The sequence below is a fragment of the Pseudomonas izuensis genome, from assembly GCF_002356535.2.
Classification (GTDB): domain Bacteria; phylum Pseudomonadota; class Gammaproteobacteria; order Pseudomonadales; family Pseudomonadaceae; genus Aquipseudomonas; species Aquipseudomonas izuensis.
The window spans coordinates 5,543,597-6,004,969 of the sequence record NZ_AP017423.2; the positions used below are offsets into that span (position 1 = coordinate 5,543,597).

Genomic DNA, 461,373 nt, shown 5'->3' on the forward strand with positions numbered 1-461,373 from the left:
TATTACCCAGCCGATGCAACAGAGCCTGGCCAGCGCCGAGGGCATCGACTACATGACCTCGGTCAGCCGCCAGAACTTTTCGGTGATCTCGATCTACGCACGCATCGGCGCCAATAGCGACCGATTGTTTACCGAACTCCTGGCCAAGGCCAACGAGGTCAAGAACCAGTTGCCCCAGGACGCCGAAGACCCGGTCCTGAAGAAGGAAGCCGCCGACGCCTCGGCGCTGATGTACATCAGCTTTTTCAGTGAGGAATTGAGCAACCCGCAGATCACCGACTACCTGTCGCGGGTGATCCAGCCGAAACTGGCAACCCTGCCGGGCATGGCCGAAGCCGAAATTCTCGGCAACCAGGTGTTTGCGATGCGCCTGTGGCTGGACCCGGTGAAACTCGCCGGTTTCGGCCTGAGTGCCAGCGACGTGACCAATGCGGTGCGCCAGTACAACTTCCTCTCCGCTGCCGGCGAAGTGAAGGGCGAGTACGTGGTCACGAGTATCAACGCCAGTACCGAACTCAAATCCGCCGAAGCTTTCGCGGCGATCCCGCTCAAGGTCGAGGGCGACAGTCGTGTGCTGTTGCGTGACGTCGCGCGGGTCGAGATGGGGGCGGAAAACTACGACACCATCAGTTCCTTCGGCGGTACGCCCTCGGTGTATATCGGCATCAAGGCCACACCCGGTGCCAACCCGCTGGACGTGATCAGGGAGGTGCGCAAGATCATGCCCGATCTTGAGGCCCAGCTGCCGCCGAACCTCAAGGGTGAAATTGCCTATGACGCCACGCTGTTCATCCAGGCTTCGATCGACGAAGTGGTGAAAACCCTCTTCGAGGCCGTGCTGATCGTGATCGTGGTCGTGTTCCTGTTCCTGGGTGCACTGCGGTCGGTGGTGATCCCGGTGGTCACCATCCCGCTGTCGATGATCGGCGTGATGTTCTTCATGCAGATGATGGGGTATTCGATCAACCTGCTGACTCTGCTGGCGATGGTGCTGGCCATCGGGCTGGTGGTGGACGACGCCATTGTGGTGGTGGAAAACATCCACCGTCATATCGAGGAAGGCAAGACACCGCTGGACGCGGCCATTGAAGGTGCCCGGGAAATCGCCATGCCGGTGGTATCAATGACCATCACCCTGGCGGCCGTTTATGCCCCGATCGGTTTCCTGACAGGGCTGACCGGGGCACTGTTCAAGGAGTTCGCCCTGACCCTGGCCGGGGCCGTGGTGATCTCGGGTATCGTTGCCCTGACGCTGTCGCCGATGATGTGCGCCTTCCTGCTGCGTCACGATGAAAACCCGACCGGCCTGGCCCACCGCCTCGACCTGATTTTCGAAGGCCTCAAGCACCGTTACCAACAGTTGCTGCACGGCACCCTGAACACCCGACCGGTGGTGTTGGTGTTTGCCGTCATCGTGCTGTGCCTGATTCCGGTACTGCTCAAGTTCACCAAATCGGAACTGGCGCCGGATGAGGACCAGGGCGTCATTTTCATGATGGCCAACGCCCCGCAACCGACCAACCTCGATTACCTGAACACCTACACCGACAAGTTCGTCTCGATCTTCAAGACGTTTCCCGAATACTACTCATCGTTCCAGATCAACGGTTTCAACGGTGTGCAATCAGGTATCGGCGGTTTCCTGCTCAAGCCCTGGAACGAACGCAGCCGGACCCAGATGCAGATCCTGCCCGATGTTCAAGCCAAGCTGGAAAGCATCGCGGGGTTGCAGATTTTCGGCTTCAACCTGCCTTCGTTGCCGGGTACCGGCGAGGGCCTGCCCTTTCAGTTCGTGGTCAATACCGCCAACGATTACGAGTTGCTGTTGCAAGTGGTGGACCGGGTGAAAAAACGCGCGCTGGAGTCCGGCAAATTCGCGTTCATCGATGTCGACCTGGCCTTCGACAAACCCGAAGTGGTGGTGGATATCGATCGAGCCAAGGCGGCACAGATGGGCGTATCGATGCAGGACCTGGGCGGAACGCTGGCAACCTTGCTGGGTGAGGCGGAGATCAACCGCTTCACCATCGAAGGCCGCAGTTACAAAGTCATTGCGCAGGTTGAACGGCCCTATCGTGATAATCCTGACTGGCTGAACAATTACTATGTCAGGAACACCAAGGGTGAACTGCTGGCCCTGTCGACCCTGATTACAGTGACCGACCGGGCCCGGCCGCGGCAATTGAACCAGTTCCAGCAACTCAACTCGGCGATTCTTTCCGGGGTGCCGCTGGTCAGCATGGGGGAAGCCATCGACACCGTGCGCCAGATCGCCCGGGAAGAAGCGCCGGTGGGATTTGCCTTCGACTACGCCGGCGCGTCGCGCCAATACGTGCAGGAAGGCAGCGCGTTGTGGGTCACCTTTGCCCTGGCATTGGCAATCATTTTCCTGGTGCTGGCTGCCCAGTTCGAAAGCTTCCGCGACCCGCTGGTGATTCTGGTAACCGTACCGCTGTCGATCTGCGGCGCATTGCTTCCGCTGTTTCTCGGCTGGTCGAGCATGAACATCTACACCCAGGTCGGATTGGTGACACTCATCGGGCTGATCAGCAAGCACGGGATCCTGATCGTCCAGTTTGCCAACCAGTTGCGCAAAGACAAAGGCCTGTCACCGCGCGAGGCTGTGGAGGAAGCCGCGTCCATCCGTCTGCGTCCGGTGTTGATGACAACCGCCGCGATGGTGTTTGGCATGGTGCCGTTGATCATCGCCACGGGCGCTGGTGCGGTCAGTCGGTTCGATATCGGCACGGTAATCGCGACGGGGATGTCGATTGGTACGCTGTTTACGTTGTTTGTGTTGCCGTGTGTGTACACCCTGCTGGCAAAACCCGATAAGCCCAAACAACACTGATCAACCTTGTGGGAGATTCTATGTTGCAGGCTCGCCCCTAAAGTGATTTGTGCAAGATTCCAGTTAGCGGCAACAAAAAAGGCCTCGCATCAGCGAGGCCTTTTATTTGGGCTTCAATTTTTTCAACTTTGCGGCCTCAATCCTTGCGACATTCCGAAAATGAACAGCAATAAATCATGATCGGGTTGAGTAGCCACCGAAGCCTTGGCGACCCGTGGTAATGGGCAATGATCGCCATGCTCTGAACTAAGAACTTGTGTGCGGGGTTTCTCCCACGCAGCCACCGCCAGTGAAGCAACAGCCAAGGCTCCTACAAGAAACAAACCTCGCGCAACTTCGAGTTTCATTGCTTTAAACCTTTGATAGCGCTGCCAAACGCCGTCCTATAAAAGTAGTCGAGTTTTCCCCGGTTCGTCGGGCGGAACGACGAGTGGCGAAACACTGGCGTTATGTCATGGACTGCCATTTGTCTGGCGCTCAAGCGCTGACGGTATGTCTCCAGATCGACCATCCTGTTACCTCTTGCGTAATACATAAACCCGCGACATGGCATAGAGCGGGAAAAAGTCCAAACGTTCCTGAATATGGAAACCCGCCTCCTCAAACTCCTGCTCTACCGTAGCAGCCGGTAACACAAATCGATTTTGGTAACCTTCCTGCTCACGGGTTTTCTCCAGGCGCTTGCGTTTCCAGGCCTTGAAATTGCCATCCACCCACAGTGAAAGGATCACGCTGTCACGGGTAACGCGCTCGAATTCGCGCAGAATGGTCATTCGATGCTCGGCTTCACCGATGTGCTGAAGCAAGCGCATGCAAAAAATGCTGTCGACCGCGTTATCAGGCAGGGCAATGTCGAATGCAGATGTCTGCAAGGGTTGTACCCGTTTTACCACGTCAGCGGGCTGCGCCTGCATGGCGATCTTCAACATCGACTCGCCGTTGTCGGCACCGATGATCACCCGGTTGAGTTTTTCCGCCAGCAACGGCCAGAAGCGTCCCGCACCGCATGGCAGATCAAGCACCAGGCCTGGCTCGCCAGCCAGCATCAGTGCTTTTCGCGCCAGTTGCTCGTAACGCCAATGGGATAGTTTTCGACTAACGCCATCCTGATGTTCAAGCAGGCATGGTTGCGTGTGCACATCGGCGTACTTTTCGGAAAAATCAAGCTTGATCGGGTCAGGCTTCATCGAGGCCTCCTGCACTTCTGATGACGACCACCTTAGGTAGCGCCATGTGAGTGTCAGGTTATGCCCTTGTGAAAAAAACGTGATGCAAAACCTGGAATGGTTTCGAGACATCAAGGATTGCAACGAGCGCCGAAATGCCCGATTTCAGGCCGCTCAGCGACCCCTGGATGTCTGCAATTCCACCTCAAAACGACAGCCATTGGGTTCCATGTTGGTCAGGCTGACGCACCACCCCTGGTTCTCACAGATTCGTTGCACCAGCGACAATCCCAGGCCCAGGCCCTCTCCGCGTTTCTCGTTGCCGCGCACGAAAGGCTCGAACATCGCTTCGCGCTTATCCTCAGGTATGCCGACCCCACTGTCCTCGACCACGAATCCGCTGGCTGACAAGGTCAGGCGGATAAAGCCTTGTTCGGTGTAATGCAGTGCGTTTCGCAGGAGATTACCCATCACCGCGTGCAGGAACGTTGCGTTGTACCGGGTACTTTCTGGTTTGCCTGGCTCAAAAATCAGCTTCAGCCCCTTTTCCTCGATCGGTGTGCGCCACAGCCCGAGCAGCCCGCTGGCCGCTTCACTCAGCGTCTGTTGCGGCGACATGCTGGCGTCTTCACGCTGAGCGCGGGCCAGCATCAGGAAGGTTTGCACCAGTTCGCGCATTTCCTCACTGGCGCGGGCGATTCGCTCTACCTGAGCACGGCCGCGCTGATCGATACCCGGGTTTTCCAACAGCAACTCGCAGGAACTGGCGAGCACCATCAAGGGCGTACGCAATTCGTGGCTGACGTCACTGGTGAACAAACGCTCCCGGGTCAATGCCTGACGCAGGCGCCCCAGGGTCGCGTCGAAGGCCACCGCCAGTTCGCCCACTTCATCGGCAGCGTAATCCGGCGCCAGAGGCGGTGCCAGACCCAGCAATTGATCGCGATGACGCACCTGGCGGGCCAGCCGTACAACCGGTGCCATCACCTTGCGCGCCAGGACCCAACCGAGGAAAACCGCCAACGCGAGGCTCAGTACGAAGCCCACCAGCACCACGGCGAACAGCACCCGTTCACGCTCTTCGAAATCGCTCTGATCCTGCAACAGCACATAGCGCCGCCCGTCGACGATTTCGACAATGGCGTGGTACGACAGATTTTCGCGAAATACCTCGTGAAAACCCGCATCAAGATTCCGCAAATCCTTGGGCAGCTCAAAATCCCCCCGCCCCCCGCTGAAATAGAATAACTGGTCCGGTTCAGGGCGATGGCTCCAGTCCGAGACGTTATCCATCAGCAACAGTCGCTGCAAATCACCGCCCAGACCTGCGGAAATGAGCTTTTCTTCCACCAGGTGCACGGTCGCCACAATGCCCATGGCAAAGGCGCCCGCCACCAGTGCGCTCATCAGCGCAAAGGCAATGATGATCCGTTGAGCAAGGCTCTGTTTAAACTCCATTGCGCCCCTCGGCCAGGCGATAACCCACACCGTGGACGGTGTGCAGCAGCGGTTTGGCGAACGGTTTGTCGATCACCTGGCGCAACTGATGGACGTGGCTGCGCAGGCTGTCACTGTCCGGGCAGTCATCACCCCACAGCGCCTCTTCGAGTATTTCGCGGCGCAATACATGGGGACTTTTCTGCATCAGTACCGCCAGCAGCTTCAGGCCCACCGGGTTGAGCTTGAGCAATTTGCCTTCGCGGGTGACTTCCAGCGTGTCGAGGTCATAGTTCAGGTCGCCGACTTGCAAGGTGCGGCGTCCGCCACCCTGGGTCCGGCGCATGACTGCCTCGACCCGAGCCGCCAGTTCAGACAGGGCGAAGGGTTTGATCAGGTAATCGTCGGCACCGGACTTGAAACCCTGTAGCCTGTCATCCAGCTGATCGCGAGCGGTAAGCATGATCACCGGCGTGTCACGCCGGGCATCTTCGCGCAGGCGCTTGCACAGGGTGTAGCCGTCGATGCCGGGCAGCATGATGTCGAGCACGATCAAATCGTAATGCTCGGTGGCCGCCAGGTGCAGGCCCGACAAACCGTCCTGCGCACAATCCACGGTGTAACCTTTGAGCCCCAGGTAATCGGCCAGGTTGGCCAGGATATCGCGGTTGTCTTCAACCAATAAAATTCGCATGGGCATCTGCTCCGTATACAGTAACGGCCGTCATGGCCCGCGCAGCTTAAGGCCAAGTGTGGCTCACGGCTAGGGGAAGGCCACGCGGAGATCAATCCGCTCTACCAACGGCCCGGTTTTACAAGCTTTTCACTATCGAATCACACCCTGATTACAGCGGTCAGTCGAGACTGACACGCGATTGCTATAAGGAATGTCGACAATGGACTATTTGAAGACGGCGCCAATGCGCTTTTTGCTGTTGGTAACCGGCTCATGGCTGGTTATCTTTCTTCTTACACGAACGGTTTTACTCCTGACTCATCTGGATGAGGCCGGCAGTGGTTTCCTGTCTGTCTTCGGCATTGGTGTGCTCTACGACCTGGGCTTCCTTGCCTACGCGGCGCTCCCCATGGGGCTCTATCTGTTGCTTTGCCCACCGGCCCTCTGGCGTCGTCGCGGGCATCGCTGGTTTCTTCAGGCGCTGCTGACGGTCAGCCTGTTTGCAATGCTATTTACCTCGGTGGCCGAATGGCTTTTCTGGGATGAGTTCGGCGTGCGCTTCAACTTTATCGCCGTCGACTACCTGGTGTATTCCGACGAAGTATTGAACAACCTGCTTGAGTCGTACCCGATCGGCACGCTGCTGACGATTCTCGCCGTGCTGGCCGTGGTGCTGAGTTTCGCGTTGCGTAAACCCTTCAATGCCGCGCTCGATGCACCGTTGCCACCCTTGCGCGGGCGTCTGTTGAATGCGCTGGTCCTGTTGATCGCCGCCGGCCTGAGCCTGCAGTTGCTCAGCCAGGATGCGCCACGCAGCCAGGGCGGCAATGCTTACCAGAATGAATTGGCGAGCAATGGCCCGTATCAATTTTTCGCCGCCTTTCGTAACAATGAACTGGACTACCCGCAGTTCTACAGCACCCTGCCATCGGCCGTTGTCGCAAAACAGATTCGTGCCGAGCTGAACGAACCCAATGCCCGCTTTATCGGCGAAGACCCGCAAGACATCCGTCGACAAATCGACAATCCGGGCCAGCCACGCAAGCCCAACATTGTTCTGGTCACCATTGAAAGCTTCAGCGCCAAGTACATGGGCAGCAACGGTGACGAGCGCAACCTGACACCGAATCTGGATGCCTTGCGCAAGCAGAGCCTGTACTTCAACAATTTCTACGCCACCGGTACCCGTACTGATCGGGGTCTGGAAGCCATAACCCTGGCCATACCGCCCACGCCGGGACGTTCGATCGTCAAGCGTGTGGGCCGCGAAAGTGGTTTTGCCAGCCTTGGCCAGCAACTCAACGCCGTGGGTTACGACAGCGTGTTTGTCTATGGCGGCCGCGGTTACTTCGACAATATGAACGCCTTCTTCAGCGGCAACGGTTACCGCGTGGTAGACCAGAGCAGTGTCGAAGAGTCAGAGATTCATTTCAAAAATGCCTGGGGCATGGCTGATGAGGATCTCTACAACCAGACACTCAAGCTGGCCGACGCCGACCATGCAAAGCAACAACCCTTTTTATTGCAATTGATGACCACGTCCAACCACCGTCCTTATACCTACCCGGACAATCGGATCGATATCAAGTCCGGCAACGGGCGTGACGGTGCGGTGAAATACACCGACTACGCCATTGGTCAGTTCCTCGCTCAGGCGCGTCAGAAACCGTGGTTCGATAATACTATTTTCGTCTTTGTCGCTGACCACACCGCCGGCAGTGCGGGCAAGGAAGACCTGCCAATCAGCAACTACCAGATTCCACTGTTCATCTATGCACCGAAGTTGATTGAAGCCCGCGAGACTGCACAGCTGGCCAGCCAGATCGACCTCGCGCCAACCCTGTTGGGCCTGCTGAACCTGGATTACCAGTCGACGTTCTTTGGGCGTAACCTGTTGCAGGACAACCCGCTGCCTCCACGAGTGGTCGTTGGTAATTATCAGCACCTGGGGTTGTTCGATGGCAAAGACCTTGCGATCCTGAGCCCCCGCCAGGGCTTGCGTCGTCACGATGATGCCTTGACCGAAAGTCGTGAGTACCGCTCCGACTCCAGTGACCCGTTGATCGCCCGCGCGATCACGTACTACCAAACAGCCAGTTATGGCTTCAAGCAACAGCTGCTTGGCTGGAAAGTGCCCATGGAGGGCACAGCCAAAGTCAGCGAATGAAAACCGAATCGCCCCGGGCTGATGCCCCGGGGCGTTTTCCTTTGTTCAGGATCCACCATGTCATCAACCGTTGTCCGCCCTGCCCCGCGCCCACTCAACTTCTGGGTGTTCCTGGGCGTACCCGCCGCTGTGGCGATTATTCTCGTACTGCTCGAACTGACCTCACTGGATATGGACCTGGCCAAACTGTTCTACGACCCGGCCGCTGGAGGCTTTATCGGGCGGCACAGTTACTTCCTCGAAACCGTCCTGCATACCCGCGCCAAGCAAGTGGTCATCGCCTTCTCGGTGTTTGCCATCCTCGGTTTTGTCAGCTCCTTCTTCATGGCCAGGCTCAAGCCATTCAAACGGGAACTGGGATGCCTGGTGCTGTCCCTGGGCCTGGCGACGTCTTTTGTCACCCCCATGAAAGCGGTAACGGCGGTGCAGTGTCCGTGGAGCCTGGAGCAATTCGGCGGCCATGAGACCTACAGTGAATTGCTGAGCCATCGACCGCACTCTGACAAACCGGGCCGCTGCTGGCCAGGCGGCCATGCCGCGACCGGCTTCACCCTGTTTGCGCTGTTTTTCGTGCTGCGCGATCGCCGCCCACGACTGGCCAGGGCGGCGCTCGTCTTCGCCTTTACCCTGGGTTCGGTGTTCTCCATCGGCCGGATGATGCAAGGCGCACATTTCTTCTCGCACAACGTGTGGACGGCGGTGTTTTGCTGGCTGATTTGCCTGGGGTCGTATTACTGGATTTTGTATCGCCCCGCTTCCAGAGCCGAAGCAATGGCCAAAGCACAGCCGGTCAACGCCTGAAACACAGGTCAAAAATGTGGGCGCGGGCTGGCTCCGGGCGGCGTTCCGACGAAGGCGGTTTAACATTCAACGTATAGGTTGATAGGCACTCCGCTTTCGCGAACAGGCTCGCTCCTACTCTGGATCGAGGCGCCCGCGGAATACGGGCAATAAAAAACCCCGCCTGCTTTCGCAGGCGGGGTTTTTACGTACGGGGTAAGGCTGGCTTACATCATGCCGCCCATGCCGCCCATACCGCCCATGTCTGGCATGCCGCCGCCAGCTGGTGCGTCTTCCTTGATCTCGGCGATCATGGCTTCGGTGGTGATCATCAGGCTGGCAATCGACGAAGCCGCTTGCAGAGCCGAACGGGTCACTTTGGCCGGGTCCAGGATACCCATTTCGATCATGTCGCCGTATTCGCCAGTCGCAGCGTTGTAACCGAAGTTACCCGCGCCTTGCTTGACCTTGTCGACAACAACGCTTGGCTCGTCGCCGGAGTTGGCAACGATCTGGCGCAGTGGAGCTTCAACAGCGCGACGCAGCAACTGGATGCCCACGTTCTGGTCATCGTTGTCGCCTTTCAGCTCGCTGATGGCTTGCAGGGCACGAACCAGTGCCACGCCGCCGCCAGGTACCACGCCTTCTTCAACGGCTGCACGGGTAGCGTGCAGGGCGTCTTCAACGCGGGCTTTCTTCTCTTTCATTTCAACTTCGGAACCAGCGCCAACCTTGATCACTGCAACGCCACCGGACAGCTTGGCCAGGCGTTCTTGCAGTTTTTCACGGTCGTAGTCCGAGGAAGTCTCGGCAACCTGGGCACGGATCTGACCGATGCGTGCTTCGATGTCGCCCTGTACGCCAGCACCGTCAACGATGATGGTGTTTTCCTTGGACAGGGTGACGCGCTTGGCGTTGCCCAGGTGCTCCAGGGTGGTGCTTTCCAGGCTCAGGCCGATCTCTTCGGAGATAACGGTACCGCCGGTCAGAACGGCGATGTCCTGCAGCATGGCCTTGCGACGATCGCCGAAGCCCGGAGCCTTGACGGCTGCGACTTTAACGATGCCACGCATGTTGTTCACAACCAGAGTCGCCAGGGCTTCGCCTTCAACGTCTTCGGCCACGATCAGAAGTGGACGGCCGGCTTTGGCAACGGCTTCCAGTACTGGCAGCATTTCGCGGATGTTCGAGATCTTCTTGTCGACCAGCAGGATCAGCGGACCGTCCAGCTCGGCAGTCATGGTCTCTGGCTTGTTGACGAAGTAAGGGGACAGGTAGCCACGGTCGAACTGCATGCCTTCAACAACCGACAGTTCGTTTTCCAGGCCCGAGCCTTCTTCAACGGTGATCACGCCTTCTTTACCGACTTTTTCCATGGCTTCGGCAATGATGTCGCCGATGGAGTTGTCGGAGTTGGCGGAGATGGTGCCGACCTGAGCGATGGCCTTGGTGTCAGCGCATGGCTTGGACAGGGCTTTCAACTCTTTGACGATGGCGATGGTCGCCTTGTCGATACCGCGTTTCAGGTCCATCGGGTTCATGCCGGCAGCGACGGCTTTCAGGCCTTCGTTGACGATCGACTGAGCCAGAACGGTAGCGGTGGTGGTACCGTCGCCTGCGTCATCGTTGGCACGGGAGGCAACGTCTTTGACCAGCTGCGCGCCCATGTTTTCGAAACGGTCTTTCAGCTCGATTTCCTTGGCTACGGAAACGCCGTCCTTGGTGATGGTCGGAGCGCCGAAGCTCTTCTCGATGATCACGTTACGGCCTTTCGGGCCCAGGGTCGCTTTTACCGCGTCAGCCAGGACGTTGACACCGGTGAGCATTTTCTTGCGGGCGGAATCGCCGAATTTAACTTCTTTAGCAGCCATGATCGATATTCCTTAAATACTTTGTAGTAACGGGAAAATGAGCGGGGAATCAGCCTTCGATAACAGCGAGGATTTCGTTCTCGCTCATTACCAGCAGATCTTCGCCGTCGACTTTCACAGTGTTGCTGCCGGAGTAAGGACCGAACACAACCTTGTCGCCCACTTTGACGGACAGTGCACGCACTTCACCGTTTTCCAGTACGCGGCCGGTGCCTACAGCGAGGATTTCGCCGCTGTTGGCTTTTTCAGCAGCCGAACCTGGCAGGACGATACCGCCAGCGGTTTTCTTTTCTTCTTCGCTGCGACGGATGACGACGCGGTCATGCAGAGGACGAAGCTTCATTGTCGATCTCTCCTAATTGTGGTTTTCATCGGCCGGTGTAGTCCCGGCGGGTTTAACAAAGTCCGGCGGTGCCGGGTGCGGCTCGACGAGCGAGACGCGGAAGTCTGTCTGGCGTGATCGCCAGAAACCTTGCGGTGACCGTTACATAAGGGCGCATAAGCTTATTACAAGAGCGGGGATCGAAAATTTTTCATCCCGGTGACCCGCAAACGAACACGGCACCCGAAGGTGCCGTGTGGTCATGGTGTTACTTGGTATCGCGATGTTCGAACTCGCCTTCGATCACATTGGGCTCACGACTCAGAGGTTCACGCGGCGCGGGGCCGCCACGGGACTGAAGGTCATCGGCGAACGCACGCTGGCGGATCGCTTGTTCCTCGGCGCGCTGGCGCATTTTATTGGCCAGCAGACGGCGGCTGATCGGCAGCAGCATGATCAGGCCGACCACGTCGCTGATGAAACCCGGAAGGATCAGCAGGCCACCGGCCAATGCCAGCATCAGGCCTTCGAGCATGGTCTGGGCGGGCAATTCGCCGCGGTTCAGGCTTTCACGGGCACGCAACGCGGTGGCCAGGCCGGCGATCCGCAGCACGAACACACCGAACATCGAGCCGAGAATGATCAGCAGCAGGGCCGGGAAAAACCCGATAGCCCCTGCCACCTTGACGAATACGAACAGCTCCAACACCGGAAACAGCAGAAAGAGCAACAAAAAAGGGCGCATCAAATGGTTCCTCAACGCAAGAAAGCCTTGCCAGTTCACCTTAGATGACGTCGCCGTTTCGTGAATTCAAGCGTCGGCCCCTGCATTTTTCGGCCAATGTTCGGCGTGGGCCAGGAAAACCAAGGCCTCGCGAACTTGTGTCGGCGTATTACATGGGGCTCGGAAAGGTAGCCAGTAGATCCCCTGACCAATGCGCAAATGCATGCCTTCTGAGTCGATCCCGACCATTTGCGCTGGTGTGGCGTTCGGCAGTCCCGCCAGCTCGACGTAGTGCGCAATGGCCTTGGTGTGATCGGCATTCATGTGTTCGACCATGCTCACTTCTGCCTTGCCGGCGAAGGGGTTGGCCAGGTTCAGGTCGTTGACCCAATGAATCGCGCCAAAACCGCCGATGTAGCGGTGGCGTACAGGCTTGAGCACCCAGAAGTCGAAATCGTGGGCCTGGTGATAGCCCTGCGACTCCGGGAAGTAGCGGTAGTACCGTTCGGAAGCGGCTTCGATGGCGGCTTCGTCTTCAAGCTGCTGCGCTTCGGCCAGATAGGTCAGTCGACCAACGGCCTGGACATCTTCCGCCCCACGCTCGCCCACGAACAGCGAGCATTTCGGGTCTTTCTGCAAATTGTGGGTGTGCTGAGCGATGCGGCTGATCAGGATCAGCGGCCGGCCCAGCTCGTCCAGACAGTACGGAACCACGGAGCCGAACGGGAATCCTGGCATCGATTTGGAGTGCGTCGAGAGCACTCCACGGTATTCCTTGAGAAGCAATTCTCGTGCATGCTTAGCTGCTTCAACGCTCAATTTATGACTCCTTAAATAGAATCCGTCAAAAAAACGGACGGGCTGCTGGTGATAGTTCCAGCATGCCATCGGGGCAGTTCTCATGTGCAGCCAAGCCACATCTGGTGCAGATCGAGAGGCTCTCTTCAAGGAAACCACTCAGACCTGCTACCGGGGCATGCGAATGCAACTCACTGACAAAGTAATCATTATCACGGGCGGTTGCCAGGGTTTGGGCCGTTCCATGGCCGAGTATTTCGCCGCCAGGGGCGCGAAGCTGGCGCTGGTGGACCTCAATCAGGAAAAGCTCGATGACACCGTGGCAGCCTGCCAGGCCAAGGGCGCAGAAGCCCGTGCTTACCTGTGCAACGTGGCCGATGAAGAGCAAGTGACCCACATGGTCGCCCGGGTCGCTGAAGACTTCGGCGCGATCCATGGCCTGATCAACAATGCCGGCATCCTGCGCGACGGGCTGTTGCTCAAGGTCAAGGACGGCGAAATGACCAAAATGAGCCTGGCTCAGTGGCAGGCGGTCATCGACGTCAACCTGACCGGCGTGTTCCTGTGCACCCGTGAAGTCGCTGCAAAAATGGTCGAGCTGAAGAACAGCGGCGCGATCATCAATATCTCGTCGATTTCCCGCGCCGGCAACGTCGGCCAGACCAACTACTCCGCCGCGAAGGCCGGTGTCGCCGCCGCGACCGTGACCTGGGCCAAGGAACTGGCGCGCTATGGCATCCGCGTGGCGGGCATTGCACCGGGCTTCATCGAAACCGAGATGACGCTGGGCATGAAGCCTGAGGCGCTGGAGAAGATGACGTCCGGGATTCCGCTCAAGCGCATGGGCAAGCCGGAAGAGATTGCCCATTCGGCGGCGTACATTTTCGAGAACGACTATTACACCGGCCGGATTCTGGAAATGGATGGCGGGTTGCGCATTTAAGGCCCGGCACAAAACCAATGTGGGAGCGAGCCTGCTCGCGAAGAGGCCCGGTCAGCCACCACCGATGGTGACTGATATACCGCTTTCGCGAGCAGGCTCGCTCCCACAATGGATCGCATTTCAGACCATCAATCGTCGCTGATGGTGATGTTCGGCATCGCCGGCGTTGCCGCTTCCTGCAACACGATCCGCGCGCCGACATGACGGGCGAGTTCCTGGTAAACCATCGCAATCGGGCTGTCTGGCTCGGCGATCACCGTTGGCTTGCCGCCATCGGCCTGCTCGCGGATGACCATCGACAGCGGCAACGAGGCCAGCAACTCGACACCGTACTGGCTGGCCAGTTTCACCCCGCCGCCCTCACCGAACAGATGCTCGGCATGTCCGCAATTGGAGCAGATGTGCACGGCCATGTTTTCCACCACGCCCAGCACCGGGATGTTGACCTTGCGGAACATCTCCACGCCCTTGCGCGCGTCGAGCAAGGCCAGGTCCTGTGGCGTAGTGACGATGACAGCACCGGCCACCGGGACTTTCTGCGCCAGGGTCAGCTGGATGTCACCGGTGCCTGGCGGCATGTCGATCACCAGGTAATCCAGGTCGCCCCACGCCGTTTGGGTGACCAGTTGCAACAGGGCACCGGAGACCATCGGCCCGCGCCAGACCATCGGTGTGTTGTCGTCGGTCAGAAACGCCATCGACATCACTTCAACGCCATGGGACTTGAGCGGAACGAACCATTTCTGGTCCTTGACTTCTGGCCGGGTGCGTTCGGGGATACCGAACATGATGCCCTGGCTCGGACCGTAGATATCGGCGTCGAGAATGCCGACCTTGGCGCCTTCGCGGGCCAGGGCCAACGCCAGGTTGGCGGCGGTGGTGGATTTGCCCACACCGCCCTTGCCCGATGCCACGGCCACCACGTTCTTGACGTTGGCCAGGCCCGGAATCTGCGCCTGGGCCTTGTGCGCGGCAATCACGCTGGTGATGTCGACGCGGGCAGATGTCACGCCGTCCAGGCCTTCGATGGCCATTTGCAGCATTTGTGCCCAGCCGCTCTTGAACAGACCGGCGGCATAGCCCAGTTCGAGCTGAACGCTGACGCGCTCGCCCTGAATATCGATGTTGCGCACGCACCCGGCGCTGACCGGGTCCTGGTTCAGATAAGGGTCGGTGTATTGGCGAAGGACGGCTTCCACCGCTGCGCGATTGACGGCGCTCATGGGCAACTCCGAAAACAGGTCTTGGAAAGATGGCGGATATCGTACCCGTTATGAGCGTTCGGCGGGATGCTCAAAAAATGGCGATCAGCCGTTACTCATCCAATGAAACAGGCTCACAGGGTGAAAAATATGTGCCGGCGCTTTATAGTGGCCGACCTCCGTTTCATCAAGTAGCCGAGCCCCATGTCCGAGCCACGCAAGATCCTCGTCACCAGCGCCCTGCCCTATGCCAATGGTTCGATTCACCTCGGCCATATGCTGGAATACATCCAGACCGATATGTGGGTGCGCTTCCAGAAGCACCGCGGCAACCAATGCATTTATGTCTGCGCCGACGACGCCCACGGCTCGGCGATCATGCTGCGCGCGGAAAAGGAAGGCATCACCCCGGAACAACTGATCGCCAACGTCCAGGCTGAACACAGCGCCGACTTTGCCGAGTTCCTGGTGGACTTCGATAATTTCCACTCCACTCACGCCGAAGAAAACCGTGAGCTGTCGAGCCAGATCTACCTGAAGCTGCGCGACGCCGGGCACATCGCCACGCGCTCGATCACGCAGTATTTCGACCCGGAAAAGAAAATGTTCCTGGCCGACCGCTTCATCAAGGGCACTTGCCCGAAATGCGGCACTGAGGATCAGTACGGCGACAACTGCGAAAAATGCGGCGCGACCTACGCACCGACCGACCTGAAGGATCCGAAATCGGCGATCTCCGGCGCCACCCCGGTGCTCAAGGACTCCCAGCATTTCTTCTTCAAGTTGCCGGACTTCCAGGAAATGCTGCAAGCCTGGACCCGCAGCGGCACCCTGCAGGACGCCGTCGCCAACAAGATCGCCGAATGGCTGGACGCCGGCCTGCAACAGTGGGACATCTCCCGCGATGCGCCGTACTTCGGTTTTGAAATCCCCGATGAGCCGGGCAAATACTTCTACGTGTGGCTGGATGCGCCGATCGGCTACATGGCGAGCTTCAAGAACCTGTGCAACCGTACGCCGGAGCTGGACTTCGACGCGTTCTGGGGCAAGGATTCCACCGCCGAGCTGTACCACTTCATCGGCAAGGACATCGTCAACTTCCACGCCCTGTTCTGGCCAGCGATGCTCGAAGGCGCGGGTTACCGCAAGCCGACCGGCATCAACGTGCACGGCTACCTGACCGTCAACGGCCAGAAAATGTCCAAGTCCCGCGGCACCTTCATCAAGGCCCGGACCTACCTGGATCACCTGTCGCCGGAATACCTGCGCTACTACTACGCGGCCAAGCTGAGCCGCGGCGTCGACGACCTCGACCTGAACCTCGAAGACTTCGTGCAGAAGGTCAATTCCGACCTGGTGGGCAAAGTCGTCAACATCGCCAGCCGTTGCGCCGGCTTCATCCATAAGGGCAACGCCGGTGTGATGGTCGACACCAACGCCGCGCCGGAGCTGACCGAAGCCTTCCTGGCCGCCGCGCCTGGCATCGCCGACGCCTATGAAGCCCGCGACTTCGCCCGCGCCATGCGCGAGATCATGGCCCTGGCCGACCGCGCCAACGCCTGGATCGCCGACAAGGCACCGTGGTCGTTGAACAAACAGGAAGGCAAGCAGGATGAAGTCCAGGCCATCTGCGCCACCGGCGTCAATCTGTTCCGCCAGTTGGTAATCTTCCTCAAGCCGGTGCTTCCACTGCTGGCTGCCGATGCCGAAGCGTTCCTGAACGTCGCGCCATTGACCTGGAACGACAACACCCTCTGGCTCGCCAACCATCAGCTGAACGAGTTCAAGCCGCTGATGACCCGGATCGACCCGGTCAAGGTGCAGGCCATGACCGACGCTTCGAAAGAAGACCTGACTGCGAGCCAGACCGACACCGGCGAAGCGGCACCTGCCGGCAATGGCGAACTGGCCAAGGATCCGTTGTCCCCGGAAATCGAGTTCGACACCTTCGCAGCAGTCGATTTGCGCGTCGCGCTGATCGTCAAGGCCGAACACGTGGAAGGCGCCGACAAGCTGCTGCGCCTGACCCTGGACATTGGTGACGAGCAACGCAACGTCTTCTCCGGGATCAAGAGCGCTTATCCGGACCCGTCCAAGCTCAATGGTCGGCTGACCATGATGATCGCCAACCTCAAGCCTCGCAAAATGAAATTCGGTATCTCCGAGGGCATGGTGATGGCGGCCGGTCCTGGCGGTGAAGAGATCTACCTGTTGAGCCCGGACAGCGGCGCCAAGCCTGGTCAGCGGATCAAGTAAGGCACGGCGGCAAACCGATCCCACAGTCGTGCCTGACGCGACTGTGGGATTTTCATGTCTGGCCCACCCTCCGCCCTTGCCGGATAATGCCTAAGCTTTTTTGAACGCAGCGCTCTTGGGTTCATCGCGAGCAAGCTCGCTCCTACAAAAGTCGGCTCGATCATGACCGAAACACTGCTTACGCTTATCAGCACCGCCCTGATCAACAACCTCGTGTTGCATTGGCCGCTGGGTGTCGATCCGCTGCTGGGCACCGAGCGTCGGCAAGTCCATGCCCTGGGCATAGCGACAACCTGCCTGATGCTGATCGTCGGCCTGCTGGGCTACACGCTCTATCATTGGCTGCTCATCCCGCTGGAACTGACGTCGCTGCGCCTGTTCGTGCTCCTTCCCCTGAGCGTGCTGCTGATCGCCCCGCTGCTGAACGGTTTGTCACGGGTGTTTTCGACGCTGTGCTTTGAAGGACTCTGGCCACTGTTGTTGGGCAATGCGGGCGTGCTCGGCGTGGCGCTTCTCAATATTCAGGGCGACAACGGATTCTTTGCTGCCGCGGCCCTGAGCCTGGGGGCCGGGGTGGGTTTCTGGCTGGTGCTGGGTCTGTTCAATGACCTGCGCCAGCGCACACGTGATAACGATGTTCCCCTGCCCTTTCGCGGCTTGCCGATCGACCTGATCGGCGCCGGTCTGATCGCAGTGGCCTTTCTCGGATTCAGTGGACTGATCAAAACATGAGTCTGATTCAACGCATCGACGCCCTCTTGCCGCAGACCCAATGCGGCAAGTGTGGTCACCCCGGATGCAAGCCCTACGCTGAAGGCATCGCCAACGGCGAGCCGATCAACAAGTGCCCGCCGGGCGGCAATGAAACCATTAACGCCCTGGCTGAGCTGCTGAAGGTGCCAGTGCTGGAGCTGGATGTCAGCCGAGGCTCGGCTCCGGCGCAGATCGCCTACATCCGCGAGGCCGAGTGCATCGGTTGCACCAAATGCATCCAGGCCTGCCCGGTAGACGCCATCGTCGGCGCGGCCAAGCTGATGCACACGGTGATCATCGACGAATGCACCGGTTGCGACCTCTGCGTGGCGCCTTGCCCTGTGGACTGCATCGAAATGCATCCCTTGCCGATAGCCACGGTGCTGCCAATTGTCGGCGGTATGGCGTTCAGCCTTGAAGAGCAACGGGCCCGTGCCGCCAAACGCAATCATGCACGGCGCCGTTTCGAGCAACGCAACGCCCGCTTGCAGCGCGAAGAGCAACAAAAAGCCGCCGAGCGCCAGGCCCGTGCGCAACGCGCTGCCAAGCCCGGTGAAGGGACGCTCGACCCGGTGCAGGCGGCCCTCGAACGCGTCCGCGCACAAAAAGCCGCCAACGCCGATGCGGCGTTGAAAAAAGCCAAAATCGATCTGGCGATGAGCCGGGCGCAACTGACCAAATCACTCAAGGCGTTTGGCCATCCGCCGACCTTCGAACAGCAGTCGCAATTGATTGTCCTGCAACAGCAGTACGAAGCCGCCGAGCAAGCCTTGGCACAGCTGGAAAATTCGGTGCCGTCCGTCCCGGTGCCGGCGCCCGTTGCTGCGCCGGCGAAAAATGCCGACCTGAATCGGGCGAAGATCCAGTTGGCCATGCGCCGCGCCGAACTCAAAAAAGCCCAGACCGCCGAAGCGCCCGCCGAGCAGATCGAAGCCCTGGAGCGCGCACTGAGCGAAGCCGAACGCCAGGTAAATGCCTATGCCGCTCCTTGAATCGGTCGATGAGCGCCTGCAGCAGGCCATGAAATGGGTTCTGTTGGCGACGTTGCCAGGAATGCTGGCGTTGTTCTGGTTCTACGGTTGGGGGGTGTTGATCAACCTGATGCTGGCAGGCGCCAGTGCGCTGGGCGTTGAAGCGGCGGTGCTGCAATTGCGCAAGCGCCCCCTCAAGCCAACCTTGAGCGACTGCAGCGCCCTGGTCAGTGCAACCCTGTTGGCCCTGGCCCTGCCGCCCTATTGCCCGTGGTGGCTGACGGTCAGTGCTGCTGCGTCCGCCATGTTGTTCGGCAAGCATCTTTATGGCGGTGTCGGCAGCAATCCGTTCAATCCGGCGATGCTCGGTTTCGCCCTGGTGATGGTGACGTTTCCACAACAGATGACCCACTGGCCGGCATCCCACGGCATGGATCTGTCGGGTGGCGTACAGCAAGTATTCGGTTTCGGTTCAAATCCGGATGCCTGGGTCCGCGCCACAGCACTGGACAGCCTGCGGATCAATAAAAGCCTGACCATGGACGAACTGTTCTCGACCAATCCGGCGTTTGGCCATTTCGGCGGTCGCGGCGTGGAATGGGTGAACCTGGCCTTTCTCGCGGGCGGCGTGTTTCTGCTGCAACGACGGGTATTCAGCTGGCATGCACCGGTGGGCATGCTTGCCAGCTTGTTCGTCATCAGCCTGTTGTGCTGGAACGGTACGGGCTCCGACTCCCATGGCTCACCGTTGTTTCATCTGCTCACCGGTGCCAGCATGCTGGGAGCGTTCTTCATCGTTACGGAGCCGGTATCCGGCGCCAAAAGCCCCGGCGCAAAGCTGCTGTTCGGCGTGGGTGTCGGGCTGCTGACCTATCTGATTCGTACTTGGGGCGGCTATCCGGACGGTCTGGCGTTTGCCGTGCTGTTGATGAACCTCTGTGTACCGGCGCTGGAGCGATTTGTCGCGGCCAGACAAAAGCGAGTTGCATCATGAAGCGCGCCTCCAGCGTCGCCATCCTGGCACTACTGGCCAGTCTCGGCACCGGCTTGACCTGGCTCGTGCAGCACAGCAGCGCGCCACGGATCGCGGCCGAGCAGCGCCTGATCGACAGTCGAAAGCTACTGGACCTGCTACCGCCCGACAGCTACGACAATCAGCCGCTGGAACAACCGCTCACGCTTGAAAACACGGCACTGGGCAACAGCACACTGCTGGCAGGTTACCGGGCGACCAAGGCCGGCAATGCTTATGCCGTGCTACTGCGCAGCCAGACCCTGGGCTACGAGGGCGCCATCGACTTGATGATCGCCATCGATCTCAACGGCAGGCTGATTGGCGTCAAAACCCTCAAGCAGGCGGAAACCCCGGGGCTTGGCGGGCGAATTGCCGATTGGCCCAATGCCTGGCTTCAAATGTTTTCCGGCAAGTCCCGAACCGATCCGGACGACAAAGGCTGGGCCTTGAAAAAGGATCAGGGACAATTCGACCAGATCGCCGGAGCGACCATCACCTCAAGAGCCGTGATAAACGCTACCCACGATGCGCTGCGTTACTTCGACGAACACCGGCAACAACTGCTCGGGAGTCCTTCCCATGAGTAAACCACCGCTGTTACAGAACTCATTGATGCTCGCACCGCTCATCGGCGCCACCGGCTCACTGGTGACAGCCCTCGGCCTGTGGTTGATGTTCATCGTGGTGATCAGTGTATTTGGCCTGGGCATGAATGCATTGCGCTCACGCCTGTTCCCGGGGGCGCACCTACTGGCCAGCGTGCTGCTGGCCGCGACGCTGACCAGTTGCGCGGAACTCGGCCTGCAAGTCTGGTCACTGCAATGGCATCAACAGGCGGGAATCTATACAGCGTTGATCGCCTTGCAATGTGTCGTGCTTGAGCAGGCTGGGTTTTTCCAAAGGGCTTGGCGAGATCGCCTGCGCCTGTGTGGGCTGTTCGGCGCATTGATGGTGGGCCTGGGCTTGCTGCGCGAGCTCATGGGTAACGGGACACTCGGTAGTCATCTACCGTGGCTGCTGGCTGCGACGCAAGCGGACTGGCAGGGCTGGGTGCTGACCACCGACGGAGGCCTGCGCCTGGCCACACTGGCCCCGGGTGGTTTCATTCTGCTGGGATTGCTGGTCGCCGCATGGCAGGCCCGACAGCGCGCCCCCTCTACACACTGACAGTTTTCTAGGAAATGCATCGCCCATGAATGCCGCAAAACGTCTGGAAATTTTCCGCAGGCTGCATGAAGACAATCCGGAGCCCAAGACCGAACTGGCCTATTCCTCACCGTTTGAATTACTGATTGCGGTGATTCTTTCGGCGCAATCGACCGATGTCGGCGTCAACAAGGCCACCGCAAAACTGTTCCCGGTAGCCAATACCCCCGCGGCGATCCATGCCCTGGGAGTCGAGGGACTGTCGGAATACATCAAGACCATCGGTCTATACAACAGCAAAGCGAAGAATGTGATTGAGACCTGTCGCTTGCTGGTGGAGCGCCATGCAGGCGAAGTACCGCAAACTCGAGAGGAACTGGAGGCACTGCCCGGCGTTGGGCGCAAAACTGCCAACGTGGTGCTCAATACCGCATTTCGTCAATTGACCATGGCCGTGGACACCCATATTTTCCGGGTCAGTAATCGCACCGGCATTGCGCCCGGCAAGAATGTGGTTGAGGTCGAGAAAAAGCTGATGAAGTTCGTGCCCAAGGAGTTCCTGCTCGACTCCCATCACTGGTTGATACTGCACGGGCGCTACGTTTGCCTGGCCCGCAAGCCTCGCTGCGGCAGTTGCCGGATTGAAGACTTGTGCGAATACAAGCACAAGACGTCGGACGATTGAGGCACTATAGGATTTATTGATTCATCGATTGAAAAAATCTTTTTTACCCATCGGGAGATTGTCGATATAAGGAGCCCCAAAGGCCTTCTTAGCCTGGAGTAACTAAATGAGCACTGGCAAAGAGCAATTGGACGTAGAAGACGACTTCACCCCCGTTGAAGCTGATGATGCCGAACCTGTGGTTGAGGTAGCAAAAACCAACCTGAGCAAGCGCCGTACCATCGACAATCTTCTGGAGGAGCGCCGACTGCAAAAGCAATTGGCCGATTACGATTTTGATTTATGACACCTGAAAGCCTCCCGAAACGGAGGCTTTTTATTTTGTGCGAGCCGCGATGAATGCCCGTTCATCGCGCATCGTCACCCCGGATACAATCACACCAACCCATTGCGTTGAGCCAGCTCGATCAAATCGACCAGCGAGCGCGCATTGAGTTTCAGCAACAGGCGCGTCTTGTAAGTACTCACGGTTTTGTTGCTGAGAAACATCCCATCGGCAATCTCCTTGTTGGTCTTGCCTCTGGCCAGCTGTTGCAGGACCATCATTTCCCGTCCTGACAGTCGATCCACCATATCGGCTTCACTGGCGTTCCCCAGACTGGCACGCACGGTATGCAAGGCTTGATTGGGAAAGTAGCTGTAACCGGACAACACTGCCTTTATTGCACTGAGCAATTCAGTGAGATCCTGTTGCTTGCAGACATACCCGGCGGCACCCGACTGCATGCAACGCATGGAAAAGTGCCCGGGAGCCTGAGAAGTCAATATCAGCACTTTCATGGGCAAGGCTGTCGAGGCAAGTCGAGCAATAACTTCCAGCCCATCAAGCTTCGGGATCCCGATATCCAGAATGACGATGTCCGGCATGTATTCGCGAGCAAGTTGCAATGCATCCACGCCATTATCTGTTTCAGCTACAACTTCGTAGCCATGACGTTCCATTAGCATACGTACCGCAAGACGAATGACGGGGTGATCATCCACGATCAGCACTTTATTCATGGGCAAGTCCAATTTTCGCTGTTCGAATTTTTAGAGCCCGCACAATAGCCTAGTCGTTTCACCCATGGCATGCCGCCCCCCCAACGACCCGCACCGAGAGACATTCCCTACAAAAATCGCGGATTAGTCCTACAAAACATCCCCGAATACAGCCCATTAAAAATGGCACCCATGTGAACGCATTACGATGTGAAACATTTTTTTCGCCAACTTAAACTGCCAAATAAAATTTAATACTTATAAGAAACACCTCACTTCAGAGAGTTCTCCGTTAAACGCAAGCGGCATCTTCCAATAAAAAATTCACACCAGAAATATCACACACCGAGCATCCACTTGCTCTTACAGCAAAAAATCCAACATGCACAATCATTAACAGCATCAAACTAAAAAACGGCTCCACGAACGCCGCAAACGAAAAAAAACCAACAACCACAGCCTACATACAAACATCGAATTGCAGGTATGGCGTAACATAACTTTCAACAAACGACACCAGCATCTCAACCCCAACGAGCAAAGATAAAATACGATGAGTAATACACATGATCAAACTAAAAAAAAGAATCACCAATCCCATGACAATAATCGCGATATTCGCAACACTGTCTGAGACATCAGCCGCCATTTCTCTGCCATTCCTGGACAACGATGAAAGAGAAATCTATGTCTGGTTCCTGATCAGCTTTCCTTTTTATTTGCTGTTCCTTTTCTTCGCCACACTCAACTTCAATTACCGATCGCTTTACTCGCCTTCGGACTTTGAAAAGGACGAGCACTTCCTGAAAGCCATGGACGATGATGATTCGCACCCAGCCGCCTCTCCCTCCGGGGCTCAGGCTCCTCCAGACGAGGTTGGCTTACGGCCTTCCCTTTCGGTTAAGCATCAGATTCGCTTACCCGAATGGATCTGTGCATCATTGATACACGCTGTATGAAAAACAAAATAGAACTCGGCACTCTGCTGGGGAAGATACAAAAACCACAGGAAAAACGGGCACACGTCTTTTTGTTTCTTACCGGGACAGAATCGGAAAAACTACTGAAAGACAGCGTACTCAAATATTTCAAACAGACAAAGAAACGCGGCAGCGCCCATTCCTGGGTTGCTTACAATTTGAGTTCACAAGGGGTGACGGTCATGGATCAGCGTTGCCAACTGACACATGGCAATCAGCAGTGAGGAAGGTTTTATCAGTGAGAAACAGAAGGAAGGAAACAAACAGCTTAAATGTAAATCGCTATATCACAATCCCGGACCTGAAATGCCCTTTTCAAATGTGTGGCCCCGTCGAAGACGAGGCCACACATCCGTTACAGGTTCAAAGCGATCAGAACAGCTTGCGACCTTTGTTCGCGGCAATGCGCATGCGCAAGGCATTGAGCTTGATGAAGCCCGCCGCATCGGCCTGGTTGTAGGCGCCGCCATCTTCCTCGAAAGTCGCGATGTTGGCGTCGAACAACGACTCGTCGGACTTGCGGCCCGTGACAATCACATTGCCCTTGTACAGCTTCAGACGCACGACACCGTTCACATGAGCCTGCGACGCATCGATCATCTGTTGCAGCATCAGACGCTCAGGACTCCACCAGTAGCCGGTGTAGATCAGGCTGGCGTACTTCGGCATCAGCTCGTCCTTGAGGTGAGCCACTTCGCGGTCCAGGGTGATCGATTCGATCGCACGGTGGGCGCGCAGCATGATGGTGCCGCCAGGTGTTTCGTAGCAGCCACGGGACTTCATGCCCACGTAACGGTTCTCGACGATGTCCAGACGACCGATACCGTGTTCGCCACCGATACGGTTCAGGGTCGCCAGCACGGTGGCCGGGGTCATTTCGACGCCGTCCAGTGCCACGATGTCGCCGTTGCGGTAGGTCAATTCCAGGTACTGCGGCTTGTCGGGAGCGTTCTCCGGGGAGACGGTCCAACGCCACATGTCTTCTTCGTGCTCGGTCCAGGTGTCTTCCAGCACGCCGCCTTCATAGGAAATATGCAGCAGGTTGGCATCCATCGAGTACGGGGATTTTTTCTTGCCGTGACGCTCGATCGGGATCGCGTGCTTTTCAGCGTAATCCATCAGCTTCTCACGGGACAGTAGGTCCCATTCGCGCCACGGAGCGATCACTTTCACACCGGGTTTCAAGGCGTAGGCGCCCAGTTCGAAACGAACCTGGTCGTTGCCCTTGCCGGTGGCGCCATGGGAAATGGCGTCAGCGCCGGTTTCGTTGGCGATTTCGATCAGGCGTTTGGCGATCAACGGACGAGCGATGGAAGTACCCAGCAGGTACTCGCCTTCATAAACGGTGTTGGCGCGAAACATCGGGAAAACGAAATCGCGCACGAATTCTTCGCGCAAGTCGTCGATGTAGATCTCTTTCACGCCCATGGCCTGAGCCTTGGCGCGTGCCGGTTCGACCTCTTCGCCCTGACCCAGGTCAGCGGTGAAGGTCACCACTTCACAGTTATAAGTATCCTGCAGCCACTTGAGGATCACCGAAGTGTCCAGGCCGCCGGAATACGCCAGAACAACCTTGTTTACGTCCGCCATGCCATCACTCCACGGGGTTCTACGGAAAGCCGTGAAGTCTACCGCTCATGCAGGATAATTTACAGTGGCGCGACAGCTTATGACGACGAAGCGACAGATTCTGTCGAGGGCGCGACGATGACCAACACGTCATGTCGTTGCCGAGGTACCCGGCTTCGTGGCTTGGGGAGCCACTTGCTCCGGTGGCGCACCTCGTTCCAGACGCACCGCAACCCGGCGGTTCTTCGAACGGTTGGCGTTGTTGGTATTGGGCGCCAGCGGGTAACGCTCGCCATGGAAGCGCATCGTGATCTGCGACTCCTGGATGCCGTTGGCCTTGAAGAACTCCATGACCGCCAGGGCCCTGCGGCGTGACAGATCGCGGTTGGTCAGGCGATTGCCGCTGTTGTCGGAATGTCCGTCGAGCTCGATGTGATTGACCGTCGGATCGGCCTTCATGTACTCAAGCATCACCTGCAGCCTGGCTTTCGCGGCAGCATCCAGTTCGATACCCCCGCCGGGGAAGCCGACTTCCGACTGTTTCACCTGATCGAAATTCTGCGGCAACAGCTTGGCTACGCACCCCTGATAGTCGGCAAACGCCTTGTTAAACCTGACCGGTAACAGGCGCACTTCCGATACCCGGCCATCGCCCGAGGAATGGCGGACCACCGGACTGCGCCCATCCATCAAGCCGCTGATCAAACGACCGGCCTGGGCCTGTGAGCTGTTGAACAACACGTTGCCGCTGCCGATTCTCACCGTGCCCAGATTGATATCGCCCCGTCCCGGCTGCCAAGGCGCGGCGGCGGCCAGCAAGGTGGCCGAACCTCCGCCCATCATGGCGTTGTAGGCATTCAGACGAAACGTCGCCTGTTCGCCTGCACGACGCACGAACTGCCCTGAGCCGAAGTCGGTGATCGGCTGGGTCAGGCGGCACTCGAACTTGTCGCCTTCGACCGTCCACTCAATGCTCTCCAGACGGGTCTGGAAAGTGAGCGCCATTGCAGGAAGGCTGGCAAACACACTGAGCAAGGCTAAATAACGCTGGCGCACGGGAGGCTCCACTGGCTTCTACAACAAAAAGACCGACACACAGATGTTTACGGCATACCTGTTGGATATCGGAAGCTTGCCGCAAAACTTGATAGCGAGTGCCTGCAAGAGTCTTTTCCGGTAGCATTCCCCTCAGTTTGACCCGCCTGGAATCCCCTCATGTCCGACCGCCTGACCCTGCTGCGTCCCGACGACTGGCATATACATCTTCGCGATGGTGCTGTGTTGACCAATACCGTCGCGGATGTTGCGCGCACCTTTGGTCGCGCCATCATCATGCCCAACCTGGTACCTCCGGTCCGCAATGCGGCTGAGGCCGACGGCTATCGCCAGCGGATCCTCGCTGCCCGCCCGGCCGGCAGCCAGTTCGAACCGCTGATGGTCCTGTACCTGACCGACCGCACCCAGCCTGAAGAAATTCGCGAGGCCAAGGCCAGCGGTTTCATTCACGCCGCCAAGCTGTACCCGGCCGGCGCGACCACCAACTCGGATTCTGGCGTCACCAGCATCGACAAGATCTTCCCTGCCCTGGAAGCCATGGCCGAAGTCGGAATGCCCTTGTTGATCCACGGTGAAGTCACCCGCGGCGATGTCGACGTGTTCGACCGCGAAAAAATCTTCATTGATGAGCACATGCGTCGCGTGGTCGAGCGCTTCCCGACCCTCAAAGTGGTGTTCGAACACATCACCACCGCTGACGCCGTGCAGTTCGTCAATTCGGCCTCGGCCAACGTTGGCGCAACCATCACCGCGCATCACCTGCTGTACAACCGCAACCACATGCTGGTGGGCGGGATTCGGCCGCACTTCTATTGCCTGCCGATTCTCAAGCGCAACACGCACCAGGAGGCCCTGCTCGATGCCGCTACAAGCGGCAGTGAAAAGTTCTTCCTCGGCACGGACTCGGCACCCCACGCCCAGCACGCCAAGGAAGCCGCTTGCGGCTGTGCCGGCTGCTACACCGCTTTTGCTGCGATCGAGATGTATGCCGAAGCCTTTGAACAGCGCAATGCGCTGGACAAGCTCGAAGCCTTCGCCAGCCTTAACGGGCCTCGGTTCTATGGCCTGCCGGCCAACACCGATCGCATCACCCTGGTCCGCGAAGAGTGGACCGCCCCAAGCAGCCTGCCGTTTGGCGAGCTGACCGTTATCCCGCTGCGCGCCGGTGAAAAACTGCGCTGGCGCCTGCTGGAGGAACACGCGTGAGTGAAGACCATTTCGACGACGAACAGGAAGGTCAAGGCGGCGGAGGCGGTTCCCGTCATCCAATGGCCGCCCGATTCCGTGGTTACCTGCCCGTTGTCGTCGACGTAGAAACCGGTGGCTTCAACTCGGCCACCGACGCCTTGCTGGAAATCGCCGCGACCACTATCGCCATGGATGAAAAGGGATTTGTTTACCCTGATCACACCTACTTCTTCCGGGTCGAGCCTTTCGAAGGCGCCAACGTCGAAGCGGCAGCCCTGGAGTTCACCGGGATCAAGCTCGATCACCCGCTGCGCATGGCCGTGAGTGAAGAGTCGGCCCTGAACGATATCTTCCGTGGCGTACGCAAGGCGCTCAAGGCCAATGGTTGCAAACGTGCGATTCTGGTCGGTCACAACAGCAGTTTCGACCTGGGCTTCCTGAACGCCGCCGTTGCGCGCCTGGACATGAAGCGCAATCCGTTCCACCCGTTCTCCAGCTTCGACACGGCCACCCTCGCCGGCCTGGCCTATGGCCAAACGGTGCTGGCCAAAGCCTGTCAGGCCGCCGATATCGATTTCGATGGTCGCGAGGCCCACTCGGCTCGTTACGACACCGAGAAGACCGCCGAGCTGTTCTGCGGCATCGTCAATCGCTGGAAACAGATGGGCGGCTGGGAAGACTTCGACGACTGATTGTTCTTTGTAGGAGCGAGCTCGCTCGCGATGGTCGTGAACGATAACGCGGGCAAGCTGGTTTCCCGTGGTGTTATTGAATCCATCGCGAGCGAGCTCGCTCCTACAGAGGTTCAGAGTTCCAGGTTTATACCGCGCATAAAAAAACCGGCCTCGAGGGCCGGTTTTTTTGTACCTGGAGTGTGCCTTACAGCGCGGCAGCGTGCTCGGTCAGGTAAGCCGCAACGCCTTCTGGCGAAGCGTTCATGCCCTTGTCGCCTTTTTTCCAGTTGGCAGGGCAGACTTCGCCGTGCTCTTCGTGGAATTGCAGAGCGTCGACCAGACGCAGCAACTCTTCCATGTTACGGCCCAGTGGCAGGTCGTTGATGATCTGCGAGCGAACAACGCCTTTGTCGTCGATCAGGAATGCGCCACGGAAAGCAACGCCGTCAGCGGACTGAACGTCGTAGGCCTTCATGATTTCCTGCTTGATGTCGGCAGCCATGGTGTAACGGACTTCGCCGATACCGCCATTGTTGACCGGGGTGTTACGCCAGGCGTTGTGGGTGAAGTGCGAGTCGATCGAAACAGCAACCACTTCAACGTTACGGGCCTTGAATTCCGACATGCGGTTGTCCAGAGCGATCAGCTCGGATGGGCAAACGAAGGTGAAGTCCAGTGGGTAGAAGAACACCAGGCCGTATTTGCCTTTGATAGCCGAGGACAGGGTGAAGCTGTCAACGATCTCGCCATTGCCGAGTACGGCCGGTACGGTGAAGTCAGGGGCTTGTTTGCCTACGAGTACGCTCATTGGATATCTCCTGGTGTAGAAACGTGAAAAACCGGGTTTGCTCCAGCCTGTCACCCTCAGGCGACAGCCCTGTGACACGAACCCGTTTCGCAAAGACCGGCCATCATACACTGCGTTTTTGGCCTGTCCTTAACGGTTTTTCCCGCAGAGGTAAAAATCCCGGAGCGGATTTCGTTTCTTGCCCTCACTGAAGAGTACCGTTCGTCAGCCCTCGGAAAAAGCCGCCTCAAAGCACTTTGACAATCATTCTCGTTAACATTAAGATCCATCGCATTCGAGACATAAACAAGCGACGGTCTTCACTTATGTATGTTTGCCTCTGCACTGGCGTCACCGACGGCCAAATCCGCGATGCGATCTATGAAGGATGCTGCAGCTACAAGGAAGTCCGCCAGGCCACCGGCGTTGCCAGTCAATGTGGTAAATGTGCCTGCCTCGCCAAGGAAGTGGTCCGCGAGACCCTGACCTCACTGCAGACAGCCCAGGCTGCGATTCCCTTTCCTGCAGAATTTACAGCGGCATAAAAAGATACTTATTCAAAGAACCGGACTGATGTCCGGTTTTTTTATGCCTGAAAATCAACTGCTTAGACTCTAGACGCGGAACACAAACATTCTTATTCAGATTAATTTTCATATATTATTCAATAACTTAAGTTTGACACCCTTAGTTGCGCGGCTCAAACTCTGCCTTATAGACGGCTAACAAAGGGCAGGACCCCATCATGAAAGGCGACGTTAAAGTCATCCAGCATCTCAACAAGATCCTTGCCAATGAGCTGGTCGCAATCAATCAATACTTCCTGCATGCACGCATGTATGAAGATTGGGGCCTGAACAAGCTCGGCAAGCACGAATACCACGAATCCATCGACGAGATGAAGCACGCGGACAAGCTGATCAAGCGAATCCTGTTCCTGGAAGGCCTACCGAACGTCCAGGACCTGGGCAAGCTGCACATCGGCGAGCACACCAAGGAAATGATTGAGTGCGACCTGCGTATCGAGAAAGCCGGCCACAAAGACCTTAAAGAGGCTATCGCCTTTTGCGAAACGGCTGGCGACTTCGGTAGCCGTGAACTGCTTGAAGATATCCTCGAGTCCGAGGAAGAACATATCGACTGGCTTGAAACCCAACTTGGCCTGATCGACAAGATCGGCATCGAGAACTACCTGCAATCGCAGATGGGCGAAGACGAATAACTTCTACGCCATTAATCTCGATGCAATAAAAAGCCCCGCTCTCTTTTGAAGAGGCGGGGCTTTTTTATTGCCCGGATTTCCGCATTGGCCGAAATCCCTGTGGGAGCGAGCCTGCTCGCGAAGACGTCGTGTCAGTCAACATCTATAGTGGCTGGCAGACTGCATTCGCGAGCAGGCTCGCTCCTACATAAGCAGATCAGGCTTCGGTTTTTGCAGCTGCGGCTTTTGCGGCAGCGTCTTTGATCAGCGCCTGCAACGAACCATCAGCCGACATCTCGGTCATGATGTCGCTACCGCCGACCAACTCACCAGCGACCCACAGTTGCGGGAAGGTTGGCCAGTTGGCGTATTTTGGCAGGTTGGCGCGGATTTCCGGGTTCTGCAGGATATCCACGTACGCAAACTTTTCACCACAAGCCATCACAGCCTGCGCAGCTTTCGCGGAGAAGCCGCACTGCGGGGCATTCGGCGAGCCTTTCATGTAAAGCAGAATGGTGTTGTTGGCAATCTGCTCTTTAATCGTTTCGATGATATCCATGGAGCACCTCGGCTGAACTTTCCGACTCATGGGTCGGCACGGTGGCGCATTGTAACGGAAAGCCGAGGGCCATGCTCGGTCTCTCCGTCAGATACGATCAAGCCGCCGCCACGGTTACCGGAACGCCATTCAACGCCGCATTCCCCGACAGTTCATCGAGCTGACATTCGTCTGTCAGGTCATTGGCACTGGATCCCGGCTGACCACTGGCAATGGTCATTTGCACACCCGGCCTCGCATGGCCCCAACCGTGCGGAAGACTGACCACGCCTTTCATCATATCCAGGCTGCCCAACACTTCAACTTCGATCACCCCGACCCGCGAGCTCACCCGTACTCGCTGCCCATCGCTCAGCCCGCGACTGGCCAGATCATCCGGGTGCATCAACAACTGATGACGCGGTTTACCTTTCACCAGACGGTGGTAGTTGTGCATCCACGAATTGTTGCTACGCACATGCCGGCGGCCGATCATCAATAGCTCATCGGCAGCCGGTGCCCGCAATGCCGCGAACCGCGCCAGGTCGGCAAGGATGGCGGCGGGGGCAGCCTGGACATGCTGATTGGCGGTTTTTAGACGCAGCGCCAGGTTGGGCTTGAGCGGCCCGAGATCGACACCATGGGGATGGTCGAACAGCGTCGCCACCGACAGCTTGTGCTCCGAGGCATCGCCATACAGCCCCATGCGCAGGCCTCGGTCGATCATTTGTGCCGGGGCAATAGTCGGCTTGAGCTCCTTACCGGTCTTCGCGGCAAATGCCTTGGCCAACCCGACGAAAATTTCCCAATCGTGCAGCGCGCCTTGGGGCTTGGCCAGAATTGCCCGGTTGAAACGACTGACGTTGCGCACCGCGAACATATTGAATGTCGTGTCGTAATGATCGTTTTCCAGCGCCGAGGTGGACGGCAGGATCAGGTCGGCGTATCGCGTGGTTTCGTTGATGTACAAATCGACACTGACCATGAATTCCAACCCGTCCAGTGCCTGCTCCAGCTGACGGCCGTTCGGCGTGGACAGCACCGGGTTGCCCGCCACGGTAATCAGTGCGCGTACCTGCCCTTCCCCTTCGGTCAGCATCTCTTCGGCCAGCGCCGACACCGGCAATTCGCCAGCGTATTCGGGGCGCCCGGACACCCGGCTCTGCCACAAATTGAAATGCCCACCCGACGTGGAGGCCACCAGATCCACCGCCGGCTCGGTGCACAATGCACCGCCCACGCGGTCAAGGTTACCGGTGACCAGGTTGATCAACTGCACCAGCCAATGGCACAGCGTACCGAATGCCTGGGTCGAGACGCCCATCCGGCCATAACACACCGCGCTCGGTGCAGCGGCGAAGTCCCGCGCCAATTGGCGGATCTGTTCGGCCGGCACCGCACACAACGGACTCATGGCCTCGGCAGTGAAATCCGCCACCGCCTCGCGCACCAGGTCCAGCCCCTCCACCGGCAAATGACCGTCGCGGGTCAATCCTTCAGCAAACAACGTGTTGAGCAGGCCAAACAACAATGCCGCATCGCCACCCGGGCGAACGAACAAATGCTGGTCGGCGATGGCCGCCGTTTCGCTGCGACGCGGGTCGACCACCACGACCTTGCCGCCCCGGCCCTGAATCGCTTTCAAGCGCTTTTCCACATCCGGCACGGTCATGATGCTGCCGTTGGACGCGAGCGGATTGCCGCCCAGGATCAACATGAAGTCGGTGTGATCGATGTCCGGGATCGGCAGCAACAAACCATGGCCGTACATCAAATGACTGGTCAGGTGATGGGGCAATTGATCGACCGACGTCGCGGAAAAACGGTTACGGGTTTTCAACAGACCGAGAAAATAATTGCTATGGGTCATCAGCCCATAGTTGTGCACGCTGGGATTGCCTTGATAGACCGCCACCGCGTTTTGCCCGTGACGCTGCTGAATCTCCGCCAGACGTTCGGCAACCAGGTTGAAGGCGTCCTCCCACTCGATGGGCTGCCATTCGTTGCCCACGCGCCGCATGGGTTGATGCAGGCGATCCGGATCATTCTGGATGTCTTGCAGGGCAACAGCCTTGGGGCAGATGTGCCCGCGACTGAAGGTATCCAGGGGATCACCCTTGATCGAAGTAATCTGCACATTGCCGGCTTCGACCTCGGTGGTTTCGATGGTCAGGCCGCAGATGGCTTCACACAGGTGGCAGGCACGGTGGTGGAGAGTCTTGGTCATGGCCAGTCTCTGTCTTGTTCTGGGCGGGCGATTTAGGCCGCGGGAACAAAACTATGGCGCCTGCCCGGATAGTGCGCCAGCGACGTTCGTCCTGTGAATTGGTGACCATCAGGCCAACCGATGGCTCCTCATGCTCCGCTCGACGGCAGCCTGGGTGGCGCCTGCAGCTGGATCTCCTGGATGGTTTCGATCTGCTCGTGGGCGACATGGACGCCGGTCAGTTCGCCGATCAGCCGCCAGTGCTCGTCGAGCCCGGTGCTGATGGTAGCCATGCGATCGATCATGCGGCGACCGGCGTCCCGGGTCACCGGGTCGTTGCTGCGCAGCAGTTCAAACGACATCGACGTCATGGAGGCGGTCAGGTGTGTCAGGGAGCGAGCCGTGAGGCCGAGCAATTCCATTAGCTGCTGTTCTTTCGATTCCATTGTCGAAGCTTCCTGCGTCGCGGGTGATTTATTTATAACCCAGCACTTTGCATTAGCAAATGTTTCAGATGGAGCAGACCGCCTGCGAAGACCGCGAACGCCAGGTCAGGAACCGACCGTCAACGCGCCGCCACCGCCCCGCTCGATTGCCAAGCTGCGCGGGCACGGTGTACAAATGCCTGGCTGCCGTCAGGAAACAGGCTTCAAAAGCGCTACTGCGGATCTCCCGTAGCTCCTCTGAACTCCCCTAAAAACCGTAGCCCTATTGGTAAGACGCGACATTTAATTATAAGATCGCGCCTTCCCCTATTTCGTCGCCCCGTGCGGCTTACGCCGCAGGTCTCGCCCGTTGTTCCGTTAGACAAGGCTTTGAGCATCTGCGGTTTGTAGCAAAAAGGTAGTCAATGATGAGCGCAAGGCACTTTCTCTCCCTGATGGATTGCACGCCCGAAGAGCTGGTCAGCGTGATCCGTCGAGGCGTTGAGCTCAAGGACCTGCGTAACCGCGGCGTACTGTTCGAGCCCCTGAAAAACCGCGTGCTGGGGATGATTTTCGAGAAGTCCTCGACCCGCACCCGCATTTCGTTCGAAGCCGGCATGATCCAGCTCGGCGGCCAGGCGATCTTCCTGTCGCCGCGCGACACCCAGCTGGGCCGGGGCGAGCCGATCAGCGACGCTGCCGTCGTTATGTCGAGCATGCTCGATGTGGTGATGATCCGTACTTTTGCCCACAGCACATTGACCGAATTCGCCGCCAATTCGCGCGTCCCGCTGATCAACGGCCTGTCCGACGATCTGCACCCGTGCCAACTGCTGGCCGACATGCAGACCTACCTCGAACACCGCGGCTCCATCCAGGGCAAGACGGTGGCCTGGATCGGTGACGGCAACAACATGTGCAACAGCTATATAGAAGCGGCGATCCAGTTCGACTTCCAGTTGCGTATCGCTTGCCCTGAAGGCTACGAGCCGAACCCCAAGTTCCTGGCCCTGGCCGGTGATCGGGTGACCATCGTTCGCGATCCGAAAGATGCCGTTCGCGGCGCCCATCTGGTGAGTACCGACGTCTGGACCTCCATGGGCCAGGAAGAAGAAACCGCCAAGCGTCTGAAGCTGTTCGCCCCCTACCAGGTCAACCGCGCCCTGCTCGATCTGGGCGCCAGCGACGTGCTGTTCATGCATTGCCTGCCGGCTCACCGTGGCGAAGAGATCAGCGTCGACCTGCTCGACGACCCGCGTTCGGTCGCCTGGGATCAGGCCGAGAACCGCCTGCACGCGCAAAAAGCCCTGCTCGAGTTTCTCGTTCCGCCGGCGTATCACCACGCATGAGCCAGCCATTACTGCTTAACCTGCGCAACCTCGCCTGTGGCTATCAGGACCAGCGCGTGGTGCAGAACCTCAACCTGCATTTGAATGCCGGCGACATCGGTTGCCTGCTGGGTTCTTCCGGCTGCGGCAAGACCACCACCCTGCGCGCCATTGCCGGTTTCGAGCCGGTGCACGAAGGTGATATCCAGCTGGCGGGCGAGACGATCTCCAGCGCCGGTTTCACCCTTGCACCGGAGAAACGCCGGATCGGCATGGTGTTCCAGGACTACGCGCTGTTTCCGCATTTATCCGTGGCCGACAACATCGCTTTCGGTATCCGCAAGCATCCGCAAAAGGAGCGCGTTGTCGAAGAATTGCTGGAACTGGTCAACCTGAAAAACCTCGGCAAGCGTTTCCCCCATGAGCTTTCCGGTGGCCAGCAGCAACGTGTCGCCCTGGCTCGCGCCCTGGCGCCGGAACCGCAACTGCTGCTGCTTGACGAACCCTTCTCCAACCTCGATGGTGAGTTGCGCCGCAAGCTCAGCCACGAGGTGCGCGATATTCTCAAGGCCCGTGGCACCAGCGCGATTCTGGTCACCCACGATCAGGAAGAAGCCTTCGCGGTGAGCGATCACGTCGGCGTATTCAAGGAAGGCCGGCTGGAACAATGGGATACGCCCTACAACCTGTATCACGAACCGCTGACGCCTTATGTGGCCAGCTTCATCGGCCAGGGGTATTTCATCCGTGGCCAGTTGAGCAGCCCGGAGTCGGTGCAGACCGAACTGGGTGAATTGCGCGGCAACCGTGCCTACACCTGGCCGGTCGGTGGCGCAGTGGACGTGCTGCTGCGTCCGGACGATATCGTTTATGCGCCGGACAGTGCCTTGAGGGCGCGGATTGTCGGCAAGTCGTTCCAGGGTGCGTCCACGCTGTATCGCCTGCAAATGCCGACCGGCGCGCAGCTAGAGTCGATCTTCCCGAGTCATGTCGATCATCAGGTCGGTGCGCAGGTGGGTATTCGTGTCGCGGCGGAACACCTGGTGCTGTTCCAGGCTTCCGGCAGCACGGCGGCGCAGATTCCGGTCGTCGAATCCGGCGTCCGGCGTTACAGCACCGCCAACTGAAATCACGCCCCCTGTAGGAGCGAGCCTGCTCGCGATGGATTCAAGAACACCGCGGGAAATCAGAATGCCCGCGTTATCGTTAACGACCATCGCGAGCAAGCTCGCTCCTACAGGTGTTTTGCGTTAACTCAACATCAAAGTGCCGCTGGCCACCAGCGTTGCACTCCCGCCAATCTTCACCCGATCCCCTTCCAGCCGACAGAACAACTCCCCGCCCCGCGCCGAACACTGGTAGGCCGTCAGGCTCGATTTGCCCAGACGTTTCGACCAGTACGGAATCAGGCTGCAATGGGTCGATCCGGTCACCGGGTCTTCATTGATGCCAATGGCCGGCGCGAAGTAGCGCGACACGAAATCCTGCTTGCTGCCACGGGCGGTCACGATGGCGCCCAGCCATGGCAGCTTCGCCAGGGCAGCCATGTCTGGCTGACAGTCGAGCACGGCCTGCTCGGACTCCAGCACCACAAACAACTCATTCGAACCCAGCACATCGACGGCCTGAACACCGAGCGCGCGCTCGACGTCCAGGGTCACGCCCACTTCCGAGGCGACGATCGCCGGAAAATCCAGCCACAGACGTCCCCCCTCACGACTCACGCTCAGCGGGCCGGACTTGCAGGTGAACGCCAGGTGCGAGACCGGCTCCTTGTAGATTTCAAACAAAACGTAAGCGCTGGCCAGGGTCGCGTGACCGCACAACGGCACCTCGGTGGTCGGGGTAAACCAGCGGATGTGCCAGCCCTGCCCTTCACGCACCAGGAAGGCGGTTTCGGCGAGATTGTGCTCGGCGGCGATCTTTTGCATCAACTCATCGGAGAGCCAGGCATCCAGCTTATAGACCATCGCCGGGTTACCACTGAAAGGACGATCACTGAACGCGTCGACCTGATGAAACTCAAGTTGCATAACACTCTCCCTTTGTTTTTGTAGGAGCTAGCTTGCTCGCGATGGTCGTCAACGATAACGCGGGCATTCTGGTTCCCCGCGGTGTTCTTGAATCCATCGCGAGCAGGCTCGCTCCTACAATGTGTCTCCCTCAGGCTCGGCCGATATCGGCGAACTTCGCCTGGGTGTGTTCGGCCAGCACCGCCGGAGCTAATTCCACTTCCAGGCCGCGTCGCCCGGCGCTCACAAAAATGCTGGAGAAGGGTTGGGCAGAATTATCGATGAAGGTGCGCAGGCGTTTTTTCTGCCCCAACGGACTGATCCCGCCCAACAGGTATCCCGTCGAACGTTGCGCCGCAGCCGGGTCGGCCATTTCCGTTTTTTTCACTCCGGCCGCATGGGCCAGGGCCTTCAAATCCAGGGTTCCGCCCACCGGCACCACCGCCACCAGCAACTCGCCTTTTTCACTGGCCGCCAGCAACGTCTTGAACACCTGCGCCGGGTCCAGCCCCAGCTTTTCCGCCGCTTCCAACCCATAGGACGCGGCCTTCGGGTCATGTTCGTAACTGTGCACTCGGTGTTCGGCGCGAACCTTTTTCAGCAAATCCAATGCGGGTGTCATGACAGCTCCAGACTTGGCGGCAGTAAAAAATACTGCGCCGGATTCTAGGACATTGATCCGCAAAAGGCTCTATCGCACACCCGTTACAAAATGTCAGCCGCGTTCATTTGAGCCGATTTCGATTGCTCGGCAACGCGATCATTCATGGAACTAATAGTTTATTTGTGACCAACGGTTCACTTTCGACCTTTGACAGCAGTGTTTCTTGTCTATATTTTTTCGTTTCTGAAACTGTACGAAAAGTCTTACTGCAGTGCCCTGCTGTAAAACGGGGACAGGATGGGGATTCTGTTCCGGTGAAAAACGCGCTTTGACCACACTGGAATGCAAGCGCCAGACAAGAAAAACAAAGAGGTTTCAATGACAACTGCTCTACAACAACCGTCGCTCTCGGGCCAATGCATGGCCGAGTTCCTGGGCACTGCACTACTGATCTTCTTTGGTACGGGTTGCGTTGCCGCGCTCAAGGTCGCGGGTGCCAGTTTTGGCCTGTGGGAAATCAGCATCATCTGGGGTGTTGGCGTCAGCATGGCGATCTACCTGACAGCCGGGATTTCGGGTGCTCATCTCAACCCTGCCGTCAGCATTGCACTGTGCATTTTCGCCGACTTCGAAAAGCGCAAACTGCCGTTCTATATTTGCGCCCAGGTGGCGGGGGCCTTTTGCGGTGCCTTGCTGGTGTACACGCTGTACAGCACTCTTTTCTTCGATTTCGAACAAACCCACCACATGGTTCGCGGCACCGAAGCCAGCCTTGAATTGGCGTCCGTGTTTTCCACCTTCCCCAACCCAAGCCTGTCCACGTCCCAGGCCTTTCTGGTCGAAGTCATCATCACCGCCATCCTGATGGGCGTGATCATGTCCCTGACGGACGACAACAATGGCTTGCCCAATGGCCCCCTGGCCCCGCTGTTGATCGGCCTGCTGATTGCGGTGATTGGCAGTTCGATGGGGCCGCTGACCGGTTTTGCGATGAATCCGGCCCGTGATTTCGGTCCTAAACTGATGACTTTTTTCGCCGGCTGGGGTGACATTTCCTTCACCGGCGGGCGCGATATTCCGTACTTCCTGATTCCGGTTTTTGCACCGATTGTCGGTGCCTGCCTCGGTGCCGCGGCGTACCGCGGGGTTATCGCCCGCCATCTGCCGAACGCCGCAGAGGCTACGCAGGACACAGCACCGGCCGTTGACGGCAAACCGCGAATTTCTTGATACCGTTGGCGCATGATCCTGCCAAATTGATCGCGCGCCAGACCTCACTCCCTTTTTTCGTCCAAGGCAATCGACATGACCGACACTCAGAATAAGAACTACATCATTGCCCTCGATCAGGGTACGACCAGTTCCCGCGCGATCATTTTCGACCGCGACGCGAACGTGGTCTGCACTGCACAGCGCGAGTTCGCGCAGCATTATCCGCAAGCCGGCTGGGTCGAACACGACCCGATGGAAATCTTCGCCACCCAGAGCGCCGTGATGGTCGAGGCCCTGGCGCAAGCCGGCCTGCACCACGACCAGGTCGCGGCCATCGGCATCACCAACCAGCGTGAAACCACCGTGGTCTGGGACAAGAACACCGGCCGGCCGATCTACAACGCAATCGTCTGGCAATGCCGACGCAGCACCGAGATCTGCCAGCAGCTCAAACGCGATGGCCACGAACAGTACATCAGCGAAACCACCGGCCTGGTCACCGACCCATACTTCTCCGGCACCAAGCTCAAGTGGATCCTCGACAACGTCGAAGGCAGTCGTGAACGCGCGCGCAACGGCGAGCTGTTGTTCGGCACCGTCGACAGCTGGCTGATCTGGAAATTCACCGGCGGCAAGGTGCACGTCACCGACTACACCAATGCCTCGCGCACCCTGCTCTTCAACATCCACACCCTGGAGTGGGACGCGAAGATGCTGGAGGTGCTGGATATCCCGCGGGAAATGCTGCCGCAGGTGAAATCCTCATCGGAAATCTACGGCCATACCAAAAGCGGCATCGCCATTGGCGGTATTGCCGGTGACCAGCAGGCGGCGCTCTTCGGCCAGATGTGCGTCGAAGCCGGTCAGGCAAAAAACACCTATGGCACTGGTTGCTTCCTGCTGATGAACACCGGCGACAAAGCCGTGAAATCCCAGCACGGCATGCTCACCACCATCGCGTGCGGCCCCCGTGGCGAAGTGGCCTATGCACTGGAAGGTGCGGTGTTCAACGGCGGCTCCACCGTGCAGTGGCTGCGCGACGAATTGAAGATCATCAATGACGCCCACGACACCGAGTACTTCGCCAACAAGGTCAAGGACAGCAACGGCGTGTACCTGGTCCCCGCCTTCACCGGCCTCGGCGCACCGTACTGGGACCCCTATGCCCGTGGCGCGCTGTTCGGCCTGACCCGTGGCGTGCGCGTGGACCACATCATCCGCGCCGCGCTGGAGTCGATTGCCTACCAGACCCGCGACGTGCTCGATGCCATGCAACAGGATGCGGGCGAACGCCTCAAGGCCCTGCGTGTGGATGGCGGCGCGGTCGCGAACAACTTCCTCATGCAGTTCCAGGCCGACATCCTCGGTACCCAGGTCGAGCGCCCGCAAATGCGCGAAACCACGGCGCTGGGCGCGGCTTACCTGGCAGGCCTGGCCTGCGGTTTCTGGGGCAGCCTGGAAGAGTTGCGCGGCAAGGCAGTGATCGAGCGCCGATTCGAACCGGCGCTGGACGAAACGGCGAAGGAAAAACTCTACGCCGGCTGGAAAAAAGCGGTCAGTCGCACACGCGATTGGGAGCCCCAGGAAGGCGCCGAGTAAGCCGACCTGCTTACTCGTATCTGTATGTAACTGGCAGGGAACAGGTTCCTGCGGCATCATGGGCAAATTTTGCACGGCAGCCCAAAGGACGCCCCATGAATCTGCCTCCCCGTCAGCAGCAAATCCTCGAACTGGTCCGCGAGCGCGGCTATGTCAGTATCGAGGAAATGGCCACGCTGTTCGTTGTTACTCCGCAGACCATCCGCCGCGATATCAATCAGTTGGCGGAAGCCAATCTGCTGCGTCGCTACCACGGCGGCGCGGCTTACGATTCCAGTGTCGAAAACACCGCCTATGCGATGCGCGCCGACCAGATGCGCGATGAGAAGCAACGCATTGGCGAAGCCATTGCGGCGCAGATCCCCGATCACGCCTCGCTGTTCATCAACATCGGCACCACCACCGAATCCATCGCCCGCGCGCTGCTCAATCACAATCACCTGAAGATCATCACCAACAACCTGCATGTGGCCTCGATGCTCAGCGCCAAGGACGATTTCGACGTGCTGCTGACCGGTGGCAACGTGCGACGTGACGGTGGGGTGGTCGGGCAGGCCAGTGTCGATTTCATCAATCAGTTCAAGGTCGACTTCGCCCTTGTCGGTATCAGCGGCATCGATGAAGACGGCAGCCTGTTGGATTTCGATTATCAGGAAGTGCGGGTATCCCAGGCGATCATCGCCAACGCCCGCAAAGTGATCCTCGCCGCCGACTCCAGCAAATTCGGGCGCAACGCCATGATCCGCCTGGGGCCGATCAGCCTGGTCGATTGCCTGGTCACCGATCAGCAACCTTCCCCGGCGCTGGCGCAGTTGCTCAATCAGCACAAGGTTCGGCTGGAGGTTGTTTAACCGTCGTAAATTTTCATCATTTGTACTGACGCCTTCGCGAGCAGGCTCGCTCCCACAAGGATCACACTGAACCTGTGGGAGCGAGCCTGCTCGCGAAGGCGATCTCAAAAACACTCCCCTTTGCGCCTCTACGCGCATCAGAATGTTCGAATATTTTCCTTTCACACCCCTTCGATGAGTTTTTTCAATCGTGGCCGGCTGGTCGTGCGCGTCTTTATGGGCTAAGATTTTCGCAAATGAACATTAATGTTCGAATTCAATATAAAAGAATTCCGAGGCCACAGCCAATGCCCACTTCTACCTTGCCTGCGCCCCCTCTTGCCGAGGTCTACGATATCGCCGTCATCGGTGGCGGGATCAATGGCGTGGGGATCGCAGCGGATGCAGCCGGCCGCGGCCTGTCGGTGTTCCTTTGCGAAAAGGATGATCTGGCCAGCCACACCTCGTCAGCCAGCAGCAAGCTGATCCACGGCGGCCTGCGCTACCTCGAACATTACGAATTCCGCCTGGTGCGCGAAGCCCTGGCCGAGCGCGAAGTGCTGCTGGCCAAGGCGCCGCACATCGTCAAGCAAATGCGCTTCGTGCTGCCTCATCGCCCGCACCTGCGGCCGGCCTGGATGATCCGCGCGGGCCTGTTCCTCTATGACAATCTCGGCAAACGCGAACAACTCAAAGGCTCCAAAAGCCTGAAGTTCGGTCCGGACAGCGCCCTGAAAAGCGAAATCACCAAAGGCTTCGAATACTCCGATTGCTGGGTCGACGATGCGCGACTGGTGGTGTTGAACGCCATGACGGCCCGGGAAAAAGGCGCTCACGTCCACACTCAGACCCGTTGCGTCAGTGCGCGTCGCAGCAAAGGCCTGTGGCACCTGAATCTGGAACGCGCCGATGGCAGCCTGTTTTCGATCCGCGCCAAGGCGCTGGTGAACGCGGCCGGCCCCTGGGTCGCCAAGTTCATTCGGGATGACCTGAAAATGGAATCGCCGTACGGCATCCGACTGATCCAGGGCAGTCACCTGATCGTGCCGAAACTGTACGAAGGTGAGCACGCGCACATTCTGCAAAACGAAGATCAGCGCATCGTGTTCACCATTCCCTACCTGAACCGCTTCACCCTGATCGGCACCACCGACCGCGAGTACACCGGCGATCCGGCAAAAGTGGCGATCACTGAAGGCGAAACCGATTACCTGTTGAACGTGGTCAACGCCCACTTCAAAAAGCAGATCAGCCGCGACGACATCCTGCACAGCTATTCCGGTGTGCGTCCGTTGTGCAACGACGAATCCGACAACCCGTCGGCCGTCACCCGCGATTACACCTTGGCACTGTCGGGCGGCAGTGAAGAAGCACCGTTGCTGTCGGTCTTCGGCGGCAAGCTGACCACCTACCGCAAGCTGGCTGAATCGGCACTGGCGCAACTGGCACCGTACTTCCCGCACATCAAGCCGAGCTGGACGGCCAATGAAACCCTGCCGGGCGGCGAAAACATGACCACGCCGCAAGCGCTGAGCTCGCAGATTCGCGACAAGTTTGACTGGATTCCCACCGAAATTTCCCGTCGCTGGGCCACCACCTACGGCAGTCGCACGTGGCGCATGCTCGAAGGCGTGCAAGCCCTGAGCGATCTGGGTGAACACATCGGCGGCGGCCTTTACACCCGCGAAGTCGATTACCTGTGCAGCGAAGAATGGGCCACCACCGCGCACGACATCCTGTGGCGCCGCAGCAAGCTCGGTTTGTTCACCACGGCCGCGGAGCAGGACAAGCTCAAGGCTTATCTGCACAAGGTCGAGCAGAACCGCAGCAAGATCGAAGCGGCCTGATCGGATATCCGGAAAAATGAAAGCCCCTGAATCTCACGATTCAGGGGCTTTTTTACGGCGTTCAGTCGCGCAGGTCCGATTCATGAATGGGCTGTTCGCGATGGGTCGCCCGTTGATATTGCGCCGGCCAGACGGCCTTGTGGCCACCGAGATCGTCGTCCGCATGCAGCGGCCAATACGGATCGCGCAACAACTCGCGGGCCAGGAAAATGATGTCTGCCTGACAGGTACGCAAAATATGCTCAGCCTGTGCGGGCTCGGTAATCATGCCTACGGTGCCGGTGGCGATCTCCGCCTCTTTGCGCACACGCTCGGCAAAGCGAGTCTGGTAACCGGGCCCGGTAGGAATTTCCGCATTCACCGCCGTACCGCCCGACGAGACATCAATCAGGTCCACGCCCAGAGCTTTCAAACGCCGAGCCAGTTCAACCGTTTCATCGGGATTCCAACCATCCTCCACCCAATCGGTGGCCGAGACCCGGACAAACAGTGGCAACTCTTCAGGCCACACGGCGCGTACCGCTTCGGTAACCTGCATCACCAGACGGATGCGATTTTCGAATGAACCGCCGTACTGGTCACGCCGCTGATTACTCAGTGGCGAAAGAAACTGGTGCAGCAGATAGCCGTGGGCCGCGTGGACTTCGACCACCTTGAAACCCGCAATCAGCGCACGTTTGGCTGAGTCGACGAAGGCCTGAATGACAGCGGCGATTGCATCGTCGTCGAGTTGCGTGGGTTTAGTGTGCTCCGGGTCGAAAGCGATCGGTGACGGGCCCACCGGTAGCCAGCCGCCATCTGCAGGTTTCACACTGCCATGTTTGCCCAGCCATGGCCGATAAGTGCTGGCCTTGCGCCCTGCATGGGCCAATTGAATGCCCGCCACAGCGCCCTGAGCGGCAATGAAGCGAGTAATGCGTTGCAGGGGTTCGATCTGTTCGTCGTTCCACAAACCAAGGTCTTGCGCGGTAATGCGCCCATCGGCAGTGACGGCCGTGGCTTCGGTAAATACCAGCCCCGCCCCGCCGATGGCACGACTGCCGAGGTGCACCAGATGCCAGTCATTGGCCAGGCCATCGACGCTGGAATACTGGCACATCGGCGATACCGCGATGCGGTTGAGCAGGGTCAGTTGGCGAAGGGTATAGGGTTCAAGCAGCAGACTCATGGGGCACCTCTCGAATCAGTGGGCAGGCTCCAGGGTTCTGTTTGAAAGTCGACGAGTGACAGGAAAAAGGTACAGCACCCGCCCCCGCGGGCAAAAAATTCGACAAGACGTCACAAGGATTATCAAGCAGTGTTTAGAGCCTAGCCGACATCAAGGAACAGTGCAGGGTTGCGAAGGATTCGGTGCCTGGGAAATTGCATTCGCGAGCAGGCTCGCTCCCACAGGGTTCGCGTAAATCCTGTGGGAGCGAGCCTGCTCGCGAAGGGATCAACGCGGTTCTATGTGGGCAATCATCAGTTGGACGGTCTCATTGCCACGAAACTCGTTGACGTCGAGCTTGTAGGCCAATTCCACCCATTTGATGGTCGGATTCGGCCAGATATCGCGGTCGATACCAAAAGCGATGCCATCGAGCTTGACCGAGCCGCACTCACTTCTGAGCACCACCTTCAGGTGCCGTTCGCCGACCACGCGCTGCTCGACCAGTTGAAACACCCCGTGAAACAGCGGTTCCGGGAAGTGCTGCCCCCAGGGGCCGGCATGGCGCAGTGCACGGGCCAGTTCCAGGTGAAACTCCTCGACCGCCAAAGTACCGTCCGAGAGCAGGCGCCCGGTCAGGTCTTCTTCGCGCATTTGGCGACGCACTTCGGCATCAAAGGCTTCGGCGAACAAGGGAAAGTTCGCTTCCGGCAGCGTCAGGCCGGCGGCCATGGCATGGCCACCGTACTTGGTGATCAGGTTCGGATGCTGCGCCGCCACCACGCTCAGGGCATCGCGAATATGAAAGCCCTGGACTGAACGCCCCGAGCCCTTGAGCAGGCCGTCTCCGGCATCGGCAAAGGCGATGGTCGGACGGAAATATCGCTCTTTCATACGCGACGCCAGGATACCGATGACACCTTGGTGCCACTCGGGATCGAACAGGCACAAACCGAACGGCATCGATTCCACCGGCAAGTCCTTGAGCTGAGCGAGGGCTTCACGCTGCATGCCCTGCTCGATGGATTTGCGGTCCTGGTTCATGCCGTCCAGCTGCGCGGCCATTTCCCGGGCCAGGCCGGCATCTTCGGTGAGCAGGCATTCGATGCCCAGGCTCATGTCATCCAGACGCCCCGCCGCGTTCAGGCGCGGGCCGACAATGAACCCCAGATCGGTCGAGGTGATGCGCGCATGGTCACGCTTGGCCACTTCGAGAATCGCCTTGATGCCAGGTCGGGCACGTCCGGCGCGAATCCGCTCCAGGCCCTGATGCACCAAAATACGGTTGTTGGCATCCAGCGGCACCACGTCGGCCACGCTCCCCAGGGCCACCAGATCAAGTAATTCACCGATATTCGGCTGCGGCTTGCTTTCGTACCAACCCAGGCTGCGCAAGCGCGCGCGCAAGGCCATCAGTACATAGAAAATCACCCCGACACCGGCCAGCGCCTTGCTCGGAAATGCGCAACCGGGCTGGTTCGGATTGACGATGGCATCGGCCAAAGGCAGTTCATCACCGGGCAAGTGGTGATCGGTGACCAACACGTTGAGCCCGGCCTTTTTCGCCGCCGCTACGCCTTCGACGCTGGAAATGCCGTTATCCACGGTAATCAACAAGTGTGGCTGGCGCTCCAGCGCCACCGCGACGATTTCCGGCGTCAGGCCGTAGCCGTAGTCGAATCGGTTGGGCACCAGGTAGTCGACATGCGCAGCGCCCAGCAGACGCAAGCCCAGCGTCCCCACGGTACTGGCCGTGGCGCCGTCGGCATCGAAATCGCCGACGATCAGGATTCGCTGCCGTTGCTCCAGCGCGATCACCAGCAAATCCACCGCGGCATCGATGCCCTTGAGCTGCTGGTACGGAATCAACCGCGCCAGGCTTTTGTCCAGTTCGGCTTCGGACTGCACGCCCCGCGCCGCGTACAGGCGGGTCAACAGAGGTGGAATATCACCGAGGAATGGCAGGGTATCGGGCAGCAGGCGAGGTTCGATGCGCATGGGGTGACAGGAGCTTCTCTTCAATACGTAGGATAAATCCGGATGACGCGGCCTGGCGGCGAATGATTAGCCGCGTTCGCCGGCCAGCCACTGCAACTGGACTTCGTGCTGACCACGGTCGTCGGTGACGAAAATCGTCCCTTCACTGATCATCACGTCCCACTTGATGACGCGGGGCATGTCTTTGGCCAGGGTTTCCAGGACTTCCTGGGGCACTGCGGCAATGTTGACGTTTTTCAGATTTTTCACCGCCGGGACCACTTTGCCTTCCCAGACACGCAGGCTGCCATAGGCCAGGAGGCTGGTGCGTTCGGTACGACGGGAACACCACGTCAGGCGCTCGGCATCCGGCTGGCCGACTTCGATCCAGTGCAGGACACGGTCATCCAGGCTTTTTTCCCACAAGGCTGGTTCATCCACTTCTGACAGGCCACGGCCAAAAGACAGCTGCTCGTTGTACCAGAGGGCGTAGGCCAGCAGGCGCACGGTCATACGCTCTTCGGTTTCCGAAGGGTGACGGGCGATGGTCTGCTTGACGCTCTCGTAGACGCTGCGGTCGAGGTCGGTGAGGTTCAGTTCAAACTTGTAGGTCGTGGACGGCTGGGCCATGAACGGGCTTCTTGATACGTGGAAAGGCAGCAAGTCTAACCGATGCGACAGGCAATCATCGAATTGATGGCGATCTACCGTGAGCGGCTGACAGTCGGCTATGTTAAAAGTCTGTAATCGCTCAACCTCTCTTCCTACAGGATCCCGTATGCCGTTCACTGCCAAACCGCTCTCAGGTCTGAAAGTCATTGAGTTGGGCACTTTGATTGCCGGCCCGTTCGCCTCGCGCATCTGCGCTGAATTCGGGGCCGAGGTGATCAAGATCGAATCCCCGGACGGTGGCGATCCGCTGCGCAAATGGCGCAAGTTGTATGAAGGCACTTCGCTTTGGTGGTTTGTGCAGGCGCGCAACAAAAAGTCCCTGACCCTGAACCTGAAGCATCCGGACGGCCTGGCGATTCTGAAACAACTGCTGAGTGAGGCGGATATCCTGATCGAGAATTTCCGCCCGGGCGTCCTGGAAAAACTCGGCCTGGGTTGGGATGTCTTGCATGCACTGAACCCGAAACTGGTGATGGTGCGGCTCTCGGGCTTCGGCCAGACCGGTCCGATGAAAGATCAGCCGGGGTTTGGCGCGGTCGGTGAATCCATGGGTGGCCTGCGCTACATCACCGGATTCGAAGACCGACCACCGGTGCGCACCGGCATTTCGATTGGCGATTCGATCGCCGCGCTCTGGGGTGTGATCGGTGCGTTGATGGCCCTGCGTCACCGCGAGGTCAATGGCGGCCAGGGGCAGATGGTGGACGTGGCGCTGTATGAAGCGATCTTCGCCATGATGGAAAGCATGGTCCCGGAGTTCGATGTATTCGGGTTCATCCGTGAACGCACCGGCAACATCATGCCCGGCATCACGCCTTCTTCGATCCACACCAGCGCCGACGGCAAACATGTGCAGATCGGCGCCAATGGCGATGCCATCTTCAAGCGCTTCATGCTGATCATTGGCCGCGAAGACCTGGCCAATGACCCGGTGCTGGCCAGCAATGATGGCCGTGACAGCCGTCGCGATGAGCTCTACGGGGTCATCGATCGCTGGGTCAACTCGCTGCCGCTGGACACGGTCCTTGAACACCTGAACAAGGCCGACGTGCCGGCCAGCCGGATCTTCAGTGCCGAAGACATGTTCAGCGATCCGCAATACCTCGCCCGGGAAATGTTCCTGCAGGCCAAACTCCCCGATGGCAAAGACTTCAAGATGCCGGGAATCGTGCCGAAACTCTCTGAGACACCCGGTGATTGTGAATGGGTCGGGCCGCAACTGGGTGAACACAATGCCCAGGTACTCCAGGGACTTGGCTATGACGCGTCGCAGATCACTCAGCTACGCAAAGACGGAGCCATCTGAGCTAAAGCGTCCGATGGCGCGATCCATCAAATGCTGCCTGTCAGGCAACGGACGGGCGCTGTGCACTTGGCTGGGTTTGTTTCTGATCTTCGCACTGGCGCCCCAGACGTGGGCGCACCCCAAGGACACGCTCATCTGGCTCAAGCGCGATCTGCCGCCGCTGTTCATTTTCGAAGGTCCGAAAAAGGGCCAGGGAGTCATCGATGAACTGTTGACGGAGCTGATCGCCGGCATGCCTCAGTACCAGCACAGTGTGATGAAGGTCAATCGTGCGCGCGGCTTGCAAATGCTCCATGAACCTTCCCTCACCTGCGATGCGGCGCTGAACTGGAGCAAGGAACGCGAAACCTGGATCGCGTTCTCCATTCCGGTGTTTCGCGCCATGAGCAACGGCCTGGCCGTGCGGCGGGTCGATCGCGAAGTATTGGCGCCTTTCATCAAGGACGGAGAAGTGGACCTGGCGACCCTGCTGGCCACCGGTAGCGTGACGCTGGGAATCGTCGCCGAGCGCAACTATGGCGAGTACCTCGACACGCTGCTCACGCAGGCTTCCCCCAAGACCCTGACACGCCACTATGGCAGCGATGCCTTGGGCAGCCTGTTGCAGATGCAACGGCTGGGGCGCTTGCAGTTGCTGCTGGGTTATCGCCCGGAAATCCGCTACCAGGCCCAGCAGCAAGGCATCGCGGAGGATGAATTGCGGTTCTACCCGATTCGCGGCACGGGCAAATACCTGTCCGGCTACATCGGCTGCACCGACACACCCCAAGGCCGGCAGGCAATCATCGAGATCAACCGGTTGCTGCGCACCCTGCCCCGCGATCACCTGAGCGAAGCCTATGCCGCCTGGCTCGATCCGGAAAGTCGTAGCGCGTACCTTGAGGCCTCCAGGGAGTTTTTCGAGCAGCAGGCCGGGAATTGACACATTCCAGGCAAAAAGAAACCCCGAGAAGTGGGGAGACGACTCGGGGTTAAACGTGGTCTACCTAAAGACCCGTAGCAGCAAGCTACAAGCACCGGAGCACAATGCTTGATCCTGCTGTTAAAGGGTCTGACTGATCTGGCTGCAGGAAGGTTCCCACAAATGACACTTCAATTTCGGCTGGCCAGTTGCTTGCCTTGCGCGGCATTGCGCAAGGCCGCGATGACACAGGGTTCCAGGCGTCCTTCCGCGATCAGCACGTCGCGATGCAAGCCATCGACCACATCGGTCAGCGAACGCTTGTCGGTCAACTGCGCCCGATTGAACTCCCGATCGACCACCACCACACCGGTCGCGTTCTTCAATGTCACCCGACATTCACCCTGAAGGCCTGACGGGGTCAATGTCACCTGGTACGGGCTCAGAGCCTCACCGAGCAAGAGACTGATACTTTCCATCTCGATCACCACTCAATAGTCCGAAAACGAAGTGCCTGGGGCGTGTCTACAGTAAATGACCGCCGGCCCGAGAAGAAAGTTCTGAAAGCTGCGTCTCTGGTTGATTGAGCATGCATGGCAAAGATGACAGGGAAAAAACAGTCGTGTCACGTTTGTCGGGTTCGCTGAGCAGCCGCCCTTGTGGGAGCGAGCCTGCTCGCGAAGGCGGTGAATCAGTCAGCATCATTTTTGAATGAAAGACTGCTTTCGCGAGCAGGCTCGCTCCCACAGGGTTTGCAAGGCTGCTCGCGATGTTTAGCTATCGCAGCTTAAAGCGCTTTGCCGCGATTGCCGTGCTGGCTGACGAAAGCCTGCACCGCTTTGAGGTCGTTCGGCAGCACAGTGCAACGCTCGTCGCGCTCGAACAGATCGGCAAGATGCACAGGGAGCTCCAGCGCTTTTCCTACGCCTGCTTTTTCCACGGCATCCGGGAACTTGACCGGATGGGCCGTACCGAGGATCACCATCGGGATATCCAGGCTGCGGCGGCATTCGCGTGCGGCCTTGACGCCAATGGCGGTGTGCGGATCCAGCACTTCACCGGTCTGCTCGTAGACTTCGGCGATGGTCTCGCAGGTTTGCGCATCATCCACGGCCAGCGAGTCGAACAGCTTGCGTGCTTCGGTCCAGCGCTCCTGCTCGACGCTGAAGCCACCGCCCTGCTTGAAGCTGTCCATCAGACCGGCAATCGCCGCGCCATTGCGACCGTGCAGGTCGAACAGCAGGCGCTCGAAGTTCGACGACACCATGATGTCCATGGATGGCGACAGGGTGGCGTGCAGGGTTTCCTTGACGTACTGGTTGCCGCTCATGAAGCGGTGCAGGATGTCATTGCGGTTGGTGGCGACGATCAACTGATTGATCGGCAGGCCCATGTTGCGCGCCAGGTAACCGGCGAAGATGTCGCCGAAGTTGCCGGTCGGCACCGAGAACGACACCGAACGCGCCGGGCCGCCCAGTTGCAGGGCCGCGTGGAAGTAATAAACGATCTGGGCCATGATCCGCGCCCAGTTGATCGAGTTCACCGCCACCAGGCGTGTGCCCTTGAGGAAACCCTGGTCGGCGAAGCTCGCCTTGACCATTTCCTGGCAGTCATCGAAGTTGCCTTCGATGGCGATGTTGTGGATGTTCTCACCGAAAATGGTAGTCATCTGCCGGCGCTGCACTTCGGACACACGGTTGTGCGGATGCAGGATGAAGATGTCGACGTTTTCGCAGTGCTTGCAGCCTTCGATGGCGGCCGAACCGGTATCACCGGAAGTGGCACCGACAATCACCACGCGCTCGCCGCGCTTTTCCAGCACGTAATCGAGCAGGCGACCGAGCAGTTGCAGGGCGAAGTCCTTGAACGCCAGGGTCGGGCCGTGGAACAGCTCCAGAACCCATTCGTTGCCGTTCAGCTGACGCAGCGGCGCGACGGCGCTGTGGGCGAACACACCGTAGGTTTCTTCAAGGATCTTTTTGAAATCGGCATCCGGAATGCTGCCGGTGACGAACGGGCGCATGACGCGGAAAGCCAGCTCGTGATACGGCAGGCCGGCCCAGGAAGCGATTTCTTCCTGGGTGAAACGTGGCAGGTTTTCCGGGACGTACAAACCGCCGTCGGTGGCAAGGCCAGCCAGCAGGACGTCTTCGAAATTCAGGGCCGGTGCCTGGCCGCGGGTACTGATGTAACGCATGACTGACTCCAATGGACAGTGTTCGTAAAGCCGGGCCCGCACGCGGGCCCGGTGAACGATAACGGCTTAGTTCAGATGCTCGACGCGGATCCGTACAACCGGACCGACCACGCCCGCCAACGCTTCCAGGGCGGCGATTGCATCATTGATGCGCTGCTCCAGCACGCGATGGGTCAGCAGGATCATTGGCACCAGGCCGTCGTGTTCCTCGACTTCCTTCTGCATGATCGACTCGATGTTGATGCCACGCTCCGACAGGATGCTCGCCACCTGGGCCAGTACGCCCGGGTGATCCTTGGCCTGAATGCGCAGGTAGTAAGCGCTTTCGCAGGCTTCGATCGGCAGGATCGGATGGGCGGACAGCGAATCCGGCTGGAAGGCCAGGTGCGGTACGCGGTTTTCCGGGTCGGAAGTCATGGCGCGAACCACGTCCACCAGGTCGGCGATCACCGACGAAGCGGTCGGTTCCATGCCGGCGCCAGCGCCGTAGAACAGGGTCGAACCGGCGGCGTCGCCGTTGACCATCACTGCGTTCATCACGCCGTTGACGTTGGCGATCAGGCGATCGGCCGGAATCAGCGTCGGGTGTACGCGCAACTCGATACCGGTCGCGGTGCTGCGCGCCACGCCCAGGTGCTTGATGCGGTAGCCCAATGCTTCGGCGTAGTTCACGTCAGCGGTGGTCAGTTTGGTGATGCCTTCGGTGTAGGCCTTGTCGAACTGCAACGGAATACCGAACGCGATGGACGCCAGAATCGTCAGCTTGTGCGCCGCATCAATACCTTCGACGTCGAAGGTCGGATCGGCTTCGGCGTAACCCAGAGCCTGGGCTTCAGCCAGCACGTCTTCGAAGGTCCGGCCTTTCTCGCGCATTTCCGTGAGAATGAAGTTGCCGGTGCCGTTGATGATGCCGGCGACCCAGTTGATGCGGTTGGCTGACAGACCTTCACGGATCGCCTTGATCACCGGTATGCCACCGGCCACGGCCGCTTCGAACGCAACGATCACGCCCTTCTCGCGTGCCTTGGCAAAAATTTCATTACCGTGAACAGCGATGAGCGCCTTGTTCGCGGTGACCACATGCTTGCCATTCTCGATGGCCTTGAGTACCAGCTCGCGGGCAACGGTGTAGCCGCCCATCAGCTCTATGACGATGTCGATCTCAGGGTTCGTGGCCACTTCGAAGACATCGTTGGTAATCGCAATACCGGTCGTTTGGAACTGAGGCTTTGGCGTGCGAATGGCAATTTGTGCCACTTCGATTCCACGCCCGGCACGACGAGCAATTTCCTCGGCGTTGCGCTGAAGTACGTTGAAGGTACCGCCACCGACGGTCCCTAACCCACAGATGCCTACTTTGACCGGTTTCACTGTGAACTCCCCATAAAACGGCCGACTCGAGGCCGGCCGTGAAAACAGCCGCAGGTTCGCGGCTCTCTATTAATGGCCCGGCGATGTCGCTGCCGGACCATGATCGTCAAGGCTGGCCGTGACGATGCGAATTTACTTCGCGCCCAGCGCCAGTTTGGCGACTTGTGGCGCAGGCTGGTAGCCCGGAATGACCTGACCGTCAGCCAAAACGATGGCCGGTGTGCCGTTCACGCCAATCGACTGGCCGAGGGCAAACTGTTTGGAAACCGGGTTATCGCACTTGGCGGCCTTGATTTCCTTGCCGTCGACCATCTGGTCCATGGCCGCTTTCTTGTCTTTGGAGCACCACACCGCTTGCAGTTGTTCGTCACCCGGCGAGCCCAGGCCCTGACGCGGGAACGCCACGTAACGTACTTCGATGCCGCGCTTGTTCAGCTCGGGCACTTCGGCGTGCAACTTGTGGCAGTACGGGCAGGTGGTGTCGGTGAACACCGTGATGTGCGATTTGGTTTCGCCAATGGCCGGATACACCACGGTTTCAGCGACCGGAATCTCGTTGATCAGTTTGGAGATGCCCAGGCGTTCGGTCTTCTCGGTCAGATTGACCGGTTTGCCGTCCTTGAGCTGGAACATATAGCCCTGAACCACGTACTGGCCGTCGGCACTGGCGTACAGCACCCGGCTGCCCTTGAGCTTGACTTCGTACAGGCCCGGCAGCGGGCTGGCGGTGATGGACTCTACCGGCACTTCGAGCTGGAGGTTTTCCAGGCTTTTACGAATGGCTTTGTCAGCCGCGTCATCGGCGACGGCAAAGGTGCTGACCAACGCAATGGCGGCGGCGGCGAAAATCTGGGTCAGACGCATGAGAACTCCTGAAGGCGGACAAATGGGACGATCAGAACGCCGACACCGGAACACCGGGTCATAACCGCCCATCGTGCAAACCGGCAAAGCCTACCACATAAGGCCCGTGGGGCCGAATGCCGGTGATACAAGGCACTTTGTGGTGCTTTTCTGTGGGAGCGAGCCTGCTCGCGAAGGCGATCTGACAGTCAACATCTGTTTTGGATGAAAGACCGCATTCGCGAGCAGGCTCGCTCCCATAAGGATCTCCATTCAACCGCGCGGGTGGTGTTTGGCGTGCAGATCCTGCAACCGCGCCCGGGCGACATGGGTGTAGATCTGGGTGGTCGACAGATCGCTGTGCCCCAGCAGCATCTGCACCACCCGCAAGTCGGCGCCGTGATTGAGCAGGTGCGTGGCGAAGGCATGGCGCAAGGTGTGCGGCGACAGCGACTTGCCGATCCCCGCGACCTTGGCCTGATGCTTGATCCGGTGCCAGAACGTCTGGCGGGTCATCTGCTCGCCGCGCTGGCTGGGAAACAGCACATCGCTGGGGCGTCCGCCGAGCAGCTCGCCACGGCCATCGCGCAGGTAACGCTCGACCCAGACAATCGCCTCCTCACCCATCGGCACCAGCCGCTCCTTGCTGCCCTTGCCCATCACTCGCAGCACGCCCTGGCGAAGGTTGACCTGCTCCAGTGTCAGGCTGATCAGCTCGGTCACCCGCAAACCGCAGGCGTACAACACCTCAAGCATGGCCCGATCACGCTGCCCGATCGCCTCGCTCAAATCCGGTGCCGCCAGCAAGGCCTCGACATCCGCTTCCGACAAGGACTTGGGCAACGGCCTGCCAAGCTGCGGCATATCAACGCGAAGGGTGGGATCGACAGCGATCAACTTTTCTCGCAACAAGTAGCGATAGAACCCCCGCACACCCGAGAGAAATCGCGCGGTTGAACGGGGTTTGTAGTTTTGCTCCACACGCCAGGCCAGGTGATCGAGGATCAACTCCCGACCCGCACTGGCCAGTTCCAGGCCTTTTTCCTGCAACCAACCGTGGAACAGCGCGAGGTCACTGCGATAGGCATCGCGGGTATTGTCGGAAAGACCTTTCTCCAGCCACAGGGCGTCAAGGAACTGGTCTATCAAAGGATGATCGATGGCAGGCATGGGCACTCAGGGCGCGCAGCTTTGATACTGCGCGCTAAAAATCAACGTGAACGGTAGAAACGGCCGCTAGTCTTTCATAGCCCGCTATTTCAAGGAACAGGGAACGGCAATGAGCGAACAGCAGATTTTGTTGGCGTTTGGCGGTATAGGTGCGGCAGCGCTGGGCTGCCAATGGCTGGCATGGCGCTTGAAGCTGCCGGCGATTCTGTTTCTGTTATTGACCGGCATTCTGGTGGGTCCCGTTTTGCACTGGCTCGATCCACAGGAAATGTTCGGTCCCTTGCTGATGCCACTGGTATCCCTGGCGGTGGCGCTGATTCTGTTCGAGGGCAGCCTGACCCTGCATTTGTCGGAATGGCGCGAGATTGGCAGCGTGGTTCGTCGCCTGGTCACCCTGGGCGCCCTCTCGACCTGGGTGGTCATCGCCCTGGCCACTCACTGGTTGCTGGGGTTCGACTGGATGCTGGCCACTTTGTTCGGCAGCCTGACCCTGGTCACCGGACCGACCGTCATCGTGCCAATGCTGCGAGTCGTGCGCCCGAAAGCATCGATTGCCAACATCCTGCGCTGGGAAGGCATTGTCATCGACCCGATCGGCGCCCTGCTGGCGGTGGTGGTCTACAGCTTCATCATTGCCAGCGCCGAGGGTAACGGCCTGACGCAAAGCCTGCTGACCTTTGGCGGGGTGATTCTGTGCGGCAGCCTGTTCGGCATTTTTGGCGGCTGGGTACTGGGCACTATCATTCGTCGGCATTGGCTGCCGGAGTATCTGCACAATCTGGCTTCGCTCGCGGCTGTACTGGGTATCTTTATTGCGGCCAGCGAAACGATGAATGAATCCGGCCTGCTGGCGGTGACATTGATGGGCATGTGGCTGGCCAACATGAAAGGCGTGGACGTGCAGCATATCCTGCATTTCAAGGAAAACCTCAGCGTCCTGCTGATTTCCGGGTTGTTCATCTTGCTGGCAGCGCGTCTGGACCTGAATGCCTTGATCGCTCTCGGACCGCTTGTACTGATTCTGCTTCTGATCATTCAGTTCATTGCCCGCCCCCTCAACGTGTTGCTGTGCACGGCCGGCTCCAGCCTGGGCTGGCGCGAGCGGGCACTGCTGGCATGGATTGCGCCCCGCGGCATTGTCGCGGCTGCGGTATCGGCCATCTTCGCCATTCGCCTGGATGAGGCGGGGCACCAAGGGGCGCTGCTGCTGGTACCCCTGACCTTTGCAGTGATCATCGGTACGGTGGTATTGCAAAGCGCCACGGCGCGACCACTGGCGCGCCTGCTGAGCGTTGCCGAACCGGCGCCAAGCGGCTTTCTGATCATCGGCGCCAATGGCCCTGCACGGACACTGGGCAAGGCGTTGCAGCATTTGGGCATCCGGGTGCTGCTGACCGACTCGAGCTGGGAAAATATCCGGGCGGCGCGCATGGAAGGGTTGCCCACCTACTTTGGTAATCCGGCTTCACAACATGCCGACGCGCATCTGGACCTGGTGGGGCTTGGCCATTTGCTGGCACTGTCTCCTTCAGGCGAAATGAACACCCTGGCATTGATGCGCTTTCGTCACGAATTTGGCCATCAACGAATGTTCGGTTTGGCCAGCGGCCAGGAAAGCCGTCGCTCGGACAAGCATCGAACCAGCCTGGAGCATCGCGGCAATCAACTGGGCAGCGAGGCGCTGAGCTACGGGAAATTCGCCAGCCAACTGAGTCAGGGTGCCGAGCTGTACAACACAACACTGAAGGAAGGCTTCGGTTGGGACGATTATCAGGCACTGCATGGTGTTCGCGCGACGTTGCTGTTCATGCGTGACAACAACGGCTGGGTGCATGTGGTGACGCCGGATAGCACGCACAAACCTGGGGCGGGATGGACGTTGCTGGCGTTGATTCAACCCCAGAACGGTGGTGCCTGACGGTACGCTCCTACAGGGGGCGGGACAAATCGCGGGCAACAAAAAAGCAGCCCGTAGGCTGCTTTTTTCTGCATCGGGAAGCTGGACTTAAGCCAGTTTTTCCTTGATGCGAGCTGCTTTACCAGACAGGTCACGCAGGTAGTACAGCTTGGCTTTACGTACGTCACCGCGACGTTTAACGGCCATGCTGTCGATTTGCGGGCTGTAGGTCTGGAAAGTACGTTCTACGCCAACACCGTTGGAGATTTTACGAACGGTGAATGCACTGTTTACGCCGCGGTTACGCTTGGCGATAACAACACCTTCGAACGCTTGCAGACGCGAACGGTCGCCTTCCTTCACTTTCACCTGAACGACAATGGTGTCGCCCGGGGCAAAGGTAGGGATCTCTTTGGTCATCTGCTCTGCTTCGAGTGCAAGGATGATTTTGTTAGTCATGCTGTGCTCCTAAGGTAAATCGTCGGATCTACCATCGATACGTTGTTAACTATCGTCCCGCTCGCGGATGTATTCCTCGAGCAGCTTCTTCTCTTCTCCAGAAAGCGAGCGGCTTTCCAGAAGATCGGCGCGTCGTTCATAGGTCCGACCAAGGGACTGCTGTAAACGCCAACGCCGGATGTGCGCGTGATTGCCACTTAGCAATACGTCGGGAACACGCTGATCCGCATACACCTCCGGTCGGGTGTAATGCGGGCAATCCAGCAAACCATCCGTAAAGGAATCTTCCTCGGCGGAGTCCGCATGCCCTAAAGCTCCAGGCAGCAGTCGTGTAACCGCATCGATCAGGACCATCGCCGGCAGCTCGCCGCCAGACAGTACATAGTCGCCAATCGACCACTCTTCATCGACATGAGCATCAATAAAACGCTCGTCAATGCCTTCATAGCGGCCGGCAATCAGGATCAATGCATCCAGATTCGCCAACTCGCGTACCGCCGACTGAGTCAGCTGGCGGCCTTGGGGCGACAGGTAAATCACCTTCGCGCCCTCCCCGGCGACTGCCTTGGCCTGAACCAGAGCATCTTCCAGGGGCTTGATCTTCATCACCATGCCCGGACCACCGCCAAATGGGCGATCATCCACAGTGTGATGTCGATCCGTCGTGTAGTCTCGCGGATTCCAACAGGTGAGCTGCAAGAGCCCCTGTTTCACCGCCCGACTGGTGATGCCGTACTCGCTGATGGCGGAGAACATCTCGGGAAACAAACTGATCACTTCTACGCGCAAGTTAGCCACGCTTAGAAGTCCGCATCCCAATCCACCTTCATCTCGCCTGCGACCAGGTCGACAGCCAACACGCATTGCTCCGTATAGGGCAACAGGCGTTCGCGATCATCCAGGCTGCCAGCGCAAGGCTTGACCACCATTACATCATTCGAGCCGGTCTCCAGCAGGTGATCGATCTTCCCGAACAGTTGCCCGAGGGTGTCGATGACCTTGAGACCTTCCAGCTGGTACCAGTAGTACTCGCCGTCGGTCAGTTCAGGGAACAGGTTGCGCGGCACGCAGATCTCATAACCGGCCAGAAGACGAGCTTCTTCGCGATCATCGAGACCCTTGAGCTTTGCGACCAGGAACTTGTCGTTCCCACGTCCGCTGACCAGCTCTACCTGCTTTACATTACCGTCACGCTTGAGCGTCCAGGTTTTGTAGTCCAGCAGGTTTTTAATCGGATCAGTAAAGGAATACACCTTCACTTCGCCGCGAACGCCGTGAACAGAGTAAATTTTGCCGATAACGATCAAATCATCAGCAACAGCTGGCGTCGCGTTCATATTGCTCAGGCCGCAGCCTTAGCAGATTCCTTCAACAACTGAGCAACGCGCTCAGAAGGTTGTGCACCAACGCTCAGCCAGTAGGCAACGCGCTCTTGGTTCACGGACAGACGGACTTCCTGACCACGAGCAACAGGGTTGAAGAAACCAACCTGTTCCTTGTGCGAACCGTCGCGCGGGTTGCGGCTGTCGGTTACGGTCAAGTGGTAAAACGGGCGCTTTTTGGAGCCGCCAAGGGCAAGACGGATTGTTAGCATGTGAACATCGTTCCTGTAGTCGGTGCTGCAAATCTAAAGGCACAGCGGGCATGGGTGCCCGAAAGGCCGCATATTCTAAGGAATATCCGGACTTTTGCAAATGACTTTTTCCGACTGCCTTTCGGCGGCCATCCAGATTTGCTATAGAGCCGTCGGTAAAAACGGCCGGTCAGCTCCCGCCAAGTGCGGGTTTGCTGGAGATCCCGCTTCCCTGCGGGTCTGCGCCGGTGCGATGACCGGCGCGGATTCTTTACATCTTGGGCATGCCACCGCCGGGCAACATACCGCCCATGCCGCGCATCATCTTGGCCATTCCGCCTTTGGCGGAGAATTTCTTCATCATCTTCTGCATCTGCTTGTGCTGCTTGATCAAGCGGCCGATGTCCTGCACCTGAGTGCCGGAACCCATGGCGATACGACGCTTGCGCGAACCGCTGATCAGCTCAGGGTCACGACGCTCGGCCGGGGTCATGGAGTTGATGATGGCTTCCATCTGCTTGAACTGCTTCTCTGCCGCACTCTGGGCATTGCCCATCTGCGCCAGGTTCACACCGCCCATGTTCGGCAGTTTGTCCATGAGGCCGCCGAGGCCGCCCATGTTCTTCATCTGTTGCAGCTGATCGCGGAAGTCCTCGAGGTCGAAGCCCTTGCCCTTCTTCAGCTTCTTGGCCAGCTTGTCGGCCTTGTCCTTGTCGAGGGTCGCTTCCGCCTGTTCGATCAGGCTGAGCACGTCGCCCATGCCGAGGATGCGCGAAGCAATACGCTCAGGGTGGAACGGGTCGAGCGCTTCGCTCTTCTCGCCCATACCGATGAACTTGATCGGCTTGCCGGTAATGGCGCGAACCGACAGGGCGGCACCGCCGCGGGCATCGCCGTCGACCTTGGTCAGGATCACACCGGTCAATGGCAGTGCGTCACCGAAGGCCTTGGCCGTGTTGGCGGCGTCCTGGCCGGTCATGGCGTCGACCACGAACAGGGTTTCGACCGGGTTGATCGCGGCGTGCAGGGCCTTGATCTCGCCCATCATCTCTTCATCGATGTGCAGGCGACCGGCGGTATCGACGATGACCACGTCGATGAATTTGAGTTTTGCTTCCTTAATAGCTGCCTGGGCGATGTCGACCGGCTTCTGGCTCAGGTCGGACGGGAAGAATGTCACGCCGATGTCGCTGGCCAAGGTTTCCAGCTGCTTGATCGCCGCCGGACGGTACACGTCCGCGGACACGACCATGACCGACTTTTTCTTGCGTTCTTTAAGGAAGCGCGCAAGTTTGCCGGCGGTGGTGGTTTTACCGGCGCCCTGCAAACCGGCCATCAGGATGACGGCGGGTGGAACGGCACTCAGGTTCAGGTCTTCGTTGGCCGCGCCCATCAGGCTTTCGAGTTCGGCCTGGACGATCTTCACGAAGGCCTGGCCAGGCGTCAGGCTACGCGACACCTCGGTGCCGACGGCGCGCTCCTTGACCGAATTGACGAAGTCCTTCACCACCGGCAAGGCGACGTCGGCTTCGAGCAACGCCATACGCACTTCACGCAGGGTGTCTTTGATGTTGTCCTCGGTCAGCTTGGCCTTGCCGGTGACATGGCGCAGCGTCTGCGAGAGACGGTCGGTTAAGTTTTCAAACATTGCGCGATCCTTTCAGGCCCTGTGTAGACCGGGATAATGGCGGCCCGAACCGGACTAAACATGTGCTCGGCGAGCCTGCGGCGTGGGCAGGTCGCGGATTATAGCGAAGACTGCGTCTGGCGGACACCTCGCCGTCAGCTTGTCTGGTCTTTCGTGCCGCGTGGGTTCTATGCCAAACTCAGCGCCTTTCGGGCTTGCCTAACAGGACTTATGCTCCCCTTGTCACCGAGTTTGCTAACCACCCTCGCCGCCGCCTGTTTATATGCCGCTGCGACTTTCTATCAAGGCACGCGTCTGGCCGCCTGCGCCAAGGCGAACAAACGCCTGCTGGTCACGCTGGGCGTACTGGCCGTGCTGGCCCATGGCGCCAGCCTGGTCACCCACCTGATGACGCCGATCGGCCTGGGACTGGATTTCTTCAGTGCCGCCAGCCTGATTGCCGCTGCGGTCATCGCCCTGACCCTGCTGGCCTGCTCACGCATCCCGGTGGAAAACCTGCTGGTCCTGCTGTTCCCGCTTGGGGCCGCGACGGTGCTGCTGGCCCAATTCGCCCCTGCCGGTACCGTGCAGATCATTGACGAGGAGCCCGGCATCCTCGCCCACATCCTGCTGTCGATTCTCGCCTACGGCATGTTCACCATTGCGGTGTTCCAGGCCTTGCTGCTGCTGATTCAGGACCATCAACTCAAGCACAAGCACCCTTCCGGGCTGATCAAGAACTTCCCGCCATTGCAAACCATGGAAAGCCTGCTGTTCGGTTTCCTCTGGGCCGGCTGGACCCTGCTGTCGATGTCGCTGATCTCGGGGTGGTTGTTCGTCGACAACCTGTTCGCCCAGCACCTGGTGCACAAAACCTTGCTGGCCTGCCTGGCCTGGGTCGTCTTCAGCGTGTTGCTCTGGGGGCGTAACCGTCTCGGCTGGCGCGGTCACAAAGCCATTCGCTGGACCCTTGCCGGTTTCTGCCTGCTGATGCTGGCGTATTTCGGCAGCAAGCTGGTCCGTGAATACATCCTGCACATCTGACGGGCGGCATTTATGGACGACTTGCCCTTAGGGCCGATGCTCGCTGTAGTGGTCTTGCTGATTTTGTGGTCGGGCCTGTTTTCCGCCATTGAATCCGCGCACCAGCATTTGCTGGCCAAACGCGTGGCTTCGCGATCCAGCGACAAGCCGCTGGCCCGATTGAGCTTCCCGCTCAATAGCCTGATCTTCTGCAATACCCTGTGCCGCACGCTGGTTGTCGTCCTGTGTACCTTGCTGGCGATTTTCACCTGGGCCGAAAATGGTCCGTGGGTTGCCTGTCTCGGTGCAGGTGCCATTGTGCTGGTGTTCGCCGACTACTTGCCCCGCGCCCTTGCCGTCCGCCACCCGGATGCGATCCTGGCCCTGGGCAACACCTTGCTTCCCGTGCCTTTGAAAATCATCTATCCGGCCGCCTGGCTGCTCAATGCCGTCAGCCAACTGCTGATGCGGCCATTGGCCCGCAAAGTCAAAGTGGTGCAACAGAGCGAAGACGAAGCGCCGAAGGAACGGCAGGACGATCAGGAACCCGCCGTCTGCCGCCCGCACTCGCTGCCTGGCATCCATGCGCTGGACAACATCACGGTCAACGACATTCTGGTCCCGCGCAGTGAAGTCGATGGGATCAACCTCGACGACCCTATCGAAGAAATCATCGAGCAACTGCGCCATAACAAGCGCACACGGCTGCCGGTGTTCCACAGTGATATCAACCAGGTCGAAGCGGTGCTCAACACCCGGCAAATCGGCCATTTGCTCCCCGATGCCAGCCTGACCCTGGAAGCACTGGTCGAGGCCAGCCGCGAACCTTACTTCGTCCCCGAAAGCACTCCGCTGCAGCTGCAGTTGCTGAACTTCCATAAACAGCAGCGACGCCTGGGCATGGTGGTCGACGAGTACGGCGAAGTGCTGGGCATCGTGACCCTGGAAGATATTCTCGAGGAAATCGTCGGCGAGTTCGAAAGCCAGCAAAGCCTGAACAACCCGCATATCCATCCACAGGCCGACGGGCGCCTGGTGATCGATGGCGCCGCGTCGATCCGCGACCTGAACAAGAGCCTCGGCTGGCATTTGCCAAGCGATGGGCCGAAAACCCTCAACGGCCTGGTGACCGAAGCGCTGGAAACCATTCCCGATAGCGCGGTCTGCCTGAAGATCGGCCGTTATCGACTGGAAATTCTTGAGACAGAAGAAAATCGTGTGACCCGGGTATTGATCTGGCATACCGCTACTGCAAAAACCGTCGCCTGAAATCGCCACCCTGCGGGAGCCAATGGTCGTGGCATAATCAAACCGCTTACCCAAGCCCCCCCTCCCGTGCTACCCGCACTCCGCTTCAAACCCACATCCCTGGGTGTTCGACCATAATAATTCGCTCCACTGGGGCACATGACTGTCAGGGATAACCGCATGACGACCAGCACGACTTACAGCGATTCCACACCCGCACAACCGACCAACTCCGCCACCCGCGTGGCCACGGCGAGTTTCATCGGCACTGCGATCGAGTTCTACGATTTCTACGTCTACGCCACTGCCGCAGCGCTGGTCATCGGTCCGGTGTTCTTTCCGCAGACCTCCGGCACGGCGCAGATGCTTTCAGCCTTCCTCACCTTCGGCATCGCATTTCTCGCCCGCCCCCTGGGCTCGGCGCTGTTCGGTCACTTTGGCGACCGCATCGGCCGAAAATCGACGCTGGTGGCTTCCCTCTTGCTGATGGGCGTGTGCACTACGCTGATCGGTGTGCTGCCGGGCTATGACAGTATTGGAGCCTGGGCGCCGATCCTGCTCTGCGTGCTGCGTTTCGGCCAGGGCCTTGGCCTGGGCGGCGAATGGGGCGGCGCGGCGTTGCTGGCCACGGAGAATGCGCCCAAGGGCAAACGCGCCTGGTTCGGCATGTTCCCGCAGCTTGGCCCCTCCATCGGCTTTCTCGCGGCCAACGGCCTGTTCCTGACGCTGGCCATGACCTTGAACGACGAACAGTTTCGCTCCTGGGGCTGGCGCATTCCATTCCTGCTCAGCGCCGCACTGGTGATGGTCGGCCTGTACGTACGCCTCAAGCTTCACGAAACGCCGGTGTTCGCCAATGCCGTGGCTCGCGAGGAGCGAGTGAAGATCCCGCTGGTCGAGTTGTTCAGCCAATACTGGCTGCCCGTGTTGCTGGGGGCCGGTGCGATGGTCGTGTGTTACGCGCTGTTCTACATTTCCACCGTGTTCTCGCTCAGCTATGGCGTGGCGACGCTCGGCTACAGCCGTGAAACTTTCCTCGGCCTCCTGTGTTTCGCCGTACTGTTCATGGCCGCCGCCACGCCACTGTCGGCCTGGGCCAGCGACCGCTTCGGGCGCAAACCGGTGTTGATCATTGGTGGCGTGCTGGCGGTTCTCTCCGGGTTCCTGATGGAACCGCTACTGACCCAGGGCTCGACCTGGGGCGTGGCGCTGTTCCTGTGCATCGAACTGTTTCTGATGGGCGTGACCTTCGCACCGATGGGCGCACTGCTGCCGGAGCTGTTTCCGACCCACGTGCGCTACACCGGCGCATCCGCGGCCTACAACCTGGGCGGGATTGTCGGCGCTTCGGCGGCACCGTTCTTCGCGCAGAAACTGGTGGCGATGGGGGGTTTGAGCTATGTGGGTGGGTATGTGTCCGGGGCGGCGGTGCTGAGCTTGATGGCGGTGCTGTGCCTGAAGGAAACACGGCATAACGATTTGAATCGGGTTGCCTGATCGATCGCTATCGCGGGCAAGCCTTGCTCCCACAGGATTAGTGTCGCACCGTAATTTTGTGGTCGACCCTAACCCCGTGGGAGCAAGGCTTGCCCGCGATGGCTATCTCACTGGTAAAACACATCCCCGACCAGTCGTGAATTTTCCCCCATCCATTGGCCCCTCGCTCTACGCGTAACAACTTATCCCCGCTATACTCATCGGCTTTTCCTGAATAAATGCCAATAGGGTCCCGCCGCGCATGGATAAGACCTACCAGCCGCACGCCATTGAAACTTCCTGGTACAACACCTGGGAGTCCGAGAATTACTTCGCCCCGCAAGGCGCGGGCGAGTCCTACACCATCATGATCCCGCCGCCGAACGTCACCGGCAGCCTGCACATGGGTCACGGCTTCAACAACGCGATCATGGACGCCCTGATCCGTTTCCGCCGCATGCAGGGTCGCAACACCCTGTGGCAACCGGGCACCGACCACGCGGGTATCGCCACGCAAATGCTGGTGGAGCGTCAACTCGAAGCCCAGGGCCAGAATCGCCATGACCTGGGCCGCGACAAATTCCTCGAGAAAGTCTGGGAGTGGAAGGATCAGTCCGGCGGCAATATCAGCCGTCAGATCCGCCGCCTCGGCTCGTCCGTGGACTGGAGCCGCGAGCGCTTCACCATGGACGACGGCCTTTCCGAAGCCGTTAAAGAAGCCTTCGTACGCTTGCACGAAGACGGCTTGATCTACCGCGGCAAGCGTCTGGTCAACTGGGACACCAAGCTGCATACGGCGATTTCCGACCTCGAAGTGGAAAACCACGACGAGAAGGGTTTCCTGTGGAACCTGAAATATCCGCTGGCCGACGGCGCCAAGACCGCTGAAGGCAACGATTACCTGATCGTCGCGACCACGCGTCCGGAAACCATGCTCGGCGACTCCGCCGTGGCCGTTAACCCGAACGACGAACGCTACAAAGCCCTGATCGGCAAGTTTGTCGAACTGCCGCTGGTCGGCCGCCGCATCCCGATCATCGCCGACGACTACTGCGACCCTGAATTCGGCACCGGCTGCGTGAAAATCACCCCGGCCCACGATTTCAACGACTACGAAGTCGGCAAGCGCCACAACCTGCCGCTGCTGAACATCTTCGACAAGAACGCCAATGTCCTGCCGGCCGCCCAGGCGTTCAACCTCGACGGTACGCTGAACGAAAGCATCGACGGCAAGATCCCGGCCGAATACGCCGGCCTCGAGCGTTTCGAAGCGCGCAAGCAGATCGTCGCCGCGTTCGAGGCTGCCGGCCTGCTGGTCAGCGTCAACGATCACGCCCTGAAAGTGCCGAAAGGCGACCGTTCCGGCACCATCATCGAGCCGTGGCTGACGGACCAGTGGTACGTGTCCACCAAGCCATTGGCCGAGCCTGCGATTGCCGCCGTTGAAGACGGTCGTATCCAGTTCGTGCCGAAACAGTACGAAAACATGTACTTCTCCTGGATGCGCGACATCCAGGACTGGTGCATCAGCCGTCAGCTGTGGTGGGGCCACCGCATTCCGGCCTGGTACGACGAGTCGGGCAAAGTCTACGTGGGTCGTGACGAAGCCGAAGTACGTGCCAAGCACAACATCGGTCCGGACGTTGCGCTGCAGCAGGACAACGACGTACTCGACACCTGGTTCAGCTCGGGCTTGTGGACCTTCTCCACCCTGGGCTGGCCGGAAAAAACCGAGTTCCTGAAGAAATTCCACTCCACCGACGTACTGGTCACCGGCTTCGACATCATTTTCTTCTGGGTTGCCCGGATGATCATGCTGACGATGCACCTGATCAAAAACGAGGACGGCACCCCGCAAGTACCGTTCAAGACCGTTTACGTGCATGGTCTGGTGCGTGATGGCCAGGGCCAGAAGATGTCCAAGTCCAAGGGCAACGTCCTGGACCCGCTGGACATCATCGACGGGATCGAGCTCGAAACCCTGGTGCAGAAGCGCACCTCGGGCCTGATGCAGCCGAAACTGGCGAAGAAGATCGAGAAAGCGACCCGCGACGAGTTCGCCGAAGGTATCGCCAGCTACGGCACCGACGCCCTGCGCTTCACCTTCTGCTCGCTGGCGTCCACCGGTCGCGACATCAAGTTCGACATGGGCCGCGTCGAAGGCTATCGCAACTTTTGCAACAAAATCTGGAACGCCGCGCGCTACGTGCTGGACAAGGGCGAAGACTGCGGACAGAACGGCGAAGCCTACGAGCTCTCGCTGGCCGACCGCTGGATCATTTCGCAACTGCAACGCACCGAAGCCGAAGTGACTCGTCAACTCGACCAGTTCCGCTTCGACCTGGCCGCGCAAGCCTTGTACGAGTTCATCTGGAACCAGTATTGCGACTGGTACCTGGAGCTCTCCAAGCCTGTGCTGTGGGACGAAAATGCGCCAATCGAACGTCAGCGCGGCACCCGTCGCACCCTGGTTCGCGTACTGGAAGTAGCCCTGCGCCTGGCGCACCCGTTCATGCCGTTCATCACCGAAGAAATCTGGCAGCGCATTGCGCCGCTGGCCGGTATCGAAGGCAAGACGATCATGCTGCAGCCTTGGCCAGTGGCCAATGAAGCGCGCATCGATCAGGCCGCCGAAGACGACATCGAATGGCTCAAGGGCCTGATGCTCGGCACGCGCAACATCCGTGGCGAAATGAACATCGGCCCGGGCAAACCACTGCCGCTGTTCCTGAAGAACGTCAGTGCCGAAGATCAGCGCCGCCTGACCGAAAACGAGGCATTGCTGAAGAAACTGGCACGCCTCGAATCGATCACAGTCCTGGCTGCCGGCGAAGAAGCACCGTTGTCCGCCACCGCACTGGTTGGTGAGATGGAAGTGCTGGTGCCGATGGCCGGCCTGATCGACAAAGGTGCGGAACTGGCGCGCCTGGACAAGGAAATCCAGCGCCTGCAAGGCGAAGTGCAGCGTGTGGGTGGCAAGCTGTCCAACGCCGGTTTCGTCGACAAGGCGCCGGCCGAAGTCATCGACAAGGAACGCGCCAAACTGGCCGAGGCCGAACAGGCTTTGGGCAAATTGGCCGAGCAACATGCGCGGATTGCCAGCCTGTAACGGCAAATCGCAATGAAAGAGGGAGGCCCAAGTGGCCTCCCTTTTTTGTGCCTGCCTCTATTGCCCTATCACCACAATTCCCTTGTGGGAGCGAGCCTGCTCGCGAAGAGGCCATGTCAGCCAACATCAATGTTGAATGACAAACCGCTTTCGCGAGCAGGCTCGCTCCCACAGTAGGTATGGGTCGTCCGCGGGATTGGGTTCACAACGGCAGGATGTGGGACAATGCCCGCCACTTTCAGCCATGCCCGAATCGACCACGCCCATGAACACCCCTCGTACACCCAAACCTGCGCGCAAGAAGCCTGACACCGCGACTCCGGCCAAAGCCGTGGAACCGCGTGAAAAGGCCAGCCTGCACCCGCGCAATCGCCATCAGGGTCGTTACGACTTCCCGGCGCTGATCAAAAGCACGCCGGAGTTGGCGAAGTTCGTGATCATCAATCCGTATGGCAAGGAAAGTATCGACTTTGCCAGCCCGGATGCGGTGCGAGTGTTCAACCGGGCACTGCTCAAGTCGTTCTACGGCATCGCCCATTGGGACATTCCCGCCGACTACCTGTGCCCGCCGGTTCCGGGTCGGGCGGACTACGTACATTTCCTCGCCGACCTGCTGGCCAGCGGCAATGACGGCGTGGTCCCCCGTGGGGCGGCAGTGAAGGTGCTGGACGTCGGCGTGGGCGCCAACTGCGTGTATCCGCTGATCGGTCACAGCGACTACCGCTGGCAGTTCCTTGGCTCGGAAATCGACGCCACCGCCATTGCCGCAGCCAGGGCCATCATTCAGTCAAATGGCTTGAACAAGGCCATCCAGATTCGCCAGCAAGGCAACCGCAAACAGATCCTGCTGGGCTTGCTGGAGAGCACCGAACGCTTTGACCTGACAATGTGCAACCCACCGTTCCACTCGTCCCTGGAAGAAGCCACACGCGGCAGCAGCCGCAAATGGCGCGCGCTGGGCAAGGCCGATCCAAAACGAAAATTGCCGGTGCTGAATTTCGGCGGTCAGGCGGCCGAGTTGTGGTGCGAGGGTGGCGAGGCGCGATTCGTTACGCAATTGATCGGCGAGAGCGCTCAGGTGGGTCAGCAGGTGCTGTGGTTCAGTACCCTGGTGTCCAAAGCGTCGAATCTGCCGGCGATCCAGACGGCGCTGAAAAAGGCCGGCGCACTGCAAAGCCAGGTGGTGGAAATGTCCCAAGGCCAGAAGCAGAGCCGTTTCGTGGCGTGGACTTTCCAGACTCCAGCCCAGCAGCAGGCCTGGCGCGAGCGCTGGGCGCGCAAAACCGAGTAACCGACACAGATCCCCTGTGGGAGCGAGCCTGCTCGCGAAAGCGGTGGATCAGCCAACTTCTTTAGCGACTGACACACCGCCTTCGCGAGCAGGCTCGCTCCCACAATGGGATCAGGTGGCTTGCAGAATATCGCCAAATAGCAGGCACAAAAAAACCGTGCCCGGATTGCTCCGGCGCACGGTTTTTTTTCACTGCGTCTTACTTGTTCACAGCGTCGGTCAGGCCTTTGGCCACAACCAGCTTGATCACTTTCTTGGCAGGGATTTCGATGGCAGCGCCAGTCGAAGGGTTACGGCCGGTACGGGCAGGACGCTCAGTCACTTTCAGCTTGCCGATGCCTGGCAAAGTGATTTCGCCGCCGTTTTCCAGCTGATCGGCAACGATTTGGCCCAGTTGGTCCAGAGCGTTACGCGCGGTGGTTTTTGGCGCGTCGATAGCTTCAGCGATGTCGGCGATCAGTTGGTCTTTAGTAAGAGCCATTTAGTGTTCCTTCCCTATCAAATTCATATGGATTGCAGAGTGCAGTGTCAGCCATCGAGCCCGATCTTCTGGATCCGGCACCCTCGGCGATAACCGCGACGAGTCGGGTTATAGATGCCGAAATCAGGGTTTGGTTCGACCTGACATTTGCTGACTGCACGCTTAACGCAGTGACTTCGCGCAAGACCGGGCAAAACTAGCACAGAGACGGGGAAATATCCGCCTCTAGCTACCCATTTGGTCAGCTTTATTGCTCTAAATCGGCAAAAAAACGCATAAGCGCCGCCGGTCACTCGGGAATTGCCCTTCGTCCCGCGCCAAAACCAATGGTTGCGGTACACTGGGCGCTTTTTCGGGGAGCTCGCCCTGCTCTCTCCAATCAGCCGAGAAGCCCATGCCGATCCGTCATTGCATCGTCCACCTGATCGACAAAAAACCCGACGGCACACCCGCAGTTCTCCACGCTCGCGACTCTGAACTGACCGAGTCCGCCGCCATCGAGAACATGCTTGCCGACCTCAACGAAAGCTACAACGCCAAACAAGGTAAAGCCTGGGGTCTGTTTCATCCGGAGTCCGGCGCCTTTCCCTTCAGCGGCTGGTTGAAGGAATACCTCGATGGCGGCCAGGACTTCACAGCGTTCAGCCGCGTGGCGGTGGAGCACCTGCAAAAGCTGATGGAAGAATCCAACCTTTCGGTCGGTGGTCACGTACTGTTCGCTCACTATCAGCAAGGCATGACCGACTACCTGGCCATCGCCCTGCTGCACCACAGCGAAGGCGTGGCGGTGACCGACGAGCTGGACGTGACCCCGTCCCGTCACCTGGACCTGGGCCAGCTGCACCTGGCGGCGCGGATCAACGTTTCCGAGTGGCAGAACAACAAGCAATCCAAGCAGTACATTTCGTTCATCAAGGGCAAGAACGGTAAAAAGGTTTCGGAGTATTTCCGCGACTTCATCGGCTGCCAGGAAGGCGTCGATGGCCCCGGCGAAACCCGCACTTTGCTCAAGGCCTTCAGTGACTTCGTCGAAAGCGAAGACCTGCCGGAAGAGTCTGCCCGGGAAAAAACCAAGACCCTGGTGGATTACGCCAGTAGCCAGGCCAAGCTCGGTGAGCCCATGGGCCTTGAGGAGCTGTCGGAACTGATCGACGAAGAACGCCCAAAAGCTTTCTACGATCATATCCGCAACAAGGACTACGGACTCTCGCCGGAAATCCCGGCCGATAAACGCACCCTGAACCAGTTCCGCCGCTTCACCGGCCGTGCCGAAGGCCTGTCGATCAGCTTCGAGGCGCACCTGCTGGGCTCGAAGATCGAGTACGACGAAGAAGCCGGTACCCTGATCATCAAAGGCCTGCCGACCTCGCTCACCGACCAGCTCAAGCGCCGCAATTGATGCTGGGTAACGTACTGAAGAAATGCCTGCTGATCCTGCTGGTGGTGGTGGTTTACCAGCACTGGGGCAAGATCGAGCGAGTATTCAATCCCTCGCAAATGCTGTCCGAGCAGACCCGGGCCACGGCCAATGTCGTGCTCTACAGCACCGAATGGTGTGGCTACTGCAAACTGAGCCGACGTTTTCTCGATCAGAAAGGTATTACGTACAAGGAATTCGATATCGAGAAAGACACCGAGGCGCGCAAGGCCTACGAAGCGTTGGGCGGCGGCGGGATCCCGTTCATCGATGTGAACGGGACGCTGATTCGCGGGTATGACCCGGATGCGATTCTGGCAGCGTTGAAGTAATTAATCCGGTCACACCCTACCTGTGGGAGCAAGTCGGGTCGCCGCATCGCTTGCTCCCACAGTGTCAGCGGGCCTCGATACGAAAACCCAACCGCGGAAAGTGCACATGCACCACACCGCCGCGCGGATCTTCGCGGCGCAGGATCAGCTCTTCGCCACCGGCAAACATCAACGCCCCCGCCACCGGATCGACGCCATAGTCGGTCGCAGCGATCACTACTTGCTGACCAGCTTCGAATCCGTTCGGGTCGATAAATTGCTCATCCGGCAATGCAGCCGGCGTTGCGTTGCGCGCAATCGCCAATGCCTCTTCCGAGGTCATCTCGCTCGGCGCCCCATGGCCAAAACCCAGAACCCGCGCCAACCAGGCCGACACCGCCGGATAGTTATCCACAAGCGGTGATGTCACCGGCGTCGCCTTGAGGAACCACAGCGGATGCGCCATGGCGAAGTCGGCAATCGATGGCTCGCCGAACAGGTAATCACCTTCCTCGCGCTGCAGCTGTTGCTCCAGGCGCGCCATGATCGTCGGCCATTGGTGCCGCGCTTGCTCAGCGGTCAACTTTGTAGTGCTGCCGCCGCTGAACAATCCCGCACGGTCGGCCAGGAAAGCCTTGATCGCTTCCGGCGGCAAATTGCCGAAACGCACAGCGACCGATTCCGGCTGAAACACCAGGCTGACTGCATGCTGGAACACCACTGAATCGGCCCACGCGGCGAAGGTCGCGGCGATCATTTCCTGGCCTTCGGGGAAGAACGCCGGCAAGGCTTTTTCCTGCTCCAGGCGACGGGCGATGAGCGCCGTATCGCAATAGATATCCGCGCCGATCTGCAACACCGGCGTCTTGCGATAGCCCCCCGTCAGCGCCGTCAGGTCAGGTTTTGGCATCACCGGCGAGATCTTCACCGAGCGCCAGGACAAGCCCTTGAAGCCCAACAGCAATCGGGCCTTTTCGGCGAAGGGGGACGTCGGGTAATGATGAAGAATCAACTCGGACATGCTCGGCTCCGTCGCACTCAAAAGGTATCAGCAGCTTAGCGCGCAATCGATTGGCAGAATACGGATCTGCCTGATGGAAACCGATCAATCAGCTTGATAATGCCGGGGCAGCACTGGCCACCAGACATTCCTTGGCGCTCTTCCTGAGTTTTTTGATCAGCCGCTCCTGACGCAGCGCTTCGCTTTTGTCGCGGCATGCTTCGGTATAAACCAGTGCCACAGCCGGGCTGGAAAGGAAGAAACGCGCGCCTTTGCCGCTTTGGTGCATGGCGAAGCGGCGCACGGGGTCGTCGCTGATTCCGCAGTAGAGCGAACCATTGGCCGCGCGCACGAGGTAAACGAACCAGGGTTTGCTCAGCGCAGGGTCGGCGTCGGCAGGATTTTCGTTGTGGGGGCTCATGCAACGATCAAGACTTGAAAGGAAACAAGCCGCGATCTTATCAGCGACCTGCCTGAAAAGCCTTCAGCCCCTTCAGGGCCTGTGCGCGAACGGCATTGCGTACCAGCGGCGTCCAACCCAGCAGCAGCCCCTTGAAACCCAGCGCCTGACGCGACCAGGCCCACAGATCGAAGCTATCGTGGTGTTCGCAGATCTTGCCGTCGCGGAAAACGAAGCGCGCCTGAATGTCGTTGACCACGATATTACCGGTCTGACTGAACAGATAAGTCGCCACCCAATGGGCGCCCCCCGTGCGCTCGTCGCTGCGCACATGATCGAAGGTCAGGGAGAAATCCTTGGCCCGGGTGGTGAGCATGCGCCACATGTCGCCGGCATCACGGCCACGCAGTTCGCCGAACGCCGGATCGCTGAACACTACGTCGTCGGTGTAGCAGGCGCTCATGGCTTCGGCATCCAGCCGCTGGAACGCCTCGTAGAATCGGGTGATCACTGCGTTGTGGGCATCACTCATACAAGCTCCCTGGGTTGCTCACTTTTTCTGAAGACTGCTTTCAAAAAATCATTTCGGCAGATTGCCAGCACGATAATCAACAAATGCCAGGAACACTACCGGCATTCGTGGCGGGAATACCCTCAGGCACACTGGAGCCTAATGCGCCATGCCGTTTTCACGGGCGTAAGCGAAGAGCCCCACATCCGTGGAAATTCCCAGCCGCTGCATGGCCATGTTTTTCTGTTTGCTGATCGTCGATACGCTGCGTTTGAAATAGCCGGCAATTTCACTGACCGTCATGCCATTGGCGAGCATTCTCACCACTTCATGTTCCTTGGCGGATAACACAGCAGGACCGGACGCTACCGCAGCGTTCGCCTGAAGCAGCGAAGCACGTAAAGACTCGCTGGTGAAGCGCCGTCCTTCGCTCACTGATTTGATCGCCATGGGCAACTCCTTCGCCGACGCACCTTTGGCAATGATCGCCATCACCCCCTCAGCAAACGCCGCCTTCAGTGTCGGTGCGTTGGAGAACATCGTGACCAGAATGATTGGCAACGCCGGGTAGCACCGCCGCACTTTGCCCAGCATCTTCAGCCCGTCGGAGTGCTGATTGCCCGGCATGGAAAAGTCGGTGATCAAGAGGTCGCAAGGCGTGGTGGAAAGCAGGTTCAACAGGCTGTCCGGGCCATCGGCCTCACCCACGACATTGCAGGTGCGGTTCAGGTCGATGAGCATTCGCAGGCCGATACGAACGACAGGATGGTCGTCAGCGATGATTACGCGCATTGTCGGATTTATCCTGTTTGATGAGTGGAATGTCCGAAAAATAGCGCTGTCCCGGTGCCACCACAACGACCAAAATTAAGCGCAAAACCGCACCGCCCCACGCCTGCGGGCGCTTCGTATTTCTCCTATAAAACAAACAGAACAGTCCTACTCTTTTGAGCTACGCAGGTCACGCAGAAGGACTACAGACAACGTTACGAAAGATGATGATTCGCAAACGGTGATGCGCTTTCTTACATCAACCCGTTAGTTTTCGTATTAGTTGCATTTCACTTGGTTACTTCGATGGATAGATTGCGCCCTCGTCGTTAAGGGCTGCCCCAACAATCATCCTTCAAGGAAAGAAGCCAAGACATGAATAGACGTTTATCCCTTCTGACTGCTGCGTTGCTGCTGACTGGAACATCATCCACGTTCGCCGCGTCCAGCACCGACCTGACTGTCACAGGCACAATCACCCCCAGCGCCTGCGCGCCGACACTGTCGGACGGCGGTATCGTCGATCACGGCAAATTGACAGCCAAGGATCTGGACCCGCTACTGCCCACCAGACTGCCTGCCGGTGAAATGCAGATGCAGGTTCACTGCGAAGGCGCCACCTTTTTCACCCTGACCACGGTGGACAACCGCGCAGGCACCTCGGCGATCAATCCGGCATTCCACGGTCTGGGCGTGGTCAACGACGACCAGAAGCTGGGCAGCGTGGCGTTCGGTGTGTTCGAGCCACAGGCCGACAGTGTTCCGGTGCTGACCATCATGTCCCGCGACGGTGGCGCCAGTTGGGCGCCCTCTTCGTACCTGGGCCACGCCGGGCTGACATCGTTTGCCGCCCCCGGCGATCCGCGCACCCCGATCGCCATCAAAGACCTGAATGCTCGCCTGCGGGCCTTCACCATCATTGCACCGGCCAGCGACCTGACCCTGCTCGATGAGTTGCCCATCGACGGCCACGCCACGATGCAACTCAAGTATTTGTAAATCAATCCACTTCCATACACAGGAGCTACACCATGAACAAGATGCTCACCCCCCTGCTGGGCGCCATGTTGCTGACCGGCAGTGCCAGCGTTTTCGCCGCTTCCAGCGTTGATCTGACCGTAACAGGGATCATTACGCCAAGCGCCTGCACCCCGACCCTGAGCAAGGGCGGGACGGTGGACTACGGCAAAATATCCGCGAAGGATCTGAAACCCGACCTGCCAACCTATCTGACAGCACAACAGGTTCAACTGAACGTCAATTGCGACGCAGCGACCTTGATGGCTCTGGAGTCCAAGGACAACCGCGCTGGCTCGGCCTTTGATGACGATACGTATAATTTTGGCTTGGGACTCATCAACGGTAGCGAAAAGCTCGGCGTTATGGAGTTGAAACTGCTATCCCCCCTGGCCGACGGCGTATCGGTCACAACCATCGCATCTGAAGACGGCGGTTCTACTTGGTACAACGAACGTTATCTGTTCCGCACCAACATTCTTTCAGTCGCCGACACCGGAACAGTGGTACCCAGACCCGTTCAGTCGTTTACCTCCGACCTGGTCGTTCAACCACGCATTGCACCTGCGAACCAGTTGACCCTGACCAACGAAGTCTCCATCGACGGCTCAGTCACCCTGACCGTGCGTTACCTCTGATTCACCGATAAACCGGAGAGCGGAAAGGCATGCAGCAACGACTGCGAGCCCTTTCCGCCCTCACCCGCACCGCGCTGAAAAGGACCTCAGGCCGAAATGAAGAAAACGACGCCACACCTCCTCGCCCTGCTTTGTCTGCTGAGCAGCAAGCCGGCGATGGCCGCTTCCGATGTCGAGCTCAATGTCGTGGGCAAGATCACTCCCAACGCCTGCGACGTACTGCTGTCGGACAACGGCATGGTCGACCACGGCAAGGTGCCGGCCCGCACGCTCAATCAATACGAGTTGAGCCCCTTGCCCGGCCGACAACTGGACCTGAGCGTGAGCTGTGACGAACCGCTGCTGTTTGTGCTGGTGGGCGTGGACAGCCGGGCAGAGTCGTCGCTGGGGCCGGGCTTTTATTACGGCCTGGGATGGAACGTCCATGCGCCGGACGAACGCCTGGGCACGATCAGCCTCGCCTTTCGCAACGCAGTGGCCGACGGTCAACCGGCGCTGGTGCTGGCTTCAAGCAATCAGGGCCTGACGTGGTTCCCGGAAGCCAATGCCTATCCGAATAACTACATGGGCTTTGCCAAGCCCGGCACCCTGCTGCCGGAACCCCATCGCCTGCTGGTTGCCACGCTGCAAATCAACACCTCAATCAACGCCGCGAGCTTCCTGACCCTGAATCAGGAAGTGCCGCTGGACGGCGCCATCGTGCTGGATCTGAGATACCTGTAGTCATGCTGATTTTTTCCTTTTCCATACAGGCCTTAACCATGACCCTTTCCAAAGGCGTTCGTCGCCTGATGTTTTGCCTGGGCACTTTGGCCCTTCTGCTGTGCGGTCGCGCGCAGGCCGACGGCATGGTACCCGACACATCGGTAGTAATCGTCAACGAAGCCGACGGCGAAGCCTCGGTGTCTGTGACCAATACCGACACGAGCCTCGCTTTGCTGCACGTCACCCTCGAAGACATTCCCGAAGACAAGGAACCGCTGTTGTTCGTCACGCCGCCGCTGGCCCGTGTCGAACCGTCCAAAAGCCAACTGGTGCGGTTCATCCTGCAATCGTCTACGCCCCTGACCACACAACGCCTGAAACGGGTGATTTTCGAAGGCATGCCCCAGGATCGCGTGGCGGCTCAGGCCGGGCATGCGCGGGTGGGTGTGACCGTGCGACAAAACCTTCCCGTGATCATTCATCCCAAAGGCCTGGCGCAAAACCGCACACCCTGGACAGGCCTGACCTGGCGCCTGGAACAAAATCAGTTGAGCGTGCATAACCCGACGCCATATGTGGTGCGTCTGGCCCAGGAACTGCTGTTGCTGCCAGGCAACGGTTCGGCGCTGTTGCCGCGCACTTACGTACTGCCCGGGGAAACCCTGAGCGTGACCACCAACGGCGCCGCCGCAACCACCGTGCGGCTGCAACCGGCCACGGTCTATGGTTTCGCGGTGCCGCATTACGAGGCGCCGATCAAATCCTGAACCCGACCCTGACAGCGCCGTGAAGGAACATTGAGCGCCAAAGTTTTCAGGCGACGGTCGTGCGACCGTTGCCACAGGCAAGTCTGACCCACAGCCCATCGGCCAGACGCCGGCATACCCCAAGTGAACCCCATGAACACAGTATCGATTTACCGTGATGGCGAAGCCGTGCCCGTCATTCGGACCGCTCGCCCCTGCTCGCTGCGTCGGCGCGCCACCCTGGTGTTGCTGCTGGCCAATACACTGCTGGTGCCTGACGCCCGTGGCGAGGCCCTGTTGCTGGCGGCGTTCGACAAAAACACGCTGCTGCAGCGCGGTATTGATCCGGCACTGGCGACCTCGCTGATGCAAGCACCGAGATTTACCGCGGGCAGGCACCCGGTGACGCTCTCCGTCAATGGCCAGCGCCGGGGCCGTGTGGATGTCGCGTTCAATCGCGAGGGCGCACTGTGTTTCGATCGCCCACTGCTCGACGCGGCCAACCTGAATGTGCCTGACCAGATGCTGGGCGATGGTCCGTGCCACGATTTTCTGGCCGCTTCGCCGCAAACCGTCATCGATCCGGATCCCTCCAATCTGGCTTTGTCGCTGATCGTTCCCACCGATGCGATACGTCCTGTCACCCGGGATTTTTCCGGCTATCAGACCGGGGGCATCGCCGGGATGCTCAACTACGACGTCACCGGTTTGCACAGCCAATATGGTGATCAGTCCAGCCGCTACGCCTCGGCCAACACCGAGCTGGGCTTCAATGCCGGCGACTGGATTGTGCGCAGCCGGCAGGTGCAAACCTGGCAGGACGACGTCTCACGCACGACGCACATCGCCGCCTACGCCCAACGCACCTTCGCCAGCGTTGAGGCGGTACTGCAGGCCGGCCAGATCAACCTCTACAACCCGGTGCTGGCCGGCACGCAAATCACTGGCGTGCAAGTACTCAATGAACAGGCACTGCAAATCGAAGGGCAAAGCGCGGTCATCGAAGGCATCGCCAACAGCCAGGCCCAGGTCGAGGTTCGGCAGAACGGCTCGCTGATCCATTCCACCGTGGTGCCCGCCGGCCCGTTTGCACTTACCAACGTGCGACGCCTCAACACCCGCTCCGACGTCGAAGTCACTATCAAGGAAGCCGATGGCAGCCAGCGCAGCTTCACCATTCCGGCGGCCATGCTCGGCATCGGTTTGCCAGCGCCCGGTTATTCGCTGGGGGCGGGTCGGGTGCGCAACATCGGTGATGAACAGGGCAGCGATCCATGGGTTATCAGCGCTGGCTGGAGCGGTGCGATCCATCCACAGGTGTTGTTCAGTGCGGGCATGACCGGTGCCGAAGACTATCGCGCGGCGGGTGCGGGACTGGGTTTTCTGCCATCGCCTGATACTCAGGTTCAATCCACGTTGACCGGCGCGGATGCCAGCGGCCGGCAATCGAGCCAGGGACTTCAGGCCGACCTGAGCCTGTCGCACCGTTTGAGCGAACGGTGGGCGTTCAATGCCGGCAGCTCCTACCGGACCTTGGGTTACCGCGAGCTGGAGGATGCGGTATTCGACAACACGACCGACGACAGTAAATCCCGTTACCGCGACCAGCAGAGCGCCGGGCTGTCCTGGTCCCACCCATGGCTGGGAGCCTTCAGCGGCGGCTTCAGCCAGTCCAATTCATTCGATGGCCAGAACAGCAGCCGCGCCCTCGCCTCCTGGGGCACCAACATTCGCGGCGTGTCGGTTTCCGCGACCGCCGAATGGCAGGTCAGCGGCGCGAACCGCAACGACGACAGCGTGTATGTAAACCTCAGCATTCCCCTGGGCGAGAACCGTCGGGCGCGTACCTGGGTGCGCAGTTCCGATGGCGATCACCGCAGCGGCGTGGGCTTGAGTGAGCAGATCAACGATCAATTGGCTTACCGGGTCGGCGTCGAGCACGACACCCGTGACAGGCAAGTGCAAACCACAGCCGGCGTTTCGATGCTGCCGCGCTACACCCAACTGGACCTGAACTACACCCGCTCCGATGCCGATCGGTCCAGCTATCAAGCCAGTGCCCGAGGCGGTGCGGTGCTGCATGGCGGCGGCCTGACGCTGTCGCCTTATCCGGTGAGCGACACCTTCGCTTTGCTTTCAGTCGGTGACATGGGCGCGATCAAAGTCTCGACCCCGAGCGGTCCGGTGTGGACTGACTGGCAAGGTCAGGCGGTGGTCCCGCAGGTATCGGCCTACGGTCGCAGCCCGGTGGAAGTCGACACCAAATCCCTGCCGCGCAATGCCGATATCAGCAACGGCCTGGCGGTGATTTCTGCCGGGCGCGGCGCCGTCGACAGGGTCGAGTTCGGCGTCACCATGACCCGTCGGGTGTTGCTCAAGGTCACCACCGCCAACGGTGCCCCGCTGCCGCGCGGAGCCTCCGTGAATACCGAGGATGGCGACTTCGTCACCCTGGTACAGGAAGGCGGCCTGGTGTTTCTGCCCAATGTGCTCGACACCCGCGCGTTGTGGATCAGCGCGCCGGGGCTGGAACGCTGCGAATTGCGTTTCGAACTGCCGGCGGACGCCGACACCAACGCCTATTACGAAACCGCCCCCGCCAAGTGCCGAGCCCTTTGAGGATGATTGCATGAACCTGTCGCGCTATTTGATGGTGACCCTCACTCCCTTGGTGCTGAGCGTATTCACGCCGTTCGCCTGGGCGTCGGCCGACGACTGTCAGTTCAACCTGAGCCAACCAGTGCTCGATTACGGGCTGATGAACCGCACCATTCGCCCTGACTCGGCCCCGGAGCGAAACCTCGGCGAACGTCATCTGAGTCTGAACCTGAGTTGTTCAGCCCCCATCGACATGAGCCTGTTTTATCGCGCCATGGCGTCGACGGCCAATCGCTTCCACTTCGCCGAGCGCGGCACCTACCAAGTGCGGATTCGCGACGCAGTGCTCGACGGTCAGTCGGTGGAAATCGGCTTGATTGCCGGGGTCGGCCAAGCCCCTGCGCACACCGCATCGACCCTGATCTGGCGTCCGGATCACGGAATTGTTCCGGTAAAAGCGGGTGTGCCCTCGCAGGGCCGCAGTTTCTCGGCGCAGCTGGAGGTGACGGCGTGGGTTCAGGAACAAGGGATGCAGGTGCGCGACGCGGTGACTTGGGAGGCGCTTGGTGTGTTCGACGCCGTCGCTGCCGGGCGCAGCCGCGAAGCAACATTGCGCGCCCGTTTCGCCCCCGCAGCGTGCGAGCCGGTGCTTTCCAACGGCGGCGTGGTCGATTTCGGCAGGCTGTCCAAAAGCGATTTGAATGCCGACAAGAGCACACGCCTGCCACCCCGTTCCTTGACCTTAAGGGTCGGCTGCGATGCGCCCACGTCTTTCGCCTTGATCATGCACGACAACCGCTCGGGCTCGGCGACGGTCAACAGCGAGATTTATTACGGCCTGGGCATGGACAGCCAAAACAACAAGATCGGCCTGTACTCGCTGAACTTCGATCCGGCGGATGCCAACGCCGACAACTTCGCGCGCCTCTATCGAACCGACTCCACCACCGGTGGCACGGCCTGGAGCACGTCCAGCGCCAGCCCGATTCCCATTGGTCAAAAGAGTTACCTGGGCTTTACCGCCAACGCCGGCAGCAGCGCCGGCCCGGTGATGATCCAGAACCTCAGTACCACCGTCACCGTCGACGCGGTTATCGCCCCCACCAACAGCCTCGACATCAGTTCCGCCATCAACCTCGATGGCGCGGGGACGATCGAGATTATTTACCTGTAACACCTGAACCCCTCTGCTGAACCCGGGGCGGATGCTGTGGGCCAGGCTGGAAAACAACCATAGAAGTGAGTAAGAAAATGAAAAAGTACCTTGCAACAGTTTCTGTCACCGCTCTGATCAGTGTCGCGCCTTTCGCCATGGCGGCTTCGAGCACTGATCTGACTGTCACCGGCACCATCACTCCAAGCGCCTGTTTACCGACCTTATCCGGTAACGGAGTGGTGGATTACGGCAAGATCTCGGCAAAAGACTTGAATCAAGACACAAATACCAAATTGGAAGATCGCACTGTGACCCTGTCGGTGAAATGCGACGCCACCACTAAGTTCGCACTCAAGGGTATCGACAATCGCATCGGTTCGAGCGATCTGAAATCGATGTTCGGCTTGGGCAAAATCAACGGCACTCAAAACATCGGCAGATTCCTGGTGAGCATGATGAGTGCTGTTGCCGACGGAGTCGCCGCACAGCCCATCAAGTCCAAGGACGGACAAACCGGCTGGCACGGTCATTTATTCTGGATGCCGGGAGACTACGCCTCGGTGGCAGCCCGGGATGATTTCAGCCAACCGATCAGCGTTCAGGACCTCACCCTGGAATTGGCACTCCAAACTTACATTTACAGGGCCGACGGGCTGGATTTGACCAACGAAGTCAAAATCGATGGGTCGGCAACACTTGAAATGAAGTACCTGTAAAGCCGAACCGATGGTGCCCGGAATCATGCCTCGGGCAACGTCGGCAATCGACAAAGTAATCCCATGAAAAGGATTTACGCGATGAAAAATCACCTCGCCGTACTCGCGCCAATGCTATTGATCAGCGCCACGCCCAACGTCCTCGCCGCGTCCGTGGTGGATTTGAGCGTCAAAGGTCTCATCACCCCTGTCGCCTGCACACCCAGCCTGTCGAATAACGGCCTGGTCGACTACGGCAAAATCTCGCGGCAGGATCTGAGCGTCGACAAACGCACGCAACTGCGCGACCAGATGCTCGATTTCAGCCTACAGTGCAATGGTCCCGCGCGGTTCGCTTTGATCATGCGCGACAACCGCGATGGCTCGGCCATCGTCAACAGCGAGATTTATTACGGCCTGAACCTCGACAACAGCGGCAACAAAATCGGCCTGTACTCGCTGAATTTCGACCCCGCCAGCACCGTGGTCGATGGGTGGTCGCAGGTGTATCGCACCGACTCCACCACCGGTGGCGTGGCCTGGAGTTCCTCGAGCAGCCGTTCCATTCCGATTGGTGCCAGAAGCTACCTGGGTTTCACCGACATGGCCGGCAGCAGCGCCGGCCCGGTGGCCATCCAGAACCTTTCAAGCCGGGTCACCCTCGAAACTGTCATCGCACCCACATCCGAACTGGACCTGAGCGCCGACGTGCAACTCGACGGCTCGGCGACACTGGATGTTGTTTACCTATAGTTCAGACTTTTTCGCTGAGCACCTGAACATACAGTGCCCGTCCGGCACCGAGCCCGGCGATGATCGCGCCCAGACCGATCACGCCGAAGATCCAGCCCACCGCGTTCCAGCCCCCAGTCCAGTCATGCACGATGCCGACCGCGAACGGCCCCATGGACGCCAGGGTATAGCCGAAGCCCTGGGCCATGCTCGACAGGTTGGCCGCGACGTGCGAGTCCCGCGAGCGCAAGACGATCAGGGTCAACGCCAGGCTGAAGGTGGCGCCCTGTCCCAGACCGAGCAGGATCGCCCAGCCCCACAGGCCTTCGATCGGTGCGTAGAGGCAACCGAAGAGACCGCCAAGGGTCATCACCATGACGATCACGATCGCCAGGCGCTGATCCTTGCCCCGGGTGGCCAGCCACGGTGCGGCCAGTGAACTGGCCAACTGCACAATGACCGAACCCGAGAGCACCAGACCGGCTTGGGTCGGCGTCAAGCCGCGACCGATCAGGATCGACGGCAACCAGCCAAACACGATGTACGCCAGGGACGATTGCAGCCCCATGTACAGCGTGACTTGCCACGCCAGTGGATCGCGCAACAAGCCCCGAACTTTGTAGGCAACGTTATGCGCGCCGTGTTTTTGGCCGACTTGTGGCAGCCAGAAAACCGCGGCGGCCAGTGCCGGAATCACCCAAAAGCCGAGACCCATTGCCCAGCTCTTATCGAAATGCTCACTCAATGGCACGGTCGCACCCGCCGCCATCGCCGCCCCCAGGCACAGGGCCATGGTGTAGACGCCGGTCATGGTGCCGGCCTGTTTGGCGAAGTCGCGCTTGACGATGCCCGGCAGCAGCACGCCAATTACACCGATGCTCGCGCCGGCCAGCACGCTGCCGGCAAACAGGCCGATTTCACCGAAGGAACTGCGCAGGATTATTCCGCCAGCGAGTGTCAGCAGGATACCCAGCACCACCCGTTCGGCACCGAACCGTCGGGCCAGAACCGGCGCCAGTGGCGCAAACAACCCCAGGCACAGCACGGGCAGTGTCGTCAGCAAACCGGCCTGCGACGCCGACAACCCCAGGCTTTTCGACACTTCACTGAGCATCGGCGCCATGCTCGACAGCGCCGGACGCAAGTTCAGCGCCACCAGAATCAACCCCAACAGCAACAGCCATGGTCGCCGCAGGACCGGATGACTTTGCTGGACCTGTTCGTCGTCGGCTTCGGCGTCGATCAGCAGCTCCTCGAGCTCCGCCTTGCGTTGGGCTTCGGTGATCTGGCGGTTACTGCTGGACATGGCGTTCTCGGTTTCAAGGTTCATTGATCAACTGCCTCGACAGGGCTTTGGCCCGTTCCGGGTCGCGTTGCTCGACGGCATCGAGCAGTTCGATATGCAGGTCGAACACTTCCTGGCGGCGCGGCGTGATGTTCAGGCAGTGACGCAACTGGGCACCAACGACACTGGAGAAATAGCGATACAACTCGCTGAGGGTCGGGTTGTGCGCGGCGTCCACCAAGCGGCGATGGAACACCAGATCGCAGGCGATGTAGGTGTCGAGATCGCCGTGATAGTGGCTGCCGCTGACACCCAGCGCCTCGCGCAAGGCCACCAGGTCTTCCTCGGTGCGGCGCGTTGCCGCCAGGCCGATCGCCTCGACTTCAAGGATGTGCCGGGTCTCGCGGGCCTGTTCAAGGGAGCACTGCGACAACACTTTCAAGGTGTCCAGCGGATCGACCACCGCTCGCAGGTAACTGCCGTCGCCCTGGCGGATCTCGATCAACCCGGAAAACGCCAGCACCCGCATGGCTTCGCGCACGGTATTGCGGCTGATGCCCAGTTCGGCGGACAGCTCGGGTTCGGTGGGCAAACGCTGGCCAACAACCCAGACGCCTTGATTGATGCGCTGACGCAACTGATCCAGGGCCTGATCGACCAGGGATCGTTTCACTAATGGAGAAATGTCTGACATTGAATTCGCCCTTTCATCCAATCATAGGATGAATTTTCTGACAGGTTAATCAGCTTCGTGTAGGACGGCAACCGCCTACGGTCAGGAGCGGGAAAAGGAGCGGTATTTTCGATTAGTCAAAATTACCCTTTAAGGGTAATTTCAGGGGCAGGGTTAAGGGCTCTTATGGAAAAGAATACGCCCCATTAAAACTTGGCGATGATCAAGACGGACGTCAGACGACTTGGAGACAAAGCATTCACCAGTACAGCAAAAGCATGCGGCAGGACTCTCGGCCTCAACCTCGAAGAAATGCGAGCGGTCATATACGAACTCCAGGCAAAGATGCTTTACAAGTCCATGACCACTTATGACGACCATCGCGTTTGGCAAGACGTGTATCACATCAAATCATGCGGTCTGGAGATTTACATCAAGGTGACCTATCGCCCATGCGGTGGCCCGCCCGTGATCTCCTTCAAGGAGAAATTCCAATGAACACCCAGCAATGTTTCAGCTGTGGAGCCAGAGAAGGAATGCGACATTTTGAAGGTCGCAGTGAAACCATGAGTGTCAACGGAATGCAACGACGCGTGGATGATTTATCCGGCTGGGAATGCCAGATGTGTGGGGAGGTCGAACTGGACGACTGTTGTTCAGACCGACATTCGCAGGCGGGTGACGAACTGGTCATGGCAGCAAGACGGATGATCGGCGAGGAAATGAAACGAATCCGCCGCAAACTGCATCTGACGCAAAAGGAAACAGTGCAACTGCTGTCCGGCGGTGGGCATAACGCATTTTCCCGTTACGAACGCGGAGAAGTACTTCCTCCGAAAACACTGGTGCTACTGATGCGCCTTCTGGATCGCTACCCGTATTTGTTGGCCGAGGCGAAGTCACTGGGTGAAGGGGCAGATTTGAGGGGATTCACGCATACGGTGCACAAAGAGCACGAAACAGTGACAAATATGTAGAAGCCTGCATGTCTCCGGGCGGCGTTCCGACGATGGTCGTCAACGATAACGCTGGTTGCCTGATACCCCGCGGCGCTTTCAGGTTCTTCGCGAGCAGGCTCGCTCCTACAGGGTTCGTGCGCAGGCATGAATCGCGGGCAAAAATAAACCCGGAACAGCGTCCGGGTTTATTTCATTGCCAAGTGCCGATCAATGCAGGATCTGGCTCAGGAACAGCTTGGTGCGATCATTCTGCGGATTGTCGAAGAAATCGTTCGGTGCGGCCTGTTCGACGATTTCGCCCTTGTCCATGAAGATCACGCGGTTGGCCACGGTGCGGGCGAAGCCCATTTCGTGGGTCACGCAGAGCATGGTCATGCCGTCTTCAGCGAGGCCGATCATGGTGTCGAGCACTTCCTTCACCATCTCCGGGTCGAGCGCCGAAGTCGGTTCGTCGAACAGCATGATTTTCGGCTTCATGCACAACGCGCGGGCGATCGCCACACGCTGTTGCTGACCACCGGACAGTTGCCCCGGGTACTTGTGCGCCTGCTCCGGAATGCGTACGCGCTCCAGATAGTGCATGGCGATTTCCTCGGCCTTGCGCTTGGGCATCTTGCGCACCCACATCGGCGCCAGGGTGCAGTTCTGCAAGATGGTCAGGTGCGGGAACAGGTTGAAGTGCTGGAACACCATACCGACTTCACGGCGGATCGCTTCGATCTGCTTGAGGTCGTTGGTCAGTTCCGTGCCATCGACCACGATGCGCCCCTGCTGGTGTTCTTCCAGACGGTTGAGGCAGCGGATGGTGGTGGACTTGCCGGAACCCGACGGGCCGCACAGAACGATACGCTCGCCCTGCTTGACGTTCAGGTTGATGTCTTTCAACACGTGGAACTGGCCGTACCACTTGTTCACGCCCTGCATCTGAATAATGCCTTCAGGGCTCACAGGCTGTTTGATTGCTTCGCTCATCGGGAAACTTCCTAAATAGGTAGCGACTTAGCGCTTGTGGCCTGTATCCAGCTTGCGTTCCAAATGCATGGAGTAGCGGGACATACCAAAACAGAAAATCCAGAACACCAGGGCAGCGAACACATAGCCTTCAGTGGCCATGCCCAGCCATTTCGGGTCGGCGGCGGCTTGCTTGACGCTGTTGAGCAGATCGAACAGGCCGATGATGATCACCAGGCTCGTGTCCTTGAACAGCGCAATGAAGGTGTTGACGATACCGGGGATCACCAGCTTCAGGGCTTGCGGCAGAATCACCAGGCCCATGCTGCGCCAGTAACCCAGGCCCATCGCCGCGGCCGCTTCGTATTGACCTTTAGGGATCGCTTGCAGACCGCCGCGCACCACTTCGGCCACGTAGGCCGACTGGAACAGGATCACGCCGATCAGCGCCCGCAGCAGTTTGTCGAAGTTCATGCCTTCAGGCAGGAACAGCGGCAGCATCACCGAAGACATGAACAGCACCGTGATCAACGGTACGCCGCGCCAGAATTCGATGAAGGTCACGCAGACCACACGAATCGCCGGCATGTTCGAACGACGGCCCAGCGCCAGGATAATCCCCAGCGGCAACGCACCGGCGATACCGACGGTGGCGATCACCAGGGTCAGCATCAGGCCGCCCCATTGGCTGGTCGCCACGTTGGTCAGGCCGAAGATGCCGCCATGCAACAGGAAGTAGGCAATGATCGGGTACAACACCAGGAAGCTCAGGCCATACACGGCTTTGTGGTGAAAGCGCGAGATGAACAGCGGGGCCACACCGATGACAGCCAGCCACACGGTCAGGTCCACGCGCCAGCGCAGTTCCGGCGGGTAATAGCCGTACATGAACTGGCCGAACCGCTGCTGGATGAACACCCAGCAGGCGCCGCTCTTGGTGCAGTCGGCGCGGGTGGTGCCGACCCAGTTGGCATCGATGATCGCCCAATGCAGGATTGGCGGCACCACCAGGTAGATGAGGTAGAACGCGAACAGGGTCAGCAGGGTATTGAGCCAGCCGGAGAACATGTTCGCGCGCATCCACGCCACCGGCCCGAAGACTTTGCTCGGTGGAGGCATGTCGGGTTTGAAGGTATGAGTACTCATGCGCTTTTCCTTACCGCTCGATCAGCGCAATGCGCTTGTTGTACCAGTTCATCAGCAGGGAAATGCTGATACTGATCGCCAGGTACACACTCATGGTGATGGCAATCACCTCGATCGCCTGCCCCGTCTGGTTCAGCACGGTCCCGGCGAACAACGACACCATTTCCGGATAACCGATACCGGCCGCCAGCGAGGAGTTTTTCGCGAGGTTCAGGTATTGGCTGGTCAGCGGCGGAATGATCACGCGCAGGGCTTGCGGGATGATCACCTTGCGCAGGGTCGGGCCGTTGCGCAGGCCGAGCGAGTGGGCCGCTTCGGTCTGGCCGTGGCTGACCGACTTGATGCCCGAACGCACGATCTCGGCGATGAACGCCGCGGTGTACACGGTCAGGGCCAGGGTCAACGCCAGCAGTTCCGGGATCAATACCCAGCCACCGACGAAGTTGAAACCTTGCAGTTTCGGCAACTCCCAGTGCAAAGGCGCGCCGAAGATCAGTGCGCATAACGCCGGGATCACCAGGAACAGCGCCAGGCCGGCCCAGAATTTATGGAACGGCACACCGGTCGCTTCGAAGCGTTTGGTCGCCCAGCGGCTCATCAGTACGATGGCGACGATGGCCACGACGATACTGACCACGAACGGCCAGAAGCCGTCGGCCATCTTCGCGGCGGGCATATTCAGGCCACGGGCGCTGACGAAAAAGGTGTCGCCGAAGTTGTGGCTGTTGCGTGGCCCCGGCATGGTCAGGAACACCGCGAAGTACCAGAACAGGATCTGCAGCAGCGGCGGGATGTTACGGAAAACCTCCACGTACACTGTCGCCAGCTTGGCGATGATCCAGTTCTTCGACAGCCGGGCCACACCAACGATGAAGCCGAGGATCGTCGCCAGGATCACGCCGATGAAGGTCACCAGCAAGGTGTTGAGCAAACCGATGACAAACACCCGGGCATAGCTGTCCGCTTCGGTGTAGTCGATCAGGTGTTGAGCGATGCCGAAACCGGCACTGCGCTCCAGAAAGCTGAAGCCCGAGGTAATGCCCCGGTGCTGAAGGTTGGTCTGCGTGTTATCGAACAGATACCAGCCCATCGAGACCACAGCGACAATGGTGATGATCTGGAAGAGCCACGCACGCACTTTTGGATCGCTGAGGCTGAGCCTCTGCTTTGGTGCGCCGATTGAATTTTGCATGAAGTGCCCCGGAAATAATGGAACAGAACATCACCCGGTGGTTGGCCCACCGGGTGACAGAACCATCAGCGCACTGGTGGTGCGTATTGAATGCCGCCAGCGTTCCACAAGGCGTTCAGCCCGCGGTCGATTTCCAGCGGAGTGCTCTTGCCGAGGTTTTTCTCGAACACTTCGCCATAGTTGCCGACCTGCTTGACGACCTGGACAACCCAGTCCTTCTTCACTTTCAGGTCTTTGCCGTATTCACCGTCGGTGCCCAGCAGACGAGCGACGTCCGGGTTCTTGGTGCCTTTGGCTTCGGCTTCGACGTTCTTCGAAGTGATACCGGCTTCTTCAGCGTTGAGCATGGCGTAGCCAACCCAGCGCACGATGGCCAGCCACTCGTCGTCGCCATTACGCACGACCGGGCCCAGTGGCTCCTTGGAAATGGTTTCCGGCAGAACCACGTAGTCCTTCGGCGAAGCCAGCTTGCTGCGCTGGGCGAACAGCTGGGACTTGTCGGAGGTCAGTACGTCGCAACGACCGGATTCCAGCGACTTGGCGCTTTCATCGGAGGTGTCGAAAGTGATCGGGGTGTATTTCAGACCGTTGCCGCGGAAGTAGTCGGAAACGTTCAGTTCAGTGGTGGTACCGGCCTGGATGCAGATGGTCGCGCCATCCAGCTCTTTGGCGCTCTTGACGCCCAGCTTGTTGTTTACCAGGAAGCCGATGCCATCGTAGTAGGTGATGAAGCCCGGGAACTTGAGGCCCATGCCGGCGTCACGGGAGCTGGTCATGGTGGTGTTGCGCGACAGGATGTCGATTTCGCCCGACTGCAGCGCGGTGAAGCGCTCCTTGGCGTTCAACTGACTGAACTTGACCTTGGTCGCGTCACCGAAGACGGCGGCGGCCACAGCGCGGCAGTAGTCCGCATCGATACCCACGATCTTGCCGGTGGAGTCCGGAACCGAGAAGCCTGGCAAGCCATCGCTGACGCCACACTGCACGAAACCTTTCTTCTGCACTGCATCCAGGGTTGCACCCGCCTGAGCGAACCCGCTGACACCGAGTACTGCGGCTGCAGTCACGATCGCCAGGGTGGATTTCAACATCTTCATTCAAACCTCCAGTTTTGCTCTTGTTGTGTCGGAGCGTGAGTCCTGCCGCACCCTTTTGAGGCGTTGTCGACCCGTGTTGGCTTGTTTTAGGGTCAACCGACGTAAAGACCGTAGCTATGAGTCTAGTAGGAGAAAATCCACATCATGGACAACTCACTTCTCACCAAATCGGCCGAACGGGCTGTAGCCCTTTCACGTTCGCGAAGCCCGTAGCGGCCACTGGCGAACATCCATCACCGGATTCTTTGCTATCCCACTGCCGACAATGGCCTGATAGTGTTACCGACAGACGTGGGATTTTCGTACGCGCTTCCGTATAGCAAAGCCCGTACCACACCGGCTGCTTAAGCGGTTAAGCGACAGGTCAATAGCAAAACTTGTAACCTTGCGACATCTTCGTAACTGATCAACCCGGCGCGCACTCGCACCTCGCACTCAATGAGCGCGCGCGCACACATTTGGAGCAGCCATGACCGAGCCCCTGATTCTAGAACCCGTCAAGCCCGCAGACGCCTGCGTCATCTGGCTGCACGGCCTCGGCGCCGATCGCTATGACTTCCTGCCGGTCGCCGAAGCCCTGCAGGAAACGTTGCTGACCACCCGCTTCGTTCTGCCACAGGCCCCGACCTGCGCCGTCACCATCAACGGTGGCTACGAGATGCCGAGCTGGTACGACATATTGGCCATGAGCCCGGCGCGCGCAATCAACCGCGACCAGCTGGAAGAGTCGGCGCAGCGGATCATTTCCTTGATCGACGTGCAGCGAGCCGTTGGAATAGACGCCTCGCGGATTTTCCTGGCCGGTTTTTCCCAAGGCGGTGCCGTGGTGCTACACACCGCGTTCCTGAAGTGGCAAGGACCGCTGGGTGGCGTACTTGCCCTCTCTACTTATGCGCCGACCTTCAGCGATGAGCTTGAACTGTCCGCCAGCCAGCAGCGCATTCCGGTGTTGTCGCTGCATGGTCAATACGATGACGTGGTACAAAACTCGATGGGCCGTACCGCCTACGAGCATTTGAAACAACATGGTGTCACCGTGACATGGCAGGAGTACCCAATGGGCCACGAAGTGTTACCCGAGGAGATTCGCGACATCGGCACCTGGCTCGCCGAGCGTTTGCGTTAAACCTTTCGGGCGCCTGTTTTTGTTTAAAAGCGCCCTTTGATCCATCCCACTACGCCGCGCCCGTTTCTTGCATTACACTGGCCGGCGTACATTCCTTAACCAATTGATGAGATGACCGTGCTCAAAGCACTCAAGAAAATGTTCGGTAAAAGCGAGACTGAGCAACTCGCGCCAGTCACCAGCGCGCCGTCGCACTCCCACGGCCATCGCAGCGATGCCAGCCAGGCCGACCGCCCCGCTCCCGCAGCGGCACCGAAACACGAACCGCAACCTGTTCCTGCCGCGACCACCGCTGCCGAACCTGCCCGCGACGAAGCCCCAAAACCCGCCAGGCCGCGTCGCGAACCCAAGCCCAAGGCGCCGGTCATTCCCTGGAAACTCGAAGACTTCGTCGTCGAACCCCAGGAAGGCAAAACCCGTTTTCACGATTTCAAGCTCGCTCCCGAACTGATGCACGCCATCCAGGACCTGGGCTTCCCCTATTGCACGCCGATCCAGGCGCAGGTGCTGGGCTTCACCCTCGCCGGCAAAGACGCCATCGGCCGCGCCCAGACAGGCACCGGTAAAACCGCGGCGTTCCTGATTTCGATCATCACCCAGCTGCTGCAAACCCCGCCGCCGAAAGAGCGCTACATGGGTGAGCCCCGGGCCCTGATCATCGCCCCGACCCGCGAGCTGGTGGTGCAGATTGCCAAGGATGCGGCGGACCTGACCAAATACACCGGCCTCAACGTCATGACGTTTGTGGGCGGCATGGACTTCGACAAGCAGCTCAAGCACCTCGAAGCCCGTCACTGCGACATCCTCGTGGCCACCCCCGGCCGCCTGCTGGACTTCAACCAGCGCGGCGACGTGCACCTGGACATGGTCGAAGTCATGGTGCTGGACGAAGCCGACCGCATGCTCGACATGGGTTTCATCCCGCAAGTACGCCAGATCATTCGCCAGACGCCACCGAAGAATGAACGTCAGACGCTGCTGTTCTCCGCAACTTTCACCGATGACGTGATGAACCTGGCCAAGCAATGGACCACCGATCCGGCAATCGTCGAGATCGAGTCGCAGAACGTGGCCAGCGAAAACGTCGAACAGCATATCTATGCCGTGGCCGGCGCCGACAAATACAAGCTGCTCTACAACCTGGTCAACGACAACGGCTGGGAGCGGGTCATCGTGTTTGCCAACCGCAAGGATGAAGTGCGGCGCATCGAAGAGCGTCTGGTGCGCGACGGCATCAACGCCGCGCAGCTGTCCGGCGATGTACCGCAGCACAAGCGCATCAAGACCCTCGAAGGCTTCCGCGAAGGCAAGATCCGCGTGCTGGTGGCCACCGATGTGGCCGGTCGCGGTATCCACATCGACGGCATCAGCCACGTGATCAACTTCACCCTGCCGGAAGTCCCGGACGATTACGTGCACCGTATCGGCCGTACCGGTCGCGCCGGTGCCGACGGCGTGTCCATCAGCTTTGCCGGGGAAGACGACTCCTACCAGCTACCGTCCATCGAGACGCTGCTGGGTCGCAAAATCAACTGTGAAACACCACCGACGCATCTACTGCGGGCGGTTGAGCGCAAACGTCCATAACGGACCATGTGCAGAAAGAGGCGCAGCCGGAAACGGACTGCGCTTTTTTTTCGCCTGTTTTTTCTCAAGAGCTTGCTCGACATATTTAAAAGTCCATAATGGACAAATTAGTTTATCTGCCGCTCCCGGAGCCGACCATGTCCAGCACCCCCTACGTGATCACCCAATCCCAGGCCCGCGAGCTGCTGGCGCAGGTCGACGTGCCGCAGATCCTGCGCAAACTGTTCCGCGACCTGGCCGCCGGGCAAGCGGTGCAGCCGGCACAGCAGTTGGTTGAGTTTCCAGAGGGCGCCGGCGACTTCATCAATTACCTGGGCGTGCTGGCCGAAGATGGCGTGTACGGGGTCAAGACTTCACCGTACATCGTGCGCGAACAAGGGCCGCTGGTAACGGCCTGGACCTTGCTGATGTCCATGCAGACCGGCCAGCCACTGCTGCTTTGCGACGCCGGTGAACTGACCACGGCGCGCACTGCCGCGACCACGGCAGTGGCCGTCGATGCCCTGGCACCGTTGAAAGCGACTCGCCTGGCGATCATCGGCAGCGGTAAAGTGGCACAGGCCCACCTGCATTACGTGAAGAACCTGCGGGACTGGCAAAGCATCAGCCTGTATTCGCCGAGCCTGAGCGAAGATGCGCAAACCGTGAACCTGCTCAAAGGCATCGACCCGCGCCTGAACATCGCCGAAACCCGTGAAGCCGCCATCGCTGATGCCGATGTGATCATGCTCTGCACCTCGTCCGCCGGTCCCGTGATCGACCCGTCTCACTTGGTTAAACCGGCGCTGATCACCTCCATCAGCACCAACGCCCCGCGCGCTCACGAAGTGCCGCCGCAGAGCCTCAATGACATGCAGGTGTTCTGCGACTACCGTCAGACCACTCCGGGTTCGGCCGGTGAAATGCTGATCGCCGGCGAAGCACATGGCTGGGACAAGAACGCGATCATCGGCGACCTGCCTGATCTGCTCAGCGACAAGGTGCAGCGCCCGGACTACGACCGCCACGTGTTCTTCCGCTCCATCGGCCTGGGCCTGGAAGACATCGCGCTGGCCAATGCCATCTACCGCCTGCAGCACTGACACCACACAACCCCGTAGGAGCAAAGCTTGCTCGCGATGGCGTACTGACATTCAACATTGATGTTGGCTGATACACCGCCATCGCGAGCAAGCTTTGCTCCTACAGTGGGACCTTTATTTTCGCTTGATCAGGAGACGTTCATGAGCCAGGCAGATTTCATCATCATCGGCGGCGGGATTGCCGGCGCTTCCACCGGGTTCTGGCTGTCGCAGCACGGGCGCGTGATTGTGCTCGAACGCGAATCCCATCCGGCCTATCACTCCACCGGTCGCTCGGCGGCACTGTTCACCGCCGCCTATGGCACGCCGCAGGTTCGTGCATTGACCCTGGCCAGTCGGGACTTTTTCGACGCACCACCCAGCGGTTTCTGCGAGCACCCGCTGCTGACCCCGCGCGGCGAGATGACCGTGGACTTCACCGGCGATCCGGCTGAGTTGAACAACCAGTACCTGAGCGCAAAAGCCACGGTGCCAGAGATGCAATTGCTCAACGCCGAAGAGGCCTGTGTGCGCGTGCCGATCCTGCGTCGGGAGAAAGTCCACGGTGCGATCTATGACCCGACGGCCAGCGACATCGATACCGACGCCCTGCATCAGGGCTACCTGCGCGGCATCCGTCGCAACAACGGCGAAGTGCACACCGACTGCGAAGTGCAAGGCCTGAGCCGTGATGCCAATGGTGTATGGCAGGTGCAGACCACCACCGGGACGTTCAGCGCACCCGTCGTCATCAATGCCGCCGGCGCCTGGGCCGACAAGATCGGCGAACTTGCCGGCGCCCGACCGTTGGGCCTGCAACCCAAGCGTCGCGCCGCCTTCATCTTCGCCGGCCCCGAAGGCGTGGACATCCACCATTGGCCGATGCTGGTCAGCCTCGACGAATCCTTCTACATGAAACCCGATGCCGGCATGTTCCTTGGCTCGCCGGCCAACGCCGACCCGGTGGAGCCCCACGACGTGCAGCCCGAAGAGCTGGACATCGCCATGGGCATCTACCAGATCGAAGAAGCCACCACCCTGACCATCCGCCGTCCGACCCGCACCTGGGCCGGCCTGCGCAGCTTCGTCAGCGACGGCGATTTGCTGTCCGGTTTCGATCCGCAGGTGCCAGGGTTGTTCTGGGTCGCGGCACAAGGCGGCTACGGCATCCAGACCTCGCCAGCCATGGGTCAGGCCAGCGCCGCCCTGGTGCGCGGAGAAGCCCTGCCCGAGCCACTCACCCGCTTCGGCCTGAGTGCCGAGATGCTCTCCCCTGCCCGCCTGGGCTGATCGCTGCCCTCGCGTGACGTGCCCACTCGATTGCGGCACACTTTCAGAGCCCCGTTCCACGGGGCGCTGATGCTTCCCGGAGCCCCTTGTATGAATGCACCAGAAAAAGACCCGGCACTGAACGACGTATCCCTGGATAACTTCCGGGCGATCGCCGATGCCATCGCCACGCTGTTCTTCCCCCACGCCGAGGTGGTGCTGCACGACCTGCGCACGCAAAAGGTCGACTACATCGCCAACAATCTGTCGAAACGGGAAATCGGCGATGACTCGTCGCTGGAGGACATGCTCAGCGATGATGTCAGCGAACGAAATATCGGGCCGTACGAAAAACTCAACTGGGATGGTCAGAACATTCGCAGCGTCAGCACCGTGCTGCGCGACAGCGAAGGTCATCCGCTGGGCGTGCTGTGCATCAATCTGAATATTTCGCTGTTCGAGAATGCCAAGGCCGCGCTGGACCTGTTCCTGTCGCCGACCAAACTGATCCCGCAGCCGGACTCACTGTTCCGTGATGACTGGCAGGAGCGGATCAACACGTTCCTTCATGCCTGGCTGCGCGAACGGCAGCTGAGCCTGAATCTGCTGACTCGTGACCACAAGCGGGAATTGGTTTTAGCACTGCACGCCGAAGGGGCGTTCAAGGGCAAAAGCGCGTCGAACTATGTGGCCAATGTGCTGAACATGGGGCGGGCGACGGTGTACAAGCATTTGAAGGAATTGAAGGGCTGAAGATTTGCTGTGAATGCTCCAGCCTCATCGCTGGCAAGCCAGCTCCCACAGTGTCCGGGTCGTACACAAGATATATGCACACCGCCGAACCTGTGGGAGCTGGCTTGCCAGCGATGGCGGACTGTCAGTCGCCGTAGATATCGGACTTGAAGTACTTCTCCGAGATCTTCTGATACTCGCCATTGGCGCGAATGCCGTCGATGGCGGTGTTCAACTGGCTGACCAATTCGGTATTGCCCTTGCGCACGGCAATCCCCGCGCCTTCGCCCACGTATTTCGGATCCTTCAATTCCGGCCCGACAAACGCATAGCCTTTGCCGCGCGGCATCGAGAGGAAGTCATTGAGTGGAATGGTGTCGGCAAAAATGGCGTCCAGGCGACCGGCCGCCAGGTCCATGTAGATCTCTTCATTGTTGCCGTAACGCTTGACGTTGATGCCCTTGGGCTCGAACACCTCGGTGGCGTAGCGGTCGGTAGTGGTCGCACGCTGCACGCCAATGGTCTTGCCCTTGAGGCTGGCGTACTGGTCATCCACTACCGCGCCTTCCTTCATCACCAGGCGCGACGAGGTGAAATAGTACTTGTGGGTGAAATCCACCGACTTCTTGCGGTCTTCGTTGATGGTCATGGACGACAGCGCCATGTCGATTTTCTTCACTTTCAGGGAAGGAATCAGACCGTCGAACTCGCCTTCGACCCACACACACTTGACCTTCATCTCAGCGCACAAGGCATTGCCGATGTCGTAGTCAAAACCGACGATCTCGCCCTGGTCGGTTTTGGAGGCAAACGGCGGATAAGCCGCTTCGATACCGATGCGCAGGGTTTTCTCGGCGGCAAACAGGCTACTGCACGCCAACAGGCTCAGGGCCAGACCGGTGATGAGGGGGAACTTCTTCATATTCGTTCTCTCGCGGGTTGTTGTTGGTTTTGCAAGACAGAAGAAAAAGCAGAAACGGGGAAAAACCTTTTTTGTACTTATAATTCCATATTGGACTTTTACGTATAAACCGTCAATGAGACAAATGCAGCCCGTGCCGGCCGATGGTCGGGAGGTGACTCAGCTGGATTTTTTGTGTCGCAGATGACGCCATCGCGGGCAAGCCTTGCTCCCACAGGTTTGGCGTCGTTCACTCATTTGAGAACAACTCAGAACCTGTGGGAGCAAGGCTTGCCCGCGATGGCGTACTTGAGAGCGATACAGGATTTACTGCTTCCAGCGATCCGCCGCCGCATGATCGCTGTCACGGCCCTCAACCCAACGCGGGCCGTCGCTGGTGTTTTCTTTCTTCCAGAACGGCGCACGGGTTTTCAGGTAGTCCATGACAAAGGCGCAGGCATCGAACGCTGCCTGGCGGTGGGCGCTGGCGGCGCCGACGAAGACAATCGGCTCGCCCGGCTCCAGCGCGCCGATGCGATGCAACACTTCCAGCTTGAGCAACGGCCAGCGCTGCTCGGCCTCGCTGGCGATTTTGCCAAGGGCCTTTTCGGTCATGCCCGGATAGTGTTCGAGGAACATCCCGGCCACGTCGAGCCCGTCATTGAAGTCGCGCACGTAGCCGACAAAACTCACCACCGCCCCGACGCCGACATTGGCAGCGTGCATGGCATTGACTTCGGCGCCCGGATCGAACGCCGTGGACTGCACGCGAATTGCCATGGCTCAGCCCCCGGTCACGGTCGGAAAAAACGCCACTTCATCGCCATCGCTGACGGGTTCGTCGAGCTGGCACAGGTCTTCGTTGCGTGCACACATCAGGTTCTGTTCGCGGAGCACGTCAGCCCCTTCTCGTTGCGCCAGCAGCGCCCGCACGTCGTCGACGGTGGCGAAGTGACCTTCGACTTTCAGCGAATCCATACCCAGCGTTTCCCGGTAACGGGCAAAAAACTTCACGGTAACGTTCATGGCTGATCCGCCTGGAAATGACCGCTCTTGCCGCCGACCTTTTCCAGCAGGCGCACGCTTTCAATGGTCATGCCGCGATCCACGGCCTTGCACATGTCGTAGATAGTCAATGCGGCAACACTGGCGGCGGTCAGGGCTTCCATCTCAACACCGGTCTGCCCGGAGAGCTTGCAGCGCGCCACAATGCGCACGCTGTCGTCGCCCTCGGCACTGAGCTCGACCTTGACGCCCGTGAGCATCAGCGGATGGCACAGAGGGATCAGATCGCTGGTTTTCTTTGCCGCCTGAATGCCGGCAATGCGCGCCACGGCAAACACATCACCCTTGGGGTGACCGCCGCTGACGATCATCTGCAGGGTTTCGGGCAGCATGCGCACCAGCGCTTGGGCCGTCGCCTCACGGAACGTCACGGCTTTTTCGGTGACGTCGACCATGTTGGCGCGACCTTGGGAATCGAGATGAGTCAGCACGGGATTACTCCTGATCAGGAGCGTCGATTGTAAACCTGCGAGTCAATTTTCCGCACGCGCGATTATCGGGTCACCACAATCCCTGTAGGAGCAAGGCTTGCCCGCGATGGCGGTGTGTCAGTTGATAACAATGCTGACTGATACACCGCCATCGCGGGCAAGCCTTGCTCCCACGGGGTATGCCTTGACCCTCGAAAGGGGTTTTGTGTCGGGCATGAAAAACCGGGCGGTGTTGAGGCCGCCCGGTTTGGGTGAAGCGGTTACAGATGCGATTCGGCGTATTCAGCCAGAATCGAACGTGGCACCCCTTGCAGGGTGATGTGCACGCCGTTGGGGAAATCCTTGAAGCGTTCAGTCAGGTAAGTCAGCCCGGAACTGGTCGCGGACAGGTAAGGGGTATCGATCTGCGCCAGGTTGCCCAGGCACACCACTTTGGAACCGGCGCCGGCACGGGTGATGATGGTTTTCATCTGGTGCGGCGTGAGGTTCTGGCATTCATCGATCAGAATCAGGCTCTGCTGGAAGCTGCGGCCCCGGATGTAGTTGAGGGATTTGAACTGCAACGGCACCTTGCTGAGGATGTAATCGACGCTGCCATGGGTGCTTTCATCATCCATGTGCAAGGCTTCGAGGTTGTCGGTAATGGCGCCCAGCCAAGGCTCCATTTTTTCCGCTTCGGTGCCGGGCAGGAAGCCGATCTCCTGGTCCAGGCCCTGCACGCTGCGGGTGGCGATGATCCGGCGGTAACGCTTGCTGACCATGGTCTGCTCGATCGCAGCGGCCAGGGCCAGGATGGTTTTACCGGAACCGGCAGCACCGGACAGGTTGACCAGATGGATGTCCGGATCGAGCAAGGCGAACAGCGCCAGGCTCTGATAGATGTCACGGGGTTTGAGGCCCCAGGCTTCCTGGTGCAACAGCGGTTCCTGGTGCAGGTCCAGGATCAGTAACTTGTCGCCTTCGATCTCCTTGATCCAGCCGACGAAGCCCTGCTCATCAATGATGAACTCGTTGATGTGCACCGCCGGCAGGTTGTCTATCAGCTTCACCTCATGCCAGGTGCGGCCATGGCCCTGACGGGTTTCGACCTTGCTTACCAGGTCCCAGAACGAACCCTTCATCTCGTGATAGCCATTGGGCAGCAACGACACGTCATCGACCAGTTGGTCGGTGCTGTAGTCCTCGGCAGCAATCCCGCAGGCGCGGGCCTTGAGGCGCATGTTGATGTCTTTAGTCACCAAAACCACGGGCAGTTTCGGATCGCGCGCGTGCAGGTCGATCAACTGGTTGATGATGATGTTGTCGTTGAGGTGCTCGGGCAGAATGATGTTCGGCTCGGCGCGCTTGCTCATCAGAATTGACAGCAAACCTTTCGGCCCGCTCTTGCCACGCTGGATCGGCACGCCCTGTTCAACGTCTTCCGGCGAGGCATCGCCCAGGGTCTTGTCGATCAGGCGAATGGCCTGACGGCATTCGGCCGCGACGCTGTGATGCCCGCTCTTGAGCTTGTCGAGCTCTTCCAGCACGGTCATCGGGATGGCGACGTGGTGTTCTTCGAAGTTCAGGAGGGCGTTTGGATCGTGAATCAATACGTTGGTATCGAGTACATACAGGATTGGCTGGTTGGAAGAAGAGCTACGTCCGTGATCATCCATACTCGGTCACCTTTGTCAGAGCCAGTGGACGCAATACCTGGGCGGTGCTGCGCCTCGAAGTGGCCGCCGATCTCACCTACGGAGACTTAAGTGACTGCAAACAAACGGGTCTTGGGAGACGCCACCTGTGTTGCAGGTTTCGGCGGTCTGTCTTCGTAATACTCCAAAACACATGACAGAAAAAAGCACTTTGACGCTTTTTTGAAGTTTATTTTGCAGAGTGACGAAAAGCCCTTGGCGGACTGCCATCACCCGTTTACAGTCGGAGATCAACCTGCAGCAAAATCCCTCCCAAAATCGCCCATCGCCCAATGTTTACGGGCTTTTGCCTTTTTCATCAAAAGGCGTTCTGACAGTCTTCCCAGCCGATACCGCTCTGCGCCGTTTGCGTCATCAACCACGGCAGCGCCGTTTTCACGCCGTCCTGCTTCACATTGAAATTGATCACGCCATGACGCCACAGCAGCATCAGGGTCAGCACCCGCTGCGCGCTCTGATGGGCCTTGAGCTTGCCGGCACCGTCCTGGGCATCGATGTCCCACAGTGCCACGTGCAAACCCTGGGACTTGAAGAACGCCTCGGCATCCGACCGTCGCTGGCCATCGGGCGGGCGGAACAGCGGCACATAGTTTTCCGGCAGTTTGCTTTTGACCAGATCGACGCTGCGTCGCACCGAGTCCTGCCAGTCCTGCCAATGGCTGTGGGAACGGAACTCCCAGCCTTGCACGCCGATACACTGCGTCGAATAGGTCGCCTGCAAGTTGGCCACCGAACGCTCCGCCAGCCGCGCCTGGATATCCTTGCCCAGAACGAAGAATGTGCCACTCATGTTTGACTTGCGAAGGTACTCGGTGACCCAGTCCGTGTTGTCCGGCGCGGCATTGGCGGCACTGTCGAATGTGAGCAGAAACAGCCGGTCATGCATCGCGTCGCCATTGCGCTCGTAGTCGCCAAAACGATCGACTTCGCTGCTGGCTTGCGGAAACAGGGCAGCCTTGCGCAACTGCTCGTCCAGGTACTGGGCATGAAACAACCGGCTCGGTTCGGCCCACTTGATGTAGTAGCTGTCTTCGCCGATCAGGAACTTTGCGGCTTGTTCACGCAGCGTGGGCATGTCCTCGACCAGAAAACAGAAGGACGCATCCTGATCACAACTCTGCTGGGCGAAATTGAAGCTGGTCAGCAAGCGTTGCCACAGGCGCTGGCGAACGCGGTTGACCGATTCCATGTTGACCGTGCGCAAGCCCAGGCGCTGGGCCAGTGCGGGTTCATCCAGGGATTCGCTGGCCAGCAGCACTCGGGCGAACATGAGGATTTCGGCGCGCGATGCCACGTCGAACAGCGTCGGGTTGTTGAGCTTTTCCGGCCAGGTGCTGCGATCGAGCGTAGCCACCTCGCCCGGCGCCGCCATGGCACCGACGCTCAGAAGCCACGTGACGAGTAGAAAAACGATACGCAATGGGATGTCTCCATAACAAAACCCGCGCGGCACTATAGCTGATCCGCCCTCAATTCCCGCATCACCCCGAACACCCTGTAGGAGCAAGGCTTGCCCGCGATGGCGGTGTGTCAGTCGATAAAAATGCTGGCTGGTACACCGTCATCGCGGGCAAGCCTTGCTCCTACAGCCTTGTGATATGCCACCGATCATCACCTATGGACTTGATAGCTGGAGTCATTAAGGACAACCCCCTAGAATCGCCCCCACGTTTAAAGGAGACGACTTCATGCTGATGGTGATTTCACCCGCCAAGACCCTCGATTACGAAACACCGCCGGCGACCCAACGCTTTACCCAACCGCAGTACCTCGACCATTCCCAGGAGTTGATCCTGCAATTGCGCGACCTGACGCCCGCGCAGATCAGCGAGTTGATGCACGTCTCAGACAAGATCGGTGGGCTCAACGCTGCGCGTTTCGGCAGCTGGACCCCGGCATTCACGCCGGAAAATGCCAAACAGGCGTTACTGGCGTTCAAGGGCGACGTGTACACCGGGCTGAACGCGCAAACCTTCAGCGAAGCCGATTTCGATTATGCCCAGCAACACTTGCGCATGCTCTCCGGCCTCTACGGCCTGCTGCGCCCGCTGGACCTGATGCAACCCTACCGTCTGGAAATGGGCACCAAACTGGCCAACGCCCGGGGCAAGGATTTGTATGCGTTCTGGGGCTCGCGCATCAGTGAGTGGCTGAACGAAGCCCTGGCCGATCAGGGCGATGACGTGCTGCTGAACCTGGCCTCCAACGAGTACTTTTCGGCGGTCAAGCGCAACGCCTTGAACGCACGCATCATCAATACCGAGTTCAAGGACCTGAAGAACGGTCAGTACAAGATCATCAGCTTCTACGCGAAAAAGGCCCGGGGCATGATGAGTCGCTTCGTCATCGAGCAACGCATCAACGATCCGGCAGCCCTCAAACAGTTCGACGTCCAGGGCTATCGCTACAGCGCCGAGCAGTCTAAACCGGACAATCTGGTGTTCCTGCGCGATCACGCTCCCGAGTGATTCGACCGGTCGGCGCACGGCATCAAAAACTGCCCTGCGCCGACCATTGATTGACGCCACTTTTCCCGCCCGCCTCGCCATTTTTATGGCGTCAAAATTATACCAGTCTAATTTCTAACTTTAGTTTCACTCGACTTCGATCTTTTTTTTCAGTAGTGGCACTGAAAATTTTTATCGGTAGTGGCAAAAAACTATCCGCTCGAATAATCCGCCTATATATAAAGGGCGAAACGGCAAGTGCTATCAATTTGAGAGCAGTGCCATCTTTCTCAATATTTCAAGAAATTTCAGAATTCGTGATGAGCGGACCGGAACTATGTCCGAATGCACCGCTCATACCACCGGTAACGATTCTCACAGAGCTTGTAGGAGATAACTTACGCAGAGCAGAGATCCATGTAGCGAAGTTGTCACATCAACTTTCGCTGACTAATCCCTGATTTGGGCAACACAGATACGGACAGGAGATAACCGATGATGACTATCCCCTACAGGGCCAAGGCAGCGCCCCTATAACGTGCTCATCCGAGCACCCGACCGCTTGATTCGACGGGCCTGCGGCCTGGAATCGAGCGCGCAGGACCATTGCACGAATATCTTCTGATATGAGGATTGGCTGCATTACAGGGCAAGTCATAACAATAAGTCCCGGTTACGCACACCTTGAGTGCACTTATTTAGACACTCGTAACTTATATGCCAGAACACGGCATCGTTGCGCCTGTAACACGCACTTGCGAGTGCAATATCACCGCTGAACACCATTAACTCCGGCCATTTAATGGCTTGATAAACACAGAGGTAATTTGCGATGCGCATCAGCATATTTGGTTTGGGTTACGTTGGCGCAGTCTGTGCCGGTTGCCTGTCTGCACGGGGCCATGACGTCGTTGGCGTCGATGTTGCAAAAGACAAGATCGATATGATCAATGCCGGTAAATCGCCAATCGTTGAACCGGGCCTGGGCGAACTTCTGGCCCAAGGTATTCAAACCGGCCGCCTGCGCGGTACCACCAACTTCGCCGAGGCGATTCGCGACACCGATCTGTCGATGATCTGCGTGGGCACGCCGAGCAAGAAGAACGGCGACCTGGAACTGAACTACATCGAAGCCGTGTGCCGCGAAATCGGTTTTGTCCTGCGTGACAAATCCACCCGTCACACCATCGTGGTGCGCAGCACCGTGTTGCCGGGCACCGTCGCCAATGTGGTCATCCCGATTCTCGAAGACTGCTCCGGCAAGAAGGCCGGTGTCGATTTCGGTGTTGCGGTGAACCCTGAATTCCTGCGCGAAAGCACCGCCATCGCCGACTACGACCAGCCGCCGATGACTGTGATCGGCGAGTTCGACAAGGCCTCGGGCGACGTTCTGCAATCGCTGTACGAAGAACTCGACGCACCGATCATCCGCAAGGACATCGCCGTCGCCGAGATGATCAAGTACACCTGCAACGTGTGGCACGCCACCAAGGTGACCTTCGCCAACGAGATCGGCAACATCGCCAAGGCGGTCGGCGTCGACGGTCGTGAAGTGATGGACGTGGTCTGCCAGGACAAGACCCTGAACCTGTCCCAGTACTACATGCGCCCGGGCTTCGCCTTCGGCGGTTCCTGCCTGCCCAAGGACGTGCGTGCCCTGACCTACCGCGCCAGTTCCCTGGACGTGGAAGCGCCGCTGCTCAACTCGCTGATGCGCAGTAACGAATCCCAGGTGCAGAACGCATTCGACATCGTTTCCAGCCACGACAAACGCAAAGTCGCCCTGCTGGGCCTGAGCTTCAAGGCCGGCACCGATGACCTGCGCGAAAGCCCGCTGGTCGACCTGGCAGAAATGCTGATCGGCAAGGGTTTCGACCTTCGCATCTACGACAGCAACGTCGAATACGCCCGTGTTCACGGCGCGAACAAGGACTACATCGAGTCGAAGATTCCCCACGTCTCCTCCTTGCTCAACGCTGACTTCGACGACGTGATCAACAACGCCGACGTGATCATCCTCGGTAACCGTGACGAGAAATTCCGCTCACTGGTCAAGGACGTTCCTCACGGCAAGCAAGTGATCGACCTGGTGGGCTTCATGTCCAAGGCCACCAGCGTGACCGGTCGCACCGAAGGCATCTGCTGGTAACCGGCAGGTTGTAAGCGCTTCGCGCTGATCGCCAGCAAGCCGGCTCCTACAGATCACCGCAACCCTGTAGGAGCTGGCTCGCCAGCGAAGGCGTACCTGAGATCGCCATCGCCGGCAAGCCGGCTCCTACAGGGGGCGCGAGACTTGCAACTGACTTTAGGATTCCGATTATGCACAGGCTAAAGCACGGCCTACTCCAGGCCGCCGGTTGGCTGTTTTTTCTAAGTTTATTGATGGGCATCGCCATTGCGCTGCCTGTGTCCACATTCGACTCCGAGTCGAAGGACTTCATTTTCCTGATCGGTATCGTCGGTATCTGGCGCTACTCGATGGGTGCCACGCATTTTCTGCGCGGCATGCTGTTTCTGTACGTGGTCTACCCGCACCTGCGGCGCAAAGTGCGCAAGCTGGGCAAAGCGGCGGACCCGTCCCACGTATTCCTGATGGTCACCAGTTTCCGTATCGACGCCCTGACCACCGCGCAGGTCTACAGCTCGGTGATTCGCGAAGCCATCGACTGCGAACTGCCGACCACCGTGGTCTGCTCCATCGTGGAAATGTCCGATGAGCTGCTGGTCAAAAGCCTGTGGAAGCGGATGAACCCGCCGGCACGGGTCAAGCTCGACTTCGTGCGCATTCCCGGCACCGGCAAGCGCGACGGCCTGGCTTATGGTTTCCGCGCCATCTCCCGCCACCTGCCGGATGACCGCGCGGTGGTGGCCGTGATCGATGGCGACACCGTGCTCGGCGAAGGCGTGGTGCGCAAGACCGTGCCGTGGTTCCAGCTGTTCGGCAATGTCGGTGGCCTGACCACCAACGAATTCTGCGAAGTGCGTGGCGGCTACATCATGAGCGAATGGCACAAGCTGCGTTTCGCCCAGCGTCACATCAACATGTGCTCGATGGCCCTGTCCAAGCGCGTGCTGACCATGACCGGGCGGATGTCGGTGTTCCGTGCCACTGTGGTCACCAACCCGGAATTCATCGCCGACGTGGAAAGCGACTCGTTGCAACACTGGCGCCTGGGCCGTTTCAAGTTCCTCACCGGCGACGACAAGTCCAGCTGGTTCAGCCTGATGCGCCTGGGCTACGACACCTTCTACGTGCCTGACGCTGCGATCAACACCGTCGAGCATCCGCCGGAAAAGAGCTTCATCAAGGCCAGTCGCAAGCTGATGTTCCGCTGGTACGGCAACAACCTGCGGCAGAACTCCCGCGCCCTGGGCCTGGGGATGAAACGTCTCGGTCTGTTCACCTCGGTGGTGCTGTTCGATCAGCGCGTGTCGATGTGGACCTCCCTGCTGGGCCTGACCGTGGCGCTGATCGCCAGCTTCAAGTACGGCACCGCGTTCATCCTGGTGTACCTGCTGTGGATCGGCATCACCCGCCTGATCCTGACCCTGTTGCTGTCTTGCTCCGGTCACCGGATCGGCCCGGCTTACCCGGCGATTCTCTATTACAACCAGATCGTCGGCGCACTGGTGAAGATCTACGTGTTCTTCCGCCTCGATCAACAGTCCTGGACTCGCCAACCCACTTCTCTGTCCCGTGACCTCGCCAGCTTTCAACGTTGGTTCAACACCTGGTCGTCTCGGACCATGACCTTCTCCGCCGGCAGCATTTTCGTCGCCGCGCTGCTGCTGATGGTCTGACCCACCTTTCTTGAATTAACCCGGAAATCGCCCTTATGAATACCGCCGTCAACGCCAACGTAGTCCATGAATCCGAAGCCCAGCGCCAACACGCCCGGGTCAAAATCCCGGCCAAGCTGCGTTTCTTCGGACCCGACCGTACACCGGTCGAAGCGCGAGTGATCGACCTGTCCGCGGGTGGCCTGGCGTTCAACGCCGGTCAGTTGCCGCTGAAAATGGGTGACGTGTACAAGGCCCGCCTGCAATTCGTCATCGACAACCTCGGCCTGGCCATGGATGTGGAACTGCAGGTGCGTTCCTACGATCGCGATACCGGCCGTACCGGCTGCCAGTTCCAGAACCTGGAACCACGAGATATCTCGACCCTGCGGCACCTGATCACCTCGCACCTGGCCGGCGACATCGTCAGCATCGGCGAAGTACTGGCGACCCTGCAGCGCGACAACTTCACCAAGGCGCGCAAGATGAAGGACGGCGGCCATGGCATGACCGCGTTCGGGCGCATGAAGGCCGTGACCTTCAGCCTGGGGGTTTTCGTCGTTGGCCTGGCCGCGTTCGGGTTCATTTTCAAGTCGGTGTACGGCATGTACTTCGTCAGCCATGCCCAGGCCGGTCTGGTCAGCGTGCCGGGCGTGAACATCACCATGCCCCGTGACGGCACTGTGCAAAGCCTGGTGAAAGCCGACGGCGTGGCCGCCAAGGGCGCACCGCTGGCGACGTTCAGCACCAGCATGCTCGACGTGCTCAAGGGCCACCTGCAAGACGACCAACTGACACCCGCCAAGGTTGAAGAACTGTTTGGCAAGCAAATGACCGGGACCCTGACGTCGCCGTGCGATTGCACCGTGGCCCAGCAAATGGTTTCCGATGGCCAGTACGCCAGCAAGGGCGACGTGATCTTCCAACTGGTGCCACGCAACACCGAAGCCAATGTCGAAGCACGCTTCTCCTACCGTCAGTTCGGCGACGTGCGGCCAGGCACCGCCGTGCGCTTCCAGATCGCCGGTGAAGACAAGACCCGCACCGGCAAGATCGTCAGCAGCACCAGCCTGAAAAGCGCCGACCTGTCGTCCGACATCCGCGTCCTGATCCAGCCGGATGAAGCCCTGGACAGCACCCTCGCCGGCCGTCCGGTGGAAGTGAACAGCGACCGCGGACCGAACCTGAACTGGCTGATCGACAAAGCCATGGCAGCTGGTCTGTAACCGGAGGACATGCCTGTGACCATTCCACCAATACTCAGAACACCACAGACCCTGTGGGAGCTGGCTTGCCAGCGATTGGGACACCTCAGTCTTTCTGAAACACCGAGTCGCCTGAATCGCTGGCAAGCCAGCTCCCACAGGGGTCATATGGTGTGCTCGCTGGCATTGGCGGTAAGCCTCGCCGGTTGCGCCGGCCTGCCCGACCAGCGTTTGGCCAACGAAGCGCTAAAGCGTGGCGACACCGCCACCGCCGCCGCGAACTATCAGCAGCTGGCGGACCTGGGCTACAGCGAGGCTCAAGTTGGCTTGGCCGACCTTCAGGTCGACAGCCGCGACCCGGCGCAAATGAAACAGGCCGAGGCGACTTATCGCGCGGCCGCCAGTGTTTCCCCGCGTGCCCAGGCGCGTCTCGGTCGTCTGCTGGTGGCCAAGCCCGGTGCCACAGAAGCCGAGCATCACGAGGCCGAAGGCCTGTTGAAAAAGGCTTCCGCCGCTGGCGAAGGCAACACCCTGATCCCATTGGCAATGCTGTACCTGCAATACCCGCACAGCTTCCCCAACGTCGATGCGCAGAAGCAGATCAGCCAATGGCGCGCCGAAGGCAAGCCGGAAGCGGGCCTGGCGCAAGTGCTGCTGTATCGCACCCAGGGCACCTACGACCAGCATCTGGATGACGTGGAAAAAATCTGCAAGGCCGCGATCAACACCACCGACATCTGCTACGTCGAACTGGCCACGGTCTATCAGAAAAAAGCCCAGCCAGAGCAACAGGCCGAGCTGATCAAGCAGATGCAGGCGGCGCACACTCGCGGCGCTGTATCCGCTCAACGGGTGGACAGCGTCGCCCGCGTGCTCGCCGATCCGGCCCTGGGCAAGACCGACGAAAAAACCGCGCAATCGCTGCTCGAACCGATCGCACCGGGCTACCCGGCGTCGTGGGTCACCCTCGCGCAATTGCTCTACGACTTCCCCGAACTGGGCGACGTCGATCAGATGATGAAGTACCTGGACAATGGCCGCGCCGCCGACCAGCCGCGCGCCGAACTGTTGCTGGGCAAGCTCTACTACGAAGGCAAAATGGTCCCGGCCGACGCCAAGGTCGCTGAAGAACATTTCCAGAAAGCCGTCGGCCGCGAAGTCGCCGCCGATTACTACCTCGGCCAGATCTATCGCCGTGGCTACCTGGGCAAGGTCTATCCGCAGAAGGCCCTCGACCACCTGCTGACCGCTGCGCGAAACGGCCAGAACAGCGCCGACTTCGCCATCGCCCAACTGTTTTCCCAAGGCAAAGGCACCAAGCCTGACCCGCTGAACGCCTACGTGTTCAGCCAGCTCGCCAAAGCCCAAAACACCCCGCAAGCCACCGAGCTTGCACAAACACTCGAAGCCCAACTGCCGCCTGCGCAGCTGGCCGAGGCCCAGCGTCTGTTGAAACAGGAACAGGCGACCCGTGGTGCGCTTAGCCAGAACACACCGCAACTGCAGGCCCTGCAAGAAGACGGCGAGGAATCCCTATGAAATTGAATCCATTCGTACAGGCTGGCATCGGCCTGACATTCGCGCTGATCTGGTCGTGCCCGACACTGGCCGCGATGACTGAAGAACCGAAGAACTTCGGCCTTGAAGTGAAAATCACCGGCCAGTCCGAAGACGACCGTGACCTCGGCACCCGCAGCGGCGGCGACGTCAATGGCGTCGGCCTCGACCTGCGCCCGTGGGTCTACGGCGAGAGTGGCGCGTGGAGTGCCTACGCCATGGGGCAGGCCGTGACGTCCACCGACATCATCGAGACCGACACCCTGCAACAGTCCGACGGTGCCGAGAACACCGACAACAGTGATCGCCAGACCAAGAAAAACTACCTGGCGATGCGTGAATTCTGGGTCGGTTACAGCGGCTTCACGCCCTACCCTGGCGAGATCCTGAAATTCGGTCGCCAGCGCCTGCGCAACGACGACGGCCAATGGCGCGACACCAACATCGAAGCCCTGAACTGGACCTTCGACACCACCCTGTTGCGCGCCAACGCCGGTGTTGCCGAACGCTTCAGCGAGTACCGCACCGACTTGAAAGAGCTGGCGCCAAAGGACAAGGATCGCCTGCACGCCTACGCCGATGCGGCGTATCAGTGGACACCGGGCAACTGGGTCGGCATTCGCGGTCATCACACCCATGACAACGGCAAGCTCGACTACCCGGAACCGGGCGTGCCGGCCGATTCGCTGGACAAGAAACAGAACGGCGACATCAGCTGGCTGGGCCTGACCGCCGACAGCGACGCCTACAACTGGCGCAACACCAACACGGTCAACTACTGGGGCAGCATCACCGGCATGCGCGGCGACACCGACACGGTCAACCCGCTGAACGCCGATGGCACGCCTCCGACCGAAGCCAAGCGCGGTGAAGACCTCAACGGCTGGGCCACCGATGTCGGCGTGCGCTTGCGCCTCGATCCGCAATGGCAAGTCGGTGCGGCCTACGCCCGTGCCAGCGCCGATTACGAACAGAACGGCCTGGAAAGCAACCGCTCGAACTTCACCGGCACCCGCTCGCGGGTTCACCGTTTCGGGGAAGCCTTCCGCGGCGAAATGAACAACCTGCAAACCGCGACGCTGTTCGGTTCGTGGATGCTCAACGACGAATACGATGCCAGCCTGATCTACCACAAGTTCTGGCGTGTAGACGGCAACAAGCCGGTCGGCAGCAACGGCATCAACGCCGTCGAGAACAACACCGACGACGTCACCGGCGCCGTGCTGTCCAGCACTTCGCTGCCGCTGAACGATGGTGAGAAAGACATGGGTCAGGAAATGGACCTGGTGGTCACCAAGTACTTCAAACAGGGCCTGTTGCCGGCGGCGTTGAGCCAGTCGATCGACGAGCCTTCGGCCCTGGTGCGGTTCCGTGGCGGCGTGTTCAAGCCCGGTGACGCCTATGGCAGTCAGGTCGATTCGTACATGCACCGCGCGTTCATCGACGTGATCTGGCGCTTCTGATGCACATTGCGAAGGGAGTCTCCCAGATGAATCATCAAGCCCGGAAAGGCTCGATCAGCCTGCTGGCCGGCGCTTTACTGCTGGCCAGTTGTGCTGGCTTCGCCCATGCAGTGCAGGCCAATGTGGAGCCGGCCGCGAAGCCGGTAACCATGGGCAAGGGGCTACAACAGGCCAAGACCTACACCGTCAGCAGCGCGCCAACCGAGCCTTTGGAACTGGCCACGCCGAAACTGCCGGACCTCTCGGGCTACACCGCCGAGGCTATCGCCGCGAAAATCGTGCGCAGCAAGGTCGGCAAAATCAGCGTGCGCCGGATGATGCAGGAAGACGCCCTGAAGGATTTCATCGGCGGCGACAACAAGATGGCCGAGTGGGTGGTGCGTCAGCACGGTATCCCCCAGGCGATCTTCGTCGACGATGGCTACATGAACCTCAAGGACCTGGCGAAGAAGCAACCCAAGTACGTCATCGAAACCGCACCGGGGGTTTACCTGGCAAAGTTGCCGATCGTAGTCGGCCGCCACGGCATCCTGGAAATCGACAAACAGACCCAGGAATTGCGCCTGTCCCAGGAGGCCGGCTCGTTCCTGGTCAACGACGGCCAGCTGTTTGTACGTGACACCAAAATCACTGGTTGGCGCGAGAAGGACAACGGCCCGGCAACGTTCAACTCGCCCAAGGAATTTCGTCCGTTCCTGCTGGCCTGGGGCGGCACCGAGACCTACATCGCCAACAGCAAGATCGCCAGTTTCGGCTACGCCAACAGTAAGTCCTACGGCGTGAGTATTTCCCAGTACACGCCGAACATGGCCAAGGTGCTCAAGCGTCCTGAACCGACCGGCTGGATCGTCGGCTCCGAGTTCTCGGACATGTGGTACGGCTTCTACTGCTACGAAACCCGCGACTTCGTGGTCAAGGGCAACACTTACAAAGACAACATCGTCTACGGCATTGACCCCCACGACCGTTCCCACCGTTTGATCATTGCCGACAACACGGTGTTTGGTACGAAGAAGAAGCACGGGATCATTATCTCCCGTGAGGTCAACGACAGCTTCATCTTCAACAACCGCAGCTACGACAACCACCTCTCGGGGCTGGTGATCGACCGTAACAGCGTGAACAACCTGATTGCCCACAACGAGATCTACCAGAACCACACTGACGGCATCACCCTCTACGAGAGTGCCGACAACCTGCTGTGGGGCAACAAGGTGCTCAGCAACCGCCGCCACGGTATCCGCATTCGTAACAGCGTGAACATTCGCCTCTACGAAAACGTCGCCATGGCCAACGGCCTGACCGGTGTCTACGGGCACATCAAGGACCTCACCAACACCGACCGCGACATCAAGCTCGACCCGTTCGACGCCCAAGTGTCGCTGATCGTGGTCGGCGGCGAACTGGCGGCCAACGGCAGCGGGCCGCTGTCCATCGACTCGCCGCTGAGTGTCGAGCTGTATCGCGTGTCCATGCTCGCGCCGACCAAATCCAGCGGCATCAGCTTCACCGGCATCCTTGGCGATCGTCAGGATGAAATTCTCGACCTGCTGGTACGCCAGCAGAAAGCCGTGCTGATCGACCCTGTCGAACGCCAGACCGAAATGCAGGACTGAGGATAATTTTATGCACCCACACTTGATCAAATTACTCAGCCTGTCGGCCCTGACCGCCGGCATTCTCGCCGCCAGCACTGGCGCCAGAGCCGACGAAGCACAAGCGCCGAAGTTCTCTGCCGAGCCCTGCTGCAGCCTGTGCCCTGCCGCCCACGACGCGAAGAATTACACCACCCGTTATCAGCAGAACTTCACCACGCTGGTGCAGGCCCAGGGCGACTGGCTGTTCCGTACGCAAGAAGACTTGCGCACCGAATTCGACACCACGCCCGCCGGCTACAAACGCATGAAACAGCTGCACGATGCATTCAAGAGCAAAGGCGTGGAGTTGGTCGTCGTGTACCAGCCGACCCGTGGCCTGGTGAACCGCAACAAGCTCAACCCGGCCGAGAAAGCCAGCTTCGATTTCGACAAGGCACTGAAGAACTACAAGACCATGCTTGGCCGTTTCGCGGCCATGGGTTACGTGGTGCCGGACCTGTCGCCGCTGACCAACGAATCGCTGCCCGACACCCTGCCCGCCCATGACTTCTACTTCCGCGGCGACCAGCACTGGACCCCGTATGGTGCCCAGCGCACAGCGAAAATCGTCGCCGAAAAGGTCAAGCAGATCCCGGCCTTCGCCGACATTCCCAAGCGTGAATTCGAGACCCATAAGTCGGGTCGCATGGGCAAGACCGGAACATTGCACAACATGGCCGGTCAACTCTGTGGCACCAGCTACGCGATCCAGTACATGGATCAATTCACCACCGAACCGAAAGGCGAAGCGGGTGATGGCGATCTGTTCGGCGATTCCGGCAACCCGGAGATCACCCTGGTCGGCACCAGCCACAGTGGCAAGAACTACAACTTCGCCGGTTTCCTCGAAGAGGCCATCGGCGCCGACATTCTCAACGTGGCGTTCCCCGGTGGCGGCCTGGAAGGTTCGATGCTGCAGTACCTTGGCAGCGACGAGTTCCAGAAGCATCCGCCGAAGATTCTCATCTGGGAATTCTCGCCGCTCTATCGCCTCGACCAGGAAACCATCTACCGCCAGATGATGGCGCTGTTGGACAACGGTTGCGAAGGCAAGGAAGCACAGATGTCCGGCAGCACGACGTTGAAGCCGGGCAAAAACGAACTGATGGTCAACAGCAAAAACCTGAACCTGCAAAACAGCAGTCACCAGGTCGACATCCGCTTCGCCGACACATCGGTGAAAACCCTGCAAGCCACCCTCTGGTACATGAACGGGCGCCACGAGGACATCAAGATCGACAAACCGGAAACCTCCGAGACTGACGGGCGTTTCGCCTTCGAGTTGCGCACGGACGAAGACTGGGCCTCGCAGAACCTGCTGGCCGTCGAAGTCCAGGGCCCTGAAGCGGGTGCCGCGCCACAGAAGGTCGAAGCGAAAATCTGCAAACGCAACGTATTCCCGGGCGAGCAGCGTACTGCTTCGGTCGGGCAATGAGGACTGCCATGCGAACTCCGACACTTGCGACATTGACGCTGTTGAGCCTGGCGATGTTCGCCGGCGCGACCCAGGCCGCCGCGCCACTGCGCCCGCCTCAGGGTTACTTCGCGCCCATCGAAAAAGTCAAAACCGGCGACAAGAGCGAAGGCTGCGATGCGATGCCGACGCCGTACACCGGTTCACTGCAATTTCGCAGCAAGTACGAAGGCTCGGACAAGGCCCGTGCAACCCTGAACGTGCAATCGGAAAAAGCCTTCCGTGACAGCACCGCCGACATCACCAAAATCGAGCGCGGCACCAGCAAGCGGGTGATGCAGTTCATGCGCGATGGGCGTCCGGAGCAACTGGAATGCACGCTCAACTGGTTGACGACCTGGGCTCGGGCGGACGCACTGATGTCCAGGGACTTCAACCACACCGGCAAATCCATGCGCAAATGGGCATTGGGCAGCATGGCGTCGTCGTACATTCGCCTGAAGTTCTCCGACTCCCATCCGCTGGCCAACCACCAGCAGGAGTCGCAGTTGATCGAAGCCTGGTTCAGCAAAATGGCCGATCAGGTGGTCAGCGACTGGGACAACCTGCCACTGGAACAAACCAACAACCACTCGTACTGGGCTGCCTGGTCGGTGATGGCAACGTCCGTCGCCACCAACCGCCGCGACCTGTTCGACTGGGCGGTGAAGGAATACAAGGTCGGCGCCAATCAGGTCGACGCCCAGGGCTTTTTGCCCAACGAACTCAAGCGCCAGCAACGCGCCCTCGCCTACCACAACTACGCCCTGCCGCCGCTGGCGATGATCGCCAGTTTCGCCCAGGTCAACGGTGTGGACTTGCGCCAGGAAAACAACGGCGCCCTGAAACGCCTGGGTGATCGCGTGCTCGCCGGGGTGAAAGACCCGGATCAGTTCGAGCAGAAGAACGGCAAGGAACAGGACATGACCGACTTGAAGATCGACTCGAAATTCGCCTGGCTCGAACCGTTCTGCACGCTCTACACCTGCGCGCCGGATGTGCTGCAGAAGAAACATTCCATGCAGCCGTTCAAGTCCTTCCGGCTCGGGGGTGACCTGACCAGGGTCTACGACCCGGCCAATGAAAAGGGCAATAAGGGGAGTTAGTAGATTTCCCTGTGGAATGAAGATCCTGTGGGAGCGGGCTTGCCCGCGATAGCGGTAGTTCAGTCGACATCAATGTTGAATGTCAGATTGCAATCGCGGGCAAGCCTGCTCCCACAGGGTTAATTGTCAGTTATGAGATTTGAGTTATTGCCCCCGATTTTTCATGGGGGGTTTGGGGGGGCCGTTGGCCCTTGAATGTTGGTTAAACAAGGAGAGATCGGGATGGTTTTTTCGTCCAACGTATTCCTGTTTTTGTTCTTGCCGATCTTTCTCGGCTTGTACTACCTGAGCGGGCAACGCTATCGCAATTTGCTGCTGCTGATCGCCAGCTACGTGTTCTACGCCTGGTGGCGTGTGGACTTCCTGGCGCTGTTCGCCGCCGTCACGTTGTGGAACTACTGGATCGGCCTGAAAGTCGGCGCGGCCGGGGTCAAGACCAAACCGGCGCAGCGCTGGCTGCTGCTCGGCGTGGCCGTCGACCTGTGCATCCTCGGCTACTTCAAGTACGCCAACTTCGGCGTCGAGAGCATCAACGCCATGATGACCTCGGTGGGTCTTTCGCCGTTCATCCTGACCCACGTGCTGTTGCCGATCGGGATCTCGTTCTACATCTTCGAGTCCATCAGCTACATCATCGACGTCTACCGGGGTGATACCCCGGCAACCCGCAACCTGATCGACTTCGCGGCGTTCGTGGCGATCTTCCCGCACCTGATCGCCGGCCCCGTGTTGCGTTTCCGCGACCTGGCCGATCAGTTCAACAACCGCACCCACACCCTCGACAAATTCTCCGAGGGCTGCACGCGGTTCATGCAGGGTTTCATCAAGAAAGTCTTCATCGCCGACACCCTCGCGGTGGTGGCCGACCATTGCTTCGCCCTGCAAAACCCGACCACGGGCGATGCCTGGCTCGGTGCCCTGGCGTACACCGCGCAGCTGTATTTCGACTTCTCCGGCTACAGCGACATGGCCATCGGCCTGGGCTTGATGATGGGTTTCCGCTTCATGGAAAACTTCAAGCAGCCGTATGTCAGCCAGTCGATCACCGAGTTCTGGCGGCGCTGGCACATCAGCCTGTCGACCTGGTTGCGTGACTACCTGTACATCACCCTGGGCGGTAACCGCAAAGGCACGTTGATGACCTATCGCAACCTGTTCCTGACCATGCTGCTCGGTGGTCTGTGGCACGGCGCGAACATCACCTACATCGTCTGGGGTGCGTGGCACGGCATGTGGCTGGCGATTGAAAAAGCCATCGGCCTGAACACCACACCGCGCAGTTTCAACCCGATCCGCTGGGTACTGACCTTCCTGCTGGTGGTGATGGGCTGGGTGATCTTCCGTGCCGAGAACCTGCACGTCGCCGGGCGCATGTACGGCGCGATGTTCAGCTTCGGCGACTGGTCGTTGTCGGAACTCAACCAGGCCAGCCTCACCGGCCTGCAAGTGGCGACCTTGATCGTGGCTTACGTGACTTTGGCGTTCTTCGGCCTGCGCGATTTCTATACCAACCAGCCGCCAGTCAAGTCCAAGCCTGAAGTGAATGTCGACGCCGACGGCCCGGCCGCCGCGACGGCCGGCACGATCAAAGCCGTGCCTGGGGATAACCCGGCGAACATCCATCAGCCTGGCTACACCGTCGGCGTCGAAGCCCAGGTGCAACCGGCCTACTGGACCGCTGACTGGTCGCGCTACGTGATGCGCGCGCTGGTGCTGCTGCTGTTCATCGCCTCGATTCTCAAACTCTCGGCGCAAAGCTTCTCGCCGTTCCTTTACTTCCAGTTCTGAGGGATCCGGCCATGACCCGCTCATTACGCATCTTCTACATCGCCCTGTTTCTGGTGACCCTGCTGGCCCTGGGCCTGTGGTCGGTTCGCAGCTTCCTGGGCTTCAGCACCAACGCCGATGCAACGGTGCTCAACGGTCGCTGGACCAAAGCCGTGGAAACGCACTACGACGACGAGTTCCCGATCAAGCGCCTGGGCACCAACCTCTGGGCAGCACTGGATTTCAAACTGTTCAACGAAGGTCGTCCGGGCGTGGTGCTCGGTCGCGACCAGTGGCTGTACAGCGATGAAGAATTCCACCCGGTGGTCAACGAAGAGCTGAACCTGCAAGGCAACTATGCGCTGGTCGAAGGCGTGCGCCAGACCCTGAAGGACAAAGGCGTGCAACTGGTGATGGCGGTGGTGCCGGCCAAGGTGCGCCTGTACCCGGAACACCTCGGTGAGGTGAAACCAGCCAGCATCCACGCCAACCTCTACAAGGACTTCCACCAGCGCCTGGCCGCCGACCGGATTCCCGCGCCGGACCTGCTGGGCCCGTTGCAAGCCGCGAAAAACGACGGCAAGCAGGTGTTCCTGCGCACCGACACCCACTGGACCCCGGAAGGCGCCGAGATCGCCGCCAACCGCCTGGCCAAGACCATTGCCGAGAAATACCCACTGAGTGGTGAACCGCAAACCTTCGTCACTACACCTGCGGAAAAGATCACCCACAAAGGCGACCTGCGTCTGTTCCTGCCACTGGACCCGTTGTTCGAAAACCTGATGCCGGCCCAAGAGCCTTTGCAAAAGCGCAACACCGTGGCCGCCGGCGATCAGCCTGCCGGTGACGACGCCCTGTTCGCCAATACCGAAGTGCCCGTCGCGCTGATCGGTACCAGCTACAGCGCCAACCCCAACTGGAACTTTGTGGGCGCACTGAAACAAGCCCTGCGCAGCGACGTGGTCAATTACGCCGAAGACGGCCATGGCCCGATCCTGCCGATGCTCAGCTACCTCAAAAGTGACGCTTTCAAGAACAGCCCGCCGCAGGTGCTGATCTGGGAGTTTCCTGAACGATATCTGCCTGTGAACAACGAAATCGGCGACGCCGACCCGCAGTGGGTCGCAGAGCTTAAACAAGCCGGCGCGCGCCAACAAAACGTAGCCATTAACGCTAAATCCGAGACGCCCGACCGGGCGCAAAACTGAAAGAGAGAGGTACTACCATGACTTTCACGACTACTCCTCGTCGTCTCGCCAAGACCTTTGCACTGGCCGCGACCTTCAGCGTCCTGTCCATGAACGCTTTCGCCGGTGGCGACGCCGCGCTCTACGGTCCGACCGCCCCGAAAGGCTCGACCTTCGTGCGCATCTACAACGCCGGCAATTCCGAAGTCAGCGCCACCGTCGGCAGCACCAACCTGAGTGACGTCGCGCCGCTGTCGAGCAGTGACTTCAGTTTCATGCCAGGCGGTGACTACAGCGCCAAGGTCGGCAGTCAGACGCTGCCGGTGAAACTGGCCGGTGACCACTATTACACCCTGGTCAACAACGCCAGCGGCGCGCCGCAACTGATCGAAGAGCCGCCGTTCAAGAACAAACAGAAATCCCTGGTCCGTGTGCAGAACCTCAGCGACAAGGCACTGACCCTGAAAACCGCCGATGGCAAGACGGACGTGGTGCCGAACGTGGCGGCCAAGGGCCGTGGCGAACGTGAAATCAACCCGGTGAAAGTCAGCCTGGCGCTGTACGACGGTGCAACCAAAGTCGGCGACGTGAAACCGGTCGCCCTGGAACGCGGTGAAGCCGCCGTGCTGTACGTCACCGGCAGTGGCAGCAGCCTGTCGCCGGTCTGGGTGAAACGCCCGGTGTCGACACGCTAACCCTATTCCCCAATTGACGCAGTCTCCTTGGTGGGAGCGAGCCTGCTCGCGAATACGGTCTGACATTCAACATCAATGTCGACTGATACACCGCTTTCGCGAGCAGGCTCGCTCCCACAGGGGCTCTAACCAAACGATTTTCAAGGAGTAACACCATGATTCCAGTCATCCTCTCCGGTGGTAGCGGCTCACGTCTTTGGCCGCTTTCCCGTAAGCAGTTCCCTAAACAGTTCCTGGCCCTGACCGGCGAACACACCCTGTTCCAGCAAACCCTGGAGCGCCTGGTGTTCGAAGGCATGGACACGCCGATCGTGGTCTGCAACAAGGACCACCGTTTCATCGTCAACGAGCAACTGGCCGCCCGCAAACTGGAAACCCAGCGCATCCTGATGGAACCGTTCGGTCGCAACACTGCGCCGGCCGTGGCCCTGACCGCGATGATGCTGGTCAATGAAGGTCGTGACGAACTGATGCTGGTACTGCCGGCCGACCACGTACTGGAAGACCAGAAAGCCCTGCAACGCGCCCTGGCACTGGCCACCGTCGCCGCCGAAAACGGCGAAATGGTGCTGTTCGGCGTACCGGCCACCAAACCGGAAACCGGTTATGGCTACATCAAGTCGACCAACGATTCACTGCTGCCCGAAGGCGTCAGCCGTGTCTCGCACTTCGTCGAAAAACCCGACGTGAAACGCGCCACCGAGTTCGTCCAGTCCGGCGGCTACTTCTGGAACAGCGGCATGTTCCTGTTCCGCGCCAGCCGCTTCCTCGAAGAACTGAAAAAGCACGACCCGGACATCTACGACACCTGCCTGCTGACCCTGGAACGCAGCCAGCAAGACGCTGACACCGTCAGCATCGACGAAGCGACTTTCGCCTGCTGCCCGGACAACTCCATCGACTACTCGGTAATGGAAAAAACCCGGCGCGCTTGCGTGGTACCGCTGACCGCCGGCTGGAGCGATGTCGGTTGCTGGTCGTCGCTGTGGGAAGTGAATGAAAAAGACGCCAACGGCAACGTCACCAAGGGCGACGTAGTAGTCCAGGACAGCCGCAATTGCATGATCCACGGCAACGGCAAACTGGTGTCGGTGATCGGCCTGGAAAACATCGTCGTCGTCGAAACCAAGGACGCCATGATGATTGCGCACAAGGACAAGGTCCAGGGCGTGAAGCAGATGGTCAACACCCTCAACGAACAGGGCCGCAGCGAAACCCAGAACCACTGCGAAGTCTATCGTCCGTGGGGCTCCTACGACTCGGTGGACATGGGCGGGCGCTTCCAGGTCAAGCACATCTCGGTCAAGCCGGGCGCGTGCCTGTCGCTGCAAATGCACCACCACCGCGCCGAGCACTGGATCGTCGTCAGCGGCACTGCTGAAGTGACCTGCGACGAGAACGTGTTCCTGTTGACCGAAAACCAGTCGACCTACATCCCGATTGCCTCGGTTCACCGTCTGCGCAACCCGGGCAAGATCCCGCTGGAGATCATCGAAGTGCAATCGGGCAGCTACCTGGGTGAAGACGATATCGAGCGGTTTGAGGATATCTACGGGCGCACCACGCCGATCGAGCGCGGCGTGTCGGTGAAGACCATCGCGCAGTAAGCCTCTGTAGACCTTGAGCCCCTGACCGGCCTGCTGCGTTCCCTATCCGCAGCGGGTTGGACGGGGGCTTTTTTTGATCTGAATTTTTTGTTGCCCGGGCTGGCCCTTTCGCGAGCAGGCTCGCTCCCACAGGTGATCTGTGGCGTTCACAAAACCAATGTGGGAGCGAGCCTGCTCGCGAAGGGGCCATTAAATCCAGCACAAAAATCACGCCCATCGCCAACCTCCCCTGCCCTTAGGTACGATGGCCCTCTCCATCCCCGAGGTTTGCGCGTCATGTTCATCGGTGTCCTGCTGGTCATCACCTGGGTGATCCTGTTGTTGCGCTACCCAGCCAAGGCCCTGCCCGTTTCCCTGGCGGCCGCCGTCGGCCTGGGCATCGTCGCCACCTGGGTCATCTGGATGGACCACCGCGAACTCAAGCAACTGCAGCGCCTGGAGTTGCGCATCAGCTACGCGCCGCAACACTGCCCCGCCGACCGACCGCTGAAATTGACCCTGAACAACGGCAACGACGTGCCGATGACCGAGTTGCGCTGGCGGGTGGCCGCTTACGCACCAGGCGATACGGTCAACCTCGCCGACAATCAATACTCCGCGCCTCGCTACCGTGGCCCCGGTGAATTGCAGGCCGGCGGCAACTGGGAAGACTGTTTGCCGCTACCGCCACTGCGCCCCGGCTACCGTCCGGAAACCCTGGAGTTTCGCGCAGAGCGTTTACAGGGTAGCTTTTCTGACTGAGCTTTCTCCCACGAGCTTTCCCCCACTGATTGCACAAGGAACGCGCCATGCCCGTTGCGTTGATTACCGGATGTTCCAGCGGCATAGGCCGCGCGCTCGCCGATGCGTTCAAACACGCCGGATACGAAGTCTGGGCCAGTGCACGCAGGGCTGAAGACGTGGCCATGCTGAGCGCTGGCGGATTCACCGCCGTACAACTGGACGTCAATGACGGCCAGGCACTGGAACAGTTGAGCGAACGGATCAACCGACAGCATGGCGGCCTCGACGTACTGATCAATAACGCCGGTTTCGGCGCCATGGGGCCTTTGCTCGATGGCGGTGTGCAGGCGATGCAGCGCCAGTTCGAAACCAATGTCTTCGCCATCGTTGGCGTGACCCGCGCAATGTTTCCGGTGTTGCGCCGGGCCAAAGGGATCGTGGTGAACATTGGCAGCGTTTCAGGGGTGCTGGTCACGCCGTTCGCGGGTGCCTACTGCGCGTCCAAAGCCGCCGTGCATGCCTTGAGCGATGCCTTGCGCATGGAACTGGCGCCCTTCGGTGTCAGGGTCATGGAAGTTCAACCCGGTGCCATTGCCTCCAGTTTCGCCAAAAACGCCGGCCACGAAGCCGAACAACTGATCAGCGAACAATCGCCATGGTTTCCGCTGCGCGATGGCATACGCGCACGGGCCAAGGCCTCCCAGGACAACCCGACCCCGGCCAGTGAGTTCGCCGCCGGGTTGCTCAAGGCCGTACAGCAGAACAAGCCGCCGAGGCTGGTGCGGCTGGGGAATGGCAGTCGGGCGTTGCCGTTGATGGCGGGACTATTGCCAAAAGGCTTATTGGAGTCCGCGTTGATGAAGCGGTTCGGATTGCGCGGGCAGCTCTAGGACCGAGTCGCGGCCTTCGCGAGCAGGCTCGCTCACACAATGGAAATGCGTTCCCCTGTGGGAGCGAGCCTGCTCGCGAAGGGGCCAGAACAGACACCAATGAATCTCAGGAAACAACATGTCCGACTTCACCGAATACTTTGACGAAGTGATCCAGGCCCACGTCGCCATCGAAAAATGGCTGGCCGAGGAGCAAGACCCGCGCGAACTCGAACGCCTGCTGACCCGATTTTCGCCGCAGTTTTCCATGGTCTCGCCCTTGGGCCGGGTGCTGGATTTTGACGCGCTGAACCAGCTGTTCATGCTGGCGGGCGGCAAGAAGCTAGGGTTTCGCATCAAGCTCAGTGAGTTGCATGGCCTTGCGCTGCACAACGGCGGCGCGACGGTCAGTTATCGCGAACAGCAAACCGATGCCACCGGGCTGCACTCCGATCGCCGCTCGACCGTGGTGTTCGAGAAGGTGGATGGCAGAATTCTCTGGCGGCATTTGCACGAGACTTTTTGCAGCGCGTGAACGGTCACTGTATGTCTGGCAGACCGAGGCGCGGCATTCGCGAGCAGGCTCGCTCCCACAGGGGAATGCATTCCAATTGTGGGAGCGAGCCTGCTCGCGAAGAATGCGACTCGGTCTATCGGTTATGCACCATCGCCCCGCTTGACCACCACCGTACAAGTAATCCCCGCCGCCAACAGCACCCCCTCCGGCACTTCATCGATATGAATGCGCACCGGCACCCGCTGCGCCAGGCGCACCCAGTTGAAGGTCGGGTTCACGTCGGCAATCAGCTCGCGACTTTCCGGGTTGTCGCGGTCGTAGATCCCGCGCGAAATGCTTTCCACATGCCCCTTGAGCACTTCACCGCTCATCAGTTGCATATCCGCCTTATCACCCACGCGCACGTGGGGCAGTTTGGTTTCTTCGAAGAAGCCGTAGACCCAGAAAGAGTTCATGTCGACCACGGCCATTTTCGCTTCGCCGATGCGCGCATAGTCGCCGCGATGGACGTTGAGGTTGGTCACGTAACCGTCCACCGCCGCCCGGACTTCGGTGCGCTTGAGGTTGAGTTCGGCGGCTTCGAGTTGCGCCTGGGCCTGCTGATAATCGGCCAGGGCCGAGTCGGCGATGTTGCTGGCGTCGTCACGGTTTTCCTTGGAGATCACCAGGTTGTCCAGGTCGGCGCGGCGATGGGCGTTGACCTTGCGCATCTCCCACGTGGCCTTGCGCGAAGCCACCAGCGATTGCGCCTGCTTGACCGCGAGTCGGTAGTGCTCGGGGTCGATCTGCATCAGCAGATCACCTTTTTTGACAAGCTGGTTGTCACGCACCGGCACGCTCACCACTTCGCCGGTGACGTCGGCGGCGACGTTGATGATGTCGGCACGCACCCGGCCGTCACGGGTCCACGGCGTCTCCATGTAATGCACCCAGAGGGTGCGGCCGATCCATATCGCCAGGGCCAATACCAGCAGGGTGGCGAGCAGGCTGAAGAGCTTTTTCATCAAGGCATTCTCAACGGTAGACAGTCAGCGCCAACGCGCCGAACAGACAGGTAAACAGACTCAGGCGCAGCAGCGCCGGGTGCCAGAAGAAGCGGTACAGGTCGAACCCGGAGAGAAACCGGTCAAGCGCCCAGGCCAGCGCCGCGGCGATCAAAAACATCAGGGTCATGGTGGGCATGTACACGCCGTGGAAGGCGATTTCACGGGGCATGATCAAGTCCTTGGGGCTTGGCGGCGTGGGTGTAGCTGGACAGTGGCGATTGCGGGTCCAGCAGCGAAGTGCGGATGAAGTGCAGGTAGCTTTTCACCCGGCGCAACGCCGAGGTGTCGAAGTGCGGGGCGAAGGGTTCGTCAGTGGCCTGGACCCGGCTGATGGCGTGGTCGACCGCGATCAATGCACGTTCCAGATTGCTCTGGCCCGGTTGCAGGAACAGCCGCACCAGCGAGCGCCCCATCACGCGGATCGACTGGCGCCACGGCTGGGATTCGGCATAGGCCGGGTGCACCGGTAGGATCGCCTGCTCTTTACGTAACTCGATGATTGCGTGACCGACCTCCAGCACCACGAACATCCAGCGCAACAGATTGCGCTGCACCTGCGGCTGCCCTGCCGCGAACCCGTAGGCCTGATGCACCAGGTCGCGGGTACGGCTTTCGAAACTCGACGCCAGGCCCTTGAGTTTGCCGCTGATGGCGTACACCACCTGGCCGCGCAGGTCCTGCTCCAGCCGTCGCCATAACCAGCGACTGTTGGGCGGCAGAATGATTGCCCCCGCCGCCGCGCACACCAGCATGCCGAGCACCATGGCGATGTAGTCGTTGATGAAGGTGTAGGGGTTATAGATCGTCAGGTTGTCCGGCACCGAACCGGTGCTGAAGAAGATCAACAAGCCCAACCCGACCCCGGCGTATTGCGGCCGCGAAGCCAGGAACGAGCCGAGCACGATCACCGGCGCGAGCATCACGCACAGCAAGGGAAAGCCATCGATCCACGGAAAGATGAAAAACATCTCGACGAAACCGATCAGTGCCCCCAGGAACGTGCCGCAGGCCATCTGGAACGACATGCGCTTGGGATTCGGCGTCGCGGCGGACAGGCCCACGGTGGCGGCGGCAATCAGGGTCATGGTCGCCCCGCTCGGCCATGCCGTGGCCACCCAATAGCTGCCCAATACGATGAGAATGAACGACGCACGAATCCCGGACGCCGCGGCGGCCATCCAGTTGGTTTGCGGCGTGAAGGGTTCGTCCCAACGCTCTCGCTCATGGCTGTGATCCGCCAGGGACGCGTGAGTCTGTGCATAACTGTGCAAGTCATCGACAAAGCGATAGAGCAATTCGTAGGCGGTGTGGAAATCCAGTTGTTCGGCGTCGCCCGGATCGCTCTCCTGGAAGATCGCCCGCAGGCTGCGCACCCGGGCCGGCAAACCTGCCTTGTAGGCCGTCAGGGCCGTGACCAGTCGCGCTGCATCGGCGCTGGTCAGGGCGCGACCGCTGTAGCCGTCGAGCAACTCGGCCAGGTCCTGCAAGCCCGGCTTGATTGCCGCCTCGACGTGATCGGCACCGTTGCTGCGCAAGCGCTCGAGCAATTGATGCAAGGCGTTGAAGCGGGTGGTGATGCCCATGAACTCGCTGTTCAGGCGGCTGAGCCGGCCGTTGCGCCGACGCATGTGCGGGTCTTCGAATACGGTGACACTGCGCAAGCCCTCCAGGCCCACCGCCTCGGCGATGAAGCGCACGTTGCTGGCTTCGAAAGCCTCGCGTCGGCTGCGCCCGCGCAAGCCGTCGGTGACGAACAGGGCGAACACCCCGAAGCGCTGGTACAAGGCGTTGCGCATGGCGGCACTGGCCGATTGCGGCAGGATCGCGGCGCTGATCAGGGTCGAGCAGAGAATCCCCAGGGAGATTTCCAGCACCCGCCAGACCGCCGCCATAAACGCGCCATCTGGATGGGCCAGAGCAGGCAGGCCGACCATTGCCGCGGTGTACCCTGCGAGCACGAAGCCGTAGGCGCGGAAGTTGCGGCAGCGGGTGGCACCGGCCGTGCAGATCCCGACCCAGATCGCCAGCGAGCCGAGAAACAGTTCGGTGTTCTGCGCAAACAGGGCGATCAACGCGACCATCACAGACGAGCCGGCCAACGTGCCGAGGAACCGATAGACGCTTTTGGCGAACACATGGCCGCTTTGCGGCTGCATGACGATGAACACCGTGATCATCGCCGTGCGCGGTTGCGGCAATTCCAGGCGCATGGCCAGCCACAGCGTGAGGAAGGCGGCGATCAGCACCTTGAAAATATAGACCCAGGTCACGCCATCGCTGCGTGCCCAGTCGAACAAACCCCGGCGCCATTCGAGGGAATACAGCCAGCGCAAAGGTGCGGGCAAGGGGGTCATGGAATCCTGCTCATTGAATTTAAGGCCAGACTCAGGACCTGTGGGAGCGAGCCTGCTCGCGAAAGCGGTGTGTCAGGCGACATCATCATTGACTGACTGGGCCTTTTCGCGAGCAGGCTCGCTCCCACAGGTATCGTGTTCAACGCAGAAGGACCGGGGTTTTCGGCGCGGCGGTCCGGCTGTCTTTCGGCACGTCGTTACCCGCACCCAGCCCACCGCCGAGTGCCGTCACCAGCTCAGCGTGGGCGCTCAGGCGCGCGGCCTGGACCTGTTGCTGGACCTGCTGCTGCTTGAACAGCAGGGTCTGGGCATTGAGCACGTTGAGGTAATCGGTAAGCCCGCGCTGGTAGGCGATCATGGCGATGTCGTAGGTTTTCTGCGCGGTGGCCACCGACTCGGCGGCGAACGTTTGCTGCTTGTCCATGGACTCGCGACGGATCAGTTGATCGGAAATGTTTTTCAGCGCATTGACCAGCGTCTGGTTGTACCTGGCCACAGCGATGTCATAACCGGCCGAGGCCTCACCCAGCTCTGCGCGCAAGCGACCGCCGTCGAAAATCGGCAAGGAAATCGCAGGTCCCACGCTGTAGTTGAGTTTCTTGCCGGTCAAAAACTCCAAAGCCCCGCCGCCGGTGGCCATGTAGCCCAGGCTGCCGACCAGGTCGACGTTGGGGTAGAAACCGGCATGCGCCACATCGATGCCCCGGGCCTGCGCTGCGACTTGCCAGCGACTGGCGACCACGTCCGGACGCTGCCCGAGCAATTGCGCCGGCAACGACGACGGCAGTTTCAGCGCCGCGCCCAGCGACAGCGTCGGCCGTTGCAATTGCGCGCCCTCTCCCGGGCCCTTACCGGCCAACGCGGCCAGTTGATTGCGGCTCAGGGCGATTTCTTCGTCCAGCGCATCGATCTGCCGATGGGTTTCCGGCAGCGGGGTCTCGGCCTGACTGACTTCGAAATGGGTGCCGATGCCGCCGTTCAGGCGCTTCTGTGCCAGTTCAAGAATCTGCTGTTGTTGCTTGAGGGTCGCCAGGGCGATGTCCCGTTGTGCGTAATGCAACGAGAGTTCGATGTAGACGCGCACGATGTTGTTCTGCAACTCGAGCTGGGCCTGGCGCGCCTCGGCGACGGTCATGTGGGCCATGTCCACGGCGCGTTCGGTGTTGTTGCTTTCGCGGCCCCAGAGATCGAGGGCGTAACTGAAGCCCAGCGCAGCGTTGTTGTCCCAAGTGGTACTGTTGGCCAACTCGCCTGGCCCGTAGAACTGATCGGTGGGCCAGTTGTGACGCTTGAGGGTGGACTCGCCATTGATCTGCAACGACTCGGCCGCTTCGGCAATACCGGCCATGGATTTGGCCTGACGCACCCGCGCGGCGGCCATGGCCATGGTCGGGCTGCCTTGCACGGCAAGGTCGATCCAGCGGTTCAGTTGCGGGTCGCCATAGGCCTGCCACCATTGCGCGGTGGGCCAGTGAGCATCCTGAGCGGCGCTCTGGATTGCTTCGTCGGTGACCAGTGAATTGGCCTCCAGTGCCTTGCCCTGCGGGGCAATACCTCCGGTTCCGATGCAGCCGCTGATTGCCAGGGTTAAAGCCAGAATACTGAGCGGCGAAAGCGCTCTGCTGATGCGACGCGGCACTGCTGAAAATTCCTGAGGAAAATGAGGCTGGAGCCTGTGGGAGCAAAGCTTGCTCGCGATGGCATCGCCGTGGTGGATCTGACGGACCTGGGTGAACCCATCGCGAGCAAGCTTTGCTCCTACAGGGATCGGCACAATTCTAGGGGTGGGCTTTGAAAGCGATAAGCTGGGATTCCTGTGAATCTTTGTTACCGTTAACGAGATAATCCTTAAGTCTGGGGTCTCAGACTCTGAAACTTCGTGTCACAATTTGCCATCGAACCCGAGAGCACCCCATGGACACATTGCAAAACATGCGCGCCTTCAGTTACGTGGCCGAGGCCGGCAGCTTCACCGCCGCCGCCGTGCAACTGGACACCACCACCGCCAACGTCTCGCGCGCGGTCTCCAACCTGGAAGCCCACCTGCAAACCCGTCTGCTCAACCGAACAACCCGGCGCATCGCCCTGACCGAAGCCGGCAAGCGATATTTGCTGCGCTGCGAGCAAATCCTGGCCTACGTCGAAGAAGCCGAGGCCGAAGCCAGCGACGCCCACGCACGCCCCGCCGGGCAACTGAAAGTGCACACCATGACCGGCATCGGCCAGCATTTCGTGATCGATGCCATCGCCCGCTACCGCAAGACCCACCCGGACGTGACCTTCGACCTGACCATGGCCAACCGCGTGCCGGACCTGCTGGACGAGGGCTACGACGTGTCCATCGTGCTCGCCCGCGAACTCCCGGACTCGGGCTTCGTCTCCCAGCGGCTGGGCATCACCTACAGCATCGTTTGCGCCTCCCCGGCCTACGTCAAAGCCAATGGCTGCGCGCAAAAACCCAGTGACCTGCTCAACCACGCCTGCCTGCGCCTGGTCAGCCCGGTCATCCCCCTGGAAAAATGGGCCTTCGACGGCCCCGATGGCCAGGAAATGGTCATCATCAACAGCTCACCGTTCCTGGTGAACTCCGCCGACGCCATGAAAAGCGCGATCACCAGCGGCATGGGGGTCGGCGTCCTGCCGCTGTATGCCGCGATCGACGGTCTGCGCAATGGAACACTGGTACGGGTCATGCCCAAATACCGCTCGCAAGAGCTGAACCTGTACGCCATCTACCCGTCGCGTCAGTACCTGGACGCGAAGATCAAGACCTGGGTGGAGTATCTGCGCGGATCGTTGCCAGAGTTGCTGGCGGCCCATCAGGCGGAATTGGCGGCGTATGAGTTGAGCGGAAGCCTGGCCGGGGCGCGGGTCGCAAACTGATCGTCTGAGCCTCTGTGGGAGCAGAGCTTGCTCCCACAGGTGCCGGCCCAGAGGCCGCCAAGTCAAAGAGCGTACGAAACTGACAGCGCCGTCAGTTAGCAGTCACTCTCCTGACCGCCAAACAGGTTTATAAAGGAAAATACCAACCTGTCGATCACCCTGCCCTGGCGCCTCACTCGCATGCGAATCCAGCAAAAACCCGTCCTGCTTGTCGCCCTTCTGATTTTCCTGGCAGCGCTGGGCCTGTGGTATGCCACCAAGCCCGCCAAGGCAAAGCTCGCGGCACCCGGCGCCATCCCCGTGCGGGTGGTCAGCGTCGCCGAAAAAGACGTCCCCCGCTACGTCAGCGGCATCGGCTCGGTGTTGTCGTTGCACAGCGTCGTGGTGCGCCCGCAAATCGACGGCATTCTCACCAAAATCCTGGTCAAGGAAGGCCAGTTGGTGAGCAAGGGCGACCTGCTGGCCACCATCGACGACCGTTCGATCCGCGCCAGCCTCGACCAGGCCCGGGCGCAACTGGGCGAAAGCCAGGCGCAACTGCAAGTGGCGCAGGTCAACCTCAAGCGTTACAAACTGCTGAGCGTCGACGACGGCGTATCCAAACAGACCTACGACCAGCAACAGGCGCTGGTCAACCAGCTCAAGGCCACCGCCCAGGGTAATCAGGCCTCGATTGATTCGGCCCAGGTACAACTTTCCTACACACAGATTCGTTCTCCGGTCAGTGGCCGCGTCGGTATCCGCACGGTGGACGAAGGCAATTTCCTGCGCATGACCGATGCCCAAGGCCTGTTCACCGTCACCCAGATCGACCCGATTGCCGTGGAATTCTCCCTGCCGCAACAAATGTTGCCGACCCTGCAAGGCCTGATCAATGATCCGCAACATGCCAGGGTCAAGGCCTACATCGGTGCCGACACCGACGGTGAGACCGGTAACCTGTTGGGTGAAGGCCACCTGACCCTGATCGACAACCAGATCAACGCCAACACCGGGACCATCCGTGCCAAGGCCGAATTCGACAACGCCGGGCAGAAACTCTGGCCGGGGCTGCTGGTGACGGTAAAAATTCAGACAGCCTTGGACAAAGACGCGCTGGTGGTACCGCCCACCGTCGTACAGCGTGGCCTGGACCAGCCTTTCGTGTATCGGGTCAAGGGTGACAAGGTCGAAACCGTACCGGTGCAGATGGTTTTTCAGGGCAGCAGCCAGAGCATCATCAAGGGCGTCGAACCGGGTGATGTGCTGGTCAGCGACGGCCAGTCGCGGCTCAAGCCCGGAGCCACCGTGCAAGTGCTGACCGACCCGGCGCAAGTGGTGCAGTCGGAGGCCGCGCCATGAAAGGCCACGGTTCGATATCCGCCTGGTGCATCGACCACCCGGTCGCCACGGTTCTGCTGACGTTTGCGCTGGTGCTGCTGGGCGCTATCGCTTTTCCGCGCCTGCCGGTGGCGCCCTTGCCCGAAGCCGAGTTCCCGACCATCCAGGTGGCGGCACAACTGCCCGGCGCCAGCCCGGAAACCATGGCCTCTTCGGTGGCCACGCCGCTTGAAGTGCAGTTCAGCGCCATTCCCGGCGTGACCCAGATGACGTCAAGCAGTGCCCTGGGTTCGACCAACCTGACCCTGCAATTCACCCTCGACAAAAGCATCGACACCGCCGCCCAGGAAGTGCAGGCCGCGATCAATACCGCCGCCGGCAAGCTGCCCAAGGACATGCCGAACCTGCCGACCTGGCGCAAGGTCAACCCGGCCGACAGTCCGGTCTTGATCCTCAGCGTCAATTCCTCCCTGATGCCGGGTCCCGAACTCAGCGACCTGACGGAAACCCTGTTGTCCCGTCAGATCAGTCAAATCGACGGCGTAGGCCAGGTCGCCATCACCGGTCAGCAGCGTCCGGCGATCCGTGTCCAGGTGTCGGCAGACAAACTCGCAGCCATCGGCCTGACGCTGGCGGACATCCGTCTGGCGATCCAGCAGACCAGCCTCAACCTGGCCAAAGGTGCGCTGTACGGGGAGTCGAGCATCTCGACCCTGTCCACCAACGACCAGTTGTTCCGCCCCGATGATTACAGCCAATTGATCGTTTCCTACAAGGACGGTGCACCGGTTCATCTCAAGGACGTCGCCAAGGTTGTCAACGGTTCGGAAGACGCCTACGTCCAGGCCTGGGCGGGCACGCAACCGGGGGTCAACCTGGTGATCTTCCGCCAGCCGGGGGCGAATATTGTCGAGACCGTGGACCGCATTCAGGCGGCCCTGCCGGGGCTGGAAGCGATGCTCCCCGCGTCGGTGCAGGTCAAGACGCTGATCGACCGCACCCAGACCATCCGTGCTTCGCTGCATGAAGTGGAAATCACTCTGCTGATCGCAATCATGTTGGTGGTGGCGGTGATGGCCCTGTTCCTGCGCCAGTTGTCGGCGACCCTGATTGTGTCGGCGGTACTGGGCGTATCGCTGATTGCCAGTTTCGCCCTGATGTACGTCATGGGTTTCAGCCTGAATAACCTGACGCTGGTGGCGATCGTGGTGGCCGTTGGGTTTGTGGTCGACGATGCGATCGTGGTCGTAGAGAACATTCACCGCCACCTGGAGGCCGGTGACGGTATGCGCGAGGCCGCGATCAAGGGTGCGGGGGAAATCGGCTTCACCGTGGTGTCGATCAGTTTCTCACTGGTAGCGGCGTTCATTCCGCTGCTGTTCATGGGCGGCGTGGTCGGACGCTTGTTCAAGGAGTTCGCCCTGACCGCCACTTCGACCATCATGATTTCGGTGGTGGTGTCGTTGACGCTGGCGCCAACCCTGGCGGCGCTGTTCATGCGCGCACCGGTGCATCACGCCCACGATAAACCGGGCTTCGGCGAGCGCCTGCTGGCCTGGTACGAAAAAGGCCTGCACCGCGCCCTCGCCCATCAACGCCTGATGCTCGGCGTGTTCTGCCTGTCCCTGGGCTTGGCCGTGACCGGGTACGTGCTGATTCCCAAGGGCTTCTTCCCGATTCAGGACACCGGTTTTGTCCTCGGCACTACCGAAGCCGCCGCCGATATTTCCTACGGCGATATGGTGAAAAAGCACCTCGCCATGGCCGAAATCGTCGCCGCCGACCCTGCGGTCGAAACGTTCTCGCACTCGGTCGGGGTCTCGGGCAGCAACCAGACCATTGCCAACGGCCGGTTCTGGATCACCCTGAAAAAACGCAGTGACCGCGATGTCTCGGCCAGCCAGTTCATCGACCGGATCCGCCCGCAACTGATGAAAGTGCCTGGCATCGTCCTGTACCTGCGGGCCGGCCAGGACATCAACCTCAGTTCCGGCCCGAGTCGCGCCCAGTATCAGTATGTGCTCAAGAGCAACGACGGCCCGACCCTCAGCACCTGGACCCAGCGCCTGACGGAAAAACTGCGCAGCAACCCGGCATTCCGCGACATTTCCAACGACCTGCAACTGGGCGGCAGCATCACCCACATCAGCATCGACCGCAGCGCCGCCTCCCGTTTCGGCCTGACTGCCAGCGATGTCGACGAGGCGCTGTATGACGCCTTTGGCCAGCGGCAGATCAACGAGTTCCAGACCCAGATCAACCAGTACAACGTGATTCTCGAACTGGACACCAAACAACGCGGCAAGGCGGAAAGCCTCAACTACTTCTACCTGCGCTCACCGCTGAGCGGTGAGATGGTGCCGTTGTCGGCCCTGGCTCGGTTCGATGCGCCAACGGTCGGCCCGCTGTCCATCGCCCATGACGGCATGTTCCCGGCCGCCAACCTGTCGTTCAACCTCGCGCCCGGCGTGGCATTGGGCGATGCGGTGATCATGCTTAACCAGGCCAAGGTCGACATCGGCATGCCGGCGGCCATCAGCGGCAACTTCCAGGGCGCGGCCCAGGCGTTCCAGAGTTCGCTGGCCAGCCAGCCATGGCTGATTCTGGCGGCGCTGGTGGCGGTGTACATCATCCTTGGCGTGCTCTACGAGAGCTTCGTGCATCCGTTGACGATCATCTCGACCTTGCCTTCGGCGGGCCTGGGGGCGGTGATCATGCTGTGGATCTGCGGCCAGGACTTTTCAATCATGGCCCTGATCGGGCTAGTGCTGTTGATCGGTATCGTCAAGAAAAACGGCATCCTGATGATCGACTTCGCCCTCGAAGCGCAGCGAAAAGGCGGCTTGCCGCCGGAAGAAGCGATCTTCCAGGCCTGCCTGACGCGGTTCCGGCCGATCATCATGACCACCCTCGCCGCCCTGCTCGGCGCCCTGCCGCTGATGCTCGGCTACGGCACCGGCGCCGAGTTGCGCCAACCCCTGGGGATCGCGGTGGTTGGCGGCCTGCTGGTAAGTCAGGCGCTGACGCTGTTCACCACGCCGGTCATATACTTGTGGCTGGAGCGGCTATTCCATCGGCCTAAAAAAACAGCGTCCGCAACGACGCTGGCGACCACAGACTGAGGCGGGGTCATGCGCGTTCTGATTATCGAAGACGAGGAAAAAACCGCGGACTACCTGCACCGCGGCCTGACGGAACAGGGTTACACCGTGGACCTGGCCCGCGACGGCGTGGAAGGCCTGCACCTGGCGCTGGAAAGCGATTACGCGGTGATCGTCCTCGACGTGATGCTGCCGGGCCTCGACGGCTTCGGTGTGCTACGCGCCCTGCGCGCGCGCAAGCAAACCCCGGTGATCATGCTCACCGCCCGCGAGCGGGTCGAAGACCGCATCAAAGGCCTGCGCGACGGCGCCGACGATTACCTGGGCAAACCCTTTTCCTTCCTCGAACTGGTGGCGCGCCTGCAAGCGCTGACCCGTCGCAGCGGTGGCCATGAACCGGTGCAAGTAAGCATCGCCGACCTGTGGATAGATCTGATCAGCCGCAAGGCCACCCGCGCCGGCACACGCCTGGACCTGACCGCCAAGGAATTCTCGCTGCTCAGCGTTCTGGCCCGCCGCCAGGGAGAAATCCTGTCGAAAACAGCGATCGCCGAAATGGTCTGGGACATCAATTTCGACAGCGACGCCAACGTGGTCGAAGTCGCGATCAAACGCCTGCGGGCCAAGCTCGACGGGCCGTTCGAAGAGAAACTGCTGCACACGATTCGTGGCATGGGTTATGTGCTGGAGAGCCGTGGTGTCCAGTAACTCGATTGCCCTGCGCCTCAGTGGAATGTTCACCTTGGTGGCGCTGCTGGTATTCCTGCTGATCGGCTGGGCGCTGTATCAGCAGGTCGACAAAGGTTTGGGCCTGCTGCCCGAAGCCGAACTGGACGCGCGCTACAGCGTGCTCGAATCCACGGTCGGCCGTTACGGTACGCCCGAGCATTGGGTGAAGATCAACAACAAGCTCAAGCTGCTCGGTGAAGAAGACAAGCGCATCAGCTTCTGGATCATCAGTGGCGATCCACTCTACGAATACGGCAACCTGACACCGCAGATCCGCGCGTTTGCCCAAGGGCCGCTGGGCATGCGTGACATGAAATTGCCGGATCAGCCCTACCCGCTGAAAGTGCTGGTCAGTCAGTTCCCGGCCAAGGATCAGCGCCCACCGCTGCGCTTCATGATCGGCATCGACACCGAAACGTTTTACCAGACTCAACACCAACTGCTGATCGCCCTGATCGGCCTGGCGATTGTCGGCGTGCTGCTGGCCTCGGCACTGGGTTACTGGGTGGCGCGAATCGGGCTCAAGCCGCTGATCAAGTTGTCTCAGGAGGCCCAACGCCTCGCCCCGCCCTTGCGCTCAGGGCGTTTGCGAATGTCATCACTGCCACCGGAGCTGAACCAGTTCGTCAATTCATTCAACTCCACGCTGGAGCGGGTCGAGCAGGCTTACTCGCGCCTGGAATCGTTCAACGCCGACGTCGCCCATGAGCTGCGCTCGCCGTTGACCAACCTGATCGGCCAGACCCAGGTTGCGCTGACCCGTGGACGCTCGGCGGAGCATTATTTCGAGGTCTTGCAATCGAACCTTGAAGAGCTTGAGCGACTGCGCTCGATCATCAACGACATGCTGTTCCTCGCCAGTGCGGATCAGGGCAGCAAGGCCACCCAACTGATTGCCACTTCGCTGGCCGATGAGGTGGCGACGACCCTGGAATACCTGGATTTCATCCTCGAAGATGCCCAGGTGAAGGTACAGGTCAGCGGCGATGCCCAGGTGCGGATCGAGATCGCGCACCTGCGAAGGGCGCTGATCAACCTGTTGAGTAATGCGGTGCAGCACACCGGCCCCGGACAGGTGATTGAGGTGCACATCGAAGCCCAGGAGCATCAGGTCAGTATCGGCGTTGCCAACCCCGGCTCGCCGATTGCCAGCGAACACCTGCCGCGCCTGTTCGAACGCTTCTATCGCGTCGACGCCTCGCGCAGCAACAGCGGCAACAACCATGGGTTGGGCCTGGCAATCGTCAAGGCGATTGCGCTGATGCATGGCGGGGATGTGTTTGTGCGCAGCGATCACGGCATGAACACCTTCGGCATTCACCTGCCCGTCTGACCCCACCCCTTGTGGGAGCGAGCCTGCTCGCGAAAGCATAACCTCGGTTCCTGAGCTGTACCGAGTCGCCTGCTTCGCGAGCAGGCTCGCTCCCACAATGGTTTCAGTTTACGAACCAACTACTGTTGCTTTTTGTGTAACAGTCCTTTCATGAATCCGCTCTTTTTCCCATCGCCGGATATCCCTATCTTTGCCGCCATCAAACAGCACTTGCCAAGCAAGAAGGTTTTAAAGATGTCCAACAGTATGGGTATTGCCAGCGCTTTCGTTTTGTCCTCTTTGTTCGTAACCCCATTCGCCATGGCTGAAGAGTCGCAGACCTTCGCTGCACAAAATGCAGCACGCGTCGCCGCGTACGAACAGCACCAGATCGAGATGACAGCCAAAGCTCAGCAAGCCACCCAGGCCCCGCAAGCATCGAGCACTCAGGCCCAGCCACAGGCCGAGAAAGACAGCTGATATCTGCGCCTCGCTCCAGTTTCCCTCGACACTTTTCATCGGCTCTTCCCTTTGAAAAGTTGTCTTCCAAGCCGCTGCCATCAGCGGCTTTTTTCGTTGTGGATTTAAACCCGCCGGCTTCGGCACACCTGCCATAAACATCCCCGACCAGCAAAACAGTGACGTTTCAAGTTGACCCAAGGAGCTTTACCGCACGTGCGTTTCCCATTTCGATTCACACCGTTGTTCATTGCAATCGCTGCAACGATGGCCACCAGCGCCCAGGCCGCCGATGATTCGCCCGCCGCAGGATTCGTCGAAGATTCGAGCCTTCATCTCAACGCCCGCAACTACTACATGAACCGCAATCGCTTGCAGCAGGCCGACGACAACATCGAGTGGGGCCAGGGTTTGCTGGGGGTCTTCGAATCGGGTTTCACTGAAGGCGCTGTCGGCTTCGGCATCGATGCCCATGCCATGCTCGGGCTCAAGCTCGACGGCGGTGGCGGCACGGACAATTCGAGCATCCTGCCGGTCAGCGATGGCAACGGCAAAGCGCCGGAGTCGTTCTCGACTGCCGGTGGCACCCTGAAAATGCGTGCTTTGGATACCGAATTGAAGGCCGGCGACCTGTTTCTCGCCAATCCGGTGATCGCCGGTGGCGAAACCCGCATGCTGCCCCAGACCTTTCGTGGGGTCAGCCTGACCAACCACAGCATCGACGGCGTGATGATCGAAGGTGGCCAGGCCAGTTTCACCAAGCCGTACAACCAGAGTGGCCATACCCGCATCGGCACGTCCTACGGCAGCCTGCCCGAAGGCAAGGACAGCCAGCACCTGAACTGGGCCGGCGTAGCCTGGAGCAGCCTGCCGGGACTGACCAGCAGTCTGTATGCCGCCGAGCTGAAGGACATCTGGAACCAGTACTACTTCGACCTGGATTACACCTACGCACTCAATGACCTGATCAGCCTCAACCCGGGCCTGCACTTCTATCACACGCAAGACACTGGTGATGCGCTGCTGGGCAACATCGACAACAACACCTACAGCCTGCATTTCACGGTCGGCGTGGGTCATCACAGCGTCACTGCCGCTTACCAGCGGGTCAACGGCAACACCCCGTTCGACTACATCAGCCAGGGCGACAGCATCTTCCTCGACAACTCCCAGCAATACTCAGACTTCAACGGTCCGAATGAACGCTCGTGGAAACTCAAATATGCCTACGACTTTGCCGGACTCGGCCTGCCGGGTGTGACATCGGCCGTGTCGTACTCACGAGGCGAACTGGACCTGACCCAGGTTGACCCCGACAGTCCCGGCTATGCCGCGTTCTACAACGCCGACGGCAAACACGCCAAGCATTGGGAGCGTGACATTGACCTGAAATACGTGGTCCAGAGCGGTAAAGCCAAGGACCTGGCACTGCACCTGCAATGGGCGACCAACCGTGGCGGCAATGGTTACGGCGCCCTGGATCAGGACACCGATGAGTACCGGGTGATCGTCGACTACCCGATCAATGTGTTCTGATCAACCGCGTAACCTGTAGGAGCCGGCTTGCCGGCGAAGGCGGCGCATCAATAGACATGCGGGTGCCTGACACGCCGCTATCGCCAGCAAGCCGGCTCCTACAGAGATCAGAGGTTTGCTGTCGCGGGCCTTTTTCCTGGCTGCTACGGTTATGGGACTACGCTTACTCAGTCATTCCCGCAGACTTCAGCCCCATGACCGTACGCCGTACTTCCAATGGTTCAGGCAACGCCGGACGGCCCGAGATCCTGGTGATCCTCGGCAGCAGCCTGACGGTCATTGCGATCCTCAGCATCGTCACCTTTCTGCTGATCCGCGAACATGCCAACGCCCAGCAGGCCGCCACACGCAGTGCAACCACCATCGCGCAATTGATCGACGCCGACGTACTGCGCACCGTGGAGCTCTACGACCTGACCCTGCAAGGCTTGATTGCCGCGGCGCAACGGGATGACCTGAAACAGGTTTCGGCGCAAATCCGTCACCTGGTGCTGTTCGACCGCTCCACTACGGCGCGCTACAAGGGCGACATTCTGTTGCTGGACCAGAAGGGTGAAGTGCTCGCCGACTCGTCATTGATCGAGCCCAAGCCGGGTAACTTCGCTGACCGCGATTATTTCCTCGCCCATGTCCAGAACCGCGACAGCGGCATGTTCATCAGCCGCCCGTTCAAACCCCGTTGCGACTGCGCCTACAGTGACGAATGGCAAATCAGTTTCAGCCGGCGCATTTCATCACCCACCGGTGAGTTCCTGGGTGTCGCGGTGGCCTCGATGCGCCTGGCGTACTTCGATCAGTTGTTCAACAGCCTGGACATCGGTACTGGCAGTACGCTGGCCATCATCAATGACGACGGAGTTCTGTTGGCACAGAAGCCGTTTCTGCAAGACAACTCAATTGGCAAAAGCTTCGCCGGCCGGCCCAACGTCGTGCGCATGCTGCGCGAGGGCAGCGGCAGCTTCGACGGCGTGTCGAGCATCGACCGACAACAACGCCTGTACACCTTCAGCCGGGTCGGCAACCTGCCGCTGACGGTCATCGTTGCCCTTTCCGGCGACGAGGTATTCGCCACCTGGCAACGCACGGCCATTGTGATCAGCGGCGCCACCGGGGTCCTGTGCGCCGCGTTGCTCTGGCTGACCTGGTTGCTCTGTCGCGAACTGCGCCTGCGACACTGCGCCGAGCAGGAACTGGCGCAACTGGCCGCCACCGATGCCTTGACCGGCGTGGCCAATCGCCGGACGCTCGACCAGACCCTGCGCCACGAATGGTTTCGGGCGCAACGCTCCGGCAAGCCGATGTCAGTGCTGATGATCGACGCCGATCACTTCAAGGCGTTCAACGATCGCCATGGCCACCAGGCCGGCGACGAGGCTCTACGCTCACTGGCCGAGGTCATTGGCGCCAACGTCCATCGCCCGACAGACCTGGTGGCCCGCTACGGCGGCGAGGAGTTTTCGGTGATCCTGGCCGAAACCGACCACGCAGGCGCGCGGCAGATCGCCGAACGCATCCGTACGCAGGTGGAACAGTTGCCCGTGGTGGCAGGCGATGACCAGCCGATGACCGTCAGCATCGGCATCAGCACCTGGACGACAGCGAGCGATATCAGCCTGGAGCAGTTGCTGTTTTTGGCGGACAAGGCGCTGTATCAGGCCAAGGAACGGGGGCGAAATCGGGTGGTTTGTGCCTGAAATTTTCGGTGGCCCGACCGGCCTCATCGCGGGCAAGCCTTGCGCCCACAGTGCAGGAGCAAGGCTTGCCCGCGATGGGGCCGGTGCAGACACCACAAAATCCAGGGCATAAAAAAAGGCCACCCGAAGGTAGCCTTTAAAAACTAGAGAGGTTTTTTACTTACACGGCCGCAACAGGGCGCATGTAAGAAATCGGTGCAGTGCTGGCGTCTTCAAAGGTCACGACTTCCCAGGCATCTTTCTGTTCAATCAACTTGCGCAGCAGTTGGTTGTTCAGTGCATGTCCGGACTTGAAGCCCTTGAACTCACCAATCAGGCTATTGCCCAGCAGGTAGAGGTCACCAATTGCATCGAGGATCTTGTGCTTCACGAATTCGTCTTCGTAGCGAAGACCGTCTTCGTTCAGTACGCCATCCGAGTCGACCACGATAGCGTTTTCAACGCTACCGCCGAGTGCGAGGTTGTGCTTGCGCAGGTACTCGATATCGCTCATGAAACCAAAAGTACGGGCGCGGCTGACTTCTTTTACGAACGAAGTGCTGGAAAAATCCACGCTTGCACTTTGTGTGCGATCACGGAAAACCGGGTGATCGAAATCAATCTCGAAACTCACCTTGAAACCTTCGAAAGGGACGAAAGTGGCGCGCTTGTCGCCGTCTTCCACTGTCACTTCGCGCAGGATGCGGATGAACTTCTTGGCGGCGTCCTGTTCTTCCAGGCCAGCCGATTGAATCAGAAATACGAAGGGTCCAGCGCTACCATCCATGATCGGGACTTCGGACGCGGAGAGCTCGACGTAGGCGTTATCGATGCCCAGGCCAGCCATGGCCGAGAGCAAGTGCTCCACCGTATCCACTTTGGTGTCACCGTTGACCAGCGTGGTCGACATCGTGGTCTCACCAACGTTTTCCGCGCGTGCAGGGATCTGCACCACCGGATCGAGGTCGGCACGACAAAACACAATGCCGGTGTCGATCGGCGCAGGCTTGAGGGTCAGGTAAACCTTCTCCCCGGAGTGCAGACCTACACCTGTGGCACGGATAATATTTTTCAGTGTGCGTTGTTTAATCATGGCTTGGGCCGCTTCAGCGCAAATTGCGAACTGGTATCAACAAAGGCTGGCGATGATAGCAGACCACGCCTTTGCTGAACACCAATCACCTTCATAGCCCTGATACATTTCATCAATCGGCCTGACGACGCAGGAAAGCCGGGATGTCCAGATAATCCAGATCATCCTGTGGATTCATCTTCGCGGCAGTCGCAGCACCGGCCTGAGCCTGGTTGCGCATGACGGTCGGACGGTCCAGGTCACGGTAGTTCACTGCTGGAGCTTCCTGACGAACAGGGGCTTGTTGTTGTGGCTGGGAAGCCATCGATGTGTGAACGGTATTGTCGATGACCTTCACAGGCTTCTCGATTTTAGCGCCCAGACCGGTCGCAACGACAGTCACGTGCAGCTCATCGCGCATGTCCGGATCGATAACGGTACCGACCTTGACCATGGCGTGCTCGGAAGCGAAGGCTTCGATGATGCTACCCACGTCGGAGTACTCACCCAGGGACAGGTCAGGACCGGCGGTGATGTTCACCAGGATGCCGCGTGCACCTTGCAGGTTCACGTCTTCGAGCAACGGGTTGCGGATGGCCGCTTCAGTCGCTTCACGTGCACGGTTCGGACCGCTGGCGCAGCCAGTGCCCATCATTGCCATGCCCATTTCGCTCATCACGGTACGTACGTCGGCGAAGTCGACGTTGATCATGCCCGGACGCTTGATGATGTCGGAGATACCGCGAACGGCACCGGCCAGTACATCGTCAGCCTTGGCGAAAGCCGACAGCAGGCTGGCGTCCTTACCGAGGATGGTCAGCAGCTTCTCGTTGGGAATGGTGATCAACGAGTCGACGCTTTCCGACAGCAGGCGGATGCCTTCGTCAGCCAGCTGCATACGCTTGCGGCCTTCGAACGGGAACGGACGGGTCACCACCGCAACGGTGAGGATCCCCATTTCCTTGGCCACTTCAGCAATGATCGGCGCAGCACCGGTACCGGTACCACCGCCCATGCCAGTGGTGATGAACACCATGTTGGTGCCCTGCAGGACTTCGGCAATGCGCTCACGATCTTCGAGAGCGGCCTGACGACCTACTTCAGGGTTTGCACCGGCACCCAGACCCTTGGTCACGCTGGTACCCAGTTGCAGGATGGTCCGCGCGCTGATGCTCTTCAGCGCCTGGGCATCAGTGTTGGCGCAGATGAATTCAACGCCTTCAATGTTGCTCTTGACCATGTGATTCACGGCGTTGCCGCCGCCACCGCCAACACCGATAACTTTAATAACCGGGCTTGCGGGGATGTTGTCTACGAGTTCGAACATTTTCCCTCTCCTTTACGTTCTCTAGTTTTTTCGCCTACTGCCTGTATCTACAACGGTGTAGCGGTGCTGCGGTGAATCTTAGAAATTGCCCTGGACCCAGCTCTTGATGCGATCGAGCAAGGCGCCTTTCGGTTCTTCGTTGCTGTAGCTGTCGCGACTGCCGATACCCGAGAACGAAATGCCGTCGGATTGTTTCTGCAGGCCGTACATCAACAGGCCGACACCGGTGGAATAAATCGGGTTGCGGACCACGTCATCCAGGCCTCGCACGCCATGAGGCACGCCCAGGCGCACCGGCATGTGGAAGATTTCCTCGGCCAGTTCGGTAGCGCCTTCCATCTTCGACGTACCGCCGGTCAGCACGATGCCGGCCGGGATCAGGTCTTCGTAGCCGCTGCGACGCAGCTCGGCCTGGATCAGGGTGAACAGCTCGTCGTAACGCGGTTCGACCACTTCGGCCAGGGCCTGACGGGACAGCTCGCGCGGTGGACGGTCGCCAACGCTCGGCACCTTGATGGTCTCACCGGCACCGGCCAGTTTGGCCAGGGCACAGGCGTAGCGGATCTTGATTTCTTCGGCGTACTGGGTCGGGGTGCGCAACGCCATGGCGATGTCGTTGGTCACCTGATCGCCCGCAATCGGGATCACCGCGGTATGACGGATCGCGCCTTCGGTGAAGATCGCGATGTCGGTGGTGCCACCGCCGATGTCCACCAGGCACACGCCCAGCTCTTTCTCGTCATCGGTCAGCACCGAGTACGCCGACGCCAGTTGCTCGAGAATGATGTCGTCGATTTCCAGGCCGCAGCGACGCACGCATTTTTCAATGTTCTGTGCGGCGTTGACGGCGCAGGTGACGACGTGAACCTTGGCTTCCAGTCGCACACCGGACATGCCCAGAGGCTCACGGACGCCTTCCTGGTTATCGATCACGTAATCCTGCGGCAGGGTGTGCAGCACGCGCTGGTCAGCCGGGATTGCCACGGCCTGGGCGGCGTCGAGCACACGCTCGAGGTCGGCGGAGCTGACTTCGCGATCACGAATGGCCACGATGCCGTGGGAGTTCAGGCTGCGGATATGATTGCCGGCCACGCCAACGAACGCCGAGTGGATGCGGCAACCGGCCATCAGCTGTGCCTCTTCGATGGCGCGCTGGATCGACTGCACGGTGGACTCGATGTTCACCACCACGCCTTTCTTCAGGCCGCGGGACGGATGGGTACCGATCCCGACGATTTCCAGCGTGCCGTCGCCCGACACCTCGCCTACCAGCGCCACCACCTTGGAGGTGCCGATATCGAGACCGACGATCATTTTGCCGCTTTGAACGTTTGCCATGGGTCCTGCCTCTCTTAATTCTTCGCGACAGCGGGTTGGGCTGTCGTAGGCGCTACAGGTTCGCGCCAGCCAACGGCCAGGCCGTTGGCATAACGCAGATCGATGCGCGCAATGTTCGTAATCTGTTCTTTAAGCGTCTTGTCATAGATGGCAATGAAACGGCGCATCTTTTCCACCAGGTTGCCGCGTCCCAGCAGCAGTTCTATTCCAGGGCCCGCACTGCCGGGGCCAGTGGTCAGGAACCAACTGCCTCGTTCACGCAACTCCAGGCGTGCAATCGAGAAACCCAGGGGCCTGAGCATCTGGCTCAGCACCTGGTATTGCTGCATCACTTGCTGTTGAGCCCGCTGTGGGCCGAACAGCTGCGGCAGGTGTTCATAATTCGCCAGCTCACGCGGCGTGAACGCCTGTCCCTGGTTGTTCAACAGCGATTCGTCGCCCCAGCGAGCCACCGGCAGTTGTTCTTCCAGGCGGATCACCACTTGATCCGGCCACACCCGCCGTACCTCGGCATGGGCAATCCATGGCATCTGTTCCAGTTCGGTGCGCATGCTCGCCAGGTCGATGGTGAAGAAGCTCGACGCCACATAAGGGGCGATTCGCTGCTGCACTGCCTGCTGGCTGATGTAGCTCAAGTCGCCCTGCACATTGATCCTGGTGATCGGTCGGTCGGCGTACGGCAGCAAACGCTGTGCGCCTTCGTAAGTACCGAATCCCAATGCGACCAACAGCACCGGCCAGAACAGACTTTTCAGAAAGCCGAAATTGGCTTTCGGCAGGCGCGCAGACATCGGCTCTTTGGCCACCATTCGGCTGGCACCCCGCGGCACCGGCTTGCGGCCGGGTGCGGGGGGCTGATGTCTCAACTGTGCGCCTTGCATGGTCTTAACCTCGCGGCTCTTGCTGACTGGCAGCGTTGCGGCCAACGCTCTCGGCCAGAATGGCCAGAACCAGTTGCTGGAAATCCAGGCCGGCCGCACGGGCCGCCATTGGCACCAGGCTGTGATCGGTCATGCCCGGCGCGGTGTTGACTTCCAGGAACCAGAACTGCCCTTCGGCGTCCTGCATCACGTCCGCCCTGCCCCAACCGGCAATACCCAGCGCCTCACAGGCTTTGGCCGTGAGGTCCATGAGTTCCTTTTCCTTGGCGCTGTCCAGCCCGCACGGAATGCGGTACTGGGTATCGTTGGCGATGTACTTGGCGTCGTAGTCGTAGAAACTGTGCGTCGTGCCCAGGGCAATGGGAGGCAACACCTGGTCACGCAGGGTGGCGATGGTGAACTCCGGACCTTGAATCCATTGCTCGACCAACACTTGCGAATCGTAGGTACTGGCCGCTTTCCAGGCGTCGATCAATTCGGACGCGGAAGTCACTTTGGCCATACCGATACTTGAACCTTCATGCGCCGGTTTGACGATCAAAGGGAAGCCCAGTTCCGTGGCCGCCGAAATACAATCGGCCTCGCTGCTCAGCACCGCGTGACGTGGCGTCGGAATGCCCAGGCTGTGCCAGACCTGCTTGGTGCGCAGCTTGTCCATGGCCAATGCCGAGGCGAGGATGCCGCTGCCGGTGTAAGGAATGCCCAGGCATTCGAGCAGGCCTTGCATGCTGCCGTCTTCACCGCCACGACCGTGGAGGATGATGAAGGCGCGGTCGATTTTTTCGTTCAGCAGACGCTGCAGCAGATCATCGCCCACGTCGAGGCCGAACGCGTCCACGCCCGCGCTTTGCAGCGCATCGAGAACCGCATTGCCCGACTTCAGGGACACTTCGCGCTCGGCACTCTTGCCGCCGAACAGCACGGCGACGCGGCCGAAATCTTTCGGCGCGACAGTGGAGACGAGGTTGGCGTAGGCAGCAGTCATTTCAACTTCCCCTCGACCGGCGCAGCCACGGCGCCGGCGAACAACTCGCTTTTCAACAGTTTTGGTGCGAGACCACCGATATCACCGGCGCCCTGGCACAGCAGAATGTCGCCCGCACGCAGCAGCGGCTTGACCAGTGGCGCGAGGTCGACACCACGCTCGATGTAGATCGGGTCGAGCTGGCCGCGCTGGCGGATGCTGTTGCACAGCTTGCGACTGTCGGCGCCCGGGATCGGTTCTTCGCCGGCCGGATAGACTTCCATCAGCAGCAATACGTTGGCGTCGGCCAGTACATTGACGAAGTCGTCGTACAGATCGCGGGTACGGCTGTAGCGGTGCGGCTGATAGACCATCACCAGTCGGCGCTCCGGCCAGCCACCACGTACAGCCTTGATCACCGCTGCGACTTCGGTCGGGTGGTGGCCGTAGTCGTCGACCAGCATGACGTTGCCACCGTCCACCGGCAGTTCGCCGTAGACCTGGAAGCGACGGCCGACGCCCTGGAACCCGGACAGGCCCTGGACGATGGCTTCATCGCTGACGCCTTCATCGGTGGCGATACAGATGGTCGCCAGTGCGTTCAATACGTTGTGGTTGCCCGGCATGTTCACCGAGACATCCAGCGGCTCGCGATCCGGACGCAGCACGGTGAAGAAGGTCTGCATGCCTTGCTGGCGGACATTGATGGCGCGCACGTCACAGTCGTCGCCGAAGCCGTAGGTCACGGTCGGACGCTTGACCTGCGGCAGGATTTCACGCACCACCGGATCGTCCAGGCAGACCACAGCCAGGCCGTAGAACGGCAGGTTGTGGAGGAACTCGACGAAGGTTTTCTTCAGTTTGTTGAAGTCACCGTCGTAGGTCGCCATGTGATCGGCGTCGATGTTGGTGACCACGGCCACCAGCGGTTGCAGGTGCAGGAAACTGGCGTCGCTTTCGTCGGCCTCGGCGATCAGATAACGGCTGGTACCGAGCTGGGCGTTGGTGCCCGCGGCATTCAGACGGCCACCGATCACGAAGGTCGGGTCCAGGCCACCGGCGGCGAACACCGAAGCGATCAGGCTGGTGGTGGTGGTTTTGCCGTGGGTACCGGCGACGGCGATACCGTGGCGATAGCGCATCAGCTCGGCCAGCATCTCTGCACGCGGCACCACCGGAATACGGCGTTCCAGCGCAGTGGCGACTTCCGGGTTGGAGGTGTTCACGGCACTCGACACCACCAGCACGTCGGCAGCGGCAGCGTTTTCGGCACGGTGACCGATGAAGATCTGCGCGCCGAAGGATTCCAGGCGCTCGGTGACCGGCGAAGCTTTCAGGTCGGAACCGGACACTTCATAACCCAGGTTCAACAACACTTCGGCAATCCCGCACATGCCCACACCGCCGATCCCGACGAAGTGGATGCGACGGATGCGGCGCATTTCCGGTTGTGGCATGGCTTTCTTATTCTCAACCATGGGCCACCTCCAGGCAGGTATCGACCACGTTACGGGTGGCATCGGGTTTGGCCAGGCGGCGGGCCGCAGTGGCCATATCATTGAGTCGTTGCGGTTGCATCAGGACCTCTGTCAGGCGAGCGGCAAGATCCGCTGCGCCAGTCGTTCTTTGCGGCATCAGGAAGGCAGCGCCTTCGCGGGCCAAATAATCGGCGTTGCGGGTCTGGTGATCGTCGATCGCGTGGGGCAAGGGCACCAGCATCGAGGGCAGACCGGCGGCAGCCAGTTCACTGATGGTCAGCGCACCGGCGCGACACACCACCAGGTCGGCCCAGCCATAGGCTTGGGCCATGTCTTTGATGAAGGGCTGCACTTGCGCCTCGACGCCAGCCGCGCGATAGCGCTCTGCAGTCACTTCATCGTGGTTTTTGCCGGCCTGATGGAATACCTCCGGACGCAAGTCGACGGCGACTTGCGACAGGGCGTCAGGCAGCAACTTGTTCAACGGCTCTGCCCCCAGGCTTCCGCCCAGGATCAGCAAACGTGCCTTGCGACCGCCCAGGGCAGGTCGCGGTGTTTCGAGGAACAGCTCGGTGCGCACCGGATTACCGGTGGTCCGTCGGCTGCTCGACAGGGTAAAGGTGTCGGGGAACGCTTCACAGACCCGGGCGGCCAACGGCACCAGCAACCGATTGGCGGTACCGGCCACGGCGTTCTGCTCATGAACGATCACCGGCACGCCGGCCAGTTTCGCAGCGACACCGCCAGGACCGGTCACAAAACCACCGAAACCAACGACACAGACCGGCCGCAACCGACGAATGATCGCCCGCGCCTGCCAGACTGACTTGAGAACCATGAACGGCGCCTTGAGCAAGGACAACTTGCCCTTGCCCCGCACACCGCTGGCGTTGATCCGGTGCAACTCGATACCGGCTGCCGGAACCAGGTCGTTCTCGATGCCGCGCGGCGTACCGAGCCAGTGCACCGTATAACCGCGGGACTGGAACTCGCGGGCACAGGACAATGCCGGAAACACGTGGCCACCGGTGCCACCAGCCATGATCAATACGTTAGCGCCCATGGTTCGGCTCCTCGGCGAAGTCGCTCTCATGGAACTCCATCTCTTCACTGCCCAAATGAGTTCGACTCTCCCACTCGATGCGCAGCAGCAAACCGAGACAGGCACAGCAGATCACCAACGAACTGCCGCCATAACTGAGAAATGGCAGGGTCAGGCCCTTGGTCGGCAGCAGGCCGACGTTCACCCCGATGTTGATCAGGAATTGACCAATCCACAGGAACGACAGGCCGTACGCCACATAGGCGGCAAAAAACTGCTTGGCCTTCTCGGCCCACAATCCGATGTACATGCCACGAATACAAACGAAGACGAACAGCGCGACCGTGCACAAAGAACCCACGGCACCCAGTTCTTCAGCCAGGACCGAGAACACGAAGTCGGTGTGGGCTTCCGGCAGGTAGAACTGTTTCTGCACGCTGTTGCCCAGGCCAACGCCCAGCCATTCGCCACGACCGAATGCGATCAATGCCTGAGACAACTGATAGCCGGCGCCGAACTGGTCAGCCCATGGATCGGCAAAGTTGGTCAGACGCGCCATCCGATACGGCTGCATTTGAATCAGCAACACCACCGCCGCAACCGCCAGCACAACCATCAGGGAAAAACGGAACAGCCCGACGCCGCCGAGGAACAGCATCGCCGCGGCAGCCCCCATCATCACGACGGTGGCACCGAAGTCCGGCTCCATCAGCAGCAGGCCCGCCATTGGCAGCAGAACGATGAACGGCTTGAAGAAGCCCATCCAGCTTTCCCGCACTTCCTTCTGGCGACGCACCAGATAACCGGCGAGGTAGATCACCACAAACACCTTGGCGATCTCGGACGGCTGCACGTTGAAGAAGCTGAAACCGATCCAGCGCATCGAACCGTTCACTTCACGGCCGATCCCCGGGACGATCACCATCACCAGCAAACCGAAGGCACCGATCAGCATCAGCCAGCCCAGGCGTTGCCAGGTGGCGATCGGAATCATCATGGTGACAACGCAGGCACCCAAGCCCAGCACCACATAAATAAGGTGGCGAATCATGTAATACAGCGGGCTGCCCGACTGTGCCGCCGCCACTTCGGTGGAGGCCGATGCAATCATGATCAGCCCCAGCCCCAGCAGCGCCAGGCAACCGGCGAGCATCGGGAAGTCGAGGTCGATGCCGCGCCCGGTGATGAGTGGCGATGGGAATGGCTTGATAATGCCTTTGAGGCTCATGCCAGATCCTCCACGGCGCGGACGAACTGGTGACCACGGTCTTCGTAGTTCTTGAACATGTCGAAGCTGGCACAGGCCGGCGACAGCAGCACCACGTCACCTGGCTGGGCAGCGGCGCGGCACTGTTCCACGGCTTCGACCAGCGAACCGGCGCGAATCAACGGGACGGCGTCGCCAATGGCCTCACCGATCTTGTCGGAATCACGGCCCATCAGAATGACGGCACGGCAGTTGGCTGCCACCGGAGCACGCAGATCCTTGAATTCGGCACCCTTGCCGTCGCCACCGGCAATCAGCACGATTTTGCCGTCGATGTCCGCGCCCAGGCCTTCGATGGCGGCCAGGGCAGCACCGACGTTGGTGGCTTTGGAATCGTTGTAATAGCCCACGCCTTCCAGGTCCCGCACCCACTGGCAACGGTGTTCCAGCCCGGCGAAGTTGCGCAGGGCCGAGAGCATGGCATCGAACGGCAGGCCGACGGCGTGGCCAAGGGCCAATGCCGCCAGGGCGTTGGACTGGTTATGGGCGCCGCGAATTTTCAGCTCGCGCACCGGCATCAGGTTCTGGAACTCGAAAGCCAGGTACTTCTCGCCGTCTTCTTCGCGGATACCGAAAGCCTTGAAGTCCGGTTTGTTCAGGCCGAAGGTCCAGCAAGGCTGACCCTCGCCCATCAGCGGACGGCTCAAGGCATCCTGGCGGTTGACCACAAACTGCTTCGCACCACGGAAAATCCGGTGCTTGGCCAGGTGATAGGCCGGCAGACCGCTGTAGCGATCCATGTGGTCTTCGCTGATGTTGAGTACGGTCGCCACTTCGGCGTTGAGCTGATCGGTGGTTTCGAGCTGGAAGCTCGACAGTTCCATCACATACAACTCGACGTCGTCGCTGAGCAGATCCAGTGCCGGCGTTCCGAGGTTGCCGCCGACGGCGACACGCTTGCCGGCCGCAGCCGCCATCTCGCCGACCAGGGTGGTCACGGTGCTTTTCGCGTTGGAGCCACTGATGGCCACGATCGGCGCCTTCGCGTTACGCGCGAACAGCTCGATGTCGCCGGACAGCTTCACGCCACGGGCAGCGGCAGCCTGCAGGGCCGGGGTCGCCAGCGCCAGGCCGGGACTCACGTAGAGCTCGTCGGCACGGCACAGGAACTCGACATCCAGCTCGCCACAACGCACTTCCACGTGCGGATAGTCACGCTTGAGCGTGGCCAGTTCCGGTGGATTTTCCCGCGTATCGGCCACGGCAAACGCCACGCCCCGGTTCGCCAGGAAGCGAACCAGGGACATGCCGCTCTTGCCGAGGCCGACAACGATGCGGAAGTGGTCAGAAGCGATCAGAGACACGAATTTCTACCTCAGCTTCAGGGTGGCAAGGCCGATCAGCACGAGAATCACGGTGATGATCCAGAAACGGACGATCACGCGCGGCTCGGGCCAGCCCTTGAGTTCAAAGTGGTGGTGAATCGGCGCCATGCGGAATACGCGGCGACCGGTCAGCTTGAAGGAAGCAACCTGAATGACGACTGACAGGGTCTCCATCACGAACACACCGCCCATGATGAACAGGACGATTTCCTGACGGACGATCACCGCGATGGTGCCCAGGGCCGCGCCCAGCGCCAGTGCGCCGACGTCGCCCATGAAGACTTGTGCCGGATAGGTGTTGAACCAGAGGAACCCGAGGCCGGCACCGATCAATGCGCCGCAGAACACGATCAGCTCGCCCGCGCCCGGTACGTACGGGATCAACAGGTATTCGGCGAATTTCACGTTACCCGACAGGTAGCAGAAAATACCCAGGCCACCGCCCACCATCACGGTCGGCATGATCGCCAGGCCATCGAGGCCGTCGGTCAGGTTGACCGCGTTGCTCGAACCGACAATCACGAAATAGGTCAGGACGATGAAGCCCGCACCCAACGGAATGCTGTAGTCCTTGAGCATCGGCAGGATCAAGGTGGTTTCCACCGGGGTCGCGGCGGTCATATAAAGGAAGATCGCTGCACCCAGGCCGAACACCGATTGCCAGAAGTATTTCCAGCGGCTCGGCAAGCCTCGGGAGTTCTTCTCGATCACCTTGCGGTAGTCGTCGACCCAGCCGATGGCACCGAACAGCAGCGTTACCAGCAATACGACCCAGACATAACGGTTGGTCAGGTCTGCCCATAGCAGGGTGCTGACACCAATGGACGACAGAATCAGCGCACCCCCCATGGTCGGGGTGCCGGACTTGGACAGGTGCGATTGCGGGCCGTCATTGCGAACGGATTGTCCGATCTGACGGTTCTGCAGGGTGCGGATCATCCACGGGCCATAGCACAGCGACAAAACCAGCGCGGTCAGCACACCGAGAATCCCGCGCAGGGTCAGGTACTGGAAGACCGCGAAGCCTTTGTAGAACTGTTGCAGATACTCCGCTAGCAGCAGCAGCATTAATGTTTCTCCAGACTGGTCCCGCACAAAGCGGCGACGATGTTTTCCATCGCAGCGCTGCGCGAGCCCTTGATCAAAATGGTGGTGTTTGTGTCTTGCTCGGCGCCCAGGGCCTTGATCAGTTCAGCCTGCGTGCTGAAATGAAAGGCCTGTGGACCGAAGGCGTTGACGGCGTGAAGCATCATCGGCCCGACGGCGTACAGCGCAGAAACCTTGCCACGGGCGTATTCGCCCACGTCGCGGTGCCCCTGCTCCGCCCAATCGCCCAACTCGCCGATATCCCCGAGCACCAGGACGGTGCGGCCGGAAAAGCCGGCGAGTATATCAACGGCGGCGCACATGGAGGTGGGGTTCGCGTTGTAAGTGTCATCGATCACGCGCATGCCGTTGCTGGCCAGTTGTGCGACGGTGCGACCCTTGACCGGTTGCACCGCACCCAGGCCGGTGGCGATGCCGAACAGCGATACACCCAGTGCATGGGCGGCGGCTGCAGCGGCCATGGCATTGGCGACGTTATGGGTGCCGAGCAGGTTCAATTGAACACGCTCCACACCATCGGGTGTGTGCAGGTTGAACGCCGGGCATCCGCGGGCATCGGTGGCCAGGTCGCTGGCGTGAAAGTCCGCACTGCTGTTGGTCAGGGCGAAGGTCAGCACCTTGCGACCGGCTGCGCGCTTCTTCCAGATGTCGAACGCCTTGTCATCCAGATTGAGAACGGCGACGCCATCGGCATCCAGCCCTTCAATAATCTCACCCTTGGCTTCGACGATTTTTTCCGGTCCGCCGAACTCGCCCACGTGGGCGGTCCCGGCATTGTTGAGAATGGCCACGTGGGGCTTGGTCATGGCGACGGTGTAGGCAATTTCACCCAGGCGTGAGGCTCCGAGCTCGATCACGGCGGCGGTGTGTTCCGGCGCCAGTTCGAGCAGGGTCAGCGGAACGCCGAGGTCGTTGTTCAGGTTGCCACGGGTCGCCAGCACCGGGCCCCGGGTGCGCAAAATGCTCGCGAGCATTTCCTTGACCGTGGTCTTGCCACTGGAGCCGGTGACCGCAGCCACCGGATGGCTATAGGCTGCACGGTTCAGTGCGCCCAATTGCCCCAATGCCTGACGGGTATCGCTGACCAGCAATTGCGGCAGTGTGCTGTCGGCGACTTCGCGCTCGACCAATGCCGCAACGGCGCCTTTGGCCGCCACGTCATTGAGATAGTCATGGCCATCGAAGCGCGGACCGGCCAAGGCAATAAACAACTGACCCGGCTTGATCGCGCGACTGTCGATGCTGACGCCGTCGAAGCTGGCATCGGCGCCGATCAGGCGGCCACTCAATGCGCCGGTCAGTTCGCTGAGTTTCAAGGCTTTAAGCATGGGCCACCTCCCACGCGGTCAAGGCGTGATCGGCCTCGACCAGATCAGAGAAGGCATGGCGCTCGCCGTTGATTTCCTGATAGTCCTCATGACCTTTACCGGCCAGCACGATCACGTCATCCGCCGAAGCGCCGGCGATCAACTGGGCAATCGCCTGGCCACGGCCAGCGACGAACGTCACTTTGTCCACAGCCGTGAAACCGGCGCGGATGTCATCGAAAATAATCGCCGGATCTTCGGTACGCGGGTTGTCGTCGGTGACCAGCACGCCGTCGGCCAACCGTTCGACCACTTCAGCCATCAGTGGACGCTTGCCGCGATCACGGTCGCCGCCGCAGCCGAACAGGCACAACAAGCGACCCTTGACGTGCGGACGCAGCGCGGTCAGGACTTTTTCCAGGGCATCCGGGGTGTGGGCATAATCGACCACCACCAGCGGCTGAGCGCCGCCACCAAGGCGTTGCATGCGACCGGCGGGGCCTTCGAGCTTCGGCAGCACCTTGAGAATTTCGTCGAGGGCGTAGTCCAGACCGAGCAAGGCGCCGACGGCAGCCAGCACGTTGCTCAGGTTGAAACGACCGAGCAGGGTGCTGCGCAAGTGGTGCTCGCCCTGCGGCGTGACCAGCGTGGCACGCACGCCTTCGTCGCCGAACTGCGCTTCGCGGCAATACAGGTAGGCGCTGCTGTCGAGCAGGCTGTAGGTAATCAGCCGCGACTCGCGTTTATCGGCGGCCAATTGCCGACCGAAATCGTCGTCGAGGTTGACCACCCGGCATTTCAAATCGGTCCAGGCGAACAGCTTGGCCTTGGCTTCGCCATAGGCCTGCATGGTGCCGTGGTAATCCAGATGATCGCGGGAAAGATTGGTCATCACCGCCACGTCGAACGCCAGCGCGGTGACCCGCCCCTGATCCAGGCCATGGGACGAGACTTCCATGGCCACGGCTTTGGCACCGGCCTTTTTCAGATCACCAAGGGTCGCTTGCACGGCAATCGGATTCGGCGTGGTGTGCAGGCCGCTTTCCAGGGCACCGTAGAAACCGGAGCCCAGGGTGCCGACGATGCCGCAGTGCTGGCCGAGCAGGTCCAGCGCCTGGGCCACCAGCTGGGTCACGCTAGTCTTGCCGTTGGTGCCGGTCACGCCGATCAGGTTCAGGTGATGGCTCGGCTCGCCATAAAAACGTCCGGCGATATCCGACAGTTGCGCCGCCAGGCCCTTGACCGGAATCAACGGCACGTCGGTAATCGGCAGCACGGTAGCGCCTTCCACTTCGTACGCCACGGCAGCGGCACCGCGCTGCAGCGCATCGCCAATGTGCGCACGACCGTCGAACTTGCCGCCCGGCACCGCGAGAAACAGGTCACCGGCGCGCACATTACGGCTATCGAGCGCCAATTCACGGATCAACAGATCGTGGCCGGCGTGGGGGAAAATCTTGTTCAGACTCAATGACATCAGCCGCGCCCTCCATTGGCTTTCAGCGGAACGACCGGGGTGGCGTTGGCTTGTTGAACAGGTGGCAGGTTGTCCGGTGTGACGTTCATCAGGCGCAGGGTGCCGGACATCACGCGACTGAACACCGGTGCCGAGACCAGGCCACCGAAGTAACCGGCCTTGGTCGGCTCATCGATGACGACCACGATGGCATAACGCGGATCGTTCATCGGGCCGAAACCGGCGAACAGCGAGCGGTAGGAGTTCTCGGCATAGCCTTTGGTGCCGACCGAGGTTTTACGCGCAGTACCGGATTTGCCGCCAACGTGATACGCCGGCACTTGCGCACGGAATACACCGCGCGGCGCTTCAATCACTTGCTGCAGCATGCCATGCATGGTCTTCGCCACTGCTTCCGGCAGCACCTGGGTGGTTTGCGGCGTTTTGTCGGTTTTGATCAGTGTCAGCGGCGCAAGGCGACCGTTGTTTGCCAGCGCCGAGAAGGCGTGGACCAACTGGATCGCCGTCACCGAGACCCCGTAGCCGTAGGACAGCGTGGCCGTCTCGGCCTTGCGCCATTCGCGGTAGTTCGGCAGGTTGCCGACACGTTCGCCCGGGAAGCCGAGACCCGTGTCCTGGCCGAGACCGAGTTTTTGTGCCAGGCGGAAAATGGTTTCGCCACCAATATCGAACGCGACCTTACTCATGCCGACGTTACTGGAATTGATCAGAATGCCCGTCATATCCAGCACCGGACCTTCGGTCTTGGAGACGTCCTTGATGGTGTACTTGCCAATCTGCAAGGAGCCCGGGTACACCTCGACGGTATCGCTCGGTTTCCAGCGTCCGGTTTCGATGGCGGCGCTCATGGAGATCGCCTTCATGGTCGAGCCCGGTTCGAACACGTCGATCATCGCGCGGTTGCGCATCATCGCCGGTTGCAGGTTGCGACGGTTGTTCGGGTTGTAGGTCGGCTGGTTGACCATCGCGAGGATTTCGCCGGTCTTCACGTCCATGATCACCAGGCTGCCGGCCTTGGCACCATTTTCGATGATCGCGTTGCGCAATTCGCGGTTGGCCAGATATTGCAGGCGCAGGTCAATGGACAACGCCAAGGGCTTTCCGGCCTTGGCGTTTTTGGTGACCTGGACATCCTTGATCAGCCGGCCACGCCGGTCCTTGATGACCTGTCGCTTGCCGGGGACCCCGGCCAGCCATTCGTCATAGGCCAACTCGACACCTTCTCGACCATGGTCGTCGATGTCGGTAAAACCAACCATGTGGGCGGTGACTTCTCCGGCGGGGTAGAAACGACGAAATTCTTCGATTCCGTAGACACCCGGCACTTTCAGGTCGAGCACAGCCTGACCCTGCTCGGGGGTCAGCCCGCGCACCAGGTAAATGAATTCTTTATTGGCTTGAGCTTCGAGACGCTCGGCCAGGGCTTTCGGATCTTGCCCCAGCGCGGCGGCCAGTGCTGGCCACTTTTCCTTGGCCAGCTGCATTTCCTTGGCATTGGCCCATAGGGTAGTGACCGGCGTACTGACGGCCAGAGGCTCGCCGTTACGGTCGGTAATCAGACCACGGTGAGCCGGAATCGGGATATGACGAACGCTGCGCGCGTCACCCTGGCCTTTGAGGAAGTCACGGTCGACCACTTGCAGATCGATGATGCGCCAGGCGATCGCCACCACCATGACGCCGAGCAAACCCAGCACCAGGCGAAACCGCCAGGGAAAGAGCGCGCCTTCGAGTTTCATCATGGCGCCACCATCTGCACTTCGGCGGCACCGGGAATGCGCATTTTCAGTTGTTCGGTGGCCAGGACTTCGATGCGGCTATGGGCAGTCCAGGTGCTCTGCTCGAGAATCAACCGGCCCCATTCGGCTTGCGCTTTGTCACGCACACTCAACTCGTTGTACAGCGAGTTCAGCAACTGACGATTCCAGTGCGCGCTATAGGACACGCCGATGGCAGACACGAGCACGCCAATGAACAGCAGCAGCATGAAAAAGCTTCCGCCGGGCAGTGGCTTGGCGAATAGCTTGCTCACCGCAGCTTCTCCGCCACGCGCATGACAGCGCTACGGGAACGGGGGTTGGCTTTGAGTTCGGCGTCGGAGGCCGTCTGTGCTTTGCCATGGACTTTGATTTTCGGTTCGAAAGCGACATGCCGAACCGGCAGGTTGCGCGGCAGGTTGTCGGCTTCGCCTTTCACCAGCTTGCGCATGAACAGTTTGACGATACGGTCTTCGAGCGAATGGAAGCTGATCACCACCAGGCGACCGCCCACTTCCAGGCACTCCAGGGCGGCTTCAAGGCCGGTTTCCAGATCACCCAATTCGTTGTTGACGTGAATGCGCAGCCCCTGGAACGCACGGGTAGCAGGGTTTTTGCCCTTTTCCCACGCCGGGTTGGCGACTTTCAATACTTCAGCCAGATCGCCGGTACGCTCGAACGGCTTGATGTCGCGACGCTCGGCCACAGCACGGGCCATGCGCCCGGAAAAACGCTCTTCTCCGTATTCCTTGAACACGCGGGCGATTTCTTCCACCGGTGCGGTGTTGACGAACTCGGCCGCACTGATCCCGCGGGACGGGTCCATGCGCATGTCCAGGGGGCCGTCATTGAGGAAACTGAAGCCGCGCTCAGGGTCGTCGAGTTGCGGCGAAGACACGCCGAGGTCAAGCAATATGCCGCTGACCTTACCTTGCAGTCCGCGTTCGGCGACTTCGGATCCAAGCTCGGCAAAGCTGCGCTGCACAACGACAAAGCGGCCGTCTTCGGCCGCTAGCGTCTGCCCGGTGGCAATCGCTTGAGGATCTTTGTCGAACCCGAGCAACCGCCCATCAGGACCCAGTTGGCTCAGGATCAACCGGCTATGCCCGCCCCGCCCGAACGTGCCATCCAGATAGCAGCCATCAGGGCGTACGGCGAGAGCCTCGACGGCTTCGTCAAGCAGTACGGTGATGTGGTTAAAGCCGCTATCAATAGTCACAGGATCAAATCACGCAGTTCATCAGGCATGGCGCCCGGTTGTTGAATAGCAGCCAGGTCAGCGGCAGAAACCGCATTCCAGGCATCCTCGTCCCACAATTGGAACTTGTTCAGTTGGCCTACCAACATCGCGTGCTTATCCAACTTGGCATATTCACGAAGACGCGGCGGAACCAGGAAACGGCCACTGCCATCGAGCTCGAGGTCGACGGCATTACCAATCAGTAAACGTTGCAGGCGGCGGTTCTCTTCACGGAGCGAAGGCAGTGCGCGCAGTTTGGTTTCAATAATTTCCCACTCATCGAGGGGGTAAACACACAAACACGGATCAACGGCATCAATTGTGACGATTAACTGACCGGAACTACGCGAAACGAGCTCGTCACGGTACCGGCTCGGCATGGCGAGACGGCCCTTTGCGTCGAGACTGATAGCGTTGGCTCCGCGAAACACGTCAGCGTTTCTCCAAATATTAGCGTTTTGCGCTCAAAAAACCCACTTCATGCCACTTTCCGCCACTTGCGCACACTATAGGAATGCGCCCACCACACCGTCAAGGCGCGGATTGAAGGAAAACCCTTACAGAACTGAGATTTAGGAGCATAAAAGGAGGGGTAACGAGAATCCGGCAGATGCACCTGCCCGATAACTTGAATCAGCACAGAGGGCTGCGTTCGGAAGTTAAAGTAATTTATTAAGAGTAAGATTTTTTTGGTATTACGAAAGTGTTAATGCCGACGTTTCTGAAAGGAGGGAAATTGCTATCACCACCACCCTGCTCAATGATTTAAGCAGAGGGAAGAAAAAAGGTGGAGAGTCGATCTGTAAGCCGGGTTCTGTCTTGAACAGTCATTCGTCTACGATGGCCATCACTGGACATCTTTAGCAACCTACCCGGTCCCAGCGCGGGCCACGCCTTGGGACCCTATTTGGTCTTGCTCCAAGTGGGGTTTACCTAGCCACGAGCTGTTGCCAGACGTGCGGTGCGCTCTTACCGCACCTTTTCACCCTTACCGGCGCCGAAGCGCTTAGGCGGTTATTTTCTGTGGCACTTTCCGTAGGCTCACGCCTCCCAGGCATTACCTGGCACTTCGCCCTATGGAGCCCGGACTTTCCTCCCCCCCCTAATTTTCATAGAGGGCAGCGACTGTCCGATCGACTCTCCGTCGCGAAGGTTAACGGCAGAGCGCTTGAAGAACAAGCGCTAAAAGCCTTTGGCCATGCCAGTGCGTCGGTTTTTACTCGCTCTTCTGTTTATCCAGCGCAACCTGATAGAGCACATTCTTGCGCTCACCGGTAATTTGCGCTGCCAATGCCGCGGCACGCTTGAGCGGCATTTCTTCAAGCAACAGGTTGAGGATGCGCATCGCCTCACTGCTGACCGCGTCTTCGCTCTCGGGTGCCGACCACCCCGCCACCAGCACCACGCACTCGCCACGCTGCTGATTACTGTCCGACTCGACGAACTGGCGCAACTCGGCCAGTGGCAAGCCCTTGAGGGTTTCAAACGTCTTGGTGATCTCCCGCGCCAGCAATGCGGGACGGTCGGCGCCGAACACCAGCTCCATGTCTTGCAGGCATTCGAGGATCCGGTGCGGGGCTTCATAAAAGATCAATGTGCGCGGCTCTTCCTTTATCGACTCGAGACGAGCGCGCCTTCCCACAGCCTTGGCCGGCAGAAAACCTTCAAAGATGAAACGGTCGGAGGGCAGCCCGGCCGCCGACAATGCTGCAATCAACGCACAGGCGCCCGGAACCGGCACCACATTGATCCCGGCTGCACGAGCCTGGCGCACCAGGTGATAACCCGGATCGGAAATCAACGGCGTGCCTGCATCGGAGATCAGCGCCACATCGTCGCCCGCGAGCAGGCGGGTAATAAAGCGACTGCCTTCATCACGCTCATTGTGCTCATGGCAAGCCGCCAGCGGCGTAGGAATGCCGAAGTGCTGCATCAAACGCTGGGAGTGCCGGGTATCCTCGGCGGCGATCAACGCGACCTCGCGCAGGATTTTCAGCGCACGCGCACTGATGTCGTCCAGGTTGCCGATGGGCGTCGCCACCACATAAAGCGAGCCAGCAGCGGAATTCAAAGCACCTGGAGCAGTCAAAGCGCACACCTCATGATCGATAAAGCCGCCATTGTAACGCGTAGCGACGCTGGCGATATGCGCAAGCATCATCGGGTTTTGCAGCGGTTTGTGCCGCACCGCAACATTTACACCAGCTAAATTGATCGATTCACGCCAGTAACATCGCGCCCCGGCCAGCGCTTGGGTACAATTCCACGCTAATTTGATCGAGTATCAGGAACACTTACATGATCGCTTGCCTGCGGCTGTTCACTGCCCTCTGCCTCGCTGCCTTGCTGGCGGCTTGCGCCAGCTCGCCCTCTTCCAGCCTTGGTGAACTACCACGGACCCCGGATGCCAGTATCGAGCAACTGCTCGAGAAAGCCGCCCAAAGCAAATCGCCGGAGGACGCCGCCCTGTTGCGCCTGAGCGCTGCAGACCTGGCTTACCACCAGGGCAATCCCGCCCAATCCGCGCAAATCCTGCAGCAAGTGCCCGTGGAGCAACTCAAGCCCGGCCAGCAGGTCTTCGCCAATACACTGGCCGCCGAATTGGCATTGACCCGCAACCAGCCGAAAGCCGCGCTGACCGCCCTGAGCCACCCGAGCATGGCGCGCCTGGCAGAATTGCCGCAAGAACAACAGGTCCGCACCGGTACCGTTCGCGCTCGCGCGCTTGAGGCCGATGGCCAGACCCTGGCCGCCGCAAAGGAACGTATCTTCATTGCGCCGATGCTCAGCGGTGACGCCGCCGGCAAAAACCACGAAGCGATCTGGGCACTGATCGCCTCACTGCCGACCGACCAATTGCAGCCGAACACGTCCGACGATCTCGGCGGCTGGATGGCCCTGGCACTGGCGGTAAAAACTGCCGGCACCGTGGAACAGCAGCAGGCCGCCATCGATAACTGGCGCGCACAGCACCCGAAACATCCGGCCGCCATTCAGTTGCCACTGCCACTGACCAAACTCAAGGAACTGGCCGGCCAGTCCCTGAGCAAGATCGCCCTGCTGCTGCCGCAGGATGGTCCGCTGGCCTCGGTAGGCAAAGCATTGCGCGAAGGCTTCATGGCCGCTCACTACCAGGCGCAGCAAGCCGGGCAGAAACCGCCAGCCATCGAGTTTTATGACAGCTCGCGCCTGACATCCCTCGACGAGTTCTATCGCAAGGCCCAGGCCGATGGCGTGCAATTGGTCGTTGGCCCACTGGAGAAGCCGCTGGTCAAACAGCTGAGCACTCGCCCGCAATTGCCGATCACCACCTTGGCGCTTAACTACAGCGAAGGCGAGCAAGGCCCGGCCCAATTGTTCCAGTTTGGTCTGGCCGCTGAAGACGAGGCCCGCGAAGTGTCTCGCCGCGCTCGCGCCGACGGCTTGCATCGCGCTGCCATCATGGTGCCGAAAGGCGAATGGGGCGACCGCGTACTTCGAGCGTTCAGCCAGGACTGGCAGGCCAACGGCGGCAGCATCGTCGCCACCGAACGCGTCGACCAGCCGGTTCAATTGGCCCAGCAGATTGCCGACATGTTCCAGTTGCGTCAGAGCGAAGGTCGCGCCAAGAGCCTGCAAAGCACCGTCGGCTCGCAAGTCGCCGCCCAGCCTTCCCGTCGCCAGGACATCGAATTCATCTTCCTGGCAGCCACCCCGCAACAGGCTCAACAGATCAAACCGACCCTGAACTTCCAGTACGCAGGTGATGTTCCGGTTTACGCCACGTCCCACGTGTTCAGCGCCAGCGGCGATGTGAACCAGTACAACGACATGAACGGCATCCGCTTCTGCGAAACGCCGTGGTTGCTGGACGCCAATGATCCGCTGCGCAAACAAGTCACCGCTCAATGGCCACAAGCAGCCGGCAGCCTGGGCCGCTTGTACGCCATGGGTGTCGACGCTTATCGCCTGGCGCCGCGCCTGGGGCAACTCAAGGCCCTGCCGGACAGCCGCATCGAAGGCGAATCGGGCAGCCTGGGCATGACGCAGAACCAGCGCGTCGTGCGGCAGTTGCCGTGGGCCGAGTTCGTCAATGGCCAGGTTCAGCGCCTGCCGGACACATCGCGCTAATGCCTGACAGGTCACGCCAGCAAAGCGGTAAAGATGCCGAGCGCCAGGCGCTCGGGCATCTTCAACAACAAGGTCTGCGGTTGCTGGCGCAGAACTGGCTGTGTAAACGCGGCGAGCTTGATCTGGTCATGCTAGATGGCGATACAGTAGTATTCGTTGAAGTTCGCTACAGGAAAAACACTCAATGGGGTGGCGCGCTCGGCAGCATCGATGAGCGCAAACGGCAGAAACTGATTTTTGCCGCGCAGTATTTTCTTCAGCGCGAGTCGCGCTGGGCCAATTCCCCTTGCCGTTTCGACGTGGTTGCCATTGATAGCGACCCCGATCAGTTGAACTGGTTACAGAATGCCTTTGACAGCTGATCGCTTGCACCCGAAACCGGACAACACCCAACACTTTTGCTCTTTGCTTTGCGGGCTGCACATTCACGTGCCGGACAGCCGCGCTCATTAAGGTCACACAGATGGACATGCAATCCCGAATTCGCCAGCTTTTTCAGGCCAGTATCGACACCAAGCAACAGGCGATGGACGTACTTGCACCGCACATCGAGCAAGCCAGCCAGGTCATGGTCAACGCCCTGCTCAACGAAGGCAAAATGCTTTCCTGCGGCAACGGCGGCTCTGCCGGTGATGCCCAGCATTTCTCGTCCGAGCTGCTCAACCGCTTCGAGCGTGAGCGCCCAAGCCTGCCCGCCATCGCGCTGACCACCGATAGCTCGACGATCACCTCGATCGCCAACGATTACAGCTACAACGAAGTCTTCTCCAAGCAGATCCGCGCTCTCGGCCAGCCGGGCGACGTTTTGCTGGCGATTTCCACCAGCGGTAACTCGGCGAACATTATTCAAGCGATCCAGGCCGCACATGATCGCGAAATGATTGTCGTAGCATTGACCGGTCGTGACGGCGGCGGCATGGCATCGCTGCTACTGCCCGAAGACGTGGAGATTCGCGTACCGGCCAATGTCACCGCACGTATTCAGGAAGTCCACCTGCTGGCGATCCATTGCCTTTGCGACTTGATCGACAGCCAACTGTTCGGGAGTGAAGAATGACCCCTAATCGCCTCGGCCTACTGGCCTTGACCCTGTGCCTCGGCATCAGCGGCTGCACCTCGGTAGTGACTGCCAGCCGTGAAGCACCGATTGAAGATGACCGCGGTACTCGCACACTGGGCAGCAAGATCGACGACTCCCTGATCGACACCAAGGTTGGCGTTAACGTCGCCAAGGCCGACCCGGCCCTGGACAAGGATTCGCACATCGTCGTTACCAGCTTCAATGGCGTCGTGCTGCTCGCCGGACAAACCCCGCGCGCAGACCTCAAGGCCAAGGCCGAGCAGGCCGCTGCTGCCGTTCAGCGCGTGAAGACCGTGCATAACGAACTGCAAGTCCTGCCACCCTCCTCGCTGCTGGCACGCCAGAACGACACCTGGCTGACCACCAAGATCAAGACCCAGATGCTCACCGACCCGAATATCCCCGGATCCCGGATCAAGGTTGTCACCGAAAATGGCATCGTCTATCTGCTCGGCCTGCTGACCAAGCAGGAAGCGGCTCAGGCGACCAATCTGGTGCAGGGTGTTTCCGGTGTGCAGAAGATTGTAAAACTGTTTGAGTACATCGACTGATACCCCTTCCTGTAGGAGCCGGCAAGCCGGCTCCTACAGTAATAAAAAAGGCGATCCATCCGGATCGCCTTTTTTATTACTTCACCACTTTCAAACTTGGCCGACCGCTAGGGCGCGGTGGCTCGCTGTCCGGTGGCGGAAGATCGTCATCCGGTTCGATCTCTTCATCCTCGCCCATCGGCGGTTCCAGATCGAACACCATACCCTGACCATTCTCCCGGGCGTAGATACCCAGGATCGATGCGATAGGTACATACAGCGTATGCGGCACACCACCGAAGCGGCCTTCGAAGCTCACAGCCTCGTTATCCATGTGCAAATGGCGCACGGCTTGTGGCGATACGTTCAATACAATTTGCCCGTCACTGGCAAAACCTTGCGGCACCTGGACCGATGGATATTCGGAATTGACCAGCATGTGCGGGGTGCAATCGTTGTCCACAATCCACTCGTAGAGCGCGCGGACCAGATAAGGTCGACTGGAGTTCATAGCGGCTCCTTAAGCCTTAGCGCATATCGCGTTCGACACCAGACAGACTCGCCTGGAAAGCCTCACGCGCAAACTGGCGCTCCATGTAATCAAGCAACGGCTTGGCAGGCCGTGGCAGTTCTATACCCAGAATCGGCAATCGCCAGAGTATTGGCAATAGGCAGCAATCCACCAGGCTTTGTTCCTCACTGAGGAAAAACGGCTTGTCGGCGAACAAAGGCGAGACGCCGGTCAGGCTTTCGCGCAACTCTTTACGCGCCACCGCGCGAGCGGCTTCCTTGGTCCGCGAATCCAGAATCAGATCCACCAGCCCACACCAGTCCCGCTGAATACGATGCATCAGCAGACGACTATTGGCACGCGCCACAGGATAAACCGGCAGGAGCGGCGGGTGCGGGTAACGCTCATCCAGGTATTCCATCACCACTGTAGATTCCCACAACGCCAGGTCACGATCGACCAGGGTGGGCAAACTGCCGTAAGGGTTCACTTCGATCAGTTTAGGCGGCTGACGACCAGCTTCCACATAGATGATCTCGGCGCTGACACCCTTCTCTGCCAGTACGATTCGCACTCGGTGGGAATAGTGGTCGGCGGGGTCGGAGTAACAGGCCAACCGATTGGTCACGCCCATGGCGATCCTCCTCGCTTGTAGACATTATCGAAAGCGGAAAAACGAGCGCGCCCAAAGGGCGCCTCCCGTAACGCCTGGCCAGCCAGGCTCGTTACACCTTCAGAGACGCCCTTGGGCGCGCGCGATTAACAGCAAGTGCTTGAAGCTTTATCAGTGCACGTCTTTCCAGTATTCACGCTTGAGCAAGTAAGCGAATACGAAGAAGAACGCCAGGTACAGCAATACATACGTACCGATGCGCTGATGTTGCAGCTTAACCGGGTTAGCCGAGTAAGCCAGGAAGGTTACCAGATTCTTGACCTTCTCATCGAACTGCTCTTCGGTCAAAGAACCGCTCTTCGGCACGATGGTCATCTGATCGCACGCCTCATGAGTCAGCGCCGTGCCGGTCAACGGATCATATTGCTTCTTCCCGTCCTCGACGATCTGAACCTGCTTGCAACCGACGACCTGGCGACCTTGCAGGCCGACCAGGACGTTAGGCATGCCGACGTTCGGGAAGACCTTGTTGTTCACACCCCAAGGGCGCGAAGGGTCTTCATAGAACGACCTCAGGTAACCGTAGAGCCAGTCAGTACCACGAACGCGAGCAACCAGCGTCAGGTCGGGCGGTGCAGCACCGAACCAGGTCTTGGCGTCAGCCGGCTGCATGCCGATGCTCATGTGGTCGCCAATCTTGGCGCCGGTGAACACCAGCTTCTCGAGCATCAGCTCGTGGGGAATGCCCAGGTCATCGGCAACACGCTCGTAGCGCTGGAACTTGGCACTGTGGCAGCCCATGCAATAGTTGGCGAACGTACGCGCGCCATCCTGCATGGCCGCTTTATCGGAAACGTCGATGTCGACTTTTTCCAGCTCCGGGCCACCGTGTTCAGCAGCAAAAGCGAACACTGGCAGCGCAGCAAGCATCAATACAGCAAATAGTTTTTTCATCAGCCAGTCACCCTTTCCGGAACCGGTTTGGTCTTCTCGAGCCTGGTGTAGAACGGCATCAGAATGAAGTAGGCGAAGTACAGGAAGGTACATACCTGCGACAGCAACGTACGCTCAGGGGTCGGGGCCAATACGCCCAGCACGCCCAGGATCACGAACGCGATGCAGAACACCCAGAGCCAGATCTTGCTCAGCCAACCCTTGTAGCGCATCGACTTGACCGGGCTGCGGTCCAGCCATGGCAGGACGAACAGCACAGCGATGGCCGCGCCCATGGCGATCACACCAAAGAGCTTGTCCGGAACCGCACGCAAGATGGCGTAGAACGGAGTGAAGTACCAGACCGGAGCGATGTGCTCTGGGGTCTTGAAGGCGTTTGCCACTTCAAAGTTCGGCTTCTCGAGGAAGTAACCACCCATTTCCGGGAAGAAGAACACGATGGAACAGAAGATGAACAGGAACACCACCACGCCGACAATATCTTTCACGGTGTAGTACGGGTGGAAGGCAATGCCGTCCAGCGGTACGCCGTTTTCGTCCTTGTACTTCTTGATATCCACGCCGTCCGGGTTGTTCGAACCGACTTCGTGCAGTGCCAGAATGTGCAGCACCACCAGACCGAGAATGACGATCGGCAAGGCAACCACATGCAGGGCAAAGAAGCGGTTCAGGGTAATACCGGAAATCAGGTAGTCACCACGGATCCACTGGGTCAGGTCGTTACCGATGACCGGGATCGCACCGAACAGCGAGATGATCACCTGGGCACCCCAGTAGGACATTTGCCCCCACGGCAGCAGGTAACCCATGAAGGCTTCAGCCATCAGCGCCAGATAAATCAGCATGCCGAAGACCCACACCAGCTCACGGGGCTTCTGATACGAACCGTAGAGCAGGCCACGGAACATGTGCAGATAGACCACGATGAAGAACGCCGAAGCGCCGGTGGAGTGCAACAGGCGCAGGATCGAGCCGTACTCGACGTCGCGCATGATGTATTCGACGGAAGCGAAGGCCTCTTCCGCCGACGGGGTGTAGCTCATGGTCAGCCAGACACCGGTGACGATCTGGTTGACCAGAACGAGCAGCGCCAGGGAACCAAAGAAGTAGAAGAAGTTGAAGTTCTTCGGGGCGTAGTACTTGCTGAGATGGTCTTCCCACATTTTGGTCGCGGGAAAGCGTGCATCAACCCAATCCATGAACTTGTTCATCACGCTTTCTCCGTATCGACGCCGATGACAATGATCTCATCGGTCTCATAGGAATGCGGGGGAACTGGCAGGTTCAAAGGCGCAGGTTGCGACTTGTAGACGCGGCCAGCCAGATCGTAGTGGGAGCCGTGGCAAGGGCAGAAATAACCACCTACCCAGTCCTTGCCCAGATCAGCGGGGGCGACTTCGGGACGGAATGTCGGCGAGCAACCCAGGTGCGTGCAGATACCGATCAGCAGCAGAACTTCAGGTTTGATCGATCGGGTTTGCGGATCGACATAGGTCGGTTGTGTCGAGTTCTTGGAGGTCGGGTCAGACAACTGGCCCTCGATCTTCTTCAGATTCCCCAGGATTTCCTGTGTACGGCGGACGATGAACACCGGCTGACCGCGCCACTCAGCAATCATCTGCTGGCCTGGCTCGATCTTGCTGACATTCACTTTCACCGGTGCACCTGCGGCTTTCGCCTTGGCACTGGGAAACCATGACCCCACGAACGGGACCGCAGCCCCCACCGCTCCTGCAGCACCCACCACGGATGTGGCTGCTACCAAGAAGCGACGCCGGCCTGCATTCACGCCGTCATTGCTCATTCAGTCCTCTCCCATCAGCTTTGTGGCCTGTTAAATCAGGCATCTACTAAATAAAACTATGTACTTATAAAAATTTTGCCGAATGGTAATGAAAAGCCCCAATTCTGACAAGGTAATTACCCTGGGGCGCTCCTCCCAAGCCTTGTAGTATAGGGCTTCTACGGATGTGGCAAGTTGTCACAGCGCAATTCTTTGATAAATCGCAGGCACAAAAAAACGCCCAGCTCCGTGAGGAAACTGGGCGTTCTTTTTTGAACGTGGAAGCGAATTAACGCTTCGAGTACTGCGGACGCTTACGCGCTTTACGCAGACCAACTTTCTTACGTTCAACTTCACGTGCATCGCGGGTTACGAAGCCAGCTTTACGCAGAGCGCTGCGCAGAGTTTCGTCGTAGTCCATCAGAGCGCGGGTGATGCCGTGGCGGATTGCGCCAGCTTGACCACTTACACCACCGCCGATCACGGTGACGTAGATGTCGAACTTCTCGACAGTCTCAGTCAATTCCAGCGGCTGACGAACTACCATGCGGGCAGTTTCGCGGCCGAAGAAATTATCCAGCGAACGGTTGTTGATGGAGATGTTACCAGTACCCGGACGCAGGAAAACGCGTGCGGTTGCGGTCTTGCGACGGCCAGTGCCGTAATTTTGAGTCGCCGACATAATGAACTATTCCGTTAAATCTTCAGTTCTTGGGGCTGCTGAGCAGTATGAGGGTGTGCAGCGCCCGCATAGACTTTCAGCTTACGGTACATGTCGCGACCCAGCGGGTTCTTAGGCAGCATGCCTTTGACCGCGGTCTCGATCACGCGCTCAGGGGCCTTGGCGATCAGCTTTTCAAAGTTGATCGACTTGATGCCGCCCGGGAAACCGGAGTGGGAGTAGTACATTTTGTCAGTGGTTTTAGCACCGGTAACACGGATCTGCTCGGCATTGATAACGACGATGTAGTCGCCGGTGTCAACGTGAGGAGTGTACTCAGGCTTGTGCTTGCCACGCAGACGGCTCGCGATTTCGGTGGCCAGACGACCCAGGGTCTGACCAGCAGCGTCGACGACAAACCAGTCGCGCTTTACTGTTTCCGGTTTAGCAGTAAAAGTTTTCATTCTTTATAGCCTCAGGGGCCGCCCTGTAAATTAGACGGCGGATCTTACTGAATAGTGCGTACTTTGACAAGTCAAAGGCAGCCGGATACAGACGCTTTCGGGGGCTCGGGTCGGCGCGTCCGTTCAACGGCAAGATTCTTCGGCGGCGGCGCATCACTTCCACTGCAGAAAGAGGTGCGCAATTATGCAGATTGCGAAAAATATTTCAACCTGCTTTTATGATTGTTTTACCCAAGGAGCTCCCCGATGGAGTATCGCCAGCTAGGCCGGACCAATCTGAACGTGAGTGCAATCTGCCTCGGCACCATGACCTGGGGTGAGCAAAACAGCGAAGCCGAAGCCTTCGCCCAGATTGAGCGGGCCAAGAGCGCCGGGATCAATTTCATCGATACCGCCGAGATGTACCCGGTGCCGCCCAAGGCCGAAACCTACGCCACCACCGAACGCTACATCGGCAACTATTTCAAAAGTCGTGGCGATCGCGCCGACTGGATCCTGGCCAGCAAGATCGCCGGCCCCGGCAACACCATCGACTACATCCGCGACAAAAACCTGCGGCACAATCGACAGCACATCACCGAGGCCGTGAATGCGAGCCTCCAGCGCTTGCAGACCGATTACATCGACCTGTACCAACTGCACTGGCCGGAGCGCAGCACCAATTTCTTCGGGCAATTGGGCTACAAGCACAAGATCGAAGCCAATCTGACGCCGCTGGAGGACACGCTCGAAGCCCTCGATGAACAGGTCAAGGCCGGCAAGATCCGCCACATCGGGCTGTCCAACGAAACCCCATGGGGCACCATGCGCTTCCTCGCTCTCGCCGAAGCCCGTGGCTGGCCGCGCGCGGTGTCGATCCAGAACCCCTACAACCTGCTCAACCGCAGTTTCGAAGTCGGCCTGGCGGAAGTTGCCATTCGCGAGCAGTGCGGCTTGCTGGCCTATTCGCCGCTGGCGTTCGGTTTCCTGTCAGGCAAGTACGAAGGTGGCGCCCGCCCGCCAAAAGGCCGCCTGAGCCTCTACAGCCGCTTCAGCCGCTATTTCAACCCACAGTCGGAAGCAGCGTGCAGCCGCTATGTGGCACTGGCCCGTGAGCACGGCCTGGACCCGGCGCAAATGGCCTTGGCATTCGTCACGCAACAGCCTTTCGTGACCAGCAACATCATCGGGGCGACGACGCTTGAGCAACTGGAGAGCAATATTGGCAGTTTTGATCTGAAACTGTCGGAGGAAGTGCTGGAAGGGATCGAGGCGATTCACAAGGATCATCCGAACCCTGCCCCGTGATTGATTCATAGACCCATTCGCGAGCAGGCTCGCTCCCACAGGGATTGCGCCGTACCTGTGGGAGCGAGCCTGCTCGCGATGGCGATTCAACAGTCACCGCAGATCAAAGCGACCGCGCAATGATCTCCTTCATGATTTCATTGGTCCCGGCATAAATCCGCTGCACCCTCGCGTCAGCCCATGCCCGGGCGATCGGGTATTCCCACATGAAGCCGTAGCCGCCGTGCAACTGCACGCACTCATCGAGAACCTTGCATTGCAGGTCCGTGCCCCAGTACTTGGCCATCGCCGCCGTGGGCACATCGAGCTTGCCTTGCAGGTGCAGTTCCAGGCAACGGTCGACAAAGACCCGGCCGATCTGAATTTCGGTGGCCATCTCCGCCAGTTTGAAACGGGTGTTCTGGAAATCGGCAATCGCCTTGCCGAATGCCTTGCGTTCGCGGGTGTAATCCAGGGTCCATTGCAACGCCGCTTCGGCTGAAGCCAGGCCGCCGATGGCCACGGTGAGGCGCTCCTGAGGCAGTTCCTGCATCAGATAGGCAAACCCCATCCCGGCCTGGCCCAGCAGGTTTTCCTTCGGCACCCGGACGTCCTGAAAGAACAATTCCGACGTGTCCTGGGCCTTCATGCCGACTTTCTCCAGCCGCTTGCCCTTGTCGAAGCCCGGCGTATCGGCCTCCACCAGAAACAGGCTGGTGCCCTTGGCGCCGGCCTTCGGATCGGTCTTGGCCACGACAATCACCAGGTCAGCGAGAAAACCGTTGGTGATGAAGGTCTTGGAGCCGTTGATCACATACTCGTCACCGTCCAGCACCGCCGTGGTCTTCACACCTTGCAGGTCCGAGCCGGCACCTGGCTCGGTCATGGCGATGGCACTGACCATCTCTCCGGAGACCAGTTTCGGCAGGTATTTGTGTTTCAGCGTTTCACTGCCGTAATGCAGGATATACGGCGCGACGATGTCCGAATGCAACGAGAAACCGATCCCGGTCAGCCCCAGGCGCCCCACCTCCTCGATCACCACCGCACTGTAGAGAAAGTCCGCCCCCAGCCCGCCGTACTCTTCCGGCAGGTGCGAGCACAACATCCCCGCCTCCCCCGCCTTGTTCCAGAGTTTGCGGTCGATATAGCCTTGTTTTTCCCATTGCCCATGGAACGGCACGGCCTCTTTTTCGAGGAACGTTCGCACGCTATCGCGGAAAAGTTCGTGCTCGGAACTGAACAAGGTTCTGGGGATCATGCGGCACCTGTCGTTGTTTTTTGTCGTCATTGACCTTCAGAGACTAAGCCCCGCGTCCGATACAGGACACTGGACACATCCGACAAAAAATAAGACGATCCAGCCGTCTGGTGACCACTTTCCCCTATAAGAATAAAGTTGAATTATGTCTAACCAAGCCTCCACGCCCTTGCGGCGCGTCAGCATCCTGGCCATCGACCGGGTTTTCGCTTCCACCCTCATGCAAGCCAAGGATTTCTTCCACCTCGCGAGCCTGCGCTACGGCAAACAACTGGGTCACGGCCTGGTCCCCGCGTTCGAAACCCGACTGGTCAGTCCCGACGGAAAACCGGTAAACAGTTTCAGCGATGTCATCATGCCGGTGGACGGCGGACTGGAAAACGCCGACATCATCGTCCTCCCCGCATTCTGGGATGACTTCGAATCCTTGTGCCGCCGCTACCCTCAAGTCCTGCCCTGGCTGCGCCAGCAACATGCGCGCGGCGCGGTTCTGTGTGGCGAGGCCACAGGTGTGTTCTGGCTGGCCGAGGCTGGGCTGCTCGACGGTAAGGAAGCGACCACCTACTGGCGCTTTTTCAATGCCTTCGCCGAACGCTTCCCGCGGGTCTACCTCAATCAGGACAAACACCTGACCGACGCCGATAACCTGTACTGTGCGGGCGGCACCACCTCGGCCTGCGATCTGTACATCTATCTGATCGAGCGGTTCTGCGGCGCCAATGTGTCCCAGGCCGTGGCCCGGGATATTCTCTATGAAGTGCAGCGCAGCTACTCGCCGGGACGTATCGGCTTCGGCGGCCAGAAACTGCACCAGGACGTCATCATCCTGCAGATCCAGCACTGGCTCGAAGAACACTTCGCCGACAAATTCCGCTTCGAAGACGTCGCCCGCGAACACGGCATGAGCATCCGCAACTTCATGCGCCGCTTCCAGACCGCCACCGGCGACAAGCCGCTGCACTACCTGCAACGCCTGCGCATCGAAACCGCCAAGGGTCTGCTGTCCGGCAGCCGCAAGAGCATCAAGACCATCAGCTACGAAGTCGGTTATGACGATGCGAGCTTCTTTGCACGGCTGTTCCGCCAACATACTGAACTGTCGCCGAACCAGTATCGGCAGCAGTTTCAGCAGGCGGCGTAGCACTTTAAGTAAACACACCCCTGTGGGAGCGGGCTTGCCCGCGATGGCGTCGCGTCCGGCAACATTTACTTTGCTGAGACTCTGCTATCGCGGGCAAGCCCGCTCCCACAGGGGATCTTCAGTGCATAAAAAAAGGGCCTGCATCTGCAGGCCCTTATTATTTCCCGAATTGCCCTACGGCTTATGCGCCCGGGACAGGAATTCGTGGGACTGCATTTCCAGCAAACGGCTCAGGGTGCGCTGGAACTCGAAGTTCAAGCGGCCACCGGTGTAGAGGTCTTTCAGCTCGACTTCGGCAGAAATGATCAGTTTCACGTTGCGGTCGTAGAATTCGTCGACCATGTTGATGAAGCGTCGGGCGATGTCGTCAGTGGTGACGCTCATCTGCTCGACACCGCTGAGCAGCACGGCGTGGAAGATCTTGCCCAGTTCGATGTAGTCGTTCTGGCTACGCGGGCCGTCGCACAGTTCGCGAAAGTCGAACCAGGCCACGTCATCGCAGGTACGCAGGGCGCGGATTTCACGATTCTCGATCATCAGCACATCGTTCTCGACCGCTGCCGTGCATTCCGGCGTCAGCGCGCGGAAGCTTTTGCGCAGGCTTTCGTGGGACGCTTCGTCGAGCGGGAAGTGGAACAGTTCGGCTTGTTCGAGGTGACGCAGGCGATAATCGACGCCGCTGTCGACGTTGACGATTTCGGTGTTCTGCTTGATCAGCGCGATGGCCGGCAAGAAACGCGCGCGTTGCAGACCGTCCTTATAGAGGCCGTCGGGCACGATGTTCGAGGTCGCGACCAGGGTCACACCGTTTTTGAATAGCTCTTCCATCAGGGTGCCGAGAATCATGGCGTCGGTGATGTCGGAGACGAAAAATTCATCGAAGCAGATCACGCGCGACTCGTTGGAGAAACGCTTGGCGATGATGGTCAGCGGGTTTTTCTCGCCACCCAGGGTCTTCATCTCTTCGTGCACACGCTTCATGAAGCGGTGGAAGTGCGTGCGGGTCTTTTCCTTGAACGGCAGTGCTTCGAAGAAGGTATCGACCAGATACGTCTTGCCGCGACCTACGCCGCCCCAGAAGTACAGGCCCTTGACCGGGGCCTGATCCTTCTTGCCAAACAGTTTGCCCAGCAGGCCCGGTTTGTTCTGCTCGGCCGCGACCAGGTCGTCGTACAGGCGCTGCAGATGACGCACCGCGGTTTCCTGCGCAGCGTCATGGAAGAATTCCGGGCGTTTCAGATCAGCTTGATATCGTTCTAGGGGCGTCATAATTCGTTAGCAAGGCAACAAAAACGGGCCGTCACTGTAGCGACGGCCCGTGGGAATGGCAATCGGCCCTTGGTATGACCGATCCGTTGATTATTCCTGAACCGGCGTCAGCGCGATCCGCAAAGTCTCGATCGCAGCATCCCGGGCGGCGCTGTCAGCGAACGCCGGGCTGTCCCCAACGCACTCGCCTTCCAGCCAGACACTGAAGCTCAGGTCTTCACTGCGCACATCCAGGGCCTGACCCGATTGCAGCTGCTTGGTCACTTGGCCTGCGGTTTTGCCATCGGCAAAGTTGCGCGACAGCAACAGTTGCACGCCATCGGCGGCCAGCAGACGGAAACGGAAACTACCGTCGTCTTCACGGAAGCTGACGAAACGCGCAGCCTTCGCGGCTTTCTTCTTGGTGGTCGCTGCCACTTGCGTCTGTGCAACGAAAGAACGCAGACCCACTGCTTCTCGCAGTTCGTTAAGGAACGGCGTCGCCACCGTACGGGCCTTTTTCGCACCGTGTTGCAGGATGTCCTCCAGATCTGCCGGACGCTCGATCAACTGGTGATAGCGCTCGCGGGATTCACCCAGTTCGTTGTCCAGCAGCTGGAACAGGCGATTCTTCGCTTCGCCCCAACCCAGGCCCTGCAACAATTCGCTGCGGAACTCGTCGGACTGCGCCGGGGTAGCAAACGCCTGGAACAGGGTGAACAGGTGGGAATTGTCCGGATCCTTCGCTTCGCCCGGCGCGCGGGAGTCGGTGACGATCCGCGAAATCGCGTCCTTCATCTCTTTGGCGCTGCTGAACAGAGGAATGGTGTTGTCGTAGCTTTTCGACATCTTGCGGCCGTCGAGGCCCGGCAGCGTGGCGACGCTTTCTTCGATCAGTGCCTCGGGCATGGTGAAGAACTCTTTGCCCTGGCCAAACAGGTGGTTGAAGCGTTGGCCGATGTCCCGCGCCATTTCCACGTGCTGGATCTGGTCACGACCGACCGGCACCTTGTGTGCGTTGAACATCAGGATGTCCGCGGCCATCAGCACCGGGTAGCTGTACAGGCCCATGGTGATGCCGGCGTCCGGGTCTTCACCGGTCTCGACGTTCTTGTCCACCGAGGCCTTGTAGGCATGGGCACGGTTGAGCAGGCCCTTGGCCGCCACACAGGTCAGCAGCCACGTCAGCTCGGGGATCTCCGGGATATCGGACTGGCGGTAGAAGGTCACGCGGTCCACATCCAACCCACCGGCCAGCCAGGTCGCGGCGATTTCCAGACGCGAGCGCTGGATGCGCAGCGGGTCATCACATTTGATCAGGGCGTGGTAGTCGGCCAGGAAATAGAACGAATCGGCATTGCTGTCACGGCTGGCGACGATCGCCGGGCGGATGGCACCGGCGTAGTTGCCCAGGTGCGGCGTGCCGGTGGTGGTGATGCCGGTGAGGATACGGGTACGGGTCGTCATGGGTAATCGCTTGTCAGACTGCAATCAATTCGAGAGACGCGGCAGGATCAGATCCTTGAGATCGGTCAGCTTGCCATGAAAAAAGTGTCCGCATTCTGCCACTTTCAGCAGCTCATGGGGACGTTCGAGCTTGTCGGACCATTGATAAACGACTTGCGGATCGATGACTTCGTCGGTTTCCGGCTGAATCAGGGTCAGTTCGCCGTGTTGCGGCAATTGATCCTGATCCCCCATGCGCATGACTGCCGGCGCGACCATGAACAGGTGCTTGATCTGCTCGCCCTGCGCTTCAAGGCGTCCGCCGAGACTTGCTGCAACAAAACCGCCGAAGGAAAAACCGAACAGGGTCAGGGGCAACTCCGGGTGTCTGGCCCGAAACCATTCAGCCACGACCTGGGCATCATCGACTTCGCCGGTGCCCATATCGTGAGTACCTTCGCTGGCACCGACGCCACGGTAGTTGAAACGCAGGGTGATCAACCCGGCATCGCGAGCGGTGCGTTGCAGGGTCGACACCACTTTGTTGAGCATGGTGCCACCCTGCACCGGGTTCGGATGGCAGATCAGCGCCAGGCCGCGCGGTTGCTCATTGTCCAGGTACAGTGCTTCCAATTGGCCTACCGGGCCGTCAATCACTACAGGGGTTTCGCGCATAAGCAAGAAAGGAACTCCGTGACCTTGAATCGGGTCGACTCGTCTAGCAAATTGTCTGTGGCTGTCTATTGCGAGTGAATCGCGGTATACAGCGCAGGTTCGAGCCGTTAACGTAAAGCAAAGCCGTTTATAGAGGAAGGACTCGTGGAACACTCGCTCTTAGTTTGGTTGTTACCGACTCTTGCCCTGGTTGTGGGTGTCGCCATTGGATTCCTGATTGCTCGCCTTGCGCCGAATGCCGCGCCTAGCAGCACGCAACGTCAGCTGGACGATATTCAGGAACGTTTCGACAGTTATCAGAACGAGGTGGTGACCCACTTCAACAGCACTGCGACACTGGTCAAGAAACTGACTCAGAGCTATCAGGAAGTGCAGGATCATCTCGCCGAGGGTGCCAACCGCCTGGCCCTGGACGAGCAGACCCGCCAACGCTTGCTGGCCTCCCTGCACGCCGACGCGGCGCAGGCTCCACGGGAACGCCTGACGCCACCGCGCAATCAGGAACCGCCGCGCGACTACGCACCAAAAGCCCCGAACTCCCCGGGCATGCTCGATGAGCACTACGGCCTGAAGAAGTAACCAAGCCCCTGTAGGAACACAGAAAAAAACCGCCCGATCTGTTGAGGATCGGGCGGTTTTTTTACACCTGGGGTTCAGTCAGGCGATCAAGGGTATTGCTGCACGGTGCCTTATTGCTGGGCGCCATACTGCTGGCCCGGAATCGCCTTGAGGTTGACCTCTACACGGCGGTTCTGAGCCCGGCCGTTGGTGTCTGCGTTACTGGCAACCGGACTGTCCGGGCCGGCGCCACGGGCGCTGAGGTTCGTACCGCTCACACCTTGCGAGGTCAGGTAAGTCGCAACGCTCTGGGCCCGACGCTGGGACAGGTCCATGTTGTGCTGACGGCTGCCGGTGCTGTCGGTGTAGCCAACGATTTCGATCTGGTTCTGGTTGAACTCTTTCAGCGAGCCGGCCAGGTTATTCAACGGCTGGTAGAAGCTGGAAGCGATATTCGCCGAATCGGTGGCGAATGTGATGTTGCCCGGCATGATCAGCTTGATCTGATCGCCCTGACGCTGCACTTCAACACCGGTGTTGGCCATGCTGGCGCGCAGCTTTTTCTCCTGCTGATCCGCGTAGTAGCCATAACCGGCAGCGGAAGCACCCACTACCGCAGCGCCGATCAGCGCGCCCTTGCCACGGTTATCATGGTTGATGGCGGCACCGGCCAACGCGCCGGCCAGAGCGCCGAGGCCGCCGTATTTGGCGGTTTTGCTCATGCCTTCGGAGCCGCTATCCGCCTGGCCCTGGGCCTGGCCACCGCCGTATGGGTTAGGCGAGGCGCAACCGGATAAAACGGCCACAGCCGTAGCGACAATAATCAAACGACGCGTGGTGAACATGTAGAGCTCCTACTTTTTTACATTCTGTGGTGCAGCGGACATAAGCATCGAACCTTTGCGGGCGTTGGATCGTTTCCGCAGGTGAAAATTCCACGTGTTACAAATCAGGCACGAACAAAAGGATTTTCGCGCATTTCATCCCCCAGACGGGTGTCCGGACCATGCCCGGTCACCACCGTCGCCTCTTCGTCGAGCGTATACAGACGCTGCTTGATCGAGCGCACGATAGTCGCCTGATCGCCGCCCCACAAATCCGTACGCCCCACCCCGCGACGAAACAGGGTGTCACCGGCAATCAGCAGCTTAGCCTCTGAAAACCAAAAGCTCATGGAACCCGGTGTATGACCTGGTGTGTGCAATGCCACACCGCAACCGCATGCCAACTCTTCATCGTCAGCCAGCCAGCGATCCGGTGACGGTACCGGCGTGTAGGGAACACCAAACATCTGGCACTGCATCTCCAGGTTATCCCAGAGGAATTGATCTTCCTTGTGCAGGTGCAGGGTCGCGCCGGTTTTTTCCTTCAACTGACCCGACGCCAGGAAGTGGTCGAGATGCGCATGGGTGTGAATGATGCTGACGACCTTCAAGCCCAAGGCATCGAGACGGGCGAGGATCAGTTCGTGATTGCCCCCCGGATCAACGACGATGGCCTTTTTCGTCACCGGATCGCCGATGATCGTGCAGTTGCACTGCAACGGGCCGACGGGGAAGGTTTCGCGAATGAGGGTGGGCTGCTGGGACATCGGGGCCTGCTCGATAAACGGGGACGAGGGATTTTCGCACAATTGAGTATTCCGCGATTTACCCTGCGCTGAAACGTGAAAAATCCTTAACCCAACACCCCCAATTCCTTGGCCCGTGCTACAGCCTGCGTACGCCGTTCAACGCCAAGCTTGCTGTTGATGTGGCTGGCATGGGTTTTAACCGTGTGCAGGGAGATAAACAGCTGATCGCTGATTTCCTGGTTCGAGCAACCTTGGGCGATCAAACGCAAAACGGCCATTTCCCGGGTACTCAGTTGTTCAGCCGGCAGGACAGGCTCCAGCGCCGGACGGTTTGCCGGTGCCGGCAATTTTTCGGAAATGTCCTGAGAAACGGTGGTCAACGCACAGCTTTGCAGTTGCCCGCGAAGCCATTCCGGATGCTCGGCCAACAATCCGTCAAACGGTTGCAGTGCGCCACCTGCAGCGGCATCCAGCGCCTGAGCCAGTGCCTTGCGTGCCTCGGGTTCGCGCCCATTGCCCAGCAACAAAGAGACTTTTTGAGTCAGGGCCATCGCACTGAGCAGCTGTCGGCCAGTTTGCTGCCCTTGTTCAAGCAGCGCATTCAAACGCCCTTCGGCCAACATCGGTTGCCCCTGAATGACTTCCAGCAGGGCCTGTTGCAGTTCGATATGCAGGGGAAGTTGCGGGTGGAACTCCGGGGGCGATGCCGGGTGTCCACCGTTATAGGTCTGGCCCAGCCGCGCCAGCCAGGCTTCGGCCAGATCGATACGCCCCTGGGCCAGCCAGAGCTCGCATTTGACCAGGGTGATCATCGCCAGATAATAAATGGGCGGCACGTCCCAGATATGCATCAGACGTTCGGCTTCGGCCAGCTCTGCAAAGGCCTTGGCGAATTCGCCGCTGCTGCCTTCAAGTCGGGCGATGACACAGTGGCCGATCAGTACACTGATGTCGCGACAGGCTCGGGCCTCGCTCAAGCCAACCTGTAAACGCACCCGAGCCGCTTGCGGTTGCAGGCGTAGCGCCAGCAGAAAACCTTCGTATAACGTCAGGCGTGCGCGTACGGCATAGAGTCGTTGCGGTGACAGCCCTTGCAAGCGTTGCAGCCCCTGCCGGACTTCATTCAGCGAACGCAGGATTTCCCCTCGTGCTTGCAGCACTCGCGCGCGGTCGTAATGGGCCAGCGCTTCGAACAATGGATTGCCGACCCGTTGCGCCAGCTCCAGTGAATCACGGTTCAGCCCACGCGCACGCCACAAATCACCATCGGCAATGGCCAGGTTGGACAGGGTCGAGAGGCACATCAGCCGCTGACCGTAACGCTTGCACGGAAGACTTTCCAGCGCTTCGGTGCAATAGCGCAACGTGAGCTCACGGTTACCGCGCCCACGGGCGATGATCCCGCTCAATGCCAGCCATTGCGCCAGCATCGACTTTTGCGCGGTGGCTGACGGGGCCGGCAGGAAGCGGCTCAAATGACTGGCCAGTTCCTCGGCGGCATCCAGCTGACAAGCCAGTCCCAGCGCCCAACTGTAGAGCACAATCAGTCGCGGTGTGCTGATCAGCAGACTGTCGGGCAAGTCCATTTTCCAGCGCAGCAACATACCGACATTCTGCTCGGCCAGCAGTTGCTCCTCCGACAGGTTTTGCACCAGGTTCGCCGCGACGTCCAGATGTCCGGCACGCAACGCCTGCTCTACCGCTTCATCGAGTAACCCCTGGGCATTGAACCAGCGACAGGCGCGCAGGTGCAGGCTGGCGGCCGGCACCATCGACTGGACAGCGGGCCGCGAGCGCAGCAGGTCGGAAAACAGATGGTGGTAGCGATACCAGTGACCATGTTCGTCCAGCGGCACCAGAAACACCTGGTGGGCCGCCAGAAAGCGCAGGATCTCGGCACTGTCATGGGCGTCTCGCACGGCATCGCACAGTTCGCTGCAGAAACGCTCCTGGGGCGCGGTGTCGTAGAGAAAGGCCTGCACCTCGGCGGGCAGACAATCGATCACTTCTTCAAGCAGGTAATCGCGGATCAAGCCTTCCCCGCCGTGAAGCGCCTGGGGCAATGCGCCTTGCGTGCCAGCTTCCGACGCCGCCAACAGCCAGAAACGCAACCCGGCCACCCAGCCTTCGCTGCGCTGGATCAGGCTTTCCAGCGCCTCACCGCGCAAGGAGCTGCTGTGCCGGGCTAGCAGACTCAGGGCCTCATCGTGGGTCAGGCGCAGGTCCTGCTCGTGCAATTCCAGCAGCTGCCGCGACAGACGAAGCCGTGCCAGGTGCCAATCGGGACGCTGACGACTGGTGACCATCACCAGCAGGCCATCGGGAAGGTGGTTGAGGAAAAATTGCAGGCAACGATCCAGAACCGGTCCCTGGGCCAGATGATAGTCATCGAGCACCAGCAACAGCGGCGTCGCCGTCGACAGGTGCACGGCCAGTTCATCGAGCAATCCGTCCAGCCATTCTTCGAAGGCGAAGGGCTGATGGCGTTGACGCATTTTCAGCAGCCCGAGGGACTGCCTGCCCCGTTGTGGATAAAAATCCTGAAGGCCTTCGAGCAATCGCTCGAGGAATCGGCCCGGGTCGCTGTCCCTCGGACTCAAGCCCAGCCACAGACTTTGCCAATGCGCCGGCAGCGCCTGACAGAACTCCACCGCCAATGAACTCTTGCCGAACCCCGCCGGAGCGCTCACCAACAGCAGCCTGCCGCCGAGCCCCGCACTCAGGCGCTCGCACAGTCGCGGGCGCAGCACATGGCCGTCGGGCAATGGCGGTCGGAAAAAGCGCCCGTCCAGCGCGGTGATAGCGACGCTTGCAGGACCTGGTGGTGGGGTCAGATCAGTCATGGCCGGCTCTTGTTTGAATTGCGGGTGGCGGCGTTGCAGATGTCCGCAGACTAGCGGTAAACGATGAGGGAATGAAGATAATTGCTACAAATGGCTACAAAAAGACTACGAACCCATGTTTAAACAAAAAGTGCTCACGCCAACTGTAGGAGCGAGCCTGCTCGCGAAAAAACCGAGGGCTGCGCGGGTTGTCAGGTTTTACGCGTTATCGTTGACGACCCTTTCGATTCCCCCAAAAAAAACGCCCCGAACCAGTCGGGGCGTTTTCTGAGGATGCGGCCTCGGTTTCCAGAAGTTAGCGAATACCATCCTGACGCAAGGCGTTCGGGGTGAAGTCCGCGGTGCTGGCGGTGAAGCCGAAGTCATATGCCGACTTCTCTTCGTTCTTCATGCCCAGTGCCAGGTAACGGCCCGATTGCAGGTCGTACAGGGCCTCCAGGGTGTACCACGGCACCTGGACGTTGTAATAGTTCTGGGAGTGAGCTTCCGCCACACGCCAGAGTTGATTGCGACCGTCGTAGTGGTCGATCACCGCCGCCTGCCAGGTGTCCTCGTCGATGTAGAAGTCACGTTTGGCGTAGATGTGGCGCTGGCCTTCCTTCAAGGTTGCCACCACATGCCAGACCCGACGCAGCTCGTAGCGAGCCAGGTCCTGGTTGATGTGGCCGGCCTTGATGATGTCGGCGTACTTGAGCTTCGGATCGTCGAGCTTGTAGGCATCGGAGGCGATGTACATCTCTTTCTTGCCTTCGAGCTTCCAGTCGTAACGATCCGGTGCACCGTTGTACATGTCGAGGTTGTCGGAGGTACGCAGACCGTCGGCGGCAGTACCCGGGCCGTCATAGGACACTTGCGGGGCTCGACGCACGCGACGCTGACCGGCGTTGTAGACCCACGCCGAACGCGGTTCCGCCACCTGGTCGAGAGTTTCGTGCACCAGCAACACACCACCGGCCAGACGTGCCGGCGCGGTCACTTTCTGCTTGAAGTAGAACAGGATGTTGCCCGGGTTCGACGCGTCATAATCCTTCATCTTGTCGCGGAACACGAACTGGTCCTGGAAGTACACCAGGCTGAACGAACCGTTCGCCTGCGGCGTGGCCTGGGTCACCAGGCGGGTCACGCTGCCACCGCGATAACGGGTGATGTGGTTCCAAATGACTTCCACGCCGTTTTTCGGGATCGGGAACGGAACTGCGGTCTCAAAGTTTTTCAGACCGTTGCCGCCGGACACCAGCTCCGTGTTGGTGGCGTTTTTCTTGATGGCGGCGAACACGTCATCCGGCACGGTGGCACCGCGATGGGACGGGTAAACCGGCATCTTGAAGGTTTCCGGGTAGCGCTTGAACATCGCGTACTGGCCCGGAGCGAGCTTGTCCTTGTACTGGTCGACGTTCTGCGCCGTGATGGTGAACAGCGGTTTTTCGCTGGCATATGGATCAGACAGGAAGCCCTTGCTGTCGGCTGTACCGGCATTTTTCGGCATCGGCTTCCAGGCTGGAATCGAACCGTCGGCGTTACCCGCCATCTCGGCGCCCATCGGGGTCAGGCTCTTGCCCAACTTATCCGCTTCGGCCGCCGGGACCGCCGCCATTACGCTGGTCGCCAGCAGCGAAAGACCCAGGACACCGGCATGGAACAGACTCTTTGTTATTTTCATGTGTGTACTCGTCCTGAAAATAAAGTGCTTAGAAGTTCACGCCGAAGCTGAGCGCAACGAAGTCGCGATCATCCACGGTGGTGTACTTGCCGTCGAAGAAGTTGGTGTACGCCAGGCTTGCGGTGTAGGTGTTCTGGTACTCGGCATCGACGCCCAGGCTGACCGCCTTGCGGCCTTCCTCGAAGTTGCCGCCAGGACCAGGGGAGTAGCCGCTCACGTCGTGGGACCAGGCCACGTTCGGCTTGAGGTTCACACCGGCGAATACGTCGTTGTATTCCCAGATGGCACGACCGCGATAACCCCAGGAAGTCGGCGTGGTGAAGCCTTCGTCGGTGCAATTGCGGCTGAGGTTGTTGGTCGGGGAACCCGGACCGGCGCCGTTGATGGTGCTGGTGTTGAGTGCCACGCACGTGTTCACGCCGCCGGTGGCAGGTAACTCGCCTGGGCCGAAGACCGGGTCACGGCCATAACGGACATCAGAAGAGCTTTCCAGGCCGCCGACGTGGGTTACGCCCACTTCGCCCACCAGGGTCAGACGGCTGGCACCCATGACCTGATCGAAGAAGTGCGTCAGGGTGGTCTGGAACTGGGTGACTTCCTTGCGGCGGTAGCCGTGCAAGTCCTGGCCCGGTACGCCGGAAAGCAGCGAAGCGTTGGTCAGCGCGCCGCCCAGAGGACGGACACCGGCGAACAGGATGTCGGTGGAGTTGAGCTGCACCGGTGCATTCGGACGGTAGCTGACTTCACCGCTCCACGCCGTGCCGGTAGGCAGGGTGGTGGAGAAGCTCAAGCCGTAGAGGCGGATGTCTTCCGGATACTCGACGAAGTAGCTCGAATTACCCGCGACGATCAGCGGCGCCAGAGCGCGCAATTGTGCGGGCAAGGCCGCCACTCGGGCGAAAGTCGCTTGTGACGCACCCGTGGCACTGAAGATCGGCGCACGGCTGTGGTAGTTCATGAAATAGGCACCGAACTCGGTGTCCAGCGGGTCGAACATGTATTTGAAGGACGCCCCCCACTGACCGCTGTCACGCGCATCGCGGTCCGAGGCACGGCGCACCAGCACACCTTCGTTGTTGGCGTCGACACCCAACGCGGTCAGCGTCGGCAGCGCAGCGGCAGGAATCGTCGAACGGCTGTTCAGCACGCGCAGGTTGTTGTTGCAACCGTCGGCGATGATGTCCGGCTGAGAGAAGAAGGTGCCGCAGTTGTCAACGACGGTCTGGTCCCATTCGAGCTGGTAGAAGGCGTCGGCCGACAGATTGTCGGTGAGGCTCTGGGAGATGTAGAACATGTTGACCGGGATCAGGCCTTCCTTGATCTCGGCACCTGGTCGACGGAACGCGGAGACGTCGATCGGGTTGATCGAGTTGATGCCGCCGCCGATGAAGGTACTCTCACCCCAGCTCACCACCTGCTTGCCCAAGCGCACGGAACCCGGCAAGTCGGCGATGGAGTAGTTGTGATAAACAAACGCATCGAGGAGTTCGGAACCGGCGGACTTCGCGCCTTCCTTGCGGCCGTCGTCGCTGATGTCCTTGAACGGGCGGCTTTCGTCTTTCAGTTCAAAGTCGTACCAGTATTTGCCACGGACGAAAACGCCGGTATCGCCATACTTCAATTCAAGGTCGTGAATGCCCTTGAAGATCTTCGAGAAGGTTTCGCCGCTCTTGAAGTTCAGGTGACCGTCATCGGAAGTCTGGGACAGCCCGCGGCCGCCGTTGTTGACGCCGATGAGGTTCTTGTTCGGCTGCTCGGTAGACCAACTGGCACCGATCGACAGGGATGAGTCGAACTGACCTTCGATTTCGCCAACGTTGAAACTGACGCCGAATGCAGGTCCGGCGAGCGTAGAGGCAAGGCTGACGGCCAGGGGTAACTTAGCCCGGCGCCAGAACTGGTTTACTGATGTCATCGACGCTACTCCATGTGCATTTTATTGTTATGGCAGTGAGCACTTCTAAAAACGCTGTGGATAACCGGGAGCCAAGGCATCCCAAAGTCATTCCAAAGTTGCATCGCCCCAGTTTGTGCGGTTGCTCCGTTCTTAAAAATCCTTGAGCGGACTATAGCCAGCAGGTAGTAGTGCTTGATCCCTCTAAAGTGTGATTTGCACCTGCCAGCCACTCTGGAACAGTCCTTTCGCCAGTCCGACACCCGTCGGCCCGGCAAGAATGGCTGAAAATAAGAATTTAACAAGCCAAGCGCTTGCTTGGTGGGGCTGGCGTGCCCTTTCGGGCACGCCAGAGGAGGCTTAAAGCGTCGAGAGGAAGGTGCTGTTGGTGGCTTGCCATTCGGAGATGTCGACGCGAATTTTCTTCTTGTCGAGTTTGCCGACACTGGTCTTGGGAATTTCAGTAACAAGGGCGATCTGGCTCGGGATGGCCCACTTGCTCAGGTGCCCCAGCTCCACGAACGGTTTGAGGTGTTCCTTGAGTTCCCTGGCCCCGATCTCATGGCCTTCGCGCAGCACCAGCAAGGCAAACGGGCGCTCGCCCCACTGTGGATCGGCAATCCCCACCACTGCTACTTCGCGTACCGCCACGTGGCGACTGATCAGGTCTTCGAGGTCGAGGGAGGAGATCCACTCGCCGCCGGTCTTGATCACGTCCTTGATCCGGTCACGAATGTCGATCACGCCCATGCTGTCCAGGGTCGCGACATCACCGGTGTGCAACCAGCCCCCGGCCCAGAGTTCGGCACCTTTTTGCGGCTCGTTGAAATAACCCTCGGTGAGCCACGGCGCGCGCAACACCAGTTCGCCCTGAGTCTCACCGTCGGCGGGGAGGAAGTTGCCGTCGGTGTCGACGATTGCCGCCTCCACCAATGGCCCCGGCACGCCGGCCTTGATCCGATAGGTGGTGCGTTCGTCTTCGGTGCCGGCCATCAGTTCGTCGTTGAGGTGCGCGCACGATACCAGCGGACCGGTTTCCGACATGCCGTAAGCGGCGGTCAGCTGAATGCCTTTGGCCTTGGCGGCTTCGTACAGCGCACGATTGAGCGCACTGCCACCGATGACGATTTTCCAGCCACCGAAGTCGATGTTTTGCGCTGCCTTGGAATTGAGGACCATTTGCAGGATGGTCGGCACGCAGTGCGAAAAGCAGACCTTTTCCTTGCGCCACAGCTCCACCAGGAATTCCGGATCGTAGCGACCGGGATAAACCTGCTTGAGCCCGAGCATGGTCGCTACATACGGCAGCCCCCAGGCATGAACGTGAAACATCGGGGTGATCGGCATGTACACGTCGTTGGTGCCCAGCAGGCGCACGCTGTCAATTGCGCCCATGATGGTCGACACGCCCATGGTGTGCAGGACCAATTGCCGATGGGTGAAATACACCCCCTTGGGATTACCGGTGGTGCCGGTGGTGTAGAACGTGGTCGCGACCGAGTTCTCGTCGAAGTCCTGGAAGTCGTACTGCGGGCTCGCAGCTGCCAGCAACTGCTCGTACTCGCCGACGAGATTCGGCAGGTCAGCGGTCTTTTCCGGCAGGTCGGTCAACAGCAGGGTTTTCTCGACGGTGGTCAGGTGCCCGGCAATCGCGTTGTACAGCCCCACGAATTCGCTGTTGACCAGCACATAGCGGTCCTCCGCATGATTCATGGTGTAGAGGATCTGCTCCGGCGACAGCCGCACGTTGATGGTGTGGATCACGGCGCCGATCATCGGAATGGCGAACATGCACTCCAGATAACGATGGCTGTCCCAATCCATGACCGCCACGGTGTCCCCGGGTTTGACACCGGCCGCCGTCAACACGTTGGCCAGCCGCGCGACCCGTTCGATCAGGGTCGGATAGCTGTAGCGCAACTGGTCGCGGTAGACGATTTCGCGGGTTTTCTCATAACGCGTACCGGACATCAAAAGCCGTTTGATCAGCAGCGGATACTGGTAAGCGCCTTCGGCTGGGGGGATAACGCGTGTCTGCAACATAAGAATCCCTTTTCTGACTGCACGGTCGTGGCTGAAAGTAAGCACTGTAGTGCCCCTGCTCGCCAGCCAAATCAGCCAAAGGAATGATTTGCAGAGCCGCACGAATGCTAGCGTTGCGCCAGCATTCGTGCGGCTATCACCCGAATGTAGGAGCTGCCGCAGGCTGCGATCTTTTGATCCTGCTTTATGAAGATCAAAAGATCGCAGCCTGCGACAGCGCCTACAGGGATAGATGTTTGATCAGTGCATTTCGGTGAACGCGAGCTTCACACCGATCGCGATCAGTACTGCGCCCATGGTCCGGTCGAACCAGTGACCCATGCGGGCGAACCCGGCACGCACGCGCTGCTGGCTGAACAGCATGGCCACCAGGCAGAACCAGGTTGCTGTCGCTGCCGCGAGGTAAATCCCGTAGCCGGCCTGCACCGCCAGCGGTGTATGCGGATTGATCACCACGGTGAACAACGACAGGAAGAACAACGTGGCCTTCGGGTTCAGGCCATTGGTCACGAACCCCGAGGTGAAAGCGCCGCGTGCCGTGCGCTCGCCGGCTTCCTTGTGCAGATCGTCCGTCACTGCCTTGGCCGGTTGCGCCCGCAGCGCCTTGAAACCGATGTACAGCAAGTAAGCGGCGGCGGCCCATTTCAAGGCGTTGAACAATACGATCGACTGGGACACGATCAGGCCGATGCCCAGCAGCGAATAGCCGACATGCAGGAAAATCGCCGTGCCGACGCCCAACGCCGTCCAGGTACCGGCGCGACGACCGTGGGTCACGCTCTCACGCACCACCACGGCAAAGTCCGGGCCGGGGCTGGCCACGGCCAGCAGGTGAATCAGGGCAACGGTCAAGAACTCTGTCCAGTACATGAGGGCTCCTTTAGGCCAAGCGTAACTATTCATTTCATCTGGTAGGCTCGGCAGATTACGCCTTCAGTTCATTGCACAAAAGGTACAGTTGATGACGAACATTCGCCGCGCCGTTTTCCTCGACCATCCGTCCCTGGATCTGGGTGATCTCGACCTCGGCCCGTTACGCGGGTGCTTCAGCGAATTGCAGCTGTTCGCGCAGACCTTGCCTGATCAAGTGATCGAACACATCAAGGGCGCCACCGTTGCCATCACCAACAAGATCCAGATCGACGCTGCCGCCATCGCCGCCAGCCCCGAGCTGAAGCTGATTCTGATCACCGCCACCGGCACCAACAATGTCGACCTCGTGGCCGCTCGTGCCCACGGCGTTACCGTGTGCAACTGCCAGGGTTACGGCACACCGTCCGTGGCGCAACACACGATCATGCTGTTGCTCAACCTGGCGACGCGCCTGGCTGACTATCAGAAAGCCGTTGGCGAGGGGCGCTGGCAGCAGGCAAAGCAGTTTTGCCTGTTGGATTACCCGATTGTCGAGCTGGAAGGAAAAACCCTGGGGTTGCTCGGTCACGGCGAACTGGGCGGCGCGGTCGCGCGGCTGGCCGAAGCGTTTGGCATGCGGGTACTGTTGGGCCAGATCCCGGGGCGCCCTGCCCGGCCCGACCGTCTGCCGCTGGACGAACTGCTGCCGCAAATCGACGCACTGACCCTGCACTGCCCGCTGAACGAACACACCCGACATTTCATCGGCGCCCGTGAACTGGCCTCGATGAAACCCGGCGCGTTCGTGGTCAACACCGCCCGTGGCGGCCTGATCGATGAGCAAGCGCTGGCCGATGCCTTGCGCAACGGGCATCTGGGCGGCGCCGCCACCGATGTGCTGAGCGTGGAGCCACCCATCAATGGCAACCCGTTGCTGGCCCACGACATCCCTCGGCTGATCGTCACCCCGCACAACGCCTGGGGCAGTCGCGAAGCTCGGCAGCGAATCGTTGGCCAGGTCACCGAAAACGCCTTGGGATACTTCAGCGGTAAGGCGCTGCGGGTCGTCAGTTGATAAACTGCGGCACTTTTTTTCACAGGAGCAGTTATGGATCCGCGCAGTGAAGTACTGCTTCGTCAGGCTGAATTATTCCAGGGGCCAGTGCTGTTGGCCGGCTTGCCCGCCGACGATTTACTCGGCCGCCTGCCCGCCGCTCGTGGCTGGTGCTGGCATGCCGGCGATCAAGCTGCGCTGGATGCCCGCTTTGCCGGCCGCAGCGATTTTGGCGTGAATGCACCTGAGTTCGCGTTCGAATCCGCCGTGGTGTTTCTGCCCAAATCCAGGGATCTGACCGATTACATCCTCAACGCCGTGGCGTCACGCCTGGAAGGTCGCGAGGTATTTCTGGTCGGTGAGAAAAAAAGCGGCATTGAAGGCGCGGCCAAGCAACTGAATCCCTTCGGCAAGCCGCGAAAGCTCGACAGCGCGCGGCATTGCCAACTCTGGCAAGTCACCGTGGCGAACGCGCCACAGGCCAAATCATTGGAAAGCCTGGCCCAAGAATACGAGTTGCCGCTGGCCGAAGGCCCGCTCAAAGTCATCAGCCTGCCGGGCGTGTTCAGCCATGGCCGACTGGATCGCGGCAGCGCGCTGCTGCTCGAGCATCTGGACAAACTGCCAAGCGGTCATTTGCTGGATTTCGGTTGCGGTGCCGGCGTTTTGGGCGCGGCAGTAAAACGTCGCTACCCGCACAACCAGGTCACCTTGCTGGACGTTGATGCGTTTGCCGCCGCCAGCAGCCGTTTGACCCTGGCTGCCAACGGTCTGGAAGCCGAGGTGATTACGGGTGACGGTATCGACGCCGCCCCCATGGGTCTGAATGCGATCTTGAGCAATCCACCGTTCCATGTCGGGGTGCATACCGACTATTACGCGACCGAGAACTTGCTGCGAAAAGCGGCAAAACATCTGAAAAACGGTGGCGAACTTCGCCTGGTGGCCAATAGCTTCCTGAAGTATCAACCGCTCATCGAGGAGCACTTGGGCGCGTGCACCATCAAGGCAGAAGGACAGGGTTTTCGGATCTACAGGGCTAAACGCGGCTGAAAATTTGTTCTTGCTCAAACGGATTTGCGTAGGCAGAATCCGCTCCGTCCTAGGGGAGTAGTCTCCCACGAGCGCCATGCTCGTCCGGCATGCGTCAACATACTTGGTCCTCAGACCATGGCGCATGCGACCCAAGCGTCCGCATCAGACGGATCGCAGGGTTTGACAAGACCTATGACACGAACACCTTACCCGGGGCGGGAAGGCTGTACGTGTCATAGCCGTGTCGACCCGCCCCTTAGGAAAACCCCTGATGCTGGATTCATTACTCGTTCCCACCGCAATCGTTGCCTTGGCCGAAATCGGCGACAAGACGCAGCTGCTCGCGCTCATTCTCGCTGCCCGTTTCCGCAAGCCGTGGCCGATCATCGCCGGCATCGTTGCCGCGACCCTGGCCAACCACGCGGCAGCCGGCGCAGTCGGCGCCTGGGTTGGCAGTTTCTTCTCGGACACGATGCTGCACTGGATCCTCGCCGCGAGCTTCGCCGCGACCGCCCTGTGGACGCTGGTGCCGGACAAGATGGATGACGACGAGGCCAGCACCGCTCGCAAGTTCGGGCCATTCGTGACCACGCTGATCGCGTTTTTCCTGGCGGAAATCGGTGACAAGACCCAGATCGCTACCGTGATGCTTGCTGCACAGTATCCGGAGTTGTGGCTGGTGATCATTGGCACCACCCTCGGGATGCTGATTGCCAACGTACCGGTGGTTCTGGCGGGTAACTTTGCGGCGGATAAATTGCCACTCACGCTGATCCGTCGACTGGCGGCGTCGGCGTTCTTCATTCTGGCGATTGTCGCGGTGTACAAGGCGATGCAGAGCAGTGGGTGGGTTTGACGCAGTAGGTCGTTAGACCGCGTTATCGTTCTTCGCGAGCAAGCCCGCTCCCACATTTGACCGCGTGCCAATGTGGGAGCGAGCCTGCTCGCGATGGCGTCAGCAGCTACGCCACATGACTACTTCTTGGCCTGCTCATACAGGGGCATCACCTTCGGAATCGCCGCCTGCAACGAAGCAATACGGCTCGACGAGTTCGGGTGAGTACTCATGAACTCCGGTGGAGCACCTTCCGAGGCCTTGCTCATCTTGTTCCACAAGGTGATCGCGGCATTCGGGTTGTAACCGGCGCGGGCGGCCAACTCCAGACCGATCAGGTCCGCTTCGTTTTCGTTTTCACGACTGTTGGGCAACGTCATGCCGTAGTTGGTCACGGCGTCAGCCAGGGCCAGGCTGTCCTGACCCAGACCGAACAAGGCTCCGGCGCCCTGCTTGGCCATCTCGATACCGTAAGCCTTGGACATCGCCTCGCGACCGTGCTCGCGCAGGGCGTGGGCAATTTCATGGCCCATGACCGCGGCGATTTCATCGTCGGTCAGTTGCAGCTTGTCAATCAGCCCGGTGTAAAAAATGATCTTGCCACCCGGCCCGCAGTTGGCGTTGAGCTCATCGCTCTTGATCAGATTGACTTCCCACTTCCACTGGGCCGCGTCCGGACGGAAGTTCGATGCCTGGGCAATCAGCCGGTCGGCAATCGCCTGAACCCGTTTGGCTTCACTGCTGGACTTGTCCAGCACGCCTTTGCTGGACGCATCGCCCACTGTCTTCTGATAGGACTGGGCATACATCTGGTCAACCTCTTGCGAGGACAACATGCTGAACATGTACTGTTTGCGCTCAACGCCTACAGCGCCACCGCTGGTGGTATTGACCGATTGGCAGCCGGCGAGCAGCAAACTTGCACTCAGCCCACATAAAACCAATATCTTGTTCATCAAAAAACTCCCTCAAAACATGTGCGTATCCTAGGCGTGGAAATGTATCGGTGCCAGATACAACGAGCGTAAGACGTACAATTCGGATAAAGCTCTCATCGCCGTAGAAAAAAATTCACAAACCACGGCGAGCCTCGATCGATAACGGCCTGCGCTGATTCAATTACGACATCAATCCCTTAAAAACAATCATTTCTTCGGCACCCGCTCATGCCCATCGGGGTCCTTGCCGATACACCTCCGCAGACGTCCTTTTGCGTGCGGAGTGCCCATGAAATTCAAATCAATCCAGTTTTCCGTGGCGGCCCTGGCCGGCGCTATCGTGCTCAGTGTGGTGGCAGCCCTGGTGGTCTACGCACTGTTTTCCGGCGCACGGACGCAAGACATGGTTCAGGAGCGGACCCAGACGCAATTCGAGCAGGTCATCGAACAGCGCCTGACGTCCCTGGCGCAAACCCAGGTCAGCCAGATTCAACGCGAACTCGAAGCACCGCTGCTGATTGCCGGGGGCCTGGTACGGGTCAATGCGCTGATCGGCACGCCGGGGACCGATGGCCAGCCTGCGCTGAGCCTCAGCCGCGAGCAATTGATCGGCCTGATCAAGGAAAACGTGGCCAGGAACCCGAAAATTCTCGGTACCTACATCGGCTGGGAAAAAGACGCACTGGATCACAACGATTCGGCCTACATCGGCACGAAAGTAGTGGGCATCGACGCCAGTAACGGGCGCTTCCTGCCCTGGTGGTTCCGCAACGAAGACGGCAGCCTCGGCCTGGACAAGCTGGTGGACGTGGATGACCAGAAAACCTTGTCCACGGGTGTGCGCGCCAGCGAGTACTACCTGTGCTCGAAAGAGACCAAAAAATCCTGTGTGATCGATCCGGCGCCCTACAAGGTCGGCGACAAAATCGTCATGCTCGCCTCCTTTATTGAACCGATCATGCTCAACGGCGCCTTCCAGGGCATCGTCGGTGCCGACCTGTCGGTGAATTTCATCCAGGAAATGCTCCTGGGCGCCAACCAGAAACTCTACAGCGGTGCCGGGGAAATGGCCCTGATCGGCGGCAATGGCCGGATCGTTGCCTACACCAAAGACCCAAGCAAATTCGGGGAGAAGGTCAGCGATATCCTCGACAGCAAGCAGATTGCCAATATGGCCAACCTCAAGCGCGGCGAAGTCACCTACACCGTCGACAAGGCCCAGGGCCGGATCGAGCTGTACCTGCCTTTCGGCATCGGCCAGACCGACGCTCGCTGGACCTTGATGCTGCAATTACCGTTGAACGCGGTGATGGCCGACCTGCAAAAGCTTCAGGCCGACCTGAACAGCCAGCGCAAATCGGACACGTTCGGCATGGCCATGGTGGGCCTGTTGATCGCCGGTATCGGCTTGCTGGTGATCTGGCTGGTCGGCCATGGCATTGCCCGCCCGCTGAAGCAGATGGTCGCCATGCTCGACGACATCGCTCAAGGCGAAGGCGACCTGACTCGTCGCCTGAGCAGCGACCGCTCCGACGAACTGGGCTCGATCGCCAAGGGATTCAACACCTTCCTGGCCAAGTTGCAGGTGATGATCACCCAGGTGGTGACCTCGGTGCAGAGCGTCAGCGATTCGTCGGAGCACACCGCCGACATCGCCATTCGCACCAACACCGGCGTGCACAAGCAAATGGCTGAAATCGATCAAGTGGCCACGGCCGTGCAGGAAATGACCGCCACCGCCCAGGACGTGGCCCGCAACGCGACCCAGGCTGCGCAAGCCGCCAGCCATGCCGACCAGGCGGCCAGCCAGGGCAAACAGATTGTCCATGACACCTCGAACGCCATCGGTGCCCTGGCCGTGGAAATCGGTCGCGCCGTCGGCGTGGTGCAAACCCTGGCCAAGGACAGCGAAAACATCAATGCGATCCTCACCGCCATTCGTGGGATTGCCGAACAGACCAACCTGCTGGCATTGAACGCGGCCATCGAAGCGGCGCGGGCCGGTGAACAGGGTCGCGGTTTTGCGGTGGTGGCCGACGAGGTGCGCAACCTGGCACAGAAGACCCAGAAGGCCACGGAAGAAATCCAGACCATGATTCAACAGCTGCAACAAGGCACGCGGGATGTGGTGCGGGTCATGGAAGACAGCCAGAACCGCACCGACGAAAGCGTGCAGCATGCAGCCAAGGCGGCCGAGGCCCTGGAAACCATCACCCAGGCGGTATCGGTGATCAACGACATGAACACCCAGATCGCCAGCGCCGCCGAGGAGCAAAGCGCGGTGGCGGACGATATCAACCGCAACGTGATCAATATCGGGCAAGTGGCCAATGAAGTGGCGGGCGGCGCGGATGAATCGAGTGCGGCCAGTGCGGATTTGACCAAGTTGGCCGAGCAACAACGGCGATTGATCAATCAGTTCAAGGTCTGATCCGAAACCCTCTTCGCTGGCAAGCCAGCTCCCACAGGGATTTGCGGTGTACACAAAACCTGTGGGAGCTGGCTTGCCAGCGATGGGGCCAGCACTGATACCAAAGACTTCAACCCGGGGTCAGGCACTCCGGCCCATTGAGCTTCGGATCATTGACCATATTGGCCAATACCCGCTCGCGCAAAGCGGCGGGTTCACTGGCCAGCAAGGCCTGCAAGGCATGTAACGGCGTTTCGGGATCGAGCCATATTTCCTGTGCCGCCGCATCGAGAATCAACGGCCGCCGCTGACTGGCCGCCGGCTGGGTGATGACCGCCGTGCTCAGCCACACCTGCTCCTGCACCGGATACGCTTCCCAGATCGCCGCGAAAAACAGCGACGAGCCCTCCCCCGGCGTCAGCCAGTACGGGCGCTTGCGCGTGGTGCCGCGCCATTCGTAGAAACCGTTGGCTGGTAACAAACAGCGCCGTTCGCGAAGGGCCTGGCGAAACATCGGCTGTTCGGCCACGGTTTCGGCCCGGGCATGGGCGGGGGTGCGCGAAAGATCGGTCAGCCACGGCGGCGTCAGGCCCCAGCGCGCACGCGCCAACTCGCGCTGACCATCCGCACCGGCACGCAGCATCAACACCGAATCATTGGGGGAAATATTCCACTGGGCCTGCTGATCGGCGGGAAAGCCAGGCAGGGCCGCGAAGGCGGGATTCCAGCGAAACAGGGCATAACGTCCACACATGGGGCAGCACAACTCTTGATCAAACGAACCGCCAGACTAACAGACCAGCGTGCCGGGAAAGCTTTCCGGTTCATCTCCCGAAAGCGGCAGCGCGGCATTGTACGCACTGATCAGCTCGCGGGCGTATTCGGCCTGGTCGTTATCCACAGACAGACCCAGCAGGCCGAAGATCGGCAGCTCTCCCGTCCCGCCCAGCAGATCGCGCCCCACCAGATGCGCCTCGATGCCCTCGCTGGCGAGCATGCTTTGCAGTAACTCGCCTTCCATGAGGTTTTCCGGTTCGTAGATTCGCTGCATGGATGCCCTCAATCGTTCTCACTGAACACTTCGAGATGCCATTCTTGTTCATGAACCTGCAAAACAAAGGTTATCGGCTTGCAGCACACCTGGCAGTCTTCAATATAGGTCTGATCCCCACCGGACAGATCCACAGTGGTCTCGACTTCCTCTCCACAATACGGACATTCATACACTGCGGCTTCCAGCATCGCGGTCTCCCAGGTGACTTGTGCGTATAATCGCCGGTCTATTTGCAGGGCTATTTTTGTCTGGCTACTTTTTCAGACCGTACCCCGCCGGTTTTCGATCCGAACCTTTACTTACCCTAGCCGTTTCTAACAAGAGAGCATGATGGGCGAATTCGATGCCATCCGACCTTACGACGACAGCGAAGTCCCAGCGGTGCTGGCAAGACTGCTCGGCGACAAGGCGTTTCTAGATATCCTCACCCACTTCCGCTTCCCGCGCTTTGCCGGCGCTTTAGGCTGGGCGCTCAAACCTCTTATAGCTCATCGTCTGCGTCGTGAGTTCGCCGGCATCACGTCGGTGGCCACTTTGCAGGACAAAGTCGAGTATTACGTCGACCACACCATCGAGCGGGCCACGGATGGGGTGACCTACACCGGTGTCGAGCAGTTCAAGTCCGGCAGCGCCTATCTGTTCATCGCCAATCACCGCGACATCGTGATGGACCCGGCCTTCGTCAACTACGCCGTGTACCACGCCGGCCTGCCGACCCCGCGCATCGCCATCGGTGACAACCTGCTGCAAAAGCCCTTCGTCAGCGACCTGATGCGCCTGAACAAAAGCTTTATCGTGCACCGTTCGATCACCGGCCGCCGCGAAAAAATGGCCGCTTATCAGTTGCTTTCGGCCTACATCAACCATTCGATCCGCAACGATTGCGCCTCGATCTGGATCGCCCAGGCCGAAGGCCGGGCCAAGGACGGCGATGACCGTACCGAGTCGGCGATTCTCAAGATGTTCCACATGAGCCGCAAGGACGAGCCGTTCGGTGACGTCATCCGTTCGCTGAACCTGACACCGGTGTCGATCAGCTACGAATACGACCCGTGCGACCAGGCCAAGGCCCGCGAACTCTACATCCGCGCCACCACCGGCAGCTACACCAAGGCACCCGGCGAAGACGACGTGAGCATCGCCAAGGGCATCACTGGCTATAAAGGTCGGGTGCACGTGAACTTTGCCGCGCCGATCACCGAACTGTTCGAAGATACCAAGCAATTGGCGGTCGAGATGGACAGGCAGATTCTTGGCGGCTACCGCCTGTTCCCGGTGCATTACCTGGCTTACGCGCAGTGGAAAGACGCCGACCCGCAGTTGCAGGTGCCAAGCGCCGCCGAGCTGTTCGCGGCCGACGAACTGGCCAAGGCCCAGGAGCAGTGGCAGCAACGCCTGGACGCCTGCCCTGAAGAACATCGCCCGTTCCTGGTGCTGCAATATGCGACGCCGGTGCGCAATCAGTATCGAGTTAAGGCGGGGTTGGCGCTTTAATTAGAAATGCACGAGTGACTCTGTAAGAGCCGGCTTGCTGGCGATAGCGGTATGTCAGGCGCAATCAATGTTGCTTGATGCGCCGTCATCGCCAGCAAGCCGGCTCCTACAGGTCTACCGTCAGACGCGCGTGCTGATCCAGGATACAAGCAGTGCCAAGCCGAGGCAGGCAAAGCCGAAGCGGTAGAAAAACCGGTTCATGCGCAAGGTCGCCCAATCCAGCGTGGGCTCTACGCTGGGGCTGCTCTGGCGCTGCGCCTGGAGGCTGGCCATCGCGCGTTGTTCGCGACGCCGGGTCGCGTGCAGCAACCAGCCGCCCGGGAAGGCAAAGAACAAGGCCAGCAGGTTGATCAATTTGGCGGGATGGGCGGTTAACAGCGTCATCAAATGCAGCGACATCACTAGCCTCAAACAAAACAGGTGTGGCAGACGCCGAACCGACGACCGCGGCGCGGATTCTACCGAAAGCTTCCCTGCATGCCCTCCCTTTCCGACAAAAAACGCAGCAATTGACCAATGACTGTCCTGCGTCACGGCTTCGTCATCTGAATGCGCCAGTCTGTCGCCCCTCGAAACCGACAGGGATTGCGTCATGCTCCACGCCGAAAACCAGGATCGCCTCTATCTGATCAATCACAGCGACGAACAACAAATCCTCGTCGACAGTCTCGCCTTCAACGTTCAGGACCGTCATTGGCTGGTGTATTGCGCACTAGGCGGTCATCAACACGCGGATTTGCCGGAAGCGGATTTGCTGACGGGCGTGAGTATGCTGGATTTTTACTCACAGGCTGCCTGATACATACGACCCCTTGTAGGAGCGAGCCTGCTCGCGATGGACTTGAAAACACCACGGGGTATCAGATACCCCGCGTAATCGTTAACGACCATCGCGAGCAGGCTCGCTCCTACAGTTGAATAGACATGAAAAAGCCCGGGGCCATTACTGGCACCGGGCTTTTTTGCATCTCGCGAAGGGTTATTCGCCGAGAATCTGACCCACGGTCGGGTCCTTGAACAGACGGGTCAGCGCATCGCTCAATACGTCGCTGACCAGCTTGGTGTTGGTTTCCTGGTTCGGCGCCATGCCGAAGCGCTGGTCCAGGGACGAGCCGTAACGACCGCTGTAGCGACGGTTGGCATTCTGTACATCGGAGCGGAATGTCGCACCGATGGTCGCCTCGGTCACATACATGCCTTCTTTAGGCGACTGATACTTCAGCTCGGCCAGGGTCACCGTCAATTGTGGAGCGTTCATCGCATTGGCCGTCGGGGTGAAGCCCAACAGACGCACGGCTGCTTCGGCCTGGGCCTGCAGCTTCGGCAGGATCTGCGCGCCTTGTACGGTAATCGCGCTGGTCTCCGGATACAGGCCACCACGGGTACCCAGGGTTGGTGACGGACGACCGTCTACAACGCGCACCACCACCGGCTGACCGTGGCCTATCGGTGCCAGTTGCGCCGTCAGCTTGGGTTCCGGGTTCAGTTGTTGCGGGCTGTGGGCGCAGCCGACCAGCGTCAAGCTGGTCACAGTGATCAAACCGAACAACAGGCGTTGCAACATGCTTTTCTCTCCAGAATCAGGCACAAACAGACCGGCAGTATAGCGGTGCGCCACTGCGGCTAACCAGCGCCGCACAGTGTTTGATGAAATCTCTGACACACCCTTGGCAATGCGGTTCCTGTCACACAGATGTCACCGCTCATACACGTGTACGTCATGGCCTGCAGGCAATCTTTTCGGCAGTCACTCACACGGTACGTCACCATGCGTCATCTGATCTCTCTGTTCGCACCACGCCCACTGCACCGCTGCTTCGCCCTGCTCGACCGCAACGGCCACTGCCAGGCCTTCAGGCAGTGCAGCCTGCAGCCCATGGGCGATGGTTGGGTCGAGATCGAAGAGATCTGCCTGAATTGGCTGAATCAGCCGCTGCCGGCCGGTGCCCGCGTCGTCTCGCAACAGCATCAGCCACGCTCGCGTGCACAGCAGCTGATGACGACCTGACCAAACACCTAATAAAAGTCATTAAACACGACCATTTCCCTGCGTTTCTTAGATACAATCTCCCCCCGATTATAAGGACGTCTCCTGATCGGGCCTCGCAGCATCGTCAATGCGCTTGTATTGACACCCCGCACCGCCCACAGAGAGCCGCCCACACAGATCGAGTGAAGCTGGCGCGCTTGCTGTTTTGTTGAGCAAAACCTCCACTTTTCGCGAATCTGCAGAGCTGTCATTACGCTCGGTCACTGAGCTGTTTGCCCGTTTTGCCTGCCCTGTATCCCATGGCGGCAATCCATCCGGGCACGGTGCCAGGCTGGGACAGCCCTTTTTGAGGTTCACGTCTTCAAAAGAGCGTGAAAAAAACGGGTTTTCACAACTTCACAAGAGTGTGGCGAGCAAATGAATAGTTTTGCGTCTGAACATGCACCATTAGCGTCTACAACAGCCCGACGACACAGGACCGAGTATTCCTCGAACACCGGAGCCTGAAGCCTGTCCGCTACGGATTTGGTTGCACAAACGGATGTATCGACCATAAGTCGAATTGCCTCCCGCGCGCTGAAATGAGTTCATATGGCTCATAGGCCCGGCAGGTAGCGTCCGTCGAAGTTGCGATAAATTGCGAAGATTCGGACATGGCGATCCTGCCATGGGTACCTGGGCATCACAGACACGCCCCGGAACGCCTGGCAGCCATGCCGTCAATTTGGTGCTGCAGATTTTGGAGACGCGTTAAATGGCGCATAACGAAGCAGTCGACGTAGTACTGGTAGGGGCCGGCATCATGAGCGCCACCCTCGCCGTGCTGCTCAAAGAGCTCGACCCCGCGATCAAGCTGGAAGTCGTCGAGCTGATGGATTCCGGTGCCGCGGAGAGTTCCAACCCCTGGAACAACGCCGGTACCGGTCACGCCGGCCTGTGCGAGCTGAACTACACGCCGCAGGCTGCCGATGGCACCGTCGACATCAAGAAAGCCGTGCACATCAACACCCAGTTCGAGGTGTCGAAGCAATTCTGGTCGTACCTGACCAAAAAAGGCACCTTCGGTTCGTGCAAGTCCTTCATCAGTCCGGTGCCGCACCTGAGTTTCGTGCAGGGCGATAAAGGCGTGTCCTTCCTCAAGGAACGCTTCAAGGTGCTGAGCAAGCATCACGCCTTCGCCGACATGGAATACACCGAAGACAAGGCAAAACTGGCCGACTGGATGCCACTGATGATGCCGGGCCGTCCAGCCGATGAAGTCCTGGCTGCCACCCGCGTGATCAATGGCACCGACGTCAATTTCGGCGCCCTGACCAACCAGTTGCTCAAGCACCTGACCAGCGCACCCGATGCCCAGGTCAAGTACTGCAAGCGCGTGACCGGCCTGAAGCGCAGCAACGGCGGCTGGACCGTCAGCATCAAGGACGTCAACAGCGGCAACTCCCGCGAAGTAGATGCCAAATTCGTTTTCCTCGGTGCTGGCGGCGCGGCATTGCCGCTGTTGCAGGCTTCGGGCATCGAGGAGAGCAAAGGCTTCGGCGGCTTCCCGATCAGCGGCCAGTGGCTGCGTTGCGACAATCCGGAAGTGGTCAAGCATCACCAGGCCAAGGTGTACAGCCAGGCCGCCGTCGGTTCGCCACCGATGTCCGTGCCGCACCTGGACACCCGCGTCGTCGACGGCAAGAAATCCCTGCTGTTCGGACCGTATGCAGGCTTCACCACCAAGTTCCTCAAGCACGGCTCCTTCATGGACCTGCCGATGTCGGTTCGCGCCGGCAACATCGGCCCGATGTTGGCCGTGGCGAAAAACAACATGGACCTGACCAAGTACCTGGTCAGCGAAGTGATGCAGTCGATGGAGCAGCGCCTGGATTCCCTGCGTCGCTTCTACCCGCAGGCGAAACCCGAGGACTGGCGCCTGGAAGTGGCCGGCCAACGGGTGCAGATCATCAAGAAAGACCCGAAAAAAGGCGGCGTCCTGCAGTTCGGTACCGAATTGGTCGCGGCCAAGGACGGTTCCCTTGCCGCCCTGCTGGGTGCTTCGCCAGGTGCATCGGTGACCGTTTCGATCATGCTGGAACTGATCGAAAAATGCTTCCCGGGCAAAGCCAAGGGTGAGTGGGCTGGCAAACTGGCAGAAATTTTCCCGGCCCGTGAGAAAGTCCTGGAAACCGACGCTGCGCTGTATCGCAAGATCAACGCGCAGAACAACGTCGCACTGGAACTGGTTGAAGCCAGTAGCGAAACCGAAAGCTACGCTTGATCCAGCGCCAATAAAAACGCCCCGCCCTCATTGAGGGTGGGGCGTTTTTTTTTGCCTTTCTGTAGGAGCAAAGCTTGCTCCTACAGAAACTGATTAACCGCGAGCCTTCTGGATCAGCTCGATGTAATCCGGCGCATTGCGTTGATCCTGGATCAGGGCAACGAAGTCATTGCCGTGCTCATCCTTGCCACCCAGGTCGTAACCGGCCTCGACGAAGAACGTCAGGAAACGCTCGAAATCGTCGATACGCAGGCCACGATAGGCCTTGATCAGCTTGTGCAACGAAGGCGAAGTGGCGTCGACCGGTTCGAAATCGAGGAACAACTTGATCTGCTCGTCGCCAATCTCGTCACCAATCACTTGTTTCTTATCTTTACGCATTGCCGACTCCAGCTCGCAGACATTTCACGGGGCAGGCAGTTTACCCCTGCGCAGGCCCGGCACTCAACGCGGACGAACGCTGCCGGTGTGCAGGTCGGCCCAGACATGGCCGTTGGCGAAACTGAGGAACTGGCAATACACCGTGTCATTGCGCAACAAGTCGATCACCACCCGGTACTGAACCAGCGGGTAATAAAGCGTCAGGGTTTTGCTCTGGCCGTCGTAGACCGGTTTTTTCAGGCTTTTGCTTTCGCCATCGAAGTTGACCAGCACCTGATTGATTGTCGCCCCCTTGTTCAGGGATTTGCCCTTGAGGCGGATCAATAGCGGCGAAGTGACCGGGATCGGCTGCTGGTTGGACTGTCGCTGACTGCCAACCACCACCGAATACTCAGTGACTTGCAGCAATTGCTGTTGCTCGGGTTCCGCGTCACGCAGAGTCAAGTCGTCCGGGGGCAAAAACTGCACGTGCATCGGTGCCGGGGCAGCGGCCAGGGGTAGGCTGAAGACCAACATCAGGGCGGCGCAGCTGCGGATCAAAAGACTCATGACAGGCTCCAGGGACGAGGCCGAGCACTCTAGCATGATGATCAATCGGGCGAATAACCGATCCAGATCAATACCCTCAAAGACAAGGCTGGGCATACTGAAAGAGCCTTCAGCCCTATCTCGACGGCGTGCCGTCTACTGTGGAGTCCCTATGCCATTCTCCATCCCCCCGTTATTCGCCGCCTGGCGTCAAACTCTGCGTGCAGGTTATAGCCTCAGACGCTTGCGCGGCGACATCAGTGCCGGGGTGACGGTAGGGATTATCGCCATTCCCCTGGCCATGGCCCTGGCGATTGCGGTGGGAGTAGCGCCCCAGCAAGGTTTGTATACGGTGCTGATCGCGGCCCCGCTGATCGCCCTGACGGGAGGCTCGCGCTTCAATGTCAGCGGGCCGACAGCCGCGTTCGTGGTGATACTGCTGCCGATCACCCAACAATATGGCCTGGGTGGCCTGCTGCTTTGCACCATGCTCGCCGGGGCAATCCTGATTGCCTTGGGACTGATTCGGGCCGGGCGGCTGATTCAGTACATTCCTTATCCGGTGACCCTGGGCTTTACCGCCGGGATCGGCATTGTCATCGCCACACTCCAACTAAAGGATTTGCTGGGCCTGAGTACCACCGGGCATGCCGAACATTACATCGAGCAATTAGGTGCGCTGCTCCAGGCATTGCCCAGCGCCCGCCTCGGGGACGGAATCATCGGTGTCATGTGCCTGGCGGTTCTGATCGTCTGGCCGCGGTTTGTGCCCAGGGTTCCGGGGCATCTGGTGGCGCTGGCCGTCGGCGCAATGTTGGGACTGGCGCTGGAAAGCGGCGGGTTACCGATTGCGACGCTGGGCGAGCGCTTCAGCTATATTGTCGATGGCGTCAGCCACCCCGGCATTCCGCCGTTTCTACCGAGCTTCGACTGGCCGTGGAATCTGCCAGGGCCCAATGGTCAGCCGCTGCATCTGTCTTACGAGCTGATCCGCCAATTAATGGCACCAGCGTTCGCCATCGCCATGCTCGGTGCCATCGAATCGTTGTTGTGTGCAGTGGTGGCCGATGGCATGACGGGCAGCAAACATGACCCCAATGCCGAACTCCTGGGTCAAGGCATTGGTAACCTGGTCGCACCGTTGTTCGGCGGTATTACCGCCACTGCGGCGATTGCCCGCAGTGCCACCAACGTACGCAGCGGGGCGTTTTCGCCATTGGCGGCAATTATCCACAGCGCGGTGGTGCTGCTGGCGATACTCGTCCTCGCCCCGCTGTTCAGCTACTTGCCAATGGCCGCGCTGGCGGCATTGCTTGTGATGGTGGCGTGGAACATGTGCGAGGCCCGGCATGTCGTACACACCTTGCGCATTGCACCACGCAGCGATGTGTTGGTCTTGCTGACCTGCCTGAGCCTGACAGTGCTGTTCGACATGGTGCTGGCCGTTGCCGTTGGCCTGTTGCTGGCCGCCGGGTTGTTCGTCAAGCGCATGAGCGACCTCACGGACACCGCCGAACTGCCTCGAGAGTTCCATCAAGCCTTACAGGATTTGCCGGAGCATGTTCGTTGCTATGCGATACGCGGGCCGTTGTTTTTCGGTGCAGCGGAAAAGGCCCTGGGCGTGCTGCGCAAACTCAGCCCGGAGGTCAAAGTGGTGATTGTCGAGATGAGCGCCGTGTCCATGCTGGACATGACGGCGTTGGCAGCCTTCGACAATATCCTCAGGGATTACCGCACCGACGGCATCGGCCTGATTCTGGTCGGGACGGCTGCGCGCGTGCGCCTGAAACTCAGGCGCGCGGGCATCCATCGGGAACAGCGTCAGTTGGCTTATGTGAACAACCTGGAACAGGCTCGACGCAAAAGCGAACGCTGGCTCGCCGGGCAGGACTGAGCGCGCGGTTCAAGCGAACTGCGCACGCATTCGGGTGGAAGATCTGCCTTCATGCATAAACATGCCTGGCGGCTAAAACCGCCTCCAGACAGTTACCCTGCTTACATGCCTTTAACGGCAAAAATCCCGTTGGCGTTGCGCCAGTAGCCTTTGTAGTCCATGCCGTAACCGAAGATGTAACGATCGATGCACGGCAAACCGACGAAATCGGCTTTCAGGTCCGGGCGAGCCTTACGGTCGTGGTCCTTGTCGATCAACACGGCGGTGTGCACCTTGCGCGCGCCGGCGTGTTTGCAGAAGTCGATGATCGCGCCCAGGGTGTGACCTTCATCGAGGATGTCATCAATGATCAGCACGTCACGGTCGATGAACGATACTTCCGGCTTGGCTTTCCAGAACAGCTCGCCGCCACTGGTTTCGTTGCGATAGCGGGTGGCGTGCAGGTAGGACGCTTCCAGCGGGAAGTGCAGATGGGTCAGCAGTTTGCCGGAGAAAATCAACCCGCCGTTCATCACACAGAACACCACCGGGTTGCTGTCCGCCAGTTGATCGTTGATTTGTGCACCGACGCGGGCGATGGCCGCCTCGACTTCAGCTTCGGTGTACAGGCAGTCAGCCTCTCGCATGATTTGACGGATATGCTCGAGATCAGCGGACATGGCGCTCTCCAGGGGGGTACGGTTCAGGAAAAGCGGGCAAAGGTACGCATCCCGCACGGCCAGATCAAGCGTTTGTGGACTAACGTACTCTATGTCTATAGGACAACACCCTCGGATAGATTAATCTAGGCCGGTTTTTTTGCCCGCCGCCGGAGCCTTTCCCCATGCCCATCCTCGAGATCCGCCATCCGCTGATCCGCCACAAACTCGGCCTTATGCGCCGCGCAGACATCAGCACGAAGAATTTCCGTGAGCTTGCTCAGGAAGTCGGCGCCCTGCTGACCTATGAAGCCACCAAAGACCTGCCGCTGGAAACCTACGATATCGAAGGTTGGTGCGGCACCGTGTCGGTGGAAAAAATCGCCGGCAAGAAGATTACCGTCGTACCGATCCTGCGTGCCGGTATTGGCATGCTCGAAGGCGTACTCAGCCTGATCCCGGGTGCCAAAGTCAGCGCCGTGGGCGTGGCCCGCAACGAGGAAACCCTCGAAGCCCACACTTACCTTGAAAAACTGGTACCGGAAATCGACGAACGCCTGGCGATGATTATCGACCCGATGCTCGCCACCGGCGGTTCAATGGTCGCCACCATCGACCTGTTGAAGAAAGCCGGCTGCAAGGACATCCGCGCCATGGTGCTGGTCGCCGCGCCGGAAGGCATTGCCGTGGTCGAGAAAGCTCACCCGGACGTGACCATCTACACCGCTTCCATCGATCAAAAACTCAACGAACACGGTTACATCATCCCGGGCCTGGGCGATGCCGGTGACAAGATCTTCGGCACCAAGCAGAAGGACGCGTGACCATGCAGGATGAGTTCAACGATCCGCTCTGGCGCACGGTGCTGTCTGGCGCACAGATGCTGTTCGTGGCCTTCGGCGCCCTGGTGTTGATGCCGCTGATTACCGGCCTCGACCCGAACGTGGCGCTGTTCACCGCAGGCCTGGGGACGATTCTGTTCCAGATCGTCACCGGCCGTCAGGTGCCGGTGTTCTTGGCGTCGAGTTTCGCCTTCATCACCCCGATCATTCTCGCCAAGGGTCAGTTCGGCCTGGCCGCGACCATGGGCGGCGTGATGGCGGCCGGCTTCGTCTACACCTTCCTCGGCCTTGCGGTGAAGATCAAAGGCACCGGTTTCATCGACCGTCTGCTGCCGCCGGTGGTGATCGGCCCGGTGATTATTTCCATCGGCCTGGCCATGGCGCCGATTGCCGCCAACATGGCGATGGGCAAGGCTGGCGACGGCTCCGAGCTGATTCACTATCAGACGGCGATGATGATCTCGATGCCGGCATTGCTGACCACCCTGATCGTCGCAGTGTTCGGCAAAGGCATTTTCCGCCTGGTACCGATCATTTCCGGCGTGCTGGTGGGTTTTGGCATGTCGTTCTACTTCGGTGTGGTCGACACGGCGAAGATTGCCGCAGCACCCTGGTTCGCCATCCCGAACTTCACTGCGCCGGAATTCAACTGGCAGGCGATTCTGTTCATCGTTCCGGTGGCGCTGGCGCCAGCCATCGAGCACATCGGCGGCGTGATTGCCGTGGGTAGCGTGACCGGTCGCGATTACCTGAAGAAACCCGGCCTGCACCGCACCTTGCTGGGCGATGGTATTGCCACGACCGCAGCCGGCCTGTTCGGCGGTCCGCCCAACACCACCTACGCCGAAGTGACCGGCGCGGTAATGCTGACCAAAAACTACAACCCGAAAATCATGACCTGGGCGGCGATTTTCGCCATCAGCCTGGCGTTCATCGGCAAGTTCGGCGCGCTGCTGCAAAGCATTCCGGTGCCGGTGATGGGCGGGATTCTCTGCCTGTTGTTCGGTTCGATCGCGGCAGTCGGCATGAACACGCTGATTCGCCACAAGATCGATCTGGGTGAAGCGCGCAATCTGGTGATCGTTTCGGTGACCCTGGTGTTCGGGATTGGCGGTGTACTCGTCGGTACCGGCACCGGCCCCGATGACTTCGGCCTCAAAGGTATCGCGCTGTGCGCAGTGGTGGCGATTGCGCTGAACCTGATCCTGCCGGGCAATGACAGCTGGAAGCACAAGAAAGCGGATGAGCCGCTGATTTAAGCAGGCCTTGATGACGCCATCGCGGGCAAGTCGAATCGTCGCACCGCTTGCTCCCACAGGTATTGCACAAATCCTGTGGGAGCAAGGCTTGCCCGCGATGCTTTTAAAGGGCCAACGGTGCCCTTTCACATAAAGTGCTCAACGCCCGCACCCACTGCGGATCATCGTTAAGGCACGGCACCAACACCAACTCCTCGCCTCCCGCTTCGCGGAACTGCTCCAGCCCGCGATCACCGATCTCTTCCAATGTCTCGATGCAATCGGCAACGAATGCCGGGCACATCACCAATACTTTCTTCACCCCGCTTTTGGCCAATTCATCGAGGCGTGCTTCGGTGTAAGGTTCTATCCATTTGGCGCGACCCAGACGCGACTGGAACGACACCGACCACTTGCCATCCGGCAAGCCCAAGCGCTTGGCAAACTCCTTTGCGGTACGCAGGCACTGGCCGCGATAACAGGTCGCCACGACTTCCGGTGGCGCATCGGCGCAGCAATCGCCGCCGCCTTCGAAGCTGTGGCCGGGGTTGAGTTTCTTCAGGTGCCGCTCCGGCAGTCCGTGGAAGCTCAGCAACAAGTGATCGTAATCCTGTTGCAGGTAGGGTTTGGCCGTCGCTACCAGGGCATCGAGGTATTCCGGCTGATCGTAAAAAGGCTGGAGCACCGACAGCTGCACGTCGAGTTTCTTCTCGCGCAATACGCGCCTGGCCTCTTCAATCACCGTCGTCGTCGTGCTGTCGGCGAATTGTGGATAAAGCGGCGCCAGGGTGATCCGCTTGTAGCCCTGGGCTACCAGGCGCAGCAGTGCCGACTCAATGGACGGTTGGCCGTAGCGCATCGCCAGCTCCACCGGGCCGTGATGCCATCGGGAAGTCATGGCCTGTTGCAGGCGTCGACTGAGCACTACCAGTGGCGAGCCTTCCTCCCACCAGATCGAGGCATAGGCATGGGCCGACTGTTCGGGGCGCTTGATCAGAATCAAAGACACCAACAGACGCCGCACCGGCCATGGCAGGTCGATCACATACGGGTCCATCAGAAACTGATTGAGGTAACTGCGCACATCCGCCACCGAGGTGGAAGCAGGTGAGCCCAGGTTGACCAGAAGCAACGCGTGATCGGTCATGCAACGTCCTATTTCAGAGGCGGCTGGACAAATCGTCCAGGGCCGCGCGCAAATCAGTGAACTGGAAAGTGAAACCCGCATCAAGCAAACGAGCCGGCATGGCCCGCTGGCCACCCAGCAGCAACAATGACAATTCGCCCAGGCCGACCTTCAACACCAGTGCCGGCATCGGCATGAACGCCGGGCGGTGCAACACGCTGCCCAACGTTTTGGCAAAGTCGCGATTGCGCACCGGCTTCGGCGCGCAGGCATTATATGGACCGCTGGCTTCATTGCGATGCAGAAGAAAATCAATCAGGGCGATTTGATCGTTGATATGGATCCACGGCATCCACTGCCGACCATTGCCGATAGGCCCGCCCAGCCCACATTTGAACGGCAGCAATAGCCGCGACAAAAAGCCGCCCTCGGTAGACAACACCAGCCCGGTACGGATGAGTATCACCCGAATGCCCAGGGCTTCGGCGCGTTGGGCAGTTTCCTCCCAGGCGATGCACAACTGGCTGGCGAAGTCATCGATAACCGGTGGCGAGTCTTCGGTCAGCTCGCGCTCGCCGCCGTCACCGTACCAACCGACCGCAGAACCGGAAATCATGACCTGTGGTTTCTGCTCGCGACTTTCGAGCCAGGCGAGCAGGGTTTCAGTCAGGGTGATGCGACTGCTCCAGAGCAGCGCTTTGCGTCTGGAGGTCCAGGGACGATCGGCGATCGGTGCACCGGCGAGATTGACGATGGCATCGACGGGCTCCTGTCCCACGTCTTCGAGACGAGCGATACCACGCACTTGAGCGCCGCAGACTTTGGCGACTTTTGCAGGTGTCCGGCTCCAGACCGTCAGGCGATGCCCCTGACTCAACCAGTGCCGGCAGAGCTGACGTCCTATCAAACCAGTACCGCCGGTCAGCAATATGTGCATGACTTCTTCCTCGCGTGGCGTTTTACCCTAATCACTAGTCTATTTTTATAAGCAAGGGATCTTTGATATCGGGCAGGCTCTGTGTTTAACAATAGGCCAAGCTGTCGGAACAAGAACGCTAAAAGTTGTACCAAAAAACAATATTGTACAGGTTTCAACCCCGGCGTAGTCTGTACAGAAAGGTAAACGAGGCCCTTATGACTGTACCTATCGCAATCATCGGCACCGGCATTGCCGGACTCTCAGCCGCACAAGCCCTGACAGATGCGGGGCATGTCGTGCAACTTTTCGATAAAAGCCGCGGCAGTGGCGGACGCATGTCGAGCAAACGCAGCGATGCGGGTGCCCTGGACATGGGCGCGCAATATTTCACTGCCCGCGACCGCCGCTTCGTCACCGAAGTCCAGCGCTGGCAAGCCAACGGCTGGGTCGCCGAATGGACCCCGCAGTTGTACACCTACCATGGCGGCCAGCTCAGCATGTCGCCGGACGAGCAGACGCGCTGGGTGGGCACGCCTCGCATGAGTGCCATCACCCGCGCCTTGATCGGCGACCTCGAAGTGCATTTCGCCTGCCGGATCACCGAGGTCTATCGCGGTGAAGAGCACTGGCACCTGCAGGACGCCGAAGGCTTCACCCATGGGCCATTCAGTCACGTGGTGATTGCCACGCCGGCACCGCAAGCAACCGCATTGCTGGCTTCTGCGCCGAAGCTCGCCGGCGCCGCCGCCGGCGTGAAAATGGACCCTACCTGGGCTGTCGCACTGGGTTTCGAAACCCCGCTGGATACGCCCATGGAAGGTTGCTTCGTGCAGGACAGCCCGCTGGACTGGCTGGCACGTAACCGCAGTAAACCGGGACGCGACAACACGCTCGACACCTGGGTATTGCACGCCACCAGCGCCTGGAGCCGGCAGCACATCGACTTGCCCAAGGAAGCGGTCATCGAGCAATTGCACGGTGCCTTCGCCGAACTGTTGCACGATTCCATGCCCGCGCCGAGCTTCAGCCTCGCCCACCGCTGGCTCTATGCCCGCCCGAACAGCAGTCATGAATGGGGCACGCTGGCCGATGCCGACCTGGGGCTGTATGCCTGTGGCGACTGGTGCCTGTCGGGACGTGTCGAAGGGGCCTGGCTCAGCGGTCAGGAAGCCGCCCGCCGCCTGCATGCACACTTGCAGTGAATCGCATCCATCCGAGCAAAATTGCTGCTGTCGAATTGGGCAGCAGCCCACCCGCAGGATTCTGCTCAGCCCTACCGATAAGTCCTATACAAAAAATTTGACTTGTACACCTTTGAATCTAAGATGAACTCATGTTGTACAGATTTAAATTTCTGTACAGGTTCCGATTCGAGGTGCTCTGATGCTTCCGCTCGCCACCAAACCGAAAATCGCCATCAGCGCTTGCCTGATGGGTGAGCAGGTGCGCTACAACGGCGGGCACAAGGCATCGCAACTGTGCAGCCGCGTTCTTACCGAGTACTTCGATTTCCTGCCGGTCTGCCCGGAAGTCGCCATTGGCCTGGGCACTCCTCGCGAGCCGATCCGGCTGGTTGGCGATCCGGAACAGCCTCAAGCCGTCGGCACGGTCAATCACCAGCTCGACGTCACCCGGCCACTGACCGAGTATGGCCAGCAGATGGCGGCGGATCTGGTCGATATCTGTGGCTACATCTTTATGCAGAAGTCTCCGTCCTGTGGCCTGGAGCGAGTCAAGGTCTACCACGCCAACGGCGCACCGGTGGACGGCGGCGGCCAGGGCATTTATGCCCGGGCGTTCTGCGCCTTGCACCCTGATTTGCCCGTGGAAGAAGACGGTCGACTCAATGACCCGGTGCTGCGGGAAAATTTTCTCACCCGCGTATTCGTCTACAGCGCCTGGCAACAACTGCTGCAAGAGGGCCTGAGCCGGCGCGGCCTGACGGATTTTCATTCGCGCTACAAGTACCTGCTGATGGCTCACAACCCGGTGCAATACAAAACCCTGGGCAACCTGCTGGGCAGCATGGGCCGCACCGATCCCCGGGAACTCGGCCCGCGTTATTTCCATGAACTGATGACCGCCCTGAAAAAATGCGCCACACGCCGCACCCACACCAACGTCTTGCAGCACCTGAGCGGTTATCTCAAACAGGCGATCAGCGCCGAAGACAAGCAGGAAGTGCAACAGGTTATCGGCCAGTATCGCCACGGCATCGTGCCTCTGGTGGTGCCGCTGACGTTGCTCAAGCACCACTTTCGCCAGCACCCCGACCCTTACATTGCGCAACAGGTTTACCTGCAACCGCACCCGGAAAATCTCAGCTTGCGAAACGCCCTCTAATGAAAGCCCGACTCGACAGCAGCGCCAGCGAAGGACTCGGAACGGACTTCAGCAAAGCCCTCGACGAGGGCTGGCTACCGATTCGCGAAGTGGCCCGGCAGACCGGCGTCAACGCCATCACCTTGCGCGCCTGGGAACGGCGCTATGGCCTTATCGTGCCGCAACGCACACCCAAGGGGCACCGACTGTTCTCGGCCGAACATGTGCAACGAATCCTGACGATCCTCACCTGGCTGAACCGCGGTGTTGCCGTCAGCCAGGTCAAACAATTGCTCGAGACGCCACTGGCCTCTGGCGAACCTGTGGAAAACGACTGGCAACCGCTATGCCAGAGGCTGCTGCAGGCGGTCGCATTACTGAACGAGCGCGAGCTGGACGACACTGTCAACCAGGCCATGGCGCTGTACCCGCCACGGACCTTGTGCGAGCAACTGCTGATGCCATTGCTGGCTGAACTGGAGCTACGCTGGCAGGGCCAATTCGGTGCACACATGGAGCAAGTGTTTTTTTATTCCTGGCTACGCAGCAAATTCGGCGCACGCATCTACCATAACAACCGTCAGCTGCACACCGCGCCGCTGCTGTTGATCAATCACTCGGACGTGCCACTGGAACCTTATCTGTGGCTTACCGCGTGGCTGATCAGCAGTACCGATTGTCCAGTGCACGTGTTCGACTGGCCGCTGCCTGCCGGCGAGCTGGCGCTGGCGGTCGATTATCTGCAACCCCGGGGCGTACTGTTGTATTCCAGCAACGCCATAAACCTTTCGCATCTGACGAAACTTTTGAACGGCGTCAGTTGCCCAAAAATGATGGTCGGGCCAACGGTGCGCATTCACCACACCGAGTTGTCCGCAAGAACCTTCGTCATCGCTGATTTGTACCTGGCTGAAGATCCGCTGTTGGCACACCAGGCACTCGTTCAGCGCGGGCTGATTTAATGGGCATCACCATGCAATTGATCTGGCTGCGCAGTGATTTACGCGTAACCGACAACACCGCCCTCTGCGCCGCCACAGCGGTCGGCCCGAGCGTGGCGGTGTATTTGTTGAGCCCGCAGCAATGGCTGGAACACGACGATGCACCGTGCAAGGTGGACTTCTGGCTGCGCAACCTTCATGAACTGAAACAGGCACTGGGTGAACTGAATATTCCCCTGCTGATCCGCCATGCTCCGCGCTGGGAGGATGCGCCCAATGTGCTACTGGATATTTGCCTACGGCTGAACATCAATGCCGTGTACCTCAATGAGGAATACGGCATTCATGAAACCCGTCGGGACGCAGCGGTGACCGAAGCATTGAAGGCCCAGGGAATCGACGTTCACCGCTACCTGGATCAGTTGCTGTTCAAACCTGGAAGCGTACTGACCAAAACCGGCACGTATTTCCAGGTCTTCAGCCAGTTCCGCAAAGCCTGCCATGAACGTATGTACCGCTCGTTACCCAGCCTGGTCAGCACCCCCATGGCGCAAGCGCCGTTGAGCATCGCCAGCGACGAGATCCCGACCCACATCGAGGGCTTCGCCCCACCCACCGGGCATTTGCGCGCCCTGTGGCCGGCCGGAGAAGCCGAAGCACGGCGCCGCCTCGACACCTTTACCGACGTACAAATCGATTATTACCAAAGCGAACGGGACTTCCCGGCGAAACCCGGTACGAGCCAACTTTCGGCTTACCTCGCTGCCGGGGTGATTTCCCCACGCCAATGCCTGCACGCCGCGTTACAAAGCAATCAGGGGGAGTTCGACAGTGGCAAGGTCGGCGCCGTGACCTGGATCAATGAACTGCTGTGGCGTGAGTTCTATAAACACATTCTGGTGGGCTACCCAAGGGTTTCCCGCCACCGCGCTTTCCGCGCGGAAACCGAAGCGCTGGCCTGGCGCGACGCGCCCGACGAACTCGCAGCCTGGCAACAGGCCCGCACCGGTTTGCCGATCATCGACGCCGCCATGCGTCAACTGTTGGAAACCGGCTGGATGCACAACCGCTTGCGCATGGTTGTTGCAATGTTTTTGACCAAAAATCTGTTGATCGACTGGCGCGAAGGCGAACGTTTTTTCATGCGCCACCTGATCGATGGCGACCTGGCAGCGAACAATGGTGGCTGGCAATGGAGTTCATCCACCGGCACGGACTCGGCGCCCTACTTCCGGATTTTCAATCCACTGAGCCAGTCGGAAAAATTCGATACCGAGGGCGTGTTCATCAAGCACTGGCTGCCGGAATTGGCAGGACTGAATAAAAAAGAAGTGCACAATCCGGCGAGTCTCGGTGGACTGTTCGGCGTGGCGGATTATCCGTCCCCGATTGTCGACCTGCACACTTCACGTGCACGGGCCCTCGCCGCGTTCAAGAGCCTGCGACCACGGCAAAGCGCCGGGGGCGACTATGAGTAATTGGCTGAGCCGGACGAATTTCTGGCTGAAAGGGAGAATGGAATGAGCCTTACGCCTCCACGACGATATTGGCTGACGGGCGCCGGAAGTGGCATTGGCGCGGCATTGGCTGAAGAAATACTGAAAACCGGCGCCCACCTGGCCGTGAGTTCACGCTCGGAGGCGCCGCTGAAAATCTTGTCGCAGCGCTACCCGGGCCAAGTACTGGTGATGGCCGGTGACCTGACCAACAGTCAAACCGTGCGTGAAATCGGTGAACAGATCGCCGAGCAATGGGGCTCGCTGGATACATTGATCCTGAATGCCGGCACCTGTGAATACGTGGATGCCAAGCAGTTCGACGCCTCGATCATCGAACACGTGGTGCGCACCAATCTGCTCGCCAGCAGCTACTGCATCGATGCCGCCTTGCCGCTCTTGCGGGCCGGTATCGCCCCGCATCTGGTTGGCATGGCCAGTTCGGTGACCTACCTGCCACTGCCCCGGGCTGAAGCCTATGGCACCTCGAAGGCCGGTATGCGAAGTCTTTTCGAGTCCCAGCGCATTGCACTGGCACCAGACGGTATCGAAGTTACCGTCGTCGGCCCGGGATTCGTCCACACGCCATTGCCGGAGAATAGCGATTTCCAGATGCCACTCAGTTGGCCGGCTGATAAAGCCGCACGGCACATTTTCGCCAAACTCAATGAGCGTCCGCTGGAAATCGCCTTTTCGGGGTTGTTCATGGCTGCCCTATGGCCACTCTCGCAAATGCCCGACCAGGTAAAGTTGGCAATCGGCAAGCCCATGGTACGCAGCAGTCCTCCAAACAAGGACTGACCAGGTGCATTGCGATGACGAGCACTCGATTAGAGCCTGGCACTTGGGGTAAAGCGTCCGTCCGAGCTTTTACACAGCACCGGGCGACTGCCTTACACTGCGCGCCATGAAAACCATCCCCCATCTGCAAATCGCCGAGACCGCCGTCACGTGCTCGACCTGTGCCGCCTGCTGCTGCCAGCTCGAAGTCATGTTGATCACCGACACAGGCGTGCCCGAACGGTATATCGATACCGATGATTGGGGTGGGGAAGTCATGTTGCGCCTGGATGACGGCTGGTGTGCCGCGCTGGATCGCGACACGATGATGTGCACCATCTATGAAAAACGCCCATTGATTTGCCGGGAGTTCGAGATGGGCGCGCCGGAATGCATTGATGAGCGCCAAGGTATTTCGACGGCGTATCGCTAAGCCCGGGAACACCTCTCCCCCTGTAGGAACAAGCTTGCTCGCGATTGCGATTTACCAGTCAACATCAATGTTGGACTAGAGGTCAATATCGCGAGCAACCTCGCTCCTACAGGGGCATTGGCAACTTGCTGAGCAGTGTTGATTACAACGGCATTGTGTAGTGAAGCGCGTAACTTTCCGTACCGTCGTTAGGCGTGGTCATCCCTGCGTTGGAATAGTGCGTCGCCCGTATTCCGACTTCATGTCCACCCGCAAAGCGCAGACCGAAACCGAAGCGGTCTTCGAACTGAAACGCGCTGCCTAGACTGTTGCTTTCGGTTTCGGTGCTGGAAAATAACGCTACGCCAACGCCCAGCTCGACGTACGGCTTGACGTTCTGGCCGGCGAACTCGTAAACAAACACGGGCGAAAAGGACAGGCTGTGATCGCTGGAGGTTTTATCACCCTGCCAATAGGTGTAAGCGCCGCTCCAGTAACCGGTCAAACGACCGACGTCTGTCTGCCACCAGCTCTTGTCCCAATCGAATTGCATGCCCAGTCGATAAGTCATGGTCGAATCGCTGGTCTGGCCGATCCCGAATTCCACGCCTGCCGCCTGTGCGGTAAAACTGTGCCCCATAAGTGCGGCCGCAATCGCGGCCAAGCAAAATAGTCGCTTCATTAGAAACTTCCTTTTCCAAACGATTTCTATTGGAATTTTTGTTGCTCGACACACACTGCTATAGAAGTCGGCGATTTATCAGAAGTTCACCCCTATTAATACAACGCCCCCCGGAACTTGCTTACCCTTCGAAGCTTCGCACAACGCCAGCGTTATTCCACAAAATCGGCAATATATTTCTGAAATGCTCCGGATCGGCACTGGTCCAGAACTGCGCCGTAGAGGCAGGTCCGTCGGCGAGCAGTTCACGCTCTGCCAGCAAACGTTGAAGTTGCCGTGCGACCGCAGCGCCAGTATCGATCAGGCTGATGTCGTCGGGGATCATCTGTTTGAGCAGCGGCTTGAGGAAGGGGTAATGGGTGCACCCGAGAATAATGGTGTCAGCGCCAGCACCGAGCAGCGGCCCAACGTAACTTTCCAGTAGCTGGCGCAGGGCGGGACTGTGCAGATCGCCCCCCTCGATCAACTCCACCAACCCGGGACATGGCTGGGTAATCACCCGCACATCGGTGGCGAAGCGGTCGAGTAACGCCGCGAACTTGGCACTCTGCAAGGTGCCGGTCGTGGCCAGCACCCCAACCACGCCACTGCGGGTAGCGGCCGCTGCCGGTTTGACCGCGGGCTCCATGCCGACGATGGGCCACTCGGGGTAATCGTGCCGCAGGTCTGCAACGCCGGCGACGGTTGCTGTATTGCAGGCCAGCACCAAGGCCTTGGCGCCCTGTTGTTGAAAAAACTCGGCCATGACACTGCAACGCTGTCGGATAAATCCCGGTGTCTTCTCGCCGTAGGGAATATTCCCGCAATCGGCGACATATAAAAGGGATTCGTTGGGCAATAAACGCCGGATCTCGGCCAGCACCGAAAGTCCGCCGACACCGGAGTCGAACACGCCAATCGGCGCTTCACGCATCCTTCGGCCCACAGACGCTGCAACCCGGATCACGCTTGACCCGCAACTCACGGAAGCGCGAGCCCAATGCATCGACCAATAACAGGCGTCCGACCAGAGGTTCGCCAAATCCCGCCAACAGCTTCAGCGCTTCGAGCGCCTGCAAACTACCGACCAGCCCCACCAACGGGCCGACCACCCCGGCCTCGCTGCAAGTCAATTCGGCTTCACTTCCGTGCCCATATAAACAGTGGTAACACGGGCTCTCCGGGCGGCGGGGGTCGAACACGGACAACTGCCCTTCGAGACGAATCGCCGCGCCGCTGACCAACGGTTTTGCGGCCACTACACAAGCGGCATTGACCGCTTCACGGGTGGCAAAGTTGTCGGAGCAGTCGAGGACCAGATCCACTCCGGCCACGGCAGCAGCCAGGGAGTCTTCGTCCAATGCCGCGCGATGGGCGACAAGCTGAATCTCGGGATTGATGGCCGTCAGGCGCTTGATCGCCGAATCGACCTTGCTCATACCGACGCTGTCGGTGTCGTGAATGATCTGGCGTTGCAGGTTGGTCAAATCGACCGTGTCAAAGTCCGCCAGATGCAACTCACCGATGCCCGCCGCCGCGAGGTACAGCGCCACTGGCGCACCGAGACCGCCAAGACCGACGATCAGCACGCGGCTTTGCTTCAAGCGCAATTGCCCGTCGATATCGATGTGGTGCAACAGAATCTGTCGGCTATAGCGCAGCAATTCCTGATCATTCAGCATGGCAGGCGCCCCAGGCTGATGCGTTGGTGACCGCCCAGATCCGTGCGGCTGTGGACATCTTCAAAACCACGGGTCAGCAGCAGATCGCGCACAGCCTCGGCTTGATCGTAACCGTGTTCAAGCATCAACCAGCCACCGGCTTCCAGATGATCCGGTGCCTGGGCGACGATCAAGCGCAGATCGTCGAGCCCGTCGATACCGGCTACCAATGCACTGGCAGGCTCGAAGCGCACATCGCCTTCCACCAGGTGCGGATCGGTTGCAGCGATGTAGGGCGGATTGCTGATGATCAGTTCAAAGCGCTGGTTTTGCAGAGCGCTGAACCAGTGACTGCTCAGCACCGTGGCGTTGTTCAAGTGCAGGCGCTGACGATTGCGTTCGGCCAGGGCCACGGCTTCGAGCACACGGTCCACCGCAGTGACCTTCCACGCCGGACGTTCGCTGGCCAACGCGAGGGCGATGGCGCCGCTACCGGTGCCAAGGTCCAGCACCTTTGCGGGTGTGGCCGGCAACAGTTCGAGTGCGGTTTCCACCAGCAACTCGGTGTCGGGGCGCGGGATCAACGTGTGTGGTGCCACTTCCAGGTCGAGCTTCCAGAACCCTTGCTGACCGAGAATGTAGGCCACCGGCTCACCACTGCGACGACGCTGCAAATACTCGGCGAAGGTCAACGCCGCTTCGCTCGGGACGATGCGCTCCGGCCAGGTGTGCAAAAAGCTGCGGGACTTGCCCAACGCCGCCGCCAGCAACAATTCGGCATCCAGGCGCGCCGTGGGCGAGTCGGGTAAATCGGCGGCGCGCAACAAACTGGCAATGATCGTCATTTACTCACCTATTGCTGCCAATTGATCGGCCTGGTATTCGGCCAGCAACGGCTCGATCACCGCATCGACACCACCAGCAAGGATTTCGTCGAGGGAGTACAGCGTCAGGTTGACCCGGTGATCGGTCACCCGCCCCTGGGCAAAGTTGTAGGTACGGATGCGCTCGGAGCGATCACCGGAGCCGACCAGCAGCTTGCGCTCGCTGGCGATTGCATTGGCGGCAGCGCTGGTTTGCTGGTCGTTGAGCTTGGCCGACAACCAGGACATCGCCCGCGCACGGTTCTTGTGCTGCGAACGCTCTTCCTGGCACTCGACCACGATTCCGGACGGCAAGTGGGTGATACGGATCGCCGAGTCGGTCTTGTTGACGTGCTGGCCGCCGGCACCGGAGGAACGGTAGGTGTCGATCCGCAAGTCCGCCGGGTTGATTTCGATCGCTTCCTGCTCGTCCGGCTCGGGCAATACCGCCACGGTGCAGGCTGAGGTGTGGATACGCCCTTGGGATTCTGTCGCCGGCACCCGTTGTACGCGGTGGGCGCCGGATTCGAATTTCAACTTGCCGTAGACGTTCTCGCCTTCGACCCGGGCGATGACTTCTTTATAGCCGCCATGTTCGCCCTCGTTTTCCGAAAGGATCTCCACCCGCCAGCCACGGCGCTCGGCGTAACGCGAATACATGCGGAACAGATCGCCGGAGAAGATCGCCGCCTCGTCACCACCGGTGCCGGCGCGGATTTCGAGGAACACGTTGCGTCCGTCGTTCGGGTCCTTGGGCAGCAGCATGCGTTGCAGGCTGGCTTCCAGTTCGACCAGGCGTTCCTTGGCTTCGCGGACTTCTTCCACGGCCATTTCACGCATGTCCGGGTCGCTGTCCTTGAGCAAGGCCTGGGCGCCTTCGAGGTCGCCCTGGACCTTGAGCAACTGTTTATAGGTGTCGACAATCGGCTCGACTTCCGCGTACTCCTTGGAATAGGTGCGGAATTTGTTTTGATCGGAAATGACCTCGCCATCGCCAAGCAAGGCGGTCAATTCCTCGAAACGGTCCTGGAGGATGTCCAGCTTATTGAGCAGTGACGCTTTCATTGCGGTTTCTTATCCGAAAAGCTTTCCGATGAGCCCTCATTGAGGGCAAAGAGTTCCTGGGCCATCGCCAGCGCATCGAGGCGACCTTCGGCAGAGAGCTTTTTCAACTGCACGCTCGGTGCGTGCAACAGTTTGTTGGTCAGGCCACGGGCCAGTTGCACCAGCACTTCTTCGGCGCTGCCGCCGTTGGCCAGCATGCGCTGGGCCTTTTGCAATTCTTCGTCGCGCAAACGCTCGCTTTGTTGACGATAGGCCTTGAGCACGTCCACTGCCGCCAGTTCGCGCAGGCGGACCATGAAATCCTCGGCACCGATCGAGACCATTTCCTCAGCGGCCTGCGCTGCGCCCTGGCGGCTCTTGAGGTTCTCGGCGACCACTTCGTGGAGATCGTCGACGCTATACAGGTAAACGTCGTCCAACTCACCGACTTCGGGCTCGATATCCCGCGGAACGGCGATATCCACCATGAAAATCGGCTTGTGCTTGCGCAGCTTCAGGGCACTTTCCACGGCGCCCTTGCCGAGGATCGGCAATTGGCTGGCGGTGGAACTGATGACGATGTCACTGCGCACCAGTTCGGCCGGAATATCCGATAGCAGCACCGCGTGAGCGCCGAACTGTTCAGCCAGGGTGCTCGCGCGCTCCAGCGTGCGATTGGCCACCACGATGCGCTTGACCCCCAAATCATGCAGGTGACGGGCGACCAGGGTGATGGTCTCACCGGCGCCGATCAACAAAGCCTGACTGCGTTGCAGGTCGCTGAAAATCTGTTTTGCCAGGCTGACCGCGGCAAACGCCACCGACACCGGGTTCTCGCCGATGGCGGTGTCGGTGCGCACTTGCTTGGCCGCGTTGAACGTGGCCTGGAACAGCCGCCCGAGCAATGGACCGATGGTGCCCGCCTCGCGAGCCACGGCGTAGGCCGACTTCATCTGGCCGAGAATCTGTGGCTCGCCCAACACCAGCGAATCGAGCCCTGAAGCGACCCGCATCATGTGACGAACTGCCGCATCGTCTTCGTGCACATAAGCGCTCTCGCGCAGTTCATCGAGGCTCAAATGATGATATTCGGCCAGCCAGCGCAGCACGATATCCGCCGACAGGTGATCCTGTTCTATATAGAGTTCACTGCGATTGCAGGTGGAGAGGATCGCAGCTTCGCGGCTGTCGGTGAGTCGGCAGAGCTGCTGCAGGGCCTCAACCAGCTGCTCAGGGGTAAAGGCCACGCGCTCGCGGACGTCTACTGAAGCAGTCTTGTGGTTAATACCGAGTGCGAGGAAGGCCATTCAAAGTCGCTGATGGTGACGTGAAGCCGGCAATTGTCCTACTTCGTCAGATTCAGAACAACTACCGCTGACTATTGTCCTGGTAGCTGACGGCTATGAAAGGGGCAAAGACCTGCAGGAGCTGGCTTGCCAGCGAAGAGGTTTCAGGTCCTGTAGCGATCGAATGGGCGCCTTCGCTGGCAAGCCAGCGCCTACGGAGGGCGCTATAAACCGGAAAATGGCCGGCCGGTTATGTTTGGCCGAAGGCTTGTGTCATGATGATCCGACCGCAGGTTAGTCGTCCTCTTCCTATATGAATAGATCTTCCGCGTTGCTTCTCGCTTTTGTCTTCCTCAGCGGCTGCCAGGCTTTGATGCCGAGGTCGTCGGACGGTACGCCGCCGGCCGAAGACAGCACCCCGGCACCTGAAAAGCCCAAGGTTTACAGCTCATTCAGTGAAGACACCATCTTCAGCCTGTTGAGCGCCGAACTGGCTGGCCAGCGCAATCGTTTCGACATTGCCCTGGATAACTATGTGACCCAGGCCATCAATACCCAGGATCCGGGCATCTCCGAACGGGCATTCCGCATCGCCGAATACCTGGGCGCCGATCAGGCTGCCCTGGACACCGCGCTGATCTGGGCGAAAAACGCCCCGGACGACCTTGAGGCGCAACGGGCCGCAGCCGTGCAATTGGCGCGCGCCGGGCGCTATGACGACTCCATGGCCTATATGGAAAAAGTCCTGCAAGGCAAGGGCGACACCCATTTCGACTTCCTCGCCCTGTCCGCGGCTGACACCGATCAGGACACACGCAACGGTTTGATGAAGAGTTTCGACCGCTTGCTGCAGCGCCATCCGAACAATGGCCAGCTGATTTTCGGCAAGGCCTTGTTACTGCAGCAGGATGGGGATTCCCGAAGCGCGCTGAAACTACTGGAAGACAATCCCCCGGACGACGGCGAAATCGCTCCGATCCTGCTTCGCGCGCGCCTGCTGCAAACCCTTGATCGTGGCGATGAAGCCTTGCCGCTGCTGCAAAAAAGCATCAAAAAATACCCGGACGACAAGCGCTTGCGCCTGACCTACGCGCGCATGTTGGTTGAACAGGACCGCATGGGCGACGCCAAGGCCGAATTCTCAAGCCTGGTCCAGCAATACCCGGAAGACGACGAGCTGCGTTATTCCCTGGCACTGGTCTGTCTGGAAGCCAAGGCCTGGAATGAAGCCAAAGGCTATCTGGAGGACCTGATCGCCCGCGAAAGCCATGTCGATTCAGCACACCTGAACCTGGGGCGCATCGCCGAAGAGCGCAACGATCCGCAAGGCGCGTTGATCGAGTACGGCCAGGTCGGTCCGGGTAACGACTACCTGCCGGCACAATTGCGTCAGGCCGATATCCTGATGAACAACGGCAAGACCGCCGAAGCCCAGCGCAAACTCGCGGCCGAACGTGACGAACAACCTGACTACGCGATCCAGCTGTACCTGATTGAAGCCGAAGCCCTGTCTGCCAACAAACAGGGCGACAAAGCCTGGAATGTCCTGGAAAAAGCCCTGCAGCAATACCCGGACGACCTCAACCTGCTTTACACCCGGGCCATGCTGGCGGAAAAGCGTAATGACCTGGCGCAGATGGAAAAAGACCTGCGAACGATCATAAAACGCGACCCCGACAATGCAATGGCACTGAACGCCCTCGGCTACACCCTCTCCGACCGGACGACGCGTTATGCCGAGGCCAAGGCCCTGATCGAACAGGCTCATCAGATCAATCCGGAAGACCCGGCGGTACTCGACAGCCTCGGCTGGGTGAATTTCCGCATGGGCAATCTGGACGAAGCGGAACGCCTGCTGCGCCAGGCGCTGGAGCGTTTTCCCGACCAGGAAGTCGCCGCTCACCTGGGCGAAGTCCTGTGGGCCAATGGCAAGCAACGCGAAGCCCGACAAATCTGGGGCAAGTTCCTCAAGGAACAACCTGACAGCCCTACCCTGCGCAGTACCGTCAAGCGCCTGACCGGATCAGAGACTCTTTAAGATTATGTTTTTGCGCCACCTCATTGTTTTCAGCTTCATCGCCCTGCTCGCCGGTTGCGCGGGTTTTGGCGCCCGTGAATCGGTCGAAGGCCAGGGCAACCCCGCCCAATGGCGCGAACACAAGCAGCAACTCACCAACCTCGACGGCTGGCAGATCGACGGCAAGATTGGCATTCGAGCGCCAAAAGATTCGGGCAGCGGCACGCTGTTCTGGTTGCAGCGCCAGGATTACTACGACATTCGCCTCTCCGGCCCCCTGGGCCGCGGCGCCGCACGCTTGACCGGCCGGCCTGGCAAGGTGTCCCTGGAAGTCGCCAACCAGGGGCGCTACGAAGCACCGTCCCCGGATGTGCTGCTTGAAGAGCAGTTGGGCTGGAAACTCCCCGTTTCCAATCTGACCTGGTGGGTCCGCGGGCTCCCGGCACCAGATAGCAAAAGCCGTTTGACGCTCGATGGTGACAGTCGCCTGGCCTCGCTCGAGCAAGACGGCTGGCAGGTCGAATACACCGCGTATACCGAGCAAAACGGTTACTGGTTGCCCGAGCGAATCAAGCTGCACGGCACCGACCTTGATGTCACGCTGGTGATCAAGGCCTGGCAACCGCGCAAACTGGGGATGTGACATGGACGCCAACCGCCTGACGTTGCCCTCCCCGGCCAAACTCAACTTGATGCTGCACATTCTCGGTCGCCGTGAAGATGGCTACCATGAGCTGCAGACGCTTTTTCAGTTTCTCGATTACGGCGACGAAATCACTTTCGCCGTGCGCGATGACGGCGTCATTCGTCTGCATACCGAATTCGAAGGCGTCCCCCACGACAGCAATCTGATCGTAAAAGCCGCAAAAAAACTTCAGGCGCAATCCGGCTGCTCGCTCGGTATCGATATCTGGATCGACAAAATCCTGCCCATGGGCGGCGGGATCGGCGGCGGAAGTTCGAATGCCGCAACAACCCTGCTCGGTCTGAATCATCTTTGGCAGCTGGGCTGGGACGCCGATCGGCTCGCCACTCTGGGCCTGACCCTGGGCGCCGACGTCCCGGTTTTCGTGCGTGGCCACGCGGCTTTTGCGGAGGGCGTGGGAGAGAAACTGACGCCGGTTGAACCCGAAGAACCGTGGTATGTCGTGCTGGTACCGCAAGTCTCTGTAAGTACGGCAGAAATTTTTTCAGATCCGTTGTTGACACGTAACACTCCTCCCATTAAAGTGCGCCCCGTTCCCAAGGGAAACAGTCGTAATGACTGCTTGCCGGTGGTAACAAGGCGTTATCCAGAGGTACGTAACGCTTTGAATTTGTTAGGTAAATTTACCGAAGCAAAACTCACCGGAACTGGAAGTTGTGTGTTTGGGGGCTTCCCAAGCAAAGCTGAAGCTGATAAAGTATCGGCCCTTCTTACAGAGACCCTTACAGGGTTTGTAGCAAAAGGAAGCAACATTTCGATGTTGCATCGCAAGCTGCAAAGTCTGCTCTAAAGGAACCGATTACAGGGTAATCGTTGCAACAGATACAGGGGCGTCGCCAAGCGGTAAGGCAGCAGGTTTTGATCCTGCCATGCGTTGGTTCGAATCCAGCCGCCCCTGCCATTTTCCTATACTCATCCAGGTTACCCTCAGCCTTCAGGTACTGCGCGTGTCCAAGATGATGGTCTTTACGGGGAACGCTAACCCCGATCTGGCTCGGCGTGTCGTACGTCAGCTGCATATCCCTCTCGGTGACATCTCTGTCGGTAAATTCTCCGACGGCGAAATTACAGCCGAGATCAATGAAAACGTCCGCGGTAAAGATGTCTTCATTATTCAGCCGACTTGCGCTCCGACCAACGATAACCTGATGGAACTGGTTGTGATGGCTGATGCCTTCCGCCGCTCCTCGGCTACTCGTATCACTGCTGTTATTCCTTACTTTGGTTATGCCCGTCAGGATCGCCGTCCGCGTTCCGCACGTGTGGCTATCAGCGCGAAAGTCGTTGCTGACATGCTTACCGTAGTCGGGATCGACCGTGTTCTCACGGTTGATCTGCATGCTGACCAGATTCAGGGTTTCTTCGATATTCCGGTAGATAACATCTACGGCTCCCCGGTTCTGGTGGATGACATTGAAGATCAGCGCTTCGAAAACCTGATGATCGTGTCCCCGGACATTGGTGGCGTCGTGCGTGCACGTGCCGTTGCCAAATCCCTGGGCGTGGATCTCGGGATCATCGACAAACGCCGTGAGAAAGCCAATCACTCTGAAGTGATGCATATCATCGGTGATGTCGAAGGGCGTACCTGTATCCTGGTCGATGACATGGTCGATACCGCCGGCACTCTGTGCCATGCGGCCAAGGCCTTGAAAGAGCATGGCGCTGCCAAGGTTTTCGCCTACTGCACGCACCCTGTGCTGTCGGGTCGGGCGATCGAAAACATTGAAAATTCCGTGCTGGACGAGCTGGTGGTGACCAACACCATCCCGCTGTCCGCTGCAGCACAAGCCTGTGCGCGTATCCGTCAACTGGATATCGCACCGGTAGTTGCCGAGGCGGTTCGCCGCATCAGCAATGAAGAATCGATCAGCGCGATGTTCCGCTAAGGGCCCTGCCCTTCTCGAAATGTCTCGTTGACGAAAAGCGCCCCGCCCCGGCATTCCTGTCGGGGCGGGGCTTTTTTGCCCATACCGTGTTCGGCGCTGGTCGCAAACGCCACTCGGTCATGGCTATTTTGGAGATACAACATGAACGATTTTACTCTGAATGCTGAAGTGCGTTCCGACCTGGGGAAAGGTGCGAGCCGCCGCCTGCGTCGTCTCGCAAGCCTGGTTCCAGCTGTAGTTTACGGTGGCGACAAAGCCCCTGAATCCATCAGCATGCTGGCCAAAGAAGTTGCCAAACTGCTCGAAAACGAAGCGGCTTACAGCCACATCATCGAGCTGAACGTTGGCGGCACCAAGCAAAACGTCGTGATCAAAGCCCTGCAGCGTCACCCGGCCAAAGGCCACGTGATGCACGCTGACTTCGTACGCGTAGTCGCTGGCCAGAAACTGACCGCTATCGTTCCAGTGCACTTCATCAACGAAGAAGCACCGGTCAAGAAAGGCGGCGAAATCTCGCACGTTGTTGCCGAGATCGAAGTTTCCTGCCTGCCGAAAGACCTGCCTGAATTCATCGAAGTCGACCTGGCTAACGCCGAAATCGGTTCGATCATTCACCTGTCCGACATCACCGCCCCTAAAGGCGTTGAGTTCGTTGCTCTGGCACACGGCGATGACAAGGCTGTTGCCAACGTCCACGCTCCACGTGTTGCTCCAGAAGCTGCAGAAGGCGCTGCAGAGTAATTTCACTCTGTACGCCGGAGTGACCGGAAACATCGCGGACTAGAGCGTAGCGAGAAAGCGGGCGAGAACGCGGAGTTTACATCATGGTAAATGAGCAATTTTCGTCCACTTTCGCCGCTTTCCCTGATTGCGGCGATGTTTTCCACCACTCCAATGAAGGGCCCCTATCGTGACTGCCATCAAACTGATCGTTGGCCTGGGAAATCCAGGCGCTGAATACGAACAGACCCGGCATAACGCAGGGGCCCTTTTTGTTGAGCGCATCGCGAACGCACAAGGCGTGAACCTTGTGGCGGACCGCAAATATTTCGGCCTGACCGGGCGCTATTCGCATCAGGGTCAGGATGTTCGTCTGCTGATTCCCACCACGTACATGAACCGCAGCGGCCAGGCCGTGGCGGCACTCGCCGGTTTCTTCCGCATCAAGCCTGAAGAAATCCTCGTGGCGCACGACGAACTCGATCTGCCTCCGGGCGTCGCCAAGCTCAAGGTTGGCGGTGGCCATGGCGGTCACAACGGGTTGCGCGACATCATTGCGCAACTGGGCAATCAGAATACCTTTCACCGCTTGCGGCTTGGCATTGGCCGCCCGGGCGTCGCCAGTATGGTTTCAAATTTCGTCCTGGGTCGTGCGCCACGCGCCGAACAGGAAAAACTCGATGCCAGCATCGACTTTGCCCTCGGCGTGCTGCCGGATATCCTCGCCGGTGAATGGAACCGCGCGATGAAAAACCTGCACAGCCAGAAGGCCTGACTCTTATCCGAGGGGAAACACCATGGGATTCAATTGCGGCATCGTCGGCCTGCCTAACGTCGGCAAGTCCACCCTGTTCAACGCCCTGACCAAATCCGGTATCGCGGCCGAGAACTTCCCCTTCTGCACCATCGAGCCCAACAGCGGTATCGTGCCGATGCCGGATCCGCGCCTGGAAGCCCTGGCTGCCATCGTCAATCCAAAACGCATCCTGCCGACCACCATGGAATTCGTCGACATCGCGGGCCTGGTTGCCGGCGCGTCGAAAGGTGAAGGCCTGGGCAACAAGTTCCTGGCCAACATCCGTGAAACCGATGCCATCGCCCACGTGGTCCGCTGCTTCGAAGACGAGAACGTGATTCACGTCTCCAACAGCGTCGACCCGAAACGCGACATCGAAATCATCGACCTGGAACTGATCTTCGCCGACCTCGACAGCTGCGAGAAGCAACTGCAGAAAGTCGCGCGTAACGCCAAGGGTGGTGACAAGGACGCAGTGGTCCAGAAAGGGCTGCTGGAGCAACTGATTGCTCACTTCACCGAAGGCAAGCCGGCGCGCAGCCTGATGAAGAACATGGGCACCGACGAGAAAGCGGTGATCAAGGGCTTCCACCTGCTGACCACCAAACCGGTCATGTACATCGCCAACGTGGCTGAAGACGGTTTCGAAAACAACCCGCACCTGGACGTGGTCAAGGCCATCGCCGAAGAAGAAGGCGCCGTGGTTGTTCCGGTGTGCAACAAGATCGAAGCGGAAATCGCCGAGCTGGATGACGGCGAAGAGAAAGACATGTTCCTCGAAGCCCTGGGCCTCGAAGAGCCTGGCCTGAACCGCGTGATCCGCGCCGGTTACGAAATGCTGCACCTGCAGACCTACTTCACCGCCGGTGTCGAAGAAGTCCGCGCCTGGACCGTCCGCGTCGGTGCCACCGCACCGCAAGCCGCAGGCGTGATCCACACCGACTTCGAAAAAGGCTTCATCCGCGCCGAAGTGATCGCCTACAACGACTTCATCCAGTACAAGGGTGAAGCCGGTACCAAGGAAGCCGGTAAATGGCGCCTGGAAGGCAAGGACTACATCGTCAAGGACGGCGACGTGATGCACTTCCGCTTCAACGTCTAAGTTTTTCAAGACGAAGCACCCGCCCAAGAAAAAGCCGCGTTTGATACGCGGCTTTTTTGTGCCTGATGAATAGACATGATGAAAACCTGTAGGAGCAAAGCTTGCTCGCGATGAACGATAACGCGGTGCTTCTGACAAAACGCGTAACGGCCATCGCGAGCAAGCTTTGCTCCTACAGGGTAGCGGATCGTCAGGCTTTCTTGGTTCTTGGCAAGAATATCGCCAGCACGCCCAGCAACGGCAGGAACGAACACAGGAAGTACACGTATTCGATACCGTGAATATCCGCCAAATGCCCCAGCAGCGCCGCGCCAATCCCGCCGAAGCCGAACATCAGGCCGAAGAACACCCCGGCGATCATCCCGACATTGCCCGGCACCAGCTCTTGGGCATACACCACAATGGCCGAGAACGCCGACGCCAGAATAAAGCCGATCACCACGCTGAGAATGCTGGTCCAGAACAGGTCGACGTGCGGCAGAATCAGGGTGAATGGTGCGACGCCGAGGATCGAGAACCAGATCACGGCCTTGCGCCCGATTTTGTCGCCGATCGGCCCGCCAAAGAAGGTCCCCGCCGCTACCGCACCGAGAAACAGGAACAGGTGCAGCTGCGAACTGGCCACCGACAGGTCGAACTTTTCGATCAGGTAAAAGGTGAAGTAACTGGTGAAACTGGCCATGTAGAAATACTTGGAAAACACCAACAGCCCAAGCACCACCAGTGCGCTGATCACCCGCCCCCTGGACAAGCCGTGGGTCGCCGCCTGACCTTGCTTGAGCTTGAACAGGTTCAAGTGGTTGGCGTACCAGCGGCTGATCCGGTAAAGCACGAACAGCGCGAAAACCGCAAACAGGCCGAACCAGGCCACGTGCCCCTGACCGAAGGGAATGATGATCGCCGCCGCCAGCAACGGACCGAAAGCCGAGCCGGCATTGCCGCCGACCTGAAAGGTCGATTGCGCCAGCCCGAAACGTCCGCCCGAGGCCAGTCGCGCCACACGGGAAGCTTCCGGGTGAAAGGTGGAGGAACCGATGCCGATCAGCCCTGCCGCCAACAGAATCAGCGGGAAGCTGCCCACCACCGACATCATCACAATCCCGACCAGGGTGCAGATCGTGCCGGCGGGTAATAGCCACGGTTTTGGATGGCGGTCGGTGTGATAACCGACCCAGGGCTGCAGCAATGAGGCCGTCAACTGAAAGGTCAGAGTAATGAGGCCGACCTGGGTGAACGTCAGGCCATAACTGGCCTTGAGCATCGGGTAAATCGAGGGCAGTACCGATTGAATCAGGTCGTTGATCAAATGCGCCAGCGCCACTGCGCCGATGATGCGCATGACCAGCGGACTGCTTTGTGAAGTGGCAGGCGCGGACTGAACGTTGCTGATAGTCATGAGAAATTCCGGACAACAGAGGGGTGCACACGGGCAGGTTCGCCAATGTGCCATTTTTCAGTGCAGCCGCGCCATCCCCTTAGCCTGCTAACGACCTTGATGTTCATCGCCGAATAAGTGATAGCGCATAGCCATGGTCTGAATCTTGCCTTGCTTATCCGCTTCAACGCGGCCCCCTTACAAAGGGGACCGAGAATGGGAAGTTTCGCCACAGAGTCGGCCTACAGAGCTGGCGAGGGTGAACTTTCGAGGCCTTTTAAAGGGGCACAATTCGGGGTCATACGCACCCTGATGCACGCCGATAGTGCGTGGTGTCCAAAGGAGTCATGGGGCATGCAGGCTTTTCTATCACCGGGGATCGGACTGCTGGGGCGTTTTGGTTTTGCGCGTAAATTCCAGCTGTTGTTTTTGCTGTTTATCCTGCCACTGGCCGGCAGCCTGTGGATGATCGGTCAGGACTATCGCGACAAATTGAATTTGATCTCCGGCGAACGTGCCGGGGTTCGTCAACTCCTTGCCCTCGATGCACTCGATAACCTGCTGGCTGCGCAACGTGATCGCGCAGCGCGTTGGCGAGCGACCGAAACCAACCGCCAACCGACGCCCGCTACCCTTGCCGCCATGGCCGCGTTCGATGCCGTTCAACCTGTGGTCGCCCAAGCCACCGCGGAGTTGAACAACGCCCTGCAACAGGAAGTCGCCGAGGGCCAAACCCTGACCCGTTATCAGGCGCTGCAAAATGCCCTTAACGGTCTGGACTCCAAGAGCCTGGGCAGCGTCGGCTGGTGGCCGGACGGCTACGACCGCTTCACCAGCGCCCTGAGTGCCCTGCAAGCCTTGCGCGAGCAGATTGCCATGGACAATCGCCTGACACTGGCACCGTGGCTGGAAACCTACCTGCTGACACAGATCTCCACACAGCATGCGCCGGACCTGATCGAACGGGTCGGACGCCTTGCAGCCGTTGGCCAGGCATCCGTGGTGTCAGGACAATTCACTCTGCAAAGCCGTCTGCAATTGCGCGACCTTCGCAGTCGAATCGGCGATGCCCGGGAGCAGCTCGTCAAAACCGCTGGCCTGCTCGAATCGCGTTTACCCAGCGCCCTGCAAACCTGGGCCGGGCAGTACCACGAAAGCCTGAAACGCCTTGATTCAGGCTTGAAGGTCATCGATGACGGTGTGTTCGGCGGCAGCATCACCCTCAAGCCGGAAGATTTCGAGCGCAGTCTCGACGCCCTGCTCACCGACCTCGCCGCGCTGCGTCAGCAGTCGCTGGTGTCGCTCGATCACCGCCTGGATGACTACCAGGGGTCGGCGATTCGCCAGTTCATCGTCGTGGCGAGCATTTTTGGTTGCCTGCTGCTGGCCGCGCTGTACCTGTTCATCTGTTTGCAGGCGTCGATCCGCCGCAGTGCCAGCGGCATCACCCTGTTGGCCGAAGCCCTGCGCGATGGCAATCTGAGTCTGCAAGTACCGGTACAAGGTAGGGACGAACTGGCAGCCATCAGCACCGCTCTCAATGTCGCCGTCGTGCAACTGCGTACCAGTCTGCTGGACGTCGATCACGAGACGTCGCAATTGAGCAACGCGGTGAAAACCCTCAATCATCACTCCAGCGATGCCCTCGGTGAAGTGGAAGCCCAGCAGCTGCAAATCAGCCAGATCGCCGCAGCGGCGACGCAATTGGCCGCCACTTCCCAAGGGGTGGCCGAAAGCTGCGAGCGGGCCTCCGGAAGCGCTCAGCACACCCAACGCATAGCCGCCGACAGCAGCCGTGACAGCCAGATCACGACGGCGAGTATCCAGCAGCTCAACCAACGCTTGAACGATACCGCAGCCGCCCTGGGTCGGGTCAGTGAGCAAGGACAGCAGATTCAACTGGTGGTCGACACCATTCGTGGCGTCGCCGAGCAAACCAATCTGCTGGCGCTCAACGCCGCCATTGAGGCCGCTCGCGCGGGCGAGCAGGGTCGCGGTTTCGCGGTGGTGGCCGACGAGGTGCGCAGCCTGTCGCAACGCACCCAGTCCTCGACCGCCCAGATCGCCGGCACGGTCGATAGCCTGCGCAGTACTGTGAACGAAGCGGTCAGCCTGATGGAGGCCGCCTGCGGCCAGGCACAATCCGATGCACAAGCCGTCACCGGCCTCGGTGAGCGCCTGGGGGAAATTGCCATTGCGGTGCAGGGTGTCACCGATACCCTGTCGCAAATCGCCACGGCCGTCGACGAGCAAGCGAGCACCGCCGATGAAGTCAGCGGCAATATCCAGCAGGTGGATCAGGCGGCGGTCCGCCTGCTCGAAGGCGCACGGGCAGTGAATCAGGCAGCCGACACCTTGAGTCAGGGCAGCAAGGCGTTGAGCGAAAATACGGGGCGGTTTCGTCTGAGTTGAAGCCATCGCGAGCAAGCCCTGTTCCCCTGTAGGAGCAATGCTTGCTCGCGATGGTCGTGAACGATAACGCGCCCTGTCTTAAAGATCGCGTCGTCTGGCCCCCCATCGCGAGCAAGCTTTGCTCCTGCAGGAAAAGCGGAACCAGGCACCTTCACGCCTGGTGGCCTCAGATCACCGCCTCCGGAAAGTCCTGCTCCAGCTCGGTCTTCAGCCACTGGATAAACCACGACACGTCCGCCGAGAGCTCGGCGGATGGCGTCAACACGCGATAGCTTTCCAGTTTGACCTCCGCGTCCAGCACCCGCACCAGCGCGCCACTCCTGAGCTCTTCACGCACCAGCACTTCGTTGGCCAACGCGATGCCCTGCCCGCTTTCGGCCACCGACAGCGCGTGGTCATTGTTGACGTACAGCATGTCCGAGTTGAGGTGCACATCCAGATCATGGGCGGCAAACCACAGGTTCCACCACTCGCCATCATCGACGTGAATCAGGTTGTGTTTCACCAGGTCAGCGGGACTGTTGATGGGGGCGATGCCGGCCAGATAACCCGGGGTGCAGATCGGGAACACCCGCGGGCGGATCAGGCTGGCGCGGGAATGGGCATATTGTCCGTCCAGGCCGTAGACAATGCCGAGGTCGGCACTTTTACCGTCGACATCGGTGAAGGTGGAGTTGGGCTCGATGGCGAACTTCAGGCCGGGCCGCAAATGACGCATGACCTCAATGCGCGGCATCAGCCAGCGCTTGGCAAACCCCGGCACCACCATGATGCGCAGCCATCGCTCGGCGTCCTTGGGCCGCGCCTCCTTGCCCGCCTCGATAATCAGCTGCAGGGCCGCCGCAATCTTGCGGTGATATTTCTCACCTGCCAGCGTCAGGGTCACGCCACGGGACGTGCGCTCAAACAGTTGAGTGCCCAGCCATTCCTCCAGCAACTTCACATGCCGACCGATTGCAGGCTGGGTCACGTGCAGCGCCCTGGAGGCTTCGACATAGCTGCCGAGACGGGCCGCCGCATCAAAGGCACGCACCGCGTTCAGCGGCGGTAAACGGTGATCAGGCATGGTTGCGGGCACCCTCTGCTGTTAAATTATTTAACAGCTCGTATGTTAAAATTGAAGTTTCGCCCCCGCAACCCCTCACTGATAATCGACGCACAGCAAAACAAAAAACAGCTGGCTCAATACACCCGAACACATCTCGATCCTGCCCAAAAAAATAATATCCATGGCCCGACGGCACAGCTGATTTCAGCGTATCCGCAGGCGATGGGGGAATCGGAGGTAACGCATGAATGCCCTGCATTCGCTGCAAACACTGGCGGTGTCCATCCGCTCGGTGCGCAAAGTCTACGGTGATCCGAAGACCGGCCCGGTGGCGCTGAAAAGCATCGACCTGGACATTCGCGACAACGAATTCTTCACCCTGCTCGGCCCTTCCGGCTGCGGCAAAACCACCCTCCTGCGGATGATCGCCGGGTTCGAATTTCCCACCGAAGGCGAGATTCTGCTCTACGGCGAAAACATCGCCGATCGACCGCCCTTCGAACGTCCGGTCAACACGGTGTTTCAGCACTACGCGCTGTTTCCGCACATGACCATCGCCGAGAACCTGGCCTTCGGCCTCGAATCGCACCCGATGGGCAAGGTGATGACCAAAGCCCAAGTCGCCGAGCGCGTACGCGAAATGCTGGCGCTGGTGCAGATGGAGCGCTTCGCCACACGCAAACCGGCGCAACTGTCCGGCGGCCAGCAACAGCGCGTTGCACTGGCACGGGCGCTGGCGCCGCATCCCAAGGTCTTGCTGCTTGATGAGCCACTCTCGGCCCTCGACCTCAAGCTGCGCCAGGCCATGCGCGAGGAGCTGAAAACCATCCAGGCCAAGACCGGCATCACCTTCATCTTCGTCACCCATGACCAGGAAGAAGCGCTGACCATGTCCGACCGCATCGCCGTGCTGTCCGAAGGCGAAGTGCAGCAGGTCGGGCGCCCGGAAGACATCTACGAGCGGCCGCGCAATCGCTTCGTGGCGGACTTCATTGGCGAAACCAACTTCATCGAGGGCACCGTGACTCGCGTCGAAGACGGCCTGGCCTGGTTCGCCGGCCCCGCCGGGCATCCGTTGCCGGCGCAGCCCTGCAGCGATGTTCAGGTCGGCGCCAGCGTTGCGCTCTCCGTGCGTCCCGAGCGCCTGCACCTGACGCCTGCCAGCACCGAAGGCGCATTGCCGTGCCGGGTCGATGCTCAGATTTACCTGGGCACCGACCTGCAATATCAAGTCAGCCTCAGCGACGGCTCGCGCCTCACCGTGCGTACGCCCAACTGCGTCGACCGCAAACTGCGCTTCGCCGTCGGCACCCAGGCCGGTCTGTTGTTTGACAGCGGCAGCGCCAGCGTCCTGCACGATTGAGCACGAGGATTTGCCATGCACGCGATACCGATCGCCAATACCCTGGAGCGTCGTCGGGCGTTCCAGAGCTTTCTCGGGGTCAGCCCGGCGCTGATCGCCATCGGCCTGTTTCTGATCGTGCCGATCCTGATTGTCATCGCCTATTCATTGATGGAAGCCAACCCCTACGGCGGGGTGAACAAAGTCTTCAGCAGCGACGCCTACACCTCGTTACTGTTCGAACGACAACTGGATGACAGCCTGGCCTTCGCCGATTCTTACCTGTTGATCGCCCTGCGCTCCATTGGCATCGCCGGGCTGACGACCCTCATTACCTTGCTGATCGGCTTTCCGGTGGCGGTGTGGCTGGCAATGCAGCCGGCACATCGGCGCGGCCTGCTGATCTTTCTGATCACGGTGCCGTTCTGGGCCAACCTGTTGATCCGCACCTACGCCTGGATTCTGTTGCTGCGTAACACGGGCGTGATCAACAACAGCCTGATAGGCCTTGGCGTCATCGACCAGCCGTTGCAACTGCTCTACACCGACGGCGCAGTGCTGCTGGGGCTGGTCTACACCTACGCGCCCTTTGTGGTGCTGCCGATTTACGCGACGCTGGAAAAGATGGACATCCGCCTGCTGGAGGCTGCCCAGGATCTCTACGCCGGACGTGTACGTACCTTGCGCAAGGTGGTGCTGCCGATTGCCAGACCGGGGATTTTCGCCGGCGCAATCCTCACCTTCGTGCCGTGCCTGGGCGCGATGATCGCCCCGGAACTGTTGGGCGGCGGCACGCGCATGATGCTCGGCAACCTGATCTTCCGGCAGTTCAGCGATGCACGGAACTGGCCTTTCGGCGCGGCGCTGTCGCTGGTGCTGATGGCTGCGGTGATGCTGGTCCTGACGGTGTATGCCTTGCGCGCCGAACGTCAACGCATTGCCAAGGGAGGTGCATGATGCTGCGTCCATTCAAACGAAACGGCCTGGGTGTGCAGGATTTTCCGGGCTTCGGTGGCTTCAGTTTCCTGTTCTACCTGTACCTCTACGCGCCGATCGTGGTGCTGGTGGTGTTCTCGTTCAATGCCAACCAGTCTGCCACGGTGTGGACCGGGTTCAGCCTGGACTGGTACCGCGCGGCGTTCGCCAATCAGGCCCTGCGCCAGGCCGCCGGCAACAGCCTGTTAATTGCCGTATGCGCCAGCATGATCGCCACGGCGATTGCCACCCTCGCCGCCCTCGGCACGTCCCGTGGCGCGAAATTCAAGGGCCTGCAACTGTCGATGGGCGCAATCATGCTGCCCTTGGTGCTGCCGGAAATCGTGGTGGGCGTCGCCACGCTGGCGTTGTTTTCCACCCTCGGCCTGTCCCTGGGCTACGGCAACCTGATCATCGCCCATACCGTGTTTTGCATCCCGTTTGCCTACTTGCCGATTCGGGCGCGGCTCAACGACATGGACCTGTCGCTGGAGCAAGCATCGGCCGACCTCTATGCCGGCCCGTGGCGGACCTTTCGCAAGGTCACCCTGCCGCTGCTGATGCCGGGGATTTTCTCCGGGCTGATGCTGGCGTTCATCGTGTCGCTGGATAACTTCGTGATCTCGATGATGGTCTCCCAGGCTGGCACCACCACCCTGCCGATCTTCATCTTCGGCCTGTTGCGCATGGGCGTGACACCCGACGTCAACGCCGTGTCGACCCTGATCCTGGGTGTCTCGGTGCTGTTCGTCAGCCTCTCCTGGCTGCTGGGCAAAAAGAACACCTGAACTTTCTACGTACCGTGGGGAAATAGCATGAGCAAGTTGATTGCAAGCATCGGGACTTCGTTGTTGTTGACCTTGGCCGGCGGCGTTCAGGCCGCGGAAAAGCTCAATGTGGTGAGCTGGAGCGGTTACTTCTCGCCGGAGATCCTCGCCAAGTTCCAAAAGCAGACCGGCATCGAAGTCACGGTGGATTCCTACGACTCCAACGAAACCTTGCTGGCCAAGCTGAAACAGGGCGGCGCGGGTTACGACGTGGCCATTCCGTCGCACCAGTTCATTCCGATCCTGATCAAGGAAAACCTGCTGGAACGCTTCGACCCGGCGAAAGAGCCCTACTACGCCAGCGTCGTCGATAACCTGAAAAAACCCTCCTGGGACCCGGAAGGCGCCTATTCCGTGCCATTCATCTGGGGCACCACCAGCGTGGTGCTGAACACCGAACGCTACAAGGGCCCGGCCGACAGCTACAAGGTGCTTTACGAGCCACCGGCCGAGTTGCAGGGGCGGATCAACATGTTCGATTCGGTCAGCGATGAGATCGACATGGCCAGCCTGTACCTGAACATCCCGTTGTGCAGTGAAGACCCCAAGCAGATGCAGCAAGTGCTGAGCCTGCTCAAGGCGCAGAAACCGTTCGTCAAGACCTACAGCTCCAAGGCCGGCTCGATCCGCGAGAACCTGGCCGCGGGCGAAGTCGACATGTCGATGTTCTGGGGCGGTTCGTCAATGCGCGCCCGGGAAATGAAACCCGGCCTGAAATACCTCTACCCGAAAGAAGGCGTACTGGCCTGGGTCGACAACATGGTGATTCCGACGGGCAGCAAGAACCCGGCAAATGCCAAGGCGCTCATCGAGTTCCTGAGCCAGCCTGAAAATGCCGCCATGACCCAGAACTTCCTCAAGCATCAAAGCCCGATCAAGGGTGTGGAACCATTCCTCGACGCCAGCCTCAAGGACGCCCCGGAGCTGCATATTCCCGAAGGCACCCAGGTGGTGTTCAGCAAGACCTGCGGCGAAGGTGCAATCCGCCTCGCCGACCGTCTCTGGACCAGCCTGATGCGTTGATTTCTACCGCCCCGTCCGGTGACGGGGTGTTTCTCCAGCCGTCCGAAAGGCAGCGTTGCAATGACTTCTAATAACATCAGCGAACTGGTCCTGCTGCAGGCCCATGAACTCGCCGAGCGCATTCGCTTGCGCCAGGTTTCCTGCCGGGAAGTGATGCAGACTTACCTGGCCCATATCGACCGATTCAACCCGCGGGTCAATGCGCTGATCAGCCTGCAAGCGCCGGAAGACTTGCTGGCTCAGGCCGACCTGCGTGACGCCGAACTGGCAAGGGGTGACTACCGCGGCTGGATGCATGGCCTGCCCCATGCGGTCAAAGACCTGTCGCTGACCCGCGGCATCCGTACGACGCTGGGTTCGCCGCTGTACAAGGACTTTATCCCCGATCGCGACGGGATCATGGTAGAGCGGCTCAAGGCGGCCGGCGCGATCATCATCGGCAAGAGCAATACCCCGGAATTCGGCCTCGGCTCGCAGAGTTACAACCCGCTGTTCGGCGCCACCGGTTGCGCCTATGACCCGAGTAAAACCGCCGGCGGTAGCAGCGGTGGCGCGGCGGCGGCGCTGGCCATGCACCTGGTGCCCGTGGCCGACGGTAGCGACATGATGGGCTCGTTGCGCAACCCGGCCGCGTTCAACAACATCTTCGGCTTCCGCCCGTCCCAGGGGCGTGTGCCCTTCGATGACAGCGCCGATCTGTTCATTGATCAACTTGGCTACGAGGGCCCTATGGGTCGCAGCGTGCGCGACGCCGCGTTACTGCTGTCCGTGCAGGCGGGTGCCGACGCCCGGGCGCCGCTGTCCATCGCCGAATCCGGCAGCGCCTTCACGGCACCGCTGGAGCGCGACTTCAAAGGTACTCGCCTGGGCTGGCTGGGGGATTTCAACGGCTATCTACCAATGGAGAAAGGCATTCTCGAACTTTGCGAAAAGACTTTCGCCGACTTCGAGAGCCTCGGTTGCCACATCGAAGCGGTGCAGCCCGAATTCGCCCCGCAGCAGCTGTGGAGCAGTTGGCGGACCCTGCGTCACTGGATGGTCGCCGGCTCTTTGGGGGCGACCTATGCCGACCCGCAAAAACGTGCACTGCTGAAGCCGGAAGCCTGCTGGGAAATCGAACACGGCTTGAAACTGTCGGCCAGCGATGTGTTTGCCGCCTCCGTGGACCGCAGTAACTGGTACAGGGCGATCTCCCGGCTGTTTGAAGATTTCGATTATCTGCTGCTGCCCAGTGCCCAGGTGTTCCCGTTCGATAAAAACCAGCCATGGCCCACGTCGATTGAAGGCGTGACCATGGACACCTATCACCGCTGGATGGAGGTGGTGATTCCTGGCACCTTGTCCGGCTGTCCGGTGGCAAACGTGCAGGCAGGCTTCAACGCGAACGGTTTGCCGATGGGCCTGCAAATCATCGGCAGGCACCAGGCCGATTTCGCCGTCCTGCAATTGGCCCACGCTTATGAACAGGCAACTCGCTGGTTTCAGCGCTGCCCTTCACCGCTGTTGAACGAGGGATTTTGATAAACGGTTGATAGTGTAGAGAAATATTTTAGATTTACGCTTGACGCATCTGCATTCCCGGTGAATAATGCGCGCCACTTGGCTACATAGCTCAGTTGGTTAGAGCATAGCATTCATAATGCTGGGGTCCGGGGTTCAAGTCCCTGTGTAGCCACCAAGTACTAAAAACGGCTTACCGAAAGGTAGGCCGTTTTTTTATGCCTCGAGAAAAGCGACCGCATTGCAGGAGCGAGCCTGCTCGCGATGGTCGTGAACGATGACGCTGGCAGCCTGATGCCCCACGGCGCCCTTTCGTTCATCGCGAGCAGGCTCGCTCCTACAGGTATCAGGTGCGAATGGTTGGCAGCGCCGACAACGCCCGCTCCCAGATCTGCCAGGTCCGTAGCCAGACCATCGCCTGCCAATCGCTATCAGCCGGATAGAACTGTTCAAGCAGATTCAGTTTGATGTCACGCCCCACGGCATCACTCGGATTGCCATGCAAATGCAGCCAGTGGTCGTCGCGCAGATGACGATGCACATCCGCCCCCGGATAGGTCCCGCATTCGATGACGAACGGCATCAACCGTACCTGGGGCAGCGCATCGATCAACGCCTGGGAGGTGTAGCCGGTGGCGGTGGCCGCCACGCCGGTTTCGCTCAGCGTCTGCGCGCCAGTCTGCAAGGTGTAGAGCCACGGGCCATAAATCGCCTGGGCATCGGCCCGTGCCGGATAGGCGGTTTGGGTAATCGTCAGCAACATCGGATGACCGTACTCGCCGGCACCGGTATGCAAGTCGAAGCACAGGGCGACATCGGCATGAGATACATGCTTCTGAATGATCTGATGCAACGTCCGGTTCGACCAGCTCGGCGCCAGTCCACCATAAAACAGTCCGTCCGGATGCCGGTGCTGACCACCTTCGACAATCGACATCACCGCCGGCCAGCCATGTTGGCGGACTTGCTCGTCGAGCAGCGCATCCGCGCGATCACGCTCGGGACCTTGCAACTGCGAGCACGCATAGATTTCGTGCAGCGCGTCATAGGCCTGGTTGTCCGGCAACGGACCGTCGAAGTTCAGGTGATTGCGGTTCAGGTCGATATTGTCTTCGTTGACCCGCCGCAACCACGCCATGCCCCAGGGATTGATCGAATGGATCATCACCACGGCCACATCCGCCGGCAACGAGCGCTTGCCCATTTCCTGCAGCCATTTGATCTGACAACCCGAGCCATAGTAGCCCTCGACGCCATGGGTACCGCTCAGCGCAATCAGCAGGCGTTTGGCTGCAGGATCGCCCAGAACCGCCACGTCGGTGCTCAAATCCTCGCCGAACGGCCCTTTGAGCGGGTGTGGGTACTCGGAGAGCGTCGCCCCGGCCGCGGTCGCCACCGCGAGGAATTGTTCACGCTGGGAGCGGTAGCTTGGCTGGGTCGGGAACTCGGTGTGCATGATTGCCTCTTGCTGATTTTCTGGCCTGGTTGTTGGCAACGACCCTACAGACATTCCGCCCATTCATGAAGAGCAAAAACGTCTTTGTCACGGGCGCCGGTTTGCGTCACTGCGTGGTGGTCGATAAAGTCCGCTGAACCTTTATCCAACGGACGGAGTGCCCAACGTGTTTTCAGCCTTCCACTTGAGCCGCTTTCGCCTGACAGCGTTGTCGCTGATCGCCACTGCCTTGACGTTGGCTGCCTGCAACGCCCCGCCCTCTTCACCTTCGCAGTCGACGCTGCCGCTCGCACCGGAAAGCGCTTCCGGTTATCGCACCGATCTGCAGACCCGATACGCCACACAACACATGGCGGCTGCCGCCAACCCGCTGGCGGCTGAGGCCGGACGGGAGATGCTGCGTCGCGGCGGCTCGGCCATCGATGCGGCGATTGCGATGCAGGCGGTGCTGACGCTGGTCGAGCCACAATCGTCAGGCATCGGCGGTGGCGCGTTGATCGTGCTCTGGGATGGCAAGTCCGTGCGCACGTACGATGGTCGAGAAACGGCACCGGCGGGTGCCACCGAGCGACTTTTCCTGCAAGCCGACGGGCAACCGATGCCGTTCACCCAGGCGCAGATTGGCGGGCGCTCGGTGGGGACGCCTGGCGTATTGCGCGCCCTTGAGCTGGCCCATCAAAAGCACGGACGCCTGCCTTGGGCGCAACTGTTCGAACCGGCCATCGAACTCGCCTCGCAAGGCTTCGCCATATCACCGCGCCTGTATGGGTTGATCGCCTCGGATTCGTCCTTGCGCACTTCACCCGACATGGCCGCGTACTTCCTGAATGCCGACGGCAGCCCGAAAGCCATTGGCACACGCCTGAAGAACCCGGCACTGGCCGCGGTGTTCCAGCGCATCGCCAAGGAAGGGCCGGATGCCCTGTACAAAGGCGCCATCGCCCAAGAGATCGTGGCCAAGGTTCAGGGCCACGCCAACCCGGGCAGCCTGTCGCTGAACGACCTTGCGGGCTATAGCGCCAAGGAGCGCGCGCCCCTGTGCACTGACTACAAACGCTGGCAGGTTTGCGGCATGCCGCCACCGTCATCGGGAGGGATTGCCGTGGCGCAGATCCTCGGTACCCTGCAGGCCTTGGAGACACGCGACAAACGCTTTGCCCTGGCGCCGATGAAACCGGTCAAGACCAACGCCCCCGCCGGCATCGAACCGTCTCCCGATGCTGTGCACTTGATATCGGAAGCCGAACGCCTGGCCTACGCCGACCGCGCCCAATACGTGGCCGATACGGACTTCGTGCCGGTACCCGTCAAAGGCCTGGTGGATCCGACCTACCTGGCCGGCCGCGCCGCCCTGATCGGAAAGCGCAGCATGGGCACGGCCCAACCGGGTACGCCACCGGGCATTCAGGTGGCTTACGCGACGGATCGTTCACCGCTGCGAATCTCTACCTCGCAAGTGGTGGCTGTCGATGACCAGGGTGGCGCCGTGTCCATGACCACCACCATCGAATCCGCCTTCGGCTCGCACCTGATGGTTCAGGGCTTCCTGCTCAATAACGAGATGACCGACTTCTCGTTCATCCCCGAAGAGAACGGGAAAAAAGTCGCCAATCGCGTCGAGCCGGGCAAGCGCCCACGCTCATCCATGGCCCCAACGCTGATCTTCGACCGCCAGAGCGGTGAATTCGTCGCCAGCGTCGGCTCACCCGGCGGCTCGCAAATCATCGAGTACGTCGCCAAAACCACCGTCGGCCTGCTCGACTGGAACCTGGATGCGCAAACGGCCATCAACCTGCCCAACTTCGGCAGCCGCAACGGCCCGACCGAACTGGAGCGCGGACAGTTCAGCCCCGCACTGATCAAGGCGTTGAAGGACAAGGGGCACAGCGTGAGCGAGATCGACATGACCAGCGGTACCCAGGCAATCGTCCGGGTCAAGGATGCGCAGGGCAAAGCGTCATTGGCCGGAGGCGCGGACCCTCGGCGTGAGGGGGAAGCGTTGGGGGATTGAGTCGTACGCAGGCGTGAGAAAGGGCTTACCGGGAATGGAGCAATCCGGGCTGTCTGCTGCTGATCTTGCGCCGGCTATTGGTCGTACCAATCGAGTCTATGAAGTACTCAATGGCAAACGCGCATTAACCCTGCCGATGATCTGGAAGCTCCATGAGCTATTTGGCATACCGGCGCAGAGCCTGATCAAGCCTATGAAACAGGCCTGATCAGGTGCCCGCTGACTTTTGAAATCAGGCCGGCACACCCAAAATGATGTGCGACGCCTTGATTACCGCCGTCGCACTCACGCCGGGAGCCAGGCCCAGTTCAGCCACGGCATCGCGCGTGACGATCGAGTAGACCTCGGTGCCGCCGTCGAGCTGGATGACGACCTCGGCGTTCACCGCGCCATCGGTGACGTGGGTGACCTTGCCTTCAAGGCAGTTGCGCGCCGACAGGCGTATATCGCTGGAGTCGGTCATCAGCATGACCCAAGGTGCCTTGACCAGCGCGACCGCTTCCTTGCCCACCGCCAGGCCAAGGTTCTTCACGCTTTCCATCGTGACCACCGCCACCAGCTCATTGCCACCGGGCAGTTTCAGGGATATTTCCGCATTGACGGCACCGGACTGCACTTGGCTGATGGTGCCTTTGAAGACGTTGCGGGCGCTGACTTTCATTGGTTTGTAGCCTCTGATGGTTATTTTTGTATACAACCTACAGCATCATTCTGTCCGAACGGGCATGACGCAATGTCGCACCCGCCTATCGACTGATTTTCAGAGCCCGTCGAGCCTGGTGTTTTTCCAAGGCCAGTTCGATCAGCCGCGTGACCAGTTCACTGTAGGTCATTCCGGTGGCTTGCCACAGTTTCGGGTACATGCTGATGCGGGTGAACCCCGGCAGGGAGTTGATTTCGTTGATCAGCACTTCGCCACTGTCGGTCAAAAACACATCGACCCGCGCCAGTCCGGAACACCCCAGCACCTGAAACGCTTCGACCGCCATGGCACGGATGCGCTCGTTGGCCTCGACGCTGATGTTGGCCGGCACCACCACTTCAGCGGCCTTGTCGTCGATGTACTTGCTGTCGTAGGAATAAAACCCGCTGTGCACCACGATCTCACCGCAACCGCTGGCGATGGCGTTTTCATTGCCAAGCACCGCGCATTCGATCTCGCGGCCACTGACGGCGGATTCGACCAGCACTTTTTCATCGAACCCCAGTGCCAGCTCGATCGCCGCCGTGTATTCGGCTTCGTCGGTGACCTTGCTCACCCCTACGGATGAACCCTGGTTTGCCGGTTTGACGAAGAGAGGCAACCCCAATTTCCCCATCACTTCGTCGAATCGGCTGCGTGCCGCGCTGGCGCGGGTCAGGGTTACGAACGGCGTGACCGCCAGCCCCGCATCCCTCAACAAGCGTTTGCTGATGTCCTTGTCCATGCACACTGCCGATCCCAGCACATCGGAACCGACAAACGGCAGATCCGCCATGCGCAGCAGGCCTTGCAGGCAGCCGTCCTCACCGAGGGTGCCGTGGACAATCGGGAAAATGACATCGACATGTCCCAACAGCTCCTGACTGGAGGTTTCCACTAACTGCTGGCTGGCCTTGCCCGGCACGACCGCCAACTCGCGATTGGATTGATTGAGCGCGATGAGGGCCGGATTTTCCTGGTTCAAGAGGAAGTTCGAAGGGTCGTTGAGGTGCCAGTGGCCTTGCTTGTCGATGCCGATCAGCACCGGTTCGAAACGCGAACGATCCAGGGCATCGACGATGTTTTTCGCCGACTGCAGCGACACTTCATGCTCCGCCGAGCGGCCCCCAAAGATAATTCCTACACGCAATTTGCTCATTGCCTGCCCCCAATGTGAATGTGCTTATGGCTCGCGTATTCGCCACCTTACGGCTGCAAGGTCTGGCCGTCCACCGGCTCGCCGATGGTTAAAAAGTGCCCACCCGCCACATGATGCAAGGTGCGCAACGCGTCCTGGCCTTCGAAGTGCCAACGCCCATCACTGAACACGCGCTCGTCGGCCTGGGCGGCAATCACTTCAGCCAGAAACAGGTCGTACTGTTGATGGTTATCGGGCTCCGGCAGCAATCGGCATTCCAGCCAGGCAACGCAGCCATCGAGCATCGGTGCGTCGATCAATTCGGCATCGAAGGTCGGCAGGCCATAGGTCTGGAACTTGTCACGTCCCTGCTCCCGAGTCAGTTCCAGCCCGGACGTCGTACCGACGGTTTGCACGATATCGGCCTGCGCGGCGCAGGGAACGTTGAGCACGAAGGTGCCCGAGGCTTCCAGCAGTTGCCGGGTCCAGGTGGATTTATCCAGCACCACGGCGATTTTCGGCGGTTCGAAATCCAGCGGCATGGCCCAGGCTGCCGCCATGATATTGCGCTCGCCACCATGGGCTGCGCTGACCAGCACGGTCGGCCCGTGATTGAGCAAACGATAAGCCTTTGGCAACGGGACCGGACGGCGGTGGGAAACGCTCATGGATGTCTGCTCCTGGGGAAAGGAGCCGATTGTAGCGGGTCCTTCTACCTGTAGGAGCGATGCTTGCTCGCGATGGGCGTTTGGACTACGCGGGCACCCAGGCAGCTCGCGTTATCGTTGAAGACCATCGCGAGCGAGCTCGCTCTTACAGGGGAGCGCCTCAGGTCGACAACTGATTGGCGAATTGTCCTACGGCGTTCACCACCTTCTGGGCTCCGTCCTGGATCTCGACGATGACCGTGCCTGCCTCCGCCGCGAGCGCCAGGCCCTGTTCCGCCTGGAGCTTGCCGTCGGTCATCAGGGCCACGGCATTGCGGGCCATGTCCTGGTTTTGACGCACCACCAGCACGATCTCATCGGTAGCCTGGCTGGTGCGCGAGGCCAGTTGCCGGACCTCGTCCGCCACCACGGCAAAACCTCTTCCCTGCTCGCCGGCGCGGGCCGCTTCGATGGCGGCATTGAGCGCCAGCAGGTTGGTTTGCTCGGCAATGCCGCTGATGGTTTTGACAATGGTGCCGATCACCAGCGACTGCTCGTTCAGGGCTTCGATGCCATCCCCGGCGGTTTGCATGTGCTTGGCCAGATTTCGCATTACATCCACCGCCTGCGTCACCACGGCATTGCCACGCTGGGCACTTTGGTCGGTTTGCTGGGAAGTGCCGTAGGCGATATTCGCCGCTTCGGCAACGGCTTGTTCCTGATTGACCTGATCGGTGATCACCGTGGCGAACTTCACCACTTTGTAGAGTTTGTTGTTGGCATCAAGTACCGGGTTGTAGGAAGCCTCCAGCCAAACCGTACGACCATGGCTATCGATACGTTTGAAACGGTCAGCCACGTACTCACCCGCGTTCAGACGGCGCCAGAAATTCTGGTACTCGGCACTGTTGGCCTCTTCCGGCAGGCAGAAGGTGCGGTGATGCTTGCCCTTGATCTGCGCCAGGCTGTAACCCATGCCGGAGAGAAAACGATCATTGGCGGTCAGTACGATGCCATTGAGGTCGAACTCGATCACTGCGGTCGAGCGCACCAGGGCACCGATCAGGTTTTCATGTTCGCGGGAGGCTTCGATGGTACGGGTCAGGTCGCTGGAGAAAATCGAGAATTGCTTGATCCGGCCGTCTGCCGAGCGCACGGGCTGCAAGATCGAGCGCAACCACGCCTCCTGACCCGTGCCCCGCAGCAGGCGTAAAGCACCCGCAAAGTGCTCACCACGGTTCATTGCAGTTTTGAAACGCAGCTGGAATTCGTCCGTTTTTACGTGATCCGGGAAGATGTCTTCGATGTGCCGTCCGATCAGCTCGTTGCTCTTGTAGTGCATCTCGCTGAGAAAGTTCTGATTGACCGATTGAACCCGCCCATCAGCATCAAGGGTCAGCACGAGCATCTCGCTTTCCAGACTTTCCTTCACTTGCTGAAGGCTGGAGAGTTCTTCGCGAAGAGCCGACAGCTCCTGCTTCAAGCGTTTATTGAACATGGGGTGCACCGATGGACTGGGATAGAAAGCGATATGCAGCCTAACCATCGGCCCTTTGAGCCTTTTCTGAAGAGCGTTTCAGCTTTGTCCTACAAAAATAATTGCGACGCGCCAGCAGCCCCTTCTGCTTACATCGCGCCAGCAGCCGAGCAGTTGGCCATTCTCGGCATCCGCGCGCCGAAATACGCCCCGCTGGCTACACCCACCGCGCCCATCACCGCGCAGAACATCACGCAGATCCAGGGGCTCCAGGGCATCAGACCGATCAACAGCAACGGTGTGATACTCGCCCACGCGGCGTAGGCAATGTTGTAGGTAAACGAAATGCCCGAAACTCGAATCCGTGCCGGGAACAAACTGACCATCACCGACGGCACCGCACCGACCACACCACAGGCGAGGCCGGCCACGGAATAGGCCAGGCCGATCCAGTTACCGCCACCGATCAGGCAGGCATAGAGCACGCCAATTCCCAGCGGCAGCAACAGGCTGTACAGCATGACAGTGCGCCAGGCGCCGATGCGGTCGACCAGCAATCCGGCGAGTACGCAGCCAATGTTCAGAAAAACGATACCCAGCGCACTCAAGGCGAACGTGTGGCTGGCGGTCATGCCGAAGGTTTTCTGCATCATGGTCGGCGTGATGACCACGAATACCACCACCGCCGAGGTCAGCACGCAGGTCAAAATCATCGCCGGTAGCATGGCCAGCCGGTGTTCACGCAGGACCGCCCGCAGCGGCAACTCGACCGCCTCCTCGCGTCGGGCCTGCATGGCCATGAACACCGGGGTTTCGCTGAGCCAGCGACGCAACCAGACGCCAATCACACCGAACACACCGCCCAGCAGGAACGGGTATCGCCAGGCGTAATCGAGGATTTCCGCCGGGGTAAAGGCCTGGGCGAGAAACGTTGCCGTCAAGGCGCCGAGCAGGTAGCCAAAGGTCAATCCCGCCTGCAAAAAGCCCAGGGCGTAACCGCGATGCCCCACCGGCGCATGCTCGGCAACGAATACCCAGGCGCTCGGTACCTCGCCGCCTACCGCCGCGCCCTGCAGGACGCGTAGCAGCAACAGCAGCAGCGGTGCGAAATAGCCAATCTGGGCGTAAGTCGGCATGATCCCGATCAGCAGACACGGCAGCGCCATCATCAGGATGCTCAGGCTGAAGACTCTCTTGCGCCCCAACCTGTCAGCGAAATGCGCCATCAGGATCCCGCCAAGCGGTCGCGCCAGGTAACCGGTGACGAAGATGCCGAAGCTTTGCAACAATCGAAGCCATTCGGGCATTTCCGGCGGGAAGAACAGCTGGCTCAAGGTCAGCGCAAAAAATACGAAAATGATGAAATCGTAGATTTCCAGCGCCCCGCCGAGGGCCGCGAGCCCGAGGGTCTTGTAGTCCGAGCGGCTGAACGGCGCCGGGCGCGAATCGATATCGACAGTCATGAAAAGAACTCTGGCACAGGCAAAAACCAAGGCGCCCATGGTCTACGCAAACGCGCCTGCGGACAACCCGTTAGACCAAAGTCCCATAGCCACAAAACAGCCCCGCAAAAAACCTCCGCTTGATTTACTGTTAACGCCTGTCCAGACGGGCCTCTGCCGCCCCGAAGACCACAACAAACATAAAAATCCGAGGTACTCCCGTGGCCGCTGATATCGAAGATAGCCGCTCCGCCCGCTTTGCCCTGCGCTGTTCAAGCTTTGCCGAACGCTGGTTCCCCGACTCCTGGGTGTTTGCCGCCCTGGCGGTGATTATCGTCGCCGTGGCTACCATGGTCATGGGCGCCAAACCCACCGATGCCGCCATGGCGTTTGGTGATGGTTTCTGGAGCCTTATCCCGTTCACCATGCAGATGGCTTTCGTGGTGATTGGCGGTTATGTGGTCGCCAGCTCGCCACCGGCGGTGAAGCTGATCGATCGCTTGGCGAAACTGCCGAAAAACGGCCGCTCTGCCGTGGCCTGGGTCGCCTTGATTTCCATGGTCGCGTCGCTGCTGAACTGGGGCTTGTCGTTGGTTTTCGGCGGTTTGCTGGTCCGCGCCCTCGCCCGCCGTACCGATCTGAAGATGGATTACCGCGCCGCAGGCGCAGCGGCTTACCTTGGGCTGGGGGCGGTGTGGGCGTTGGGCCTGTCGTCGTCGGCGGCACAACTGCAGGCCAACCCGGCGAGCCTGCCACCGTCGATTCTGTCGATCACCGGGGTAATTCCGTTCACCCAGACGATCTTTCTCTGGCAGTCCGGTGCGATGTTGCTGGCATTGATCGTTATCTCACTGATCATTGCTTACGCCACCGCCCCGGGCCCGAATTCGGCTCGTGACGCCAAGGCTTGCGGCGTCGACCCGAGTTTCAACCTGCCGCCCCTGCAACCGCGCACCCGTCCCGGCGAATGGCTGGAGCACAGCCCGCTACTGATCATCCTGTTGGTGCTGCTGGCCGCCGGATGGCTGCTCCATGAGTTCTCGACCAAACCGGCGATCAGCGCGATTTCCGGCCTGAACACCTACAACTTCCTGTTCATCATGCTCGGAGCTTTGCTGCACTGGCGTCCGCGCAGCTTCCTCGATGCCGTGGCCCGTGCAGTACCGACTACCACTGGCGTGCTGATCCAGTTCCCGCTGTATGGCTCGATCGCGGCGTTGATGACCACGGTAAAAGGCGCCGATGCCCAGACCCTGGCCCACCACATCTCGACCTTTTTCGTCAGCATCGCCTCCCACGACACCTATGCACTGTTGATGGGCGTGTACTCGGCGATTCTCGGCTTCTTCATTCCGTCCGGCGGCGGCAAGTGGATCATCGAAGCACCGTACGTGATGCAAGTGGCCAACGACCTGAAATATCACCTGGGTTGGGCCGTGCAGATCTATAACGCCGCCGAAGCCTTGCCCAACCTGATCAACCCGTTCTACATGCTGCCGCTGCTGGGCGTGCTGGGGCTGAAGGCGCGGGACCTGATCGGATTTTCGTTCGTGCAACTGCTGGTGCATACCCCAGTGGTGCTGTTCCTGCTGTGGGCACTGGGGACGACGCTCGCCTATACGGCACCGGTGATGCCGTAGAAGCAAAAGGGGCCGATATTTTTATCGGCCCCACTCGTTGTCTGGTCATGTCTGCTTCAATAGGTATTGGACCTACACGCTGAAAAGGACCTGAGCATGCTCAAACTTGCTGGACTTGCCCTCGCGGCCCTTACCCTGAGTGCCACTGCCCATGCGGACGTCAGCCTGGTGCTGGGCAGCCCTGAACGCCTCACCCGCCTGTTTTCCTATCCGAACAACTGCAACGTGATTTGCTTTCGCAACTGGACGCTGGAGCAAACCGTCGAACATTACCTGACCCAAAGCGTGCAGCGCGACGGCTACAGCGACGCGAAGGTGCTGGTCAAAACCGATAACGGTCAGCTCTTCACGAAAATTAGCGGGGTGCCCAACGGTTATGAAAAGCCGTTGGTCGCGCTGCTCGATGCGGGCGATCTGGCCTACAACGGCGCCAGCAAACTGAATGCCGATGGCAAATGGGCCTTTAGCTGGTACCTGTTCCTGCCGCTGGGCATGGCGCTGGAGAACCGTAAAAGCGTCGAGCTGCTGCACTTCCCGCCAGACTATTCGTTGACCCAAGCCCAGGATTACCTGAGGTCCGCCACGACCGATCGCTGGGCCTCGCTGCTGACCATCAACGGCATCCCGGCCGAGCAGACGCCGGGCTACCAGACGATCATCGATATCGCCCCGATTGCCGCCCCGTCCAACGCCGGCAAGGACCTGGAGGGTGTCTACGACTACTTCAAGGATTACCAGACGGCGATGGTCAAGGAAATCAGCCAGAGCGCCAGTGGCGCGGCGCTACCGATGGTCGCTTTCGGTGCACCGGTGCGTGACTGGGTCAAACGGCAATACGGGCCGACCGTGAATGTGTTGAGCCTGGTCAACATCAGCCCTGATGCCGGGGTAAAAGTGCCAGTGCTGGGTTCCAACCATCCGAGCTACATCTGGTACGCCGCCGATCCGGCCAACTATTCCGGCAACGATGCAAAAGCCAAGGCCGATTCTGCGGGCCTGAAAGTCATGGGTCAGGACTTGAGTGTCGCCTGCTGGCAGGCCGCCATGGGCCGTCAACCGGACAGCAATCCCGACATTGAGCTGAAGACTTGCACGCAAACCTGGCAAGTTGCCCAGAAAGAGAAAACCTGCGAGCTGTTCTACACCTCGATCCGCAACCTGACGCCCGCACAGGCCACGGGCAAATGCGCGTCAGCGGCGATCGCGCCCCAGCTCAAACAACTGAAGGCGCCAGCACCTGCCACCGCGACCCCGGCGCCACCGCTATAAAACGATGAACGGGTGTCGCACTGTCAAATATGACAGTAGACCACCCGTTCCATCTGCGAGAGGCTTGTACTGCCCCCATGTGCTGCAGCGCTGACAGGATCGTCAGCCGATGGACGTCGCAGCACCCAGCCGACAGGGATCGTTATGAAAGCCAATGCATGGCGCAAGCCGCTTGCTGCACCACCTGCGGGTGTTTATCCCTTTGCCCGATTGTCTCTTCAGCACGGATTTCCCTCCCTCGCCGACTTCGAGATCCTCACGAACAACGAGGGCACGCCGGTCGCTGTCATAGCGCGACGGGAGTTTCCCCGAATCAGCCGAATCTGTCGGGTTTCAGGGCATTTGCTGACTTATCGCTGCCGACATACCCGGCAACTTGCGCCCGGCGTACATGCCTACGATCCGAATTTCTGCGGATTGCTGTGGCATTCCTGCGACCCCAATATCTACCTCGATTTCAGCGATCTGTGTTTATGGGCGCTGAAGGACATTCAGAAAGGCGACCGGCTGACAATGGATTACACCGTCAGCGAAGACAAACTGCTGCGTCAGTTCGCGTGTCGCTGTGGCTCACACAACTGTCGGGGCTGGATCACCGGCCACGATGAACCGCCGAACGCCGACGGCCAGCGTTTTCTACAACACTGGCGTCGGCCGTAGGAGCGAAGCTTGCGGCGAAGGCGGACTCAGCACGCTCAGCGCCTACAAGCTTTACAACGGCTCGAACGGACGCAAACGGTACTGCGGCGGCAATTGTTCGAAGCCGCTGATGGTGGTGTTCAAGCTTTTCCAGCGACCGTCCTTGATGCCGTAGATGCAGCCATGAATCGACAGGCTCTGCCCGCGATGCCAGGCGTTTTGCACGATGCTGGTGTGGCCGACGTTAGCCACTTGCTGGATCACGTTGAGTTCGCAAAGGCGGTCGACCCGCTCTTCTTCTGTGGCCAACAGGGCGAGCTCTTCGCGTTTTTCGTAATAAAGATCGCGAATCGACCGCAGCCAGCCATCGATCAGGCCGAACTGGCGATCCTGCATCGAGGCGCGCACACCGCCGCAGCCATAGTGGCCGGTGACGAGGATATGTTTGACCTTGAGCACGTCGACCGCGTACTGAATCACTGACAGGCAGTTGAGGTCAGTGTGCAGCACCACGTTGGCCACGTTGCGGTGTACGAACAGGTCGCCCGGCAACATGCCGACGATTTCGTTGGCCGGCACCCGCGCATCGGAACAGCCGATCCACAAGTACTCCGGCGTCTGTTGGCGCGCCAGCTTGGCGAAGAAGTCCGGATCTTCCTTGGTGATCGCGTCAGCCCAACGTTCGTTGTTATCAATCAGGTCTTGTAAGTCGTGCATGCTGGGAAGCCTCAAGAATGATTCGCTGCTTTGACAGACAACCGCCCGTCGGGGTCACCAAAGGATCGCAGGTGTTTTCGTTGGAATTCTCGTGTGCCCGGTGGGTCCACTGTAGTAAGGCCTACAGTATGAGGCCTACAGCATGAGGAATGGCCATGACTGATTCACGACGCCCATACGATGCGGTGCAACCGGAGCCCATCGATGATAACGAAGACCGCATGGGTTCGGTGCATGAGCTGGATTTCGACGACGAACTGCCCGGCGCAAAAATCGGCGATGAGCTGCCCAAGCGTGAACGCAAACAATTGATGCCGCGTGAGCGTGTTCGTAAAGCGGGCATGACCGGTGGCTCAACGGCTGACCATGAATCCACTGACGACGATATGAGCCCTGAAACCCTGATCCGTGAGGATGGTGCACGGGATGCCCATGAAGCCGGTGGGGACAGTCGGGCTGATTGGGACTTGAGCATTGTCGATGAAGAGGATATCGGAGGCGGCAAGGGGCTGGATGAAGCGGAACTGGCGCAGCGCGATCCGCTCGACAAAAAACGTTAATCTTCAGAGCTTGACCGATTGCCTTCGCGAGCAAGCCCGCTCCCACAAAGGCTTGGGTTGCTCACCGTATTTGTGTACTCATCACAATCCCTGTGGGAGAGCCTGCTCGCGCAGCTTTCAAGCTCAGTCGACCAAGGTGCAGGCCATGACCACCGCATCTTCGCGCCCACCCACCGCCGGGTAGTAATCCCGTCGCCGGCCGATCTCATTAAAGCCATAGCGCTCATACAGCTTGAACGCTGCGGTATTGCTGTCGCGCACTTCCAGGAAACACTCCCGGGCATCGGCCTTATAGGCAATCGACATCAAATGCTCCAACAACGTCAGACCCAGGCCACGGCCCTGATTTTCCGGTTTCACGGTGATGTTCAGCAGATGTGCTTCATCGAGAATAATCTGAACCACGCCGTGGCCAACCTGCTGCTGACCTTCAAACATCAACCAGATCTGGTACTTGCCCAGGCCATCGAGAAAAATTCCGCGGGTCCAGGGATGGCTATAGGCGGCGTATTCGATTTTCAGTACGGTTTCCAGGTCCGCCTCGGTCATCGGGCGGAACGATACAGCGTCACTCATTCGATTCTTTCCAGCGCGCCATCAGCCGACGCATGGCTTGCCAGACATCAGCTTTACGCTGTGGCTCTTCCATTAATAATTCCAGGCCCGGCAAGGCCCAGACCGAACCCAGGCCTTCGACCTGGAGTTCGCGATTAAACGATTCGGCATTCGCCTCACCGGCAAAACGCACCGCCGGCAGGCCGATCAGCCACAGGCAGACGCACGGCGCATCCTCCAGCCGGGCCGAGAGAAATCCCTGCACGAAGTCGCGGGCGGCTTCCGGACCTTGATCCATGGTGCCTCGGACCAGCAGCGGCCAGCGCACCGGCTCGCCGACAATCTGCGGGCTGTCCGGCAGACCGGCGGCGCGCAACATGTCCTTGAGCAGTAAATAAGCGGGGTCGCGGGTCTGGAAAGCTTCGCCTGTGGGTAACTCCACCAGCACCAGGCAACGCCCGGCGCGCAGCAATTGCAGGGCAAAACGCGGGGGTGGCACCGGTGCGACCCTGGCGACGACCGGTGCTTCTTCGGCCTCATCCGCAGGTTTGGCGCCGGTGCGGGTGCTTGCCAGCGATGGCCGCGGCACTTCGACCTTCACACGCTCGGCCGGTTTGGCCACCGGTTGTACGGGCGCATCGACTACTGCCGCCGGCGCTATCGGGGTGGCGACCAATGGCTCAGTCGGCTCCAGCAGCTCGGGCCGCGACGGCGCAGCAAAGGGCAATTCGGTGCGCGGCAGCCAGTTGACTACCTGCATGGCGCTCAGATAGGCGCGGCGACGGGACTCGATAAGCAAAGGTCAGCCACTTGTGGATAACTAAAGTGCGGAGATTCTACCGCCCTTCGCTCAAGATCGCCCGCAGTTGATCGATAGACTTGACCTGAATAAAAGCGACAGCCCGTCCCGAGAGTGAATCGCATCCTGCGTGATGCAGTACAATCGCGGCTTTTAATCGCCAACCAGCCGGCCATTCCGATGATCGAACCCAAGCGCGTCTTGCGCGCCCTCGCTGAACACTGGGCACTTCTGGAGCCTCTGTGCGAGCACTTCGACCAAGGCACCCTGAGCCTCAACGAATTGCGTTCACAGTTGGCCGCCCAGCAACTGGACAGTACGCCACAGGACATCACCAGCCTGCTGGACGTGTGGATTCGCCTCGACATTCTGGTTCCCGTGGCGAAAAGCCCGAACCGTTTCGAGCTCAATGCGCAGATTCACGACTTCCTCGCCTATCTGCGCCGTGAACACCGCTTGGGCCTGTGCCTGGAAATCGAAGCCTACCTGCGCCATCTCGAGCGCCTGGCCGGTTACATCCAGGACGCCTTCGACATCCGCGACGGCAACGATCTGGCCCGCCAGTTGCGCCTGCTGGACATGCGCGTACGTGACGTACTGAAAAAACTCGACAATGACGAACAGGCGCTGGTGGCCGTGGCCGAACGGGCCAAGACCAGCGACCGGCAGATCCCCTTGCGCCAGCGTTACGCTGAAGTGTTGGCGACCTGGGATGAATACGTCGAACCGATGATTGACCTGGTCAACGCCGACGGCGCCTTCGAGCAAGGCGTGCGCAAGGTCGAAACGGTTCTGCTGAAGATGCTCAGCGAACAACAGCGCCTCGGCCATCTGGTCGACGACGACATGCTGTTGCGCACCCACGCGCGCATCCTTGAAATGCAGACCAGCGCCCAACTGACCCTGCGTCACGCCCGCGAACTGCTGCTGCCGCTGCGTGAAGAAGCGCGCCGCCACAATGCGGTGACCCGTGGTGCGGCGCTGGCGCTGTCGATGATTCGTCGCAAGGGCATCGATGCCGTGCCACAAGCGGCCATGCCCATGTTCACCCGGCCGCAAAGCACCTTTCTTGGCAGCGCCAGTCAGGTCGAGGCCTACGTTTACGCCCTGGCCCGTTTCGAACCGAAACCGGCGCGTTTCCCCAAGGCCCACAAGACCCAGAAAGGCGAAGCCCCGCGCGCGCCACGCACGGTTCGGGAGATGCTCGACCGTTGCGAAAACGCCCTGCCGATGCCAGACCTGATGACCTGGCTGCTGGAGCAGGAGCCGGACGGCGCCACCGACGAATTGCTGTACTGGTTCTCGCGCCTGTCCCGGGAAAAACGCTTCAAGCGCGAGCGCCTGGAACGTCGCGACTACTTCACACACGAGCACCAGGTCAGCCTGCGCTCCTTCGCCCTGCTCTCGGCCGGTCCTGACACCACCGAGAATTCTGCGAGCACACCACATGCATCTTGATCTATCCGAACTGTCCCAGCTGGCGCCGATCTTTCGCGAGCTTTTCAAGGGTTACCACGTCAGCCGCCGTGATCCGGAGCTGTACGCACAGTTGTCGAACTTTCAGGACCAATACCGCACGTTGTTCAAAGCCTTGGGCTTTGAACTGGTATGCGACACCCGTGGTTTCTACTACTTCGTGCCGGACCTCGCCGCCGCCGCGGTGAACAAGACCGCCCAGCGCCTGGCGCTGTTCACTTTCATCCTGGTCGAGCACCTGGCTGACCAGGGTCGCGACCCGATCTCCGTGCTCGACGGCGGCAGCCTCGGCCGCGATGAGTTGCCGTCATTGCTGGAAAAGTACCGCGACCTGTTTATCCAGGCTGAAGTGCAGACCCAGGATGAGCTGGAAGAAAAGATCATGCGCCGCATGACCCAGCTCGGTTTTGCCAGCGAGGAAAACGGTGTCTACCGCTTCCTGCCGCCGATGCACCGCTTCCTCGATGTCTGCCTGTCGGTTCAGCAGGACCGTGACCTCGCCGCCAGCCTGCACAGCGTATTGCCGCTGCCGGCGCCCGTGCTCATCGACGAGGACAGCGACGAAAAACTGCTGGAGACCGACGACCCGCTGGATCTCAGTGAATTTGAAGGTGAAAGCGAAGAAGACGCCCTGGCCCGTGCCATTGCCGAAGAACAGGAGCTCGACGCATGAGCAAGGAACGCTACGGCATCCGCCGCTTTGCCCTATTGAACACCGCCGGCTACAGCCTCGGCCTGTTTCCGCTGGAAGAGCCGCTGTCGGTCTACGGCGCAAACAACCTCGGTAAATCCGCGTCGATCAACGCGCTGCAATTCCCGATCCTGGCGCGCATGTCGGACATGAGTTTCGGCAAGTACAGCCTGGAACAATCCCGGCGTTTCTACTTCGCCTCGGACACCAGCTACATCCTGGTAGAGGTCTCGCTGCCCCACGGTCCGCACGTGATCGGCGTGGTCGGTCGCGGCCCCGGCGGCGGCTTCGGTCACCAGTTCTTTGCCTACGCCGGCAAACTGGACCTGGCCCATTACCAGAAAAACGACACCTGCCTGCGCCAGAAAGAGTTGTTCACCAACCTCGAACGCGAAGGCCTGAAAGCCTATGAACTGAAGCCGGACGAACTGCGCCGTCTGCTGGTCGGTGGTCACACCTCGATTCCGCTGGATTTGACGCTGATCCCGCTGCGCTCCACCAGCGAACAGAGCCTGAAGACCTTCCGGGCGTTGTTCATCAACCTGCTGCACATGCGCGAGATCACCGCAGCCAAACTCAAGCAGTTGTTCCTCGATGCCTTTGAGCACAGCCTGCGCTCCGGTAGCGTCGATTACATCGCCGCGTGCGAAGAAGCCTTCCGTGACGTACGACGCATGGAGCAGGACTACAACTCGCTGGTCGCTGCCGGCCCGTTGGTCGAAGCACTGGCCAACGGCGTGAAGCAGCGTGACGTGCTGCGCGGCAAGCTGCATCGCCTGTCGCCGCTGCTCGACTCGTTGCTCGGCACTTGGTCGGACTACGCCAGTGCACGCAAGGAAGAGCTGACCATTCAGGCCGAACACTACCGTCGCGAGCAGGACGACCTGCAAAACAACCAGCGTGGCGGCACCCAGGAACTGATGCGCCTGGAGCGGGAAATCACCGGCATTCAGCGCTGGCTCGGCGAGTTGTCGGTGCTCAAGCATCGTTTCGCCCTGGTCGATGACGTCAAGGTGCTGGAGCAACAACTGCTTGCCGCCAAGGACGCCCACGATGAACTGGCCGGCGCACTGGCCCAGTCGCGCCAGTTCAGCGCAGAAGACCTCGAAGAGCGCCTGCGGGACTTGGAAAAACGCCTGAAGTCGGTCAAGCAGCAACTCGATCACGCCGACAACAACAGCTATGCCCGATTGCGCGAAGAGTTCTCGCAGCAAGACGTCGAGCGCCTGATGCGCCTGTTCAACAGCGCCCTGTTCAGCCTGCCCCTGGGCGAACACGGTATTGCGCTGGACGACAACGGCGACTGGGTCAAATCCGTGGAGCTGATTCTCGACGGCTTCAAGGGCGAGCGCTTCGAAGTGCCGGGCCTGTCCATCGACCTCTCGCACATTGAGCCACCGGCCCTGCAAGCCCTGGCTGATCGTGCGGCATTGCGTGACCAGAAAGAGCGCCTGGACAAAGAACTCAAGCAACTGAAAACCCAACAGGCCGTGGCCGCCGACCGTGCCGCGAGCAAGACCCAGACAGAAGCCCTCTACCAGCAGGTGCTGGATGCTCAAAAGGCGCTGGAAGATTTCCGTCGCACACAAACATTGAGCGCCGAGGAAGGCGACAAGCTGGAACAGCTGGCGCAGATGGAAGCCGCACAGGAAGAGTTGAAGCGCTCCAGCGATGCGTTCACCGAGCGCGTCCAGCAACTGTCGGCCAAGCTGCAACTGGTTGGCCGGCAGATCGCGGACATGGAAGCCAAGCAGCGTACCCTCGATGACGCCCTGCGCCGCCGTCAACTGCTGCCGGCGGACCTGCCGTTCGGCACGCCGTTCATGGACCCGGTCGACGATTCCATGGACAACCTGCTGCCGCTGCTCAACGACTATCAGGACAGCTGGCAAGGCCTGCTGCGTGCCGACGGCCAGATCGAAGCGCTGTACGCTCAGGTGCGCCTTAAGGGCGTGGCCAAGTTCGACAGCGAAGACGATATGGAGCGTCGCCTGCAACTGTTGATCAACGCTTACGCACACCGCACCGATGAAGCCCTGACCCTGGGCAAGGCCCGTCGCGCGGCTGTGACCGACATCGCCCGGACCCTGCGCAACATCCGCAGCGACTACGACAGCCTCGAACACCAACTGGCGCTGTTCAACCGCGAGATCAACAAGCGTCAGGTGTCCAACCTGCAGAGTTTCCGCATCGTCCTTGCACCGAACAAGGAAGCGCTCAAGCATATCGACCAGATCATCCACAGCGCCGGCCAGTACGAAGAAGGCGAGACGCTGTCGGTGTTCGACCTGAGTCAGAGCGCGGAGCAGGACAACAAGAACGAAGAGGCCAAGGAATACCTGGCGCGACTGGTGGCCGCCAACCACAACCAGCTCGGCCTCAAAGACTTGTTCGAACTGGCGTTCGAGATCACCAAGGTCAACGGTCAGCCGGTGATCCATACCGACATCGATGGCGCGGCGTCCAACGGCACCACCATGACCATCAAGGCACTGACCAACATGTACTTGTTGCTGCACTTGATGGATCGCGACCTGGCCGGGCGTGTGCGCTTGCCGTACTACCTCGACGAGGCGGCGGACATCGACGAGAAGAACCAGGCAGCCCTTCTGGAAACCAGCCTGCAACTGGGCTTCGTGCCGATCCTGGCCAGTGTGAAGCCGCAAGTCTGCGCCAGTGTCGCCATCGACCTGGAAGGCGGCAGCGGCCCGGCCGGCATCTACATCGACGAAGCAGACTGGAAGTACATTCGTCGTCACGACCAGGTGAAAGCGACGGTCAATGTCGAAGCGGACGAACCGGAGCTGGATGCGGTTTGATTGGCTTTAGTTGATGGCAACAAAAAGGCCGCGATCCAATAGGGATCGCGGCCTTTTTTGTGGGCATTCTTTCAGGGGTGCGGTGAACTTCAGGGGCTCTTCGCAGGCAAGCCAGCTCCCACAGGGTTCCAGGTTGATCACAAGACTGTGATTCACCCAGATCACTGTGGGAGCTGGCTTGCCAGCGAAGGCGTCGCCACAGACAGGCTCAATGTCCGGCTATTTACCCAGGGAGATCTTCGGCGCCCAGGTCAGCCATTCCTCTTCAAACTTGTCGAACAACGGGAACGTCTGCTCCGGCCGTGCCGCACTGCCCATGCGATCGCCGTCCGGTGTGGCAAACGCTACGCCGCCCTGAATCATGGTTTCCAGCGACTCGGTGCGCATTGTCGCGCCTTTGAACAGACCGACATCAAAGTCAAAACCACTGGTGTTCCAGAAGCGGGTACCGCTACGCACCAGGGGCGCATATTTCGGTTCGATCAAAATGCGGATCAACACCCGGTCCGCGGTCTGGCCCAGCTCATATCCCGTCACCTTACCCACGGTGATTTCGCGGTAGGTTACCGGCACCCCGGCCTTCAGCGAGCCCCGGCGGGGAGCGCTCAAGACCAGGCTCAACCCGGCTTCTTGTTTTGCAGCTTCTGGCGGATTGACCAGGGCGACAAAGTTCTTCTGCGGACCCAGATTCTTCGGTGCGGGCTGCACTTCGATGTATTGCCCGGTCACCAACGTCTCCAGGTTCGACGTCTTGATCAGCCCCAACTCCGGCTTGACCACCCAGAACTCGCTGCCGACCCGCGCAATACGCTCAGGCACTTCAGTGATGCGTGCCGTCAGCAATACCGATTGCAAATCATCGCTGAGGTCCACGTTTTCAATCTTGCCGACATCCAGCCCCTTGAAGCGAATCGGTGTCCCGGCTCGCAATCCATCGGCGCGGTCAACCTTGATCGTGATCATCGCGCCCTTTTGCGTGGCATCTTCATGGCTGGCGAACAACCGGAAACGAGGAATGCGCTTTTGCAAGGGTGCCTTGGCCTCTGGTGTCTCGAAAGCAATGCCACCCGCCATCAGGCTTTGCAACGACTCACTCTTGACTTGAATCCCACCGGTCAGCCCACCTGTCAGCGTGATGCCGCTGGCGTTCCAGAACCGTGTCGAGGCGTTGACCAGGTTTTCGTATTCCTTCTCGATGTGAACACCGATTACCAATTGGTTTCTCTTGCGCGAAAACTGATAGCTCTGAACCGAACCCACCTTGACCTGCTTGTAGAGAACCGGGCTGCCAACCTCCAGTGAACCGAGGTTTTCGGTAAACAACACCAAGTGCAGTCCCGGCGAACGCAGATCCAGCGGCGGCGCCTTGGGCCGTGCCACGAATTCCCGTTGCGGCGCTGCGCCTTTGTCTCCGGGACGCACGGCGATGTAGTTACCTTTGACCAGCGCCTCAAGGCCCGTAATGCCGGCAAGGGAGATCGAAGGTTTGACCACCCAGAACTGGGTGCCCTCGACCAGGTAGTCTTCGGCCAGCGGGTCCAGCGTCAACTCCGCGCTGGCGGCGGACAGATCCGGGTCAATCTTGAGCGCCTTGAGCGTACCCACCTGGATACCTTTGTACATCACCGGGGTGCGACCGGCCTGCAAGCCTTCGAAATCACTGAGCTTGACCTTGACCTTGATCCCGGCGGCGGCCGCATCGAAGTCTTCGTAAAGACGGAACGGCAGGCTCGGGTCGGTGGGCGGGCTGTCCTTGCGGTTTTCCGGCGTGGCGAACGCAATCCCCCCGGCAACGATACTCGCCAGGGATTCACTGCGGACTTTCACGCCAGACAGATTGGCATCGATGCTGATGCCGCTGGCGTTCCAGAAACGCGTGTGCTTGCGCACCAGTTTGGCGTAGGTCGGCTCGATGAACACCTTGAGCTCAACGGTGCTTTGGTCCTCGGACAGCACGTAGCTCTTGATCTGGCCAACCTTGATTTGCTTGTAGAACACCGGGCTGCCACGGTTGAGCGAACCCAGTCGATCGGCCTTGATCGTCAGATGCAGGCCAGGCTGGGCGTCGGACAGTGGAGGTTCTTGAGCGAGCGCCTTGAACTTGCGGGTAGGCTCGCCTTCGCCCGGACTGATCGCCACGTAGTTGCCCGAGACCAGCGTCTCCAGCCCCGTGATACCGGCCAGGCTCACGCTCGGCTTGACCAACCAGAAACGCGTGCTGGTGCGCAGGTACTGCTCCACATCCTTGTTCATTTCGATGGTCGCAATCACACCTTTGGAGGCGCCTTCGTCATCCAGCTTGAGCGCCTTCACCTTGCCAACCGACATGCCTTTGTAGACCACTTCGGTCTTGTTGGCCTGAATGCCTTCGCCGCTTTCGAAGCGCACCTGAATTTCGATGCCGGTCTCGTTGTACGCACGCCAGCCAAGCCAGCCGCCGATGATCAACGCGATCAGGGGCAACACCCAAATGGCAGACCAGTTCGAAGCCGGTCGGGTTTTCGCTACAGGCAAATCAGTCATGGTCGTCGTCCGACTCCGTGTTATCCCAAATCAGTCGGGGATCGAAAGTTACTGCGGCAAGCATTGTCAAAATCACCACACTGGCAAACGCAATGGCACCAAGATCGGCTTCGACACTGGCGAGCCGTCCAAAATTCACGACCGCCACCAGGATGGCGATCACAAAGATGTCGAGCATCGACCAACGGCCGATGAACTCGATAAAGCGGTACATCCAGATGCGCTGCCGGGCCGAGAGTGGCTGGCGACGTTGCACGGAATACAACAACAGCGCGATGCCTACCAGTTTGAAGGTGGGCACCAGGATACTGGCGATGAACACCACGGCCGCGATGGGAAACATGCCGTGCTGAACCAGCTGAATCACTCCGGACATAATGGTGCTCGGATCACCTTTGCCCAGGGAACTCACCGTCATGATCGGCAGCACATTAGCGGGTATGTAGAGAATCGCCGCAGTAATCAGCAACGCCCAAGTCCGTATCAGACTGTTTGGGCGGCGGGCATGAACCAGTGCTCCGCAGCGAGTGCAGACCTGCTCATCGGTATCGGCTTCCTGCCTGTTCAACTCATGGCATTCCGTACAAATCAGAATGCCCGCATCAATCGCCCGCATGGACATCCTCTCCTGATAATGCCTGCCAGATCTGGTGAGGCGACATCACAACCTCCAGCAATACCTGAACCAATAACAATCCAATGAAGCAGGCCAGCCCGAGGCCTATGGTCATGGCTGCCATATCGGCCAGTTTGACGATCGCCACCAGCACGCCCATGAGGTAAACCTCAAGCATCCCCCAGTCTCGTAAATGGTGATAAATACGGTAGAGCAGCAAGCCGTAGCTGCGTCCAATATCAAAACGGATACTCAGCAGGACGACGAGTTGGCAGAGCAGTTTGAGCAGCGGGATGCCCATGCTGCACAGGAACACAATCACGGAAACGCTTTGCATGTCCGAATTGAAAAGACCGACAACACCGCTCCAGACAGTATCCTGCGATGACTGACCGAGTAAGTTGAGCTGCATGATGGGCAAAAAGTTCGCCGGCACATACAACAAGAGTGCCGCTATCACTAAGGCGAGACTGCGCTGCACGACGTTGTATCGATGGGCATAGAGCTCGTAACCGCAACGCGGACATAAAGCTTTCTCGCCATGGGCGAGTTCAGGCTTGCTCATCAGCAAGTCGCACTCATGACACGCCACCAAATCATCCAGTGGTAATTCTGACAGCCCTGAGGTGTCAACCGGATCTGGCATAAAGGCTCTGGCTCCGAAAAAGTTGGACCTATTCTAGTGTCCTGAATCGAAAATAACTGTGCAATTTTTTGCGTAGCCACATCGCACATCGTGCTTTTCTAGCGCGCAAAACAAAACCCCTACCTGCATACGCAGATAGGGGTTTCGGAATTTAATCTTGACGATGACCTACTCTCACATGGGGAAACCCCACACTACCATCGGCGATGCATCGTTTCACTGCTGAGTTCGGGATGGGATCAGGTGGTTCCAATGCTCTATGGTCGTCAAGAAATTCGGGTACCGAATCGTGGCCGGTTGGCCGCGCTTCAGCAAATTGGGTAGGTGATAGAAATCGGTGTTTTGTGAGCGTCGAACTTTCGGTTCGTTGCGTCTTCACACACCGCAATCTGATGCTCTTTCGAGTAGTCAAATTGCTTGGGTGTTATATGGTCAAGCCTCACGGGCAATTAGTATTGGTTAGCTCAACGCCTCACAGCGCTTACACACCCAACCTATCAACGTCGTAGTCTTCGACGGCCCTTCAGGGGACTCAAGGTCCCAGTGAGATCTCATCTTGAGGCTAGTTTCCCGCTTAGATGCTTTCAGCGGTTATCTATTCCGAACATAGCTACCCGGCAATGCCACTGGCGTGACAACCGGAACACCAGAGGTTCGTCCACTCCGGTCCTCTCGTACTAGGAGCAGCCCCTCTCAAATCTCAAACGTCCACGGCAGATAGGGACCGAACTGTCTCACGACGTTCTAAACCCAGCTCGCGTACCACTTTAAATGGCGAACAGCCATACCCTTGGGACCGGCTTCAGCCCCAGGATGTGATGAGCCGACATCGAGGTGCCAAACACCGCCGTCGATATGAACTCTTGGGCGGTATCAGCCTGTTATCCCCGGAGTACCTTTTATCCGTTGAGCGATGGCCCTTCCATACAGAACCACCGGATCACTAAGACCTACTTTCGTACCTGCTCGACGTGTCTGTCTCGCAGTCAAGCGCGCTTTTGCCTTTATACTCTACGACCGATTTCCGACCGGTCTGAGCGCACCTTCGTACTCCTCCGTTACTCTTTAGGAGGAGACCGCCCCAGTCAAACTACCCACCATACACTGTCCTCGATCCGGATAACGGACCTGAGTTAGAACCTCAAAGTTGCCAGGGTGGTATTTCAAGGATGGCTCCACGCGAACTGGCGTCCACGCTTCAAAGCCTCCCACCTATCCTACACAAGCAAATTCAAAGTCCAGTGCAAAGCTATAGTAAAGGTTCACGGGGTCTTTCCGTCTAGCCGCGGATACACTGCATCTTCACAGCGATTTCAATTTCACTGAGTCTCGGGTGGAGACAGCGCCGCCATCGTTACGCCATTCGTGCAGGTCGGAACTTACCCGACAAGGAATTTCGCTACCTTAGGACCGTTATAGTTACGGCCGCCGTTTACCGGGGCTTCGATCAAGAGCTTCGCGTTAGCTAACCCCATCAATTAACCTTCCGGCACCGGGCAGGCGTCACACCCTATACGTCCACTTTCGTGTTTGCAGAGTGCTGTGTTTTTAATAAACAGTCGCAGCGGCCTGGTATCTTCGACCGGCGTGGGCTTACGCAGCAAGTGCTTCACCCTCACCGGCGCACCTTCTCCCGAAGTTACGGTGCCATTTTGCCTAGTTCCTTCACCCGAGTTCTCTCAAGCGCCTTGGTATTCTCTACCCAACCACCTGTGTCGGTTTGGGGTACGGTTCCTGGTTATCTGAAGCTTAGAAGCTTTTCTTGGAAGCATGGCATCAACCACTTCGTCACCCAAAGGGTAACTCGTCATCAGCTCTCGGCCTTGGAATCCCGGATTTACCTAAGATTCCAGCCTACCACCTTAAACTTGGACAACCAACGCCAAGCTGGCCTAGCCTTCTCCGTCCCTCCATCGCAATAACCAGAAGTACAGGAATATTAACCTGTTTTCCATCGACTACGCTTTTCAGCCTCGCCTTAGGGACCGACTAACCCTGCGTCGATTAACGTTGCGCAGGAAACCTTGGTCTTTCGGCGTGGGTGTTTTTCACACCCATTGTCGTTACTCATGTCAGCATTCGCACTTCTGATACCTCCAGCAAGCTTCTCAACTCACCTTCACAGGCTTACAGAACGCTCCTCTACCGCATCACTTACGTGATACCCGTAGCTTCGGTGTATGGTTTGAGCCCCGTTACATCTTCCGCGCAGGCCGACTCGACTAGTGAGCTATTACGCTTTCTTTAAAGGGTGGCTGCTTCTAAGCCAACCTCCTAGCTGTCTAAGCCTTCCCACATCGTTTCCCACTTAACCATAACTTTGGGACCTTAGCTGACGGTCTGGGTTGTTTCCCTTTTCACGACGGACGTTAGCACCCGCCGTGTGTCTCCCATGCTCGGCACTTGTAGGTATTCGGAGTTTGCATCGGTTTGGTAAGTCGGGATGACCCCCTAGCCGAAACAGTGCTCTACCCCCTACAGTGATACATGAGGCGCTACCTAAATAGCTTTCGAGGAGAACCAGCTATCTCCGAGCTTGATTAGCCTTTCACTCCGATCCACAGGTCATCCGCTAACTTTTCAACGGTAGTCGGTTCGGTCCTCCAGTCAGTGTTACCTAACCTTCAACCTGCCCATGGATAGATCGCCCGGTTTCGGGTCTATTCCCAGCGACTAGACGCCCTATTAAGACTCGCTTTCGCTACGCCTCCCCTATTCGGTTAAGCTCGCCACTGAAAATAAGTCGCTGACCCATTATACAAAAGGTACGCAGTCACCCAACAAAGTGGGCTCCCACTGCTTGTACGCATACGGTTTCAGGATCTATTTCACTCCCCTCTCCGGGGTTCTTTTCGCCTTTCCCTCACGGTACTAGTTCACTATCGGTCAGTCAGTAGTATTTAGCCTTGGAGGATGGTCCCCCCATATTCAGACAAAGTTTCTCGTGCTCCGTCCTACTCGATTTCATGACCAAGAGATTTTCGCGTACAGGGCTATCACCCACTATGGCCGCACTTTCCAGAGCGTTCCGCTAATCTCAAAGCCACTTAAGGGCTGGTCCCCGTTCGCTCGCCACTACTAAGGGAATCTCGGTTGATTTCTTTTCCTCAGGGTACTTAGATGTTTCAGTTCCCCTAGTTCGCCTCTTAAGCCTATGTATTCAGCTTAAGATAACCATCTTATGATGGCTGGGTTCCCCCATTCAGACATCTCCGGATCAAAGTCTGTTTGCCGACTCCCCGAAGCTTTTCGCAGGCTACCACGTCTTTCATCGCCTCTGACTGCCAAGGCATCCACCGTATGCGCTTCTTCACTTGACCATATAACCCCAAGCAATCTGGTTATACTGTGAAGACGACATTCGCCGAAAATTCGAATTTCTCAATTAAGAGAACTCACAAATTTTACCTTAGCCTGATCCGTTACCAGTGAAAGTAACGTTCAGTCTATCTTTCTATCACATACCCAAATTTTTAAAGAACGAACTAGTCAAAGACTAGAAATCAACATTCAGCACCACCAACCGGCGATGGAATGCTCATTTCTAAGCTTTACTTCAGAAGCAGTAGTGGTGGAGCCAAACGGGATCGAACCGTTGACCTCCTGCGTGCAAGGCAGGCGCTCTCCCAGCTGAGCTATGGCCCCGTATTTCTACAGGCGTTTCCCACACAAAATTGGTGGGTCTGGGCAGATTCGAACTGCCGACCTCACCCTTATCAGGGGTGCGCTCTAACCAACTGAGCTACAGACCCAATTTCGGGCTGCTTCTTTCGTCTTCTTCAATGAATCAAGCAATTCGTGTGGGAGCTTATGGTACAGCTGAGTCGTCGATTAAGGAGGTGATCCAGCCGCAGGTTCCCCTACGGCTACCTTGTTACGACTTCACCCCAGTCATGAATCACACCGTGGTAACCGTCCCCCCGAAGGTTAGACTAGCTACTTCTGGTGCAACCCACTCCCATGGTGTGACGGGCGGTGTGTACAAGGCCCGGGAACGTATTCACCGCGACATTCTGATTCGCGATTACTAGCGATTCCGACTTCACGCAGTCGAGTTGCAGACTGCGATCCGGACTACGATCGGTTTTGTGGGATTAGCTCCACCTCGCGGCTTGGCAACCCTCTGTACCGACCATTGTAGCACGTGTGTAGCCCAGGCCGTAAGGGCCATGATGACTTGACGTCATCCCCACCTTCCTCCGGTTTGTCACCGGCAGTCTCCTTAGAGTGCCCACCATAACGTGCTGGTAACTAAGGACAAGGGTTGCGCTCGTTACGGGACTTAACCCAACATCTCACGACACGAGCTGACGACAGCCATGCAGCACCTGTCTCAATGTTCCCGAAGGCACCGATCCATCTCTGGAAAGTTCATTGGATGTCAAGGCCTGGTAAGGTTCTTCGCGTTGCTTCGAATTAAACCACATGCTCCACCGCTTGTGCGGGCCCCCGTCAATTCATTTGAGTTTTAACCTTGCGGCCGTACTCCCCAGGCGGTCAACTTAATGCGTTAGCTGCGCCACTAAGAGCTCAAGGCTCCCAACGGCTAGTTGACATCGTTTACGGCGTGGACTACCAGGGTATCTAATCCTGTTTGCTCCCCACGCTTTCGCACCTCAGTGTCAGTATCAGTCCAGGTGGTCGCCTTCGCCACTGGTGTTCCTTCCTATATCTACGCATTTCACCGCTACACAGGAAATTCCACCACCCTCTACCATACTCTAGCTTGTCAGTTTTGAATGCAGTTCCCAGGTTGAGCCCGGGGCTTTCACATCCAACTTAACAAACCACCTACGCGCGCTTTACGCCCAGTAATTCCGATTAACGCTTGCACCCTCTGTATTACCGCGGCTGCTGGCACAGAGTTAGCCGGTGCTTATTCTGTCGGTAACGTCAAAATTGCAGAGTATTAATCTACAACCCTTCCTCCCAACTTAAAGTGCTTTACAATCCGAAGACCTTCTTCACACACGCGGCATGGCTGGATCAGGCTTTCGCCCATTGTCCAATATTCCCCACTGCTGCCTCCCGTAGGAGTCTGGACCGTGTCTCAGTTCCAGTGTGACTGATCATCCTCTCAGACCAGTTACGGATCGTCGCCTTGGTGAGCCATTACCTCACCAACTAGCTAATCCGACCTAGGCTCATCTGATAGCGCAAGGCCCGAAGGTCCCCTGCTTTCTCCCGTAGGACGTATGCGGTATTAGCGTTCCTTTCGAAACGTTGTCCCCCACTACCAGGCAGATTCCTAGGCATTACTCACCCGTCCGCCGCTGAATCAGAGAGCAAGCTCTCTTCATCCGCTCGACTTGCATGTGTTAGGCCTGCCGCCAGCGTTCAATCTGAGCCATGATCAAACTCTTCAGTTCAAACATCTTTGGGTTTTGAGAAAACCCTAAACTTGGCTCAGCAATCGTTGGTTACATCTTTGATTTCTCGCGGAGTAACTTGTGATGCTGATAATCTGTTGACTAGCAGTCTGATACCACAAGCACCCACACGAATTGCTTGATTCAGTTGTTAAAGAGCGGTTGGTTAAGATCTTTCGTCTCAACCGAGGCGCGCATTCTACAGCAGCCTCATTTGCTGTCAAGTGATTTGTTTCAGAAGTTTTCAAGGAATCCTTAACAACTTCAACCACTTGCGCCGTCGATCTCTCGTCAGCGGGAGGCGAATTCTACAGCGTTACTCGCTGCTGTCAACACCTCTTTTTCAACTTCCTTTCGGCTTCGATGACCTGAAGCAACCCACTGTCGAAAACTGCGTAACTCATTGTTTACCAAGGAGTTTTCCGTTTCGACTGCGCCGGAAGTGGGGCGAATTATAGGCTTCCAGAATCTGCCGTCAACCATTAATTACGCCTTTTTGGCAGAAGAGGCCTTTTTAGCCACTAAACGCGGGATTCGTCGAGTTACCGGTGGCAGGCGCAACACTAATAGCAACGAACTTATGGCCGCGTAGATCGCCCACTCTTTAAGATCCGCGCGCACGATCCAGAGCATATGCAGCAATCCAAGTCCGAGCACCACGTATGCCAGGCGATGCAACTTCTTCCAGCGCGAGCCCAAGCGGCGCTGACTATAGCGATTGGACGTCCCCGCCAAAGCCAGCAGACACACAAACCCCAAGGCTCCGACAATGATGTAGGGACGCTTGCGCAACTCGACGCCCAGCTGCGACCAGTCAAATCCGAGAATGAACGCCAGATAGGCGCTCAAATGCAGGACCACATACGCGAAGCACCACAAACCCAGTTGCCGGCGAACAGCAATCCAGCCCGCCCAACCGGTGAGCCTCTGCAGCGGCGTCATGCTTAACGTAATGAGCAGCAGAACAAGCGTCCCCACCCCCAACCGGTCAACCAACACCTTGCCTGGGTCCGGCCCCAGCACGTCCTCCCAGGCCTGATACAACCAAAGCAGCGGCCAAATCGCCGCGGCGATGAAAACACCTACACGCCAGAACGGATATCGCATCAATAATTCTTCCGCAGATCGAGCCCTGTATATAGAGAAGCGACTTCATCCGCGTAGCCATTGAACATTTGCGTGTCACGCACATTCGGCTTGAACAGGCCACTCGGCAAGCGCCGTTCGCGCGCCTGAGTCCAGCGTGGATGATCGACCTCAGGATTCACATTCGCGTAGAAGCCGTACTCGTCCGAAGCGATACTCTGCCAGGTCGTTTTTGGCTGCTCACTTACCAGAGTGATCCGCACGATGGACTTGATGCTTTTGAAGCCGTATTTCCACGGCACGACCAAACGCAGCGGTGCACCGTTCTGATTCGGCAACTCGCGCCCGTACATCCCCACCGCCAGAATCGCCAAAGGGTTCATCGCTTCATCCAGCCGCAACCCTTCCACATACGGCCAATCGATCAAGGCAAAGCCCGAGCGCTGCCCCGGCATGCTCTTGGGGTCTTCAAGGGTTTCGAAACGAATGAATCTGGCTTTTGAGGTGGGCTCTACCTGATTGAGCAGCGCGGAAATGGGGAAACCTATCCACGGAATGACCATCGACCAGGCCTCTACGCAACGAAGGCGGTAGATGCGCTCCTCCAGTTGATATGGCTTCATGAAGTCTTCCAGTGCATAGCGCCCCGGCTTGGCCACCTCACCATCCACCACGACAGTCCATGGCTCAGTCTTTAATGTACCGGCATTGGCAGCCGGATCACCCTTGTCCGTGCCGAACTCATAGAAGTTGTTGTAGTGGGTTGCATCCTTGAATGGCGTTATCGCCTCATCCCTGACGTTAACCGCACCCCACTTGATGGATGCAAGCTTTTCGCTGAACCATGATGGCGCCTTGCCAGGCTCGACGTCTGCATACCGCGCCGCATCACCGGCACTCGCCCACCGCGGCAGACTGCTCAAGGCCAGGCCGGTAACGGCAGCACCCAAAACATTGCGTCGAGAAAGGTAGATGGATTCAGGCGTGACATCCGACTCATGGCAGTCGGACGCTTTGGGGATTTTGATCAGCATGACCACTCCGCAGCATTGGAGAACAGATGCACCAACAGACTGCGGAGTATGAGGGAAATTACATCACTCGACGCTTTTGCGCCGACGAAGATGTAACAAGTATTGCACGGGGCCGGATGCTGCGTAGGCGAGGAAAACCAGCAGCAAAATGCGCGGTGGATCACTGAACACCACAGCAAACACCAATACTACGGCGAGGATCGCAACGAACGGCACGCGCCCTTTCAGATCCAGCTCCTTGAAGCTGTTGTACTTGATGTTGCTGACCATCAGCATGCCAGCTGCCGCGACCATCAGGGCCACCAGGAAAGACATCTTGGAGCCCTGGATGCCGTAATCACTGAACGCCCAGACAATGCCCGCAACAACGCCCGCCGCCGCCGGACTGGCAAGGCCAATGAAATAGCGCTTGTCCGCCGTACCGACTTGAGTGTTGAAACGCGCGAGACGCAGCGCCGCACCCGCAACATAAATGAAGGCGACCATCCAGCCGACCTTGCCCATGTCACCCAAGGCCCAACCAAAGGCCAGCAATGCCGGCGCAACACCAAAGGCGACCATGTCCGACAGCGAGTCGTACTCGGCACCGAAGGCACTCTGGGTATTGGTCATGCGCGCAACCCGACCATCAAGGCCGTCGAGTACCATCGCAACGAAAATCGCGATGGCGGCAAACGCAAAGTACTTGCTCGCATTGATCGAGTCGCCGGCGCTCAAGGCAGCCTGGGCGCTCATCGAGTTGATGATGGAGTAGAACCCTGCGAACAGGTTCGCAGTGGTGAACAGATTCGGCAGAAGATAGATACCACGATGCCGGACTTTACGGCCTTCAGCGTCATGCCCCTCTTCGACATGCTCATCGATGGGCAGCAGGCTTTCGGCGTCAGAGGCCTGGTTTGGCTCTTCGGGACGTTCGCTCATGGACAATACCTTGCAACGGGGTGGAAAGTTTCGACAGACATCTGCGACAACGGTTCGCGTCGCAAAGGATGCAGCTTTATACCAGAACCGGCCGGCCAAACGAAAAAACGCGGCCTAGGCCGCGTTTTTCGTACAAGTGTCAGACTTAGTTTTTGGCTTTGTCGACGATCTTGTTGGCACCGATCCACGGCATCATGGAGCGCAGTTGCTCACCGATGATTTCGATACCGTGAGCGGCGTTGTTACGACGCTTGGCGGTCATCGAAGGATAGCCGGTAGCGCCTTCGCTGATGAACATCTTGGCGTATTCGCCGTCCTGAATACGTTTCAGGGCGTTGCGCATGGCCTGACGGGATTCGGCGTTGATCACTTCCGGACCAGTCACGTACTCGCCGTATTCGGCGTTGTTGGAGATCGAGTAGTTCATGTTGGCGATACCGCCTTCGTACATGAGGTCAACGATCAGCTTCAGTTCGTGCAGGCATTCGAAGTAGGCCATTTCCGGCGCGTAGCCAGCTTCAACCAGGGTTTCGAAACCAGCTTTGACCAGCTCAACAGTACCACCGCACAGAACGGCTTGTTCGCCGAACAGGTCGGTTTCGGTCTCGTCCTTGAAAGTGGTTTCGATGATGCCGGTACGACCGCCACCCACGCCGGCGGCGTAGGACAGCGCAACGTTTTTGGCGTTGCCGGAAGCGTCCTGGTAGATCGCGATCAGGTCAGGGATACCGCCACCCTTCACGAACTCGGAACGTACGGTGTGACCTGGAGCCTTCGGCGCGATCATGATCACGTCGAGGTCGGCACGCGGAACAACCTGGTTGTAGTGGATCGCGAAGCCGTGGGAGAAGGCCAGGGTGGCGCCTTTCTTGATGTTCGGCTCGATTTCGTTCTTGTACAGGGAGGACTGGAACTCGTCCGGGGTCAGGATCATGACCAGGTCGGCAGCCGCAACAGCGGAAGCAACGTCGGTCACTTTCAGGCCGTGGGCTTCAGCCTTGGCAACGGTAGCCGAACCCTTACGCAGGCCAACGGTAACGTCAACGCCGGAGTCTTTCAGGTTGCACGCTTGAGCGTGGCCCTGGGAACCGTAACCGATGATGGCAACTTTCTTGCCCTGGATGATCGACAGGTCGCAGTCTTTATCGTAGAAAACTTTCATGAATTTCCCCTATATATCCAGGCCGTTCAGGCCATTCGCTAATTTGGTTTAGATGCTGAGTACTTTGTCGCCGCGGGCAATCCCGGTGACGCCACTGCGGACGGTTTCCAGAATCGAAGCGGTGCCGATGGACTGGATGAAGCTGTCGAGCTTGTCGCTGGTACCGGTCAATTGAACGGTATACACGCTGGCGCTGACATCGACGATCTGTCCACGGTAAATATCGGTGGTGCGCTTGATCTCGGCGCGCTGGGCGCCGGTGGCCTTGACCTTGACCAGCATCAGTTCGCGCTCGATGTGAGCACTTTCCGACAAGTCGACCAATTTGACCACTTCGATCAGTTTGTTCAGGTTCTTGGTGATCTGCTCGATGATTTCATCGTGACCAACAGTGGTCAGCGTCAGACGCGACAGAGTCGGGTCTTCGGTTGGTGCCACAGTCAGGCTTTCAATGTTGTAGTTACGCTGCGAGAACAGGCCGACTACGCGAGACAAGGCGCCAGGTTCGTTTTCCAGAAGCAAGGAAATAATGTGCCGCATGATTAAGTACGCTCCGTCTTGCTCAGCCACATATCGCGCATGGAGCCGTCTTTGATCTGCATCGGGTAGACGTGCTCGCTGGTGTCGACCGCAATATCGATGACCACCAGGCGATCTTTCATGGCGAACGCTTCTTCCATCTTCGACTTCAAGTCTTTCGAGTCGGTGATGCGTACACCAACGTGACCGTAGGCCTCCGCCAGCTTGACGAAGTCAGGCAGCGACTCCATGTAGGAGTGCGAGTGACGACTGCCGTAACTCATGTCTTGCCACTGGCGAACCATGCCCAGCACACCATTGTTCAGGATGACGATTTTTACCGGCAAACCGTATTGCAGGCAGGTCGACAGTTCCTGAATGTTCATCTGGATACTGCCCTCGCCTGTCACGCAGACGACATCATCATCCGGAAAGTTCAACTTGATGCCCATGGCCGCCGGGAAGCCGAAACCCATGGTGCCCAGGCCACCGGAGTTGATCCAGCGGTTAGGCTTGTTGAACTTGTAGTACTGCGCCGCGAACATCTGGTGCTGGCCCACGTCGGAGGCAACAAAGGCATCACCCTTGGTCACTTCACACAGGGTTTCGACCACGGCCTGCGGCTTGATAACACTGCCGTCGCCTTTGTCGTAAGGGAACAGACCACGATCACCGCGCCACTCATCCACCTGTTTCCACCAGCTGGCCACGGCATCCTTGTTAGGAGCCTCGCCAATTTCCTTGAGGATCGCGACCATTTCGGTCAGGACGCTCTCCACCGGACCCACGATAGGCACGTCGGCCTTGATGGTCTTGGAAATCGAAGCAGGGTCGATGTCGATATGAATGATCTTGGCGTTCGGGCAGAACTTCGATGCGCCATTGATTACGCGGTCGTCGAAACGCGCACCGACGGCCAGGATCACGTCAGCATGATGCATCGCCAGGTTGGCGGTGTAGCTGCCGTGCATGCCGAGCATGCCGATGAACTGACGGTCGGTACCAGGATAACCACCCAACCCCATCAGGGTGTTGGTCACTGGCAGGTTGAGCATTTTCGCCAGCTCGGTCAGCGGTGCGGAACCGTTGCCCAGAATCACGCCGCCGCCGGAGTACAGCACAGGGCGCTTGGCCGCCAGCAACATTTCCGCCGCTTTGCGGATTTGCCCGGAGTGACCACGAACGGCCGGGCTGTAGGAGCGCAGCTTGGCTTTTTTCGGGAAAACGTATTCGAACTTCTCGGCCGGGTTGGTCATGTCTTTCGGAATATCGACAACGACCGGACCAGGACGACCGGATTGCGCCAGGTAGAAGGCTTTCTTCATGACCTCCGGGATTTCCGACGCGTGTTTGATCATGAAGCTGTGTTTCACGATCGGCCGGGAAATACCGATCATGTCGGTTTCCTGGAATGCGTCGGTACCTACCATGGTGCTCGGCACCTGGCCGGAAATGACCACCATCGGAATGGAGTCCATATAGGCCGTGGCGATACCGGTGATGGCATTGGTTGCACCCGGGCCGGAAGTCACCAGTACCACACCAGCCTTGCCGGTGGCACGGGCGTAACCGTCAGCCATATGGGTAGCCGCCTGCTCGTGACGAACCAGGATGTGGGTCACTTCCGGTTCTTTGAACAGGGCATCGTAGACATGAAGAAGAGCACCACCCGGGTACCCGTAGATATATTTGACGCCTTCGTCACGCAAAAAGCGGACGAGCATCTCACCGCCAGATAAAAGCTCCACGTTGCTCACCTCTAAAACGCCAGAATACCGCCCACGAAAAATGGGACGGGTCTTAATAGGTTTACTTCTCAGCAGAGCATGAGCGACGGTGGTCGCCGACTACGTCAGCACTGACTGAGCAAGTATTGGGATCGTCCCAAGTGTTGCGGGCCTTTCCCACCCAGCGCGAGGTAACGCGTTGCGGGTGTAACAGGTCGGCGCGGATGTGCGCCTCATGATCTGCTGAGTGGGTCTGCTTCTGGCAGTCCCTCTACAGCGGACTTTGGATTCTTCTGTTTCGTCCCCTGCAAGTCAAGTCGTCTATGTGCTTTATTGAACTAAGCACATGAGAAAGCAAGAAAAAACCGTGAAACCTCAAGTGTGTTAGCTTCAATTGCGCAACCCGAGACAAGGAAATCACATGCGAGCGTTTTTCCTGACCGCCGGCCTGCTGATTGGCCTGAGCCCATTAAGCATGGCCGCCCAGATTTATAAGTGGGTCGATGCCCAGGGCGTCACTCATTACGATGCGCAACCGCCTTTGGGCCAGCACGCCACTGTTGTCGTAACGCCCTCCCCGCCTACCGCCAATCCGACCATCCCCAAGAACAGCGGTACGATTGGCGATCAACAGGCCATCGATAGGAACGTCAAAAAGCAAGTCGCCGATCAGCAAGCAGAATTGAAAGCGTTTTGTGAGCAGGCACGAACGAACCTGGCGCAGTTGCAAAACAATCCGCGGCTCAGGGAGGAAGTGGAAGGAGAGCTGCGTCGCCTGGACGACACTCAACGGCAAGAGCGCATAGGCGAAACGCAGAAACAGATAGCGGAGAACTGCCAGTAACCATTTGTAGGAGCTGTCGAGCGAAACGAGGCAGCTCCTACAAAGGATCGGGGGTCAGCGGGCTGCGGTGATCAGTTGATCGAACTCTTTGAGCAATACCTGCAGCTGTCGATCCTTGCCCTGAACATTACGGGAAGCAAAGACCATTTCGGCCATCTCCTGAATCCCCGAGGCGTTCGGCAAGGGTAGATTTTGCTCGAGGATCGTTTTCATGCGCGGCAGAAAGATCCATTGCAGCCACTGCTCGAAGTCCAGCGTATCGACCGAAAACGGCTCAACGCTGGAAAGCGCCTCAGCGGATGGCGGGACATCATCCCACCACCCTTGCACCCGCAATTCACGTTCGATCAGCAGCAACTGCTCGGCAATCTTTGGAAAACGTACATCCATCACGACGAAACCTTTGCCTTCTGACGAGCCAGTGCCGCGCCAGCGGAATCACCTTGCTTCTCACGCGCCTGGGCAATCAGCTCCCACAGATTGGCCTGTAGTGCCGGACGACCACTGGCGAAGGTCAGACCACGACGGGCGAACTGCTCAGCCTGCGCAGCATCACCTTGAGCCATGCGCACCTGCGCCAAACGATAAAGCACCTGCGGCTCACGCGGGGCGACACGCTGGGCGCGCTCGAGACTTGAAGAAGCACCATTGAGGTCACCGCCGGCCTGTTGCTGTTGAGCAGTCGTCAACAGGGCCAGTACCGGACCGTCCAATTGCTCATCGGCGGACAGGCCACCAGAGCTGGCAGAAGGAATTCCGCTCGGCGTCGACGGCATGCTGTAGGTGCCCTGATTGATGGGGGCAGATTGCACCGGCGAAGTATCAATCGGGCCCGGCGTAATCGGACCAGGGGTAATCGGTGTAGTGCTGATCGGTGTCGACGTCGTTGCGCCACCACCTGGCACCATCACGACCACGCCGGTATCACCTTGCGGAATTTCCTGAACCCGGGCTTGCGCAGGACGCTTGACTGTCGATTGACGGAAACCGCCATTCGTCGAGATTCGCTCACTGTTGGAGACGTTGGTACCGGAGTCCTCAACCGGAATCGAGCCACGCTGCACGGAGGAGCAACCGCTGAGCAAAGCCACGACGGTAACCGCTGGAATCAACCACTTGTTCACTTGAAACCCTCTTCGCTTAATTCATCCAGCCCTTGACCCAATCCATCACCGTTTCGCCAGGCGTGGGGCTTTCGCCACCACATGCAGCGCCGGGAGGCGGTTCGCTGCCGCGAATATACGGCATCTGCACGGCGCCTGGGCAATTGGCATCGGAGCCTTGCCCGGTCCGGGAATCGACCCAGGCCTGAACGATATTATCCGGCTGAGGCATGTCCAGCGGCAACGGGTCGGCCTTGCGCATGAAACTGGTCCAGACCTGCAACGCACCGGTGGCACCAGTGAATGGCGTCTTGCCGTTGTCATCCCGGCCCAACCAGACCACCGCCAGCAGATCCTGGCTGAAACCGGCGAACCAGCTGTCCCGCGAATCGTTACTGGTACCGGTCTTGCCCGCCAGCGTCAGGGTCTTCGGCAACACGTTGTAAACCGAGCTGCCCGTACCTTCACGCATGACCCGCTGCATGGCGCTCTGGATCAGGTAGATGGACGCCGGGTCGAAACGCTGCTGAATCTGGAACGGATAGCGCTTGAGCGGTTCGCCTTCGGCTGTCAGTACGCTGCGAATCCCGCGCATCGGTGTATTGAAACCACCGTTGGCGAGGGTCTGGTACATGGTCGCCACTTCAATCGGGGTCATGCCGCCCGCCCCCAGCAACATCGACGGGAAGGCCGGAAATTCGCGGCTCACACCCAGGCGGCCCAGGGTCTTGAGGACATTCGGCACACCGACCGCCAGACCGAGACGTGCGGTCGACAGGTTATAGGAGTGCGCCAGGCCTTGATAAAGGAAAACCGTGCCGTGGGAGCGCCGATCATAGTTCTGCGGTTTCCAGACCTGACCGTCCGCACCTTTGACCGAGAAGGATTCGTCTGACAGCCAACTGGTCAACGTGTACTGACTCGGCTTCTCGAGCGCTGTCAGATAAACCGCCGGCTTGATCAGCGAGCCGATCGGTCGCACCGCGTCCAGTGCACGGTTGAAGCCGGCGAAACTGGCCTGGCGGCTGCCAATCATGGCCTGGACTTCACCGGTTTCCGGGTTGGTCACGACCATCGCCGCTTCAACATCATCGGAACCCTTGCGCCCGGCCAGACGCTTGAAGGTGTCGTTGACCGAGGCTTCAGCCTTCATCTGCAGGATCGGGTCGAAGCTGGTGAAGATGCGCAGGCCTTCCTCGGTCAAGTCTTCATCGCGATAGTCTTCGCGCAGTTGACGCTTGACCAGGTCGAGGAAGCCAGGGAAGGAGCTGTCCGCCAATTTGCCTCGCGTTGTCACGCCCAACGGCATTTTCTTCGCGGCGGCGACCTGCTCGGCGGTGGCGACGCCTTGTTGCTCAAGCACATCGAGCACCAGATTGCGTCGTTCGAGTGCCCGCTCGGGATTGCGACGTGGGTTGTAGTAAGACGGGCCCTTGACCATGCCCACCAGCATCGCGACTTGATGCAGCTTCAGTTCGGACAATGGCTGCCCGAAGAAGAACTGACTGGCCAGACCGAAACCATGCACCGCCCGCTGACCATCCTGGCCGACGAACACTTCATTGAGGTAAGCCTCAAGAATGTCTCGTTTGTCGTAATGGAGCTCAAGCAACATCGCCATCATGGCTTCGGTGAGCTTGCGACTCAGGCTGCGTTCGCTGGTCAGGTAGAAGTTCTTGACCAGTTGTTGCGTCAGCGTACTGCCACCCTGGGTCATCTTGCCGCCAGAGGTGTTGACGTAGATGGCTCGTACAATCGATTTGGGCGACACGCCCCAGTGACTATAGAAATCCCGGTCTTCCACGGCGACCAGCGTTTCCAGCAGATACGGCGGGACCTGATCGATTTTAATCAGAATGCGGTCTTCGAGGTTCTTCGGGTAAATCCCACCGATTAAAAGCGGCTCCAGGCGGACCACGGAGAGCTTCGAACCGTTCGTCGCCGAGAGTTCGGCGACATAGTCACCAGAGAAACGCACACGCACCGGTTGAGCATTCTCCATGCCCTCATAGAACTGGAAGCCACGGGTATTCAAGTCGACGGTATTGCCATTGACCGCCGCCGCACCCGGGCCATTGCTGACGCTTTCGCGTCGGTAACCCAAAGCATCAAGCTCGGTCAGAAAATCGTCCCGGCTCAGCTTTTGTCCGACGAACAGCTCAAGCGGACGCGCGTATACCTTGGCCGGAATCGTCCAGCGCTTGCCGGAAAACTTTTCCTGCACGATGGCATCCAGGTAAACCGCGAATCCGGCCAGCACCACAAGGCCGACCAGACTGAGTTTAAGGGCCCAGCCCAGCCAGGGCCGCAGGCCTCGGGAAGGTGGTTTTTTAGGGGTACGGGGGGATCGAGTACGAGTCATGGCGGCGGATTATACGCACTTTATTCATCCTCAACAGGAGGCCTCCGAGTTTGCGTTAGGCTGGCCAGCCGCCATAATGACGACCTGAATTTTTCCAGACTCTGAAGGATCACCCCTGTGAGCCAGTCCCTGATCGCCGCTCTGCAAAACCCGGCCCTTTATCCGCATCCTGTAGACGGGTTCCAGGTCATAGAGACCCATATTTCCTGGGTACTACTCACTGGCCCCTATGCTTATAAAGTGAAGAAGCCGGTCAACTTCGGTTTTCTCGATTTCACCAGCCTTGAGGCTCGCAAGCATTTCTGCGGCGAAGAGCTGCGCTTGAACCAACGCCTGACAGACGACTTGTATCTTGAAGTGCTGCCAGTCACTGGCAGCGCCGAAGCACCGCAACTGGGCGGCGAAGGTCCGGCTATCGAATATGTGCTGAAAATGCGCCAGTTCCCGCAAAACGGCTTGCTCAGCACCCTGCAGGCCAATGGTGAACTGACCCCCTCGCACATCGACGCGATGGCGGCACAAATCGCCCGGTTCCACCTCAGCGCACCGAAAGTCCCGGCCGAACACGACGCCGGCACCCCGGACAGTGTCATGGCGCCGGTGCGGCAGAACTTCGAACAGATTCGTCCGTTCCTCAGCGACAAGGCTGACCTGTTGCAACTCGACGCCCTGCAAGCCTGGGCCGAGAGCAGCTTCGAACGCCTCAAACCGGTGTTCACCCAGCGCAAGGCCGAGGGCTTCATCCGCGAATGCCATGGTGACATTCATTTGGGTAACGCCACGGTGATCGATGGCAACGTCGTGATTTTCGACTGCATCGAATTCAACGAACCGTTCCGTTTCACCGATGTGTATGCCGACGCCGGTTTCCTGGCAATGGACCTGGAAGACCGCGGCCTGAAGTGCCTGGCCCGCCGCTTCATCAGCCAGTACCTGGAACTGACCGGCGATTACCAGGGCCTGGAGCTGCTCAACTTCTATAAAGCCTACCGCGCACTGGTTCGCGCCAAGGTCAGCCTGTTCAGCATGCCGGCCGACGCCACCCCGGTACAGCGCGCAACCACCCTGCGCCAGTACCGTACCTACGCCAACCTGGCAGAAAGCTACAGCACTATTCCTTCGCGCTTCATGGCCATAACCCACGGTGTTTCCGCTGTCGGCAAAAGCCACGTGGCGATGCGCCTGGTAGAAGCCTTGGGCGCGATTCGCCTGCGCTCCGATGTTGAACGCAAACGCCTGTTCGGCGAGCAAAAGGTCGCAAATGACCTGCAGGCCGGCATTTATAGTGCCGACGCCAGCACCGCGACCTATAACCGCCTGCATGAAATTGCTGCCGTTATCCTTCACGCGGGCTTCCCGGTGGTGATCGATGCCACTTACCTCAAGCACGATCAGCGCGACAGCGCGGCGAAAATTGCCGAAGCCTCGGGTACGCCCTTCCTGATCCTCGACTGCCATGCGCCGCAAGCCGTGATCGAGAGCTGGCTGGCCCTGCGCCAGGCAGACAAGACAGATCCATCCGATGCGACCCTGGCAGTCATCGAAGCGCAGCAATCCAGTCGTGAAGCCCTGACACCGGCAGAAATCCTGCGCAGCAAACGCGTCCAGACCAACGAAAGCGGGACGCTCGATACAGTCGTGGCGCAAATTCGCCAACGCCTGCCCGGTCTGTAAAAAACTATTTCAGCCGTGGGGCTTTCACCGGCTTCACGGCTGCCAAATAGTGGCACTATACTGGCGTCATAAAACCAACAGGTGATGCGACATGAGCCAGCCGAAACTTCTCGATACCCCGCTGTATGCCTTGCTGCACAAAGATGACATCACGGGTTTCAACAATGAGCGCCCGAAAGATGGCCCTATCGACATGGTCGGCGGAGACTTCCGGGGCCTGGACTTGCGCGAGTTGAACGCCGACGGCATCGACTTTACCGATGCCTACTTCCGTTCCGCCGATCTGCGTGGCATCGACTTTCGCAACGCTTCGCTTGAAGGCGCGAGCCTGGCCCATGCGCAAATTTCCGGCGCATATTTTCCGGCGGAGCTGAGTGCTGACGAGATTTTGATGTCGATGAATTTCGGCACACGACTACGTTATCGCACCCGCTGACCATCCGCGTAAATTGACAAGTCCGGTGCCCCCGCTTCGCACGGGACTCGGGGCAGGTTTGACTCTCTTCCCCTTCCATTCGCCAATGTTCACGCCCTCGCAAGCGCCCGCCCTTTAGAAGCATTTGCGTCAAAAACGATCAAACAATCACGCTTTTTCAACTGATGGCTACACTCCTGAGAAGCTTGCCCACGCACCATTCGGCCATCGCAAGGAGGCTTGATGAATGATGAACTGCAGCACCTTAAGAATCTTGGCAAGACGTCGGCGCAGTGGCTGCATGCAGTGGGCATCCACAGCGCTTCGGACTTGCGTCGCCTGGGGGCGGTGGACGCTTATCGGGCCGTGCGCACGCGCGGTTTCCGGGCGTCCAAGGTGTTGTTGTATGCAATCGAAGGCGCCCTGATGGACGTGCACTGGAACGACATTCCCGCCGAACGCAAAGAAGCCCTGAATAAACAGCTGGAAGCCATTTCGTCACGCCACAAGATTTGAACGAGCGCCGCTTGCCATCCTGATCGGGGAAGAACTGCAATGGCGCTCACTAAAAACGACAGATCAATATTCAATAGTTACAAGGACTTAACCAGTACGTACGACACAAAGAACGGCAATGGGAAATCAGCTGTTGACTTGGTAATGAGAATCGATATGATTATCACAACTGGTCGCGAGACTGGTCGATATTCTGAATAGCCCTTGGTTCGGACTCTCAGATTATCTCCTCATCAGGCTAATCACGGTTATTTGACCCGGCTCTTGCCGGGTCTTTTTTTGCCCGTGAAATGTAGAAACCCAAGTATCCTGTGCCCCCTGGCACCTGCACCCGCCGGGCAAGACTTCGCGACCTGAGGAAAGGCATGAAACTTCTGTGTACAGGCATTGAGCTGGCCGACGCCAGCAGCCGCGGGTTCGAGCTCGACGGGCAAAAGCTATTTGCCGTGCGTCGGGACAGCAAGGTCTACGTCTACATCAATCGCTGCCCGCACCGCGGCGTTGGCCTGGAATGGACGCCTGACCAGTTTCTGGACCCCAGCAACAGCCTGATCCAGTGCGCTACCCACGGCGCCCTGTTTTTGATCGAGGATGGCGAATGTGTCGCCGGCCCCTGCGCGGGACAATCGCTGACGCGTGTCGACTGCCGCGAGGATGCACAGGGAATCTGGGTCAGCCTTTAACCGCCGAGCAACACTTCCAGACGCCGATCCACCACCATCTCCTCATGGGTCAGGCGCACGCCATAGGCCAGCACTTCGACCCCGCATGCCACGGCTTCACGCAAGGCATCTGCGTAGGCCGAATCGATTTCTTCGGCCGGGCGCACGGCTTCGATCCCCGTCAGGTTCACGCAGTACAACTGCACCGCACGAATCCCGTCCCGGGCCAGATGGGCCAACTCGCGCAGATGCTTGGCCCCGCGCTGGGTCACCGCATCGGGAAACGCCGCCACCGCGATGCCGTCGAAACCCAGAGTGACACTTTTGACTTCCACGTAGGCCGGTCCGCCGGGGTACTCGAGACGAAAATCGATCCGACTCTTCTCCTGACCGTAGGCCACTTCGCGCTTGAGTCCGGTAAAGCCGTTCAGTTCGGTGATAACCCCGGCTTGCAGCGCTTCCTCGATCAATGCATTGGCCCGACCGGTGTTCACGCAAAATTGGCGGCCGTGCGGGGTCTCGCCGATTTCCCAGGTGCCAGGCAATTTGCGCCTGGGGTCATTGGAGCGGCTGAACCAGACCTGCCCGCCTTCGACCTGACAATTGAGCATCGAGCCAGTGTTCGGACAGTGGATGGTCAGCAATTCGCCGCCCACGGTTTCGATATCGGCAAGAAAACGCTTGTAACGGCGGATCAGGCGACCTTCTTCGAGGGGAGGATGAAAACGCATCAGCCTTGCCAGCTTCGCAGGCCGCGAGCGATACGTTCCACCGATTCCTGCAAACGCTCCAGATTTTGCGTGTAGGCAAAACGCACGTGATGCCCGGCCTGGTAACGCCCGAAGTCGAGTCCCGGCGTAAATGCCACATGCTCGGTTTCGAGGAAATGCCGACAGAACGAGAAGGCATCGCCGCCGAACTTGCTGATATCAGCGTACAAGTAGAACGCGCCTTCCGGCTCAACGGCAATTCCGAAGCCCAGTTCCCGCAGGGCCGGCAAAAGGTAATCCCGACGTCGACCGAATTCGGCGCGGCGCTCTTCCAGGATGCTGATGGTCGCTGGCTCGAAACAGGCCAAGGCCGCGTGCTGGGCCATGCTTGGGGCGCTGATGTAGAGGTTCTGGGCAAGCTTCTCCAACTCACCGACAGCCGCATCGGGCGCCACCAGCCAGCCCAGTCGCCAACCGGTCATTCCGAAATATTTCGAAAAACTGTTAAGCACAAAGGCACTGTCGTCGACTTCCAGCACGCTGGCGGCTTCGGTGCCGTAGGTCAGGCCGTGGTAGATCTCGTCCACCACCAGATGTCCGTGGCGCTGCTTGATGGCAGTGGACAGCCCCGCCAGCTCGTCGCGCGTAAGGATTGTCCCTGTAGGGTTGGCCGGGGATGCCACCAGCGCGCCCACGCTGTCGTGATCCCAATGCCGCTCGATCAGATCCGGCGTCAGTTGATAGCGCACGTCCGGACCTACCGGAACAAGCTGCGCGGCGCCTTCCACCAGACGCAGGAAATGCCGGTTGCATGGGTATCCCGGGTCCGCCAGCAGCCAATGCTTGCCCGGATCCACCAGCAAGGCACTGGCCAGCAACAGTGCACCGGAACCGCCAGGCGTGATGAGAATGCGCCGCGGATCGATGTTCAAGCCATAACGCTGCTGATAAAAGCCCGATATGGCCTCACGCAACTCTGGAATGCCGCGCGCGGCGGTGTAGCGGGTCTTCCCTGACTCCAGCGCGGCCTGGCCGGCACGTATGATCGGCTCGGCGGTGGTAAAGTCCGGCTCGCCGATCTCCAGGTGAATCACATCGTGACCGGCGGCCTGTAATTCATTGGCCCGCGCCAGCAATGCCATGACATGAAAGGGTTCGATCGCGCGACTGCGAGCACTGTAGGACTGAGCCATTGGCCTTCCTTCAACGAAGAAAAGAATCGATTCTACCCAAGCGCAGGAACGAGCGAGAAACTAAAGCGGTCAGAGCCGTATGACCCAGACCCAAAACGACTCGAGCGAGTGCCCAAGGTTTGACTAAAATCAATAATTGATCAGGGCTCCATAGCCACCGGACAGCGCTTTGCCATCCTTTGCAAGCACCGTTGGCCGCGGCCTCGACATCCGGGAGTAGCGCGCTCTGATTTGATCTGGTAAGTTCGCCCGCTTGCAGCCGCAGGGCCGGCGGGTGCCGGTGATGGAGCAATCCTGCGCAGATGGATTACAAGAGTAGAGGCGGTCTATTTCATGTCCACCCAAGCAAAGCAACAGGCAGTCCAGCCGATCAGCGGCTTCGAACCCTACAAAGAAGCTCCGGGCGAGGAGTACATGGGCAAGCCCATGCGCGCTCACTTCACCAAGGTCCTGAATCAGTGGAAAAAAGAGCTGATGGAAGGGGTCGACAAGACCGTGGACCATATGAAGGACGAAGCGGCCAACTTCCCTGATCCGGCAGACCGTGCCAGCCAGGAAGAAGAATTCGCCCTCGAACTGCGAGCCCGCGATCGCGAGCGCAAGCTGATCAAGAAGATCGACAAGACGCTGCAATTGATCGAAGACGAAGAGTACGGCTGGTGCGAATCCTGCGGCGTCGAAATCGGCGTCAAGCGTCTGGAAGCCCGCCCAACCGCCGACATGTGCGTCGACTGCAAGACCCTGGCGGAAATCAAGGAAAAGCAAGTCGGCAAATAATGTCGACCTGAACGAAAAACGGAGCGTGCGAACGCTCCGTTTTTGTTTCTACTTTTCATGATATTTGTAGGAGCCGGCTTGCCGGCGATGGCGATTCCAATGACGCCTTCGCCAGCAAGCCGGCTCCTACAGATTGCTTAGCCACCATTTAAGTCTTGCTATGACCACCCTCTCCACACCTGCCTACATCGGACGCTTCGCCCCCACGCCCAGCGGCCACCTGCATTTCGGCTCACTGGTCGCCGCGCTGGCTTCATACCTCGACGCGCGCTCTGTGGGTGGTCGCTGGTTGATGCGCATGGAAGATCTCGATCCGCCCCGTGAAGAACCCGGCGCGCAAGTGGCGATCCTCAAGGCACTGGAGAGCTATGGTTTCGAGTGGGATGGCGAGATGGTCCGCCAGAGCGACCGGCACGATGCCTACGCCGAAGTGCTCAATCGCCTGTTCAATCATGGGCTGGCCTACGCTTGCACCTGTTCGCGCAAGCAACTGGAACCGTACCGCGGGATCTATCCGGGACTGTGCCGCAACGCCGGGCATGGCACCGAAGATGCCGCAATCCGGATCCGCGTGCCTGAGCTGGACTACCACTTCATTGACCGCGTCCAGGGTGAGTTCCATCAACACCTGGGCCGGGATGTCGGTGATTTCGTGATTCGCCGCCGTGACGGGCTTTACGCTTACCAACTGGCAGTGGTGCTGGATGACGCCTGGCAGGGCATCACCGATATCGTACGCGGCGCCGACCTGCTCGACTCAACGCCACGCCAGCTCTACCTGCAAGAGCTGCTCGGCCTGCGGCAACCGCGTTATCTGCACATCCCGCTGATCACTCAGCCCGATGGCCATAAACTCGGCAAGTCCTATCGCTCACCGCCATTGACCGAAGATCAGGCAACGCCTTTGTTGCTGCGAGCCTTGCGCGCGCTGGGACAAACTCCAGGTGCCGAGCTGGCTTACGCCTCGCCGAAGGAAGTGCTGAAATGGGGTGCCGACCACTGGGACGCGAACCTGATCCCGCGCACACTGAGCCTGCCCGAGGCGCAGCTACAGTGATCGTGCTTGCAGTGGCGCGCCCATCCGTTACCATCGCCGCACGTTTTCGGGCACGCGCATAAAAAAGAGAGGCCGGGATGTACATCTATCGCTTGGTCCTGCTCCTGGTAGTGGGGATTTACCTGTTTTCCCCGGCCATCATGGATTGGTGGATCGACGCCACTGGCGCCTGGTATCGCCCTTATCTGCTCTGGCTGATCCTGATCGTCGTGACCTTCATCCTGCAGAGCCAAAAAGATGCCGATGAGCTTTAGCCTGACCCAGATGATCCTGATCAGTGCCGCCTACCTGGCGGTGCTGTTCGGCGTGGCCTGGATCAGTGAACGGGGCATGATCCCCCGGGCGATCATTCGCCACCCGCTCACTTACACCCTGTCGCTGGGGGTCTATGCCAGTGCCTGGGCGTTTTATGGCACCGTGGGCCTGGCCTATCAGTACGGTTACGGCTTCCTGTCGAGTTATCTCGGGGTGTCCGGGGCATTCCTGCTGGCGCCGGTGTTGCTGTACCCGATCCTCAAGATCACCCGTACGTATCAGCTGTCGTCCCTGGCGGACCTGTTCGCGTTTCGCTTCCGCAGCACCTGGGCCGGCGCGCTGACCACGATCTTCATGCTGGTCGGGGTACTGCCGCTGCTGGCGCTGCAGATTCAGGCGGTGGCCGATTCAATCGGCATCCTCACCCGCGAACCGGTACAACATCGCGTAGCCCTGAGCTTCTGCGCCCTGATTACCCTCTTCACGATTTTCTTCGGCTCCCGGCACATCGCCACCCGCGAGAAGCATGAAGGCCTGGTGTTCGCAATTGCCTTCGAATCGGTGATCAAGTTGATCGCGCTGGGCGGTGTCGGGCTGTATGCGCTGTACGGCGTGTTCGACGGCCCGCAACAGCTTGAGCTTTGGTTGCTGCAAAACCAGACTGCCCTCGCCGCCTTGCACACGCCCTTGCAGGAAGGCCCGTGGCGTACGCTGCTGCTGGTGTTTTTCGCCTCGGCGATCGTGATGCCGCACATGTACCACATGACCTTCACCGAAAACCTCAATCCGCGCTCGCTGGTCAGCGCGAGTTGGGGCTTGCCACTGTTCCTGTTGCTGATGAGCCTGGCGGTGCCGCTGATTCTCTGGGCCGGGCTGAAACTTGGCGCCACCACCAACCCTGAATACTTCACGCTCGGCATCGGCATCGCCGCCAACAGCAAAGCGTTGGCGTTGCTGGCGTATGTGGGCGGATTGTCCGCTGCCAGTGGACTGATCATCGTCACGACGCTTGCGCTGTCGGGGATGGCCCTGAACCACCTGGTGTTGCCGCTGTATCAGCCGCCGGCAGAAGGCAATATCTACCGCTGGCTGAAGTGGACGCGCCGGGCACTGATCGTCGCGATCATCATGGCCGGGTACGGTTTCTACCTGTTGCTGGGGGCAGAACAAGACCTGGCCAACCTCGGCATCGTCGCGTTTGTTGCCACCTTGCAGTTCCTGCCGGGCGTGCTCTCGGTTCTGTATTGGCCGACCGCCAACCGTCGCGGCTTCATCGCCGGCCTGCTGGCCGGGATCCTGGTGTGGCTGGTGACCATGCTGTTGCCGCTGGTCGGCAACCTGCAGGGCTTCTACATCCCGCTGCTGAACATGATCTACGTTCTGGACGACACCAGCTGGCACATGGCGGCAATCGCCTCGCTGGCCGCCAACGTGCTGATGTTCACCCTGATCTCGCTTTTCACCAATGCCAGCTCCGAAGAGGCCAGCGCAGCGGAGGCCTGCGCCGTGGACAATGTGCGTCGCCCGCAACGCCGCGAACTGCACGCCGCCTCGCCCCAGGAATTCGCCACGCAGCTTGCAAAACCATTGGGCGCCAAGGCAGCACAGAAAGAAGTCGAGCAGGCCCTGCGCGACCTCTATCTGCCATTCGACGAGCGCCGCCCCTATGCCTTGCGGCGCTTGCGTGACCGCATCGAAGCCAACCTCTCCGGCTTGATGGGCCCAAGCGTGGCCCAGGACATGGTAGAAACGTTCCTGCCGTACAAGGCCGGCGGCGAAAACTATGTCACCGAGGACATCCACTTCATCGAAAGCCGACTCGAGGATTACCATTCGCGCTTGACCGGGCTGGCCGCCGAACTCGATGCTTTGCGCCGCTACCACCGCCAGACCCTGCAGGAATTGCCGATGGGGGTGTGTTCGCTGGCCAAGGATCAGGAAATCCTCATGTGGAACAAAGCCATGGAGGAACTGACCGGAATCGCCGCGCAACGGGTGGTCGGTTCGCGCCTGAGCACCATTGCCGACCCGTGGAAGGAGCTGCTGCAAGGTTTCATCAATGTCCCGGACGAGCATTTGCACAAGCAGCACCTGGCCCTCGATGGCCAGACGCGCTGGCTGAACCTGCACAAGGCCGCAATCGACGAGCCGCTCGCACCGGGCAATAGTGGCCTGGTCCTGCTGGTGGAAGACCTGACCGAAACCCAGATGCTCGAAGATAAACTGGTGCACTCCGAGCGCCTGGCCAGCATTGGTCGCCTCGCCGCCGGCGTGGCCCATGAAATCGGCAATCCGATCACCGGTATTGCGTGCCTTGCGCAAAACCTGCGCGAAGAGCGCGAAGAAGACGGCGAACTCAAGGAAATCAGCGGGCAGATCCTCGAACAGACCAAACGCGTGTCGCGCATTGTCCAGTCGCTCATGAGCTTCGCCCATGCGGGCAGCCATCAGCACAGCGACGAGCCCGTCTGTCTGGCGGAAGTCGCCCAGGATGCCATCGGCCTTCTGGCCCTGAACCGACGCAATTTCGAAGTGCAGTTCTACAACCTGTGCGACCCCGAACACTGGGTCGAAGGCGACCCGCAGCGGCTCGCCCAGGTGTTGATCAACCTGCTCTCGAACGCCCGTGATGCCTCGCCTCCGGGCAGCGCAGTACGCGTCAAGAGCGAAGCCGGCGAACACACGGTCGATTTGATCGTGGAAGACGAAGGCAGCGGGATCCCATCGAGCATCATGGACCGATTGTTCGAACCCTTTTTCACCACCAAGGACCCGGGTGAAGGCACCGGCCTGGGCCTTGCACTGGTCTATTCCATCGTTGAAGAGCATTATGGACAAATCACCATCGACAGCCCGGCTGATGTTCAGAGCCAACGCGGCACCCGTATCCGGGTGACATTACCGCGTCATGTCGAAGCGACGTCCGCTGTGAACTGAGACCGTCGAGAGTATCGAATCAATGCCGCACATTTTGATCGTCGAAGACGAAACCATTATCCGCTCCGCCTTGCGCCGCCTGCTGGAACGCAACCAGTACCAGGTCAGCGAAGCCGGTTCAGTGCAGGAAGCACAAGAACGCTTCACCATTCCCACGTTCGACCTGATCGTCAGTGACCTGCGCCTTCCGGGTGCACCGGGCACCGAATTGATCAAACTGGGCCAGGGCACTCCGGTGCTGATCATGACCAGCTACGCCAGCCTGCGTTCTGCGGTCGACTCGATGAAGATGGGCGCGGTGGATTACATCGCCAAGCCTTTCGACCACGACGAAATGCTCCAGGCTGTCGCGCGAATCCTGCGTGACCGCCAATCGGCGCAAGCCAGCGGTGAGCCGGTTGCCGGCAAAGTTGCCAATGGCGCGGCAAAACCGGGTATCGACAACAGCAACGGCGAGATTGGCATCATCGGCTCGTGCCCGCCGATGCAGGATCTGTACGTCAAGATTCGCAAAGTCGCACCGACCGACTCCAATGTCCTGATCCAGGGGGAATCCGGTACCGGTAAAGAACTGGTGGCCCGCGCCCTGCACAACCTTTCCAGGCGTGCCAAGGCACCAATGATTTCGGTGAACTGCGCAGCCATTCCGGAAAGCCTGATCGAGTCCGAACTGTTCGGCCACGAAAAAGGCGCATTCACCGGCGCCAGCGCCGGACGTGCCGGCCTGGTGGAAGCAGCGGACGGCGGGACCTTGTTCCTCGACGAAATCGGCGAGCTGCCCCTGGAAGCCCAGGCCCGACTGCTGCGGGTGCTGCAGGAAGGTGAAATTCGTCGGGTGGGCTCGGTCCAGTCGCAAAAAGTCGATGTGCGCCTGATCGCTGCGACTCACCGCGACCTCAAGAGCCTGGCGAAAATCGGCCAGTTCCGGGAAGACTTGTATTACCGCCTCCATGTGATCGCCCTGAAACTGCCGGCCCTTCGTGAGCGTGGCAGCGACGTCAACGAAATTGCCAATGCGTTCCTCGCTCGGCAGAGCGCGCGAATCAACCGCACCGACCTGAAATTCGCCCCGGACGCGGAACAAGCCATTCGCCATTACTCATGGCCGGGTAACGTTCGCGAGCTGGAAAATGCCGTCGAACGCGCCGTGATCCTGTGCGAGAGCCCGGAGATTTCTGCCGAGCTACTGGGTATCGACATCGAGCTGGGCGATCTGGAAGACGACGAATTCATTGGCCTGCCCCCACAGCAGGGCAACAACAATGCCGGCAACAACAACCACGAACCGACCGAAGACCTGTCCCTGGAAGACTACTTCCAGCACTTCGTGCTCGAGCATCAGGACCACATGACCGAAACCGAGCTGGCCCGCAAACTCGGGGTCAGCCGCAAATGCCTGTGGGAACGCCGTCAACGCCTGGGCATTCCACGGCGCAAGACCGGGGTGGCCAGCGAGAGCTGAACCGCACCTGTCTGATGTGCGGGTAACACGTGACATTGTGAAAAAAACTGTTACCTCAGATTTTTCACGTAACAGAAGCCGGGGCTTACGGTAACGAAACCCCGGCTTTTTTTCGCCTGCACAAACCCTATCAGCACGCCTAACCCCTTGTTTTATTAGGCTTTGCAAAAGTTGGCACGCACCCTGCTATATGTTTGGTACAAGAACAATAACAAGCAATGCACAAGACAATAAAAATAAGACGAATCGACTCACGCACAATAAAAACAAGACGGCGAGAGGCGCAGCTAACTGATTCTTTTGGAGAGGCGTTGTATTTGGGGCTTGCCCCACGACCAGGCCGAGAACAACAAAAAACTGTCTTTAGACAGAGCCTGTACTGGTTGGATCGCAAGATCACTGCAACACAGCGACCAAAGCAATCCGTTTGCTCTTGGCTCCCGATTGGGAGGGCCATGAAGGAAAGCTTCATGGCAAGGGCACTCAACAAAAACAAGAAGCCCGAAACCAAAAATAAAAATAGAGCATGCAACTACTTCTTGGGGAGCTTCGGCTCCCCTTGTAGTTTCTACGATGTCAAAACCCGGCAACTGCAGGAGCGAGCTCGCGAAAAACTTATTGGCGCCGCTGGGCATCTGGTTTTACGCGTTATCGTTCAAGACCATCGCGAGCAGGCTCGCTCCCACAGCTCATATTTGCTGTGTCCTACACCATCCCCCGACTAAATGCTAGAATCCCCGCCCATCATGCGGTCATTCTTCTGTTATGGCCGAATATTCCTTCAAACAGTGCATCCCATGCTGAAGAAGCTGTTCCAGTCATTCCGTTCTCCCAAGCGTCCTACGCAACATATTCGCAGCACGCCTGAAGTGCTCAACAGCGGCCAACATTCGCTGCAAAAGGCACAATTCAGCCGCTACGCGGTGAATATCGTTGAACGCCTGCAGAGCGCCGGTTATCAGGCTTACCTGGTGGGTGGTTGCGTGCGCGACATGCTGCTGGGTATCACACCGAAAGATTTCGACGTTGCCACCAGCGCCACCCCCGAACAGGTACGGGCCGAATTCCGTAACGCGCGGATCATCGGGCGCCGATTCAAACTGGTGCATATCCACTTCGGCCGCGAAATCATCGAAGTCGCGACCTTCCGCGCCAATCACCCGCAAAACGATGAGGAAGAAGACAGCAACCAGTCTTCCCGCAACGAGAGCGGGCGCATCCTGCGCGATAACGTCTACGGCACCCTGGAGGAAGACGCGCAACGTCGCGATTTCACCATCAACGCCCTGTATTACGATCCGGTCAGCGAGCGCATCCTCGACTACGCCAACGGTGTACACGACATCCGCAACCACCTGATCCGCCTGATCGGTGATCCGAAACAACGCTATCAGGAAGACCCGGTACGGATGCTGCGGGCCGTGCGTTTCGCGGCGAAGCTGAATTTCGGCATCGAAAAACACAGCGCCCTGCCGATCCGCGATCTGGCACCGATGCTGCGCGAGATCCCGGCGGCCCGCCTGTTCGAAGAAGTGCTCAAGCTGTTCCTCTCCGGCCATGCCGCGGACACCTTCGAAATGCTGGTCGACCTGCAATTGTTCGATCCGCTGTTCCCGGCCAGTGCCGAGGCGCTGGAATACAACCCGACCTATACCCATACGCTGATCAGCGAAGCACTGATCAACACCGACCTGCGGATCAAGCAGAACAAACCGGTGACCCCGGCGTTCCTGTTTGCCGCCCTGCTATGGCCTGCCCTGCCGGCTCGCGTATTGCGCCTGCAAGAACGTGGCATGCCACCGATTCCGGCGATGCAGGAAGCGGCTCACGAGCTGATTGCCGAACAGTGCCAGCGCATCGCGATCCCAAAACGCTTCACCATGCCGATCCGCGAGATCTGGGACATGCAGGAGCGCCTGCCACGGCGCAGCGGCAAACGTGCCGACCTGCTGCTGGACAACCCGCGCTTCCGCGCCGGTTACGACTTCCTGTTGCTGCGCGAAAGCGCGGGCGAGCAGACCGATGGCCTGGGTGAATGGTGGACGGACTATCAGGACGCCAACGACAGTGAGCGTCGCGACATGATCCGTGACCTCAGCGGCAAAGACGAAGGCACCGGTGCACCGCGCAAACGTCGCCGCAGCGGCGGCTCCAAGCGCAAGCGCGCCGCGGGCGTTTCGAGCACCTCGGGCGAGTAATCCATGGAACGCATCTATATCGGCATGGGCAGCAATCTTGCCGCCCCCGCCGAACAGTTGCGCAGCGCCGTCGCCGCGCTGTCGCAGCTGCCGGGATCGGAACTGGTCGGGGTTTCCGCCTTCTATCAAAGCGACTCGCTGCTACCCGGCCAACCGCGCTACACCAATGCGGTCGCCGCCCTCGACAGCAGCCTGGCACCGCTCGATTTGCTCGATGCGCTGCAAGCCATCGAGAACGGGCAAGGCCGCGAGCGACTTGAGCGCTGGGGACCACGCACGCTGGATCTGGACATCCTGCTGTTCGGTGACCGCCTGATCGACGAGCCTCGCCTCAAAGTCCCGCACTACCATATGCAGGAACGCGCCTTCGTGCTGTATCCATTGGCGGAGTTGGCGCCTGCCGACCTGCGTCTGGCCGATGGACGTAGCCTCACAGAGTTACTCGCTGCCTGCCCGTTCGTCGGTCTGGAACGCCTGACTACAAATTGACACAAAACCTTGTAGGAGCGAGCCTGCTCGCGAATACGGTGTGTCAGTCGACATCAATTTTGACTGATACACCGTATTCGCGAGCAGGCTCGCTCCCACATTTGTTTTGCGCTATGTCCTACAGAATTTGCTGAAACGCATCAGTTACCCCGGTAACACAGCCTGCGTAACAATGCGGTAACACATGCAATTGACTTCCCGAGTTCTCCTCACGACTATAGGCGTCCCGATGCCGCCTACCCGGCACACAAGGGCGCAATCCAGGCCTTATAAGCACGACAGAAGACCGTGCGCCTGAGTGGATGACGAATCACGCGCGTTACTCGCAGTAGTTTGCACAGCGCCTGAACGAGGATTTTTTGACATGCCAGCCATCACCCTGACCACGCTCCAGAGCCTCAAGCAGAAAGGTGAAAAAATCACCATGCTGACCTGCTATGACGCGACCTTCGCCCACGCCTGCAATCAGGCTGGCGTCGAAGTGCTGCTGGTGGGCGACTCCCTCGGCATGGTTTTGCAAGGTCACGACAGCACCCTGCCGGTCACCACCGCCGAAATGGCTTACCACGTGTCCGCCGTCAAACGCGGTAACACTGATGCGTTGATCCTCGCCGACCTGCCCTTCATGGCCTATGCCACTACCGAACAAGCCATGACCAACAGCGCCCTGTTGATGCAGGCCGGCGCGCACATGGTCAAGATCGAAGGTGCATTGTGGCTGGCGGACTCAATCCGTCTGCTCGCCGAGCGCGGCATCCCTGTGTGCGCACACATGGGCCTGACGCCGCAATCGGTGAACATCCTTGGCGGCTACAAGGTCCAGGGCCGTAATGAAAACCAGGCACGGCAGATGCGCGCCGATGCGATTTCACTGGAACAGGCCGGCGCCGCGATGCTGTTGCTCGAATGCGTGCCGAGTGAACTGGCCGAAGAAATCACCCAAGCGGTGAAAATCCCGGTGATCGGCATCGGCGCCGGCCATCGCACCGATGGCCAGGTGTTGGTCCTGCACGACATGCTGGGACTGTCCATCACCGGTCGCGTGCCCAAATTCGTGAAGAACTTCATGGCTGGCCAGGAAAGCATTCATGCGGCCTTGAGCGCCTACGTCACTGAAGTCAAAGCGGCGACCTTCCCTGGCATCGAACATGGATTCTCTGCATGAACACCGTAAAAACCGTACGCGAACTGCGGGCCGCTGTAGCCCGCGCCCGTAGCGAAGGCAAGCGCATCGGCTTCGTGCCGACCATGGGCAACCTGCACAGCGGTCACATCGCGCTGATTACCAAGGCCACTCAACGGGTGGATTTCGTGGTCGCGAGTATCTTCGTCAACCCGCTGCAATTCGGTGCTGGCGAAGATCTCGATAAATACCCACGCACCCTCGCCGCCGACCAGCAGAAGCTGCTGGAGGCCGGTTGCGACCTGCTGTTCGCACCAACGGTCGAGGAAATGTACCCCGACGGCATGACCGGCCAAACCCGCGTCAGCGTCCCGCAATTGTCCGAAGGCCTGTGCGGCGCCAGCCGACCGGGGCATTTCGAAGGTGTGGCGACCGTGGTCAGCAAATTGTTCAACATGGTCCAGCCGGACCTGGCGATTTTCGGCCAGAAAGACTTCCAGCAACTGGCGGTGATTCGTGCCCTGGTCCATGACTTGAACATGCCGATCCAAATCATTGGCGAACCGACCGTTCGTGCGGCCGATGGCCTGGCACTGTCGTCGCGCAATGGCTTTCTCAGCGAAGAGCAGCGTGCCGTTGCACCGGTTGTCTATCGCACCCTGAGCCAGATTGCCGATGCGATCAAACAGGGCGAGCGGGATTTCCCGGCATTGATCAATGCGCAGATCAAACAACTTGAAGCTGCCGGAATGCGTCCGGATTACCTGGAAATTCGCCATGCCCTGACCTTGCGTCCGGCGACGGCGGAGGATCGTGACCTGGTGATTCTGGTGGCGGCGTTCCTCGGCACCACGCGGTTGATCGACAACCTGCACCTGAACCTCGATACGCCCGCATAAACACCACAACCCCCTGTAGGAGCAAAGCTTGCTCGCGATAGCGGACCGACAGCCAATACACATGTTGACTGTTAGGGCCTCATCGCGAGCAAGCTTTGCTCCTACAGAAAACAATAGGGCAAACCGCCCACCGTTCGATTCCGACCTGGGAAAACACTCATGCACGCCATCATGCTCAAAGCCAAGCTGCATCGCGCCGAAGTCACCCACGCTGTACTCGATTACGAAGGTTCCTGCGCCATCGACGGCGAATGGCTGGACCTGTCCGGCATTCGTGAGTACGAACAGATCCAGATCTACAACGTCGACAATGGCGAGCGCTTCACCACCTACGCCATTCGTGGTGAAGAAGGCTCGCGCATGATCTCGGTCAATGGTGCGGCAGCGCACAAGGCCAAGGTTGGCGACCGCGTGATCATCTGCGCTTACGCCCACTACAGCGAAGCCGAACTGCTCAATTTCAAACCGCGCATGCTCTACATGGCACCGGGCAATGAACTGAGCCACACCAGCAACGCCATTCCGGTCCAGGTCGCCTGATCGAAGTCTGTCGCGCTTCCGTTTGTCGGCTGCTCCTGACTTCGATGTTAAAAAAGTACCGGAATCAGGTCAGACAAAGTCAAGACAGATCACCGCGCGGGGTTTACTGTATTCGCCCTGCGCCATGAAATCGTGTCGACGCAGTTGACCGGACGCCCATCCACAGCGCTCCGGGAATTATCGTGTTCAAAAGGCCGTTCAAGTAAAAAGGAAACCCGCAGCGATGGCGTATTACCGCACTCCTCACGACGTGACCGCTCTGCCCGCCTGGCAAGCGCTGAATGACCACCGCCAAGCCATGCAGGATTTCAGCATGCGCGAGGCCTTCAATGCCGATCCGCAGCGCTTTACCCATTTCACCCTCAGCAGCTGCGGCCTGTTCCTCGATTATTCGAAAAACCTGATCAACGCCGAGACCCGCAATCTGCTGGTGGGCCTGGCCAATGAGGTAGACCTCAAGGGTGCGATCAAGTCGCTGTTCGATGGCGAAATCGTCAACGCCTCCGAAGGCCGCCCGGCCCTGCACACGGCCCTGCGTCGCCCGGTCGGCGACAAACTGTCGGTCAACGGCGTCAATGTGATGCCTGAAGTGCACAAGGTGCTGAACCAGATCACCGACCTCGTTGGCCGTATCCACGACGGTCTGTGGCGCGGTTACACCGAAAAGCCGATCACCGACGTGGTGAACATCGGCATCGGTGGTTCGTTCCTCGGCCCGGAACTGGTGTCCGAAGCACTGCTGTCCTACGCCCAGAAAGGTGTGCGTTGCCACTATCTGGCTAACATCGACGGCAGCGAGTTCCACGAACTGACCATGAAGCTGCGCGCCGAGACCACGCTGTTCATCGTCTCGTCGAAATCCTTCAACACCCTCGAGACCCTGAAAAACGCCCAGGCCGCCCGTGCCTGGTATCTGGCCCAGGGTGGTTCGGAGGCCGAGCTGTATCGTCACTTCATTGCGGTATCGAGCAACAATGCCGCCGCCGTGGCATTCGGCATCCGCGAAGAGAACATCTTCCCGATGTGGGACTGGGTCGGCGGGCGTTACTCGCTGTGGTCGGCCATCGGCCTGCCAATCGCCCTGGCCATCGGCATGTCGAACTTCAAGGAGCTGCTGTCCGGCGCCTACACCATGGACCAACACTTCCAGAGCGCGCCGTTCGAACAGAACATGCCGGTACTGCTGGCCTTGCTCGGTGTCTGGTATGGCAACTTCTGGGGCGCCCAGAGCCACGCGATCCTGCCGTACGACCACTACTTGCGAAACATCACCAAGCACTTGCAACAGCTGGACATGGAATCCAACGGTAAGAGTGTGCGCCAGGACGGCACGCCAGTGTCCACCGACACAGGTCCCGTGATCTGGGGCGGGGTGGGTTGCAACGGTCAGCATGCCTACCACCAGTTGCTGCACCAGGGCACCCAACTGATTCCGGCCGACTTCATCGTGCCGATCGTCAGTTTCAACCCGGTGTCCGATCACCATCAGTGGCTGTACGCCAACTGCCTGTCGCAGAGCCAGGCGCTGATGCTCGGCAAGACCCTGGCCGAAGCCGAGGCCGAACTGCGCGACAAAGGCATGAGTGAAGCCGACGTGAAAAAACTCGCGGCGCACAAAGTGATTCCGGGCAACCGTCCGAGCAACACCCTGGTGGTCGAGCGCATCAGCCCGCGTCGTCTCGGCGCACTGGTGGCGATGTACGAACACAAAGTCTTCGTGCAAAGCGTGATCTGGGGCATCAATGCCTTCGATCAGTGGGGCGTGGAACTGGGCAAGGAGCTGGGCAAAGGCGTCTACAACCGCCTGGTCGGCAGCGAGGAAACCCCGGCCGAGGATGCCTCGACCCAAGGCCTGATCAACTACTTCCGTGGTCGTCACCGCGGGTGATCTGACGCCGCTCCTGCGGAGGTACTAACCTTGTAGGAGCTGGCTTGCCAGCTCCTACGAGGGTCGCGCAGCTCCCCTCTTGTCGAAAAACAAGAATAAGGAACCGCCATGTTCGATATCAGCACGTTCCCCAAAGCCGATGCCGTCCGCCGGGCTGCACAACTGAGTCAAGACGACTATCACCGCCTGTACCGCGAATCCATCGAACACCCCAGTACGTTCTGGGCAGAACAAGCCACCCGCTTCCTCGACTGGAGCGCACCGTGGGATACCGTCCAGCGCTATGACCTGAAAACCGGAGAAGCCAGCTGGTTTGCCGGGGCAAAGCTGAACGTCAGCTACAACTGCATCGATCGTCATCTGGAAAAACGCGGTGACCAAATCGCGATCATCTGGGAAGGCGACGATCCCGCCGAATCCACCCAGATCACCTACAAGAAATTGCATCACAACGTTTGCCGCCTGGCCAACGTACTCAAAAGCCGTGGCGTGAAGAAAGGCGACCGTGTGTGCATCTACATGCCAATGATCCCGGAGGCGGCCTACGCGATGCTCGCCTGCACGCGCATCGGTGCGGTGCATTCGGTGGTGTTCGGCGGCTTTTCCCCGGACTCCCTGCGCGACCGCATTCTCGATGCCGACTGCCGCACCGTCATCACCGCCGATGAAGGCGTGCGCGGTGGCAAATTTGTCCCGCTCAAACAGAACGTCGATAAGGCCCTGCAAAGCTGCCCCAATGTCAGCACTGTGGTCGTGGTCGAGCGCACACAGAATCAGGTGAACTGGGTCGAAGGCCGGGACATCTGGTATCACCAGGCGTTACGCGATGTTGGCGATGACTGCCCGCCCGAGCCGATGGGTGCCGAAGACCCGCTGTTCATCCTCTACACCTCCGGCAGCACCGGTAAACCCAAAGGCGTGCTGCACACCACCGGGGGCTACCTGCTGCAAGCGGCGATGACGTTCAAATACGTGCTGGACTACCGCGACGGCGAAATCTTCTGGTGCACCGCCGATGTCGGCTGGGTCACCGGTCACAGCTACATCGTCTACGGGCCGCTGGCCAATGGCGCGACGACATTGATCTTCGAAGGTGTGCCGAGTTACCCGAGCACCTCGCGCTTCTGGCAGGTGATCGACAAGCATAAGGTGAACATTTTCTACACCGCCCCGACCGCCCTGCGCGCGTTGATGCGCGAAGGCCCTGAACCGCTGAAGGAAACCTCCCGCGCCAGCGTCAGACTTCTCGGCACCGTCGGTGAGCCGATCAACCCGGAAGCCTGGGAATGGTACTTCCACGCGGTTGGCGAAGAGCGTTGCCCGATTGTCGATACCTGGTGGCAGACCGAAACCGGCGGCATCATGCTCAGCCCCCTGGTGAGCGCCCAACGCATCAAGCCCGGCTGCGCCACGCAACCGATGTTCGGCGTGCAACCGGTGTTGCTCGACGAACATGGCAAGGAAATCAAAGGCGCCGGCAGTGGCGTGCTCGCCATAAAATCAAGCTGGCCGGCACAGATCCGCACCGTCTATGGCGATCCACAGCGGATGGTCGACACCTACTTCAAGCCCTACCCCGGCTATTACTTCACAGGTGACGGCGCCCGCCGCGACGAAGATGGCGACTACTGGATCACCGGGCGTATCGACGATGTGATCAACGTGTCCGGGCACCGCATCGGCACCGCTGAAGTGGAAAGCGCCCTGGTGCTGCACGACAGCATCGCCGAGGCCGCCGTGGTCGGTTACCCCCACGACGTCAAAGGCCAGGGCATCTACGCCTTCGTCACCCCCATGAATGGCGTCGAACCCGGTGACGAATTGAAGAAAGAGCTGTTGGCGCTGGTCAGCAAGGAAATCGGCAGCTTCGCCAAACCGGACCTGATCCAGTGGGCGCCGGCCTTGCCGAAAACCCGTTCTGGCAAGATCATGCGGCGTATATTGCGCAAGATCGCCTGCAATGAACTGGACAGCCTGGGGGATACTTCGACACTGGCTGATCCAAGTGTTGTACAGGGCCTGATCGATAAGCGCCTGAACCAATAACCTACTGCCGTCTGTAGGAGCAAAGCTTGCTCGCGATGAACGATAACGCGGTCCATCAGCACACCGCGTTATCGTTCATCGCGGGCAAGCCATGCTCCTACAGAAGCATTAGAAATCACCGGGACACCATGGAATTCATCCGCAGCCGTATCGAAACCCAAATCATGAGCCTGACCGGCCTTTCCCTGGGCAAGCTCGACTTGGAAAACCCCAAGGGCGATCCCGGTCTGTTCGGGCCCGATTCGGTGAGCTGGCAAGTGCATGGTGACTTCAGCAGCATGCTCATCGGCGGTATCAGCGCCCTGATGTTACAAGCCTTGCATCCGCTGGCCCTGGCGGGTGTGTGGGATCATTCGAACTTTCGCGAGGACATGCTCGGCCGGTTGCGTCGCACAGGACAGTTCATTTCGGGCACCACCTTCGGCTCGCGCCAGGACGCCGACTGGCTGATCGAGAAAGTCCGGACCATTCACCTTCAGATTACCGGCACGGCACCCGATGGCCGGCCCTACGCCGCCAGCGATCCCGACTTGCTGACCTGGGTGCATGTGGCCGAAGTCAGCAACTTTCTCGCCGCGCATCTGCGTTACCGCAACCCGCATCTGTCTGTGGCCGATCAGGATCGCTATTACGCGGAAATCGCGCTGGTTGCCGAACGTCTGGGTGCCCGGGATGTGCCTCGTTCGAGGCAGGAGATTTCCGATTATCTTGCGCGAATCAGGCCGCAACTGTTGTGCGACGAACGCAGTCGCGAAGTGCTGCGCCTGTTGCTGAACGCCCCTTCCCCGAGCCGTCTGGCCAAGCCTTTCGGCGGGCTGATGATGCAGGCCGGGATCGATCTGCTGCCGGATTGGGCCAGCGACATGCTCGGCGTCAGCCAGAGCCCGCTGCAACGCAAGCTGATCCGTGCCAGCGTCAATCGCAGTGCGCCGATGCTGCGTTGGGCGGTGCGCAATGGTTCAGTGCAACGGGCAAAAAGACGAATGGGGTTGTTGACCTGACTCCCACTGTAGGAGCAAAGCTTGCTCGCGATGGCGTCGTTACGGTCGACCATGCAACATCTGACCCACCGCTATCGCGAGCAAGCTTTGCTCCCACAGGTTCTTCATCGCTCAAGCTGTTAAACTCCCGCGCCAAATTCCAACCTGCAAGGCGCCCAGCATGTCTTCCTTGAATCAGGCGCTGCGCGCCGCCCTTGAACATCGCCAGGACCTGCTGGCCGAGCTGCATCAGCAAGGCACCGATTGCTATCGCCTTTTCCATGGCAGCCAGGAAGGCGCCGGTGGCCTGACCATCGACCGCTACGGCCCACAACTGATGGTGCAGAGCTTTCACCAGTCGCTGGAACGCGATGCGCTGCTGCAACTGCACGAAATCGTCAACCAGCACCTGGGCTTTGAAAGCCTGCTGGTCTACAACGACCGCTCCCGCGGCAACTCGCGCATCGACCGTGAAGACAATGTCTACCGCGCCGACGACGCGGCACTGCAAGACCTGGTCGGCCACGAATGGGGCCTCAACTACCGGGTGCGCGGGCGTCACGCCGGGCAGGACCCGCTGCTGTTCCTCGACCTGCGCAACACACGCGGCTGGGTCAAGGCGCACAGCCAAAACAAAAGCGTGCTCAACCTGTTCGCCTACACCTGTGGCGTCGGCCTCAGCGCCGCGGCCGGTGGTGCCCGGGAGGTGTGCAACCTGGACTTCGCCGAAGGCAACCTGGCGGTCGGTCGTGAAAACGGCCTGCTCAACCCGCAATTGCCGACCATGGAATTCATCCAGTCCGACTACTTCCCGGCCATCCGCCAATTGGCCGGCCTGCCCATCAGCCAGCGTCGCGGGCAAAAGTTGCCGAGCTATCAGCGCCTGGAACAGCGCCAGTATGATCTGGTGCTGCTCGATCCTCCGGCCTGGGCCAAGAGCGCGTTCGGTACTGTCGACCTGTTGCGCGACTACCAGAGCCTGCTGAAACCGGCACTGCTGACCACTGCCGAGAACGGTGTGCTGATCTGCTGCAACAATCTGGCGAAAGTCAGCATGGACGACTGGCGCGAGCAGGTTTTGCGTTGCGCGGAGAAAGCCGGACGGCCAGTGCGCGAGTGGACAGTGATGAAACCCGGTGGTGATTTCCCGTCGATGGACCAGCAACCGCCACTCAAAACCCTGATCCTGCAGCTCTGATTCATGTCAGACAAATCTGAAAAATCCTGAACAGGGCAATTGTTTCGGAACCGGAATCGCGTGCCATACTCCAAGGCACTCCGATTCAGACAGATGAAGCCACGCATGTACAAAGGATTGATTCGCGCCGTCGGCGCCTTGTTGACTGCTCTGGCCCTCTACAGCCTGCTGGGCTTTCTGATTTTGCCGGGCATCGCCTTGCGCGTGGCCAACCAGCAACTGGCCAACTACGCCACGATGCCCGCCACCCTCCAGCGAATCGAACTCAACCCGTTCAGCCTTGAAGTGACCCTTTGGGGCCTGAACATCGGCGAACCCGGCAAGGAACAGGTCGGCTTCGAACGCCTGTACGCCAACCTGCAACTCGACAGTCTCTGGACCAAGGCGTTGCATCTGTCGAATATCGAACTGGATAAACCCAAGACTGAAGTGCTCTTTGGCAAGGACGGCAAGCTCAACCTGCTCGGCCTGTTCAAACTGCCAGCGAGCGAGCCGACACCGACCGATCCCAATGCCAAGCCATTCCCGTTGCGCATAGACAGCATCAAGCTGGCGGGCGGTGGCGTGCATTTTCTTGATGAACGCCCCAGCGAACCCATCGAATTCATTTACGACAAACTCGACTTCGAGCTGAAGAACCTCAGCACCCTTCCCGAAGACAGCGCCAACATGACCCTGTCGGCCATCGGCCCCAACGGCGGGCAGATCGACTGGACCGGTAATTTCAGCCTCATTCCGCTCGCCTCTGAAGGCAAGCTGAAACTCACCGACGGCAAGATGAAAGCCTTTTGGCCCTATGTACGCGATGCGGTGCCACTGGTGCTCGAAAACGGTGTCGTCAGCCTGAGCACCGACTACAAGCTCAACCTGTCCAAACAAACCGAACTGTTGCTGAGCAATGTCTCGGCCACCATCGCCCCCTTCGCCATCAAGGCCCCTGACGGTCGGCCACTGGTGAAACTCGAACGGCTGGACGTCAGCGAAACCACGATCGACCTGGCGAAACAGCAAGTCGTCGTCGGCAAGATCCGCAGCAATAAGCTCGAAACCTGGGCAGCCCTGGAAGCCGACGGCCAGCTCGACTGGCAAAAACTGTTCGCCAGCCAGCCTTCCAAACCGGCGGCAAAAGCCAAGGCCGAACCCGCCAGCACCCCAGCAGCGGCCGATTCGCCGAAACCCGAACCGGCACCCGCCTCCAAACCCTGGCAGGTACTGCTGAACGACGTGCAACTGCGCAATTACCAGGTGCACCTTGCCGACCGCAAGGCGCAACCTGCCGTGGCCCTGGAACTGGGTCCGCTGAATCTCGACCTGCAGAAGTTCGACAGCCTCAATGGCTCACCTTTCCAGCTCAAGCTCGACACCGGCGTGGGCAAGCAGGGCAAGCTCACGGCCGAAGGCGAAGTCAACCTGGCACCGATCACCGCCAGACTCAACGTAACAACCCGCGACATCGATCTGCGCGTCGCCCAGTCCTACATCAACCCGTTCATTCGCCTGGAACTGCGCAGCGGCATGCTGGGCAGCGATCTGGCGGTCAACCTGAAAAGCACCGAGCCGCTGGCCCTCAGCGTTACCGGCCGCGCCCAGGTTGATCAGTTGCACACCCTCGACACCCTGAAAACCCGTGACTTTCTCAAGTGGCAACAGGTGGTGGTCGAAGGCCTGAACTATCAGCATGGTGACAGTCTGTCGATCGACAAGATCAACCTGATGCAACCCTATGTACGCTTCATGATCAACGATGACCGCACCACCAACATCGATGACTTGCTGATCCCACAACCGGCGGATTCCGCGGCCAAGCCTGCGGCCACCAAGCCTGCGAGCAAAGAAAAACCGCTGGCCATCCACATCGGCGGCTTCGTCATCAACGACGGCTCGGCCAACTTCGCCGACTTCAGCCTGACCCCGAACTTCGCCACCGCCATTCAAGAACTCAACGGGCAGATCGGCACCATCGACAGTCGTCAGGCCAAACCGGCCAGCGTCGACGTCAAGGGCAAGGTCGATCGCTATGCACCCGTGACCATCAAAGGCGCGGTCAACCCGTTCGACCCGATGGCCAGCCTCGACATCGCCACCAGCTTCAAGCGGGTTGAACTGACCACCCTGACGCCCTACTCCGGCAAATTCGCCGGCTATCGCATCCGCAAGGGCCGGCTCAATCTCGACCTGCATTACAAGATCACCAAGGGTCAGCTCCAGGCCGAAAACAAGGTGGTCGTGGAACAACTGCAACTGGGTGAAAAAGTCGACAGCCCGGACGCCGTGAGCCTGCCGCTGAAACTGGCGATTGCCTTGCTCAAGGACGTCGACGGCAAAATTTCCATCGAACTGCCGGTGTCCGGTGACTTGAACAACCCTCAGTTCAGCGTCATGCCGATTATCTGGCAGACCCTGCGTAACCTGATCGTCAAGGCGGCGGCTGCACCGTTCAAACTCATTGGTGGGCTGGTCAGCGGCAGTGGCTCGGAAGATCTGGGCAGCGTGTCGTTCGCGCCAGGCTCGAGCGAGCTGAGCAAGGACGCCGAAGCGGCACTGGTCAAGCTGTCCAACGCGCTCAAGGAACGCCCGGCCCTGCGCCTGGAAATCGAAGGCACCGCGGCCAAGAGCAGCGACGGTCCCCTGATTGCCGAGCAGCGCCTGGAACGGGAATATCAATACAACTACTACAAAATGCTCCAGCGTCGTGGCGACAAGGTTCCGGCCCAGGCTTCCTTGCTGGATGTCCCGGACAGCGAAAAAGGCCCGCTGCTGGAAGGGATCTACCGCACACGCCTGAAAACCCAGCCACCCGCCGAATGGAAGGACCTGGGCAAGGAAGAGCGCACTGCCAAAATGCGCGAGGGCGTGATCCAGTTCTGGAGCTCCAGCGAAGTGCTGTTGCGGCAGTTGGGTCAGGACCGCGCCAGCAGCATCAAGGACTATCTGGTCGACAAGGGCCAACTGGCTGATGATCGTGTGTACTTCATCGACGCTCAGTTAGGTGATGCGGAAAAAGACGGCAAGGTCGTCACGCCCCTGCATCTGGACGCCGAATGATGGGTAAGCGGCTGTTGCTCGCACTGGCGTTGCCATTGGCCGCAAGCCACGCCTCGGCGGCCGATACCCTGCGCTGCGGCAGTCAATTGATCAGTGTCGGTGACCGGTCGAGCGAAGTGCTGCAAAAGTGCGGCGAACCGGTCAGTCGCGATCTGCTGGGTTACAAGCGCAGCGTCAATCGACGGGAAGAGTTTCAGGTCGAGGAATGGACCTATGGGCCGAATGGCGGGATGTACCAGTATCTGCGGTTCGAGGGAAATCGGTTGGTGCAGATCACCAGCAAACGCGGTAACTAAGAACACCACACATCACTGTGGGAGCGAGCCTGCTCGCGAAGACGGACCGACATTCAACATTTGAGTTGGCTGACAGTCAGCTTTCGCGAGCAGGCTCGCTCCCACAGGGGTTTTGTGTTGCCCACAATAGAACAGGCCCTGACACGAATGCCGGGGCCTGTAATGGCCACATCCTTATGGCCGTTCGCATGAACTCCTCAGTTGCGACAGACGTATGTCTTGGCCCGCCTGCCGCGCCTCCTCCCAGTCCAGGCGAGAAGCCTTGCCTTACTCGGCTTTCAGGCCGTCAGCGGAGACCGCTTTGACGCCTTTGATTTTCTTGGTGATCGCCACGGCAGTTGCCTTCTGGGCTTCAGTCACTGCAACAGTGGACGACAGGGACACGACGCCTTTGTTGGTTTCAACTTTGATGTCGGTGCCGGGAATGCCTTTTTCAGTCACCAGGTCACTTTTGACTTTGGTGGTAATCCAGGTATCGGAAGTAGCTTCCTTGGCCTTGGTCATTTCACCGGCTGCCAGCGTCATGGGAGCCTGGGTGGTCTGAGACTGTGCGAACGCGGCATTGGCCATGGTCAGGGTCAGCGCGGTAGCAGTAGCGGCAGCGATAGCGAACTTCTTCATACGAGTAACTCCTGTTTTTCCGGAAAGTCTGCTGGGTGTCATGTCAGCAGGGTTACTCGAGACGTTGCGAACGCTGTGCCAAGTTTGAGACATTGAATAAACATATAAAAATCAATAAGTTATAAATTCGTGCATTTTGCGGAATCATGCAAATTGCATGACTTCGACATTCTCTACATGCAAGTTGCCGTTTTTGAAGAAGGCCTAACGCCATGAATTGTGGGAGGTTTTCTCTTTTGCATCGATACCGGAATAAAATATGCCCCGTCCTTTGAATGACGGGGCATTTTCTGTGTGTGCAACGGGACAGATCGTTAGCCGCCGCAGCCTTTGGGCGCATAGTCTGCTGCGACACTGGTGGCACAGGTCCAGCCTTTAGTCGCGTCACGAGACAGCGTCACAGTCGCACCTGAAATGACCGCTGGCGCACCTTTCAATGTGCAAACCATCCCGGGGGTTGTGCCGGTGGCAGCTGCAAGAGTGCAGTTCTGTGTATCACCCCCTGGGGCAAATGCAGTGACAGCCGGGGCAGCCGTACCGGAGTTGACCGCATCCTCATAATTGACCTTCAGCGCCGAAAGCTCTGCGACACCCGCCGTCACCTTCGCCCGTGCCTGATACTTGGAATAGGCCGGTATCGCGAACGTCGCGAGAATCCCGATGATCGCCACGACGATCAGTAATTCGATCAGGGTAAAACCTTTTTGAGTGTTCATAGACAGCCTCCGTGCATGAGTCGAATTCTCATGATCTGGATCTGTTGCAGCACAGCTCATGCCAGGCTCGGCACCCCCTATTGGCGGGACGTACGACAGCCGCAACGCGCCTTCTTAGCCCCAGGATCCGCACTATCTGACACTTTTTGTCACCTCACCGTCGCTGGTTTGGCTGCGTTGCTTGACTAGGCTATAAGTCATGAATTGTCTGCGCCCGGTATCTCCATGAATGACATCGCCCTCAGCGGTCTGGCCAAGCAATTGGTCCTGGCCGAGCTGCTCACTGACAAAAGCGCGCAACACGCTTCTCAACAAGCCCAACGCAACCACGTCTCACTGGTCAGCTACCTGGTGCAGAACAAACTGGTGAAAAGCCGTCAGGTTGCCGAGATTGCTTCTGAACACTTCGGCATGGCCTTGATGGATCTCAACAGTCTGGACAAGGAAACCCAACCCAAGGGACTGGTCAGCGAAAAACTGGTCCGCCAGCACCACGCCCTGCCCCTCTGGCGTCGTGGCAACAAACTGTTCGTGGGGATCTCCGACCCGACCAGTCACCAGGCCATCAACGACATTCAGTTCAGCACCGGGCTTACCACCGAAGCCATCCTGGTGGAGGACGACAAGCTCAGTGACGCCATCGAGCGGTTCTTCGACAGCCAGGGCACTGGCCTTGAAGACATGGTCGACGTTGACCTCGACGGGATGGACATCGAAGCGGCCGATGACAGGCGCCAGGATGCCATCATCGGCCAGGAAGCCGATGATGCGCCGGTGGTGCGCTTCGTCCACAAGATGCTGCTCGACGCGATCAGGAGCGGCTCTTCCGACCTGCATTTCGAGCCCTACGAGAAAATTTATCGGGTGCGGATGCGCACCGACGGCATTTTGCGGGAAGTCGCCAAACCGCCGATCCAGTTGGCCAACCGCATCGCGGCGCGGCTGAAGGTCATGGCCAGCCTCGACATCTCCGAGCGCCGCAAGCCCCAGGACGGGCGGATGAAGATGCGCCTGTCCAAAAACAAATCCATCGATTTGCGGGTCAACACCTTGCCGACCCTGTGGGGCGAGAAAGTGGTGATCCGGATTCTTGACCCCTCCAGCGCACAAATGGGCATCGATGCCCTTGGCTACGAGCCCGAACAACAAGACCTGTACATGACCGCGCTCAGGCAACCACAGGGGATGATTCTGGTGACCGGCCCCACGGGCTCCGGCAAAACCGTGTCGCTTTATACCGGGCTGAACATTCTCAATACCGTGGACATCAACATCTCCACCGCCGAAGACCCGGTGGAGATCAATATGGAAGGCATCAACCAGGTCAACGTCAATCCTAAACAGGGCATGGATTTCGCCCAGGCGCTACGCTCCTTTCTGCGCCAGGATCCGGACGTGATCATGGTCGGTGAGATCCGCGACCTCGAAACCGCCGAAATCGCCATCAAGGCCGCCCAGACCGGGCATCTGGTGTTATCGACCCTGCACACCAACAGCGCCGCGCAAACCCTGACCCGCCTGCACAACATGGGCATCCAGGGCTTCAACATCGCCACGTCGGTCAGCCTGATCATCGCCCAGCGCCTGGCACGCAAACTGTGCAGCCATTGCCGGGTGCCCCTCGACGTTCCCCGCGAAACGCTGCTCAAGGAAGGCTTCCCCGAGGAACGCATCGGCACATTCACGATCTATGAGCCGGTCGGCTGCGAACACTGCAACGGCGGCTTCAAGGGACGCGTGGGGATTTATGAAGTGGTGAAGAACACGCCGGACCTGCAACGCCTGATCATGGCCGAAGGCAATGCGCTGCAAATCGATGAGCAGATGCGCAAGGACGGCTTCAACGACCTGCGCACTTCAGGCCTGCTCAAAGCCATGCAAGGCATTACCAGCCTTGAAGAAATCAACCGGGTTACCAAGGACTGAACATGGCGGTCAAAGCAGCGAAAATCAGCATTTACGCCTGGGAAGGCACCGACCGCAAAGGCACGAAAGTCACCGGCGAGTTAAGCGGGCAGAACCCGGCACTGATCAAGGCGCAACTGCGTAAACAAGGCATCAACCCCGGCAAGGTTCGCAAGAAAACCGTCTCGCTGTTCAACATGGGCAAGCGCATCCAGGCCCAGGACATCGCCTTGTTCACGCGCCAGATGGCGACCATGATGAAAGCCGGCGTGCCGCTGTTGCAGTCGTTCGACATTATTGCCGAAGGCTTCGATAACCCGGCCATGCGCACCCTCGTGGACGAGGTCAAACAGGAAGTCGCGGCAGGCAACAGTTTCGCCGCCGCCCTGCGCAAGAAACCCCGGTATTTCGATGAGCTGTACTGCAATCTGGTGGATGCCGGTGAGCAGGCCGGCGCCCTGGATACCCTGTTGGAGCGGGTGGCGACCTACAAGGAAAAGAGCGAAAGCCTCAAGGCCAAGATCAGGAAAGCCATGACCTACCCGCTGGTCGTTGTGTGTGTCGCCATGGTTGTGACCGCGATCCTGCTGGTCAAAGTAGTGCCGCAGTTCCAATCGGTGTTCGAAGGGTTTGGCGCCCAATTGCCTGCCTTTACCGTGATGGTCATTGGCCTGTCGCGTTTCATGCAGGACGGCTGGTGGATGATGCTCGGTGCGCTGATCGCAACGATCCTGGGTGCACGCCATGCTTTCAGGACGTCACAAGGCTTTCGCGATCGAACCGACGCCTGGCTGCTGAAGCTGCCGCTGGTGGGGACGCTGATGTATAAATCGGCCGTGGCTCGTTTTGCCCGCACCCTGTCGACCACCTTCGCCGCCGGTGTCCCCTTGGTGGAAGCCCTGGAGTCGGTGGCCGGCGCCACCGGTAACATCGTGTTCAAGCGCGCGGTGCTGCGCATCAAGCAGGACGTTTCGACAGGGATGCAGTTGAACTTTTCCATGCGCGCTTCCGGCATTTTTCCGAACATGGCCATCCAGATGACCGCCATCGGCGAAGAGTCCGGCGCACTGGACGCCATGCTCGACAAGGTCGCGGGTTTCTATGAAGACGAGGTAGACAATATGGTCGATAACCTCACCAGCCTGATGGAACCGTTCATCATGGTGGTTTTGGGTGTTATCGTCGGCGGCCTGGTGGTCGCGATGTACTTGCCCATCTTTCAACTCGGCTCAGCGATCTGACATGCCCTTGAACGAAATTCTGACCCACTTCCCCCTGGTTTTCGTCGTCATCGCCGGGCTGATGGGCTTGCTGGTCGGCAGCTTTCTCAACGTGGTGATCTGGCGCCTTCCAAAAATGCTCCAGCGCGAATGGCGCGTACAAGCCCATGAGATCCTCGGGCTGCCCGGGGAAACGCCGCAGCCCACCTACAACCTGCTGCTGCCCCCCTCCCAGTGCCCAGGCTGCGGCCATCGGATTCGTGCCTGGGAAAACGTTCCCGTGCTCAGTTTTGTATTTCTGCGTGGGCGCTGCTCGGCCTGTGCCATGCCGATCAGCAAACGCTATCCGTTGACTGAACTGGCCTGTGGCCTGTTGTCGGCGTTCATTGCCTGGCACTTCGGTTTCGGCTGGCAAGCCTGCATGACGCTGCTCCTGACCTGGGGCCTGCTGACCATGAGCCTGATCGACGCCGAGCATCAGCTGCTGCCAGACATGTTGGTGCTGCCGCTGATGTGGCTGGGGTTGATCGTCAACAGCCTCGGCCTGTTCGTGCCACTGCATGACGCGATGTGGGGCGCCATTGCCGGGTACCTGGCGCTGTGGTCGGTGTTCTGGCTGTTCAAGCTGATCACCGGCAAGGACGGCATGGGCCACGGCGACTTCAAGTTGCTGGCGATGTTTGGCGCCTGGGGCGGCTGGCAGATTCTGCCGTTGACCATCCTGCTCTCATCCCTTGTAGGAGCCATTATCGGTGTGATTTACCTGCGCCTGCGCCAGGCAAAAACCTCGACACCGATCCCCTTCGGCCCCTATCTGGCGATTGCCGGCTGGATTGCCTTGCTCTGGGGTGGTCAAATAACCGACTTCTATTGGCAGTTTGTCGGTTTGAAATGAATACCCCTGTGGAAAAACCCTGGATTCTCGGCCTGACCGGCGGCATCGGCAGTGGCAAAAGTGCGGCGGCCCAACACTTCATCGACCTCGGCGTGCACGTGGTCGATGCCGACCATGCCGCGCGCTGGGTCGTCGAGCCGGGCCGGCCGGCGCTGGCAAAGATCGCCGAACACTTCGGCCCCGGCGTGTTGCAGGCCGACGGGCAGCTGGATCGCGCAGCCCTGCGCAAACTGATCTTCGAAGTGCCGGATGAACGCCGCTGGCTGGAAGCCTTGCTGCATCCGCTGATCGGTGAGGAAATCGCTCATCATCTGGCGCTGGCAAAATCACCTTACGCGATTCTGGTTTCGCCGCTGCTGATCGAGTCCGGCCAGTACGCCATGACCCAGCGGGTGCTGGTGATCGATGCCCCCGAACAGCTACAGATCGAACGTACCCTGCAGCGAGACCAGACCAGCGAACAGCAGGTCCAGGCGATCCTCAAGGCCCAATCCAGCCGCCAGGATCGCGTCAGCCATGCCAACGAGGTCGTGGTCAACGATCGCGACCTTGCCTGGCTGCACAGCGAGGTCGAACGCCTGCATCACTTTTACCTTACTTTGCGTGGAGGCCAGTCATGAGCCAGATCCCGACCGTCGAATGCCCGACCTGCGGCGCCCCTGTCGAATGGAGCCCCGAGAGCAAATATCGGCCGTTCTGCTCCGACCGTTGCAAACTGATCGACCTGGGTGCCTGGGCCTCGGAAGAGCACAAGATTCCGGTGGCCCCGGATGCCGAGGACGAGTTGTTCAGCGGCGATTTCGACCCGCGTCACTGATTCCGATCAATCCGGCACAATGCGTGTCGGAATTCGATGAATTGTGCCGGCTTTTATATCGTTCCCGCCTCTTGGCCCTCCAAATAGCCGCCTGATGGCGAGTGCTATACTTCTTTCGGGTTGCAGCAAGAACACAACGTTCCCCGCGGACACCGATACCGAAGGTAAATCTCAGTTAAAAGCTGCCGGACAGAGGAGGTCTACAGCAACAACAAGAGATGGGAGGTGTGGCATGAATCGGCACTATTACATCAGTGACAATCTCGACGATCTTGAAGCCGTTGAAAATGAACTGGAAGCCAACGGCATCAACACCGAACAAATTCATGTGCTCAGTGAAAAAGTTGCTGATGTTGAAGAACATCATCTTCACGAAGTTAACTCGCTGATGAAACAAGATGTCGTTCACTCTGGCGAGATTGGTGCGGTGGTCGGTGTGCCACTGGCAGCGCTGATCCTTGGCGGCGCCTATTGGCTGGGCTGGCACGAATCCGCCGCCGGCTGGGTGCCTTTTATCTTCCTTGCCGTTGTTGTACTGGGCTTCTGCATCTGGGAAGGCGGATTCTTTGGTATCCAGGTGCCAAACGCTCACTTCCGCAACTTCAAACAGATGGTGGAAGCGGGCAAACATGTCTTCTTCGTGGATGTCGAGCCCAATCAGGAATCGGTGTTGGAACAGGTCATCGAACATCATCCAAAACTGACCATTGCCGGCACGGGAACGGCCGCCCCCCACTGGACAGTCGCCTGGCTGCATAGATGGCATCAGTTCAAGCGAACGATTTAAAACCCATAATTGATTGCGAGGCAGCGCCTGGAGGCTTACGGCCATCCAGACGTTGCTTATTGGCCGAAAAAAATGACCCGGCTGAGGAACACGTAGTCCGCCTCGGTGGCCATCAGTCCGACGAGCACCAGTAGACACAACGGTGGCATCAATATGGCGTAAACCAGGGCCAACCGCTCCCAGGCCATATGCATGAAGATGGAGACAATCAAACCTGCCTTCAGCAACATGAAAGTGATAATCAGGGCCCACCTGAGATAGCCGTGAAAATGGAAATAGTCGACAAGATACGACATCGTACTGAGGACGAATAACAGCCCCCATATTTTGAGGTACAAACTGATTGGATGCTGTTGACCTTGGGCATGCGCCATCATCCGCGCTCCTCTACCACAAATAGAAGAAAGCAAAAATAAACACCCACACCAAATCCACGAAGTGCCAGTAAAGCCCGGCTATCTCGACATTCTGATAGTTTCCGGAGCGCTCATAATCTCCCCGCAATACTTTCATCGCCACAATGCTGAGGTAGATGGCGCCGATTGACACATGCAGTCCATGAAAACCGGTAATCATGAAGAAGCTGGCACCAAATTGCGCCGCGCCCATGGGGTTGCCCCAGGGACGCACCCCTTCCGCGATGAGCTTGCTCCATTCAAAGGCCTGCATGCCGACGAAGGTCACACCCAAGGCAGCGGTCGCCAACATCAGGGCTGTGGTTTTCGCGCGATCATGGCGATAAGCGAAATTAACGGCCATGGCCATCGTGCCGCTGCTACTGATCAGCACAAAAGTCATGATGGCGATCAGAATAAGCGGGATTTCCCTACCGCCAATCGTCAATGCAAAGACTTCACTGGGATTGGGCCAGAGGTCAGTGATAGTCATGCGTACCGACATGTAGCCGGTTAGAAAACACGTGAAGATGAACGTATCGCTGAGCAGGAATATCCACATCATCGCCTTGCCCCAGGGGACCTGCTTGAAAGCGTCTTTATCCGAGGACCAGTCGCTGGCGATGCCCTCCCATCCCGGTACAGGCGGCGAACCTGCTGGATTGGATGAGCCCGAATCGGCCGGGGCTTGAGGATGCGATGCCATGGTTTGTCACCTCAGGCCGCAGAGTCTGGCGATGGTTTCATAGGTTTCTGGCGTACTGGTCAGTAGCACAAAGAGCACGAACCAAAGACCCAACAGGTAATGCCAATAGATGGCACAGAGCTCTACGCTGGTGCTGAGTTGCGGCAACGGCACGTGATGCAGGAGTTTGGTGCCGATCCAACCCCAGGCAATCAACCCGCCCAGGAGGTGGAGCCCATGCATGCCGGTCAACAGATAGAAGAAACTGTTGGCCGGGTTACTGGCGACAAAATAGCCCCAGGCGACAAATTGCTGCCAAACCCAGAGTTGTCCCGCCAGAAAGGCAATGGCGAATACACCACCCAATGCAAAGCCCATCACAGTCGGTCCCGGTCGAGCCTGTCGGACAGCCATCCGCGACCACTGCAATGCCATGCAACTGCACACCAGAAAAGCCGAATTCACCCAGAGTTGCCATGGATTGGCCAACGGCGCCAAGGGCTCTGTCAGGGGCAGCCAGTCAGCCATTTGCGAGCGGGCGAGAAAGGCAATCAGGAAGAGAAAAAACAACGAACTCACGACGGCCAGAAACAAGCGCAGGCCTGTCTTGGCGATGTGGCTCCTGTCAGCCCCCTCGGTGGCCCGGGTCCCTTCAGGACCACGATTCCAGCTGCCACCGGGGTCAGCACCGTCGGCGTTTCTCAAAAACAGCCTGTTCATGTTTTAACGTCCGCTATTTTGGTTTCGGCACTGTGTTGTCGCAGTTGCTCCAACGCCTCGGCGGAAACCGTTTGCGGTACGAAATCCTGCTCTATCCCCGGCACGCTGTAGTCATAGGCCCAGCGATGCACGACCGGCAGCTTCTCTCCCCAGTTCCCGTGCTTGGGCGGGGTGTCCGGCGTTTGCCATTCCAGGCTCGCCGCGCCCCAGGGATTACTGCCAGCGGGTTTGCCCTTGAATACGCTCCAGGCCATGTTGAACACGAACAGCAACTGGGAAACGCCGACAATCAATGCAACCACCGTAATGAAGGCATTCAAATCGTGCGCTGATTGCGGAATGAACCCGTAGTTGTCATAGGCGTAGTACCGCCGAGGCATGCCCTGGAAGCCCAGATAGTGCATGGGAAAGAAGATGGCGTAGGTGCCCAGGAAAGTTATCCAGAAATGCAACTTGCCCAGGATGTCGTTGTACAGGCGCCCGGTGATTTTCGGGAACCAATGATAAATACCGCCGAACACCACCAATACCGGCGCGACACCCATGACCATATGAAAATGGGCGACGACAAAGTAGGTGTCTGAGAGCGGAATATCCACAATCACATTGCCGAGAAACAACCCGGTCAGCCCCCCCACCAGAAAGGTAACGATAAAGGCCAGGGCAAACAGCATCGGCACGGTCAAATGAATGTCACCCTGCCATAGGGTCAGCACCCAGTTGTAGACTTTCAGCGCAGTTGGCACCGCGATGATCAAAGTAGTGACAGCGAAGAAGAAGCCGAAGTACGGGTTCATTCCGCTGACATACATATGGTGCGCCCAGACCACAAAGCTGAGTACGCCAATCGCAATAATCGCCCACACCATCATTCGGTAGCCGAAGATATTTTTACGCGCATGGGTGCTGATCAGGTCGGAGACCAGGCCAAACGCAGGAAGAGCGACGATGTAGACCTCCGGGTGGCCGAAGAACCAGAACAAGTGCTGGAACAATATCGGGCTGCCACCCTGATGATCGAGCGGCTGCCCCAGCGAGATCATCGCCGGCATGAAGAAACTGGTGCCCAATAGTTTGTCGAACAGCATCATGACCGCACTGACAAACAATGCCGGGAAGGCCAGCAAGGCCATGATCGAGGCCATGAAGATGCCCCATACGGAGAGCGGCATGCGAAACAATGTCATGCCGTACGTACGTGCCTGCAGCACCGTGGTGACGTAGTTCAACCCGCCCATGGTGGCGGCGACGATAAAAATCGCCAGTGAGACGAGCATCAGCACGATGCCCCACTCCACCCCCGGTGTTCCCTGAGTTAGGGACTGTGGCGGATAGAGCGTCCAGCCTGAACCGGTGGGGCCGCCAGGGACAAAGAAACCGGCGAGCAACACCACTACCGCCAGCAGGTAAAACCAGTAACTCAGCATGTTGACGTAGGGGAAGACCATGTCACGGGCGCCCACCATCAACGGGATCAGATAGTTGCCGAAGCCCCCCAGAAACAAGGCTGTCAGTAAGTAAATGACCATGATCATGCCGTGCATGGTCATCGCCTGATAGTAAGCACTGGCGTCCATGAACGACAAACTGCCGGGGAAGCCTATCTGGATGCGCATCAAGTCAGACAGCACCACGGCGATAAGCCCCACGAACAGAGCCGTCAAGGAATATTGAATGGCTATGACCTTGTGGTCCTGGCTCCAGATGTATTTGGTCAGGAAACTCTTGGGCTCGTGCAGTGCTTGTGTTTCGGCTTGCTCCGCATAGGCCATCACGTCATCCTCCTGCCGAAGTTTCAGTGTATTTCTGGCGACTTTACGGCTGCTTCCCTGGCTCAGCCTTGCTCGCGTCAGCGTCGGCATTCGCTTTGGATTTGATAAAGGCGATCAGGGCGTTCAACTCCTTATCGCTTGGCGCAAAGGCCGGCATGACGGGTGCGTAGCCCTTGACGATTTTGGCACCGGGATTGAGAACCGATTCTTTTACATAGCCCTCATCGACCTTTATCCCCGTACCGTCGGCAAGGGTTTCCGTCTTGCCATACAGGCCCTGCCAGGTGGGGCCGACACCCTTGTTACCATCGACACTGTGGCAGGCCAGACAGCCAAGCGATTGCGCCAGCTGTTGTCCCTGCGCCACAAGATCCTCACCCGTGCCCGACGCTTGCGACGCAACACCCAGTGATTTGATCAGGGCGACCAGAGCACCCAGTTCATCGTCATTGAGAGTATAGGCCACCATCACTGGCGGGTAGCCCTGTACCAGGCGGGCTTGCGGAGTGAGGATCGACTCTTTCAGGTAGGCCTCATCGACCTGCACGCTGGTGCCATCGGCCAGTTGCTCAGTGCGGCCGAAAAGCCCCTTCCATCCCGGGCCGAGGCTGGTACTGCCATCCTGGCTATGGCAGGCACCGCAGCCATATTTTTCGGCCAACTGACGGCCTTTTTCCAGCATGCTGTCCTGACTGGGCCTGGCCGCTGTCGCTAATGTCTGTGCAAACGTCGGTTGGCCCTTTAGCCATTGATCGAAGACGTCTTGCTCTTCCACGATCATATTGCCGCGCATGTTGTAATGGCCGACGCCACAATATTCAGCGCAAAGGACTTCATACTTCCCGGTTTTAGTCGGCGTAAACCAAAAGTACGACACCATCCCCGGCACCATGTCCATCTTGCTGCGAATTTGCGGCACATAGAAATCGTGCAAAGTGTCTTTAGAGCGCAGTAAAACTTTCACCGGCCGATCGAGTGGCAGGCGAACTTCATTATTGATGACAAGTACATCGTCCTGCCCTGCAGGATCCTTGGGATCAAGGCCGAGGGGATTGCGGGAATCAATGAACTTTACATCCGACTTGCCCAACTTCCCGTCCTGGCCTGGAAAGCGATAGGCCCATTGCCACTGCTGGGCAACCACTTCAAGTTCATAAGCATTTTTCGGCACCCGGATGAAATCATTGTAAACAACCAGGCCGGGCGCCAACATTGCGGCAATACCTATCGAAGTAACGACAATTAACCAGAACTCCAACTTTTTACTTTCTGGCTGGTAGTGCGCCCTGGCCCCCTCCTTGTGGCGATAACGCATCACAGCGACCGCCATGAACACCGTGATGGCGACAAAAAATATTCCGCTGATGATCAGGGTGATGAACAGTGTGGTGTCTATTGATCCCCAGTTGGACGCTGCCGGAGTTGCATGCCAAGGCGCTAGTATATGAAAGAGCACTGAGCCAATAACGATTAGAATCAAGATAATTGCTATTGCCATTTTCTCTTCATCCTATTCCTGTTGTTCATTGGTCATGCGCAAGCATCGCCGCTGACGTCCAGGCAGGGCAGACAAGCCACCCGAGGTGGCAAAGCCAGTGAAAAGTATAGTGTCATCAGGTTGTGCCGTGAGGTCGGCGAGCGGGATCCGGTTGCCAGCTATACTCAGTACGCATGGCAGAGATCGGCCAGAAGCGACTACAGCAGACGAACCCTGCCTAGGCGTAATAGTCAGATAGATGATGGCATTGAAGAGACAAGAGCCACAGAATCCAGCAGTCCGCGACGGAGATTTCGTCATGAGCGCCCTGACCATCGAAGGCTGGTGCAAAACCAGCCCCGACCAAAAGTCCACCCCAACGGGTGAAATTCACTTTTACGTCGATGGCCCCCTCCATCGGCGCCTGGAAGAAGCAGAAGAACGTCTGCAGACGACCCATGAGCGTGAAGCCATGGTCGATGTCGACATGAGCACTTTGGATTTGACCTTGCCAGGGGACTACGCCCCCTTGTCCGACTGCCAAATGCGCGTCTATCTGCACCACGAGCGTGGTCAGTTCCATTTGGTCGGACACCGTGCGAGCGATGGCAGCTTGATCTACACCAACGCCGTTTTGATTGATCAACTGATTGAGTGAAACGCTGGAAACAGAGATGGGATCGCCCGCCTCTGGCGGATTTCAAAAGGATCAGGACTCGGGATCGTCGTCTTTCCAGGGCGCCGAGAGATAGCGTGTGCGATTGAAGGTCTCCAGCCATTCCGGGCAGAACACCACCAGCGCGCTGACCACCATGCCGTTGATGAATGCCTCCGGAAATATGAGCAGCCACAGATAACCGACAAAGTCTTCGAGCCAGTACGGCATGGCGAAGCGTTCGTCATACCACAGCAACGTGAGCGACAGCACCAGGCACAGCAACGCCGACAGCGCAGCCGCGAAGAAACCGGAAACGAAGATATACACGAAGGGATTACGCGGCTGCGCCCGCTCCACCGCAATCGCGCAGCACTCGGTGATCAGCACCGGCAACAGAATCAACAGCCCGCCATTCACGCCCATCGCGGCCATGTCCTGACGACCGAGCAGCACCAACCCCGCTTGCGCCACCAGTCCACCGACGATTGCCAGTGGCCAGTCGAGCAACAGCGTCACCGCCGTCATGCCGATGAAATGATAGGACACGCCAGTATCGAAATCCCGCCGCACCAGCCAGAGCACGAACAGCGCGAACACCGTGCCGAACAGTAAATGCTGACGCCGGCTGTCGCTGAACAGCTCAACCCAGGGTGCCCGCGCAATGGCCCAGATCAGCACCGGCACATAGATCAGCCACCCCACCGTGAGGGATTCGGGTGACAGCAACTCGGCGCCGATCATGGCGGGGTGGGCTCCTTTTTTCGGGAGGGGGATAGTTTTTTAGTCTACACCGGGCTTTGGATGCGCTTCGATTTTGCTGCGGCAGGGACGGCCTGCCTATGCCACACCCACCTGTAGGAGCCGGCTTGCCGGCGAAGGCGTCCTGGTGGTCGATGCAAGGCTCAAAGACCGCCTTCGCTGCGGTGCGGCGGTCCGACAAGCCAGCTCCTACAGGCGGAAATGAGCCACTGAAAGGATGTGTCAATCACGCGATTGTTACGTTTCCTGCAACGCTGAATCAGCCTCAGGCCCCTTTATCACCCAGGTCCAAAGACTAAACTTCAAAGCATCAGATCCAACCCCGAGCCCACAAAAATGAAAACCCTGACCGCCCTGTTTCTGACCCTCATCGCCACCTCGGCCATGGCCGCCACCAACGAACCGGCAGCCACTCCCTACAACCCGGCGCAGCCGCTGGACATCGCCAAAGTGGTTTCCGTGTCGAATACCGCGACCGCGTGCGGCGTCGTACCGGCGACGATGGTGTATGTCGACCATCAGGGCCAGACCCGTCGCGTGACCTACGAGGTCATGGGTGATTGCACCAGCGATCTGTGATCAACGGCTCATAGCAGCGTCCAGGTGTAACTCAGAATCAGACGATTCTCATCGATATCACTGCGGTAGTTGGAACGCGCCATTGCATTGCGCACACGGATGCCAAGGCCTTTGAGGCTACCGCTTTGCAGCACGTAACCCATATCCAGGTCACGTTCACGGTCCTTACCCTCAAACCCTTTCCCGGTGTCGACGTTGTTGCCGGTGATGTAGCGCACGGTACTGGTCAGCCCCGGCATGCCGAGTGCCGCAAAGTCGTAGTCGTAGCGCGCCTGCCATGAACGCTCGTCGGTAAAGGCGAACTCGTAGGTCGGCACTTCGTTACCCAGCGGTGAAATGTTGGCAAAGACCCGCGGAAAAGCGCTGTCGCCGTACATGCCCTGATAACCGACATAAAATGTGTGACCGCCGCGCTTGGCCGACAGCAGGGAAAAGAACGCCCGGTTATCGATGTTGCCCAGCAGCTTTTTGCCGTCTTCGCGCGAATCGTAGTAACCGAGGTTTGCACCCAGGGTCCAGTCGCCCATCGGCTGGCTGTGCTTGAAGCCCAGGAAACGCTGGTTGTAGATATCTTCCAGTTGCCCGAACCAGGCGCTGACCGAACTGCGCTTATCGTTGAAGGCGTAATCGGCTCCGGCAAAATTGAAGCCGTCGCTGCTGACCTGACGTTGCGGTATGTGACCAAGCATGGCCTGCATTTTTTCGTCGCCGGCTTCGTTGCGCAGGCTGGTCGAATTCAAATGTCCGCCCTGCAGTGTCAGGCCATTGATCTCGCTGGAGCTGATGCTTGCACCCTGATAGCTGGGAGGCAGCAAGCGAATATCGCTGAATGCCAGTACCGGCAGGTTGGGTTGCAGCTCACCCACCTTCAATTCGGTTTTGGAGTAACGCACCTTCAAGGCCGCCTCGATACGGCTGTAATCATTCGCCGCCCGCCCATCATCCTGTACCGGCAGCAACCCGGTATTGACCCGGTCCGGGCTGCTGTCGAGCTTGAGGCCAAGCAGGCCGATCACATCTACGCCAAAACCGACGGGCCCTTGGGTATAACCGGATTTGACGTTAAGGATGAAACCCTGCGCCCACTCTTCGGCCTTCGATTGTTGATTCGCCCCGACGATGTCGGAAAAGTCCCGGCTGAAGTAGTAATTGCGCGCTTGCAAGGTGGCGGTGGTGTCGTCGATGAAGCCAGCCTCGGCGGCCGTCGCGCCGGTGGATAAACTCGAGACGATCGCCATGGACAACACTGAACCGGTTGCTGGAAGAATCTGTTTCATCGTTTTTTCTCTTATTTTTATTGATCGACAGGTAAAAGCGCCTTGGCCGCAGCGCTTTCGCTGCGAGGGGTGAGGCGACGGGCGTTTAACAACAGGTGAGTGACCATGCCGAAAATCAGTCCCCAAAAAGCCGCGGACAAACCCAACAGCGACATGCCCGACGCCGTGGTGAGAAAGGTCACCAGCGCCGCTTCACGATCACTCGGCACCGCCATCGCGCCAGCCAGCGCACCGGCAATCGCAGCGAACAGTGCCAGCCCGGCCAAGGCCGCGATCAGCTCTTTGGGGAACGCCGAAAACAGTGAGACCAGCGTGGCACCGAAGATGCCCAGCAGCAGGTAGCACAGGCCACCCACGACCCCGGCCACATAACGTTTGCCGGGATCTTCGTGGGCCTCGCGGCCCGTGCAAATGGCCGCGGTAATCGCCGCCAGATTCAGCCCGTGGCACCCGAACGGCGCCAACAACGCCGTACCCAGTGCGCTGCCGGCAATGATCGGTCCGGACGGCGTTGCGTAACCGCTGGCGCGCAACACCGCCATGCCGGGAACGAACTGGCCGGTGAGTGCCACCATCACCAGCGGCAAGGCGATGTTCAGGGTTGCGCTCAGGCTGAACGCAGGCGTGATCCACACCGGCGTGGCCAAACCGATGACCAAGGCTTCGCTGTGCAGATCTCCGGCGAGAAATGCCATCGAACAACCCACCAACAGGACCATCAGCACGGCATAGCGCGGCAGCAACCGCTTGCACACCAGGTACGTGGCAAACATCGTCAGCACCAGCAACGGCTTGCCCTGCAGCGAGACGAACAACCCGGTACCGAAGCTGAACAGAATCCCCGCCAACATCGCCGCTGCAACGGCGGCAGGCAGCTTGCCGATGATCCGGTCAAACGCCCCCGACACCCCGACCAGGAAAATGATCAGGCTGCTGACCAGATAGGCCCCCACCGCTTCCGGCATGGAAATCCCCGGCAACAATGCCACCAGCAATGCCGAGCCCGGCGCCGACCACGCGATGATCACCGGGACGCGGTAACGCAGGCTCAAACCGATGCCAAGCACGGCGCTGCCGATGGAAATCGCCCAGACCCACGACGACAGCACTTCCCGCGACAGGTGTGCGGCGTTGGCGGCCTGAAAAATGATCACCAGAGGGCCTGCGTAGGAAATCACCGTGGCGATAAATCCGGCGACGGCCGCTGACAGGGAAAAATCCCGGGCTAACGCTCTCATGAAGCTTCGCCGACAGAACCGTCAGCGGAAACGTAGCCAACGTCCGTCAACACTTGGCGGGCGCTACGCCGACTGCTGACGGCGAACACCGTCATGGCGATGGCGGCTATCGCACCGGGCAAGGCAAACGCCATGAAGTTCAGTTGCAGCGGCAGGCTGATCCCGAGCAAGGCACCGCCCAGCAACGGACCGACGATCGCGCCGTTGCGTCCGATACCCGAGGCCCAGCCCAGGCCGGTGGAGCGAATGGTCATGGAGTAGAACTGCGCGGCGCAGGCGTAAAGCAGAATCTGCGAACCGATGGTGGTGGCGCCGGCAATGGCGATCAGCAGGTACAACACCGGCATCGGGCTATTGAAGCCCAGCAAGGTGATCGACACCGCCGCCAGGGCGAAGAACACCGCCAGGACGCGCGGCAAATTAAGCCTGTCCCCCAGTACGCCACCGCCGACCGCGCCGAAAATGGCGCCGAAGTTGAGCACCAGCAGGAACGACAGGCTCGAACCGAGGCTGTAACCGGCGTTGGCCATCAGTTTCGGCAGCCAGGAGCTCAGGGCGTAGACCATCAGCAGGCAGCAGAAAAATGCCAGCCACAGCATCAGCGTGCGCAGCGCCCGGCCCTCGCGAAACAGTTGCAACACCGGGGTACCTGTGCCCTTCACTTCGCTCATGTGCAGTTGATCGCCGGTCTGCGCGATGTACGCCGGATCGACCCGCTGAAGAATGGCGCGCGCTTCTTCATTGCGCCCCTGACGCAACATGAAGCCCACGGACTCGGGCAGGAAGTACATGATCAACGGCAACAACATCAACGGCAGCACCGCCACGTAAAACACCGACTGCCAACCGAAAGCCGGAATCAACACGATACCCAGCCCCGCCGATAGCATCCCGCCCACCGAGTAGCCGCTGAACATGATCGCCACCAGCGTGCTGCGGATTTTTTTCGGCGCGTATTCGTTCATCAGCGCCACGACGTTGGGCATTACCCCGCCAATGCCCAGGCCGGCAATGAACCGGCACACGCCAAACTCTGTGGGGTTACGGGCGAAACCATTGAGCACGGTAAAACCGCTGAAGAGCATCACGCAGATCGTGATGGCTTTCTTGCGACCGATTCGGTCTGACAGCGGGCCGAAGAACAGCGCGCCGAACATCATTCCGAACAATGCATAACTGCCCAGTGCACCAGCCTGCAGGGGACTGAGCCCCCATTCCTTCATCAGCATCGGCAGCACCACGCCGTAGATCACCAGATCGTAACCGTCGAAGATGATGATCAGGGCACACCAGAACAGCACCATCCAGTGAAAACGGTTGAATCGTGCGTTGTCGATAACCTCATGTACGTCGATCTTGCGCATGGCATCTCTCTCTTGTTGTTGTTTTTCAAGAGGCTCGCAAATGCGGCGAACGTCCCGTACAGCCGAGGGTAATGTCGCCAGGCACGCGCCAATATCCGCGTTGCGCAGATCGCTATCCGTTTTGTGCAATGCCCTGGACCGGGCGTGGGTGAAGGATGGGTGCGGGGTTGTCGCTTCAGGCTTTTGCTCGTCTACGACAAACTGTTTTCTTTGCGATCACATTTGAGCGCTAAGCTTGGGCCTATGGATGACTCAGATTATTTACGCCTGCTGACCATCGCGGCCGAGCAAGCCAACGCCTTCCTGTCCAATGCCCGCAAATGGGAGCGGGAGCGTTGGGTGTGCCAGCGCCTGCTGCAAGGCTTGAATATTCCTTATCGCGCCGATGAGTTCGCCCCCGCCGGCGAGCCACCGGACGTGCTGTTTCGCGATGCCAGTTTCGAGGTGTTCTTCGTCCTCGACGAAGGCCGGCGCCTCAACGACGAATGGCGCGACGAGCTGCAACGCCGACGCAGCGCTTTCTCCCTCAGCCAACTGGTACGGCGTGAGGCCAAGCCCCGGCGTATCCCGGCGAACGAGTTCCTGCTGCGGCTGGCGCCGACCTTGCGCAAAAAAGCGCACAACTACAAAGAACGCGGCATGGATCTGGGCGAACTGGACATCATCGCCTTTGCCAGCCTCAAGCGCGAAGTGCTGGACCTCAACAGCCACTTCCCGCCGCCCACCGAATACCTGCGCCAGGGCTGGCGTTCGCTGTCACTGGTAGGACCGACCTTTGCCCGCGTACTGTTTGCGCATCCGGATGCGCCGGACTTTCTGCGCAGCAACCTGGGACGCAGCATTGTTTTCGACGTCGGGATCAGCCTGTGAGTCCAGTGCACCGGAGCGTTACAGGCCGTGCGCGGGCATGGCGCAATCACTGCCCGAGTGATACAAAGTGGCATCATTCGCCTGGACGAGACGGTGAGCGTCGAGCCCATTGCGGACAGCGGCCAGGTTCCGTTCAACGTTCATTAAATCAGCCTGTAGCTTCAACACATTCAGCAACGTCTACCTGACGAGGCCTTTATGACCAGCCGCCTGAACCCCGACGACCAGAAGCATGTCGAAGAATACCTGCAACTGTCCCAGCACCGAGTCGAGCGCCGGCCTTTCCGGCCGTGGATGCTCCTGGTGCTGGTGTTGGCAGTGACCATTGGCCTGGGCCTGTTGAGCCGACTTATCAGTTACCTGACGCTATGAGCAGCATTGCGCTCGCGAGGGTAATTGCACCGATTTCCTTTAGCCTTGCGAGATATCCCCATGACTCATCGTATTGTCATCGTTGGCGGCGGCGCCGGCGGTCTGGAGTTGGCTACCCGTCTGGGTAAGACTCTGGGCAAGCGTGGCACGGCCAGTGTGATGCTGGTCGACGCGAACCTGACCCACATCTGGAAACCGCTGTTGCACGAAGTGGCGGCCGGGTCCCTGAACTCTTCCGAAGATGAACTCAACTACGTTGCCCAGGCGAAATGGAACCACTTCGAGTTCCAGCTTGGGCGCATGAGCGGGCTCGATCGGGCCCGGAAAAGAATCCAGCTGGCCGCCACGTACGATGAAGCCGGCCTGGAACTGGTGCCCGCGCGGGAAGTGCCTTACGACTCGCTGGTGATTTCCGTCGGCAGTACCACCAACGATTTCGGCACCCAGGGCGCGGCGCAGCACTGCCTGTTCCTCGACACTCGCAAACAGGCCGAGCGCTTCCATCAGCAGTTGCTCAACCACTACCTGCGTGCCCATGCCGGGCAGACCGACGCGGTCGAGCAAATCAGCGTGGCCATCGTCGGCGCCGGTGCCACCGGGGTCGAGCTGGCCGCCGAGTTGCACAACGCCGCCCATGAACTGGCGGCCTACGGCCTGGATCGGATCAAACCTGAAAATATGCACATCACCCTGATCGAAGCCGGGCCACGGGTGTTGCCAGCGCTGCCGGAGCGGATCGGCGGACCTGTGCATAAAACCCTGGAAAAACTCGGGGTCAACGTCATGACCAACGCGGCGGTCAGCGAAGTGACGGCCGACGCCTTGATCACCGCCGACGGCAAAGTCATCAATGCCAGCCTGAAGGTCTGGGCGGCAGGCATTCGCGCACCGGGCTTCCTCAAGGACATCGATGGCCTGGAAACCAACCGGATCAACCAGCTGCAAGTGCTGCCGACCCTGCAAACCACCCGCGACGAGAACATCTTCGCCTTCGGTGACTGCGCGGCCTGCCCGCAACCGGGCACCGACCGCAACGTGCCACCGCGCGCCCAGGCGGCGCATCAACAGGCGTCGCTGCTGGCCAAATCGCTGAAGCTGCGGATCGAAGGCAAGGCATTGCCTGAATACAAATACACCGACTACGGCTCACTGATTTCCCTGTCGCGCTTTTCCGCTGTGGGTAACTTGATGGGCAACCTCACCGGCAGCGTGATGCTTGAAGGATGGCTGGCGAGGATGTTTTACGTGTCGCTGTACCGCATGCACCAAATGGCGCTGTACGGACCGTTCCGCACGGCGATGCTGATGCTCGGTAGCAAGATCGGACGTGGGACTGAGCCGCGACTCAAACTGCACTAATACACATCCACTGTAGGAGCGAGCCTGCTCGCGATGGCGTCGGTACAGTCGACATTATTGTCATCTGGCAGACCGCTATCGCGAGCAGGCTCGCTCCTACAGTCGTTTTTGGGTGCGCATGAGATTTTTTTGACAAAAAAAATCCCCGTATCTTTCGATACGAGGATTTTTAATATGGTCGGGGTAAGGGGATTCGAACTCCTGACATCCTGCTCCCAAAGCAGGCGCGCTACCGGACTGCGCTATACCCCGGTAAAAAAAAGGCACCTTTGAAAGGCGCCTTCTGCGAACAGAGCTTTTGGCGTCTGATCTTAAGATTCGATTCCAGCGTTAACTGGTTTCAAAAATGGTGGGTCGTGTGGGATTCGAACCTACGACCAATTGGTTAAAAGCCAACTGCTCTACCAACTGAGCTAACGACCCAAAAATGGTCGGGGTAAGGGGATTCGAACTCCTGACATCCTGCTCCCAAAGCAGGCGCGCTACCGGACTGCGCTATACCCCGGTTTGAAATTGGCTCCGTGACCAGGACTCGAACCTGGGACCCAATGATTAACAGTCATTTGCTCTACCGACTGAGCTATCACGGAACTACACATTTCAATTTACAACTTTGAAGCTTTACTGCGTTCCCTTCAACCCGTTCGCATCGCTGCGTTCGTGTGTCTGAGGCGCGCTATTCTACAATCTTCAGAACCTCTGTCAACCCCCTAAATTGCTTTCAAGTTAATGATTTGCAACTTATTTTGGATTCCTGCTTGGGGAGCGGAAACCCTGGCGGGTGACTTACTGCGGGGCGCACTTTACAAGCCTTTTCCTTTAAATTCAACAGCCTCGCGAAAAAAAGGCCTCGCAATGCGAGGCCTCCCTTTTTGTGTTGCCGTTTGGGCTCAGTTGAAAACGATTTCGTCGTTTTCCACCGTGCCTTTCGCCGTCTCTCCCGGCATGAATCGGCCGGAGAGAATCAGCTGTGCCAGCGGGTTTTCGATCCAGCGCTGGATCGCTCGCTTGAGCGGCCGTGCGCCATACACCGGGTCGTACCCGACCGCGATCAGCTTATCCATGGCCTCAGGGCTCAACTCCAGCTTCAGTTCCCGCTCGGTGAGGCGACTGCGCAGACGACTCAACTGGATCTCGGTAATGCCGGCGATCTGATCCCGCGCCAACGGCTCGAAGATCACCACTTCGTCGACCCGGTTGATGAACTCCGGCCGGAAGTGGCTGGAAATCGCATCCATTACCGCCGCACGCTGGGCCTCACGATCACCGACCAGCTCCTGGATCTGCACCGAACCCAGGTTGGAGGTCATGACAATCACGGTATTCTTGAAATCCACCGTGCGGCCATGGCTGTCGGTCAGGCGGCCGTCTTCCAGCACTTGCAGCAAGATGTTGAATACATCCGGGTGCGCCTTCTCGACCTCGTCCAGCAGGATCACCGAATAAGGCTTGCGACGCACCGCCTCAGTCAGGTAACCGCCCTCTTCATAGCCTACATAGCCCGGTGGCGCGCCAATCAAGCGAGCCACGGAATGTTTTTCCATGAACTCGGACATGTCGATGCGCACCATCGCTTCCTCGGTATCGAAGAGAAACTCGGCCAGGGCCTTGCACAGCTCGGTTTTGCCGACACCGGTCGGGCCGAGGAACATGAACGAACCGCTCGGACGATTCGGGTCTGCCAGCCCGGCGCGGGAACGCCGCACCGCGTTGGAAACCGCTACTACCGCTTCGTCCTGGCCGATCACACGCTGGTGCAACAGGCTTTCCATCTTCATCAGTTTTTCGCGCTCGCCTTCGAGCATTTTCGACACCGGAATACCGGTCCACTTCGAAACGACTTCGGCGATCTCTTCTTCAGTCACCTTGCTGCGCAGCAACTGGTTTTCACTTTTGCCATGCTGGTCGACCATTTGCAGGCTGCGCTCCAGATCCGGGATCACCCCGTACTGCAACTCGGCCATGCGGTTCAGGTCGCCTTTGCGGCGCGCGGCTTCCAGTTCCTGGCGGGACTGTTCGATTTTCTGCTGGATCTGTGCCGAACCCTGAACTTCGGCTTTTTCCGAGTTCCAGATTTCTTCGAGATCCGAATACTCACGCTCATGACGAGCGATTTCTTCCTGCAGTTTTTCCAGACGCTTCTTCGCCGCGTCGTCGCTTTCTTTCTTCAGTGCCTGGGATTCCACCTTCAACTGAATCAGGCGGCGCTCCAGACGGTCCAGCACTTCCGGCTTGGAGTCGATTTCCATGCGGATACGGCTCGCAGCCTCGTCAATCAGGTCGATGGCCTTGTCCGGCAACTGGCGATCCGTTATGTAGCGATGGCTGAGCTTGGCCGCCGCGATGATCGCACCGTCGGTAATCGCCACCTTGTGGTGAACCTCGTAGCGCTCTTTCAGGCCACGCAGGATCGCGATGGTGTCTTCTTCGCTGGGCTCATCCACCAGTACTTTCTGGAAGCGCCGCTCGAGGGCCGCGTCCTTCTCTATATATTGGCGGTACTCGTTGAGCGTGGTCGCACCGACGCAATGCAGCTCGCCGCGCGCCAGGGCTGGCTTGAGCATGTTGCCTGCGTCCATCGACCCTTCGCCTTTACCGGCGCCGACCATGGTGTGCAGTTCGTCGATAAACAGAATGATCTGCCCTTCCTGCTTCGACAGTTCGTTGAGCAGAGCCTTGAGCCGCTCTTCGAACTCACCGCGATATTTGGCACCGGCAATCAACGCCCCCATGTCCAGGGACAGCAGGCGCTTGCCCTTGAGGCCGTCCGGCACTTCGCCGTTGATGATGCGCTGGGCCAGACCTTCGGCGATGGCGGTCTTACCGACGCCAGGCTCACCGATCAGCACCGGGTTGTTCTTGGTACGGCGTTGCAGGACCTGGATGGTCCGGCGAATTTCGTCGTCACGGCCGATCACCGGATCGAGCTTGCCGTCTTCGGCGCGCTTGGTCAGGTCGACGGTGTATTTATCCAGGGCCTGGCGTGCTTCTTCGTGGTTGGGGTCGTTGACCGCCTCGCCACCGCGCAGGTTGTTGATCGCGTTTTCCAGGGCTTTCTTGCTGACGCCCTGGCCGAGTAGCAGTTTGCCGATCTTGCTGTTCTCGTCCATGGCGGCCAGCAACACCAACTCGCTGGAAATGAACTGGTCGCCCTTCTGCTGGGCCAGGCGATCAGCCTGATTGAGCAGGCGCGCCAGATCCTGCGACATGTTGACGTCGCCGGTCGGGTTCTGGATTTTCGGTAGCTGATCGAGCTCTTTGGTCAGCTCTTTACGCAGGCTGTTGACGTCGAAGCCCACCTGCATCAACAGGGGTTTGATCGAACCGCCCTGTTGTTCGAGCAGGGCTTGCATCAAATGCGCCGGCTCGATGGCCGGATGATCAAGACCGACGGCCAGGGATTGGGCGTCGGACAGGGCTAACTGCAACTTGCTGGTTAAACGGTCTATACGCATGGGTCACCTTCCTTTTGAGCAGGCCGGACCTATAAAACATCCTGAATGAAGAAACCTGCCAGATACCAGGTTAGATGTGGTCGATTCTGGGAGATTCAAGCGTCGGGACGTTGATGCAGGTCAGGCAAGTCTAGCGTTCAAGCCAGATCAAGGAGGCGAACCGTCCGGTTATCGGACTGCGGCGATAGGAAAAGAAGCGAGGATCAGTCACGGTGCAGAAACCGCCACCATAGACTGCGGTGACACCACGAGCCTCCAGACGCAAGCGGGCCAGCTTATAGATGTCGGCCATGAACTTGCCGGCGTTTTGACTCGGCACAAAGGCTTCGGCAGCCTCAGGCAATTGCTCGACGAAGGTTTCGCGCACTTCCGGGCCGACTTCAAACGCTTTCGGGCCAATGGCCGGACCCAGCCAGACCAGCACATCGGCGGGTGGTACAGCCAGACTGTCGAGGGTCGCTTCCAGTACGCCCGCCGCCAATCCGCGCCAACCGGCATGGGCCGCCGCAACGCGGGTGCCGGCGCGGTCGCAAAACAACGCCGGCAGGCAATCGGCGGTCATTGCCGCGCAGGCGATGCCCGGTGTTGCCGTCCAGCTGGCATCGGCAGTGACCACCTGGCCAGGATCGGCATGGGCCACGGCAATGCCATGGACCTGCTGCAGCCAGGCCGGTTGAATGGCGAAGTGATCCGTCAGGCGACGGCGATTTTCGGCGACAGCCTCGGGGCTGTCGTCGACGTGATCGCCGAGATTGAGGCTGTCGAACGGCGCCAGACTGACGCCGCCCGCACGGGTGGTGACACAGGCTTTGACCCCGGCCGGCGCGGGCCAGTCAGGTATCAGCCAGTCACTCATCCGATGAACGCCTCACGGTCTTGCTTGAGCAGGGTCAGCAACCAGACGAAGTCTTCCGGCAACGGCGACTCCCAGCTCATGCGTTTACCGGTGGTCGGATGATCCAGCTCCAGGAACCGCGCATGCAGCGCCTGACGCGGGAAGTTTTTCAACGACTCGACCATGGTCGGGTTGGCTGCCGGCGGGATACGGAAGCGACCGCCATAGGCAGGATCCCCGACCAACGGGTAGTTGATGTGCGCCATGTGCACGCGAATCTGGTGCGTACGGCCGGTTTCCAGCTTCACCCGCACGTGGGTGTGGGAGCGGAAACGCTCGAGCACGCGGTAATGGCTGACGGCTTGCTTGCCACCCTCCATCACAGCCATGCGCTGGCGCTGCTGGCCGTGTCGACCGATCGGCGCGTTGATCTTGCCGCCGGCCGTCACAACACCAATCACGATGCATTCATAGATGCGGCTGACACTGCGGCTCTGCAATTGAGTTACAAGCTGCGTCTGCGCCTGAATGGTCTTGGCCACCACCATCAGACCGGTGGTGTCCTTGTCCAGGCGATGCACGATACCGGCGCGGGGCACATTGATGATGTCGGGCACGTGGTGCAGCAAAGCATTGAGCAAGGTGCCATCAGCATGACCGGCGGCGGGGTGCACCACCAGGCCCGCAGGCTTGTTGATCACCAGGATGTCGTCGTCTTCATAGACGATGTCCAGGGCAATGTCTTGAGCGACCCACTCGCCCTGAGCTTCCTGCTCGGCAGTAAGTTCAAGAATGGCGCCGCCGTGAACGATGTCTCGCGGACGGATAACCGCCCCATCCACAGTCAGGCGGCCGTCTTTGATCCAGGCGGAAAGGCGCGAGCGCGAGTGCTCAGCGAATAATTGTGCGGCGACTTGATCGAGGCGTTGGCCGCCCAATTCGGACGGCACCTCTGCGCGAAGTTCAATTTTATCGGACATGCTCAGACTAGGCGTCGGCACAGCCTTTGGTTTCGGCTGCGCGCTTGTGGTTAAATACGGCGTCTTTTGCCCCGAGGCTATTCAACGGGGCGCTCATCATAACAGGACGGCCGCGCCCAAGACAGCGGCCGTCATAGGGACGCAAGCCGCCATGCAAGTGAAACACCTGCTGCTGATCGCCATCCTCGCATTGACCGCTGCTTGCTCATCGAAGGAAGTCGTAGACGAAAACCTGAGCGAAGTCGAGTTGTACCAACAGGCTCAAGCTGACCTGGACAATAACAGCTACACCAGCGCCACCGCCAAGCTGAAGGCTCTGGAATCGCGTTATCCGTTCGGTCGTTATGCCGATCAGGCTCAACTCGAACTCATCTACGCCAACTACAAGAACACCGAGCCAGAGGCTGCAAAAGCGGCTGCCGAGCGTTTCATTCGCCTGCACCCACAGCATCCGAACGTCGATTACGCCTACTACCTCAAGGGCCTGACTTCTTTCGACCAGGACGTCGGCCTGCTGTCGCGCTTCCTGCCGCTGGACATGACCAAGCGTGACCCGGGCGCCGCTCGCGACTCCTACAATGAGTTCGCCCAGCTGACCAGCCGCTACCCCAACAGCCGTTACGCACCGGACGCCAAGCAGCGCATGATCTACCTGCGCAACCTGCTGGCGGCCTACGAGATCCACGTTGCCAACTACTATCTGACCCGTCAGGCCTACGTCGCCGCCGCGAACCGTGGCCGCTACGTGGTGGAAAACTTCCAGGAAACCCCTGCGGTCGGTGATGGCCTGGCGGTGATGACCGAGGCCTACCAGCGTCTGCATCTGGACGAACTGGCCGCCACCAGCCTTGAAACCCTGAAGCTCAACTACCCGAACCACCCGAGCCTGGTGGACGGTCAGTTCGTACCGTCGGTCGCAGAAGCCGACAACCGTTCGTGGTTGAGCAAGGCCACCTTGGGCCTCATCGAATCCCGTCCGCCGCTGCCGCCGGGAGAAACCCGCGCCAACCAGGACGTGCAGAAGCAGTTCCAGGATGCCAAGGACGCGATTCCGAGCGAGCTCAAGCCTAAAGACGGAAATGGCGACGCGATCAAGGAAGAAGATCATGAAGCCCAGGGCAACAACGAAGACCGCTCGTGGTTCAGCTACATGACCTTCGGCGTGTTCGACTGACACGACCGGCGGTACAGAAAGGGAGACTCTCGAGTCTCCCTTTTTTATTGCGCCATTTTTGTAGAGCGCAATTGCGCTGTGCGCCTGACATGTCCCCGGCTAAACTGCTGGTTCATCAGCCAAAAAGCAGCTCATCATGCTTCGTTTACTTTTCTGGATCGCCGTGATTGCCGCCGCCGTATGGTTCTGGCGCAAGTACAAAGGGCAGACTGCCGTGCCCAGGTCGACCGCCGAGCTGGAAGCGACACCGATGGTCCGCTGTGCCCATTGCGGCGTGCACCTGCCCCGGGATCGCGCACTGAGCCTTCAACAGCAGTGGTATTGCAGCCAGGCTCATCTGGAGCAAGGCCCCGGCTCCAGTGATCGCTGAGACGTCCAGTCACGGCGGCAAACAGGCCCAGCGACTGCTGCGCCTTTATCATCTCTACCGATTAAGCGTCGGCATCATCCTGGTGCTGCTGATTTCCAGCGATATGGACAACCGGTTGCTGACGTCAGCCAATGACGATCTGCTGCGCAGTGGCAGCTGGTTGTACCTGGTGCTGAATATTCTTCTGGTGGTCTTTTTCGAGAACACGCGCCACCCGGCGCAACTGTTCAGCCTGGCGCTTCTCGACGTCCTGCTGCTGTGCGGCCTGCTCTACGCCGGCGGCGGCGTGGCCAGCGCCATAGGCAACCTGTTGATCGTCTCGGTGGCCATTAGCAATACGTTGTTGCGAAGGCGTATTGGCCTGCTGATTGCCGCCGTCGGCGCACTCGGCATCGTCGGTACGAGTTTCCTGTTGCACTTCAGCCATCCCTCCAGCCCCAATGATTATTTGCAGGCGGGCACCCTCGGCGCCCTGTGTTTTGCCGCGGCACTGTTGGTGCAAGGCCTGATCCGACGCCTGGAAGTCAGCGAAACCCTGGCGGAGCAAAAGGCCAGTGAAGTCGTCGGCCTGGAGGCGCTCAATGCGCTGATCCTGCAACGCATGCGCACCGGTATCCTGGTACTCGACGAGCAGCGGCGCGTGCAATTGGCCAACCACAGCGCCCTGTCACTGCTCGGTTGCGGCCGCCTCGAAGGCTGTCTGATCGATGACCATGTCCCCGTCCTTGTCGAACGCCTGCACCTGTGGCTCAGCAATCCAACGCTGCGCCCGCAAAGTCTGAAAGTCGCCTATAGCGGCATGGAGCTGCAGCCGAGCTTCATTGCGCTGGACTCCAGTTCGCAGCACCAGACCCTGGTCTTTCTTGAAGACCTCGCACAGATTGCCCAGCAGGCTCAACAGCTGAAACTTGCCGCCCTCGGGCGCCTGACCGCCGGTATCGCCCATGAAATCCGCAACCCGTTGGGCGCAATCAGTCATGCCGCACAGCTATTGCGCGAATCCGAGGAACTGAACGGCGCGGATCAACGTCTGACGCAGATCATTCAAGACCACTCTCAGCGAATGAACCGGGTAATCGAAAACGTCCTGCAACTGTCTCGCCGCCAGCAAACCGTGCCACAAAGGCTGGACCTGAAGCCGTGGCTGCAACAGTTCGTCACCGAAATCCGCGAGGGCGCGAACGAGCGCCAGCAGATTCACCTGCACATCGCTCCCGGTGACTTCAAGACCCTTATGGACCCGAACCAGTTGAACCAGATTCTCGACAATCTGATACGCAATGCCTGGCGCCACAGCGCCCAGAGCCACGATCGGGCGCAGGTCTGGCTTGAGTTGTTTATCGATCCCGATAGTCAATTGCCAATCCTGGAAATCCTCGACGACGGCGCCGGCGTGCTCCCCGATCATCAAGCGCAACTGTTCGAGCCGTTCTTCACCACCAGTTACCAGGGCACTGGCCTGGGGCTCTATCTGTCCCGTGAGCTGTGCGAAAGCAATCAGGCCCGCCTAGACTTCAAACCACGCCAAGGCGGCGGCTGCTTTCGCATCACCTTTGCTCACGGACGGAAACAAGGTTGAACATGAGCCCACGGCCTAAAGTCCTGATCGTCGACGACGAACCGGACATCCGCGAACTCCTGGAAATCACCCTGGGGCGGATGAAGCTCGATACCTGGAGTGCCCGCAACGCTGGCGAGGCCCAAGCCCTGCTGAGGCGCGAGACGTTCGATCTGTGCCTGACCGACATGCGTCTGCCGGACGGCACGGGCCTTGAGTTGGTACAGCATATCCAGCAACGCTATCCGCAGGTTCCGGTGGCCATGATCACGGCCTATGGCAATGTCGATACAGCAATCAACGCCCTCAAGGCCGGCGCCTTCGACTTCCTGACAAAACCGGTTGACCTCCCCCGACTGCGCGAACTGGTCACCAGCGCCCTGCTGCTGCCCGCCCCCGACGCTGCCATCGATCGCCGCCTGCTGGGCGATTCATTGCCCATGCGCAACCTGCGCAAACAAATCGATAAACTGGCGCGCAGCCAGGCCCCGGTCTACATCAGCGGCGAGTCCGGCAGCGGCAAGGAGCTGGTCGCACGCCTGATCCATGACCGCGGACCACGCGCCAACCACCCCTTTATTCCGGTCAATTGCGGGGCCATTCCCTCGGAACTGATGGAAAGCGAGTTCTTTGGCCATCGCAAAGGCAGCTTCAGCGGCGCCATCGAAGACAAACCCGGACTGTTCCAGGCGGCCCATGGTGGCACCCTGTTCCTTGATGAAGTGGCGGACCTGCCGCTGCCGATGCAGGTCAAACTGCTTCGAGCCATCCAGGAAAAGGCCGTGCGCAGCGTCGGCGGGCAACAGGAAATGGTGGTTGATGTGCGCATTCTTTGCGCCACCCACAAAGACCTTGCGGCCGAAATCACCGCCGAGCGCTTTCGCCAGGACTTGTACTACCGGTTGAATGTCATCGAGCTGCGGGTTCCGCCCTTGCGTGAACGCCGCGATGACATCGAGCCGCTGGCCAGCCATATGCTCAAGCGTCTTGCCGCCAACACCGGGCAACCGCTGGCGAAGCTCCACCCGCAAGCCCTCGACGCCCTCAAAAGCTATCGCTTCCCGGGCAACGTTCGGGAACTGGAGAACATGCTCGAACGGGCGCACACGTTATGCGAGAACAAACAGATCGAAGCCAGCGACCTGCGCCTGGCCGAAGGTAACTGTGCCGCCGAAGGGGGTGTGCCGGACCTGACGCAGATCGACAATCTGGAGGCTTACCTGGAGAACGTCGAACGCCAGTTGATTCTGCAGGCGTTGGAGGAAACCCGCTGGAACCGCACGGCGGCGGCTCAGCGATTGAATTTGTCGTTTCGGTCGATGCGCTACAGACTCAAGAAATTGGGGCTGGATTAAGGCCCCATCGCGAGCAAGCTTTGCTCCCACAGGGTTTGCATCACGACACTAATCCTGTGGGAGCAAAGCTTGCTCGCGATGGCAATCTGACAGGCGCCACAAACCTTGAATCAAATCCGCCCGGTTGGCGCATACGGCGCCGGATCAATGATCGGCGCCCTGCCCAACATCACATCGGCAAACAACTGGCACGACGCTGGCGCCAGTACCAACCCATTGCGGAAATGCCCACAGTTGAGCCACAACCCATCAAACCCCGGCACCCGGCCAATGTAGGGAATGCCTTCCGGCGAGCCTGGCCTCAAGCCGGCCCAATGACCCACCACCTCGGCACTCGCCAACGCCGGAATCAATTCCACCGCCGAGGCCTTGAGGCTCTCCAGCGCCGACTCGGTTGGCGTCTTGTCGTAGCCTTCATATTCCAGCGTACTGCCAATCAGGATGTGCCCGTCGCGCCGTGGAATCGCGTAGCGCCCCTTGGCCAGCACCATGCTCGGTAGGAAATCCGCTGCGCACTTGTAGAGAATCATCTGCCCTTTTACGGGTTCGACCGGCAATTCAAGGCCCAGGCTCGTGAGCAAATCCCCGCTCCAGGCACCCGCGGTCAGGACCACCTGATCGCCGCGAATTGCGCCTGAGGAAGTCTGCACACCGACAACTTTTTGATCTTCGCGAATGAACCCACTGACTTCGCACTGCTCATGAATGGTCACATTCGGCAGTGCCAGCAACGCCGCCTTGAGGGACTTCACCAGCCGCGGATTGCGCACGTTGGCTACGTCGGCCATATAGATGGCCCGGGTAAAACCGCCGCCCAACACCGGCACCGCATCGTGCGCCGCCGAGATATCCACAGCCCGCAGCGGACGCTTCTCCCGTGCGGCCCAGGCCAGCGCCTCGGCTTCATCGTCCAGATCCAGCCAATACAGGCCGGTGGTGTGCACCTCGGGATCGATCCCGGTGGCAGCGAACAAGCGCTCACCCAGTTGTGGATAAAAATCCTGGGACCAATGGGCCAGCGCGGTGACCGCCGGGTTGTAACGCCATGGATAAAGCGGCGATACGATGCCACCCCCCGCCCAGGACGACTCCTGACCGACATTCGAACGGTCCAGCAGCACAACGCTCTGCACTTCGGACGCGAGATTGAAGGCCGTCAGCAGACCGATTACCCCACCGCCGACAATCACCACTTGCTGTTGCCTGGTCATATTCTGATCCAACCGATAAATAGACAGAGGGCGCAAAAGACACCCGAAAAAGGAAACTCAGCGACCCCAGCAATCCTTGGTGGTCAGACCGGCCGTGGCGTTGACCATGCCACGGACACCGGCATTGGAAATCGTGAAATCACCACACTTGTCAGTGGCCATGCTTTTTCCGGCCTTACGCACGGCTGTCAGCAGGAAAGTCTGATCGGTCAGTGTCGGGGTGATGGTGTAGTAGTCATTACCAGCGCTGAGGCCGGCGGCACCGGTGTAGATGTTTTTCTGTGAATAAAAACGCTCGAGGATCTGCGCCTGCTCGGAAAGCAGACCGGCCACTTCAGTACGACGCCCTTTGTTCTGATATTCCGTAAAGCTCGGCATGGCGATGGTCAGGACAATCCCGATGATCGCAATCACGATCATGATTTCGATCAGGGTAAAACCGCGGTTGGATCTGTGCATGCCTCAACTCTCGCTTACTGTATTTGTCGCCACATGATGCGACGGCTGCCGCCGCCGGATTTTTCCACCAGCGTGGTGATACCGCCACTGGAATCGTTCACGATTTTGCGGGCCGCGCCATTGACGATGGCATTCAGGGTCGGAATACCACCGGTAAAGACCACGCCGCTGGACACTGTGTCGGTGCTATCGATCAACCCGTCGCCGGTGGTATCGAGCACTGCGTAGTTGAGCATCTTACCGCTGAACGCATCGAGTTCGACCAGTTTGCCGGTGCCGAAGCTCGCGCAGGGATCTGTGGTGTCGACGCTGGCTGTGGTGAACACGATTCGCCCGAGCACCAGGCTGGCCTGGTTGATCACCCGCTCGCCGGTCAGCACGTTGTTGTACACCAGCGGCAGATACCAGCCCTTTTCCGCGGGATAGGTCACTTCGTTCTGGCTGGTGGTGATGAATTGCCCGGAGCTTCCCGAGACCACGCCGGTCACTGCCTGGGCCTGCAAGCTGGACGTAGTGATCTGCCCTGATCCGCCGTCCGCGTCCCACACCGCATAGAACGCCTGTAAATCCTTGTTGGTCTTGTCCGCGGTCTCGTTGAACTTCCCTGTGCCGAAAAATACCTGTTTGCCACCCAGCGAGTTATCCGCCAGCAAGGGCTGAGCGGTAATCGGCTGGGTCGCGCCTCCGGCCGCGGTAAACAGGGGCTTGCCGGCAAACGCCACCCCCCAGCTATCGGTGCTGGTACTGCTCAGATCGAACTTCCACAAGCGCCCTTTCAAATCGCCACCATAGGCCGCCTGCACCACGTTCTGCGAGTTGACCTTCAATTCCACCGAGGACAATCCGTTCGTGGTTTCAGTGCTGTCGACAACGATTTTCCTGATCAACGAACCGTCGCGCAGGTCCACGACATACAACGCGGCCACCCCGGAATTGCTGCCATAGCCGTTGGAAATGAACGCCGCCCATCGACCGTCGGCCAAGCGTGCCACTTCCGGGCGAGCGTAGGCATAACCCAGATCATTGAAAGGATTCGCCGTACTGGCCGTGGCCGGCGCGCTGATTTCCCACAACGCCCGGGTCACGTTACCGGCCGAGGCATCGAACAGTTGCAGCGCATAGAAGGTGCGTCCGCCCGCGCCAGTCCCGCCGAGCGCGAGAGTTTTCCAGGCGCTGTTGAGCTGGACATCGAACACACCTACCTGCCCGTCCACCAGAAATTTATGGCTGACGCCGTTGATGTACGCGGTATCAGCGATATAGCGCAACGATGGCAGCACACTGGACGGCATGTAAGCGTAACGCCGCGTGCCGTTGCCGGCATTGATGACGTTTACAAAACCGTCGTTGGCGTTGACCACCAGGCTGGTGTTCATGTTGGCCGCCTTGGTGGCCAGGTAGGTGCTGTAAGTGGTGTCGCCCGACTGGTCCGAGGCGGTTTTATCCGTCGGGGACGCCAGGGTCAATGGCGAGTTGATAATGTCCCCCAGCAGCGCACTGCGCACTTTCAGGCCGGTCTTGTTGGTGCCCTTGCTCCACTCCACCAGGTCACTGCCGGTAATCCCGGTGGGCAGGCCCTGGCTGAGGACGGCTTGCTGGGCGGTGGAGAAATTGGCGTAAGCCAATGTCACTGGGCTGTTGGTCTGGTTGTTCCACGATTGATAGGTCGGCGCCGTGGCACCGGGCACGATGGCCGTATCGGTGCTCCACAGCACCGCACCGGTATTGACCGCGCCACTGGAGGTGAAACCAAAGGCCTTGATCGTGCCACGCCAGTCCTTCGGGTCGTAACTGGTCTGGAAGTAACGGGTGCCGCTGCTGAGAATCGTCCCGCTGGTGACACCACTGCCGCCGGAGCCGGCTTTGGAAGTGATGTCACTCAGGGCGGAGGACAATGCGGCGTTAAGCCCGGCACTGTCAGTGGCCTGGTAATACTTGCCCTGACCGTAGCTGGCGGCATCCGACAACATCTGATTGGTCGCGGTAAAACCAACGGTGTAGGTGTTCATGTTCTGCTTGGGAAAGTCCGTGGCGTTCCAGCTTTTGCCCGCCAGATCCGTCCCGGTGGAGCGCATGTCGATGTCAAAGGCGAACTTGGCGATGTCATCCAGGTACAGCGTGTCACCCTCCCCGTCACCGTTAAGATCGTCGCCATCGTTAGCGCTGTTGCCGTCCCAGTTCGGCAGGCGGGTGCCACCGAGCGGATCATTGGTGGGGAAGGTCCGGTCGTAGGTGGGCAAGCCATCCGTAATCACTACTCCGTAGTTTTTCTGGCAGCGATACTGGATCGGACTGGTGTAGGTGGAGGGCGTCGAGTTGTAGTACGGCGCCATGCCGCGCAGGTAGCGAGTCACTTCGTAATAGGTTTCCGCCAGCGGTGTATTGGCTACGGCACTGAGCCCATTGATGGAGGCAATCAGCGCGTTGTAGTTGGCATCCACCGACAGATCGCTGACCGCCCGGGCAATGAAGCCACCATTGCCCGGATTGTTGTTCGCGGGCGGATTGAACGTGGCCAGGCCGATACGCAACGTGCGATTGCTGGTGACCAGGTTGGTCGAAACATCCTGCGCCACGCTGATGCGGTAATCGTTGGGGATTGCATTGGCCCCCGTGGTGAAGTCCCGATTGGAACCATTGGCCAGGCCCAGCAGATAGGCCAGATAGTTAGCGGTGTAACGGGTATTTTCATTACCCACCGGGTCAGGCAACTTGAGGCAAACGGGCGTCAGCCCCAGGAACCCCCGATAGAACCCGTACCAGTTGCCACTGGTCGAGCAACCACCTCTATTCAGGCTCGACAGCGAAATATTGGTATCGCTCATGTCCAGATTCTGGCCGCTTATACACGAGGTGTTGGAACTGCATATGGCTATCTGCGCGCGATTGACCGTGGGATCGAAATCCGGCGCCCAGATGATGTTATTCATGCTCCCCGAATCGTCGATCATCAGCATCACGTTGGGTGCGACCGCTGCGGCACTCAGCAAGGGGGAGTCCGAAGGCGTGAAGGCATAGGCCGGGGCCGAGAGATACAACCCCAGAACGGCGCCAGCCAATGACTGCCAAAGCCCCGTGCGTCGTTCAGTACTTCGCATAGATGCTCTCCACCACGCTGCGCGAGTTGCCTGCGATGCCCACGGCGGTCACTCGGTACAAGGTTGCCGAGGTATTGCTCGGTACGTTCACGGCGGTGACGGCGGTGCCAATGTTTTGCACGCCGTAAAAACCACTGCCCGACGCGATCCAGGTCACTCCCGAGGTGGCGTTGAAGCCGGCGGCGAGGAGGCTCGACGATTCGCCCGGCGGCGCGCATTGGGTGGTGCCGTTGCACACGGCCAATGAGTAGGTGTCCAGTTGCACTGCGCTTTCACCGACACGCAACGCTGCTTCTGCGCTCTGGAACGACTGATTACGCATGCTCACGCTACCGGCCATTTTTTCCTGCAGGATGGCGTTCTGCATCGAGGAAAGGCCGATCAGCGTCAGCAGCAACAAAAACACCAGGCTGACCAACAGTGCCATGCCGCGTTGGGAACATGGCGTTATCGTAGAAACACTCATCGGCCCTCCCCTCATGGCAAGCGGTTGCGCAGCGCCGCAACCACGTTGAAGGTTTGATTGCTCACCCGGTTGCTCGGGTCGGTGAGGGTCAGGCTCAGACGCACACTGCGAATGCGTGCAGGGTCCGAAGGGTTGCTGCTGTAACTGGAGGTGGCCGTATCGGTAGCGGAACTGGCAAGGCCGAAGCTGACATTGAAGGCACTGACGTTATCCACCAGTACCTGCGGGATCGGCGCAACGCCGACCCCCATAGTCAGTTGGCCGTTCTTCAGGCTGTAGATTAACCGCCGGATGGGAAACGCCAGTTGCCCCGAAGCGGGCGTTTGCGCACCGGAATAGGCCGTTGCACTGGTGCGACAATCGGAAAGCACCGTCCAGGTCGGCGTGCCGCCATTGCTGCCGACATCCGCCGTCACCAGCGTTAACCTTAAATTGGCGTTATCCCAACTGATCGGAGTGACCTGACCGGCATTGAAGCTCCCGCCCGTATTCGCATCGGTAATCGTCCCCAGGCAACCGAACATCCCGACCATACGGATTTCCTGAATCATTTTGCCCAGCACGAATCGCGCGTCTTCCTGCATGGCAGCAGCGCTGTTCTGGCTGACGTAAGTGTTTTTCGCGGCAATGAAAACCTGCACCACGCCCAGCACCACGATCAGGCTCAAGGCCAGGGCGATCAGCAGCTCGATCAGGCCGAACCCTCTTTGGAGGCGGCTCATGGCGTCGCCACCGGATCGGCTGTCGCACGGCTGGTGAGCACAAAACTGCGGCGGGCGTTGGCGCTGTTGGCGGCCCGGGAATCGTCCCAGGTGATGGTGATGGTGTACACGCGCTGATTGAGGGCGATGGTGCCGGTTGCCGTAGCGCCCCCGAAATTGACGATATTGCTGGTGAAATCGTAGAGGTCCTGGTCCCGGGCGACACTCGGATTGCCCGACGTCGGCGGTGTAACGGTGTAGTCGGCGGCAGCGTTGGCGCGAATGCGGTCCATCATGTCGTAGGCGATGAAACTGGCCTGGCTGGTCATGCGCGCACTGTCGGTGTACTTCAGCGCATTCAGTTGAATCGCCGCCGCACCCAGCAGCCCAACGCCCAGAACCAACAACGCAACCAGGACTTCAATCAGCGTCATGCCTTCCTGTGCACCCTTGCTCCCTTGCCTCATCCGCAACTTCCACCCAATAGAATTCGTCCGTTCAAACACACATTCAGCGTCCTGCTTTGCGTACCCGACACATAACTGATCACCAACGCCGTGGACGATGACGACAGGCCGCCCAGACTATTGAAATCAATGGCGGTCACTCCAGAGGTTAGCGTCAGCGTTGCACCGCTGCTCATCGCTGGAATAACACGTAATACATTGGCCGGAGTGCCCGTGCCGTCATACACCGACAATTCACCCGTCCAGAGGCTGCCGCCTGCCGTGGGGCGCACCCGCGTAGTCAAACCCCGATCGATCGCCTCCAGACGGGCGAAGTTCAGGCCATGTTGCAGATCACCGATCTCGGTATCGGCCCTGGTGACTTGCGTCGAACGGGTAAATGCCGGGACACCCAGCGTGATCAGGACCAGAAAGACGGCTATGGCGATCAGCAACTCGATCAGCGTGAAACCTTTTGTACGATGATCCATCGATGCCCTCCGTTGCCGTCGGCTATACCTGCTCTTACACGCTAGAACATTCGACCGCCAAGGCGAGGCTGTTTCGCCATTACTCGTGCACGGATTGCACGGGGCTCAACACTCCAGGGAGGGAGATGCCATGCATCAGCAAGGCTTCAGCTTGATCGAACTGCTTATGGGACTGACGATTGCCGGGATTGTTCTGCATTTGGTCAGTCCGGCGTTTGCAGCGGTCAAGGAATCGAACTATCGCGAGGAAGCGGCGAGGTCGCTTGTCAGCGGAATGCGTAGCGCAAGAAGCGAAGCCATTGCCCGAAACCAGACCGTTGTGATTTACGGCATAAACGGCGACTGGGGTCAGGGTTGGCGGATGATTCTGGATATCAATGGCAAAGGGCATGAGGACAGCAGCAATCCGCTGCTCGTTGAACGCCAGGGCAGTGCTCGAGTAACTGTCGTGGGTAATAGACCGGTCAGGAGTTTTGTCAGGTTCAGCGGTCTGGGCGAGCCATTGCTGCCCAGTGGCGCTTTTCAGGCGGGGACATTACACATCTGCTCAGCCCGGGAGTCCTTGAGCCAATACCAAGTGGTACTGGCCCGGACCGGCATTGTCAGCCTGCGCAGCACAAGGGCTGAACAGCCGCTTTGCGTGGGAGGAGAAGACTCAGAGGAGGGAACGAACGCGTAGTTCTTTAGGCATGGAGAACGTGATGTTCTCTTCCCGCCCAGCCAGCTCGTCAGCGCCAGTGGCACCCCAGGCCTGCAATTGCTGGATCACGCCACGCACCAGGACTTCCGGAGCGGAGGCGCCAGCCGTGATACCGATACGCTCGACACCTTCGAACCAGCTCTTTTGCAGGTCTTCGGCTCCGTCGATCAGATAGGCCGGGGTGGCCATGCGCTCGGCGAGTTCACGCAGGCGATTGGAGTTGGAGCTGTTCGGGCTGCCGACCACCAGCACCACATCGCATTCGTCGGCCAGTTGCTTGACCGCGTCCTGACGGTTTTGCGTGGCGTAGCAGATATCGTCCTTGCGCGGACCGCCAATGGCCGGGAAACGTGTACGCAGGGCGTCGATGACGCGGCTGGTATCGTCCATGGACAGGGTAGTCTGGGTCACGAACGCCAGTTTTTCCGGGTTATGTACTTGCAGTTCGGCGACGTCTTTTTCGTCTTCGACCAGATAGATCGCACCGCCGTTACTGGCATCGTACTGACCCATGGTGCCTTCGACTTCCGGGTGACCCGCGTGGCCGATGAGGATGCATTCACGACCATCGCGGCTGTAGCGCGCGACTTCGATATGCACCTTGGTCACCAGCGGGCAGGTGGCATCGAACACTTTCAGGCCACGGCCTGCGGCTTCGGTGCGCACTGCCTGGGAAACGCCGTGGGCACTGAAGATCACGATCACGTCGTCCGGCACCTGATCCAGTTCCTCGACGAAAATCGCACCACGGTTGCGCAGGTCTTCGACGACGAATTTGTTGTGGACCACTTCATGGCGCACATAGATCGGCGGCCCGAAGACTTCCAGGGCGCGGTTGACGATTTCGATCGCCCGGTCCACACCGGCGCAGAAGCCACGGGGGTTGGCGAGTTTGATTTGCATGCTGAGCCTCGTGTCTTGCGCGCGAAAATTGATCGTAGACCCGTAGGAGCAAAGCTCGCTCGCGATAGCGGTGGATCAGTCAACGGTGATATTGACTGAAATGACGCTATCGCGAGCAAGCTTTGCTCCTACAGATGACCGTATGAGGTCAGTTACAACGCCTTGACGGAGATAATTTCCACGTCAAAGGTCAGTGTCTTGCCAGCCAGCGGGTGGTTGAAGTCGATGGTCACTTGCGCGTCATCGAATTCTTTCACCACGCCCGGCAATTCAGTATTGGCCGCATCGTTGAAGATCACCAGCAAACCGGGCGACAGGTCCATGTTCTGGAACTGCGAGCGCGGGATGATCTGCACGTTTTGCGGGTTCGGCTGGCCGAAAGCGTTTTCCGGCTCGATGCTCAGCGTACGCTTGTCACCCGCCTTGAAACCGAACAGCGCGGCTTCGAAACCTGGCAACAGGTTGCCGTCACCGACCTTGAAGGTCGCCGGGGCTTTGTCGAAGGTGCTGTCCACTGTGTCGCCGTTCTCCAGGCGCAATGCGAAATGCAAGGTGACTTCCGTGTTCTGGCCGATGCGTTGTTCAGCCAATACCTGTTCAGTCATGAACGGCTTCTCCGGTCTTTTTACTTTTGAACATGTCCAGTGCCAGCATGACTGCGCCCACAGTGATAGCACTGTCGGCAAAGTTGAACGCCGGGAAGTACCAGCGGTTCTGCCAGTGCACCAGAATAAAATCGATCACATGGCCCAGGGCAATGCGGTCATACAGATTGCCCAGCGCGCCACCCAGCACCAGTGCCAGGGCGATTGCCAGCCAGGTATCGTTGCGCCCCAGGCGCTTGAGCCACACCACCAGCACCGCACTGACCACGACCGCGATCAAGGCAAACAACCAGCGCTGCCAGCCGGAGCTATCGGCCAGGAAGCTGAATGCCGCGCCGGTGTTGTAGGCCAGGGTCCAGCTGAAGTAATCGGGGATCACCACGATTTGCTGGTACATCGCCAGCTTGCCTTCGAAGTAGAACTTGCTGGCCTGGTCGATGACCAGGACCAGCAAACTCAACCAGAGCCAGCCCAGCCGTCCGAAACGGCCAACGGCATTAGGCATAGTGGCGAACCTCGCCGGTGCCGCTGATGTTGTCGACGCAACGACCGCAAATTTCCGGATGTTCCGGGTTCACGCCGACGTCTTCACGGCAGTGCCAGCAACGGGCGCACTTGGCGTGGGCCGATTTGACGATCTTCAGCTTCAGGCCGCTGACTTCGGTGACCACGGCGTCGGCCGGTGCCTGTACAAACGGTGCAACACTGGCGGTGGACGTGATCAGGACGAAGCGCAGTTCGTTGCTCAGCTTGGCCAGGTCGGCGCTCAGCGCGTCTTCGGCGAACAATGTCACTTCAGCTTGCAGGTTGCCACCGACGGCCTTGGCCGCGCGCTGGATTTCCATCTCCTTGTTGACCGCCACCTTGACCGCCATGATCCGGTCCCAGTAAGCACGATCCAGCTCGAAGCCTTCCGGCAGCTCGCTCAGGCCTTCGTACCAGGTGTTGAGCATGACCGACTCGTTGCGCTCGCCCGGCAGGTATTGCCACAGCTCGTCGGCGGTGAACGCCAGGATCGGTGCGATCCAGCGAACCAATGCTTCGGAGATGTGGAACAACGCGGTCTGGCACGAACGACGGGCCTTGCTGTCAGCGCCGGTGGTGTACTGACGGTCCTTGATGATGTCCAGGTAGAAACCGCCCAGCTCCTGCACGCAGAAGTTGTGGATCTTGGAGTAGACGTTCCAGAAGCGGTATTCACCGTAGTGCTCTTGCAACTCGCGTTGCAGCAGCAGGGTGCGGTCCACGGCCCAACGGTCCAGCGCGAGCATTTCTTCGGCCGGCAGGAGGTCGGTGGCCGGGTTGAAGCCGGTCAGGTTCGAAAGCAGGAACCGCGCGGTGTTACGGATACGCCGGTAGGCGTCCGCACTGCGTTGCAGGATCTGCTCGGAAACCGCCATTTCGCCCGAATAGTCAGTCGAAGCGACCCACAGACGCATGATATCGGCGCCCAGGGTGTCGTTGACCTTTTGCGGCGCAATCACGTTGCCCAACGACTTGGACATCTTGCGGCCGGACTCGTCGACGGTGAAACCGTGGGTCAGCAGCTCACGGTACGGCGCGTGGTTGTCGATGGCGCAACCGGTCAGCAGGGACGAGTGGAACCAGCCACGGTGCTGGTCCGAACCTTCCAGGTACAGGTCGGCACGCGGGCCGGACTCGTGACCCATCGGGTGTGAACCGCGCAAAACGTGCCAGTGCGTGGTGCCCGAGTCGAACCATACGTCCAGCGTATCGCTGATCTTGTCGTACTGCGGCGCTTCCTCGCCCAGCAGCTCAGCGGCATCCAGTTTGAACCAGGCTTCGATGCCTTCGACTTCGACGCGCTTGGCGACTTCTTCCATCAGTTCGACGGTACGCGGATGCAGCTCGCCGCTTTCCTTGTTCAGGAAGAACGGGATCGGCACGCCCCAGTTGCGCTGACGGGAGATGCACCAGTCCGGACGGTTGGCGATCATCGAGTGCAGGCGCGCCTGGCCCCAGGCCGGAACGAATTTGGTGTCTTCAATGGCTTTGAGCGAACGCTGGCGCAGGGTGTCGCCCGTGGTCGGCTGCTTGTCCATGCCGATGAACCACTGTGCGGTGGCGCGGTAGATCAGCGGGGTCTTGTGGCGCCAGCAGTGCATGTAGCTGTGTTCGATGACGGTGGTGTGCAGCAGCGCACCGACTTCGGTCAGCTTGTCGACGATGGCCGGGTTGGCCTTCCAGATGAACTGGCCACCGAAAAACTCCAGCGAGGGCACGTAGACGCCATTGCTTTGAACCGGATTGAGGATGTCATCGTTGACCATGCCGTACTTCTTGCAGGTCACGAAGTCGTCTACGCCGTAGGCTGGCGAGGAGTGAACCACACCGGTGCCGGCGCCCAGTTCGACGTAGTCGGCCAGGTACACCGGCGACAGACGGTCGTAGAACGGGTGGCGGAAGTTGATCAGTTCCAGTGCTTTACCGGTGGTGGTCGCGATGACCGAGCCTTGCAGGCTGTATCGCGCCAGGCACGACTCGACCAACTCCTCGGCCAGCACCAGCAACTTGTCGCCGACGTCGACCAGGGCGTAGTTGAATTCCGGGTGAACGTTCAGCGCCTGGTTGGCCGGGATGGTCCACGGGGTGGTGGTCCAGATCACGATCGAAGCAGGCTTGGCCAGCGATGGCAGGCCGAATGCGGCCGCCAGTCTGGCTTCATCGGCAATCGGGAATGCCACGTCGATGGTCGAGGACTTCTTGTTCTCGTACTCGACTTCCGCTTCAGCCAGGGCCGAACCGCAGTCGAAGCACCAGTTCACGGGTTTGAGGCCCTTGAACACGAAACCGCCCTTGACGATTTCCGCCAGGGCACGGATTTCACCGGCCTCGTTCTTGAAGTCCATGGTCTTGTACGGGTTGGCGAAATCGCCCAACACGCCCAGACGGATGAATTCGGATTTCTGGCCTTCGATCTGCTCGGTGGCGTAGGCGCGGCACAGTTCGCGGGTCTTGTCCGCGCCCAGGTTTTTGCCGTGGGTCACTTCGACCTTGTGCTCGATCGGCAGGCCGTGGCAGTCCCAGCCCGGAACATAAGGTGCGTCGAAGCCCGACAGGGTCTTCGAGCGGATGATCATGTCCTTGAGAATCTTGTTCAGTGCATGACCGATGTGAATCGTGCCGTTGGCGTACGGAGGACCGTCGTGCAGGACGAACTTCGGACGATCCTTGCCAATCTCGCGCAACTTTCCGTACAGGCCAATGCTGTCCCAACGCTGCAGAATCTGCGGTTCGCGCTGAGGCAGGCCGGCCTTCATTGGGAAGGCGGTGTCCGGAAGGTTTAGCGTGGCTTTATAGTCGGTCATTTAAGGCTCTTCATTAGCGATGGGCGCTAGGTGCGGCTAGTGCACGGGCGGCGGCGACATCCGCGTTGATCGCCGTTTTCAACGCCTCCAGAGAGGCGAAACGCTGCTCTTCACGCAGCTTGTGGTGGAAAACCACCGTTAAACGCCGGTCGTACAGATCGCCGGCAAAATCTAAAAGATGCACTTCCAGGTGGGCTTTGCCATCACCTTGGACCGTAGGCCGTACGCCGATGTTGGCGACGCCGGGCCAGGTCTTGCCGTCGATCTCGACGTTGACCAGGTAGACCCCGGTGAACGGCACGCGACGGCGCTTGAGTTGTATGTTGGCGGTGGGCGTACCCAGCTGCCGCGCGAGTTTCTGGCCGTGCAGCACGCGACCGGCAATCCGGTACGGGCGGCCGAGCAGGCGTTCGGCGAGGGTAAAGTCGGCAGCCGCCAGTGCATTCCGCACCTGGGTGCTGCTGACGCGAATCCCGTCGAGCTCGACGGTCTGCGCCGCTTCGACGGTAAAACCCTGCACGACGCCGGCCTGCTGCAGGAAATCGAAATCCCCTACCCGGTCACAGCCGAAGCGGAAGTCGTCGCCGACTTCAAGGTGCTGCACGCCGAGGCCGTCCACCAGGATGGTATCGACGAACGCCTTGGCGCTGAGTTTGCTCAGACGTTGATTGAACGCCAGGCACAGGACCCTGTCGACACCTTCGGCGGCCAGCAATTGCAGTTTATCCCGCAGGCGGGCCAGGCGCGCCGGCGCCGTGTCCGGAGCGAAGAACTCCCGCGGCTGCGGCTCGAAAATCACCACGCAGCTGGGAACGCCCAACTCCAGCGCACGCTCACGCAACCGCGCCAGGATAGCCTGGTGGCCACGGTGTACACCGTCAAAGTTGCCAATAGTGGCGACACAGCCCCGATGCTGGGGGCGCAGATTGTGGAGGCCTCGAACCAGCTGCATAACGCGCTTCTTGCTCATAAAGTGGTCGATTATAACCACACCCGGCGGCCGACGACAGGCAACACCGTATTCCAAAGTCATCGAGCCGACAAAAATGCCGGCCCGCCCATGTTTTTCGAGGTTTTCTCTTAGCCCAGCGCTTTGCGATTGAAATCGCGCAAACGGAAACCCATCAACACTAACATGCCGAAATAGGCCACCACACCCGCCACCACCAAGGCGCCCAGGCGCAGGAAGCGCTCAAGCATCTGCCCCTCACCCCAGGCTGGCATAAAGTGCATCCCGGCCAGCAGCACGCCAGACATCACAGAAACCGCGACCACCAGTTTGAAGCCAAACTTCGCCCAACCCGGCTGTGGCTGGTACATCTGCTGCTTGCGCAACTGATAAAAGAGCAGCCCGGCATTCAGACAGGCCCCGGCACTGATGGCGAGTGCCAGGCCGGCGTGGGCCAGCGGACCGATCAGCACCAGGTTGAACAATTGCGTGACGATGAGGGTAAAAATCGCAATTTTTACCGGGGTGCGGATGTTTTGTTGCGCATAAAAGCCAGGAGCCAGCACTTTAATCACAATAATCCCGAGCAGCCCGACCGAATAGGCGATCAGCGCCCGCTGGGTCATGGCAGCATCAAATGCATTGAATTGACCGTACTGGAACAGTGAAACCGTCAGTGGCTCGGCCAGAATCCCCAATGCCAGGGAGCACGGCAATACCAGCATGAAGCACAGGCGCAGGCCCCAATCGAGGATGCGCGAATATTCGAGGCGATCCTTATTGGCGTAGGTCTTGGCCAGGGTCGGCAGCAGGATCGTTCCCAACGCCACGCCCAGTACGCCGGACGGCAACTCCATCAAGCGGTCGGCGTAGTACATCCAGGATACGGAGCCGGCCACCAGGAACGAGGCGAAGATGGTATTGATGATCAGCGAAATCTGACTGACCGATACCCCGAGAATCGCTGGCAGCATCTGCTTCATCACTCGCCACACGCCGCTGTCGCGCAGGTTCAGGCGCGGCAGCACCAGCATGCCGATCTTTTTCAGGTGGGGCAGCTGATAGAGCAACTGCGCCAGGCCGCCGACCAGTACCGCCCAGCCCAGTGCCATCACCGGCGGATGGAAATACGGCGTCAGGAACACCGCGAAGACGATCATGCTGACGTTAAGCAGCGTTGGCACGAAGGCTGGTACCGAAAAGCGGTTCCACGTGTTAAGGATCGCGCCGGCCAATGAAGACAGGGAAATCAACAAAATATAGGGAAAGGTCACCCGCAACAGGCTGGCGGTCAGCTCGAACTTTTCCGGGGAATCGACGAAACCCGGTGCAGTCACCCAAATGACCCATGGCGCGGCAATCATGCCCAACGCCGTGACCAGCGCCAGCACCAGCGTCAACAGACCCGAAACGTAGGCAATAAATGTTTTTGTAGCCTCTTCACCCTTCTGGGTTTTGTACTCGGCAAGAATCGGCACGAATGCCTGGGAAAACGCCCCTTCGGCGAAGATGCGCCGCAACAGGTTGGGCAGTTTAAAGGCGATAAAGAAGGCGTCGGTCGCCATTCCCGCACCGAATGTGCGCGCAATGAGGGTGTCACGAACGAATCCCAGAATCCGGGAAAGCATTGTGATAGAGCTGACGGCGGCCAACGATTTGAGCAGATTCATTGAAAGAGTTTGTGCCTGTCGATAAACAGCAGGCGAACTACGCGCCTACTTGTGCGATACTCCGCGCCGCAACAGCACAGAGCCAAAGCTCGCGAGTTTACAGGTCACACGCCGGAAAGAAATATCCCGCGCAGACGACCTCATGAAAACGTGACGAGCGAAGGCAAGACAAGGCGAAAGCAGGCGAGAAAGCGGAGTTGACGAACGTCAATGAGCATTTCGAGCCTGCTTTCAACGCTGTATTGCCGAGCGCAGTAGTTTTCATGGGGTCGGGGCCGACCACTTAGCGGAACGTTTCCTCCGCCCTTGACAAGACTTCAACTCATCGGCATGATTCGCGGCCTATTTTGTTTGCTATTTCCTAAAAAGTCTTTCGAGGAGCTCGACGGTGGCCAACTCACCTTCCGCCAAAAAACGTGCAAAACAGGCTGAGAAGCGTCGCAGCCACAACGCCAGCCTGCGTTCCATGGTCCGTACCTACATCAAGAACGTAGTTAAGGCCATCGACGCAAAAGACGCTGCTAAAGCTCAAGCTGCTTACGTTCTGGCTGTGCCAGTTATCGACCGTATGGCCGATAAAGGCATCATCCACAAGAACAAGGCCGCTCGTCATAAGAGCCGCCTGAATGGCCACGTCAAGGCCCTGAACGTTGCCGCTGCTGCCTAAGCGACACGCTCATTAAAAAACCGACCTCAGGGTCGGTTTTTTATTGCCTGCGATATGGCGAACGCGACGCAAAAAAAATGTAGGAGTGACCCTGCTCGCGATGGCGGTGTACCCGTCGAGATCAAAACTGACTGATACACCGCTATCGCGAGCAGGCTCACCCCTACAATTGGTTTTGCGTCGTTATTACTGGACGGGCGCCCACGGCAAAATCGGAATCGCCGTCACCGCATTCTGCGGACTGCCTTCGATCAAGCGATCGCTGTAGACCAGATAAACCAGCGTATTGCGCTTCTTGTCGAGAAAGCGCACGACCTGCATGGTCTTGAATACCAGCGAGGTGCGCTCCTTGAACACCTCCTCGCCATCCTTGAGCTCACCCTTGAAGCTGATCGGCCCGACCTGGCGACAGGCAATTGAAGCCTCGGCGCGATCTTCAGCCAACCCCAAACCACCCTTCACGCCACCGGTCTTGGCACGTGACAGATAGCAGGTCACACCGGCGACCTTCGGATCATCAAACGCCTCGACAACAATCCGGTCGTTCGGGCCGACGAACTTGAACACCGTCGACACCTGGCCAATTTCCTCGGCCGAAGCCAGCAGCGGCATCGCCAGCAGCAGCCCCAACAATCCTTTTGCCACACGCATTCAGGTATTCCCTCAGACCAGAATCAGATTATCGCGATGAACCAGCTCTGGCTCCGCCATATAACCCAACAAACCGACTATCGCATCAGACGACTGACCGATGATTTTTTGCGCCTCAAGAGCACTGTAGTTGGCCAGGCCACGAGCAATTTCTCGACCGTCCGGCGCGACGCAGACCACCATCTCACCGCGACGGAAGCTGCCCTGCACCAATTTGACCCCAACCGGCAGCAAACTCTTGTTGCCTTGGGACAATGCCGTCACCGCCCCCGCATCCAATACCAGGGTGCCGCGGGTTTGCAGATGCCCGGCCAACCACTGCTTACGCGCCGCCAACATGCCGCGCTCAGGCGAGAGCAAGGTGCCGATACGCTCACCTGCCTTGAGGCGATCCAATACACGCTCAATGCGCCCACCCACGATGATCGTATGCGCCCCGGAACGCGCCGCCAGGCGCGCAGCGCGCAATTTGGTCTGCATGCCACCACGCCCCAATGCACCACCGGTACCACCCGCCACCGCATCAAGCGCCGGATCATCGGCACGCGCTTCGTAAATCAACTGGGCATCGGGATTGTTGCGCGGATCGGCGTCGAACATGCCATCGCGATCCGTCAGGATCACCAGCAAATCAGCCTCGACCAGGTTGGCCACCAGCGCCGCCAGGGTATCGTTGTCGCCGAAACGGATTTCGTCGGTGACCACGGTGTCATTCTCGTTGATCACCGGAATGACCTTCAGCTCGACCAGCGCGCGCAAGGTGCTGCGGGCATTCAGGTAGCGCTTGCGGTCTGACAGGTCATCATGGGTCAGCAGAATCTGCGCGGTGTGCCGGCCATGCTCGGCAAAGCTTGACTCCCAGGCCTGCACCAAGCCCATCTGACCGATTGCAGCCGCGGCCTGGAGCTCGTGCATCGCACTGGGTCGGGCAGTCCAGCCCAGACGGCTCATACCGGCCGCTACCGCCCCGGAGGACACCAGCACCAGCTCGACACCCGCCTCATGCAGAGCCACCATCTGCTCTACCCAGACACCCATTGCTGCGCGATCCAGGCCTTTGCCGTCCGCCGTCAGCAAAGCGCTGCCGATTTTCACGACCCAACGCTGCGCACCTGTCACCTTGCTCCGCATCATCTTCAACCTTAGCTTGAGGACAGCGCGACCCAGCGCTGCCCGTGACGTTATTCGTGAGTTCCGATTTCCAGATACCAAAACGCCGCTCGATTGAGCGGCGCTTAAAGTGCCGGCCTGCCAGCGATGATAACACCGCGATCAGACAGATAGACCGCCTTCGCGGGCAAGCCACGCTCCTACCGAATCAGTCGCGCACGTAAATGATTTCCGGACCGTCTTCGTCATCCACATCTTCTTCATCCCAATCATCGTCGCCGATGTCGTGGACCGACTTCACGCCGCTGCGACGCAGGGCACGCTGGTCGTCCAGCGCCTGCAATTGCGCACGGGCTTCATCTTCGATGCGCTGATCGAGTTCAGCCAACTCTTCCTTGTAGGCCGGGTCGTTAGCCAGGCGATCGGCACGATCTTCCAGGTAACGCATGATGTCGTGGCACAGACGCTCGGTGTTCTGCTTGGCAATGGCCGAGATCACATAAACCGGGCCGGTCCACTCCAGACGATCAACGATCTCCTTGACGCGGGCATCGTGCTCTTCGTCGAGGATCTGGTCGCACTTGTTCAGGATCAACCAGCGATCACGCTCAGCCAGGGACGGACTGAATTTGGTCAGCTCGCTGACGATGACTTCAGCCGCATCCGGCGCACTGGTGTCATCCAGTGGCGCCATGTCCACGAGATGCAGCAGCAGGCGCGTACGCGACAAGTGCTTGAGGAAGCGAATCCCCAGGCCCGCACCATCGGAAGCGCCTTCGATCAGACCCGGAATGTCCGCGACCACGAAGCTTTTCCAGCGATCGACGCTGACCACACCCAGGTTTGGCACCAGGGTGGTGAACGGATAGTCGGCGACTTTCGGCTTGGCGGCCGACACCGAACGGATAAAGGTACTTTTACCGGCGTTCGGCAAGCCCAGCAGGCCCACGTCCGCCAGCACTTTCATTTCCAGCTTGAGGTCACGCTGCTCGCCCGGCTTGCCCGGCGTGGTCTGGCGTGGCGCACGGTTGGTACTGGATTTGAAACGGGTGTTGCCCAGACCGTGCCAGCCGCCATGGGCAACCAGCAGCTTCTGGCCGGCCTTGGTCAGGTCGCCGATCACTTCCTGAGTGGCCGAGTCGATCACCGTAGTGCCCACAGGCACACGCAGGACCAGATCCTCGCCCTTCTTGCCGGTGCAGTCAGTGCTGCCGCCGTTGGAGCCACGCTCGGCATCAAAGTGCCGGGTGTAACGGTAGTCGACCAGGGTGTTGAGGTTTTCGTCGGCCATCATGTAGATGGAACCGCCATCACCACCGTCACCACCGTTAGGACCGCCGTTCTCGATGAATTTTTCGCGACGGAAGCTCATGCAACCGTTGCCGCCGTCACCGGCCTTTACTCGAATCGATACTTCGTCAACAAACTTCATTACACAACGCCTCTCGCCATACGGACGAGCCGAAAAACACTAAGACATAAGACTCTTGCAAAAATGAGCGCAGCGACCTCAATCAACGACCGCACAGTCCAGCGCGCCGACAGCCCATACAAACAGTTTTGCAAGAGACTCACCCCACAAACGAAAAAGCCCCGTCGCGAGACAGGGCTTTTCCAGCGATCGCGCAATTAAGCCGCGACTACGCTCACGTAACGACGACCGAAGGCGCCTTTTACTTCGAACTTGATCACGCCTTCGACTTTAGCGAAGAGGGTGTGATCTTTACCCATGCCAACGCCGTAGCCAGCGTGGAATTGGGTGCCGCGCTGACGCACGATGATGTTGCCTGCTTTGATAGCCTGGCCGCCATACATCTTCACGCCAAGGCGTTTGGCTTCTGAGTCGCGACCGTTACGGGTACTACCACCAGCTTTTTTGTGTGCCATGAGTTCAATTCTCCTAGTGAGGAATTAGGCTGAAATTAAGCCTGAATACCGGTGATTTTGATCTCGGTGTACCACTGGCGGTGGCCCATACGCTTCATGTGGTGCTTACGGCGACGGAACTTGATGATGCGGACTTTATCGTGACGACCTTGGGAGATCACTTCAGCCACAACGGTAGCGCCAGCAACAACTGGAGCGCCGATATTCACGTCGTCGCCATTGGCAACCAACAGAACGCGATCAAAGGTAACGGATTCGCCGGTAGCGACTTCCAGTTTTTCGATCTTCAGGTATTCACCTGGGGCGACTTTGTACTGCTTGCCGCCAGTAACGATTACTGCATAAGACATGGTATTTCTCCGATAATCCTGCTCACCCAGCTCTTTATAAGAAGAGGTATTGGCTGGCATGGCTGCATTTGGCTGGAGGCCGCTTGCAATTGCGTAAGGCAGGTGCTGCCCAGGAAGTTCAGGGTGCGCGATTGTACGCAAGGCACGAGCGCCTTGCAATAGGCCGTCCATCGCGCCTTGACAGGCCCGGACGTGGGTCCTAGCATGCCGCGCAACCCTTCTGGAGCGACTGTCGCTGATGCAACCCCAAGCTTTCTACCGCGCGGTCGCGGACGATTTTAGCGCCGTCGACGGCATCATCAAGAAGCAGCTGACTTCCCGAGTGCCGTTGGTATCGAAAATCGGTGACTACATCACCTCGGCCGGCGGCAAACGCCTTCGACCTTTATTAGTGTTGCTGTGTGGCAAGGCCCTGGGCCGCGAAGGCGATGACCTGCGCCTGCTGGCCGCAACCATTGAATTCCTGCACACCGCGACCCTGCTGCACGACGACGTGGTCGACATGTCCGGCATGCGCCGTGGCCGCTCGACCGCCAACGCCATGTGGGGCAATGCGCCAAGCGTGCTGGTGGGCGACTTCCTGTATTCGCGCTCCTTCGAAATGATGGTCGAACTGGGCTCCATGCCGGTGATGAAAATTCTTTCGCAAGCCACGCGCATTATCGCCGAAGGCGAAGTGTTGCAGCTGTCGAAGGTCCGTGACGCCAGCACCACCGAAGAAACCTATATGGAAGTCATCCGCGGCAAGACCGCGATGCTCTTCGAAGCCTCGACCCACAGCGCCGCGGCCCTGGCCGGTGCAACATCCGAACAGAGCGAAGCGCTGCGCACCTTCGGTGATCACCTGGGCGTGGCGTTCCAACTGGTCGACGATCTGCTCGACTACAAAGGCGACGCCGAAACCCTGGGCAAGAACGTCGGTGACGATCTGGCCGAAGGCAAGCCGACCCTGCCGCTGATCTACACCATGCGCGAAGGCACGCCGGAGCAGGCAGCCCTGGTGCGCAAAGCGATCCAGAAAGGCGGCATCGAAGACCTGGAAAGCATCCGTGCAGCCGTCGAAGCCTCTGGCTCGCTGGAATACACCGCACAACTCGCCCGCGATTACGTGGCCCGTGCGATCAAGTGCCTTGAAGCGTTGCCCGCCAGCGAGTATCGCGATGCGCTGGTCGAATTGAGCGAGTTTGCGGTCGCCCGCACGCACTGATTGCCGCTGTTCTGTAGGAGCGAGCCTGCTCGCGATGGACGTTAACGACAACGCGGGTATCCAGGATAAACGCGGTGTCCTTGAGTTCTTCGCGAGCAGGCTCGCTCCTACAGGTTTTCAGGCACTCCCCCCCAGCCGCCTAAAACCCTATACAATGTGCGCTTTTTAGCGATCCTGAATCCAAGGAGCCTTAGTGAGCACATTGCCACCCTGCCCGAAATGCAATTCCGAGTACACCTACGAAGATGGCGCGCAGCTGATCTGCCCCGAGTGCGCTCACGAATGGTCCGCCAGCGGCGAAGCCGAAGCGGTGTCCAATGACGCGGTGAAAAAGGATTCGGTCGGCAACGTCCTGCAGGACGGCGACACCATCACCGTGATCAAGGACCTCAAGGTCAAAGGCACGTCACTGGTGGTCAAGGTCGGCACCAAGGTCAAGAATATCCGCCTGTGCGATGGCGATCACGACATCGACTGCAAGATCGATGGTATCGGCCCGATGAAACTCAAATCCGAGTTTGTCAGAAAAGTCTGATTTTGCTGTATCCCATCCCGCGCCCGTCGTGGGATGGCGCTTCGCCCTCCCCTAAACGCCAGCCGTTTTGACCCAGCGCAATCCTTACCCGGAAATAGCCACAATCGGCCAATAGGCCCTTGCTATTTGATGAATAAGAATTATTCTCATTGAAACCCATTCAATGGAGATGAGACATGACTTATTTGATCGATGCCTGGCTGGACCGCCCACACCCTTACCTGAGAATCCTCCACCGGGAAACCGGGGAAGTCTGTGCAGTGCTTGAAGAGGAAGCGCTGAGTGAACTGCAGGATCAGGGTGACCTGGATCTCAATGGCTTGAGTTCCAGCGAGCCAGTGGTGCTCAAGGAGGTGGTGAGAAATCTGTTTCTGTTCTGCTATGCCCGGGCGCTGCGCCCGACCAGTGAGCTGCATCACAAGATCGAAATATGAAGAGCACCGCAAAAACTGTGGGAGCGAACCTTCTCGCGAAAGCGGCCTGACATTCAACATTAATGCTGACTGACATTCCGTCTTCGCGAGCAGGCTCGCTCCCACATTGGCCCGATGTGATATAGGGCTGGGTATTACAGAACGTCGAGCAGCTCGACGTCGAATACCAGAACGCTGTGCGGCGGGATGCTGCCAACGCCTTGAGCGCCGTAAGCCAGTTCGCTCGGCACGTACAGGCGCCATTTGCTGCCGGCATTCATCAGTTGCAGGGCTTCGGTCCAGCCGGCGATCACGCCGCCAACCGGGAATTCCGCAGGCTGGCCGCGCTCGTAGGAGCTGTCGAACACAGTGCCGTCGATCAGGGTGCCGTGGTAGTGAGTACGCACGGTGTCTTCACGGGATGGCTTGGCGCCTTCACCGGCAGTCAGTACTTCGAACTGCAGGCCGGACGCCAGGGTGGTGATGCCGTCACGCTTGGCGTTTTCAGCCAGGAAGGCCAGGCCTTCGCCAGCGGCCGCTTCAGCCTTGGCGGCCGCTTCGGCCTGCATGATTTCGCGGATCACCTTGAAGCTGGCGGACATTTCTTCCTGGCCAACGCGGCTTGGCAGACCTGCGAATGCGTCGGTCAAGCCTGCCAGGATCGCGTCCAGGCTAACGCCAGGTGGCGGGTTGTCGCGCAGTTGGTCGCCCAACTGACGGCCAATACCGTAGCTGACGCGGGTTTCGTCGGTGGACAGATTTACTTCGGACATGACACTGCTCCGCTGTGCGGACGGCCCGGGAACTTGCCGTGCACGCACAGCGCGTCCCGGAACGCCCGGAACCAAAAGGGCCAGCAGACTAGCACAGATGCCATCGTGTTGATCAGAGCCGTCAGCGCTGCGGTGTGGAACGCTGATCGATCGGCACCTTCAGACTTTCATCGATACCACCGAGCCCGCACATCTCGTCATGCACCAGATGATGCACAAGGTTGAAGTTCAACCTGGGAAAGGAGCGCAGCACATCGCGGGCATGCTCCACGGAACGCAGGTGCATCATGTGGCCGTGAGTGTCGCTCAAAGGATAGGCTGCGCCATGCATCCGCGCCTCCAGCAGGTAGATCCCGCCTTCCATCGAGATCAGATTCAGCTCATCGACCTTTCCGGCGACGGCATAAGCATTCAACTCTTGCAGGTTCATGAACGCACCTCATGCGGCGAGCCATTACCTTTACAGGGATATGCCTCGCCGCATCAAAGTACAAGCCACAAACGCCACCGTCTGTCTGTTTCAGTGCTTGGTCACTTTATCCAGGTAACCCATGGCGAACGCCGACACTACGAACGTCATGTGAATGATCACGTACCACTGCAGGTGCTCCGGATCGACGTTCTTGGCGTCCATGAAGATTCGAAGCAAATGGATGGAGGAAATCGCCACGATGGAAGCCGCCACCTTCATCTTCAGGGAAGACGAGTCCATGGTGCCCAGCCAGTTGAGCTTTTCCTTGCTGTCGTCGATGTCCAGTTGGGAAACGAAGTTTTCGTAACCGGAGATCATTACCATCACCAGCAAACCACCCACCAGCGCCATGTCGATCAACGACAGCAACACCAGGATCAGGTCCGATTCGGCCATAGAAAAGACATTGGGGATGACGTGGAAGACTTCCTGGAAGAACTTCAGTGCCAAGGCCAGCAGCCCAAGGGACAGGCCGAAGTAGATAGGCGCCAGCAGCCAGCGGGAGGCGTACATTGTGTTTTCGATAAAGCGTTCCATTGAATCTCACACGTGTTTGAAAATGGCCGCGAGTATAACAGCCGCCTGTTGCCCCCAGAAACCGTCGGGAAATCCGCCACCTGCGCGTGTGTGTCAAAGTTTTTCTGCTAGTGTCCAAACCATTGACAGCTCAGTGATATCGGACAGGAAAACTGGAAATGGATCTGCGTTTGCCTTTAACCAGTGCCGGAATCTGCCTGGCTCTGCTGATGAGCGCTTGCTCACCCAGCGACGAGAAGCGCGAGGTCAGCCTTGAGGAGAAAACGGCGCAGTTCGAAAAATCGCTGGATGCCATTGCGGACCCGAAGCTCAAGGATGCCGTGGCCGAACTCGGTGGCTCGCTGTTACTGCTCGAACGGGCGCAACTCAAGCTCGACAGCAAACCGGTGGTGACCGAATACGGTGAAGACGCCCTCGCCATTCTCAAGCACTACCCCTCGCCACAAGCCCTGGTCGACACCTACATCAACGGCCTGTTCGTGCTGCACAAGGACTCCAGTTCCGACTACCTGACCGACCTGCAACCGGTGTTTCCCTTCAACTTCAGCACGCCGGCCGCGTTTCTTTTTCCCCATGGGCTGGAATGGCAGTCGGTCACCCTGAGCAATAAACGCATCATTGCCTTCCAGCCGGAATGGTCGGAAACCGATCCCGGTATCCAGCTGAGCCCTTCGAGCTCCAACCTGACCAATCCCGATGACCTGACCGTGGCCTACCCGTTCATCGAAGGCCTCGATGTCGACATCAAGAAGCAGCCGCAACCGGTCAGCCTGCAAGGCAAGGTGGAAGTCATTGCGCCGCGCCGGCTCTACAGCTTCGACCTGACAAAAAAGGATGTCGGCCAGACTCGCACGAACGACAACCTCAGCGTCACCCTGCTGAAACTGGGCAATAACTACGCGGAAATCGAATTCAACAACAGCGCACCGCAGGCTCCGGAGATCGGGGAAACACCCCTGAATCCGCTGATCGTCCAGGCCCGGGACGCCACCGGGCAATTTCTCTCGCGTTCAGGCTCGATCAACGAAACGGCTGCGCAGATTGCCTTCTATCAGCGGCAGCTGGCAAAAATGCAGCAACAAAAGGCCTGGAGCGAGGAGTTTGAAAAACAGCTCGATGAAGAACAGCGCACCTTCGAGAAGCAACAATCCCACCGGTATTCGAAGGTGTATTTCAACGGACCGATCGACACCCTCGAAGTCAGCCTGCTGGACTTTTCAGCCGTCACGGTCACCCGCAAGGACCTGAACCTGCCGATCCGTCGTTTCGACCGCCACACCACACAGAAGAACATCCAGCCCCTGAACCTGCCAGTGGTGGTGTATGACGACCAGGCGCCGAACTGGCTCAAGGGTGCGACGTTGACCGAGGATCAACTGAAAAAGGCTGTCAGCATCAGCCAATCGGTGGAGGACCCGAGCGCTGCGCGAGTCGAATTCACTCACCTCAGAAGCTTCAATGACGAACTGCTCGGCACCTCCTTCAATCCAGGTGAAAGCCCGGTCAGCTTCTTCACCGAGGACAGCAAGGGCAAACGTTACGAGCCGATCGAACTGCCGCCGGAGGCGTATCAGGTCGATCCCCTGCGCGGCACCATCACCTACGACTTGAATCTGTTTCCGGAAACACCGGCGTACGTGGTGGGCTCCATACCGCTGTTCCTGGCCACCGTCGACAAACAGAGCATCGACGCCCACCAACTGCCCAAAGGCCTGGATCTCAAGGACAACGCACTGGTGGTGGATCTGAAGGTGTTTCCCGAGCAGGATTGGCGGTTTTACGCCAAGGACGACAGCGGTCACTACCTCAAGGAAATTCTTGCGGTCAACCACGATGCGAGCCCGGAAGGCCCCGGGCTGTTTGCCGTGCACTACTTCTATGGGCAACCCACACGCCTGGAAACCTATCAGCGAACCGACCTCGCCACCGTGCAATACGGTTACGAGGTCAAACTCGACAAGGCTGACATGTCCAAGCTGGCCCAATAGCGCGAATCAATGCTCTGGACGGAACTCGAAGCCACCCACGCTGCGGCAACGGCCACCATTGATTTCCCGCAGCTGGGCTTGCAGATGCAGGCACCAGATTTGCGGATCGTCGGCCAGCTCGTAACCGTGCAGGGTCAGGCTTTCAACAATGGTGTCGAGGATGGACTCAGCCACGAAAGGGCCATGAAACGGGCCTTGGGCTTTGATGGCTGAAGGTTGCTCACCGGCCATTCCGGCGGCGAACAGTAAGGTCCACATGCCCGTATCGCCAGCCAGGGGTTTGATGGCGCATTCGATACGGGTCACAAGACCCAGACATTGACGGGTGAGGCAGAGGTTGCGCGACATGGCGGCGACCCTCGGTAGATCCGGTATTCAGCCTTTACGCAAAGGCTGTCTCGATCCAGTGATTACTGTCCATATCCTTGTGCTGATAATAGAGGAAAAGTTTGACTGGCACGCCAGGTGAGACCAGAAGGCGCCGAATGGTCATTGTGTGAATATTGACGCCAGAGTGATGGCACTTTTTGAATTCAAACCAGATAAAAATGTGGGAGCGAGCCGGCTCGCGAAAGCGTCATGTCAGCCAAAAAATCAGTGACTGTCAGATCGATTTCGCGAGCCGGCTCGCTCCCACAGTGGATCGAGGGGTGAGCAGCTATATCAAGCCGGCTTGGCCTCCACCAGCGCCTCGACCGCCATCTCTTTCTCCGCTTCCTTGAGGTCATCTTCGCTGATCATTTCCGCGATGACCCGCAAGCGCTCCACCACTCGCGCGTTGACGCTGCCTTCAGGGAACTCGCCATTCTCGTCGGGCTCGCCTGCCGGTTCGCCGACCAACAGGCTCAGCGCCTCGTCGGCCTGGCGTACCGCATAGACATGGAATTGCCCCGCGCGCACCGCGGCCAGCACTTTCTCGTCGAGCATCAGCGTGGCCACGTTCGCGTGCGGAATGATCGCCCCCTGCTCCCCGGTCAGCCCACGGGCCTCGCAGAGCCGGAAGAAACCTTCGATCTTCTCGTTGACCCCGCCCACCGCCTGCACTTCACCGAACTGGTTGATCGAGCCGGTGATGGCAAAGCACTGTTTGAGCGGCGTTTTCGACAGGGCCGAAATCAAGGTGCATGCCTCGCCCAGTGACGCACTGTCGCCATCCACATACCCATAGGACTGTTCCAGGGCGATGCTCGCGGAAATCGCCAAGGGGAATTCCTGCGCGTAACGGCTGCCCAGATACCCGGTCAGAATCATCACGCCTTTGGAGTGGATCGGTTGACCGAGGTTGACCTCACGCTCGATGTCGACGATGCCGCTGCCGCCCGGGTACACCGTGGCGGAAATCCGTGCCGGTATCCCGAAGGCTGAATCGCCGACCTCCAGCACCGTCAAGCCGTTGCACTTGCCGACGGCGGCGCCATCGGTATCGATCAGGATGATTCCCGCCAGCATGTCATCGAGAATCCGCGCCGACACACGCCCCGTGCGGGTGGCCTTGGCCTTGAGCGCCCGCTCGATGTGACCGGCGTCGGTCATTTCGTCAGAGGCCAGGTGACGAATGAAATCCGCCTCGCTGACCAGTTGGAACAGATCACCGATCCGCGCCGACAACCGCCCCTGATGCTCGGCCAAACGCGCGCTGTACGTTGCCAGACGCGCCACTGCATCGGCGGTCAGCGGCGCCATGCCCTCTTCGGAGGTACGGGTTTTCAGCAACTGGGCGAATTGCTCCAGGCTTTCATCGACCATCGGGATGTCTTCATCGAAATCCACCAGGACGCGGAACATTTCCTGGAAGTCCGGATCGAGGTCCTGCAACGTGTAGTAGAGCGAACGGGCACCAATGATGACGACTTTGACCTGCAACGGAATGTGCTGCGGGGTCAGGGTCACCGTGGCGAAGCGGCCCATCTCGCCCAGCGGTGATTCCATTTTCAGCTTGCGCGATTGCAGGGCACGCTTCAGCGCGTCCCACACAAACGGCTCGCTGAGCATTTTTTCCGCTTCAAGGATCAGGAAACCGCCGTTGGCCCGGTGCAACGCACCCGGCCGCAGCTGGCGGTAGGTGGTGTACAGCGCGCCCTGATCGGTGCTGTATTCAATGCGGCCGAACAGGTTTTCGTAAGTCGGGTGCGGCTCGAACACCACGGGCGCACCGCCACTGGCCGAATGACCGACGACCAGGCTTGGCGCGTATTGCTCTTCCAGCAATTTACGAGCGACGGCGTCGGTCTTGCTGTCGTCGACCAGTTGCTCGACCACGGTTTTGAGCAAGTACACCTGCATGGCTTGCAGGTAGCCGCAGACCGCCGCGTTCTCGGCGTACTTCTCCGACAACGGCGACAGCAATGGCTGCAAGGCCAGTGTGATGGTTTCTTCGTTGAGATGGCGCAGTTGATTGCTCGACTCACGCTTCCATTGCGGCAGGCTGGCGAGTTCTTCGTTCAGGCGCTCTTCGAGGTTGGAGATATCCTCGTGGAAGCGCTCGCGATCGACTTCCGGTAACTGGGCGAATTCCGCCTCATCCAGTGCCTTGCCTTCGAGCATCGGGGTAAATGCGATGTTGCTGCTGTCGCGGTAGAGCGCGACGTCTTTCTCCAGGGCCAGTCGCTCGATCACGTCCAGCGCCTTGTCGTAGCGCTGATTGAAGGCGCGGTCGATGGCACTTTTTTTCTGCTGGTAGGACGGGTGTTCGAACACGGCTGGAAAGGTGGCCAGCAAGTTATCGATCAAGCCGTTGATGTCACCGATGAAGGCGCCGGCGGTGCCTGACGGCAGCTCCAGTGCGCGCGGCTCGCGTGGCTCATCGAAATTATTGACGTAGACCCAGTCCGCCGGGGTCTGCAGGCGCTTGCCTTCGGCCTTCAGGTAGCGTTTGACGAACGAAAACCGGCCGGTGCCGGGCTCGCCCATGACGAATACGTTGTAACCGGGGCGTGGCATGGCCACACCGAACTGCAAGGCTTCGACCGCTCGTTCCTGGCCAAGCACACCGCGAAAGGGCTCCAGATCATTGGTGGTAGAGAAGCTGAACTGTTCAGCGGAAAACGGACGGGTCAGCGCTTCAGGCGCTAGACGCAAGCTGGCAGCAACAGGATCAGGCATCGGGCTTCCTTACATCAGGCGGGGCAGATAGCGGCATTCTGGCGCCGCCCGTGCCTGACTGGCAAGGAGCGCCTCAGACCAAAGCATAGACAAGCCGAAACCCCGGCGTTGAGCGGCGCCAAATCACCGTTTTCATCGAATGTTTTGCAAAAAATCACGGAACCGCGCGATCGTGCCTAAACTCCAAACTGCGCGGCTGGACTGATAACCGGCCCAAATGGCGCCGTTGGGTCTGTACGAACCTCGCAGTTTGCGTACAGAGCCGGGCCAGACCCTTGTTCATTGGTACGCACATAAAGAGAACAAAGCTATGAAACGGATTCTTCTCGGTACTCTCTTCACCGCTGTATCCATCAACGCCATGGCTCAGGCGCCAGGCGGCCCGGATTGCGGTTGGGGCAACATGCTGTTCGAAGGTCAGCGTGGTACTCCGGCTCACTTCCTGGCATCCACTACCAACGGCACCTCCGGCAACGCAACCTTCGGCATGACGTCCGGCACCAACGGTTGCGCCACCAACGCGGCGCTGACCTATGGCGGCAAATCCTGGTTTGCCATGAATGGCATGATGAACGAGCTGTCCGAAGACATGGCCAAGGGTCAGGGCGAAGCGTTGACCACTTACGCCGTGGTACTGGGCGTGGCGCCGGAAGATCGCGCGCACTTCGCCGCCGTCACTCACGAGCACTTCCAGCAAATCTTCAGTAAGGCGGATGTGACCGCGGAAGATGTGCATACCAATACCCTGGCCGTTCTGAAGAACGACCCGCGTCTGGCGAAGTACGCCACTCAAGCATAAGCTCGACCCGCCCGCCTCTCTTGGGGAAGCGGGCTTTATTTTTTTGGACCTGTCCGTCTTTGGGTAACGCCTTTCAAGCGGCATCATCAACGCCGGGCTTTGTTCTTTTCCTGTTTAAGTTGCTGACTATGCTCAAACGCCTTGCCTGGCTGGCGCTCTGTGTCTGCGCCCCGCTGTCCGCCGCGCCTCACATTGACAATCAACGTTTGCAGCAACTGGCCAACGACCCCTTCTGGATTTCCCTGGGTCATTACGAAACTGCCAAGCTCGGTGGCTGGCGCAGCTATGTCAGCGACAAGAAGTTTTTCCTCGCCGTCGATGGCAATGAACACCCTGACCATGAACTGGCGGCTACCGTACAAGCGCTGTACGCCCCGGCCAGTGCCGGTGAACGACATGCACAATGCGTTTACCCGGCGCGTACCCGCTGGCTGAAAGCGCAGCTCAACCTGACCGACCTGCCGACGCCGGACTGCGCCGGGTTCAAGCAGTGGTTCAAGGACGTCTCGCCCCATAGTGCAGTGATGATTTTCCCGGCGGCCTACCTCAACAGCCCATCCTCCATGTTCGGCCATACCCTGCTGCGCATCGATCAGGCAGATGTGCAGCGTGACAAGACGTCGCTGCTCAGTTACGCGATCAACTTCGGCGCGTACATCGAAGGCTCGGACAACAGCATCCTCTACGCCTGGAAAGGCCTGATGGGCGGCTATCCCGGCCTGTTTGCCCTTGTGCCCTATCAGGAAAAACTCTCGGAATACCGCAGCCTGGAAAACCGTGACCTGTGGGAGTACCGCCTGAACCTGACTCAGGCCGAAACCGAGCGCATGGTCGAGCACGTCTGGGAGTTGAAGCAGATCAAATTCGATTACTTCTTCTTCGACGAAAACTGCTCCTATCGCCTGTTGGAACTGCTGCAAGTGGCGCGTCCGAGCCTGCGCCTGACCGGACAATTCCCGCTCACCGCCATTCCCACCGACACCGTCAAAGCCGTCAAGGAGGCCGGGCTGGTGGAGTCCATTCAATACCGCCCTTCCCGCGAACGGGAATTGCTGAATCGCGCCGAGTCCCTGACCGAAGAAGAACAACAGTGGGCGCTGAAAGTCAGCGCCGACCAGAAACAACTGCAAACCCCGGCATTCAAGGCACAACCCCGTGACCGCCAGGCGCTGATCGTCGACGCGGCCTATCGCCTGGAACGTTACCGCGCCAACGGCCAGGAACGAGACCCGCAACGGGCGCAACGCAGTTTCGAATTGTTGCGGGCAATCAACCAGAACCCGGCGCCGGAACTGGACATCCCACAACCCGGCCTGCCCGAGGACGGCCACGAATCCCGCACCTGGCAGGCCGGCCTGGGCACCCGTGGCGACCGCGCGTTTGGCGAATATGGCCTGCGCATGGCCTATCACGACCTGAACGACAATGCCGAAAGCTTCCCCCTCGGCGCGCAAATCGAAATCCTGCAACTGAAACTGCGTCAGTACGAAGGCAATGACTGGCAGGTGCAGCAACTGGACCTGGCGACCATTCGCTCCCTGACTCCGCGCAATGAGCTGCTGCAACCACTGTCGTGGCAAGTCACGGGTGGCCTGGAGCGGGTACCGGGCAAGCATGGCGATGAGAATCTGGTCAGCCACGTCAATGGCGGGGGCGGCGGCACCTGGCAACTGGGCGACGACATGCTGGGTTTCGCCCTGGGTACCGTGCGCGTGGAGCACAACAATGATTTCGCCGGATTTATCGCGCCGGCGGCAGGTTTCAACACGGGCCTGTTGTGGAAAAACCCGCTGGGCAACCTCAGTCTGGAAACCAGGGGTGATTTTTTCACCAATGGCGAAGTGCGCCGCAGCGTCAGCCTGAATCAGCAGTGGGAATGGTCACGCAACCTGGGCGTGCGCCTGAGTGCCCAGCGCGAATTCAGTCATCTGGCCTCGCCCGGGAACGAAGTGATGCTTGAGGTGAAGTGGTATCACTATTGACGGCCAAAACTCGCAAGAGCAAAGCTTGCAACCATGGCCCAAGCCCCTATCGGGAGAACACCATGAGTCGCGCCTTCGTCAATGAAGACAACGCTGCCGCGCAAACCGATCAGCCGGTCGAACGGCAGGTCAGCGGGCAACCCAATTACGTCACTCCTGCCGGCCTGAGCCTGTTGCAAGACAAGGTTACCGAGTTGCAAGTGCTGCATGGCGAGCAATCGGCACTTGGCGATCAGGCTGACAAACAACTGTTGGCCAACCTTGAACGCGACTTACGCTATTTCCATCTACGCCTGCAAAGTGCCCAGGTCGTGCCGCCCGCGACGTCAACCACAAAGGTCCAGATCGGCAGCCGGGTCACCTACGCCGATGAACAGGGTACCGAGCACTGCGTGCAACTGGTCGGTGAAGACCAGGCCGCTGCCGCCAAAGGCCTGATCAATTGGGGGTCGCCGCTGGGTCGGGCGTTACTCGGGGCGCACCCCGGTGACGAGGTGCTGTGGCAACGCCCGGCCGGCGATCAACGGATCGAAGTCATCCGCATCGAACCGGCTTAGACGACGCCTTGGGCCAGCATGGCATCGGCGACCTTGACGAAACCGGCGATGTTCGCGCCCTTGACGTAGTTGACCTGGCCGTTCTCTTCACCGTAATGCACGCAAGTATGGTGGATCGACTGCATGATTGCGTGCAGCTTGCTGTCCACTTCACCACCGGTCCACAGCAGGCGCATGGCGTTCTGCGACATCTCCAGCCCGCTCACGGCAACCCCGCCGGCGTTGGACGCCTTGCCCGGTGCGAACAGGATGCCCGCCTCGATGAACAGGTCCACCGCTTCAAGGGTGGTCGGCATGTTTGCGCCTTCCGCCACACATATACAGCCGTTGCGCAGCAGCGCGCGAGCGGCATCGGCATCCAGTTCGTTTTGGGTGGCGCACGGCAGCGCGATGTCGCAGCTCAGGCCCCACGGGTGCTGGCCGGCGAGGAACTCCAGACCGAAACGGCCGGCCAGTTCGCTGATCCGCCCGCGCTGGACGTTTTTCAGTTCCAGCAGTGCTTGCCATTGTGCTTCGGTCAAACCGCTTTCGCAGTACAACGTGCCCTCGGAATCCGACAGCGAAATCACTTTACCGCCCAAGTCCATGACCTTGCGTGCTGCGTACTGCGCGACGTTGCCGGAACCGGAAATCGCCACGCGCTTGCCTTCGACTGCCAGGCCGCGACGCTTGAGCATTTCCTCGGCGAAGTACACGCAACCGAAACCAGTGGCCTCCGGGCGAATAAGGCTGCCGCCGTAGCTCGGGCCCTTGCCGGTCAGAACGCTGGTGAACTGGTTGCTCAGGCGCTTGTACTGGCCGAACAGGAAACCGATCTCGCGGGCGCCGACACCGATATCACCCGCCGGCACGTCAACGTCGGCACCGATGTGACGGTACAGCTCGCTCATGAAGGCCTGGCAGAAACGCATGACTTCCGCATCGCTTTTGCCTTTCGGATCGAAGTCCGAACCGCCCTTGCCACCGCCCATGGGCAACGACGTCAGCGAGTTTTTGAAGGTCTGCTCGAACGCGAGGAACTTCAACACACCCAGGTTCACCGAAGGGTGGAAGCGCAACCCGCCCTTGTATGGACCGATGGCGCTGTTCATCTGGATGCGGAACCCGCGATTGACCTGCACCTTGCCGTGATCGTCGACCCAGGAAACCCGAAACACGATTGCCCGCTCCGGCTCGCAAATCCGCTCCAGAATGCCTGAAGTCAGGTAGTGCGGATTGGCCTCGAGAAAAGGCCACAAACTGCGCAGGACCTCTTCGACAGCCTGGTGAAATTCAGGTTGGTCCGGATCGCGTTTTTTCAGGCGGGCAAGGAAGGATTCGACGGATTCGATCATGGAAAAGTCTCGGCAAATTTATTGTCGTTGGAAGAAATTGAGCCGGACTGTAACAAACGATTCGCGCACAGGAACAGAGCAAAGTGTCGCTTTTATGAAATTAAATGGTGCACAGGATATAAATTAGCCCTGTTTTCCGGGTGTTTTTGCACCCCAATAGGGAGGCCATCCTTGAGTTATGCACCAACAGTTACACCGCCATCGCGAGCAAGCTTTGCTCCTACAGTTGTGTGGGAGCAAAGCTTGCTCGCGATCGACTCACTGCGACATCACTGAAAAACCGCGCAAAAAAAAACGGAGCCCGAAGGCTCCGTTCTTTTTTCATGCCACCAACCCCAAATCAGGCCAGTTTCTTGTGCCGTACACGATGTGGCTGGGCAGCCGCTTCGCCGAGACGCTTTTTGCGATCGGCTTCGTACTCGGTGTAGTTGCCTTCGAAGAACACCGCTTGCGAATCGTCTTCGTACGCCAGGATGTGAGTCGCGACGCGGTCAAGGAACCACCGATCGTGGGAGATCACAATGGCGGCGCCCGGGAAGTCCAGCAGGGCTTCTTCCAGGGAACGCAGGGTCTCGACGTCGAGGTCGTTGGACGGTTCGTCGAGCAGCAGGACGTTGCCGCCCTCCTTCAGGGTCAGGGCCAGGTGCAAGCGACCGCGCTCACCACCGGACAAGTCCTTGACGAACTTCTGCTGGTCGCCGCCCTTGAAGTTGAAGCGACCGACATAGGTACGCGACGGGATCTCGTAGTTGCCGATGCGGATCTGGTCGGAACCGTCGGAGATCTGCTGGAACACAGTCTTGCTGCCGTCCAGGTCTTCACGGCTCTGATCCACGCAAGCGAGCTGCACGGTTTCGCCAACTTCGATGCTGCCCGAATCCGGGGTTTCCTTGCCCATCAGCATGCGGAACAGCGTGGATTTACCCGCGCCGTTACCGCCGATCACGCCGACGATGGCGCCTTTAGGCATGGAGAACGACAGGTTGTCGATCAATACGCGATCGCCGTAGCCCTTGGTGACGTTCTTGAATTCGATGACCTTGTCGCCCAGGCGCGGACCGGCGGGGATGTAGATCTCGTTGGTTTCGCTGCGCTTCTGGAATTCCTGCGATTGCATTTCTTCGAAGCGTTGCAGACGGGCCTTGGATTTCGACTGGCGAGCCTTGGCGCCTTTGCGCACCCACTCCAGCTCTTCCTTCATGGCCTTTTCGTGAGCCGACTGCTGTTTGGATTCCTGGGCCAGACGATCGGACTTGGCTTCCAGCCAACCCGAGTAGTTGCCCTCGTAAGGAATGCCCGCGCCGCGGTCGAGTTCCAGGATCCAGCCTGCGACGTTGTCCAGGAAGTAACGGTCGTGCGTGATCGCGACGACGGTGCCCGGGAAATCGTGCAGGAAGTGCTCAAGCCAGGCGACGGAGTCGGCGTCCAGGTGGTTGGTCGGCTCGTCGAGCAGCAGCATGTCGGGGGCGGACAGCAGCAGGCGGCACAGGGCCACGCGACGCTTTTCACCACCGGAAAGGTGTTCGACCTTGGCCTCCCAGGCCGGCAGGCGCAGCGCATCGGCGGCGACTTCCAGCTGACGCTCCAGGTTGTGACCGTCGCTGGCTTGCAGGATCGCTTCCAGCTTGGCTTGCTCGGCAGCCAGTTTGTCGAAGTCGGCATCCGGATCGGCATAAGCCGCGTAGACCTCGTCCAGACGCGCCTGGGCGTCCTTGATCACGCTGACTGCTTCCTCGACCACTTCACGCACGGTCTTGGTCGGATCAAGTTGCGGCTCTTGCGGCAGATAACCAATGTTCAGGTCCGGCATCGGACGGGCTTCGCCGTCGAACTCGGTGTCGACGCCTGCCATGATTTTCAGCAGCGTGGATTTACCCGAACCGTTGAGGCCGAGCACGCCGATCTTGGCGCCGGGGAAGAACGACAGGGAGATGTTTTTCAGGATTTCCCGCTTCGGCGGAACAACTTTGCCCAGCCGATGCATGGTGAATACGTATTGAGCCATGGAGAACCTAGGGTCAGTGACTGATGAATGAATAGAGCGCAGGCGATGCCCGGCCAGACCTTGCGCGTTGACCGCTTGATGGAAACCAATGCGTGCGCGCTGAAAAAAGCCTGATTTTAGGAACTGGAACGCTCCCGCGTAACCGGCAAAGCTACCTTAATGACGAGAGGCAGTCCAGCCGAGCGGGGCTGGCACTTTGCCACAACTCAAGGCATGCTAGCCGCCCTTCGGGCGTCCGGCTTATAGTGCATGTCGCGCCAGTCCAGCCAAACCGCAGGATTACAGTTTGTCCAATGTCCCTCCGTCCCTGACCCCCAGTGTACCGACAGCGGCACCTGGTTCGCCCCTGCGCGGGACTCTGAAAGGTGCGCTGGCGACACTCGTTCTGTTGTTGCTCGCACTGCTGTTCTGGCAACTGCTGGACCAACTGCGTGAGACCCGGAAAAACCAGCGGCAGTACACCATCGACTACACCGCCGACCTGGCCGCGCAAGTCAGCCAGAACATGGCGCTCAACGCGCAGATTGCCCTTAACCTGCTACCGATCGTCGAACAGCCGCAAAGTACCGACGAACAGCAGGAGCTCCTGCGCAAGCTGCAAAAATCCTTGCCGGACCTGACCAGCCTGGCCCTGCTCAGCCCCTCCGGGACCATCCTCAAGGACAGCGCCACCAATAGTGAAGACGCCGACTACTTGAGTGAACTGGTCCGGCGCAGTCATGCCCAGCCTCATTACTTCAGCAATGCCATTGATGGCTCGGTGGTGCATCTGCTGTTGCATCAGGTCAGCGGCAGCACTCGTGGCTACTGGGCCTTGCGCCTCAAACCAACGTTTTTTTCATCACTGACCCGACTGAACGAGACCGATGGCCGTCCGCAGTGGCTGGTGGAGAACCGCTACAACCACCAGATCATCAGCCGCGATGAAGCACTGCCGCTGGTCAACCCGGGCACGCTGACCCAGGACGACCTGGGCAATAGCGTACTGACCGTTCCGCTGAGTAGCAGCGACTGGCAACTGCGCGGTCTGTTCGATCGCCAGCGTGTGCTCGAAGAGCTGCTACCGGCCTTCATCGGCAAATGCCTGCTGGGCCTGGCCTTTTCCATGTTGCCGTTTATCGTCCTGCTGAACATGCGCCGACGTCAGCGACAGTTGCATGAGGGTCGTCGGCGCTATCAGGAGATTTTCGAAGGCACCGGCGTTGCGCTGTGCGTACTCGACATGTCCGGCCTCAAGAGCACGTTCGACAAGGCTCGGCTGCAAGGCAACGAGCAACTGCAACCTTGGCTCGAGGACCCGGAACAACGCCTGCAGTTACTGCTGGCGTTGCGGATTACCGAAGTCAACCAGGTGGCCCTGCAGCTGCTCAATGTCAGCACCTGCGGGCAAGCCTGGGACTTGCTGATCGACGGCAACCCGCTCGATGGCAGCGCCATCGGCAATCAAGTGCTCGAAGCGGTGTTCAACCAGCAGCAACAACTTGAGCTGGAGATCAAACTCCAGGATGCCATGGGCCGCGACCAGCACCTGTGGCTGGTGCTGCGCCTGCCGCAAAGCCCCGAAGACTATAAAGCGGTGATCCTGAGCATCACCGACATCACCAGCCGCAAGCTCATCGAGTTGTCGCTGCAGGAACGCGAAGGATTCTGGTCCGATGTGGTGCGCACCGTCCCCGATCACCTGTACGTGCAGGACGTGATCAGCCAGCGCATGATCTACAGCAACCACCATCTGGGCCAGACCCTGGGCTACAACCGCACCGAATTGCAGCAAATGGGCGAGTACTTCTGGGAAATCCTCCTGCACCCCGACGATGCCGACTATTATCACCGCTCGCGCCAGGTCCAGCGGCAAGGTGGCTACAGCCAATTGATGCAATGCCAGTTGCGCTTCCGTCACCGGGACGGCGAATGGCGCCGCTTCGACATTCGTGAACAGGCACTGGCGCGAGACGGGCACGACCAGGTGATCCGCATCATTGGCGTGGCCAAGGACGTCACCGAGCAGATCGAAGCCAGTGAGTCCCTGCGCGATAGCGAGCAGCGCTACCGGATGCTCGCCGAAAGCATCAGCGATGTGATTTTCTCCACCGACAACCGCATGTCGCTCAACTATGTCAGCCCATCGGTGCAAACCGTGCTGGGTTACGACGCCGAGTGGATTTTCCAGAACGGTTGGCAATCGACCATTGCCAACCCGCAACAATTGACAGGCATCTATAGCCTGATGGAGCGGGTCAGCAAAGCGCTTGATCATCCCGAGCAACTGGCACTGTTGCGCAACCAGGGACAGACCCAATTGTTCCTGTTCGACTGCCTGCGGGCCGATGGGCGCAAGATACCCATCGAGCTGCGGCTGGTGCTGGTCTGGGATGAACACGGCGCATTCGAAGGCGTATTAGGTGTCGGCCGCGACATCAGCCAGCAACGCCGTGCCGAAAAAGACCTGCGCATGGCCGCTACGGTTTTTGAACACTCGACTTCGGCGATCCTGATCACCGACCCCGCCGGCTACATTGTCCAGGCCAACGAGGCCTTCAGCCGCGTCAGCGGGTATGCGGTTGAACAGGTGCTCGACCAGTTGCCGAACATACTGACCGTCGACGAGCAGCAGGAAGCCCATCTGCGCTACGTGCTCAAGCAACTGAACCAGAACAGCACCTGGGAAGGCGAAGTCTGGCTCAAACGCCGCAATGGCGAGCATTACCCTGCGTGGGTCGGCATTACCGCAGTGCTGGACGACGAAGGCGATCTGGCCAGTTACGTCTGCTTCTTCAGCGACATCAGCGAACGCAAGGCCAGTGAGCAACGGATCCATCGCCTCGCCTATTACGACGCCCTGACGCACCTGCCCAACCGCACACTGTTCCAGGACCGCCTGCACACTGCGTTGCAAGCGGCCGACCGGCAAAAATCCTGGGTGGTGTTGATGTTCCTTGACCTCGACCGCTTCAAGCCGATCAACGACTCCCTGGGTCACGCCGCCGGCGACCGCATGCTCAAGGAAATGGCCACGCGCCTGCTCGGTTGTGTCGACGATGACGACACGGTGGCACGCATGGGTGGCGACGAGTTCACCTTGCTCCTGCAACCGCGGATCAACCGTGAGATCGCCCTGAACCGGGCGATTCACGTGGCGGAACAGATTCTCGCCAGCCTGGTGAAACCGTTCGTGCTCGAAGGTCGCGAGTTCTTTGTCACCGCCAGTATCGGCATCGCCTTGAGCCCGCAGGATGGCGACGAACTCAGCCAATTGATGAAGAACGCCGACACCGCCATGTACCACGCCAAGGAGCGCGGCAAGAACAACTTCCAGTTCTATCAGGCGGACATGAACGCCAGCGCCCTGGAGCGTCTGGAACTGGAAAGCGACTTGCGCCATGCCCTGGAACAGAACGAGTTCGTGTTGTTTTATCAGCCGCAATTCAGCGGCGACGGCAAACGCCTGACCGGTGCCGAGGCGCTATTGCGCTGGCGTCATCCGCGCCGTGGCCTGGTACCGCCGGGAGACTTCATTCCGGTACTCGAAGAACTCGGCCTGGTCGTGGATGTGGGCGATTGGGTGATCAGCGAAGCCTGCCGCCAGCTCAAGACCTGGCATCAGGCCAAAGTACGCGTCCCGAAGGTGTCGGTGAACATTTCGGCGCGGCAGTTCTCCGACGGCCAGCTCGGTACGCGGATCGCCACCATCCTCAAGGACACCGGCCTGCCGCCGGCGTGCCTGGAACTGGAACTGACCGAAAGTATCCTGATGCGCGAGGTCAGCGAAGCGATGCATATTCTCGATGGCCTGAAGAATCTCGGGTTGAGCATTGCGGTCGACGACTTCGGTACGGGTTACTCATCGCTCAACTACCTCAAGCAGTTCCCGATCGACGTGCTGAAAATCGACCGCACCTTCGTCGATGGCCTGCCGTCGGGTGAACAGGATGCGCAGATTGCCCGGGCGATCATCGCCATGGCCCACAGCCTCAACCTCGCGGTCATCGCCGAGGGCGTCGAAACCCACGAGCAGCTTGATTTCCTGAGGGAGCACGGCTGTGACGAGGTTCAGGGTTATCTGTTCGGCCACCCGATGCCGGCGAACAAGTTCGAACTGCAGTTCAGCAATGATGCGCTGTTCATGTTTGACTGAGGTTTTGCAGTGAGGCAGCAGACCAGCTCCCACAGGGTCCCGCCGTGGATCAATATTCATGGCTGAAACACGGACATTGTGGGAGCTGGCTTGCCAGCGATGGGGCCTGCACAGGCGCCGCATGTCAGTCATGAAGCCCACTTGTCTGCGACATGATGCCGTTTCATATGCCATCTAAAACCCGATGGGGTAGAATGCCCCCCTTTTCTGCCCCCGATCCTTGAGGACCGCCATGTTCAGCCGTGATTTGACTATTGCCAAGTACGACGCCGATCTCTTTGCCGCCATGGAGCAAGAAGCTCAGCGCCAGGAAGAGCACATTGAGCTGATCGCTTCGGAAAACTACACCAGCCCCGCGGTGATGGAAGCTCAAGGCTCGGTACTGACCAACAAGTACGCCGAAGGTTACCCGGGCAAGCGCTACTACGGTGGTTGCGAGTACGTCGACGTCGTCGAGCAGCTGGCAATCGATCGCGCCAAAGAGCTGTTCGGCGCCGATTACGCCAACGTCCAGCCGCACGCCGGCTCGCAAGCCAACAGCGCCGTTTACCTGGCCCTGCTGTCGGCCGGCGACACCATCCTGGGCATGAGCCTGGCCCATGGCGGTCACCTGACCCACGGTGCCAGCGTTTCCTCGTCGGGCAAGCTGTACAACGCCATCCAGTACGGCATCGACGCCAACGGCCTGATCGACTACGACGAAGTCGAGCGCCTGGCTGTCGAGCACAAGCCGAAAATGATCGTGGCCGGCTTCTCTGCCTACTCGCAGATCCTGGACTTCCCGCGCTTCCGCGCAATCGCCGACAAGGTTGGCGCTTACCTGTTCGTCGACATGGCCCACGTGGCCGGTCTGGTCGCCGCTGGCGTCTACCCGAACCCGGTTCCGTTCGCTGACGTCGTGACCACCACCACCCACAAGACCCTGCGCGGTCCACGTGGCGGCCTGATCCTGGCTCGCGCCAACGCCGACATCGAGAAGAAGCTGAACTCCGCAGTATTCCCGGGTGCCCAGGGCGGCCCGCTGGAGCACGTGATCGCGGCTAAAGCGATTTGCTTCAAGGAAGCGCTGCAGCCTGAGTTCAAGGCTTACCAGCAACAAGTGGTGAAAAACGCCCAGGCCATGGCCAGCGTGTTCATCGAGCGCGGTTTCGACGTGGTCTCCGGCGGTACTGAAAACCACCTGTTCCTGCTGTCGCTGATCAAACAGGAAATCTCCGGTAAGGACGCTGACGCCGCTCTGGGCAAGGCATTCATCACCGTGAACAAAAACTCCGTGCCAAACGACCCACGCTCCCCGTTCGTCACTTCCGGCCTGCGCTTCGGCACTCCGGCTGTGACCACTCGCGGCTTCAAGGAAGCAGAGTGCAAGGAACTGGCCGGCTGGATCTGCGACATCCTGGCTGACCTGAACAACGAAGCGGTGATCGACGCCGTTCGTGAGAAAGTCAAAGCCATCTGCAAGAAGCTGCCGGTGTACGGTGCTTAATCAGCCCCGCTAAACCGCAGCAATAAAAAAACCGGCCAGAGATGGCCGGTTTTTTTTGCTCGCGACAATTGCAGATCCTGACTGTTTGACGCTACTCGGCCGCAACACGTGAAAAGCCTTCACGGATTTTCTCTTCCGGCAAATCATCGGCGATGAACACGATTACGCTTTCTCGTGCCTCATCGTTCTCCCACTCCGTGTCCCAGTCGAATCCATAAAGCTTCAGCACGCCCTGAAACACCATGCGGCGTGGTTCGCCCAGGATGTTCAGCACTCCCTTGTACCGCAGCAATTGCTTGCCATGGTCTTCCAGCAGCTCGTTCATGAATTCGCTGAGTTTGTCGATATCCAGCGGTTTGTCGGTGCGTAGCACCAAGCTGGAAATGCGGTCGACGGAGGGTGCGGTGCTGACTGGACGCAAGCTCACACCTCCACCAAGGTCGGCATTGAGATTGAAACCACGCACGTCGAGCAGTTCGGCCAGATCGATCTTGCCGTGGTCAACCACACGAATGGGCGCGCGGCGGTTGATGCGAGTCAGACGCTCACTCAACGCGATGAAGGCCGGCTCGTCCACCAGATCGCGCTTGCTGACCAGTAGGCGGTCGGCGAAACCGATCTGTGCCTGGGCGATGGTTTGGGTCAGGTGTTGGTCGGCATGCGCCGCATCCACCAGGGTGATGATGCCGTCGAGGATGTAACGCTCGCGCAGCTCTTCGTCGATAAAGAACGTTTGCGCCACGGGTGCCGGGTCAGCCAGACCCGTGCATTCGATCACCAGGCGATCGAAGGCGATTTCTCCGCTGTCCAGGCGTTCGAGCAGCAGGTACAGAGCCTTTGTCAGGTCGGTGTGGATGGTGCAGCAGACGCAGCCATTGGACAGCGTCATCACTTGCACCGGCTCGTCACCCAGCAATTGGGTGTCGATACCGGCGTCACTGAATTCGTTTTCGATCACGGCGATTTTCAGGCCGTGCTCGGCTTTGAGCAGGTGGCGCAACAGCGTGGTTTTGCCGGCGCCGAGGAAGCCGCTGAGGATCGTTACAGGGATGGGAGAGGACAAAAGCGGATCTCCTGTTAGCAGAAAATTAGGAAGCAACACTAAACAATTGTGGGAGCGAGCCTGCTCGCGAAAGCGGTGTGTCATTCAACATTCATGTTGACTGATACGACCTCTTCGCGAGCAGGCTCGCTCCCACAGGTTTTCGCTTTACATCATGACCTGTCTAACAGATCAACAGCACTTCGGCCCACCCTTGCCACCGTAACGGGCTTCCTGGCGCTCGCGGAAGAACGCCTCATAGCTCATCACCGGTTTGTCCGGGTGTTTGCTGTGCATGTGCTCGACGTAGTTGTCGTAGTCGGGCATGCCCACCATCAGGCGCGCGGCCTGACCGAGGTATTTTCCGAGGCGACTCAGGTCATTGAACATGCTGCATTCCTCGATCACGCATCCGGTAGCGCCTGGAAGGGTGATTCTTTATCCGTGCGTTCTTTTTTACCCCAGGAGGCAATGCCGACCTTGAGTGCATAGAACAGGATACTGAACACCACGAACAGAAACAGCGCGGTCAGGGTGGCGTTGGTGTAGGCGTTGAAGATCACGTGCTGCATCTGCGTGATGTCCTTGGCCGGGGCGAGGATCTGACCATTGGCCAGGGCATCGCTGTATTTTTTCGCCAGCGACAGAAAGCCGATCGCCGGGTTGGCGTCGAACAGCTTGATGAAGCCGGCGGTGGTGGTGCAGATCAGCAGCCATACCGCTGGCAGTAAGGTCACCCAGATATAGCGTTGGCGTTTCATTTTGATCAGGACCACCGTGCCGAGCATCAGCGCGATACCGGCCAGCATCTGGTTGGAGATGCCGAACAGCGGCCACAGGGTGTTGATGCCACCCAGCGGATCGATCACGCCTTGATACAGCAGCCAACCCCACATGGCTACACAACCGGCGGTGGCGATCAGGTTGGCGGCCCAGGATTCAGTGCGTTGTAGCGCCGGTACAAAAGAGCCGAGCAAGTCCTGCAGCATGAAACGCCCGGCACGGGTACCGGCGTCCACCGCCGTCAGGATGAACAGGGCTTCGAACAGGATCGCGAAGTGGTACCAGAACGCCATGGTGTTTTCACCCGGCAGCACACTGTGCAGGATCTGCGCGATACCGACCGCCAGGGTCGGTGCACCACCGGCCCGGGCGAGGACGGTGGTTTCCCCGATGTCATGGGCCACCGCTTGCAGCGCCTCCGGTGTAATCGCGAAGCCCCAGTTGCTGACGGCTGTCGCCACGGCCACCACATCGCCGCCGACCACGGCGGCCGGGCTGTTCATGGCGAAATACACGCCGGGCTCGATCACCGACGCGGCGACCATGGCCATGATGGCCACGAAGGATTCCATCAGCATGCCGCCGTAACCGATGTAACGAGCATTGGTCTCGTTATCCAGCAGCTTGGGCGTGGTGCCGGAGGAAATCAGCGCATGGAAACCGGAGACTGCACCACAGGCAATGGTGATGAACAGGAACGGGAACAGGCCGCCCTTCCACACTGGGCCGGTGCCGTCGACGAATTGGGTCAGGGCCGGCATTTTCAGCTCGGGCATGGTGATCAGGATGCCGATCGCCAAGGCGACGATGGTGCCGATTTTCAGGAAAGTGGACAGGTAGTCACGGGGCGCCAGAATCAGCCACACCGGTAACGAGGCAGCGACAAAACCGTAGCCGATCAGCATCCAGGTAATCTGCACGCCATTGAAGGTGAACGCCTTGGCCCACACCGGGTCGGCGGCAATCTGCCCGCCCAGCCAGATCGAACCCAGCAACAGCAATACGCCGACCACGGAGATTTCACCGATGCGGCCCGGACGGATGTAGCGCATGTAAATGCCCATGAACATCGCGATCGGGATGGTCGCCATCACCGTGAAAATCCCCCATGGGCTTTCGGCCAGGGCCTTGACCACGATCAGCGCCAATACCGCGAGGATGATGATCATGATCAGGAAGCAGCCGAACAGCGCAATGGTGCCGGGGATGCGGCCCATTTCTTCACGGACCATGTCGCCGAGCGAGCGGCCGTTGCGGCGGGTGGACATGAACAGGACCATGAAGTCCTGCACGGCACCGGCCAGCACCACGCCGGCGATCAGCCACAGCGTACCGGGCAGGTAGCCCATCTGCGCTGCCAGGACCGGACCGACCAGCGGCCCCGCACCGGCGATGGCCGCGAAGTGGTGACCGAAGAGAATGTGTTTGTTGGTTGGAACGTAGTCCAGACCATCGTTGTTGAGCACGGCGGGGGTGGCCCGTCGCGGGTCGAGTTGCATCACATTGTTAGCGATGAACAGGCTGTAGTAGCGATACGCGACCAGATAGATAGCCACGGCAGCGACCACAATCCACAAGGCGTTGATCGCCTCACCTCGGCGCAATGCCACTACCCCGAGGGCACAGGCCCCAACGATTGCCAGCACCAGCCAGGGTAAGTGGCGTAGCGGGCTATTATTATTTTTCATTTTATTATTCCAGCCAGAGTGGACAGAAAGACAACCACCCCGAGTTTAGCTCTCCTGACAACAAAGGCCATACCCCAACATTGGTCTAGAGCCCTGTCCTGCTGGCAGGTTCTAACAAGGCGGGTCTATAGTCAGCGAACATCTAGAGGATTGCGCCATGAGCGAACACCCTGCCGATCGCCGCCGCTTCAAACGTATTGCGTTCGATGCCAAAACCGAGCTGAGCCAGGGGGCGTTCATCTGGCCGGTGAAGCTGATCGATCTGTCGCTCAAGGGGCTGCTGATCGAGCGGCCTGAACCGTGGCTGGGTAATCCGAAGCAAGATTTTTTTGTCGACATTCATCTGAGCGAAGACATCGACATCGAAATGGATGTGCAACTGGCCCATGAAGACCATGGCCAGCTCGGGTTTGTCTGCCGCCACATCAGTTTGGAGTCCATTGAGCGCCTGCGGCGATTGATTGAATTCAATCTGGGTGATCCGCGGGAGCTTGAGCGGGAGTTGGGTGCCTTGATCGAGGTCTGACGGCCCTATGATTCCAATGTGGGAGCGAGCCTGCTCGCGAAGGGGGTGGGTCAGTCGGCATGGGTGTTGGATGTGCTGGCCTCTTCGCGAGCAGGCTCGCTCCCACAGAGGGTTTGCGTTGCCCATGCAATCCGGGCCCCACCACTGTCCATTGTGGGAGTGAGCCTGCTCGCGAAGGCGGTGGGTCAGTCGGTATAGGTGTTGGATGTGCTGGCCTCTTCGCGAGCAGGCTCGCTCCCACAGGGGATTGGTCTTGCTTAGGCAATCCGGGCCCCGCCACTGTCCATTGTGGGAGCGAGCCTGCTCGCGAAGGCGGTGGATCAGTCGGCATAGATGTTGGATGTGCTGGCCTCGTCGCGAGCAGGCTCCCACAGGGGATTGGTCTTGCTTATGCAATCCGGGCCCCACCACGGTCCATTGTGGGAGCGAGCCTGCTCGCGAAGGCGGTGGATCAGTCGGCATAGGTGTTGGATGTGCTGGCCTCGTCGCGAGCAGGCTCCCACAGGGGATTGGTCTTGCTTAGGCAATCCGGGCCCCACCACTGTCCATTGTGGGAGCGAGCCTGCTCGCGAAGGCGGTGGATCAGTCGGCATAGGTGTTGGATGTGCTGGCCTCGTCGCGAGCAGGCTCCCACAGGGGATTGGTCTTGCTTATGCAATCCGGGCCCCACCACGGTCCATTGTGGGAGCGAGCCTGCTCGCGAAGGGGGCGTGTCAGTCGACATGAATGTTGAATGACACACCGCTTTCGCTGGCTAGCCAGCGCCTACAAAGCGCTGTGCTTATTCGAACAATGCGTCGAGCGCCTGCTCCAGTCGGGTGACGGCAATGATCTGCAACCCGGGCGGGGCCTCTTTCGGCGCATTGCCCTTCGGCACGATGGCACGCTTGAAACCGTGCTTGGCCGCTTCCTTCAGGCGCTCCTGGCCGCTTGGCACCGGACGCACTTCGCCAGACAACCCCACCTCACCAAACACCAGCAAATCATGGGGCAGTGGCCGGTTGCGCAAACTGGACATCACCGCCGCCATCAACGCCAGGTCGGACGCCGTTTCCAGCACCTTCACGCCGCCGACCACGTTGAGGAACACGTCCTGATCGTGGGTGGGGATACCGCCGTGACGATGCAGCACCGCCAGCAACATCGCCAGACGATTCTGATCCAGCCCCAGCGTCACCCGACGCGGGTTGGCCAAATGGCTGTCATCCACCAATGCCTGCACTTCCACCAGCATCGGCCGTGTGCCCTCCCACGTTGCCATGACCACACTGCCCGGGACTTCTTCCTGAGCACGGGTCAGAAAAATCGCCGATGGGTTGGAGACTTCTTTCAGGCCCTTGTCAGTCATGCCGAACACACCCAATTCGTTGACCGCGCCGAAACGGTTTTTCACGGCCCGCAATAAACGCAAACGTCCGTCGGATTCGCCCTCGAAATACAGCACGGTGTCGACCATGTGCTCCAGCACCCGCGGCCCGGCCAATGCGCCTTCCTTGGTCACGTGGCCGACAAGGAAAATCGCCGTGCCACTCTGCTTGGCATAGCGCACCAGCAAGGCCGCGCTTTCGCGCACCTGGGAAACGCCACCCGGTGCCGATTGCAGTTGCTCGGTGAAAATCGTCTGGATCGAATCGATCACCATGACCTTGGGTTTTTCCTGTCGGGCCGTGGCGATGATGGTTTCGATGCAGGTTTCGGTCATGACCCGCAGTTGGTCCTGAGGCAAGCCCAGGCGTCGGGCGCGCATGGCCACTTGTTGCTGGGATTCTTCACCGGTGACGTAGAGGGCCGGCATGCTCTTGGCCAGGTTGCACAAGGTCTGCAACAAAATGGTCGATTTGCCGATGCCGGGGTCACCGCCGATCAACACCACGGAACCGTCGACGAGCCCCCCGCCCAATACCCGATCCAGTTCGCTGGATACGGTGGAAAAGCGCGGTATCTCTTCGACGCTGACTTCAGCCAGAGTCTTGATCTGCGCCTGTTGGCCGGCCCAACCGGTACGACCGCCGGGAGCCGCCGCCCCGCCGCTTTCCACCATGGTTTCGGTCAGCGTGTTCCAGGCGCCGCATTCGCCGCATTGACCGGCCCACTTCGGGAAGGTTGAGCCGCACTCGGTGCAGCCGTACATGCGCTTGGCCTTGGCCATCTGAACTCCCGGCAAAAACCGCGATGATAGCTCAGGTGAGACGGGTCGGCGCGACGTGTTGCAGACGAGTCGTCGGTAATATCTTATTTGGATGTCTTAATGCAGTTCGCCAGTAGCAAGTTCCGAAACTTGTACCACTGTACGGATCGACCACCCAACTCCGCCCCAATAACTTGTACACGTCTGCGACAGCTACCGCTCTTAAGTACAACTGAGTATAAACATGAACCCCAAACACCACTCATACTTAAAACCCACCGGCCTGCTCTCAATCCTGAATATCGAGTTCTATTTCTTCAGGCAAACCTCAAATGAAAATTAATTTATATTTGGCCTACCCACTCCCTCCAACCTCCTATACAAAACAATGGGCTGAAAAAAAAGAACGGGCATGATCATGAAATGAATGTGCGAGCCCCGACTCCATTCACCCTGTACTGATGACTTTTTGCGAACTTTCCCCGGCGCGTCGGCCGATAGCAGGCAGCTTTGAGGCCGGTGAATCGAGCAAGATGTGATTGTCTGATTTACACTGCCTTCACCAACCTCATCCGTAACAAGGAAATAACCTATGGGCGTGCTAAATGAGTTCAAGGCCTTCGCGGTCAAAGGCAATGTGGTCGACATGGCCGTCGGCATCATCATCGGCGCAGCCTTCGGCAAGATTGTTTCGTCGTTTGTGGGTGACGTGGTCATGCCTCCCATCGGTTTGCTGATCGGCGGGGTAGACTTCAGTGACCTGGCCATTACGCTCAAGGCCGCCAGCGGTGACGCCCCGGCGGTGGTGCTGGCCTACGGCAAGTTCATTCAGAGCATGATCGACTTCATCATCGTCGCCTTTGCAATCTTCATGGGCGTCAAGGCCATCAACCGCCTGAAGCGCGAAGAGGCTGTCGCCCCTACCCTGCCACCAGTACCGACCAAGGAAGAAGAGCTGCTGGGTGAGATCCGTGACCTGCTCAAAGCCCAGAACAATCGACCTTGAGCGTTTGAGCGAAAAAAACGGCGCCTTGAGGGCGCCGTTTTCTTACCAGAAGTTTTCCACCGCCACCTGACCGGGTCGCCGGCTCAGGCTCAAGTGCATGTCACGCTGTTTGAGCAATTTGCGTGTGTCATCGATCATCTGCGGGTTACCGCACAGCATGACTCGCGAGTGCTCGGGTGTCATCGCCACCCCGGCAGCCCGCTCCAGCTCACCATTTTCGATCAGCGTGGTGATCCGGCCATTCAGCGCACCGGGATGTTGCTCGCGAGTGACCGTGTTGATGAGCTGCAACTTGTGCGCGAATTCCGCAAGGTATTCACGCTGCCCGAGCTCCGCTATGAGCCTCTGATAGGCCAACTCCCGGGATTCGCGCACGCTGTAGACCAGGATGATTCGCTCGAACTTCTCCCACACCTCGAAGTCCTGGAGAATCGACAGAAACGGCGCCAGGCCAGTACCGGTGGATAACAACCACAGATCACGCCCCTCGGCAAAACGATCGAGCGTCAGGTAACCGAAGGCCTGGCGGTCAACCAGCAGTGTATCGCCCACGCCTAGCCGACTCAGTTCACTGGTGAACTCGCCTCCCGGCACGACAATGGAAAAGAACTCGAGAAACTCGTCAAAGGGCGACGACACCATGGAATAAGCACGCCATACGGTACTGCCATCGGCTTTTGTCACGCCCAACCGGGCAAATTGCCCTGCACGAAAACGAAAGCCCGGATCCCTGGTGGCGCGCAGGGTGAACAGGTTCGGGGTCAATGGCTGGACGTCGAGCAAAGTCTGGCGGGTAAATTTCTCTTCGCTGGCAGTCATGGCGGGCTCCATTCAACAGATAACCGCAGTGTCTCGCAAAGCGAACCCGATAAACACCGACGCTTTGTAGTGTCTTTGGCAAACAGTCCGATTCTCACTAACTTGCTACAAGCGTTAACTGTTCAGTTCAAAATAAGATTAACACTGTCATTCAATTTAACTGCATAGCGATGTATCACGGTTAGAACCATAAACTTTCATAAAAGACGTTAATGAATTAAAAAATTCTCAACCTATGTATCGGAAACATCCTACACTCCCTTTCTCACTGACCGTCTGGATCCAATCTGCACCCTCAAGCTATCACGACTGTGGAGCCTCATGATGGAAAAATGGAAGGAGTCTCAACTTAAACAAATATCCTCTGCTACCGAACTGGAGACCGCTTACCGAATATCATTGAACTTCGTGAAAAATATCGGGTTTAAATTTTTCGCTTTTTCAACGACTTGCCCAACAAAAACTGAGCACTTCCATACGGTGCGGTTCAACAATTACCCACAATACTGGAACACCGAATACGAAAAAAGGAAGTACGGCTCCCTCGACCCGGTAGTGGCTCATTGCAATCAATCTATGCTACCCATTCTTTGGAGTGAAGAGCTTTTCTGTGAAGTTCCGTGGATTTGGACGACACTTGAGCAGCAAGGAATACAGTATGGTTGGTCACAAGCCGTTCACGACGACAATAGCGGCTTCTGCAGCATTCTGAGCCTGGCCAGAAGCCATTGCCCGATCAGTCCGTGGGAGCTCTATGAAAATCTGGGGTTCTCCGTGTTCATTGGCCGTCACTTGCATAAACTGGTCCTGCAAACACTGCCCAAGGAACCGGCCAAATCGTCTACACCACATTTATCGCCACGGGAAATCGACGTACTGAAGCTGGCGGCAGCCGGCAAGACCGCTTATGAAAGCGCCCGGATTCTCAACCTCAGTGCCCGCACGATCAATTTCCATGTACAGGAAGCCATCCGCAAACTCGGGGTCAATAACAAGGTTTCTGCCGTCATCGCCGCCGTGAAGGCCGGCTATCTCAATAGCAACGCGATGCGCTGAGCCGAAAAACCTGCGAGTAATCCGACACAAAAAAACGTACCATTCGCGGTCCCTCCTGAGTGATGACGTGTGGGTTGTCCACGACGCAGTCCACTCGGACGGCCCCGCCCGCCAGGACGCCCCTGGGCACGGGATACCCGTTGATTACCCAGAGCCCCGCCCCATGCCTTTGCTCGAAACACCTTTCGCCAGCCTTGACCTGATCCGCCAGCCCGAACAGCAGAACGAGCCGCTGCAAGCCTTTGATGCGGCAGACGAGTACCTGCTCAATCACCTGGCCGAACAGAAGCCCTCGGTCGACACACGAGTACTGGTGCTGAACGACAGTTTCGGCGCATTGGCCGCCAGTCTGGCCGGCAAGGTCAAGGTGATCAGTAGTGGCGACTCGTTCCTGGCCTTCCAGGGCCTGGAAAAGAACCTGACCCGCAATGGCCAGGCGTTTGATGCGGTGCCGGCCATACCCGCCAGCGAAATACCGACAGGGCCGTTTGACCAGGTGCTGGTACGGGTGCCGAAGACCCTGGCGTTACTGGAAGAGCAATTGATCCGCCTGCAAGGTCAGTTGGCTCCCGGCGCTCAAGTGGTTGCGGGAGCGATGATCAAGCATTTGCCACGCGCCGCGGGTGATCTGCTGGAGCGCTACATCGGCCCGGTGCAGGCGTCATTGGCGGTGAAGAAAGCCCGGTTGCTGATTGCCACGGTTGAAGCCAAGGCACCGGCCACGTCGCCCTACCCGACCCGTTATCGCCTCGATACCCCGGCCATCGAACTGCTCAACCACGCCAACGTCTTCTGTCGCGAAGGCCTGGATATCGGCACGCGGGCGTTTTTGCCGCATTTGCCGAAAAACCTCGGCACGGCACGGGTTGCCGACCTCGGATGCGGTAATGGCGTGCTGGCCATCGCCAGCGCCCTGCACAACCCCGAAGCCCATTACACGCTGGTGGACGAATCGTTCATGGCGGTACAGTCGGCCGCCGAAAACTGGCGCGCGGCACTGGGTGACCGCGACGTCATCGTGCGTGCCGGTGATGGCCTGGCCGGGCAGGATCCTCAATCGCTGGACGTGGTGTTGTGCAATCCACCGTTTCACCAGCAACAGGTTGTCGGCGATTTCCTCGCCTGGCGGATGTTCCAGCAAGCCCGGGAGGCCCTGGTGGTGGGGGGTGCGCTGTACATCGTCGGCAATCGTCACCTGGGTTACCACAGCAAACTGGCGCGTTTGTTCCGCGGTGTCGAGCAAGTGGCAGCTACGCCGAAGTTCGTCATTCTCAAGGCTCGCAAGTAACGGGTTCGCAAAAAAAAACCCTCCAGCCGGAGGGTCATCAATCCGCGCCTGAAGGCGACGGGACGGGATGTCGTTTTTCAGTGAGTGGTCAGGCCTGCGGCGTTCATGAACATGCGCATCAAGCTGGCCACGACGAACAACGCACCGACGCTGCCAACCCAGATCAGGGCCAGCCAGCCAAGCCGCTGCCACAGCGGCTTTTTTTCGGCTTCTTCAATGTCGTGCAGGGAATGTTTGCCGGTCATTGCTAAATACTCCGAGGAAGAAGGCGCCTGTGAAGACGCCATCGCGAGCAAGCTTTGCTCCTACAGGTTTGATACGCGCCCTAGTGGTAACCGTCTTCGTGGGTGACCTTGCCGCGGAACACGTAGTAGCTCCAGAAGGTGTAGCCCAGGATGAACGGGATGATGAACAGCGTGCCCACCAACATGAAGCCCTGGCTCTGCGGTGGTGCGGCGGCATCCCAGATCGAGATCGACGGCGGCACGATATTCGGCCACAGGCTGATCCCCAAACCGCTGTAGCCGAGGAAGATCAGTACCAGCGTCAGCAGGAATGGCGTGTAGTGCGCATTGCGGGCCACCGCGCGAATCAGACCGTACAGGGTCACCAGCACCAGAATCGGCACCGGCAGGAACCAGAACAGGTTGGGCAGGGTGAACCAGCGCTCGGCAATTTCGACGTGAGCTAGCGGCGTCCAGATGCTGACGATACCGATCACCGCCAGCAACACGAACGCCAATGGCCGCGCAAGATCATGCATCTGTTCCTGCAATTTGCCTTCGGTCTTCATGATCAACCAGGTGCAGCCAAGCAGCGCATAGGCCACTACCAACGCGGCGCCGCAGAACATCGTGAAGGGCGTCAACCAATCCAGGGAACCACCGGCGAACTGACGATCGACGACCGGCAGGCCATCAATGAAAGCGCCCAGCGCCACCCCCTGGAAGAAGGTTGCAGCTAGCGAGCCGCCAATGAATGCCTTGTCCCAGAGATGGCGTTTATCGTCCCGCGCCTTGAAGCGGAACTCGAACGCTACGCCGCGAAAAATCAGCCCGATCAGCATGAAAATCAGCGGCAGGTACAACGCCGAGAGCACCACCGAATAGGCCAGCGGGAAAGCACCGAACAACGCCGCCCCCCCCAGTACCAGCCAGGTTTCGTTGCCGTCCCAGACTGGCGCAACGGTGTTCATCATTACGTCGCGGTCACTCTTGCCCGGTATGAACGGGAAGAGAATGCCGATGCCGAGGTCAAAGCCGTCCATGACCACGTACATCATGATGCCGAAGATGATGATCACGGCCCAGATCAGCGGAAGATCAATACCCATGTTCAAATCTCCTTGGTCAGGGTGTGGTGCTCATCGTCGGCAGCGGACAGCGGACGCGCCGGTGTGCGCTTCTGGCCGGGACCTCCGTCGTTGGTTTCCTTGCCTTCGTCGATCTTCGGCCCTTTGCGTACCAGGCGCATCATGTAGCCCAGACCGGCACCGAACAGCGCGAAATACACCACGACAAAGAGGATCAGGGTGATGCTCATCTGCATGAAACTATGGTGGGAGGACGCATCCGCCGTGCGCATCAGACCGTAGACCACCCACGGCTGGCGGCCGATTTCAGTGGTGAACCAGCCGGCAAGAATCGCGATCAGGCCGGACGGCCCCATCCACAATGCCAGGTGCAGGAACGGCCGCGAGGTATAGAGCGTGTTGCGTTTGCGCAGCCAGAGGCTCCACAGACCGGTGAAGATCATCAGGAAGCCCAGGCCGACCATGACCCGGAACGACCAGAACACGATGGTCGAATTAGGTCGGTCTTGCGGCGGAAATTCCTTGAGCGCCGGCACCTGTTTATCCAGGGAGTGAGTCAGGATCAGACTGCCCAGGTACGGTATCTCGACGGCAAATTTGGTCCGCTCTTCTTTCATGTCCGGCCAGCCGAACAGGATCAGCGGGGTCGCCTCGTTACCCTTGTTCTCCCAATGGCCCTCGATCGCGGCGATTTTCGCCGGCTGATGTTCGAGCGTGTTGAGGCCGTGGAAGTCACCGATGACCGCCTGAATCGGCGCGACGATCAGCGCCATCCACATCGCCATCGAGAGCATCTTGCGGATCGCCGGGTTGTCCTTGCCGCGCAGCAAATGCCAGGCCGCCGAGGCGCCGACGAAGAAGGCGGTCGCGACGAACGCCGCGGTGGCCATGTGCATCAGGCGATAGGGGAACGACGGGTTGAAGATCACCGCCAGCCAGTCGGTTGGAATGACCTGGCCATTGACGATCTCAAAGCCCTGCGGCGTCTGCATCCAGCTGTTGGAGGCGAGAATCCAGAAGGTCGAGATCAATGTGCCGATGGCGACCATGACGGTGGCGAAAAAGTGCAAGCCGCGCCCGACCTTGTTCCAGCCGAACAGCATCACACCGAGGAAACCGGCTTCAAGGAAGAAAGCCGTGAGGACTTCGTACGTCAGCAATGGCCCGGTCACGGACCCGGCGAAGTCCGAGAAGCGACTCCAGTTGGTACCGAACTGATAGGCCATGACCAACCCCGAGACCACGCCCATGCCGAAGTTGACGGCAAAGATCTTCGACCAGAAATGGTAGAGGTCGCGGTAGGTGTCGTTGTGTGTTTTCAGCCACAAACCTTCGAGTACCGCCAGGTAACTCGCCAGGCCAATGGTGATGGCAGGGAACAGGATGTGGAACGAGATGGTGAACGCGAACTGAATTCGGGCGAGATCAAGTGCCTCTAAACCGAACATAAGTCTTCCTCTGTCAGGTAATACGGCTGCTGGCCGGAAGCCTGCACCCACGGCCCCCACGGGTATGAAGTGTGGCGAATCTCTATTTGTTCTTTTTTTACACGCATCGCTACGCAGGGAATCTGGCCTTGCGGCCGCCGGATCAGATCCTTTGAGGGGATTGATCTGGATCAAGTAACGTTGAAAGAGTAGTCCCATTTCCGGGGATGAACCGCGTGGTCTTTTGCCGCGTGACAAGTTGCCTCATGGTTGGGGTAACAGGCAGAAACACATCTCCCTGTGGGAGCGAGCCTGCTCGCGAAGAGGTCGGCACGTCCATCGCTGATGTCGACTGACACTCCGCCTTCGCGAGCAGGCTCGCTTCCACAGGATTTGTCTCGTTGCGGCAATCGATGTCTGGCTAACGAAATTTTCCGGCACCGCAACTTCCTGTTACAGGTTGGTGATAACCTCACCCTTCCTCTCCCCCAGACTCGCCTCAAATGCCCAGCCAAGAGCCTTTGCTGTTACGTCACCACCGTCCTTTCCTCGCGTTCTGGCTGGCCCGGATTTTTACCGCCAGTGGCTTTCAGATGCTCACCGTGGCCATCGGCTGGAACCTCTACCAACTGACCGGCAATGTGCTCGACCTGGGCCTGGTAGGGTTGGTGGAGTTCGCCCCACGTGTCCTGTTCATGCTGCACACCGGGCACGTCGCGGACCGCTACGACCGGCGCAAGGTCGCGGCGATCTGCCAGTCCTTGCAAGCGCTGATCGCCCTGTCGCTGGCCATCGGCAGCGCGACCGACCATGTCACCCGGGAAATGATCTTCATCCTCGCTTTCCTGCTGGGCGCCGCCCGCTCCTTCGAAATGCCGACCACCCAGGCCTTGCTGCCGAGCATTGTGCCCAGCGCCCTGTTCCCTCGTGCCGTGGCCGCCGCGCAATCGGCCCAGCAATCAGCGACCATCGTCGCCCCGGCCCTGGGCGGTCTGCTCTACGCTTTCGGCAGCGTGTGGGTCTATGGTCCGACGGTGATCCTCTACCTCATTGCCTGCACCCTGATGCTCAATCTGCCGGCTCGCCAGACACCTTTGAACAAGGGCAAGGCCACGCTGGATTCGCTGTTGGCCGGGATTCGCTTCATTCGCAGCAGGCCGGACATTCTCGGTGCGATCTCCCTGGACCTGTTCGCGGTCCTGCTCGGTGGCGCGACGGCGCTGCTGCCCGTCTTCGCCAAGGACATTCTGCTCACCGGCCCGTGGGGACTTGGCTTGCTGCGCTCGGCGCCGGCGGTGGGGGCGCTGTTGATGTCGTTGTTCCTGGCGAGGTTTGCCGTGGAACGCAATGTCGGACGGGTGATGTTCACCGCGGTGGGCGTATTCGGCGTGGCGACCATCGCCTTCGGTCTGTCGACCTCGTTCTGGTTCTCGCTGGCCGTGCTGGTGGTATTGGGCGCGGCCGACATGATCAGCATGGTGATCCGTGCCTCTTTCGTGCAACTGGAAACCCCGGACGAAATGCGCGGCCGTGTCAGCGCGGTCAATGGTCTGTTCATCGGCGCCTCGAACCAGCTGGGTGAATTCGAATCCGGGCTGACGGCCCACTGGTTCGGCACCGTGCCGGCAGTGGTCATGGGCGGCATCGGGACGCTGGTGGTGACCGGCACCTGGATCAAACTGTTCCCGACCCTGGCCCGGCGCGATCGAATGCATGTGCCGGTGCAAGAAGAGGCGAAGGTCTGAAGCACTTGCCCATCACAGATTTGCCGATCAAGTGCGATACATAGATACCGCCTAGAGTGTAATGTATCGCCTTACACTCAGCGGCATGATCAAATCCTTTCAGCACAAAGGCCTTCGGGGCTTCTTGAAACCGGTTCGACTCGCGGGATACGGGCAGACCACGCAAAGCGTCTGTCTCGAATGCTGCAGTTCATGGATCGCGCATCGGTACCTGGCGACCTCGACCTTCCGGGATGGCGCCTGCATCCGCTCAGAGGTGATTTGAACAACTATTGGTCACTGAGTGTTTCGGGAAACTGGCGGGGGATTTTTCGCTTTATCGGCTCGGATATAGAACTGGTCGACTATCTGGACTACCACTGACAGGAGGCAGGACATGCCCATGCACAACCCGCCGCATCCCGGCGAAACACTGTTGATGGATGTATTACCTGATCTGGGCATCAGCATCGCTGAATTAGCCCGGCATCTCGGGTTTGCGCGCCCTCATCTGTCACGCGTATTGCACGGGCATGCCCCCATCAGTCCGGACCTGGCGGTTCGTCTTGAGCGTGCGGGAATTGGCAAGGCTCGCGTATGGTTGGGGGTCCAGACCGACTACGATCTATGGCAAGCGGAGCGACGCGAGCAACCGGTCATCACCCCCATCGCTGCCCACGCATAACGTGTCTTAAACGACCAACTCTGCCGCCACCGCCGTCCGCGTGGCTTGGCCGCACAACTGTTCCACCAGGGTCAGGGCAAATGCCAGCGCGGCACCCGAACCCTGGGCAGTGATGCAGTTGCCATCGACCACCACGGGTTGATCGACGAAGTTACAGCCCGACAGCTGATGACTGGCCGAAGGCAGGCACGTCATGCGCCGCTGACGCAGCACGCCGTAGCTTTGCAGCGCCAGCGCCGGAGCCTCGGCGATGCCCGCGAACAGGCGACCGGCCGCGGCCTGGTCCTTGATCAGTTGTTGCAGGGGTTGATGGGCCGCCAGGTGTTGCGCCCCCACGGCACCGCCAGGCAGGACGATCAGGTCGAAGGGCTGGGCCAGCAAGTCCACCAGCATCGCATCGGTGGTGAGGCGGGTTCCGCGGGCGCAGGTGAGCATGCGCCGTCCTTCGATGCTCGCCACCACCACTTCCACCTTGGCGCGGCGCAGCACATCGACCAGGGTCACGGCTTGCAGGTCATCGATGCCCTCGGCGAGGGTAATCAGGGCTCTAAAGGTCATGAATGCAATCCATGGAATGATCCTTAAAGCGTAGTCAGCTTTCCTTACCCTTGTTCGAGGGCCGTCCTTACTTGATGTAAAGCTGCGTCGACATCGTGTTGCCCGGTGCATTGATCGACGTGTTGCTGAAGGTGAACGTGCCTTCCTGCTTGCCGGCCAGATCGAAAACGTACAGGTTGCCGACCGTTTTTCGACCCGCGACGCAATCGGTGAGGTTGCCGTTATCGTAGGCGCAGACCGGCGTGCGGCTTCCGTTCACCTCGAAACCATCCAGCGCGACATGGGGCTGGCTGCCACCGTAGCCCACTTCCAGCACGAAAACCCTGATGTTCGCGCCACTGTGATTGCAGCGGGTCTGTGTCTGCCCTTCTTCAATGGTTTCAAAACCACAGCCCGGCGACTCGACCTTGAGCACTTTCAGTTGGGTCAGCGGCGGTGCCGAGGCCGCCGAGGCGGTTTGTGCCCCCAGGACCATGGCAATCAAGATCAATAGACACTTTTTCATGCAACCCCCCAAAAAAAACCAGCGCGCAGTATGGCTGACTCAGGTTAAACGCAAAACATCGACGACGTTCACTGCCATAAGCAGCCATAAACCCACGCGGCTGGTATGATGCGCGGCTTTTTCCGACCCACAGTAAATTCCCAGGCGCCTGCAGCGGTCTGTGCTTTGCTGTTGAGGTCGATACATTCACGGCGCCCGGCGCGCCACGGGGAGCAGACATGCTGGAAAGGCTGTTTCAACTCAAGGCACACAACACCAACGTACGCACCGAGATTCTGGCGGGCGTCACGACCTTTTTGGCCATGGCCTACATTCTGTTCGTCAACCCGAGCATCCTCGGCGAAACCGGTATGGACAAGGGCGCCGTGTTCGTCGCCACCTGTCTGGCAGCGGCCATCGGCTCCACGGTGATGGGCCTGATCGCCAACTACCCGATCGCCCTCGCACCGGGCATGGGCCTGAACGCCTTCTTCACCTACACCGTGGTGCTGCACATGGGCCACACCTGGCAAGTGGCGCTGGGTGCGGTGTTCATTTCGGCCGTGTGCTTCTTCCTGCTGTCGATCTTCCGCATCCGTGAGTGGATCATCAACAGCATCCCTCTACCGCTGCGTTCGGCAATCGCCGCCGGTATCGGCCTGTTCCTGGCGCTGATTGCCCTGCACAACGCAGGCATCGTGGTCAGCAACCCGGCAACCATGGTCGGCCTGGGCGACCTGAAGCAACCGGCTCCGATCCTCGCAACCCTCGGTTTCGCCCTGATCGTTGCCCTCGAAGCCCTCGCCGTGCGTGGTGCGGTGCTGATCGGCATTCTGGTGGTGACCATCGTTTCCATCGTCATGGGCTTCTCCCCGTTCGGCGGCGTGATGTCGATGCCGCCTTCGCTGGCGCCGACCTTCCTGCAACTGGATATCAAAGGCGCGCTGGACATCGGTCTGGTCAGCGTGATTTTCGCCTTCCTGTTCGTCGACCTGTTCGACAACTCCGGCACCCTGATCGGCGTTGCCAAGCGCGCCGGCCTGATGGGCAAGGACGGCCACATGCCGAAAATGGGCCGCGCCCTGATCGCCGACAGCACCGCTGCGATGGCCGGTTCCCTGCTGGGCACCTCGACCACCACCAGCTATATCGAATCCGCTGCTGGCGTGAGTGCCGGTGGCCGTACCGGCCTGACCGCCATAGTCGTGGCGATTCTGTTCCTGCTGGCACTGTTCTTCTCGCCACTGGCCGCCAGCGTTCCAGCCTTCGCCACCGCACCGGCCCTGCTGTTCGTCGCCGTGCTGATGACATCCGGGCTGGCCGAAATAGACTGGGACGACATCACTGTTGCCGCGCCCGTGGTGATCACCGCGCTGGCAATGCCATTCACTTACTCCATCGCCAATGGCATTGCCTTCGGTTTCATTTCCTGGACCGCCATCAAGCTAATGTCCGGTCGCGGCCGTGAGCTGAACCCGGCGCTGGTGATTCTGTCGATTCTGTTCGTGATCAAGCTGGGTTGGTTCAACGCATGACTTTTGATTCCCAGGCCTACGCCCTACAGCTCGAAGACAAGGTCACGCGTTTGCGTGACCTGCTGGCCCCCTTCGATGCGCCGGAGCCGGTCGTCTTCGACTCGCCGCTACAGAATTTCCGCCTGCGCGCCGAATTCCGCCTGTGGCGCGAAGCAGGCGAACGCCATTACGCGATGTTTTCCCAGGAAGACAAACGTACGCCAATCCTGATCGAAGAGTTCCCGATCGCCAGCCTGCGCATCAATCAGTTGATGCCGCAGCTCAAAGCGGCATGGCAGGCCAGTTCGGCCCTGAGCCACAAGCTGTTCCAGGTGGAGTTCCTGACCACCCTGGCCGGCGATGCGATGATCACCTTGTGCTATCACCGCCCGCTGGACGAGCACTGGCACGCGGCGGCCACGAAACTGGCAGCCGACCTCAACGTCAGCATCATCGGCCGTTCAAAGGGCAAACGCGAAGTCATTGGCCGCGATTACGTGGTCGAGCAACTGGAAGTCGGCGGTCGCACCTTCAGCTATCGCCAACCCGAAGGCGCGTTTACCCAGCCCAACGGTACAGTGAACCAGAAGATGCTCAACTGGGCATTCGACGCACTCGGTGATCGTACCGACGACTTGCTGGAACTGTACTGCGGCAATGGCAACTTCACCCTGCCGCTGGCCACCCGCGTGCGCAAGGTGCTGGCCACCGAGATCAGCAAGACCTCGGTCAATGCTGCGCTGAGCAACCTCAGCGAAAACGCTGTGGATAACGTCACCCTGGTGCGACTGTCCGCCGAAGAACTGACCGAAGCGTTGAACGAAGTTCGTCCGTTCCGTCGCCTGCACGGCATTGACCTGAAAAGCTACGAGTTCGGTAGCGTCTTCGTCGACCCGCCCCGCGCCGGCATGGACCCGGACACCTGCGAACTGACCCGACGTTTCGACAACATTCTCTATATCTCCTGCAACCCGGAAACCCTGGCGGCCAACATCGCCCAACTGCACGACACCCACCGCATTACCCAATGCGCGATGTTCGACCAGTTCCCGTGGACGCATCACATGGAATCCGGGGTGTTGTTGACCCGGCGGTGATTGCAGACATCACCCACAAAAAAGCCGTCATCACGACGGCTTTTTTGTTTTCAGCGAAATCACCCCGGCTGATTTTTACGATATTCAGTGGTGGTAATGCCCTTATACCCCCAGTTATCTGTGTCGATTTCCTCGATCACGATATGGGTCAGCTCCGGAGGCTTGCCGAGGACACGCTGCAAGGTCTCGGTGATTTCGGCGATGACCTGGGCTTTCTGCTCACGGGTAACGCCGTCACGGGTAATACGTACACTGACGAAAGGCATGCTGCTTCTCCTGCTCGGTTGATTCAGAAAGGCTTACCAATTGAAGCTCACTGTATCTGTGTGCAGGCATCTGATAAATACTGGTTTACGCACTTAATTTGATCCCCGGTGTAATCAATCATGCAGCGACAATTCGACGATCTTCAACTGGGCAGCATCGAGCTGTTTTGCCTGGCCGCCGAGGCCGGCAGCTTCACCGCGGCCGCGCTGGTGGCGGGCGTCACGCCGGCCGCAGTGAGCCGCTCGGTGTCACGCATGGAGGAGCGTCTGGGGGTGAGGCTGTTTGCGCGCACCACCCGCAGCGTCAACCTGACCGACAGTGGCCGGCGTTATTACGAAGAATGTCGCCAGGCATTGGCGCAGCTGGTGGAGGCCCAGCGCGAAGTCATGGGCCAACAGCAAGTGCCGTCCGGGACGTTGCGCATCAGTATTCCGACCACCTATGCACACCATCGAATCCTGCCGTTGCTCCCTGAATTTCGTGCCCGCTTTCCGGCGGTGAAGGTCGAGTCGCACATCAGTAATCGCAACATCGATTTCGTCGGTGAAGGCTATGACATGGCAATCCGCGTGCGCGCGATTCCTGACTCCGGCCTGATCGCCCGGCAACTGGAAGACGCCGCACTGGTGATGATTGCCAGCCCTGAATACCTCAAGCGTGCCGGCACCCCACAAACCCTTGACGATCTGCAACAGCACGAATGCATTCAGTACGAACTGCCCAGCAGCGGTCGGCGCATCGCGTGGCTGTTCAATGATAACGGCGTACAGCGCGAAATTCTGGCCGAGGGCAACTTCAGCTGTTCCGACGATGTGCTGGGTGGCGTGACGCTGGCAAAACACGGTGCCGGTCTGTTTCAGACGTATCGCTTTATCGTCGAAAAAGAACTGGCCGATGGCACATTGGTGGAAGTGCTCAAACCCTATGGCGGGCGCTCGCGACCGTTTACGTTGCTCTATCCGCAAAGCCGTCACATGCCCCTTCGATTGCGGGCCTTTATCGATTTTCTGGTGGAGCATTTACCACGCTGAAAGCGAAACCGTCCGATCACCGCACACAAACCGCTGGGGAGTTTCCGCTTCAATTGACCAAATTAACCATCTAGTACAATTTATCTCCACAGGCCGAACCCTTGGCCAATGCCAAAAACAATAAGTGGAGAAACGTCGATGTCCCCCATCATTCTGGTGCTCAACGGCCCGAATCTGAACCTGCTCGGCACCCGTGAACCGGCGACTTACGGCCATGAAACCCTGGCAGACATTTCAGCCTTGTGCGGCCGTGCCGCCGAAGAGTTTGGCCTGGCGGTGGAGTTTCGCCAGACCAACCACGAAGGCGAACTGCTCGACTGGATTCACAACGCACGCGGCCGATGCGCCGGGATCGTGATCAACCCCGCCGCCTGGACACACACCTCGGTGGCGATCCGCGATGCCCTGATCGCCAGTGAACTGCCAGTGATCGAAGTCCACCTGTCCAACGTCCACGCCCGCGAACCTTTCCGCCATCACTCCTTCGTATCAGCCATTGCCACTGCCGTAATGGCCGGGTTCGGCAGCCACGGCTATCGCCTGGCGCTGGAGCATTTCAGCCAACGTCTGAAAGGATGAGCATCGTGAAACAGAACCAGACTGTATTGGCAGGACTGATCGGTGCCGGCATCCAGGCTTCGCGCACGCCGACGCTGCACGAACATGAAGGCGATGCCCAAGGGTTGCGTTACCTCTATCGCCTGATCGACCTCGATCAACTGCAACTCGACAGCAACGCCCTGCCCGACCTGTTGATGGCTGCCGAGCGCATGAACTTCACCGGACTGAACATCACCTTCCCGTGCAAGCAGGCGATCATCCCGTTGCTCGACGAATTGTCACCGGAAGCCCGCGGCATTGGCGCGGTCAATACCGTGGTACTGAAGGACGGCAAACGCATCGGCCACAACACCGATTGCCTGGGGTTTGCCGAGGGTTTTCGCAGGGGGCTGAAGGGCGTTGCCGTTGAACGTGTCGTTCAGATGGGTGCAGGTGGCGCTGGCGCAGCGGTAGCCCACGCGCTACTGAGCGAAGGCGTACAGCAGCTGAGCATTTTCGATGTGGATACGAGCCGCGCCCAGAGTCTGGCGGACAACCTCAATCAGCATTTCGGCGAGGGCCGTGCAGTGGCGGGCCATGACCTCGCTGGCACCCTGATTGAGGCTGACGGCCTGGTGAATACGACACCTATGGGCATGAAAAAACTGCCGGGCATGCCGGTGCCCGTAGAGTTGCTTCGAGCACAACTGTGGGTGGCGGAGATTGTTTATTTCCCACTGGAAACCGAACTGCTGCGCAATGCCCGTGCCCTGGGTTGCCGGACGCTGGATGGTGGCAACATGGCGGTGTTCCAGGCGGTGAAGGCGTTCGAACTATTCAGCGGCGTGGTGCCGGATGCCCAGCGGATGCTGGCGCATTTTCAGAGCATGAATGTTTGAAATAGACGGGAGTACACCCGTAGGAGCCGGCTTGCTGGCGATGGCGTCTTTGAATACGCCATCGCCAGCAAGCCGGCTCCTACGAAAAGCAATTCGTCAGGTCAGGCCTGCAGGTAGCGCAACACCGACTCGCAGATCATCTCGCGATGACGCTGCTTGATGCTTTCGTCCGGCAGATCGATCTGGAAAATCTCGCCAAAGGTGTGGCGGTTCGACACGCGATAGAAGCAGAACGAACTGATCAGCAGATGCACATCCAATGGATCAAGACCGGCGCGGAACAGCCCCTGCTCGGCGCCGCGACGCAGAATCTCGCCCAATGAATCAAGAATGGTGTTGTTCATCGCCTTGATCGCATCGGAGCGTTTCACATACTCGGCGTTGTGAATGTTCTCGATGCTCACGATGCGCACGAAATCGACGTTGCGGTCATGGTGATCGAAGGTGAACTCCACCAGCCGCCGAATCGCCTCCACCGGGGCCAGTTCGGCCAGGTGCAATCGGTTTTCGGTGCTGCGGATATCGCCGTAGAGCTTTTCCAGAACCTCGACGTAGAGCTGTTCCTTACTGCCAAAGTAGTAATAGATCATGCGCTTGGAGGTGTGAATGCGTTCGGCGATGGCATCGACGCGCGCCCCGGAAAGACCTTGTTGAACGAACTCGACAATCGCCTCTTGAAGGATATTCTCGCGGGTTTTTTCCGGGTTGTTCTTGCGACTCTTGCGCGGTTCGACAGGTTGCACTGGCGCTGCGGGGAGTTCTGAAGTCATTGTCATTGCGGGCTCACGGCCATCACTGCACAGGTGGGCGATTATGAGCCGCGCCGCACAGTGAAGGAAGCCGTGCGGCAACGGTTTGTCGACGTGATTACGATTTTCCTACAACTTTGTCTGACGTACGGCACCACTTCGTGATTTCGCCATGGCCGCCAGGCGCACCGCGACGTTGGCCGCACCGTAACCGGCATAGCCGTTCCTGCGCTGGATGATCTCGAAGAAGAACCGCCCCTCGAATGGCTCGGTGTAGACATGAAACAATTCGCCACCTTGGGCATCGCGGTCGTAAAGCACGTTGTAGTAAGCGAGCTCACTCAGGAATTCGTCATCGAAATCGAACCGGGCCGCCAGGTCGTCATAGTAGTTCAGCGGAATATCCAGGAGCGGCACACCCGCCTCTTTCGCGCGGCTGACTTCGGCAAAGATGTCGTCGCAATCGAAAGCGATGTGATGCACCCCGGAGCCGCGATAACTCGACAACGCGTGTGAGATCGCGGTGTTGCGGTTCTCTGAAATGTTCAGCGGCAAGCGAATCGAACTGTCCCGACTGCGCAGCGCGCGACTTTTCACCAGACCATAAGGATCGGGTAGAACCACCTCGTCATCGGCCTCGAAATCCAGCAGGCTCTTGTAGAACAGTACCCAACTGTCGAGGCTGTCGGCGGGCAGCGCCATGGCCATATGGTCGATCCGCTTGAGGCCGCCTCGGGCCACGGCACCAGGCAATAGATTGAAATCGGTGCCATAGACGTCGGCCTCCTGATCCACCAGGTAAATCAGGCTACCGTCCGGCGCGCGCACCGCGGCAAGCTCCAGCTCATTGGGGCCGACCAGTCCGCGATAGGGCTGGCCTTTGTAGGCCACGGCCCGCGCCAGAGCGCTGGCACTGTCCTTGACCCGCACGGCGGTGGCGCACAGCGACGGACCGTGTGCCTCGAAGAAACTGTGGCCGAACGAGTAAGGTTCGGCGTTGAGGATCAGGTTGATATCACCCTGGCGCAGCAGGCTGACGTTCTTGGAGCGATGCTGGCCGGCCTTGACGAAACCCAGCCGTTCCAGCCAGTGGGAGAGTTTGGCGCCGAGGCTTTCGTCCACGGCGAATTCGAGAAACTCGATGCCGTTGTACTCGCTGGCCTTCGGTGTCTCGAACAAAATGTCGAGGTTGTTCGATGGCTGGGTTTGCTGCGCCAGACGCTGCCGGGTTTTCTCCTCCAGGTACAACAATGAGCGCAGGCCGTCGGCGGCGTTGGCCCGTGGCGGTGCGGCGCGGAAACCGTCATTGAAGATCTCCAGCGACAGCGGTCCGGTATAGCCACTCTTGATGATCGGAGCGAGGAAGCCCGGCAAATCGAATTCGCCCTGGCCCGGGAAGCAGCGGAAGTGCCGACTCCACTCCAGCACGTCCATGGCCAGGATCGGTGCATCGGCCATTTGCACGAAAAAGATCTTGTCGCCGGGAATCTCGGCGATGGCACTCGGATCGCCCTTGAGCGACAGCGTATGGAAGCTGTCGAGCAACACGCCGAGGTTCGGGTGATCAGCCTGCCGGACGATGTTCCACACCTGTTGCCAGGTGTTCACATGCCGCCCCCAGGCCAGTGCTTCATAACCAATACGAAGGCCACGCGCGCCGGCGTGTTCGGCGAGCAGGCGCAGGTCATCGACCAGAATCTGTTCATCACCGATGGCGTCGGCCGAGGCGTTGCTGCACACCAGCACCAGGTCAGTGCCCAGTTCCTGCATCAGGTCGAACTTGCGCTCCGCCCGCTCCAGATTGCGCGACAGGCGGTCACGGCGGCAACCTTCGAAATCCCGGAAGGGTTGAAACAGGGTGATGGCGATCCCGAGATCGGCGCACATCTGCCTGATTTCCCGCGGGCTGCCGTCGTAGTAGAGAAGGTCGTTCTCGAAAATCTCGACACCGTCAAAGCCGGCGGCGGCAATGGCTTCGAGTTTTTCCGGCAGGGTACCGCTCAAGGACACGGTGGCAATGGAACGCTGCATATTTCGACTCCCGGGGTGGAGGCAATCTTGTTAAGGGCATTGCGCGCTTTTATGTAGGGGATTGCGTTTATCTTGGTTTGAATTATTGGCTGCGCGATTCAACACAGCAATTCAAAGTGTACTATCCGGTTAGTTTTGCGTGCGATTATCGAACACAATGGACTTTGGTGAATTGACGATTTTTTGTTCGCTGCGCAACATCAACACCACATTGAGTCCGGTCTTCAAATGCCGGCTTCAGTTAACCAAGACCCAGAACACCACATAAAAATTTCAAAAAACGGGTATACGCTCATGCGCTCATTCAACGCCTTGCTCGCTCGAACCACCGTCATTACGCCCTGCCTGGCGTCCATCCGAACCCTGCACACCGCCGGCATCACCGTGCCGCTAGCTGAATAACCCGTCAGTCGACGAAACCAGCCGATCAGTCCCGCGCCCACCGCATCGATTGATCACGTGCCCTTGAAGATTCGACGAGCTTCGCTTGTCAGTCATTGAACGGATGGCCCAGATGAATCCTACTCAAAGCTCTCGCATGGCCCCGGCCATGAGCGCCGCCACTGGCGGCATCGGCGACAAAATCCGCGGTGCCATGGCGGTCGGCAAAACCCGCTGGGGCATGCTGGCGCTGGTGTTCTTCGCCACCACCCTGAACTACATCGACCGCGCCGCGCTCGGCGTCATGCAGCCGATCCTCGCCAAGGAAATGAGCTGGACGGCGATGGACTACGCCAACATCAACTTCTGGTTTCAGGTGGGTTATGCCATCGGTTTCGTGCTGCAAGGCCGCCTGATCGACCGGGTCGGCGTCAAGCGCGTGTTCTTCTGCGCCGTGCTGCTCTGGAGCCTGGCGACAGGCGCCCACGGTCTGGCCACTTCGGCGGTCGGTTTCATGGTCTGTCGCTTCATTCTCGGCTTGACCGAAGCCGCCAACTACCCGGCCTGCGTGAAAACCACGCGCCTGTGGTTCCCGGCCGGCGAACGCGCCGTGGCTACCGGTATCTTCAACGCCGGGACCAACGTCGGTGCGATGTTCACACCGATGCTGCTGCCGCTGATCCTGCACACCTGGGGCTGGCAGGCTGCGTTCCTGTGCATGTCGGCACTGGGCGGCATCTGGGTGTTGTTCTGGGCCTTGAAGTACTTCAATCCGGAAGATCACCCGAGCGTCAAACAGTCGGAACTCGAGTACATCCAGAACGAAGTCGAACCGGAACAAACCCGCGTACCCTTCTCGCGAATCCTGCGCATGCGCGGCACTTGGGCCTTCGCCCTCGCCTATTCGATGACCGCACCGGTGTTCTGGTTCTACCTGTACTGGCTGCCACCGTTCCTCAATCAGCAATACAACCTGGGCATCAACGTGACCCAGATGGGCATCCCGCTGATCATCATCTACCTCACCGCCGACTTCGGCAGTGTGGGCGGCGGGATTCTGTCTTCGTTCCTGATCGGCCGCGGGGTCAACCCGATCAAGGCGCGACTGATGTCCATGTTCCTGTTCGCCTGCTGCATCATCGGCGTGATCATGGCGGCCGGCTCCAGCAACCTGTGGGTGGCGGTATTCGCGATTTCCCTGGCCATCGGCGCGCACCAGGCCTGGACCGCGAACATCTGGAGCCTGGTGATGGACTACACGCCCAAGCACATGATGAGCACGGTGTTCGGCTTCGGCGGCATGTGCGCCGCGATTGGCGGGATGTTCATGACCCAGTTGGTCGGCCACATCCTGACCGTCACCAACAACAACTACACCGTGCTGTTCACCCTGATTCCGGCGATGTACTTCATCGCGCTGACCTGGCTGTACTTCATGGCACCGCGCAAGATTCCGAGCGTTACCGACTAAAGAAGTCATCATTCCCTGTGGGAGCGGGCTTGCCCGCGATAGCGGTGGTTCAGCCAACATTTATGTAGGTGTGCCGACCTCATCGCGGGCAAGCCCGCTCCCACAGTGTTTTTCATAGGCGTCTATTTGCGGCTTTGCTGCCACGCCGCCGCCAGCCCGCTGCAGCAAATCACAGCAATACCGATCACGGTGGTCAGGGTCGGCGTGTGGGAAAACAGCCACCAGCCCAACAGGCCGGCAAACACGATCTGGCAATAGCTGAACGGCGCCAGCAAGGCTGGCGCGGCATGGCGGAAAGCCTGGGTCAGGAACAGATGCGCCGTCATCCCGCAGGCCCCCAGCGCCAGCATCATTGCGCCATGCATCAGGCTCGGCAGCTGCCAGAAGAACGGCACCAGCGCACTCATCACCAGGGTGTTGCACAAGCCTGCGAAAAAGTTGCTGGTGGTCGGACTGTCGATCTCGCTGAGCTTGCGTGTCAGCAACTGATAGAAGCAGAAAAACAGCGCCGAGCAGAACGGCAGCAACACCGCTGGCGTGAACAACTCACCACCGGGGTGAACGATGATCAGCACCCCGCCGAACCCGAAAATCACCGCCAGCCATTGCCCGCGCGTCACCCGCTCCTTCAACAGCGGCACCGACAGCGCGGTGACCAGCACCGGTGCCAGGAAGTTGACCGAAGTGGCCTCGGCCAACGGGATGTACATCAACCCGGTGGTGAAAAACAGGCTGGTGCCCAGCAGGCACAATGCCCGGGTCAGTTGAAGCAGCGGTCGCTTCGTGCGCAGGACCCGCAGCCCGGATTGCGGCAGAAAGATCCCGGCCATCAACAGGGTATGGACCACATAACGGGCCCACACCACCATGACAATCGGATAGAACCCGGACAGGTATTTCGAAATGGCGTCGTGGCTGGAAAACAGGAAGGTGGCGACAACGATCAGCAGAATCCCTTTGAAGGGCTGATTGACGCCGGAAAGCGGGGTGCTGACGGTCATTGGGTTTCCTTTGCATTAAAAATCAAAAGCATCGCGGGCAAGCCTTGCTCCCACAGAATTGAGGTGATCCTTGTGGGAGCATGGCTTGCCCGCGATCAGGTGCGCAGCACCGCTTACAGCCGCGCCAACAATTCCCGGGTTCTGTCCAAAGCCATCCGCGCCCGCTCCAACCCACTCACACCCTGCTCCAGCAGTTGTACCGTGGGAATCTCCAGGCTCAATGGAATGTTAGCCGGCAAACAACCCAACAATCCCGACAAATCACAATCACCATCGCCGGGAAAGCGTCGCTCGTTGCGCGCCTGACGCAAGATCTCGGCCATGTCAGCCGGTCGCTGTCCGGCAACATCACACAACTGCGCATACCGCAAACGTGAAGGCGCAACCCTGGCCAGATCTTCCAGCCGTGAACCCGAACGGTCGAAGTGGAACGCGTCCACCAGCACTGCACCGTTTTCGCGCCCGGCGCGCTCGACGATGCGCACGGCTTGTTCAAGATTGCGCGCGTCGGTCCAGGGCATGAACTCCAGATGCGGATGCAAGCCATAGGACACTGCCAGATCGCACAGTTCGGCAAAGTTTTCCGTCATCCGTTGCTCGTCAGAATCATTACCGGCCACCAGCAATTCGCTGGCACCGAATTCGGCACCGACCGCCAGAATGTTCTCGAACTCGGCTACGACGGTTTCCGGCTTCAGCCGCAGGATTTCTACATCCAGCACACGAATGCCGGTGTCACGCAGACGCGCCAGGGTCTGGCGTCGTAATTCAGCATCGGCCACCAACGGAAAATGATGTTCCTGCGGCGTCGCCGGCACCAGGCGCAAACCGACATGGCTGTAACCAGCTCGCGCGGCCACCTCGACCATGTCGGGCGGTGACAACTCCAGCACGGTCAGGCTGGCGAGGGAAAAGATGCGTTCACTCATGGGCGGCCTCTTGTTGGACGACTGAATTCCAACAATTTAGAACCCGGTTCCACATTCTTATACAAGTAGACACCGATAGTGTTCGATCAACGCACATTTTTAGGGCAAACCCATACCCTGTGGGAGCGGGCTTGCCCGCGATAGCGGAATGTCTGCCGACATAGATGTTGAATGTGGGCCCCTTATCGCGGGCAAGCCCGCTCCCACAAGAGCCGTATATGTCCACCAGCTAAGTGAACAATTCCGACGCCACACTCGCTGCCGATAACTCCTCGGTAAACGCCAACAACAACGGCGCCAGTTCATGCAACCGCGCCCCCGGCATCCGCGCACTCGGCCCGGCAATGCTGAGCACTCCGATCACCCGTCCATCACCGGGATGACGCACCACCGCGGCAATCGCCGACGTACCCACCGCCGAACTTTCCTCGACGCACGCATAGCCTTGCTCGCGCGCCAGACGCAGGCGCTCGAGCAGCTCGATGTTTGAACGCGGCGCATTCGGTCCCAACTCCAGCGGCCGATCCGCCGCCTGGCGCTCCACCCGTGACAAGGCTTCGGCATCGCTCATGCACGCCAGCCAGGCATGCCCGGATGCGGTGTAGAACAACGGTGCGTCACGGCCCATGTCCGGGTCGTAACGCAAACCGGAACGAGCGCCCTGGGACTTGGCGATCCAGGTCTGCCGCTCGCCTTCGATCACCCCCAGACGCACCAGTTCACCGGTTTCCTGGGCCAGGCGATCGAGCACCGGCTGCACGATATCGGCGCCGCTGCTCGACAGGTAACGGAACCCCATCGCCACCAGTTTGGTCGACAAGTGGTAACGCAGGTTTTCCGGATTCTGGCGCACATAGCCGAGGCGAATCAGCTCGGCGAGCAGCCGGTGAGTGGCGCTTTTGGGGATGTCCAGTTGCTCAGCCAGCGTCTGCATCGGCAGGCCGCGAGGGTCGCTGGTAAGGCTTTCAAGCACACTGAAAACACGTTCGATCTGACTGCCGGCCATGGGCGTCTCCACGCAAATTTTGCCGATTCTAGAAGACATCCGGTGGATTACGAAATCTGGAACTGACTGTCCGATAACCGCCCATTTTATGGGCATCGTCCTTGCCCGATTCAATCAACCTCTTATATTTTTCGGAATCAAATTCCAAAACAATAAATCGCTGGAGCCCGAAAAATGCCTGCCGAGCCGCAATTTCTTCCTGACGTTGACTGCGATGTACTCGTTGTCGGTTCTGGTGCGGCCGGTTTATCGGCGGCTGTGACCGCGGCTTACCATGGCCTGAAAGTCATCGTGGTCGAAAAAGACCCGGTGTTCGGTGGCGCTACGGCCTGGTCAGGTGGCTGGGCCTGGGTGCCGTGCAATCCCCTGGCCCGTCGCGCCGGGATCGTCGAAGACGTGGAGTTGCCGCGCACCTACCTGAAACACGAGTTGGGCGAGCATTTCCAGCCAGCGATGATCGACGCATTCCTGGAGGCCGGCCCTCGGATGGTCGCGTTCTTCGAACAACACACTTCGTTGCAATTCGCCGACGGCAATGCGATTGCCGACATTCATGGCGATACGCCGGGTGCCGGTACCGGTGGACGCTCAGTGATCGCTGCGCCGTACGACGCACGAAAAGTCGGCGAGTTGCTCAAGCGCCTGCGTACAACCATGCGGGAAACGTCCTTCATGGGCATGCCGATCATGGCCGGTGCAGACCTCACGGCGTTTCTCAATCTGACCCGTTCGCTGTCGGCAGCCTGGCATGTTACCCGGCGATTTACCCGTCACCTGCTCGACCTCGTCCTGCAGGGTCGGGCGATGCAACTGGTCAACGGCGTGGCACTGGTGGCGCGCCTGGCAAAATCCGCCGAGGACCTTGGTGTGTTGCTCTGGGAATCGGCGCCGGTCACCGACCTGCTGCGCGAAAGCAATCAGGTGCGCGGCGCGGTGGTCAGCACCGCCAAGGGACCGATACGGATCAAGGCACGCAAGGCCGTGGTGCTGGCGGCCGGTGGTTTCGCCAATGACATCGAGCGGCGCAAGGCGCTGTTCCCGCGCACACCCACCGGTCATGAACACCTGGCCCTGCCGCCACTCGGTGTGTCCGGCGATGGCCTGCGACTGGGTGAAAGCGTCGGCGCCCACGTGGACAGCAACATGCAGTCCCCCGTTGCCTGGGCGCCAGTTTCCCGGGTGCCACACAGCGACGGCAGCACAGGCCACTTCCCCCATATCATCGAACGCGGCAAACCGGGAATCATCGGCGTACTGAGCAACGGCCAACGTTTCGTCAACGAAGCCAACGGCTACTACGACTACGTGACGGCCATGGTCGCCGCCGCGCCAGAGGGTGAAGAGGTCGCCTCCTGGCTGATCTGCAGCCATGCTTTTCAACGGCGCTACGGCTTGGGCATCTCTCGGCCGTTTCCCGTGCCGCTGTCATCCTTCATCCGCAGTGGCTATCTGAAAACCGGCAACACACTCGAGGAACTGGCGACAGCCTGCGGCATCGACCCAAGCGGCTTGCGTACTACCGTGTCGGACTACAACCGGCATGCACGCAACGGCGAAGACCCGCAATTCGGCCGTGGCTCGACACCCTACAACCGCAAACAGGGTGACGCATTACAGCAACCGAACCCGTGCGTCGCGCCGATCGAACAGGGACCGTTCTATGCCGTGAAGGTCGAGCCAGGCTGCTTTGGCACCTTCGCCGGACTAAAGGTCAACGAACATGCCCAGGTCCTGGATGACTCGGGCCGGGCCATCGCAGGGCTGTACGCGGCGGGCGGCGACATGGCCAGCATCATGGGCGGGCACTACCCCGCCGGCGGCATCAACATCGGCCCGGCACTGACCTTCGGCTACATCGCCGCACGCCACATCGCAGGAATCAGCCCGGACTTCGCGCCGGCGGGGGATGCGTTCGACCAGTAACCGGGAAATGGCCACGACCTCACTAACTCTTACACATTTCTCCCACACCCTTTTGCCTGTGCGGTTATTCATGGAGACGGCGATACCCGCCCCATCAATCCATGAGAGACCGCAAACATGTTATGGAACAAGGCAAGACGCAGCGACAACGTAAACGACACTCGCAAGGGCAAGGATGCCCGCACGCTCACAGGGAAAACACTGAGTGTCGGGCTGGCCGCGACTGCTCTGGCAGCCGCAGGGCTTTACTCCACACTCGACACCCCATCCGGCGACATTCCCCTTGCACCCTCGAACATAGCGACCCCATCCGCCGCTCCCCTCGCGATCGAGACCGCCGAAGACCTGCAATTGAAGTTTGTCCAATCGGTACTGGGCGAAACCGAAGACACCTGGAAACAACTTTTTGAGCAATCGGGAAGGCGCTACCCGAAGCCCTCGCTGACGTTGTTTGAAAAATACGTGGACACCGGGTGTGGGTTCGCCAGCTCGGTCAGTGGTCCCTTTTATTGCCCAAGCAACCTACAGGTGTATCTCGATCTCGATTACTTCACGAGGCTCGAGCAGCAGTTTTCAGTGGTCGGAGACTTCGCACGGGCCTATATCATCGCTCACGAAGTCGGGCATCACGTCCAATTGGTACTGGGAATGTCGGAGCCGCTTGAAGAGGCCTTGCTGGACCAGCAAACCGTCACCGGTGATGGAGGCCTGGAGGTGCGCGGGGAGTTGCAGGCCGATTGCCTGGCCGGCGTCTGGGCACACCATGCACAACGGCGCCTGGACTGGCTGGAAGCTGGCGATATCGAAGCGGCATTGCATGCGGCAACAGTGTTTGGTGACGACAACCTGCAGCGCTCCAAAAATGCCGTCGTCAAGCCAGAGACGTTCAGCCACGGTACCTCACAGCAGCGCGTGAACTGGTTCAAAACCGGTTTTGAAACCGGCCGCACGGACACTTGCGATACCTTCACCGCAGTAGATCTGTAGGACCCGCCCGTCAACGAAACCTCTAATGTCACGCCATGCACAGAACCGCCGCCGCACAAGGCTGTCTGACGACCGGACTGGCGCCGCTCCCACTGAGCAGCAACACTCATCGCACGGAGCTTTACCCAGAACAGAAGAGGATTCCCACATGCTATGGAAAAAAGGCCGACGCAGCGACAACGTGGTCGATGCCCGTGGCGATGATGTCGGCGGCGGTGGCGGCGGGATGCGCTTCGGTGGCGGCAAGGGCCTGAGCCTGACGGCCATTCTTCTGATTGTCGGGATCGGCTGGATCACCGGCCAGGACCCGATGCAGATTCTTGGGCAACTGACCGGGCAAATGGGCGAGCAATCGGCACCGGCCACCCATCAGACCCGCAAGGCGCCACCGGCCACTGACGAAGGGGCGGAGTTCGTTCGCTCGATCCTGGGCGATACCGAAGATACCTGGCGGCAGATTTTCCAGCAGGCCGGCCGTCAATATAAGGACCCGACCCTGGTGCTGTTCAGCAATCGGGTCAATTCCGCCTGTGGCCTGGCCACGTCGGCGACCGGTCCGTTTTACTGCCCGGCAGACCAGAAAGTGTACCTGGACATGGCGTTCTTCCAGGAGATGTCACAGCGCTTTTCCGCCGCTGGCGACTTCGCCCAGGCCTACGTGATCGCTCATGAAGTCGGACACCATGTTCAGACCTTGCTCGGCGTGTCCGCGAAGATTCAGGCAGCCCGCCAGCAAGGCCGGCAGATGGAAGGTGACGGCGGCTTGCTGGTCCGTCAGGAATTGCAGGCCGATTGCCTGGCCGGAGTCTGGGCCAACAATGCGCAAAAGCGTCTGAACTGGCTGGAGCCGGGCGACATCGAAGAAGCACTGAACGCCGCCAACGCCATCGGCGACGATCGACTGCAGCAACAGGGTCAGGGCCGAGTGGTGCCGGACTCGTTTACCCATGGTACGTCGGCGCAACGGGTGCGCTGGTTCAAAACCGGATTCGCCCAGGGCCAGGTCGGCCAGTGCGATACCTTCGCGGCGAAAAATCTGTAAATGAAAAAATGGTTGTTGGTGTTGTTGTTCACTTGCGCAAACCTTTGCACAAATACCTGGGCTGCCGAGCATGGCGTCAAAGAGCTCAGTCCCGGCCGCCTGTTGTTGAAATCAGGCGAGATGGCGGTAGGTCTCGGCCCCGCCCCGGCAAAAATCGAACGGGTATTGATCATCGTCCACGGTCGCCTGCGCAATGCGCAAACCTACCTGCAGAGCGGCGAGCACGCGGTCGAACTGGCCGGCCAAAACGCAACGACGCTGGTGATCGCCCCGCAATTTCTCAATGAAACCGACGTCGCGCTGCACCCGGTGGCCGACACGGTCTTGCGCTGGCAAGGCAACGAATGGATGGCCGGCGGCGAGTCCACCGCGCCGTTTCGCTTGAGTTCGTACGAGGCACTGGACGAAATCATTGCCCGCCTGGGTAATCGCCAGCAGTTTCCGGACGTGAAGCAAATCGTCGTCGCCGGTCACTCCGGTGGCGCTCAGGTGGTCCAGCGCTACGCCTTGCTGGGCCACGACCAGCCCGCTCTGGAGGCCGCCGGTGTACGGGTGCGCTACGTGATCGCCAATCCGTCTTCCTACGCGTATCTCGATGAGCGCCGGCCAGTGGCCTTCAACCACGCCGGTTGCCCGGGCTTCAATCGCTGGAAATACGGACTGACGGATTTACCCGCCTATGCCGAAGGACAAACTGCCGCGCAATTGCAGGAAAAATACCTCAAGCGCGACACCGTTTACCTGCTGGGCCAGCAAGACATCGACCCGAATCATCCGGCACTGGATAAAAGCTGCGAGGCCAAGGCTCAAGGCCCGTATCGATTGGCTCGCGGGCGCTTCTACTTCAATTATCTGAAACGGCTGAAACCGCAAGGGTTGCATCAGCAGCTGATTGAAGTACCCGGGGTCGGGCATGACGGGGATGGGATGTTTACGTCGCCCGAGGGGCAAAAAGCACTGTTCCCGTAGGAACTGGCTTGCCAGCGATTCAGTCAACGCGGTGAATCAAGTAGATCGCCTCGCGAGCAGGCTCGCTCCCACAATGGAATGCGATCAACTGTGGGAGCGAGCCTGCTCGCGATGGCGTCGGATTGGACAACACTGCCCTCAAGCCGAAATCATCTTCCTCAACTCAACACAATCCGCCGCATGCCAATCCGCCAAATCCGGCCACGGATTATCCGGCAAATTCACCAACACCGTCCGCGCGCCCGCCGCTCGACCACAATCCAGATCGAAGCGGTAATCGCCGACCATCACCATCTCGCTCGTCGGCACGCCCCAGGCCTGCGCCAGTTTCAGCAAACCACCGGGATGCGGTTTTGGCGGCGCTTCATCGCGACCGAGCACATCCCCCACCGCGAAGCAGTCGGACAGGCCGATGGCCTCTAGCGTGACGTGCGCCAGCTCACGGGCATTGCGCGTGAGAATGCCCAGGCGATACCCGCGCCCGGCCAGCTCACGCACCAGTTCCACGGCACCCGGTGCCGGCTTCGAGCCCAGCGCCAGGTCCCGCTCGTGTTCCAGCAACCACGCGTGTTTGGCCGCGGCTTCATCGGCCGGTAACGCGGCGAGGTGAGTCAGGATGTCGTGTTCGGCCGGGATCGCCAAGGCCACGCGAATCGCCGCGAAGTCATGCACAGCCACCGTCAGGGTGCCGTCCATGTCGAACACCCAATGGCGCACCTCGGCCAGACTCATGCCCAATCCTTGCGATGGCGAATCAGGCCTTCCTGAGTGACCGAGGCCACCAGTTGCCCGGCACGGTTGAACACGCTGCCACGGCAGAACCCGCGAGAGTTGCCGGCCCACGGACTGTCCATGACGTACAGCAACCAGTCATCGGCACGCAGGTCGGCGTGGAACCACAGCGCATGGTCGAGGCTGGCGACCTGCATGTCCTTGTGCCAGACGGATTTGCCATGGGGTTGCATCGAGGTGGTCAGCAGGCCGAAGTCCGAAGCGTAGGCCAGCAAGTATTTGTGCAGCGCCGGGGAGTCGGCCAAGGCACCGTCGGCGCGAAACCAGACGTGCTTGATCGGATCGGAGGGTTGCGGGTTGTAGGGGTCTTTCTCGGTGATTGGCCGAAACTCGATCGGTTTCGGGCACAGCAGCTTTTCGCGCATTTTCTCCGGAATCAAGTGCGCGCGCTGCTGGGTGAGCTCCAGTTCCGATGGCAGGTTTTCCGGACCGACCACTTGCGGCATCTGGCTCTGGTGCTGGAAGCCCTCTTCGTCGTACTGGAACGAGGCGCTGCAGGTAAAGATCGGGTGTCCCTTCTGGATCGCCGTCACCCGGCGCGTGCTGAAACTGCCGCCATCGCGAACCCGGTCCACCTGATACACCACCGGCAACCCGGCATCGCCCGGGCGCAGGAAATAACCGTGCATCGAATGCACGTGGCGCGTCTCTTCGACGGTCTGACTGGCCGCCGACAGCGACTGGCCGAGCACCTGACCGCCGAACAACTGACGAAAGCCCAGGTCCTGGCTGCGACCGCGGAACAGGTTTTCTTCGATCGGCTCCAGGGTCAGCAGGTCCACCAGATCATCCAACACTTGGCTCATTCAGACTCTCCTCACACAACGCAATGCCGCGCAGTTCTGGCTGCGTCGGTCAATTCAGTTTCTGGCCCGGGCCAACATGAGGGCCATTGTAAACGTCCGGGCCAGGTTATCCATGCAAGGTTTGCAGCCATTGTTCACGGCTGATTCGATACAGCACGTGATGACGCAGGGGATGATCGACGGCGAGTTTCGGGTGTTCGAAGTCATCGGCAGGGTCATGGTGCATACCGATGGCCTGCATGACTTTTTGCGATGGCAGGTTGCTGTCAGCGGTGAACGAGACGACCTCGTTCACCGGCAGGCGGTCAAAGGCGCAGCGCAGAGCGGTCCAGGCGGCTTCGCTGGCGTAGCCAAGCCCCCAGTGCTCGCGCGCAAGACGCCAGCCGATCTCGATGGCCGGGGTGAACGGCGTGTCGAAACCGACCACACCGAGGCCTGTAAAGCCGATGAATTGCCCGGTGTCCTTGCGCTCCAGTGCCCACAGACCAAACCCGTGCTCGGCAAAATGGCCTCTGATTCGCCCGATCAATGAAGCACTTTCCAGTCGACTCAAGGGCGCCGGAAAATAGCGCATGACCTGCGGGTCGGCACACATCGCCGCGAAATCCGGCAAATCCTCGTCGCGCCATTGGCGCATCAACAGTCGCGCGCTCTCGAGTTTCAGTATCGGCTCCATCGTCCCCCGCCCCCCCTCCGCATGGATGTCGCAAGTCTACAACGCTGGTAGGATCCTTCACTCACTCCAGTACACCTTATAGACAAATCAGTCATGCCCCTGCCGCTGATCTATCACGAAGACTACAGTCCCGAGTTTCCAGCGGATCACCGCTTCCCCATGGACAAGTTTCGCCTGCTGCGCGATCACCTGGTGGAAAGCGGCCTGACCCGTGACGCCGACCTTCTGCGTCCGGAACTGTGCCCGCCGGAGATTCTGGCCCTCGCCCATGACCCTTCGTATATCGAACGCTATATGGGGGGTGAATTGTCCCGTGAGGATCAACGACGCCTTGGCCTGCCCTGGAGCGAAGCGCTGGCCCGACGCACGGTGCGGGCGGTGGGCGGTTCGTTGCTGGCGGCCGAGCAGGCGCTGGAACATGGCCTGGCCTGCCACTTGGCGGGCGGCACCCACCACGCGCATTACGATCATCCTGCCGGGTTCTGCATCTTCAATGACCTGGCCGTGATCAGCCATTTCCTGCTGGAAAGTGGCCGGGTGAATCGGGTGTTGATCTTCGATTGCGATGTGCATCAGGGCGATGGCACTGCACGAATCCTGCACAACACCCCGCAAGCGGTGACCGTCTCCCTGCATTGCGAGAAGAATTTTCCTGCACGCAAGGCCGAAAGTGACTGGGACATCCCGTTGCCCAACGGCATGGGCGATGCCGATTACCTGAAGGTCGTCGACGATGCGCTCAACTACCTGCTGCCGCTCTACCAACCGGATCTGGTGCTGTACGACGCGGGCGTCGATGTGCATAAAGATGACGCGCTGGGTTACCTGAAACTGACCGATCAGGGTCTGGCCGCCCGCGATGAAAGCGTGATGCGCCATTGCCTGGGCCGCGATATTCCGGTGGTCGGGGTGATCGGTGGCGGCTACAGCAAGGACCGCCAGGCCCTTGCGCGACGGCACGGCATCCTCCATCACAGCGCACAGCGGGTCTGGCAATCATCAGGTTGTCATTGAGTTGTGGATGCTTTACCCACAATGCCTGTGGAGCTGCCTGTGGATAACCTGAGTGAAAGGGACTACAGCCCTTGCAGATCATGGGCTACAGAGCGGCGATTGTTTTTTAACCAGCTCCCAAACCAACGAAGTACCCTGTGGGAGCGAGCCTGCTCGCGAAGACGGCAGCACATCCAACGAAGATGTATCTGACACACCGCTTTCGCGAGCAGGCTCGCTCCCACAAGGGGCCGGGCTGGTAGAATGCCCGGCTTCATTCGCCAAAACCGCAGCGCACTCCATGACCCAATCCCCGACCTCCGCCCCTTCCCGCGTCGCCATCATCGGCGGCGGCCCCGCCGGCCTGATGGCTGCTGAAGTGTTGAGCGGGGCCGGGATCAAGGTTGACCTGTACGATGGCATGCCTTCGGTGGGGCGAAAATTCCTCCTGGCCGGCGTCGGCGGCATGAACATCACCCACTCCGAAGCCTACCCCGCTTTCCTCTCGCGCTACGCCGAACGTGCGCCGCAGATTGCACCGTTGCTACGAGGCTTCGGTGCTGATGCGTTGTGCCAGTGGATTCATGACCTGGGTATCGAAACCTTTATCGGCAGCTCCGGCAGGGTCTTCCCGACTGACATGAAAGCCGCGCCTTTGCTGCGTGCCTGGCTCAAGCGCCTGCGAGAAGCTGGCGTCGTCATCCACACCCGCCATCGTTGGCTCGGTTGGGATGAGTCCGGTGGTTTGCGCATCGACAGCCCCGACGGCGAAAAAACCGTCCAGGCAGACGCCACCCTGCTCGCCCTCGGTGGCGCAAGCTGGGCGCGCCTGGGCTCGGACGGTGCGTGGAGGCTGCCACTGGAGCAGCACGGTGTCGGACTGGCGCCATTGCAACCGAGCAATTGCGGCTTCGAGGTGCAGGCCTGGAGCGAATTGATGGTCAGCAAATTCGCCGGCGCCCCACTGAAAAACATTGCCATCGGTTTGAACGACGACATTCCACGATTGGGCGAATGTGTGATCACCGCGACGGGTATTGAAGGCAGCCTGATCTACGCCCTGTCGGCACCGATCCGCGAGGCGATCAACCTGCACGGCTCGGCGACCATCCATCTTGATCTGTTACCGGGCCGGCCTGTGGATAAAGTCCAGGCCGCGCTGAGCAAACCGCGCGGCTCGCGCTCGATGGCCAAGCATCTGCACAGTCAGTTGGGAATCGACGGGGTGAAAGCTGCGCTATTGAGAGAGCTGACAACCGCCAACTGTTTCGCCGACATGGCGCTGCTGGCCAAGGCCATCAAAGCCCTTCCACTGACATTGGTAAAAACCCGGCCATTGGACGAGGCCATCAGCAGCGCAGGCGGCGTGAAATTCGAATCGATGGACGAACGCTTGATGCTCAAGCAACTGCCTGGCGTGTTCTGCGCGGGGGAAATGCTCGACTGGGAAGCGCCGACGGGGGGTTATCTGCTGACTGCATGTTTCGCCAGCGGGCGGGCAGCGGGGTTGGGGATGATTGAGTGGTTGCAGCGCAAGGTCTGAGACCGCGGCGCACCCTTCGCGAGCAGGCTCGCTCCCACATTGATCTGCGCCATACGAAGATCCACTGTGGGAGCGAGCCTGCTCGCGAAAGCGGCCTAACGGACGCCGCAGCTAATCAAGGTTTACGCTTGCGCGGTCCGGTATTGAACACCGGCACTTTACGCACAGGCTTGACCGAAGGCTCTGGCGCCGAAACCTCGCCGCTATCGACCCACTTCCCAAGATTACGCTTGCCGCCACCACCGGAAGCCTTCGGCTTCTTCGGTTTCTTCGGCTTTTTCACGACCTGACCACTCGCATCCGTATCCGGCACCCGGTGCTCGGGTTCGAAGTCCGGTTCGTTCTGACGCTTCAAAGTCTGGCGGGTCAACATCTCGATGGCCGACAGAAGATTCACTTCATCGGCGCATACAAGGGAAATCGCCTCACCGGTCGATCCCGCACGCCCGGTACGACCGATCCGGTGGATGTAGTCCTCAGCCACGATCGGCAAGTCGAAATTGACCACCAGCGGCAGGTCTTCGATATCCAGGCCACGGGCCGCGACATCGGTGGCCACCAGAATCTGCACGTCGCTGGCCTTGAAACGGTCCAGTGCACGCTGACGGGTCGCCTGGGGTTTGTCGCCGTGGATGCCGTCGGCGTTGATGCCCAGGCCCTGGAGTTTTTCCACCAGCGCGTCCACGCCGTTGCGGGTCTTGGCGAACACCAGTACCTGCTTCCACTTGCCCTTGCGCATCAAATGCACGAACAGTTCCGGCTTGCGCTTCTTGTCCACCGTCACCACCCACTGCTTGACGGTGTTGGCCGCCACGTTGCGCGGGCTGACTTCGATGCTCAACGGATCGTTGAGCATCTGCCCGGCCAGCAGGCGGATGTCATCGGAGAACGTCGCGGAGAACAGCAGGGTCTGACGCTTTTTCGGCAACGCCTTGTAGATGTTCGCCAGCTCTTCAGAGAAGCCCAGATCCAGCATGCGGTCGGCTTCGTCCAGTACCAGGGTTTGCAACTGGTTGAACTTCAGCGCGTTCTGGCGAAACAGGTCGAGCAAACGGCCCGGGGTCGCGACCAGCAGGTCTACGCCGCTGCGCAGCTTCATCATTTGCGGGTTGATGCTGACACCGCCGTACACCGCATAGGTGCGCAACGGCAGGTTCTCGGCGTACTGACGCACGGCTTCATGAACCTGCTCGGCCAATTCGCGGGTCGGCACCAGGATCAGTGCACGCACCGAGTTGGCGGTGACTTTCGGCCCTTCCATGGCCAGCAGTTGCAGGAGCGGCAAGGCGAAACCGGCGGTCTTGCCAGTACCGGTCTGGGCGGCGGCCATCAGGTCGCGACCGGCCAGCACCGCTGGAATGGCTTGCGCCTGAACCGGCGTCGGCGTCTGGTAGCCGAGCTTCTCGAGAGAGCGCAGCAAGGGTTCGATCAGGCCAAGGGTGGCGAAAGTCATGGGAATACCGTAGGAAAATTCAGCGCGGACAAGATGCAATGGCGCGCAGTTTACCCTAATTCACACGGGATTCAGTCGGCACCACCTTCGGCACGACCTTCGCCACCGGTTGCTCGGGCGTACGGCGCCACTGTGGCAGGCCGATCAATACCACGGCGCTGATGATCACCAGCATCGCCAGTGCTTCTTCGATACCAATGGTCTCGCCGACAAACACGATCCCCAGCAACACCGCCACCGCCGGGTTGACGTAGGCATAACTGGTGGCCGCCGCCGGACGCACGTGTTTCAACAGGTACATGTAGGCGTTGAAGGCGATGATCGAACCGAACACGGTCAGGTACGCCAACGCGGCCCAGCCTTCGATCGGCGGAACCTTGTCCAGGTGTTCGCCGCTGATCGCGCTGCCGATCAGCAACACCACGCCCCCCACCAGCATTTCCACGGCACTGGCCATGGCGCCCTGAGGCAACGGCAAGTGTTTGCTCCAGACCGAACCGAACGCCCAGGTGGCCGCGGCAAAAATCAGCAAGGCAGCGCCCAAGGGGCTTGATTGCAGGTTGGAACCGAGGTTGAGCATGGCAATGCCAACCATCCCCAGCACAATCCCGGCCCATTCAAGACGGGTATTACGCGCCCCCCAGAAATAGCCACAGAGCAAGGTAAACAGCGGCACCGTCGCGACTGCCAGGGCCGCGACCCCGGAGGCCACGCCCGTGTGCTCGGCCACGCTGACCGCACCGTTACCGCACGCCAGCAGCAATACGCCAATGATGCCGGCGGCTTTCCATTGCCCCCAGGTCGGTGCCGGCGCGCCCCTCCAACGCAGGAAGGCGTACATCAAGGTGCCGGCGATTACGAAGCGGATACCGGCAAGCAACAATGGCGGCCAATACTCCACGCCGATGCGGATGACCAGGTAAGTCGAACCCCAGATCACGTACAAGGCGAAAAAGGCAGCGATCAACGGTAAGGGAAAGCGACGTAGGCCGGACATGATGGGCAGCTCACAGGCAGTACAAGTGAACGGCTATTCTAGAAAGGCTGGCGCTGGAAAATAAGTTACAAAACCTGTTTAAAGCGCCGGTACACTTTTCAAAACACGGAGTTCAGGGCTATATACCGTGCTTTCGAAAGTCGCTCATATTCAGGAGTCACACGATGGATAAGTACGACCGCATGCTGCTCGGCGCCCTGCTGGAAAACGGTCGCGCGTCCTACGCGGATCTTGCGCGCAAGGTCAATCTTTCCGCCCCTGCGGTGGCTGAGCGCGTGGCCAAGCTCGAAGCCAGCGGCGTGATCACCGGCTATCAGGCAAAGGTCGACATGGCCAAGCTCGGCCTGCCGATCCAATGCGTCATCGAACTGCGCCTGAACCAGCACGGCAACCAGAAAGCCTACGACGACCTGATCAAAATCCCGCAACTGACCGAATGCCATCGGGTGACCGGTGATCCTTGCGTTATCATGCAGGCGGCGGTGGGCTCGATGCCGGAGCTTGAAGATTTGATCAACCGAATCGCCACGTTTGGGTTCAGCAAGACGTCGATCGTGTTGTCGAGCGCGATAGAAAAGCGCGTGCCGTTGGGGCAGTTGGAAGGGAATGGCAAGGCAATTTAATTGCTGTAGGTGATCCACTGTGCGAGCGAGCCTGCTCGCGAAGGCAATTGATCATTCAACATTGAGGTCGACTGACACTCCGCTTTCGCGAGCAGGCTCGCTCCCACAGGGGAATCGTGTCGCGGTCAGACCCCGCGATAGCGCTTGAGGTGCTCACCCACCTTCGCCGCCGGCACTTTCTGCAACTTGCACAGCAAATCATGGGACAACTCGCGCAGCCCGTGTTTCTGACGCAACTCTTCAGCCAGGTGCGCCGTCAGGTTGGCGGCCATTTCCGCATCGGCCATGGCCCGGTGGGCCTTGCCGGTGTGGGGCAGGTTGGCGAAGGTGGTGAGGGTGCCGAGTTTGTGGTTCGGCGCCGCGGGCATCAGGCGACGGGCCAGCAGCAGCGAGCAGGCAAAGTTTTGCAGGCGGGTGCGCTTGATCCGTCCCAGCTCGAAATCCCAGAACTTCTGGTCGAACGCGGCGTTGTGCGCCAGCAACGGCGTGGTGCCGACGAACTCATTGACTTCGTTCATCACCTGCTCCGCCGAGGGAGCCGTGCGCAACATGGCGTTGCTGATGCCGGTGAGTTGTTCGATGAAGGCCGGGACGCGCACGCCGGCGTTCATCAGGCTCTGGTAACGCTCGACGATGCGCCCCTGTTCAAGAATCACCACGGCAATTTCCGTGGCCCGACAGCTGCTGCTCGGGGAGATCCCGGTGGTTTCAAAGTCGATGACTGCGATGCGTTCCAAACCTGTTTCAACTCCGTAAAAATCAATTCTTGAGCAGCAAGGCGCCTTCGATCGGTACGTAACGGCTGGCGGCGCGGATCAGCGAGTTGGCCGTCAGGCCCGGTACGCCATAGGCCACCGCCTGCACGCCGTGCTTGCTGATGATGCGCTCCAGCAACATGTCGAAATCACCGTCGCCCGAGGCCAGCACCACTTCGTCGACATGGTCTGCCGCGTCCATGATGTCGAGGGTGATGCCCACGTCCCAGTCACCCTTGGCCGAGCCGTCGCTGCGCTGGATATACGGCTTGAGCTTCACGGTGAAACCGAGATTGCGCAGGATCTGCTGGAACTGCTGCTGTTTGCTGTCGCCACGATCGATGGCGTAGGCGTAGGCCTCGACGATCTGCCCCTGCTTGCTGATCTCGGCCCACAGCGCGGCATAGTTGAAGTGACAACCGTAAGCCTGACGCACGGTGTAATAGAGGTTTTGGACATCGGCGAACACAGCGATTTTCTTCACCGCAACATCCCCTTGGTGCGCAGGCAGGATCAGGCACCGGGCCCGAAAAGTCGCCCAGTATGCCAGCCTGAAGGAGTGTTCCGCGAAAAATCGACCCGAGGCACCTGAGTGCCCCGGACGAATGGCAACTTGTGGCGAGTGACAATCTGTGGCGAGGGAGCTTGCTCCCGTTGGGCTGCGCAGCAGTCCCATTCTCTTGGGGTCGCTTCGCGACCCAACGGGAGCTTGCTCCCTCGCCCAGATCAGTGAAAATCAATCAGACGAAGGAATCGTCGTCGCCACCAAAGAACGATGAGCTGTCATCGCTGTAGTCGGCGTCTGTAAAGCCACCCCGGTCATTAGCGTAGGAATCGTTACCGGCCATGCGTTGGTCATCGCCCCAGCCATTGTTGCCCTGGTCATTGACCTGGGCCGGTTCTTCCTTGATGACTTCGACGATTTCCTGCGGCTGCTGATTGTGATGGAACAGGCTGCTGATGCCCTGGGCCAGCATCACGCCACCCGCCACACCCGCCGCGGTTTTCAACGCGCCGCCGAGGAAGCTGCTGCCCGCCATCGGTGCCGCTTGTTGCGGGGCGTAGTTTTGCTGAGGAACGTTTTGCTGCGGTGGAGCACCGAAGTTCTGCTGGGGCGCCTGCGAATTGAACGAAGACCGTCCCGGCTCACGCCAGCCGCCACCGCTCGACACCGGTGCGTTCTGGCTCGGCGCAGGCTGCGGATCACGGGAACCGCCACCGAAAATGCTCGACAGGAAACCACCGCTGCTCGGCGCAGCTGGAGCCGGAGCGGCTGTCTGTGCCCTGGCGTGCTGCAGATCGGCCTGCAATTGCAGGATTTGCTGGTTCAGTTGTGTGTTCTGTTCATCGAGGCGCTTGATCGCCGCCTCTTGCACCAGAATCGCCTGGGTCATGAAATAACCTGCCGCGGGCTGGCGGGTCAGATGTTCCTTGATCCGCGCCTCGGCCTGGGCGTCGCGCGGGGCTGATTCCGTTTCGGCCTGTTGCAGCCGGGAAAACAGTCCATCGATCAGGGTTTGTTCTTCGCTGTTCATGGCGACCTCGTAGATTGCCGGGGAAATCGTTGTCCTTTTCCACTTAAGGATAAGGTGCCCGACCTTAATGGAGGCTGAAACAAGTTGTTTCAATGACCTTTACCGAACGTTTACGTTTGCGCCCCCCTGCACATCATCGGTTAAAGTGAGCCACTGCTTCCAACCTGCGATACCGACTGATGAATCCGTTCGACGTACTGCGTGACTCCCTGTACTTCTTCAAGCGCAATCTGGGCCAGATCGTGCAACTGTGCCTGCCGCTGGTCATTATCGAGGCCTTGTTGCAACAAGTGGTCGATCACTCCACCGAACCGGACAGTTTCCCCGGCGTCAGCGTGATCGTCGGCCTGCTGGTTTATCCGCTGTACACCGCTGCACTGATTCTGTTCCTCGACGCCCGCAGTCGTGGCGAAACGCCAAGCAACCGCCAGCTGCTGTCGCGATCCGCCTACCTGTGGCCGCGCTTCGCATTGTTGACCGCCCTCAATACCCTGCTGATTTTGCTTGGCTTGTCGCTGTATTTCCTGCCGGGTATCTACCTGATGGTGACCCTGGCCTTCGGCGAGTACCTGCTGGTGCTGCGTGGCCTGGCGCCGCTGGCGGCCATGAAGGAAAGCCTGCGCCTGACCCGCGGGCACTTCCTGCGCATCCTGGTGTGCATTTTGTGCGTGATGGGGCCGTTATGGCTGCTCAAGGGCGCAACACTGGCGGCGTATCCCGAGCCGCAGAACCCGGTGATCTCGCTATTGATCGACAGTGCTCACAGTTTCCTGCAACTGTTCACCAGCGTGGTGCTGTTCCGTCTGTTCATGCTGATCACCGATGTGCCGGAAAAAATCGACGGGCCACTCTGACCTTGGGCGACCGCCCGTCCGTCGGGTATGCTCGGGGTCAATTTCCGTAACGCTATAAGCCGAGCCATGACCCGACTGCTGCGCTACACCGTGCTGGGATTGCTGATTGTGACCGGGCTGACCGGCGTGATGATCTACAGCCTGACCTGGCGCCCCGAAGCCCGGGAAGTGCTGCCGGTCAGTTGCAGTACCCGGGCGCCGTCCCTGGCCCCCGGCCAGGCGCTGAAGGTGATGACCTGGAACGTCCAGTACCTGGCGGGCAAGCGCTACGTGTTCTGGAATGACCTGGCGGCCGGCGCCGACGACTCCCCTACCCCCGAAGACATGGCCTTCAGCCTCGATGAAGTGGCGCGGGTGATTCGCGACGAACAACCCGACGTGGTGCTGTTGCAGGAACTCGATGACGGTGCCAAGGCCAGCGCCTATCAGAACCAGCTCAAACTGCTGCAGGAACGGGTCGCCGATCTGTATCCGTGCAGCGTCCACGCCTTCGACTGGAAAGCTGATTTTGTCCCGGATCCGCATATCTTCGGCAGCGTTGGCCGGCAATTGGCAACCCTGAGCCGCTACCAGATCGAGCATGCCCAGCGCCTGCAATTACCAGTCGCCCCGAGCAATCTGATCAGCCGCCAGTTCCAACCGAAAAACGCCTTGCTGGTCGCCTACCTGCCATTGAGCGATGGCGGTCAGTTGGCCGTGCTCAACACCCATCTGGACCGCGTGACGCAACCCGACGAGTCACTGCAAACGCAAATCTCGGCCGTGGCCAAGGTCCTGGACAAATACGAAAGCCGCGGGACGCCGTGGCTGATCGGCGGTGATTTCAATCTGCTGCCGCTGGGGCAATACCAGCGCCTGCCCAACGAACAGCGCACGCCCTACTCCGCCGACAGCGCACTGCACGTGCTGTGGGACAAGTACCCGATGATCCCCACCAACAACGAAGCCAGCGGCATCGACCGCGCCCGCTGGCTGACCCACTACCCGAACGACCCGGGCCTGAACGGTCCGGACCGCACCGTCGACTACCTGTTTTACAGCCCACGCCTCAAGCGGGTCGAGGCGATGGTCAGGCAGGACGATACCTTGCGTATTTCCGATCACCTGCCGGTGATTGCGCGGTTCCTCCTCCCGCCCTCCCCTTGACCTGATTTGACCTGTGGGAGCAATGCTTGCTCGCGATAGCGGTGTGTCAGCCTGCATTGATGTTGGATGTGCCGACGTCATCGCGAGCAAGCTTTGCTCCTACAGGGATTGCGTCGATTTCCAGTCATCAGGAATAACCGCAATCACATCGATTTCCATCAGCCACTGCGGTTGGCCAAGCCCGGAAATCACCAGTCCGGTGGAGATCGGGAAAACGCCCTTCAACCACTTGCCCACCACCTGGTAAACCGGCTCGCGGTAACGCGGGTCGATGATGTAGGTGGTGGTTTTGACGATATGCGAAAGATCGCTGCCCGCCTCCTCCAGCAGCTGTTTGACGTTTTTCATCGCCTGTTCGGCCTGGGCCGCCGGATCGCCAAGACCCACCAGGTTTCCTTCGAAGTCGGTGCCGATCTGACCCCGTACATAAACGGTGTTGCCAGCCCGTACGGCTTGGCAAAGATCATTATCCAGAGATTGGTTTGGATACGTGTCTTTGGTATTGAACATGCGAATTCGAGTGTGAGTAGGCATCAACGGACTCCCCTGAAGCTTGATTTATGATCGGTTCTTAACGCTGCGACGGGTCGCGGTATTCCAGGTACTGGCGCTGCGTGGCAATGTGGCCGGCGACATGTTTGGCGTCGTGCCAGACGCCCCAGATAAAGCTCGATCCGCGACGTGACAGCCACGGCAGGCCCACGAAATAAACACCGGGCTCGCTCGAGACACCGCGCTGATGACGCGGCTTGCCCTTATCGTCAAACGCATCGACCTGCAGCCAGCTGTAATCGACGGCGTAGCCGGTGGCCCAAATGATCGAGGTGATACCCGCCTCGACCAGATCCAGCTCAAGGATTGGATGGGTGATGCAGTCCGGGTCGGGAAGCATGAACCGGGCTTCGGGCTCTTCGGGAAGGTCAAGACCGTTGCGCGTTACGTAGGCGTCCGCCGCATCCAGCAGCGACAGATAGTTTTCGTCACCGGCAGCGACGTTTTGCGCCAGATCCTGCTGGAACGTCACCACGCCGTCGTCGAAGGATCGGGTCAGCCCCACCAGCGTGACGCCTTGCTGGGCCAGTGCCCGGAAATCGACGGTCTGCCCGCCGCGCGCACCGCTGACCGCGATGGTGACGTGCTCACGCCCCGGCTGCATGACTTCAGCATCCCAGAGCCCCAGAACCCCCAGCCACCAGCAGAAGTCACGGTTGCGATAGGCGCGAGGCGGACGGTCATGCTGGCCGACAGAGAGATAGACCTGTTTACCGGCGCGCTGGAGCTCATCAGCGATTTGAACACCGGAAGAGCCTGCACCAATCACCAGCACGCCGCCCTCGGGCAGTTGCTGCGGGTTGAAATATTGAGCCGAATGAATTTGCGTGATCCGGTCGTCTTTCGGGGCAATCGGGGGAATGACCGGGCGCTGGAAAGGGCCGGTGGCCGCCACCACGCGATTGGCCTCGATCACCCCTTCGGAGGTTTCGATGGTGAAGCCCGGGCGATCGGCGTTGCGTACCACTTTCTTGACTTCGACACCGGTACGAATCGGTGCTTCGAATTTCTCGGCATAGGCTTCGAAATACGCCGCTACGCGATCTTTCGAGGCAAAGGCATCGGGCTCGAGGTCTTCGAACGCCAGTCCGGGGAAGCGGTCATGCCAGACAGGGCCGTTGGCAACCAGCGAATCCCAGCGTCCGGTGCGCCACGCTTCAGCGATGCGGTTACGCTCCAGAACGAGGTGGGGAACACCCAGTTTGCTCAAGTGCTCACTCATGGCGACGCCAGCCTGGCCGGCCCCGACGACAAGCGTATCTACTTCTATCTTGTTAACAGTCATGCTTGTGTCCTTCATTGAGGCAACTTTGGCGCGCCAAGTCGCTACAGATCAGTTGCTTTTATTAGTTAGTTCCACACTTATAACTTTGCTTGCGGGGTGGTTTTATTCTGTGTGGTAAATGCAAATTGCGAAAATATGATTTTTATAGTTGTTAGCCAGAAAAAAACTGTCTGGCAACAAAACTAACTATTTGTCTTATTGAATATGTATTGACACGAACCCTGTAGGAGCAAGCTTGCTCGCGATGGACGTCAACAATTACGCGTTTTGCCAGAATGAACGCGTTGCCTGGGCGTTTTTCGCGAGCAAGCTCGCTCCTACAGTTTAAGGAGCGAGCTCAGTTCCCCGACACACAAGGGCTTAGCGTGCAGCCCAGGCGTTGAAGCGCTCCTCAAGCTCTTCGCCGTGATCGACCCAGAACGTGGCATCCACTAACTGGCCTTCAGCCAGATTGGCCTGGGCCGTGGGTAGCTGGGAAAGGGTCTCCGCTGGCAGCTGCGCCAGCACATCCTTGCGGATCGGGCCGTAGGGAATCTGGCTGGAGAAGGATTTCTGGCCGCTCGCCTGGCTGGCAAACACGATGAAGCGTTCGGCCAGCGCCTTGTTCGGACTGCCGCGAACGATGGCCCAGTGATCAGGATCGTAGAGGTGACCGTTCCACGAGATCGCCAGTTTCGAACCTTCCTTCTGCGCGACAGCAATACGGCCGTTGTAGGCGGCAGACATGACGACGTCGCCTGCTGCCAGCCATTGAGGCGGCTGGGCACCGGCTTCCCACCATTGGATAGAGGGCTTGATCTGGTCAAGCTTGTGGAAGGCCCGGTCCACGCCCTCCTTGGTACCCAGGACTTTGTACAGGTCTGCCTGTTTGACGCCATCGGCGAGCAGCGCCACTTCCAGCGTGTATTTGGCGCCCTTGCGCAGGCCGCGCTTGCCAGGAAATTGCTGCAGGTTCCACATGTCTGCCCAGGACGTTGGCGCCGCCGAAACCTTGCCTGAGTTGTAGGCCAGCACCATCGACCATACGTAACTGGCCACGCCGCACTCGCTGACAGCGCCAGGCAGGTAGTTACCAGCTTCTCCGATCAGCGCCGGGTTCAGCTTCTCGAACAACCCTTCTTCACATCCACGCAGAAGCTCGGGACTTTCAACTTCGACAACATCCCAACTGACCTGGCCGACATCGACCATCGCCTTGACTTTGGAAAGTTCACCGCTGTATTCCCCGACTACCACCTTGCCAGCACCACTTTTTTCAAAGGGTTTGAAGTAAGCACCCTCTTGCGCTGCCTTGGTGGCACCACCGAACGAAATAACCGTAAGGCTTTCTGAATGCGCAACGACTGGCACTGTAAACCCAAGTAACGCTGTTAAACCAGCGATCGTTTTAACGCTCGAAGATGAATATTTGAACATAGAAGCGCCCTCACTTTTTAATTGTGATTAGTTACTGAGGCAGTCACGACCAGGCGGCCGTAAATGTGCGCATATCCATCCGCGCGATGACATTTTGTTGTTTTAATTCGCACCCTCTTCAAGTGTGCGGCCAGAGGTCGAACACGCTACGCCTCCTGCTCGACCGCCAGGGTGGTCGGGTTTTTTCGGAGGATGCAGAGATAGTGCGTCAACCGTGCGCAGAGGAAAATTATTAAAAATATGCTCGGGGTATAAGAAAAAACTGGGCAAGCGCTTACCCAGTCCGCAACCGTCATAAGGTAAGGTTCAGTCAAGCATTCGCGCGACTTGGGCCATCCAGGCTTTCACTGCGAACACAACAATAAAGAGGTGCGTGTGGCTTCCTACACATTGCGACAACTCAAGTACTTCGTCACAACGGTAGAAGCCGGCAGTGTGGCGGAAGCTTCGAGACAGCTCTATATCGCGCAGCCATCGGTCTCGACAGCGATCAAAAGCCTGGAAGAGTCTTTCAACGTCCAGCTGTTCATCCGCCACCATGCCCAGGGCGTTTCCCTGACGCCCACCGGCACGCGCTTCTACCACAAGGCGCAGGAGCTTCTGCGCATGGCCAGGGAGTTTGAACAGAATGCGTTGGCGGACAACGATACGGTGTCCGGACAAATCGACATCGGTTGCTTCGAAACGGTGGCCCCGCTGTATTTGCCACAGCTGATCGCCGGCTTTCGCCAGCTGTATCCGGGCGTGGACATTCGCCTGCGCGACGGCGAGCAGCAGGAGCTGGTTCAAGGCTTGACCGCCGGCACTTTCGACGTCGCCTTCCTCTACGATCACGGCCTCGACAGCACCATACAAACCACACCGCTGATGCCACCGCAAAAGCCCTACGTCCTGCTGCCTGAAGGTCATCGCTTCGCCGACCAGAAAGAGGTATCGCTCAGGGATCTGTGCGGGGAGCCGATGATTCTCCTGGATGTGCAACCGAGCAGAACCTACTTCGTCAGCCTGTTCCACGAACTGGACCTGACGCCGAACATCGTATTCAGTTCGCCTTCGATCGAGATGGTACGCGGCATGGTGGGCCAGGGATTCGGGTTCTCCATCCTGGTGACCCGCCCGCATTCGGAATGCACTTACGATGGGAAAAAAGTGGTCATCGTCGACATCAAGGAACCGGTCTCAACCTCCGGACTGGCGTCCGCCCACCTCAAACGCAGCCAACTGACCAAGCCGGCACAATTGTTCGTGGATTTTTGCCGCGAGCAGTTGAGCCGGATGATTATGTAATGCTGTTGTGGGAGCGAGCCTGCTCGCGATGGTCGCTAACGATTACGCATGTTTTCTGATTAAACGCGGCGTTTTCAAATCCATCGCGAGCAAGCTCGCTCCTACAGTCATAGATACGCCGCTTCGGCACACAGATAGTCAGCCAGTCGAATCAGCATCGCATCACAGCCATTCAACTGATCCAGCGCGATGAACTCATCGGGTTTGTGCCCTTGATCCATGCTGCCAGGGCCACAGACCACCGTGGGTATGCCAGCCTCGTCAAACAGTCCACCCTCGGTGCCGAACGCGACCGTTCCAAACGCCGAAGATCCGCTCAAGTGTGCCAGCAGTCGCGCCGCTTCGCTTTCGGGTGAGGTGGCCAATCCGGGATACGCACTCAACGGGCGCAAGCGGATATCCGTGTCAGGTTGCACCGCCCGCATCTTTGGCAGAACCTGTTCCTGGGCGAATACCTGCAACTGGTTCGCCACCTCTTGGGCATCGAAGCTCGGCAGCGCCCTCACTTCAAAATCGAACTCGCATTCAGCGGGAACAATGTTCAGCGCCCGGCCACCCTTGATGACACCGGTCTGTACCGTCGAATACGGAGGATCAAAGCGCTCGTCGTGGTGATCAGGATGCGCAAGCTCCGCGCCGATTGCGCCGAGCCGGCCAATCAGCTGCGCGGCGTACTCGATTGCGTTGACCCCATAAGGCGCGTAAGCGGAATGGCAAGCAGCACCGCGTACCTCGCAGCGCATCGCCAATTTGCCCTTGTGGCCCAGCACTGGTTTGAGTTCGGTCGGTTCGCCGATCAAACACAGCCGGGGTTTATGTGGCCGCTTCTGCAACTCGGCGAGCATCGGCCGTACACCCAGGCAACCCACTTCTTCATCGTAGGAAAACGCCAGGTGCACCGGTGCCAGAAGCGGGCGCCGTACAAACACAGGGACCGCCGCGAGCACCGAGGCGATGAAGCCTTTCATGTCCGCTGTACCACGGCCGTAGAGACGTCCGTCCTTTTCCGTCAGGTGGAACGGATCAACCGTCCAGGCCTGACCGTCAACCGGCACCACGTCGGTGTGACCGGAAAGCACCACTCCGCCTGATTTGAGCGGACCGATGGTGGCGAACAGATTGGCCTTGGTGCCCTCCTCGTTGTAGAACAGCTCACTCTGCACGCCATGCCCCGCCAGGTACGCCTCGATGAAGCGGATCAGCTCGAGGTTGGAGTCGCGGCTGACGGTGGCGAAGGCAATGAGGCGCTCCAGAAGCTCGCGGCTGGACGCATTACTCATCCCCAGGCACTCCATAGCTCGGCGCAGCTGTCGGGTCGAGCGCGCGTGTCAGGTAGTCCTGCATTTGCGGTCGATAGGCCTGCCAGAGTCCATCAAGTTGTCCGATGGGATCTTCGTCGGCCCAGTCGACGCGCAAGTCGATGATCGGCCATGTGTAATCGCCCACCACCTTGAGTGCTGCGGAGTGAACAGGACCCGCCTCGCCACCGGCCGCCATCGCTGCATGCATGGCCGCCAGCAAACGATCCGCCAATTGACCAGGCTCGGCCTCGAACGCCTCGACCATGGCCTCAATCACCCGCACATCGCTGAGCAAATTACCCGCCGCAGCACAGTGCTCGCCTTTCACCGCGTTGTGCACGCCCAGCGACTCCTTGCCGCTGAAGCAGGCAATGCGGCCAGACGCATCGATCACTGTGACCTGCCGATACTGACTCCAGCCATTGGAGTTGAGTGCCTTGTCCAGCGCCGCGTCAGCCTCCAGATGCTGATGCTCCAACAGATCCAGTATCTGCGGCCCCAAAGCCGGCAACGTAATGTTCTGCGTGGAAACCGCCCCGACTCCCGCCCGCGCCCAAGGGCAACGCGCACCCACTGCAATGCTTGAAGAGCTGATGGCAATACCGAGCTGCCCGGTTTCAGGGCAGCGCCCGATAATTGAGAACGTCATGGCTCACTCCTTAGGTTTCTTGTGCGTGCGGATTTGTATTCTGTTCATGCACAGGAAAGGGAGAAAGCAGGTTTTTTGTGGCTTTGGGGTAGGAAAAAACTGGGCAGTGCTGACCGGGCACCTGTAGGAGCGAGCTCTGCTCGCGATGAACCCGAGAACGCCGCGGGGCGTCAGGTTTCCAGCGTTATCGTTGGCGTCCATCGCGAGCAGAGCTCGCTCCTACAGTTTTTTGTTATTTGCGTGGTTTGATGCGGGCGGTGGCTTCAGCCACCAACGGGTCATCAGGCCAATAGTGTTTCGGATACCGGCCCTTCAGATCCTTTTTCACCTCGGCGTAAGTGCTGCGCCAGAAGTTTGCCAGGTCCTGTGTCACCTGCACCGGCCGCCGCGCCGGCGACAACAGATGCAGCTTGACCACTTGCCGACCACCGGCGATGCGCGGGGTTTCTGCCAGGCCGAACAGCTCCTGCAAGCGCACCGCCAGAATCGGCGGCTGCTCGCTGTAGTCCAGGCGAATCGATGAGCCGGACGGCACGCTCAAGTGATGCGGTGCCAGCTCGTCGAGCCGCTGCGGCAGCGGCCACGGCAGCAGGTTGTGGACAATGCTCGACAGGTCGAGATTGGCGAAATGACTGAGTCGCGAGACCTTCCCCAGGTACGGCATCAGCCAGTGTTCGAGGTTTTTTAGTAGTGCAGTGTCGCTGACATCCGGCCATTCGCTTTCGCCCTTGCCGGCCAGATCCAACTGGCGCAGCAATGCGACGCGCGCCTGCCACTGGCGCAGCTCCGGGGTCCACGGCAACAGCTCCAGACCTTTGCGTCGCACCAGATTGACCAGCGCCTGACTGCGGGCGGTTTCGTCGAGGCCGGTCAGCGGTTCGCGGCTGAGGATCAACTCGCCAACCTTGCGCTGGCGCTCGGCGCGCAGCACGCCTTCGCGTTCGTCCCAGTCCAGCTGATCGACGCAGCGCACCTGTTCGGCCAGCACCGAGTCGAACAACGCCGGATCGAAATCCGCCGCCAGATAAATTCGTTCTTCACGCTGGCCCTGACGACTGCCGAGGTCAGCGATCACCAGCCATGGCTGTTTCATCAGGCTGTCGGCTTCGGCGAACAACGCGGCGCGTCCGTTGGCCAGGCGATACTCGGCGCCACCGGTACGGCGTTGCTGGGCGACGCGGTCGGGATAGGCCAGCGCCAGCAGCGCACCGAGCCAGCGTGGATGATCAGGATCGCCGACAGGTTCCGACGCCTTGCCGCGCAGATAACCGCGATACTGCCGCGCCAGTTGCCGGGCCCGTTGCACGCCGCCCTGGGCACCGCGTGCGGCCCGCTCTTCGCCCGATAACAACACCAATCGGCTGTGCAGATCCGCACCGGCGCCGCGCAGGATATCGCGCTCGCCGAGCAGCGCCGCGACGTCGCAGGCCATGTCCGCCAGCCCCAGCGCCTGCCCGCGCAACAGCAAATGGGCGATGCGCGGATGCGCCGGCAGTTCGGCCATGGCCTGGCCGTGACGGGTCAATGCCTCGCCGTCCAGTGCGCCCAGGCGTTCGAGCAGATCCTGTGCCTGTGCATAAGCGGCGGTCGGCGGCACATCGAGCCAGACCAACTGCCCGGGCGTCACACCCCAGCGGCCGAGCTGCAAGGCCAGCCCCGCGAGGTCTGCCGAGAGAATTTCCGCACTGCCATACGCCGCCAGTTGTTCGTGCTGATCCTGCGACCACAAGCGATAACACACGCCCGGCTCCAGTCGCCCGGCACGGCCCGCGCGCTGGGTGGCGCTGGCCTTGGAAATCCGTTGCGTGTCGAGACGGGTCATGCCGCTGCCGGGATCGAAACGCGGCACCCGCGCCAGCCCGGCGTCGATCACCACCCGCACACCGTTGATGGTGAGGCTGGTCTCGGCGATGTTGGTCGCCAGCACCACTTTGCGTTTGCCATCCGGCGCCGGATCAATCGCCGCACGTTGCGCGGCCAGGTCCAATTCACCGTGCAACGGGCAGAGCAAAACCTGCGTGTTCTCACCCAGCGCGTCGGCCAATTGCTGATGGACGCGCCGGATTTCCGCCTGCCCCGGCAGGAACACCAGGACGCTGCCGGTTTCATCGTTCAAGGCTTCGAGCACGGTCTGCACCAGTCGCGGCTCGATGTATTCTCCCGCCTGAAACGGCCGGCCCCAGCGCATCGCCACCGGGTACATGCGGCCTTCGCTGCGCAGGATCGGCGCATCGTCGAGCAACCCGGCCAGGCGCTCGCCTTCCAGGGTCGCCGACATCAACAGGATTTTCAGCGGCTGGTCATCACGAAACAGTTCCCGGCCATTCAGGCTCAGGGCCAAGGCCAGGTCGGCGTCGAGGCTACGTTCGTGGAATTCGTCGAAGATCAGCAGACCTACGCCTTCCAGCGCCGGGTCGTCCTGCAAGCGCCGGGTAAGGATGCCTTCGGTGACGACTTCGATCCGGGTGTCGGGGCCAACCTTGCTGTCCAGCCGAATGCGATAACCCACGGTTTCGCCGACCTTCTCCCCCAGTTCACTGGCCAACCGTTCCGCCGCCGCCCGCGCGGCCAGGCGTCGCGGTTCAAGCATCAGGATGGTTTGCCCGGCCAGCCATGGCTCGTCGAGCAAGGCCAGGGGCACGCGGGTGGTTTTACCGGCACCGGGCGGTGCTTCGAGCACGGCTTCGTGGCGTGTAGCGAGGGCTTCACGCAGGGCGGGTAAAACTTCATCGATCGGCAACGAATTCATACTGGCTCCAAAGCAGAGCGGCGAGTATAACGGCGAACTGGTGGACGTTCGTCAGGGTCTTAATTCATACCGACGACACTTCGTTCTGAGATGACCAAGGAGATTTCCCATGCGTGTTCCCTTTCGCCTGATTGGCGGTGTATTGATCGCGACCCTGCTGACCCAGGTCACCGCGTGCGGTTCGATTTTCTACCCCGATCGCCGCGGTCAGATCGACGGCAAGATCGACCCCGCCATCGCCGTGCTCGATGCCGTGGGCCTGCTGTTCTACATCATCCCCGGCCTGATCGCGTTTGCCGTGGACTTCGCCACCGGCGCGATTTACTTCGCACCCGGCGAACACGCCCAAGTGGCCCCGGAAAAACTCAAGGAAGCCATCGGTGCCGACGGCAAAGTCGATAACCACAAGTTGCAGACTATTCTGGAGCGTGAACTGGGCCGCAGCTTCCCGCTGGACGATCCACGCCTGATCCAGCACAAGGGCAGCACCCAGCAACTGGCCTTGCTGGGCCTGCAACCGGCCGCATAATCGCGTAAGGAAAAGCCGCACTTATGATCTCCAGCTCCGAACACGCCCGCCTGCTGCGGCTGGCGACCCGTGCCTCGGTGGCGGTGGCCTGCACGCTGATCGTCGCCAAAGCCATCGCCTGGTGGTTGAGCGGTTCGGTGAGCATGCTCGCCGGGTTGACCGACTCGACACTCGACGGCGTGACTTCGCTGCTCAACCTGCTGGCCGTGCACTACGCCCTGCGTCCGGCCGACGACGATCATCGCTACGGCCATGGCAAGGCGGAATCACTGGCCGGCATGGCCCAGGCGCTGTTCATCGGTGGCAGTGCGGTGCTGATTGCGTTGCAGGCCATCGATAGGCTCAAACATCCGGAACCGGTGGGCGCGCCGTGGATCAGTATTGGGGTGATTGTGTTCTCGCTGGGCCTGACCCTCGCGCTGCTGATGTTGCAGCATCGGGTGGTCAAGGCCACCGGCTCCAATGCAGTGCGCGCCGATTCCCTGCATTACCGCTCGGACATGTTGCTCAACGGCAGCATTCTGGTGGCGCTGGTGCTGGCCGGGTTTGGCTGGCATCAGGTCGATGCCTGGTTCGGCCTGGGGATTGCCGCCTACATCCTCTGGAGCGCGGTGCAGATCGCCCGGGAGAGCTTTGCGGTATTGATGGATGAAGAGCTGCCGCCGGATGTCAGCCAGCACATGCTGGAGCTGGCCTGCAGCGTGCCGGGCGTTTTAGGTGCACATGACTTGCGCACGCGGATTTCGGGCAACCAGTGGTTCGTACAATTGCACCTGGAATTGCCTGGTGAACTGACCTTGTCAGTCGCCCACGGCATCAGCGATCAAGCGGCCGATGCAATTCACGCCGCTTATCCGCGGGCCGAAGTGCTGGTGCACGCCGACCCGCAGGAAGTGGTGAACGCTGCCAGGGCTCAGAAACTCACTTGATAACCGCGACTGCTCAGGCAGTTGCCCTGTGCCTGGCGGTAGGTTTGGACCACCGACGGGTCCGGTTGATAGGTCGCGGTGCGCGGATCGAAGCCACTTTGCTGCACCGCGTATTGATAGCACTCATAGCCATCCCGATTGACCTGATCCTGCGATTGCCCGTTGGCCGGATACGCCACCACGTCATAACCGTTGCTGGCCGGTTGTGGCGGCTGTTGCGGCTGCATGGCGCCGAGCGGTGGCTCGACCACTTCGTAATCCTGAGTGCTTTCCTGCCAGGCGTAATACGAACCGGCCGCGAGAAACAGCACCGATCCGCCGATCAAAATCTGTTCGGCATAGTCCGGCAAATAACGGACACGGATCCCGCGTGGCGGTTCGACCACCACATAGCGTGGTCCCAACGGGCGATACCAATACCCACCGGAATAGTAGTAATCCATGCCGCGGTACGGCACGCGATCGTTGCGTTCCGGGAAGCGTTCGATCACATGACCCGGCCGATACTGCGGGCCGGGGCCCCAGCCATTGCCATGCCCACTCGGGCGACCTTGCCAATGATTGTCGTTGGTCGGGGCGCCTATATAACCGTTCCAGTGCTGGTTGGGATCGTTGCGTCGCGGCTCGTCCTGATAGTAACCACGCCGTGGCTGTTGAGTCTGTTGCACGGTGTCTGGCCGGCCCTGGATCGGCAAGTCATTGGCGGGCAGTTGCGGCGGTGGCGGTGGCGGCCGAACCGGGCTGTTGAAATCGGGCTGTGGACGGCTCTGCCATTGGCCGCCGTTCTGGTGCTGGCCGTTGTGCTCGAACTGGCGGCTGTTGTCGCCACGAATGATGTCGTTGTTCTGCTGGTGCGGCTGGTTTTGTTGCTGGCCATTATTCTGTGGGTGCGGCTGATTATTGCCGCCATGGCCCTGATTGTTGCCCTGATGCTCCCCGTGCTGCCCGCCTTCGGGGCCCCGGTTCTGCGGCTCATCGGCCAGCGATTGCGCAGTGACACTGACACACAGCAAACCAACACCGGCCAAACGCCAGATGCGCGACTTCATGCTTTTCCTCACTGCGGGTTAGGGCCTGTATGTAAGACTGGGAAAGCCAAGGCCGGTTCTGCAACAGGTTATCAGTCGCGCAACTTTTTTATTGAGGGCCGAGACCAAATTCCAGGCAAGAAAAAGGGGAGACCCGTCGGCCTCCCCTTGAGAACTTCGTCCGTGCTCGACGCTTTTGACGTCGGCTCACCTCACGCCGTCTTCTGGACAGTGTGTAGCTCGGGGGCCGGCACATCCCCTGTAGGGGTGGCGACCGCAGCTGGCCTGTTTGGGCGAGCCGCACTGGACTGTTTGTCCGAGCAGTGATTCTGGTGATAAGAATAGGCTCGGAGGGCCGGCAGAGGATTGCGAAGATTGCTCAAATAAACATTACTTGCGCAATTTTTAACCCTGGATAGATAATCTTCCGCAATAGATACGACAAGGGACCGTTTGATGAGCAAACTCGACCGTTACGACCTGAGCATTTTGGCTGAATTGCAGCGCGATGCGCGCATCTCCAATCAGGAGCTGGCCGAACGTATCGGCCTGTCGCCTTCACCCTGCTCGCGTCGGGTCAAGCAGCTGGAAGACGACGGCTACATTTCCCGCCAGGTCGCACTGCTCGACCGCAAAATGCTCGGCCTGAGCCTGACCGCCTATGTGCTGATCGGCATGGATCGACACACCCCGGAGCGTTTCGAAAACTTCGAAGCCGCCATTCGCACCTTGCCGCAAGTGCTGGAGTGCAGCCTGGTGACCGGGATGGATGCCGACTATCAGCTCAAGGTCGTGGTGCCGGACATGGACCACTATCAGAAGCTGCTGCTGGGGCACCTGACGCGGATTGAGGGGGTGACCAGTGTGCGCTCGAGTTTTGTGTTGAACCAGGTGTTGAACAGCACCGAGCTTCCTTTGACTCATCTTCGTAGCTGACGACGCCTTCGCTGGCAAGCCAGCTCCTACAGGGTTTTGTGTTGATCGCCATATTGCGGCTGACGCAGAACCTGTAGGAGCCGGCTTGCCAGCGAAGAGGCCAGCACAAGCGACGAATAGCTGCGACACACCGCCGCAGGCCAGCACTTCAAGCACCCTCCATGCCTTATACTCCAGCGCCCTTTTAGCCCCGCCCGCGCTGGAGATGTCCGATGGATCCTGCAGTATTCGAAGAGTGGATGATGACCGGACTGGTCAGCATCCTGATCATTTTCATGGGTTTCATCGTCTGGGATCTGGCGAAGAAGTCCAAGGCCGGCCGCTTTGGTTCCTTCATCCTGTTCTTCGTGCTCGGGCTGGGTGTCGCTGCATTTGTGATCAAAAGCGTGGTGATCGGCCTGATCGAAACCGGCACGTTATAAACGCGCCGGCACTTCCTTCCACTGGCCCTGGTCGAGCCCTTCGAGGGTCCAGTCGCCGATCCTGACTCGCACCAGCCGCAATGTCGGCAGCCCGACCGCCGCCGTCATGCGCCGCACCTGCCGATTTCGGCCTTCGCGAATCACCAGTTCCAGCCAGCTCGTCGGCACGCTTTTGCGAAAGCGTACCGGCGGATTGCGCGGCCACAACTCAGGCTCCTCCAGTTGCCGCGCCTCGGCGGGCAAGGTCATGCCGTCATTCAATTCGACACCGTCACGCAAACGCTGCAACTGCTCGGTGCTCGGCTCGCCTTCCACTTGTACCCAATAAGTCTTGGCCAGTTTGTGTTTCGGGTCGGCGATTCGTGCCTGGAGCTGGCCATCATTGGTCAACAGCAACAATCCCTCGCTGTCGCGGTCCAGTCGCCCTGCAGGATAAATTCCGGGAATCTCGATGAAGTCCTTGAGCGTCGCACGCCCTTCACCGTCGCTGAATTGCGTCAGCACATCGAACGGCTTGTTGAACAGGATCAGCTTCGGCTCGGCCGGTGGCGCCTTGGCGACACGGCGGGGGGCTGAAGAAGCAGGCTTCGCACCAGGATGGCGGGAAACGGGACGTTGGGGACGGGACATGGCAAAGGGCGCATCTAACGGTCAGGGCTCACTATGCTAGTGGCCTGACCATCAAATGACCATGACAACCGTTAGCGGAACGGCGGCTCGTCGAAACTGCGCAGTTTGCGCGAGTGCAGCGAGTTGAGTTCGGTGCGCAACAGGTCCACCGCTTCAATGCCGATTTTCAAGTGCTGGCTGACCGCGCGCTCATAGAAGGCGTTGGCCGAACCCGGCAACTTGATTTCACTGTGCAGCGGTTTGTCCGATACACAGAGCAATGTGCCGTAAGGCACCCGCAAGCGATAACCTTGCGCGGCGATGGTGCCACTTTCCATGTCCACCGCCACCGCACGGGACAGATTGATCAACGGACGTTCCTGGGCCCAGCGCAGTTCCCAGTTACGGTCATCGTAGGTCAACACGGTGCCGGTGCGCAGGCGCTTCTTCAGTTCGTCGCCCTTCTCGCCGGTAATATTGGCCGCCGCCTGCTGAAGCGCAAGCTGCACCTCGGCCAGGGCCGGGATCGGAATGTTGGGTGGCACCACCCGGTCGAGAATCCCGTCGCGGCGCATGTAAGCGTGAGCCAGCACGTAGTCGCCGATGGTCTGCGACTGACGCAAACCGCCGCAGTGGCCGATCATCAGCCAGCAATGCGGACGCAGCACCGCCAGGTGATCGGTGATGTTCTTGGCGTTGGACGGACCCACGCCGATGTTCACCAGCGTCACGCCGTGACCGTCGCTGGCGATCAGGTGATAGGCCGGCATCTGGTAACGGTGCCAGACCACACCGGCGGCGATCGCCGAGGCCTCGCCGTGATCCATGCCCTTTTCAATGATCACGTTGCCCGGCAACACCATGCGCACGAAACGCGGGTCGCTGCGCAACTGCTCCAGGCCATGGACGATGAACTGGTCGACGTAACGGTGATAGTTGGTCAGCAGGATCCACGGCTGTACATGGCGCCAGTCGCTGCCGGTGTAATGCACCAACCGGCGCAGGGAGAAATCCACCCGTGCCGCGTCGAAAAGCGCCAGCGGCAGCGGATCGGTGTTTTCCCAATCGTAGAGGCCATCGGCAATGCCGTCGCTCGCTGCCGACAGGTCGGTACTGGGGAATACCCGCGCCAGCACGGCGGCGGTGACGCCGGAGCCGGCCAGCTCATCGCCCTGCTCGACCACGTACGGATAAGGAATGTTCTGCTCACTGACACCGACTTCCACGGTCACGGTGAAGTCGTGCATCAGCGGCACCAACTGTTCCAGCAGGTACTTACGGAAAGCCGAGGGATGAGTGACGGTGACGCTGTAGGTGCCCGGCAACTGGACCTTGGCGTAGGCACGGGTGGTCTGCGGGACTTCGCCCTGGCAGTGATAGGTCAGGCGCAGTTCGGGATAACGAAACATCGCCCGCTGCTCGGCGTCTGGCTCGACACGATCCTTGAGATAGCGTTTGAGCGCCTGACTCAACGCAGTGGTTGCACGATGGTGCAAGAGCGCAAGCCGGTCCACGGCTTGCTCGGCGGTTTGAACGACAATAAAAGCTTCGGTCACGATCAGCATCCTGTGTTCTGACTTGCAGAGCTTCATCTTGCCTGCATCGTTGCTTCACGGGAACAGTTACTGGATCACCACAGATCAATTGTGGGAGCGAGCCTGCTCGCGAATACGGTGGCACATTCAACATCAATGTGACTGAAAGACCGCTATCGTCGGAACGCCGCCCGGAGCCGGCTCATTCCTACAGTGGAACGGTGTCGTTCAGAAGCCTTGTGGTGTTGAGCGGGCGACGATCGCTTCGACGTCCAGCCCACGCGGCAACGCACCGTAGACCCGGCCACCACCACTCAGACGACTGGCAATAAACGCATCACTCACCACTGCGTTGCCGGCCTCCAGCAACAGCTTCGCCTGAAGGCCAAGGGCAACGTCTTCAGTCAATTGCCGCGCCCGGTACTGAATGTCGCTGGTGTCCTTGAACGCCGCCTGCAATTGATTGATGTGAGCGGCCAGGCGCTTGTCGCCATGGCCGTCGCCCAATTCGCTGAACAACGCATCCAGCACACCCGGCTCCTTCGACAGGGCCCGCAGCACGTCGAGGCATTGCACATTGCCGGAGCCCTCCCACGTCGAATTCACCGGAGCCTCGCGGTAAAGCCTTGGCAGGATGCTGTCCTCCACATAACCGGCACCGCCCATGCATTCGGCGGCTTCATTGATCATGGCCGGCGCACGTTTGCAGATCCAGTACTTGCCCACGGCGGTCACCAGCCGGGCGAATTTCGCTTCCTGCGAATCATCCAGATGATCCAGCGCGCGCCCCATGCGCAGGCTCAAGGCCAGCGCCGCTTCGCTTTCCAGTGCCAGGTCCGCCAGCACGTTCTGCATCAAGGGGTGTTCGCTGAGCAATTTTCCGCCGACCTTGCGGTGGGCGCAGTGATGGCTGGCCTGGGTCAGTGCCTGGCGCATCAGGGCACTTGAGCCGACCATGCAATCGAAACGGGTCATGGCCACCATCTCGATAATGGTCGGAACGCCTCGGCCTTCTTCGCCGACCATCCACGCCAGTGCGCCACGGAACTCTACTTCGCTGGAGGCGTTGGAGCAGTTGCCGAGTTTGTTCTTCAGGCGCTGGATGTAGAACTGATTGCGCGTGTCATCCGGTCGATGGCGCGGCAGCAGGAAACAAGTCAAACCTTTATCCGTCTGCGCCAGGGTCAGGAAGGCATCGCACATCGGTGCCGAACAGAACCACTTGTGCCCTACCAGTTCATAAGCCTGGCCAGGGCCGCTGGCCCCCACCGGATAGGCCTTGGTGGTATTGGCCCGCACATCGGTGCCGCCCTGTTTTTCGGTCATGGCCATACCGATGGTGACACCCGCCTTGTGGGCCATGCCGAAATTGCGCGGGTCGTATTCGGTGGCGAGGATCTTCGGCAGCCATTTATCCGCCAGGTCCGGTTGCAGGCGCATCGCCGGGACGCTGGCAAAGGTCATGGTCAACGGGCAGCCGCTGCCGGCTTCGGCCTGGCTGTGCAAATACGTCATGGACGCGCGGGCGACATGGGCGCCGTCCTGCGGGTGCGCCCAAGGCAGCGAAGTCAAGCCATGCTCGATCGCCGTGCGCATCAGTTGGTGATAGGCCGGGTGAAACTCCACCAGGTCGATACGGTGGCCAAAGCGGTCGTGACTGTTGAATACCGGTTTGTTCTGATTGGCCAGGAATCCCGCTTCCATCAGCGGCCCGCCGGCCAATGCGCCATAAGCCTCGATCCGCGACTCGGCCCAACCGGCCCCGAAACGCCGCGACCATTCCTGCAAAGGCAAATCGATGCGATACAGGTTGGCGCCGTCCAGTGAAGGCGGCTGGTTGGTGACTTCGTGGGTTTCGGCGAACTGATGCAGGTTCATGACGGGGCTCCTTTGGTCAGCCAAGGGATTTCAGTTAAGCACCGCCCCTTGGCCGATCAAAGTGTCATATCCGCCTAATTGTCGGCGCTTTCGCCCTGCTTCGGACAGAGCACCCGACGATAGAGTGCAGCCTGCAAGTCTTCGAATTTCACCGGTTTGCTCAGGTAATCGATCAGCGCGCCGGTGGGACAGCGCTCTCGATCCACGCCCTGGGCGATCATGAACACCGGCAACTCGGCACAGCCTGGCAATTCCCGGATCTGGCAGCAGACAGACACTCCCTCCATCGGCGGCACCTGACCATCGAGCAATACGGCATCAAAGGATTCACCTTGCAGGAATTCGAGCGCGGCGATACCGGTATCAGCGGTGCGCACCCGGAACCCGAGCTTCAGCAACATACCGCGCATAACCAATTGATTGATGCTGTTGTCGTCCACCAACAGCACGGTGCAATCCTGTGGCAACCGCAGGCGTGGGAAGTCCCGCGTCATGAAGGACACTGACGGGGGCTCGACCGCCGGGAATTCGAACTCGACGTCGAGCTGGAAGCGACTGCCACGCCCAGGCTCGGAACGGTGCGTCAGGCGACCGCCGAGCAATTCGACCAGTTGCCGGCATATCGCCAGGCCGACCCCCAGACCGCCATACTCGCGGGTCATCGAACCATCGAGCTGAAAGAATCGCTGATACATCGTCGCTTCACCCAGATCGGTGAAACCGATACCGGTATCGATCACCGCAAAGGACAGCGCCATTCGATCAGGGTTGACGGTTTTGCCGGTCACCCGCAGCGCCAGCCCACCGACCCGGGTGAACTTGATGGCGTTATCCAGCAGGCATTCCAGGCATTGCGCCAACTTGGCACTGTCACCGTGCAAACGATCCGGCACGCCGGGGGCCACGTCGACCTTGAAGTCCAGCGACTTGCTGGAAGCATTGCCGTCAAACTGCATGCGCAATGCGTCGACCACGCCGCGCAAGCTGAAGGTCGACGGGGAGGCCTTGAGCTTGCCGGCCTGCAATTCGGTCAGCGTGAGGATGCCGTTGACCATGCGCATCATGTCCCGCGCCGAACCCGCGGCCGTTTGCTGGTATTGCTCCAGCTCCGGGTCCATTTCAACGGTCTGCATCAGTTCCAGCGAGCCGATCACGCCATTCATGGGCGTGCGCAATTCATGGGTCAGGGTCGCGAGGAATTCGTCCTTGAGCTGGTTACTGCGCGCCAGTTGCTGGTTGAGGACTTCCAGCTTTTGTCCCGCGTCGAACAGGGTTTGTGCCTGTTGCTCGCGCATGGCATTGATGCGGTCGGCCAGGGCCAGGGACAGCAGCGCCACCTCGATGGCCGAACCGATCTGGCTGGAATACATGGTCAGGAACACGTTCGGCAGATAACCCAGCACCATCAGGGTATTGATGATGCCGCCGAGCAAAAACGCCGACCAGGCAATGATGAAATAGCGCGCGACCCGCAGCCCGCGCAGCCAGGCGAAAATGCCCGCGGCAAAAATCACTACCGTGAAGATCAGCGCCAATGCCGTCGCCAGGCGCAGGGCCAGGGCATAACTGGTCATCAGCGATAACCCGACCACCAGTGCACTAAATACCACCAACGCCAGCAATAAACGGTCAAGCCAGCGGCTGTGGGTGGCCGTTTGCAGGAAACGGCGGGCGAACTGACTGCCGAACAGCCCGGCACAGCCAATGAAGAACGGCGTCGCCGCGTTGGCCCACCAGGGATTGTCCGGCCAGAAGTACTGCACGGCCGCACCGTTCACCGACAGCTGATACAAACCGAACGAGGCGATATAGAAAATGTAATAGAGATAGCTGGTGTCGCGCACGCTGAGGTAGATGAACAGGTTGTAAACCAGCATTCCCAGCAACACACCGTAAATCAGTCCCAACACGTAAAGCCTGACCGGCTGTGCTTCGAGGTACGCGGTGCTCGACCATAGCGTGACCGGTGCCTGTATCGAGCCCTGGCTCTGCAGGCGCAGATAGACGGTTTGTGTTTGGTCGGGGGTGAAATCCAGGTTGAACAGGAAGTTGTTCTGACGAATCTCGCGACTGGCGAACGGCAAGGCATCTCCGGTCTGGCGAACCAATTGATAGTTGCCGGCCGCATCGGGCAAGTACAAATCAAGGTGATCGAGGGGCGGATAGGCCAGTTCGAGCAGCCAGGTACGCTGCGCCGCCGGGTTGGTCGGACGGTATTGCAAATCGATTTTCAGCCAGAACACCGAACGCGAGTAACCGGCATTGAGGGTGTCTTTGTCGTGGGCTTTGAAGTTGCCTGCCGCCGCTTGGGCAAGCACATCCGCGATGGTCGCCTGACCAGCGGCGTCTTCAAGTACTTGCAAGGTTCGGCCCAGGGGGAGGCTTTGAGTGAACTCATCGAATTCGACGGCGTTCGCCAGGAGGGGCAAACACAATAGCAACATCAGCAAATAGCGCATTTATGCCCCAGCGTGGCCTGTCCGGTTCTGTCAGGAAGCCCCCCATTCCCTTTGAGCAGACGTAAACCGGTGTTACCTGTTATTGGTTTGGATCCACTCTAGCATAGCCGTTGATGGCCATTGAGCACTACTGAAATTTTTCCTACAAAGGCTCTAGCACGGGTGTTCCAGCGAAGATTATTGAGATAGAGCTGTTTGATCGTTCAAACCCCTGTCTGTAGGAGCGAGCTTGCTCCGGGCGGCGTTCCGACGATGAATTCACGGTCGCCGCGTTTATCCCGTAACCCGGCGTCATCATTAACGACCATCGCGAGCAATCGAGCGTCGACCGGCTGCTCCTATGGGCACCGTCATGACTCGTCGGTCGACTGGTGGTAAGCTCGCGCACCATGAATATCTACAGCTCTCGCCCCGTTGTCCTCTGTCTCTCCGGCCACGACCCAAGTGGTGGCGCCGGCTTGCAGGCAGATATCGAAGCCCTGCTCGCTCAGGGTTGCCATGCGGCTCCGGCCGTCACCGCCCTGACCGTGCAAGACACGGTCAATGTCACGGATTTCCGCGTCCTCGATCGTGAGTGGGTGCTGGCCCAGGCCAATGCCGTGCTCAACGACTCTGAAGTCGCAGCGGTCAAACTGGGCATGCTCGGTTCACTGGAAATGGTCGACACCGTTGTCGAACTGCTTTCGGCGCACCCGCATTTGCCAGTGGTCTGCGACCCCGTGTTGCGCGCCGGCGGCGGCGGACGACTGGGCAAGGACGAAGTCGGCTACGCCATGCGCGAACGCCTGCTGCCCCTGTCGATCATCGCTACCCCTAACCTTCCCGAAGCCCGGATCCTCGCCGAACTGCCCGAAGGCACCGCGGACGAGTGCGCTGAAAAACTCCTGCCGTTCGTCAAACACCTGCTGATTACCGGCGGTCATGGTGACGAAACTGAAATCCACAATCGCCTCTACAGCCGCGATGGCTTGCGCCAAACCTACACCTGCCAGCGCTTGCCCGGCAGCTATCACGGTTCCGGCTGCACCCTGGCCAGCGCCCTCGCCGGCCGTCTGGCACAAGGTGAAAACCTCGCCAGTGCCGTTCAGACCGCGCTTAACTACACGTGGCGCACCCTGCGTGACGCCGAGCAACTGGGCAAAGGCCAGTTCGTGCCACGCCGCCTGCCACTGGACTTCTGTTCGTAACGCCATGAGGGCTGTCCGATGAAATTACGTGGCCTGTACGCCATTACCGACAGCCATTTACTGGACGGTAAATTGCTCGAGTACGTGGAGGCGGCGCTGCAAGGCGGCGTCACCCTGTTGCAATACCGCGACAAGAGCAGTGACGAAGCCCGTCGTCTGCGTGAAGCCGAAGCCTTGCGTGATTTGTGCGAACGCTACAACACCCGGTTGATCATCAATGATGACGCTGAACTGGCCGCACGCCTGAACGTCGGCGTGCACCTGGGACAGACCGACGGCCCACTGACCCCGGCCCGTGCGCTGCTCGGCTCCAGGGCCATCATCGGCTCGACTTGCCACGCGCAACTCGAACTCGCCGAACAGGCCGCCAAAGAAGGCGCCAGTTACGTCGCCTTCGGCCGCTTCTTCAATTCCAACACCAAGCCCGGCGCCCCGACCTGCAGCCTCGAACTGCTCGACCAGGCCCGCCAGCAGCTGCACCTGCCAATCTGCGCGATTGGCGGCATCACCCTGGACAACGCTGCTCCGCTGGTGGCTCACGGCGTCGATCTGCTGGCCGTGGTGCATGGCCTGTTTGGCGCCCAGAGCGCGGCTGAGGTGACCCGTCGCGCCCGTGCATTCAATGAATTATTAAAAGTCTGAGAGCCCGATCATGTCTCGTTCCGAAACGCTGTTTGCCAATGCCCAGAAACACATTCCCGGTGGCGTGAACTCGCCGGTTCGCGCGTTCAAGAGCGTCGGTGGCACGCCGTTGTTCTTCAAGCACGCCGAAGGCGCCTACGTCACTGACGAGGACGACAAGCGCTATGTGGATTACGTCGGGTCCTGGGGCCCGATGATCCTCGGCCACAGCCATCCGGATGTGCTGAACGCCGTGCGCAAACAGCTGGAGCACGGTCTGTCCTACGGCGCACCGACCGAGATGGAAACCCAGATGGCTGATCTGGTTTGCTCGCTGGTGCCGTCGATGGAAATGGTGCGCATGGTCAGCTCCGGCACCGAAGCGACCATGAGCGCGATCCGTCTGGCCCGTGGTTTCACCGGTCGCGACAGCATCATCAAGTTCGAAGGCTGCTACCACGGCCACTCCGACAGCCTGCTGGTCAAGGCCGGCTCCGGCGCACTGACTCAAGGCGTCCCGAGCTCGGCCGGTGTACCGGCGGCCTTCGCCAAACACACCCTGACCCTGCCGTTCAACGACATCGACGCCGTTGAAAGCATGCTCGCCGAAGTCGGCCAGGACGTGGCGTGCATCATCGTCGAGCCGGTCGCCGGCAACATGAACTGCGTACCACCGGCCCCCGGCTTCCTCGAAGGCTTGCGCACCTTGTGCGACAAGCATGGCGTGGTACTGATCTTCGACGAAGTGATGACCGGCTTCCGTGTCGCCCTCGGCGGCGCCCAGGCGCACTACGGCGTAACGCCGGACCTGACCACCTTCGGCAAGATCATCGGTGGCGGTATGCCGGTGGGCTGCTTCGGCGGCAAGCGCGAAATCATGTCGCGCATTGCTCCGCTCGGCCCGGTTTACCAGGCCGGCACACTGTCGGGTAACCCGCTGGCAATGGCCGCCGGCCTGACCACTCTGCGCCTGATCAGCCGTCCGGGCTTCCACGCCGAATTGACCGACTACACCACACGCCTGCTCGACGGCCTGCAAGTGCGTGCCGATGCGGCGGGCATTCCGTTCGTGACCACCCAGGCCGGTGGCATGTTCGGCCTGTACTTCAGCGGTGCCGACGACATCGTGACCTTCGATGACGTCATGGCCAGTGACGCGGCCCTGTTCGGCCGTTTCTTCCACCTGATGCTGGAAGGGGGTGTGTACCTGGCACCGAGCGCGTTCGAAGCCGGCTTCACCTCGATCGCCCACGGCGAAGCCGAATTGAAACTGACCCTGGATGCCGCCGAGCGCGCATTCGCGGCCTTGAAATAATGCAGTAGCGCTGACGTTGGCCATCGCCAGCGTCAGCTTTCACCTACACCCCAGCGCTTTTTCCTACTCATCTGCCAATAATCCCCCGCAAAGTGGGCGATATATTTCCCGTGCAGCAGAAAAACGAGTAAAGACTTTGTAAGGTTGGCCCTGCTTATTTCATAATGCGCGCTTATTGGATCCCCTCGATGGGTCCGCGCGCCCTTCAGAGGTAAGTCGATTCCCATGAACCGCACCGGCCGCGCCCTTTCACTGGGCTGCCTGTTGCTCCTTCAGCCCCTGCTCGCGCTCGCACAAGCAGGCGGTAACTCGTTGTTAATCCCAGCGATGGGTCGCTGCACCCTCAATACCCAGCCGCAAGACCTGGCACAGGCGTTGGCCGCCTGTCAGAAAGCGTCGGATGAAGGGGATGCGCAAGCGCAATACGAGTTGGGTGAGTTCTACTACGAAGGCAAAAACGCACCGCGCGACCTCAATCAAGCCCTGAGCTACTTCGAAAAGGCCTCGCTGCAAGGCCATGCCCAGGCGCAGTTCAAACTCGGCACCATGTTCTTCCACGGCGAAGGCGTCCCGGCCAATAACGTCCAGGCGTACATCCTGTTGAAAATGGCCGCGGTCAACGGCGCTGAAGATGCGCTGGACACCGCCGACGAAGTCACCGAGAAAATGCCCCGCGAAGAGCTCGAAGTCGCCACCCAGGTGCTCGGGCAAATTTTCCGCAAATACCTGATGGAACTGCAGAGTGCCGATGGGCGTACGCCCTTTTCGCCTCTTCCCTAGTTTTTTACCAGCCTTTCTGACGCCATCGCGAGCAAGCTTTGCTCCTACAGAGGCGTAACACCTTCCTGTGGGAGCAAAGCTTGCTCGCGATTGGGGCGACTCGGTCTTGGGCCTTACTTCTCAGGCATCGGCATCGGAAACGGCATTACATTGCCGACCGCGCCGCGGGCTTCGCTGATTTTCGGGGTGCCCAGGCGCTCGACTTCATCGATGCGCACGATCGAATGCATCGGTACGAAACTGCGTACGACACCTTCGAATTGCGCCTTGAGCTTCTCTTCGCTCGGATCGACGACCACTTGCGTGCGCTCGCCAAAGACGAACTCTTCCACTTCCAGGAAGCCCCACAGATCGCTCTGATAGATCTGCTTGGCGTACATTTCGAACACCTGGCCCTGGTTGAGGAAAATCACCTTGTAGATTGGAGCTTCGCGTTTGGTCATGGCGGGCGGACAACACATCGGGGTAAAAATGAGGGCGCGAACTATAGCATAGCCACCGGACGCACAGCGGTAGGAACCTGGGAACATGTTCCCTATAATGCGCGGTTCTTCGAATCACGTGATGACCCTTTTCCATGGCCAAGAAGCTTTACATCGAAACCCACGGTTGCCAGATGAACGAGTACGACAGCTCGCGCATGGTCGATCTGCTGGGCGAACACCAGGCCCTGGAAGTCACTGCTCGGGCAGAAGATGCCGACGTGATCCTGCTCAACACCTGCTCGATCCGCGAGCGCGCCCAGGATCGCGTCTACTCGCAGCTCGGCCGCTGGCGCGAACTGAAACTGGCCAATCCGGACATGGTGATTGCCGTCGGCGGTTGCGTGGCCAGCCAGGAAGGCGCCGCCATCCGCGATCGCGCGCCCTATGTCGACGTGGTGTTTGGCCCGCAAACCCTGCACCGCTTGCCGGAAATGATCGACGCCGCGCGCACCAGCAAGTTGCCGCAAGTCGATGTTTCGTTCCCGGAAATCGAAAAATTCGACCACTTGCCCGAGCCGCGCATCGACGGCCCGAGTGCCTACGTGTCGGTGATGGAAGGTTGCAGCAAGTACTGCACCTTCTGCGTGGTGCCCTATACCCGCGGCGAAGAAGTCAGCCGTCCGTTCGACGATGTGATCGCCGAGATCATTCACCTGGCCGAAAATGGCGTGCGCGAAGTGACGCTGCTGGGGCAGAACGTCAACGGTTATCGCGGCACCACCCATGACGGTCGCCTGGCCGATCTGGCCGAGCTGATCCGGGTGGTCGCGGCCGTCGATGGCATCGACCGCATCCGCTACACCACCTCGCACCCGCTGGAATTCTCCGACAGCCTGATCCAGGCCCATGCCGAGGTCCCCGAACTGGTGAAACACCTGCACTTGCCGGTGCAGTCGGGTTCGGACCGGATCCTGGCCGCGATGAAGCGCAACCACACCGCGCTTGAGTACAAATCCAAACTGCGCAAGCTGCGGGCCGCCGTGCCTGGTATCTGCATCAGCTCGGACTTCATCGTCGGCTTCCCGGGCGAGACCGAAAAAGACTTCGAACAGACCATGAAGCTTATCCAGGACGTCGGCTTCGACTTCTCCTACTCGTTCGTCTACAGCCAGCGTCCCGGAACACCGGCTGCCGATCTGGCCGATGACACGCCGGAAGCACTGAAAAAAGAGCGCCTGAATGCCCTGCAACATCGCTTGAACCAGCAAGGTTTCGAAATCAGCCGACAAATGGTCGGTTCGATCCAGCGCATCCTGGTCACCGACTACTCGAAAAAAGACCCCGGCGAGTTGCAAGGCCGCACCGAAAATAACCGTATCGTCAACTTCCGCTGCGACAATCCGACTTTGATCGGCCAGTTCGCCGATGTGCGCATCGATGCAGCGCAGCCACACTCGTTGCGGGGCTCGCTGATCCAGTAACACCGCAAAACCCTGTAGGAGCAAAGCTTGCTCGCGATTGCCACGCCGCGGTCCGCCGGACAGATGGCGTTATCGTTCATCGCGAGCAAGCTTTGCTCCCACAGGAATATTTAAGAGCTTTCGCACCCAGGCCACTGGCGTTATCCTTGATTTCATCACTATTGCCCCAGGGCGGCTAAATACGACCTTGAACGCACCCATCGAACCACATCGTTTCATCCTCGAGCCTTTTGAGGCGCGCCGTTTCGCCAATCTGTGCGGGCAATTCGACGAGCACTTGCGCTTGATCGAACAGCGCCTGACCATCGAGATCCGCAATCGCGGAAACCAGTTCGAACTGATCGGCGAGCGTAAACACACCACCTCCGCGGAAAACCTCCTGCGCCGCCTGTACCGGGAAACCAAGGGTACCGAGCTGTCGCCGGACATGGTTCACCTGTTCCTGCAGGAATCCGCCGTCGAGGAGCTGGACAACCATTCGCCCGCCGACGCCTCCGTCGCCCTGCGCACCAAAAAAGGCATGATTCGCCCACGCGGCGTGAATCAGCAGCGCTACGTGAAGGAAATCCTCGGCAACGACATCAACTTCGGCATTGGCCCGGCCGGTACCGGCAAGACCTATCTGGCCGTTGCCTGCGCGGTGGACGCCCTGGAACGCGAGCAGATCCGTCGCATCCTGCTGGTGCGCCCGGCGGTCGAAGCGGGAGAAAAACTCGGCTTCCTGCCTGGCGACCTGTCCCAGAAGATCGATCCGTACCTGCGCCCGCTCTACGATGCGCTCTACGAAATGCTCGGCTTCGAACATGTGGCCAAGCTGATCGAGCGCCAGGTCATCGAAGTCGCGCCGCTGGCCTACATGCGTGGTCGTACGCTGAACAACAGTTTCATCATCCTCGACGAAAGCCAGAACACCACCGTCGAGCAAATGAAGATGTTCCTGACCCGGATCGGCTTCGGCTCAACGGCCGTCATCACCGGTGACATCACTCAGGTCGACCTGCCACGAGGCACCAAGTCCGGTTTGCACCACGTGATCGAAGTGTTGAAAGACGTGCCAGGCATCAGCTTCACCCACTTCCAGCCCAAGGACGTCGTGCGCCATCCGTTGGTGCAGCGCATTGTCGAAGCCTATGAGCGCTTCGAAAATCGTGTGGCTGATGAAGCGCCAAAGGACAACCGCCGCGATGCTTGAGCTTGACCTGCAAATCGCGACCGAAGCACCCGCCCCTAGCGAAGCCGATTTCCGCCAGTGGTGTGAATTGGCCCTGCGCCAGCGCACCGCCGACTCCGAAATGACCATTCGACTGGTCGACGAAGCCGAAGGCCGCGAGCTGAACCACACCTGGCGGCAGAAGGATTATGCCACTAACGTATTGTCATTCCCGGCCGATGTGCCGGACGAGTTTCTCGACATCCCGTTGCTGGGCGACCTGGTGATCTGCGTCGCCGTGGTCGAGCGCGAAGCTGCCGAACAGGGCAAGGAACTCAAGGCCCATTGGGCGCACCTGGTGATTCACGGCTGCTTGCATCTACTCGGTTACGACCACATAGATGATGACGAAGCCGAAGAAATGGAAGCACTGGAACGGGCATTGCTTGCAGAACTGGGCTATCCCGATCCGTACGCGGACGACGAAACCGAAACCTCCCCAACCGCCACAACAAAGGATTCAGAGTAATCGCTATGAGCGAAGATCGATCGAGCAACGGGCAGAAGTCCTGGCTGGGTAAAATCACCCAGGCTTTTGCCCACGAGCCGAAGAACCGCCAGGAGCTGCTGGAGCTGCTGCGCGATGCACACCAGAACAAACTGCTGGACAGCGAAGCGCTGGCCATCGTCGAAGGTGCCATCCAGGTGGCTGACCTGCAGGTACGGGACATCATGGTCCCGCGCTCGCAGATGATCAGCATCAAGGCGACCCAGACACCCCGCGAGTTCCTGCCTGCCGTCGTCGACTCGGCCCACTCCCGCTACCCGGTGATCGGCGAAAGCCACGATGACGTGATGGGCGTGTTGCTGGCCAAGGACTTGCTGCCGCTGATCCTCAAGGAGAACGGCGACCACTTCAACATCAAGGATCTGCTGCGCCCGGCCACCTTCGTGCCGGAATCCAAGCGCCTAAACGTATTGCTGCGCGAGTTCCGCGCCAACCACAACCACATGGCCATCGTCATCGACGAGTACGGCGGCGTGGCAGGCCTGGTGACCATTGAAGACGTGCTGGAGCAGATCGTCGGCGACATCGAAGACGAGCACGACGTCGAAGAAGACAGCTACATCAAGCCGCTGCCCAGCGGTGATTTCCTGATCAAGGCCCTGACGCCGATCGAAAACTTCAACGAGTTCTTCGACAGCGAATTCTCCGACGATGAGTTCGACACCGTTGGCGGCCTGGTGATGAGCGCATTCGGACACCTGCCAAAGCGTAACGAAATCACTGAAATCGGCACCTATCGTTTCCGCATCCTCAATGCGGACAGTCGCCGAATTCATTTGCTGCGCCTGACGCCTATCGCCCGGTAAAAACTAAGGATTGAAATGCGCTGGATAACCCGCCCCGGCTGGCCCGGTAACCTGCTGGCCGTGGCGGCCGGTGCAATCACCACCCTGGCCCTGGCGCCGTTTGACATCTGGCCACTGGCCTTGCTGGCCGTCGGGTTGTTCTATGCCGGCCTGCGTGAACTGAGCCCGCGCCAGGCCCTGGGTCGTGGCTGGTGCTTCGGCTTCGGCCTGTTCGGCGCCGGGACCAGCTGGATCTACTACAGCATCCACCATTTCGGCGGCGCCTCGGTCCTGCTGGCCGGGTTCCTGATGCTGATATTCACCGCGGCGATTGCCTGGTTCTTCGCCCTCCCGGCCTGGCTCTGGGCGCGCTGGCTACGGCGCAACGAAGCGCCGCTGGCCGATGCCCTGGCTTTCGCGGCGCTGTGGGTTGGCCAGGAAGCGTTCCGTGGCTGGTTTCTGACCGGTTTCCCATGGCTTTATTCCGGTTACAGCCAGCTCGACGGCCCCTTGACCGGGCTTGCCCCCGTCGGCGGCATGTGGCTGATTTCCTTCACGCTGGCCCTGACCGCCGCACTGATTTACAACGGTTTGCGCCTGGTCCGTAGCGGCCGTAAAGGTTTCATCGCGCTTGGTGCCCTGTTGCTGGTCGGTCCATGGGTGGCCGGCATGGCGCTCAAGCATCATGCATGGACCAGCCCGGCGGGCGCGCCGCTGAGCGTCGCGGCCATTCAGGGCAACATCGAACAGAGCATGAAATGGGACCCGGCGCAGCTCAATGCCCAGTTGGCGCTGTACCGCGACATGAGCTTCAGCTCCAAGCGTGTAGACCTGTTGATCTGGCCGGAAACCGCGATCCCGGTGCTCAAGGAGTCAGCTGAAGGCTACCTGGACATGATGGGCAAATTCGCCGCCGAACGGGATTCGGCAATGATTACCGGCGTACCGATAAGGGAAGTCGTTCGTCATGAGAAACGCTTCTTCAACGGCATAACCGTAGTGGGTGAAGGCGATGGCACCTACCTCAAACAGAAGCTGGTGCCGTTCGGCGAGTACGTTCCACTGCAAGATGTGTTGCGGGGATTGATTGCGTTCTTCGACCTGCCAATGTCGGACTTCGCTCGCGGCCCCGCCGATCAGGCCATGTTGCAAGCCAAGGGCTACCAGATCGCACCGTTCATCTGCTACGAAGTGGTGTATCCGGAGTTTGCCGCCGGCCTCGCCGCACAAAGCGAACTGCTGCTGACCATCAGTAATGACACCTGGTTTGGTACGTCCATCGGTCCATTGCAACATTTGCAAATGGCACAGATGCGCGCATTGGAGGCCGGCCGCTGGATGATCCGGGCCACCAATAACGGCGTCACCGGCCTGATCAACCCGTTCGGCCAGATCACGGCGCAGATCCCGCAATTCGAACGCGGCATCCTGTACGGTGACGTCGTGCCAATGCACAACCTGACGCCTTACCTGCAATGGCGTTCGTGGCCATTGATCATTGTCTGCGTGTTGTTGTTTGGCTGGGCGCTGGTGGCGAACCGGATGGCCAAAACCGTCTGAACCGATGATTTGCAGGAGCTGGCTTGTCGGATCGCCGCACCGCAGCGAAGGCGCCACCGTTTTCGCCGGCAAGCCGGCTCCTGCAGAAAGACCGTAATCATTGGATTATCAATAAAACAACGAATACCCCACCTGTCCCACCGCCTCGTTTATCAACTGCCCGCTACGCCAGATCGCGTTGATTTCCGGCATCCAGCCGCCCAGCGGCTTGCCGTTGTCGTCGGTACCCAGAAATCCCATCGGCGCAGGCACCACTTCAAACCCGGCCTTGCGAAAACTCCAGACCGCTCGCGGCATGTGCCAGGCCTGGGTCACGAGCACCACACGCTTGATGCCTGCGGGCAATAACACCTCGGCACTGAGCTGCGCATTCTCCCAGGTCGTACGGCTGCGCCCTTCCTGCCAACGCACGGTCACACCGAAATCATCGTGCAACGAGTCAGCCATCAATTTTGCTTCAGTCGGCGGAGTGCCGTAATGCAGGCCGCCACTGGTCAGAATCGGTAAGCCCGAGGCCTTGGCCAGACGTGCTGCATAGCGCTGACGTTCCAGGCCTACGCCCGTTGGCTGATCTTCACCCCACGCCAGATCGCCCCGCTCGCGGCCCGATCCCAACACCACGATTGCATCCGCGCGCTGCCCCAACGTCACCCACTCCTCGAGCGCCAGCGGCGGTTCACGCTCCAGTAGTGAGGCGCTCCATTGCACCACGACTGGCAGGCTCATCAGCCAGAAACCGCCCAACCCGAGGGCAAAGCAGAAGCTGGCGAGCCGTGGCCTTGAGCGGCGCAAGCACCAGGCAAGCAAAAGCAGCAGCAACAGAATGCCTGGCGGCAAGAGAAGTTGTTTCACGAAATAACGAAAAGGCATCAGGCATCCCCTTGAAGATGCCCGAAGCCTATGTGGAATGACACAATGCGACAATCAATACGGAAGGACTATGCTTCAGAAAATCATGGAGCATGGCTCTGTGCCCTATTTGCACTGCAGCGACCGGACCTTTACCGCGTCTCTGCCGGGTGCCTTGTCCTTGAGCCAGATGATCTTGGCCGAACGTGGTGCGTCGAGTTGCTTCACTGCTTCAGACAAGCATCCGTGCGTCTCACGTTCACTGCGATCCAGATACGCCTTGACCAGAGCAAACTCTGCGGGGCTCAGGCCGCGCAGCTCCAGTTCCAGTGGGCGTTCGTCGCGCAGCCGACCAGCGGTTTTTGCCGCTTCCAGGGCCATGCCCAGACGATCGATCAGTCTTTCGTACAGCTCCGGTTTTGTAGCTTTTTGCCGTGACTCAACCATCCCTCACCTCATTGGAAGATAAGACCTACTCCCCAGTTAGAGCTTAGCCTCCATGCACAAACCGGCTGAACGCCGCGACCAACGGCCCTCGCAGCGGTTTTGGCGAGACGCGTGGCAGTAATCAGGGTTTCCCTCGGTAGAGTGCGGTCATGTATGCTACGACGCTTCCTGTAACTCCACTTCCAGCTCGCCTGGACACCGAAACGCCGAATTGGCGCCTTCATCGTCCAGCGTTGCATTGAAGAGGATTAGGCCACCCCTATTCAGTTCAAAAGTAGCCATGCACGAACAATATCAGCCCCGTGAAATCGAAGCCGCCGCCCAGTCGTTCTGGGACGAGCAAAAGTCCTTTGAAGTCAGTGAACAGCCAGGCAAGGAGACTTACTACTGCCTGTCGATGTTCCCTTACCCCAGCGGCAAGCTACACATGGGGCACGTGCGCAACTACACCATCGGCGACGTGATCTCCCGCTATCAGCGCATGCAAGGCAAGAACGTCCTGCAACCCATGGGTTGGGACGCCTTCGGCATGCCGGCGGAAAACGCCGCGATGAAGAACAACGTAGCGCCCGCCAAGTGGACCTACGAAAACATCGCCTACATGAAAACCCAGCTGCGCAGCCTGGGCCTGGCGGTGGACTGGTCGCGCGAAGTGACCACCTGCAAGCCTGACTACTACCGCTGGGAACAATGGCTGTTCACTCGCCTGTTCGAAAAAGGCGTGATCTACAAAAAAAGCGGCACCGTGAACTGGGACCCGGTCGACCAGACCGTTCTGGCCAACGAGCAGGTGATCGACGGACGCGGCTGGCGTTCCGGCGCGCTGATCGAAAAGCGCGAAATTCCGATGTACTACTTCAAGATCACCGCCTACGCGGATGAACTGCTGGAGAGCCTCGACGAGTTGACTGGCTGGCCTGAACAGGTCAAGACCATGCAGCGCAACTGGATCGGCAAGTCCCGCGGTATGGAAGTGCAATTCCCGTACAACGTCGATTCCATTGGCGAAACCGGCACGATGAAGGTTTTCACCACCCGTCCGGATACCCTGATGGGCGCGACCTACGTCGCCGTGGCCGCCGAACACCACCTGGCCACCCTGGCTGCCCGGAACAATCCTGAGCTGCAAGCGTTCATCGCCGAATGCAAAAGCGGCAGCGTCGCCGAAGCCGACGTCGCCACCCAGGAGAAAAAAGGCCTGCCGACCGGCCTGTTCGTCGAGCACCCGCTGACCGGCGAAAAGCTGCCGGTATGGGTCGCCAACTACGTGCTGATGCACTACGGCGACGGCGCGGTCATGGCGGTTCCGGCGCACGATGAGCGTGATTTCGAATTCGCCACCAAATACAACCTGCCGGTCAAGTCCGTGGTACGCACCAGCTCCGGTGAGACCAACCCGGCACCGTGGCAGGACGCCTACGGCGAACACGGTACGCTGATCAACTCCGGCGAATTCGACGGCCTCGACTTCGCCGGCGCTTTCGACGCCATCGAAGTGGCGCTGATCAAGAAGAACCTTGGCGCTTCTCGCACCCAGTTCCGCTTGCGCGACTGGGGCATCAGCCGTCAACGCTACTGGGGCTGCCCGATCCCGATCATCCACTGCAAAACCTGCGGTGACGTGCCGGTGCCGGAAGATCAACTGCCGGTCGTGCTGCCGGAAGACGTCGTGCCCGATGGCGCCGGTTCGCCACTGGCGCGCATGCCCGAGTTCTACGAATGCAGCTGCCCGAAGTGCGGCCAGCCTGCCAAGCGTGAAACCGACACCATGGACACCTTCGTCGAGTCCTCCTGGTACTACGCACGCTATGCCTCGCCGCGCTATGAAGGCGGCCTGGTAGAAAAATCGGCAGCCGACCACTGGTTGCCGGTGGACCAATACATCGGCGGCATCGAACACGCCATTCTTCACCTGCTTTACGCACGTTTCTTCCACAAACTGATGCGTGACGAAGGCCTGGTGAGCTCCAACGAGCCCTTCAAGAACCTGCTGACCCAGGGCATGGTGATCGCCGAGACTTACTATCGTCGCGAAGCCAATGGTGCCTACACCTGGTTCAACCCGGCGGACGTCGAACTCGAGCGCGACAGCAAGGCCAAGGTCATCAGCGCCAAGCTGATCGCAGACGGCCTGCCGGTTGAAATCGGCGGCACCGAGAAGATGGCCAAGTCGAAGAACAACGGCGTCGACCCACAGTCGATGATCGACCAGTTCGGTGCTGATACCTGCCGCCTGTTCATGATGTTCGCCTCGCCACCTGACATGAGCGCGGAATGGTCCGACTCCGGTGTGGAAGGTTCGCACCGTTTCCTCAAGCGCGTCTGGCGCCTGGCTCAAGCGCACGTCACTCAGGGCCTGCCGGGCAAACTGGACGTTGCCGGCCTGAACGACGAGCAGAAAGCCATTCGCCGCTCGATCCACCAGGCCATCAAGCAAGCCAGCCACGACGTCGGCCAGAACCACAAGTTCAACACCGCCATCGCCCAGGTGATGACGCTGATGAACGTGCTGGAAAAAGCCGCACAGAGCACCGAACAGGATCGCGCACTGGTTCAGGAAGGCCTGGAAACCGTGACGTTGCTGCTGGCACCGATCACCCCGCACATCAGCCACGAACTGTGGAGCCGACTGGGTCACGCCGATCCGGTGATCGACGCCGCCTGGCCAGTGCTGGACGAAAGCGCACTGGTGCAGGACAGCCTGCAGCTGGTGATCCAGGTCAACGGCAAGCTGCGCGGCCACATCGAAATGCCGGCCAGCGCCAGCCGCGAAGAAGTCGAAGCCGCCGCACGGGCCAACGAGAACGTGCTGCGTTTCGTGGACGGTCTGACCATTCGCAAAGTGATTGTGGTACCCGGGAAACTGGTCAACATCGTCGCCAGTTAATGGGATCAGGCGCCAGGTCATGCCTGGCGCCGCGTCAAACCTTTCGGGCCGCAAGAGCGGCCCACATGGTTTCAAGGGGAGCAACACAATGATCAAACGCAACTTGCTGGTGATGGGCCTTGCGGTCCTGCTGAGCGCCTGCGGTTTCCAGCTGCGCGGCACCGGCACCACCGAACTGGCGATCAAGGAAATCGACCTGAGCGCCCGCAACGCCTATGGCGAAACCGTGACGCAACTGCGTCAGGTACTCGATAGCAGCGGCGTCAAGGTCTATACCGGTGCACCGTACAAGCTTGTGCTGACGGATGAGCAGGAAACCCAGCGTATCCTCAGCTACGCGGGTGCCGGTCGTACTGGCGAATATCAAATGAACACCGTGCTTAACTACAGCATCCTCAGCCACGGCAACCTGACGCTGATGGCCGACAAGCTTGAAGTCGGGAAGGTCTTCATTCATGACGGCAACAACCTGGTGGGTTCCGACCAGGAGGCTGCCGATGCCCGCCGGGAAATGCGTCGCGAGCTGGTACAGCGCATGATGCTGCGCCTGCAACAGATCACTCCAACTCAATTGGAGCAGTTGCAGCAGACTGCCGAGGCCAAAGCCAAGGCAGATGCCGCGGCACTGGAAGCGGCGCGCAAGGCTGAAGCGGATACACCGCGTCAGTCGCCTATCGAACTGCCGCGGCAGTAAGACTTACGGGGCGTTCAGGCGCCCCGTTCGCCCTCTCTTATGAAGCTCGCTCCCGCCCAACTCGGCAAACACCTGCAAGGTGCCCTCGCGCCGGTCTACGTGATCAGTGGCGATGACCCCTTGCTGTGTCAGGAAGCCGCCGACGCCATCCGCGCCGCTGCCCGTCAGCAGGGCTTCGATGAGCGCCAGGTTTTTGCCGCCGACGCCAGTTTCGACTGGGGTACGTTGCTGCAGGCCGGTGCCAGCATGTCGCTGTTCGCTGAGAAGCGCTTGCTTGAACTGCGCCTGCCCTCTGGCAAACCGGGTGACAAAGGTGCCGCCGCGCTCATTGAATACTGCTCGCGACCGGCCGAAGACACGGTGTTGCTGATCAGCCTGCCAAAGCTCGATGGCAGCGCGCAGAAAACCAAGTGGGGCAAGGCGCTGGTCGAAGGCCAGCAGACACAGTTCGTGCAAATATGGCCGGTGGATGTCAGCCAGCTGCCGAGCTGGATCCGCCAACGTTTGTCCCAGGCCGGACTGTCCGCCACACAGGATGCCGTCGAACTGATCGCCGCCCGGGTCGAGGGCAACCTGTTGGCTGCCGCCCAGGAAATCGAAAAGCTCAAGCTGATGGCCGAAGAAGGTCAGATCACTGTCGAAACCGTGCAGGCTGCGGTGGCTGACAGCGCGCGCTTCGATGTCTTCGGACTGACCGATGCGATTCTCAACGGTGAAGCCGCCCACGCGCTGCGCATGCTCGAAGGGTTGCGCGGTGAAGGTGTCGAACCACCGGTGATTCTCTGGGCCCTGGCCAGGGAGCTGCGTCTGCTGGCCAATATTTCCCTGCAATACAGCCAAGGCACGCCGCTGGACAAAGCCTTCAGCCAGGCCAGGCCGCCCGTTTGGGACAAGCGCAAACCGCTGATGAGCAAAGCCCTGCAACGCTATTCAGCGCAACGCTGGGCGCAATTGCTGCTCGAAGCACAGCGCATCGATGCGCAGATCAAGGGGCAGGCAGCCGGGTCACCGTGGATGAGCTTGAGCCGGTTGACGCTGTTGATGGCTGGCCAGCGGTTGTCGTTGCCCGCCGAGTAAGGCTCTTTGTGGCGAGGGAGCTTGCTCCCGCTGGGCTGCGAAGCAGCCCCAATCCACGCACCGCGTTTATTCAAGAAATTGCGTTTACCCGTTTTACGACTGCTTCGCAGCCGAGCGGGAGCAAGCTCCCTCGCCACGGTTTATCATTCCTACGCAATGCAGGGACTAGACAGAGCCCCCACTTGAGCAGATGATTTGCCCCGCAAAACCCACTCAATCGCGAGAGCCCATCATGAGCAAAAAGCCATCCAAACATGGCCCAAACAAGGCCAAATCCATCATCGCCCAGCCACTGTTCCGCAGCCGTCAGGAACGAGCCGGCAAGGGCAAAGGCAGCTACCGCCGCGAAGCCTTCCAGTCTAATAGCTGGGAGGCTTCTTACTTTCTGGCCGCCTGAAAAGGCAAGCATCCGCTCAACATGTTAAGGTCTGTACTTGATTCGTTTTCCCTGGACCCGTGCATGCCCCTTAGTCTTTCCCGTCGTTGGCCCCTGCGCCAATTGATCGCTGCCTCCAGCCTCATTTTGCTAGTCGCCTGCGCGGAAAAGCCCACCGCCGCCGACGCACAGCCGCTTCAGACACCCCCTGTCGCCACCGCCCCTGCCGTCGTTGCACCCGTGGTGCCGAGCGACGAAAACCTCGATATCCAGCCGACCCAGACCTTTGCCGAATGGCAGGCGGGCTTTCGCAAGGATGCCCTGGCCGCCGGTATTCGTGCCGATTTGTTTGATCGGGCCTTCGCCAATGTCAGCTTCGACCCCAGCGTGATTCGTGCCGATCGCAGCCAGCCGGAATTCGCCCGGCCGGTGTGGGAATACCTCGACGGCGCCCTGTCGCCGCTGCGGGTACGCAAAGGTCAGTCGTTGGTCAGCGAGAACGCCGCCATCCTGCAAAGCATCGAGCAACGCTACGGCGTCGACCGCGAGGCATTGGTCGCGGTGTGGGGCATGGAAAGTAATTTCGGCCAGTTCCAAGGCAACAAGTCAGTGATCAACTCGCTGGCCACCCTGGCCTACGAAGGCCGGCGTCCGGCTTTCGCCCATGCGCAATTGATCGCCGCGCTGCAGATTCTGCAACAGGGTGATATCGAACCCGAGAAAATGCTCGGCTCCTGGGCCGGCGCCATGGGCCAGACCCAATTTATCCCGACCACCTATAACACCCACGCCGTGGACTTCGATGGCGATGGTCGTCGCGATATCTGGGGCAGCTCCACCGATGCCCTGGCCTCGACGGCGCACTACCTGCAAAGCTCTGGGTGGCAGAAAGGCCAACCCTGGGGCTTCGAAGTTCAGCTGCCGGGCAATTTCAACTATATGTTGGCCGACGGCACCATTCGCAAGAGCGTCGCCGAATGGCGGCAAATCGGTGTCATGCTGCCCAACGGCAGCCAGGTTCCGGCGGGCTCCGAGCAATTGTCTGCGGCGTTGCTGCTGCCGGCCGGTTATCGCGGTCCGGCGTTCCTGGTACTCGATAACTTCCGTGCGATCCTCAAGTACAACAACTCGTCGTCCTACGCACTGGCGGTAGGACTGTTGTCCGAACGCTTCCACGGGGCAGGCTTGATTAGCGGGACGTGGCCCAAGGATGATTTGCCGTTGAGCCGCACCGAACGTATCGAACTGCAAAACCTGTTGAGTGCGCAGAACTATGATGCGGGCACCGCGGACGGCATTATCGGCGCCAACACACGCAAAGCGATCCGCAGCGCACAACAGTCGTTTGGCTGGCCGGCGGACGGTTATCCGACGCACAAGTTGCTCGAAGGTCTGCGTAACCGTTAAGAAGCTTCGCTGGCAAGCCAGCTCCTACAGGAATGCGTGATCTCTGTAGGAGCTGGCTTGCCAGCGAAGACTGATTATCAGGCAATGATAATCTAACGTTTGACGACGACATCCTGCTCCAACACCAACTCCTTGCTCCCCGCATCCAGCCTGACCAGCGCCCCCATGGGCAATGTCAGGTTCGGGTCGCAATGCCCGCTGCGCCACCCGGACAACACCGGAATCCGCAACGGCTCGAATGTCTGCTTGAGCAACCGCTCAAGCGCAGGCACCTCAACCCCGGCCATGTCCCCCACCAGCACACCACGCAACTTGCCCAGCGTGCCGGCCAGCCGCAGGTGAGTCAGCAACCGATCGATTCGATACAGCGGCTCATTGATGTCCTCGATAAACAGGATGACACCCTCGGCATCGAGCTCGTAAGGCGTGCCCATGGTCGCGGCGATTATCGACAGATTACCGCCCAGCAAGCGCCCGTGGGCGATGCCTGGCTCGATCGTCGTCAGCGGATAGGCCACGGGGTGTGCCAACACACTACCCGCCTTCAACTGCCCGCGCAGCATGTTGAAAAACGAAGGTTCGGTGGGCTTTTGCTTGTCCCCCAGCAGGTCCGCATTGAGTAGCGGGCCATGGAAAGTCACGAAGCCTGCATAACGACTGATCGCCAGATGCAGCGCAGTGATGTCGCTGTAGCCAATGAACGGCTTGGCGTTGTTGCGCAGCAGTTCGAAATCAATGCGATCGAGCAACCTCGGAGTGCCGTAACCACCACGCAGGCAAATGATGGCATCGACCTCGCCGTCGGCGAACGCGGCATGCAGATCATTGAGTCGCACCTCGTCACTGCCAGCCAGGTAGCCATTCTTCTCGTAGACGCCAGGAAAGATCTTCAGCGAATAACCCCGCGCGTGCATCCATTGCACAGCTTTATCAGTGTCCAGCGGCGCGGGACCGGCCGGCGCGATGACGCCGATCAGCCCCTGCGACGGCAAGGCCGGAACCGGAGTGTGAGGACAAAGGGGGTGAGGCGTTCGAACGGTCATCCATGAATCTCCCTGGGTGAAAACTTAAACACACAGTAGTCAGGAACGGGGACAAACAGAAGAGGGTTTGTCGTCCTGAAGGTTGCAGGAAACGGCGGCCATTGCCGTAGGCAATGCAAAAAAACGCCCGCAAGACTGAAAGCCTTGCGGGCGTTTTCATGACTGGCAACCGATCAGGACGACATCAGCTCGGCCTTGACCAGTTTTGCCTGCTCGTCAGCATGGTACGAGGAACGCACCAGCGGACCGGAAGCGACGTTCTTGAAGCCCATCTTGTAACCTTCCTCGGCGAACCAGTCGAAGGTGTCCGGATGCACGAAGCGTTGCACCGGCAAGTGGCTGCGGGACGGCTGCAGGTACTGGCCCAGGGTCAGCATGTCGATATCATGTTCGCGCATGCGCTTCATGACTTCGATGACTTCGTCGTCGGTCTCGCCCAGACCCAGCATCAGGCCGGACTTGGTCGGAATGTGCGGCATCATCTGCTTGAAGCGTTGCAGCAGGGTCAGCGACCACTGGTAGTCCGAACCCGGACGCGCAGCCTTGTACAGGCGTGGCACGGTTTCCAGGTTGTGGTTGAACACATCCGGCGGCTCGGCGGCGGTGATTTCCAGGGCGATGTCCATGCGACCACGGTAGTCCGGAACCAGGGTTTCGAGCTGCACGTTCGGCGACAGTTTGCGGATTTCACGGATGCAATCGGCAAAGTGCTGGGCACCGCCGTCGCGCAGGTCGTCGCGGTCCACCGAGGTGATGACCACGTACTTCAGGCGCAGGTCGGCGATGGCGATGGCCAGGCTCTCTGGCTCGTTGACGTCCAGTGGCTTCGGACGGCCGTGGCCGACGTCGCAGAACGGGCAGCGACGGGTGCAGATGTCGCCCATGATCATGAAGGTCGCGGTGCCGCCGGAGAAGCACTCGCCCAGGTTCGGGCAGGAGGCCTCTTCGCACACGCTGTGCAGCTTGTGTTTGCGCAACAGCGCCTTGATGCGGTCGACTTCCGGAGAGACCGGTATGCGTACTCGAATCCAGTCAGGCTTTTTCGGCAGCTCAGTGGTCGGAATGATCTTAACCGGGATGCGTGCAACCTTCTCGGCGCCGCGCAGCTTTACGCCGGCTTCAACCTTGGGACGCGGGGCCGGGCGCTCGGAGACATCAAGCGTCGGGATTACGGTTTGCACTGCATCAGTAGTCATATCAGTCGATTCCGCCCATGAGGGTCGTCTGCTCAGCATAGTCGAGGTGTTTGACGAGCTGCGCACGCAGCCGGGCACTAACCTCGGCAAATTCAATCGATCCTGCGTGATCGCTCAGCTGGGTCATTGCCAGCCCGGCGTAGCCGCAGGGATTAATCCGTCGAAACGGTTCCAGGTTCATGTCCACGTTCAGGGCCAGGCCATGAAAGGAACAACCGTGGCGGATCCGCAGACCCAGAGACGCGATTTTCGCGCCGTTGACGTAGACACCCGGGGCATCCGGCTTGGCCGCGGCGGTCACGCCATAGCTGGCGAGCAGCTCGATCAGGCACGACTCCATGCGAGTGACCAGGTCACGTACGCCGAAACCCAGCTTGCGTACGTCCAGCAACAGGTAGGCCACCAATTGCCCGGGACCGTGATAGGTCACCTGGCCACCGCGATCGACCTGCACCACCGGGATATCTCCCGGCAGCAGCAAATGCTCGGCCTTGCCCGCCTGGCCCTGGGTAAACACCGGGGGGTGTTCGACCAGCCAGATCTCGTCGGCGGCATCGCTGCCGCGTTCGTTGGTGAAGCGCTGCATGGCATGCCAGACCGGCTCGTAAGCCATCTGGCCGAGTTCGCGAAAGCCCAGCGTGCCGGACATCACAACACCATGTGCACGAAACCGGTAGCCCGCAGAAAGCTGTTGATGTTGTACAGCTGGTCCTGGTCGGTCGCGACGATGTGCAACTGAATGGTGGTGTACTTGCCGTTGCTGCTTTGACGCTCATCGACACGTGTATCGTTGATCGTCGCGTACTTCTTGACGATTTCGATGATCTTGTCCTTGTTGCCTGCGCCCGTATCGCAAATCACCTTAACCGGATAATCAGTCTGGGGAAATTCGATCTTTGGCGCCTTTACTTCGGTATCGGTCATGGCGTAACGGCCTCGTAAGCGTAAGCCGTGGCGACGGCATGGCCCCGTGCCGGATCAGCGCGGGGGCCATGCAGGTGCACACTATCAGTTGAACAAGCCGTAGAAGAATAGACGGATGCTATCCCACATGCGACGGAAGATACCACCCTCTTCGACGGCATCCAGAGCGATCAGGTTGGCGCTGTGTACCACCTTGTCGTCCAGTTTGACTTCGACTTTACCGATCACGTCGCCCTTGGCGATTGGCGCAACCAGTTGCGGGTTCATGGTCATGCTGGCGGCGAGCTTTTTCAACTGGCCTTTTGGCAGGGTCATGGTCAGGTCTTCAGCCAGACCGGCCTTGACCTGGTTGGTGGAACCTTTCCAGACAGGCGCCTGGGCCAGCTCGGTACCTTTTTGATAGAAGGTCTGGGTTTCGAAGAAACGGAAACCGTAGGTCAGCAGCTTCTGGGTCTCGGCGGCGCGAGCCACTTCGCTGTTGGTGCCGAACACCACGGCGATCAGGCGCATGCCATCACGTACAGCCGAAGACACCATGCAGTAGCCCGCTTCGTCGGTGTGACCGGTTTTCAGGCCGTCGACCGTCTTGTCGCGCCACAGCAGCAGGTTGCGGTTCGGTTGCTTGATGCCGTTCCAGAAGAACTCTTTCTGCGAGTAGATCGCGTAGTGAGCCGGGTCTTCATGGATGATGGCGCGAGCCAGCACGGCCATGTCATGAGCCGACGAATAGTGCTCAGGGTTCGGCAGACCGGTCGGGTTCATGAAGTGGGTGTTGGTCATGCCCAGGTCGGCAACGGTTTTGTTCATCAGGTCGGCGAACGCGTCTTCGCTGCCGGCGATGTGCTCGGCAACTGCCACACTGGCGTCGTTGCCCGACTGGATGATGATGCCGTGCAGCAAGTCGCTGACGGTCACCTGCGAGCCGACCTTGATGAACATCCGCGAACCGCCGGTGCGCCAGGCGTTTTCGCTGATGGTCACCGGGTCGTTTTCACCGATCTGGCCGCGACGGATTTCCAGGGTCGCGATGTACGCTGTCATCAGCTTGGTCAGGCTGGCTGGCGGCAGACGCTGGTCACCATTGTTTTCGACCAGCACGTTGCCGCTGCTGGCGTCCATGAGCACGTAGGCCTTGGCGGCCAATTGCGGTGGCGACGGCATCATCTCGACCGCGAACGCGGCAGGTGAGAGCAGCAGCGGGACTAAAAGGCACAGGCGTTTGGCAAAGGTGGTGATGTTCATCCGTCTCTCGAAATCGCTAATGGAAACTTGCCCGATGGCAAAACTATTCAGACGGCCTTCTAACGGGCCATCGCGTATTCAGTTGCTCACTCTGTAACCCTTGCCGGGTTTTTGTTCTTCGACGAGCCAACAACCTGGTTCACCCCCCAAAACCGCAGATGAACCGTCAATCAAGTCCTACGTATTACTCGGTCACAACACTCGGCGAACCAAGGTTGGCCAGGCGCACACTATTCTGCACCTGCTGGATTTCACCCGGCGAACCGATCGGTCCCAGGCGAACCCGATGCAGCGTTTGTTGATTGCGCACGATCGAGCTGATGAACACCGGAGCGCTCACCATCCCGCTGAGCTTCGACCTCAGGAGTTCTGCAGCGTCCGGGTTGGCGAACGCGCCCACCTGCAGATACTGGCCAGAGGCTGGTGCAGAAGCGTTTTTTTTTGCGTCCGCAATTTGTACGGGGACAACGGCGGCGGCATGTTGCTGCGGCGGTGGCGTCCATTGCTCGACGGTACCGGCCGAGGCCGTCATCGCCGGGGCGCTATTCTGCGCGACTTGTGGCTCGTTGAGCATTAAAGGCGCCGGACGGCCCTTGGCCGCCCAATACGCTTGTGGATCGATACCCTCGACCTTGACCCGTGCGGTGCCGGTTTCGGCATAGCCGAGTTTCTTGGCCGCCGCGTAGGACAGGTCGATGATCCGGTCCGAATAGAACGGTCCACGGTCGTTGACTCGCAGGATCACGGTCCTGTTGTTGTCCAGGTTGGTCACCCGGACGTAACTCGGCAGCGGCAGAGTCTTGTGTGCGGCACTCATGCCATACAAGTCATAGACTTCGCCGTTGGCGGTGTTCTGGCCGTGGAACTTGGTGCCGTACCAGGACGCCGTGCCCGACGCCACATAGGTCTTGGATTCCTGCAACGGGAAATAGGTTTTGCCCAGCACGGTGTACGGGTTGGCCTTGTACGGGCCGGTGTGCAAGGTTGGCGTGGCATCCGGGATGCGCGAAACGTCGACGTCCCACCAGGGTGCGCCATCTTTGTGGGCGCGGTTGATGTCCAGCCCCGGCGCCGAGCGCACGGCGGTGGAAGACTTCTGCGTCGGCGAGCGACTGGTCGAACAACTGGCGACCAGCACTGCCAACGCGGCAAATGCCATCAGCTTCAGGGGTTTATTCATAGGCAATGCCCGCATTACTTGACGCCCCGTGCTTGGACCAGCTGTTCAGACAGTTGATGTACGGCCATGGCGTACATCACGCTGCGGTTATAACGCGTAATTGCGTAAAAATTGTTCAGGCCCATCCAGTATTCGGGGCCATTGTCGCCTTCCAGGCGAAAAGCGGTAACCGGCATATCATCGCGCAGCGCATCATGACTTGACCAGCCCAGGGCCCGCAACTCTCCAACGGTTTTAGCCGGCTCTATACCGGTGGTCAAACCTTCGTCCACCTGATCACCGCGCACATCGGCGCGGCTGACCACCGGCTCGCCGGCGACCCAGCCATGACGCTTGAAATAACTGGCGACGCTGCCGATGGCATCGTCCGGGTTGTTCCAGATATTGATATGGCCATCCCCGTCGAAATCCACTGCATAGGCGCGGAAGCTACTGGGCATGAACTGCGGCAAGCCCATCGCCCCGGCATAGGAACCCTTGAGGGTCAACGGGTCAACCTGCTCTTCCCGGGCCAGCAGCAGGAACTCTCGCAATTCCTTGCGGAAAAATTCGGCACGGGGAGGATAGTCGAAACCCAGCGTCGACAAAGCATCAATTACGCGGAAATTACCGGTATTGCGGCCGAAAAAGGTCTCAACGCCGATGATCGAGACGATGACCTGCGCCGGCACGCCGTATTCCTGCTCGGCACGAGCCAGTACGGCCTCATGCTGTCGCCAGAAGTCCACGCCGCGGGCGATGCGAGCATCGGTGATGAACATCGGGCGATATTCATTCCACTGCTTGACCCGCTCGGCGGGCTTCGAAATCGCATCCAGGATCGACTGTTTACGCTCGGCTTCGCGGAACACGCCCATCAACTGTTCGCCGGCGAAACCATAATCGCGGGTCATTTCACCGACGAACTCGGCCACCTGGGGTGAGCCTTCGTAATCGCCGGCCAACGCTTCCTGCGCGATGCCAATGATGCCTACCAGGCCGACCCACGGCGCATGTCGAGTCGCCCAGCCACGCATTACTTGCATTGAACTCTTCACCTTATTCAAACCTGCGCGATCCACTTGCGATGGGTATGGATCGACATCAAAACCCCAAACGCTGACAGCAGCGTC

At 59.5% G+C, this 461,373-nt stretch carries 417 protein-coding genes, 8 tRNA genes, 3 rRNA genes, 1 other RNA gene, 7 pseudogenes and 1 riboswitch (2 of these 437 only partly in view); of the genes and pseudogenes, 210 read left to right on the top strand and 226 right to left on the bottom strand.

What is annotated here, in order from left to right; translation table 11 throughout:
• Positions 1–2,851, top strand: the 3' portion of a protein-coding gene (locus LAB08_RS24700; protein ID WP_096509263.1) for a multidrug efflux RND transporter permease subunit. Its footprint begins 185 nt before the window's first position; 2,851 of the gene's 3,036 nt are visible here — the last part of the coding sequence; its start codon lies off the left edge, out of view; it ends in the stop codon at positions 2,849–2,851.
• 122 nt (positions 2,852–2,973) lie between these two features.
• Here the strand turns inward: LAB08_RS24700 and LAB08_RS24705 are convergent, their stop codons facing one another.
• The 5 genes and pseudogenes from LAB08_RS24705 to colR form a co-directional block, all read right to left on the bottom strand.
• On the bottom strand, positions 2,974–3,198 hold the full coding sequence (locus tag LAB08_RS24705; RefSeq protein ID WP_096509262.1) for a hypothetical protein: 225 nt from the start codon (positions 3,196–3,198) through the stop codon (positions 2,974–2,976).
• Positions 3,195–3,362 (bottom strand): annotated as a pseudogene (locus LAB08_RS30475) (lipopolysaccharide kinase InaA family protein); the annotation flags it as partial. The gene LAB08_RS24705 and the pseudogene LAB08_RS30475, both read right to left, overlap by 4 nt.
• 4 nt (positions 3,363–3,366) lie before the next feature.
• Positions 3,367–4,038, bottom strand: coding sequence for a class I SAM-dependent methyltransferase (locus LAB08_RS24710; protein ID WP_096509261.1), 672 nt, complete (start codon positions 4,036–4,038; stop codon positions 3,367–3,369).
• Between the two features lie 153 nt (positions 4,039–4,191).
• Positions 4,192–5,475 carry a sensor histidine kinase gene (locus LAB08_RS24715; protein WP_096509260.1) on the bottom strand — a complete coding sequence of 428 codons (1,284 nt, stop codon included), beginning with the start codon at positions 5,473–5,475 and terminating at the stop codon, positions 4,192–4,194.
• Positions 5,465–6,148, bottom strand: a complete 684-nt coding sequence (colR, locus tag LAB08_RS24720; protein ID WP_096509259.1) for a two-component system response regulator ColR — start codon at positions 6,146–6,148, stop codon at positions 5,465–5,467. The genes LAB08_RS24715 and colR overlap by 11 nt, the downstream gene beginning before the upstream one ends.
• Positions 6,149–6,350: 202 nt before the next feature.
• Here colR and LAB08_RS24725 point away from each other — a divergent pair, with 202 nt between their 5' ends.
• Both LAB08_RS24725 and LAB08_RS24730 read left to right on the top strand, forming a co-directional pair.
• A complete protein-coding gene (locus tag LAB08_RS24725) occupies positions 6,351–8,297 on the top strand; it encodes an LTA synthase family protein (protein WP_096509258.1) in 1,947 nt (648 codons plus the stop codon).
• Positions 8,298–8,354: 57 nt separating this feature from the next.
• Positions 8,355–9,098, top strand: a complete 744-nt coding sequence (locus tag LAB08_RS24730) for a phosphatase PAP2 family protein (protein ID WP_096509257.1) — start codon at positions 8,355–8,357, stop codon at positions 9,096–9,098.
• Between the two features lie 206 nt (positions 9,099–9,304).
• Here LAB08_RS24730 and groL read toward each other — a convergent pair whose 3' ends face one another.
• The 4 genes from groL to LAB08_RS24750 form a co-directional block, all read right to left on the bottom strand.
• Positions 9,305–10,948, bottom strand: a complete 1,644-nt coding sequence (gene groL, locus LAB08_RS24735; RefSeq protein WP_096509256.1) for a chaperonin GroEL — start codon at positions 10,946–10,948, stop codon at positions 9,305–9,307.
• A gap of 49 nt (positions 10,949–10,997) precedes the next feature.
• Positions 10,998–11,291 carry a co-chaperone GroES gene (locus tag LAB08_RS24740; RefSeq protein WP_007985847.1) on the bottom strand — a complete coding sequence of 98 codons (294 nt, stop codon included), beginning with the start codon at positions 11,289–11,291 and terminating at the stop codon, positions 10,998–11,000.
• Positions 11,292–11,538: 247 nt separating this feature from the next.
• Positions 11,539–12,015 (bottom strand): FxsA family protein, encoded by a 477-nt coding sequence (locus tag LAB08_RS24745; RefSeq protein ID WP_096509255.1) that lies wholly within the window; start codon positions 12,013–12,015, stop codon positions 11,539–11,541.
• A 66-nt stretch (positions 12,016–12,081) separates the two neighbouring features.
• Entirely contained in the window at positions 12,082–12,813 is a 732-nt protein-coding gene (locus LAB08_RS24750) for a HugZ family pyridoxamine 5'-phosphate oxidase (protein ID WP_096509254.1), read from the bottom strand.
• 163 nt (positions 12,814–12,976) lie between these two features.
• Here LAB08_RS24750 and LAB08_RS24755 point away from each other — a divergent pair, with 163 nt between their 5' ends.
• On the top strand, positions 12,977–13,735 hold the full coding sequence (locus LAB08_RS24755; RefSeq protein WP_096509253.1) for an SDR family oxidoreductase: 759 nt from the start codon (positions 12,977–12,979) through the stop codon (positions 13,733–13,735).
• A 128-nt stretch (positions 13,736–13,863) separates the two neighbouring features.
• On the opposite strand, the gene apbC is transcribed toward LAB08_RS24755, so the two are convergent.
• Positions 13,864–14,958 carry an iron-sulfur cluster carrier protein ApbC gene (apbC, locus tag LAB08_RS24760; RefSeq protein ID WP_096509252.1) on the bottom strand — a complete coding sequence of 365 codons (1,095 nt, stop codon included), beginning with the start codon at positions 14,956–14,958 and terminating at the stop codon, positions 13,864–13,866.
• A gap of 183 nt (positions 14,959–15,141) precedes the next feature.
• On the opposite strand from apbC, the gene metG reads away from it, so the two are divergent.
• The 8 genes from metG to LAB08_RS24800 all read left to right on the top strand — a co-directional run bounded on the left by metG (position 15,142) and on the right by LAB08_RS24800 (position 22,049).
• Positions 15,142–17,193, top strand: coding sequence for a methionine--tRNA ligase (gene metG, locus LAB08_RS24765; protein ID WP_096509251.1), 2,052 nt, complete (start codon positions 15,142–15,144; stop codon positions 17,191–17,193).
• Positions 17,194–17,355: 162 nt separating this feature from the next.
• A complete protein-coding gene (locus tag LAB08_RS24770; protein ID WP_096509250.1) occupies positions 17,356–17,925 on the top strand; it encodes an Rnf-Nqr domain containing protein in 570 nt (189 codons plus the stop codon).
• Positions 17,922–18,938, top strand: coding sequence for an electron transport complex subunit RsxB (gene rsxB, locus LAB08_RS24775; protein ID WP_096509249.1), 1,017 nt, complete (start codon positions 17,922–17,924; stop codon positions 18,936–18,938). The genes LAB08_RS24770 and rsxB overlap by 4 nt, the downstream gene beginning before the upstream one ends.
• On the top strand, positions 18,925–19,911 hold the full coding sequence (locus tag LAB08_RS24780; RefSeq protein ID WP_096509248.1) for an RnfABCDGE type electron transport complex subunit D: 987 nt from the start codon (positions 18,925–18,927) through the stop codon (positions 19,909–19,911). The genes rsxB and LAB08_RS24780 overlap by 14 nt, the downstream gene beginning before the upstream one ends.
• Entirely contained in the window at positions 19,908–20,519 is a 612-nt protein-coding gene (locus LAB08_RS24785) for an RnfABCDGE type electron transport complex subunit G (protein ID WP_096509247.1), read from the top strand. Before LAB08_RS24780 ends, LAB08_RS24785 begins: the two co-directional genes overlap by 4 nt.
• Positions 20,512–21,099 (top strand): Rnf-Nqr domain containing protein, encoded by a 588-nt coding sequence (locus tag LAB08_RS24790; RefSeq protein WP_096509246.1) that lies wholly within the window; start codon positions 20,512–20,514, stop codon positions 21,097–21,099. Before LAB08_RS24785 ends, LAB08_RS24790 begins: the two co-directional genes overlap by 8 nt.
• A 25-nt stretch (positions 21,100–21,124) precedes the next feature.
• Positions 21,125–21,763 (top strand): endonuclease III, encoded by a 639-nt coding sequence (nth, locus tag LAB08_RS24795; protein WP_096509245.1) that lies wholly within the window; start codon positions 21,125–21,127, stop codon positions 21,761–21,763.
• 106 nt (positions 21,764–21,869) lie between these two features.
• Positions 21,870–22,049 carry a PA3496 family putative envelope integrity protein gene (locus LAB08_RS24800; RefSeq protein ID WP_007898493.1) on the top strand — a complete coding sequence of 60 codons (180 nt, stop codon included), beginning with the start codon at positions 21,870–21,872 and terminating at the stop codon, positions 22,047–22,049.
• 89 nt (positions 22,050–22,138) lie between these two features.
• On the opposite strand, the gene LAB08_RS24805 is transcribed toward LAB08_RS24800, so the two are convergent.
• On the bottom strand, positions 22,139–22,765 hold the full coding sequence (locus LAB08_RS24805; RefSeq protein ID WP_096509244.1) for a response regulator transcription factor: 627 nt from the start codon (positions 22,763–22,765) through the stop codon (positions 22,139–22,141).
• Between the two features lie 545 nt (positions 22,766–23,310).
• Between LAB08_RS24805 and LAB08_RS24810 the strand changes: the two are divergent.
• Positions 23,311–23,948, top strand: a pseudogene (locus LAB08_RS24810) (hypothetical protein).
• Between the two features lie 148 nt (positions 23,949–24,096).
• Here the strand turns inward: LAB08_RS24810 and LAB08_RS24815 are convergent.
• Positions 24,097–25,314 (bottom strand): argininosuccinate synthase, encoded by a 1,218-nt coding sequence (locus LAB08_RS24815; RefSeq protein ID WP_007938916.1) that lies wholly within the window; start codon positions 25,312–25,314, stop codon positions 24,097–24,099.
• A 129-nt stretch (positions 25,315–25,443) separates the two neighbouring features.
• A complete protein-coding gene (locus LAB08_RS24820; RefSeq protein WP_096509243.1) occupies positions 25,444–26,349 on the bottom strand; it encodes a flagellar protein MotY in 906 nt (301 codons plus the stop codon).
• A 159-nt stretch (positions 26,350–26,508) separates the two neighbouring features.
• Here LAB08_RS24820 and pyrC point away from each other — a divergent pair, with 159 nt between their 5' ends.
• Positions 26,509–27,555: a dihydroorotase gene (gene pyrC / locus LAB08_RS24825; protein ID WP_096509242.1), complete on the top strand. Its 1,047-nt coding sequence runs from the start codon at positions 26,509–26,511 to the stop codon at positions 27,553–27,555.
• Positions 27,552–28,229 (top strand): ribonuclease T, encoded by a 678-nt coding sequence (gene rnt / locus LAB08_RS24830; protein ID WP_096509241.1) that lies wholly within the window; start codon positions 27,552–27,554, stop codon positions 28,227–28,229. Before pyrC ends, rnt begins: the two co-directional genes overlap by 4 nt.
• Before the next feature lie 187 nt (positions 28,230–28,416).
• On the opposite strand, the gene LAB08_RS24835 is transcribed toward rnt, so the two are convergent.
• Positions 28,417–29,019, bottom strand: a complete 603-nt coding sequence (locus LAB08_RS24835) for a peroxiredoxin (RefSeq protein WP_007971324.1) — start codon at positions 29,017–29,019, stop codon at positions 28,417–28,419.
• Between the two features lie 305 nt (positions 29,020–29,324).
• On the opposite strand from LAB08_RS24835, the gene LAB08_RS24840 reads away from it, so the two are divergent.
• Complete coding sequence (locus tag LAB08_RS24840; protein ID WP_096509240.1) at positions 29,325–29,543, top strand: bacterioferritin-associated ferredoxin; 219 nt, start codon at positions 29,325–29,327, stop codon at positions 29,541–29,543.
• Between the two features lie 200 nt (positions 29,544–29,743).
• Entirely contained in the window at positions 29,744–30,220 is a 477-nt protein-coding gene (gene bfr, locus LAB08_RS24845; protein ID WP_096509239.1) for a bacterioferritin, read from the top strand.
• Between the two features lie 196 nt (positions 30,221–30,416).
• Here bfr and grxD read toward each other — a convergent pair whose 3' ends face one another.
• From grxD to plzR, 3 genes are all read right to left on the bottom strand, one after another.
• Positions 30,417–30,758 (bottom strand): Grx4 family monothiol glutaredoxin, encoded by a 342-nt coding sequence (gene grxD / locus LAB08_RS24850; protein WP_007938922.1) that lies wholly within the window; start codon positions 30,756–30,758, stop codon positions 30,417–30,419.
• A 97-nt stretch (positions 30,759–30,855) separates the two neighbouring features.
• Positions 30,856–32,964 (bottom strand): molybdopterin oxidoreductase family protein, encoded by a 2,109-nt coding sequence (locus LAB08_RS24855; RefSeq protein WP_096509238.1) that lies wholly within the window; start codon positions 32,962–32,964, stop codon positions 30,856–30,858.
• A gap of 128 nt (positions 32,965–33,092) precedes the next feature.
• Positions 33,093–33,389 (bottom strand): PlzR type 4 pili assembly inhibitor, encoded by a 297-nt coding sequence (plzR, locus tag LAB08_RS24860; RefSeq protein ID WP_096509237.1) that lies wholly within the window; start codon positions 33,387–33,389, stop codon positions 33,093–33,095.
• 407 nt (positions 33,390–33,796) lie between these two features.
• Between plzR and argF the strand changes: the two genes are divergently transcribed.
• Positions 33,797–34,717 (top strand): ornithine carbamoyltransferase, encoded by a 921-nt coding sequence (gene argF, locus LAB08_RS24865; protein ID WP_096509236.1) that lies wholly within the window; start codon positions 33,797–33,799, stop codon positions 34,715–34,717.
• The gene (locus LAB08_RS24870) at positions 34,714–35,823 is read left to right on the top strand and encodes an ABC transporter ATP-binding protein (RefSeq protein ID WP_096509235.1); all 1,110 of its coding nucleotides are present in this window, start codon (positions 34,714–34,716) and stop codon (positions 35,821–35,823) included. The genes argF and LAB08_RS24870 overlap by 4 nt, the downstream gene beginning before the upstream one ends.
• Positions 35,824–35,946: 123 nt before the next feature.
• On the opposite strand, the gene LAB08_RS24875 is transcribed toward LAB08_RS24870, so the two are convergent.
• Together LAB08_RS24875 and ybaK are read right to left on the bottom strand one after the other, a co-directional pair.
• The gene (locus tag LAB08_RS24875; protein ID WP_096509234.1) at positions 35,947–36,729 is read right to left on the bottom strand and encodes a PhzF family phenazine biosynthesis protein; all 783 of its coding nucleotides are present in this window, start codon (positions 36,727–36,729) and stop codon (positions 35,947–35,949) included.
• 130 nt (positions 36,730–36,859) lie between these two features.
• The gene (gene ybaK, locus LAB08_RS24880) at positions 36,860–37,330 is read right to left on the bottom strand and encodes a Cys-tRNA(Pro) deacylase (RefSeq protein WP_096509233.1); all 471 of its coding nucleotides are present in this window, start codon (positions 37,328–37,330) and stop codon (positions 36,860–36,862) included.
• Between the two features lie 360 nt (positions 37,331–37,690).
• Between ybaK and LAB08_RS24885 the strand changes: the two genes are divergently transcribed.
• The 4 genes from LAB08_RS24885 to glpD all read left to right on the top strand — a co-directional run bounded on the left by LAB08_RS24885 (position 37,691) and on the right by glpD (position 42,800).
• Positions 37,691–38,542, top strand: coding sequence for an MIP/aquaporin family protein (locus LAB08_RS24885; protein WP_096509232.1), 852 nt, complete (start codon positions 37,691–37,693; stop codon positions 38,540–38,542).
• A 75-nt stretch (positions 38,543–38,617) separates the two neighbouring features.
• On the top strand, positions 38,618–40,123 hold the full coding sequence (glpK, locus tag LAB08_RS24890; RefSeq protein WP_096509231.1) for a glycerol kinase GlpK: 1,506 nt from the start codon (positions 38,618–38,620) through the stop codon (positions 40,121–40,123).
• A gap of 95 nt (positions 40,124–40,218) precedes the next feature.
• Positions 40,219–40,974, top strand: coding sequence for a DeoR/GlpR family transcriptional regulator (locus LAB08_RS24895; RefSeq protein WP_096509230.1), 756 nt, complete (start codon positions 40,219–40,221; stop codon positions 40,972–40,974).
• Between the two features lie 287 nt (positions 40,975–41,261).
• Positions 41,262–42,800 (top strand): glycerol-3-phosphate dehydrogenase, encoded by a 1,539-nt coding sequence (glpD, locus tag LAB08_RS24900; protein ID WP_096509229.1) that lies wholly within the window; start codon positions 41,262–41,264, stop codon positions 42,798–42,800.
• A gap of 61 nt (positions 42,801–42,861) precedes the next feature.
• On the opposite strand, the gene LAB08_RS24905 is transcribed toward glpD, so the two are convergent.
• From LAB08_RS24905 to LAB08_RS24915, 3 genes are all read right to left on the bottom strand, one after another.
• Positions 42,862–43,968 carry an NADH:flavin oxidoreductase/NADH oxidase gene (locus LAB08_RS24905; protein WP_096509228.1) on the bottom strand — a complete coding sequence of 369 codons (1,107 nt, stop codon included), beginning with the start codon at positions 43,966–43,968 and terminating at the stop codon, positions 42,862–42,864.
• 267 nt (positions 43,969–44,235) lie between these two features.
• The gene (recJ, locus tag LAB08_RS24910) at positions 44,236–45,945 is read right to left on the bottom strand and encodes a single-stranded-DNA-specific exonuclease RecJ (protein ID WP_096509227.1); all 1,710 of its coding nucleotides are present in this window, start codon (positions 45,943–45,945) and stop codon (positions 44,236–44,238) included.
• A 66-nt stretch (positions 45,946–46,011) separates the two neighbouring features.
• Entirely contained in the window at positions 46,012–46,554 is a 543-nt protein-coding gene (locus LAB08_RS24915; RefSeq protein ID WP_007971297.1) for a YaeQ family protein, read from the bottom strand.
• 148 nt (positions 46,555–46,702) lie between these two features.
• On the opposite strand from LAB08_RS24915, the gene LAB08_RS24920 reads away from it, so the two are divergent.
• Positions 46,703–47,902 carry a CaiB/BaiF CoA transferase family protein gene (locus LAB08_RS24920; RefSeq protein WP_096509226.1) on the top strand — a complete coding sequence of 400 codons (1,200 nt, stop codon included), beginning with the start codon at positions 46,703–46,705 and terminating at the stop codon, positions 47,900–47,902.
• Complete coding sequence (locus LAB08_RS24925; RefSeq protein ID WP_096509225.1) at positions 47,856–48,824, top strand: TIGR02285 family protein; 969 nt, start codon at positions 47,856–47,858, stop codon at positions 48,822–48,824. Before LAB08_RS24920 ends, LAB08_RS24925 begins: the two co-directional genes overlap by 47 nt.
• A gap of 170 nt (positions 48,825–48,994) precedes the next feature.
• On the opposite strand, the gene LAB08_RS24930 is transcribed toward LAB08_RS24925, so the two are convergent.
• From LAB08_RS24930 to xerD, 5 genes are all read right to left on the bottom strand, one after another.
• Positions 48,995–49,282 carry a DUF3509 domain-containing protein gene (locus LAB08_RS24930; RefSeq protein ID WP_096509224.1) on the bottom strand — a complete coding sequence of 96 codons (288 nt, stop codon included), beginning with the start codon at positions 49,280–49,282 and terminating at the stop codon, positions 48,995–48,997.
• Positions 49,283–49,590: 308 nt separating this feature from the next.
• On the bottom strand, positions 49,591–51,000 hold the full coding sequence (gene thrC, locus LAB08_RS24935) for a threonine synthase (protein WP_096509223.1): 1,410 nt from the start codon (positions 50,998–51,000) through the stop codon (positions 49,591–49,593).
• Positions 51,001–51,066: 66 nt separating this feature from the next.
• Positions 51,067–52,371 (bottom strand): homoserine dehydrogenase, encoded by a 1,305-nt coding sequence (locus LAB08_RS24940; protein WP_096509222.1) that lies wholly within the window; start codon positions 52,369–52,371, stop codon positions 51,067–51,069.
• A gap of 132 nt (positions 52,372–52,503) precedes the next feature.
• Positions 52,504–53,235, bottom strand: a complete 732-nt coding sequence (gene dsbC, locus LAB08_RS24945) for a bifunctional protein-disulfide isomerase/oxidoreductase DsbC (RefSeq protein WP_096509221.1) — start codon at positions 53,233–53,235, stop codon at positions 52,504–52,506.
• 252 nt (positions 53,236–53,487) lie between these two features.
• On the bottom strand, positions 53,488–54,384 hold the full coding sequence (xerD, locus tag LAB08_RS24950; RefSeq protein WP_096509220.1) for a site-specific tyrosine recombinase XerD: 897 nt from the start codon (positions 54,382–54,384) through the stop codon (positions 53,488–53,490).
• 109 nt (positions 54,385–54,493) lie between these two features.
• Between xerD and LAB08_RS24955 the strand changes: the two genes are divergently transcribed.
• Complete coding sequence (locus LAB08_RS24955) at positions 54,494–56,302, top strand: cation:proton antiporter (protein ID WP_096509219.1); 1,809 nt, start codon at positions 54,494–54,496, stop codon at positions 56,300–56,302.
• A gap of 87 nt (positions 56,303–56,389) precedes the next feature.
• On the opposite strand, the gene rplS is transcribed toward LAB08_RS24955, so the two are convergent.
• The 5 genes from rplS to ffh form a co-directional block, all read right to left on the bottom strand.
• A complete protein-coding gene (gene rplS / locus LAB08_RS24960; RefSeq protein WP_003175895.1) occupies positions 56,390–56,740 on the bottom strand; it encodes a 50S ribosomal protein L19 in 351 nt (116 codons plus the stop codon).
• 45 nt (positions 56,741–56,785) lie between these two features.
• Entirely contained in the window at positions 56,786–57,538 is a 753-nt protein-coding gene (gene trmD / locus LAB08_RS24965; protein ID WP_046820359.1) for a tRNA (guanosine(37)-N1)-methyltransferase TrmD, read from the bottom strand.
• Positions 57,539–57,540: 2 nt separating this feature from the next.
• Positions 57,541–58,077, bottom strand: a complete 537-nt coding sequence (gene rimM, locus LAB08_RS24970) for a ribosome maturation factor RimM (RefSeq protein ID WP_077046480.1) — start codon at positions 58,075–58,077, stop codon at positions 57,541–57,543.
• A gap of 5 nt (positions 58,078–58,082) precedes the next feature.
• Positions 58,083–58,334, bottom strand: coding sequence for a 30S ribosomal protein S16 (rpsP, locus tag LAB08_RS24975; RefSeq protein WP_003198088.1), 252 nt, complete (start codon positions 58,332–58,334; stop codon positions 58,083–58,085).
• Between the two features lie 250 nt (positions 58,335–58,584).
• A complete protein-coding gene (ffh, locus tag LAB08_RS24980) occupies positions 58,585–59,961 on the bottom strand; it encodes a signal recognition particle protein (RefSeq protein WP_095193056.1) in 1,377 nt (458 codons plus the stop codon).
• A gap of 210 nt (positions 59,962–60,171) precedes the next feature.
• Here ffh and LAB08_RS24985 point away from each other — a divergent pair, with 210 nt between their 5' ends.
• The 5 genes from LAB08_RS24985 (at position 60,172) to rlmF (ending at position 68,087) form a co-directional block, all read left to right on the top strand.
• Positions 60,172–60,984, top strand: a complete 813-nt coding sequence (locus LAB08_RS24985) for a cytochrome C assembly family protein (protein WP_096509218.1) — start codon at positions 60,172–60,174, stop codon at positions 60,982–60,984.
• A gap of 12 nt (positions 60,985–60,996) precedes the next feature.
• Positions 60,997–62,232, top strand: a complete 1,236-nt coding sequence (locus LAB08_RS24990) for a CNNM domain-containing protein (protein WP_096509217.1) — start codon at positions 60,997–60,999, stop codon at positions 62,230–62,232.
• A gap of 159 nt (positions 62,233–62,391) precedes the next feature.
• The gene (locus LAB08_RS24995; protein ID WP_096509216.1) at positions 62,392–63,708 is read left to right on the top strand and encodes an MFS transporter; all 1,317 of its coding nucleotides are present in this window, start codon (positions 62,392–62,394) and stop codon (positions 63,706–63,708) included.
• A gap of 241 nt (positions 63,709–63,949) precedes the next feature.
• Positions 63,950–66,796 (top strand): valine--tRNA ligase, encoded by a 2,847-nt coding sequence (locus LAB08_RS25000; RefSeq protein WP_096509215.1) that lies wholly within the window; start codon positions 63,950–63,952, stop codon positions 66,794–66,796.
• Positions 66,797–67,061: 265 nt separating this feature from the next.
• A complete protein-coding gene (gene rlmF / locus LAB08_RS25005; RefSeq protein WP_096509214.1) occupies positions 67,062–68,087 on the top strand; it encodes a 23S rRNA (adenine(1618)-N(6))-methyltransferase RlmF in 1,026 nt (341 codons plus the stop codon).
• Positions 68,088–68,286: 199 nt separating this feature from the next.
• Here rlmF and LAB08_RS25010 read toward each other — a convergent pair whose 3' ends face one another.
• A complete protein-coding gene (locus tag LAB08_RS25010) occupies positions 68,287–68,568 on the bottom strand; it encodes an HU family DNA-binding protein (protein WP_003221909.1) in 282 nt (93 codons plus the stop codon).
• A 394-nt stretch (positions 68,569–68,962) separates the two neighbouring features.
• Between LAB08_RS25010 and yejK the strand changes: the two genes are divergently transcribed.
• The gene (gene yejK, locus LAB08_RS25015; RefSeq protein WP_096509213.1) at positions 68,963–69,967 is read left to right on the top strand and encodes a nucleoid-associated protein YejK; all 1,005 of its coding nucleotides are present in this window, start codon (positions 68,963–68,965) and stop codon (positions 69,965–69,967) included.
• A complete protein-coding gene (locus LAB08_RS25020; RefSeq protein ID WP_096509212.1) occupies positions 69,967–70,317 on the top strand; it encodes a glutaredoxin family protein in 351 nt (116 codons plus the stop codon). The genes yejK and LAB08_RS25020 overlap by 1 nt, the downstream gene beginning before the upstream one ends.
• A gap of 64 nt (positions 70,318–70,381) precedes the next feature.
• On the opposite strand, the gene LAB08_RS25025 is transcribed toward LAB08_RS25020, so the two are convergent.
• From LAB08_RS25025 to LAB08_RS25040, 4 genes are all read right to left on the bottom strand, one after another.
• Positions 70,382–71,317: a glutathione S-transferase family protein gene (locus tag LAB08_RS25025; RefSeq protein ID WP_096509211.1), complete on the bottom strand. Its 936-nt coding sequence runs from the start codon at positions 71,315–71,317 to the stop codon at positions 70,382–70,384.
• A gap of 88 nt (positions 71,318–71,405) precedes the next feature.
• Positions 71,406–71,717 (bottom strand): GIY-YIG nuclease family protein, encoded by a 312-nt coding sequence (locus LAB08_RS25030; protein WP_096509210.1) that lies wholly within the window; start codon positions 71,715–71,717, stop codon positions 71,406–71,408.
• Positions 71,718–71,757: 40 nt separating this feature from the next.
• A complete protein-coding gene (locus LAB08_RS25035) occupies positions 71,758–72,228 on the bottom strand; it encodes a nuclear transport factor 2 family protein (protein ID WP_096509209.1) in 471 nt (156 codons plus the stop codon).
• Positions 72,229–72,366: 138 nt separating this feature from the next.
• Complete coding sequence (locus tag LAB08_RS25040; RefSeq protein ID WP_096509208.1) at positions 72,367–72,999, bottom strand: response regulator; 633 nt, start codon at positions 72,997–72,999, stop codon at positions 72,367–72,369.
• A 354-nt stretch (positions 73,000–73,353) separates the two neighbouring features.
• Here LAB08_RS25040 and LAB08_RS25045 point away from each other — a divergent pair, with 354 nt between their 5' ends.
• The 8 genes from LAB08_RS25045 (at position 73,354) to LAB08_RS25080 (ending at position 81,286) form a co-directional block, all read left to right on the top strand.
• Entirely contained in the window at positions 73,354–73,977 is a 624-nt protein-coding gene (locus LAB08_RS25045; protein WP_096509207.1) for a DUF1120 domain-containing protein, read from the top strand.
• A 32-nt stretch (positions 73,978–74,009) separates the two neighbouring features.
• Positions 74,010–74,633: a DUF1120 domain-containing protein gene (locus tag LAB08_RS25050; protein ID WP_096509206.1), complete on the top strand. Its 624-nt coding sequence runs from the start codon at positions 74,010–74,012 to the stop codon at positions 74,631–74,633.
• 96 nt (positions 74,634–74,729) lie between these two features.
• On the top strand, positions 74,730–75,356 hold the full coding sequence (locus tag LAB08_RS25055; RefSeq protein ID WP_096509205.1) for a DUF1120 domain-containing protein: 627 nt from the start codon (positions 74,730–74,732) through the stop codon (positions 75,354–75,356).
• A 38-nt stretch (positions 75,357–75,394) separates the two neighbouring features.
• Positions 75,395–76,105, top strand: a complete 711-nt coding sequence (locus tag LAB08_RS25060; RefSeq protein WP_436799338.1) for a fimbria/pilus chaperone family protein — start codon at positions 75,395–75,397, stop codon at positions 76,103–76,105.
• 132 nt (positions 76,106–76,237) lie between these two features.
• The gene (locus tag LAB08_RS25065; RefSeq protein ID WP_096509204.1) at positions 76,238–78,703 is read left to right on the top strand and encodes a fimbria/pilus outer membrane usher protein; all 2,466 of its coding nucleotides are present in this window, start codon (positions 76,238–76,240) and stop codon (positions 78,701–78,703) included.
• 10 nt (positions 78,704–78,713) lie between these two features.
• The gene (locus LAB08_RS25070) at positions 78,714–79,856 is read left to right on the top strand and encodes a DUF1120 domain-containing protein (RefSeq protein ID WP_096509203.1); all 1,143 of its coding nucleotides are present in this window, start codon (positions 78,714–78,716) and stop codon (positions 79,854–79,856) included.
• Positions 79,857–79,933: 77 nt separating this feature from the next.
• A complete protein-coding gene (locus LAB08_RS25075) occupies positions 79,934–80,554 on the top strand; it encodes a DUF1120 domain-containing protein (RefSeq protein ID WP_096509202.1) in 621 nt (206 codons plus the stop codon).
• An 81-nt stretch (positions 80,555–80,635) separates the two neighbouring features.
• Positions 80,636–81,286: a DUF1120 domain-containing protein gene (locus tag LAB08_RS25080; RefSeq protein WP_096509201.1), complete on the top strand. Its 651-nt coding sequence runs from the start codon at positions 80,636–80,638 to the stop codon at positions 81,284–81,286.
• Position 81,287: 1 nt separating this feature from the next.
• Here LAB08_RS25080 and LAB08_RS25085 read toward each other — a convergent pair whose 3' ends face one another.
• Together LAB08_RS25085 and LAB08_RS25090 are read right to left on the bottom strand one after the other, a co-directional pair.
• Entirely contained in the window at positions 81,288–82,595 is a 1,308-nt protein-coding gene (locus LAB08_RS25085) for a CynX/NimT family MFS transporter (RefSeq protein ID WP_096509200.1), read from the bottom strand.
• Positions 82,585–83,244: a FadR/GntR family transcriptional regulator gene (locus LAB08_RS25090; RefSeq protein ID WP_096509199.1), complete on the bottom strand. Its 660-nt coding sequence runs from the start codon at positions 83,242–83,244 to the stop codon at positions 82,585–82,587. The genes LAB08_RS25085 and LAB08_RS25090 overlap by 11 nt, the downstream gene beginning before the upstream one ends.
• A gap of 198 nt (positions 83,245–83,442) precedes the next feature.
• Between LAB08_RS25090 and LAB08_RS25095 the strand changes: the two genes are divergently transcribed.
• Complete coding sequence (locus LAB08_RS25095; protein WP_254007489.1) at positions 83,443–83,721, top strand: type II toxin-antitoxin system MqsR family toxin; 279 nt, start codon at positions 83,443–83,445, stop codon at positions 83,719–83,721.
• Positions 83,718–84,200, top strand: a complete 483-nt coding sequence (locus LAB08_RS25100; RefSeq protein ID WP_096509198.1) for a type II toxin-antitoxin system MqsA family antitoxin — start codon at positions 83,718–83,720, stop codon at positions 84,198–84,200. Before LAB08_RS25095 ends, LAB08_RS25100 begins: the two co-directional genes overlap by 4 nt.
• 189 nt (positions 84,201–84,389) lie before the next feature.
• Here LAB08_RS25100 and LAB08_RS25105 read toward each other — a convergent pair whose 3' ends face one another.
• From LAB08_RS25105 to LAB08_RS25120, 4 genes are all read right to left on the bottom strand, one after another.
• Complete coding sequence (locus LAB08_RS25105; RefSeq protein ID WP_096509197.1) at positions 84,390–85,154, bottom strand: amino acid ABC transporter ATP-binding protein; 765 nt, start codon at positions 85,152–85,154, stop codon at positions 84,390–84,392.
• 27 nt (positions 85,155–85,181) lie between these two features.
• Positions 85,182–86,279, bottom strand: coding sequence for an amino acid ABC transporter permease (locus LAB08_RS25110; RefSeq protein ID WP_096509196.1), 1,098 nt, complete (start codon positions 86,277–86,279; stop codon positions 85,182–85,184).
• Between the two features lie 10 nt (positions 86,280–86,289).
• On the bottom strand, positions 86,290–87,471 hold the full coding sequence (locus LAB08_RS25115) for an amino acid ABC transporter permease (RefSeq protein ID WP_096509195.1): 1,182 nt from the start codon (positions 87,469–87,471) through the stop codon (positions 86,290–86,292).
• 65 nt (positions 87,472–87,536) lie between these two features.
• Positions 87,537–88,568, bottom strand: coding sequence for an amino acid ABC transporter substrate-binding protein (locus LAB08_RS25120; protein ID WP_096509194.1), 1,032 nt, complete (start codon positions 88,566–88,568; stop codon positions 87,537–87,539).
• Between the two features lie 469 nt (positions 88,569–89,037).
• Between LAB08_RS25120 and LAB08_RS25125 the strand changes: the two genes are divergently transcribed.
• The 5 genes from LAB08_RS25125 to LAB08_RS25145 all read left to right on the top strand — a co-directional run bounded on the left by LAB08_RS25125 (position 89,038) and on the right by LAB08_RS25145 (position 94,364).
• The gene (locus tag LAB08_RS25125) at positions 89,038–89,694 is read left to right on the top strand and encodes an alpha/beta hydrolase (protein ID WP_096509193.1); all 657 of its coding nucleotides are present in this window, start codon (positions 89,038–89,040) and stop codon (positions 89,692–89,694) included.
• Between the two features lie 111 nt (positions 89,695–89,805).
• Positions 89,806–91,281: an ATP-dependent RNA helicase RhlB gene (rhlB, locus tag LAB08_RS25130; protein ID WP_096509192.1), complete on the top strand. Its 1,476-nt coding sequence runs from the start codon at positions 89,806–89,808 to the stop codon at positions 91,279–91,281.
• 137 nt (positions 91,282–91,418) lie between these two features.
• Positions 91,419–92,363, top strand: coding sequence for an ornithine cyclodeaminase family protein (locus tag LAB08_RS25135; RefSeq protein WP_096509191.1), 945 nt, complete (start codon positions 91,419–91,421; stop codon positions 92,361–92,363).
• Positions 92,364–92,504: 141 nt separating this feature from the next.
• On the top strand, positions 92,505–93,632 hold the full coding sequence (locus LAB08_RS25140) for an NAD(P)/FAD-dependent oxidoreductase (protein ID WP_096509190.1): 1,128 nt from the start codon (positions 92,505–92,507) through the stop codon (positions 93,630–93,632).
• Between the two features lie 90 nt (positions 93,633–93,722).
• On the top strand, positions 93,723–94,364 hold the full coding sequence (locus LAB08_RS25145) for a helix-turn-helix transcriptional regulator (protein ID WP_096509189.1): 642 nt from the start codon (positions 93,723–93,725) through the stop codon (positions 94,362–94,364).
• A gap of 124 nt (positions 94,365–94,488) precedes the next feature.
• Here LAB08_RS25145 and LAB08_RS25150 read toward each other — a convergent pair whose 3' ends face one another.
• The 6 genes from LAB08_RS25150 to LAB08_RS25175 form a co-directional block, all read right to left on the bottom strand.
• Complete coding sequence (locus LAB08_RS25150) at positions 94,489–95,265, bottom strand: ABC transporter substrate-binding protein (protein ID WP_096509188.1); 777 nt, start codon at positions 95,263–95,265, stop codon at positions 94,489–94,491.
• A gap of 306 nt (positions 95,266–95,571) precedes the next feature.
• The gene (gene moaE, locus LAB08_RS25155) at positions 95,572–96,024 is read right to left on the bottom strand and encodes a molybdopterin synthase catalytic subunit MoaE (protein ID WP_096509187.1); all 453 of its coding nucleotides are present in this window, start codon (positions 96,022–96,024) and stop codon (positions 95,572–95,574) included.
• A gap of 3 nt (positions 96,025–96,027) precedes the next feature.
• The gene (gene moaD, locus LAB08_RS25160; RefSeq protein WP_096509186.1) at positions 96,028–96,270 is read right to left on the bottom strand and encodes a molybdopterin converting factor subunit 1; all 243 of its coding nucleotides are present in this window, start codon (positions 96,268–96,270) and stop codon (positions 96,028–96,030) included.
• Complete coding sequence (gene moaC, locus LAB08_RS25165; protein WP_034148967.1) at positions 96,267–96,740, bottom strand: cyclic pyranopterin monophosphate synthase MoaC; 474 nt, start codon at positions 96,738–96,740, stop codon at positions 96,267–96,269. The genes moaD and moaC overlap by 4 nt, the downstream gene beginning before the upstream one ends.
• 260 nt (positions 96,741–97,000) lie before the next feature.
• Positions 97,001–98,395, bottom strand: a complete 1,395-nt coding sequence (locus LAB08_RS25170; RefSeq protein WP_096509185.1) for a PhoH family protein — start codon at positions 98,393–98,395, stop codon at positions 97,001–97,003.
• A 337-nt stretch (positions 98,396–98,732) separates the two neighbouring features.
• On the bottom strand, positions 98,733–99,854 hold the full coding sequence (locus tag LAB08_RS25175) for a polysaccharide deacetylase family protein (protein WP_096509184.1): 1,122 nt from the start codon (positions 99,852–99,854) through the stop codon (positions 98,733–98,735).
• 268 nt (positions 99,855–100,122) lie between these two features.
• On the opposite strand from LAB08_RS25175, the gene yaaA reads away from it, so the two are divergent.
• The 16 genes from yaaA (at position 100,123) to LAB08_RS25255 (ending at position 120,465) form a co-directional block, all read left to right on the top strand.
• Positions 100,123–100,902, top strand: a complete 780-nt coding sequence (gene yaaA / locus LAB08_RS25180) for a peroxide stress protein YaaA (protein ID WP_096509183.1) — start codon at positions 100,123–100,125, stop codon at positions 100,900–100,902.
• 811 nt (positions 100,903–101,713) lie between these two features.
• Entirely contained in the window at positions 101,714–103,030 is a 1,317-nt protein-coding gene (locus LAB08_RS25185; protein WP_096509182.1) for a nucleotide sugar dehydrogenase, read from the top strand.
• A gap of 170 nt (positions 103,031–103,200) precedes the next feature.
• The gene (gene alg8, locus LAB08_RS25190) at positions 103,201–104,682 is read left to right on the top strand and encodes a mannuronan synthase (protein ID WP_096509181.1); all 1,482 of its coding nucleotides are present in this window, start codon (positions 103,201–103,203) and stop codon (positions 104,680–104,682) included.
• A gap of 35 nt (positions 104,683–104,717) precedes the next feature.
• On the top strand, positions 104,718–105,887 hold the full coding sequence (locus tag LAB08_RS25195) for an alginate biosynthesis protein Alg44 (protein ID WP_096509180.1): 1,170 nt from the start codon (positions 104,718–104,720) through the stop codon (positions 105,885–105,887).
• Between the two features lie 9 nt (positions 105,888–105,896).
• Positions 105,897–107,405 (top strand): alginate biosynthesis TPR repeat lipoprotein AlgK, encoded by a 1,509-nt coding sequence (algK, locus tag LAB08_RS25200; protein WP_301943428.1) that lies wholly within the window; start codon positions 105,897–105,899, stop codon positions 107,403–107,405.
• Complete coding sequence (locus tag LAB08_RS25205; protein WP_096509179.1) at positions 107,402–108,886, top strand: alginate export family protein; 1,485 nt, start codon at positions 107,402–107,404, stop codon at positions 108,884–108,886. The genes algK and LAB08_RS25205 overlap by 4 nt, the downstream gene beginning before the upstream one ends.
• A 26-nt stretch (positions 108,887–108,912) precedes the next feature.
• The gene (algG, locus tag LAB08_RS25210; RefSeq protein WP_096509178.1) at positions 108,913–110,502 is read left to right on the top strand and encodes a mannuronan 5-epimerase AlgG; all 1,590 of its coding nucleotides are present in this window, start codon (positions 108,913–108,915) and stop codon (positions 110,500–110,502) included.
• A gap of 10 nt (positions 110,503–110,512) precedes the next feature.
• Positions 110,513–111,958, top strand: coding sequence for an alginate O-acetyltransferase (locus tag LAB08_RS25215; RefSeq protein WP_096509177.1), 1,446 nt, complete (start codon positions 110,513–110,515; stop codon positions 111,956–111,958).
• Between the two features lie 8 nt (positions 111,959–111,966).
• Positions 111,967–113,082, top strand: a complete 1,116-nt coding sequence (locus LAB08_RS25220; RefSeq protein ID WP_096509176.1) for a mannuronate-specific alginate lyase — start codon at positions 111,967–111,969, stop codon at positions 113,080–113,082.
• Positions 113,083–113,304: 222 nt separating this feature from the next.
• The gene (locus LAB08_RS25225) at positions 113,305–114,870 is read left to right on the top strand and encodes an MBOAT family O-acyltransferase (protein ID WP_096509175.1); all 1,566 of its coding nucleotides are present in this window, start codon (positions 113,305–113,307) and stop codon (positions 114,868–114,870) included.
• Positions 114,871–114,881: 11 nt separating this feature from the next.
• Positions 114,882–116,057, top strand: coding sequence for an alginate O-acetyltransferase (locus tag LAB08_RS25230; protein ID WP_096509174.1), 1,176 nt, complete (start codon positions 114,882–114,884; stop codon positions 116,055–116,057).
• A 17-nt stretch (positions 116,058–116,074) separates the two neighbouring features.
• On the top strand, positions 116,075–116,731 hold the full coding sequence (locus LAB08_RS25235; RefSeq protein WP_096509173.1) for an alginate O-acetyltransferase AlgF: 657 nt from the start codon (positions 116,075–116,077) through the stop codon (positions 116,729–116,731).
• Between the two features lie 155 nt (positions 116,732–116,886).
• Positions 116,887–118,338, top strand: a complete 1,452-nt coding sequence (locus LAB08_RS25240) for a mannose-1-phosphate guanylyltransferase/mannose-6-phosphate isomerase (protein ID WP_096509172.1) — start codon at positions 116,887–116,889, stop codon at positions 118,336–118,338.
• 276 nt (positions 118,339–118,614) lie between these two features.
• Positions 118,615–119,079: a multidrug transporter gene (locus tag LAB08_RS25245; protein WP_096509171.1), complete on the top strand. Its 465-nt coding sequence runs from the start codon at positions 118,615–118,617 to the stop codon at positions 119,077–119,079.
• A 47-nt stretch (positions 119,080–119,126) separates the two neighbouring features.
• Positions 119,127–119,951: an SDR family oxidoreductase gene (locus LAB08_RS25250; RefSeq protein ID WP_096509170.1), complete on the top strand. Its 825-nt coding sequence runs from the start codon at positions 119,127–119,129 to the stop codon at positions 119,949–119,951.
• A gap of 118 nt (positions 119,952–120,069) precedes the next feature.
• Positions 120,070–120,465, top strand: coding sequence for a DUF4440 domain-containing protein (locus tag LAB08_RS25255; protein ID WP_096509169.1), 396 nt, complete (start codon positions 120,070–120,072; stop codon positions 120,463–120,465).
• Between the two features lie 122 nt (positions 120,466–120,587).
• Here the strand turns inward: LAB08_RS25255 and LAB08_RS25260 are convergent, their stop codons facing one another.
• The 4 genes from LAB08_RS25260 to LAB08_RS25275 all read right to left on the bottom strand — a co-directional run bounded on the left by LAB08_RS25260 (position 120,588) and on the right by LAB08_RS25275 (position 125,486).
• Positions 120,588–121,451 (bottom strand): efflux RND transporter periplasmic adaptor subunit, encoded by an 864-nt coding sequence (locus LAB08_RS25260; RefSeq protein ID WP_096509168.1) that lies wholly within the window; start codon positions 121,449–121,451, stop codon positions 120,588–120,590.
• Between the two features lie 10 nt (positions 121,452–121,461).
• Positions 121,462–121,662 carry a DUF1656 domain-containing protein gene (locus tag LAB08_RS25265; RefSeq protein WP_047532914.1) on the bottom strand — a complete coding sequence of 67 codons (201 nt, stop codon included), beginning with the start codon at positions 121,660–121,662 and terminating at the stop codon, positions 121,462–121,464.
• Entirely contained in the window at positions 121,652–123,847 is a 2,196-nt protein-coding gene (locus LAB08_RS25270; protein WP_096509167.1) for an FUSC family protein, read from the bottom strand. The genes LAB08_RS25265 and LAB08_RS25270 overlap by 11 nt, the downstream gene beginning before the upstream one ends.
• A 139-nt stretch (positions 123,848–123,986) precedes the next feature.
• Positions 123,987–125,486, bottom strand: a complete 1,500-nt coding sequence (locus LAB08_RS25275) for an efflux transporter outer membrane subunit (protein ID WP_096509166.1) — start codon at positions 125,484–125,486, stop codon at positions 123,987–123,989.
• Positions 125,487–125,761: 275 nt separating this feature from the next.
• Between LAB08_RS25275 and LAB08_RS25280 the strand changes: the two genes are divergently transcribed.
• From LAB08_RS25280 to LAB08_RS25315, 8 genes are all read left to right on the top strand, one after another.
• A complete protein-coding gene (locus LAB08_RS25280) occupies positions 125,762–126,730 on the top strand; it encodes a LysR family transcriptional regulator (protein ID WP_096509165.1) in 969 nt (322 codons plus the stop codon).
• A 180-nt stretch (positions 126,731–126,910) separates the two neighbouring features.
• The gene (locus LAB08_RS25285) at positions 126,911–128,071 is read left to right on the top strand and encodes an efflux RND transporter periplasmic adaptor subunit (RefSeq protein WP_096509164.1); all 1,161 of its coding nucleotides are present in this window, start codon (positions 126,911–126,913) and stop codon (positions 128,069–128,071) included.
• On the top strand, positions 128,068–131,172 hold the full coding sequence (locus LAB08_RS25290) for a multidrug efflux RND transporter permease subunit (RefSeq protein WP_096509163.1): 3,105 nt from the start codon (positions 128,068–128,070) through the stop codon (positions 131,170–131,172). The genes LAB08_RS25285 and LAB08_RS25290 overlap by 4 nt, the downstream gene beginning before the upstream one ends.
• 9 nt (positions 131,173–131,181) lie before the next feature.
• Entirely contained in the window at positions 131,182–131,859 is a 678-nt protein-coding gene (locus LAB08_RS25295; RefSeq protein WP_033056445.1) for a heavy metal response regulator transcription factor, read from the top strand.
• Positions 131,849–133,213, top strand: coding sequence for a heavy metal sensor histidine kinase (locus tag LAB08_RS25300; RefSeq protein WP_096509162.1), 1,365 nt, complete (start codon positions 131,849–131,851; stop codon positions 133,211–133,213). The genes LAB08_RS25295 and LAB08_RS25300 overlap by 11 nt, the downstream gene beginning before the upstream one ends.
• 234 nt (positions 133,214–133,447) lie before the next feature.
• Positions 133,448–133,672 carry a hypothetical protein gene (locus LAB08_RS25305; RefSeq protein ID WP_096509161.1) on the top strand — a complete coding sequence of 75 codons (225 nt, stop codon included), beginning with the start codon at positions 133,448–133,450 and terminating at the stop codon, positions 133,670–133,672.
• 195 nt (positions 133,673–133,867) lie between these two features.
• Positions 133,868–135,187, top strand: a complete 1,320-nt coding sequence (locus tag LAB08_RS25310; RefSeq protein ID WP_096509160.1) for an OprD family porin — start codon at positions 133,868–133,870, stop codon at positions 135,185–135,187.
• 194 nt (positions 135,188–135,381) lie between these two features.
• On the top strand, positions 135,382–136,881 hold the full coding sequence (locus LAB08_RS25315) for a sensor domain-containing diguanylate cyclase (RefSeq protein WP_096509159.1): 1,500 nt from the start codon (positions 135,382–135,384) through the stop codon (positions 136,879–136,881).
• 160 nt (positions 136,882–137,041) lie between these two features.
• On the opposite strand, the gene lpxC is transcribed toward LAB08_RS25315, so the two are convergent.
• The 18 genes from lpxC to rsmI all read right to left on the bottom strand — a co-directional run bounded on the left by lpxC (position 137,042) and on the right by rsmI (position 156,531).
• Positions 137,042–137,953 carry a UDP-3-O-acyl-N-acetylglucosamine deacetylase gene (gene lpxC, locus LAB08_RS25320; protein ID WP_003178240.1) on the bottom strand — a complete coding sequence of 304 codons (912 nt, stop codon included), beginning with the start codon at positions 137,951–137,953 and terminating at the stop codon, positions 137,042–137,044.
• A 112-nt stretch (positions 137,954–138,065) separates the two neighbouring features.
• Positions 138,066–139,259: a cell division protein FtsZ gene (gene ftsZ / locus LAB08_RS25325; RefSeq protein WP_095193000.1), complete on the bottom strand. Its 1,194-nt coding sequence runs from the start codon at positions 139,257–139,259 to the stop codon at positions 138,066–138,068.
• 78 nt (positions 139,260–139,337) lie between these two features.
• Positions 139,338–140,597 (bottom strand): cell division protein FtsA, encoded by a 1,260-nt coding sequence (gene ftsA, locus LAB08_RS25330; protein ID WP_096509158.1) that lies wholly within the window; start codon positions 140,595–140,597, stop codon positions 139,338–139,340.
• A gap of 14 nt (positions 140,598–140,611) precedes the next feature.
• On the bottom strand, positions 140,612–141,478 hold the full coding sequence (locus LAB08_RS25335; protein WP_096509157.1) for a cell division protein FtsQ/DivIB: 867 nt from the start codon (positions 141,476–141,478) through the stop codon (positions 140,612–140,614).
• A 4-nt stretch (positions 141,479–141,482) separates the two neighbouring features.
• On the bottom strand, positions 141,483–142,463 hold the full coding sequence (locus LAB08_RS25340) for a D-alanine--D-alanine ligase (protein WP_096509156.1): 981 nt from the start codon (positions 142,461–142,463) through the stop codon (positions 141,483–141,485).
• On the bottom strand, positions 142,460–143,920 hold the full coding sequence (murC, locus tag LAB08_RS25345) for a UDP-N-acetylmuramate--L-alanine ligase (RefSeq protein ID WP_096509155.1): 1,461 nt from the start codon (positions 143,918–143,920) through the stop codon (positions 142,460–142,462). The genes LAB08_RS25340 and murC overlap by 4 nt, the downstream gene beginning before the upstream one ends.
• Positions 143,913–144,983 carry an undecaprenyldiphospho-muramoylpentapeptide beta-N-acetylglucosaminyltransferase gene (gene murG / locus LAB08_RS25350; RefSeq protein WP_096509154.1) on the bottom strand — a complete coding sequence of 357 codons (1,071 nt, stop codon included), beginning with the start codon at positions 144,981–144,983 and terminating at the stop codon, positions 143,913–143,915. Before murG ends, murC begins: the two co-directional genes overlap by 8 nt.
• Positions 144,973–146,190, bottom strand: a complete 1,218-nt coding sequence (gene ftsW / locus LAB08_RS25355; protein ID WP_096509153.1) for a putative lipid II flippase FtsW — start codon at positions 146,188–146,190, stop codon at positions 144,973–144,975. Before ftsW ends, murG begins: the two co-directional genes overlap by 11 nt.
• Positions 146,187–147,533 (bottom strand): UDP-N-acetylmuramoyl-L-alanine--D-glutamate ligase, encoded by a 1,347-nt coding sequence (murD, locus tag LAB08_RS25360; protein WP_096509152.1) that lies wholly within the window; start codon positions 147,531–147,533, stop codon positions 146,187–146,189. The genes ftsW and murD overlap by 4 nt, the downstream gene beginning before the upstream one ends.
• A gap of 6 nt (positions 147,534–147,539) precedes the next feature.
• On the bottom strand, positions 147,540–148,622 hold the full coding sequence (gene mraY, locus LAB08_RS25365; protein ID WP_008016698.1) for a phospho-N-acetylmuramoyl-pentapeptide-transferase: 1,083 nt from the start codon (positions 148,620–148,622) through the stop codon (positions 147,540–147,542).
• Positions 148,622–149,989 carry a UDP-N-acetylmuramoyl-tripeptide--D-alanyl-D-alanine ligase gene (locus LAB08_RS25370; protein ID WP_096509151.1) on the bottom strand — a complete coding sequence of 456 codons (1,368 nt, stop codon included), beginning with the start codon at positions 149,987–149,989 and terminating at the stop codon, positions 148,622–148,624. The genes mraY and LAB08_RS25370 overlap by 1 nt, the downstream gene beginning before the upstream one ends.
• Positions 149,982–151,445 carry a UDP-N-acetylmuramoyl-L-alanyl-D-glutamate--2,6-diaminopimelate ligase gene (locus LAB08_RS25375; RefSeq protein ID WP_096509150.1) on the bottom strand — a complete coding sequence of 488 codons (1,464 nt, stop codon included), beginning with the start codon at positions 151,443–151,445 and terminating at the stop codon, positions 149,982–149,984. Before LAB08_RS25375 ends, LAB08_RS25370 begins: the two co-directional genes overlap by 8 nt.
• The gene (locus LAB08_RS25380) at positions 151,445–153,184 is read right to left on the bottom strand and encodes a peptidoglycan D,D-transpeptidase FtsI family protein (RefSeq protein WP_172901652.1); all 1,740 of its coding nucleotides are present in this window, start codon (positions 153,182–153,184) and stop codon (positions 151,445–151,447) included. Before LAB08_RS25380 ends, LAB08_RS25375 begins: the two co-directional genes overlap by 1 nt.
• Entirely contained in the window at positions 153,184–153,477 is a 294-nt protein-coding gene (ftsL, locus tag LAB08_RS25385; protein ID WP_003205353.1) for a cell division protein FtsL, read from the bottom strand. The genes LAB08_RS25380 and ftsL overlap by 1 nt, the downstream gene beginning before the upstream one ends.
• Positions 153,474–154,421, bottom strand: a complete 948-nt coding sequence (rsmH, locus tag LAB08_RS25390; protein ID WP_372237749.1) for a 16S rRNA (cytosine(1402)-N(4))-methyltransferase RsmH — start codon at positions 154,419–154,421, stop codon at positions 153,474–153,476. The genes ftsL and rsmH overlap by 4 nt, the downstream gene beginning before the upstream one ends.
• Positions 154,418–154,873: a division/cell wall cluster transcriptional repressor MraZ gene (mraZ, locus tag LAB08_RS25395; protein WP_007989875.1), complete on the bottom strand. Its 456-nt coding sequence runs from the start codon at positions 154,871–154,873 to the stop codon at positions 154,418–154,420. Before mraZ ends, rsmH begins: the two co-directional genes overlap by 4 nt.
• A gap of 356 nt (positions 154,874–155,229) precedes the next feature.
• An RNA gene (gene rnpB, locus LAB08_RS25400) (RNase P RNA component class A) lies at positions 155,230–155,583 on the bottom strand.
• A 75-nt stretch (positions 155,584–155,658) separates the two neighbouring features.
• Complete coding sequence (rsmI, locus tag LAB08_RS25405; RefSeq protein ID WP_096515200.1) at positions 155,659–156,531, bottom strand: 16S rRNA (cytidine(1402)-2'-O)-methyltransferase; 873 nt, start codon at positions 156,529–156,531, stop codon at positions 155,659–155,661.
• 209 nt (positions 156,532–156,740) lie between these two features.
• Between rsmI and LAB08_RS25410 the strand changes: the two genes are divergently transcribed.
• From LAB08_RS25410 to LAB08_RS25425, 4 genes are all read left to right on the top strand, one after another.
• Entirely contained in the window at positions 156,741–158,552 is a 1,812-nt protein-coding gene (locus LAB08_RS25410) for a penicillin-binding protein activator (protein WP_096509148.1), read from the top strand.
• Positions 158,552–158,914: a YraN family protein gene (locus LAB08_RS25415; RefSeq protein ID WP_096509147.1), complete on the top strand. Its 363-nt coding sequence runs from the start codon at positions 158,552–158,554 to the stop codon at positions 158,912–158,914. Before LAB08_RS25410 ends, LAB08_RS25415 begins: the two co-directional genes overlap by 1 nt.
• Positions 158,915–159,015: 101 nt before the next feature.
• A complete protein-coding gene (locus LAB08_RS25420; RefSeq protein ID WP_007928463.1) occupies positions 159,016–159,609 on the top strand; it encodes a phosphoheptose isomerase in 594 nt (197 codons plus the stop codon).
• On the top strand, positions 159,606–160,184 hold the full coding sequence (locus tag LAB08_RS25425; protein ID WP_096509146.1) for a BON domain-containing protein: 579 nt from the start codon (positions 159,606–159,608) through the stop codon (positions 160,182–160,184). The genes LAB08_RS25420 and LAB08_RS25425 overlap by 4 nt, the downstream gene beginning before the upstream one ends.
• A gap of 76 nt (positions 160,185–160,260) precedes the next feature.
• On the opposite strand, the gene LAB08_RS25430 is transcribed toward LAB08_RS25425, so the two are convergent.
• From LAB08_RS25430 to rplM, 7 genes are all read right to left on the bottom strand, one after another.
• Complete coding sequence (locus LAB08_RS25430; protein ID WP_096509145.1) at positions 160,261–160,674, bottom strand: ClpXP protease specificity-enhancing factor; 414 nt, start codon at positions 160,672–160,674, stop codon at positions 160,261–160,263.
• Positions 160,675–160,690: 16 nt separating this feature from the next.
• Entirely contained in the window at positions 160,691–161,308 is a 618-nt protein-coding gene (locus LAB08_RS25435; RefSeq protein WP_007989864.1) for a glutathione S-transferase N-terminal domain-containing protein, read from the bottom strand.
• Positions 161,309–161,458: 150 nt separating this feature from the next.
• Positions 161,459–162,241 (bottom strand): cytochrome c1, encoded by a 783-nt coding sequence (locus tag LAB08_RS25440; protein ID WP_096509144.1) that lies wholly within the window; start codon positions 162,239–162,241, stop codon positions 161,459–161,461.
• The gene (locus tag LAB08_RS25445) at positions 162,241–163,452 is read right to left on the bottom strand and encodes a cytochrome b (protein ID WP_096509143.1); all 1,212 of its coding nucleotides are present in this window, start codon (positions 163,450–163,452) and stop codon (positions 162,241–162,243) included. The genes LAB08_RS25440 and LAB08_RS25445 overlap by 1 nt, the downstream gene beginning before the upstream one ends.
• On the bottom strand, positions 163,452–164,045 hold the full coding sequence (gene petA / locus LAB08_RS25450) for a ubiquinol-cytochrome c reductase iron-sulfur subunit (protein WP_096509142.1): 594 nt from the start codon (positions 164,043–164,045) through the stop codon (positions 163,452–163,454). The genes LAB08_RS25445 and petA overlap by 1 nt, the downstream gene beginning before the upstream one ends.
• Before the next feature lie 268 nt (positions 164,046–164,313).
• Positions 164,314–164,706: a 30S ribosomal protein S9 gene (gene rpsI, locus LAB08_RS25455; RefSeq protein ID WP_003228056.1), complete on the bottom strand. Its 393-nt coding sequence runs from the start codon at positions 164,704–164,706 to the stop codon at positions 164,314–164,316.
• Positions 164,707–164,720: 14 nt separating this feature from the next.
• Positions 164,721–165,149, bottom strand: a complete 429-nt coding sequence (rplM, locus tag LAB08_RS25460) for a 50S ribosomal protein L13 (RefSeq protein WP_003228062.1) — start codon at positions 165,147–165,149, stop codon at positions 164,721–164,723.
• 246 nt (positions 165,150–165,395) lie between these two features.
• Here rplM and LAB08_RS25465 point away from each other — a divergent pair, with 246 nt between their 5' ends.
• Positions 165,396–166,436, top strand: a complete 1,041-nt coding sequence (locus LAB08_RS25465) for an NADP(H)-dependent aldo-keto reductase (protein ID WP_096509141.1) — start codon at positions 165,396–165,398, stop codon at positions 166,434–166,436.
• Positions 166,437–166,539: 103 nt separating this feature from the next.
• Here LAB08_RS25465 and LAB08_RS25470 read toward each other — a convergent pair whose 3' ends face one another.
• Positions 166,540–167,676, bottom strand: coding sequence for an acyl-CoA dehydrogenase family protein (locus LAB08_RS25470; protein WP_096509140.1), 1,137 nt, complete (start codon positions 167,674–167,676; stop codon positions 166,540–166,542).
• A gap of 220 nt (positions 167,677–167,896) precedes the next feature.
• Between LAB08_RS25470 and LAB08_RS25475 the strand changes: the two genes are divergently transcribed.
• A complete protein-coding gene (locus tag LAB08_RS25475) occupies positions 167,897–168,817 on the top strand; it encodes a GlxA family transcriptional regulator (protein ID WP_172901650.1) in 921 nt (306 codons plus the stop codon).
• Between the two features lie 174 nt (positions 168,818–168,991).
• Here LAB08_RS25475 and zapE read toward each other — a convergent pair whose 3' ends face one another.
• The 3 genes from zapE to LAB08_RS25490 form a co-directional block, all read right to left on the bottom strand.
• Entirely contained in the window at positions 168,992–170,086 is a 1,095-nt protein-coding gene (gene zapE / locus LAB08_RS25480) for a cell division protein ZapE (RefSeq protein ID WP_096509138.1), read from the bottom strand.
• 90 nt (positions 170,087–170,176) lie between these two features.
• Positions 170,177–171,532: a tryptophan--tRNA ligase gene (locus LAB08_RS25485; RefSeq protein WP_096509137.1), complete on the bottom strand. Its 1,356-nt coding sequence runs from the start codon at positions 171,530–171,532 to the stop codon at positions 170,177–170,179.
• A gap of 24 nt (positions 171,533–171,556) precedes the next feature.
• Positions 171,557–172,186, bottom strand: a complete 630-nt coding sequence (locus LAB08_RS25490; RefSeq protein WP_096509136.1) for an alpha/beta hydrolase — start codon at positions 172,184–172,186, stop codon at positions 171,557–171,559.
• 144 nt (positions 172,187–172,330) lie between these two features.
• On the opposite strand from LAB08_RS25490, the gene LAB08_RS25495 reads away from it, so the two are divergent.
• A complete protein-coding gene (locus tag LAB08_RS25495; protein ID WP_096509135.1) occupies positions 172,331–172,765 on the top strand; it encodes a Z-ring associated ZapG family protein in 435 nt (144 codons plus the stop codon).
• A gap of 110 nt (positions 172,766–172,875) precedes the next feature.
• Here LAB08_RS25495 and LAB08_RS25500 read toward each other — a convergent pair whose 3' ends face one another.
• The 7 genes from LAB08_RS25500 to LAB08_RS25530 all read right to left on the bottom strand — a co-directional run bounded on the left by LAB08_RS25500 (position 172,876) and on the right by LAB08_RS25530 (position 183,627).
• Positions 172,876–173,589 carry a YiaD family glycine zipper/OmpA-like lipoprotein gene (locus LAB08_RS25500; RefSeq protein WP_096509134.1) on the bottom strand — a complete coding sequence of 238 codons (714 nt, stop codon included), beginning with the start codon at positions 173,587–173,589 and terminating at the stop codon, positions 172,876–172,878.
• A gap of 104 nt (positions 173,590–173,693) precedes the next feature.
• The gene (locus LAB08_RS25505) at positions 173,694–174,335 is read right to left on the bottom strand and encodes an MBL fold metallo-hydrolase (RefSeq protein ID WP_096509133.1); all 642 of its coding nucleotides are present in this window, start codon (positions 174,333–174,335) and stop codon (positions 173,694–173,696) included.
• Positions 174,336–174,421: 86 nt separating this feature from the next.
• Positions 174,422–177,160 (bottom strand): winged helix-turn-helix domain-containing protein, encoded by a 2,739-nt coding sequence (locus tag LAB08_RS25510; RefSeq protein ID WP_096509132.1) that lies wholly within the window; start codon positions 177,158–177,160, stop codon positions 174,422–174,424.
• 295 nt (positions 177,161–177,455) lie between these two features.
• Positions 177,456–178,820 carry a DUF1329 domain-containing protein gene (locus LAB08_RS25515; protein ID WP_096509131.1) on the bottom strand — a complete coding sequence of 455 codons (1,365 nt, stop codon included), beginning with the start codon at positions 178,818–178,820 and terminating at the stop codon, positions 177,456–177,458.
• Between the two features lie 28 nt (positions 178,821–178,848).
• Positions 178,849–180,735 (bottom strand): DUF1302 domain-containing protein, encoded by a 1,887-nt coding sequence (locus LAB08_RS25520; RefSeq protein WP_096509130.1) that lies wholly within the window; start codon positions 180,733–180,735, stop codon positions 178,849–178,851.
• 339 nt (positions 180,736–181,074) lie between these two features.
• Positions 181,075–182,757 carry a fatty acid--CoA ligase gene (locus LAB08_RS25525; protein WP_096509129.1) on the bottom strand — a complete coding sequence of 561 codons (1,683 nt, stop codon included), beginning with the start codon at positions 182,755–182,757 and terminating at the stop codon, positions 181,075–181,077.
• A 240-nt stretch (positions 182,758–182,997) separates the two neighbouring features.
• Positions 182,998–183,627 (bottom strand): LysE family translocator, encoded by a 630-nt coding sequence (locus LAB08_RS25530; protein WP_096509128.1) that lies wholly within the window; start codon positions 183,625–183,627, stop codon positions 182,998–183,000.
• A gap of 91 nt (positions 183,628–183,718) precedes the next feature.
• Between LAB08_RS25530 and LAB08_RS25535 the strand changes: the two genes are divergently transcribed.
• From LAB08_RS25535 to LAB08_RS25545, 3 genes are all read left to right on the top strand, one after another.
• On the top strand, positions 183,719–184,684 hold the full coding sequence (locus tag LAB08_RS25535) for a 2-hydroxyacid dehydrogenase (protein WP_096509127.1): 966 nt from the start codon (positions 183,719–183,721) through the stop codon (positions 184,682–184,684).
• Between the two features lie 33 nt (positions 184,685–184,717).
• A complete protein-coding gene (locus LAB08_RS25540) occupies positions 184,718–185,716 on the top strand; it encodes a methyltransferase (RefSeq protein WP_096509126.1) in 999 nt (332 codons plus the stop codon).
• Between the two features lie 39 nt (positions 185,717–185,755).
• Positions 185,756–185,880: riboswitch (yybP-ykoY riboswitch) on the top strand.
• 89 nt (positions 185,881–185,969) lie between these two features.
• A complete protein-coding gene (locus LAB08_RS25545) occupies positions 185,970–186,554 on the top strand; it encodes a TMEM165/GDT1 family protein (RefSeq protein ID WP_096509125.1) in 585 nt (194 codons plus the stop codon).
• Positions 186,555–186,673: 119 nt separating this feature from the next.
• On the opposite strand, the gene LAB08_RS25550 is transcribed toward LAB08_RS25545, so the two are convergent.
• The gene (locus LAB08_RS25550) at positions 186,674–187,489 is read right to left on the bottom strand and encodes a M48 family metallopeptidase (protein WP_096509124.1); all 816 of its coding nucleotides are present in this window, start codon (positions 187,487–187,489) and stop codon (positions 186,674–186,676) included.
• Positions 187,490–188,849: 1,360 nt separating this feature from the next.
• On the opposite strand from LAB08_RS25550, the pseudogene LAB08_RS30860 reads away from it, so the two are divergent.
• Both LAB08_RS30860 and LAB08_RS30865 read left to right on the top strand, forming a co-directional pair.
• Positions 188,850–189,044, top strand: a pseudogene (locus tag LAB08_RS30860) (HAMP domain-containing protein); the annotation flags it as partial.
• Between the two features lie 114 nt (positions 189,045–189,158).
• Positions 189,159–189,902 carry a methyl-accepting chemotaxis protein gene (locus LAB08_RS30865; RefSeq protein WP_436799368.1) on the top strand — a complete coding sequence of 248 codons (744 nt, stop codon included), beginning with the start codon at positions 189,159–189,161 and terminating at the stop codon, positions 189,900–189,902.
• Positions 189,903–190,011: 109 nt separating this feature from the next.
• Here LAB08_RS30865 and LAB08_RS25560 read toward each other — a convergent pair whose 3' ends face one another.
• The 3 genes from LAB08_RS25560 to LAB08_RS25570 are packed head-to-tail and all read right to left on the bottom strand — an operon-like array spanning position 190,012 to position 191,123.
• Positions 190,012–190,635, bottom strand: a complete 624-nt coding sequence (locus tag LAB08_RS25560) for an SOS response-associated peptidase (protein ID WP_096509122.1) — start codon at positions 190,633–190,635, stop codon at positions 190,012–190,014.
• A gap of 36 nt (positions 190,636–190,671) precedes the next feature.
• Positions 190,672–190,932 (bottom strand): putative signal transducing protein, encoded by a 261-nt coding sequence (locus LAB08_RS25565; RefSeq protein ID WP_096509121.1) that lies wholly within the window; start codon positions 190,930–190,932, stop codon positions 190,672–190,674.
• Positions 190,933–190,940: 8 nt separating this feature from the next.
• The gene (locus LAB08_RS25570) at positions 190,941–191,123 is read right to left on the bottom strand and encodes a CPXCG motif-containing cysteine-rich protein (protein WP_096509120.1); all 183 of its coding nucleotides are present in this window, start codon (positions 191,121–191,123) and stop codon (positions 190,941–190,943) included.
• Positions 191,124–191,262: 139 nt separating this feature from the next.
• On the opposite strand from LAB08_RS25570, the gene LAB08_RS25575 reads away from it, so the two are divergent.
• Positions 191,263–192,429, top strand: coding sequence for a 1-acyl-sn-glycerol-3-phosphate acyltransferase (locus LAB08_RS25575; protein ID WP_096509119.1), 1,167 nt, complete (start codon positions 191,263–191,265; stop codon positions 192,427–192,429).
• A 120-nt stretch (positions 192,430–192,549) separates the two neighbouring features.
• On the opposite strand, the gene LAB08_RS25580 is transcribed toward LAB08_RS25575, so the two are convergent.
• Positions 192,550–192,828, bottom strand: a complete 279-nt coding sequence (locus tag LAB08_RS25580; protein ID WP_096509118.1) for a hypothetical protein — start codon at positions 192,826–192,828, stop codon at positions 192,550–192,552.
• Between the two features lie 193 nt (positions 192,829–193,021).
• Here LAB08_RS25580 and LAB08_RS25585 point away from each other — a divergent pair, with 193 nt between their 5' ends.
• On the top strand, positions 193,022–193,228 hold the full coding sequence (locus LAB08_RS25585; RefSeq protein ID WP_096509117.1) for a hypothetical protein: 207 nt from the start codon (positions 193,022–193,024) through the stop codon (positions 193,226–193,228).
• 180 nt (positions 193,229–193,408) lie between these two features.
• On the opposite strand, the gene LAB08_RS25590 is transcribed toward LAB08_RS25585, so the two are convergent.
• Positions 193,409–193,993, bottom strand: a complete 585-nt coding sequence (locus tag LAB08_RS25590; protein WP_096509116.1) for a YajG family lipoprotein — start codon at positions 193,991–193,993, stop codon at positions 193,409–193,411.
• 204 nt (positions 193,994–194,197) lie between these two features.
• Between LAB08_RS25590 and LAB08_RS25595 the strand changes: the two genes are divergently transcribed.
• Both LAB08_RS25595 and mqo read left to right on the top strand, forming a co-directional pair.
• The gene (locus tag LAB08_RS25595; protein WP_096509115.1) at positions 194,198–194,437 is read left to right on the top strand and encodes a hypothetical protein; all 240 of its coding nucleotides are present in this window, start codon (positions 194,198–194,200) and stop codon (positions 194,435–194,437) included.
• Positions 194,438–195,173: 736 nt separating this feature from the next.
• Positions 195,174–196,682: a malate dehydrogenase (quinone) gene (gene mqo, locus LAB08_RS25600; protein WP_096509114.1), complete on the top strand. Its 1,509-nt coding sequence runs from the start codon at positions 195,174–195,176 to the stop codon at positions 196,680–196,682.
• A 93-nt stretch (positions 196,683–196,775) separates the two neighbouring features.
• Here mqo and LAB08_RS25605 read toward each other — a convergent pair whose 3' ends face one another.
• Together LAB08_RS25605 and LAB08_RS25610 are read right to left on the bottom strand one after the other, a co-directional pair.
• Positions 196,776–197,063, bottom strand: coding sequence for a PA4642 family protein (locus LAB08_RS25605; RefSeq protein ID WP_096509113.1), 288 nt, complete (start codon positions 197,061–197,063; stop codon positions 196,776–196,778).
• 63 nt (positions 197,064–197,126) lie between these two features.
• Positions 197,127–197,612, bottom strand: a complete 486-nt coding sequence (locus tag LAB08_RS25610) for a hypothetical protein (protein WP_096509112.1) — start codon at positions 197,610–197,612, stop codon at positions 197,127–197,129.
• Positions 197,613–197,763: 151 nt separating this feature from the next.
• On the opposite strand from LAB08_RS25610, the gene dauA reads away from it, so the two are divergent.
• Complete coding sequence (gene dauA / locus LAB08_RS25615; RefSeq protein ID WP_096509111.1) at positions 197,764–199,485, top strand: C4-dicarboxylic acid transporter DauA; 1,722 nt, start codon at positions 197,764–197,766, stop codon at positions 199,483–199,485.
• Positions 199,486–199,586: 101 nt separating this feature from the next.
• On the opposite strand, the gene LAB08_RS25620 is transcribed toward dauA, so the two are convergent.
• A complete protein-coding gene (locus LAB08_RS25620; protein ID WP_095192937.1) occupies positions 199,587–200,144 on the bottom strand; it encodes a hypoxanthine-guanine phosphoribosyltransferase in 558 nt (185 codons plus the stop codon).
• A gap of 164 nt (positions 200,145–200,308) precedes the next feature.
• Between LAB08_RS25620 and upp the strand changes: the two genes are divergently transcribed.
• Positions 200,309–200,947, top strand: a complete 639-nt coding sequence (gene upp, locus LAB08_RS25625; RefSeq protein WP_096509110.1) for a uracil phosphoribosyltransferase — start codon at positions 200,309–200,311, stop codon at positions 200,945–200,947.
• 2 nt (positions 200,948–200,949) lie between these two features.
• On the top strand, positions 200,950–202,224 hold the full coding sequence (locus tag LAB08_RS25630; RefSeq protein ID WP_096509109.1) for a uracil-xanthine permease family protein: 1,275 nt from the start codon (positions 200,950–200,952) through the stop codon (positions 202,222–202,224).
• A 103-nt stretch (positions 202,225–202,327) separates the two neighbouring features.
• Here LAB08_RS25630 and hemH read toward each other — a convergent pair whose 3' ends face one another.
• Entirely contained in the window at positions 202,328–203,350 is a 1,023-nt protein-coding gene (gene hemH / locus LAB08_RS25635) for a ferrochelatase (protein ID WP_096509108.1), read from the bottom strand.
• A 13-nt stretch (positions 203,351–203,363) separates the two neighbouring features.
• On the bottom strand, positions 203,364–204,266 hold the full coding sequence (locus tag LAB08_RS25640) for a TIGR01777 family oxidoreductase (RefSeq protein WP_096509107.1): 903 nt from the start codon (positions 204,264–204,266) through the stop codon (positions 203,364–203,366).
• 197 nt (positions 204,267–204,463) lie between these two features.
• On the opposite strand from LAB08_RS25640, the gene LAB08_RS25645 reads away from it, so the two are divergent.
• From LAB08_RS25645 to LAB08_RS25670, 6 genes are all read left to right on the top strand, one after another.
• Positions 204,464–205,450, top strand: coding sequence for an NAD(P)/FAD-dependent oxidoreductase (locus tag LAB08_RS25645; protein ID WP_096509106.1), 987 nt, complete (start codon positions 204,464–204,466; stop codon positions 205,448–205,450).
• Between the two features lie 181 nt (positions 205,451–205,631).
• Entirely contained in the window at positions 205,632–206,591 is a 960-nt protein-coding gene (locus tag LAB08_RS25650; protein WP_096509105.1) for a YbgA family protein, read from the top strand.
• The gene (locus LAB08_RS25655) at positions 206,591–207,532 is read left to right on the top strand and encodes a MerR family transcriptional regulator (protein ID WP_096509104.1); all 942 of its coding nucleotides are present in this window, start codon (positions 206,591–206,593) and stop codon (positions 207,530–207,532) included. Before LAB08_RS25650 ends, LAB08_RS25655 begins: the two co-directional genes overlap by 1 nt.
• Positions 207,533–207,543: 11 nt before the next feature.
• Complete coding sequence (gene phrB, locus LAB08_RS25660; RefSeq protein ID WP_096515198.1) at positions 207,544–208,989, top strand: deoxyribodipyrimidine photo-lyase; 1,446 nt, start codon at positions 207,544–207,546, stop codon at positions 208,987–208,989.
• A 42-nt stretch (positions 208,990–209,031) separates the two neighbouring features.
• Positions 209,032–209,808, top strand: a complete 777-nt coding sequence (locus LAB08_RS25665) for an SDR family NAD(P)-dependent oxidoreductase (RefSeq protein ID WP_096509103.1) — start codon at positions 209,032–209,034, stop codon at positions 209,806–209,808.
• A 106-nt stretch (positions 209,809–209,914) separates the two neighbouring features.
• On the top strand, positions 209,915–210,220 hold the full coding sequence (locus LAB08_RS25670) for a YkgJ family cysteine cluster protein (protein ID WP_096509102.1): 306 nt from the start codon (positions 209,915–209,917) through the stop codon (positions 210,218–210,220).
• 142 nt (positions 210,221–210,362) lie between these two features.
• Here the strand turns inward: LAB08_RS25670 and LAB08_RS25675 are convergent, their stop codons facing one another.
• From LAB08_RS25675 to hemA, 6 genes are all read right to left on the bottom strand, one after another.
• The gene (locus tag LAB08_RS25675; RefSeq protein WP_096509101.1) at positions 210,363–210,881 is read right to left on the bottom strand and encodes an acyloxyacyl hydrolase; all 519 of its coding nucleotides are present in this window, start codon (positions 210,879–210,881) and stop codon (positions 210,363–210,365) included.
• 121 nt (positions 210,882–211,002) lie between these two features.
• On the bottom strand, positions 211,003–211,794 hold the full coding sequence (murI, locus tag LAB08_RS25680; RefSeq protein ID WP_096509100.1) for a glutamate racemase: 792 nt from the start codon (positions 211,792–211,794) through the stop codon (positions 211,003–211,005).
• Positions 211,787–212,542: a molybdopterin-synthase adenylyltransferase MoeB gene (locus tag LAB08_RS25685; RefSeq protein ID WP_096509099.1), complete on the bottom strand. Its 756-nt coding sequence runs from the start codon at positions 212,540–212,542 to the stop codon at positions 211,787–211,789. Before LAB08_RS25685 ends, murI begins: the two co-directional genes overlap by 8 nt.
• Complete coding sequence (gene prmC / locus LAB08_RS25690; protein ID WP_096509098.1) at positions 212,536–213,366, bottom strand: peptide chain release factor N(5)-glutamine methyltransferase; 831 nt, start codon at positions 213,364–213,366, stop codon at positions 212,536–212,538. The genes LAB08_RS25685 and prmC overlap by 7 nt, the downstream gene beginning before the upstream one ends.
• Positions 213,367–214,449 carry a peptide chain release factor 1 gene (prfA, locus tag LAB08_RS25695; protein ID WP_096509097.1) on the bottom strand — a complete coding sequence of 361 codons (1,083 nt, stop codon included), beginning with the start codon at positions 214,447–214,449 and terminating at the stop codon, positions 213,367–213,369.
• Complete coding sequence (hemA, locus tag LAB08_RS25700; protein ID WP_096509096.1) at positions 214,446–215,735, bottom strand: glutamyl-tRNA reductase; 1,290 nt, start codon at positions 215,733–215,735, stop codon at positions 214,446–214,448. Before hemA ends, prfA begins: the two co-directional genes overlap by 4 nt.
• 292 nt (positions 215,736–216,027) lie before the next feature.
• On the opposite strand from hemA, the gene LAB08_RS25705 reads away from it, so the two are divergent.
• The 8 genes from LAB08_RS25705 to ychF all read left to right on the top strand — a co-directional run bounded on the left by LAB08_RS25705 (position 216,028) and on the right by ychF (position 222,944).
• Entirely contained in the window at positions 216,028–217,752 is a 1,725-nt protein-coding gene (locus LAB08_RS25705) for a tetratricopeptide repeat protein (protein WP_096509095.1), read from the top strand.
• A 4-nt stretch (positions 217,753–217,756) separates the two neighbouring features.
• Positions 217,757–218,374, top strand: a complete 618-nt coding sequence (gene lolB, locus LAB08_RS25710; RefSeq protein ID WP_096509094.1) for a lipoprotein insertase outer membrane protein LolB — start codon at positions 217,757–217,759, stop codon at positions 218,372–218,374.
• 1 nt (position 218,375) lies between these two features.
• On the top strand, positions 218,376–219,227 hold the full coding sequence (ispE, locus tag LAB08_RS25715; protein ID WP_096509093.1) for a 4-(cytidine 5'-diphospho)-2-C-methyl-D-erythritol kinase: 852 nt from the start codon (positions 218,376–218,378) through the stop codon (positions 219,225–219,227).
• Positions 219,228–219,263: 36 nt separating this feature from the next.
• A tRNA-Gln gene (locus LAB08_RS25720) sits at positions 219,264–219,338 on the top strand.
• A gap of 46 nt (positions 219,339–219,384) precedes the next feature.
• On the top strand, positions 219,385–220,326 hold the full coding sequence (locus LAB08_RS25725; protein WP_003171603.1) for a ribose-phosphate pyrophosphokinase: 942 nt from the start codon (positions 219,385–219,387) through the stop codon (positions 220,324–220,326).
• 141 nt (positions 220,327–220,467) lie between these two features.
• Positions 220,468–221,067 carry a 50S ribosomal protein L25/general stress protein Ctc gene (locus LAB08_RS25730; RefSeq protein ID WP_096509092.1) on the top strand — a complete coding sequence of 200 codons (600 nt, stop codon included), beginning with the start codon at positions 220,468–220,470 and terminating at the stop codon, positions 221,065–221,067.
• Positions 221,068–221,236: 169 nt separating this feature from the next.
• Positions 221,237–221,821 (top strand): aminoacyl-tRNA hydrolase, encoded by a 585-nt coding sequence (gene pth / locus LAB08_RS25735; RefSeq protein WP_096509091.1) that lies wholly within the window; start codon positions 221,237–221,239, stop codon positions 221,819–221,821.
• A gap of 22 nt (positions 221,822–221,843) precedes the next feature.
• A complete protein-coding gene (gene ychF, locus LAB08_RS25740; RefSeq protein ID WP_096509090.1) occupies positions 221,844–222,944 on the top strand; it encodes a redox-regulated ATPase YchF in 1,101 nt (366 codons plus the stop codon).
• Between the two features lie 190 nt (positions 222,945–223,134).
• Here ychF and LAB08_RS25745 read toward each other — a convergent pair whose 3' ends face one another.
• Positions 223,135–224,340, bottom strand: coding sequence for an MFS transporter (locus LAB08_RS25745; protein ID WP_096509089.1), 1,206 nt, complete (start codon positions 224,338–224,340; stop codon positions 223,135–223,137).
• Between the two features lie 333 nt (positions 224,341–224,673).
• On the opposite strand from LAB08_RS25745, the gene LAB08_RS25750 reads away from it, so the two are divergent.
• Entirely contained in the window at positions 224,674–226,731 is a 2,058-nt protein-coding gene (locus tag LAB08_RS25750) for a methyl-accepting chemotaxis protein (protein WP_096509088.1), read from the top strand.
• A gap of 166 nt (positions 226,732–226,897) precedes the next feature.
• On the opposite strand, the gene LAB08_RS25755 is transcribed toward LAB08_RS25750, so the two are convergent.
• Positions 226,898–227,797, bottom strand: a complete 900-nt coding sequence (locus tag LAB08_RS25755; RefSeq protein WP_096509087.1) for a LysR substrate-binding domain-containing protein — start codon at positions 227,795–227,797, stop codon at positions 226,898–226,900.
• Positions 227,798–228,023: 226 nt separating this feature from the next.
• Here LAB08_RS25755 and LAB08_RS25760 point away from each other — a divergent pair, with 226 nt between their 5' ends.
• The 6 genes from LAB08_RS25760 to LAB08_RS25785 all read left to right on the top strand — a co-directional run bounded on the left by LAB08_RS25760 (position 228,024) and on the right by LAB08_RS25785 (position 233,624).
• Positions 228,024–229,142, top strand: a complete 1,119-nt coding sequence (locus LAB08_RS25760; RefSeq protein ID WP_096509086.1) for an ABC transporter ATP-binding protein — start codon at positions 228,024–228,026, stop codon at positions 229,140–229,142.
• Between the two features lie 15 nt (positions 229,143–229,157).
• Entirely contained in the window at positions 229,158–230,078 is a 921-nt protein-coding gene (locus tag LAB08_RS25765; protein WP_096509085.1) for an ABC transporter permease, read from the top strand.
• Positions 230,078–230,884, top strand: a complete 807-nt coding sequence (locus LAB08_RS25770) for an ABC transporter permease (protein WP_372237747.1) — start codon at positions 230,078–230,080, stop codon at positions 230,882–230,884. Before LAB08_RS25765 ends, LAB08_RS25770 begins: the two co-directional genes overlap by 1 nt.
• Before the next feature lie 27 nt (positions 230,885–230,911).
• Positions 230,912–231,946 carry an ABC transporter substrate-binding protein gene (locus LAB08_RS25775; RefSeq protein ID WP_096509083.1) on the top strand — a complete coding sequence of 345 codons (1,035 nt, stop codon included), beginning with the start codon at positions 230,912–230,914 and terminating at the stop codon, positions 231,944–231,946.
• 60 nt (positions 231,947–232,006) lie between these two features.
• Complete coding sequence (locus tag LAB08_RS25780) at positions 232,007–233,467, top strand: amidase (RefSeq protein WP_096509082.1); 1,461 nt, start codon at positions 232,007–232,009, stop codon at positions 233,465–233,467.
• Between the two features lie 80 nt (positions 233,468–233,547).
• Positions 233,548–233,624 (top strand) — tRNA-Met (locus LAB08_RS25785).
• Between the two features lie 168 nt (positions 233,625–233,792).
• Here LAB08_RS25785 and LAB08_RS25790 read toward each other — a convergent pair.
• Positions 233,793–234,902, bottom strand: coding sequence for a DUF2817 domain-containing protein (locus LAB08_RS25790; protein ID WP_096509081.1), 1,110 nt, complete (start codon positions 234,900–234,902; stop codon positions 233,793–233,795).
• 166 nt (positions 234,903–235,068) lie between these two features.
• On the opposite strand from LAB08_RS25790, the gene ggt reads away from it, so the two are divergent.
• Together ggt and LAB08_RS25800 are read left to right on the top strand one after the other, a co-directional pair.
• Positions 235,069–236,913, top strand: a complete 1,845-nt coding sequence (gene ggt / locus LAB08_RS25795) for a gamma-glutamyltransferase (protein WP_096509080.1) — start codon at positions 235,069–235,071, stop codon at positions 236,911–236,913.
• Between the two features lie 34 nt (positions 236,914–236,947).
• Positions 236,948–237,121, top strand: a pseudogene (locus LAB08_RS25800) (helix-turn-helix domain-containing protein); the annotation flags it as partial.
• Positions 237,122–237,145: 24 nt separating this feature from the next.
• Here the strand turns inward: LAB08_RS25800 and LAB08_RS25805 are convergent.
• The 6 genes and pseudogenes from LAB08_RS25805 to LAB08_RS25825 all read right to left on the bottom strand — a co-directional run bounded on the left by LAB08_RS25805 (position 237,146) and on the right by LAB08_RS25825 (position 242,320).
• Positions 237,146–237,574 carry a TOBE domain-containing protein gene (locus tag LAB08_RS25805; protein ID WP_096509079.1) on the bottom strand — a complete coding sequence of 143 codons (429 nt, stop codon included), beginning with the start codon at positions 237,572–237,574 and terminating at the stop codon, positions 237,146–237,148.
• A gap of 85 nt (positions 237,575–237,659) precedes the next feature.
• Positions 237,660–238,754: a D-alanine--D-alanine ligase gene (gene ddlA / locus LAB08_RS25810; RefSeq protein ID WP_096509078.1), complete on the bottom strand. Its 1,095-nt coding sequence runs from the start codon at positions 238,752–238,754 to the stop codon at positions 237,660–237,662.
• A gap of 47 nt (positions 238,755–238,801) precedes the next feature.
• Positions 238,802–239,401: a flavin reductase family protein gene (locus LAB08_RS25815; RefSeq protein ID WP_096509077.1), complete on the bottom strand. Its 600-nt coding sequence runs from the start codon at positions 239,399–239,401 to the stop codon at positions 238,802–238,804.
• Between the two features lie 160 nt (positions 239,402–239,561).
• Positions 239,562–240,122: a methyl-accepting chemotaxis protein gene (locus tag LAB08_RS30870; protein ID WP_256658571.1), complete on the bottom strand. Its 561-nt coding sequence runs from the start codon at positions 240,120–240,122 to the stop codon at positions 239,562–239,564.
• A pseudogene (locus tag LAB08_RS30875) lies at positions 240,102–240,926 on the bottom strand (PAS domain-containing protein); the annotation flags it as partial. The gene LAB08_RS30870 and the pseudogene LAB08_RS30875, both read right to left, overlap by 21 nt.
• Positions 240,927–241,006: 80 nt before the next feature.
• Complete coding sequence (locus LAB08_RS25825; RefSeq protein ID WP_096509075.1) at positions 241,007–242,320, bottom strand: MFS transporter; 1,314 nt, start codon at positions 242,318–242,320, stop codon at positions 241,007–241,009.
• A gap of 200 nt (positions 242,321–242,520) precedes the next feature.
• Here LAB08_RS25825 and LAB08_RS25830 point away from each other — a divergent pair, with 200 nt between their 5' ends.
• The 3 genes from LAB08_RS25830 (at position 242,521) to LAB08_RS25840 (ending at position 245,868) form a co-directional block, all read left to right on the top strand.
• Positions 242,521–243,939 (top strand): short-chain fatty acid transporter, encoded by a 1,419-nt coding sequence (locus tag LAB08_RS25830; protein WP_096509074.1) that lies wholly within the window; start codon positions 242,521–242,523, stop codon positions 243,937–243,939.
• 96 nt (positions 243,940–244,035) lie between these two features.
• Positions 244,036–245,208, top strand: coding sequence for a hypothetical protein (locus LAB08_RS25835; protein ID WP_096509073.1), 1,173 nt, complete (start codon positions 244,036–244,038; stop codon positions 245,206–245,208).
• Positions 245,209–245,352: 144 nt separating this feature from the next.
• Positions 245,353–245,868: an SET domain-containing protein-lysine N-methyltransferase gene (locus LAB08_RS25840; protein WP_096509072.1), complete on the top strand. Its 516-nt coding sequence runs from the start codon at positions 245,353–245,355 to the stop codon at positions 245,866–245,868.
• 51 nt (positions 245,869–245,919) lie between these two features.
• Here LAB08_RS25840 and can read toward each other — a convergent pair whose 3' ends face one another.
• On the bottom strand, positions 245,920–246,564 hold the full coding sequence (gene can, locus LAB08_RS25845) for a carbonate dehydratase (protein WP_096509071.1): 645 nt from the start codon (positions 246,562–246,564) through the stop codon (positions 245,920–245,922).
• A 155-nt stretch (positions 246,565–246,719) separates the two neighbouring features.
• Between can and LAB08_RS25850 the strand changes: the two genes are divergently transcribed.
• Positions 246,720–247,124, top strand: a complete 405-nt coding sequence (locus tag LAB08_RS25850; RefSeq protein ID WP_096509070.1) for a serine kinase/phosphatase — start codon at positions 246,720–246,722, stop codon at positions 247,122–247,124.
• Between the two features lie 123 nt (positions 247,125–247,247).
• Here the strand turns inward: LAB08_RS25850 and rimI are convergent, their stop codons facing one another.
• Together rimI and LAB08_RS25860 are read right to left on the bottom strand one after the other, a co-directional pair.
• On the bottom strand, positions 247,248–247,700 hold the full coding sequence (rimI, locus tag LAB08_RS25855; RefSeq protein ID WP_007978046.1) for a ribosomal protein S18-alanine N-acetyltransferase: 453 nt from the start codon (positions 247,698–247,700) through the stop codon (positions 247,248–247,250).
• On the bottom strand, positions 247,693–248,439 hold the full coding sequence (locus LAB08_RS25860; protein WP_096509069.1) for a P-loop NTPase family protein: 747 nt from the start codon (positions 248,437–248,439) through the stop codon (positions 247,693–247,695). The genes rimI and LAB08_RS25860 overlap by 8 nt, the downstream gene beginning before the upstream one ends.
• Positions 248,440–248,658: 219 nt before the next feature.
• Between LAB08_RS25860 and mksB the strand changes: the two genes are divergently transcribed.
• The 3 genes from mksB to mksF are packed head-to-tail and all read left to right on the top strand — an operon-like array spanning position 248,659 to position 253,464.
• Positions 248,659–249,936: an Mks condensin complex protein MksB gene (gene mksB / locus LAB08_RS25865; protein ID WP_172901563.1), complete on the top strand. Its 1,278-nt coding sequence runs from the start codon at positions 248,659–248,661 to the stop codon at positions 249,934–249,936.
• Positions 249,926–250,627 carry an Mks condensin complex protein MksE gene (mksE, locus tag LAB08_RS25870; RefSeq protein ID WP_096509067.1) on the top strand — a complete coding sequence of 234 codons (702 nt, stop codon included), beginning with the start codon at positions 249,926–249,928 and terminating at the stop codon, positions 250,625–250,627. The genes mksB and mksE overlap by 11 nt, the downstream gene beginning before the upstream one ends.
• Positions 250,624–253,464 (top strand): Mks condensin complex protein MksF, encoded by a 2,841-nt coding sequence (mksF, locus tag LAB08_RS25875; RefSeq protein WP_096509066.1) that lies wholly within the window; start codon positions 250,624–250,626, stop codon positions 253,462–253,464. Before mksE ends, mksF begins: the two co-directional genes overlap by 4 nt.
• A gap of 219 nt (positions 253,465–253,683) precedes the next feature.
• On the opposite strand, the gene LAB08_RS25880 is transcribed toward mksF, so the two are convergent.
• From LAB08_RS25880 to LAB08_RS25945, 14 genes are all read right to left on the bottom strand, one after another.
• Positions 253,684–255,987, bottom strand: coding sequence for a PqiB family protein (locus tag LAB08_RS25880; RefSeq protein ID WP_096515196.1), 2,304 nt, complete (start codon positions 255,985–255,987; stop codon positions 253,684–253,686).
• Positions 255,980–256,603 carry a paraquat-inducible protein A gene (locus LAB08_RS25885; RefSeq protein ID WP_096515193.1) on the bottom strand — a complete coding sequence of 208 codons (624 nt, stop codon included), beginning with the start codon at positions 256,601–256,603 and terminating at the stop codon, positions 255,980–255,982. The genes LAB08_RS25880 and LAB08_RS25885 overlap by 8 nt, the downstream gene beginning before the upstream one ends.
• Positions 256,590–257,249 carry a paraquat-inducible protein A gene (locus tag LAB08_RS25890; protein ID WP_096515191.1) on the bottom strand — a complete coding sequence of 220 codons (660 nt, stop codon included), beginning with the start codon at positions 257,247–257,249 and terminating at the stop codon, positions 256,590–256,592. Before LAB08_RS25890 ends, LAB08_RS25885 begins: the two co-directional genes overlap by 14 nt.
• A gap of 155 nt (positions 257,250–257,404) precedes the next feature.
• A 5S ribosomal RNA gene (gene rrf, locus LAB08_RS25895) occupies positions 257,405–257,520 on the bottom strand.
• A gap of 157 nt (positions 257,521–257,677) precedes the next feature.
• Positions 257,678–260,569 (bottom strand): 23S ribosomal RNA (locus LAB08_RS25900).
• Positions 260,570–260,818: 249 nt separating this feature from the next.
• Positions 260,819–260,894 (bottom strand) — tRNA-Ala (locus LAB08_RS25905).
• Positions 260,895–260,924: 30 nt separating this feature from the next.
• Positions 260,925–261,001 (bottom strand) — tRNA-Ile (locus LAB08_RS25910).
• A gap of 80 nt (positions 261,002–261,081) precedes the next feature.
• Positions 261,082–262,618: ribosomal RNA gene (locus tag LAB08_RS25915) — 16S ribosomal RNA — on the bottom strand.
• The 16S, 23S and 5S rRNA genes sit together here with 2 tRNA genes alongside, the layout of an rRNA operon.
• 486 nt (positions 262,619–263,104) lie before the next feature.
• Entirely contained in the window at positions 263,105–263,725 is a 621-nt protein-coding gene (msrQ, locus tag LAB08_RS25920) for a protein-methionine-sulfoxide reductase heme-binding subunit MsrQ (RefSeq protein ID WP_096515189.1), read from the bottom strand.
• Positions 263,725–264,738, bottom strand: a complete 1,014-nt coding sequence (gene msrP / locus LAB08_RS25925) for a protein-methionine-sulfoxide reductase catalytic subunit MsrP (protein WP_096515188.1) — start codon at positions 264,736–264,738, stop codon at positions 263,725–263,727. Before msrP ends, msrQ begins: the two co-directional genes overlap by 1 nt.
• Before the next feature lie 63 nt (positions 264,739–264,801).
• Complete coding sequence (pssA, locus tag LAB08_RS25930) at positions 264,802–265,659, bottom strand: CDP-diacylglycerol--serine O-phosphatidyltransferase (RefSeq protein ID WP_096515186.1); 858 nt, start codon at positions 265,657–265,659, stop codon at positions 264,802–264,804.
• Positions 265,660–265,804: 145 nt separating this feature from the next.
• Positions 265,805–266,821: a ketol-acid reductoisomerase gene (gene ilvC, locus LAB08_RS25935; RefSeq protein WP_003228216.1), complete on the bottom strand. Its 1,017-nt coding sequence runs from the start codon at positions 266,819–266,821 to the stop codon at positions 265,805–265,807.
• Between the two features lie 48 nt (positions 266,822–266,869).
• Positions 266,870–267,361, bottom strand: coding sequence for an acetolactate synthase small subunit (gene ilvN / locus LAB08_RS25940; RefSeq protein ID WP_003205610.1), 492 nt, complete (start codon positions 267,359–267,361; stop codon positions 266,870–266,872).
• Positions 267,362–267,363: 2 nt separating this feature from the next.
• A complete protein-coding gene (locus LAB08_RS25945) occupies positions 267,364–269,088 on the bottom strand; it encodes an acetolactate synthase 3 large subunit (protein WP_096515648.1) in 1,725 nt (574 codons plus the stop codon).
• 400 nt (positions 269,089–269,488) lie between these two features.
• On the opposite strand from LAB08_RS25945, the gene LAB08_RS25950 reads away from it, so the two are divergent.
• Positions 269,489–269,911, top strand: a complete 423-nt coding sequence (locus LAB08_RS25950; RefSeq protein ID WP_096515184.1) for a DUF4124 domain-containing protein — start codon at positions 269,489–269,491, stop codon at positions 269,909–269,911.
• A 54-nt stretch (positions 269,912–269,965) separates the two neighbouring features.
• On the opposite strand, the gene LAB08_RS25955 is transcribed toward LAB08_RS25950, so the two are convergent.
• The 3 genes from LAB08_RS25955 to mrcB are packed head-to-tail and all read right to left on the bottom strand — an operon-like array spanning position 269,966 to position 273,376.
• Positions 269,966–270,301, bottom strand: coding sequence for a YqcC family protein (locus LAB08_RS25955; RefSeq protein ID WP_096515183.1), 336 nt, complete (start codon positions 270,299–270,301; stop codon positions 269,966–269,968).
• The gene (locus tag LAB08_RS25960) at positions 270,301–271,035 is read right to left on the bottom strand and encodes a hypothetical protein (RefSeq protein ID WP_096515182.1); all 735 of its coding nucleotides are present in this window, start codon (positions 271,033–271,035) and stop codon (positions 270,301–270,303) included. Before LAB08_RS25960 ends, LAB08_RS25955 begins: the two co-directional genes overlap by 1 nt.
• Before the next feature lie 16 nt (positions 271,036–271,051).
• Positions 271,052–273,376 carry a penicillin-binding protein 1B gene (gene mrcB / locus LAB08_RS25965; RefSeq protein ID WP_096515180.1) on the bottom strand — a complete coding sequence of 775 codons (2,325 nt, stop codon included), beginning with the start codon at positions 273,374–273,376 and terminating at the stop codon, positions 271,052–271,054.
• Between the two features lie 117 nt (positions 273,377–273,493).
• Between mrcB and LAB08_RS25970 the strand changes: the two genes are divergently transcribed.
• The 4 genes from LAB08_RS25970 (at position 273,494) to LAB08_RS25985 (ending at position 276,664) form a co-directional block, all read left to right on the top strand.
• Positions 273,494–275,050, top strand: coding sequence for a bifunctional aminoglycoside phosphotransferase/ATP-binding protein (locus LAB08_RS25970; RefSeq protein ID WP_096515178.1), 1,557 nt, complete (start codon positions 273,494–273,496; stop codon positions 275,048–275,050).
• 91 nt (positions 275,051–275,141) lie between these two features.
• Entirely contained in the window at positions 275,142–275,486 is a 345-nt protein-coding gene (locus LAB08_RS25975; protein WP_096515177.1) for a pentapeptide repeat-containing protein, read from the top strand.
• Positions 275,487–275,708: 222 nt separating this feature from the next.
• Positions 275,709–275,981, top strand: coding sequence for a TfoX/Sxy family protein (locus tag LAB08_RS25980; protein ID WP_096515175.1), 273 nt, complete (start codon positions 275,709–275,711; stop codon positions 275,979–275,981).
• A 365-nt stretch (positions 275,982–276,346) separates the two neighbouring features.
• Positions 276,347–276,664 (top strand): Rieske (2Fe-2S) protein, encoded by a 318-nt coding sequence (locus LAB08_RS25985; protein WP_096515173.1) that lies wholly within the window; start codon positions 276,347–276,349, stop codon positions 276,662–276,664.
• Here LAB08_RS25985 and sfsA read toward each other — a convergent pair.
• Together sfsA and LAB08_RS25995 are read right to left on the bottom strand one after the other, a co-directional pair.
• Entirely contained in the window at positions 276,661–277,374 is a 714-nt protein-coding gene (sfsA, locus tag LAB08_RS25990) for a DNA/RNA nuclease SfsA (RefSeq protein ID WP_096515171.1), read from the bottom strand. The genes LAB08_RS25985 and sfsA overlap by 4 nt on opposite strands.
• Positions 277,374–278,546: a pyridoxal phosphate-dependent aminotransferase gene (locus LAB08_RS25995; RefSeq protein WP_096515170.1), complete on the bottom strand. Its 1,173-nt coding sequence runs from the start codon at positions 278,544–278,546 to the stop codon at positions 277,374–277,376. The genes sfsA and LAB08_RS25995 overlap by 1 nt, the downstream gene beginning before the upstream one ends.
• A 333-nt stretch (positions 278,547–278,879) precedes the next feature.
• Here LAB08_RS25995 and dksA point away from each other — a divergent pair, with 333 nt between their 5' ends.
• The 16 genes from dksA to LAB08_RS26075 all read left to right on the top strand — a co-directional run bounded on the left by dksA (position 278,880) and on the right by LAB08_RS26075 (position 299,736).
• Positions 278,880–279,323, top strand: a complete 444-nt coding sequence (gene dksA, locus LAB08_RS26000; RefSeq protein WP_093230212.1) for an RNA polymerase-binding protein DksA — start codon at positions 278,880–278,882, stop codon at positions 279,321–279,323.
• A 160-nt stretch (positions 279,324–279,483) separates the two neighbouring features.
• Positions 279,484–280,380, top strand: coding sequence for a tRNA glutamyl-Q(34) synthetase GluQRS (gene gluQRS / locus LAB08_RS26005; protein WP_096515168.1), 897 nt, complete (start codon positions 279,484–279,486; stop codon positions 280,378–280,380).
• A 77-nt stretch (positions 280,381–280,457) separates the two neighbouring features.
• Positions 280,458–280,634: a hypothetical protein gene (locus LAB08_RS26010; protein ID WP_003176118.1), complete on the top strand. Its 177-nt coding sequence runs from the start codon at positions 280,458–280,460 to the stop codon at positions 280,632–280,634.
• On the top strand, positions 280,618–283,572 hold the full coding sequence (locus LAB08_RS26015) for a sensor histidine kinase (protein WP_172901649.1): 2,955 nt from the start codon (positions 280,618–280,620) through the stop codon (positions 283,570–283,572). The genes LAB08_RS26010 and LAB08_RS26015 overlap by 17 nt, the downstream gene beginning before the upstream one ends.
• 22 nt (positions 283,573–283,594) lie before the next feature.
• Positions 283,595–285,034: a sigma-54-dependent transcriptional regulator gene (locus LAB08_RS26020; protein WP_096515166.1), complete on the top strand. Its 1,440-nt coding sequence runs from the start codon at positions 283,595–283,597 to the stop codon at positions 285,032–285,034.
• Between the two features lie 797 nt (positions 285,035–285,831).
• Positions 285,832–287,232 (top strand): polynucleotide adenylyltransferase PcnB, encoded by a 1,401-nt coding sequence (locus LAB08_RS26025; protein ID WP_172901648.1) that lies wholly within the window; start codon positions 285,832–285,834, stop codon positions 287,230–287,232.
• A 3-nt stretch (positions 287,233–287,235) separates the two neighbouring features.
• Positions 287,236–287,721 (top strand): 2-amino-4-hydroxy-6-hydroxymethyldihydropteridine diphosphokinase, encoded by a 486-nt coding sequence (folK, locus tag LAB08_RS26030; protein WP_096515158.1) that lies wholly within the window; start codon positions 287,236–287,238, stop codon positions 287,719–287,721.
• Between the two features lie 364 nt (positions 287,722–288,085).
• Positions 288,086–288,886: a 3-methyl-2-oxobutanoate hydroxymethyltransferase gene (panB, locus tag LAB08_RS26035; protein ID WP_096515156.1), complete on the top strand. Its 801-nt coding sequence runs from the start codon at positions 288,086–288,088 to the stop codon at positions 288,884–288,886.
• A complete protein-coding gene (gene panC, locus LAB08_RS26040) occupies positions 288,883–289,743 on the top strand; it encodes a pantoate--beta-alanine ligase (RefSeq protein ID WP_096515154.1) in 861 nt (286 codons plus the stop codon). Before panB ends, panC begins: the two co-directional genes overlap by 4 nt.
• 159 nt (positions 289,744–289,902) lie before the next feature.
• Positions 289,903–290,283 (top strand): aspartate 1-decarboxylase, encoded by a 381-nt coding sequence (gene panD, locus LAB08_RS26045; protein WP_003228271.1) that lies wholly within the window; start codon positions 289,903–289,905, stop codon positions 290,281–290,283.
• Positions 290,284–290,506: 223 nt separating this feature from the next.
• Positions 290,507–292,171 (top strand): glucose-6-phosphate isomerase, encoded by a 1,665-nt coding sequence (gene pgi, locus LAB08_RS26050; RefSeq protein ID WP_096515152.1) that lies wholly within the window; start codon positions 290,507–290,509, stop codon positions 292,169–292,171.
• A gap of 108 nt (positions 292,172–292,279) precedes the next feature.
• The gene (gene acs / locus LAB08_RS26055; protein WP_096515150.1) at positions 292,280–294,217 is read left to right on the top strand and encodes an acetate--CoA ligase; all 1,938 of its coding nucleotides are present in this window, start codon (positions 292,280–292,282) and stop codon (positions 294,215–294,217) included.
• Positions 294,218–294,345: 128 nt separating this feature from the next.
• On the top strand, positions 294,346–295,218 hold the full coding sequence (locus tag LAB08_RS26060) for an oxygenase MpaB family protein (RefSeq protein ID WP_096515148.1): 873 nt from the start codon (positions 294,346–294,348) through the stop codon (positions 295,216–295,218).
• 160 nt (positions 295,219–295,378) lie between these two features.
• Positions 295,379–296,395 carry a class I SAM-dependent rRNA methyltransferase gene (locus tag LAB08_RS26065; RefSeq protein WP_096515147.1) on the top strand — a complete coding sequence of 339 codons (1,017 nt, stop codon included), beginning with the start codon at positions 295,379–295,381 and terminating at the stop codon, positions 296,393–296,395.
• 93 nt (positions 296,396–296,488) lie between these two features.
• A complete protein-coding gene (locus LAB08_RS26070; RefSeq protein WP_096515146.1) occupies positions 296,489–299,440 on the top strand; it encodes a DUF748 domain-containing protein in 2,952 nt (983 codons plus the stop codon).
• The gene (locus LAB08_RS26075; protein WP_096515144.1) at positions 299,440–299,736 is read left to right on the top strand and encodes a DUF2845 domain-containing protein; all 297 of its coding nucleotides are present in this window, start codon (positions 299,440–299,442) and stop codon (positions 299,734–299,736) included. The genes LAB08_RS26070 and LAB08_RS26075 overlap by 1 nt, the downstream gene beginning before the upstream one ends.
• Positions 299,737–300,003: 267 nt before the next feature.
• Here LAB08_RS26075 and LAB08_RS26080 read toward each other — a convergent pair whose 3' ends face one another.
• The gene (locus LAB08_RS26080; protein WP_096515143.1) at positions 300,004–300,357 is read right to left on the bottom strand and encodes a BON domain-containing protein; all 354 of its coding nucleotides are present in this window, start codon (positions 300,355–300,357) and stop codon (positions 300,004–300,006) included.
• Between the two features lie 314 nt (positions 300,358–300,671).
• A complete protein-coding gene (locus LAB08_RS26085; RefSeq protein WP_096515140.1) occupies positions 300,672–301,073 on the bottom strand; it encodes a pilin in 402 nt (133 codons plus the stop codon).
• Positions 301,074–301,298: 225 nt separating this feature from the next.
• Here LAB08_RS26085 and pilB point away from each other — a divergent pair, with 225 nt between their 5' ends.
• The 6 genes from pilB to LAB08_RS26115 all read left to right on the top strand — a co-directional run bounded on the left by pilB (position 301,299) and on the right by LAB08_RS26115 (position 306,697).
• Positions 301,299–302,999 carry a type IV-A pilus assembly ATPase PilB gene (pilB, locus tag LAB08_RS26090; RefSeq protein ID WP_096515138.1) on the top strand — a complete coding sequence of 567 codons (1,701 nt, stop codon included), beginning with the start codon at positions 301,299–301,301 and terminating at the stop codon, positions 302,997–302,999.
• Between the two features lie 2 nt (positions 303,000–303,001).
• Positions 303,002–304,219, top strand: a complete 1,218-nt coding sequence (locus tag LAB08_RS26095) for a type II secretion system F family protein (protein WP_096515135.1) — start codon at positions 303,002–303,004, stop codon at positions 304,217–304,219.
• 1 nt (position 304,220) lies between these two features.
• On the top strand, positions 304,221–305,093 hold the full coding sequence (locus LAB08_RS26100; RefSeq protein WP_096515134.1) for a prepilin peptidase: 873 nt from the start codon (positions 304,221–304,223) through the stop codon (positions 305,091–305,093).
• A complete protein-coding gene (gene coaE / locus LAB08_RS26105; protein WP_096515132.1) occupies positions 305,090–305,713 on the top strand; it encodes a dephospho-CoA kinase in 624 nt (207 codons plus the stop codon). The genes LAB08_RS26100 and coaE overlap by 4 nt, the downstream gene beginning before the upstream one ends.
• A complete protein-coding gene (gene yacG / locus LAB08_RS26110) occupies positions 305,710–305,910 on the top strand; it encodes a DNA gyrase inhibitor YacG (protein WP_096515130.1) in 201 nt (66 codons plus the stop codon). Before coaE ends, yacG begins: the two co-directional genes overlap by 4 nt.
• Before the next feature lie 232 nt (positions 305,911–306,142).
• Complete coding sequence (locus tag LAB08_RS26115; RefSeq protein WP_096515128.1) at positions 306,143–306,697, top strand: hypothetical protein; 555 nt, start codon at positions 306,143–306,145, stop codon at positions 306,695–306,697.
• Between the two features lie 56 nt (positions 306,698–306,753).
• Here the strand turns inward: LAB08_RS26115 and LAB08_RS26120 are convergent, their stop codons facing one another.
• Genes LAB08_RS26120 through LAB08_RS26140 form a run of 5 tightly spaced genes read right to left on the bottom strand, consistent with a single transcriptional unit; the run spans position 306,754 to position 311,767 of the window.
• Complete coding sequence (locus LAB08_RS26120) at positions 306,754–307,071, bottom strand: cytochrome C oxidase subunit IV family protein (protein WP_096515646.1); 318 nt, start codon at positions 307,069–307,071, stop codon at positions 306,754–306,756.
• Positions 307,072–307,084: 13 nt separating this feature from the next.
• Positions 307,085–307,798, bottom strand: a complete 714-nt coding sequence (locus tag LAB08_RS26125; RefSeq protein ID WP_096515126.1) for a heme-copper oxidase subunit III family protein — start codon at positions 307,796–307,798, stop codon at positions 307,085–307,087.
• 6 nt (positions 307,799–307,804) lie between these two features.
• The gene (locus LAB08_RS26130) at positions 307,805–308,497 is read right to left on the bottom strand and encodes a cytochrome c oxidase subunit 3 (RefSeq protein ID WP_096515123.1); all 693 of its coding nucleotides are present in this window, start codon (positions 308,495–308,497) and stop codon (positions 307,805–307,807) included.
• Entirely contained in the window at positions 308,494–310,269 is a 1,776-nt protein-coding gene (gene ctaD / locus LAB08_RS26135; protein ID WP_096515121.1) for a cytochrome c oxidase subunit I, read from the bottom strand. The genes LAB08_RS26130 and ctaD overlap by 4 nt, the downstream gene beginning before the upstream one ends.
• 43 nt (positions 310,270–310,312) lie before the next feature.
• Positions 310,313–311,767, bottom strand: coding sequence for a c-type cytochrome (locus tag LAB08_RS26140; protein WP_096515120.1), 1,455 nt, complete (start codon positions 311,765–311,767; stop codon positions 310,313–310,315).
• Between the two features lie 298 nt (positions 311,768–312,065).
• Between LAB08_RS26140 and LAB08_RS26145 the strand changes: the two genes are divergently transcribed.
• Positions 312,066–312,404: a hypothetical protein gene (locus tag LAB08_RS26145; protein WP_096515118.1), complete on the top strand. Its 339-nt coding sequence runs from the start codon at positions 312,066–312,068 to the stop codon at positions 312,402–312,404.
• A 51-nt stretch (positions 312,405–312,455) separates the two neighbouring features.
• Here the strand turns inward: LAB08_RS26145 and LAB08_RS26150 are convergent, their stop codons facing one another.
• Positions 312,456–313,145 (bottom strand): energy-coupling factor ABC transporter permease, encoded by a 690-nt coding sequence (locus LAB08_RS26150; protein WP_096515116.1) that lies wholly within the window; start codon positions 313,143–313,145, stop codon positions 312,456–312,458.
• 354 nt (positions 313,146–313,499) lie between these two features.
• Here LAB08_RS26150 and LAB08_RS26155 point away from each other — a divergent pair, with 354 nt between their 5' ends.
• Positions 313,500–313,742, top strand: coding sequence for a DUF2790 domain-containing protein (locus LAB08_RS26155; RefSeq protein ID WP_096515114.1), 243 nt, complete (start codon positions 313,500–313,502; stop codon positions 313,740–313,742).
• Between the two features lie 8 nt (positions 313,743–313,750).
• On the opposite strand, the gene LAB08_RS26160 is transcribed toward LAB08_RS26155, so the two are convergent.
• Genes LAB08_RS26160 through LAB08_RS26170 form a run of 3 tightly spaced genes read right to left on the bottom strand, consistent with a single transcriptional unit; the run spans position 313,751 to position 317,621 of the window.
• Entirely contained in the window at positions 313,751–315,019 is a 1,269-nt protein-coding gene (locus tag LAB08_RS26160) for an OprD family porin (RefSeq protein WP_096515112.1), read from the bottom strand.
• A 17-nt stretch (positions 315,020–315,036) separates the two neighbouring features.
• Positions 315,037–316,257 carry a benzoate/H(+) symporter BenE family transporter gene (locus LAB08_RS26165; RefSeq protein ID WP_096515110.1) on the bottom strand — a complete coding sequence of 407 codons (1,221 nt, stop codon included), beginning with the start codon at positions 316,255–316,257 and terminating at the stop codon, positions 315,037–315,039.
• On the bottom strand, positions 316,254–317,621 hold the full coding sequence (locus tag LAB08_RS26170; protein ID WP_096515108.1) for an aromatic acid/H+ symport family MFS transporter: 1,368 nt from the start codon (positions 317,619–317,621) through the stop codon (positions 316,254–316,256). The genes LAB08_RS26165 and LAB08_RS26170 overlap by 4 nt, the downstream gene beginning before the upstream one ends.
• Positions 317,622–317,864: 243 nt before the next feature.
• Between LAB08_RS26170 and LAB08_RS26175 the strand changes: the two genes are divergently transcribed.
• The 4 genes and pseudogenes from LAB08_RS26175 (at position 317,865) to LAB08_RS26190 (ending at position 320,222) form a co-directional block, all read left to right on the top strand.
• Positions 317,865–318,491 carry a DUF1780 domain-containing protein gene (locus tag LAB08_RS26175; protein ID WP_007970534.1) on the top strand — a complete coding sequence of 209 codons (627 nt, stop codon included), beginning with the start codon at positions 317,865–317,867 and terminating at the stop codon, positions 318,489–318,491.
• Between the two features lie 12 nt (positions 318,492–318,503).
• A pseudogene (locus tag LAB08_RS26180) lies at positions 318,504–318,638 on the top strand (MOSC domain-containing protein); the annotation flags it as partial.
• Positions 318,639–318,689: 51 nt separating this feature from the next.
• On the top strand, positions 318,690–318,863 hold the full coding sequence (locus LAB08_RS26185; RefSeq protein WP_007996394.1) for a DUF3094 family protein: 174 nt from the start codon (positions 318,690–318,692) through the stop codon (positions 318,861–318,863).
• Positions 318,864–318,923: 60 nt separating this feature from the next.
• A complete protein-coding gene (locus LAB08_RS26190) occupies positions 318,924–320,222 on the top strand; it encodes an NAD(P)/FAD-dependent oxidoreductase (RefSeq protein WP_096515106.1) in 1,299 nt (432 codons plus the stop codon).
• Between the two features lie 175 nt (positions 320,223–320,397).
• Here the strand turns inward: LAB08_RS26190 and LAB08_RS26195 are convergent.
• The 7 genes from LAB08_RS26195 to rluD form a co-directional block, all read right to left on the bottom strand.
• Positions 320,398–320,474, bottom strand: a tRNA-Pro gene (locus LAB08_RS26195).
• Between the two features lie 95 nt (positions 320,475–320,569).
• A tRNA-Lys gene (locus LAB08_RS26200) sits at positions 320,570–320,645 on the bottom strand.
• Positions 320,646–320,650: 5 nt separating this feature from the next.
• Positions 320,651–320,727 (bottom strand) — tRNA-Pro (locus LAB08_RS26205).
• A 9-nt stretch (positions 320,728–320,736) separates the two neighbouring features.
• Positions 320,737–320,812: transfer RNA gene (locus LAB08_RS26210), tRNA-Asn, on the bottom strand.
• A gap of 300 nt (positions 320,813–321,112) precedes the next feature.
• Positions 321,113–323,677 carry an ATP-dependent chaperone ClpB gene (gene clpB, locus LAB08_RS26215; protein WP_096515104.1) on the bottom strand — a complete coding sequence of 855 codons (2,565 nt, stop codon included), beginning with the start codon at positions 323,675–323,677 and terminating at the stop codon, positions 321,113–321,115.
• Positions 323,678–323,807: 130 nt separating this feature from the next.
• Positions 323,808–324,533, bottom strand: coding sequence for a peptidoglycan editing factor PgeF (gene pgeF / locus LAB08_RS26220; protein WP_096515102.1), 726 nt, complete (start codon positions 324,531–324,533; stop codon positions 323,808–323,810).
• Positions 324,530–325,492, bottom strand: a complete 963-nt coding sequence (gene rluD / locus LAB08_RS26225) for a 23S rRNA pseudouridine(1911/1915/1917) synthase RluD (RefSeq protein WP_007990414.1) — start codon at positions 325,490–325,492, stop codon at positions 324,530–324,532. Before rluD ends, pgeF begins: the two co-directional genes overlap by 4 nt.
• A gap of 151 nt (positions 325,493–325,643) precedes the next feature.
• On the opposite strand from rluD, the gene LAB08_RS26230 reads away from it, so the two are divergent.
• The 4 genes from LAB08_RS26230 (at position 325,644) to LAB08_RS26245 (ending at position 329,949) form a co-directional block, all read left to right on the top strand.
• Positions 325,644–326,666, top strand: a complete 1,023-nt coding sequence (locus LAB08_RS26230) for an outer membrane protein assembly factor BamD (RefSeq protein WP_096515100.1) — start codon at positions 325,644–325,646, stop codon at positions 326,664–326,666.
• 136 nt (positions 326,667–326,802) lie between these two features.
• A complete protein-coding gene (locus LAB08_RS26235; RefSeq protein WP_096515098.1) occupies positions 326,803–327,036 on the top strand; it encodes a PP0621 family protein in 234 nt (77 codons plus the stop codon).
• On the top strand, positions 327,026–328,615 hold the full coding sequence (locus tag LAB08_RS26240; protein ID WP_096515096.1) for a sensor histidine kinase: 1,590 nt from the start codon (positions 327,026–327,028) through the stop codon (positions 328,613–328,615). The genes LAB08_RS26235 and LAB08_RS26240 overlap by 11 nt, the downstream gene beginning before the upstream one ends.
• A gap of 2 nt (positions 328,616–328,617) precedes the next feature.
• Positions 328,618–329,949 carry a sigma-54-dependent transcriptional regulator gene (locus tag LAB08_RS26245; RefSeq protein WP_096515094.1) on the top strand — a complete coding sequence of 444 codons (1,332 nt, stop codon included), beginning with the start codon at positions 328,618–328,620 and terminating at the stop codon, positions 329,947–329,949.
• A gap of 110 nt (positions 329,950–330,059) precedes the next feature.
• On the opposite strand, the gene thiO is transcribed toward LAB08_RS26245, so the two are convergent.
• Genes thiO through LAB08_RS26280 form a run of 7 tightly spaced genes read right to left on the bottom strand, consistent with a single transcriptional unit; the run spans position 330,060 to position 336,821 of the window.
• Positions 330,060–331,160, bottom strand: a complete 1,101-nt coding sequence (gene thiO, locus LAB08_RS26250) for a glycine oxidase ThiO (protein WP_096515092.1) — start codon at positions 331,158–331,160, stop codon at positions 330,060–330,062.
• Between the two features lie 57 nt (positions 331,161–331,217).
• Positions 331,218–331,619, bottom strand: coding sequence for a type IV pilin protein (locus LAB08_RS26255; protein WP_096515090.1), 402 nt, complete (start codon positions 331,617–331,619; stop codon positions 331,218–331,220).
• Between the two features lie 14 nt (positions 331,620–331,633).
• A complete protein-coding gene (locus tag LAB08_RS26260) occupies positions 331,634–334,717 on the bottom strand; it encodes a pilus assembly protein (protein WP_096515088.1) in 3,084 nt (1,027 codons plus the stop codon).
• Positions 334,704–335,183, bottom strand: coding sequence for a pilus assembly PilX family protein (locus LAB08_RS26265; protein ID WP_096515086.1), 480 nt, complete (start codon positions 335,181–335,183; stop codon positions 334,704–334,706). Before LAB08_RS26265 ends, LAB08_RS26260 begins: the two co-directional genes overlap by 14 nt.
• Before the next feature lie 11 nt (positions 335,184–335,194).
• Positions 335,195–335,905, bottom strand: coding sequence for a PilW family protein (locus tag LAB08_RS26270; protein ID WP_096515084.1), 711 nt, complete (start codon positions 335,903–335,905; stop codon positions 335,195–335,197).
• The gene (gene pilV / locus LAB08_RS26275) at positions 335,902–336,351 is read right to left on the bottom strand and encodes a type IV pilus modification protein PilV (RefSeq protein ID WP_096515082.1); all 450 of its coding nucleotides are present in this window, start codon (positions 336,349–336,351) and stop codon (positions 335,902–335,904) included. The genes LAB08_RS26270 and pilV overlap by 4 nt, the downstream gene beginning before the upstream one ends.
• On the bottom strand, positions 336,348–336,821 hold the full coding sequence (locus tag LAB08_RS26280) for a GspH/FimT family pseudopilin (RefSeq protein ID WP_096515080.1): 474 nt from the start codon (positions 336,819–336,821) through the stop codon (positions 336,348–336,350). Before LAB08_RS26280 ends, pilV begins: the two co-directional genes overlap by 4 nt.
• Positions 336,822–336,951: 130 nt before the next feature.
• On the opposite strand from LAB08_RS26280, the gene LAB08_RS26285 reads away from it, so the two are divergent.
• Positions 336,952–337,500, top strand: a complete 549-nt coding sequence (locus LAB08_RS26285) for a GspH/FimT family pseudopilin (protein WP_096515078.1) — start codon at positions 336,952–336,954, stop codon at positions 337,498–337,500.
• Here the strand turns inward: LAB08_RS26285 and ispH are convergent.
• The 6 genes from ispH to murJ form a co-directional block, all read right to left on the bottom strand.
• Positions 337,477–338,424 (bottom strand): 4-hydroxy-3-methylbut-2-enyl diphosphate reductase, encoded by a 948-nt coding sequence (gene ispH / locus LAB08_RS26290; protein WP_096515076.1) that lies wholly within the window; start codon positions 338,422–338,424, stop codon positions 337,477–337,479. The genes LAB08_RS26285 and ispH overlap by 24 nt on opposite strands.
• Positions 338,425–338,576: 152 nt before the next feature.
• Positions 338,577–339,014, bottom strand: a complete 438-nt coding sequence (fkpB, locus tag LAB08_RS26295; protein ID WP_170948729.1) for an FKBP-type peptidyl-prolyl cis-trans isomerase — start codon at positions 339,012–339,014, stop codon at positions 338,577–338,579.
• A gap of 7 nt (positions 339,015–339,021) precedes the next feature.
• Positions 339,022–339,534, bottom strand: a complete 513-nt coding sequence (gene lspA, locus LAB08_RS26300; protein WP_096515074.1) for a signal peptidase II — start codon at positions 339,532–339,534, stop codon at positions 339,022–339,024.
• On the bottom strand, positions 339,527–342,358 hold the full coding sequence (gene ileS / locus LAB08_RS26305) for an isoleucine--tRNA ligase (RefSeq protein WP_096515072.1): 2,832 nt from the start codon (positions 342,356–342,358) through the stop codon (positions 339,527–339,529). Before ileS ends, lspA begins: the two co-directional genes overlap by 8 nt.
• Before the next feature lie 13 nt (positions 342,359–342,371).
• On the bottom strand, positions 342,372–343,310 hold the full coding sequence (gene ribF / locus LAB08_RS26310; RefSeq protein WP_172901647.1) for a bifunctional riboflavin kinase/FAD synthetase: 939 nt from the start codon (positions 343,308–343,310) through the stop codon (positions 342,372–342,374).
• 128 nt (positions 343,311–343,438) lie between these two features.
• Positions 343,439–344,977 carry a murein biosynthesis integral membrane protein MurJ gene (murJ, locus tag LAB08_RS26315; RefSeq protein WP_096515068.1) on the bottom strand — a complete coding sequence of 513 codons (1,539 nt, stop codon included), beginning with the start codon at positions 344,975–344,977 and terminating at the stop codon, positions 343,439–343,441.
• A 388-nt stretch (positions 344,978–345,365) separates the two neighbouring features.
• Between murJ and rpsT the strand changes: the two genes are divergently transcribed.
• Complete coding sequence (rpsT, locus tag LAB08_RS26320) at positions 345,366–345,644, top strand: 30S ribosomal protein S20 (protein ID WP_007970922.1); 279 nt, start codon at positions 345,366–345,368, stop codon at positions 345,642–345,644.
• Positions 345,645–345,830: 186 nt separating this feature from the next.
• On the opposite strand, the gene LAB08_RS26325 is transcribed toward rpsT, so the two are convergent.
• From LAB08_RS26325 to rplU, 5 genes are all read right to left on the bottom strand, one after another.
• Positions 345,831–346,295 carry a CreA family protein gene (locus LAB08_RS26325; RefSeq protein WP_096515066.1) on the bottom strand — a complete coding sequence of 155 codons (465 nt, stop codon included), beginning with the start codon at positions 346,293–346,295 and terminating at the stop codon, positions 345,831–345,833.
• A 12-nt stretch (positions 346,296–346,307) separates the two neighbouring features.
• Complete coding sequence (gene proB / locus LAB08_RS26330; RefSeq protein ID WP_096515064.1) at positions 346,308–347,426, bottom strand: glutamate 5-kinase; 1,119 nt, start codon at positions 347,424–347,426, stop codon at positions 346,308–346,310.
• A gap of 187 nt (positions 347,427–347,613) precedes the next feature.
• Positions 347,614–348,837 (bottom strand): Obg family GTPase CgtA, encoded by a 1,224-nt coding sequence (cgtA, locus tag LAB08_RS26335; RefSeq protein ID WP_096515062.1) that lies wholly within the window; start codon positions 348,835–348,837, stop codon positions 347,614–347,616.
• Between the two features lie 197 nt (positions 348,838–349,034).
• Positions 349,035–349,292 carry a 50S ribosomal protein L27 gene (rpmA, locus tag LAB08_RS26340; RefSeq protein ID WP_003281574.1) on the bottom strand — a complete coding sequence of 86 codons (258 nt, stop codon included), beginning with the start codon at positions 349,290–349,292 and terminating at the stop codon, positions 349,035–349,037.
• Positions 349,293–349,327: 35 nt separating this feature from the next.
• Positions 349,328–349,642, bottom strand: a complete 315-nt coding sequence (rplU, locus tag LAB08_RS26345) for a 50S ribosomal protein L21 (protein WP_007950961.1) — start codon at positions 349,640–349,642, stop codon at positions 349,328–349,330.
• Between the two features lie 238 nt (positions 349,643–349,880).
• Here rplU and LAB08_RS26350 point away from each other — a divergent pair, with 238 nt between their 5' ends.
• The 3 genes from LAB08_RS26350 (at position 349,881) to LAB08_RS26360 (ending at position 351,818) form a co-directional block, all read left to right on the top strand.
• Positions 349,881–350,849: a polyprenyl synthetase family protein gene (locus LAB08_RS26350; RefSeq protein ID WP_096515060.1), complete on the top strand. Its 969-nt coding sequence runs from the start codon at positions 349,881–349,883 to the stop codon at positions 350,847–350,849.
• A 193-nt stretch (positions 350,850–351,042) separates the two neighbouring features.
• Positions 351,043–351,384 carry a zinc ribbon domain-containing protein YjdM gene (locus tag LAB08_RS26355; protein WP_096515059.1) on the top strand — a complete coding sequence of 114 codons (342 nt, stop codon included), beginning with the start codon at positions 351,043–351,045 and terminating at the stop codon, positions 351,382–351,384.
• A 176-nt stretch (positions 351,385–351,560) separates the two neighbouring features.
• Positions 351,561–351,818 carry a PA4570 family protein gene (locus LAB08_RS26360; RefSeq protein WP_096515057.1) on the top strand — a complete coding sequence of 86 codons (258 nt, stop codon included), beginning with the start codon at positions 351,561–351,563 and terminating at the stop codon, positions 351,816–351,818.
• Between the two features lie 134 nt (positions 351,819–351,952).
• Here the strand turns inward: LAB08_RS26360 and bamJ are convergent, their stop codons facing one another.
• From bamJ to LAB08_RS26375, 3 genes are all read right to left on the bottom strand, one after another.
• Complete coding sequence (gene bamJ / locus LAB08_RS26365) at positions 351,953–352,570, bottom strand: BamJ family beta-barrel-assembly machinery protein (protein WP_056855672.1); 618 nt, start codon at positions 352,568–352,570, stop codon at positions 351,953–351,955.
• 121 nt (positions 352,571–352,691) lie between these two features.
• Positions 352,692–353,000, bottom strand: coding sequence for a DUF6482 family protein (locus LAB08_RS26370; protein WP_096515055.1), 309 nt, complete (start codon positions 352,998–353,000; stop codon positions 352,692–352,694).
• A 90-nt stretch (positions 353,001–353,090) separates the two neighbouring features.
• A complete protein-coding gene (locus tag LAB08_RS26375) occupies positions 353,091–353,579 on the bottom strand; it encodes a TIGR00645 family protein (RefSeq protein ID WP_007990463.1) in 489 nt (162 codons plus the stop codon).
• Between the two features lie 158 nt (positions 353,580–353,737).
• Here LAB08_RS26375 and LAB08_RS26380 point away from each other — a divergent pair, with 158 nt between their 5' ends.
• Positions 353,738–355,567, top strand: a complete 1,830-nt coding sequence (locus LAB08_RS26380; protein ID WP_096515053.1) for a hypothetical protein — start codon at positions 353,738–353,740, stop codon at positions 355,565–355,567.
• Positions 355,568–355,573: 6 nt separating this feature from the next.
• Here the strand turns inward: LAB08_RS26380 and LAB08_RS26385 are convergent, their stop codons facing one another.
• Both LAB08_RS26385 and LAB08_RS26390 read right to left on the bottom strand, forming a co-directional pair.
• A complete protein-coding gene (locus tag LAB08_RS26385) occupies positions 355,574–355,915 on the bottom strand; it encodes a PA4575 family protein (protein WP_047533476.1) in 342 nt (113 codons plus the stop codon).
• A gap of 315 nt (positions 355,916–356,230) precedes the next feature.
• Positions 356,231–358,669 carry a Lon protease family protein gene (locus LAB08_RS26390; RefSeq protein WP_096515051.1) on the bottom strand — a complete coding sequence of 813 codons (2,439 nt, stop codon included), beginning with the start codon at positions 358,667–358,669 and terminating at the stop codon, positions 356,231–356,233.
• A 310-nt stretch (positions 358,670–358,979) separates the two neighbouring features.
• On the opposite strand from LAB08_RS26390, the gene LAB08_RS26395 reads away from it, so the two are divergent.
• From LAB08_RS26395 to LAB08_RS26405, 3 genes are all read left to right on the top strand, one after another.
• The gene (locus LAB08_RS26395; RefSeq protein ID WP_096515049.1) at positions 358,980–359,468 is read left to right on the top strand and encodes a DUF3015 domain-containing protein; all 489 of its coding nucleotides are present in this window, start codon (positions 358,980–358,982) and stop codon (positions 359,466–359,468) included.
• Positions 359,469–359,596: 128 nt separating this feature from the next.
• Positions 359,597–361,450 (top strand): Lnb N-terminal periplasmic domain-containing protein, encoded by a 1,854-nt coding sequence (locus LAB08_RS26400; RefSeq protein ID WP_096515048.1) that lies wholly within the window; start codon positions 359,597–359,599, stop codon positions 361,448–361,450.
• Between the two features lie 62 nt (positions 361,451–361,512).
• Positions 361,513–362,007 carry a GreA/GreB family elongation factor gene (locus LAB08_RS26405; RefSeq protein WP_096515046.1) on the top strand — a complete coding sequence of 165 codons (495 nt, stop codon included), beginning with the start codon at positions 361,513–361,515 and terminating at the stop codon, positions 362,005–362,007.
• On the opposite strand, the gene gdhA is transcribed toward LAB08_RS26405, so the two are convergent.
• Together gdhA and ettA are read right to left on the bottom strand one after the other, a co-directional pair.
• Positions 362,004–363,341 (bottom strand): NADP-specific glutamate dehydrogenase, encoded by a 1,338-nt coding sequence (gene gdhA, locus LAB08_RS26410; protein WP_096515044.1) that lies wholly within the window; start codon positions 363,339–363,341, stop codon positions 362,004–362,006. The genes LAB08_RS26405 and gdhA overlap by 4 nt on opposite strands.
• Positions 363,342–363,681: 340 nt before the next feature.
• A complete protein-coding gene (gene ettA, locus LAB08_RS26415) occupies positions 363,682–365,346 on the bottom strand; it encodes an energy-dependent translational throttle protein EttA (RefSeq protein WP_096515042.1) in 1,665 nt (554 codons plus the stop codon).
• Between the two features lie 286 nt (positions 365,347–365,632).
• Here ettA and LAB08_RS26420 point away from each other — a divergent pair, with 286 nt between their 5' ends.
• Together LAB08_RS26420 and glyA are read left to right on the top strand one after the other, a co-directional pair.
• Complete coding sequence (locus LAB08_RS26420) at positions 365,633–369,481, top strand: sensor domain-containing protein (protein ID WP_096515040.1); 3,849 nt, start codon at positions 365,633–365,635, stop codon at positions 369,479–369,481.
• A 232-nt stretch (positions 369,482–369,713) separates the two neighbouring features.
• Positions 369,714–370,967: a serine hydroxymethyltransferase gene (gene glyA / locus LAB08_RS26425; protein ID WP_008022534.1), complete on the top strand. Its 1,254-nt coding sequence runs from the start codon at positions 369,714–369,716 to the stop codon at positions 370,965–370,967.
• Positions 370,968–371,058: 91 nt separating this feature from the next.
• Here glyA and yjiA read toward each other — a convergent pair whose 3' ends face one another.
• From yjiA to LAB08_RS26440, 3 genes are all read right to left on the bottom strand, one after another.
• The gene (gene yjiA / locus LAB08_RS26430) at positions 371,059–372,030 is read right to left on the bottom strand and encodes a GTPase (protein WP_096515038.1); all 972 of its coding nucleotides are present in this window, start codon (positions 372,028–372,030) and stop codon (positions 371,059–371,061) included.
• A 171-nt stretch (positions 372,031–372,201) separates the two neighbouring features.
• Positions 372,202–372,399, bottom strand: a complete 198-nt coding sequence (locus LAB08_RS26435; RefSeq protein ID WP_096515036.1) for a YbdD/YjiX family protein — start codon at positions 372,397–372,399, stop codon at positions 372,202–372,204.
• A gap of 14 nt (positions 372,400–372,413) precedes the next feature.
• Entirely contained in the window at positions 372,414–374,480 is a 2,067-nt protein-coding gene (locus LAB08_RS26440; protein ID WP_096515034.1) for a carbon starvation CstA family protein, read from the bottom strand.
• A 157-nt stretch (positions 374,481–374,637) separates the two neighbouring features.
• Between LAB08_RS26440 and LAB08_RS26445 the strand changes: the two genes are divergently transcribed.
• Positions 374,638–375,006 (top strand): PilZ domain-containing protein, encoded by a 369-nt coding sequence (locus LAB08_RS26445; protein ID WP_096515032.1) that lies wholly within the window; start codon positions 374,638–374,640, stop codon positions 375,004–375,006.
• 781 nt (positions 375,007–375,787) lie between these two features.
• Here the strand turns inward: LAB08_RS26445 and radA are convergent.
• A complete protein-coding gene (radA, locus tag LAB08_RS26450) occupies positions 375,788–377,155 on the bottom strand; it encodes a DNA repair protein RadA (RefSeq protein WP_096515030.1) in 1,368 nt (455 codons plus the stop codon).
• Between the two features lie 571 nt (positions 377,156–377,726).
• Between radA and mscL the strand changes: the two genes are divergently transcribed.
• Complete coding sequence (gene mscL / locus LAB08_RS26455) at positions 377,727–378,140, top strand: large-conductance mechanosensitive channel protein MscL (RefSeq protein WP_008028892.1); 414 nt, start codon at positions 377,727–377,729, stop codon at positions 378,138–378,140.
• Between the two features lie 42 nt (positions 378,141–378,182).
• On the opposite strand, the gene LAB08_RS26460 is transcribed toward mscL, so the two are convergent.
• Entirely contained in the window at positions 378,183–378,959 is a 777-nt protein-coding gene (locus tag LAB08_RS26460; RefSeq protein ID WP_096515028.1) for a ferredoxin--NADP reductase, read from the bottom strand.
• Positions 378,960–379,283: 324 nt separating this feature from the next.
• On the opposite strand from LAB08_RS26460, the gene LAB08_RS26465 reads away from it, so the two are divergent.
• Positions 379,284–380,015, top strand: a complete 732-nt coding sequence (locus LAB08_RS26465) for a helix-turn-helix transcriptional regulator (protein ID WP_096515026.1) — start codon at positions 379,284–379,286, stop codon at positions 380,013–380,015.
• A gap of 163 nt (positions 380,016–380,178) precedes the next feature.
• Positions 380,179–381,303, top strand: coding sequence for a methyltransferase (locus LAB08_RS26470; RefSeq protein WP_096515024.1), 1,125 nt, complete (start codon positions 380,179–380,181; stop codon positions 381,301–381,303).
• A gap of 77 nt (positions 381,304–381,380) precedes the next feature.
• On the opposite strand, the gene LAB08_RS26475 is transcribed toward LAB08_RS26470, so the two are convergent.
• The 3 genes from LAB08_RS26475 to LAB08_RS26485 form a co-directional block, all read right to left on the bottom strand.
• A complete protein-coding gene (locus LAB08_RS26475) occupies positions 381,381–381,548 on the bottom strand; it encodes a DUF2474 domain-containing protein (RefSeq protein ID WP_096515022.1) in 168 nt (55 codons plus the stop codon).
• A gap of 80 nt (positions 381,549–381,628) precedes the next feature.
• Positions 381,629–382,636 (bottom strand): cytochrome d ubiquinol oxidase subunit II, encoded by a 1,008-nt coding sequence (gene cydB / locus LAB08_RS26480; protein ID WP_096515020.1) that lies wholly within the window; start codon positions 382,634–382,636, stop codon positions 381,629–381,631.
• Between the two features lie 2 nt (positions 382,637–382,638).
• The gene (locus tag LAB08_RS26485; RefSeq protein WP_096515018.1) at positions 382,639–384,063 is read right to left on the bottom strand and encodes a cytochrome ubiquinol oxidase subunit I; all 1,425 of its coding nucleotides are present in this window, start codon (positions 384,061–384,063) and stop codon (positions 382,639–382,641) included.
• 482 nt (positions 384,064–384,545) lie between these two features.
• On the opposite strand from LAB08_RS26485, the gene LAB08_RS26490 reads away from it, so the two are divergent.
• The 3 genes and pseudogenes from LAB08_RS26490 (at position 384,546) to LAB08_RS26500 (ending at position 386,451) form a co-directional block, all read left to right on the top strand.
• Positions 384,546–385,787 (top strand): MFS transporter, encoded by a 1,242-nt coding sequence (locus LAB08_RS26490; RefSeq protein ID WP_096515016.1) that lies wholly within the window; start codon positions 384,546–384,548, stop codon positions 385,785–385,787.
• An 85-nt stretch (positions 385,788–385,872) separates the two neighbouring features.
• Positions 385,873–386,150 (top strand): annotated as a pseudogene (locus LAB08_RS26495) (type II toxin-antitoxin system RelE/ParE family toxin).
• Between the two features lie 13 nt (positions 386,151–386,163).
• Entirely contained in the window at positions 386,164–386,451 is a 288-nt protein-coding gene (locus LAB08_RS26500) for a HigA family addiction module antitoxin (RefSeq protein ID WP_096515014.1), read from the top strand.
• 6 nt (positions 386,452–386,457) lie between these two features.
• On the opposite strand, the gene LAB08_RS26505 is transcribed toward LAB08_RS26500, so the two are convergent.
• Positions 386,458–387,009 carry a DJ-1 family glyoxalase III gene (locus LAB08_RS26505; protein ID WP_096515012.1) on the bottom strand — a complete coding sequence of 184 codons (552 nt, stop codon included), beginning with the start codon at positions 387,007–387,009 and terminating at the stop codon, positions 386,458–386,460.
• A gap of 67 nt (positions 387,010–387,076) precedes the next feature.
• Positions 387,077–387,514: a DUF4879 domain-containing protein gene (locus LAB08_RS26510; protein ID WP_096515010.1), complete on the bottom strand. Its 438-nt coding sequence runs from the start codon at positions 387,512–387,514 to the stop codon at positions 387,077–387,079.
• A gap of 218 nt (positions 387,515–387,732) precedes the next feature.
• Between LAB08_RS26510 and LAB08_RS26515 the strand changes: the two genes are divergently transcribed.
• Both LAB08_RS26515 and trmA read left to right on the top strand, forming a co-directional pair.
• Positions 387,733–389,028 carry an NCS2 family permease gene (locus LAB08_RS26515; protein WP_096515008.1) on the top strand — a complete coding sequence of 432 codons (1,296 nt, stop codon included), beginning with the start codon at positions 387,733–387,735 and terminating at the stop codon, positions 389,026–389,028.
• A complete protein-coding gene (gene trmA, locus LAB08_RS26520) occupies positions 389,025–390,104 on the top strand; it encodes a tRNA (uridine(54)-C5)-methyltransferase TrmA (protein ID WP_096515006.1) in 1,080 nt (359 codons plus the stop codon). Before LAB08_RS26515 ends, trmA begins: the two co-directional genes overlap by 4 nt.
• Before the next feature lie 59 nt (positions 390,105–390,163).
• On the opposite strand, the gene LAB08_RS26525 is transcribed toward trmA, so the two are convergent.
• On the bottom strand, positions 390,164–390,370 hold the full coding sequence (locus tag LAB08_RS26525) for a tautomerase family protein (RefSeq protein ID WP_096515004.1): 207 nt from the start codon (positions 390,368–390,370) through the stop codon (positions 390,164–390,166).
• Positions 390,371–390,490: 120 nt separating this feature from the next.
• Between LAB08_RS26525 and LAB08_RS26530 the strand changes: the two genes are divergently transcribed.
• The 3 genes from LAB08_RS26530 (at position 390,491) to LAB08_RS26540 (ending at position 392,841) form a co-directional block, all read left to right on the top strand.
• Positions 390,491–391,402: a LysR family transcriptional regulator gene (locus tag LAB08_RS26530; RefSeq protein ID WP_096515002.1), complete on the top strand. Its 912-nt coding sequence runs from the start codon at positions 390,491–390,493 to the stop codon at positions 391,400–391,402.
• A 138-nt stretch (positions 391,403–391,540) separates the two neighbouring features.
• Positions 391,541–391,981: a type II 3-dehydroquinate dehydratase gene (aroQ, locus tag LAB08_RS26535; RefSeq protein ID WP_096515000.1), complete on the top strand. Its 441-nt coding sequence runs from the start codon at positions 391,541–391,543 to the stop codon at positions 391,979–391,981.
• A complete protein-coding gene (locus LAB08_RS26540; protein WP_436799339.1) occupies positions 391,978–392,841 on the top strand; it encodes a shikimate dehydrogenase in 864 nt (287 codons plus the stop codon). Before aroQ ends, LAB08_RS26540 begins: the two co-directional genes overlap by 4 nt.
• A 101-nt stretch (positions 392,842–392,942) precedes the next feature.
• Here LAB08_RS26540 and LAB08_RS26545 read toward each other — a convergent pair whose 3' ends face one another.
• Together LAB08_RS26545 and quiC are read right to left on the bottom strand one after the other, a co-directional pair.
• Positions 392,943–393,617, bottom strand: coding sequence for a TetR/AcrR family transcriptional regulator (locus LAB08_RS26545; protein ID WP_096514998.1), 675 nt, complete (start codon positions 393,615–393,617; stop codon positions 392,943–392,945).
• Between the two features lie 102 nt (positions 393,618–393,719).
• Entirely contained in the window at positions 393,720–395,621 is a 1,902-nt protein-coding gene (gene quiC, locus LAB08_RS26550) for a 3-dehydroshikimate dehydratase QuiC (protein WP_096514996.1), read from the bottom strand.
• A 514-nt stretch (positions 395,622–396,135) separates the two neighbouring features.
• Between quiC and LAB08_RS26555 the strand changes: the two genes are divergently transcribed.
• Positions 396,136–397,473, top strand: coding sequence for an MFS transporter (locus LAB08_RS26555; RefSeq protein WP_096514994.1), 1,338 nt, complete (start codon positions 396,136–396,138; stop codon positions 397,471–397,473).
• A gap of 122 nt (positions 397,474–397,595) precedes the next feature.
• Here LAB08_RS26555 and LAB08_RS26560 read toward each other — a convergent pair whose 3' ends face one another.
• The 3 genes from LAB08_RS26560 to LAB08_RS26570 all read right to left on the bottom strand — a co-directional run bounded on the left by LAB08_RS26560 (position 397,596) and on the right by LAB08_RS26570 (position 400,409).
• The gene (locus tag LAB08_RS26560) at positions 397,596–398,474 is read right to left on the bottom strand and encodes a DMT family transporter (RefSeq protein ID WP_096514993.1); all 879 of its coding nucleotides are present in this window, start codon (positions 398,472–398,474) and stop codon (positions 397,596–397,598) included.
• 113 nt (positions 398,475–398,587) lie between these two features.
• A complete protein-coding gene (locus LAB08_RS26565) occupies positions 398,588–399,403 on the bottom strand; it encodes a sugar phosphate isomerase/epimerase family protein (protein WP_096514991.1) in 816 nt (271 codons plus the stop codon).
• Between the two features lie 229 nt (positions 399,404–399,632).
• Positions 399,633–400,409, bottom strand: coding sequence for an IclR family transcriptional regulator (locus LAB08_RS26570; protein WP_096514989.1), 777 nt, complete (start codon positions 400,407–400,409; stop codon positions 399,633–399,635).
• 174 nt (positions 400,410–400,583) lie between these two features.
• Here LAB08_RS26570 and LAB08_RS26575 point away from each other — a divergent pair, with 174 nt between their 5' ends.
• From LAB08_RS26575 to LAB08_RS26590, 4 genes are all read left to right on the top strand, one after another.
• Positions 400,584–402,332 carry an FAD-dependent oxidoreductase gene (locus tag LAB08_RS26575; RefSeq protein WP_096514987.1) on the top strand — a complete coding sequence of 583 codons (1,749 nt, stop codon included), beginning with the start codon at positions 400,584–400,586 and terminating at the stop codon, positions 402,330–402,332.
• Positions 402,333–402,449: 117 nt separating this feature from the next.
• Positions 402,450–403,319: a KPN_02809 family neutral zinc metallopeptidase gene (gene ypfJ, locus LAB08_RS26580; protein ID WP_096514985.1), complete on the top strand. Its 870-nt coding sequence runs from the start codon at positions 402,450–402,452 to the stop codon at positions 403,317–403,319.
• A gap of 148 nt (positions 403,320–403,467) precedes the next feature.
• Complete coding sequence (ypfJ, locus tag LAB08_RS26585; protein WP_096514983.1) at positions 403,468–404,361, top strand: KPN_02809 family neutral zinc metallopeptidase; 894 nt, start codon at positions 403,468–403,470, stop codon at positions 404,359–404,361.
• Positions 404,362–405,330, top strand: coding sequence for an alpha/beta fold hydrolase (locus tag LAB08_RS26590; RefSeq protein WP_096514981.1), 969 nt, complete (start codon positions 404,362–404,364; stop codon positions 405,328–405,330).
• 138 nt (positions 405,331–405,468) lie between these two features.
• On the opposite strand, the gene LAB08_RS26595 is transcribed toward LAB08_RS26590, so the two are convergent.
• The 3 genes from LAB08_RS26595 to LAB08_RS26605 form a co-directional block, all read right to left on the bottom strand.
• Positions 405,469–406,062 (bottom strand): HAD family hydrolase, encoded by a 594-nt coding sequence (locus tag LAB08_RS26595; RefSeq protein WP_096514979.1) that lies wholly within the window; start codon positions 406,060–406,062, stop codon positions 405,469–405,471.
• Positions 406,059–406,928 carry an acyl-CoA thioesterase II gene (tesB, locus tag LAB08_RS26600; protein WP_096514977.1) on the bottom strand — a complete coding sequence of 290 codons (870 nt, stop codon included), beginning with the start codon at positions 406,926–406,928 and terminating at the stop codon, positions 406,059–406,061. The genes LAB08_RS26595 and tesB overlap by 4 nt, the downstream gene beginning before the upstream one ends.
• Positions 406,929–407,034: 106 nt before the next feature.
• Positions 407,035–407,604 carry a GNAT family N-acetyltransferase gene (locus LAB08_RS26605; RefSeq protein ID WP_096514975.1) on the bottom strand — a complete coding sequence of 190 codons (570 nt, stop codon included), beginning with the start codon at positions 407,602–407,604 and terminating at the stop codon, positions 407,035–407,037.
• 93 nt (positions 407,605–407,697) lie between these two features.
• Between LAB08_RS26605 and LAB08_RS26610 the strand changes: the two genes are divergently transcribed.
• Together LAB08_RS26610 and LAB08_RS26615 are read left to right on the top strand one after the other, a co-directional pair.
• Complete coding sequence (locus LAB08_RS26610; RefSeq protein ID WP_096514973.1) at positions 407,698–408,618, top strand: histone deacetylase family protein; 921 nt, start codon at positions 407,698–407,700, stop codon at positions 408,616–408,618.
• Between the two features lie 280 nt (positions 408,619–408,898).
• Positions 408,899–410,140, top strand: coding sequence for a TIGR03862 family flavoprotein (locus LAB08_RS26615; protein WP_096514971.1), 1,242 nt, complete (start codon positions 408,899–408,901; stop codon positions 410,138–410,140).
• Positions 410,141–410,255: 115 nt separating this feature from the next.
• Here LAB08_RS26615 and rhlE1 read toward each other — a convergent pair whose 3' ends face one another.
• The gene (rhlE1, locus tag LAB08_RS26620) at positions 410,256–411,593 is read right to left on the bottom strand and encodes an RNA helicase RhlE1 (RefSeq protein WP_096514969.1); all 1,338 of its coding nucleotides are present in this window, start codon (positions 411,591–411,593) and stop codon (positions 410,256–410,258) included.
• 55 nt (positions 411,594–411,648) lie between these two features.
• Entirely contained in the window at positions 411,649–412,590 is a 942-nt protein-coding gene (gene yedA / locus LAB08_RS26625) for a drug/metabolite exporter YedA (protein WP_096514967.1), read from the bottom strand.
• Positions 412,591–412,754: 164 nt separating this feature from the next.
• Here yedA and LAB08_RS26630 point away from each other — a divergent pair, with 164 nt between their 5' ends.
• The gene (locus tag LAB08_RS26630; protein ID WP_096514966.1) at positions 412,755–413,213 is read left to right on the top strand and encodes an Lrp/AsnC family transcriptional regulator; all 459 of its coding nucleotides are present in this window, start codon (positions 412,755–412,757) and stop codon (positions 413,211–413,213) included.
• 125 nt (positions 413,214–413,338) lie between these two features.
• Here LAB08_RS26630 and LAB08_RS26635 read toward each other — a convergent pair whose 3' ends face one another.
• The 3 genes from LAB08_RS26635 to LAB08_RS26645 form a co-directional block, all read right to left on the bottom strand.
• Positions 413,339–413,950, bottom strand: a complete 612-nt coding sequence (locus LAB08_RS26635) for a 3'-5' exonuclease (RefSeq protein WP_096514964.1) — start codon at positions 413,948–413,950, stop codon at positions 413,339–413,341.
• A gap of 22 nt (positions 413,951–413,972) precedes the next feature.
• Positions 413,973–414,452 carry an NYN domain-containing protein gene (locus LAB08_RS26640; RefSeq protein ID WP_096514962.1) on the bottom strand — a complete coding sequence of 160 codons (480 nt, stop codon included), beginning with the start codon at positions 414,450–414,452 and terminating at the stop codon, positions 413,973–413,975.
• A gap of 256 nt (positions 414,453–414,708) precedes the next feature.
• The gene (locus tag LAB08_RS26645; protein WP_096514960.1) at positions 414,709–415,503 is read right to left on the bottom strand and encodes a DUF2076 domain-containing protein; all 795 of its coding nucleotides are present in this window, start codon (positions 415,501–415,503) and stop codon (positions 414,709–414,711) included.
• A 179-nt stretch (positions 415,504–415,682) separates the two neighbouring features.
• On the opposite strand from LAB08_RS26645, the gene LAB08_RS26650 reads away from it, so the two are divergent.
• The gene (locus LAB08_RS26650; RefSeq protein WP_096514958.1) at positions 415,683–416,357 is read left to right on the top strand and encodes a YciC family protein; all 675 of its coding nucleotides are present in this window, start codon (positions 415,683–415,685) and stop codon (positions 416,355–416,357) included.
• 66 nt (positions 416,358–416,423) lie between these two features.
• Positions 416,424–417,503 (top strand): endonuclease/exonuclease/phosphatase family protein, encoded by a 1,080-nt coding sequence (locus tag LAB08_RS26655; RefSeq protein WP_096514956.1) that lies wholly within the window; start codon positions 416,424–416,426, stop codon positions 417,501–417,503.
• A 99-nt stretch (positions 417,504–417,602) separates the two neighbouring features.
• Here the strand turns inward: LAB08_RS26655 and LAB08_RS26660 are convergent, their stop codons facing one another.
• The 3 genes from LAB08_RS26660 to LAB08_RS26670 all read right to left on the bottom strand — a co-directional run bounded on the left by LAB08_RS26660 (position 417,603) and on the right by LAB08_RS26670 (position 420,756).
• A complete protein-coding gene (locus LAB08_RS26660; protein ID WP_096514954.1) occupies positions 417,603–418,037 on the bottom strand; it encodes a RidA family protein in 435 nt (144 codons plus the stop codon).
• Positions 418,038–418,074: 37 nt separating this feature from the next.
• Positions 418,075–419,355: a flavin-containing monooxygenase gene (locus tag LAB08_RS26665; RefSeq protein ID WP_254007491.1), complete on the bottom strand. Its 1,281-nt coding sequence runs from the start codon at positions 419,353–419,355 to the stop codon at positions 418,075–418,077.
• A gap of 345 nt (positions 419,356–419,700) precedes the next feature.
• Positions 419,701–420,756: an ABC transporter substrate-binding protein gene (locus LAB08_RS26670; RefSeq protein ID WP_096514950.1), complete on the bottom strand. Its 1,056-nt coding sequence runs from the start codon at positions 420,754–420,756 to the stop codon at positions 419,701–419,703.
• 375 nt (positions 420,757–421,131) lie between these two features.
• Between LAB08_RS26670 and LAB08_RS26675 the strand changes: the two genes are divergently transcribed.
• The gene (locus tag LAB08_RS26675) at positions 421,132–422,043 is read left to right on the top strand and encodes a LysR family transcriptional regulator (protein ID WP_096514948.1); all 912 of its coding nucleotides are present in this window, start codon (positions 421,132–421,134) and stop codon (positions 422,041–422,043) included.
• A 107-nt stretch (positions 422,044–422,150) separates the two neighbouring features.
• On the opposite strand, the gene argE is transcribed toward LAB08_RS26675, so the two are convergent.
• The 3 genes from argE to hrpB all read right to left on the bottom strand — a co-directional run bounded on the left by argE (position 422,151) and on the right by hrpB (position 426,742).
• A complete protein-coding gene (argE, locus tag LAB08_RS26680; RefSeq protein WP_096514946.1) occupies positions 422,151–423,323 on the bottom strand; it encodes an acetylornithine deacetylase in 1,173 nt (390 codons plus the stop codon).
• Entirely contained in the window at positions 423,316–423,993 is a 678-nt protein-coding gene (locus tag LAB08_RS26685; RefSeq protein ID WP_096514944.1) for a DUF1028 domain-containing protein, read from the bottom strand. Before LAB08_RS26685 ends, argE begins: the two co-directional genes overlap by 8 nt.
• Before the next feature lie 232 nt (positions 423,994–424,225).
• A complete protein-coding gene (hrpB, locus tag LAB08_RS26690; protein ID WP_096514942.1) occupies positions 424,226–426,742 on the bottom strand; it encodes an ATP-dependent helicase HrpB in 2,517 nt (838 codons plus the stop codon).
• A 109-nt stretch (positions 426,743–426,851) separates the two neighbouring features.
• Between hrpB and pmcY the strand changes: the two genes are divergently transcribed.
• Both pmcY and LAB08_RS26700 read left to right on the top strand, forming a co-directional pair.
• Positions 426,852–427,271 carry a periplasmic Zn2+ metallochaperone PmcY gene (pmcY, locus tag LAB08_RS26695; RefSeq protein ID WP_096514940.1) on the top strand — a complete coding sequence of 140 codons (420 nt, stop codon included), beginning with the start codon at positions 426,852–426,854 and terminating at the stop codon, positions 427,269–427,271.
• 23 nt (positions 427,272–427,294) lie between these two features.
• Positions 427,295–428,200, top strand: coding sequence for a cation diffusion facilitator family transporter (locus tag LAB08_RS26700; RefSeq protein ID WP_096514938.1), 906 nt, complete (start codon positions 427,295–427,297; stop codon positions 428,198–428,200).
• Here the strand turns inward: LAB08_RS26700 and LAB08_RS26705 are convergent.
• A complete protein-coding gene (locus tag LAB08_RS26705; protein WP_096514936.1) occupies positions 428,185–429,249 on the bottom strand; it encodes a DUF6515 family protein in 1,065 nt (354 codons plus the stop codon). The genes LAB08_RS26700 and LAB08_RS26705 overlap by 16 nt on opposite strands.
• 435 nt (positions 429,250–429,684) lie before the next feature.
• Here LAB08_RS26705 and LAB08_RS26710 point away from each other — a divergent pair, with 435 nt between their 5' ends.
• Together LAB08_RS26710 and LAB08_RS26715 are read left to right on the top strand one after the other, a co-directional pair.
• Positions 429,685–430,164 (top strand): Lrp/AsnC family transcriptional regulator, encoded by a 480-nt coding sequence (locus LAB08_RS26710; RefSeq protein ID WP_007937367.1) that lies wholly within the window; start codon positions 429,685–429,687, stop codon positions 430,162–430,164.
• 212 nt (positions 430,165–430,376) lie between these two features.
• Positions 430,377–430,586, top strand: a complete 210-nt coding sequence (locus LAB08_RS26715) for a DUF2788 domain-containing protein (RefSeq protein ID WP_046815823.1) — start codon at positions 430,377–430,379, stop codon at positions 430,584–430,586.
• On the opposite strand, the gene LAB08_RS26720 is transcribed toward LAB08_RS26715, so the two are convergent.
• The 4 genes from LAB08_RS26720 to LAB08_RS26735 form a co-directional block, all read right to left on the bottom strand.
• The gene (locus tag LAB08_RS26720) at positions 430,581–431,216 is read right to left on the bottom strand and encodes a pseudouridine synthase (protein ID WP_096514934.1); all 636 of its coding nucleotides are present in this window, start codon (positions 431,214–431,216) and stop codon (positions 430,581–430,583) included. The two genes, LAB08_RS26715 and LAB08_RS26720, sit on opposite strands and share 6 nt — an antisense overlap.
• A 71-nt stretch (positions 431,217–431,287) precedes the next feature.
• The gene (gene amn / locus LAB08_RS26725; protein WP_172901646.1) at positions 431,288–432,787 is read right to left on the bottom strand and encodes an AMP nucleosidase; all 1,500 of its coding nucleotides are present in this window, start codon (positions 432,785–432,787) and stop codon (positions 431,288–431,290) included.
• 171 nt (positions 432,788–432,958) lie between these two features.
• Positions 432,959–434,608 (bottom strand): acyl-CoA dehydrogenase family protein, encoded by a 1,650-nt coding sequence (locus LAB08_RS26730; RefSeq protein WP_096514932.1) that lies wholly within the window; start codon positions 434,606–434,608, stop codon positions 432,959–432,961.
• Between the two features lie 74 nt (positions 434,609–434,682).
• Entirely contained in the window at positions 434,683–437,067 is a 2,385-nt protein-coding gene (locus tag LAB08_RS26735; protein ID WP_096514930.1) for a hybrid sensor histidine kinase/response regulator, read from the bottom strand.
• Positions 437,068–437,456: 389 nt separating this feature from the next.
• Between LAB08_RS26735 and LAB08_RS26740 the strand changes: the two genes are divergently transcribed.
• The 4 genes from LAB08_RS26740 to LAB08_RS26755 all read left to right on the top strand — a co-directional run bounded on the left by LAB08_RS26740 (position 437,457) and on the right by LAB08_RS26755 (position 440,970).
• Positions 437,457–438,254, top strand: coding sequence for a hydroxymethylpyrimidine/phosphomethylpyrimidine kinase (locus LAB08_RS26740; RefSeq protein WP_095197261.1), 798 nt, complete (start codon positions 437,457–437,459; stop codon positions 438,252–438,254).
• An 18-nt stretch (positions 438,255–438,272) separates the two neighbouring features.
• Positions 438,273–438,896 carry a thiamine phosphate synthase gene (gene thiE / locus LAB08_RS26745; RefSeq protein WP_096514928.1) on the top strand — a complete coding sequence of 208 codons (624 nt, stop codon included), beginning with the start codon at positions 438,273–438,275 and terminating at the stop codon, positions 438,894–438,896.
• 10 nt (positions 438,897–438,906) lie between these two features.
• On the top strand, positions 438,907–440,190 hold the full coding sequence (gene hemL / locus LAB08_RS26750) for a glutamate-1-semialdehyde 2,1-aminomutase (protein ID WP_096514926.1): 1,284 nt from the start codon (positions 438,907–438,909) through the stop codon (positions 440,188–440,190).
• 225 nt (positions 440,191–440,415) lie between these two features.
• Positions 440,416–440,970 carry a tetratricopeptide repeat protein gene (locus tag LAB08_RS26755; RefSeq protein WP_096514924.1) on the top strand — a complete coding sequence of 185 codons (555 nt, stop codon included), beginning with the start codon at positions 440,416–440,418 and terminating at the stop codon, positions 440,968–440,970.
• A gap of 113 nt (positions 440,971–441,083) precedes the next feature.
• On the opposite strand, the gene LAB08_RS26760 is transcribed toward LAB08_RS26755, so the two are convergent.
• Complete coding sequence (locus LAB08_RS26760) at positions 441,084–441,413, bottom strand: DUF1820 family protein (protein WP_003185742.1); 330 nt, start codon at positions 441,411–441,413, stop codon at positions 441,084–441,086.
• A 134-nt stretch (positions 441,414–441,547) separates the two neighbouring features.
• Between LAB08_RS26760 and miaB the strand changes: the two genes are divergently transcribed.
• The 5 genes from miaB to lnt all read left to right on the top strand — a co-directional run bounded on the left by miaB (position 441,548) and on the right by lnt (position 446,939).
• A complete protein-coding gene (gene miaB / locus LAB08_RS26765; RefSeq protein WP_096514922.1) occupies positions 441,548–442,876 on the top strand; it encodes a tRNA (N6-isopentenyl adenosine(37)-C2)-methylthiotransferase MiaB in 1,329 nt (442 codons plus the stop codon).
• Positions 442,877–443,063: 187 nt separating this feature from the next.
• Positions 443,064–444,068, top strand: a complete 1,005-nt coding sequence (locus LAB08_RS26770; protein ID WP_096514920.1) for a PhoH family protein — start codon at positions 443,064–443,066, stop codon at positions 444,066–444,068.
• Positions 444,061–444,555, top strand: coding sequence for an rRNA maturation RNase YbeY (ybeY, locus tag LAB08_RS26775; RefSeq protein ID WP_096514918.1), 495 nt, complete (start codon positions 444,061–444,063; stop codon positions 444,553–444,555). The genes LAB08_RS26770 and ybeY overlap by 8 nt, the downstream gene beginning before the upstream one ends.
• 5 nt (positions 444,556–444,560) lie before the next feature.
• The gene (locus LAB08_RS26780; protein WP_096514916.1) at positions 444,561–445,400 is read left to right on the top strand and encodes a CorC family transporter; all 840 of its coding nucleotides are present in this window, start codon (positions 444,561–444,563) and stop codon (positions 445,398–445,400) included.
• Positions 445,401–445,415: 15 nt separating this feature from the next.
• On the top strand, positions 445,416–446,939 hold the full coding sequence (gene lnt, locus LAB08_RS26785) for an apolipoprotein N-acyltransferase (protein WP_096514914.1): 1,524 nt from the start codon (positions 445,416–445,418) through the stop codon (positions 446,937–446,939).
• A gap of 108 nt (positions 446,940–447,047) precedes the next feature.
• Here lnt and LAB08_RS26790 read toward each other — a convergent pair whose 3' ends face one another.
• Entirely contained in the window at positions 447,048–447,809 is a 762-nt protein-coding gene (locus LAB08_RS26790; RefSeq protein ID WP_096514912.1) for a YdcF family protein, read from the bottom strand.
• Positions 447,810–447,914: 105 nt separating this feature from the next.
• A complete protein-coding gene (locus tag LAB08_RS26795) occupies positions 447,915–448,235 on the bottom strand; it encodes a hypothetical protein (protein ID WP_096514910.1) in 321 nt (106 codons plus the stop codon).
• Between the two features lie 280 nt (positions 448,236–448,515).
• On the opposite strand from LAB08_RS26795, the gene leuS reads away from it, so the two are divergent.
• From leuS to LAB08_RS26820, 5 genes are all read left to right on the top strand, one after another.
• Positions 448,516–451,122, top strand: a complete 2,607-nt coding sequence (leuS, locus tag LAB08_RS26800; RefSeq protein ID WP_096514908.1) for a leucine--tRNA ligase — start codon at positions 448,516–448,518, stop codon at positions 451,120–451,122.
• Between the two features lie 88 nt (positions 451,123–451,210).
• Positions 451,211–451,816 (top strand): LPS-assembly lipoprotein LptE, encoded by a 606-nt coding sequence (locus LAB08_RS26805; protein WP_096515640.1) that lies wholly within the window; start codon positions 451,211–451,213, stop codon positions 451,814–451,816.
• A gap of 39 nt (positions 451,817–451,855) precedes the next feature.
• A complete protein-coding gene (gene holA / locus LAB08_RS26810; RefSeq protein ID WP_096514906.1) occupies positions 451,856–452,893 on the top strand; it encodes a DNA polymerase III subunit delta in 1,038 nt (345 codons plus the stop codon).
• A 232-nt stretch (positions 452,894–453,125) separates the two neighbouring features.
• On the top strand, positions 453,126–453,290 hold the full coding sequence (gene arfA / locus LAB08_RS26815; RefSeq protein ID WP_003176285.1) for an alternative ribosome rescue factor ArfA: 165 nt from the start codon (positions 453,126–453,128) through the stop codon (positions 453,288–453,290).
• 63 nt (positions 453,291–453,353) lie between these two features.
• Positions 453,354–454,676: a lytic murein transglycosylase gene (locus tag LAB08_RS26820; protein WP_096514904.1), complete on the top strand. Its 1,323-nt coding sequence runs from the start codon at positions 453,354–453,356 to the stop codon at positions 454,674–454,676.
• 92 nt (positions 454,677–454,768) lie between these two features.
• Here LAB08_RS26820 and LAB08_RS26825 read toward each other — a convergent pair whose 3' ends face one another.
• From LAB08_RS26825 to rodA, 8 genes are all read right to left on the bottom strand, one after another.
• Positions 454,769–455,719 (bottom strand): S66 peptidase family protein, encoded by a 951-nt coding sequence (locus tag LAB08_RS26825; protein WP_096514902.1) that lies wholly within the window; start codon positions 455,717–455,719, stop codon positions 454,769–454,771.
• A gap of 173 nt (positions 455,720–455,892) precedes the next feature.
• A complete protein-coding gene (gene lipA, locus LAB08_RS26830) occupies positions 455,893–456,915 on the bottom strand; it encodes a lipoyl synthase (protein ID WP_096514901.1) in 1,023 nt (340 codons plus the stop codon).
• 1 nt (position 456,916) lies between these two features.
• Positions 456,917–457,564, bottom strand: a complete 648-nt coding sequence (gene lipB, locus LAB08_RS26835; protein WP_096514900.1) for a lipoyl(octanoyl) transferase LipB — start codon at positions 457,562–457,564, stop codon at positions 456,917–456,919.
• The gene (locus LAB08_RS26840; RefSeq protein WP_093229879.1) at positions 457,564–457,839 is read right to left on the bottom strand and encodes a DUF493 domain-containing protein; all 276 of its coding nucleotides are present in this window, start codon (positions 457,837–457,839) and stop codon (positions 457,564–457,566) included. The genes lipB and LAB08_RS26840 overlap by 1 nt, the downstream gene beginning before the upstream one ends.
• A gap of 84 nt (positions 457,840–457,923) precedes the next feature.
• Entirely contained in the window at positions 457,924–459,081 is a 1,158-nt protein-coding gene (locus LAB08_RS26845; protein ID WP_096514898.1) for a D-alanyl-D-alanine carboxypeptidase family protein, read from the bottom strand.
• A gap of 184 nt (positions 459,082–459,265) precedes the next feature.
• On the bottom strand, positions 459,266–460,276 hold the full coding sequence (locus tag LAB08_RS26850) for a septal ring lytic transglycosylase RlpA family protein (RefSeq protein ID WP_096514896.1): 1,011 nt from the start codon (positions 460,274–460,276) through the stop codon (positions 459,266–459,268).
• Positions 460,276–461,286 (bottom strand): lytic murein transglycosylase B, encoded by a 1,011-nt coding sequence (mltB, locus tag LAB08_RS26855; RefSeq protein ID WP_096514894.1) that lies wholly within the window; start codon positions 461,284–461,286, stop codon positions 460,276–460,278. Before mltB ends, LAB08_RS26850 begins: the two co-directional genes overlap by 1 nt.
• Positions 461,287–461,303: 17 nt before the next feature.
• Positions 461,304–461,373, bottom strand: the 3' portion of a protein-coding gene (gene rodA, locus LAB08_RS26860; RefSeq protein ID WP_172901700.1) for a rod shape-determining protein RodA. 1,034 nt of this gene lie beyond the right edge of the window; 70 of the gene's 1,104 nt are visible here — the last part of the coding sequence; the start codon falls outside the window, past its right edge; its stop codon occupies positions 461,304–461,306.

Bases quoted from the DNA above. Each gene is read 5' to 3' on its own strand.
- LAB08_RS24705 (WP_096509262.1), bottom strand. From the start codon at position 3,198: ATGAAACTCGAAGTTGCGCGAGGTTTGTTTCTTGTAGGAGCCTTGGCT.
- LAB08_RS24710 (WP_096509261.1), bottom strand. From the start codon at position 4,038: ATGAAGCCTGACCCGATCAAGCTTGATTTTTCCGAAAAGTACGCCGAT.
- LAB08_RS24715 (WP_096509260.1), bottom strand. From the start codon at position 5,475: ATGGAGTTTAAACAGAGCCTTGCTCAACGGATCATCATTGCCTTTGCG.
- colR (WP_096509259.1), bottom strand. From the start codon at position 6,148: ATGCGAATTTTATTGGTTGAAGACAACCGCGATATCCTGGCCAACCTG.
- LAB08_RS24725 (WP_096509258.1), top strand. From the start codon at position 6,351: ATGGACTATTTGAAGACGGCGCCAATGCGCTTTTTGCTGTTGGTAACC.
- LAB08_RS24730 (WP_096509257.1), top strand. From the start codon at position 8,355: ATGTCATCAACCGTTGTCCGCCCTGCCCCGCGCCCACTCAACTTCTGG.
- groL (WP_096509256.1), bottom strand. From the start codon at position 10,948: ATGGCTGCTAAAGAAGTTAAATTCGGCGATTCCGCCCGCAAGAAAATG.
- LAB08_RS24740 (WP_007985847.1), bottom strand. From the start codon at position 11,291: ATGAAGCTTCGTCCTCTGCATGACCGCGTCGTCATCCGTCGCAGCGAA.
- LAB08_RS24745 (WP_096509255.1), bottom strand. From the start codon at position 12,015: ATGCGCCCTTTTTTGTTGCTCTTTCTGCTGTTTCCGGTGTTGGAGCTG.
- LAB08_RS24755 (WP_096509253.1), top strand. From the start codon at position 12,977: ATGCAACTCACTGACAAAGTAATCATTATCACGGGCGGTTGCCAGGGT.
- apbC (WP_096509252.1), bottom strand. From the start codon at position 14,958: ATGAGCGCCGTCAATCGCGCAGCGGTGGAAGCCGTCCTTCGCCAATAC.
- metG (WP_096509251.1), top strand. From the start codon at position 15,142: ATGTCCGAGCCACGCAAGATCCTCGTCACCAGCGCCCTGCCCTATGCC.
- LAB08_RS24770 (WP_096509250.1), top strand. From the start codon at position 17,356: ATGACCGAAACACTGCTTACGCTTATCAGCACCGCCCTGATCAACAAC.
- rsxB (WP_096509249.1), top strand. From the start codon at position 17,922: ATGAGTCTGATTCAACGCATCGACGCCCTCTTGCCGCAGACCCAATGC.
- LAB08_RS24780 (WP_096509248.1), top strand. From the start codon at position 18,925: ATGCCGCTCCTTGAATCGGTCGATGAGCGCCTGCAGCAGGCCATGAAA.
- LAB08_RS24785 (WP_096509247.1), top strand. From the start codon at position 19,908: ATGAAGCGCGCCTCCAGCGTCGCCATCCTGGCACTACTGGCCAGTCTC.
- LAB08_RS24790 (WP_096509246.1), top strand. From the start codon at position 20,512: ATGAGTAAACCACCGCTGTTACAGAACTCATTGATGCTCGCACCGCTC.
- nth (WP_096509245.1), top strand. From the start codon at position 21,125: ATGAATGCCGCAAAACGTCTGGAAATTTTCCGCAGGCTGCATGAAGAC.
- LAB08_RS24800 (WP_007898493.1), top strand. From the start codon at position 21,870: ATGAGCACTGGCAAAGAGCAATTGGACGTAGAAGACGACTTCACCCCC.
- LAB08_RS24805 (WP_096509244.1), bottom strand. From the start codon at position 22,765: ATGAATAAAGTGCTGATCGTGGATGATCACCCCGTCATTCGTCTTGCG.
- LAB08_RS24815 (WP_007938916.1), bottom strand. From the start codon at position 25,314: ATGGCGGACGTAAACAAGGTTGTTCTGGCGTATTCCGGCGGCCTGGAC.
- pyrC (WP_096509242.1), top strand. From the start codon at position 26,509: ATGTCCGACCGCCTGACCCTGCTGCGTCCCGACGACTGGCATATACAT.
- LAB08_RS24835 (WP_007971324.1), bottom strand. From the start codon at position 29,019: ATGAGCGTACTCGTAGGCAAACAAGCCCCTGACTTCACCGTACCGGCC.
- LAB08_RS24840 (WP_096509240.1), top strand. From the start codon at position 29,325: ATGTATGTTTGCCTCTGCACTGGCGTCACCGACGGCCAAATCCGCGAT.
- bfr (WP_096509239.1), top strand. From the start codon at position 29,744: ATGAAAGGCGACGTTAAAGTCATCCAGCATCTCAACAAGATCCTTGCC.
- grxD (WP_007938922.1), bottom strand. From the start codon at position 30,758: ATGGATATCATCGAAACGATTAAAGAGCAGATTGCCAACAACACCATT.
- LAB08_RS24855 (WP_096509238.1), bottom strand. From the start codon at position 32,964: ATGACCAAGACTCTCCACCACCGTGCCTGCCACCTGTGTGAAGCCATC.
- plzR (WP_096509237.1), bottom strand. From the start codon at position 33,389: ATGGAATCGAAAGAACAGCAGCTAATGGAATTGCTCGGCCTCACGGCT.
- argF (WP_096509236.1), top strand. From the start codon at position 33,797: ATGAGCGCAAGGCACTTTCTCTCCCTGATGGATTGCACGCCCGAAGAG.
- LAB08_RS24870 (WP_096509235.1), top strand. From the start codon at position 34,714: ATGAGCCAGCCATTACTGCTTAACCTGCGCAACCTCGCCTGTGGCTAT.
- LAB08_RS24875 (WP_096509234.1), bottom strand. From the start codon at position 36,729: ATGCAACTTGAGTTTCATCAGGTCGACGCGTTCAGTGATCGTCCTTTC.
- ybaK (WP_096509233.1), bottom strand. From the start codon at position 37,330: ATGACACCCGCATTGGATTTGCTGAAAAAGGTTCGCGCCGAACACCGA.
- LAB08_RS24885 (WP_096509232.1), top strand. From the start codon at position 37,691: ATGACAACTGCTCTACAACAACCGTCGCTCTCGGGCCAATGCATGGCC.
- glpK (WP_096509231.1), top strand. From the start codon at position 38,618: ATGACCGACACTCAGAATAAGAACTACATCATTGCCCTCGATCAGGGT.
- LAB08_RS24895 (WP_096509230.1), top strand. From the start codon at position 40,219: ATGAATCTGCCTCCCCGTCAGCAGCAAATCCTCGAACTGGTCCGCGAG.
- glpD (WP_096509229.1), top strand. From the start codon at position 41,262: ATGCCCACTTCTACCTTGCCTGCGCCCCCTCTTGCCGAGGTCTACGAT.
- LAB08_RS24905 (WP_096509228.1), bottom strand. From the start codon at position 43,968: ATGAGTCTGCTGCTTGAACCCTATACCCTTCGCCAACTGACCCTGCTC.
- recJ (WP_096509227.1), bottom strand. From the start codon at position 45,945: ATGCGCATCGAACCTCGCCTGCTGCCCGATACCCTGCCATTCCTCGGT.
- LAB08_RS24915 (WP_007971297.1), bottom strand. From the start codon at position 46,554: ATGGCCCAGCCGTCCACGACCTACAAGTTTGAACTGAACCTCACCGAC.
- LAB08_RS24920 (WP_096509226.1), top strand. From the start codon at position 46,703: ATGCCGTTCACTGCCAAACCGCTCTCAGGTCTGAAAGTCATTGAGTTG.
- LAB08_RS24925 (WP_096509225.1), top strand. From the start codon at position 47,856: ATGACGCGTCGCAGATCACTCAGCTACGCAAAGACGGAGCCATCTGAG.
- LAB08_RS24930 (WP_096509224.1), bottom strand. From the start codon at position 49,282: ATGGAAAGTATCAGTCTCTTGCTCGGTGAGGCTCTGAGCCCGTACCAG.
- thrC (WP_096509223.1), bottom strand. From the start codon at position 51,000: ATGCGTTACATCAGTACCCGCGGCCAGGCACCGGCCCTGAATTTCGAA.
- dsbC (WP_096509221.1), bottom strand. From the start codon at position 53,235: ATGCGTCTGACCCAGATTTTCGCCGCCGCCGCCATTGCGTTGGTCAGC.
- xerD (WP_096509220.1), bottom strand. From the start codon at position 54,384: ATGCCTGCCATCGATCATCCTTTGATAGACCAGTTCCTTGACGCCCTG.
- LAB08_RS24955 (WP_096509219.1), top strand. From the start codon at position 54,494: ATGAGCGAACAGCAGATTTTGTTGGCGTTTGGCGGTATAGGTGCGGCA.
- rplS (WP_003175895.1), bottom strand. From the start codon at position 56,740: ATGACTAACAAAATCATCCTTGCACTCGAAGCAGAGCAGATGACCAAA.
- rimM (WP_077046480.1), bottom strand. From the start codon at position 58,077: ATGAACGCGACGCCAGCTGTTGCTGATGATTTGATCGTTATCGGCAAA.
- rpsP (WP_003198088.1), bottom strand. From the start codon at position 58,334: ATGCTAACAATCCGTCTTGCCCTTGGCGGCTCCAAAAAGCGCCCGTTT.
- ffh (WP_095193056.1), bottom strand. From the start codon at position 59,961: ATGTTTGAAAACTTAACCGACCGTCTCTCGCAGACGCTGCGCCATGTC.
- LAB08_RS24985 (WP_096509218.1), top strand. From the start codon at position 60,172: ATGCTCCCCTTGTCACCGAGTTTGCTAACCACCCTCGCCGCCGCCTGT.
- LAB08_RS24990 (WP_096509217.1), top strand. From the start codon at position 60,997: ATGGACGACTTGCCCTTAGGGCCGATGCTCGCTGTAGTGGTCTTGCTG.
- LAB08_RS24995 (WP_096509216.1), top strand. From the start codon at position 62,392: ATGACGACCAGCACGACTTACAGCGATTCCACACCCGCACAACCGACC.
- LAB08_RS25000 (WP_096509215.1), top strand. From the start codon at position 63,950: ATGGATAAGACCTACCAGCCGCACGCCATTGAAACTTCCTGGTACAAC.
- rlmF (WP_096509214.1), top strand. From the start codon at position 67,062: ATGAACACCCCTCGTACACCCAAACCTGCGCGCAAGAAGCCTGACACC.
- LAB08_RS25010 (WP_003221909.1), bottom strand. From the start codon at position 68,568: ATGGCTCTTACTAAAGACCAACTGATCGCCGACATCGCTGAAGCTATC.
- yejK (WP_096509213.1), top strand. From the start codon at position 68,963: ATGCCGATCCGTCATTGCATCGTCCACCTGATCGACAAAAAACCCGAC.
- LAB08_RS25020 (WP_096509212.1), top strand. From the start codon at position 69,967: ATGCTGGGTAACGTACTGAAGAAATGCCTGCTGATCCTGCTGGTGGTG.
- LAB08_RS25025 (WP_096509211.1), bottom strand. From the start codon at position 71,317: ATGTCCGAGTTGATTCTTCATCATTACCCGACGTCCCCCTTCGCCGAA.
- LAB08_RS25030 (WP_096509210.1), bottom strand. From the start codon at position 71,717: ATGAGCCCCCACAACGAAAATCCTGCCGACGCCGACCCTGCGCTGAGC.
- LAB08_RS25035 (WP_096509209.1), bottom strand. From the start codon at position 72,228: ATGAGTGATGCCCACAACGCAGTGATCACCCGATTCTACGAGGCGTTC.
- LAB08_RS25040 (WP_096509208.1), bottom strand. From the start codon at position 72,999: ATGCGCGTAATCATCGCTGACGACCATCCTGTCGTTCGTATCGGCCTG.
- LAB08_RS25045 (WP_096509207.1), top strand. From the start codon at position 73,354: ATGAATAGACGTTTATCCCTTCTGACTGCTGCGTTGCTGCTGACTGGA.
- LAB08_RS25050 (WP_096509206.1), top strand. From the start codon at position 74,010: ATGAACAAGATGCTCACCCCCCTGCTGGGCGCCATGTTGCTGACCGGC.
- LAB08_RS25055 (WP_096509205.1), top strand. From the start codon at position 74,730: ATGAAGAAAACGACGCCACACCTCCTCGCCCTGCTTTGTCTGCTGAGC.
- LAB08_RS25060 (WP_436799338.1), top strand. From the start codon at position 75,395: ATGACCCTTTCCAAAGGCGTTCGTCGCCTGATGTTTTGCCTGGGCACT.
- LAB08_RS25065 (WP_096509204.1), top strand. From the start codon at position 76,238: ATGAACACAGTATCGATTTACCGTGATGGCGAAGCCGTGCCCGTCATT.
- LAB08_RS25070 (WP_096509203.1), top strand. From the start codon at position 78,714: ATGAACCTGTCGCGCTATTTGATGGTGACCCTCACTCCCTTGGTGCTG.
- LAB08_RS25075 (WP_096509202.1), top strand. From the start codon at position 79,934: ATGAAAAAGTACCTTGCAACAGTTTCTGTCACCGCTCTGATCAGTGTC.
- LAB08_RS25080 (WP_096509201.1), top strand. From the start codon at position 80,636: ATGAAAAATCACCTCGCCGTACTCGCGCCAATGCTATTGATCAGCGCC.
- LAB08_RS25085 (WP_096509200.1), bottom strand. From the start codon at position 82,595: ATGAACCTTGAAACCGAGAACGCCATGTCCAGCAGTAACCGCCAGATC.
- LAB08_RS25090 (WP_096509199.1), bottom strand. From the start codon at position 83,244: ATGTCAGACATTTCTCCATTAGTGAAACGATCCCTGGTCGATCAGGCC.
- LAB08_RS25095 (WP_254007489.1), top strand. From the start codon at position 83,443: ATGATCAAGACGGACGTCAGACGACTTGGAGACAAAGCATTCACCAGT.
- LAB08_RS25100 (WP_096509198.1), top strand. From the start codon at position 83,718: ATGAACACCCAGCAATGTTTCAGCTGTGGAGCCAGAGAAGGAATGCGA.
- LAB08_RS25105 (WP_096509197.1), bottom strand. From the start codon at position 85,154: ATGAGCGAAGCAATCAAACAGCCTGTGAGCCCTGAAGGCATTATTCAG.
- LAB08_RS25110 (WP_096509196.1), bottom strand. From the start codon at position 86,279: ATGAGTACTCATACCTTCAAACCCGACATGCCTCCACCGAGCAAAGTC.
- LAB08_RS25115 (WP_096509195.1), bottom strand. From the start codon at position 87,471: ATGCAAAATTCAATCGGCGCACCAAAGCAGAGGCTCAGCCTCAGCGAT.
- LAB08_RS25120 (WP_096509194.1), bottom strand. From the start codon at position 88,568: ATGAAGATGTTGAAATCCACCCTGGCGATCGTGACTGCAGCCGCAGTA.
- LAB08_RS25125 (WP_096509193.1), top strand. From the start codon at position 89,038: ATGACCGAGCCCCTGATTCTAGAACCCGTCAAGCCCGCAGACGCCTGC.
- rhlB (WP_096509192.1), top strand. From the start codon at position 89,806: ATGACCGTGCTCAAAGCACTCAAGAAAATGTTCGGTAAAAGCGAGACT.
- LAB08_RS25135 (WP_096509191.1), top strand. From the start codon at position 91,419: ATGTCCAGCACCCCCTACGTGATCACCCAATCCCAGGCCCGCGAGCTG.
- LAB08_RS25140 (WP_096509190.1), top strand. From the start codon at position 92,505: ATGAGCCAGGCAGATTTCATCATCATCGGCGGCGGGATTGCCGGCGCT.
- LAB08_RS25145 (WP_096509189.1), top strand. From the start codon at position 93,723: ATGAATGCACCAGAAAAAGACCCGGCACTGAACGACGTATCCCTGGAT.
- LAB08_RS25150 (WP_096509188.1), bottom strand. From the start codon at position 95,265: ATGAAGAAGTTCCCCCTCATCACCGGTCTGGCCCTGAGCCTGTTGGCG.
- moaE (WP_096509187.1), bottom strand. From the start codon at position 96,024: ATGGCAATTCGCGTGCAGTCCACGGCGTTCGATCCGGGCGCCGAAGTC.
- moaD (WP_096509186.1), bottom strand. From the start codon at position 96,270: ATGAACGTTACCGTGAAGTTTTTTGCCCGTTACCGGGAAACGCTGGGT.
- LAB08_RS25170 (WP_096509185.1), bottom strand. From the start codon at position 98,395: ATGGATGATCACGGACGTAGCTCTTCTTCCAACCAGCCAATCCTGTAT.
- yaaA (WP_096509183.1), top strand. From the start codon at position 100,123: ATGCTGATGGTGATTTCACCCGCCAAGACCCTCGATTACGAAACACCG.
- LAB08_RS25185 (WP_096509182.1), top strand. From the start codon at position 101,714: ATGCGCATCAGCATATTTGGTTTGGGTTACGTTGGCGCAGTCTGTGCC.
- alg8 (WP_096509181.1), top strand. From the start codon at position 103,201: ATGCACAGGCTAAAGCACGGCCTACTCCAGGCCGCCGGTTGGCTGTTT.
- LAB08_RS25195 (WP_096509180.1), top strand. From the start codon at position 104,718: ATGAATACCGCCGTCAACGCCAACGTAGTCCATGAATCCGAAGCCCAG.
- algK (WP_301943428.1), top strand. From the start codon at position 105,897: ATGCCTGTGACCATTCCACCAATACTCAGAACACCACAGACCCTGTGG.
- LAB08_RS25205 (WP_096509179.1), top strand. From the start codon at position 107,402: ATGAAATTGAATCCATTCGTACAGGCTGGCATCGGCCTGACATTCGCG.
- algG (WP_096509178.1), top strand. From the start codon at position 108,913: ATGAATCATCAAGCCCGGAAAGGCTCGATCAGCCTGCTGGCCGGCGCT.
- LAB08_RS25215 (WP_096509177.1), top strand. From the start codon at position 110,513: ATGCACCCACACTTGATCAAATTACTCAGCCTGTCGGCCCTGACCGCC.
- LAB08_RS25220 (WP_096509176.1), top strand. From the start codon at position 111,967: ATGCGAACTCCGACACTTGCGACATTGACGCTGTTGAGCCTGGCGATG.
- LAB08_RS25225 (WP_096509175.1), top strand. From the start codon at position 113,305: ATGGTTTTTTCGTCCAACGTATTCCTGTTTTTGTTCTTGCCGATCTTT.
- LAB08_RS25230 (WP_096509174.1), top strand. From the start codon at position 114,882: ATGACCCGCTCATTACGCATCTTCTACATCGCCCTGTTTCTGGTGACC.
- LAB08_RS25235 (WP_096509173.1), top strand. From the start codon at position 116,075: ATGACTTTCACGACTACTCCTCGTCGTCTCGCCAAGACCTTTGCACTG.
- LAB08_RS25240 (WP_096509172.1), top strand. From the start codon at position 116,887: ATGATTCCAGTCATCCTCTCCGGTGGTAGCGGCTCACGTCTTTGGCCG.
- LAB08_RS25245 (WP_096509171.1), top strand. From the start codon at position 118,615: ATGTTCATCGGTGTCCTGCTGGTCATCACCTGGGTGATCCTGTTGTTG.
- LAB08_RS25250 (WP_096509170.1), top strand. From the start codon at position 119,127: ATGCCCGTTGCGTTGATTACCGGATGTTCCAGCGGCATAGGCCGCGCG.
- LAB08_RS25255 (WP_096509169.1), top strand. From the start codon at position 120,070: ATGTCCGACTTCACCGAATACTTTGACGAAGTGATCCAGGCCCACGTC.
- LAB08_RS25260 (WP_096509168.1), bottom strand. From the start codon at position 121,451: ATGAAAAAGCTCTTCAGCCTGCTCGCCACCCTGCTGGTATTGGCCCTG.
- LAB08_RS25265 (WP_047532914.1), bottom strand. From the start codon at position 121,662: ATGCCCCGTGAAATCGCCTTCCACGGCGTGTACATGCCCACCATGACC.
- LAB08_RS25270 (WP_096509167.1), bottom strand. From the start codon at position 123,847: ATGACCCCCTTGCCCGCACCTTTGCGCTGGCTGTATTCCCTCGAATGG.
- LAB08_RS25280 (WP_096509165.1), top strand. From the start codon at position 125,762: ATGGACACATTGCAAAACATGCGCGCCTTCAGTTACGTGGCCGAGGCC.
- LAB08_RS25285 (WP_096509164.1), top strand. From the start codon at position 126,911: ATGCGAATCCAGCAAAAACCCGTCCTGCTTGTCGCCCTTCTGATTTTC.
- LAB08_RS25290 (WP_096509163.1), top strand. From the start codon at position 128,068: ATGAAAGGCCACGGTTCGATATCCGCCTGGTGCATCGACCACCCGGTC.
- LAB08_RS25295 (WP_033056445.1), top strand. From the start codon at position 131,182: ATGCGCGTTCTGATTATCGAAGACGAGGAAAAAACCGCGGACTACCTG.
- LAB08_RS25305 (WP_096509161.1), top strand. From the start codon at position 133,448: ATGTCCAACAGTATGGGTATTGCCAGCGCTTTCGTTTTGTCCTCTTTG.
- LAB08_RS25315 (WP_096509159.1), top strand. From the start codon at position 135,382: ATGACCGTACGCCGTACTTCCAATGGTTCAGGCAACGCCGGACGGCCC.
- lpxC (WP_003178240.1), bottom strand. From the start codon at position 137,953: ATGATTAAACAACGCACACTGAAAAATATTATCCGTGCCACAGGTGTA.
- ftsZ (WP_095193000.1), bottom strand. From the start codon at position 139,259: ATGTTCGAACTCGTAGACAACATCCCCGCAAGCCCGGTTATTAAAGTT.
- ftsA (WP_096509158.1), bottom strand. From the start codon at position 140,597: ATGGCAAACGTTCAAAGCGGCAAAATGATCGTCGGTCTCGATATCGGC.
- LAB08_RS25335 (WP_096509157.1), bottom strand. From the start codon at position 141,478: ATGCAAGGCGCACAGTTGAGACATCAGCCCCCCGCACCCGGCCGCAAG.
- LAB08_RS25340 (WP_096509156.1), bottom strand. From the start codon at position 142,463: ATGACTGCTGCCTACGCCAACCTCGTCTCCACTGTCGCGCCGAAAGAT.
- murC (WP_096509155.1), bottom strand. From the start codon at position 143,920: ATGGTTGAGAATAAGAAAGCCATGCCACAACCGGAAATGCGCCGCATC.
- murG (WP_096509154.1), bottom strand. From the start codon at position 144,983: ATGGGCGCTAACGTATTGATCATGGCTGGTGGCACCGGTGGCCACGTG.
- ftsW (WP_096509153.1), bottom strand. From the start codon at position 146,190: ATGAGCCTCAAAGGCATTATCAAGCCATTCCCATCGCCACTCATCACC.
- mraY (WP_008016698.1), bottom strand. From the start codon at position 148,622: ATGCTGCTGCTGCTAGCGGAGTATCTGCAACAGTTCTACAAAGGCTTC.
- LAB08_RS25370 (WP_096509151.1), bottom strand. From the start codon at position 149,989: ATGCTTAAAGCCTTGAAACTCAGCGAACTGACCGGCGCATTGAGTGGC.
- LAB08_RS25375 (WP_096509150.1), bottom strand. From the start codon at position 151,445: ATGTCATTGAGTCTGAACAAGATTTTCCCCCACGCCGGCCACGATCTG.
- LAB08_RS25380 (WP_172901652.1), bottom strand. From the start codon at position 153,184: ATGAAACTCGAAGGCGCGCTCTTTCCCTGGCGGTTTCGCCTGGTGCTG.
- LAB08_RS25410 (WP_096509148.1), top strand. From the start codon at position 156,741: ATGATCGCTTGCCTGCGGCTGTTCACTGCCCTCTGCCTCGCTGCCTTG.
- LAB08_RS25415 (WP_096509147.1), top strand. From the start codon at position 158,552: ATGCCTGACAGGTCACGCCAGCAAAGCGGTAAAGATGCCGAGCGCCAG.
- LAB08_RS25420 (WP_007928463.1), top strand. From the start codon at position 159,016: ATGGACATGCAATCCCGAATTCGCCAGCTTTTTCAGGCCAGTATCGAC.
- LAB08_RS25425 (WP_096509146.1), top strand. From the start codon at position 159,606: ATGACCCCTAATCGCCTCGGCCTACTGGCCTTGACCCTGTGCCTCGGC.
- LAB08_RS25430 (WP_096509145.1), bottom strand. From the start codon at position 160,674: ATGAACTCCAGTCGACCTTATCTGGTCCGCGCGCTCTACGAGTGGATT.
- LAB08_RS25435 (WP_007989864.1), bottom strand. From the start codon at position 161,308: ATGGGCGTGACCAATCGGTTGGCCTGTTACTCCGACCCCGCCGACCAC.
- LAB08_RS25440 (WP_096509144.1), bottom strand. From the start codon at position 162,241: ATGAAAAAACTATTTGCTGTATTGATGCTTGCTGCGCTGCCAGTGTTC.
- LAB08_RS25445 (WP_096509143.1), bottom strand. From the start codon at position 163,452: ATGAACAAGTTCATGGATTGGGTTGATGCACGCTTTCCCGCGACCAAA.
- petA (WP_096509142.1), bottom strand. From the start codon at position 164,045: ATGAGCAATGACGGCGTGAATGCAGGCCGGCGTCGCTTCTTGGTAGCA.
- rpsI (WP_003228056.1), bottom strand. From the start codon at position 164,706: ATGTCGGCGACTCAAAATTACGGCACTGGCCGTCGCAAGACCGCAACC.
- rplM (WP_003228062.1), bottom strand. From the start codon at position 165,149: ATGAAAACTTTTACTGCTAAACCGGAAACAGTAAAGCGCGACTGGTTT.
- LAB08_RS25465 (WP_096509141.1), top strand. From the start codon at position 165,396: ATGGAGTATCGCCAGCTAGGCCGGACCAATCTGAACGTGAGTGCAATC.
- LAB08_RS25470 (WP_096509140.1), bottom strand. From the start codon at position 167,676: ATGATCCCCAGAACCTTGTTCAGTTCCGAGCACGAACTTTTCCGCGAT.
- LAB08_RS25475 (WP_172901650.1), top strand. From the start codon at position 167,897: ATGCAAGCCAAGGATTTCTTCCACCTCGCGAGCCTGCGCTACGGCAAA.
- zapE (WP_096509138.1), bottom strand. From the start codon at position 170,086: ATGACGCCCCTAGAACGATATCAAGCTGATCTGAAACGCCCGGAATTC.
- LAB08_RS25485 (WP_096509137.1), bottom strand. From the start codon at position 171,532: ATGACGACCCGTACCCGTATCCTCACCGGCATCACCACCACCGGCACG.
- LAB08_RS25490 (WP_096509136.1), bottom strand. From the start codon at position 172,186: ATGCGCGAAACCCCTGTAGTGATTGACGGCCCGGTAGGCCAATTGGAA.
- LAB08_RS25500 (WP_096509134.1), bottom strand. From the start codon at position 173,589: ATGTTCACCACGCGTCGTTTGATTATTGTCGCTACGGCTGTGGCCGTT.
- LAB08_RS25505 (WP_096509133.1), bottom strand. From the start codon at position 174,335: ATGTCCCAGCAGCCCACCCTCATTCGCGAAACCTTCCCCGTCGGCCCG.
- LAB08_RS25510 (WP_096509132.1), bottom strand. From the start codon at position 177,160: ATGACTGATCTGACCCCACCACCAGGTCCTGCAAGCGTCGCTATCACC.
- LAB08_RS25515 (WP_096509131.1), bottom strand. From the start codon at position 178,820: ATGAAAATAACAAAGAGTCTGTTCCATGCCGGTGTCCTGGGTCTTTCG.
- LAB08_RS25520 (WP_096509130.1), bottom strand. From the start codon at position 180,735: ATGACATCAGTAAACCAGTTCTGGCGCCGGGCTAAGTTACCCCTGGCC.
- LAB08_RS25525 (WP_096509129.1), bottom strand. From the start codon at position 182,757: ATGTTGCAGACACGCGTTATCCCCCCAGCCGAAGGCGCTTACCAGTAT.
- LAB08_RS25530 (WP_096509128.1), bottom strand. From the start codon at position 183,627: ATGTACTGGACAGAGTTCTTGACCGTTGCCCTGATTCACCTGCTGGCC.
- LAB08_RS25535 (WP_096509127.1), top strand. From the start codon at position 183,719: ATGACGAACATTCGCCGCGCCGTTTTCCTCGACCATCCGTCCCTGGAT.
- LAB08_RS25540 (WP_096509126.1), top strand. From the start codon at position 184,718: ATGGATCCGCGCAGTGAAGTACTGCTTCGTCAGGCTGAATTATTCCAG.
- LAB08_RS25545 (WP_096509125.1), top strand. From the start codon at position 185,970: ATGCTGGATTCATTACTCGTTCCCACCGCAATCGTTGCCTTGGCCGAA.
- LAB08_RS25550 (WP_096509124.1), bottom strand. From the start codon at position 187,489: ATGAACAAGATATTGGTTTTATGTGGGCTGAGTGCAAGTTTGCTGCTC.
- LAB08_RS30865 (WP_436799368.1), top strand. From the start codon at position 189,159: ATGGCTGAAATCGATCAAGTGGCCACGGCCGTGCAGGAAATGACCGCC.
- LAB08_RS25560 (WP_096509122.1), bottom strand. From the start codon at position 190,635: ATGTGTGGACGTTATGCCCTGTTTCGCTGGAATCCCGCCTTCGCGGCC.
- LAB08_RS25565 (WP_096509121.1), bottom strand. From the start codon at position 190,932: ATGCAGCGAATCTACGAACCGGAAAACCTCATGGAAGGCGAGTTACTG.
- LAB08_RS25570 (WP_096509120.1), bottom strand. From the start codon at position 191,123: ATGCTGGAAGCCGCAGTGTATGAATGTCCGTATTGTGGAGAGGAAGTC.
- LAB08_RS25575 (WP_096509119.1), top strand. From the start codon at position 191,263: ATGATGGGCGAATTCGATGCCATCCGACCTTACGACGACAGCGAAGTC.
- LAB08_RS25580 (WP_096509118.1), bottom strand. From the start codon at position 192,828: ATGTCGCTGCATTTGATGACGCTGTTAACCGCCCATCCCGCCAAATTG.
- LAB08_RS25585 (WP_096509117.1), top strand. From the start codon at position 193,022: ATGCTCCACGCCGAAAACCAGGATCGCCTCTATCTGATCAATCACAGC.
- LAB08_RS25590 (WP_096509116.1), bottom strand. From the start codon at position 193,993: ATGTTGCAACGCCTGTTGTTCGGTTTGATCACTGTGACCAGCTTGACG.
- LAB08_RS25595 (WP_096509115.1), top strand. From the start codon at position 194,198: ATGCGTCATCTGATCTCTCTGTTCGCACCACGCCCACTGCACCGCTGC.
- mqo (WP_096509114.1), top strand. From the start codon at position 195,174: ATGGCGCATAACGAAGCAGTCGACGTAGTACTGGTAGGGGCCGGCATC.
- LAB08_RS25605 (WP_096509113.1), bottom strand. From the start codon at position 197,063: ATGCGTAAAGATAAGAAACAAGTGATTGGTGACGAGATTGGCGACGAG.
- LAB08_RS25610 (WP_096509112.1), bottom strand. From the start codon at position 197,612: ATGAGTCTTTTGATCCGCAGCTGCGCCGCCCTGATGTTGGTCTTCAGC.
- dauA (WP_096509111.1), top strand. From the start codon at position 197,764: ATGCCATTCTCCATCCCCCCGTTATTCGCCGCCTGGCGTCAAACTCTG.
- LAB08_RS25620 (WP_095192937.1), bottom strand. From the start codon at position 200,144: ATGTCCGCTGATCTCGAGCATATCCGTCAAATCATGCGAGAGGCTGAC.
- upp (WP_096509110.1), top strand. From the start codon at position 200,309: ATGCCCATCCTCGAGATCCGCCATCCGCTGATCCGCCACAAACTCGGC.
- LAB08_RS25630 (WP_096509109.1), top strand. From the start codon at position 200,950: ATGCAGGATGAGTTCAACGATCCGCTCTGGCGCACGGTGCTGTCTGGC.
- hemH (WP_096509108.1), bottom strand. From the start codon at position 203,350: ATGACCGATCACGCGTTGCTTCTGGTCAACCTGGGCTCACCTGCTTCC.
- LAB08_RS25640 (WP_096509107.1), bottom strand. From the start codon at position 204,266: ATGCACATATTGCTGACCGGCGGTACTGGTTTGATAGGACGTCAGCTC.
- LAB08_RS25645 (WP_096509106.1), top strand. From the start codon at position 204,464: ATGACTGTACCTATCGCAATCATCGGCACCGGCATTGCCGGACTCTCA.
- LAB08_RS25650 (WP_096509105.1), top strand. From the start codon at position 205,632: ATGCTTCCGCTCGCCACCAAACCGAAAATCGCCATCAGCGCTTGCCTG.
- LAB08_RS25655 (WP_096509104.1), top strand. From the start codon at position 206,591: ATGAAAGCCCGACTCGACAGCAGCGCCAGCGAAGGACTCGGAACGGAC.
- phrB (WP_096515198.1), top strand. From the start codon at position 207,544: ATGCAATTGATCTGGCTGCGCAGTGATTTACGCGTAACCGACAACACC.
- LAB08_RS25665 (WP_096509103.1), top strand. From the start codon at position 209,032: ATGAGCCTTACGCCTCCACGACGATATTGGCTGACGGGCGCCGGAAGT.
- LAB08_RS25670 (WP_096509102.1), top strand. From the start codon at position 209,915: ATGAAAACCATCCCCCATCTGCAAATCGCCGAGACCGCCGTCACGTGC.
- LAB08_RS25675 (WP_096509101.1), bottom strand. From the start codon at position 210,881: ATGAAGCGACTATTTTGCTTGGCCGCGATTGCGGCCGCACTTATGGGG.
- murI (WP_096509100.1), bottom strand. From the start codon at position 211,794: ATGCGTGAAGCGCCGATTGGCGTGTTCGACTCCGGTGTCGGCGGACTT.
- LAB08_RS25685 (WP_096509099.1), bottom strand. From the start codon at position 212,542: ATGCTGAATGATCAGGAATTGCTGCGCTATAGCCGACAGATTCTGTTG.
- prmC (WP_096509098.1), bottom strand. From the start codon at position 213,366: ATGACGATCATTGCCAGTTTGTTGCGCGCCGCCGATTTACCCGACTCG.
- prfA (WP_096509097.1), bottom strand. From the start codon at position 214,449: ATGAAAGCGTCACTGCTCAATAAGCTGGACATCCTCCAGGACCGTTTC.
- hemA (WP_096509096.1), bottom strand. From the start codon at position 215,735: ATGGCCTTCCTCGCACTCGGTATTAACCACAAGACTGCTTCAGTAGAC.
- LAB08_RS25705 (WP_096509095.1), top strand. From the start codon at position 216,028: ATGAATAGATCTTCCGCGTTGCTTCTCGCTTTTGTCTTCCTCAGCGGC.
- lolB (WP_096509094.1), top strand. From the start codon at position 217,757: ATGTTTTTGCGCCACCTCATTGTTTTCAGCTTCATCGCCCTGCTCGCC.
- ispE (WP_096509093.1), top strand. From the start codon at position 218,376: ATGGACGCCAACCGCCTGACGTTGCCCTCCCCGGCCAAACTCAACTTG.
- LAB08_RS25730 (WP_096509092.1), top strand. From the start codon at position 220,468: ATGAACGATTTTACTCTGAATGCTGAAGTGCGTTCCGACCTGGGGAAA.
- ychF (WP_096509090.1), top strand. From the start codon at position 221,844: ATGGGATTCAATTGCGGCATCGTCGGCCTGCCTAACGTCGGCAAGTCC.
- LAB08_RS25745 (WP_096509089.1), bottom strand. From the start codon at position 224,340: ATGACTATCAGCAACGTTCAGTCCGCGCCTGCCACTTCACAAAGCAGT.
- LAB08_RS25750 (WP_096509088.1), top strand. From the start codon at position 224,674: ATGCAGGCTTTTCTATCACCGGGGATCGGACTGCTGGGGCGTTTTGGT.
- LAB08_RS25755 (WP_096509087.1), bottom strand. From the start codon at position 227,797: ATGCCTGATCACCGTTTACCGCCGCTGAACGCGGTGCGTGCCTTTGAT.
- LAB08_RS25760 (WP_096509086.1), top strand. From the start codon at position 228,024: ATGAATGCCCTGCATTCGCTGCAAACACTGGCGGTGTCCATCCGCTCG.
- LAB08_RS25765 (WP_096509085.1), top strand. From the start codon at position 229,158: ATGCACGCGATACCGATCGCCAATACCCTGGAGCGTCGTCGGGCGTTC.
- LAB08_RS25770 (WP_372237747.1), top strand. From the start codon at position 230,078: ATGCTGCGTCCATTCAAACGAAACGGCCTGGGTGTGCAGGATTTTCCG.
- LAB08_RS25775 (WP_096509083.1), top strand. From the start codon at position 230,912: ATGAGCAAGTTGATTGCAAGCATCGGGACTTCGTTGTTGTTGACCTTG.
- LAB08_RS25780 (WP_096509082.1), top strand. From the start codon at position 232,007: ATGACTTCTAATAACATCAGCGAACTGGTCCTGCTGCAGGCCCATGAA.
- LAB08_RS25790 (WP_096509081.1), bottom strand. From the start codon at position 234,902: ATGCACACCGAGTTCCCGACCCAGCCAAGCTACCGCTCCCAGCGTGAA.
- LAB08_RS25805 (WP_096509079.1), bottom strand. From the start codon at position 237,574: ATGAAAGTCAGCGCCCGCAACGTCTTCAAAGGCACCATCAGCCAAGTG.
- ddlA (WP_096509078.1), bottom strand. From the start codon at position 238,754: ATGAGCAAATTGCGTGTAGGAATTATCTTTGGGGGCCGCTCGGCGGAG.
- LAB08_RS25815 (WP_096509077.1), bottom strand. From the start codon at position 239,401: ATGAGCGTTTCCCACCGCCGTCCGGTCCCGTTGCCAAAGGCTTATCGT.
- LAB08_RS25825 (WP_096509075.1), bottom strand. From the start codon at position 242,320: ATGACTGTCGATATCGATTCGCGCCCGGCGCCGTTCAGCCGCTCGGAC.
- LAB08_RS25835 (WP_096509073.1), top strand. From the start codon at position 244,036: ATGCTCAAACTTGCTGGACTTGCCCTCGCGGCCCTTACCCTGAGTGCC.
- LAB08_RS25840 (WP_096509072.1), top strand. From the start codon at position 245,353: ATGAAAGCCAATGCATGGCGCAAGCCGCTTGCTGCACCACCTGCGGGT.
- can (WP_096509071.1), bottom strand. From the start codon at position 246,564: ATGCACGACTTACAAGACCTGATTGATAACAACGAACGTTGGGCTGAC.
- LAB08_RS25850 (WP_096509070.1), top strand. From the start codon at position 246,720: ATGACTGATTCACGACGCCCATACGATGCGGTGCAACCGGAGCCCATC.
- rimI (WP_007978046.1), bottom strand. From the start codon at position 247,700: ATGAGTGACGCTGTATCGTTCCGCCCGATGACCGAGGCGGACCTGGAA.
- LAB08_RS25860 (WP_096509069.1), bottom strand. From the start codon at position 248,439: ATGCAGGTAGTCAACTGGCTGCCGCGCACCGAATTGCCCTTTGCTGCG.
- mksB (WP_172901563.1), top strand. From the start codon at position 248,659: ATGATCGAACCCAAGCGCGTCTTGCGCGCCCTCGCTGAACACTGGGCA.
- mksE (WP_096509067.1), top strand. From the start codon at position 249,926: ATGCATCTTGATCTATCCGAACTGTCCCAGCTGGCGCCGATCTTTCGC.
- mksF (WP_096509066.1), top strand. From the start codon at position 250,624: ATGAGCAAGGAACGCTACGGCATCCGCCGCTTTGCCCTATTGAACACC.
- LAB08_RS25880 (WP_096515196.1), bottom strand. From the start codon at position 255,987: ATGACTGATTTGCCTGTAGCGAAAACCCGACCGGCTTCGAACTGGTCT.
- LAB08_RS25885 (WP_096515193.1), bottom strand. From the start codon at position 256,603: ATGCGGGCGATTGATGCGGGCATTCTGATTTGTACGGAATGCCATGAG.
- LAB08_RS25890 (WP_096515191.1), bottom strand. From the start codon at position 257,249: ATGCCAGATCCGGTTGACACCTCAGGGCTGTCAGAATTACCACTGGAT.
- msrQ (WP_096515189.1), bottom strand. From the start codon at position 263,725: ATGCGATATCCGTTCTGGCGTGTAGGTGTTTTCATCGCCGCGGCGATT.
- msrP (WP_096515188.1), bottom strand. From the start codon at position 264,738: ATGCTGATCAAAATCCCCAAAGCGTCCGACTGCCATGAGTCGGATGTC.
- pssA (WP_096515186.1), bottom strand. From the start codon at position 265,659: ATGAGCGAACGTCCCGAAGAGCCAAACCAGGCCTCTGACGCCGAAAGC.
- ilvC (WP_003228216.1), bottom strand. From the start codon at position 266,821: ATGAAAGTTTTCTACGATAAAGACTGCGACCTGTCGATCATCCAGGGC.
- ilvN (WP_003205610.1), bottom strand. From the start codon at position 267,361: ATGCGGCACATTATTTCCTTGCTTCTGGAAAACGAACCTGGCGCCTTG.
- LAB08_RS25950 (WP_096515184.1), top strand. From the start codon at position 269,489: ATGCGAGCGTTTTTCCTGACCGCCGGCCTGCTGATTGGCCTGAGCCCA.
- LAB08_RS25955 (WP_096515183.1), bottom strand. From the start codon at position 270,301: ATGGATGTACGTTTTCCAAAGATTGCCGAGCAGTTGCTGCTGATCGAA.
- mrcB (WP_096515180.1), bottom strand. From the start codon at position 273,376: ATGACTCGTACTCGATCCCCCCGTACCCCTAAAAAACCACCTTCCCGA.
- LAB08_RS25975 (WP_096515177.1), top strand. From the start codon at position 275,142: ATGAGCCAGCCGAAACTTCTCGATACCCCGCTGTATGCCTTGCTGCAC.
- LAB08_RS25980 (WP_096515175.1), top strand. From the start codon at position 275,709: ATGAATGATGAACTGCAGCACCTTAAGAATCTTGGCAAGACGTCGGCG.
- LAB08_RS25985 (WP_096515173.1), top strand. From the start codon at position 276,347: ATGAAACTTCTGTGTACAGGCATTGAGCTGGCCGACGCCAGCAGCCGC.
- sfsA (WP_096515171.1), bottom strand. From the start codon at position 277,374: ATGCGTTTTCATCCTCCCCTCGAAGAAGGTCGCCTGATCCGCCGTTAC.
- LAB08_RS25995 (WP_096515170.1), bottom strand. From the start codon at position 278,546: ATGGCTCAGTCCTACAGTGCTCGCAGTCGCGCGATCGAACCCTTTCAT.
- dksA (WP_093230212.1), top strand. From the start codon at position 278,880: ATGTCCACCCAAGCAAAGCAACAGGCAGTCCAGCCGATCAGCGGCTTC.
- gluQRS (WP_096515168.1), top strand. From the start codon at position 279,484: ATGACCACCCTCTCCACACCTGCCTACATCGGACGCTTCGCCCCCACG.
- LAB08_RS26010 (WP_003176118.1), top strand. From the start codon at position 280,458: ATGTACATCTATCGCTTGGTCCTGCTCCTGGTAGTGGGGATTTACCTG.
- LAB08_RS26015 (WP_172901649.1), top strand. From the start codon at position 280,618: ATGCCGATGAGCTTTAGCCTGACCCAGATGATCCTGATCAGTGCCGCC.
- LAB08_RS26020 (WP_096515166.1), top strand. From the start codon at position 283,595: ATGCCGCACATTTTGATCGTCGAAGACGAAACCATTATCCGCTCCGCC.
- LAB08_RS26025 (WP_172901648.1), top strand. From the start codon at position 285,832: ATGCTGAAGAAGCTGTTCCAGTCATTCCGTTCTCCCAAGCGTCCTACG.
- folK (WP_096515158.1), top strand. From the start codon at position 287,236: ATGGAACGCATCTATATCGGCATGGGCAGCAATCTTGCCGCCCCCGCC.
- panB (WP_096515156.1), top strand. From the start codon at position 288,086: ATGCCAGCCATCACCCTGACCACGCTCCAGAGCCTCAAGCAGAAAGGT.
- panC (WP_096515154.1), top strand. From the start codon at position 288,883: ATGAACACCGTAAAAACCGTACGCGAACTGCGGGCCGCTGTAGCCCGC.
- panD (WP_003228271.1), top strand. From the start codon at position 289,903: ATGCACGCCATCATGCTCAAAGCCAAGCTGCATCGCGCCGAAGTCACC.
- pgi (WP_096515152.1), top strand. From the start codon at position 290,507: ATGGCGTATTACCGCACTCCTCACGACGTGACCGCTCTGCCCGCCTGG.
- acs (WP_096515150.1), top strand. From the start codon at position 292,280: ATGTTCGATATCAGCACGTTCCCCAAAGCCGATGCCGTCCGCCGGGCT.
- LAB08_RS26060 (WP_096515148.1), top strand. From the start codon at position 294,346: ATGGAATTCATCCGCAGCCGTATCGAAACCCAAATCATGAGCCTGACC.
- LAB08_RS26065 (WP_096515147.1), top strand. From the start codon at position 295,379: ATGTCTTCCTTGAATCAGGCGCTGCGCGCCGCCCTTGAACATCGCCAG.
- LAB08_RS26070 (WP_096515146.1), top strand. From the start codon at position 296,489: ATGAAGCCACGCATGTACAAAGGATTGATTCGCGCCGTCGGCGCCTTG.
- LAB08_RS26075 (WP_096515144.1), top strand. From the start codon at position 299,440: ATGGGTAAGCGGCTGTTGCTCGCACTGGCGTTGCCATTGGCCGCAAGC.
- LAB08_RS26080 (WP_096515143.1), bottom strand. From the start codon at position 300,357: ATGAAGAAGTTCGCTATCGCTGCCGCTACTGCTACCGCGCTGACCCTG.
- LAB08_RS26085 (WP_096515140.1), bottom strand. From the start codon at position 301,073: ATGAACACTCAAAAAGGTTTTACCCTGATCGAATTACTGATCGTCGTG.
- pilB (WP_096515138.1), top strand. From the start codon at position 301,299: ATGAATGACATCGCCCTCAGCGGTCTGGCCAAGCAATTGGTCCTGGCC.
- LAB08_RS26095 (WP_096515135.1), top strand. From the start codon at position 303,002: ATGGCGGTCAAAGCAGCGAAAATCAGCATTTACGCCTGGGAAGGCACC.
- LAB08_RS26100 (WP_096515134.1), top strand. From the start codon at position 304,221: ATGCCCTTGAACGAAATTCTGACCCACTTCCCCCTGGTTTTCGTCGTC.
- coaE (WP_096515132.1), top strand. From the start codon at position 305,090: ATGAATACCCCTGTGGAAAAACCCTGGATTCTCGGCCTGACCGGCGGC.
- yacG (WP_096515130.1), top strand. From the start codon at position 305,710: ATGAGCCAGATCCCGACCGTCGAATGCCCGACCTGCGGCGCCCCTGTC.
- LAB08_RS26115 (WP_096515128.1), top strand. From the start codon at position 306,143: ATGAATCGGCACTATTACATCAGTGACAATCTCGACGATCTTGAAGCC.
- LAB08_RS26120 (WP_096515646.1), bottom strand. From the start codon at position 307,071: ATGGCGCATGCCCAAGGTCAACAGCATCCAATCAGTTTGTACCTCAAA.
- LAB08_RS26125 (WP_096515126.1), bottom strand. From the start codon at position 307,798: ATGGCATCGCATCCTCAAGCCCCGGCCGATTCGGGCTCATCCAATCCA.
- LAB08_RS26130 (WP_096515123.1), bottom strand. From the start codon at position 308,497: ATGAACAGGCTGTTTTTGAGAAACGCCGACGGTGCTGACCCCGGTGGC.
- ctaD (WP_096515121.1), bottom strand. From the start codon at position 310,269: ATGGCCTATGCGGAGCAAGCCGAAACACAAGCACTGCACGAGCCCAAG.
- LAB08_RS26140 (WP_096515120.1), bottom strand. From the start codon at position 311,767: ATGGCAATAGCAATTATCTTGATTCTAATCGTTATTGGCTCAGTGCTC.
- LAB08_RS26145 (WP_096515118.1), top strand. From the start codon at position 312,066: ATGAGCGCCCTGACCATCGAAGGCTGGTGCAAAACCAGCCCCGACCAA.
- LAB08_RS26150 (WP_096515116.1), bottom strand. From the start codon at position 313,145: ATGATCGGCGCCGAGTTGCTGTCACCCGAATCCCTCACGGTGGGGTGG.
- LAB08_RS26155 (WP_096515114.1), top strand. From the start codon at position 313,500: ATGAAAACCCTGACCGCCCTGTTTCTGACCCTCATCGCCACCTCGGCC.
- LAB08_RS26160 (WP_096515112.1), bottom strand. From the start codon at position 315,019: ATGAAACAGATTCTTCCAGCAACCGGTTCAGTGTTGTCCATGGCGATC.
- LAB08_RS26165 (WP_096515110.1), bottom strand. From the start codon at position 316,257: ATGAGAGCGTTAGCCCGGGATTTTTCCCTGTCAGCGGCCGTCGCCGGA.
- LAB08_RS26170 (WP_096515108.1), bottom strand. From the start codon at position 317,621: ATGCGCAAGATCGACGTACATGAGGTTATCGACAACGCACGATTCAAC.
- LAB08_RS26175 (WP_007970534.1), top strand. From the start codon at position 317,865: ATGGATGACTCAGATTATTTACGCCTGCTGACCATCGCGGCCGAGCAA.
- LAB08_RS26185 (WP_007996394.1), top strand. From the start codon at position 318,690: ATGACCAGCCGCCTGAACCCCGACGACCAGAAGCATGTCGAAGAATAC.
- LAB08_RS26190 (WP_096515106.1), top strand. From the start codon at position 318,924: ATGACTCATCGTATTGTCATCGTTGGCGGCGGCGCCGGCGGTCTGGAG.
- clpB (WP_096515104.1), bottom strand. From the start codon at position 323,677: ATGCGTATAGACCGTTTAACCAGCAAGTTGCAGTTAGCCCTGTCCGAC.
- pgeF (WP_096515102.1), bottom strand. From the start codon at position 324,533: ATGAGTGACTGGCTGATACCTGACTGGCCCGCGCCGGCCGGGGTCAAA.
- rluD (WP_007990414.1), bottom strand. From the start codon at position 325,492: ATGTCCGATAAAATTGAACTTCGCGCAGAGGTGCCGTCCGAATTGGGC.
- LAB08_RS26230 (WP_096515100.1), top strand. From the start codon at position 325,644: ATGCAAGTGAAACACCTGCTGCTGATCGCCATCCTCGCATTGACCGCT.
- LAB08_RS26235 (WP_096515098.1), top strand. From the start codon at position 326,803: ATGCTTCGTTTACTTTTCTGGATCGCCGTGATTGCCGCCGCCGTATGG.
- LAB08_RS26245 (WP_096515094.1), top strand. From the start codon at position 328,618: ATGAGCCCACGGCCTAAAGTCCTGATCGTCGACGACGAACCGGACATC.
- thiO (WP_096515092.1), bottom strand. From the start codon at position 331,160: ATGACCAGGCAACAGCAAGTGGTGATTGTCGGCGGTGGGGTAATCGGT.
- LAB08_RS26255 (WP_096515090.1), bottom strand. From the start codon at position 331,619: ATGCACAGATCCAACCGCGGTTTTACCCTGATCGAAATCATGATCGTG.
- LAB08_RS26260 (WP_096515088.1), bottom strand. From the start codon at position 334,717: ATGCGAAGTACTGAACGACGCACGGGGCTTTGGCAGTCATTGGCTGGC.
- LAB08_RS26265 (WP_096515086.1), bottom strand. From the start codon at position 335,183: ATGAGTGTTTCTACGATAACGCCATGTTCCCAACGCGGCATGGCACTG.
- LAB08_RS26270 (WP_096515084.1), bottom strand. From the start codon at position 335,905: ATGAGCCGCCTCCAAAGAGGGTTCGGCCTGATCGAGCTGCTGATCGCC.
- pilV (WP_096515082.1), bottom strand. From the start codon at position 336,351: ATGAGGCAAGGGAGCAAGGGTGCACAGGAAGGCATGACGCTGATTGAA.
- LAB08_RS26280 (WP_096515080.1), bottom strand. From the start codon at position 336,821: ATGGATCATCGTACAAAAGGTTTCACGCTGATCGAGTTGCTGATCGCC.
- LAB08_RS26285 (WP_096515078.1), top strand. From the start codon at position 336,952: ATGCATCAGCAAGGCTTCAGCTTGATCGAACTGCTTATGGGACTGACG.
- ispH (WP_096515076.1), bottom strand. From the start codon at position 338,424: ATGCAAATCAAACTCGCCAACCCCCGTGGCTTCTGCGCCGGTGTGGAC.
- lspA (WP_096515074.1), bottom strand. From the start codon at position 339,534: ATGCCTAATGCCGTTGGCCGTTTCGGACGGCTGGGCTGGCTCTGGTTG.
- ileS (WP_096515072.1), bottom strand. From the start codon at position 342,358: ATGACCGACTATAAAGCCACGCTAAACCTTCCGGACACCGCCTTCCCA.
- ribF (WP_172901647.1), bottom strand. From the start codon at position 343,310: ATGCAGCTGGTTCGAGGCCTCCACAATCTGCGCCCCCAGCATCGGGGC.
- murJ (WP_096515068.1), bottom strand. From the start codon at position 344,977: ATGAATCTGCTCAAATCGTTGGCCGCCGTCAGCTCTATCACAATGCTT.
- LAB08_RS26325 (WP_096515066.1), bottom strand. From the start codon at position 346,295: ATGCGTGTGGCAAAAGGATTGTTGGGGCTGCTGCTGGCGATGCCGCTG.
- proB (WP_096515064.1), bottom strand. From the start codon at position 347,426: ATGCGGAGCAAGGTGACAGGTGCGCAGCGTTGGGTCGTGAAAATCGGC.
- cgtA (WP_096515062.1), bottom strand. From the start codon at position 348,837: ATGAAGTTTGTTGACGAAGTATCGATTCGAGTAAAGGCCGGTGACGGC.
- rpmA (WP_003281574.1), bottom strand. From the start codon at position 349,292: ATGGCACACAAAAAAGCTGGTGGTAGTACCCGTAACGGTCGCGACTCA.
- rplU (WP_007950961.1), bottom strand. From the start codon at position 349,642: ATGTCTTATGCAGTAATCGTTACTGGCGGCAAGCAGTACAAAGTCGCC.
- LAB08_RS26350 (WP_096515060.1), top strand. From the start codon at position 349,881: ATGCAACCCCAAGCTTTCTACCGCGCGGTCGCGGACGATTTTAGCGCC.
- LAB08_RS26360 (WP_096515057.1), top strand. From the start codon at position 351,561: ATGACTTATTTGATCGATGCCTGGCTGGACCGCCCACACCCTTACCTG.
- bamJ (WP_056855672.1), bottom strand. From the start codon at position 352,570: ATGTCCGAAGTAAATCTGTCCACCGACGAAACCCGCGTCAGCTACGGT.
- LAB08_RS26370 (WP_096515055.1), bottom strand. From the start codon at position 353,000: ATGAACCTGCAAGAGTTGAATGCTTATGCCGTCGCCGGAAAGGTCGAT.
- LAB08_RS26375 (WP_007990463.1), bottom strand. From the start codon at position 353,579: ATGGAACGCTTTATCGAAAACACAATGTACGCCTCCCGCTGGCTGCTG.
- LAB08_RS26380 (WP_096515053.1), top strand. From the start codon at position 353,738: ATGGATCTGCGTTTGCCTTTAACCAGTGCCGGAATCTGCCTGGCTCTG.
- LAB08_RS26385 (WP_047533476.1), bottom strand. From the start codon at position 355,915: ATGTCGCGCAACCTCTGCCTCACCCGTCAATGTCTGGGTCTTGTGACC.
- LAB08_RS26390 (WP_096515051.1), bottom strand. From the start codon at position 358,669: ATGCCTGATCCTGTTGCTGCCAGCTTGCGTCTAGCGCCTGAAGCGCTG.
- LAB08_RS26395 (WP_096515049.1), top strand. From the start codon at position 358,980: ATGAAACGGATTCTTCTCGGTACTCTCTTCACCGCTGTATCCATCAAC.
- LAB08_RS26400 (WP_096515048.1), top strand. From the start codon at position 359,597: ATGCTCAAACGCCTTGCCTGGCTGGCGCTCTGTGTCTGCGCCCCGCTG.
- LAB08_RS26405 (WP_096515046.1), top strand. From the start codon at position 361,513: ATGAGTCGCGCCTTCGTCAATGAAGACAACGCTGCCGCGCAAACCGAT.
- gdhA (WP_096515044.1), bottom strand. From the start codon at position 363,341: ATGATCGAATCCGTCGAATCCTTCCTTGCCCGCCTGAAAAAACGCGAT.
- ettA (WP_096515042.1), bottom strand. From the start codon at position 365,346: ATGGCTCAATACGTATTCACCATGCATCGGCTGGGCAAAGTTGTTCCG.
- glyA (WP_008022534.1), top strand. From the start codon at position 369,714: ATGTTCAGCCGTGATTTGACTATTGCCAAGTACGACGCCGATCTCTTT.
- LAB08_RS26435 (WP_096515036.1), bottom strand. From the start codon at position 372,399: ATGTTCAATGACCTGAGTCGCCTCGGAAAATACCTCGGTCAGGCCGCG.
- LAB08_RS26440 (WP_096515034.1), bottom strand. From the start codon at position 374,480: ATGAAAAATAATAATAGCCCGCTACGCCACTTACCCTGGCTGGTGCTG.
- LAB08_RS26445 (WP_096515032.1), top strand. From the start codon at position 374,638: ATGAGCGAACACCCTGCCGATCGCCGCCGCTTCAAACGTATTGCGTTC.
- radA (WP_096515030.1), bottom strand. From the start codon at position 377,155: ATGGCCAAGGCCAAGCGCATGTACGGCTGCACCGAGTGCGGCTCAACC.
- mscL (WP_008028892.1), top strand. From the start codon at position 377,727: ATGGGCGTGCTAAATGAGTTCAAGGCCTTCGCGGTCAAAGGCAATGTG.
- LAB08_RS26460 (WP_096515028.1), bottom strand. From the start codon at position 378,959: ATGACTGCCAGCGAAGAGAAATTTACCCGCCAGACTTTGCTCGACGTC.
- LAB08_RS26465 (WP_096515026.1), top strand. From the start codon at position 379,284: ATGGAAAAATGGAAGGAGTCTCAACTTAAACAAATATCCTCTGCTACC.
- LAB08_RS26470 (WP_096515024.1), top strand. From the start codon at position 380,179: ATGCCTTTGCTCGAAACACCTTTCGCCAGCCTTGACCTGATCCGCCAG.
- LAB08_RS26475 (WP_096515022.1), bottom strand. From the start codon at position 381,548: ATGACCGGCAAACATTCCCTGCACGACATTGAAGAAGCCGAAAAAAAG.
- cydB (WP_096515020.1), bottom strand. From the start codon at position 382,636: ATGGGTATTGATCTTCCGCTGATCTGGGCCGTGATCATCATCTTCGGC.
- LAB08_RS26485 (WP_096515018.1), bottom strand. From the start codon at position 384,063: ATGTTCGGTTTAGAGGCACTTGATCTCGCCCGAATTCAGTTCGCGTTC.
- LAB08_RS26490 (WP_096515016.1), top strand. From the start codon at position 384,546: ATGCCCAGCCAAGAGCCTTTGCTGTTACGTCACCACCGTCCTTTCCTC.
- LAB08_RS26500 (WP_096515014.1), top strand. From the start codon at position 386,164: ATGCCCATGCACAACCCGCCGCATCCCGGCGAAACACTGTTGATGGAT.
- LAB08_RS26505 (WP_096515012.1), bottom strand. From the start codon at position 387,009: ATGACCTTTAGAGCCCTGATTACCCTCGCCGAGGGCATCGATGACCTG.
- LAB08_RS26510 (WP_096515010.1), bottom strand. From the start codon at position 387,514: ATGAAAAAGTGTCTATTGATCTTGATTGCCATGGTCCTGGGGGCACAA.
- LAB08_RS26515 (WP_096515008.1), top strand. From the start codon at position 387,733: ATGCTGGAAAGGCTGTTTCAACTCAAGGCACACAACACCAACGTACGC.
- trmA (WP_096515006.1), top strand. From the start codon at position 389,025: ATGACTTTTGATTCCCAGGCCTACGCCCTACAGCTCGAAGACAAGGTC.
- LAB08_RS26525 (WP_096515004.1), bottom strand. From the start codon at position 390,370: ATGCCTTTCGTCAGTGTACGTATTACCCGTGACGGCGTTACCCGTGAG.
- LAB08_RS26530 (WP_096515002.1), top strand. From the start codon at position 390,491: ATGCAGCGACAATTCGACGATCTTCAACTGGGCAGCATCGAGCTGTTT.
- aroQ (WP_096515000.1), top strand. From the start codon at position 391,541: ATGTCCCCCATCATTCTGGTGCTCAACGGCCCGAATCTGAACCTGCTC.
- LAB08_RS26540 (WP_436799339.1), top strand. From the start codon at position 391,978: ATGAGCATCGTGAAACAGAACCAGACTGTATTGGCAGGACTGATCGGT.
- LAB08_RS26545 (WP_096514998.1), bottom strand. From the start codon at position 393,617: ATGACAATGACTTCAGAACTCCCCGCAGCGCCAGTGCAACCTGTCGAA.
- quiC (WP_096514996.1), bottom strand. From the start codon at position 395,621: ATGCAGCGTTCCATTGCCACCGTGTCCTTGAGCGGTACCCTGCCGGAA.
- LAB08_RS26555 (WP_096514994.1), top strand. From the start codon at position 396,136: ATGAATCCTACTCAAAGCTCTCGCATGGCCCCGGCCATGAGCGCCGCC.
- LAB08_RS26560 (WP_096514993.1), bottom strand. From the start codon at position 398,474: ATGACCGTCAGCACCCCGCTTTCCGGCGTCAATCAGCCCTTCAAAGGG.
- LAB08_RS26565 (WP_096514991.1), bottom strand. From the start codon at position 399,403: ATGAGTGAACGCATCTTTTCCCTCGCCAGCCTGACCGTGCTGGAGTTG.
- LAB08_RS26570 (WP_096514989.1), bottom strand. From the start codon at position 400,409: ATGGCCGGCAGTCAGATCGAACGTGTTTTCAGTGTGCTTGAAAGCCTT.
- LAB08_RS26575 (WP_096514987.1), top strand. From the start codon at position 400,584: ATGCCTGCCGAGCCGCAATTTCTTCCTGACGTTGACTGCGATGTACTC.
- ypfJ (WP_096514985.1), top strand. From the start codon at position 402,450: ATGTTATGGAACAAGGCAAGACGCAGCGACAACGTAAACGACACTCGC.
- ypfJ (WP_096514983.1), top strand. From the start codon at position 403,468: ATGCTATGGAAAAAAGGCCGACGCAGCGACAACGTGGTCGATGCCCGT.
- LAB08_RS26590 (WP_096514981.1), top strand. From the start codon at position 404,362: ATGAAAAAATGGTTGTTGGTGTTGTTGTTCACTTGCGCAAACCTTTGC.
- LAB08_RS26595 (WP_096514979.1), bottom strand. From the start codon at position 406,062: ATGAGTCTGGCCGAGGTGCGCCATTGGGTGTTCGACATGGACGGCACC.
- tesB (WP_096514977.1), bottom strand. From the start codon at position 406,928: ATGAGCCAAGTGTTGGATGATCTGGTGGACCTGCTGACCCTGGAGCCG.
- LAB08_RS26605 (WP_096514975.1), bottom strand. From the start codon at position 407,604: ATGGAGCCGATACTGAAACTCGAGAGCGCGCGACTGTTGATGCGCCAA.
- LAB08_RS26610 (WP_096514973.1), top strand. From the start codon at position 407,698: ATGCCCCTGCCGCTGATCTATCACGAAGACTACAGTCCCGAGTTTCCA.
- LAB08_RS26615 (WP_096514971.1), top strand. From the start codon at position 408,899: ATGACCCAATCCCCGACCTCCGCCCCTTCCCGCGTCGCCATCATCGGC.
- rhlE1 (WP_096514969.1), bottom strand. From the start codon at position 411,593: ATGACTTTCGCCACCCTTGGCCTGATCGAACCCTTGCTGCGCTCTCTC.
- yedA (WP_096514967.1), bottom strand. From the start codon at position 412,590: ATGTCCGGCCTACGTCGCTTTCCCTTACCGTTGATCGCTGCCTTTTTC.
- LAB08_RS26630 (WP_096514966.1), top strand. From the start codon at position 412,755: ATGGATAAGTACGACCGCATGCTGCTCGGCGCCCTGCTGGAAAACGGT.
- LAB08_RS26645 (WP_096514960.1), bottom strand. From the start codon at position 415,503: ATGAACAGCGAAGAACAAACCCTGATCGATGGACTGTTTTCCCGGCTG.
- LAB08_RS26650 (WP_096514958.1), top strand. From the start codon at position 415,683: ATGAATCCGTTCGACGTACTGCGTGACTCCCTGTACTTCTTCAAGCGC.
- LAB08_RS26655 (WP_096514956.1), top strand. From the start codon at position 416,424: ATGACCCGACTGCTGCGCTACACCGTGCTGGGATTGCTGATTGTGACC.
- LAB08_RS26660 (WP_096514954.1), bottom strand. From the start codon at position 418,037: ATGCCTACTCACACTCGAATTCGCATGTTCAATACCAAAGACACGTAT.
- LAB08_RS26665 (WP_254007491.1), bottom strand. From the start codon at position 419,355: ATGAAGGACACAAGCATGACTGTTAACAAGATAGAAGTAGATACGCTT.
- LAB08_RS26670 (WP_096514950.1), bottom strand. From the start codon at position 420,756: ATGTTCAAATATTCATCTTCGAGCGTTAAAACGATCGCTGGTTTAACA.
- argE (WP_096514946.1), bottom strand. From the start codon at position 423,323: ATGAGTAATGCGTCCAGCCGCGAGCTTCTGGAGCGCCTCATTGCCTTC.
- LAB08_RS26685 (WP_096514944.1), bottom strand. From the start codon at position 423,993: ATGACGTTCTCAATTATCGGGCGCTGCCCTGAAACCGGGCAGCTCGGT.
- hrpB (WP_096514942.1), bottom strand. From the start codon at position 426,742: ATGAATTCGTTGCCGATCGATGAAGTTTTACCCGCCCTGCGTGAAGCC.
- pmcY (WP_096514940.1), top strand. From the start codon at position 426,852: ATGCGTGTTCCCTTTCGCCTGATTGGCGGTGTATTGATCGCGACCCTG.
- LAB08_RS26700 (WP_096514938.1), top strand. From the start codon at position 427,295: ATGATCTCCAGCTCCGAACACGCCCGCCTGCTGCGGCTGGCGACCCGT.
- LAB08_RS26705 (WP_096514936.1), bottom strand. From the start codon at position 429,249: ATGAAGTCGCGCATCTGGCGTTTGGCCGGTGTTGGTTTGCTGTGTGTC.
- LAB08_RS26710 (WP_007937367.1), top strand. From the start codon at position 429,685: ATGAGCAAACTCGACCGTTACGACCTGAGCATTTTGGCTGAATTGCAG.
- LAB08_RS26715 (WP_046815823.1), top strand. From the start codon at position 430,377: ATGGATCCTGCAGTATTCGAAGAGTGGATGATGACCGGACTGGTCAGC.
- LAB08_RS26720 (WP_096514934.1), bottom strand. From the start codon at position 431,216: ATGTCCCGTCCCCAACGTCCCGTTTCCCGCCATCCTGGTGCGAAGCCT.
- amn (WP_172901646.1), bottom strand. From the start codon at position 432,787: ATGAAGCTCTGCAAGTCAGAACACAGGATGCTGATCGTGACCGAAGCT.
- LAB08_RS26730 (WP_096514932.1), bottom strand. From the start codon at position 434,608: ATGAACCTGCATCAGTTCGCCGAAACCCACGAAGTCACCAACCAGCCG.
- LAB08_RS26735 (WP_096514930.1), bottom strand. From the start codon at position 437,067: ATGCGCTATTTGCTGATGTTGCTATTGTGTTTGCCCCTCCTGGCGAAC.
- LAB08_RS26740 (WP_095197261.1), top strand. From the start codon at position 437,457: ATGAATATCTACAGCTCTCGCCCCGTTGTCCTCTGTCTCTCCGGCCAC.
- thiE (WP_096514928.1), top strand. From the start codon at position 438,273: ATGAAATTACGTGGCCTGTACGCCATTACCGACAGCCATTTACTGGAC.
- hemL (WP_096514926.1), top strand. From the start codon at position 438,907: ATGTCTCGTTCCGAAACGCTGTTTGCCAATGCCCAGAAACACATTCCC.
- LAB08_RS26755 (WP_096514924.1), top strand. From the start codon at position 440,416: ATGAACCGCACCGGCCGCGCCCTTTCACTGGGCTGCCTGTTGCTCCTT.
- LAB08_RS26760 (WP_003185742.1), bottom strand. From the start codon at position 441,413: ATGACCAAACGCGAAGCTCCAATCTACAAGGTGATTTTCCTCAACCAG.
- miaB (WP_096514922.1), top strand. From the start codon at position 441,548: ATGGCCAAGAAGCTTTACATCGAAACCCACGGTTGCCAGATGAACGAG.
- ybeY (WP_096514918.1), top strand. From the start codon at position 444,061: ATGCTTGAGCTTGACCTGCAAATCGCGACCGAAGCACCCGCCCCTAGC.
- LAB08_RS26780 (WP_096514916.1), top strand. From the start codon at position 444,561: ATGAGCGAAGATCGATCGAGCAACGGGCAGAAGTCCTGGCTGGGTAAA.
- lnt (WP_096514914.1), top strand. From the start codon at position 445,416: ATGCGCTGGATAACCCGCCCCGGCTGGCCCGGTAACCTGCTGGCCGTG.
- LAB08_RS26790 (WP_096514912.1), bottom strand. From the start codon at position 447,809: ATGCCTTTTCGTTATTTCGTGAAACAACTTCTCTTGCCGCCAGGCATT.
- LAB08_RS26795 (WP_096514910.1), bottom strand. From the start codon at position 448,235: ATGGTTGAGTCACGGCAAAAAGCTACAAAACCGGAGCTGTACGAAAGA.
- leuS (WP_096514908.1), top strand. From the start codon at position 448,516: ATGCACGAACAATATCAGCCCCGTGAAATCGAAGCCGCCGCCCAGTCG.
- LAB08_RS26805 (WP_096515640.1), top strand. From the start codon at position 451,211: ATGATCAAACGCAACTTGCTGGTGATGGGCCTTGCGGTCCTGCTGAGC.
- holA (WP_096514906.1), top strand. From the start codon at position 451,856: ATGAAGCTCGCTCCCGCCCAACTCGGCAAACACCTGCAAGGTGCCCTC.
- arfA (WP_003176285.1), top strand. From the start codon at position 453,126: ATGAGCAAAAAGCCATCCAAACATGGCCCAAACAAGGCCAAATCCATC.
- LAB08_RS26820 (WP_096514904.1), top strand. From the start codon at position 453,354: ATGCCCCTTAGTCTTTCCCGTCGTTGGCCCCTGCGCCAATTGATCGCT.
- LAB08_RS26825 (WP_096514902.1), bottom strand. From the start codon at position 455,719: ATGACCGTTCGAACGCCTCACCCCCTTTGTCCTCACACTCCGGTTCCG.
- lipA (WP_096514901.1), bottom strand. From the start codon at position 456,915: ATGACTACTGATGCAGTGCAAACCGTAATCCCGACGCTTGATGTCTCC.
- lipB (WP_096514900.1), bottom strand. From the start codon at position 457,564: ATGTCCGGCACGCTGGGCTTTCGCGAACTCGGCCAGATGGCTTACGAG.
- LAB08_RS26840 (WP_093229879.1), bottom strand. From the start codon at position 457,839: ATGACCGATACCGAAGTAAAGGCGCCAAAGATCGAATTTCCCCAGACT.
- LAB08_RS26845 (WP_096514898.1), bottom strand. From the start codon at position 459,081: ATGAACATCACCACCTTTGCCAAACGCCTGTGCCTTTTAGTCCCGCTG.
- LAB08_RS26850 (WP_096514896.1), bottom strand. From the start codon at position 460,276: ATGCGGGCATTGCCTATGAATAAACCCCTGAAGCTGATGGCATTTGCC.
- mltB (WP_096514894.1), bottom strand. From the start codon at position 461,286: ATGCAAGTAATGCGTGGCTGGGCGACTCGACATGCGCCGTGGGTCGGC.